The organism is Melioribacter sp. Ez-97 (assembly GCF_051488665.1).
Lineage (GTDB): Bacteria > Bacteroidota > Ignavibacteria > Ignavibacteriales > Melioribacteraceae > Melioribacter.
Window position 1 is genome coordinate 1 of the sequence record NZ_JBPSEG010000001.1, and the last position, 461373, is coordinate 461373.

The 461373-nt window shown below is 41.4% G+C and carries 403 protein-coding genes, 5 tRNA genes, 1 other RNA gene, 3 pseudogenes and 1 CRISPR repeat array; of the genes and pseudogenes, 99 read left to right on the forward strand and 313 right to left on the reverse strand.

The features are described from left to right. Positions 1-89 precede the first annotated feature (89 nt). Positions 90-1439: direct repeats of the CRISPR family, unit length 30 nt; unit sequence ATTTCAATTCTACAATAGTGCGATTAAGAC. Between the two features lie 123 nt (positions 1440-1562). From ACSSWA_RS00005 to ACSSWA_RS00050, 10 genes are all read right to left on the reverse strand, one after another. Then, positions 1563-2126 (reverse strand): 2-oxoacid:acceptor oxidoreductase family protein, encoded by a 564-nt coding sequence (locus tag ACSSWA_RS00005; RefSeq protein WP_437354972.1) that lies wholly within the window; start codon positions 2124-2126, stop codon positions 1563-1565. A gap of 11 nt (positions 2127-2137) precedes the next feature. Further along, positions 2138-2908 (reverse strand): thiamine pyrophosphate-dependent enzyme, encoded by a 771-nt coding sequence (locus ACSSWA_RS00010; protein WP_437354973.1) that lies wholly within the window; start codon positions 2906-2908, stop codon positions 2138-2140. Between the two features lie 38 nt (positions 2909-2946). Next, positions 2947-4020 (reverse strand): 3-methyl-2-oxobutanoate dehydrogenase subunit VorB, encoded by a 1074-nt coding sequence (locus ACSSWA_RS00015; RefSeq protein ID WP_437354553.1) that lies wholly within the window; start codon positions 4018-4020, stop codon positions 2947-2949. Beyond that, entirely contained in the window at positions 4017-4307 is a 291-nt protein-coding gene (locus tag ACSSWA_RS00020) for a 4Fe-4S dicluster domain-containing protein (protein ID WP_437354554.1), read from the reverse strand. The genes ACSSWA_RS00015 and ACSSWA_RS00020 overlap by 4 nt, the downstream gene beginning before the upstream one ends. 279 nt (positions 4308-4586) lie before the next feature. Next, entirely contained in the window at positions 4587-5492 is a 906-nt protein-coding gene (lipA, locus tag ACSSWA_RS00025; protein WP_437354555.1) for a lipoyl synthase, read from the reverse strand. Positions 5493-5511: 19 nt separating this feature from the next. Then, the gene (locus tag ACSSWA_RS00030) at positions 5512-7074 is read right to left on the reverse strand and encodes a 2-oxo acid dehydrogenase subunit E2 (RefSeq protein WP_437354556.1); all 1563 of its coding nucleotides are present in this window, start codon (positions 7072-7074) and stop codon (positions 5512-5514) included. A 12-nt stretch (positions 7075-7086) separates the two neighbouring features. Further along, positions 7087-9165, reverse strand: a complete 2079-nt coding sequence (locus ACSSWA_RS00035) for an alpha-ketoacid dehydrogenase subunit alpha/beta (protein ID WP_437354557.1) — start codon at positions 9163-9165, stop codon at positions 7087-7089. Further along, positions 9152-9877, reverse strand: a complete 726-nt coding sequence (lipB, locus tag ACSSWA_RS00040) for a lipoyl(octanoyl) transferase LipB (RefSeq protein WP_437354558.1) — start codon at positions 9875-9877, stop codon at positions 9152-9154. The genes ACSSWA_RS00035 and lipB overlap by 14 nt, the downstream gene beginning before the upstream one ends. A 113-nt stretch (positions 9878-9990) precedes the next feature. Next, a complete protein-coding gene (locus tag ACSSWA_RS00045) occupies positions 9991-10686 on the reverse strand; it encodes an endonuclease III domain-containing protein (RefSeq protein WP_437354559.1) in 696 nt (231 codons plus the stop codon). A gap of 47 nt (positions 10687-10733) precedes the next feature. Further along, on the reverse strand, positions 10734-12335 hold the full coding sequence (locus ACSSWA_RS00050; protein WP_437354560.1) for a PAS domain-containing sensor histidine kinase: 1602 nt from the start codon (positions 12333-12335) through the stop codon (positions 10734-10736). A gap of 137 nt (positions 12336-12472) precedes the next feature. On the opposite strand from ACSSWA_RS00050, the gene glmM reads away from it, so the two are divergent. Further along, positions 12473-13813: a phosphoglucosamine mutase gene (glmM, locus tag ACSSWA_RS00055; protein WP_437354561.1), complete on the forward strand. Its 1341-nt coding sequence runs from the start codon at positions 12473-12475 to the stop codon at positions 13811-13813. Positions 13814-13850: 37 nt separating this feature from the next. Here the strand turns inward: glmM and ACSSWA_RS00060 are convergent, their stop codons facing one another. Next, entirely contained in the window at positions 13851-15011 is a 1161-nt protein-coding gene (locus ACSSWA_RS00060; protein ID WP_437354562.1) for a DegT/DnrJ/EryC1/StrS family aminotransferase, read from the reverse strand. Positions 15012-15298: 287 nt separating this feature from the next. Between ACSSWA_RS00060 and ACSSWA_RS00065 the strand changes: the two genes are divergently transcribed. Then, complete coding sequence (locus tag ACSSWA_RS00065) at positions 15299-16603, forward strand: MFS transporter (protein ID WP_437354563.1); 1305 nt, start codon at positions 15299-15301, stop codon at positions 16601-16603. Here the strand turns inward: ACSSWA_RS00065 and ACSSWA_RS00070 are convergent, their stop codons facing one another. The 15 genes from ACSSWA_RS00070 to ACSSWA_RS00140 form a co-directional block, all read right to left on the reverse strand. Next, the gene (locus ACSSWA_RS00070; protein WP_437354564.1) at positions 16604-17110 is read right to left on the reverse strand and encodes a methylated-DNA--[protein]-cysteine S-methyltransferase; all 507 of its coding nucleotides are present in this window, start codon (positions 17108-17110) and stop codon (positions 16604-16606) included. It lies immediately after the preceding gene. A gap of 31 nt (positions 17111-17141) precedes the next feature. Beyond that, the gene (locus tag ACSSWA_RS00075; RefSeq protein WP_437354565.1) at positions 17142-20177 is read right to left on the reverse strand and encodes a PAS domain S-box protein; all 3036 of its coding nucleotides are present in this window, start codon (positions 20175-20177) and stop codon (positions 17142-17144) included. 14 nt (positions 20178-20191) lie between these two features. Continuing rightward, the gene (locus ACSSWA_RS00080; protein WP_437354566.1) at positions 20192-21433 is read right to left on the reverse strand and encodes a fibronectin type III domain-containing protein; all 1242 of its coding nucleotides are present in this window, start codon (positions 21431-21433) and stop codon (positions 20192-20194) included. Beyond that, positions 21430-23334 carry a hypothetical protein gene (locus ACSSWA_RS00085; protein ID WP_437354567.1) on the reverse strand — a complete coding sequence of 635 codons (1905 nt, stop codon included), beginning with the start codon at positions 23332-23334 and terminating at the stop codon, positions 21430-21432. Before ACSSWA_RS00085 ends, ACSSWA_RS00080 begins: the two co-directional genes overlap by 4 nt. After that, positions 23325-23756, reverse strand: coding sequence for a hypothetical protein (locus tag ACSSWA_RS00090; RefSeq protein ID WP_437354568.1), 432 nt, complete (start codon positions 23754-23756; stop codon positions 23325-23327). Before ACSSWA_RS00090 ends, ACSSWA_RS00085 begins: the two co-directional genes overlap by 10 nt. Positions 23757-23777: 21 nt before the next feature. After that, a complete protein-coding gene (locus tag ACSSWA_RS00095) occupies positions 23778-25169 on the reverse strand; it encodes a glycosyltransferase (RefSeq protein ID WP_437354569.1) in 1392 nt (463 codons plus the stop codon). Positions 25170-25408: 239 nt separating this feature from the next. Continuing rightward, positions 25409-26581 (reverse strand): hypothetical protein, encoded by a 1173-nt coding sequence (locus tag ACSSWA_RS00100; RefSeq protein WP_437354570.1) that lies wholly within the window; start codon positions 26579-26581, stop codon positions 25409-25411. 78 nt (positions 26582-26659) lie between these two features. Continuing rightward, positions 26660-29818, reverse strand: a complete 3159-nt coding sequence (locus ACSSWA_RS00105) for a tetratricopeptide repeat protein (protein ID WP_437354571.1) — start codon at positions 29816-29818, stop codon at positions 26660-26662. After that, positions 29818-31089: an RAD55 family ATPase gene (locus ACSSWA_RS00110; RefSeq protein ID WP_437354572.1), complete on the reverse strand. Its 1272-nt coding sequence runs from the start codon at positions 31087-31089 to the stop codon at positions 29818-29820. Before ACSSWA_RS00110 ends, ACSSWA_RS00105 begins: the two co-directional genes overlap by 1 nt. Before the next feature lie 141 nt (positions 31090-31230). Beyond that, positions 31231-32880 carry a glycoside hydrolase family 9 protein gene (locus ACSSWA_RS00115; protein WP_437354573.1) on the reverse strand — a complete coding sequence of 550 codons (1650 nt, stop codon included), beginning with the start codon at positions 32878-32880 and terminating at the stop codon, positions 31231-31233. Between the two features lie 53 nt (positions 32881-32933). Continuing rightward, entirely contained in the window at positions 32934-33548 is a 615-nt protein-coding gene (locus ACSSWA_RS00120; protein WP_437354574.1) for a sterol desaturase family protein, read from the reverse strand. A 25-nt stretch (positions 33549-33573) separates the two neighbouring features. Continuing rightward, entirely contained in the window at positions 33574-34644 is a 1071-nt protein-coding gene (locus tag ACSSWA_RS00125) for a dipeptide epimerase (protein WP_437354575.1), read from the reverse strand. A gap of 186 nt (positions 34645-34830) precedes the next feature. Beyond that, positions 34831-38295, reverse strand: a complete 3465-nt coding sequence (locus ACSSWA_RS00130; protein ID WP_437354576.1) for a T9SS type A sorting domain-containing protein — start codon at positions 38293-38295, stop codon at positions 34831-34833. Between the two features lie 227 nt (positions 38296-38522). After that, entirely contained in the window at positions 38523-41384 is a 2862-nt protein-coding gene (locus ACSSWA_RS00135) for a fibronectin type III domain-containing protein (protein ID WP_437354577.1), read from the reverse strand. Between the two features lie 183 nt (positions 41385-41567). Further along, complete coding sequence (locus ACSSWA_RS00140) at positions 41568-42539, reverse strand: NAD(P)-dependent alcohol dehydrogenase (RefSeq protein WP_437354578.1); 972 nt, start codon at positions 42537-42539, stop codon at positions 41568-41570. 134 nt (positions 42540-42673) lie between these two features. Here ACSSWA_RS00140 and ACSSWA_RS00145 point away from each other — a divergent pair, with 134 nt between their 5' ends. Continuing rightward, positions 42674-44044: a sodium-dependent transporter gene (locus ACSSWA_RS00145; protein WP_437354579.1), complete on the forward strand. Its 1371-nt coding sequence runs from the start codon at positions 42674-42676 to the stop codon at positions 44042-44044. A gap of 13 nt (positions 44045-44057) precedes the next feature. Continuing rightward, positions 44058-45671 carry an alanine/glycine:cation symporter family protein gene (locus tag ACSSWA_RS00150; RefSeq protein WP_437354580.1) on the forward strand — a complete coding sequence of 538 codons (1614 nt, stop codon included), beginning with the start codon at positions 44058-44060 and terminating at the stop codon, positions 45669-45671. Between the two features lie 31 nt (positions 45672-45702). Here ACSSWA_RS00150 and ACSSWA_RS00155 read toward each other — a convergent pair whose 3' ends face one another. The 10 genes from ACSSWA_RS00155 to ACSSWA_RS00200 form a co-directional block, all read right to left on the reverse strand. Further along, on the reverse strand, positions 45703-46749 hold the full coding sequence (locus ACSSWA_RS00155; protein ID WP_437354581.1) for a 6-phosphofructokinase: 1047 nt from the start codon (positions 46747-46749) through the stop codon (positions 45703-45705). 21 nt (positions 46750-46770) lie between these two features. Further along, a complete protein-coding gene (locus tag ACSSWA_RS00160; RefSeq protein WP_437354582.1) occupies positions 46771-48945 on the reverse strand; it encodes an ATP-dependent helicase in 2175 nt (724 codons plus the stop codon). Between the two features lie 171 nt (positions 48946-49116). Further along, on the reverse strand, positions 49117-50079 hold the full coding sequence (locus tag ACSSWA_RS00165) for an aminopeptidase (protein WP_437354583.1): 963 nt from the start codon (positions 50077-50079) through the stop codon (positions 49117-49119). Positions 50080-50088: 9 nt separating this feature from the next. After that, positions 50089-50835 carry a hypothetical protein gene (locus ACSSWA_RS00170; RefSeq protein ID WP_437354584.1) on the reverse strand — a complete coding sequence of 249 codons (747 nt, stop codon included), beginning with the start codon at positions 50833-50835 and terminating at the stop codon, positions 50089-50091. 55 nt (positions 50836-50890) lie between these two features. Next, positions 50891-52225 (reverse strand): MFS transporter, encoded by a 1335-nt coding sequence (locus tag ACSSWA_RS00175; protein WP_437354585.1) that lies wholly within the window; start codon positions 52223-52225, stop codon positions 50891-50893. Between the two features lie 78 nt (positions 52226-52303). Further along, positions 52304-53764 (reverse strand): aminoacyl-histidine dipeptidase, encoded by a 1461-nt coding sequence (locus ACSSWA_RS00180; RefSeq protein ID WP_437354586.1) that lies wholly within the window; start codon positions 53762-53764, stop codon positions 52304-52306. Continuing rightward, positions 53761-54135, reverse strand: a complete 375-nt coding sequence (locus ACSSWA_RS00185; RefSeq protein ID WP_437354587.1) for a PqqD family protein — start codon at positions 54133-54135, stop codon at positions 53761-53763. The genes ACSSWA_RS00180 and ACSSWA_RS00185 overlap by 4 nt, the downstream gene beginning before the upstream one ends. A gap of 71 nt (positions 54136-54206) precedes the next feature. After that, positions 54207-56156 (reverse strand): OPT family oligopeptide transporter, encoded by a 1950-nt coding sequence (locus tag ACSSWA_RS00190; protein ID WP_437354588.1) that lies wholly within the window; start codon positions 56154-56156, stop codon positions 54207-54209. Between the two features lie 86 nt (positions 56157-56242). Next, on the reverse strand, positions 56243-57016 hold the full coding sequence (locus ACSSWA_RS00195) for a TIGR02757 family protein (protein ID WP_437354589.1): 774 nt from the start codon (positions 57014-57016) through the stop codon (positions 56243-56245). Between the two features lie 16 nt (positions 57017-57032). Next, positions 57033-57752, reverse strand: a complete 720-nt coding sequence (locus tag ACSSWA_RS00200) for a pyridoxine 5'-phosphate synthase (protein ID WP_437354590.1) — start codon at positions 57750-57752, stop codon at positions 57033-57035. A 144-nt stretch (positions 57753-57896) separates the two neighbouring features. On the opposite strand from ACSSWA_RS00200, the gene ACSSWA_RS00205 reads away from it, so the two are divergent. The 7 genes from ACSSWA_RS00205 to citF all read left to right on the forward strand — a co-directional run bounded on the left by ACSSWA_RS00205 (position 57897) and on the right by citF (position 67765). Then, positions 57897-59075 (forward strand): isocitrate/isopropylmalate dehydrogenase family protein, encoded by a 1179-nt coding sequence (locus ACSSWA_RS00205; RefSeq protein WP_437354591.1) that lies wholly within the window; start codon positions 57897-57899, stop codon positions 59073-59075. Between the two features lie 50 nt (positions 59076-59125). Next, positions 59126-60757 (forward strand): carbon starvation CstA family protein, encoded by a 1632-nt coding sequence (locus ACSSWA_RS00210; protein ID WP_437354592.1) that lies wholly within the window; start codon positions 59126-59128, stop codon positions 60755-60757. A gap of 5 nt (positions 60758-60762) precedes the next feature. Beyond that, positions 60763-61299 carry an HD domain-containing protein gene (locus ACSSWA_RS00215; protein WP_437354593.1) on the forward strand — a complete coding sequence of 179 codons (537 nt, stop codon included), beginning with the start codon at positions 60763-60765 and terminating at the stop codon, positions 61297-61299. Between the two features lie 58 nt (positions 61300-61357). Continuing rightward, on the forward strand, positions 61358-63340 hold the full coding sequence (lysF, locus tag ACSSWA_RS00220; protein WP_437354594.1) for a homoaconitase: 1983 nt from the start codon (positions 61358-61360) through the stop codon (positions 63338-63340). 225 nt (positions 63341-63565) lie between these two features. Beyond that, positions 63566-64999, forward strand: coding sequence for an MmgE/PrpD family protein (locus ACSSWA_RS00225; protein ID WP_437354595.1), 1434 nt, complete (start codon positions 63566-63568; stop codon positions 64997-64999). A 4-nt stretch (positions 65000-65003) separates the two neighbouring features. Beyond that, positions 65004-66203, forward strand: a complete 1200-nt coding sequence (locus tag ACSSWA_RS00230; protein WP_437354596.1) for an aldolase/citrate lyase family protein — start codon at positions 65004-65006, stop codon at positions 66201-66203. A gap of 8 nt (positions 66204-66211) precedes the next feature. Continuing rightward, positions 66212-67765, forward strand: coding sequence for a citrate lyase subunit alpha (citF, locus tag ACSSWA_RS00235; protein ID WP_437354597.1), 1554 nt, complete (start codon positions 66212-66214; stop codon positions 67763-67765). Between the two features lie 2 nt (positions 67766-67767). Here the strand turns inward: citF and ACSSWA_RS00240 are convergent, their stop codons facing one another. The 7 genes from ACSSWA_RS00240 to acs all read right to left on the reverse strand — a co-directional run bounded on the left by ACSSWA_RS00240 (position 67768) and on the right by acs (position 77798). Further along, positions 67768-69228 (reverse strand): two-component regulator propeller domain-containing protein, encoded by a 1461-nt coding sequence (locus tag ACSSWA_RS00240; protein WP_437354598.1) that lies wholly within the window; start codon positions 69226-69228, stop codon positions 67768-67770. Next, positions 69225-70196: a DUF4249 family protein gene (locus ACSSWA_RS00245; protein ID WP_437354599.1), complete on the reverse strand. Its 972-nt coding sequence runs from the start codon at positions 70194-70196 to the stop codon at positions 69225-69227. Before ACSSWA_RS00245 ends, ACSSWA_RS00240 begins: the two co-directional genes overlap by 4 nt. Continuing rightward, positions 70193-72418 carry a TonB-dependent receptor gene (locus ACSSWA_RS00250; protein ID WP_437354600.1) on the reverse strand — a complete coding sequence of 742 codons (2226 nt, stop codon included), beginning with the start codon at positions 72416-72418 and terminating at the stop codon, positions 70193-70195. Before ACSSWA_RS00250 ends, ACSSWA_RS00245 begins: the two co-directional genes overlap by 4 nt. A 183-nt stretch (positions 72419-72601) precedes the next feature. Next, positions 72602-73018, reverse strand: coding sequence for a hypothetical protein (locus ACSSWA_RS00255; protein ID WP_437354601.1), 417 nt, complete (start codon positions 73016-73018; stop codon positions 72602-72604). A 226-nt stretch (positions 73019-73244) separates the two neighbouring features. Beyond that, entirely contained in the window at positions 73245-74654 is a 1410-nt protein-coding gene (locus ACSSWA_RS00260; RefSeq protein WP_437354602.1) for a sigma-54-dependent transcriptional regulator, read from the reverse strand. 10 nt (positions 74655-74664) lie between these two features. Next, positions 74665-75849, reverse strand: coding sequence for a sensor histidine kinase (locus ACSSWA_RS00265; protein ID WP_437354603.1), 1185 nt, complete (start codon positions 75847-75849; stop codon positions 74665-74667). Positions 75850-75917: 68 nt separating this feature from the next. Next, complete coding sequence (acs, locus tag ACSSWA_RS00270; protein WP_437354604.1) at positions 75918-77798, reverse strand: acetate--CoA ligase; 1881 nt, start codon at positions 77796-77798, stop codon at positions 75918-75920. Between the two features lie 82 nt (positions 77799-77880). Between acs and ACSSWA_RS00275 the strand changes: the two genes are divergently transcribed. The 3 genes from ACSSWA_RS00275 (at position 77881) to ACSSWA_RS00285 (ending at position 80809) form a co-directional block, all read left to right on the forward strand. After that, positions 77881-78222 carry a hypothetical protein gene (locus ACSSWA_RS00275; RefSeq protein WP_437354605.1) on the forward strand — a complete coding sequence of 114 codons (342 nt, stop codon included), beginning with the start codon at positions 77881-77883 and terminating at the stop codon, positions 78220-78222. Between the two features lie 52 nt (positions 78223-78274). Then, positions 78275-80524: a TonB-dependent receptor gene (locus tag ACSSWA_RS00280; protein ID WP_437354606.1), complete on the forward strand. Its 2250-nt coding sequence runs from the start codon at positions 78275-78277 to the stop codon at positions 80522-80524. 196 nt (positions 80525-80720) lie between these two features. Further along, positions 80721-80809, forward strand: a tRNA-Ser gene (locus ACSSWA_RS00285). Positions 80810-81172: 363 nt separating this feature from the next. Here ACSSWA_RS00285 and ACSSWA_RS00290 read toward each other — a convergent pair. From ACSSWA_RS00290 to malQ, 9 genes are all read right to left on the reverse strand, one after another. After that, entirely contained in the window at positions 81173-81901 is a 729-nt protein-coding gene (locus ACSSWA_RS00290) for a DUF5131 family protein (RefSeq protein ID WP_437354607.1), read from the reverse strand. A gap of 39 nt (positions 81902-81940) precedes the next feature. Beyond that, positions 81941-82447: a DUF4411 family protein gene (locus ACSSWA_RS00295; protein ID WP_437354608.1), complete on the reverse strand. Its 507-nt coding sequence runs from the start codon at positions 82445-82447 to the stop codon at positions 81941-81943. Next, a complete protein-coding gene (locus tag ACSSWA_RS00300; protein WP_437354609.1) occupies positions 82447-83580 on the reverse strand; it encodes an ImmA/IrrE family metallo-endopeptidase in 1134 nt (377 codons plus the stop codon). The genes ACSSWA_RS00295 and ACSSWA_RS00300 overlap by 1 nt, the downstream gene beginning before the upstream one ends. A 133-nt stretch (positions 83581-83713) precedes the next feature. Further along, a complete protein-coding gene (locus tag ACSSWA_RS00305; protein ID WP_437354610.1) occupies positions 83714-84316 on the reverse strand; it encodes a hypothetical protein in 603 nt (200 codons plus the stop codon). Between the two features lie 112 nt (positions 84317-84428). Continuing rightward, positions 84429-84851, reverse strand: coding sequence for an AAA family ATPase (locus ACSSWA_RS00310; protein ID WP_437354611.1), 423 nt, complete (start codon positions 84849-84851; stop codon positions 84429-84431). Positions 84852-85283: 432 nt separating this feature from the next. Beyond that, entirely contained in the window at positions 85284-87431 is a 2148-nt protein-coding gene (locus ACSSWA_RS00315) for a beta-glucosidase (RefSeq protein ID WP_437354612.1), read from the reverse strand. A gap of 19 nt (positions 87432-87450) precedes the next feature. Next, on the reverse strand, positions 87451-88629 hold the full coding sequence (locus ACSSWA_RS00320) for a thiolase family protein (RefSeq protein WP_437354613.1): 1179 nt from the start codon (positions 88627-88629) through the stop codon (positions 87451-87453). A gap of 21 nt (positions 88630-88650) precedes the next feature. Further along, entirely contained in the window at positions 88651-89310 is a 660-nt protein-coding gene (locus ACSSWA_RS00325) for a M48 family metallopeptidase (RefSeq protein WP_437354614.1), read from the reverse strand. Continuing rightward, positions 89303-90811 carry a 4-alpha-glucanotransferase gene (gene malQ, locus ACSSWA_RS00330; protein ID WP_437354615.1) on the reverse strand — a complete coding sequence of 503 codons (1509 nt, stop codon included), beginning with the start codon at positions 90809-90811 and terminating at the stop codon, positions 89303-89305. Before malQ ends, ACSSWA_RS00325 begins: the two co-directional genes overlap by 8 nt. Before the next feature lie 136 nt (positions 90812-90947). On the opposite strand from malQ, the gene ACSSWA_RS00335 reads away from it, so the two are divergent. From ACSSWA_RS00335 to typA, 4 genes and pseudogenes are all read left to right on the forward strand, one after another. Next, positions 90948-92312 (forward strand): alpha-amylase family glycosyl hydrolase, encoded by a 1365-nt coding sequence (locus tag ACSSWA_RS00335; protein WP_437354616.1) that lies wholly within the window; start codon positions 90948-90950, stop codon positions 92310-92312. 12 nt (positions 92313-92324) lie between these two features. Next, a pseudogene (locus ACSSWA_RS00340) lies at positions 92325-93831 on the forward strand (MFS transporter). A 93-nt stretch (positions 93832-93924) separates the two neighbouring features. Further along, positions 93925-96756, forward strand: coding sequence for a PAS domain S-box protein (locus tag ACSSWA_RS00345; RefSeq protein WP_437354617.1), 2832 nt, complete (start codon positions 93925-93927; stop codon positions 96754-96756). A gap of 91 nt (positions 96757-96847) precedes the next feature. Next, on the forward strand, positions 96848-98656 hold the full coding sequence (typA, locus tag ACSSWA_RS00350) for a translational GTPase TypA (protein WP_437354618.1): 1809 nt from the start codon (positions 96848-96850) through the stop codon (positions 98654-98656). A gap of 48 nt (positions 98657-98704) precedes the next feature. On the opposite strand, the gene ACSSWA_RS00355 is transcribed toward typA, so the two are convergent. The 5 genes from ACSSWA_RS00355 to ACSSWA_RS00375 all read right to left on the reverse strand — a co-directional run bounded on the left by ACSSWA_RS00355 (position 98705) and on the right by ACSSWA_RS00375 (position 103377). Continuing rightward, positions 98705-99700 (reverse strand): Gfo/Idh/MocA family protein, encoded by a 996-nt coding sequence (locus tag ACSSWA_RS00355; RefSeq protein WP_437354619.1) that lies wholly within the window; start codon positions 99698-99700, stop codon positions 98705-98707. A 193-nt stretch (positions 99701-99893) separates the two neighbouring features. Next, complete coding sequence (locus tag ACSSWA_RS00360; RefSeq protein WP_437354620.1) at positions 99894-102002, reverse strand: methyl-accepting chemotaxis protein; 2109 nt, start codon at positions 102000-102002, stop codon at positions 99894-99896. A gap of 15 nt (positions 102003-102017) precedes the next feature. Beyond that, entirely contained in the window at positions 102018-102413 is a 396-nt protein-coding gene (locus tag ACSSWA_RS00365) for an energy transducer TonB (RefSeq protein WP_437354621.1), read from the reverse strand. A gap of 18 nt (positions 102414-102431) precedes the next feature. Next, complete coding sequence (locus tag ACSSWA_RS00370) at positions 102432-102839, reverse strand: bacteriohemerythrin (protein WP_437354622.1); 408 nt, start codon at positions 102837-102839, stop codon at positions 102432-102434. A 58-nt stretch (positions 102840-102897) separates the two neighbouring features. Then, positions 102898-103377: a chemotaxis protein CheW gene (locus ACSSWA_RS00375; RefSeq protein WP_437354623.1), complete on the reverse strand. Its 480-nt coding sequence runs from the start codon at positions 103375-103377 to the stop codon at positions 102898-102900. A gap of 216 nt (positions 103378-103593) precedes the next feature. Here ACSSWA_RS00375 and ACSSWA_RS00380 point away from each other — a divergent pair, with 216 nt between their 5' ends. After that, positions 103594-105945: a PAS domain S-box protein gene (locus ACSSWA_RS00380; protein ID WP_437354624.1), complete on the forward strand. Its 2352-nt coding sequence runs from the start codon at positions 103594-103596 to the stop codon at positions 105943-105945. A gap of 28 nt (positions 105946-105973) precedes the next feature. After that, entirely contained in the window at positions 105974-107887 is a 1914-nt protein-coding gene (locus ACSSWA_RS00385; RefSeq protein ID WP_437354625.1) for a response regulator, read from the forward strand. Positions 107888-107936: 49 nt separating this feature from the next. Here the strand turns inward: ACSSWA_RS00385 and ACSSWA_RS00390 are convergent, their stop codons facing one another. The 75 genes and pseudogenes from ACSSWA_RS00390 to ACSSWA_RS00760 form a co-directional block, all read right to left on the reverse strand. Continuing rightward, a complete protein-coding gene (locus ACSSWA_RS00390; RefSeq protein WP_422880502.1) occupies positions 107937-108197 on the reverse strand; it encodes a hypothetical protein in 261 nt (86 codons plus the stop codon). 4 nt (positions 108198-108201) lie between these two features. Further along, a complete protein-coding gene (locus ACSSWA_RS00395) occupies positions 108202-108537 on the reverse strand; it encodes a hypothetical protein (protein ID WP_437354626.1) in 336 nt (111 codons plus the stop codon). A gap of 8 nt (positions 108538-108545) precedes the next feature. Beyond that, positions 108546-110327 carry a flagellar filament capping protein FliD gene (fliD, locus tag ACSSWA_RS00400; protein WP_437354627.1) on the reverse strand — a complete coding sequence of 594 codons (1782 nt, stop codon included), beginning with the start codon at positions 110325-110327 and terminating at the stop codon, positions 108546-108548. Positions 110328-110329: 2 nt separating this feature from the next. Beyond that, positions 110330-110662: a flagellar protein FliS gene (locus ACSSWA_RS00405; protein ID WP_437354628.1), complete on the reverse strand. Its 333-nt coding sequence runs from the start codon at positions 110660-110662 to the stop codon at positions 110330-110332. A gap of 71 nt (positions 110663-110733) precedes the next feature. After that, a complete protein-coding gene (locus ACSSWA_RS00410) occupies positions 110734-111564 on the reverse strand; it encodes a flagellin (protein ID WP_437354629.1) in 831 nt (276 codons plus the stop codon). A 248-nt stretch (positions 111565-111812) separates the two neighbouring features. Next, positions 111813-113339, reverse strand: coding sequence for a tetratricopeptide repeat-containing glycosyltransferase family 2 protein (locus ACSSWA_RS00415; protein ID WP_437354630.1), 1527 nt, complete (start codon positions 113337-113339; stop codon positions 111813-111815). Between the two features lie 2 nt (positions 113340-113341). Continuing rightward, positions 113342-117466, reverse strand: coding sequence for a glycosyltransferase (locus tag ACSSWA_RS00420; RefSeq protein WP_437354631.1), 4125 nt, complete (start codon positions 117464-117466; stop codon positions 113342-113344). A gap of 12 nt (positions 117467-117478) precedes the next feature. Beyond that, positions 117479-117973: a class I SAM-dependent methyltransferase gene (locus tag ACSSWA_RS00425; protein ID WP_437354632.1), complete on the reverse strand. Its 495-nt coding sequence runs from the start codon at positions 117971-117973 to the stop codon at positions 117479-117481. A gap of 154 nt (positions 117974-118127) precedes the next feature. Further along, the gene (locus ACSSWA_RS00430; protein WP_437354633.1) at positions 118128-119312 is read right to left on the reverse strand and encodes a glycosyltransferase; all 1185 of its coding nucleotides are present in this window, start codon (positions 119310-119312) and stop codon (positions 118128-118130) included. Positions 119313-119455: 143 nt separating this feature from the next. Beyond that, positions 119456-120142 (reverse strand): hypothetical protein, encoded by a 687-nt coding sequence (locus tag ACSSWA_RS00435; protein WP_437354634.1) that lies wholly within the window; start codon positions 120140-120142, stop codon positions 119456-119458. After that, the gene (locus ACSSWA_RS00440) at positions 120139-120582 is read right to left on the reverse strand and encodes a class I SAM-dependent methyltransferase (protein ID WP_437354635.1); all 444 of its coding nucleotides are present in this window, start codon (positions 120580-120582) and stop codon (positions 120139-120141) included. Before ACSSWA_RS00440 ends, ACSSWA_RS00435 begins: the two co-directional genes overlap by 4 nt. Positions 120583-120677: 95 nt before the next feature. Further along, positions 120678-121496, reverse strand: coding sequence for a dTDP-4-dehydrorhamnose reductase family protein (locus tag ACSSWA_RS00445; RefSeq protein WP_437354636.1), 819 nt, complete (start codon positions 121494-121496; stop codon positions 120678-120680). 1 nt (position 121497) lies between these two features. Then, positions 121498-121947 carry a dTDP-4-dehydrorhamnose 3,5-epimerase family protein gene (locus ACSSWA_RS00450; RefSeq protein ID WP_437354637.1) on the reverse strand — a complete coding sequence of 150 codons (450 nt, stop codon included), beginning with the start codon at positions 121945-121947 and terminating at the stop codon, positions 121498-121500. Beyond that, positions 121944-122918, reverse strand: a complete 975-nt coding sequence (locus ACSSWA_RS00455) for an NAD-dependent epimerase/dehydratase family protein (RefSeq protein WP_437354638.1) — start codon at positions 122916-122918, stop codon at positions 121944-121946. The genes ACSSWA_RS00450 and ACSSWA_RS00455 overlap by 4 nt, the downstream gene beginning before the upstream one ends. Continuing rightward, entirely contained in the window at positions 122915-123991 is a 1077-nt protein-coding gene (locus tag ACSSWA_RS00460) for a UDP-N-acetyl glucosamine 2-epimerase (protein ID WP_437354639.1), read from the reverse strand. Before ACSSWA_RS00460 ends, ACSSWA_RS00455 begins: the two co-directional genes overlap by 4 nt. A 124-nt stretch (positions 123992-124115) precedes the next feature. Continuing rightward, positions 124116-125948, reverse strand: coding sequence for a hypothetical protein (locus tag ACSSWA_RS00465; RefSeq protein WP_437354640.1), 1833 nt, complete (start codon positions 125946-125948; stop codon positions 124116-124118). Positions 125949-125950: 2 nt separating this feature from the next. Next, a complete protein-coding gene (locus tag ACSSWA_RS00470) occupies positions 125951-127810 on the reverse strand; it encodes a PAS domain-containing sensor histidine kinase (protein ID WP_437354641.1) in 1860 nt (619 codons plus the stop codon). 3 nt (positions 127811-127813) lie between these two features. After that, positions 127814-128452: a hypothetical protein gene (locus ACSSWA_RS00475; protein WP_437354642.1), complete on the reverse strand. Its 639-nt coding sequence runs from the start codon at positions 128450-128452 to the stop codon at positions 127814-127816. 48 nt (positions 128453-128500) lie between these two features. Then, positions 128501-129154, reverse strand: coding sequence for a response regulator (locus ACSSWA_RS00480; RefSeq protein WP_437354643.1), 654 nt, complete (start codon positions 129152-129154; stop codon positions 128501-128503). Then, positions 129144-129545 (reverse strand): response regulator, encoded by a 402-nt coding sequence (locus tag ACSSWA_RS00485; protein ID WP_437354644.1) that lies wholly within the window; start codon positions 129543-129545, stop codon positions 129144-129146. Before ACSSWA_RS00485 ends, ACSSWA_RS00480 begins: the two co-directional genes overlap by 11 nt. A gap of 7 nt (positions 129546-129552) precedes the next feature. Next, positions 129553-130377, reverse strand: a complete 825-nt coding sequence (locus tag ACSSWA_RS00490; protein WP_437354645.1) for an OmpA family protein — start codon at positions 130375-130377, stop codon at positions 129553-129555. Beyond that, a complete protein-coding gene (gene motA / locus ACSSWA_RS00495) occupies positions 130377-131231 on the reverse strand; it encodes a flagellar motor stator protein MotA (RefSeq protein WP_437354646.1) in 855 nt (284 codons plus the stop codon). Before motA ends, ACSSWA_RS00490 begins: the two co-directional genes overlap by 1 nt. A 9-nt stretch (positions 131232-131240) precedes the next feature. Then, the gene (locus ACSSWA_RS00500; RefSeq protein ID WP_437354647.1) at positions 131241-131960 is read right to left on the reverse strand and encodes a response regulator; all 720 of its coding nucleotides are present in this window, start codon (positions 131958-131960) and stop codon (positions 131241-131243) included. Beyond that, positions 131957-132196 carry a carbon storage regulator CsrA gene (csrA, locus tag ACSSWA_RS00505; protein ID WP_422880523.1) on the reverse strand — a complete coding sequence of 80 codons (240 nt, stop codon included), beginning with the start codon at positions 132194-132196 and terminating at the stop codon, positions 131957-131959. Before csrA ends, ACSSWA_RS00500 begins: the two co-directional genes overlap by 4 nt. 3 nt (positions 132197-132199) lie before the next feature. Then, a complete protein-coding gene (gene fliW, locus ACSSWA_RS00510) occupies positions 132200-132580 on the reverse strand; it encodes a flagellar assembly protein FliW (RefSeq protein WP_437354648.1) in 381 nt (126 codons plus the stop codon). Positions 132581-132586: 6 nt separating this feature from the next. Further along, entirely contained in the window at positions 132587-133273 is a 687-nt protein-coding gene (locus ACSSWA_RS00515; RefSeq protein ID WP_422880615.1) for an OmpA/MotB family protein, read from the reverse strand. Continuing rightward, positions 133252-134028: a motility protein A gene (locus ACSSWA_RS00520; protein ID WP_422880525.1), complete on the reverse strand. Its 777-nt coding sequence runs from the start codon at positions 134026-134028 to the stop codon at positions 133252-133254. Before ACSSWA_RS00520 ends, ACSSWA_RS00515 begins: the two co-directional genes overlap by 22 nt. Continuing rightward, the gene (locus ACSSWA_RS00525) at positions 134028-134903 is read right to left on the reverse strand and encodes a hypothetical protein (RefSeq protein ID WP_437354649.1); all 876 of its coding nucleotides are present in this window, start codon (positions 134901-134903) and stop codon (positions 134028-134030) included. Before ACSSWA_RS00525 ends, ACSSWA_RS00520 begins: the two co-directional genes overlap by 1 nt. Positions 134904-134906: 3 nt before the next feature. Beyond that, the gene (gene flgK, locus ACSSWA_RS00530; protein ID WP_437354650.1) at positions 134907-136298 is read right to left on the reverse strand and encodes a flagellar hook-associated protein FlgK; all 1392 of its coding nucleotides are present in this window, start codon (positions 136296-136298) and stop codon (positions 134907-134909) included. A gap of 2 nt (positions 136299-136300) precedes the next feature. Next, on the reverse strand, positions 136301-136741 hold the full coding sequence (flgN, locus tag ACSSWA_RS00535; protein ID WP_437354651.1) for a flagellar export chaperone FlgN: 441 nt from the start codon (positions 136739-136741) through the stop codon (positions 136301-136303). After that, positions 136738-137586, reverse strand: coding sequence for a transglycosylase SLT domain-containing protein (locus tag ACSSWA_RS00540; RefSeq protein WP_437354652.1), 849 nt, complete (start codon positions 137584-137586; stop codon positions 136738-136740). The genes flgN and ACSSWA_RS00540 overlap by 4 nt, the downstream gene beginning before the upstream one ends. Before the next feature lies 1 nt (position 137587). After that, positions 137588-138676 carry a flagellar basal body P-ring protein FlgI gene (locus ACSSWA_RS00545; RefSeq protein WP_437354653.1) on the reverse strand — a complete coding sequence of 363 codons (1089 nt, stop codon included), beginning with the start codon at positions 138674-138676 and terminating at the stop codon, positions 137588-137590. A 9-nt stretch (positions 138677-138685) separates the two neighbouring features. After that, positions 138686-139255 (reverse strand): flagellar basal body L-ring protein FlgH, encoded by a 570-nt coding sequence (locus ACSSWA_RS00550; RefSeq protein ID WP_437354654.1) that lies wholly within the window; start codon positions 139253-139255, stop codon positions 138686-138688. Position 139256: 1 nt separating this feature from the next. Next, the gene (gene flgA / locus ACSSWA_RS00555) at positions 139257-139904 is read right to left on the reverse strand and encodes a flagellar basal body P-ring formation chaperone FlgA (protein WP_437354655.1); all 648 of its coding nucleotides are present in this window, start codon (positions 139902-139904) and stop codon (positions 139257-139259) included. Continuing rightward, positions 139904-140704: a flagellar basal-body rod protein FlgG gene (gene flgG / locus ACSSWA_RS00560; RefSeq protein WP_437354656.1), complete on the reverse strand. Its 801-nt coding sequence runs from the start codon at positions 140702-140704 to the stop codon at positions 139904-139906. The genes flgA and flgG overlap by 1 nt, the downstream gene beginning before the upstream one ends. A 12-nt stretch (positions 140705-140716) precedes the next feature. Further along, entirely contained in the window at positions 140717-141427 is a 711-nt protein-coding gene (locus ACSSWA_RS00565) for a flagellar hook-basal body protein (RefSeq protein WP_437354657.1), read from the reverse strand. 12 nt (positions 141428-141439) lie between these two features. After that, a complete protein-coding gene (locus tag ACSSWA_RS00570; RefSeq protein ID WP_437354658.1) occupies positions 141440-142027 on the reverse strand; it encodes a hypothetical protein in 588 nt (195 codons plus the stop codon). Next, a complete protein-coding gene (locus ACSSWA_RS00575) occupies positions 142024-143334 on the reverse strand; it encodes a sensor histidine kinase (protein ID WP_437354659.1) in 1311 nt (436 codons plus the stop codon). Before ACSSWA_RS00575 ends, ACSSWA_RS00570 begins: the two co-directional genes overlap by 4 nt. After that, positions 143331-144212, reverse strand: a complete 882-nt coding sequence (locus tag ACSSWA_RS00580) for an HDOD domain-containing protein (protein ID WP_437354660.1) — start codon at positions 144210-144212, stop codon at positions 143331-143333. Before ACSSWA_RS00580 ends, ACSSWA_RS00575 begins: the two co-directional genes overlap by 4 nt. A 5-nt stretch (positions 144213-144217) precedes the next feature. Beyond that, positions 144218-145090, reverse strand: coding sequence for an HDOD domain-containing protein (locus ACSSWA_RS00585; protein ID WP_422880538.1), 873 nt, complete (start codon positions 145088-145090; stop codon positions 144218-144220). Beyond that, entirely contained in the window at positions 145083-145718 is a 636-nt protein-coding gene (locus ACSSWA_RS00590; protein WP_437354661.1) for a sigma-70 family RNA polymerase sigma factor, read from the reverse strand. Before ACSSWA_RS00590 ends, ACSSWA_RS00585 begins: the two co-directional genes overlap by 8 nt. Then, positions 145711-145941: a hypothetical protein gene (locus tag ACSSWA_RS00595; RefSeq protein ID WP_422880540.1), complete on the reverse strand. Its 231-nt coding sequence runs from the start codon at positions 145939-145941 to the stop codon at positions 145711-145713. Before ACSSWA_RS00595 ends, ACSSWA_RS00590 begins: the two co-directional genes overlap by 8 nt. Before the next feature lie 70 nt (positions 145942-146011). After that, positions 146012-146872, reverse strand: coding sequence for an AAA family ATPase (locus ACSSWA_RS00600; protein ID WP_437354662.1), 861 nt, complete (start codon positions 146870-146872; stop codon positions 146012-146014). Beyond that, positions 146872-147969 (reverse strand): flagellar biosynthesis protein FlhF, encoded by a 1098-nt coding sequence (gene flhF / locus ACSSWA_RS00605; protein ID WP_437354663.1) that lies wholly within the window; start codon positions 147967-147969, stop codon positions 146872-146874. Before flhF ends, ACSSWA_RS00600 begins: the two co-directional genes overlap by 1 nt. Beyond that, complete coding sequence (gene flhA / locus ACSSWA_RS00610) at positions 147959-150022, reverse strand: flagellar biosynthesis protein FlhA (RefSeq protein ID WP_437354664.1); 2064 nt, start codon at positions 150020-150022, stop codon at positions 147959-147961. The genes flhF and flhA overlap by 11 nt, the downstream gene beginning before the upstream one ends. Before the next feature lies 1 nt (position 150023). Next, on the reverse strand, positions 150024-151109 hold the full coding sequence (gene flhB, locus ACSSWA_RS00615; RefSeq protein WP_437354665.1) for a flagellar biosynthesis protein FlhB: 1086 nt from the start codon (positions 151107-151109) through the stop codon (positions 150024-150026). Positions 151110-151112: 3 nt separating this feature from the next. Continuing rightward, positions 151113-151910, reverse strand: a complete 798-nt coding sequence (locus tag ACSSWA_RS00620; protein WP_437354666.1) for a flagellar biosynthetic protein FliR — start codon at positions 151908-151910, stop codon at positions 151113-151115. Beyond that, positions 151907-152173 carry a flagellar biosynthesis protein FliQ gene (fliQ, locus tag ACSSWA_RS00625; protein ID WP_437354667.1) on the reverse strand — a complete coding sequence of 89 codons (267 nt, stop codon included), beginning with the start codon at positions 152171-152173 and terminating at the stop codon, positions 151907-151909. The genes ACSSWA_RS00620 and fliQ overlap by 4 nt, the downstream gene beginning before the upstream one ends. Continuing rightward, a complete protein-coding gene (fliP, locus tag ACSSWA_RS00630) occupies positions 152173-152928 on the reverse strand; it encodes a flagellar type III secretion system pore protein FliP (RefSeq protein ID WP_437354668.1) in 756 nt (251 codons plus the stop codon). Before fliP ends, fliQ begins: the two co-directional genes overlap by 1 nt. Then, positions 152925-153272 carry a flagellar biosynthetic protein FliO gene (locus ACSSWA_RS00635; protein ID WP_437354669.1) on the reverse strand — a complete coding sequence of 116 codons (348 nt, stop codon included), beginning with the start codon at positions 153270-153272 and terminating at the stop codon, positions 152925-152927. Before ACSSWA_RS00635 ends, fliP begins: the two co-directional genes overlap by 4 nt. Beyond that, positions 153272-153547 (reverse strand): annotated as a pseudogene (gene fliN / locus ACSSWA_RS00640) (flagellar motor switch protein FliN); the annotation flags it as partial. The pseudogene fliN and the gene ACSSWA_RS00635, both read right to left, overlap by 1 nt. Positions 153548-153665: 118 nt before the next feature. Continuing rightward, positions 153666-154652 (reverse strand): flagellar motor switch protein FliM, encoded by a 987-nt coding sequence (gene fliM / locus ACSSWA_RS00645; RefSeq protein ID WP_437354670.1) that lies wholly within the window; start codon positions 154650-154652, stop codon positions 153666-153668. A gap of 2 nt (positions 154653-154654) precedes the next feature. Next, the gene (locus tag ACSSWA_RS00650; RefSeq protein WP_422880551.1) at positions 154655-155194 is read right to left on the reverse strand and encodes a flagellar basal body-associated FliL family protein; all 540 of its coding nucleotides are present in this window, start codon (positions 155192-155194) and stop codon (positions 154655-154657) included. A gap of 179 nt (positions 155195-155373) precedes the next feature. Further along, on the reverse strand, positions 155374-157386 hold the full coding sequence (locus tag ACSSWA_RS00655; RefSeq protein ID WP_437354671.1) for a flagellar hook protein FlgE: 2013 nt from the start codon (positions 157384-157386) through the stop codon (positions 155374-155376). A 109-nt stretch (positions 157387-157495) separates the two neighbouring features. Beyond that, positions 157496-157888, reverse strand: coding sequence for a TIGR02530 family flagellar biosynthesis protein (locus ACSSWA_RS00660; protein ID WP_422880553.1), 393 nt, complete (start codon positions 157886-157888; stop codon positions 157496-157498). Then, entirely contained in the window at positions 157888-158574 is a 687-nt protein-coding gene (locus tag ACSSWA_RS00665) for a flagellar hook assembly protein FlgD (protein ID WP_437354672.1), read from the reverse strand. The genes ACSSWA_RS00660 and ACSSWA_RS00665 overlap by 1 nt, the downstream gene beginning before the upstream one ends. A 10-nt stretch (positions 158575-158584) precedes the next feature. Continuing rightward, positions 158585-160720 carry a flagellar hook-length control protein FliK gene (locus ACSSWA_RS00670; RefSeq protein WP_437354673.1) on the reverse strand — a complete coding sequence of 712 codons (2136 nt, stop codon included), beginning with the start codon at positions 160718-160720 and terminating at the stop codon, positions 158585-158587. After that, on the reverse strand, positions 160717-161316 hold the full coding sequence (locus ACSSWA_RS00675; protein WP_437354674.1) for a magnesium transporter MgtE N-terminal domain-containing protein: 600 nt from the start codon (positions 161314-161316) through the stop codon (positions 160717-160719). Before ACSSWA_RS00675 ends, ACSSWA_RS00670 begins: the two co-directional genes overlap by 4 nt. Before the next feature lie 2 nt (positions 161317-161318). Then, entirely contained in the window at positions 161319-161750 is a 432-nt protein-coding gene (locus ACSSWA_RS00680) for a flagellar FliJ family protein (RefSeq protein ID WP_437354675.1), read from the reverse strand. 9 nt (positions 161751-161759) lie between these two features. Further along, complete coding sequence (gene fliI / locus ACSSWA_RS00685) at positions 161760-163085, reverse strand: flagellar protein export ATPase FliI (RefSeq protein ID WP_437354676.1); 1326 nt, start codon at positions 163083-163085, stop codon at positions 161760-161762. Further along, positions 163082-163705, reverse strand: a complete 624-nt coding sequence (locus tag ACSSWA_RS00690) for a FliH/SctL family protein (RefSeq protein ID WP_437354677.1) — start codon at positions 163703-163705, stop codon at positions 163082-163084. The genes fliI and ACSSWA_RS00690 overlap by 4 nt, the downstream gene beginning before the upstream one ends. After that, the gene (fliG, locus tag ACSSWA_RS00695; RefSeq protein WP_437354678.1) at positions 163698-164732 is read right to left on the reverse strand and encodes a flagellar motor switch protein FliG; all 1035 of its coding nucleotides are present in this window, start codon (positions 164730-164732) and stop codon (positions 163698-163700) included. Before fliG ends, ACSSWA_RS00690 begins: the two co-directional genes overlap by 8 nt. After that, positions 164722-166347 carry a flagellar basal-body MS-ring/collar protein FliF gene (fliF, locus tag ACSSWA_RS00700; protein WP_437354679.1) on the reverse strand — a complete coding sequence of 542 codons (1626 nt, stop codon included), beginning with the start codon at positions 166345-166347 and terminating at the stop codon, positions 164722-164724. Before fliF ends, fliG begins: the two co-directional genes overlap by 11 nt. 2 nt (positions 166348-166349) lie before the next feature. Beyond that, the gene (fliE, locus tag ACSSWA_RS00705) at positions 166350-166631 is read right to left on the reverse strand and encodes a flagellar hook-basal body complex protein FliE (protein ID WP_437354680.1); all 282 of its coding nucleotides are present in this window, start codon (positions 166629-166631) and stop codon (positions 166350-166352) included. Positions 166632-166633: 2 nt separating this feature from the next. Beyond that, on the reverse strand, positions 166634-166870 hold the full coding sequence (locus ACSSWA_RS00710; RefSeq protein WP_437354681.1) for a hypothetical protein: 237 nt from the start codon (positions 166868-166870) through the stop codon (positions 166634-166636). A 1-nt stretch (position 166871) separates the two neighbouring features. After that, positions 166872-167375: a flagellar basal body rod protein FlgC gene (gene flgC / locus ACSSWA_RS00715; protein WP_437354682.1), complete on the reverse strand. Its 504-nt coding sequence runs from the start codon at positions 167373-167375 to the stop codon at positions 166872-166874. Beyond that, entirely contained in the window at positions 167372-167767 is a 396-nt protein-coding gene (gene flgB, locus ACSSWA_RS00720) for a flagellar basal body rod protein FlgB (RefSeq protein ID WP_437354683.1), read from the reverse strand. Before flgB ends, flgC begins: the two co-directional genes overlap by 4 nt. Positions 167768-167896: 129 nt before the next feature. Next, the gene (locus ACSSWA_RS00725; RefSeq protein WP_437354684.1) at positions 167897-168142 is read right to left on the reverse strand and encodes a hypothetical protein; all 246 of its coding nucleotides are present in this window, start codon (positions 168140-168142) and stop codon (positions 167897-167899) included. After that, a complete protein-coding gene (locus ACSSWA_RS00730; protein WP_437354685.1) occupies positions 168099-169199 on the reverse strand; it encodes a protein-glutamate methylesterase/protein-glutamine glutaminase in 1101 nt (366 codons plus the stop codon). The genes ACSSWA_RS00725 and ACSSWA_RS00730 overlap by 44 nt, the downstream gene beginning before the upstream one ends. Next, on the reverse strand, positions 169192-171018 hold the full coding sequence (locus tag ACSSWA_RS00735) for a chemotaxis protein CheA (RefSeq protein WP_437354686.1): 1827 nt from the start codon (positions 171016-171018) through the stop codon (positions 169192-169194). The genes ACSSWA_RS00730 and ACSSWA_RS00735 overlap by 8 nt, the downstream gene beginning before the upstream one ends. Continuing rightward, positions 171011-171799, reverse strand: coding sequence for a protein phosphatase CheZ (locus tag ACSSWA_RS00740; RefSeq protein WP_437354687.1), 789 nt, complete (start codon positions 171797-171799; stop codon positions 171011-171013). The genes ACSSWA_RS00735 and ACSSWA_RS00740 overlap by 8 nt, the downstream gene beginning before the upstream one ends. A gap of 13 nt (positions 171800-171812) precedes the next feature. Next, the gene (locus ACSSWA_RS00745; protein WP_014856783.1) at positions 171813-172190 is read right to left on the reverse strand and encodes a response regulator; all 378 of its coding nucleotides are present in this window, start codon (positions 172188-172190) and stop codon (positions 171813-171815) included. Positions 172191-172201: 11 nt separating this feature from the next. Then, a complete protein-coding gene (locus ACSSWA_RS00750) occupies positions 172202-172567 on the reverse strand; it encodes a response regulator (RefSeq protein ID WP_014856782.1) in 366 nt (121 codons plus the stop codon). Positions 172568-172575: 8 nt separating this feature from the next. Further along, positions 172576-173493 carry a CheR family methyltransferase gene (locus tag ACSSWA_RS00755; RefSeq protein WP_437354688.1) on the reverse strand — a complete coding sequence of 306 codons (918 nt, stop codon included), beginning with the start codon at positions 173491-173493 and terminating at the stop codon, positions 172576-172578. Between the two features lie 10 nt (positions 173494-173503). Continuing rightward, positions 173504-174883 (reverse strand): hypothetical protein, encoded by a 1380-nt coding sequence (locus tag ACSSWA_RS00760; RefSeq protein ID WP_437354689.1) that lies wholly within the window; start codon positions 174881-174883, stop codon positions 173504-173506. Between the two features lie 365 nt (positions 174884-175248). Between ACSSWA_RS00760 and ACSSWA_RS00765 the strand changes: the two genes are divergently transcribed. After that, positions 175249-176451 carry a sensor histidine kinase gene (locus ACSSWA_RS00765; RefSeq protein ID WP_437354690.1) on the forward strand — a complete coding sequence of 401 codons (1203 nt, stop codon included), beginning with the start codon at positions 175249-175251 and terminating at the stop codon, positions 176449-176451. Between the two features lie 14 nt (positions 176452-176465). Continuing rightward, positions 176466-178424, forward strand: a complete 1959-nt coding sequence (locus tag ACSSWA_RS00770; RefSeq protein WP_437354691.1) for a PAS domain S-box protein — start codon at positions 176466-176468, stop codon at positions 178422-178424. Between the two features lie 97 nt (positions 178425-178521). Here the strand turns inward: ACSSWA_RS00770 and ACSSWA_RS00775 are convergent, their stop codons facing one another. The 9 genes from ACSSWA_RS00775 to ACSSWA_RS00815 form a co-directional block, all read right to left on the reverse strand. After that, complete coding sequence (locus ACSSWA_RS00775) at positions 178522-179508, reverse strand: RluA family pseudouridine synthase (protein WP_437354692.1); 987 nt, start codon at positions 179506-179508, stop codon at positions 178522-178524. After that, the gene (gene lspA / locus ACSSWA_RS00780) at positions 179477-180133 is read right to left on the reverse strand and encodes a signal peptidase II (RefSeq protein WP_437354693.1); all 657 of its coding nucleotides are present in this window, start codon (positions 180131-180133) and stop codon (positions 179477-179479) included. The genes ACSSWA_RS00775 and lspA overlap by 32 nt, the downstream gene beginning before the upstream one ends. Before the next feature lie 15 nt (positions 180134-180148). Continuing rightward, positions 180149-180853 (reverse strand): TraR/DksA family transcriptional regulator, encoded by a 705-nt coding sequence (locus ACSSWA_RS00785; protein WP_437354694.1) that lies wholly within the window; start codon positions 180851-180853, stop codon positions 180149-180151. A gap of 13 nt (positions 180854-180866) precedes the next feature. Continuing rightward, the gene (ileS, locus tag ACSSWA_RS00790) at positions 180867-184058 is read right to left on the reverse strand and encodes an isoleucine--tRNA ligase (RefSeq protein WP_437354695.1); all 3192 of its coding nucleotides are present in this window, start codon (positions 184056-184058) and stop codon (positions 180867-180869) included. A 27-nt stretch (positions 184059-184085) separates the two neighbouring features. Beyond that, on the reverse strand, positions 184086-184700 hold the full coding sequence (locus ACSSWA_RS00795; RefSeq protein WP_437354696.1) for a DivIVA domain-containing protein: 615 nt from the start codon (positions 184698-184700) through the stop codon (positions 184086-184088). Next, the gene (locus tag ACSSWA_RS00800) at positions 184697-185518 is read right to left on the reverse strand and encodes a purine-nucleoside phosphorylase (RefSeq protein ID WP_437354697.1); all 822 of its coding nucleotides are present in this window, start codon (positions 185516-185518) and stop codon (positions 184697-184699) included. The genes ACSSWA_RS00795 and ACSSWA_RS00800 overlap by 4 nt, the downstream gene beginning before the upstream one ends. Beyond that, positions 185515-186069 carry a DivIVA domain-containing protein gene (locus ACSSWA_RS00805; RefSeq protein WP_437354698.1) on the reverse strand — a complete coding sequence of 185 codons (555 nt, stop codon included), beginning with the start codon at positions 186067-186069 and terminating at the stop codon, positions 185515-185517. Before ACSSWA_RS00805 ends, ACSSWA_RS00800 begins: the two co-directional genes overlap by 4 nt. A 1-nt stretch (position 186070) precedes the next feature. Further along, positions 186071-186757, reverse strand: a complete 687-nt coding sequence (locus ACSSWA_RS00810; protein WP_437354699.1) for a YggS family pyridoxal phosphate-dependent enzyme — start codon at positions 186755-186757, stop codon at positions 186071-186073. Between the two features lie 148 nt (positions 186758-186905). Continuing rightward, positions 186906-190481, reverse strand: coding sequence for a vitamin B12-dependent ribonucleotide reductase (locus tag ACSSWA_RS00815; protein WP_437354700.1), 3576 nt, complete (start codon positions 190479-190481; stop codon positions 186906-186908). Positions 190482-190772: 291 nt separating this feature from the next. Between ACSSWA_RS00815 and ACSSWA_RS00820 the strand changes: the two genes are divergently transcribed. Continuing rightward, positions 190773-191207, forward strand: coding sequence for a TerB family tellurite resistance protein (locus tag ACSSWA_RS00820; RefSeq protein WP_437354701.1), 435 nt, complete (start codon positions 190773-190775; stop codon positions 191205-191207). Here the strand turns inward: ACSSWA_RS00820 and ACSSWA_RS00825 are convergent. Beyond that, positions 191200-191742, reverse strand: coding sequence for a glutathione peroxidase (locus tag ACSSWA_RS00825; protein WP_437354702.1), 543 nt, complete (start codon positions 191740-191742; stop codon positions 191200-191202). The genes ACSSWA_RS00820 and ACSSWA_RS00825 overlap by 8 nt on opposite strands. Positions 191743-191866: 124 nt before the next feature. Between ACSSWA_RS00825 and ACSSWA_RS00830 the strand changes: the two genes are divergently transcribed. Further along, positions 191867-195199: a two-component regulator propeller domain-containing protein gene (locus ACSSWA_RS00830; RefSeq protein ID WP_437354703.1), complete on the forward strand. Its 3333-nt coding sequence runs from the start codon at positions 191867-191869 to the stop codon at positions 195197-195199. 3 nt (positions 195200-195202) lie between these two features. Here the strand turns inward: ACSSWA_RS00830 and ACSSWA_RS00835 are convergent, their stop codons facing one another. After that, positions 195203-196501, reverse strand: a complete 1299-nt coding sequence (locus tag ACSSWA_RS00835) for an alpha-L-fucosidase (RefSeq protein WP_437354704.1) — start codon at positions 196499-196501, stop codon at positions 195203-195205. 158 nt (positions 196502-196659) lie between these two features. On the opposite strand from ACSSWA_RS00835, the gene ACSSWA_RS00840 reads away from it, so the two are divergent. From ACSSWA_RS00840 to ACSSWA_RS00850, 3 genes are read left to right on the forward strand one after another with little or no spacing between them, the layout of a single operon-like run. Further along, positions 196660-198075, forward strand: a complete 1416-nt coding sequence (locus ACSSWA_RS00840; protein ID WP_437354705.1) for an MFS transporter — start codon at positions 196660-196662, stop codon at positions 198073-198075. A 21-nt stretch (positions 198076-198096) separates the two neighbouring features. Then, complete coding sequence (locus ACSSWA_RS00845) at positions 198097-200490, forward strand: GH36-type glycosyl hydrolase domain-containing protein (protein ID WP_437354706.1); 2394 nt, start codon at positions 198097-198099, stop codon at positions 200488-200490. 13 nt (positions 200491-200503) lie between these two features. Continuing rightward, positions 200504-201493: a glycoside hydrolase family 130 protein gene (locus tag ACSSWA_RS00850; RefSeq protein WP_437354707.1), complete on the forward strand. Its 990-nt coding sequence runs from the start codon at positions 200504-200506 to the stop codon at positions 201491-201493. A gap of 28 nt (positions 201494-201521) precedes the next feature. Here ACSSWA_RS00850 and ACSSWA_RS00855 read toward each other — a convergent pair whose 3' ends face one another. The 35 genes from ACSSWA_RS00855 to ACSSWA_RS01025 form a co-directional block, all read right to left on the reverse strand. Continuing rightward, positions 201522-202541 (reverse strand): uroporphyrinogen decarboxylase family protein, encoded by a 1020-nt coding sequence (locus tag ACSSWA_RS00855; protein ID WP_437354708.1) that lies wholly within the window; start codon positions 202539-202541, stop codon positions 201522-201524. A 26-nt stretch (positions 202542-202567) separates the two neighbouring features. Then, complete coding sequence (locus ACSSWA_RS00860; RefSeq protein ID WP_437354709.1) at positions 202568-203875, reverse strand: polysaccharide deacetylase family protein; 1308 nt, start codon at positions 203873-203875, stop codon at positions 202568-202570. An 82-nt stretch (positions 203876-203957) separates the two neighbouring features. Then, a complete protein-coding gene (locus ACSSWA_RS00865) occupies positions 203958-204992 on the reverse strand; it encodes a uroporphyrinogen decarboxylase family protein (protein ID WP_437354710.1) in 1035 nt (344 codons plus the stop codon). A gap of 19 nt (positions 204993-205011) precedes the next feature. Further along, positions 205012-205722, reverse strand: coding sequence for a vitamin B12 dependent-methionine synthase activation domain-containing protein (locus ACSSWA_RS00870; protein ID WP_437354711.1), 711 nt, complete (start codon positions 205720-205722; stop codon positions 205012-205014). A gap of 6 nt (positions 205723-205728) precedes the next feature. Continuing rightward, on the reverse strand, positions 205729-206610 hold the full coding sequence (locus ACSSWA_RS00875; protein ID WP_437354712.1) for a homocysteine S-methyltransferase family protein: 882 nt from the start codon (positions 206608-206610) through the stop codon (positions 205729-205731). Between the two features lies 1 nt (position 206611). After that, positions 206612-207280: a cobalamin B12-binding domain-containing protein gene (locus ACSSWA_RS00880; RefSeq protein WP_437354713.1), complete on the reverse strand. Its 669-nt coding sequence runs from the start codon at positions 207278-207280 to the stop codon at positions 206612-206614. A gap of 60 nt (positions 207281-207340) precedes the next feature. Beyond that, on the reverse strand, positions 207341-209017 hold the full coding sequence (locus ACSSWA_RS00885; protein ID WP_437354714.1) for a glycoside hydrolase family 43 protein: 1677 nt from the start codon (positions 209015-209017) through the stop codon (positions 207341-207343). A gap of 93 nt (positions 209018-209110) precedes the next feature. After that, a complete protein-coding gene (locus tag ACSSWA_RS00890) occupies positions 209111-211966 on the reverse strand; it encodes a glycosyl hydrolase 115 family protein (RefSeq protein WP_437354715.1) in 2856 nt (951 codons plus the stop codon). A 69-nt stretch (positions 211967-212035) separates the two neighbouring features. Next, complete coding sequence (locus ACSSWA_RS00895; protein ID WP_437354716.1) at positions 212036-214381, reverse strand: endo-1,4-beta-xylanase; 2346 nt, start codon at positions 214379-214381, stop codon at positions 212036-212038. A gap of 62 nt (positions 214382-214443) precedes the next feature. Further along, positions 214444-216438, reverse strand: coding sequence for a FlgD immunoglobulin-like domain containing protein (locus ACSSWA_RS00900; protein WP_437354717.1), 1995 nt, complete (start codon positions 216436-216438; stop codon positions 214444-214446). Between the two features lie 36 nt (positions 216439-216474). Further along, a complete protein-coding gene (locus ACSSWA_RS00905; protein ID WP_437354718.1) occupies positions 216475-217998 on the reverse strand; it encodes a glucuronyl esterase domain-containing protein in 1524 nt (507 codons plus the stop codon). Positions 217999-218012: 14 nt separating this feature from the next. After that, positions 218013-220283 (reverse strand): family 43 glycosylhydrolase, encoded by a 2271-nt coding sequence (locus tag ACSSWA_RS00910; RefSeq protein WP_437354719.1) that lies wholly within the window; start codon positions 220281-220283, stop codon positions 218013-218015. A gap of 22 nt (positions 220284-220305) precedes the next feature. Next, the gene (locus tag ACSSWA_RS00915) at positions 220306-222426 is read right to left on the reverse strand and encodes a family 43 glycosylhydrolase (protein ID WP_437354720.1); all 2121 of its coding nucleotides are present in this window, start codon (positions 222424-222426) and stop codon (positions 220306-220308) included. Positions 222427-222466: 40 nt separating this feature from the next. Further along, positions 222467-224398 carry a glycoside hydrolase family 127 protein gene (locus tag ACSSWA_RS00920; RefSeq protein ID WP_437354721.1) on the reverse strand — a complete coding sequence of 644 codons (1932 nt, stop codon included), beginning with the start codon at positions 224396-224398 and terminating at the stop codon, positions 222467-222469. Between the two features lie 22 nt (positions 224399-224420). After that, positions 224421-226421, reverse strand: a complete 2001-nt coding sequence (locus ACSSWA_RS00925; RefSeq protein WP_437354722.1) for a GDSL-type esterase/lipase family protein — start codon at positions 226419-226421, stop codon at positions 224421-224423. A 63-nt stretch (positions 226422-226484) separates the two neighbouring features. Continuing rightward, complete coding sequence (locus tag ACSSWA_RS00930) at positions 226485-229271, reverse strand: glycoside hydrolase family 3 C-terminal domain-containing protein (protein ID WP_437354723.1); 2787 nt, start codon at positions 229269-229271, stop codon at positions 226485-226487. Between the two features lie 48 nt (positions 229272-229319). After that, the gene (locus tag ACSSWA_RS00935) at positions 229320-230516 is read right to left on the reverse strand and encodes an SMP-30/gluconolactonase/LRE family protein (RefSeq protein WP_437354724.1); all 1197 of its coding nucleotides are present in this window, start codon (positions 230514-230516) and stop codon (positions 229320-229322) included. A gap of 14 nt (positions 230517-230530) precedes the next feature. Beyond that, the gene (locus ACSSWA_RS00940; protein WP_437354725.1) at positions 230531-231976 is read right to left on the reverse strand and encodes a DUF362 domain-containing protein; all 1446 of its coding nucleotides are present in this window, start codon (positions 231974-231976) and stop codon (positions 230531-230533) included. A 32-nt stretch (positions 231977-232008) separates the two neighbouring features. After that, positions 232009-234747: a beta-galactosidase GalB gene (gene galB, locus ACSSWA_RS00945; RefSeq protein ID WP_437354726.1), complete on the reverse strand. Its 2739-nt coding sequence runs from the start codon at positions 234745-234747 to the stop codon at positions 232009-232011. A gap of 162 nt (positions 234748-234909) precedes the next feature. Then, a complete protein-coding gene (locus ACSSWA_RS00950; protein WP_437354727.1) occupies positions 234910-238719 on the reverse strand; it encodes a T9SS type A sorting domain-containing protein in 3810 nt (1269 codons plus the stop codon). Positions 238720-238826: 107 nt separating this feature from the next. After that, complete coding sequence (locus tag ACSSWA_RS00955) at positions 238827-240632, reverse strand: T9SS type A sorting domain-containing protein (RefSeq protein WP_437354728.1); 1806 nt, start codon at positions 240630-240632, stop codon at positions 238827-238829. A 28-nt stretch (positions 240633-240660) separates the two neighbouring features. Beyond that, positions 240661-243744 (reverse strand): carboxypeptidase-like regulatory domain-containing protein, encoded by a 3084-nt coding sequence (locus tag ACSSWA_RS00960; RefSeq protein WP_437354729.1) that lies wholly within the window; start codon positions 243742-243744, stop codon positions 240661-240663. A gap of 27 nt (positions 243745-243771) precedes the next feature. Next, entirely contained in the window at positions 243772-245178 is a 1407-nt protein-coding gene (locus tag ACSSWA_RS00965; protein WP_437354730.1) for an MFS transporter, read from the reverse strand. Positions 245179-245410: 232 nt separating this feature from the next. Then, entirely contained in the window at positions 245411-247720 is a 2310-nt protein-coding gene (locus ACSSWA_RS00970; protein WP_437354731.1) for a glycoside hydrolase family 3 N-terminal domain-containing protein, read from the reverse strand. Between the two features lie 209 nt (positions 247721-247929). Then, positions 247930-248026: signal recognition particle sRNA small type (gene ffs / locus ACSSWA_RS00975), an RNA gene on the reverse strand. 24 nt (positions 248027-248050) lie between these two features. After that, positions 248051-249061, reverse strand: coding sequence for a glycosyltransferase family 9 protein (locus ACSSWA_RS00980; protein WP_437354732.1), 1011 nt, complete (start codon positions 249059-249061; stop codon positions 248051-248053). After that, positions 249045-250238, reverse strand: a complete 1194-nt coding sequence (locus tag ACSSWA_RS00985) for a glycosyltransferase (RefSeq protein WP_437354733.1) — start codon at positions 250236-250238, stop codon at positions 249045-249047. The genes ACSSWA_RS00980 and ACSSWA_RS00985 overlap by 17 nt, the downstream gene beginning before the upstream one ends. Continuing rightward, complete coding sequence (locus tag ACSSWA_RS00990) at positions 250174-251133, reverse strand: GNAT family N-acetyltransferase (protein WP_437354734.1); 960 nt, start codon at positions 251131-251133, stop codon at positions 250174-250176. Before ACSSWA_RS00990 ends, ACSSWA_RS00985 begins: the two co-directional genes overlap by 65 nt. 15 nt (positions 251134-251148) lie before the next feature. After that, on the reverse strand, positions 251149-252039 hold the full coding sequence (locus tag ACSSWA_RS00995) for a PorV/PorQ family protein (protein WP_437354735.1): 891 nt from the start codon (positions 252037-252039) through the stop codon (positions 251149-251151). 1 nt (position 252040) lies between these two features. Then, on the reverse strand, positions 252041-253039 hold the full coding sequence (locus tag ACSSWA_RS01000; RefSeq protein ID WP_437354736.1) for a hypothetical protein: 999 nt from the start codon (positions 253037-253039) through the stop codon (positions 252041-252043). 18 nt (positions 253040-253057) lie between these two features. Then, entirely contained in the window at positions 253058-254647 is a 1590-nt protein-coding gene (locus tag ACSSWA_RS01005; protein ID WP_437354737.1) for a FlgD immunoglobulin-like domain containing protein, read from the reverse strand. Positions 254648-254660: 13 nt separating this feature from the next. After that, complete coding sequence (locus ACSSWA_RS01010; protein ID WP_437354738.1) at positions 254661-255500, reverse strand: choice-of-anchor X domain-containing protein; 840 nt, start codon at positions 255498-255500, stop codon at positions 254661-254663. Between the two features lie 113 nt (positions 255501-255613). Next, positions 255614-256606: a site-2 protease family protein gene (locus ACSSWA_RS01015; RefSeq protein ID WP_437354739.1), complete on the reverse strand. Its 993-nt coding sequence runs from the start codon at positions 256604-256606 to the stop codon at positions 255614-255616. A gap of 1 nt (position 256607) precedes the next feature. Next, positions 256608-257435 carry a DUF1207 domain-containing protein gene (locus ACSSWA_RS01020; protein ID WP_437354740.1) on the reverse strand — a complete coding sequence of 276 codons (828 nt, stop codon included), beginning with the start codon at positions 257433-257435 and terminating at the stop codon, positions 256608-256610. A 20-nt stretch (positions 257436-257455) separates the two neighbouring features. Continuing rightward, entirely contained in the window at positions 257456-258544 is a 1089-nt protein-coding gene (locus ACSSWA_RS01025) for a glycosyltransferase (protein WP_437354741.1), read from the reverse strand. 74 nt (positions 258545-258618) lie between these two features. On the opposite strand from ACSSWA_RS01025, the gene rsmA reads away from it, so the two are divergent. Next, positions 258619-259413: a 16S rRNA (adenine(1518)-N(6)/adenine(1519)-N(6))-dimethyltransferase RsmA gene (rsmA, locus tag ACSSWA_RS01030; protein ID WP_437354742.1), complete on the forward strand. Its 795-nt coding sequence runs from the start codon at positions 258619-258621 to the stop codon at positions 259411-259413. On the opposite strand, the gene ACSSWA_RS01035 is transcribed toward rsmA, so the two are convergent. Then, complete coding sequence (locus ACSSWA_RS01035; protein ID WP_437354743.1) at positions 259383-259712, reverse strand: hypothetical protein; 330 nt, start codon at positions 259710-259712, stop codon at positions 259383-259385. The two genes, rsmA and ACSSWA_RS01035, sit on opposite strands and share 31 nt — an antisense overlap. Before the next feature lie 47 nt (positions 259713-259759). Here ACSSWA_RS01035 and ubiE point away from each other — a divergent pair, with 47 nt between their 5' ends. Beyond that, positions 259760-260452: a bifunctional demethylmenaquinone methyltransferase/2-methoxy-6-polyprenyl-1,4-benzoquinol methylase UbiE gene (ubiE, locus tag ACSSWA_RS01040; protein WP_437354744.1), complete on the forward strand. Its 693-nt coding sequence runs from the start codon at positions 259760-259762 to the stop codon at positions 260450-260452. Here the strand turns inward: ubiE and rdgB are convergent, their stop codons facing one another. From rdgB to ACSSWA_RS01085, 9 genes are all read right to left on the reverse strand, one after another. Then, on the reverse strand, positions 260453-261040 hold the full coding sequence (gene rdgB / locus ACSSWA_RS01045) for an RdgB/HAM1 family non-canonical purine NTP pyrophosphatase (protein WP_437354745.1): 588 nt from the start codon (positions 261038-261040) through the stop codon (positions 260453-260455). Position 261041: 1 nt separating this feature from the next. Next, entirely contained in the window at positions 261042-261407 is a 366-nt protein-coding gene (locus tag ACSSWA_RS01050) for a carboxymuconolactone decarboxylase family protein (RefSeq protein WP_437354746.1), read from the reverse strand. 68 nt (positions 261408-261475) lie between these two features. Continuing rightward, the gene (locus tag ACSSWA_RS01055; protein WP_437354747.1) at positions 261476-266623 is read right to left on the reverse strand and encodes a C25 family cysteine peptidase; all 5148 of its coding nucleotides are present in this window, start codon (positions 266621-266623) and stop codon (positions 261476-261478) included. Between the two features lie 14 nt (positions 266624-266637). Next, positions 266638-267342 (reverse strand): WecB/TagA/CpsF family glycosyltransferase, encoded by a 705-nt coding sequence (locus ACSSWA_RS01060; RefSeq protein ID WP_437354748.1) that lies wholly within the window; start codon positions 267340-267342, stop codon positions 266638-266640. Between the two features lie 17 nt (positions 267343-267359). Then, entirely contained in the window at positions 267360-268421 is a 1062-nt protein-coding gene (locus ACSSWA_RS01065) for a glycosyltransferase family 4 protein (protein ID WP_437354749.1), read from the reverse strand. After that, positions 268418-269488, reverse strand: coding sequence for a glycosyltransferase family 4 protein (locus tag ACSSWA_RS01070; RefSeq protein ID WP_437354750.1), 1071 nt, complete (start codon positions 269486-269488; stop codon positions 268418-268420). Before ACSSWA_RS01070 ends, ACSSWA_RS01065 begins: the two co-directional genes overlap by 4 nt. 46 nt (positions 269489-269534) lie before the next feature. Continuing rightward, positions 269535-270743, reverse strand: coding sequence for a murein hydrolase activator EnvC family protein (locus tag ACSSWA_RS01075; RefSeq protein WP_437354751.1), 1209 nt, complete (start codon positions 270741-270743; stop codon positions 269535-269537). After that, positions 270740-271519, reverse strand: coding sequence for a DUF4292 domain-containing protein (locus ACSSWA_RS01080; protein ID WP_437354752.1), 780 nt, complete (start codon positions 271517-271519; stop codon positions 270740-270742). Before ACSSWA_RS01080 ends, ACSSWA_RS01075 begins: the two co-directional genes overlap by 4 nt. After that, on the reverse strand, positions 271516-273300 hold the full coding sequence (locus ACSSWA_RS01085; RefSeq protein WP_437354753.1) for a tetratricopeptide repeat protein: 1785 nt from the start codon (positions 273298-273300) through the stop codon (positions 271516-271518). Before ACSSWA_RS01085 ends, ACSSWA_RS01080 begins: the two co-directional genes overlap by 4 nt. Positions 273301-273407: 107 nt before the next feature. On the opposite strand from ACSSWA_RS01085, the gene ACSSWA_RS01090 reads away from it, so the two are divergent. After that, on the forward strand, positions 273408-274313 hold the full coding sequence (locus ACSSWA_RS01090) for an ATP-grasp domain-containing protein (protein ID WP_437354754.1): 906 nt from the start codon (positions 273408-273410) through the stop codon (positions 274311-274313). Here ACSSWA_RS01090 and rsgA read toward each other — a convergent pair. The 5 genes from rsgA to cysS form a co-directional block, all read right to left on the reverse strand. Beyond that, positions 274302-275213, reverse strand: coding sequence for a ribosome small subunit-dependent GTPase A (rsgA, locus tag ACSSWA_RS01095; RefSeq protein ID WP_437354755.1), 912 nt, complete (start codon positions 275211-275213; stop codon positions 274302-274304). The two genes, ACSSWA_RS01090 and rsgA, sit on opposite strands and share 12 nt — an antisense overlap. Positions 275214-275363: 150 nt before the next feature. Beyond that, on the reverse strand, positions 275364-276812 hold the full coding sequence (locus ACSSWA_RS01100) for an OmpP1/FadL family transporter (protein WP_437354756.1): 1449 nt from the start codon (positions 276810-276812) through the stop codon (positions 275364-275366). A gap of 31 nt (positions 276813-276843) precedes the next feature. Continuing rightward, positions 276844-277767 carry a hypothetical protein gene (locus ACSSWA_RS01105; protein WP_437354757.1) on the reverse strand — a complete coding sequence of 308 codons (924 nt, stop codon included), beginning with the start codon at positions 277765-277767 and terminating at the stop codon, positions 276844-276846. A gap of 128 nt (positions 277768-277895) precedes the next feature. Then, a complete protein-coding gene (locus ACSSWA_RS01110) occupies positions 277896-278663 on the reverse strand; it encodes a hypothetical protein (protein ID WP_437354758.1) in 768 nt (255 codons plus the stop codon). A gap of 61 nt (positions 278664-278724) precedes the next feature. Beyond that, positions 278725-280134, reverse strand: coding sequence for a cysteine--tRNA ligase (cysS, locus tag ACSSWA_RS01115; protein WP_437354759.1), 1410 nt, complete (start codon positions 280132-280134; stop codon positions 278725-278727). 232 nt (positions 280135-280366) lie between these two features. On the opposite strand from cysS, the gene ACSSWA_RS01120 reads away from it, so the two are divergent. The 3 genes from ACSSWA_RS01120 to hydF all read left to right on the forward strand — a co-directional run bounded on the left by ACSSWA_RS01120 (position 280367) and on the right by hydF (position 285108). Beyond that, positions 280367-282361, forward strand: coding sequence for a T9SS type A sorting domain-containing protein (locus ACSSWA_RS01120; RefSeq protein ID WP_437354760.1), 1995 nt, complete (start codon positions 280367-280369; stop codon positions 282359-282361). 115 nt (positions 282362-282476) lie between these two features. Next, the gene (locus ACSSWA_RS01125; RefSeq protein ID WP_437354761.1) at positions 282477-283886 is read left to right on the forward strand and encodes an aspartate ammonia-lyase; all 1410 of its coding nucleotides are present in this window, start codon (positions 282477-282479) and stop codon (positions 283884-283886) included. Continuing rightward, positions 283879-285108 (forward strand): [FeFe] hydrogenase H-cluster maturation GTPase HydF, encoded by a 1230-nt coding sequence (gene hydF, locus ACSSWA_RS01130; RefSeq protein WP_437354762.1) that lies wholly within the window; start codon positions 283879-283881, stop codon positions 285106-285108. Before ACSSWA_RS01125 ends, hydF begins: the two co-directional genes overlap by 8 nt. Here the strand turns inward: hydF and ACSSWA_RS01135 are convergent. The 15 genes and pseudogenes from ACSSWA_RS01135 to ACSSWA_RS01205 all read right to left on the reverse strand — a co-directional run bounded on the left by ACSSWA_RS01135 (position 285100) and on the right by ACSSWA_RS01205 (position 302192). Beyond that, positions 285100-285798: a pirin family protein gene (locus ACSSWA_RS01135; protein WP_437354763.1), complete on the reverse strand. Its 699-nt coding sequence runs from the start codon at positions 285796-285798 to the stop codon at positions 285100-285102. The two genes, hydF and ACSSWA_RS01135, sit on opposite strands and share 9 nt — an antisense overlap. A gap of 11 nt (positions 285799-285809) precedes the next feature. After that, entirely contained in the window at positions 285810-286862 is a 1053-nt protein-coding gene (gene msrB, locus ACSSWA_RS01140; RefSeq protein WP_437354764.1) for a peptide-methionine (R)-S-oxide reductase MsrB, read from the reverse strand. A gap of 59 nt (positions 286863-286921) precedes the next feature. After that, the gene (locus tag ACSSWA_RS01145) at positions 286922-288262 is read right to left on the reverse strand and encodes a spondin domain-containing protein (RefSeq protein WP_437354765.1); all 1341 of its coding nucleotides are present in this window, start codon (positions 288260-288262) and stop codon (positions 286922-286924) included. 91 nt (positions 288263-288353) lie between these two features. Then, entirely contained in the window at positions 288354-289829 is a 1476-nt protein-coding gene (locus tag ACSSWA_RS01150) for an ATP-binding protein (RefSeq protein WP_437354766.1), read from the reverse strand. Next, entirely contained in the window at positions 289822-290547 is a 726-nt protein-coding gene (locus tag ACSSWA_RS01155) for a response regulator transcription factor (protein ID WP_437354767.1), read from the reverse strand. Before ACSSWA_RS01155 ends, ACSSWA_RS01150 begins: the two co-directional genes overlap by 8 nt. A gap of 72 nt (positions 290548-290619) precedes the next feature. Further along, a pseudogene (locus ACSSWA_RS01160) lies at positions 290620-291360 on the reverse strand (transporter). A gap of 16 nt (positions 291361-291376) precedes the next feature. Then, a complete protein-coding gene (locus ACSSWA_RS01165; protein WP_437354768.1) occupies positions 291377-292156 on the reverse strand; it encodes an ion transporter in 780 nt (259 codons plus the stop codon). Between the two features lie 42 nt (positions 292157-292198). Then, positions 292199-293095 carry a mechanosensitive ion channel family protein gene (locus tag ACSSWA_RS01170; protein ID WP_437354769.1) on the reverse strand — a complete coding sequence of 299 codons (897 nt, stop codon included), beginning with the start codon at positions 293093-293095 and terminating at the stop codon, positions 292199-292201. Between the two features lie 3 nt (positions 293096-293098). Continuing rightward, positions 293099-295042, reverse strand: a complete 1944-nt coding sequence (locus ACSSWA_RS01175) for a mechanosensitive ion channel family protein (RefSeq protein WP_437354770.1) — start codon at positions 295040-295042, stop codon at positions 293099-293101. A gap of 153 nt (positions 295043-295195) precedes the next feature. Then, positions 295196-296734: a YifB family Mg chelatase-like AAA ATPase gene (locus tag ACSSWA_RS01180; RefSeq protein ID WP_437354771.1), complete on the reverse strand. Its 1539-nt coding sequence runs from the start codon at positions 296732-296734 to the stop codon at positions 295196-295198. Between the two features lie 135 nt (positions 296735-296869). Further along, the gene (gene nuoI, locus ACSSWA_RS01185; protein ID WP_437354772.1) at positions 296870-297364 is read right to left on the reverse strand and encodes an NADH-quinone oxidoreductase subunit NuoI; all 495 of its coding nucleotides are present in this window, start codon (positions 297362-297364) and stop codon (positions 296870-296872) included. A gap of 14 nt (positions 297365-297378) precedes the next feature. After that, positions 297379-298410 carry an NADH-quinone oxidoreductase subunit NuoH gene (nuoH, locus tag ACSSWA_RS01190; RefSeq protein WP_437354773.1) on the reverse strand — a complete coding sequence of 344 codons (1032 nt, stop codon included), beginning with the start codon at positions 298408-298410 and terminating at the stop codon, positions 297379-297381. Positions 298411-298479: 69 nt separating this feature from the next. Further along, entirely contained in the window at positions 298480-300132 is a 1653-nt protein-coding gene (locus tag ACSSWA_RS01195) for a 2Fe-2S iron-sulfur cluster-binding protein (protein ID WP_437354774.1), read from the reverse strand. Positions 300133-300147: 15 nt separating this feature from the next. Continuing rightward, positions 300148-301416: a M16 family metallopeptidase gene (locus ACSSWA_RS01200; RefSeq protein WP_437354775.1), complete on the reverse strand. Its 1269-nt coding sequence runs from the start codon at positions 301414-301416 to the stop codon at positions 300148-300150. Between the two features lie 86 nt (positions 301417-301502). Continuing rightward, positions 301503-302192, reverse strand: coding sequence for an NUDIX hydrolase (locus tag ACSSWA_RS01205; RefSeq protein ID WP_437354776.1), 690 nt, complete (start codon positions 302190-302192; stop codon positions 301503-301505). Between the two features lie 176 nt (positions 302193-302368). Here ACSSWA_RS01205 and ACSSWA_RS01210 point away from each other — a divergent pair, with 176 nt between their 5' ends. Together ACSSWA_RS01210 and xylA are read left to right on the forward strand one after the other, a co-directional pair. Beyond that, positions 302369-303850: a xylulokinase gene (locus ACSSWA_RS01210; protein WP_437354777.1), complete on the forward strand. Its 1482-nt coding sequence runs from the start codon at positions 302369-302371 to the stop codon at positions 303848-303850. 18 nt (positions 303851-303868) lie between these two features. Then, the gene (gene xylA / locus ACSSWA_RS01215) at positions 303869-305197 is read left to right on the forward strand and encodes a xylose isomerase (protein ID WP_437354778.1); all 1329 of its coding nucleotides are present in this window, start codon (positions 303869-303871) and stop codon (positions 305195-305197) included. Positions 305198-305240: 43 nt separating this feature from the next. Here xylA and ACSSWA_RS01220 read toward each other — a convergent pair whose 3' ends face one another. The 6 genes from ACSSWA_RS01220 to ACSSWA_RS01245 all read right to left on the reverse strand — a co-directional run bounded on the left by ACSSWA_RS01220 (position 305241) and on the right by ACSSWA_RS01245 (position 314381). Next, complete coding sequence (locus ACSSWA_RS01220) at positions 305241-306440, reverse strand: aminotransferase class I/II-fold pyridoxal phosphate-dependent enzyme (protein ID WP_437354779.1); 1200 nt, start codon at positions 306438-306440, stop codon at positions 305241-305243. Positions 306441-306497: 57 nt separating this feature from the next. Next, positions 306498-309482, reverse strand: coding sequence for a PEP/pyruvate-binding domain-containing protein (locus ACSSWA_RS01225; RefSeq protein WP_437354780.1), 2985 nt, complete (start codon positions 309480-309482; stop codon positions 306498-306500). A 30-nt stretch (positions 309483-309512) separates the two neighbouring features. After that, complete coding sequence (gene gdhA, locus ACSSWA_RS01230; protein WP_437354781.1) at positions 309513-310874, reverse strand: NADP-specific glutamate dehydrogenase; 1362 nt, start codon at positions 310872-310874, stop codon at positions 309513-309515. Positions 310875-311081: 207 nt separating this feature from the next. Then, on the reverse strand, positions 311082-311849 hold the full coding sequence (locus ACSSWA_RS01235; RefSeq protein ID WP_437354782.1) for an MlaE family ABC transporter permease: 768 nt from the start codon (positions 311847-311849) through the stop codon (positions 311082-311084). Beyond that, the gene (locus ACSSWA_RS01240; protein ID WP_437354783.1) at positions 311846-313537 is read right to left on the reverse strand and encodes a cation:proton antiporter domain-containing protein; all 1692 of its coding nucleotides are present in this window, start codon (positions 313535-313537) and stop codon (positions 311846-311848) included. Before ACSSWA_RS01240 ends, ACSSWA_RS01235 begins: the two co-directional genes overlap by 4 nt. A 13-nt stretch (positions 313538-313550) precedes the next feature. Then, positions 313551-314381 carry a universal stress protein gene (locus ACSSWA_RS01245; RefSeq protein WP_437354784.1) on the reverse strand — a complete coding sequence of 277 codons (831 nt, stop codon included), beginning with the start codon at positions 314379-314381 and terminating at the stop codon, positions 313551-313553. 122 nt (positions 314382-314503) lie between these two features. On the opposite strand from ACSSWA_RS01245, the gene ACSSWA_RS01250 reads away from it, so the two are divergent. Together ACSSWA_RS01250 and ACSSWA_RS01255 are read left to right on the forward strand one after the other, a co-directional pair. Continuing rightward, positions 314504-315574 (forward strand): branched-chain amino acid aminotransferase, encoded by a 1071-nt coding sequence (locus ACSSWA_RS01250; protein WP_437354785.1) that lies wholly within the window; start codon positions 314504-314506, stop codon positions 315572-315574. Between the two features lie 306 nt (positions 315575-315880). Then, a complete protein-coding gene (locus ACSSWA_RS01255; protein ID WP_437354786.1) occupies positions 315881-318136 on the forward strand; it encodes a methyl-accepting chemotaxis protein in 2256 nt (751 codons plus the stop codon). A gap of 117 nt (positions 318137-318253) precedes the next feature. On the opposite strand, the gene ACSSWA_RS01260 is transcribed toward ACSSWA_RS01255, so the two are convergent. The 24 genes from ACSSWA_RS01260 to ACSSWA_RS01375 all read right to left on the reverse strand — a co-directional run bounded on the left by ACSSWA_RS01260 (position 318254) and on the right by ACSSWA_RS01375 (position 338208). After that, entirely contained in the window at positions 318254-318661 is a 408-nt protein-coding gene (locus tag ACSSWA_RS01260) for a hypothetical protein (RefSeq protein ID WP_437354787.1), read from the reverse strand. Continuing rightward, the gene (locus ACSSWA_RS01265) at positions 318648-319673 is read right to left on the reverse strand and encodes a reverse transcriptase domain-containing protein (RefSeq protein WP_437354788.1); all 1026 of its coding nucleotides are present in this window, start codon (positions 319671-319673) and stop codon (positions 318648-318650) included. Before ACSSWA_RS01265 ends, ACSSWA_RS01260 begins: the two co-directional genes overlap by 14 nt. Before the next feature lie 277 nt (positions 319674-319950). Then, entirely contained in the window at positions 319951-320298 is a 348-nt protein-coding gene (gene avd / locus ACSSWA_RS01270; protein WP_437354789.1) for a diversity-generating retroelement protein Avd, read from the reverse strand. Positions 320299-320330: 32 nt separating this feature from the next. Beyond that, a complete protein-coding gene (locus ACSSWA_RS01275; protein ID WP_437354790.1) occupies positions 320331-322022 on the reverse strand; it encodes a hypothetical protein in 1692 nt (563 codons plus the stop codon). A gap of 2 nt (positions 322023-322024) precedes the next feature. Continuing rightward, the gene (locus tag ACSSWA_RS01280) at positions 322025-322600 is read right to left on the reverse strand and encodes a hypothetical protein (RefSeq protein WP_437354791.1); all 576 of its coding nucleotides are present in this window, start codon (positions 322598-322600) and stop codon (positions 322025-322027) included. Beyond that, on the reverse strand, positions 322600-323013 hold the full coding sequence (locus ACSSWA_RS01285; protein WP_437354792.1) for a phage tail fiber protein: 414 nt from the start codon (positions 323011-323013) through the stop codon (positions 322600-322602). Before ACSSWA_RS01285 ends, ACSSWA_RS01280 begins: the two co-directional genes overlap by 1 nt. A 9-nt stretch (positions 323014-323022) precedes the next feature. Further along, positions 323023-323520, reverse strand: a complete 498-nt coding sequence (locus ACSSWA_RS01290) for a hypothetical protein (RefSeq protein ID WP_437354793.1) — start codon at positions 323518-323520, stop codon at positions 323023-323025. Then, entirely contained in the window at positions 323520-323789 is a 270-nt protein-coding gene (locus tag ACSSWA_RS01295) for a hypothetical protein (protein ID WP_437354794.1), read from the reverse strand. The genes ACSSWA_RS01290 and ACSSWA_RS01295 overlap by 1 nt, the downstream gene beginning before the upstream one ends. 23 nt (positions 323790-323812) lie before the next feature. Continuing rightward, a complete protein-coding gene (locus ACSSWA_RS01300; RefSeq protein ID WP_437354795.1) occupies positions 323813-326767 on the reverse strand; it encodes a hypothetical protein in 2955 nt (984 codons plus the stop codon). After that, entirely contained in the window at positions 326767-328785 is a 2019-nt protein-coding gene (locus tag ACSSWA_RS01305; protein WP_437354796.1) for a hypothetical protein, read from the reverse strand. The genes ACSSWA_RS01300 and ACSSWA_RS01305 overlap by 1 nt, the downstream gene beginning before the upstream one ends. Continuing rightward, complete coding sequence (locus tag ACSSWA_RS01310) at positions 328782-330707, reverse strand: hypothetical protein (RefSeq protein ID WP_437354797.1); 1926 nt, start codon at positions 330705-330707, stop codon at positions 328782-328784. The genes ACSSWA_RS01305 and ACSSWA_RS01310 overlap by 4 nt, the downstream gene beginning before the upstream one ends. Before the next feature lie 256 nt (positions 330708-330963). After that, positions 330964-331299, reverse strand: coding sequence for a hypothetical protein (locus tag ACSSWA_RS01315; protein WP_437354798.1), 336 nt, complete (start codon positions 331297-331299; stop codon positions 330964-330966). Then, positions 331289-331621, reverse strand: coding sequence for a hypothetical protein (locus tag ACSSWA_RS01320; protein ID WP_437354799.1), 333 nt, complete (start codon positions 331619-331621; stop codon positions 331289-331291). Before ACSSWA_RS01320 ends, ACSSWA_RS01315 begins: the two co-directional genes overlap by 11 nt. A 14-nt stretch (positions 331622-331635) precedes the next feature. Beyond that, a complete protein-coding gene (locus ACSSWA_RS01325) occupies positions 331636-332595 on the reverse strand; it encodes a hypothetical protein (protein ID WP_437354800.1) in 960 nt (319 codons plus the stop codon). 11 nt (positions 332596-332606) lie between these two features. Further along, on the reverse strand, positions 332607-333092 hold the full coding sequence (locus tag ACSSWA_RS01330; RefSeq protein WP_437347892.1) for a hypothetical protein: 486 nt from the start codon (positions 333090-333092) through the stop codon (positions 332607-332609). Beyond that, the gene (locus ACSSWA_RS01335; RefSeq protein ID WP_437347891.1) at positions 333082-333489 is read right to left on the reverse strand and encodes a hypothetical protein; all 408 of its coding nucleotides are present in this window, start codon (positions 333487-333489) and stop codon (positions 333082-333084) included. Before ACSSWA_RS01335 ends, ACSSWA_RS01330 begins: the two co-directional genes overlap by 11 nt. 2 nt (positions 333490-333491) lie before the next feature. Continuing rightward, positions 333492-334172 carry a hypothetical protein gene (locus ACSSWA_RS01340; RefSeq protein WP_437347890.1) on the reverse strand — a complete coding sequence of 227 codons (681 nt, stop codon included), beginning with the start codon at positions 334170-334172 and terminating at the stop codon, positions 333492-333494. Next, entirely contained in the window at positions 334169-334738 is a 570-nt protein-coding gene (locus tag ACSSWA_RS01345; RefSeq protein WP_437354974.1) for a lysozyme, read from the reverse strand. The genes ACSSWA_RS01340 and ACSSWA_RS01345 overlap by 4 nt, the downstream gene beginning before the upstream one ends. Next, a complete protein-coding gene (locus ACSSWA_RS01350) occupies positions 334738-334920 on the reverse strand; it encodes a hypothetical protein (RefSeq protein WP_437354801.1) in 183 nt (60 codons plus the stop codon). The genes ACSSWA_RS01345 and ACSSWA_RS01350 overlap by 1 nt, the downstream gene beginning before the upstream one ends. Before the next feature lie 7 nt (positions 334921-334927). After that, positions 334928-335398 carry a phage protein Gp36 family protein gene (locus ACSSWA_RS01355; protein WP_437354802.1) on the reverse strand — a complete coding sequence of 157 codons (471 nt, stop codon included), beginning with the start codon at positions 335396-335398 and terminating at the stop codon, positions 334928-334930. Next, complete coding sequence (locus ACSSWA_RS01360; protein ID WP_437354803.1) at positions 335379-335546, reverse strand: hypothetical protein; 168 nt, start codon at positions 335544-335546, stop codon at positions 335379-335381. The genes ACSSWA_RS01355 and ACSSWA_RS01360 overlap by 20 nt, the downstream gene beginning before the upstream one ends. Positions 335547-335592: 46 nt before the next feature. Then, entirely contained in the window at positions 335593-336639 is a 1047-nt protein-coding gene (locus ACSSWA_RS01365; protein ID WP_437354804.1) for a major capsid protein, read from the reverse strand. A gap of 23 nt (positions 336640-336662) precedes the next feature. Beyond that, positions 336663-337013: a head decoration protein gene (locus tag ACSSWA_RS01370; RefSeq protein WP_437354805.1), complete on the reverse strand. Its 351-nt coding sequence runs from the start codon at positions 337011-337013 to the stop codon at positions 336663-336665. A gap of 34 nt (positions 337014-337047) precedes the next feature. Beyond that, positions 337048-338208 carry a hypothetical protein gene (locus ACSSWA_RS01375; protein ID WP_437354806.1) on the reverse strand — a complete coding sequence of 387 codons (1161 nt, stop codon included), beginning with the start codon at positions 338206-338208 and terminating at the stop codon, positions 337048-337050. 368 nt (positions 338209-338576) lie between these two features. Between ACSSWA_RS01375 and ACSSWA_RS01380 the strand changes: the two genes are divergently transcribed. From ACSSWA_RS01380 to ACSSWA_RS01415, 8 genes are all read left to right on the forward strand, one after another. Beyond that, positions 338577-338993: a hypothetical protein gene (locus ACSSWA_RS01380; RefSeq protein ID WP_437347883.1), complete on the forward strand. Its 417-nt coding sequence runs from the start codon at positions 338577-338579 to the stop codon at positions 338991-338993. Next, positions 338990-339244: a hypothetical protein gene (locus ACSSWA_RS01385; RefSeq protein ID WP_437347882.1), complete on the forward strand. Its 255-nt coding sequence runs from the start codon at positions 338990-338992 to the stop codon at positions 339242-339244. Before ACSSWA_RS01380 ends, ACSSWA_RS01385 begins: the two co-directional genes overlap by 4 nt. A gap of 10 nt (positions 339245-339254) precedes the next feature. Continuing rightward, the gene (locus ACSSWA_RS01390; RefSeq protein ID WP_437347881.1) at positions 339255-339653 is read left to right on the forward strand and encodes a phage terminase small subunit-related protein; all 399 of its coding nucleotides are present in this window, start codon (positions 339255-339257) and stop codon (positions 339651-339653) included. 151 nt (positions 339654-339804) lie between these two features. After that, a complete protein-coding gene (locus ACSSWA_RS01395) occupies positions 339805-341166 on the forward strand; it encodes a terminase large subunit domain-containing protein (protein WP_437354807.1) in 1362 nt (453 codons plus the stop codon). Between the two features lie 13 nt (positions 341167-341179). Continuing rightward, positions 341180-342781, forward strand: coding sequence for a phage portal protein family protein (locus ACSSWA_RS01400; protein ID WP_437354808.1), 1602 nt, complete (start codon positions 341180-341182; stop codon positions 342779-342781). 39 nt (positions 342782-342820) lie between these two features. Further along, positions 342821-344062, forward strand: coding sequence for a PBECR2 nuclease fold domain-containing protein (locus tag ACSSWA_RS01405; protein WP_437354809.1), 1242 nt, complete (start codon positions 342821-342823; stop codon positions 344060-344062). Positions 344063-344248: 186 nt separating this feature from the next. Then, on the forward strand, positions 344249-344821 hold the full coding sequence (locus ACSSWA_RS01410) for a phage virion morphogenesis protein (protein WP_437354810.1): 573 nt from the start codon (positions 344249-344251) through the stop codon (positions 344819-344821). After that, entirely contained in the window at positions 344818-345084 is a 267-nt protein-coding gene (locus ACSSWA_RS01415; RefSeq protein WP_437354811.1) for a hypothetical protein, read from the forward strand. Before ACSSWA_RS01410 ends, ACSSWA_RS01415 begins: the two co-directional genes overlap by 4 nt. Positions 345085-345144: 60 nt before the next feature. On the opposite strand, the gene ACSSWA_RS01420 is transcribed toward ACSSWA_RS01415, so the two are convergent. From ACSSWA_RS01420 to ACSSWA_RS01440, 5 genes are all read right to left on the reverse strand, one after another. Continuing rightward, complete coding sequence (locus ACSSWA_RS01420) at positions 345145-345630, reverse strand: hypothetical protein (RefSeq protein WP_437354812.1); 486 nt, start codon at positions 345628-345630, stop codon at positions 345145-345147. Beyond that, positions 345620-346468: a hypothetical protein gene (locus ACSSWA_RS01425; protein ID WP_437354813.1), complete on the reverse strand. Its 849-nt coding sequence runs from the start codon at positions 346466-346468 to the stop codon at positions 345620-345622. Before ACSSWA_RS01425 ends, ACSSWA_RS01420 begins: the two co-directional genes overlap by 11 nt. 118 nt (positions 346469-346586) lie before the next feature. After that, a complete protein-coding gene (locus tag ACSSWA_RS01430; protein ID WP_437354814.1) occupies positions 346587-346994 on the reverse strand; it encodes a hypothetical protein in 408 nt (135 codons plus the stop codon). An 18-nt stretch (positions 346995-347012) separates the two neighbouring features. Beyond that, positions 347013-347297, reverse strand: coding sequence for a hypothetical protein (locus ACSSWA_RS01435; RefSeq protein WP_437354815.1), 285 nt, complete (start codon positions 347295-347297; stop codon positions 347013-347015). A 21-nt stretch (positions 347298-347318) separates the two neighbouring features. Continuing rightward, on the reverse strand, positions 347319-348011 hold the full coding sequence (locus tag ACSSWA_RS01440; protein ID WP_437354816.1) for an XRE family transcriptional regulator: 693 nt from the start codon (positions 348009-348011) through the stop codon (positions 347319-347321). Positions 348012-348095: 84 nt separating this feature from the next. On the opposite strand from ACSSWA_RS01440, the gene ACSSWA_RS01445 reads away from it, so the two are divergent. From ACSSWA_RS01445 to ACSSWA_RS01555, 23 genes are all read left to right on the forward strand, one after another. Then, entirely contained in the window at positions 348096-348272 is a 177-nt protein-coding gene (locus ACSSWA_RS01445; protein ID WP_437354817.1) for a helix-turn-helix domain-containing protein, read from the forward strand. Positions 348273-348356: 84 nt separating this feature from the next. After that, a complete protein-coding gene (locus ACSSWA_RS01450; RefSeq protein WP_437347869.1) occupies positions 348357-348827 on the forward strand; it encodes a phage regulatory CII family protein in 471 nt (156 codons plus the stop codon). 28 nt (positions 348828-348855) lie between these two features. Beyond that, a complete protein-coding gene (locus ACSSWA_RS01455; RefSeq protein WP_437354818.1) occupies positions 348856-349068 on the forward strand; it encodes a hypothetical protein in 213 nt (70 codons plus the stop codon). 127 nt (positions 349069-349195) lie between these two features. Next, a complete protein-coding gene (locus ACSSWA_RS01460) occupies positions 349196-349873 on the forward strand; it encodes a hypothetical protein (protein WP_437354819.1) in 678 nt (225 codons plus the stop codon). Between the two features lie 10 nt (positions 349874-349883). Then, entirely contained in the window at positions 349884-351692 is a 1809-nt protein-coding gene (locus ACSSWA_RS01465; protein ID WP_437354820.1) for a Mu transposase C-terminal domain-containing protein, read from the forward strand. A gap of 2 nt (positions 351693-351694) precedes the next feature. After that, the gene (locus tag ACSSWA_RS01470; RefSeq protein WP_437354821.1) at positions 351695-352129 is read left to right on the forward strand and encodes a hypothetical protein; all 435 of its coding nucleotides are present in this window, start codon (positions 351695-351697) and stop codon (positions 352127-352129) included. A gap of 92 nt (positions 352130-352221) precedes the next feature. Then, a complete protein-coding gene (locus ACSSWA_RS01475; RefSeq protein ID WP_437354822.1) occupies positions 352222-353181 on the forward strand; it encodes an AAA family ATPase in 960 nt (319 codons plus the stop codon). An 11-nt stretch (positions 353182-353192) separates the two neighbouring features. Next, positions 353193-353483 carry a hypothetical protein gene (locus tag ACSSWA_RS01480; protein ID WP_437354823.1) on the forward strand — a complete coding sequence of 97 codons (291 nt, stop codon included), beginning with the start codon at positions 353193-353195 and terminating at the stop codon, positions 353481-353483. Continuing rightward, positions 353456-353677 carry a hypothetical protein gene (locus ACSSWA_RS01485; RefSeq protein WP_437347862.1) on the forward strand — a complete coding sequence of 74 codons (222 nt, stop codon included), beginning with the start codon at positions 353456-353458 and terminating at the stop codon, positions 353675-353677. The genes ACSSWA_RS01480 and ACSSWA_RS01485 overlap by 28 nt, the downstream gene beginning before the upstream one ends. Beyond that, a complete protein-coding gene (locus ACSSWA_RS01490; protein WP_437347861.1) occupies positions 353674-353892 on the forward strand; it encodes a hypothetical protein in 219 nt (72 codons plus the stop codon). The genes ACSSWA_RS01485 and ACSSWA_RS01490 overlap by 4 nt, the downstream gene beginning before the upstream one ends. Further along, positions 353864-354106, forward strand: a complete 243-nt coding sequence (locus ACSSWA_RS01495; protein WP_437354824.1) for a hypothetical protein — start codon at positions 353864-353866, stop codon at positions 354104-354106. The genes ACSSWA_RS01490 and ACSSWA_RS01495 overlap by 29 nt, the downstream gene beginning before the upstream one ends. Position 354107: 1 nt before the next feature. After that, positions 354108-354527 carry a hypothetical protein gene (locus ACSSWA_RS01500; RefSeq protein ID WP_437354825.1) on the forward strand — a complete coding sequence of 140 codons (420 nt, stop codon included), beginning with the start codon at positions 354108-354110 and terminating at the stop codon, positions 354525-354527. Then, positions 354521-354694 carry a hypothetical protein gene (locus ACSSWA_RS01505; RefSeq protein WP_437354826.1) on the forward strand — a complete coding sequence of 58 codons (174 nt, stop codon included), beginning with the start codon at positions 354521-354523 and terminating at the stop codon, positions 354692-354694. The genes ACSSWA_RS01500 and ACSSWA_RS01505 overlap by 7 nt, the downstream gene beginning before the upstream one ends. Continuing rightward, positions 354675-355178 carry a host-nuclease inhibitor Gam family protein gene (locus ACSSWA_RS01510; RefSeq protein ID WP_437354827.1) on the forward strand — a complete coding sequence of 168 codons (504 nt, stop codon included), beginning with the start codon at positions 354675-354677 and terminating at the stop codon, positions 355176-355178. The genes ACSSWA_RS01505 and ACSSWA_RS01510 overlap by 20 nt, the downstream gene beginning before the upstream one ends. Then, positions 355154-355627: a regulatory protein GemA gene (locus ACSSWA_RS01515; RefSeq protein WP_437354828.1), complete on the forward strand. Its 474-nt coding sequence runs from the start codon at positions 355154-355156 to the stop codon at positions 355625-355627. The genes ACSSWA_RS01510 and ACSSWA_RS01515 overlap by 25 nt, the downstream gene beginning before the upstream one ends. After that, complete coding sequence (locus ACSSWA_RS01520) at positions 355624-355800, forward strand: hypothetical protein (protein WP_437354829.1); 177 nt, start codon at positions 355624-355626, stop codon at positions 355798-355800. Before ACSSWA_RS01515 ends, ACSSWA_RS01520 begins: the two co-directional genes overlap by 4 nt. Further along, on the forward strand, positions 355793-356098 hold the full coding sequence (locus tag ACSSWA_RS01525) for a helix-turn-helix domain-containing protein (protein WP_437347854.1): 306 nt from the start codon (positions 355793-355795) through the stop codon (positions 356096-356098). The genes ACSSWA_RS01520 and ACSSWA_RS01525 overlap by 8 nt, the downstream gene beginning before the upstream one ends. An 8-nt stretch (positions 356099-356106) precedes the next feature. Beyond that, a complete protein-coding gene (locus tag ACSSWA_RS01530; protein WP_437347853.1) occupies positions 356107-356460 on the forward strand; it encodes a hypothetical protein in 354 nt (117 codons plus the stop codon). Between the two features lie 186 nt (positions 356461-356646). Continuing rightward, complete coding sequence (locus ACSSWA_RS01535; protein ID WP_437354830.1) at positions 356647-356868, forward strand: hypothetical protein; 222 nt, start codon at positions 356647-356649, stop codon at positions 356866-356868. After that, the gene (locus ACSSWA_RS01540) at positions 356849-357142 is read left to right on the forward strand and encodes a VVA0879 family protein (RefSeq protein ID WP_437354831.1); all 294 of its coding nucleotides are present in this window, start codon (positions 356849-356851) and stop codon (positions 357140-357142) included. Before ACSSWA_RS01535 ends, ACSSWA_RS01540 begins: the two co-directional genes overlap by 20 nt. A gap of 809 nt (positions 357143-357951) precedes the next feature. Next, entirely contained in the window at positions 357952-358581 is a 630-nt protein-coding gene (gene lexA / locus ACSSWA_RS01545; RefSeq protein ID WP_437354832.1) for a transcriptional repressor LexA, read from the forward strand. 17 nt (positions 358582-358598) lie between these two features. Further along, on the forward strand, positions 358599-358847 hold the full coding sequence (locus tag ACSSWA_RS01550) for a hypothetical protein (RefSeq protein WP_437354833.1): 249 nt from the start codon (positions 358599-358601) through the stop codon (positions 358845-358847). Position 358848: 1 nt separating this feature from the next. Continuing rightward, positions 358849-359223: a hypothetical protein gene (locus ACSSWA_RS01555; RefSeq protein WP_437354834.1), complete on the forward strand. Its 375-nt coding sequence runs from the start codon at positions 358849-358851 to the stop codon at positions 359221-359223. A 36-nt stretch (positions 359224-359259) separates the two neighbouring features. Here the strand turns inward: ACSSWA_RS01555 and ACSSWA_RS01560 are convergent. After that, positions 359260-359330, reverse strand: a tRNA-Gln gene (locus tag ACSSWA_RS01560). 54 nt (positions 359331-359384) lie between these two features. Then, a complete protein-coding gene (locus ACSSWA_RS01565) occupies positions 359385-363074 on the reverse strand; it encodes a Ser-Thr-rich GPI-anchored membrane family protein (RefSeq protein WP_437354835.1) in 3690 nt (1229 codons plus the stop codon). Positions 363075-363214: 140 nt separating this feature from the next. Between ACSSWA_RS01565 and ACSSWA_RS01570 the strand changes: the two genes are divergently transcribed. The 4 genes from ACSSWA_RS01570 to ACSSWA_RS01585 are packed head-to-tail and all read left to right on the forward strand — an operon-like array spanning position 363215 to position 365277. Continuing rightward, positions 363215-364030: an NHL repeat-containing protein gene (locus tag ACSSWA_RS01570; RefSeq protein ID WP_437354836.1), complete on the forward strand. Its 816-nt coding sequence runs from the start codon at positions 363215-363217 to the stop codon at positions 364028-364030. A gap of 1 nt (position 364031) precedes the next feature. After that, positions 364032-364478 carry a DUF2085 domain-containing protein gene (locus ACSSWA_RS01575; protein WP_437354837.1) on the forward strand — a complete coding sequence of 149 codons (447 nt, stop codon included), beginning with the start codon at positions 364032-364034 and terminating at the stop codon, positions 364476-364478. Beyond that, positions 364475-364984, forward strand: a complete 510-nt coding sequence (locus ACSSWA_RS01580; protein ID WP_437354838.1) for a DUF4199 family protein — start codon at positions 364475-364477, stop codon at positions 364982-364984. Before ACSSWA_RS01575 ends, ACSSWA_RS01580 begins: the two co-directional genes overlap by 4 nt. Further along, positions 364981-365277 (forward strand): hypothetical protein, encoded by a 297-nt coding sequence (locus ACSSWA_RS01585; protein ID WP_437354839.1) that lies wholly within the window; start codon positions 364981-364983, stop codon positions 365275-365277. Before ACSSWA_RS01580 ends, ACSSWA_RS01585 begins: the two co-directional genes overlap by 4 nt. Here the strand turns inward: ACSSWA_RS01585 and ACSSWA_RS01590 are convergent. The 11 genes from ACSSWA_RS01590 to ACSSWA_RS01640 all read right to left on the reverse strand — a co-directional run bounded on the left by ACSSWA_RS01590 (position 365252) and on the right by ACSSWA_RS01640 (position 376291). Then, complete coding sequence (locus tag ACSSWA_RS01590) at positions 365252-365926, reverse strand: energy transducer TonB (RefSeq protein WP_437354840.1); 675 nt, start codon at positions 365924-365926, stop codon at positions 365252-365254. The two genes, ACSSWA_RS01585 and ACSSWA_RS01590, sit on opposite strands and share 26 nt — an antisense overlap. After that, positions 365919-366326, reverse strand: coding sequence for an ExbD/TolR family protein (locus ACSSWA_RS01595; protein ID WP_437354841.1), 408 nt, complete (start codon positions 366324-366326; stop codon positions 365919-365921). Before ACSSWA_RS01595 ends, ACSSWA_RS01590 begins: the two co-directional genes overlap by 8 nt. A gap of 8 nt (positions 366327-366334) precedes the next feature. After that, positions 366335-366985 (reverse strand): MotA/TolQ/ExbB proton channel family protein, encoded by a 651-nt coding sequence (locus ACSSWA_RS01600; protein ID WP_437354842.1) that lies wholly within the window; start codon positions 366983-366985, stop codon positions 366335-366337. A 20-nt stretch (positions 366986-367005) separates the two neighbouring features. After that, positions 367006-369042, reverse strand: a complete 2037-nt coding sequence (locus ACSSWA_RS01605) for an SPOR domain-containing protein (RefSeq protein WP_437354843.1) — start codon at positions 369040-369042, stop codon at positions 367006-367008. Between the two features lie 13 nt (positions 369043-369055). Then, entirely contained in the window at positions 369056-370636 is a 1581-nt protein-coding gene (locus tag ACSSWA_RS01610) for a hypothetical protein (protein ID WP_437354844.1), read from the reverse strand. Continuing rightward, a complete protein-coding gene (locus ACSSWA_RS01615) occupies positions 370633-373605 on the reverse strand; it encodes a tetratricopeptide repeat protein (protein WP_437354845.1) in 2973 nt (990 codons plus the stop codon). The genes ACSSWA_RS01610 and ACSSWA_RS01615 overlap by 4 nt, the downstream gene beginning before the upstream one ends. A gap of 193 nt (positions 373606-373798) precedes the next feature. Further along, positions 373799-374557, reverse strand: a complete 759-nt coding sequence (locus tag ACSSWA_RS01620) for a tetratricopeptide repeat protein (RefSeq protein ID WP_437354846.1) — start codon at positions 374555-374557, stop codon at positions 373799-373801. 34 nt (positions 374558-374591) lie between these two features. Next, positions 374592-374675, reverse strand: a tRNA-Leu gene (locus tag ACSSWA_RS01625). A 70-nt stretch (positions 374676-374745) separates the two neighbouring features. Next, positions 374746-375201, reverse strand: a complete 456-nt coding sequence (locus ACSSWA_RS01630) for a hypothetical protein (RefSeq protein ID WP_437354847.1) — start codon at positions 375199-375201, stop codon at positions 374746-374748. Positions 375202-375219: 18 nt separating this feature from the next. Beyond that, positions 375220-375750 carry a hypothetical protein gene (locus ACSSWA_RS01635; RefSeq protein WP_437354848.1) on the reverse strand — a complete coding sequence of 177 codons (531 nt, stop codon included), beginning with the start codon at positions 375748-375750 and terminating at the stop codon, positions 375220-375222. Next, positions 375737-376291 carry an RNA polymerase sigma factor gene (locus ACSSWA_RS01640; protein WP_437354849.1) on the reverse strand — a complete coding sequence of 185 codons (555 nt, stop codon included), beginning with the start codon at positions 376289-376291 and terminating at the stop codon, positions 375737-375739. The genes ACSSWA_RS01635 and ACSSWA_RS01640 overlap by 14 nt, the downstream gene beginning before the upstream one ends. A 116-nt stretch (positions 376292-376407) precedes the next feature. Between ACSSWA_RS01640 and ACSSWA_RS01645 the strand changes: the two genes are divergently transcribed. Continuing rightward, the gene (locus ACSSWA_RS01645; protein WP_437354850.1) at positions 376408-376866 is read left to right on the forward strand and encodes a Spy/CpxP family protein refolding chaperone; all 459 of its coding nucleotides are present in this window, start codon (positions 376408-376410) and stop codon (positions 376864-376866) included. A 40-nt stretch (positions 376867-376906) separates the two neighbouring features. Here ACSSWA_RS01645 and ACSSWA_RS01650 read toward each other — a convergent pair whose 3' ends face one another. The 13 genes from ACSSWA_RS01650 to ACSSWA_RS01710 all read right to left on the reverse strand — a co-directional run bounded on the left by ACSSWA_RS01650 (position 376907) and on the right by ACSSWA_RS01710 (position 389484). Then, a complete protein-coding gene (locus ACSSWA_RS01650; RefSeq protein ID WP_437354851.1) occupies positions 376907-377617 on the reverse strand; it encodes an SDR family oxidoreductase in 711 nt (236 codons plus the stop codon). Beyond that, entirely contained in the window at positions 377614-378318 is a 705-nt protein-coding gene (locus ACSSWA_RS01655) for an SDR family oxidoreductase (RefSeq protein ID WP_437354852.1), read from the reverse strand. The genes ACSSWA_RS01650 and ACSSWA_RS01655 overlap by 4 nt, the downstream gene beginning before the upstream one ends. Then, complete coding sequence (gene folE, locus ACSSWA_RS01660) at positions 378318-378884, reverse strand: GTP cyclohydrolase I FolE (protein ID WP_437354853.1); 567 nt, start codon at positions 378882-378884, stop codon at positions 378318-378320. Before folE ends, ACSSWA_RS01655 begins: the two co-directional genes overlap by 1 nt. Positions 378885-378886: 2 nt before the next feature. Beyond that, a complete protein-coding gene (locus ACSSWA_RS01665; protein WP_437354854.1) occupies positions 378887-379294 on the reverse strand; it encodes a 6-carboxytetrahydropterin synthase in 408 nt (135 codons plus the stop codon). Then, entirely contained in the window at positions 379291-379758 is a 468-nt protein-coding gene (gene bcp / locus ACSSWA_RS01670; protein WP_437354855.1) for a thioredoxin-dependent thiol peroxidase, read from the reverse strand. Before bcp ends, ACSSWA_RS01665 begins: the two co-directional genes overlap by 4 nt. 12 nt (positions 379759-379770) lie before the next feature. After that, positions 379771-380253: a redoxin domain-containing protein gene (locus tag ACSSWA_RS01675; RefSeq protein WP_437354856.1), complete on the reverse strand. Its 483-nt coding sequence runs from the start codon at positions 380251-380253 to the stop codon at positions 379771-379773. 18 nt (positions 380254-380271) lie between these two features. Then, entirely contained in the window at positions 380272-380469 is a 198-nt protein-coding gene (locus ACSSWA_RS01680) for a dodecin family protein (RefSeq protein WP_437354857.1), read from the reverse strand. Positions 380470-380510: 41 nt separating this feature from the next. Continuing rightward, positions 380511-382022 carry a leucyl aminopeptidase gene (locus tag ACSSWA_RS01685; RefSeq protein WP_437354858.1) on the reverse strand — a complete coding sequence of 504 codons (1512 nt, stop codon included), beginning with the start codon at positions 382020-382022 and terminating at the stop codon, positions 380511-380513. Further along, on the reverse strand, positions 382023-383009 hold the full coding sequence (locus tag ACSSWA_RS01690) for a DHH family phosphoesterase (RefSeq protein ID WP_437354859.1): 987 nt from the start codon (positions 383007-383009) through the stop codon (positions 382023-382025). Between the two features lie 87 nt (positions 383010-383096). Further along, positions 383097-384125 carry a 2-oxoacid:ferredoxin oxidoreductase subunit beta gene (locus ACSSWA_RS01695; protein ID WP_437354860.1) on the reverse strand — a complete coding sequence of 343 codons (1029 nt, stop codon included), beginning with the start codon at positions 384123-384125 and terminating at the stop codon, positions 383097-383099. Continuing rightward, a complete protein-coding gene (locus ACSSWA_RS01700) occupies positions 384115-385956 on the reverse strand; it encodes a 2-oxoacid:acceptor oxidoreductase subunit alpha (protein ID WP_437354861.1) in 1842 nt (613 codons plus the stop codon). Before ACSSWA_RS01700 ends, ACSSWA_RS01695 begins: the two co-directional genes overlap by 11 nt. 83 nt (positions 385957-386039) lie before the next feature. Continuing rightward, on the reverse strand, positions 386040-387791 hold the full coding sequence (locus ACSSWA_RS01705) for a protein-disulfide reductase DsbD family protein (protein WP_437354862.1): 1752 nt from the start codon (positions 387789-387791) through the stop codon (positions 386040-386042). Between the two features lie 52 nt (positions 387792-387843). Next, the gene (locus ACSSWA_RS01710) at positions 387844-389484 is read right to left on the reverse strand and encodes an NAD+ synthase (protein WP_437354863.1); all 1641 of its coding nucleotides are present in this window, start codon (positions 389482-389484) and stop codon (positions 387844-387846) included. Between the two features lie 107 nt (positions 389485-389591). Between ACSSWA_RS01710 and ACSSWA_RS01715 the strand changes: the two genes are divergently transcribed. Then, the gene (locus tag ACSSWA_RS01715; protein WP_437354864.1) at positions 389592-390005 is read left to right on the forward strand and encodes a PspC domain-containing protein; all 414 of its coding nucleotides are present in this window, start codon (positions 389592-389594) and stop codon (positions 390003-390005) included. Positions 390006-390017: 12 nt separating this feature from the next. Then, on the forward strand, positions 390018-390917 hold the full coding sequence (locus ACSSWA_RS01720; RefSeq protein WP_437354865.1) for a hypothetical protein: 900 nt from the start codon (positions 390018-390020) through the stop codon (positions 390915-390917). Between the two features lie 2 nt (positions 390918-390919). Here ACSSWA_RS01720 and ACSSWA_RS01725 read toward each other — a convergent pair whose 3' ends face one another. The 6 genes from ACSSWA_RS01725 to ACSSWA_RS01750 all read right to left on the reverse strand — a co-directional run bounded on the left by ACSSWA_RS01725 (position 390920) and on the right by ACSSWA_RS01750 (position 394720). After that, on the reverse strand, positions 390920-391246 hold the full coding sequence (locus ACSSWA_RS01725; RefSeq protein ID WP_437354866.1) for an MGMT family protein: 327 nt from the start codon (positions 391244-391246) through the stop codon (positions 390920-390922). An 8-nt stretch (positions 391247-391254) separates the two neighbouring features. Beyond that, the gene (locus ACSSWA_RS01730) at positions 391255-391668 is read right to left on the reverse strand and encodes a secondary thiamine-phosphate synthase enzyme YjbQ (protein WP_437354867.1); all 414 of its coding nucleotides are present in this window, start codon (positions 391666-391668) and stop codon (positions 391255-391257) included. Between the two features lie 20 nt (positions 391669-391688). Then, on the reverse strand, positions 391689-392018 hold the full coding sequence (locus ACSSWA_RS01735) for a Crp/Fnr family transcriptional regulator (RefSeq protein ID WP_437354868.1): 330 nt from the start codon (positions 392016-392018) through the stop codon (positions 391689-391691). Next, positions 392018-393119, reverse strand: a protein-coding gene (gene prfB / locus ACSSWA_RS01740) for a peptide chain release factor 2 (RefSeq protein ID WP_437354869.1) whose coding sequence is annotated in 2 segments (ribosomal slippage) — positions 392018-393061 and positions 393063-393119 — 1101 coding nt in all. Because the reading frame shifts where the segments join, the coding sequence is not laid out codon by codon here. Before prfB ends, ACSSWA_RS01735 begins: the two co-directional genes overlap by 1 nt. 60 nt (positions 393120-393179) lie before the next feature. Beyond that, on the reverse strand, positions 393180-394097 hold the full coding sequence (miaA, locus tag ACSSWA_RS01745; RefSeq protein WP_437354870.1) for a tRNA (adenosine(37)-N6)-dimethylallyltransferase MiaA: 918 nt from the start codon (positions 394095-394097) through the stop codon (positions 393180-393182). Further along, entirely contained in the window at positions 394082-394720 is a 639-nt protein-coding gene (locus tag ACSSWA_RS01750) for a protein-L-isoaspartate(D-aspartate) O-methyltransferase (protein WP_437354871.1), read from the reverse strand. Before ACSSWA_RS01750 ends, miaA begins: the two co-directional genes overlap by 16 nt. 52 nt (positions 394721-394772) lie before the next feature. Here ACSSWA_RS01750 and ACSSWA_RS01755 point away from each other — a divergent pair, with 52 nt between their 5' ends. Beyond that, entirely contained in the window at positions 394773-395306 is a 534-nt protein-coding gene (locus ACSSWA_RS01755; RefSeq protein WP_437354872.1) for a DUF2179 domain-containing protein, read from the forward strand. A 132-nt stretch (positions 395307-395438) separates the two neighbouring features. Then, positions 395439-395511 (forward strand) — tRNA-Gly (locus ACSSWA_RS01760). Between the two features lie 129 nt (positions 395512-395640). Here the strand turns inward: ACSSWA_RS01760 and ACSSWA_RS01765 are convergent. Then, on the reverse strand, positions 395641-396042 hold the full coding sequence (locus tag ACSSWA_RS01765) for a hypothetical protein (protein WP_437354873.1): 402 nt from the start codon (positions 396040-396042) through the stop codon (positions 395641-395643). A gap of 100 nt (positions 396043-396142) precedes the next feature. On the opposite strand from ACSSWA_RS01765, the gene ACSSWA_RS01770 reads away from it, so the two are divergent. The 6 genes from ACSSWA_RS01770 (at position 396143) to ribH (ending at position 399386) form a co-directional block, all read left to right on the forward strand. Further along, positions 396143-396216, forward strand: a tRNA-Cys gene (locus ACSSWA_RS01770). A gap of 20 nt (positions 396217-396236) precedes the next feature. Next, positions 396237-396515, forward strand: a complete 279-nt coding sequence (locus ACSSWA_RS01775) for a GIY-YIG nuclease family protein (RefSeq protein WP_437354874.1) — start codon at positions 396237-396239, stop codon at positions 396513-396515. A 95-nt stretch (positions 396516-396610) separates the two neighbouring features. Next, a complete protein-coding gene (ribD, locus tag ACSSWA_RS01780; RefSeq protein ID WP_437354875.1) occupies positions 396611-397060 on the forward strand; it encodes a bifunctional diaminohydroxyphosphoribosylaminopyrimidine deaminase/5-amino-6-(5-phosphoribosylamino)uracil reductase RibD in 450 nt (149 codons plus the stop codon). Beyond that, positions 397053-397688, forward strand: a complete 636-nt coding sequence (locus tag ACSSWA_RS01785) for a riboflavin synthase (protein ID WP_437354876.1) — start codon at positions 397053-397055, stop codon at positions 397686-397688. The genes ribD and ACSSWA_RS01785 overlap by 8 nt, the downstream gene beginning before the upstream one ends. A gap of 3 nt (positions 397689-397691) precedes the next feature. Further along, on the forward strand, positions 397692-398909 hold the full coding sequence (locus ACSSWA_RS01790; protein WP_437354877.1) for a bifunctional 3,4-dihydroxy-2-butanone-4-phosphate synthase/GTP cyclohydrolase II: 1218 nt from the start codon (positions 397692-397694) through the stop codon (positions 398907-398909). 12 nt (positions 398910-398921) lie between these two features. Beyond that, on the forward strand, positions 398922-399386 hold the full coding sequence (gene ribH, locus ACSSWA_RS01795; RefSeq protein WP_437354878.1) for a 6,7-dimethyl-8-ribityllumazine synthase: 465 nt from the start codon (positions 398922-398924) through the stop codon (positions 399384-399386). Here ribH and uvrA read toward each other — a convergent pair. After that, positions 399383-402214 (reverse strand): excinuclease ABC subunit UvrA, encoded by a 2832-nt coding sequence (gene uvrA, locus ACSSWA_RS01800; protein ID WP_437354975.1) that lies wholly within the window; start codon positions 402212-402214, stop codon positions 399383-399385. The genes ribH and uvrA overlap by 4 nt on opposite strands. A 78-nt stretch (positions 402215-402292) precedes the next feature. Here uvrA and ACSSWA_RS01805 point away from each other — a divergent pair, with 78 nt between their 5' ends. Both ACSSWA_RS01805 and ACSSWA_RS01810 read left to right on the forward strand, forming a co-directional pair. Next, a complete protein-coding gene (locus ACSSWA_RS01805) occupies positions 402293-402925 on the forward strand; it encodes an IMPACT family protein (protein WP_437354879.1) in 633 nt (210 codons plus the stop codon). A gap of 102 nt (positions 402926-403027) precedes the next feature. Next, positions 403028-403468: an RrF2 family transcriptional regulator gene (locus ACSSWA_RS01810; RefSeq protein ID WP_437354880.1), complete on the forward strand. Its 441-nt coding sequence runs from the start codon at positions 403028-403030 to the stop codon at positions 403466-403468. A gap of 38 nt (positions 403469-403506) precedes the next feature. On the opposite strand, the gene ACSSWA_RS01815 is transcribed toward ACSSWA_RS01810, so the two are convergent. The 5 genes from ACSSWA_RS01815 to lepA are packed head-to-tail and all read right to left on the reverse strand — an operon-like array spanning position 403507 to position 409299. Then, positions 403507-403938, reverse strand: coding sequence for a hypothetical protein (locus tag ACSSWA_RS01815; protein ID WP_437354881.1), 432 nt, complete (start codon positions 403936-403938; stop codon positions 403507-403509). Continuing rightward, the gene (locus ACSSWA_RS01820; RefSeq protein ID WP_437354882.1) at positions 403935-404579 is read right to left on the reverse strand and encodes an O-methyltransferase; all 645 of its coding nucleotides are present in this window, start codon (positions 404577-404579) and stop codon (positions 403935-403937) included. Before ACSSWA_RS01820 ends, ACSSWA_RS01815 begins: the two co-directional genes overlap by 4 nt. A gap of 2 nt (positions 404580-404581) precedes the next feature. Further along, positions 404582-406579, reverse strand: coding sequence for a S8 family peptidase (locus ACSSWA_RS01825; RefSeq protein ID WP_437354883.1), 1998 nt, complete (start codon positions 406577-406579; stop codon positions 404582-404584). A 7-nt stretch (positions 406580-406586) separates the two neighbouring features. Continuing rightward, complete coding sequence (lepB, locus tag ACSSWA_RS01830; protein WP_437354884.1) at positions 406587-407489, reverse strand: signal peptidase I; 903 nt, start codon at positions 407487-407489, stop codon at positions 406587-406589. A 16-nt stretch (positions 407490-407505) separates the two neighbouring features. Continuing rightward, positions 407506-409299: a translation elongation factor 4 gene (lepA, locus tag ACSSWA_RS01835; protein WP_437354885.1), complete on the reverse strand. Its 1794-nt coding sequence runs from the start codon at positions 409297-409299 to the stop codon at positions 407506-407508. Positions 409300-409431: 132 nt separating this feature from the next. Between lepA and ACSSWA_RS01840 the strand changes: the two genes are divergently transcribed. After that, complete coding sequence (locus ACSSWA_RS01840; RefSeq protein ID WP_437354886.1) at positions 409432-411240, forward strand: PQQ-binding-like beta-propeller repeat protein; 1809 nt, start codon at positions 409432-409434, stop codon at positions 411238-411240. Then, complete coding sequence (locus ACSSWA_RS01845) at positions 411241-411891, forward strand: HAD family hydrolase (protein ID WP_437354887.1); 651 nt, start codon at positions 411241-411243, stop codon at positions 411889-411891. It abuts the gene before it with no gap. Here the strand turns inward: ACSSWA_RS01845 and ACSSWA_RS01850 are convergent, their stop codons facing one another. From ACSSWA_RS01850 to ACSSWA_RS01890, 9 genes are all read right to left on the reverse strand, one after another. Continuing rightward, on the reverse strand, positions 411892-413226 hold the full coding sequence (locus ACSSWA_RS01850) for a hypothetical protein (RefSeq protein ID WP_437354888.1): 1335 nt from the start codon (positions 413224-413226) through the stop codon (positions 411892-411894). It lies immediately after the preceding gene. Positions 413227-413241: 15 nt separating this feature from the next. Continuing rightward, entirely contained in the window at positions 413242-414633 is a 1392-nt protein-coding gene (locus tag ACSSWA_RS01855; RefSeq protein WP_437354889.1) for a sigma-54-dependent transcriptional regulator, read from the reverse strand. A gap of 11 nt (positions 414634-414644) precedes the next feature. After that, positions 414645-415334 (reverse strand): sensor histidine kinase, encoded by a 690-nt coding sequence (locus tag ACSSWA_RS01860; RefSeq protein WP_437354890.1) that lies wholly within the window; start codon positions 415332-415334, stop codon positions 414645-414647. A 106-nt stretch (positions 415335-415440) separates the two neighbouring features. Next, complete coding sequence (locus ACSSWA_RS01865; protein ID WP_437354891.1) at positions 415441-416385, reverse strand: NAD-dependent epimerase/dehydratase family protein; 945 nt, start codon at positions 416383-416385, stop codon at positions 415441-415443. After that, positions 416378-418297 (reverse strand): molecular chaperone HtpG, encoded by a 1920-nt coding sequence (gene htpG / locus ACSSWA_RS01870; RefSeq protein ID WP_437354892.1) that lies wholly within the window; start codon positions 418295-418297, stop codon positions 416378-416380. Before htpG ends, ACSSWA_RS01865 begins: the two co-directional genes overlap by 8 nt. Before the next feature lie 87 nt (positions 418298-418384). After that, entirely contained in the window at positions 418385-418552 is a 168-nt protein-coding gene (locus tag ACSSWA_RS01875) for a twin-arginine translocase TatA/TatE family subunit (RefSeq protein WP_437354893.1), read from the reverse strand. A gap of 52 nt (positions 418553-418604) precedes the next feature. Further along, the gene (locus ACSSWA_RS01880) at positions 418605-419096 is read right to left on the reverse strand and encodes a hypothetical protein (RefSeq protein WP_437354894.1); all 492 of its coding nucleotides are present in this window, start codon (positions 419094-419096) and stop codon (positions 418605-418607) included. Next, positions 419093-419620 (reverse strand): FMN-binding protein, encoded by a 528-nt coding sequence (locus ACSSWA_RS01885; RefSeq protein WP_437354895.1) that lies wholly within the window; start codon positions 419618-419620, stop codon positions 419093-419095. The genes ACSSWA_RS01880 and ACSSWA_RS01885 overlap by 4 nt, the downstream gene beginning before the upstream one ends. Before the next feature lie 7 nt (positions 419621-419627). After that, positions 419628-420692 (reverse strand): porin, encoded by a 1065-nt coding sequence (locus ACSSWA_RS01890; protein WP_437354896.1) that lies wholly within the window; start codon positions 420690-420692, stop codon positions 419628-419630. A gap of 131 nt (positions 420693-420823) precedes the next feature. Between ACSSWA_RS01890 and ACSSWA_RS01895 the strand changes: the two genes are divergently transcribed. From ACSSWA_RS01895 to ACSSWA_RS01920, 6 genes are read left to right on the forward strand one after another with little or no spacing between them, the layout of a single operon-like run. After that, positions 420824-421411, forward strand: a complete 588-nt coding sequence (locus tag ACSSWA_RS01895; RefSeq protein WP_437354897.1) for a TetR/AcrR family transcriptional regulator — start codon at positions 420824-420826, stop codon at positions 421409-421411. A 47-nt stretch (positions 421412-421458) separates the two neighbouring features. Next, positions 421459-422931 carry a TolC family protein gene (locus tag ACSSWA_RS01900; protein ID WP_437354898.1) on the forward strand — a complete coding sequence of 491 codons (1473 nt, stop codon included), beginning with the start codon at positions 421459-421461 and terminating at the stop codon, positions 422929-422931. Next, the gene (locus tag ACSSWA_RS01905; RefSeq protein ID WP_437354899.1) at positions 422924-423904 is read left to right on the forward strand and encodes an HlyD family secretion protein; all 981 of its coding nucleotides are present in this window, start codon (positions 422924-422926) and stop codon (positions 423902-423904) included. Before ACSSWA_RS01900 ends, ACSSWA_RS01905 begins: the two co-directional genes overlap by 8 nt. A gap of 3 nt (positions 423905-423907) precedes the next feature. Beyond that, on the forward strand, positions 423908-425077 hold the full coding sequence (locus ACSSWA_RS01910) for an ABC transporter permease (RefSeq protein WP_437354900.1): 1170 nt from the start codon (positions 423908-423910) through the stop codon (positions 425075-425077). Then, on the forward strand, positions 425074-426234 hold the full coding sequence (locus tag ACSSWA_RS01915; RefSeq protein ID WP_437354901.1) for an ABC transporter permease: 1161 nt from the start codon (positions 425074-425076) through the stop codon (positions 426232-426234). Before ACSSWA_RS01910 ends, ACSSWA_RS01915 begins: the two co-directional genes overlap by 4 nt. Next, the gene (locus tag ACSSWA_RS01920) at positions 426231-426755 is read left to right on the forward strand and encodes an outer membrane beta-barrel protein (protein ID WP_437354902.1); all 525 of its coding nucleotides are present in this window, start codon (positions 426231-426233) and stop codon (positions 426753-426755) included. The genes ACSSWA_RS01915 and ACSSWA_RS01920 overlap by 4 nt, the downstream gene beginning before the upstream one ends. A gap of 68 nt (positions 426756-426823) precedes the next feature. Here the strand turns inward: ACSSWA_RS01920 and ACSSWA_RS01925 are convergent, their stop codons facing one another. The 12 genes from ACSSWA_RS01925 to ACSSWA_RS01980 all read right to left on the reverse strand — a co-directional run bounded on the left by ACSSWA_RS01925 (position 426824) and on the right by ACSSWA_RS01980 (position 442276). Continuing rightward, positions 426824-430465 carry an alpha-amylase family glycosyl hydrolase gene (locus tag ACSSWA_RS01925; RefSeq protein WP_437354903.1) on the reverse strand — a complete coding sequence of 1214 codons (3642 nt, stop codon included), beginning with the start codon at positions 430463-430465 and terminating at the stop codon, positions 426824-426826. Positions 430466-430557: 92 nt separating this feature from the next. Next, entirely contained in the window at positions 430558-431646 is a 1089-nt protein-coding gene (locus ACSSWA_RS01930) for a prephenate dehydrogenase/arogenate dehydrogenase family protein (RefSeq protein ID WP_437354904.1), read from the reverse strand. Between the two features lies 1 nt (position 431647). Next, positions 431648-432661: a 3-deoxy-7-phosphoheptulonate synthase gene (gene aroF, locus ACSSWA_RS01935; protein WP_437354905.1), complete on the reverse strand. Its 1014-nt coding sequence runs from the start codon at positions 432659-432661 to the stop codon at positions 431648-431650. Positions 432662-432675: 14 nt separating this feature from the next. Further along, entirely contained in the window at positions 432676-433287 is a 612-nt protein-coding gene (locus ACSSWA_RS01940) for a DUF1684 domain-containing protein (RefSeq protein ID WP_437354906.1), read from the reverse strand. After that, a complete protein-coding gene (gene mutS, locus ACSSWA_RS01945; RefSeq protein WP_437354907.1) occupies positions 433284-435902 on the reverse strand; it encodes a DNA mismatch repair protein MutS in 2619 nt (872 codons plus the stop codon). Before mutS ends, ACSSWA_RS01940 begins: the two co-directional genes overlap by 4 nt. 174 nt (positions 435903-436076) lie before the next feature. Then, positions 436077-436610, reverse strand: a complete 534-nt coding sequence (locus tag ACSSWA_RS01950) for an outer membrane beta-barrel protein (RefSeq protein WP_437354908.1) — start codon at positions 436608-436610, stop codon at positions 436077-436079. A gap of 118 nt (positions 436611-436728) precedes the next feature. Beyond that, positions 436729-437073: a nuclear transport factor 2 family protein gene (locus ACSSWA_RS01955; RefSeq protein WP_437354909.1), complete on the reverse strand. Its 345-nt coding sequence runs from the start codon at positions 437071-437073 to the stop codon at positions 436729-436731. Between the two features lie 13 nt (positions 437074-437086). Continuing rightward, positions 437087-437536 carry a hypothetical protein gene (locus ACSSWA_RS01960; protein WP_437354910.1) on the reverse strand — a complete coding sequence of 150 codons (450 nt, stop codon included), beginning with the start codon at positions 437534-437536 and terminating at the stop codon, positions 437087-437089. A gap of 72 nt (positions 437537-437608) precedes the next feature. Continuing rightward, a complete protein-coding gene (locus ACSSWA_RS01965) occupies positions 437609-439162 on the reverse strand; it encodes an NAD(P)/FAD-dependent oxidoreductase (RefSeq protein WP_437354911.1) in 1554 nt (517 codons plus the stop codon). Between the two features lies 1 nt (position 439163). Then, on the reverse strand, positions 439164-439955 hold the full coding sequence (locus tag ACSSWA_RS01970) for an SDR family oxidoreductase (RefSeq protein WP_437354912.1): 792 nt from the start codon (positions 439953-439955) through the stop codon (positions 439164-439166). Positions 439956-440101: 146 nt separating this feature from the next. Then, positions 440102-441319 carry an acetate/propionate family kinase gene (locus ACSSWA_RS01975; protein ID WP_437354913.1) on the reverse strand — a complete coding sequence of 406 codons (1218 nt, stop codon included), beginning with the start codon at positions 441317-441319 and terminating at the stop codon, positions 440102-440104. A 9-nt stretch (positions 441320-441328) separates the two neighbouring features. After that, positions 441329-442276 (reverse strand): 3-hydroxyacyl-CoA dehydrogenase family protein, encoded by a 948-nt coding sequence (locus ACSSWA_RS01980; RefSeq protein WP_437354914.1) that lies wholly within the window; start codon positions 442274-442276, stop codon positions 441329-441331. 145 nt (positions 442277-442421) lie between these two features. On the opposite strand from ACSSWA_RS01980, the gene ACSSWA_RS01985 reads away from it, so the two are divergent. Beyond that, complete coding sequence (locus tag ACSSWA_RS01985) at positions 442422-444965, forward strand: RecQ family ATP-dependent DNA helicase (protein ID WP_437354915.1); 2544 nt, start codon at positions 442422-442424, stop codon at positions 444963-444965. On the opposite strand, the gene ACSSWA_RS01990 is transcribed toward ACSSWA_RS01985, so the two are convergent. The 4 genes from ACSSWA_RS01990 to gap form a co-directional block, all read right to left on the reverse strand. Then, positions 444958-445287, reverse strand: coding sequence for a hypothetical protein (locus tag ACSSWA_RS01990; RefSeq protein ID WP_437354916.1), 330 nt, complete (start codon positions 445285-445287; stop codon positions 444958-444960). The genes ACSSWA_RS01985 and ACSSWA_RS01990 overlap by 8 nt on opposite strands. After that, positions 445265-446185, reverse strand: a complete 921-nt coding sequence (locus ACSSWA_RS01995) for a rhomboid family intramembrane serine protease (protein WP_437354917.1) — start codon at positions 446183-446185, stop codon at positions 445265-445267. The genes ACSSWA_RS01990 and ACSSWA_RS01995 overlap by 23 nt, the downstream gene beginning before the upstream one ends. 112 nt (positions 446186-446297) lie before the next feature. Further along, complete coding sequence (locus tag ACSSWA_RS02000; protein ID WP_437354918.1) at positions 446298-447497, reverse strand: phosphoglycerate kinase; 1200 nt, start codon at positions 447495-447497, stop codon at positions 446298-446300. A 92-nt stretch (positions 447498-447589) separates the two neighbouring features. Next, entirely contained in the window at positions 447590-448648 is a 1059-nt protein-coding gene (gap, locus tag ACSSWA_RS02005) for a type I glyceraldehyde-3-phosphate dehydrogenase (protein ID WP_437354919.1), read from the reverse strand. A gap of 318 nt (positions 448649-448966) precedes the next feature. On the opposite strand from gap, the gene ACSSWA_RS02010 reads away from it, so the two are divergent. The 4 genes from ACSSWA_RS02010 (at position 448967) to ACSSWA_RS02025 (ending at position 454748) form a co-directional block, all read left to right on the forward strand. Further along, entirely contained in the window at positions 448967-449647 is a 681-nt protein-coding gene (locus ACSSWA_RS02010; protein ID WP_437354920.1) for a Crp/Fnr family transcriptional regulator, read from the forward strand. Continuing rightward, positions 449619-450470, forward strand: a complete 852-nt coding sequence (locus ACSSWA_RS02015) for a PHP domain-containing protein (protein WP_437354921.1) — start codon at positions 449619-449621, stop codon at positions 450468-450470. Before ACSSWA_RS02010 ends, ACSSWA_RS02015 begins: the two co-directional genes overlap by 29 nt. A 99-nt stretch (positions 450471-450569) precedes the next feature. Beyond that, positions 450570-452789, forward strand: a complete 2220-nt coding sequence (locus ACSSWA_RS02020) for a two-component regulator propeller domain-containing protein (protein ID WP_437354922.1) — start codon at positions 450570-450572, stop codon at positions 452787-452789. A gap of 6 nt (positions 452790-452795) precedes the next feature. Next, on the forward strand, positions 452796-454748 hold the full coding sequence (locus ACSSWA_RS02025) for an ABC-F family ATP-binding cassette domain-containing protein (RefSeq protein ID WP_437354923.1): 1953 nt from the start codon (positions 452796-452798) through the stop codon (positions 454746-454748). 1 nt (position 454749) lies between these two features. On the opposite strand, the gene ACSSWA_RS02030 is transcribed toward ACSSWA_RS02025, so the two are convergent. Then, positions 454750-455718, reverse strand: coding sequence for an ROK family protein (locus tag ACSSWA_RS02030; RefSeq protein WP_437354924.1), 969 nt, complete (start codon positions 455716-455718; stop codon positions 454750-454752). Positions 455719-455844: 126 nt separating this feature from the next. On the opposite strand from ACSSWA_RS02030, the gene bshC reads away from it, so the two are divergent. Next, positions 455845-457470, forward strand: a complete 1626-nt coding sequence (bshC, locus tag ACSSWA_RS02035; RefSeq protein WP_437354925.1) for a bacillithiol biosynthesis cysteine-adding enzyme BshC — start codon at positions 455845-455847, stop codon at positions 457468-457470. Here the strand turns inward: bshC and aroA are convergent, their stop codons facing one another. From aroA to folD, 5 genes are all read right to left on the reverse strand, one after another. Further along, entirely contained in the window at positions 457471-458751 is a 1281-nt protein-coding gene (gene aroA / locus ACSSWA_RS02040) for a 3-phosphoshikimate 1-carboxyvinyltransferase (protein WP_437354926.1), read from the reverse strand. Continuing rightward, positions 458748-459338, reverse strand: a complete 591-nt coding sequence (locus ACSSWA_RS02045; protein WP_437354927.1) for a TrmH family RNA methyltransferase — start codon at positions 459336-459338, stop codon at positions 458748-458750. Before ACSSWA_RS02045 ends, aroA begins: the two co-directional genes overlap by 4 nt. Continuing rightward, positions 459335-459565: a type II toxin-antitoxin system HicB family antitoxin gene (locus tag ACSSWA_RS02050; RefSeq protein WP_437354928.1), complete on the reverse strand. Its 231-nt coding sequence runs from the start codon at positions 459563-459565 to the stop codon at positions 459335-459337. Before ACSSWA_RS02050 ends, ACSSWA_RS02045 begins: the two co-directional genes overlap by 4 nt. After that, positions 459565-460263 (reverse strand): deoxyribose-phosphate aldolase, encoded by a 699-nt coding sequence (gene deoC / locus ACSSWA_RS02055; protein WP_437354976.1) that lies wholly within the window; start codon positions 460261-460263, stop codon positions 459565-459567. The genes ACSSWA_RS02050 and deoC overlap by 1 nt, the downstream gene beginning before the upstream one ends. Positions 460264-460435: 172 nt before the next feature. After that, positions 460436-461320 (reverse strand): bifunctional methylenetetrahydrofolate dehydrogenase/methenyltetrahydrofolate cyclohydrolase FolD, encoded by an 885-nt coding sequence (gene folD, locus ACSSWA_RS02060; RefSeq protein ID WP_437354929.1) that lies wholly within the window; start codon positions 461318-461320, stop codon positions 460436-460438. Between the last annotated feature and the right edge of the window lie 53 nt (positions 461321-461373).

Below are 461373 nucleotides of genomic sequence, written 5' to 3' on the forward strand. Positions count from 1 at the left end.
ACCCCGCTGCAAGCGGGGCAATTCTACCCGTCGGAGTCGGGTGCGATTAAGACAAGATTACAAAGAAATAAGCAAGCGATTATTTAACTATTTCAATTCTACAATAGTGCGATTAAGACGTCGTAATCTTAACGTTTGCGTCTGCAAGCGTTTGCCATTTCAATTCTACAATAGTGCGATTAAGACTATCTGTCGCATTTGCTTTTGTTATGTCGTAATAATATTTCAATTCTACAATAGTGCGATTAAGACTTTCGCTTTCTTTATTCCCGCTTCGCTTACATAGTTATTTCAATTCTACAATAGTGCGATTAAGACCCCGGAGCGGAGCGTTCTACTTATGCAAAAAAGACATTTCAATTCTACAATAGTGCGATTAAGACCTTTGTGGAAAAGCGATGCTCCTGTACAGCGGTCAGCATTTCAATTCTACAATAGTGCGATTAAGACGAGACTTGACTAATAGAATTAATCAGACAAAAGAAATTTCAATTCTACAATAGTGCGATTAAGACATTGACGGCAAAGAAACCGCTGTCTTTTATCAATTATTTCAATTCTACAATAGTGCGATTAAGACTTTCGATTGTACAAGACATTTAAGTATTTCTGTGAGATTTCAATTCTACAATGGTGCGATTAAGACCGTCTTTGCCTGAGAGGTTGAGGCAACACTATACCTATTTCAATTCTACAATAGTGCGATTAAGACCTAAGACACTCATCCAACTTACCTACTTCATTAGTATTTCAATTCTACAATAGTGCGATTAAGACTTGCACATAGCAAAAGTTTTCGCCGAACTTCTATCTGAATTTCAATTCTACAATAGTGCGATTAAGACTACTTAATTAACTTTTTTAATAATAATTAGTAGTTGATTTCAATTCTACAATAGTGCGATTAAGACTACGACGTGGTAAAAGCTCTGCGCGATTCCGGCGATAATTTCAATTCTACAATAGTGCGATTAAGACTTGAAGCTTTAAGCAAATTTAATAATCTTTATGGATTTCAATTCTACAATAGTGCGATTAAGACACGATGTGCCGAGAAATCAATACGATTATAAGCAAATTTCAATTCTACAATAGTGCGATTAAGACCCCCCGCATTTTCCACCACGAATATGCAAGGCTTGTTATTTCAATTCTACAATAGTGCGATTAAGACTTTACGAGGTTAACAAACTTAAGCTCTCGAAATACGATTTCAATTCTACAATAGTGCGATTAAGACAGAGCTCAATATTCCGCTTGCCGTTGGACTTGCAGTATTTCAATTCTACAATAGTGCGATTAAGACACTTTGCCGCCACAATCCGGGCATTCGCCGTTCATAAATTTCAATTCTACAATAGTGCGATTAAGACAGTAAGAACACCACTCGCCCGTCTTGTCTTTTTCTAATTTCAATTCTACAATAGTGCGATTAAGACCCGCTAAAATATCTACATTTTAGTTCATAAAAGCAACATTTTTTTAAAACAACGTCGTCGACCCCAGATAATGCAAAATCCCCGGGGGATCGACGACTTTTAAGTAGTAATAAGGCAAAACCGCTAACTTTGATAATTTACATTAGCCGTTTTTTCTGCCAGTTCCATACCCTTTTCGATTGCCTGTTTGTTCAGAGGAATCAGATGATGATATCTTTCAGGCAATACTTTTTTAAGCGCTTCCAGAGCCGTATCGAAAGAAATAATCGGCTTTTTCTTCAGATATGCGCCCAGCACTACCATATTCATCACGCGGGTGTTTTTCAGTTTGGCGGCTTCGTTGGCGGCTTCGACCGGCAAGATTTCGATATCGGTTCTTTTGGGAGGATTCAATATCGTGCTTGCTTCGTAAATCAGCAGTCCGCCCGGTTTAACCGAATTTTCGAATTTATCGAGCGACGGTTGGTTGAGAGCTATGAGAGTATCGAATTTCGATATTATCGGGGAACTGATTTTCGAATCGCTTATAATAGTAATACAATTTGCAGTGCCGCCTCTCATTTCCGGTCCGTATGAGGGCATCCAGCTTACTTCTTTGTCTTCAATCACCCCGCCGTAACATAAAATCTGTCCGAGCGACAAAACTCCCTGTCCCCCGAAACCCGCAATAATAATTTCTTCCGTCATCATTTGCCTCCTTAGATTTCTGGTACTTTCAGGTCGCCGAGCGGATAGAAAGGCAGCATGTTTTCTTCGAGCCATTTATTCGCTTCTACGGGCGTCATTTTCCAGTTGGAAGGACAATTCGAAACAATTTCAACAAAGCAGAGACCTTTTTTGTGATCCTGATACTGGAATCCTTTCAGAATTGCCTTTTTGGCTTTTCGTACGTTATTGGGAGTATTTACCGCAACGCGAGTGCAATAATATACTCCCGGCAATTGAGCGACTAACTCGGTAATCTTCAACGGGTTGCCCATCAATTCGGGAATTCTGCCTTCGGGACTCGTAGTCGATTTCATACCGACGAGAGTAGTCGGAGCCATTTGACCGCCGGTCATTCCGTAAATGCCGTTATTGATAAAAATAATCAGAATGTTTTCTCCGCGGTTGCATGTGTGAATCGTTTCACCCGTGCCGATTGCAGCTAAATCGCCGTCGCCCTGATATGAGAAAACGTATTTATCGGGCAGCATCCTTTTAATTCCCGTTGCAACCGCCGAAGCTCTTCCGTGAGCGGCTTCGGTCATGTCGACGTCAAGATAGTTGTATGCGAAAACCGAACATCCGACAGGCGCCACTCCGATTGTTTTATCCTGGATTCCGAGTTCGTCGATTACCTCGGCAATTAAGCGATGCGCAACTCCGTGTCCGCAGCCCGGGCAATAATGCATCGGCGTGTCGATCAAAGTTTCCGGTCTGTCGTAAACCAGATTTTCTTCGACGCAGATGTTTTCCTCGTCAATCATTTCTTCGAAATGTTTTTCTTCCTGTAATTTATTATCCGTCATACCAATTCTCCCGAAAATTTTTCTTCAAGTTGTGCAAGAATTTCTTCCGGCGACGGAACGATTCCGCCCATTCTGCCGTAGAAATAAACGTCGGTCTTGCCGTTGACCGCAAGTTTAACGTCTTCGACCATCTGACCCGCGTTCATTTCGGTAACCAGAATTCCTTTGACATTATCGGCAAGTTGATTCAACTTTTCGTACGGGAAAGGATAGAGAGTAATCGGTCTGAAGACGCCGACTTTCAGTCCTTTTTCGCGGGCTAATTCGGCTGCTTTTGAACTGATTCTTGCGACAAGTCCGAACGCTACGATTATAATATCGGCGTCGTCGCAGTTAATCATTTCATAACGGACTTCGTTTTTTTCGATTTCCTTGTACTTTTTCTGGAGTTTATGATTTATCTCCTCCATCTTATCGGGTTCGATGTGAAGAGAAGTGATAATGTTTCTTTTTCTGTTTTTCGGTTTGCCCACCGTAGCCCATTCTTCAACCTCGGTTTTTCGGGGAATCGGATCAAAGAGTTCCACTTTTTCCATCATTTGTCCCAGAGCGCCGTCGGCAAGAATCATAACGGGATTTTTATATTTAAAAGCGAGGTCGAAACTAAGCGGCACAAAATCGACCATTTCCTGTACGGTCGACGGAGCGAGAACGATCAGTTTATAGTCGCCGTGACCTCCGCCTTTTACTGCCTGGAAATAATCGCCCTGCGAAGGTTGAATTGTGCCGAGACCGGGTCCGCCTCTCATAACGTTTACAATCAGGCATGGCAATTCGGCGCAGGCGATATAAGAAATTCCTTCCTGCATTAAACTGATTCCGGGAGAAGACGAGGAGGTCATAACTTTTTTGCCGGTGCCCGCGGCTCCGTAGACCATATTGATCGATGCCACTTCGCTTTCTGCCTGGAGAACTATCATACCGGTTCTTTTATAAGCTTCTTTGGAAAGATACTCTAATACTTCCGATTGCGGAGTAATAGGATAACCGAAATAACCGTCGCAGCCGGCGCGAATAGCAGCTTCCGCCAGAGCTTCGTTTCCTTTCATTAAACGGAGTTCTTTTTTCATTGCCGCACCGTTACTGTTATATCGTTTTTGACGTTGGTTATGGTTGCAAGGTGTTCTTTTTTCGCTTTATCGGTTTTGCGATAGACTCTGATAATGCCTTCTGGGCAAACCAGAGCGCAGTTAGTACACCCGGTGCAATTATCTTTGATTTTTACGACGTAATGATATCCTTTCGAATTCAGTTTACGAGAAAGCTCGAGCGTCGACTGCGGGCATGCTACCGTGCATATCTCGCACCCTTTGCATTTCTCGATATCAATCAGGATATCGCCTTTTACTTTTGCCATAATTACCTCGGTTTATTTAAAATAAAAAAAGGTTATAGTTTTGCTATAACCTTTCTTCGGTTTAGGGGTTAATCTTAGTAGTATTTCGATTAGAGCCAATTTCATAGTTCCTTCGTATTAATCTATTTAAAGAAACTAACGTGCCAAAGTATCGGGTCAAATTCCGTGTTTTAAAATAATAATTATCGGCAAAAAATAAAGCCTAAAACGGATTGTTCGAAATACTTATAATAGGAGCTTTAGTCCTCTTATCAATCCTAAGAAACCTGTTTCTTGAAGTTAGGACAGTTCGGCGTGTTTGTCCGCATGATAAGAACTGCGCACCAACGGCGAGGATTCGACGGCTTTGAATCCGAGACTCATTCCGAAATCTTTGTATTCCTTGAATTCTTCTAAAGTAACGTAACGGTGCACCGGCAAATGATTTTTTGTGGGCTGCAAATACTGACCGATTGTCATAATATCGCAACCGGCGTTATACAAATCTTTCATCAAATCGAACACTTCTTCTTTAGTTTCGCCTATTCCGACCATAATTCCGCTCTTTGTTCTTAGTCCCCTTTGCTTGAACCATTCAATCAGCTTAAGGCTTCTTTCGTATTTTGCCTGTGGACGCACCGCATGGTAGAGGCGTTTGACTGTTTCCAGATTATGATTCAAAATGTCGGGCGGATTCTGCATTATTATTTCGAAAGCTTCTGAGTCGCCTTTAAAATCGGGAATTAATATTTCAATTGTGGTAGACGGCATTTTGGAACGGATTAATCGAACTGTTTCCGAAAATATCGAAGCGCCTCCGTCTTTCAATTCATCCCTGTTGACCGAAGTAATAACAACATGATTTAATTTCAATTGCTCGACCGATTCCGCCACGCGTCTCGGTTCGTCGAGGTCGAGTTCGGTAGGAAGTCCCAATTTAACGTTACAAAATCCGCAGCTTCTTGTGCATACGTCTCCGAGAATCATAAAAGTAGCCGTGCGCCTGTTCCAGCATTCGGCGATATTCGGACATTTTGCTTCTTCGCAAACGGTATTGAGTTTCGATTTTCTCATCAAACGATGAACGTCTTTATAATTTTCGCCCGAGGGAAGCCGCACTTTCAGCCATTCGGGTCTTTTTCCCAGTTCGGGTCTTTCTTTTTCGAGCGCTTCCTTAAAATTCTTTTGATGTTGATTGATTTTCATTTATTCTCCGGATTTAGAATTAAACAGAACTTGTATCGAAATTTTCCAAAATATTTTTAATCGACATTAGAAATTTACTGCCAATCATGCCGTCAATCAAACGGTGGTCGTGACTCAGCGATAAATACATCATCGGTTTAATAGCGATCGATTCGACGCCTTCGTTTTCTACAACTACAGGCTTCTTTACGACGGCTCCTACTCCAAGAATACCGACTTCGGGTTGATTAATAATCGGCGTGCCGATTAACGTGCCGAAAACTCCGTAGTTCGTAATTGAAAACGTTCCGTTCTGAACGTCTTCGGGAACTAATTTTTTTGTTCGCGTCCGCTCGCTCAAATCGGCAATAGCCTTTGCCAGTCCGATAACGCTTTTTTCTTCAGCGTGTTTAATGTTCGGCACAATCAATCCGTTCGGCTCTACGGCGACGGCAATTCCCAGATTGATAAATTTTTTCGTCACGATATTCGAACCTTCGATTGAAGAATTCATTAAAGGATATTGCTGCAACGCCTTTACCGCCGCAAAAGCTATAAACGGCATGAAAGTAAGTTTAACGTTTTCTTTTGCGAATCTGTTTTTGTTTTCTTTAATGAAATTATAAATAACCGACATATCGACTTCGGCGACTGCGGTAACGTGCACAGAAGTATCCCGGCTTTTGACCATATGCTCCATAATTCGCCGTCTCGTATGATCCATCGGAATAATTTCAACGCCGTCCGAACTTACCCGTTTGTCTTCAGATACAACTGCCGGTTCGGTTTTCTTAACATCCTGACTAATTGTCCCAGATTTCCGGGATTCGATATATCTTTCCAGGTCTTTTTTCGTTAGCCTGCCTTTTAGTCCCGTGCCTTCTAAAGTATCGAGTTCGCTCAAAGGAATTCCTTCGGCTCTGGCACGATTAATAACGGAAGGCGAATAGAATCGATTTGCGTTTCGGCTTGCAGTCTCTTCCCTTCTTAAAGGTTCTTCAGAGGCGGATTTTTCTTTCTCTTCCGCAATTTCAACGGTTTCTGCGGCGGGAGTTACCGGACGCAAGCCCGTAGTGGTTTTAAGCTTTGCTACAGGCTGTCCCGCTTCAACAGTTTGATTTTCGTCGTAAAGAATTTCAGTCAATATTCCTTCTTCGGGCGAAGGCACTTCGGTATTTACTTTATCGGTGCTTATTTCGAAGAGGATTTCGTCTTTAGCAACTTTGTCGCCCGCTTTTTTATGCCATTTTATAATGGTGCCTTCGGTAATCGATTCGCCCATTTTCGGCATAACAATATCGATTATTTCGCCGCCTACTTGAGTTGTAGTGGGCGTGTCCTGAACCTTATCGACATATTCCGAATTATCCGTTTCCAGAACCGCTACAGTTTTACCCACTTCGGCGGTTTCGTTTTCATTTACTAAAATTTCTTTAAGAACTCCGTTTTCGGGACTCGGCACTTCGGTATCTACTTTGTCCGTACTTATTTCAAATAAAATTTCGTCTTTCTTTATTTCCTCGCCAACTTTTTTATGCCATTTGATTACCGTTCCTTCGGTAATACTTTCCCCCATTTGCGGCATAATAATTTCGACTTTCATCAACACCTCGTATTAATATTTCAATAACAGTTTAAGCCGGTCGTAAATTTTATTTCTGTCTGGCAGAACAAATTTTTCGAGATTAGGAGCATACGGAATAGGAGAATCTTTGGCGGCAATTCTTTTTACGGGCGCGTCGAGAAATTCGAAACACTCGTCGGAGATGCGAGCCGCAATTTCGGCTCCGAAACCTGCAGTAAGAGTATCTTCGTGAATGACGGCGACTTTACCTGTTTTTTTAACGCTTTCTGCGACGGCTTCGAAATCGAGCGGCGATATGGTCCGTAAGTCGATAATTTCGACGGAGTATCCTTCTTCTTTCAATTTTTTTGCGGCGAACGCCGATTCATGCACCATTGCTCCGTAAGTAATAACCGATAAATCGGAGCCTTCTGTTACTTTGCGGGCTTTTCCGAACGGCAGTAAATATCCCGCATCCGGTTCGGGAGAAGTGGCGTAACTCTGTCTGTACAGACCTTTGTGTTCCAAGAACAAAACAGGGTCGTTAATTCGAAGCGCGGTTTTCAATAATCCTTTTGCATCAGCGGCATTCGACGGATAAGCAATATAAAGTCCCGGCATATGCGCAAAAAAACCTTCGATATTCTGGCTGTGATACAAACCGCCGTGAATAAATCCGCCTACAGGCACCCGTATTACAACGGGAGTTTCGAAGAGATTATTCGAGCGGTAACGATACATAACAAGCTCGTCGCGAATCTGCATGAATGCCGGCCAGATATAATCGCCGAATTGAATTTCGACGCACGGTTTCAATCCCGCCAGCGACATTCCGATAGCGACTCCGACAATGCTCGCTTCAGCAAGAGGCGAATTGAATACGCGGTCGTTTCCGAATTGCGTCGATAAGCCTTTTGTGGCAGTGAAAACTCCTCCTTTTTTGTCGGCAACGTCTTCGCCGAATACGTAAATCTTATCGTTAAACTCGAGCTCTTCTTTCAACGCATGATTGATAGCGTCGACCATTACAATATTCTTGCCGTAACTTTTCGATTTCCCGTACGTAAGTTTCGATTTTTTTCCCGACTCGTCATAAACAAATTTTATTGCCGAACTTGTTTCCGGTTCCGGTTGTTTCAAAGCCCAGTCAGCCGCGTCGTTGACATGACTTCTCACTTCTTTATAGAGTTCCTCCAGCGCAAGATCGTTAAGAAATCCTTTATCGATCAAATAATTCGAGAATAATTTAATCGGGTCTTTTTGAGCGTCCTGCGCGAGCGATTCAGGAGAACGATATTTTTTCTGGTCGTCCGAAGACGAGTGCGAAAAGAGGCGCACCACATGAGCTTCAACGAGCGCCGGCCCTTCTCCTCTTCGCGCGTATTTGAAAGCCGACTTTGCAATTGCATGCGTTCTGAGAAAGTCTACTCCGTCGACTTCGAATCGCATCAAATTCTCGAAACCTTTCAACAGTTCCGAAACGGACGAATTTCTGCCTGCATTTTGATTTTCGACGGGAACCGAAATCGCCCATTTATTATTTTCGATCAAAAAAACGACGGGCAGTTTTTCGCGGCTCGCCCAGTTGACAGCTTCGAAAAATTCTCCTTCGGAAGTAGCGCCTTCGCCGCTGCTGACATAAACCACGCCTTCCCTGCCTTCTTTTTTCAAAGCCAATGCGGTGCCAACAGCTTGCAGAAATTGCGTTCCGGTAGGACTCGATTGAGTGGGAACGTTTAATTCTTTTGAAGACCAATGACACGGCATTTGTCTGCCGCCGCACATCGGGTCGTTTTTACGGGCGAGAAAATGCAAGAAGACGTCTTCGGGTTTTGTTCCGGCGGCTAACATGAAAGCCAAATCCCGGTAATAAGGATACGCCCAATCGATTCCTTTTTTTAATTGAAGTCCGAATGCCACCTGAGCGGCTTCGTGTCCTGAACCCGGGATATGAAAAAATGTTTTTCCCTGTTTCAATAAAGTCAATTGTTTTTCGTCAATCGTACGGGACATTATCATCAGTCGAAGAACGTTCAATAATTCCTTTTTGGTCATTCCTCCGAATGAATCCTTTTTGCCAGTGGGAGTTAATTCTTCGTTTAGAATTAGCTCGGATTTATCCTTGTTCATGCTCCGCCCTTTCAAATTCTTTTAATGAATTAATGAAGCGACTCCTGTCGATTTCGGTATAAAGCATATAATCGAAAATACGCGCGAATTCCTCGAGCAAATCTCTCTTTATGTCGTTAATATTATGCTTTATGCCCGTTTCTTTTTCGAGCGACGTCACTTCTTTATCTTTTATTCCGCACGGAATAATTCCGCCGAAGAGCGATAAATCGGTATTGATATTGAAAGCAAAACCGTGCATAGTAATCCAGCGGCTTACTTTGATTCCGATAGCGGCAATTTTACGGTCGTCAATCCACACTCCGGTTAAACCTTCTTTTCGACCGGCGTCGAGTCCGTATTTTTTGCAGACGTTTATAATTAATTGCTCCAGATTCCTCAAGTAAGCGTGCGTGTCTTCTTTCCAGTTTTTGAGATCGATTATCGGATAGCCGACAATCTGACCCGGACCGTGATATGTTATATCGCCGCCGCGGTCGATATCGTAAACTTTTATTCCCCGTTCTTTCAACTGTTCATCGGTCAGCAGTAAATTTGATCTATGGGCAACTTTGCCGAGCGTATAAGTATGAGGATGCTCGAGCAGAAAAAAAGTATCTTCGGTTTCCCGGGCAAGACGTTTATTAAATACCTTTTTTTGAAGTTCCCAGGCTGCTTCGTAATCGACAAATCCGAGGTCGCAATATGTTAATTTTCTGATTTCGTTCTCCATTATGAAAGGCAATATAAAAATACGGGGATTAAAAACAAACTTGAACTCTTATTTAGAGCTTAACAAATATAGAAGATTTTATGTTCAAAAGACAAATTATCTTATAAAGTAAGTTAAACGTTGTCGAGCAACAAAAAGTCGTTTTTCTTTCGTTTTGGCGCTTTTCGGTTGTTTTTTTCGGGATAGGCGCACAAATCAGCCACAGGGCATGCGGTGCAATCCGGATTGGTCGGACGGCATACTTCCCTGCCGAGTTTAATCAGATTTGTATGAAGAGAATGGGCGATTCCATCGGGCAAATTTTCATTAATTTTCAGAAAGGTTTTGTCGGGCGATTTTTCTTTGACAATCCCGATACGATTTAAAGTGCGGTGCACGTGAGTGTCGACCGGACAGACATTCCTGTACAATGAAAAAAGAAGAACGCAGCTTGCCGTTTTGACGCCGATTCCTTTGAATGAAGTTAGAAAATCCAGCGCTTCGTCGTTCTCCATTTTCTTGAGAAATTTCAAATCCAGCTTATTTTCTTTCGAAAGATTGACAACGAGATTTTTAATTGCCTTCGCTTTTTGTTTGGTCAATCCCGCTTTTTTGATTGCTTTTTCGATTTCTCTTAAAGGCGCTTTTGCCAGCCTGCTCCAATCCGGATATTTCCGTTTGAGATTTTGATATGCTTCGTACGAATTATTGTCGTTAGTATTTTGGGAAAGGATTGTGGCAATAAGCAAATCGACAGGCGCGGGTTTGCGTTTATTTCTTTCGGGTACGCCGAAATGTTCTATTAATCTGCGGTTTAATATATCCAGCATTTGAATTAATTTTATGAATGACGAAGCGTAAGATAAGAAAAACGGGGTTATTTGTTGATATACTGAAATATCGGAACGGTAAAATAAAAAGAGCTTCCTTTTCCCAATTTGCTTTCGACCCAGATACTTCCGCCCATTTTTTCGCAGAATTCTTTGCAAAGGATTAATCCGAGTCCCGTGCCTTTTTCTTTATGATGACCTATTTCGGCGTTGTTGACGTCGATTCTGAATAGTTTGTTTTTGTCGGCTTCGCTCAGACCGATTCCGGTATCTTCCACCGAGACGACCACAAAGCCGTTTTCGTCGCGCGTGGAGACCTTTACTTTTCCGCCCGAATCGGTAAATTTAATTGCGTTAGTCAACAAATTCCTTATAACCGTTTCGAGCAGGTTATTGTCGGCATAGACCATCAGCGTTGAATTAAGATCGACGACAATTTCGATATTTTTCTTTTCAGCCTGCGTGCTTACTATATCTACCGTTTCTTTTATTACGTTACGTATCGAAAGAGGTTCGAGGTTAATTTCGAGACGACCCGTTTGAGCCCGCGACCAGGTCAATAAATTTTCGAGAAGTCTCTGGATAGAACCCGCCGTCTGATAAATAGTTCTTATATACTCGAGCTTTTTCTCGTCGGACATTTCTTCGTAATCTTCTTCGAGAATCTGAGAAAATCCGAGAATCGTAAAAATCGGATTTTTTAGGTCGTGCCCGATAATAGAAAAAAGTTTGTCCTTGGCGCTGTTCAATTCGATCAGCTTCTTTTCCGATTCGGCAAGCTGAACGTTGAGCTCGACATAACGCGCCGCTTCCTGTTCAATCTGGTCTCTCGAATATGCAATATCCTGCAGCAGTTTTTCACGCTCCAGTTCGGCTTCAATTCTGTCCTGAATGTCGCGAATCATAAAAAGTATCAATACGGGATTTTTGTTTTCATTGAGTATGACGCCGATATTCGATTCGGCATAAACGGGATTGCCGTTTACGTCTTTAAGACGAAACATATACGATTTAATGGACGAACCCGCCGCCGCTACGGTAAGATTTTCTTTGAAAAGCTCCTTATCCTGCTCGAATATAAAATCGATAATATTTTTTGAAAATGTGTCTTCGACTTTTTCGATGCCAAGCAACGATAAAAATTTATTCGAAGCGTACGAGATTGTTCCGTCGAGTTCCGTAGTTACTATTGCGTCGGGCGATGTAGACAATATCGACTGGGCAAATAGCTCGCTCTGAATTACTTTGTCTTCAATATTCTTTTTATCGGTAATGTCACGCCCTCTTAATACAATTCCGTATTTATCATCGTCGAGTTTCAATCGATGAAAATGGAGTTCGAAATATCTGTCTTTCAATTTTTCGGATGTATAAATTTCCGTAAACGATTTTACAGTTAGCGCTTTATTAAGTATTTTTTCCCAGTAAAGCCGGTCGTCAAAAGGAAAGATATCCAGAAAATTGTCGCCTTCTTCGTAATTCGCTCTTCCGTATAATACCAAATACGATTTGAATTTATTGTTGCATTTGAGAATTTTGAAATCTTGATCGAGGAGACAAAATATATCGTCCGTATCAATCAATACGTCGAGCAGTTCATAAGGGTCGATAAGAGCCCGGTGTTCGCTATTTGCTATATGATGATTCATTAATCACGGAATCCCACTCTTCCACTGTTATTATCGAAATTTTTCGTAAATATTTAAATTTATTTTGTTATTTATTCGAATTTATAATTCATTTTAGTTATTATTTTTGTGTACAATTTTCAAAAAACCGAGGAATCATGGACACTTTAATGGTAAGCATTTCGGGCATAAGAGGAATTATCGGGCAAGGACTCTATCCTTCAACAATTGTGGAATACGCATCCGCATATGCCGATTTTTGCGGCAGGGGCAAAATCGTAGTCGGCAGCGACGGGCGAATTTCCGGCAATATGGTTAAAAATTTAGTTATCGGTACGCTTCTTGCAAAAGGAAACGACGTAATCGATCTCGGCATTTGCCCTACTCCGACTGTCCTTTTCAACGTCAAAAATTTGAAAGCGGCAGGCGGCATTCAGATTTCGGCAAGTCACAATCCTAACGAATGGAATGCCTTGAAACTGCTGAACAAAAAAGGCGAATTTATGAGTCCCGAAGAACATAAAAAAATGATATCGCTCAAGAAAGAGACTCATAAACATTACGCCAAATGGAATGGACTGGGTAGCCTGACTAATTACGAAAAAGGACTTTACGACCATATCGATGCCGTACTTTCTATGCCTTACATCGACCTGAAGAAAATACGACGAAGGAAATTCAAAGTGGCTCTCGATTGCGTTAACGGAGCGGGAGCGTATTCGATGCCCTACCTTCTTAAAAAATTCGGCTGCGAAATAATCGAAATCAATTGCGAAAAAAACGGAATATTTCCGCGATTGCCCGAACCAGTACCGGAAAATCTGACTAAAACAATGAAACTCGTAAAAAAATCGAAAGCCGATTTCGGAATCGTTGTCGATCCGGACGTCGACAGGCTTGTTTTGATTACCGAAGACGGCAAACCTTTAGGAGAGGAAAATACTATTACACAGGCGGTTAAATTTATTTTATCAAAAAGAAAAGGCAACGTAGTTGTAAATCTGTCGACTACCCGCGCCGTGGACGACGTAGCCAAAGATTTCAAATCGAAAGTCTACAGGTCGCCCGTCGGAGAGGCAAATGTGGTAAAGAAAATGAAACAGGTTAAAGCGGTTATCGGCGGAGAAGGCAGCGGAGGAGTTATATTGCCAACGGTAAATTTCGGACGCGACGCATTAGTCGGTACGGCGCTTTTGCTTCAGCATCTGACCGAATTCGGCGGAACTCTCGGAGATTTAAAAAACGAACTGCCCCGTTATTTCATCGTAAAACGAAAAATCGAAATCGGCAGAAGAGACCCCGATAAAATTCTGAACAGACTGGCTAAAAAATACTCAAAATACAAACCGAATAACGAAGACGGACTAAGAATCGATTTCGAAGATCATTGGGTGCATTTTAGAAAATCGAATACAGAACCGATAATCAGATGTATTGTGGAAGCCGATTCACAAAAAAAAGCTAACGAGCTGATTGAAAAGTATATGAAGGAATTATAAGGAACCGGAGCAGGCGTTATTGCCCGCTCCCGTTTAATTATTTATAAAACTCGTCGATTTTTTGAACGACGTATTCGATTTGCTCTCCGGTCAATTCAGGATAGATAGGCAGCGCCAGAGAAGTTTCCGCGGCAAGATTAGACACGGGATAGTCGCCGTCGACCGCATTTAAATATGCAAAACATTCCTGACGATGGAACGGAACGGGGTAATAGACTTCGCAGCCGATCTCATTTTTCTTCAGGTGTTCCAGCAAAGCGTCGCGATTGGCAACGCGAATTACAAATTGGTTGTAAATGTGATAATTCCTGAGTCCGTTTATATTTTCATATACCGCATCAGGAAGAATAATTTTGCCGGGCTTTAAATAATTTTTTTTGTCGTCTACAAGACCGGTTTTAGCAAACAATTCGCAATAGAGCCTGGCGTTCGCTCTCCTTTTTTCCGACCATTTGTCGAGATGAGGAAGTTTAACTCTCAAAACTGCAGCCTGAAGAGCGTCGAGCCTGAAATTTCCGCCGATAACTTTATGATAATATTTCGGTTCCATACCGTGTACGCGCATAATCTTGAGGCGGTGATAAATTTCCTCGTCATTTGTAGTAACGATTCCGCCGTCGCCGAAACCTCCCAAATTCTTGCTCGGGAAAAACGAAAAGCATCCCGTATGACCGATAGTACCGACAAAACGACCGTCTTTATACTGCACGCCAATAGCCTGAGCCCCGTCTTCAACAACGAATAGATTATGCTTTCGCGCTATTTCCATTATCCCGTCCATTTCGGCGCTTTGACCGTACAGATGTACGGGAATTATAGCTTTGGTTCGTGGAGTTATCTTTTTTTCGATCTCTTTTACGTCGATATTGAACGTTACGGGGTCGATATCCGTAAATACGGGCGTTGCGTCTAAACGCGCAACTACTCCCGCAGTGGCAAAGAACGAATATGTAGGCAGGATGACTTCGTCCCCGCTTTTAATTCCGAGCGCCATCAAACTGAGCAATAGCGCGTCTGTTCCGGACGAAACTCCGACGGCGAATTTGGCGCCAGTATATTCGCATATCTCTTTTTCAAGCGCTTCTACTTCGGGTCCCAATATAAAATATTGCGACTCCACTACTTTCATTATCGCTCTGTCGATTTCTTCTTTAATCGATTGATATTGCGGTTTTAAATCCAAAAGGGGCACTTTCATAAAAACTCCTAAAAATTATTTGGATAAAATTAAACAAATACGGATTGAATAACTAAATGGAAAATCAGGATTCCGAAATTATTTACGCTTTTCTTTTTTTTGACATACAATAATCTTTAAACCCCATCGTTGCATTTTTCTTCAGTACGGCGCATGTCAACTCTTTTTAATGAAGGTTGGATTTTTTTTGCTATATTAATCGAGTTAATTTAATAAGAATCATCTATTGTAATTTTAATGGGAATCAATTAAAACGCTTTACCATCCATAAATATAACGGTGCGTAAATGAGATTATCCGAAAACATTCAGAGACTGAAAACGAATTTCAAATCTTCATTTTGGGTAGCCAACGGAATGGAATTGTTCGAAAGGCTGGCATATTACGGTCAGGCTACCATATTGAGCATTTTCCTGCGCGATCATTTAAAATTCACGGAAGTAGAAGCAGGACAGCTTTCGTCTATATTCGGCGGTTTAATTTATCTTCTGCCGATTTTTGCAGGGGCAATTGCCGATAAAACCGGATTCAAAAAAGCCTTTTCGTTTGCATTCGGCGTGCTCGCAGTCGGTTATTTTCTAATCGGCGCAACTGGAATGAAAGCTTTTTCCGGAATGATTCCCGAATCGCTTCTCTTTCCGCTACTTACGATAATATTAATTTTTACCGCGCTTGGTGGATCTTTCATCAAGCCGAGCGTTCTGGGCACGGTAGCGCTTTCGACCAACGAAGAGACAAAATCGCTCGGTTATGCAATTTATTACTGGCTCGTAAATATCGGGGCGGCAATCGGTCCCCTTCTGGCATATCTGGTCAGAGATTATTTCGGAATCGAATTCGTCTATCTCGTCTCGGCATTCAGTTGCGCTTTGATGTTTTTAGTAACTCAATTTTTCTATAAGAATCCCGTTCAAAATTCCGGCTCGCAGGACTTAAAGACAGTATTGAACAATCTGATAAAAGTACTCACAAACTTACGCTTCATGTCGTTTCTGCTGATATTCGGACTCTACTGGGTTCTGTTCTGGCAATTTTTTATAATTATTCCGTTTTATATTTCCGACTTTATTTCGCTCGACACTCCGATTGAATTGATTTTATCTACGGGCGCCTGGACAATAATTTTGTTTCAGATACCTGTAAATCGTCTCACAAAAAAAATATCGACTCAAACTGCAATTGTAATCGGTTTTGTGCTGGCAACTGCAGCGTGGTTAATCTGGTTCTTCGCTCTGCCGGTAACAAACGGCGCAACGATTAATCTTTTCGGCAGCGAGGTAGCGGCGAGTATTCCATTAATTGTATTCGGAATATTTCTCTTTTCGATCGGGGAACAGACTCAAGCTCCCAGATTTTATGAATATATTGCCGATCTGGCTCCCAAAGGTCAGGAAGCGCTATTCCAAGGATATGCTTTTCTGCCGATTGCTCTGGCGTGGGGTTTCGGAGGCACGTTCGGCGGATGGATCTATCAGCTTTTTACTAAAGAAAACGAAAATCCTCAGATGATCTTTCTCGTAATGACAGGTATTGGTTTATTGGCAACTGTACTGATGTTGATTTACAACAGATATACAAGATCGAAAAAATAATTAAAAGAATAGATTGAGTTGTTTTTCGTTATTGATTACGGCTGCTTCGTGTTCGAGCAGCCATTTTTTTCTCCAGACTCCGCCGGAATAACCGACAAGACTTTTGTCCGAGCCGATTACTCTATGGCATGGTATTATGATCGGAATTTTGTTGTCGCCGTTAGCTCTTGCAACCGCGCGTATCGATCTCTCGTTTCCCAATTGTCTCGATAATTTCAAGTACGAAATTGTTTTGCCGTAAGGTATTTTCAGAAGCTCGTTCCAAACGCGTTTTTGAAATTCGGTTCCGTCCGGATCGATATTAACGCTGAATTCCTGTAACTCTCCGTTGAAATATTGATTCAGTTCTTCTACGCACTTTTCGAGAATTCCGTTCGGAACTTCCTGTTCGAGTTCCACGCCGTCGATATCGAGTATAAAATGGATCGATTTGATTGCGTTTTCGTTGGCGGTAATTTTCAATTTACCGAGAGGCGAGTCGTAATATGTCAAATATTTACCCGGCATCAAACTCCCGATTTATCGGAGTATAATATAACTAAGAAGCTGAATAAATTCTGGATAAAATTTCGATCACTTTATCCCGGAGCAAAGGTTTGGAAATAAAATCTGTAAAACCTGCGGCGATGAAATTCTCGCGTGCTCCCGGCTGCATATACGCCGTCGAGGCGATTATAGGAATTTCTTTATACCCGGGCATTTTTCTTACTATCCGTAGCACATCGAGTCCGTTATACTCGCCCTGCAGATTTATGTCCACAATCAAGAAATCGAAACGCCTTGTCTTCAAGAGCGGAATCGCCGATTCGAGACTTGGCGCCACTTCGATCGTTTTCAGATCTTTCATTTGACTCTTAAACAAAATCTGCGAGTCCACCTGGTCTTCGAGATAAAGACAGGTCATCGATGCTAAGTCAAGTTTTTTCAATAAATTAGGCGTCTGTCGCTCAACTATATTCGGGGTTGGTTTTTCGACTGTCTTTTCAGGTTTTTCTTCAACAAATTTTGGGGTTTCTTCAATTTCGACTTCTCCGCCTTCGTACGGCGTAAACTTAAACGGCACTATAATGCCAACCTGCTTTTTGTCTTTTCCCTCGAATGTTTTGAAACGAATTCCGAGGATTTCCATCAATTTTTTAGCGAGTTTCATAGAAAATCTGGAAAAGCCGTAATTTCTACGGCTCAGGTTTTCGTCGTCCGTCAGTATTTCGTGCATCCCTTTCAACAGATAGGGGCTTGCTCCCTCTTTTAAGTCGTCAATAAACACAACGAAATTTTCGTCGTCTTCTTTCCTGGCTGAAAGTTTCAATTCTTTTTCTTTTGTAATTGTGACCGCAAAATTTATAAGCATGCCGAGCAGGCTCAAAAACTTTTGTTTGTCGGTTTCGAATTCGATCGACGACGATATTTTGCCTTCCTTTACGGATTTTGCGTGCTGTTTCGCGGTTTTTGAAATTGCATCTTCCAGTTCAGGCAATAAATCTGTTAATTTAACGTTCTCGATTTTGTATTTGATATTCTTCCGAAGGAAGGCTGCGTATTCGACTGCGTTGTCCATTATCTGAAGGAGAGTTCTCTGGTTTTCTTTGATAATTTCTACAGACTCTTTCTGCTCATCGTTCGGATTTTCGATATTTTCCCATAAGTCCTGCGTAAAACCCATTATTACGTTCAAAGGAGTCAACAGCTCGTGAAATAAGTTGGATAGAAAAGCCGCGTCGATATTGGAAGTTTCGCTTGTAACTTCAGTCGATAAATCCCGCCTTTCTTCCGGTTGCAATCGAATCAGAAAGACAACCTGCTCAACTTTTCCCTCGTAATCTTTGACGGTAGCTGCGGCAAGTTCTGCTTTCGCCAAATCGCCTTCGGATTTTTTAACCGAAACAGACAGTTTGACTGTGCTATTCGATTCGGCGTGCAAAACATTTTTATTAACGACCGCTCTGTCGTCGTCCGAAACTATACTTATAATCGGTCTGCCTTCGAGTTCCCTCTGAGAAAAGCCAAGCTGACGTGTAACGGAATCATTGATGGAAATTATAAATCCGTCCTTATCCGTAACAATTACCAGATCGCCTGTATTTTCAAAGACATGTTTATAAAGTTGATTTTCCCTTCTCGTTTTCAGTTCGGAAGAAACTTCCCTCACTAAATTCAGATGAGCTTTTTTACCCTTATACGAAATTTCGATACTTTTGATCGTTACATAAATATCCTTACCGTCGCTTCTTTTATGTTTGAGTGGTTTGCCTCGCAGCGATTTGTCTTCGCTTTGTATCAAAGCCTGAACGTCTTCCGGCGCATATAAATCGGTCAGGTCGAGTTCGAGAAATTTTTCTTTCGAATAGCCGTATAGTTTTAGAGCTTCCTCAGTGACGGCGAGGAATTTCAGATTTTCAAGGTCGTAAACGTAAGCGGCGTCAGGTACGATTTTAAGATATTCTTCGATATCAAGAGCCGCCGGCTCTTTAGTAGCTCTGGGCAGATGATATCCCGCCAATATCAGGTTTCCGCCTTCCTTTGCGGCGGAGAAAGAATAGAGTTTATTATCAGGCGTTTCGATTTCAAAAAGGTTATCCTCCCGCTTCTTACTCTCTTTCAGGAATGATGCAATTTTATTTGCGGCTTCTCTGCCGAAGAGTTCAACCGGATTTGATTTTTTTCCGGATAAACCGAAAGCGCTTTCGAACTTATCGTTGTATTCGGTAAACGCTAGATTCCCGTTTATCACGCAAGCCGGCAGCGGAATATGCGCCGTCAACGAACGGATTGCCTTTTTTTCCGTTTCGACGTACGAAAATCCGATTAACGCAATAACATTATTTTCGAGGTCGCAAACCGGCACGAGATAAATTGAAAAGTCTTTTGAATCGCCCGCCGATTTCAATCCGCTTATGGTAATTATATTCGAAGTGTTTTTAATATAATCGTTAATCCGTGAATAGAGATTAACAAGATACTTGGGAAGGAAATCGCTCTCGCTCTTATTCTCGAGTTTTGACGGCGTAGTTCCGAGCCACGAAGCGTATGCCTCGTTAGCAATTACGATTTTATCGTCCCGGTCTTTAATCCAGAAGAAATTTTTAAGAGCGTTTATTTCTTTTTGGAATTTCACTTTTTCAATAAACGTAAAAGGATACGAATTTTTGACTCTTTCTATTTCCTTCAGAACTTCGTCATCCTCAATTAAATCTTCTATTTGATTCAGGGCTATCCTGATTTTATACGTTTCCGATTCCTCGGTCTTCGATTTTCCGGGTTGTATAAAATCGATGTAAATATAGATATTGTTCTCGCTTCTGAGCGGCGTATAAATTAACGTGTAATTCAGTCGTGCATCGTTTATTGTTAACGGGAGTTCAAACGCAACAGGGACATTATTCCTTCTGCATTCTTCGAATTTCTCGATTATCCTGAATTTACCTTCTTTATCGACCGAACGGACGTCTTTCCAATACTGCAAGAAATTATTCTGCGGAACAAGTTCCGGGAATAATTTTTTAATTTCGTCGCTGACGGCGATAATTTTGCCGTTCCTGTCGACAATAAGACCGTGCTTATTTTCGTGATTCACTTTTAATTCCTTAGTCATGGCACAGTGATAGTGGCAATATTGGAATAATCCGTATAAATTCTGTTACCGAGCTTTTGACGAACGCGGTATTGATAAGTGACGCCCGGGGAAACCGAAGTGTCGAATACAAACGTAGTGTCCGAATCGACAGACATTAATTCTTTGAATTCGCCCGTAGTTCCGATTCTCCTTTCGACAATCAACGAAACCGAGAGTTTCAGTTTATCGTTGTTAAGCCATTCCAGTCGAACTGTATTGGGAGCGTACATCGATGCGTTAAGATTCGAAGGCGCTTCCACGTCCGTGTAATAAGTTGAAATCGTGACTTCGTTTGAATATCCGCTTACCGAAGTGGCTGTAAAATAAGCGACGCGATATTTATACGCTTTGCTTCCTTCCACATTATGGTCTTCGTAGTAAGTTTCATTCGGACCTGTAATATCGATCAATTCCCATACTCCGGAAGAAGAATTATACCGTTCGATCTTAAAACCAAGTTCGTTGACTGCGAAATCGTTCCATTTAAGGATTACCGTATGAGTTCCGATTGCTTCGGCTTGCAGGTTCCACAATCCACCTGGCAGCGAAGACGTGCTGACTTCGTTGCTGAATTCCGAATTGCCCGATTCGTTGAACGCTCTTATTTTATAAAAATAATCGGTAAACGGAGACACGCCGTTATCAATCGTGCTTATTGTATTCGGCGGAAGAGTTAAAATCAGACTGTAAGAACCGGTTCCTTCTTTGCGCCACACTTCAAAACCGTCCTCGTTTGTCGAATTATCCTGCCATAACAGCGTCACCGTATAGTCGCCCGTTCTTTTGATTACCAGATTCGAAGGCGCCTCGGGAACTCTGTCTTTAACGTAAATATTCGTCTGGACTTCGCTTTCTTTGGCTTTCCCGTTTTTATTATAAACTTTTACAAAATAACTTATCCTTTTGCCGAGAAGCGCTTCGCCGATATTCAGATAGAGAACCGGATTTGTGCCGTCGGTATTTTGCTCAAACCGTTCGGTAAAAACATCGTTGACGTAAACTTCGTAGAAAGAGAGCCCTTCTCCGTCCGCGCCGTCGGAAGCTTGATAATTAATCAAATTCTGACCTACCATAACGGAATCGCCGCTTGCTGGCGAAAAAATATCGATTGAAGGCTGCGCCGATGAAGTTTGAGTATTCGTAATCGGTTCTACGCAGCCTGCCAAACCGACTGCGGCAATTATCAACAAATAATTTTTAAGTGTTTTGCGCATCATACGCTGTTTTCGTCTATATTTTCAAAATCGATTAACAACGAACGTGTTTCGTGCGATTTCATCCTGTCAATATAAAAAATTACGGCTTGATTATCCTTTCTGACTTCGTAGCGGGGTATTTTTGTATTCAACATATCCGAACTTATTTTGACGTTTTTGACTTTTTTATTCAGATTAACTTCTACGACCGCATTTTCAATGTCGTATTCGGACGGATTCGTAAGCTCGACAGCCACTCTCCTTTTGCTTCTCGATTCGTATCTTACTTCGAGGCTTTGCTTCTTGCGCCACCAGCTTTTTAATTCGTCCAACGAAGTAATCCAGAAATCTTTTCCTCTGGCATACCTTATTACGTCGTTAATAACCGATACATATTGAGGCTGCAACTGATAATTAGTGTGAACCTTAAATACAAAAAGACCTCCTTCAAAGAGAAGCCGGTCGACGTCTTCTTCGTATGTATATCTTTGAAATTTCGTTTCCGTCAGTCCGTAATTGCGTATAACTTCGTAATCGTCCCTTGCGGTTTTCGTAATAATCATAATTTGTTTGTTGTTCCGGATTTTAATTTCGGGCACCGACCTGTCGGTAAGCGAATCGGTCAGAAGGAAACCGATATCTCTGTTTGAGAGAGCCTGCAGTGTGAAATCGTTATAAAAACCGTATAAAGGCATTACAGCTTTAATCGGTTTGCCGATAATCTTACCGATTGAATCCTGCGCAAACGCTATATTAGACAATTGTGTTTGTTTATCGTAAAGCTTGTTTACCGTGTCTTCAGGAAATTCGAGAAATCCGATGTCGACAATCGCTCCGATATCGCCGTTTTTGGACAACGATCTAACGACCGATTTGTTTTTCAATGCAGTATACGGGTCGATGAAAAAAGTAGGTTTAATGTTATACTTACCCGTTACGGAACTTATTGTTTTTATGTTGCCCAGAGCTTCGTCGACTGTTGGGACTAAGATTAATGCCGCTTTATAATCGCCCGGCCAATCTTTTGTAAACGCCGTCGGATTATAAGTAAGCCAGTTAATTGAATTGTTGAACAGTTTTTCGAAATAGACAAAATCCTTTTGGACTCCAAGAACAGAATTAATTTCGAAACCGAACCAAACGAATCTTCCCCTTCCGTAGGTTCCGAATGCAATACCGGAGCTTTTCTGAATCTCTTCTCTGACCAGCCCGGCTTCTCTTCTGAAATCGTACCAGAAACTGACCTGAGTCGTACGCGGTTCGATTACTTCGGCATAGATGGGTCTGTCCCAAGTGGCAATTTTAAGAGCGTAGCCTGTTGGAATGCCGGCAGTCAAAGGCAGATTGCCGCGGAGCGTATGAATTTTATAAGTCTCTTCGGGTTTTATTTCCTTATTGAATTTAAGTCCGAAAACTTCCGTAAAAAAATCCCATCCCCGCCATTTGCCTTCGTCGGAAAAAGTAGCGGGACCTCCGGTAACGAAAAGGCTGCCGCCGTTTTCGACGTATTTTTTCAGCGCAATAATTTGGCGGTCGCTTAAGGATTTCGATCCGGGCAGAACGATAATTTTATAGCCGTAATGCTCGCCGTTTTCAATAATCCTGTCGTTTATTACGTCGTACTTATAGCCCGTATTCGAAACGAAACGCTCCCATGTATCGATATTGTCTTTGAGCCAGGTGCTTCCGGCGGGCAGCATATTTTCGGTATAACGGGAATAGAGGATGGCAATTTTTCCGGCTTTTTCGTCTTTGATAAGATTTTCTTTTGTGGGGATAATTTCACGTATTTCGTAATCGCCGTAGATGTTTTTAAGAATCAAAAGGAATACAAGAAGAGCCGTAAAAAGCAATACGAGTCCGCTTAAAAATATAATTAAGTAATTAACCCTCAGACCTTTATAATTTTCTTTTACCGCCACCTGAGGTTATCCTCTGTTTTTTTCCGTTGAACTGAGGGCTCTTCGTACCCTTCGGAAGTGTATCGCATAAACTTTTTCCGATTCCGTTCAACAGTAGGAGATCTTTCCTCTCTTGTAAACTCGCCCTGATACGATGCCGGCGCCGGACCGACATAAGTGGGTCTCAGTTCGGGTCTTTCCATTTGTTCTCTTTGCGGTTCGTAACCCGCCTGCTGTTCAAAAGTGCTTCTGTACTGAGGCGTTTCCGCTGCCATTGGTGCGGGCGCCACAAGTTCTGCGGGCACGGCTGCCGGCTGAGCCGCTTTTTCGGAGACGCCTTTTCTTTCTCTAACTTTATAGAGAATATACGCGCCTACAGCCAGAATAAAAGTCGATATCGTTGCGACTAAAACTATCAATGATAAAATCGGTATTAATTCCATTTCCTACCTCGGTTTTACTTATTATCTGGATGCACCCACCCGTTCGAGTTTTCCCCAAGTCATACTGAATCCGATAAATTCTTCGACCGTAGCCATAGCTTTTGTGACGTCGATAAGCAATATAAAAAAGACGCGATAAATAATCGCATACGGCACGAGTCTGAACTCTTCCCTTTCAGCTGCAATACAAAAGACCGCCGACATCAAATCGAGCACGGCAATGCCGACCCACCAGAGAAAGAGCGTAATGTGAATTCCGTAAAAAAGAGCGACAATTATAAAATAAAGATTAACAAAGATATTCATTGCAGGCCAGATAAGCGCTTCGTAGAACATCGACCACATAATAAAACTGTTATTGAAATTCAGAGTGGGATTATAGAGATATTTTTTATGTTTTCTGATTGCCTGCAAAATGCCGCGCGTCCATCTGTAGCGTTGTTTGAGAAGCTGATAGATTGTTACGGGAGCTTCGGTATATGCAATGGCTTTCGGTTCATAAACTATTTTCCAGCCTTTTGCAAGTATTTTAAGGGTAATGTCGGCGTCTTCGGCAAACGTATCGCTCGAATAAAATCCTGCGTCTCTTAAAGTCGACTTTCTGAAGACGCCGATCGGTCCGGGAATAATATTTACCATCTGCATAAATCCCTGGGCGCTTCTGGCAAGGTTCAAACCTTCGAGATATTCGAGAGCCTGCAAGTCCGTCAGCATTTTCTTGCGGTTTTGAACTTTAACGTTGCCGGCTACCGCTCCGACGGCAGGATCTACGAAATGCCGCATCGCCATTTTCAATGTATCGGTAGTCAACTGAGAGTCGCCGTCCATACAAAGCACAAATTGAGCTTCGGAATATTGAATGCCCGCATTCAAAGCTTTCGATTTGCCGCCGTTGGGTTTATTGATAAGCGAAACTTTTATCATCGCTCTTTTGCCTTTGTGATATCCCACCAGGCTTTCGGCAATCTCAGCCGTATCGTCGGTAGAACCGTCATTTACGATTATTATTTCATAATTCGGGTAATCGAGTCCGAGCAGCGATTCGACGGAAGATTTTATAATTTTTCCTTCATTATAAACCGGAACGATAATCGACACGAAAGGATAATAACCCGGTTTTGTTTCAACTGTATATTTGGTTAAATAAAAATACGACATGAAAAGGATGCCGAAATAGCGGATCAAAAGAATAAACAGGAAAATCACCAGAGAGACGATGGACGAATAAACAAACAGACCGCTCCAGGTAAGAACGGTAAATGGCATTGTGTAGATAATCGTCAGAATCAGGAAGAGCGAAATTATTCCCGATATAATCATAGTCCGGATTTTTTCACGCGCCACGTTCCTTTTGGGCGGCTTGATTTCCCGGTTGTCAAGTACTATTTGATATTTTGATTTTTCCTGTTTCATAAAATTTACACTATACTCATATTATATCAGTCAATAACAATGCCACTGATTTTCTTTAATTATGAACAATATTTACACTTTCCTAATCCGGTAACAAATACAATTAGATAAAATGACTCAAAATTAGACATAAAGAATATAGTCTTTTCAATAAATTATTGCAAGCTAATAAGTTACATTATTAAGCTAATTTTTTAGTGTAAAAGAATCAATATAACTTATTATTTTCTTAAAAAATTTTATCTGGAGGAATAAGCTTTCATAATTGCATTAAAGAGTAATTCCGCCACTCTTTTACCGCCGATTTTGGTAAAGTGCGAATAGTCTTTAAGAGCCATCGGCGGATTGGCATTGACCCAATCTTCCATCGAATTTTCGCCTCCCATCGCCTCCCACAGATTCCAGAAAGCAATTTTTCCGTCCTTTACAATTTGTTTCTGCGCATTGAGAAGCAAAGGAACGTCCGGATTAGTAATAAACCGTCCGCCGCGTTTCATTGTTTTATCGCCGACGCCTACCAGTATGAATCCCACATTCGGAAACGCTTTTCTGAAATGCTCGATTACCTTCAGCATTTTATTTTTATACAGTTTATAAATGGCTTTGTTCGGCGAGTTGACGTTGGCGCCGTATGTAAGAATAATCAAACCGTAATTCGTTAGTTTTGCGTAATCCAGCAGAATTTCTTCCGGAATATCAATCAACGAAACGCCGCTGTTGCCGGGCATCGGAAAATTATCGAGATAAATACCGGAACCGCTTTCCAGACTGACGCCGTAAAAATAAGGTCTTGTACCGTCGACAAATTTAATTCTTATCGAATTGGCATCGCCTTTTGCGTCGATAATTAATTCCCGCAGATTGTTTCCTTCTTCAAGATTAACTTTTACCGGCGAAGCGTTATCGATTGTATATTCTATTACGCTGTTGCTTGCCGCGTTACTGTAGAACAAGCGCGCATATTTAAAAGAAGAGGCAGATTTTAATTCCCTGCTTGTTTCGTACTTTACCCAGCTGTTTTTGTTCGGAATGGCTACCGACCCGCTTATGCCGATCGGTAAATTATCCGGATTTCTCGTAATAACCGACACATAGTCCCAGTCGTCCGAATAAGTGTGTCGGGTCGTAGTTCTCATTCTGATGTCATTGGCAATTATTTGCATCATCCCGACTCCCTGTCCGCCGAATCTTGTTTGGAAATATTCTCGCAGGTATTCCGATATAACATCGCCCTGAATTAACGAATCGCCGAAATGCGCTATCCTTAAAATTAATTTTCCGTCTTTGTTTTTCAAACGGTCGAGCTGCTCAAAAAAGTATTTTAATTGCTCCAAATTGCCTGTTAAAGGCTCGTCCTTGCCGAGCGAGAAATAGAGAACGTCGTTTTTCGGACCGATAAACTCTATTTTCACGGGTTCCGATGCAAAGGCGAAATTATATGTAAATAATAATATTAAAAATGTAATACGTAACATGGAATTCCTTTCAAATTAATAAATGTTCCAGAAGAGCGACAAATATGCAGAAAGAGCTTTATAACCGGTATCGTACCGGTAGCTGTTTGCATACGATATTCTGCCGGAGATATAAAAATATTCAAATGGTTTATAAACGGCTTCCGCGTAAAGTTCACTTACGATAAAATCGAGGACGGGAAGATATCCCACTTTACCGCCTGTTTTCAAAGCAAGTTTTTCGCTGTTTTCGAGTATGAAATCCGCCCATAAACTGTGGGATATATAATTTTGCGGCGTAAAATAATAGGGCGAGTTGAAACCGTAATCGGCAAAATAATATTCGTAACCGATCACGCCGCTTCCCTTTTGTTTTTCTTCCTCAATGAGAGAATTGAACGTAAAAAATCTTTTCCCGATTCTGAGTTGAAAATCGTTGCCGATATTTCCGTCGGTAACGCTGAGATAGTTATAAAACAATGACAAATAGAGCGTCTTTTTGTAATTGTACGAAGAATTAAATCGATAAATGTCCGTATTCATACTGTACGGCACAAGAAGCGGCGAAAGCAAAATCAAACGAGCGTCGTTCCTTTCAAACGAAAATGCAGCGGAAAATTTTTCTTCTATAAAATATCTGACCATTGCGTCCCAGACGTTTTTCCTCTGCTCGCCCGAAATGTTAAGTTCGCCCTTGCTTCCCATTAATACCAAATTTTTTAGCGGATAAATACTGGCAATTAATTTCAAACCCGTCAAATGCTTGACGTACGAATTGTTTTTAAACCCTGCCCTCTGCCATTGAGCTCCGAATCCCAGAAATCCGAGAAATCCGCCTTCCACTCTTGCCCCGTAATTGAAATAGTCGAGGTCAAAATTGTCGATGTATTTTGTAGTATAAGGAGTAATGTTAATATTTGTTGGGAAAAGTCTTCTGACGAAATCACGAAACGAAATAAGTCCTTTTTCGAGTCCGTACGGCGGTATCCAGCTTAATCTTTGTTTAACGAGATTGATGTTCAAAGAATCTGAAAATTCTTCTTCCAGTTCCTCGTAAATATCTTCGGCGTCGCCCCATTCCCGGCGAGCCGCATAAGCGTCCCCCAAAAACATTTTTTGATACCTCACCTGCTGCAATAAATCTCTATCTTCAATTTCGTTTTCTAGTTCTTCGATTAAATCTTCGGCTTCTTCGAGCTTGCCCGATTTCGTCATGTAGCTTGCCATCAATACATATTTCTGATCGATTTCTCTTTGCGTCTGCGGGTCGTCGGTTTCCGACCGGACGGTTTTGTAGACGGAATCGGCTTTGCCAAAAAATCCGGCAGCGGCAAAAGCGTCTCCTTTGAGTAAAAGGATCTGCATATCGGGCGCGTCTACATTTGCTAGTTTTTCCATTTCGCTTTTTATTGCCGCTGTGTCTTCCAATTCATGATAAATTTTGATTCTTTCGACGGCAATTCTGAAATCGAATTTGTCGTTCGGATCGTATTTTTCATTGAGCAATCTGTCGTAAATTTCGAGCGCCTTCTCTGCAGCTCCGCCGCCTGCGAGTATGCCGGCATATTCAGCGTATTCCTCGCGTGTCGGCTCCGGTTTCTTTTCGAAATATTCTTCGTATTTGGCGCGAGCTTCTTCGCACTTCCCTTCCGAATAGAGAATTTGCGCTTCGCCTCTGATTTCAAGCGCTTTTAGTTCTTCATAAGCCGACAAATGCAGTTCGTAAGTGCTTTCGACGCTTGCCACCAATTGGGAATTCGGCGCAAGTTGTTTTGCAATATCGAGATATTTCTTCGCCTCGTCGAAATTCTTTTTCCATGAATAAAGAGAAACCAGCGAAAGATACGCCTGCAATTCCCGCGGCTTTTTGTCGATTACTTCCAATAAATATTTTTCAGCCAGATCTAGATCTAAAACAGTCCATACGGCAATTTGCGCCCGCAGCAATTTATAATCCGTATTTTCAGGGTCAAGTTCGATCAATTTATCGAGTTGCGCAATGGCGCGTTCCCATTCATAATTCCAGGCGCAATATCTGGCATAAGCATACCTTACGTCCAAATCGGAATCTTCGGGTTTATCGGCAAGGTATTCCGACAAGACTTCGATTGCATCGTCGTATTCAATAAGATTCGAATAGGCTTCGGCAAGTTTAAGAACCGCATCTTTATCGCCGGGATTGTTTTTAAGAATTTCGGTATAATATGCAATTTTACTGTTGTTTGTACTGTCCCGATAATTCGTCACTAGATTGTAGAGCGCTTGAAATTTTTCGTTGTCGTAATATTTATTCTGAAGCAGAGTCAACTGTTGATATGCTTCTTCATAACGGTTGGCTTTGACAAGGTTTTGAGCCAGAAGGAAACGGATGCTGTCGTTTTCGGGATATCTGTTGACTATCGAATAATAACGGTCGATCGGATAAACCCTTTCGAAAGAACGCGGCTGATTCAAACGGAGATAAGCTTTGTTTTGAGCCAGGTCCAAACCGTCCTGAGCTTCTTTGAAAAAGGGTTTCATTTCCAAAGCCCGTTTGAATGCGTCTTCGGCAATATCATACTTGCCCAGCCACAAAGTAAAATAACCGTATCGGCTCCACAACCGCCAGTCGTCCGGATGACGCTCGACGTACTTCTTCAGAATTTTTTCGCCTTTTCGTATCGAGCCGGTTTTTGCCAGGATTTCAGTATAACGAATAATTTCGTCCGGCGAGGCGTTGTCGTCTCTTTTTAGATACTCGTCGTACCAGTATTCAGCATTTTGCCATTCTTCCAGCCACCTGTACGACTTACCGATTTCAAGGTAATAAAAAGGATAATCGGGATTAACGGCAATGTCCCGTTTATGCCCTTCGATTTTCTGATAAAGCTGCTGATGCCAGTAAGAAATTACGCGGTTCAAGTCTTTGGAGATTACAAGATTCGCAGGGTCGAGACGCAGAGCGCGACGCAAATCGAGAACCGCATACTGAAATTGCGTCATCTGCTCGTAACAAAGACCGCGCAAATGATAACCTTCCGCCAATTGCGGATTTAAAGAGATATATTTATTCAATTGGTCGACGGCTTCGGCGTATCGACCTTCGTTCATCAGGTTCTGCGCCTGCCGCTTGACGGCTTCCGATTGAGCTTGAGAAAATAAATTGGACGTAATAAATAAAATCAGAAGAAGAATTATTTTTATACGGACAATCATCATCCTAAAAATTTATTTAAAGGCTGATACGCATTCGTAGCGGAAGTTTCCGCCGACAATACGTATTCCATTAACGACTCTGCGTTATCAAAACGTTCGTCGATTGCCGTATTAAATATCGATATGTATTCCATTACCGCATTAAGATAAGCGGGGTCTTTACTCGGCAAATTATTTTGAACGGTAGAAATTAAATCGACCACGCCTTTTAAGCTTCCTTTAACCAAAAGCACAATCACTTTGTTTTCGATTACGCAAATCTTGTCTTTCTTGCTTGTAGATATTCTAATTGAATTTTGCAATTGATTGACAGAGAGCAATCCTTTTACCTGAGCCACAGGATCAAGTTTGAAGGATACGATATAAAATATTTGTCCGGTGCTTTTGTAGAGGGCGATCTGATTATTCAGAATTAACAGAAAGTCGTTGTAATTATAGATATTAGAAAAGGCATACGGTTCGGGCGGAATATCGATACGCGTCTGTTTTGTAGGGAATCCCTGAAAATGATTTTCTCTGGTCGGATACGTCGCTTCGTATTCTTCGGTTGCAAATGTTTCTTCGTGAAATTCTGTTGTAATTCCCTTATTCGGACGGATTCTGTATTCGGAAGTAAATTCTCCTTCGGTATGCCCGACATTCGGCGTTATTGTAACCCTGCCTCCCTGGAAACGCGAAGAACGGTCGCTCGGTTTCGACAAACGGATTATACCCGTTACAAACTGCGACAAACCTTCGACTATCGCATGCGCTTTCGGAGTCGCCGGCTCGCTTATTACAAACAAACTTGTAATGTCGCGTTCCTCAATGGTTTCGACTGTATTCAAAAACGTATTTCGCAGGTAATCGAGATTTTTAAAACCGACAAAAGGAGTAAGTTCGTCGAATATAATTCTCGTAGGATTATATTGATTTACGACCGTAATGATGTCCTTAAAATATTCGACCAGATAATCGTCCGGATTATACATGCCGTAAACTTCATTGGGAGGCGCCACGCGTATTACAATTATCAGATTCTGGTTCATATACGATTGAATATCGAAATTGAGCGAGGCTGCCTGAATCATCAAATCTTTAGGACGCATTAACGTAAAATAGAGGCACACTTCGGAAGCTTTGGCGGCTTCGAGCGCAAACTGCAAACCGAGCAGAGTTCTTCCTGATTTCCGCGGTCCAACCAGTAAATAACTTCCGCCTCTGTATACACCGCCCCAATTTTTGTCGATAAACTCGAAACCGGACGGTATCATTCTTACAGGACTGATCATGATAAACTCGTTTTAATATAATAACTAATTAATTTAAGCAATGAACATGCCAAAAAATTTATCTATTTTCCGGCTGTTTTGTCCGTTTTTTAATAATCAGAGAGTTTCATTATTCAAACAACGTCTCAAAATAAGACAGTGTCATCTGCTCAAATTCCCGTATACGAAAATAGCCACGGCATTGGAACTGATTGTCGGTTCGTTCGTAATATAATCTTCTTTTTCGTCCCTGTAATAGATTTCGCTGCTCTGATGTTCTTTTAATTTATCGTAATCATTATACGGTATTTTGAAATCATCCACAATTTTTTTTTCAATAGGACCCGCCGCAAAACCGCCCGGAAGCTTGCCTTTAAAATACGAAATTTGATGATGAAAATTGACTGTAAATTTTGTTCCGAATCCGTATACGAACGATATACCCCACGGATTTTTACCGAGGATAAAATCTTTTTGCGCCGCCATCAAAGTATCGTATTGCCTGTCTCCCGTAAGATCCCGATAAAGAATATCGATTAAAGCGATCCCCATCAAAGTGTGATTTGTGCCCCAGCTTAAAGGGATGCCGAGTTCGAAGAGATTTTTACGGCTGTAATCTCTGAATGATTCGAGACTTGTTTTCAGATAGTCTGAAAAACGGGATTGAAAATGCGCCAGACGATAATGAGCAAGCGCGTTAATATCTCCCCAGCTCCACCAGTAATCGCTGCCGGCAGAATCGGCATACGAAACCGCTTCGTCGAGGTAATTCCTTTTACGCGTCGAGAGATAGAGTTCAGCCGCTGCAAGCGCTATTTTGCCCTTGTAACTTTTATCGATATACATACCGCTGCCCGAACTGTCGACGTCCGGAACCGAATTTTTGAGACTGTAGTATTTAACAGCCGTATTCAAACACGTATCGGCAAAATCGGGATAATTTAATTTGTTTTTCCAGATACGCGAAGCGAGCGCCAATGTTGCCGAATAAATTCCGATTAAATTTTTTCCGATGCCGGCAAAAGCCGGACGGTCGTATGTAAGCGGGTCGTCTTCGGGCATGCGCCAGCCTACAGTGTGATCCCGTAAATCCTGTACCTGAGTTATCAATTTATCGCCGTAGCGGCACCTCAATAACCAGTCCAGTCCGATTTTGGCTTCCTCGAGAATGTCCGCCACGTTATTGTTATTATTGTCGAATCCGAATTTATCCGGAGCGAACTCGTATGCGAACAACAGCAGATAGGTCGAGTAAGCGGTTGTGTTCAAAAACTTTGTATAGTCGCCGGCGTCGTGCCATCCGCCGGTTAAATCTTTTTTAATATTAAGCGTATCATCGCCGTCGTAAATTGCCGTGGCGTCCGCAATGTGACAAACTTCGTGCAGCAGAGGATCCGTGTAACCGCACCGCTGCACTTTGAAAAAGTCGAGCAGCGATTCGGTCAGCTTCTCGTATACTTTATTCCCTATTTCAAAAGTATACGAAGTTTTGTCTCCCGCTCTGACTATGTATTTGCCGTTTTCTTTCAAACCGGAGAAATCGAATTTATAGTTGTAATTATACCTGCCGTGTTTGAACTCCGTTTTATAAAACTTCGGATTATATTTCATCTTACCGTTTTCCAATCCGATGATTTCGAGTTCCAAATTATCCAGCGGAACCGTGGAAAGGATTACGCCCGTTTTAATATCGTCCGGCAAATACCCAACCTGGTTCAATCTTATCACGAAATCGCCGTCCGTATTAACGGCGTTTCCGCAATTGTGAGCGGTAAATAAAAATATCAGCAAAATTGAATAGAGCTTTTTCATTAAAAGAAATTAGTTTTTATTCGTTACAATTTAGCAATAATTAAAATATTTTCTTAACTGTCGATAAAATCGGTTTTGAAAATGACGTCCCACGTTTTCTGGCTTACTCCGAAACCTTTGGTTGCGTCTTTATAGTGATGCCGCATATGGTGTTTTTTGATCATTAGCCAGAATTTGTTTTTTATTCTCAAATGATGAACGGCATAATGAGTCATGTCGTAAATTAAATACCCCGACAGAAAACCCGCAAAAAACGGATTGATTGCCTTATCTCCCAATAAATAGAGATAAATAAAATAAAAAAACAAAGCCAGCGGAACGCTTACGGAAGGCGGCATGACGAGCCGTTTCGAGTCGTTAGGATAGTCGTGATGAACTCCGTGCATAATAAAGTGAAGACGTCTGCCGATTTCGCTTTCGGGTTCGTAATGAAACACGAAACGGTGCAGCGCATATTCGGTAAACGTCCATACTATTAATCCGAGAATAAAATAAAAGCTAATTTGCCAGATGCCGAAAACTCCGCCGGATAAATAAAAGAGATACGCTATTACTGGCAGATATATTATCAATGGCACGCTCCAGTGGACTCTGGAAAGCGACTCCAAAAGATCGTTTCGAAACATTCGAACCGTTTCGTCTTTATTGGAAATATAATTCTTAGGCATTATACCCTCCCCTTTAATAACATTATCAGAACAAATTCTCAACCGGAGAGATTCCCAAACCGGGCAAATTCTTCAATAAAAATTTACCGTTCGAAAACTCGAGCCCAACAAACGGATCGTTGTTAATCAAAAGATTGCCGTCGAGGTCGATATAGTCCGCCAGCGGAGCCAATTGCAGCGCGGCGGAAATGCCGCACGACGTTTCCGTCATGCAGCCGAGCATAATTTTCTTATTCATCGATTTTGCCGATTCGATCAGTTTGAATGTAGAATAAATTCCGCCGCACTTCATGAGTTTAAGATTAAATCCGTCGTAAAACGGGGCAACTTTTTCGACATCCTTCAAACTTTTTACCGATTCGTCGGCAATAATCGGGATTGACGAGCTACCCTTTAATAATTCGACAACTTTATCTTCGCCCGCCGGCGCGGGCTGCTCCACGAGTATCACATTATTTTCTTCTAACCATGCAAGAAATTCCCTAAAGAAATTGATTCCGAGTTTACCGTTTTCCGAAGACTTGTCGTTGATTCCTTCCCATGCTTGATTTAAATCCACATAGAGGGGTTTATCCGTTAATCTTCTTATAATACGGATAATTTCTTTATTATAGTCGTGGTCTTTGCCTAGTTTTATTTTATATACGTCGAAGCCGGCTGCGTCTTTAATTTTGCGCTCGATCATATCGGGAGAATCGAGCCCGATTGTATAAGAAGTGCTTACTCCTCCTTTATAAACGACATTGTAAAAATCTCTTACGGGTTTGTTAAGTTTTTTCCCGAGATAATCGTGCAAAGCAATATCGAGCGACGCCATTGCGGTTCGGTTATCGCCGGCGCTTTCGCTCAATGTATTAAGATATTCTATCAGTTCGTCGAAACCCTGAATTTCGTCTATTTCAATACCGCTCAGAAAATTAATTACGCTTTCCCGGTTTTCTTTCATATACTGAGGCAGACTTGCTTCTCCGTAACCCTTTAAATTATTTTCATCTTCAACTCCAACCAAAACAGCGGGAGTCGTTTTTCTCGAATAGTAAGAAATATTAAATTGATTTTTCAGAGTGAGAGTAAATTTTGCGGCTGTAATTTTCATACCGGAAAAATAGCAGAAACAGAGGTCACTCGAAAGAGCGACCTCCGTTTTTTTGATAATAATTTAATCTATGTCAACCGAAGTAGGTTTGATGGCATGCATAGAGCGCCAATCCGATTGCGGCTAACATGATAATAACAAAGATTGATGCACCTAATTTTCCCATTATTTAAACCCTTCCGGAAATTATTTCATTAAAATCATTTTTTTGACGGCTGTAAATTCTCCCGCATCTATTCTATAGAAATAAACCCCTGCGGCGGCGGATTTTCCGTAATTATCTTTTCCGTTCCAGACTATCGTATGATTGCCCGCTTGGAATTCACGGCTGATAAGAGTTCTTACTTCCTGTCCCAGTATATTGTATATTTTTAATGAAATAAATCTTGATTCCGGCAGCGAAAATTTAATTACCGTTTCGGGATTAAACGGATTCGGATAATTCTGTTCCAAAGCAAAGTCCGAAGGAATTTCGGCGACTTCTTCAACGTCGGTTACATTGTCGCCGACTTTGAAATATCCGGATTCGGAATATTCCGAAACGTCGCCGTTTGACGTTTTGGAGCGTACGCGCCAGTAGTATTCTCCCGGAGCCAACGATTCGACTGCGGCGTGCAATTGTTCAAGATTCTCAAAAGAGCGTATATCGTTGAATTCCGGATTATCCGCCAATTCGACGTCGTATTTCAGAGTCGATTTAGAAGGCGCCGGCACAAACCACGAAAGCATCGGCTGAGCTGTGTTTACAACCACTCCGCCGTTCGGCGAGCCGACCATCGGAACCACAGAACTTGCGCCCGGATCGATTGTGAAGCTGTAAATTGCAGAATAAGGCGTATAATTCGCTCCCGAATAATAACCTCTTACTCTCCAGTAATAAGTTGCGCCCGGAGTCAATCCGGTCAACTGATAAGAATAATTATTCCCTACGGTTCCCGGAGCAATTGTAGTAGGACTGCCGAAATTGCTCTGTTGCGAATATTGAACTTCGAATCCCGTAATTCCGAGATTCGATCCGTTCAAATACCAGTATAAGGTAACATCGTCGTCGTATACAAGGCTGGCGTTATTCGGAGCCGAAGGAACTACTGTAACCGTGCCTCCGCCGACAACGGTAAATGAACCCTGCGAATAATCTGCGTGAGCCGGGGCGTTCGTGCCGTCGTAGAGCGCCACAGCCCAGTAATATGTCGATCCGTACGTTAAATCTGACGTAAATGTGTAAAACAAAGTATTAATATCGTTTATTGTCGCAGTGCCGTCATAAGTGCTTGCCCAGTCTGCCGAAGCGCTGGATTCTTTCCATCGCACTATAAATCCGCTCCAACCCAATGTTGAACCGTCAACGAACCACGATAATGTCGGTCTTGCCGTATAAACGGTTGGGTTGCCTACCGGGTAAGAAGCAACGGCGCTGCTGTTCTGTCCTCCGACAATTTTGAAACTTTCGGCGGAACTCCATGCCGAAGCATTTGCGGGATTGCCGTTTTCATAAGATCTGACTTTCCAGTAATAAGTTGCGCCCGCCGTTAAGTTTGTTACCTGATAATACAAATTACTGATATTCGTATAAGTAGGCGTTCCTGTAAATGTATTTGTTGTGTTAATTTCGATATCGTAACGGAGGTCTGTCGCAAGCCCGGCAACATACCAATAGAGAGTCGGCGACGTTGTGTATACGTCTACGCCTCCAATCGGGTACGAAGGAACGGGTTGATAAGCCGTTACGGTAGCTGCGGCATAAGTCGTAAATTCGGCTATATCGGAATAATTAGTTTGTGTGTTGTACGTAGTCTTAACCTGCCAGTAATAGTGCGTGTTTGCATCCAGATTGGATGTTAAAGTGTAGAATAAATTGGCTCCCGAACTGTATGAAGAATAGACAGTTTCATCATCGAGTTTTGCAGGATCCGCGCCGGTGTTCGTTTTCGAAATAAGCACAGTGTATGTTGCATTCGGTTCGGATTCTGTTGTATACCAATATAATGTCGGTTGCAAAGTGTAAACGGTAGCATTGCTTATAGGCCATGAAGGATAAGCCTTAACCGCTCCGCCTTTTGTAGTAAACGAAAAGACCGATGAATACTTAGCTACTCTGTCGGAAAAGTCGAATTTATTCGCAACGGTTCCGTCGTCGTAATAAGCCACCACTCGCCAGTAATATTTCGAGCTGCCTTGTAAGCCGGCAGCCGATTGATTCAGAGTATTTATATTATCTGCAAAGTATGCAAAGTCTGCAGTTGAAGATGTAGTTACGTAATTATTAACCGCAGCGTACCATTCGCTCTGCGTGGGCGGCGTGGATTTTTCGTAAACCTGCAGTGAAAATTTCATCGAACCTACGGGAATGCCCAGGTACCATGAAAAAAGAAGCGGGTCGTATTGAATAACTTCCATTGCGTCTGAAGGGAAAGATTGAGTAACAGTAAAATCGCTCAATGTAGTAAACGACCAAACGCTCGATACCGCGCCGTTGACGGTCACTCGCCAGTAATAAGTTGTATTGTTGTCCAGCGGCATACCGGCGTCGTTTTCGGTAAAATTATACGAACCGGCTGAAACCGATTTGCTTGCAACAACGTTAGCGAAAAGATTGTCGGTTGCGATTTCAATCAGGTATGTGGACGTTCCGTCGTAATCCCATGAGAATTCCGGTTCAAGCGATACTCCGGTTAATGTATTTGCGGGCGAAATCAAACCCGGAACTACTTTGAACGTTCTCGACGCCGTTGTAACTGCGGTATTGTCTAACGGAGTATTGGAGTCGTCGATTGTAACTTCCCACGTATATGTACCGAAATCGAGATTAGCCGCGAATGTAAACGGACTTGTTTCCGTACTGTTATAACTGTATGCGTTCGGTCCCGTTACGTTAAGATTATACGTTACGTTACTTACGGATGCCGAAGTGCTCCATTGCAAAGTAGGAGTCCTGTCGGATAATTCCGCTCCGTCTGCAGGACTGTCGAGACTGACCGACGGGAAACCCGTTTTAAACTGATTCCCGTTTACAGTAAAATTGTCCGTACCTTCGTCGTCGTTGGTGACAACGATACGAGTATCATAGTTTGTGTTGTAGTCGAGCGGCGTCAGGTTTACAACCTGGTTAATAAGGCTGCTGTTCTGATTGGCAAAAGTAGCCAATGTTGTCCACCCCGAACCGCCGTTAATTTGCACGACTATCGTAACCGTAGAAGCTGTGCCCGAATGCGTATACGTAAAATCAATCGACTGACCGGCGACCGCTAAATTAGCCGCATTCGGCGGTTGACTGTTAATCGTAATAGACGAAGGATCAATTTGTGTTTTAAATGAATACGAATGCCATGCGCCGTCGGTACCTCCTCCATCAGTATCTGTGTCCCTTACTCTCCAATAATATGTGGTATTGTAAGAAAGCGCAGGAAGACTTAAGCTTGTAGCTGCGGTGTTCGTAGCCGATGCGTCGACGCTTCCGAATAGCGGGTCGTCGTCAAATTCAACGTCGTAAGGACCGTTTCCGTTTCCGTCATCAAAATCGGTCCATGAAACCGAACCTAAACTTTGAGAAACCCCGGCTTGTCCGTCAGTTGGCGTGGGCGTTTGCGCGTAATTTATCGAAGAGAACAATAATATTACGCACAATACTAAACTGTATTTCAAATATCTCATTTGCATCCTCTGAGATTGTTAATGTATTTTTATTTACCCGGCTGGTTTTTATGTTATAGATATTACTGGATAAAATATCCTTTTATTTTTAGATAAGCAAGTTAAATAACTTTTAAATATGCACTTCAATTAAAATAAATGTGATGGCATGCATAGAGAGCCAGTCCTACGGCGGCAATTACAGCGCCCATCATAAATTTCGCCAGCAAATTTTTCATTTTTTAATTTTATTTTATTAATAACATTCTTTTTACCGCCTGTTTTGAACCGGCTGTCAATTTATAGAAATAAACGCCGCTGGCAACTTTATTGCCGAAGTTATCGTCTCCACGCCAAATCAGGTTGTAATTGCCCGGTTGCAGTTCTTTTGAAATTAACGTTTTAATTTCTTTACCCAGGACATCATAAATAGTAAGCGTCACAAAATCGTTCCTGTCGATTTCAAAACGGATTGAAGTTTCCGGATTAAATGGATTGGGATAATTCTGATATAATTGGAAATCGTATTTCAATTCTTCGCTTTCTTCGACCGCCGTAATATTGTCGACAGTTTTAAATACGCCCACGGAAGAATAATCGGAAACCATTCCCTCTTTTGTCCTGGATACTACTCGCCAGTAATATGTATTGCCGGGGTACAAACCGTTAATCTCAACGAACGGTTTTTCGAGTCCGCCCACTATATTCCTATTTTCGAATTCATCGTCTACGGAGTACTCAACGTCGTAAGTCAGCTCCGATTCGCTTTCGGTGGGAATGACCCAGGATAAAACGGCAGACGAAGAAGATACAGGCTGAGCGTGATTCGGAGAGCCGATTAAAGGCACAACGGCAAAGGCTCCCGCGTCGGTTGTAAATGCAGCGATGGAAGACCAGGCTGACTCGGAGCCAGGCGAACCCGCAACTTTTGCTCTTACCTGCCAGTAATATGTCGTTCCCGCGGATAATCCCGACAGCGCAAAAAAATTATTATTCAAATCCGAAACAGTCGTCGGATTAAATAATTGTCCGCCGCCGTCCAGAGTTGTCGAATACCGTAAATCGTAATTTAGCGTATAAGCCGACGAAGCATACCAGTATAATGTAGGCGACAAAGTGTAAACAATGGCGCCTCCTACGGGATAAGTTTGCGTAGGCACCGGAGCGCCTGTGGATGCATAAGACGGTATATTAAATGATTCTACGGACGACCACGAAGACGGAGTTCCCGCGTCCCCTATTTTCGAACGGACTCGCCAATAATAAGTTCCTCCGCTCAATCCCGACGGCAGCACGTAATAAAGATTATCAATCCAACCGGAATTGCCCAACGGCGCGTCGTTTAAATCTGAATCGTCATCCCACTCAACGTAATATTTCAATCCGTCGACATAAGAAGTTATATACCAGTAAAGAGTAGGAGGATTGATGTAAGAATCGCTTCCGCTTACAGGCCAGGAAGGAACAGGTACCGGAGCCGACGCCGGAGTAGAGCTGTAGATTTCAAAGCTTTCTTCGCCGCTTGTAACTACATTAGAAGCAAATGAATTCGATGTTGAAGCGTCCACAACATAGTAATAAGTATTGCCCGGAGTTAAATTCGTAAGCGTCAAATATAAATTACTCGTAACGCTGCTCGTGCCCGTATAACTGCCCGACGACGTACCGTAACGGACACGGTAATATAAACCGGGATAATATGAATTTACGTACCAATAAATTGTAGGGCTTTGAGTATATACCATAACCCCGTCAGCGGGATAAGTCGCTACGGGAGTTGGGACTGATTGAGTCGTAAATTCCCAAACGTCCGAATAACTTATTACGATACCCGTATTTGTCTTGCCCGTAATTCTCCATTTATATAATTGTCCAGGCGTCAGAGATGAAGCGTCGTACGAATAAAAAGTCCCCGTTAAATCCGACGCCACGCTCATAGGCGAAGAAAAATCCGTATCGTCGTCAATTTCCAGATCGAATTTCATACCATACTTTGTTGAGTACCAGCTGAAGTATATTGTTTGCAAATTGAGAGTTGAAGAATTGGCTGGAAGTGTCGGAACCGGAATATACGGCGCGGCTTTAATTATATCTCTGCCGTTCGTGGTTCTGCCCGCATTCGAAGTCATTATAATTTCGCCGTTCGGACCCTGAAAATGCGAACCGACAAAATTCCATTGCCCGCTGCCACCGTTATAGAGCGAACCTGTCAAGTCCATTAAAAAATTGCCTGCTTTATCATAAATATGAACGTCTTTCGTAGACATCACTGTTACCGCTATATACTCATTGTCTCTGCCTGTCCAGTATCCCCAGTAACTGTCGGCAATCGGCGTAAAATCCTGGTCTTTAACCCAAGCGGTGCCGTTATAAGTTAAAGTATGCGTAGTATTAACAGGCTCGGCTGCGGTTTCTCCGGACCAATAAAGTATAACCGTGCCGTCCTCGTTTGAAATCGGTTCGTATTCCTTGTAGTCTGCCGTATTAGTAATATTGGTTCTTGCAGCGCCGTCCCATATGAAAAGGTCGGCTCCGCCTCCGGCGCCGTAATCCCAAAAAATAATCGATGTTGTACTGGAGCCGAGGAAATCCGGATTAGTCACATCGTCGCTTCCGGAAGGTTCATAAACGGCTGTCGTCAAACCGGAAGAGAGCTCGTATTTTAGAACGCGATTGTTAGTGGTTGCGTTTCTTTCCACATAACCTACAAAAGAACCGTCGTCGCTCCAGAACGGATTGCCGTATGTGGGTCCGTTAGTATTATCCGAATTGCCGGCAGATATAACGGTTTCCCCGCTGCCGTCCGTATTCATAAGCACTATTTCAACTCGTCTTATAGGACCTTCGTAATAATACTTTTGCGCTGCAATTTTCGAACCGTCCGGACTCAACCCTGCTTGTGTGTAATAAACATTCTCAGGCGCGGTAACAATTGTATCGAATGTGTAGTATTGATTGCTGAATTGAGGCGAGCCGTAACTGTTGACCGAACGCAAAGATTTTTTTATCGAACTGTTTGATTCAATCGGCTGGTTATGCGTATTTACCTTATTATTCTGCGCCGCTAATAGAACAGACAGAATAAAAAAGAGGACAATGCTCTTTTTCATTTGCACCCTCTGTCTCTTTATTTATTAAATTATTTTTATTACCCTTTCGTCAATAACCCGGAACCATATGAGTAAAGGTAATATTTCTTCGGCTGGTGTAACAAACGTAAAACTAATTATACATAATGTCAAGAAAATATTTTAAATATTACATAGCAATTAAACTATTTAGATATATTCCAATTAGATTAGTTTTATAACAACGTTACCTCGCTTGTGACCTTTGTCCACATAGTCGTGTGCGGCTCTGATTTGTTGGATATCGTATTCCTTGTCGATTAACGGTTTAAGTTTGCCGGTCGTCATCAATTTATTAACGAAATCCATATCGCGCAGCTTCTCCTTTGCCGATCTTAAACCCGTAAAAGCAATTATAGCTTTTTTGCCGCCGATAAAACGCGTGTACAATTTTTGCCAAAGAATTGCGGGAGTTACAACCGTAGTAAGATACCTGCCGTTTTTCTTCAAATACATTTTAGTTTTTCCGAATGACGTTTTCCCTACCGCGTCGAAAATTATATCGTATTTTTTCAGCTGCCCGGAGATTTCCGGCGAAGTATAATCGAACGCATAATCGGCTCCGAGAGATTTTACGAGTTCGAAGTTCCGGGGACTGCATAGCGCGGTCACTTCGCAATCATAAAACTTAGCAAGTTGAACAGCAAAAGAACCGATACTCCCCGAAGCGCCGTTTATTAACACTTGCATTCCTTTTTCAATTTTGCCTTCGTCCCTTAAAAACGGAAGAGCGGTAAGAGCGCCGTATGAAGCAGCAGCCAGGTCAAATGAGACGCCCCCGGGAATTAACGAAACGGCATCGTTCCGGTTGACTTTTATATACTCCGCGTATGCGCCGAATCCGTCCGGCGCGCCTCCCCATACTTTGTCCCCTTTGTTAAAACTTGTTACCGATTTTCCGGTTTCTTCCACAACGCCCGAGAACTCGCCGCCCAAAACATTTTTTTTCGGTTTGAATGCTCCGGTAAAAAGTCTCGCAAAAAACGAGTCGCCCTTTCTAAATGTCGAATCGACTGTTGTTGCCGTTGTGTAATGAATCTTTATCAATAATTCATCTTCGTTAACTACTGGCTTTTCGATTTCCGCAATATGCAGCACATCCGGATCGCCGTACTCATTGTTAATAACAGCTTTCATTTTTCCTCGCTTTATTTTAAAGAACATACTTGCGTCTGTAATAATTCACTGTACACAAATATTTATTTTTATTGATATTTTTGAATGATTATCCAATATTTGCAGAAATTTAAAATTACAACTGAGGACGATAAATGATTCCTAACAATTCCGGAAGAGAACAATGGGGCAGCCGTGCGGGCTTTATATTGGCTGCGGCGGGCTCGGCTGTCGGTTTGGGCAATATTTGGCGATTTCCTTACCTTGCCGGCGAAAACGGCGGCGCCGCTTTTATATTTGTCTATATTTTATGCGTCTTGCTTATCGGCATACCGGTTTTAATAGCCGAAGTGCTTATCGGCAGAAGCGCTCATAAAAATCCCGTAGGGTCATTTAAGTCCTTACACCCTTCTCCGTTCTGGCATTCCGTAGGAGGAATCGGCGTGATAGCTGGCTTTGTTATTCTTTCGTTCTATACTGTTGTAGCCGGATGGACGCTCGGTTACATTTACGAAGCGATTAACGGCAACTTACTCCAATACAGCTTGCCCGATATAGCTCAATCTCATTTTTCAGACCTGCTGGCTGACGCTTATTGGAATGTGGGATTGCTTACGGCTTTTATGCTTCTGACAATGGGAATTGTTTATTTCGGAGTTCAGAAAGGAATCGAACGCGGCAGCAAAATCATGATGCCGATGCTCTTTATTTTACTTCTGGTATTAATGATAAGAGGACTAACTTTGGACGGCGCTTCGAAAGGATTGGAGTATCTTTTCAATCCCGACTGGTCTAAAATCACTACCGGGGTTGTATTGGCTGCAATGGGACAGGCGTTCTTTTCGATGAGTTTGGGAATGGGAGCCATGCTTACGTACGGAAGCTATATGTCTATGAAGGATAATCTTCCCGCCGCTTCAATTTGGATTGCGACATTAGATGCATTAATTGCAATCATAGCGGGTATCAGCATTTTTACTGTTGTATTTGCAACGGGTCAAAATCCAGATGTAGGACCGAGTCTCATATTCAGAACACTCCCCGTTGTTTTTACAAAAATACCAGGAGGATTCTATTTTTCAATTCTGTTTTTTATAGCTCTCACATTGGCGGCTCTTACTTCCACGGTTTCATTGCTCGAAGTGGTTACAGCCTATTTTGTAGACGAAAAAGGCTGGAGCCGTAGAAAAGCTGTCGTGGTATTCGGGTTTGCCGCTTTGCTGCTCGGCGTGCCAAGCGCACTGTCTTTTAATATACTTGCAGACTTTAAATTCGGAGAATTCACTTTCTTCGATTTGTCGGAATTTTTATCGTCGAATTTGCTTCTGCCTCTCGGAGGATTTTTCATTTCAATTTTCGTCGGCTGGGTATGGGGCTTCGATAAGGTAAAAAATGAAATCAGACAGGGAGCCGAATCACTCTTCGATAAATATCCGTGGATGCTGAATTACTGGAAATTCATTCTTCGATTTGTCGCTCCGGTATTGATTATCGTAATTTTACTCAGTTCCATTGGAATCATCTAAAAAAGGGGTTAAAATGAAAAAATCGACCGCCGGATTAATCGGCATTGCTATAATATTTACCGTTTTAATAATAGGAGGCGTCCCCTTCTTCAACAGCGTATGGACTTTTCCCGGCAATTTCGAAAGCATAAAAAATTTCCCTTCGCCCGACGTACCTCTCGGTTCAATTCCTTTTATGTTGATTGCGCTGCTGGGCACGGGAATTTTTATAACAATAAAACTGAAATTTCCTCAAATCCGTTATTTCTGGCACGGAATAAAAGTTACCGCCGGAATATACGACGATCCGAAAGACAGCGGGGATTTGAATCACTTCAGAGCTCTTTCTACTGCAATCTCTGCAACTGTCGGTATAGGAAATATTGCCGGAGTGGCAACGGCAATTTATTACGGCGGTCCCGGCGCGCTTTTCTGGATGTGGGTGACGGGCATATTCGGAACCGCATTGAAATTTTCTGAAGTTTCTCTAGCTCATAAATATCGCGAAATTTTGCCCGACGGCTCGATTGCGGGCGGTCCGATGTATACAATCGAAAAAGGACTCGGACCGAAATGGAAATGGCTGGCAATTATGTTTGCATGTTTTGCGGTAATCTGTTCGTTTGCAACAGGCAACGCAATCCAGGCGTTTACGCTTTCAGACCAGATCTATTCTGAAGTAACTCAAGTTGTCGGCACGAACAATTTCTGGACAATCAAACATCAGATTTTCACGGGCTTTGCAGTTTCTTGGCAGCAGGTTATAAACGGACTGGTTCTTTCCTCAATTGTAGCATTGGTAATTATCGGCGGCATTAAAAGAATCGGAAGGGTTACAAGCATTCTCTCGCCTTTCATGGCTGTGTTTTATATAATTGCAACGCTGGCAATAATCATTGCAAATATCGGCTCGTTAATTCCGAGTTTTGAATTAATAATAGAAATGGCGTTCAATCCGCCGGCAAAAATAGCGGGAGCCGCCGGCGGCACATTTCTAGTAATGCTGAACACCGTACTGTGGGGAATCAAGAGAGGCTTATATTCGAACGAGTCCGGTCAGGGAAGCGCTCCGATTGCGCATTCTGCCGCAAAAACCAAATACGGAGTACGCGAAGGCACGGTTGCGCTGCTTGAACCTTACATCGATACTCTTACAATTTGCACGTTGACCGGCTTGGTTATTATTATTACGGGAGCCTGGTATCATACCGAATTTTACAAACTCCGCATCGATCCGAATTATACTGACCAAATTTACAACGCAAGCATTTTGACTTCATACGCATTTAAAATCGGATTAAGCTGGCTGTTCGATTACGGAGATAAAATCGTAACGCTTGCGGTTCTGCTCTTTGCTACTTCGACTATAATAAGCTGGTCTTATTACGGAGACAGAGCCACATATTATTTGTTTGGAGATAAAGCGATATTACCATACAAGTGGGTTTTTGTACTTTTTGTTTTTATCGGCTCGATTGCCGAACTCGAAGCGGTTTGGGCCTTCGGAGACGCTGCGCTCGGATTTATGACAGCGCCGAATCTTTTATCGATAATTTTACTTTCGGGCGTTCTTAAAAACGACGTGCGGGAGTACTTTTCAATGAATCACATACCGTATAAAAAATTGAAGAAAGACGGGAAAGATTAAAGAAAAAAGGCTGCCTTTGGGCAGCCTTTTTTTAACCGAAGAAAGTTTCGGCAACTTTATATAATTCGAGGTCGACTGTTTTGAGTTCGCCTACGGCTTCTTCCAGTTTAACGGCAACTATATCTTTTCCTTTCAAAGCCGCCATATAACCGAATTCGCCTTTGTGCACCAGATCTGCTGCAAATACGCCGAGACGCGTTCCGAGTACGCGATCGAAAGCAGTCGGGCTTCCGCCTCTCTGGATATATCCCAATACCGTTGCTCTTGTTTCGAATCCTGTTCTCTTTTCGATTTCTTCTGCAATAACGTTTCCGATACCGCCGAGTTTTACGTGCCCGAATGCATCGACTTCCATACTGCTGAGAACGAACGAACCGTCTTTATCGACATTATTTTCGGTTTTCAATTTGGCGCCTTCGGATACAACGACTATACTGAAATTCTTTCCTCTGGCGTGTCTTTTCGTAATTACGTCGCATACTTCGTCGAGATCAAACGGTTTTTCGGGAATCAGGATAACGTCGGCTCCGCCAGCGATACCGGCGTGAACCGCAATCCATCCCGCATGGCGTCCCATTACTTCGACTACCATTACTCTGTTATGAGCTTCGGCAGTGGTATGAAGTCTGTCGATAGCTTCCGTTGCAATATTTACTGCGGTATCGAAACCGAAAGTATAATCGGTTGCGTTCAAATCGTTGTCGATGGTTTTGGGAACACCGACAACTTTAACTCCGCCTTTGTAAAGTTTCGACGCGACGCCTAAAGTATCTTCGCCTCCGATTGCAACGAGGCAATCGATTCCGGCGTCTTTCATATTTTGCTTAACTTTTTCTTCGCCGTTTTCAACTTTATAAACGTTTGTGCGGGAAGTGCCTAAAATCGTACCGCCGCGAGGAAGAATACCTGAAATGGCGTCGAGATCGAGCGTCATAAAATTATTTTCGAGTATGCCGCGCCATCCTTCGCGGATACCGATTACTTCGTGACCATTTTGCAGAGATTTTCTTACTACCGCTCTGATTACGGCATTGAGACCGGGGCAGTCGCCGCCCCCTGTTAAAATACCTATCTTCATTTACTTCTCCGTTTATTTTTTTTAGATGAGCTTCAAATTCGCAAATTTAGTCAACAGATTTTTCGTGCCGTGATTTTCAAATGCAATAGTCACCTTTTGAGTGTCTCCAGAGCCGGTAATGGTAAGTATTTTGCCGACGCCGAAGATGGCGTGCGAAACTTTACTGCCGACTCTCAGCGAACGACGTTCCTGGTCGAAATCGTCGTAGCTTTCCTGATAATATTCATCAATATTTTCTTTTTTCTTTCTGCCGGCTCTTCTGCTGCCGGGACCGTTAACTTCGACATAGGTAGCTTCGTCGAGTTCTTCGATAAAACGCGATCGGCTCTGATATGCCACCTCGCCGAAACGGTATCTCGATCTGGCATACGTAAGAAAGACTTTCTGTTGCGCCCTTGTGAGGGCAACGTAAAAGAGTCTTCTTTCTTCTTCGATTTTCGAATCCGAATCGAAACGGGGACTCAGCGGGAAAATATCCTCTTCAAGTCCCGTAATAAATACCACAGGAAATTCCAATCCTTTTGCCGAATGGACTGTCATAAGAGTAACGGCATTGGCTTTTTCGTCGTACTGGTCGATACCGGCAACCAGCGAAACCTCAGCCAGAAATTCGTCCAACGTGCCTTTCGGATTTTCCTGATTGTATTCCTGAATGGCTCTCAGCAGTTCCTGAATGTTGTCGTATCTTGCCATCGATTCGGGTGTGTTTTCTTCTTTGTACATTTTCAGGATGCCGAGCTCGTCCACGAGAGCTGAAGTCAATTCGCTTATCGAAAGCTTATCTTTTAATTCGATATACTTATCGAGCATCAGCTTGAATTGCTTGACGTTCTTCTGAATTCTCTCCTTAACTTCAATAACTTCGAAAACTCGCGCCATTGTCGTAAAGAGAGAAATATTCAGACGCCGCGCGAATGCTATCATTTTAGATATCGAAGTATTTCCTATTCCCCTCTGCGGGAAATTCATTATGCGAAGCAGGCTTTCTTCGTCGTCCTGATTCGAAAGAACTCTCAGATAAGCAAGTACGTCTTTGACTTCCTTACGCCTGTAAAATTCCACGCCGCCGATTATCTTATACGGAATTTTCTCGCGGCGGAGCGCGTCTTCCAGCGCTCTCGACTGAGAATTCAAGCGATATAGAATCGCAATGTCGTTTAGCGAAAGCTTACGATTCGTAACTTCCTTTTTTATGCGTTTGGCAATCTGAAGGGCTTCGTCTTTTTCGTCCGAAGCGCGAATGATTGTCAATTGCTCGCCGTTGTTATTTTCAGTCCATAAAGTTTTGGCAATCTGCTCCGTGTTATTTTTTATCACAGAATCTGCAGCAGCAAGAATCATCTTCGTCGATCTGTAATTTTGCTCCAGACGGAATATTTGTGCGTTTTTGAAATCCTTTTTGAAATTGAGCATATTTTTAATTTCCGCTCCGCGCCAGCTGTAAATGCTCTGAGCGTCGTCGCCTACAACGCAAATTTTGTTCCGGGCAGGACTCAAAATTTTGATCAGTTCGTACTGAGCTTTGTTCGTATCCTGATATTCATCCACAAGAATATACTTGAACATTTTTTTGTACTTGCTCAACACCTTGGGATTATTTGTAAAGAGTTCAATCGGTTTCAAAAGGAGGTCGTCAAAATCCATCGCATTATTCAGGAATAAACGGTTTTGATATTCTTTATAGACTTCGAGGAATTTCCTGTCGGCTGTAGAAGACGACATCTCTTTTTCGTAATCTTCCGGCAGAATCATCTGATTTTTCAGATAACTGATTTTGTGCTGAACGCCGTTTGGGGTAAGATTTTCGAGATTGATATTGAGGTCCTGCATTACGTTGGAAACCAGAGATACGGAATCCTCGCGGTCGTAAATCGAAAAGTTGGGACGGTAGTTGATATGTTTCGATTCCGCTCTCAAAATACGCGCAAAAATAGAGTGAAACGTGCCCATCCAGAGCTTTTCGGCTTTTTTGCCGATCATTGCTTTAATGCGCTCTTTCATTTCTCTGGCGGCTTTATTTGTAAAAGTAAGCGCCAGAATCGATTCGGGGTCCATCCCTTTTTCGATTAAATAGGCAATTTTATAGGTCAAAACCCGGGTTTTGCCCGAGCCTGCGCCCGCCACAACCATGTGCGGACCCGAATTGTACTCGACAGTTTTACGCTGTTCTTCATTTAAATCATTTAGAAATTTCATAGGAATTGTGTGTTTTTTAAGTTGCAAATTTACGAAATTAGGAGCGGTTAATCAATTTTCGGAGGGCTTTATAAAGTAAAAATTTAAAAAAGCATTGCGCTACATTTTGCCGACAAATTAGGCTGACGCCGTAACTGCTTTTAATATATTAAGTTATATTGAGGTTTCTTCTTAAATAATTAATTTGCCGTCCTTCATAATAATCTTATCGTCGAGCCATACGGTCGGCTTCTTTATCAATCCGTCGAGGTGAATCGGAACGTTTACATTGCCGCCCATTGTTTTATTGTCGCCCAGCGCAATATGAACCGTGCCTTTAACTTTTTCGTCTTCGAGCAAATTTCCGCTCAATTTCACTTTATCGTTGGTTCCTATTCCGAATTCGGCAATGTTTCTGGCTAATTTTCCGTATTTATTGAGTATTTTTTCGAGCTTTTTAGCCTGCGAACCGCCGCTTATTTTTGTTGCAAAGCCGTCTTTTACTTCGATTTTAATCGGTTTATTTTTAACGACGCCAATTCCCGACATAGAACCGTCAACCACAAATACTCCGTTGGACGTACCTTCCAGAGGCGCTATAAAAGCTTCGCCTGTTGGCAGATTGCCGCCCTCGCCTTTTTTATGAAACAAACCTTTACTGGCGATTGCTTTCCGTCCTTTGATTTCGAAAGAAATGTCGGTGCCGTTTGGAGCAGTAACCCGAACTTTCTTGGCTTTGTCGAGCTTTTTGGCAAGTTTAATGGTAAGTTCTGCAATTTTTTTGTAGTCGGCGTTCAAACCTCGTATCATTACGTCTTCGGTAATGCCGGGGAAAGTCGCAATTCGGACACCTTTTGCGGATGCGGCTCTTCTGGCGTTTGTATGAGTCAATGATTTGTCCGTCGGGCATAGTACTACGTCGAACATTTTCATCAATTCCGCGACTTGATCGGGTGGTTCCTCTCCGTGCATTTCGCCCGATTTCATTTCCAGATAAATCGAGCTGTGCCCCAATCTCAAAGCATTTTGATAAAGAGCATATCCGATTTTTTTCTTCTTTTCATCGGTTATAATCAAAACCGATTCTTTCGGTTTGGCGCCCATGCAATCGCGGACGGCTATAACTGCGGCTTTGTCGAGTTTTGTCATTTTCATAATGTTTCCTTAAAGCGGGAATCCTACATTGATTTGAAGAGTTGCGGAAAATGTTTTTTTATTAATTATTTCATTAGTCGAGTTTGTTACGGGAATCGATAATTTATTGTCCCCGTCGTATAATTGTTCCAATTCCAAAAAATTGTAACCGGCTGTGGCTTCGAGACTTATATAATCGGGAATAAGGTGGATTATCAATCCCGAGCCTAGGAAGTAACCGATTTTGGTTTCGTCCGAAGTAAATTTATAGAGGTCAACGGTTGCGCTGTTTTGTTCAATGAGGTTAATCTTAAACTCGGGGGAATAAAAATTTAAATGCCCTTCAACCAATTTCAAGTCGAGGAATGAAAAAACCGGAATTCCGATGTCCATTCCGACTCCCCAATTATTCATCGACAATTCGTAACGCTCGGAATTCAAAACGCTAATTTTGTATTCGTGCGTTTCTTTAAGAAATTGATAATATCCTTTGGCGCTGATAAAAATGCTGGAAAATTTTGCTCTGAAAATGTTAGCGCCGATTCTGTATCCCGTCGATCTCTTAAAATCGATATTCGGAACAAGCCCTTCGGCGGGATCGGCTGTTATTTTGTATGTGTTCACAAATTCGTTTATAGCCGGAGCTTCGTAATAATGGTGCGTAAAACCGGCGTAGAAACCGCTCAAACCAAGGCAGCCGAACCCGAATGTTTGAGCATTAACTCCGTTTACGGAAAAAGCTAGTAAAACGATTGCGATTAATGACTTTATTTTCATATATCCGAAAACTTTTTCAAATACAATTTACTAAAAAAGAATACAAATAAAACATTTATTCGGGCTTGGCGTCGAGCTGCCGCTGACTTTTTTTCAGCATGTAAGCAAACACGAGTCCGAAAAATCCGAGCGTCGAGAAAATCCACATTCCGGTATTATAGCCCGCGGGATTAGAAGCGCTCGCACCCGAAATGTCGTTTGCGTAACCGATAATAATATTAAAAGCGAACAAACCGATATTCTGAATCATGGTCATTAAGCCGTATGCAGTACCGAGTTTAGAGTTATCGACAATCAAAGCAACCGACGGCCACATTACAGCCGGCACAAGCGAAAATGCAATTCCCATCATCGACATCGGAAGTATCAGATAGATCGGAATCGCAGCGTCAATATCGAAGAATGAAATCGTCAAACGAATAAAATCGCCGTCAGTCATTACGTCGGGCTTGCCCGCTTTATAAGCCATCATTAAATAAACCGGAATAATAAGCAGAGAGCCGAACATCATCAGCCAAGAGCGTTTCCCGATTTTATCGGCAAGCAATCCGAAGAGAGGGGTAAAAATCATTGCCGCAAGAGTCAATATACTCGAAAGGTTGCCGCCCACTTCCCTCGTTGTGCCGTGCGCATCCTGGAAAAATTTGATTGCAAAAGTCTGAAACGGAAACATTGCCGAATAAAACGTCACGCAAAGCGCGGTAATATACCAGAAGGCTTTCGGAAACGTGAAAACTTCTTTCAATACGACTTTTTCCTGTTGTCCTTCGGCGGGAAGGTCGAATTTCCTCGAACCGATTACGTCGAGAAGATAGTAAAGCCCTATAGTAACAACCGCAAAGACTCCCGCAGCGACAGTAATCAGCAGCGGCGACTGCCAATACTCGTAAAAACTTTTTCCCCAGGTGGGCGAATTAAGAGCAAGAAAAGAGCCGAGCCGCGCAACAGTCAGATTCAATCCGAAAGCCAGCGACAATTCCTTGCCTTTAAACCAACGTGCAATTATTGTAGTTATGGCGACAATCATCGATTCGGCTCCGAGTCCGAATATTAACCTGCCGAGCGCCATAATATAGAGATTGCCGGTCAAAGCAGTTACTATCGAACCGATCATAACAAGCGACGTAAAAATAAGCACCGATATTCTCGTGCCGATTTTATCTATAATAATTCCGCCGATGAGCACCATTATAATGTTGGGAAAACTATAGATCCCTTGCAGAAGTCCGATATCGGAGTCGGTAAACTTTAGCTGCTTTACCAGTAAATCAGCCAGAGGACTTATGCTGTCGTAGATATAGTAATTGCCGAACATCGCCAGACTGATTAAAAGCAAGATAGTCCATCTGAACAGAAACGTCGGTTGAGGCTTTTTAATCGTATTGTTCATATACAAAAACCCGATTATTCGAAAATATAACGCATGGGAAGCCCGGTGAATATCAGGCTTCCCATACGAGTAAAACAATTATTTTGAAGGTATGGCTTTAAGAGTATTAACCAGAATATCCCAGAACTTTTGCACCGTACTGATTTGGACTTTTTCGTCGGGCGAGTGAGCTCCCTGTATTGTGGGTCCCAACGATATCATGTCGATATGCGGAAATTTTTCTTTGATAATGCCGCATTCCAGTCCCGCGTGAATAGCTTTAATTTCCGGCTCGGCTCCATACATATGTTTGTATACGCCTTTCATAATTTTCAAAATCGGAGAATTGATATCGGGTTTCCATCCGGGATAACCTTCGCCGAAATTAACTTTTGCTTTTGCCAATTTGAATACGGCGGCAATTGCGTCCGAAATTTCGTACTTTTCGGATTCCACAGAGCTTCTTTGACTTGTGATTACTTCGACGCTGTTTTGTTTTGTTACAACAACTGCAAGGTTGGAAGAGGTTTCGACCAATCCTTCGATGTCTGCGCTCATTTTAATTACGCCGTTTTGAATTCCAAAGAGAGACGCTATAATTTTATCGGACGCGGCTTTGTCGATTACTTTTGCGCGCGACTGCACTTTTTTGGCAATCACCTGCAAAGAAGGTTCTACCGTTGCCAGTTCCGCCTGAACCGCGGATTCGAATTTCGAAACAGTATCGAGAACATCGAGATAATTTTTCTTTGGAATTCTTATCAGCGCGAAAGCTTCTCTTGGAATTGCATTGTGTTTGCTTCCGCCGTTGATCTTCGACAATGTAATGCCGAATTTTTCATTCAGATTATAGAGCAAACGGGCCATCAATTTAATTGCATTTCCCCTGCCGCTTGCAATATCGAGTCCCGAATGTCCGCCTTTTAATCCTGTAATCGAAACTTCGAGCGGTACTGTATTTTCTTTATACGGGGTTGTTTTCGTTTTGAATTCTGCAAATGTATTTTGTCCGCCCGCGCAGCCGATATAAAAAGCGCCGTCTTCTTCCGAATCGAGATTAATCATAATATCGGCTTTCAAAAATCCGGATTCAAGAGCCTGAGCGCCGTTTAATCCGGTTTCCTCGTCGAGTGTAAAAAGAGCTTCGATCGGACCGTGTTCCAGGTCTTTCGATTCAAGAATAGCCAGAGCCGCAGCTACGCCGATGCCGTTATCGGAACCAAGAGTAGTGCCTTTGGCTTTTACCCAGTCGCCGTCTACGTATGCCTGAATAGGGTCTTTGTCGAAGTTGTGTTTAACGTCGTTGTTTTTTTCCGGCACCATATCGAGGTGTCCCTGAAATGCGACCGTCATTAAATTTTCTTTGCCGGGAGTGGCGGGTTTCCTAACTACAATATTTCCGAATTTGTCGACGCTGTAGTCGAGCGAATTTTTCCTGGCAAAATCTATTATATATTCGGCAACAAGCTTTTCGTTTCTCGACGGATGCGGTCTCTTGCAAATTTCTTCGAAATGTTTCCATAACAATTCGGGTTTAAGATTACCGAGTGTGTTGCTCATAATTTTTCTCCTTCTATTTCCTTAAAAGAAATAATTTTTTCCATATACAACCGCGTCAGAAACCGGGTCAAACGTTCTTCAACGGGCTCGATTTTTTCGCCGAATTTATTTCTGAGTCGATTGCACAATTCGCCTACGCTGGTATTGCCGTCAATTTCGAGCCACGAAGCCGAACCGAGTTCGTCGAGCTTCAGTTTTATATATTTTGATTTCATTCTCGGCGCTATAAATTTAACGGCAAACGCGCTTGTAAATTTGGGAATCAGTAAAGTAACCAGATTACCCTCCTGTTCGTGTTCGACTTTTCTGACCGGCGTCAGATCGAGATAATTTTTGTCTTTTAATATTTTTCTTCTTCTGAAAAAATCCATAACATTCCGCAGAATATAAAAGAAAGCTGCCCCTTTCGGAAAGGAGCAGCTCTTATTGTTTTATAATATCATTAAACCGGAACCGAAGGAGACGCCGGATCTTCCGGCTTACCTGCATTTTTAATCGGAATTCTTACGAGCAGATACGCGATAAACAACAGTACCGCCAAACTGATAATGAACGTAGGTTCTTTGAAGATTTCGAGGAGCGGCACTTCCCAGAATGCGAAGCCCGCAAAGAGCAGTCCGATTAGCGCTTCGCCCGCAATTAAACCGGCGGCAAGCAGAATTCCGACATTTTCGACTCTCGATTTCTGAGCGTCGTTGAAATTATGCTTGGCGGAAATTCTTTCGACGATTCCTTTTATAAGACCGCCCACAAAAATTGCGAATGTGGTTCCCAACGGAAGGTACATACCGACGCTGACAAGCATGGGACTTTTAACGTTCATCATAATAAAACCGACGCCCATGAGCATTCCGGTAAAAATCAAAATCCATTCCATTTGACCGGCAACGATACCTTTCGACAGAATAGCCATCAAACTTGCCTGCGGTGCCGGGAGCGCGTCGCCGCCGAATCCCATTCCGCCCGATTTGATATCGCCTTCATGCAGAATGAAAAGAGGGATAAACATAACAGCCGAAGCAATTACAACACCGATAATGTCGCCGAGCTGCATTTTCCAGGGAGTACCTCCGAGTATATGACCGGCTTTAAGGTCTTGAAGCATTTCCCCAGCCACTGCTGCCGATACGCATACTACCGCTGCGACTCCAAGTACTGCAGCGACGCCCTGAGTTCCTTTCATTCCCAATGCAACCATTAATACAGCCGCTACTACCAGAGTCGATAATGTCAATCCGCTGATCGGATTGTTGCTCGATCCGATTATTCCGACAAGATAACCCGATACGGCTGCAAAAAAGAATCCTGCAATTATCATTACTACGGTAGCCACAAATGCGGCGAAAATATCCTGTGCAAAGAAGTTATAGATAAAGAAAGTAGCGACTGCGGTTAAGCCGATACCGCCGAGTATAGTAGTAAAGCTAAGGTCTTTTTCGGTACGGATTTCAGTCACTTCACCGGTAGCCGCTTTTTTAACGTCGCTAACCGACCTGCCGATACCGGTAATAAGACTGTTTCTCATTTTCCATAATGTATATGCTGCGCCCACGAGCATACCTCCAATTGCGATTGGACGCACGTAATCTTTCCAAACCTGCACGAGCATATCAGTCGTATCCATCGAAGTATCGCCTGCGGCAGTATACTTGAAATATGCAATAATCGGGGCGAGCAATCCCCATGCGATTACTCCGCCGCTGAAGTTCAATGCGGCAAGACGGGGACCGATAATATATCCGACGCCCATATAAGCTGGGCTGACTTCGGGCGAACGGAACAGAATGCTTCCTTTGCCGAAGTGTAAAACTTTGTCGTACGAAAAAGCGAACAATTTAAATTTTCCGAGCATCTGAATAACAGCTCCTATGCCCATAGCGCTGAATAAATATTTCGAGCCTGCGGTGCCGTTACGACCGGCTTTATGAATTTCCGCAGCTGCGACCGATTCGGGGAAAGGAAGTTCAACATCTTCCACCATAACCCGTCGCAAAAGAGCTACAAACATTATACCGAGTATACCGCCGGCAACCATTATTGCCGTTGAAATCGCATAATGACCCGGAGTAAAAAAAGGATCCCAAATTCCGGCAATAAAAAACGCCGGTAAAGTGAATATTGCGCCTGCCGCTATCGATTCTCCGATTGAACCGACAGTACGGGCAAAATTCTCTTCGAGTATGGTGCCTTTCATTAATTTCAATAACGCCATTCCTATTACCGCCGCCGGATAGGTGGCAGCAATTGTCATACCGGCTTTAAGACCCAAATACGCATTGGCGGCTCCGAGCACAACTGCCATTAGCAATCCGATAATCAGAGCACGCGCGGTAAATTCCGCCATATTTGTTTCCGGCGAGACGAATGGGACAAATCGTTTTTGTTCCGACATGCCGTTCTCCTGTTTATGGTATTAATAATTTGATAATCGTTCGACTAATATAACATTGATATGATAGACGAGCAAACATTTTATACTCATATCTTCTTCTTATTCATTCCTATATGACAAATTGCAAAGTCGTATTTTACGGGATCGTACGGATTGAATTTTTTCAGATTCCCGGTTATTTCTTCCGCCATTTTCCAATTGATTATCTTCCTGCGAGTAAGTCCGAGACTTTTGCTTATTCTTGCCACGTGAGTATCGACGGGAATTACGAGTTTATCCGTCCCGATCTCATGCCACAGCCCGAAATCGATATTGTCTTTTCTGACCATCCATCTTAAAAACAAATTCATTCTCTTGCATGCGCTGCTTTTCATCGGGTCGGGCAACATGAATTTAATCCCCGCAGTTACTTCCCCTTTTTTGCTCATTATATCGATAATATTATTTACAAAAAAAGAAATGGACGATTTCAAATTCTCTTCTTTTTCGAAGTGATAAAGCAAAAACAAATATTTCAAAGAGTCGTATTGTACGTAAATCCTGTTGAGCGCGTAAAAAAGAAGTTTAATATCGTGCGGAGTGTAAAAACGATATTTCAATTTATCGAATACTTTTGAGTTCAACGAAAAATCAAGCGTAAACTCATACGGTCTGTTTTGCATAATAGAATGGATTTCGTCGAGCGTTTTAAGTATTTGCGAAATATTTCCGTAAGCAAACAAAGACGAAACGAAAGCGGATATTTCGATGTCGCGGTAATCGGCGTACCTGTGAGGAAACAGAACCGGATCGGGAACAATTGTCTTGCCGTTGAATTGTCTGTAATGGTAGTCTAATTTTTTCTTGAGATTATCAGTCAATATTTTTCCGGTCGATTTATTGAGCGTTTCGGATTATGTCGATCATTTCTTTGACGGCTTTTTCAACGCCGACAAATACCGAGCGCGCTATTACTGCATGTCCTATGCTCACTTCGTCGATATCTTTGATTGCGACAAATTCTTTCATATTGACGTAATTCAGACCGTGCCCGGCATTAACGCCCAATCCCAATTTCTTAGCGTGTTTTGCCGCAAGTCGAATCTTATCGAGTTCGTCGAATCTTTCCTCTTCAGTGGGAGAATTGGCGTATTTGCCGGTATGAATTTCGATATAATCCGCATTTATTTCCGCAGCTGCGTTAATCTGGTCGACGTCGGGTTCAACAAAAAGCGAAACGTCGATGCCCGATTCATGCAGCCGTTTTATAGCGTCGCTCAACAGTCCGATATTGTCGATAACGTTAATTCCGCCTTCGGTCGTAAGTTCCTGTCTTTTTTCCGGAACGATAGTGGCAAGTTCCGGTTTAACGTCGCAGGCAATCTCTATTATTTCGTCTACAGCCGCCATTTCGAGGTCGAGTTTTGTCGTAATTAGTTCTCTCAACAGTCTTACGTCGCGCTCGTTTATGTGACGCCTGTCTTCCCTCAAATGGACTACGATACCGTCGACTCCGTAAAGTTCAGCCATAAGCGCAAAAGCCACCGGGTCTGGTTGAAATTCCGCTCTTGCATTTCGGAGCGTTGCAATATGATCTATATTAACGCTAAACTTCATATCATGTCCCTTTTTTTGTCTTGTCAAAATTAAAAAAAACTATTTAAAGATAAAGCGGAATCATCTTAAATAGACATAAGAGTTGCCTCTAAATGTTATGTTGTCTATGTTGAAATATAAAATTTCATTATACTGGGAGAAATCATGAGAACAATCGTAGCTCTGCCGGGGGACGGTATTGGAAAAGTAGTTTTGCCCGAAGCAATAAGATTGTTAAATGCGGCGGGATTTGCAGCCGAATATGTTTGGGGAGACATCGGATGGGAATTCTGGCGTAACGAAGGAAATCCTTTGCCACAAAGGACAATCGAGTTGATCGAAAAACACAAGATTGCACTGTTCGGAGCCATTACGAGCAAACCGAAAGATAAAGCGGCGGAAGAACTGAAACCCGAATTGCGCGACAAAGGTTTTGTTTACTTTTCCCCTATCGTAGCTCTCCGACAACATTTCAATCTCGACATTTGCATTCGTCCTTGTATCTCTTTCAAAGGCAATCCTCTGAACTTTATCCGGAAAAAAACAGACGGTTCGTACGAAGAGCCTTACGTGAATGCCGTAATATTCAGACAGAACACCGAAGGTCTTTATGCGGGAGTAGAATGGACAAATCCGCCCGAAGTAGTAAGGAAAGCATTGGAGACGCACCCGAAGATGAAAGCTTTTGCGAACGTTCCTAGCGAAGAGATGGCAATTTCCACAAGAATTGTAACCAAAAAAGCGAGCGAAAGAATTATAAGAGCCGCTTTCGAATATGCCCGTAAATATAATTACAAGAGCGTTACTTTATGCGAAAAGCCGAACGTGCTTCGCGAAACTTCCGGCATGATGCTTAAAATCGCTCGCGAAATTTCGAAAGAATATCCGGATATTCAATTATGGGATACGAATATCGACGCTCAAATGATGTGGCTTACAAAAAATCCGGAAGATTACGGAGTGATTGTGGCTGAAAATATGTTCGGAGACATTATAAGCGACGGTTTTGCCGGACTTATCGGCGGACTCGGTTTTGCCTGCAGCGCCAATATAGGCGAAAAAGTTGCCGTCTTCGAACCGACTCACGGCTCGGCTCCCAAATACGAAAAGCTGAAGCCTTCGATCGTAAATCCGATTGCAATGTTTATGAGCGCCGTAATGATGCTCGAACACATCGGCGAAAACGAGATTGCCGGCAGAATTAAAAACGCAATTGCAAAAGTAATCGAAGAAGGCAAAGTGAGAACTTACGATATGCTCAAGCTCAAAGGCGGTCCCGACGTAATCAAACAAGGAGCCGCAACCACGCAACAAATGACAGACGCGGTAATTTCGAAACTATAATAATTTTTGTAAATTAGGACATCAACTGCCATTTAAATTTCAGGTGCGTTATGAGCGGCGTCATTTTAATAGTTTTTGCAATAATCATGTTCGTTTCGGCATACCGTATCTACGGGAATTTTATTTCAAATAAATTTTCAATTGACGGGAAGCATACCACTCCTTCGCATGAAATGTACGACGGAGTCGACTATGTTCCGGCAAAACCGCCTGTTCTATTGGGACACCATTTTGCTTCGATTGCAGGAGCCGGTCCGATTGTAGGTCCTATAATCGCCGCAAGCTTCGGTTGGGCGCCCGTTTATGCGTGGATTCTGATAGGCTCTACTTTCATCGGCGGCGTCCACGATTACACGGCTTTGATCGCTTCGATACGCCACAAAGGAAAAACAATCGGACAGGTAATTGAAAATTATATCGGTCTGAGCGGCAAGAAGCTGTTTCTTATTTTTACATGGGCTACGCTTATTCTTGTAATAGCCGTCTTTACAATCATCGTATCGAATACATTTAACAGCATTCCTTCCGCCGGTACCGCGTCTATTTTATTTATCGTAATTGCAATTGCTTTCGGACTAACGTCGTACCGTAAAAAAATGCCGCTTCTTTTATCGTCTGTTGCAGGGATTGTTTTACTGGCTCTGGCGATTTATACCGGCAATCAGTTCCCGCTGCTATTGAGCAAACAAACCTGGATAATAATTTTACTTGTTTACATCTTTTTCGCGTCGGTAACTCCGGTCTGGATTTTACTGCAGCCGCGCGATTATTTGAATTCGTTTTTGCTTTATGCCTTGATGCTCGGAGGAATTGTTGGTTTGTTTTTTACAATGCCCGAAGTTCATCTTGAGCCGGTTACTAATTTCAAAATAGATAAAATCGGATATCTTTTCCCCGCTCTCTTCGTAACGGTAGCTTGCGGCGCAATAAGCGGCTTTCATTCGATTGTAAGCAGCGGCACGACGGCAAAACAACTCGACAAAGAGACCGACGCAAAACTTATCGGTTACGGCGGTATGCTCATCGAAGGCGTTCTGGCAGTGCTTGCATTATTATCCGTCGCTTCGTTGGATCAAGCCCGCTTTATACAGTTATTGAACGAGAAAGGCGCGGTTACGGCTTTTTCGACAGGCATTGCCAATTTCATCAACAACATACCTCTGCTCGGTATCGACAAAGCGCACGCATCGAGCTTTGCAGCGCTTGCCGTAGCAGCTTTTGCTCTTACTTCCCTCGACACGGCGACAAGATTAGCTCGTTATACGTTCCAGGAATTTTTTGAAACCCGCCGGCAGACAGAGAAGAACGGAATTACGTCGAACAGATACTTTGCTACTTTCGTTACCGTAATTGCAGGCGGTCTTCTTACGATGAGCGGTCAGAGTATGACTATCTGGCCCGTATTCGGCAGCGCAAATCAACTGCTTGCAGCAATCGCGCTTCTGGCTATAACCGTCTGGGTAATTAATCTCAAAATAAATTATTATTTCACTCTCATCCCGATGTTATTCATGTTTTCTGTAACGTTATCTGCCCTTGCCATGCTCTTTTACAATAACCTGCTTGTTAACAATTATTTGCTTTCAATCGTGTCGATATTTCTATTTGCTCTCGCAGTAATGCTTGCATGGCAGGCGTTTACCGTACTCAGGACCAATACCGAACCTTCAACATCAAAATAAACGATATGAAAAAAGACGAAATAATTCTTTTGTGGCCGGAAGTAAACTTAATTAAAGACCTTTCGCTCAAAGAGAAAGTGATCGAATGCTGGAAATATGCGTTGGAAAATTCCGAATTAACCGCGCAGGATTTACACGAAATTCCGTTTTCGCTTTTGATTAAGGACTGCAATATTTCATTCATCAATCACAAAAGAACGTGCGTGCAGCTTGCCGTCGATATTGCCGGGAGGATGAAAGAAAATTTCGGCGACGCGATTAATATCGACATGGACATTTTGATAGCCGGAGCAATTTTAATCGACGTCGGGAAATTATTCGAATACACCAAAAAGGACGGAAAACTCGGAACGAGCAAAGCCGGCAGTCTTTTGAGGCATCCTTTCAGCGGCGTTGCGATTGCCGACAGATTCGGGCTGCCTCCGGAAGTCCTGCACATTATAGCTTATCATTCCAAAGAAGGCGACCTGGGAAAAAGATCCGTCGAAGCGATAATTGTGCATCATGCCGACTTCGTATCTTTCGAGCCTTTTAAGAATTGAAGAATCATTAATTGCCAAGAATAGATATATTTGTAAAACAAAATTTTCCGGAGCAAGAATGCCCCAGACATTGGTCGAAAAAATCGCGCAGAAACATGCGGTAGGATTGAAACCGAATCAGAAAATTCACGCCGGCGACTACATTACAATTCGTCCCGCATACGTAATGACTCACGATAATACCGGGGCGGTTATTCCGAAATTCAAATCCATCGGAGCCGCCAAATTAGCCGATCCCCGCCAGGTTGTAATAACGCTCGACCACGATATTCAAAACAAAGACGAAAAGAATCTCAATAAATACAAGCGCATTGAAGAATTCGCAAGGGAAATGGGAGCGGATTTCTATCCCGCAGGCAGAGGCATCGGACACCAGATAATGGTCGAAGAAGGATACGCATTCCCCGGCTCTATGGTTGTGGCATCCGACAGCCATTCTAACATGTACGGCGGTATAGGATGCCTCGGAACGCCGATAGTAAGAACCGACGCCGCATCCATTTGGGCAACCGGAAAGACATGGTGGCAGGTTCCTCCAACCGTCAAAGTTGTTCTGAACGGAAAATTATCCGACGGCGTTACCGGCAAAGACGTTATTATCGCTCTGTGCGGTTATTTTAACAACGACGAAGTTTTGAATTGCGCCGTTGAATTTTCGGGCGACGGAATTAGTTGCTTGTCGGTCGACCAGAGACTTTCGATCGCTAATATGACGACCGAATGGGGAGCCGTTGCGGGAATCTTCCCTGTCGACAATATTACTTTAGAATGGCTCGAAAAAAGAATCGATTACATCGAAAAGAGAGGTCCCGAAGGCGTGCCTTCCGACGCCGACGGTAACGGTAAAAATCCGAGATTGAACAGAGAAAGACTTAACGAGCTCAAAAAAAATGCGGACAATCTAAAACCGGATGACGGCGCATTTTACGCCAAAGAACTTACAATAGATTTATCGACAATCGAACCGGTTGTCGCCGGACCGAACAGCGTAAAGAAATTCTCGCCCGTTTCCGAACTGATAAAAAACAAAGTGAAAATCGATAAAGCATATCTCGTTTCTTGCGTCAATTCGAGACTTGAAGATATTGAACAGGCGGCAAAAATTGTAAAAGGAAAAAAGATAGCTCCGCATGTCAAATTTTATATTGCAGCGGCTTCCAGCGAAGTTCAAAAAGAGAGCGAGGCCCGGGGCTACTGGCAGGATTTAATAAACGCCGGCGCCGTTGCGCTTCCTCCGGGATGCGGTCCCTGTATCGGTCTGGGCGCGGGATTGTTAGAAGACGGAGAAGTAGGAATATCGGCGACAAACAGAAATTTCAAAGGCAGAATGGGTTCGCCGAAAGCTTTTGCGTATCTGGCATCGCCCGCAGTTGTAGCCCATTCCGCCGTCGCAGGTTATATAAATTACGATGTCGCTCAATCCGAAAATTCGATTGCCGGCTCCATAAAAATTAATTCAAAGCCCGAATCGCAAACACAACAAGTCGATATTATTGAAGGCTTTCCCACAGAAATAAAAGGCGAAATTATCTTCTGCCCTCAGGATAACTTAAACACGGACGGCATTTATCCCGGCAAATACACTTATAACGACGATATGACTCCCGGCGATCAGGCAAATGTAGTTATGGAAAATTACGACCCGGAATTCAGAAAAATTGCGCAGGAAGGAGACCTTCTAGTCGGCGGTTTCAATTTCGGGACGGGCAGCTCGCGAGAACAGGCAGCCACAGCCCTCAAATACAAAGGCATACAACTCGTAATTGCGGGCTCTTTCAGCGAAACGTATAAACGCAACGCCATTAACAACGGCTTCCTGGCAATCGAATGCCCCAAGCTTGTTATTGACCTGAAAAAAATGTTTGAGGACAATAACAAAAACACAATCAAAACCGGAATTGCAGCGACGGTGGATTTTGTAAATTCCAAATTAATTGCGGACGATAAAATCTATAATATTTCTCCTGTCGGCGTTCCAGCTCAGGAATTGATTGTATCGGGAGGACTCGAAAACTGGATAAAAAAAAATCTGGAAAATTAATTTTACCGAATTGTCATTTAACGCTTTTCTTTTAGGAAGAAAAGTGATAATTTTATGGCAACTAAAGGCATAAGTAATTGTGCGCAAAGTGAATAAAATAACTTCCAAAAATTATTATCCTTATCTCAACTTCCCGAAATTATACGAAACCAACTGGCAGAATAAATAGACCTTCTTCGCCTTTAACCACTCTCTCATTAAAAAAAACAGTATAAGGAATTCGTCATGGAAAAATCCGTTTCACGAATTATTTCCGAATTCGCCGTAAATTTAAAATACGAAGAAATACCGGGGGAAGTTATTCACGAAGCCAAACGTTTTTTGTACGATTCGATCGGATGCGCATACGGAGCTTACGAAACCAAAGACGTAAATATCATCAGAAATTATTTCCGGAATATAGGCGGAAGGCAGGAATCGACAGTTTTAGCGTTCGGGGACAAATTCCCTTCCGCCCATGCGGCATTTGTAAATTCTCAGATGATACGTTCTCTCGATTTTAACGACATCTACTGGAAACAGGATCCGTCGCATCCCTCGGATTTAATTCCCGCCGCTTTAGCGATAGGCGAGTATTCCAATGCAAGCATGAAAGACGTTTTGACCGCAATTGTATTGGGCTACGAATTCGAGCAACGCTTATGCGAAATTGCCGTACCGGGCATACGCGAGCGTAAATGGCATCATGCATCCATAACGCAATTTGTAGCGCCGGTAGTAGCGGGCAAACTGCTCAATCTAAACGCAGAGCAAATGGTAAACGCCGTAGGTATTAACGGCTCTCATAATTTTACTTCCGGAGCTCCCGCCTCCGGTCAACTTTCGATGATGAAAAACACGGTCGATCCGATGGCTGTCTACAACGGCGTAATTTCGTCCTTCCTGGCAAAAGAAGGCTTTACGGGTCCCGAATTTATTTTTGAAGGCAAAGAAGGTTTCTTCGATTGTTTATGGGGATGGGATTATAAAACGAAACAAAACAAACCGGTCAAAGCGCCGGGTATGGATATCTACGGCGAGTGGGGGTGGGATCTCTATAAACTATTCGACGGTCTCGGCAATAAATATAAAATTCTCGAATGCAGTATGAAAGCTTTTCCTACCGAAGCGCTAACTCACACTCACATTTCCGCCGTTCTTTCTCTCGTAAATAAGAACGACATCAAACCGGAGCAAATAGATAAAATCATAATAACAACGATAGCAAGAGTATGCGACATCCTGTTCGATCCGCAAAAGTATAAGCCAAAATCGAGAGAAACGGCAGACCATTCACTGCCCTATTGCATTGCCGCGGCTGTAGTCGACAGGAAGATTACAACCGATTCATTCTCGGAAGAAAAACTCAAAGACCCGCGTATCTGGTCGGTCATCGATAAGATTGAAGGCGTAGCCTCTTATGATTTCGAAAAATTGTTTCCCGAAAAACAACCGTCGAAAGTCGAAATTATTACAACCGACGGAAAAGAATATTCGGAATATCTCGAGTATCCGAAAGGTCATCCAAACAACCCGATGACCGACGAGGAATTGGAATCAAAATTCAACAGTCTTTCTTCGAAACTTTTGGACTCACGTAAACAAAAAGAAATTAAAGAACTCGTTAATAACTGTGAAAATATGAAAGCAGGCGAATTCATGAATAAATTAATTGTGTAATAATATGAAAACGGAAATTCTTAACGATACGGGGTCGGCAGGCGTTAAATCCGATAATACGCGTTCGGACTGCCGCGTTACAATAAAAAAATTAAAACGCTCTAAAAGCCTGACAATTAAACTGAAGAGCAAAGTCGACAAATTGTACGGCGGCGAAATAGAACGCCTGATACGCAGGATATCGTCGTTCTACGAACTGACAGGAGCCGAAATTGAAATCGAAGACTACGGAGCTCTGCCTTATACGATTGCGGCGCGGTTCGAAACGGCATATAAAAGAATTTTCAGGAATGAAACAAAAGAATTTCTCCCGCCGATAAAGAAAGAATTAATAACGCCGACATCAAAAGACAGAATAAGAAGAAGCCGGCTTTATTTGCCCGGAAACGAACCGAAGTTTCATATAAACGCGGGGCTTCATAAACCAGACGGAGTTATACTCGATCTTGAAGACAGCGTTCACCCTTCCGAAAAAGACTCGGCGCGTATTTTGGTCCGGAATGCGTTACGAGCCGTCAATTTTTACGGCGCCGAAAAAATGGTTCGAATTAATCAACTTCCTCTCGGGCTTGAGGATTTGAGAGCAATCGTTCCTCATTACGTTCATGTAATTCTTATTCCAAAATGCGAGTCAAAAGAAACAGTCATTAAAGTCGAAGAAGAAATTAACGCCGTCAAAAAAGAAAAAAATATTCGTTATAAAATTTATTTAATGCCGATTATCGAAAGCGCATTGGGAGTTGTGAATGCATTCGAAATTGCATCGGCTTCGGAAAATATTTGCGCGCTGACAATCGGACTTGAAGATTATACGGCGGATATCGGCGTTCAAAGAACCGAAGCGGGTCTCGAAAGTTTTTACGCCCGCTCGGTCGTCGTCAATGCCGCAAAAGCCGCCGGAGTCCAAGCCATCGATTCGGTTTATTCGGACGTCGGGAATACGGAAGGACTCTATAAAAGCTGTCTCGAATCGAAAGCTCTCGGTTTTGAAGGGAAAGGATGCATACATCCCAGACAAATAAAAATAGTACATACAGCTTTTGCGCCTTCTCCTTCGGAAATCGAAAAAGCAAGAGTGATTGTGGAAGCTTTCAACGAAACCCGCAGAAAAAATCTGGGCGTTATATCGATCGGGAGCAAAATGATCGATCCACCGGTTGTTAAACGCGCATTGAAAATTCTTGAATCGGTAAAACAAAAATGACGAGCAACATGAAAATGATAAAAAACAAAGCCGGCAGATTAGTTCCGTTATACGTAAACGGAATCAAACAAACTCCTTTCAAAGGAGTCGACAAATACAAACCGAAAAGCAAAAAAGCCGCTCCCCGGATATCTACTTGCGTTGATTTTCCTAAAGACGGAAATAAAGTCGTAAAAAACTTGAAAAAAGCTCTCGAGCTTTCGGGCATAAAAGACGGTATGACAATTTCGACGCACCATCACCTTCGCAACGGAGATTTGGTAACCAACTATTTATTCGACGTAATCCATTCGATGGGAATTAAAAATATAAGGTGGTTTCCGAGCGCGTCATTCCCCTGTCACGAACATTTAATCAAATATCTCGAAGACGGCACGATTCATCATATAGAAGGCTCGTTGAACGGACCGTTGGGCAAATACGCAAGTACGGGAAAGATGAAAGGAACGGGAGTATTGCGTTCGCACGGCGGCAGATATCAGGCGATACAGGACGGCGAAGTTCATATCGACATTGCGGTTATTGCGGCTCCCGCATCGGATATGTTCGGAAACGCCAACGGTCTTTACGGAAAATCGGCATGCGGTGGATTGGGTTTTGCTCTTGCAGATTCCATTTATGCCGACAAGGTTATTATCGTCACCGATAATTTAGTCGACTTCCCGTGCGTTCCAGGGCAGATTTCCGGCAACAATGTCGATTACGTGGTAGTCGTCGATTCGATCGGCGACCCTGCAAAAATTGTAAGCGGAACTACCGAGATAACAAAGAGTCCGGACAGACTTTTAATTGCCGAATACGTAGCGGAGTTTATGGACGCAGCAGGAATTTTAAAAGACGGGTTTTCGTTCCAGGCAGGAGCCGGCGGCACGAGTCTGGCATTCATCCCTTTTATTAAAGAAAAAATGAAACAAAAAAATATAAAAGCCCGTTTTGTAAGAGGAGGCTCCACAAAATATCTGGTCGAAATGCTCGAAGAAGGTTTAACCGATTATATCCTCGACGGACAAACGTTCGATCTTGAAGGCGTCAGGTCAATGAGAGAAAATCCGAAGCACATAATGACTTCCCCTTTTACAAGTTATAATTTTCACGGCAAGGGAAATTTTGCTTCGATGGTAGACGCGGTTGTATTGGGAGCCACGGAAGTTGACCTGAATTTTAACGCCAACGTTGTGACGCACTCGGACGGGATGTTATTGCACGGAATCGGCGGATGGCAAAATTGTCTTTATGCGGGCTGCACTATTTTAGCCATACCCTCATTCAGGGACAGAATCCCAGTGATTGTGGACGAGGTAACTACGCTCTGCGGACCCGGTGAATTAATTGACGCAGTGATTACGGAACGCGGCATTGCAGTCAATCCGGCAAGAAAAGATTTGATTAAAAAAGTAAAGAAAAGCTCTCTTCCGCTGCGGTCGATTGCCGATATTCAAAAAGAGGTTTATGAAATATGCGGCAGACCGGCAAAACCGAAAATCGACAGAAGAAAAGTAGTCTCGGTAGTCAAATGGGTCGACGGAACTTTACTCGATTCGGTTTATAAGGTAAGCGAATAATATTAATAGTTTCCCTTTTTAACTTTTGCCGCGCCGCCTCCGAATGTGGCTATCCACAAGTTTCCGTCCGGCGCAATTTTTATGTCGACTACCTGGCTTGCCAGCAATTTGGAATTTGACGTGTTAAAGAAGAATCCGTCCGAAGGGTCGTATCTGAATTTAGTCAATCCGCCTTTTGTGCCGATCCATTTGTTTCCTTCTTCGTCAACATAAATCGATTCGACAAAATTAGACGGCACGCCGACGAGTTCCAACTGTTCCCATACGCCGTCTTTGAATCTAGTAAATCCGCCCAACTCGCCTTTTTCGCTGTTATAAATATGAGCCGCATAAACATAGCCTTCTTTGTCGCAGGCAATGTCTTTGATTGAATTTCCGAGATTAGCGCCCAGATTCATATTCGACATATCATAAATTTCCCATTGATTTCCGTCGTACATATTAATTCCTGCGCTGTTAGTCGCAACCCACACATTATTAAAATTGTCGATTGCAATTCCCGTTACAAAATCGCTCGACATTCCGGAAGTCCTGTCGAAAACTTTCCAACTTTTTCCGTCGTATCTGACCAATCCTTTTTGAGTGCCGATCCACATTACGTCTTCTTTATCGAAAACAACGCTTGTAACGTACGGGTCGGGCAGATTCGGAGTAAAATCTGTCCAAGCCGCGCCGTCGTATTTTTGAAGACTTCCGCTCGTGGCAACGTACAATTCATTGTTGTGAATATAAAGGGAATTAATGAAGTTATATTTGAGCTGCGAATTTGTCGATTGAATTATATCAAATTTATTTCCGCGGATTCTTACAATACCGCGGTCTCTTGTTCCAATCCAAACGCTGGCGCCGTCGACTGCAAGAGCCGAAAGATGATTGCTGCTCAATTGCGAATTATTAATATTATAATTGACCCATTTGCTTGTATCGTCCAGAATAAAATTCAAGTATTTTATTTTACTGTAAGTTACCTGAACAATTGCGCTGTCGGAGCGGTGAAGCGGCAATTCGCACTTTACTTTATATTCGCCCACCAATAAATTTGTAAGATATTTCGGAGTAACGTAGCCCGTATTTTCGTCATTCAGGTAAACGGACGCTCCTACCGGTTTACTGTTTACATAAATAATACCGAAGTTTGCCGGATTTTTATAAAAGTCCACAAAGAGGGATTTATATTCGGCGCCGCTAATTTCTTCGGTTATGGTAGTGTCTTTGAACAAATTCTTTTTCAATGTAACGTAGTGGACGCCTTCGGATAATCCTTTGATAGTATCCGGAGTAACGAATCCGGAATTTTTACCGTCTATATAAATAAGCGCGGAATCCGGGTTGCTGTCGACGAAGATTTTACCGTTATATAAAATTTCCGGCTCCGCCGAACCAGTATAAACTTCCCTGTCGCACGAATTAAAAATGTAAAGCGCCAGTATTCCGACCGATAATATTTTCAGAAAACTTTTCATTCTTTCAATCCCGGTATGTAACCAAACGACCTGATGTAATCGTGAGTAAACCGCAGCACATAATAATTCCGATTGTAAGCCCCGAAAACTCCGAATCCACCTTTTATATTCGAATAATCCATTTCGTCGAGTTTAACCGAAAATCTGTTGTTCGCATTCGCCGTCGTATTGTAATAGACGCTTAAATTTTCGTCGAGTGAAATTACTTCGAGAATGCAGCTCAGAATTTCAAATTTGCTTTTGTCCGGTTCGCCTTCGGAAATTAGTTCCATTGCTTTATCGATTACAGACATATCATAACTGTAGCGGCTTTGCGTTATCGGTTTGGGATAGTTCGGCACGTGCTTGCCTTCGTATTCCACATAATTTTGCGGCACTTCATAAATATATCTTTTTCTCGATCCGCCTTCGTGTTTAAAATAATAGATTCCCATTCTTAATACGAAGACCGGTCTTGTTTGAGCGCTGTTCCAGACAACCTGAATATAATCTCCTTTTTGAGGCGGTATGAGAGTGTCCGACAAAGCTTCGCTGAATTTAATCGGTTGAGGAACCGTCGTGGTTGAAGACAATACCTTTCCGTTCGGTAAGACGGCTTCGATTTCGAGAGGAAGCCCCGGTTCCGGTCTGAAATCTTTTGCATAATAAATTCTGTACGGGGATTTATATTTGTCGTCGGGCGAACGTTCGACTGTTGTATCTTTTAGTATGACGACGTTGTCGTTACCGCTCCATAATCTGACCAATGCATTTTGAACGGATTTATCGTCGGTATTGCCGTACGGATCGAAATTCCCGGACAGATAACTCTTCGACAACAAAGCCGTCTGATAATTCGTATCGGCTCTCACAATACAATTAAGGACATATTTTTCTTCGAATTCCCCGTAAGGATCGAACGACTCGTCGCATGAAATAATCGTCAGCGCCAATAAAATAAAAGCAGAATAAAATAATTTCTTTTTCATAATTCCACCTTAACCGAGAATGTGGGGAGGAACGGCAGCATATTGACTCTTTCGCCCGTGTCTTTTTTGAAATAAAAGATATTGGCTCTGTCGTAGAGATTAACGATATTAAAATCGAGATATACATTCATAAACGGGAAAACGAATTTCTTCGAAATATTCAGGTCGAGCCGATGATAGTCGGGCAATCTGCCGAGGTTCTGAATGCCGACGAGCGTATAAGGTCTGCGCGGATCCCGGAAATTCCACGAATCGAAGAAATTGTCGAGATACAGTTTATCGTAATAACCCAGGATTTCCGTAAAAGGCAGTCCCGACGAATAGACCCAGATAATACTCGAATGCCAATTCCCGCCTAAATTAAAATCCAGCATAAGATTAAAATTGTGCCGGGTATCGTAACGCGGATAGTATCTCTTTCCGTCGATAACTTTGTACGCGTACGCATGCGTGTATGACGTTTTAATGTCGACAAAAGACGCGCTGATCGAAGCGTTGACTTCCAGACCGTAGGATTCGCCCTCGCCGGCTTTTAAATCGCGGTCGGTAGCGTAAATTTTGTCTTTATTCAAAACCGGCAGATTATCGACCGTTTTATAGTACGATTCGACCCCGAACTTCCAAAAATTTCCCGTTCCGATTTCGACTCCGAAAATTGCATGCATTGCTTTCGCGGGCGGAAGATATTCGGGAGTAATAATCCACGGTTCGAATATGTTGATAATTTCGTCTTCGTCCGAAACCGTTGTCAAAGATTGTTGATAGAGTCCCCATGCTCCTTTGAAAGTCAAAAAATTCCAGAATGTATAGGATGCGTTTAATCTCGGTTCAATGAACATTTTCTCTTTATTTTGCGAGACCGAAGCGAGATTAAAACGAAGTCCGGCGTCCACGGCAAAGTTGTCGAATCTCAAAAGTTTATATTTTGTGTAAAGCGAAATGTCGGCGCCGTCCGCCCTGATATCGGTATCCTCGTCAACGATATTTTCGATAAATAATTCCGTATTAATCTGATTGATATGAAAACCGACGCCCAGTTCGTCTTTCGAATTGAATATGTAAGTCAAATCCATCTTCATCGATATATCGTTTATCTCATTGCTCGATTTTGCAAGCGAGCTTAATTGAGGCAGCACTTCGCCTTTGAAATTGCTGATCGACAAACCGAGTTCGAGAAAGAGCGGGCTGTCGCCCACGAAGAACCATCTGAACCCGAACAAATTGTTTTTCCAGCCGAAATCTTCAATCGTCGGGTCGGGATTATCGATTTTGTCGTTGCTGAAAAATCCGTTCACGATAAATTTGCTCCCCGGTATGAAATCCTGATTGGAATAATTCATTTTGAAAGAGAGGTCGTAGAAATCAGCCGGAATATTTTGATTGTCGAGGAATTTTTTAAGGATTTCAGTCGAATAACTTTTTCTGCCGCTCAGATAAAAAGAGCCGTGAGGCAAAGGACCTTCGAGCAATAATTTAGCCGACAAGTAGCTCGCGCTGGCTTTAGCTCCGAATCTGTTTTTATTACCGTCGTTTGTTTTTATATCGATAACCGAAGAGAGACGTCCGCCGTAGTTTGCCGCGAATCCGCCTTTATAAAATTCGATGTTATTTATTACGTCGGGGTCAATCACGCTGAAAAGACCGAGCGCATGGAAAGGGTTATATAACGTAACTCCGTCGAGCAGTATAAGATTCTGATTGCTTGCCCCGCCCCTGACGTAAAATCTTGCCGATACGTCGCCGGTCGACTGAACGCCGGAAAGATATTTAAGCGATCTGAATAAATCGGATTCCACGCCTTTCGGAAGATATTCCAGTTCCCTGCTCAAAATCCTGCGGATGCTTATATCCGTTCTGCTTTCCTCGACTAACTTTTCAACTTTCTCGATTGTTTGGAGTTCGATGTCGGAAGGGACGAGCCGAATATCATAATGCGTTATTTTATTCGGAAAAACTTTTATTTTAATTTCCTTCGTATTATAGCCGATATAAGAAATAATCAAAGTAAAATTCCGATTGGCGGGTATGGAAGGAATAAGGAAATATCCTCTCGAATCCGTGGCGGTTCCGACTCCCAATTCTTTCACGTATACGTTGCAATAAGCCAACGCTTCCGAACTTGTTGAATCTACAATCAGCCCTCTCAAAGTACCGGAATTTTGGGCTTCGAGATTAAAATTAAAAAATACTAACAGGATAAAAAGATAAATTATATTTTTCATTAAAATCATTTAAATAAATCATATGCAATATATAATTTTTATATATCAATAATACATTGCACCCAATTTAAAAATAAAAAAGGCTGTTCCAAACAATTCCGGGTAATGTATCTAGGAGGCTATGAAGTTCGTGTCAAAACTTCCCCGGTCCGTTCGGAACAGCCCTAATAAGGCGGGGGTGTGTTAATTATTAACTGCTATAGGCGCTTTCATCAATTTATTTGATATCTCCTGGAAGAAGATATCCGGATTTTCTTTTTCTGCTTCGGTAATCTTTATATCCGCAAACATATCATAGAAATTGAAATAGAGGCTTGCAAGCTGAGCTTTGTATCTGATAGCGGGAGTATTGCCTTCCACTGCAAGCTCGTATAATCTTCTTACCAATTTCCGATAGTCCTCGTTGGGGAATTTATTTTTTACTTCCATTATGTTGAAAATGGAAGATTCGACAATTCCAGTATGCTCCACATTGAGATTGTAGAGAAAACGCTCGTTTGCTTTTTCAACCAGCTTTTTGTATTCGGGCTCCTGAGCAAAAATGTTTGCCGCAAAGAAAGTTATCAAAATTGCGATCGTAAGTTTATTAACAGATTTCATTTTATCCTCCTTGTCTAAAAGTTCGCTTATATTTCCTCAAAGCCCGTGCCAAACTTCATTACTTATTAATTTAACCCAAACGCAAACATTTACTTATTTAGGCGTTGCCACATTTTTTCCTTATTTATACAGGTTTATTTATAATTTATTGAAATAAAATAACTTAGAGAGAATGCAGATGCGTGGCGTCTGCAGTTTTGTGGCACCCCTTTGGAGAAATTTACGGTTATTTCTTTCTGTTGAGCCGGTTGTTCAGGGCTCTTCTGCTAAGACCAAGCAGCCTTGCCGCAATCGTCTGATTGTTATCGGCTCTTTTAAGCGCTTCCTTGATCAACGCTTCTTCTACTTCTTTAAGCGTAGGAAGGTTTTCCGGAAAGATAATTTTATCGGCGTGTTCTTCGGTATGTTCCAAAGCAACGTCCTTTTTCATATCCGCAAATATTTTATTTCGAATCGAATCGAGAGACAAAACGCCGAACCTGTGTATACTGACTGCATCGTATATCAACCCTTCGAGCTCTCTTATGTTTCCGGGAAAATGATAATTCGCAAGGAGAGTATAAAGTTCCTTCGGCGGAGTCGGTTTTTTCTTGTTCAGTTTTTCTGCGGCTTTTTCAAGAAAATAGTCGATCAACAATGGAATATCTTCTTTCCGTTCTCTCAACGGAGGGATATGAATATGATGAGTTTGCAATCTGTAGTAAAGGTCTTTTCTGAATTTGGGACTCTCCTTCATATCTTCAATTTTCAGATTCGTAGCGCATATAATCCTTACGTCGGCTTGTTTCGGAATATCGGAACCGAGCGGATAATACCTGCCGTCCTGAATGAGACGCAACAATTTAACCTGGGATTCGATGCTCAAATCGCCGATTTCGTCGAGAAACAGAGTTCCTTTTTCGGCTTGTTCAATCAAACCTTTTCTGTCCTGCTCTGCGCCCGTAAAAGCCCCCTTTTTATGTCCGAACAGAGTGTCGGAAAACAAAGTGTCGTCCAATCCCGCCACATTGACGGCTACCAACTCTCCGTTTCTGGAACTGACTTTATGAATTGCTCCGGCAATCAATTCTTTTCCGACGCCTGTTTCGCCCGTAATAAGCACGGGCAAAGGAGAATTTGCAATCGCTTCGATATATTTGAAGATCGATCGCATCGATTTGTTTTTTGTGATAATTTCTTCGAAAGCTTCGGGATTTTCGATTTTATCCTTCAGCAAATAATCTTTCAGACGACGGTTTTCGGAAAGCACTTCCCGGAACTCGAGAGCGCCTTTTATTGTGGTAACCAGCCGCGTGGTGTCGACCGGTTTAACAATATAATTATAAGCGCCCGACTTAATGCTTTCGACGGCGCTTTCCACATCGTTCAGCGCGGTTAATATTATTACCGGTATTTCAGGAAACCTGTCTTTAATCTGCGGCAAAAGCTCCAGTCCCGTAATCCCAGGCATATTTATATCGAGCACGATTAAAGAGTATTCATCCTTTTCGAGCATTTCAAGAACTTTTGTACTGTCGGATTGCAGTACGATATTATTTATGCCGCTCGTGTTCAAAGACGTTTCGACGCTGAAGAGAAATTGCTCTTCGTCGTCAACAAGCAATATCGGCAATTCCGGATAATCCGCTATTCCCATTTTCCCTCTTTTAATTTATCGGCAGAAGAATAATGAATTTTGTTCCTTTCCCGTCGCTTTCAACAATAATGTCGCCGCCGTGATTTTTGATAATATTATAAGAAACATATAGACCGAGCCCGGTTCCGCCCGAATTTCTTTTTGTAGTGAAAAACGGGTCGAAAATAAATTTTATGTTTTCTTCGTCAATGCCCGTTCCTTCGTCTTTCACTTCAACGGCTGCGTAGTTGTCTTTTCGGTAAAGAAATATTTCAATGCCGCGGTTTTTATCGGGCAGAGCCTGACAGGCATTGGCAATAAGATTAATCATCACCTGCTCGATCTGTTGAGAGTTGCCTTTTATATTCGGCATGTCGGCATTGTAATTCACTTTAAAATTGCCGGTCGATTTTTTTATCAGGTTGGACGTAATCATAACGGCTTTTTCGACCGCTTTATTCAAATCGACTGTTTGGTCGAGACGTCCCGAATCTTTTTTTGCAAATTCTTTAAGGCTGTTCGTAATTTTTTCGATTCTCGTGGAACCCTCGATGATACCATCGAGAGCGTTTACGATTTTTTTAAATGCTTTATCCGAAGGTATTCCCGCCACATAATAATCGTCATGCTCGGTTGTATATTCTTTCAGAACGGGCAAAATATCATCGAAAGCTTTTTTAAGGAACTGAGCGTTGAGAAGAATAAAATTATTCGGGTTATTGATTTCGTGAGCTATTCCGCTTACCATAGTGCCGAGCGCGACCATTTTATCCGCTTGAATCAGCTGTTTTTGTTTGGATTCGGCAAGCCCCTGCGCTTTTTTCAATTCCGTAATATCGTTGATAAGTCCGTCGTAATAAATAACATTGCCGTTTTCGTCTTTCGATAAAACAATGCTGTTTTTAACCCACCTGATTGAGCCGTCGCGGTGAATAATACGATGCTCCAGCGGTTCAACATCCTTGCCCGCCAGTGCGTCTTCGGCTTGTTTCAAAACCGCCGGACGGTCGTCCGGATGAACCATCCGATACCAGAGTTCGGGATCTTTCTGATAATCTTCGGAAGTATACCCGGTTACAGCCGCGCAACCGGGTCCGTGATATGTTTTAACCGCTTTTCCGTCTTCGACTTTTACAGAATAAATATAATCGGTAAGATATCTGATTAGTCTGTAATATCGTATTTCAACCGGGTCTAATTTAAGTTCTTCTTCCATTGCGCTTTAAAATTAACAGCGCAAATTTAAACAATCCCGTGATAATTTGTGTACGATATTACACTAATTTAATCTTCCATAGTCGAAATATTTCCGGGGTCTTCTCCCAGAGCCCGCGCTTTGAGAACTCTGCGCATAATTTTACCGCTCCTCGTTTTGGGCAGCGAATCTACAAATTCAATGCTTTCGGGTTTGGCAATAGGTCCGACTTCATGAGCGACGTGTTTTCTTAACTCTTCGATTAAAGCCGTCGATTTTTCGTAGCCGTTCTTAAGAATAACGTAAGTATAAATTGCGTTTCCTTTAACTTCGTGCGGAAGCCCGATTGCAGCGGCTTCGGCGACCGCGGGGTGACTGACAAGCGCGCTTTCGATTTCTGCCGTGCCTAAACGGTAACCGGATACTTTTATAACGTCGTCTACCCTTCCGATAATCCAGTAATATCCGTCTTCGTCCCGCCGCGCGCTGTCGCCTGTCATATAACAGCCGGGATATTTGCTCCAGTACTGTTTTACATATCTGTCGGGGTCTTTATAAACCGTGCGCAGCATTGCAGGCCAGGGTGTTTTAATAACCAGATATCCTTCTTCGTTCGGTTTAACAGGATTGCCGTCTTCGTCGAGGATGTCCATTTGGATTCCCGGAAAAGGTCTTGAACCGGAGCCCGGTTTAAGAGGCACGCACGGCATCGGCGTTATCATAAACATACCTGTTTCCGTCTGCCACCACGTATCCATAATCGGGCATTTTTCATTTCCGACGACTTTATAATACCATTTCCAGGCTTCGGGATTAATCGGTTCGCCGACCGAGCCCAATAAACGGAGCGACGACAAATCGTGTCTTTTAACCCAAGATTCTCCGAATCTCATTAAGCCTCTGATGGCGGTCGGAGCCGTATAGAGAATATTAATGCCGTATTTTTCGATCATCTGCCACCATCTGTTCGGATAAGGAAAATTCGGAGCGCCTTCGTACATAAACGAAGTGGTTCCGTTTAATAGCGGTCCGTAGACGATATAACTGTGTCCGGTAATCCAGCCCGGATCGGCGGCGCACCAATACCGGTCTTCTTCCTTAATGTCGAACACAAATTTAAGCGTAGTATAGACGCCGACCATATAACCGCCGTGCGTGTGGAGAATGGCTTTGGGTTTGCCGGTTGTGCCCGAAGTATAGAGTATAAACAAAGGGTCTTCGGCGTCCATAATTTCGAGCGCGCAGTTCTGTGTGGCAATCGGAAGATTCATCAATTCGTGATACCACATATCCCTGCCCGATTCCATATTAATTTCCTGCCCGGTTCTTTTTACGACAAGCACATGCTCCACCGTACCGCAGCGTTGAAGAGCCTCGTCGGCAATTTGTTTCAAAGGGACAATTTTTCCTCTTTGAAACGCTCCGTCTGCGGTAATCAACACTTTTGAATTACTGTCTTCGATTCTCTCCGCCAAAGCCTCGACTGAAAACCCGCCGTATACAACAGAATGAATGGCTCCTATTCGAGTAGTCGCCAACATGGCAATTACTATTTCGGGAATTCGTCCCATATAGATAGTTACTCTGTCCCCTTTTTCAACGCCCATGCTTTTCAATACATTTGCGAACTTGCAGACTTCGCGATGAAGAGCGAAATACGACATGGTTCGCAGCTGTCCGTCTTCGCCTTCCCAAATAAGCGCAAGTTTGTTTCGCCTGTATGTTTTTACGTGCCGGTCGAGACAATTGTAAACAATATTCGTCTTTGCGCCCGTAAACCATTTATAGAAAGGTTTGTCCGAATCATCCAGAACCTTTTTCCATTTTTCAAACCAATGAAGTTCGTTTGCCATTTCTTCCCAGAAGCCTTCGTAATCTTTTACGGCTCTTTCGTTCAATTCGTCCCAGTCTTTTACGTTTGCGTTTTTGATTACTTCTTCGGACGGATAATAGACTTCGCCGGACAGCATAAACCCTCCTTGTTATTTTTTTGACGTTGTCGTATCTTTGCATCAGAAAATAAGATATAACATCTGCAAAATCAACATCTTTATGCCGGATAGAAGAATAATAAAAATAACGTCCCTCCTCAGCCTGGCGATTTATATATCGTTATTGGGCACGCTCTTTTTCCACTGGCACTTCAAGGACATCCGGACCAAAGAATCGGTAATCCGGCATTACGACAACTTTGAAGATCCGTATGCCGACGTAAACGGGAATTGTTCGGTTGAAGTTTTTCTTTCTTATAATTTCAACTCGGAATCGATCGAGTCGTTCGGTTTACCCGGCAGCGAAATTCTTTTAGAGACCGATTTATCTAAAGTATTTGAATCTCCCCTTGTTTTATCAATTACGACCTCAGAATCGAGAGCTCCTCCTTTTAAAGCCTGAATTCCGGCGCAATTAATAATTATTATTCATTAATTAAAAAAGGAGCTCTGAAATGAAAGGGTTATTCATTTCTATTGCGTTATTATTAAATTTTGTTTTGCATGCACAATCGAATTCGATAGAGGGATTTGTATACGACAAAAATAACGGCGAGCCGCTTGTAGGCGTTAATATTTTTTTACAGGAATTAAAATCCGGAACCACTACGGACGAAAGCGGGTATTTCGTATTCGATAATGTCCGGGAAGGAAATTACACATTACGGTTCAGTTACATCGGGCATAAATCACTGACGGAAAAAGTTAGGGTTCCGTCCGAAACATTAAAGATTTATCTCGAAGACGGCGCAATAGGCCTCAACGAAGTAGTAGTTACCGGAAATCCGTTCAACGCGGATCCGAAGGAACTTTTGCAAAGTTCTTTAAGCGTTGCAAATCTCGATCTGCAAATCAAAAGGAGTTCCGGCATTGGCGAAACGTTGAATTTTCTGCCGGGAATATCGATGCGCTCCAACGGCAAAGCGACCGCGCGTCCCGTTATCAGAGGTTTCAGCAACAACAGAATATTGATTCTCGAAAACGGATTGAGAATGGGCGATTTATCGAATACGTCGAGCGACCACGCTGTTTCGAGCGACGGCGCAATTCCCGAAAGGATAGAAATCATCCGCGGTCCGTCGAGTCTTATGTACGGCAGCAACGCTCTCGGAGGCGTAATCAATATCATTACCGAAGAAATTCCGGACTATATTCCCGACGGATTCGAAGGGAATATATTTGCAGGCAATTCTTTCAATAACAACGAGTTCAATACAAGCGTCGACCTGCACTTCGGAACGAATTCATTTGCCACTCACGGCAATATGACAAAAAGAAACGCCGGCGACTATACAGACGGAGCGGGCGAAAAAGTCAACAACACTTATATCGATTTTGCCGGCTACCAAATCGGATTTGCTTTTATTCCCGATTTCGGTCAGACCGGTCTCAGCTATAAAAATTACGATTTCAATTACGGCATACCGTTACACGAACATCATCACGAAGAAGAAGAAACTGAGAACGTTGAAGAAGAAGAACACGAAAGCATTGGTATTAAAATGCGCAAAGAGGAATTAAAAATAAATTTAATTGGCGACCTTAAAGGCATATTCGAAAACATCTCCTTCAAAGGAGGATATCAGAATTACAATCACAAGGAAATAAACAGAATCACAAACGAGGTCGGCACAGCTTTCGGATTAAAGTCATATGTAATGGATGTTTCCGCCAGGCACGCGCCTCTTTTAAAAAATTCAGACGGCGTTTTAGGATTTTGGTATCAAAACCAAAAATATACGGTTGAAGGCGAGGAAGCGTTCACGCCTAACGCCGATTATAACTCGATGGCGTTTTTCGTAATAGAGCAGTTTAGAATCAGCAATACTCTTCTTCAAACTGGTCTGCGTTACGAATACAATTCAATTGCAATACCGGAAAGCGAATTATCAGGAAGATTGATCTCCCCTACGGAAAGAACCTTCAATACGCTCAGCGGCTCTGCAGGAATAGTTCTTAATATAACAACCGATTTGTCGTTCTACTCCAATTTTGCTACGGCATTCCGCGCGCCGACCATTGAAGAATTAGCCTCCTATGCGATACACGAAGCAACGGGCACGTTCGATATAGGCAATCTTGACCTGAGCGCCGAAAAGAATATCGGACTCGATTTAGGTTTAAGATTCCATTCCCAGCAAATCAATTCGGAACTGAATGTTTATTATAACATAATTGACGATTATATTTTCAAAAAGCCGACGGGAGAATTTTATAATCCTGCGGAAATGACATTTGTCAACACTCCGGGAATTCCGGTTTATGAATACACTCAAGCAAAGGCTATTATTTACGGTTACGAATTCAAAACGCAGTTCGAATTCTCCGGTCATTTTTCCCTGACTCTGATGAGCGATTATACCGTAGGAAAAAATTCCGATACAAACGAAAATCTGCCCTTGATGCCGCCACTGCGGTTCGCTCTCGAGCCGAGATATTCGACCGACGATTTCTGGATCGGAAGCCAATTTCGTCTGGCTGCCGACCAGAAGAGAGTAAGTCCTTTCGAGACAACCACGCCGGGATACGGTTTAATTAATATATATGCAGGCGCCAAATTGATAACCGGAAGGTACATTCATATTCTTTCATTTAATATCGATAATCTGTTCGACAGGGCTTACAGGGAACATTTATCCGCCGTCAAAGATTATATACTTATGCCCGGCAGAGAAATAAAATTGAATTACAGATTTTTATTTTAACAATACGATTATTATATTGGCAGCGTTAAAAATGAGCAGATTTGTTCTTTAAAGAATGGCATAGAATTTAACTCTAAACCGGAAGCTTTCAAGCGGGAAATGCAGATAAAAAGTTACAAAAGCGGCGAAGCTTTCCGCAGATTGATTGAGAAATAATTTTTTGAGTTAAATTCAGCATTGAAAAATTTTCAGCTTCGGAGAGGTGGGTGAGTGGCTGAAACCAACGGTTTGCTAAACCGTCGTACTCTGAATGGGGTACCGCGGGTTCGAATCCCGCCCTCTCCGCAAAGTTGACTCTCAACTTTTTAACGCCCTCACTGATTCTAAGAACTTTTTTTAATTATTTTTTTTCTCTTAATGTGTACCGCGGGTTCTGCATAGCATCCTACGGAGAATCCCGCCCTCTCCGCAAAGTTGACTCTCTACTTTTTAACGCTTTCACTAATTCTAAGAACGTTTTCTATTATTTTTTTTATTTCTCTTAATGTATACCGCGGGTTCTGCGTAGCATCCTGCCATTTGGGCATTATTTTATCAAATATTTCTATCGAATTCTTAGCTATTTTCCAAGATAACAATGTAGGCTCTCCAAAGGAGGCTACGAGAAGAGGTCTTTTGTCCATTAAGGATGACAGTCTTACTTTTTGTTTATATTACTGGGTATTCGTTCCAAACTTTACCCTTAAATTTTCTTCCATTCATTTTTTTATTTCTCTTTATCTCGTCTGCGCCCCAAGCGCCCCATTGTTTAAAGAAAGATGCAACCCCCTGCCCTTTACATTTAGCAAAAATTCCTTCAATCCATTCAGCTTTTATAGGCCTTGCACTTTTCCCCGATTCACCTCCAACTATTGCCCAATGAATTCCTGTTAAATCTAAATCGCCTACATAACCAATCAGCGGTTCAAATGAAATGAATCTTACTTTAGCATTTATTTTTCTGAGTGTATCTATTCTATTTTTGAATGCTGCACTTTCAACACTAACGCCAAGCCAAACATTTGAAGGTACATTTTTATTGGAAAAATATTTAATCATAATTTTATCGCGCTTGGTAAGTATCTGATAAATATGCCGTGGAGTTTTTCTTATTACATCAAAAATCATATCGAGATATTCAAACGGCATCTCTTCATGGAATAAATCACTCATTGAATTAACAAAAAACTTTGTCGGCTTTTTAATTTTTAAGGGTTCTTCAAGTCGGTGAGGTAATATTTTAAAAGAGAATCCGTCTTTATAATCTTCAATTCCCATAGCGTTCAATCGTTTGGCAAAAACTTCTGCATAGTAAAATTTACAGCCGGCTGAAACTTTATCGCATCCGATTGATGGATTCCATACTTTTTCTGTCCATTCGATTTTAGTTGTTTTCATTTTTAAGAGGGGATAAAAACTTATAAATTATCATTGTAATTAAAAAGTTTCACCTAATTCTCTGAACATTTCAATGATGTTCTTGTATTGAATATTAAATGCATGGCAGACTTCCGGGATTTTAATCTTATTTTTTCTGTTAGGTTCGCTTTTTTCTTGCGTGACTATCTGACAATTTTCATCAATAGAAATTGCATAAGCAACTATCCAGCTATCAGCATTTTCATATCTTAAAAAATCATTGATTGCATTTTGAACATAATGATTTGATTTTGAATTCGCCCATTGAACAACTCTTTGATATTCAGAAATTACTTGCGGTGTTTCAGTTGCCTTGAAAAATTCATCTGGTATATTTTGTTCAATCCAGTTTTTCAGTTCATCATCATACTTAAAAATTTCGTTTTTTACTTTATCTATACTTATTAACTTTTGCTCCAGACATAATTTTTTAACTTTCTGCCAGAAAGTTACAGCTACATCTAATGGATATGTTACTCGGTGGGATTGAATAAAGAAATTTGTGTCTAATATAAAGACAAACATCAGTAAAGATGCTCCTTCACAAATTTATTGTAGGTATCACCTTTCAAACCTGTTAACTGATATGCTTCCCGCAGTAATAATTTATTTGTTGTTACGGCTTGATTTACATAACTCAAAAACCGAGTACTTAGTCGTTTACGTTGTGTTTTATAGAAATCGCCACCGCCTTCTTTTTCTTCGCTTCTATCAAAATCTCGCTTTATGTATTCATTATAAAATTCCAGAAAACTATTTCTATCAATTTCCTCAAGATCAAGTAATCTTCTTGCGACAACAATCCGGCTTACTTTAAAAACCTTGGCAATCTTTTCAATGCTTTTCTCACTTGTTAAAACAGTTTTAAGCTCTTTTTCGGGCACTAAAAATTCAGCTGCTATTTTATCACATAAAATTTCCGTAGGATTATCAGCTGGCAGCAAATTTCTAAAATCAAATCCCGCACTTTCTCCGAGCCAGATGTGTGCTAATTCATGCGCAAGAGTAAATATTTGTGCGGATTTACTATCCGCAGAATTGACAAATAAAAATGGCGCATACTCATCAATTAAAACAAAACCACGACAATCCTCTACTTTTATTTTTCTTCGTGTGTTATTACCAACTATACTACTAAAATTTATTATTATCCCAGATTCTTCAATTTTATCAGCCAAATACTTTTTTGCATCTTCCCAGGTAGATAATTCTCTTGCCCAGCTTTCTTTAAGATTTAGTATATTTCTTATATCAGCAACAACTTCTTCAATATGAAATCTTTTATTCCTGAATTTCCCGACAAAGTTTAGTCTGTCATAATCATTTTCTTTTAGATAATTAGATAACCATGCTTGCCTTTGCTGTACAATTAATATTGCATCAAAAATATTGATAGGGATTTTTTCTTTATTAGCTATATTTGTTCTAAAAAACGGAATGGGTAGTTTTTCTTCCGGTGGTTTCTCTAAAAACAAATATCCGAATGGCAAATACACTTTTCGCGCAAAGGTTTTTAGCTGCTTAATTGTAGGACTTTTTTTACCTTCAAGCCAGGATAAAAAAGAAGGAATTTTTTGACTAATCTCATCTACACTTAAACCGGATCTTTCAATAGCCCACAAAAGTATGTCGTTATTTATTTTTATCTCTTGTTTCATATTTCAAATATATTGGTTTTTCTAATCGAATTCATTATATAATTATTTTATGTATTTCTATTTCACTGACCTAATGAACTATACTAATGCCACAACTAAAAAGGTGTCCGTGTGGATTTGCTCGTCATACTACCTAGTTAATTTTACGTTCATGCAATTCCAGTTTTTCTGCATCCATCCACTTTATGGTTATTTTTCCTTCTTCAGATATTAGAATTTCTATAAGTTGCAATGGAGGATGATCACCATTCGCTTCCTTTATTATGGCATTATATATGCTTTCAAGTTTATCAACATAATGTGACAAATAAAAAGCTATAGATTCTTTGTCAAAAGACTTTAATGAAAAATTTGCCTCGATATATTTTTCAGGTATTTCCAATGATAAAATAAAATTCAAATTACTCCCAGCATCTCTTATTGAATTAGCAATTAACTCAGAAACTCTATCTATTTTTTTACTATTTTTTGTTGAAAGACATTTTAAAATGTTTGATTTATTTTTCCACAGATCCTTTGCTGCTTCTTTAGAAAGTTGTACAAGAAATGCTGTTGCAGCAGCTTTAAGAGGCAATGTCCAATCAATTAGTTGCCCAATAATTTGAAGAAATGAAGGAGCATCGGACGATCGCATCCCTACAAATACTTTCTCGGATTTAATTACAATTTCACTCCAATTTTCAACAAATTCATCCACAATTTTAGCTGCATCATAACCATATAGTAGAACTTTCATTTTATTTATAATATTAGTTTATAGTTCCTTCATGGGATTCCTTAGGTAAAATACTATCGCACATCTTTAACCGATCCAATATTATTACTTAAAGTATTGATTGAATTATCATTTAGTAATTCAATGAAACAGCCTGATCATTATCTATAAATCTCTTAATTCTTAATTTTTCATGGCGCGCACCTATACGTGTAAAATTAGAGATATTGAAATCTGGGTCATTCCTATAAGCAGTTCTAAAGTACATTGAGTTTTTTGGTAACTGTTGATCGTCAGGATAATCATGAAACTTAACAACTACAGCTTTTTGCCAATCAAATTGTTCTGAAGATAATTTTCTGAAGTATTTTTCATCAGTATCTATAATAAATCCAGAACGATTCCGATAATAATGGTTGAATGCATCAAATAAAGACGACTTTCCACTTCCGTTTGGACCAACAACTATTACCAATTTGGTTGACCTAGGTATGCCCTTAATACTCAAATTAGAGAAGCGTTTGAAGTTACGAAGATGTATAGATGATACTTTCATTTTCCTTCTGCGCCTAACTATTTATTTTACCACTCATATTTATTAACTAAACAATTATGCCCCGCCTGTGCCTAGCGTATAGTTCTTCAGCATTTCGGTCATTTTGTTTTCATTTGCACTGCAAGCCCTCATCGTTTTTAATCTTAAACTGAAAATAAATGAATGCAAATTTATTTTCAATAAAAATTTCTACTGATGTATATTTATTACATTCCCCGCGTCATCCGGCTTCACGGGCAACCGTCAGGCGCAATGTTCCAAAAGCTTACGGACTTTATAAATCATAACGCCTTCCGGCGGATGAAGAAACGTTTTTCCGCACCGCCCTCTCAATGGGACACTGCGGATTCTGCGCGGCTTTACGCAAAAAAAAATGCTCCCTGTTCGGGAGCATTTTTTATCTGTTAATTTGAGATTATTTCCGCTCAATTATTAAAGCGCCAGTTTACCTCTCAATAATATATCCCTCGATGAAGTCCCGATCAATATTTCAAATTCGCCCGGCTCCGTTTTCCAGTCATGCGTTTTTACATCCCAGTAAGCAAAGTCTTTTTTGGTCAATTCGATTTCGATTCTTTTGGTTTCACCTTTTTTAAGAAATACTTTGTGAAAGCCTTTCAATTCTTTTTCGGGACGCAATACGCTCGCTTCTATATCTTTAATATATAACTGAGCGACTTCGGCGCCGTCGCGGCTGCCCGTATTTGTAATTTCAAAAGAGACTTTAATTTTTCCGTTTTCATCTAACTTATCCGGCTCAATTTTCAGATTATCGTATTTGAAACTGGTATACGATAATCCGAAGCCGAAGGGGAAAAGCGGTTCAATGTTTTTCGTGTCGTACCATCTGTAACCGACAAGGACCCCTTCTTTATATTCGATATTGTTAATCGGGAAATCCATATTCAAGTCGTCGTCCCAGTTAGTGTTTAAATCGGCGTCTTCGGGCACGTATCCGTAACCGGGCGAATCCTTGAATTCTTTTTCAATAGTCATGGGCAATTTGCCCGAAGGATTAATGTCGCCCGCTAACGCTTCCGCCAATGCGATATTTCCGTTTTGTCCCGGATACCATGCGTATAAAATTGCGCCTGCTTTATCGTACCAGCCGGTCATTCTGATTCCGCCGCCCGAATTTACAATCACGACGGTATTCGGATTTAAAGACACGATTCTCAAAATATTTTCTTCTGTTTTCCGGGGAAGCGAAAACGGTCTGTCCCATCCTTCGCTGTCAAGCGTTCCAACACTGAGAAAGACGATATCAGCATTTTTAATTTCATCATCCGAAGGCTCTTTGACATAATTAATCATATCGCCGAAACGATTTTTCAAAGCCTCGTACATTGTAATTATATCATACCCCTCAACGTCCGCCGAGCCGCCTCCTTTGGGCAATGTTTCAACAAAATCGCCTGTCAATAATATTTTTTTGTTCGGCGAAACCGGCAATAAATTATTCCGGTTTTTAAGGAGCGTTATTGACTCGCGCGCCGTTTGAAGAGCGATTTCTTCATGATATTTGAAATTATTGAGATATTGCAAATCTTTTACAGGTCTGTCGTAAAGTCCCATGGCGATGAAAGTCTTCATAATATTTTTCGCCATACGGTCGATATCCGATTCGCTTACTTTGCCTTCTTCAATTAATCTCATTGCGTTCTTTTTGACCGTTATATCCCCTCTCTTTTGAAAAGCGGGTTTATCCATCAAAGGATCGCCGGGCATTTCGAGATCGAGTCCGGATTTAATCGTCTTTTCCGGATCCCAGGTTGACCACCAGTCCGACATCACCAGCCATTTGAAACCGAGCGAATTGCGCAATAGATTTTCAATTACAAATTTGCTTTGTCCCGCCCATTCGCCGTTGACCTGATTGTATGCCGTCATTACCGCCAGCGCTCCGGCGTCTATGCCGGCTTTGAACGCAGGCGTATAAATTTCGTGAATCGTTCTTTCGTCCACTATTGCGTTTGTGGTTCTGCGGTGATATTCATTATTGTTACAGAGAAAATGTTTTAAAGTGGCTATCGTGCCCGTGCTTTGAACGCCTGCGACATAATTTTCTATCATTCTTGCAGCCAGGAAAGGATCTTCGCCAAAATATTCGAAGTTTCTTCCGTTTTGAGAAATTCTGTAGATATTCATTCCGGGTCCGAGCAATACGGCAATATCACCCGCCCGGCATTCCTCGCCGATACATTTTGCGTATTCATAAGCAAGTTGAGTGTTCCAGGTTGCGGTTAACGCCAGGGGACACGGGAAAGCCACCGATTTATTGAGCGACGAACTGAGTTCTTTTCTTATATGCACTCCCTGCGTGGCGTCCGAAAGATAAAATTGAGGTATTCCGTATTTTTCATATCCTTTTACATAAAAGAAATTATGTCCGCCCACAAGTTGAATTTTTTCTTCAAGAGACATTTCTGATAATATTTTTTCCGCTCTATCTTCGGCTTTATTTATATCGACGGGAGGTTTGAATGGTTTGAACTTATAATCCGGATTGTAATAAATTTGAGAAAAAGAATTTGCAGTCATAATAAATACCGTTAATATTGTTAATAAATACTTTTTCATAAACACCCCTCGTTTAAATTCAGTTGCAATTTTTTACAATCAAAGCCGAAGCTTCGCCGCCTCCTATACACAAAGAAGCCAGTCCGTGATTTGAATTTCTCTTTTTCATTTCGTGCAAAAGCGTCGTCAATATTCTTGCGCCGCTGGCTCCTATCGGATGACCCAATGCGACCGCGCCTCCGTTTACGTTTACATTTTCTCCTGTCAATCCGAGCAATTTATTTACTGCAAGAGACACAACGGCGAATGCTTCGTTAATTTCGAACAGGTCAATGTCTTCAATTTTCATATCGGCTTTTTTCAACGCTTTCCGGACAGCGTCAGCCGGAGCGGTGGTAAAATGAACCGGATCTTTGGCGGCTGAACTTTGCGCAATAATTTCAGCCATCGGTTTAAGACCGAGTTCATCGGCTTTCTCTTGGCTCATAATCAGCAAAGCGGCTGCTCCGTCGTTGATTTTAGAGGCATTCGCGGCGGTTACTACGCCTTGAGGATCAAAAGCGGGCTTCAGCTTCGGTATTTTTTCAAAATTGACCCGCTCGGGTTCTTCGTCTTTGGTTACTACAGTTTCTCCCTTGCGCGATTCGATTTTCACTTCAATAACTTCGTCGTTAAAACGCCCTTCGTTCCATGCCCGTTGCGCACGATTGTACGATTCGATTGCAAAAGCGTCCAGCTCTTCGCGCGTAAAATTAAATTCCCTTGCGCAAATCTCGGCGCAATTTCCCATATGAATATTTTCATAAACATCCACCAATCCGTCCAATAAAATCGAGTCGTAGAGAGTCGAGTTGCCCAATCGGAATCCCGAGCGGGCGTCTTTCAAAAGGTAAGGCGCGTTCGACATACTTTCCTGTCCGCCGGCAATAATAATATCGGCGTCTCCGCATTGAATTGCCTGAGCGGCAAGCATAACAGCTTTGAGACCGCTGCCGCACATTTTGTTAATCGTCAGGCATTCGGTCTTTTCCGGCAGACCGGCATACAAAGCAGCTTGACGCGCCGGCGCCTGTCCTATTCCGGCAGTCAAAACGTTTCCCATTATTACTTCGTCAATAAGCGAAGGCTCGATTTCAGATTTTTCCAAAATTGCTTTGATTACTCTGCTTCCTAATTGCGGCGCGCTTAATTGACTCAATCCCCCGTTAAAACTCCCTATCGGAGTTCTTAAAGCGTGTGTTATAACTACTTTTTTCATCGGGCTCCTTTTTATTTTAATTTACAAATCGAGCAAATAACCGTTCTTCTTCAACCAATTTCTTCTGGAATAGTAGTCAGGCATCAATTCACCTACTTTATCCCAGAAAACTTTCGAATGATTTTTTATTTTCAGATGTACGAGTTCATGAACTACCACATAATCAATTATATCTTCGGGCGCCATAATCAATCTCCAGGAAAAATTCAGATTGCCTCTGTAGCTGCACGAGCCCCATCTTTTTTTTGCACTTGTAATTCTAATCGAATTAAAATTATAACCGAACTTCACCGCAAAATGATATACCCTTTCCCTGATTACTTCTTTAGCTTTTTTGCGGTAAAATTCCACAATTACCTTTTCCGCAATATGTTTCTTTTTCGGATTAATATAAAGATTATCACCGAGGATTATGCTGCCGGCAACGGGACTGAATTTCAGAGTATAATTTTTACCGAGGAAGAGAAACTGTTCGCCTTCGGAATAATTTTTCTTTGGGACGAAAACATTTTTGAGAGTTTCCTTCTTCTTCAAAATCCACTTGCTGTGCAGGGCAATAATTTTATCGAGTTCATATTGAGTAATATTTTCAGGAGCTCTTACAACAAGTTTTCCGCCGGGAATCACCTGCAGCGAGACCGTTTTACGATTACTCTTAAGCAGTTTATCTATTTTAATCATGATTTTCTTTATTCGGATTTCTTTCGTAAAGCTCTATTAAATACCTGTAATGCTTAATCAGTCCGTCCCTGACCTGTCCCCAGTCGAATCGCCATGTCCAGTTACCGTCGGGCTTACTCGGGAAATTCATTCTTGCCGCACTGTCGAGATTGAGAATATCCTGCATCGGAATTATAACGATATTGCCGACGGACGAATAAGCAAGTTTTATCAGAGCGTGGCACATATCGTCGCCGTAATAATTCATGTAATCCCGCGCATGATAAAAGACGTCGGAATTTTTTTCCTTCTCTTTTTCGAAAAAGCCGCGTGTAGTATCGTTATCGTGCGAACCTGTATAAACCACGCAGTTGTTGATAAAATTGTGCGGCAGAAATCTCTTTTCGCCGTCTTTACCGAAGGCGAACTGGAGAATTTTCATTCCGGGAAATTCGAATTTATCCCTGAGTTCTTCAACTTCCGGGGTTATAATACCGAGGTCTTCAGCAAGTACCGGCAAATCACCGAATTCATTTTTCAAAGTATTAAACAATTTTTCTCCGGGCGCTTTAACCCACTCGCCCGTTTCGGCGGTAGGCGCGTCCCCGGGAATTTTATAATACGCTTCGAATCCTCTGAAGTGGTCTATGCGCACTATGTCCACCAGATTGAGAATTGATTTAAAACGGTCAATCCACCACTTGAAATTATCTTTTTCCATTACGTTCCATTTGTACAAAGGATTGCCCCATAACTGTCCGGTAGCGCTGAAATAATCCGGCGGCACTCCCGCAACAAATTCAAGTTTGCCTTTCCCGTCAACGGTAAAATATTTTTTATTTGCCCATAAATCCGCGCTGTCGTATGCAATATAGATCGGCACGTCGCCGATAATTTTTATTCCTTTTGAATTGGCGTATTCTCTTAAATTTTTCCACTGGCTGAAAAACTTAAATTGAACGAATTTCTGGAATCTTATTTCGTCGCTCAATTTATCCGTCCATTTTTCTACTGCGTTTTTCTTTCTGAAGGCAATATCTTCCTCCCATTTGCTCCAGACAATTCCGCCGTGATAATTTTTGCAAGCCATAAAAAGCGCGAAATCATCGAGCCAATCGCTGTTCGATTCGCAAAATTCTTCGAAGCCGTCCTTGCCCGCCGAAGTATAATTTGCGTATGCCCGTCTAAGTAAATCAAATTTCAAACCGATTATTTTCCCAAAATCGACGTGAAACTTTTCGTGTGCGATTAAATTTTTCAGATCATCGTCATTCAGTAAGCCTTCGTCTTTCAGAATGTCGGGACTTATAAGCAAAGGATTTCCGGCAAAAGCCGAAAAGCATTGATAAGGCGAATTGCCGAATCCGGTAGGACCCAGCGGAAGCACCTGCCAGAGCGTATTGCCGGTTTCCGCAAGAAAGTCAATAAATTTGTAGGCTTCTTTGCCGAGATCTCCTATGCCGTAATTTCCCGGCAACGATGTCGGGTGAAGCAGTATACCCGCGGAACGCGTAAATGTCATATAATTTTCCTCTCAGTTTTTTTGTCAATAAAACTACGCAATTTTATAATCACTCGAAAATTTCTCTCGGCAATTCTCTATTTTGAACTCAATCAAAATTACCTTACATTTTCGGGAAAAAAAAAGGAAGATTGATATGAAGTGCTTCAACGGCAGGAAAATTCTGATTCTCAAGCTGCTCTTATTGTCATTCATAATAATCAATGCGCAAGAGAAAAAGCCGGTCGTACCGCAATTTAAGCCGCCCGAATGGACAAAAAACGTAGTTATGTACGAAGTGAATGTAAGACAATACACTCCCGAAGGAACTTTCAAAGCGTTCGAAGAACATTTACCGAGACTGAATAAAATGGGCGTCGATATTTTGTGGTTCATGCCGATCCACCCGATCGGAGAGAAGAATAGAAAAGGCAGCCTCGGCAGTTATTATTCAATCAAAGATTACAAAGCGATTAATCCCGAATACGGAACCGAAGAAGATTTCAAACATCTCGTAAACAAAGCTCACGAAATGGGATTTTACGTAATGCTCGACTGGGTGGCAAATCATACATCCTGGGACAATGTTTGGACTGAATCGCATCCTGAATTTTTCAGCAAGAATGAAAAAGGAGAGTTCTATCCCCCCGTTCCGGATTGGCACGATGTAATCGACCTCGATTTTTCAAACAAAGAATTATGGAACTACATGATTGACGCTATGAAATATTGGGTATCCGAATTCGACGTTGACGGCTTCAGATGCGACTACGCAAACGGCGTTCCTATCGAATTCTGGACTGCGGCAAGAAAAGAACTCGAAAAAGTAAAACCTCTCTTTATGCTGGCTGAAGCAGCCGAGCCCGAAATGCATATAGCTTTTGATATGACTTACAACTGGCAGCTTAAAGACATAATGAATAAAATAGCCGCGGGCGAATTGAACGCCGCCGCTTTGACAAACCACATTTTGACAGAGAAGAAAGAATATCCGAAAGAAGGTTACAGACTAAATTTCACGACAAATCACGACGAAAATTCATGGAGCGGAACAGTATTCGAACGACTCGGCGAAAGCGCCGAAATGTTCTCGGTATTAACGACAACAATTCATGGAATGCCCCTTTTTTACAGCGGTCAGGAGGCGGGACTCAACAAAAGACTCCGCTTTTTCGAAAAAGACACTATCGATTGGTCGAATCCCGTATTTGAGGATCTCTTTACAAAATTGTGCGAGCTCAAAGAAAAGAACAAAGCTGTTTGGAGCGGATTATACGGCGGAGAAGTTATTCTTATAGAAAACAGCAATCCCGAAAATATTTTTTCATTTTACCGCGAAAAAGACGGTTACCGTTTAATAGCATTTTTCAACGCTTCGCCGAAGGAGCAAAAATTTTCGTTTAAATCCGGAAGCCTCGCAGGAGCATACAAAAATTATTTTACTTCGGAAGAATTTACACTCAAAACCGACAACACATTAACGCTCAAACCGTGGGAATACATTATTCTTGTTAATAAATAGAACAGGTTACATATGGAAAAACCCCGTTTAAGTTTCTGGCAAATATGGAACATGAGTTTTGGATTTTTCGGAATCCAATTCGGTTTTGCTCTGCAAAACGCAAACGTAAGCAGGATATTCGAAACATTAGGAGCAAGCATAGACGACATTCCTATACTCTGGATTGCGGCTCCGGTTACAGGTTTGATTGTCCAGCCGATTATAGGGCATATGAGCGACAGGACATGGAATAAGCTCGGCAGAAGGAAGCCGTATTTTCTGACAGGAGCGATATTAGCCTCACTTGCGCTAATCGTAATGCCAAACTCGCCGGCTCTCTGGGTTGCGGCAGGTATGCTGTGGATAATGGACGCTTCAATCAATATTTCGATGGAACCCTTCAGAGCATTTGTGGGCGATATGCTCCCCTCGTCTCAACGCACGTTGGGTTTTTCGATGCAAAGTTTTTTCATCGGCTCCGGCGCCGTAATAGCGTCGGCGCTGCCTTATTTAATGACAAATTGGTTCGGCATTAGCAATGTGGCTCCGGAAGGTAAAATACCCGACAGCGTCAAGTTCGCTTTTTACATTGGCGCCGCCGTTTTTTTTCTTTCCGTTCTCTGGACGGTTCTCACATCGAAAGAATATTCGCCCGAAGAACTGGAAAAATACGCCGTCCATTCCGAGTCCGAAGAAAACGGAAATTACGAAGAGCGGTTTGTAGAAAGCAAAAAGTTGATGCGCAACGGCATTATATGGTTCCTTTCGGGTTTGATTCTGTACCTAGTTTTTTATTTTAAGATTTATATCGATTACGGAGTGGCACTCTTTTTACTCGGAGCCGCCGCATTCGGCGTACTTCAAATACTTGCAGGATTGTTGATTAAGAGCGACAAAAAAAAAGAACGGATTCGTCGTTATTATAAACGACCTGTATAATATGCCGAAAACGATGGTTCAGCTGGCGTACGTTCAATTCTTTTCCTGGTTTGCGCTCTTTTCGATGTGGATCTATACTACTCCGGCGGTCACGCATCACATTTACGGCGCAACCGATACATCTTCGGCATTATATAACGAAGGCGCAAATTGGGTCGGCGTTTTGATGTCGGTTTATAACGGATTTGCTGCTCTAATGGCATTTGTTTTAATTATTATGGCTCGGAAGACCAGCCGAAAAACCGTTCATGCAATCAGTCTTATTTTCGGAGGAATCGGTTTGATCTCCTTCTATTTTATCAAAGACCCCGAGTTGTTACTCGTTTCGGAACTGGGAATCGGACTTGCCTGGGCTTCGATACTTGCCATGCCGTATGCAATATTGACCGGCTCGCTCCCGCAAAAGAAAATGGGAGTTTACATGGGAATATTCAATTTTTTCATAGTAATTCCTCAAATAACCGCCGCTGCAATATTAGGATTTTTCGTCCGCACGATCTTTGCGGGCGAAGCTATCTACGCGCTCGTACTAGGCGGTGTATCGATGTTTTTGGCGGCTATATTGGTTAACTTCGTCAACGATAAAGACAATACAAAATAGACGGTCAACTTATCATGAATTTTATCGATAATAATATATCGGATAAAAAGCGCATGTCGTTACGCGCTCCTACAGACCGGCAATGAGTTATATTTGATAATAACAGACTTAATATATAATCTGGCATTACTAATTTCGGTAAGCGTTTTATCGGGCTATGCAGAGCCGTATTTCCCGCGCAATACTCTCACGGGCAAAATTATTCAAGGATTTGTTTTCGGAATCGCCGCCGTCACAGGAATTATCTTTTCCTATAATTTAAGCGACGGAATCTTTATCGACGGCGCTTCGATTATACCGGGCGTCGCGGCTTTATTCTTCGGTTATATATCCGGATTAATCGCCGCTCTTGCTGCAATTATTTACAGAACGTCGTTGGGAGGTATCGGAGTTTATACGTCCGCATTGATAATTCTCACTTCCTTAGCCATCGGATTGATCTTCAGAAGATACGCAAGAGCGCGCGCCAAGGACCTGAACGCTCTGCATTTCTATATCATGGGATTAATAATTCACTTTGCTATGTTATCGTACCTGCTTTTATTGCCGGATATTGTTACGGAAACTTACGAAAGCGCGGCGATTACAATTATAACTCTTTTCCCGGCAGCGACCGTTCTCATTTGTACAATACTGTCCGATCAATTGAATCGTTACAAATCCGCAGATAAATTAAAAGCGCGCGAAGAACTATTCCGGACAGCTCTTTATAGCATCGGAGAAGCCGTAATTACAACGGATGCGAAAGGATTAATAAAAAGCATGAACAGCGTTGCCGAAAATTTAACGGGTTGGAACGAAAAAGATTCTTTGGGCTTACCGGTTGATAAAGTCTTTAATATTGTAAATGAATTTACGGGTAAAAAGTCAAGAAATCCCGTTGAATTGGCGCTTGAAGAAAATAAAACCGTGGCTTTTGCCAATCACACTCTTTTAATCAATAGAAACGGGGATAAGATTCCGATAGCCGACAGCGGAGCTCCTATTAAAAACGACTCCGGCGAAATTACCGGCGTCGTTCTCGTTTTCAGAGACCAAACTCAAGAAAGAGAAACTGAAAATAGAATTAATGAGACCAACCACATTCTCCAAAACATTCTCGATACTGCGCCGGTGAGCATTTTCTGGAAAAATACCGATTCTGTTTACATCGGATGCAACAAAGCTTTTGCGCTTCAAGCGGGATTCGATTATCCATCCGAAATTTACGGCAAAAACGACCATGATCTGAAATGGCATAAAGAAGCCAATAAAATAATCGGCGACGACAAAGAAGTAATAATGAACGACATTAACAATATTGGAAAAATTGAGAAATTCTCATTGCAAGACGGTACGGTCAAATGGCATAGGATTAACAGAGTTCCGTTAAAAAACTCACTTGGAGAAATAACAGGTATACTCGGCGTTATGGAAGATATTACCGATCAAAAACTTCTCGAAGAAAAGCTTGCAATTGACGAAGACCGGTTGCGTATGTTGGTGGAAGGAACGCCGGACTTCTTTTTCTACACTCAGGATGCTGAAGGAAATTTAACTTATGTTTCCCCTTCCGTCGAAAGGATTACCGGATATAATTTTGAAGAATGGTTTGCCAAGCGCGATTGGTTTACTACCGATAATCCGATTAATAAATTGGCAAAAGAAATTACCGTTATGCATCTCAAAGGTTTGCAAACCGAGGAACCGATTTATATCGAGATCAAGAATAAGAGCGGCGAGCTCATATTCCTCGAAATATACGAGCATCCTATAATTCGAAACGGGAAAGTTGCGGGTTTACAGGGCGTGGCTCATAATATTACGAAAGAACGAGAATTCCATGAAAAGTTAAAGACGTCGGAAGCGGAACTTCAGGCAATTTTCGACGCTCTGCCGGACGTTGTTTTCACTATCAACAACGAAGGCAGATATTTGAAAATTTCTTCTTCGAATCAGGAACTGTTATATAAACCGGCTGACAATCTGTTAAACAGAACGCTGCACGAAGTTCTCCCCGTGCAAACAGCCGATTATTTTCTTCAGATAATTCATAATGTTTTGGAGGATAAAAAAGGCGGTCAAATCGAATACGAACTCGAAATCAATAACGAATTAAAAAATTTCCTCGCGACTATCGAGCCTTTGACTTCCGATACAGTGCTCTGGGTAGCGCGTGATATTACGTTAATTAAAAACTACCATAAAGAATTGATCGAAGCGAAAGAATCGGCGGAGAAAGCCGATAAACTCAAAAGCGAATTCCTTGCTCAAATGTCGCACGAAATCCGAAGCCCGATTAATAATATCCTCGGTCATATTTCCCTGGTGAAAATGTTCATCGAAGAGAATTCATATATGGACGAAGATTTGAATTTCAGTTTCGATGCAATCGATAATTCAAGCAGGCGGATCGTGCGCACTATCGACTCCATTCTCAACATGTCGGAATTGTCGCTTGGCACATACAAACCGAACAAGAAAAAAATTGATATCCTTGCAATAGTAGAAAATCTTTACAACGAATATAAATCGGCGGCTGCAAGAAAAAATTTACAATTTAACGTTAATAACAACGCCGACTTTTCTCTTATCTACTCGGACGATTATTCGGTTTACCAGATAATAGCGAATTTAATCGACAATGCAATCAAGTACACAAAAGAAGGCGGCATAGCAATTACTTTGAACAATCTGGATGACGTTCTCGAAGTGAAAATTTCGGATACGGGCATTGGCATTTCCGAAGAATACCAAAAAAGTTTGTTTACGGCATTTTCCCAGGAAGAACACGGATACACCCGTAAATTCGAAGGAACCGGGCTTGGTATGTCGCTCGTTAAACGATATTGCGATTTAATCGGCGCAGGCATCGAAGTTGAAAGCAAGAAAAAAGTAGGCACGACATTTACGCTTACATTCCCGCAAAATATAAATCTCAATTAATCCTTCCGCAGAACTATCTTCCCGGCTAATATGTTATAACAAGAAAATTCCTTAAATTTGTTGTTTATTTTTTTGCACTTTGGAGAATTGAATGAAAAAGATACGTAACATTGCCATAATAGCGCATGTTGACCACGGTAAAACTACATTGGTAGATCAAATACTAAAACAATGTAATATATTCAGACAAAATCAGGTCGTCAGAGAAAGGTTCCTCGATTCGAACGACCTGGAACGGGAAAGAGGAATTACAATCTTAGCAAAACATATAAGCATCCCGTATAAAGACTATAAAATAAACATTATCGATACGCCGGGGCATGCGGATTTCGGCGGCGAAGTCGAACGTGTATTGAAAATGGCGGACGGCGTGCTGCTGCTCGTAGATTCGTTTGAAGGACCTATGCCTCAGACCCGTTTTGTGCTCGAAAAAGCGTTGAGTTTGAATCTGGCTCCGATTGTAGTCATCAATAAAATAGACCGCCCTGATAACAGACCCGGGGAAGTTTTAAATGAAGTCTACGATTTATTTATCGATCTGGGCGCCGACGAAACACAACTTGAATTCCCCGTCTTTTATGCCAGCGGGCGCGAAGGCTGGGCGGTATCCGATCTGTCGCATAAAAAGAAGGACATTACCCCCCTTCTCGAATCGATAATTAAAGATATTCCTCCTCCGCCGATGAATGCCGGATCTACGCAAATACAAATTACCACTCTCGATTATAACGATTATATCGGAAGAATCGGAATCGGAAGAGTTTTCAGAGGCTCGCTCGAAAAATCACAAGATCTCTCGATTATCAAACGCGACGGTAAAGTTCATCCGGTTTCGATTAAACAGATTTTTGTATTTGACGGGCTCAACAGACTGGAAGTCGACTCTGTCGATTGCGGCGATATCTGCGCAATTGTAGGCGTAGAGGATATCGACATCGGCGACACAATAGCCGATTCCAACGAGCCGGAACCGCTCCCTTTGATTACAATCGACGAACCGACAATAAGCATGACATTTACGGTCAACAATTCGCCCTTTTACGGCAAGGAAGGAAAATTTGTCACGTCGCGTCAACTCAGAGACCGCCTCTACAAGGAACTCGAACATAACGTAGCTCTTAAAGTGGAGGAGACCGCTTCTCCCGATTCATTCAAGGTTTCGGGAAGAGGCATTTTGCATTTATCGATATTGGTTGAAAACATGAGGCGCGAAGGCTTTGAACTCCAAATTAGAGAGCCGAAAGTAATCTACAAGGAAATAAACGGCAAAAAAGCCGAGCCGATCGAAATTCTGGTTGTCGACGTTCCTGCGGAATATTCGGGCAAAGTAATCGAGCTCGTAGGGCAGCGCCGTGGCGAACTGGTAAAAATGGAAAACAAAGGCTCGGTTCAGAATCTGATATTTCACATTCCTTCCAGAGGATTAATGGGCTTGAGAACCAAACTGCTTACCGTAACTTCCGGCGAAGGGATAATGCACCACCGTTTTTATCAATACGAATATTTCAAAGGCTCGATAGCAAGAAACAGAAACGGCGCGATTATATCGATGGAAGACGGACCGGTTACGGCTTACGCTCTCGATTCGTTGAAAGACAGGGGCAGATTTTTTGTCGAGCCCGGCGAAGTCGTTTATCGCGGGCAGGTAATCGGCGAACACAATAAAGAGAACGATATCGAAGTCAACATCCAGCGAGGTAAAAAATTAACGAATATGCGCGCTTCCGGATCCGACAAAGCAATCAAAATTCCTCCTCCGGTTAAGTTTACTCTCGAAGAAGCGCTCGAATATATTAACGAAGACGAGATGGTAGAAGTGACGCCTAAGTCGATACGTCTGCGTAAACTCTATCTGGACCCGCACGAACGCAAACGCTACAACTTGAACAAAGCTGTTTAATATGTAACGAGTCCGGTTTTCCGTTTCATTCGCTCGTTATTTCAGCTATTAAAATAACTTTATCAGTTTGTTCTTTTTAGCGGATTCAAATGCTTTCTGAAGCGTCATCATATCCTTAAAGCCTTCTTCAAAGGGACTCAGGTTTTTTACCTTTCTCGTTACGATTTTATAAAAATGCAGGAATTCGTTCTCGTAGCCTCCGTCGGTTTTTACTTTTATTTTTTGATCTTTTCTACCGTCTCTTTTAATGATAATCCTGCCGTTGTTTTGCAGTATTAAAGAGCCTTTATTTCCAAAGATTATCATTTCGTTACTGTGGAAACCGCGTACGGAAAAGAATATATTGAGAATTCCGTGCATCGATTTATCGAAGTTGAACAGGAACGAAAACGTATCTTCAGTTCCAATTGCCGGATTAACGGATTTCATCGAGGCGTAACCCGATTTTATATCGCCGAACAACATTCGCAAAGCAGCCGCGTTATGAACGCCACCGTCGTAGACAAATCCGCCCGGATATTTATTTTTTTGACGCCATTTCGTTTGTGCGTATTTGTCTTTTAATGTCAGATTATTGAATACGTTCCATACAACCGAATAAACGTCTCCGATAATTTTCTTGTTCAACAATTTTTTAGTTTCCAGATAGAGAGGGTCGAATCGGAAATTTTCCGCGAGGAAACAGACAGCCTTTGTCCGTTTTTGCATTGCAATCAGTTTGCCGGCTTCGCCGGGTTTTGCAGCCAGCGGCTTTTCGAGGAATACGTGTTTCCCCGACTTAATTGCTTCCGCGGCAAATTTATAGTTCAGTTCGATCGGCACGGCTATTACAACCGCGTCCACATCAGGATTCTTCATTATCTCTTTGCAATCGGTTGTGTACGGAATGCCGCCCGTAAGACGCGAATATTCTTTTGCCTTCTTCTCGGTTCTGTTGCACGCCGCCACAATTTCAAATTTATCTTTATGTTTTTTAATAGCGGGCAGGTGCAATTCCTTAGCCGCAATTCCGCATCCTATTATTCCCAGTCGTATTTTCTTCATATCGATTTTCCTTTATTATTATTAAAATGAATTGCCGCCGTTATAAAAATAAAATTATTCCAAAAATGCAATCTTTCCGCAACAGACTTTGAATTTGCCGTTACAGCAGGAAAGGAAATATGGGAATGAATCAATCGAAATAAAAAAGGCTGCCCTTTTGAGGCAGCCTCTTATTTACTTATGTAAAGATAAGTCAGTTTGTAAGGAGCTTATCTTCTTTACGAGATATCTGTTTTGATTTACCGTTGCCGTTTCCGTGCGGTTTAAATTCGCCGTTTGCGGCAAATTTGAATTTTGCTATTAATTCGCGCAGATTATTTGTCATTCTGTTGAGTTCGTCGGCAGCGCCGGCAATCTGTTGAATTCCGGCTGCGCTTTCGTTTGTAACCTTGCTGATAGTCTCAACGTTATGATTTATTTGTTCGCTCGTAGCGCTTTGTTCTTCGCTTGCGGCGGCTACCTGATTAACCACGTCGAGCGCTGCGTCCGAAGCCTGAATAATTTCTTCGAGCGATTTGCCTGCTTTTTGAGCCAGTTCCTTGCCGGTTTCGACTTCGCCTTTTCCTTTGCTCATCGAAACAACCACATTTTCCGTTACGTCCTGAATCCGCTTGATCATATCGGAAATTTCTTTTGTAGCTTTTGTGGTTCTTTCAGCGAGTTTTCTCACTTCGTCTGCTACTACAGCAAAGCCTCTTCCCTGCTCGCCGGCTCTGGCGGCTTCTATTGCAGCGTTCAATGCAAGCAGGTTGGTTTGGTTTGCGATGTCGTCGATTACCTGCACAATCTCGCCGATTTGCTCGCTGTTCTTGCCGAGATTTTGAATTTTACCGGCGGCATTAACAACGAAGTCGGCTATTTTATTCATGCCTTCTACAGTCTTACTAACAACCTCGCCGCCTTCGCGCGCTACCTGACCGGCTTTTCTGGAAGCTTCGGAAGCCAGAGTAGCGTTTTTCGAAGTGCTCATAATCGTCTTTGTCATTTCCTCGACCTGCAAAACAACTTCGTTAGCCTGGGCGGTTTGTTCCTGCGCGCCTGCAGCCATTTGTTCGGTCGACGATGAAATTTGTTCGCTTATAGAGGCTGTCAGATTTACCATCTCGGCTATGTTGCTCAATATATCGGTCAACGATTCGCCGAGAGAATTGATGCTGTTGACAATCAGTTTATGATCGCCTTTGAAATCTCCTTTGACGCGAGCGTCGAAATTGCCTTTAGCCATTTCTGCAAGCACGTCCACGCTGACCTTAATCGGAGTAAAGAGGGCGTCGAGCGTAGCGTTTACGCCGGCGACAATTTCTTTATACGCGCCGTCGAATTTCTCCGGATTGCCCCGTTTGGTTACTTTTCCTTCTATAATTTCGTCGGTAATCGATTTCAGCTCGTCTATCAAATTCCTCAAATTGCCGATCATCTTAAGCATACTGTCGGAGAGTTCGTCGTCTTCGGAAAGCGTCTTAATTTCTACGTTCAAATTGCCTCTGGAAATTTCCGTTGCGGCTTTGATTTTTTCGTGCTGAGAATGTCTCAATTGTTCCAGCATATCGGCAAGCTCGCCGAATTCGTCTTTTGTCGCCACGGCGACTTTATCTTTGAAGTTTCCTACGGAAAATTTGCCTACCACGTCTTTCATATATTGAACGGGCTTCATCAAAGATTTCACCATGTAGAAGAATACGAAGAAGAAGAAAAGGATTCCGAATGCAATTCCGAAGAAGATAACCAAACGGGAAGACGAAACGGCGTCCGACAGATTGGAATTCAAAACCTCGCCCTTTTGAGTAAGGTTATCTTTGAGGTTTTTGAAATTGCCTAGTATTTGTTCGCCGATTTCTTCGCCGGACGTAGTGGCGACTACGGCTGCGAGTTCATAGTCTTTAATTGCCGCCGCGCTGATTGTGCCGTCGATAACCAGGCTTTTATAGTCGCCCCAGCTTTTATTAATGTTCGCCAGGTCTTCTTCGATGCTCGTACCGGCGTATTTATCGGTAAGATTAGCCAGCGCGGAATCGATTACTTCTTTCGATTTCGAAAGCTTGGTAAGATTACTGTTTAATTCGGGTTCGAAACTCGGAATCGAAAATTTTAGGAGCGTGTTCTTCAGCCCTTCAAATTCCCGGTATATTTTGTCGACTTCGTTTGAAGGCGCAATATAATCGGCATAGATCTGATCTTTGTAGTCGTTTATTTTAAACATTTGATAAAGATCGTTGCCGATTACAGCCGTACAAATAGCTCCCAGTATTATATACGAGACCCGGAGTTTGGTTTTGAACTTCAAATTTTTGATTGAAATCATGGCTCTTTCTCAATTTTAATTTAATTTAAATACAAACGACATAGTAAGTTTAACTTTCACCGGCTGACCGCCTTTCATTCCCGGTTTGAACTTACTCGATTTCAGTACGCGTTCCACTTCTTCGCTGCATCCTCCGCCGACTCCTTTGATTATTTTTACGTCGTCGACGTCTCCGTTTTCATTTATATACGCCATCGCAATAACCCTGCCTTCCTGTCCGGTTTTTTTGGCAAATTCAGGGTATTGAATTTTTTTCATCAGGTTTGCAAGACCATCGGCGGGCTCGGGCATAACTTCCGCTATCGGGAGATAATCCTCGTCGCCCGGCATCAATAAATTAGACGCAGCCGGGATATCGACTTTCATTAAAAGAAGAATCGCAAGAAACAAATACAGGTTTCTAAATTTCATTTCATTACTCCGTTATTATTAATAAATGCCTTGTTCGTTTATGAATTTTGAATACGCTTTATCCGAGCCTTTGATATGTTTGGTTAACCAATTTGTCAGAAAATTCATTATTTCCAGAGACAATCCGGCTCGATTGTTTTGAAAATCCTCGTAAAACTTACCAACCGAATTAACAAAGTCGTCGTGTTCTTTTTTATGCGACAATTTGTTGGGGTAGTTGTATTTTTCAAATAAGTCTTCTTCGGACTTAAAATGAGTTTTTGTATAGCCGATTAAATCATAAATAATTTTAGCCAGTACTTCGTTCGATTTGCCCTGTTTCATAGCGTCGTAGAGCAAATTAATAGTATCGACTAATTTTTTGTGCTGGCTGTCGAGCACTTTGACCCGGACGCTGTATGTGTCGTTCCAATTAATTAAGGACATCCGTTTCCTCTTTTATATTATTATCGTATGAAAAACAGATTTATTAAGCTCTCACAAATCAGTTATTCATTTTGTTGAGCTCGATTTTTTCCTGAGTCGAAAGAATTTTTTCAAGGTCAATCAGAATCAATAATCTGTCGTCGAGCTTTCCAACCGCTTTAATAAATTCGGCGTTAACGCCGGCGACAATCTCCGGCGGCGGCTCGGTTATGCTTGCAGGAATTCTGAGCACTTCCGTAACCGCATCGACAATGAATCCGACGGTTTTTCCCGCTACTTCGACGACTATAATGCGTGTATTTTTGTCGTGTTCTTTCCTTGGCATTCCGAGTTTTGTTCTGAGATCAATTACGGGAATTATTCTCCCTCTCAGATTCACAACGCCGTCCACGAAATCGGGCGCATTCGGCACTTTCGTAATTTCCATCATACGGATAATTTCCTGAACAAGGAGAATATCCACACCGTACTCCTCTTCGCCAATCAAAAAACTCACAAGTTGAAGTATTTCGGCGTTTTCCACTTTTTGCGCGGTCATTTTTTCCCCATTTTTAATCCACCTACATCCTATTATCGAAATTGCAGCCAAATAGTTGAGCTTATCGAAATAATTTTATTATTTAATTTTACATCATTCTTTTTTTGTGGATTTTTTAAGAAAAAAATTGAATATTGTTTCGGAGTTCTTCAACTGGAAATAAATGAGACGTCAATTAATTAATATAGGGCTTTTGAATTTCCTTTGGCGATACCGATGAAAAGTAAGAAATCTATAAATAGCGACCCAATGCGCAAAGAATACGAAGCTTTAAAACGAAAATTCAATCGCTTAAATAGAGAGTATGAAAAACTTAAAACGGAAAAAGATAATTACCGATTATTGATAGAGAATCAAACCGACCTGGTCGTTAAAGTAGATACCGAAGGCAGATTTCTGTTCGTAAGCCCATCTTATTGCGAACTCTTCGGCAAAAAGGAAGAAGAATTAATCGGGCATAAATTCATACCGCTGGTTCACAAAGACGACCGCAAATCGACCAAGGACGCCATGCAGGCTTTATATAAACCGCCTTATTCGTGTTATCTGGAACAGAGAGCCAAAACAAAACGCGGATGGAGATGGCTCGCCTGGTCGGACAAAGCCATTCTCGACGACGATAACCGGGTCGTTGCAATTGTCGGAGTCGGCAGGGATATTACCGAGAAAAAAGAGCTCGAAGAAAAAATAAAAGAGGACGAACGCCAACTGCGGCTTTTTTACGACAACATGTTCATCGGCGTTTACAGAACTACCCCGGACGGCAAAATATTATTCGTAAATCCAGCCTTGTTAAAGATGTTGAAATACGACTCCTTCGAGGAACTCGCCAATCGGAATCTTGAAGCCGAAGGCTTTGAACCGGGTTACGAAAGAACCGAGTTTAAGTCGATTATGGAAAAAGAAGGACAAATAATCGGATACGTCTCTAAATGGAAATGTAAAGACAATACATACATCTGGGTGCGGGAAAGCGCAAAAGCAATCTGCGATTCGAAAGGTAACATCATTTATTACGACGGAACCGTGGAAAATATTACAAGCTGGAAAGAAGCCGAAGAAGAACTCGAAAAAGAACGCAATCTTTTGAGAACATTAATCGATTCGATTCCCGACCAGATTTTCGTTAAGGACAAAGAAGGCAGATTTCTGCTCAACAACAAATCCCACCTGAAGTCGCTCAATTTGAAAATCCAGGAACAGGCGCTCGGCAAAAGAGAAGAAGAATTATCCGCCTCGTACGACCCGTCTTCCGATAATATAAACGAAATAATTTCTACCGGCGAGCCGTCTCTCAATAAAGAAGAATTTTATATTACTTCGGAAAATAAGCCGGGGCGGGCGCTGACTTCAAAAGTCCCTTTGAAAAGCAGAAACGGAAAAATTACGGGCGTAATCGGCGTCAGACGCGATATAACCAGACTGAAAGAATTCGAACAGGAATTGCAGGAAAACGAAGAAAAATTCAGAACCGTTATCGAACAACTCTACGACGGCATTATTCTGGTCGACGAGAACGGCGAAATAATCGAATGGAATAATGCTATGACAAATATCACCGGACTGAAAAAGGAGGAAGTTTTAAATAAAAATTACAAGGAAATAACAGCCGTTTTATTGCCCGATCCCGAAGAACGACCGCCGTTTCTTAACATAACTGACATTCCCCTGCCCGACATAATTAAGAGCTACGGACAACTCTATTTCCATAAACCGTTTGAATTCACTTTTCGTCAGCCGAACGGCAGCGAACTTATTATGCAAATTGTTTTATCTCCCGTAAAGACAAAATACGGCAAACGAGTGTGCGCTATTGTAAGGGACATCACTCAAACAAAGAAGTACAGCAAGACTCTTGAAATTTATCTCGAGGAACTCGAAAAGAAAAACGACGAGCAGGAAAAATTCACTTATACAGTATCTCACGACCTGCGAAGTCCGGTAATTACAATCAAAAGCTTTGTCGGTTTGATGCTCGACGATATAAAATCAGGAAAAACGGATAAAATATTACCGGACCTTCAAAAAATTTCAAACGCCGTCGATACGATGTCAGAAATGCTCGAGGGTCTTCTGAGACTGTCGCGATTAAACCGCAACGGAAATACCATATCGCAAATATCTATGTATGAAGTTATACGCGAAATGCTGTCGGCACTTCAGGGCATGATGCCGCCCGATGCGGAAATCAATATAAATCCCTCCCTGCCTTCGATTGAAGGCGACCGCATGAAAATTAAAGAAGTCTGGCAAAATTTAATAGAGAACGCAATAAAACATTCGCAAAAAGATCAAAAACTGATAATCAATATCGATTACAAGAAAGACGATAAATACATTACTTACATTATCAAGGACAACGGAGCCGGAATACCGGAAGATAAGCTAAATACAATCTTCAATATCTTCGAAAAAGGGAATCCAAAAAGCGGGGGAACCGGTTTGGGCTTATCGATCGTTAAAAAAATTGTTGAATCGCATAAAGGTTCCGTTTGGGCAGAATCCGGAGGAACCGGGAAAGGGGCAGCTTTCTTTATAAAATTACCCTACAGTCGTAACCCTAACTAATTAAGGAGCAATTTATTCAGAGGGAATTATGGCTATTAAAATATTAATTGTAGAAGACGACGATAATCACTATGAATTACTGGAAAGAGGATTCGATAAAAAGCCGGGCGAATATATATTAAAAAGATGCGAAACTATTGCGGATGCAATGAAGGCTATCGAAGAATTTTCTCCGATGCTGATTCTTTCCGACTGGAAGCTGCCCGACGGCAACGGAACGTTTCTGTTACAAAAAGACGACGACGGCAATATTTTAATTCCTCTGATTTTAATGACAAGCTACGGCAACGAAACGATAGCCGTTGAGTCGATTAAACTTGGAGTGATGGATTATATCGTCAAATCGCCCGATACGTTTCTCGATATAACTCATATCGTCGAGAGAACACTCAGAGAATGGAATCACCTTCTGGAAAAAAGAAAAATAGCTCTTCGATTGAATCTCCTGTCGCACGCCGTTGAACAGAGTAAAGTTATAGTTTTGATTACCGACCAGGAAGGATATATTCAGTACGTAAATCCAAAATTCGAGAATGTAACCGGATACAAACTTGACGAAGCAATCGGCAAAAAACCTTCGATACTGAAATCCGGAAAAATCAATCCGGCTATTTACAAAAATTTGTGGGATACAATACTTTCAGGCAAATCGTGGCACGGCGAGTTTCTTAACAGATCGAAATTCGGTGAATATTATTGGGAATCCGCAACTATCTCCCCTATTAAAAACATTCGCGGTAAAATTACTCATTTTATTAAAATCTCCGAAGACATAACTGAAAAAAAGAATATGGAATTAACATTAAAAGCCGCTCTGGAGAAAGCCGAAGAGTCGAACATTCTCAAGACTTCAATATTGAGCAACATGAATCACGAAATACGTACTCCGTTAATGGGAATCCTCGGCATGACAGAACTAATGATGGAAGAAACCGCCGACGAAAATCTAAAAGAAATGCTGCTCCGGATTCGGAGTTCCGGCAAGAGATTAATGAAAACGTTAAACTCGATACTCGATCTGTCGGAACTCGAAAGCAGTCAAATAAAAGTAAAACGCGAGGATTATAATCTTACTCAAAATATCGAATTCATTATCGAGCCGTTTAAGGAAATTATGCTCCAAAGAAAACTCGATTTTAAACTCGTAACGCCGAATGAGGACCTGGTAGTTTCGGGATACAAAGATTTTATTGAACAGTCGCTCTCCAATATTCTCGACAACGCGATTAAATATACGCCCAAAGGCTCTATAACCGTTTACATTGACAAAGAATTGAGCGGAAAAAAACAGTTCGCTAAGATATCAATATCAGATACGGGAATAGGGATCGCAAAAAACCAAATCGGATTAATATTTCAGGAATTCCGTCAGGTAAGCGAAGGCACAAGCCGCTCGTACGAAGGAGCCGGATTGGGACTTACCACGGCAAAGAAAATGATCGAATTAATGGACGGCACAATTTCGGTCGAAAGCAAAGAAGGCGAAGGTTCTACGTTTACTGTTCTGTTGCAGCTAGCTCAGCCAAAAGAAATTAAGAAAGATACCCCAAAAGAAAAGATAGCCGAGAGCGGTAATAATTTTTCAATTCTTTATGTGGAAGACAATATAATAAATCAGGAAGTGATTAAATCCTTTTTGAGCGAGAAAGCCGAAGTTGACAGCGCGCTGAATGCAAAAGAAGCTTTGAAAATGATTGGTCAGAAAAAATATTCGATGATATTGATGGACATTCACCTCGGTATGGGAATGGACGGAATAAAGCTGACAAAAGAATTGCGCAAAACCGAAGACTACAGAAACACTCCTATTATAGCCGTAACCGGATATGCGAGTAATCTCGACAAGGACAGGTTTCATACGTGCGGATTCAATCAAATTCTCGTTAAGCCGTTTACAAAGGAAGAGTTGCTGGATGCAATAGCGAATCTTTTGAAAAAATAAAAAAGGCGGACAAAAGCCCGCCTCGAAGGAGTATGTATGAAATGATAAACTAACTTTCTTTTAATTCTTTTAAGATTGCCTCGGCTACTTTATTAATCACTTCGTCCGAATCGTAAAATTTCGAACTGATTTTCTGCTTAATTTCCTCCAATCTCTTTGAAGCGGCTTCGTTTTTTGCGAGTTCTCTCGCAGTCGAAGAGATCTCGATTTTGTCGGTCTCTTTTGCTTCCGGTTGTTTAACCGAAGCCTTCTTCAACTGATTTGGGTCGTGTGTAAACGTCGAATTGTTAGATATTCCTTTTATGTCCACTTTTTCACCTGATATAATTGACTATTTTTCTCTGGCTGTTCAAGGCAGAAATTTCCTTTTCAACTTTTTTCAACTCATTCTTGAACCGCTCTACTATATTATCGTATTTTTCTTCGATAAGTTTAGCCTTTAAGAGGATCTCCGGTTCGTTTTTTTCGAAATATTCCTTTCCCCATTTGGCGCAGACGTCTTTTTTCAGTTTCTGGATGACCATCATGCTTTCCAGTGCCTCCTGAAATTTATCGTCGAAATTATCGAAATTTATAGAATCTAACTGCTGCGTGAGTAAATCCATCAACTGATTCATAGCGGTTAGTTTATTTTTAAGATCCGTATCCATATTCTCTCCTAGTATCCGGTGGTCGACGAGCTAAACAACGAGAAATAATTTTGAGCCGACATAATCGAAGCAAGTTGAACCTGCAATTTTTGATAACGAAGTCTTAGCGCCGAAGCGTTTTTGTCTATCCTTGTCTGCGCCGCTTCGATGCTGTCGTTTAACGATGAGATTGTGGAATCGTATGTCGACTTCGTCTTGGCAATATATCCGTCCGCTCCCAGGTACGGACTAATACTGTCGTATAATTTAGTTGCAATGCCGTTCGTCGAAGTAAAAAGATCGACAACTTCGCCGAGGTTATTTTTTATGGCGTCTTCCAGTTGATCGGAATCCGATAAAGACAGTCCGCCGTCAATATTAAATGTAATTCCGATTTTAGAAAGACTATTAATTTTATTGGAGGCAATTCCGTCTACCGTTGAATACGCTATTGTATTTAATAAACTGATAAGCGCCGAGGCGGTGGAATCTCCTCGAAGAGTTCCCTTCGAAGTGTCGGTAGTTTTCGTCTGATCGCGCAGATAACTGTACAGGTCGTTAAATTTTGTAATAAACTCGTTTACTTTATCTTTAATTTTGGTTACGTCTTTAGAAACGTTAATATTAACGTCGGCATCCGCCGGTTGCATAACAGATTTCAAATTAATCGTTGTGCCCGAAATCAAATCGGTAATTACATTAGAATTTCTTTCTACGTTAACGCCGTTAAAGTCGATTTTGGCGTTGAGCAAATCCGTAGTATAGATATAACCGGGAGTGTCGTCTCCTATCGAACCGTTCTGAACGAACGATTGGCGCGCTGCTCCGAGATTCAATCCCACGGCAGCCAAAGCCGTTCCGCCGCCGGTGTCGGACAGATCGGTAATTCTATAATCATAGCCCGATTCAATTGCCGTAATTCTCAACTGTGAACTCCCGCTCAGCGGGGTAAATACCGAAGCGTTAACCAATCCCGAAGCGCCTTTTTCTTTCGTTACGTTTACTCCCAGCTCTGTTAACAATGTCCCCGTATCGTTTTTAATCGTTATATATTCGGAAGAATCGTTGACGGTAATTTTAAGCTGATAATCCGAACCGTTTACAACTTTTTCAGCCGTAATACCGTCGATATCGTTAAGCTGAGTAACAATACTGTCCAATACATCGCTGTAGGTTCCGGCAGAATAATTAATGGTAGTTTCCGTACCGTTCAGATCGACTACGAACGAACCGCTGGAAGCCGTGCTGCCTGTTACCGCAGTAGAGAGCACAACGGCTTTATCGGTATTAATAGCGTTCTGTATTTTCGTCATTAATGTTTCGTTTGTTATATAGCCGGAAGTGAAATCGGCGGCGTCGAAGGTGACCGAAACTTTGCTAATAAATTCTCCCCCTTCTCCGTCGCCTGTTTTTATAGTAAACTCGTGCGTTCCAGGAGCCGTAATAACCGCCGATGCGGCAGTCGAATTCATGTCAATCGACAATACGGCGTCGTTCTTAGCCAGCTGGTTAATTCGTATTGTATTATTCCCTTCGGTGGCTCCCGTACTCGAAACCGCCGTTGCAAAGTCCGTATTAGACGAAGTAGCGGCTTTCGAATAAAAGATCGAATCTGTTGCCGCGCTTTTTAAATCGCTAAGTAAAGTTTTAAATGTATCAAGTTTACCGCTAATTGTAGAATATGCGGAAATTATATTTTCATAATATGATTTTCGATTGGTAAGAGGCGTAACTCTCTTTTGAGTTTCGTTAGAGATGTAAGAATTGACCAGATTATTTATACCTGACGTTGTCAGAATGTCGTAGGCCATTTTCAACCCATATTTTTAATAGCGTCCAACCATGTCTGCTTTAATTCGGTCAATATTTTCAGGACAATTTCGTTATTTTTTTTGCGCATTTGGTCCTGGCAGAATATATACAAGCGGAGTAATCCTGTGGATATTTCTTTTGCCGCAGGGTCGTCAAAATTCAGCGAATTAATTAATACCTGAATGGCTTCATTGGTCCTGAGCATGTCGTTTTTTTGACATTGCTGGATGGCGAAGTCGTAAACTTTCAGAGTCAGTTCCTGAGGAGTGGAATTTTTAATCTGATTAACGAGATACGGATTAGTTTTTTTAGTAGCGAAATTTGCTGTATACATGGCTCTCAGTAATTTAGTTAAAAAATTCCCTCTCCCCGTAGGGAGAGGGATTAATCAGGATAAATTCCCAATTAACGGAAGAGGCTCAATATCTGTTGAGGAGCGGTGTTCATTTGAGCCACCATTGCAGTTGCCACCTGAGCTCCGATTTGACCCTTGGTAGCGTTCAACTGTTCCATTGCGACATCGGCGTCGAAGATGTTACTGATAGTAGCCGTGTTGTTGGCAATTGCAGCCGTGAGATATTCTTCTCGAGAGTCGAGAGTCTGGCTCAAGTTACCGAGACGCAACAGCGCATTACGAACATTATCGGCTACAGTGGTAGTATCATAGCTCAATACGGTACTATCCGTGGCGTTTTGGAGATTTGTAGCTCCGATAGCTGTTGCAAGGTCGCCGACTTTCAAGTATGTATCGCTTGCAAAGTCGACCGAGAACGAGGAACCGCCGACGTCGAACGAAGCGCTTGTTAAAGCGGTGGAGCCGTCGGTGCTGGCGAGCAACTGTGTGCCGTTAATGTTGGTGTTCTTAAGTATGGAATCAATTTCTTTAGCGAGAGTTCTGATGTCATCGGCAATTGCGCTAGAGTCTTTCAAAGGATCGCTTGCGTCGGTTTGTTTTGCTTTTATCTGGTTTAATTTGTCTGCAATCTGCTGTAATGCGGATTCGGCGGTAGCCAGATAGTTTTTAGCCGAAGCGATGTTGTTGAGCTGAGCTTTCTGTGTAAGAGTTTGAGCTTCGAGCTGTTTACCGACGTTGTAGCCGGACGTGTCGTCTGCAACGCTGTTGATCTTTTTCATTGTTGCAAGACGAAGTTGTGCCTTTTCTGTCTGCGCATTGATTCTTGCCAATGCATTGTAAGCGTTAAGAGCGCCAACGTTTGTGTTAATTGAGAATCCCATAATTTACCTCCTTGTATGTTTGTTAAATCCGCTCAAGCTTCCCTGCTTGAGCTTGTTGATTAATGAGATTTATTTCTCACTAATATTATCGCACGTCGTTTATAAAAGTTTAGCGATTCCCTTATATAAATTTTAATTCAATGTCAAGATTTTATACAATGATATCAATGCTTTCCTGAAACGGGAGTTGATACGTTGGGAATGCGGTTTTCCAAAACGGAGCGGAAGGAACGTTTGACAAAATCGGATTAGTTAACTACGGATAATCCTTTCAATTTTTCTTTTACCAACTTCACTTTCTGAATTATTTCTACCATCCGGGCGAATGTTTTTTCCATGTAATCGAATATCTCTATTGCCTCGCCGAACTTTCCTGCTTTAATATAAAACGATGCCAAATAAAAAAGCGCCGCCGGATCGTTGGAAAGTATCTCTTTGTTGTTTTCCATTAATTGGATGGCTTCGGCAGTCGCGCCTCTCTGATCGTACAGCTGCGCTATATTTTTTATTGCGTCGGCATTCTTCGGATAGAGCGAATGAAAGTAATTAAAAAGCCTAAGTTTAATGTCCTGATTTTTTTGACCTTCGAGCACAGTAATCAATAAATCGAGATTATATTTGTTAATATGCTTTTCGACTACTTCGGCCATTTCTTCATTTATTTCCCTTCCGTTTAATACGCATTCCATCAATTTAATCAGCTGAAGTTTATGATTGGCTTCTTCGTCTTTAATTATTCTGTACAATTCCTTAATAAAATACTCCGTATAATCGGAATCCTGAGTTCTGAACGAAAGGAACAAGCCGAAATAAATAATTTCCCTGTTGTCGACATAAATAGTTTGTTTGTTCAGCAATTCGTTATTGTTAATACTTTTATTTGCCTCCATCGCTTTTTTAGCATAAATCTTTGCCTTGTACAGATTTTGCTGACGCAAATAGACTTTCGACATAAAAAGATAATAATATGTTTGTCTCGGATTTAGTTCGATCGCTTTGTCAATCAGTTTTTCGGCTCCGGTCGAATTAAATTTCGAATGTTCAATTTGCGCCAGATACGCGTACGCCTCGGCTTTCAACGTATTGTCCAGCTCGTTATTATCTATTAATTCCGAGAATATTTCTTCAGCTTTTTCAAAATTTCCCAGGATATAATACGTTTGCCCAAGCTGGAACAAGCTGTAAGAAGACTTGTTTTGGTTATAATCTTCCAGCAGCAGTTCAAGATTTCTTTTTGCCTTCTTTTCCTTTTCCTCTTTCGAAACGTCGTAACCGATATGGTTAATTACTATTTTCGAATGCTGAATTTGATAACCGTTTTCTAAGAGCGAATCGGTTATCTGTTCGTGCACCTTACCGCTAAACTTTATATCCGGCGAGTTCTTAAAAAGTCTTACGTAACGAATGGAATGGTCTCTTTCGTTTTCGCTGTCGATACTCTTTACAGTGCAAAAGTAGCCTGCTTTCGTAACCGTATTAAGAATCTTTTTCAATTCATGGATTGAATTGGCGTCCAGCCGTTCGTCCGCGTCGAGATACAATATCCAGTCGCCCGTCGATTTTGAAAGCGCATAATTTCGCGCAGCCGAGAAGTCGTCGCGCCATTCAAAGTTATAGACTTTGGCATTGTATTCCTTAGCAATAGAAACGGTATTATCGGTAGAACCGGTATCGACAATGACAATTTCACCGGCAATATTTTTTACGGATTCGAGACAATCTTTCAGATATTTTTCTTCGTTTTTGACGATCATTGAAAGTGTTAAAACGCCCATAGCTAACTCGCTTCTAATGATGAATGATTCAGCTCGTAACCGAGCAATTTATTTACATCCGCCAAAGCGTCGGCGGCGGCGCCGTTATTCGGGTCGTTTTTAACCGCCCATTCGAGCATTACTTTTGCCGCTTCCGGATTATCCTGCGCTAAGAATACCTGCCCCAGTCCAAAACAAGCCGAAGAAGATTGGGGATTCAAATTGAGTTCTTTTTCGAAGTACTGCTGTGCTTCAAGTGTATTACCGGCAATTAAGGATATATTTCCTGCAAGATCATAAACATCTTCTATACCGCTCGATTTCGAATCACTTGACACAGTTTTTAAGTATTCTTCTGTATATCTTATGGCTTCATCATACTTTTTCTCGTTTAATAATGACGCAACATATTCAGAATTGAAAACATTCTTTTCATCATCGCTGTATTCATTCAGTAATTCCGGATGGTTATCCAGATAGAACTTATAAAGAATATTTTCAAGATTTTTAAACTCTCTATCCTTAGAATTAATAAGAGCGGTCAAGTATCCATTTTCTGCTATTTTATTTCTTAATTTAACGTCATCTAACAATTCTTTAGTGGCTCTATAAATTTCATCAGCAGATCCCGGATTTATCAACAAACAGTTTTTCTTGTCTTCGCAATATTCGCTAATCCCGATTGTTTTCGTACATATTACTGCCGTCTTAGAAGCCATGGCTTCCAATGGCGGCAATCCCCAAGATTCGTAATATGACGGATAGATAAGAATATCTGCCGTAGCGTATAGAAAAGACTTCACTTCTGGAGCAGGATTATAATAGAACTCGCAATCGTAGTCCTTAAATATATCCGGTTGGGTATTAGAAATGCGCACAAGCGTTATCTTATAATTTTCTTTTTTAATTCTATCAATTGCTTCTTTTACTTCAGTTATACCTTTGAATCTTAAAGGCTCGAGATCAGTACCCATACTATCAGGGCCGACAACCAGCACACGTGCCGTAAATCCTTCCAATTGCTTTGGACGCGGACAAAAGAGATCCATGTCAACGCCAACGTTAATTATTGCATCCGGTATTCTACCCGTTCTTTTTTGAATTATTCGGGCAAAGTATTCCGAATTAGCTATAAGCTTAACTCCGTTAAGTTTATAAGAGTTGTCAGACATTAACTTATAAGTCTTAAGAGCTCTGTTATTTTTAAGATTCTTCTTTATATCTACGTCGTCAAAAATAAACTGATCACCCTGAGCAAAGTATATTTTAATATCCGATTTTATCTTCAATAATTCATGTGCATTTAGATAAAACGTAGCGATCACTATATCGCTTTTATTGACATATTTTGACATGCTCTCAGTATCTGGGATTTTAATTACTTCCGCATTTAAGTATATACCGCGGGGTTTATCCGTAAAACTTATTATTTTTACTTCGTGCCCTTGTGCAGCCAGCATGTTTGCCTGACTAATAATCGTGAGATTCCCTCCCGAAATTGAAGAAAGATTATTCACCAAATAAGTAATAGTAAATTTTTTACGTTTTTTAATAATCTCAAACTTGTCGTCGACCGTATTTCCCTTTACAACGTTTATTTCAGTTTTATCAGCCGAGTATTTAAATTTCTCTAGTATCCCATATTTATTTGCAAATTCAATAAAACTTTTTTTCGAATTAGCTTCCGAATATTTTGCCGCCGTGTTCAGACCGTTATAGATAATATTCTTATTGATTTGTTTTCCAATTAATGCCTTGATTAATATATTTATTAATGCTTGCACATCATCATAATCAACCAAATATCCGTTGTAATTATCTTCCAAAAAACTTTCTGCGCCCATATTCTTTGTAGCGACAACCAGCGTACCGCTTGCCATTGATTCGAGAACCGACAATGAAAATCCTTCGTACCAAGATGCGCATATATATAAGTCACAGTAATTGTATAAATCTGCCATTTGTTTTGAATCAAGTTCAGAAAACACATTTACTTGGAATTCAAAACTATTCTTAATATTATCCAACATTTTTTTCATCTCGTCAGTAAGAATGCCCGCGGCAATATTAAGTGTCAGATTATGTAATCGATACTGTGTTTTTTGGAATACTTGCAATGCCGTAAGGACATATCTAAGTCCTTTCAAGGGCTGTAAAGGATTGCCTACAAACAATATGTTTTTTCCGGTTTTTATAATATCATTGTTGGGGGAAAATATTTTATGGTCTACAAAATTATTAATTAAGTAGGAATCCTTATTGAATTTATCTTTAATTAATTTTTTCAAATGCTCTGAAACAACTATCGTATAAAAAGGAATTTTGTGCAATGAGGAAAATAGCGCTTTATCGGTTCTAGTGGTAGTAAAATTATCGCCGTATAAATACCCCTCGTATGCCTGGCAAACATAAATTATTTTTTCAGGAGGTATTTTGTTTAGAATTTTTCCAATATCCAAAATTGTATATAAAAACACATACTTAAAAGAAGTCAAATCAATTTCATCATAATTTTCAACCTGTACGTATTTGCCAGGGATATCCGTCCAATTGCCTTTCGGAGTATCGCAAAATACAGTAATTTTACATCCCGCTTCTGCAAGCCATTGCATGTATTTTGTGTAAATTATTGTACCCCCGCTTTTCCCCTTCAAGCCTCTGGCAATAAATGCAATTTCGTGCCCTTCCGTCTCATCTATATCGGGACGGGGCATATTAATAAGATATTCATGTATTTCATCATCCCGGAAATAATAGCCTTTTTTACAAGTATCACAAACTATTGTAATTTTTTGAGATTCTTCTTTGACAGTAATATAATCTTTTTGGAGAATTCGTTTATTGCAAGCCGGGCATTTAATTCCAAGAGTATATTGAAATTTACCTTCATATGTTATCGGTTCGAGTTCCCACTTATAGAAGGATACCTTCGGGAGTTTTGAAAAGTTATTCTCATTTTCTTCAAGGTAGAGTTTCGGATTATAAGTTTTATATTTTTCTACGAAGGGCAATGACTTTGTTTCTCGTTTATTAAATAATATATATAAATACCTGTCTAATATTTCCGCTTTTTTTCTCTCTCCTATTGATATCAACTCGTTTATATATTGTATTGTTTCGTTATAATAATCATACGGTTTGTATTTGAAAGTATCCCTGGTATAAATATTTTCCAATGCGTTTAATATTCTCGAAGGAATTTTGTCTTTATCAAGTTCCGAAACGTATTTTTCTATACTCTTTTTAATTTCTTTCCTGTACGAAATTGGCGAACGATTATTAATCCATTCATTCATCCTGTCTATAAATGCCGGGATATAGCCGCTTCTGTACATAAACGCATTTGTATTTATTGCAATATTCAAACTGTCTCGAAGCGCTTTTTTAATATCTTCAGGATTAGTCAAATTCAGTAACGGATAAAATTCTTCATATGTATATGAATTAATAAAATTCAGACACGAGCGAGCTGAATCGAGGTACATGCCGTCAGGGAAGGCGTTTGTGTCCTGTCCCGGATGAAACCGTGTAACACAAGTTCGTTCGTTAATATATTTTGATACGAATTTGGCAGTAATTCGCAGCCACATATCAAAATCCTGCGCCTGACGCAAAGTTTCGTCAAACATTCCGACTTTTTCAAAAACTGACGAGTGAGCTGCAAAAGAATTGCCATGAATATAATTACCTGCAAAAAATTTTGTAACTTGAAATTCATCAGGTGGAATTGACTGCCACAGGTCTGGCAACGTTTTTTCTTTTGTTTGATCATTGAGATAGTAAAAATGCGTATAAAAGAATTTTATATTTGGAAATGATTTTATGTCATTATACATAATTTCGAATTTATCTGGCTCGTATAGATCGTCAGAGGAAAGCCAACAAATCCATTGACCGTTCGCTCTTTCAATACCATAATTAAGCGCTGATGAAGTGCCGCCATTAACTTTATGATAACACTTAATTCTAGAATCCTTCTTCTCATATTTACTCATTACATCTGCGGTATTATCCGTACTACCATCGTTAACTATTACAGCTTCCCAATTAAAGTAAGTTTGACTAAGCAGACTATCTATTGCTTCACTTAGTAGGTGAGCCTGATTGTAAGCGGGTATAATTACCGAAAATTTAATATTACTCTTCATTATCGAATCCGATTATTTATTTTTCTCGAATAAGACCCAATGCCATGATGCCTTATCCAACGGCCAATATTTATCTTCTGTTTTTAGAATTTTCAAATCAAGCTCTTTTGCAAGCGCCTGTATATCCTCTTTAGTCCAATTAACACATGGTTCGTATTTTTTTAATTCTGCATCTCTTGTTCCGAATTCAGGTTCCATAAACTGCAGAAGCATTTTGCCTCTATTTGACAACTTCTCTGCCATGCCTGATATATAGTCTTTGGTCATATCTCGAGTCAAATGCTGAAAAACCGTAATTTCATACACAAAATCGAGCTCTACATTTATATCATACCTCCAGGAATCTGCTAATACCGGAGTAAAATTATCGAATCCCTTATTCTTTAAAAAATTAACGGCTTTATTTAATATTTTCCTGCTCACGTCAATGCCATATATATGTTTAACATATGGCGCCATTAGAGCGGACTCTCTTCCGTATCCGCATCCTATGACAGCCACATTCATATATTTATTAATTCTACAAAACTATTGATAAGCTCCAGATCATCTTCATAATAAAGTAAGTTATCCGAACTGTTTTAGGGTTTTCAAAATAATTATCGTTTTGCAATTGTCTCTAATTTTATAGATTACTAGATGAACTCATCCCTTTTGCGGTTCATTCTTTTTGTGTTAATAAAAAATATTCAGCTTTCAATTCCGAGTCATCAGGATGGGATTCCAAATAACGGTCAATAATATTTACAGCTAATTCTATATTATTCTCTGCTTTTAGTATTTCTAAATAATTTAGAACATAAACGCGATTATGTCTATCCAATTCATACGACTTTTGAAGAAATTCACGAGCATTTTTTCTGTTCCCCCTGTTCCATTCTATAACGCCCAGATTGTTAAGAGCTTCTGTATTATTAGCATTAATTTCCAGTACTCTTTTAAAATATCTTTCAGCTTCTTCAACATTATCTTCATATGACATTACCATCTCACCTAATTTCACCAATGATTCTTCCAGTTCCCTTGTAGAGATAATACTATCTCCCTTTATCCCTGAAATATTCTCAGAAATATTTTTCATAGCATAAGATGTAGACGCTTCATCCATTTCTCCTTCTTTCATGTGATAGACAATCGAGTCAAAAGATGTAATATGCTTTACGCCAAGTTTAGCTAATTTATCGAAGAAATATTCATCTCCATAAAAAGCAACATCATCAAAACTTTTTCCAGCAATGTTACCCTCCGGATATAAACCTGCTTTCATTGCAACATCTTTAAAAAGCATACAGGGCATATAAGCCCCACCTTCCTTAATTCCAGTACTTCTAACTTTATTAGCGTAAGAAAGGAATTCATCTTTTTTAAAGTTGGTTGGATGGTCACCAAATTCACCATGATATGCTCCGGGGAAAATTCCATGTTTAGGATGCTTTCTTTCCACTAGTTGAGAGCATACTACTGAATTTGGAGAACTATATTTTATAAGATTTTCTAACCAATCCGGAGAAAAATAATTATCACTATTTACTAATACTACTAAATCTCCTTGCGCTTTTCTTATAGCTTCGTTCCAACCACGATAAACCCTATGAATATACTCTGGTTTTGCATATCCCATCTTAAACAATTCTTCTTCTGTTCTCCTGGGGTTAATATTAATATAGAATTTATATCCTTTAGCTGTTAAATAATCAACAAGATCTCCCTCAGGATCATTTGCTATAAAAAAGAATTCTGCTTCACCTCTCTTAATCATCGGAGTAAATTCATTGACAGATTCATAAACCCAATCAGCAAATTTCTTTGATTTATATATTAAAGAAGCAATTGATATTTTTACCATTGAATACCCCTCTCATTAAAATATTTTTGCCATGTTATTTTTACAGTTTTTCTATCCCATCCCAACCTAAAAATATCTTCTCTTGTATTTTGAGATGGAACAAAATCTTTCTCCATATTATCCAAAATAACTATCGGAAGATTTCATGCCATTGCTTCCCATTCTATCATATAAAAAGGTTGAAGCATACCGCAACTTAAATAAAAATCTGCTGCATTCATCAGCTCTGCTAATTGTTGTTGAGAAACTTTCACAAAATTACTTGCCCCATTTAAGAAAGATGCTTCAGAATCTTGTTTCCATACAATTATCCAATAAATATCACTATTTTCTTGAGCATATTTCTTTAGTCTTTCAAATCCTTTCATTGGATGCGTAGTTCCTCCCCAAATACCGATTTTTTTATCGAGTGGAAGATTGTATTTATTACGTAATGATTTTTTTTCTCCTGACGGGCTAAATAAGTCAGTATCAACTCCGATTGGTATTACATCAACAGAACCAAATTGTTCATAGTACTTTTTAGCAAGCGGTGTAGCGACTACTCTATAAGTAGAATATTTTGCCGTACTATTAATTTTTTTAATCTTTTCATCCCATTCATTAGAACTGAATACCACTTTCATTTCAGGAATTAGTTCCCATAGTAAAGCTATACTTTTAGATGGGAAAACATTTAATGGGCCTAAAGTTGAATATCTTAGTACAACATCGTTTGGATACATTACTTGAGGAATTGCGAATGCACTATTTGGAAATTCTCTCTTGAACCATGTCCAAAAGGTATCTTCTCCCAAACCACTTATAACTTCTGCATTTAAGAATATCATTTTAGTATCTCATCTTTTTGCAAGATAATATGCAACGAAGGATATTTTTGTGGTACTACTTCTTTTTTAATTAGATTCCAAAAACTTCCACGCCTATAGTAATATTGAGAATCCCTATCGAGAAATACATTAAAACTATTATCATTAAAAAATATCCTATGAGTTGGATCATCTGTAATACCCATAGGTACAATTATATCAAAAATCCCCTTAGGCTTTAAAACTCTCCATACCTCTTCTATTATGAATAAAAAATCATAGGGATCTAAATGCTCTAAAAAATGATAAGCTCTTACTTCCTCGACAATATTAGAAGAATATGGTAGTCCTCTTGTAACATCTCTTACAATATCGGGTTTTACGGATACATCTTTATCAATATTTATATAACCTTTTTCAGGATATATACCGCAACCAAGATTTAATTTAACTATCTCCATTTTCTTATCCCATGAAAAATTTGCAATCTATTAGCTTTATTTATTTGCGTTAATTGTAATAATCACCCATTTTTTAAGTTTATTATAATATTTTATTACACCTCAATACCCTGAAAAAACTCTTTCATTTCTTCAATTTGCCGCCGTAACGGCTTGACGGCAACAATACCGGATAAACCGTATACCGAGTCCAAGCTTCTGTCGACGGCGCTTTCCGCATTAACGGGATTTATCTTCAGATTCAGATTATAGACTTCGTTAAATATTTTAAGCAGTTCGTATTTATTTACCGTATCCGGAGAAAAGATGTGATAAATGCCTTTTTTGTAGTGCCCGTCGATAAGAATTTTTTCAATAACCTCGGCTAAGTAGAGAGTAGTGACGCCGTTCCATCGATGATTTGTAAAACCGTTTACTTCTTTGCCCGCCTGGCTTTTTGCCCACTCGAGCAGCGAACGACTGTTGTCTTTTTCTTCTCCTATGATTGATGTTCTCAATACCATGCAATCATTTGTTTCTCCCGCGTTTTTACTTAAACCGTACAAATCATCCGCGTCGAAATAATCCGTTTCCGTATATTTCCCTTTTTTTCCGGTGTAAACGCAATCCGTTGTAATATGAATGCATTTTATATTTTTCTTATTGCAAAGTTTTGCAAGATTACGAGGGAACATGGAATTGATTCTCAAAACCGACTCAACGCTGTTTTTGGCTATTGTGGGTTTTATCACTCCCGCACAATTAATTACTGCTTCCGAATTCTCGATTAAACTTTCGAGTTTATCGATCGAATCGTTGGCTATATCGAATTCCCTTCTGGTAATTTCCGTAACATCGTATCCTTTTTTCAGAAAATACGAACTTACTGCATAGCCCAGCATACCGTTTGCGCCTATAACGGATATTTTTTTCATTTTATCTCTCCTCTATTTCCCATGGATTCCAATAACGAGCTTCGTAACGATAGTCGTCATTGATACTTTCTTTTAATTCCGACGTCGAATAAAAAATCAGTTTGGCGTCTTCGGTTAACGTCATAAAACCGTTTGCATAGCCGGACGGAATATATAGCACCGCCGGCGTTTTTTCGGAAAGTACAAATCTATGGACTTCCAAATCCTTAGAAGGTTTATCCCAGTTATCGATTTTGACCGCTCCGATTATCGCAGCGCCTTTAACCGCCGTAACATATTTAGCTTCTTTTTTGTGAGCATGCCATGCGCGTACAAAACCCCTGCGATGATTATCCACAATATAGAATCTTTTGACATCCTTAAAATTAAAGTCGTTAACAAAGCTCACAGAGCCCCTGTCATCGACAGCTATGCCTCCTTTAATCAACACCGGTTTTAATTCTTCAGTCATGCCGCTTCTACCTCTTTGAATTTTTCGGACATCAATTCGTTGTAATGTTCTTTCAAGTAAGCCTGATTAGAATATCGCGGGCTCTTCAAATCTTTGATCCTTTTGGTTTCCACAAGATATTTAAGCTCTTCTATCCCTTCGTCGATAGAATGAACGGATTTAAATCCGAAAGTATCTTTGGCTTTTTGCGCTGAGACTCTGTAATTACGGGTATCCTGGAAAGGCATGTCCGTATGTTCAATAATCAAGTCGGGGAAATGCATTCTTACCTGATATGCCAGGTCCATAATTCTTACATTCTGTCTTGCCAGATTAAATATTCCTTTGTGTTCCGTTTCAATATTTTGGACTACAGCCCTGGCTACGTCTTTCACGTGCAGAAGAGGTCTGAACTGGTCGCCTCCGAATACGTTAATCTGTCCTTCCACATATGCCCTTACAGTTAATATATTTACCACCAAATCGAGCCTTATTCTAGAATATAAATCGCCGACGCCGAAAAGAGTGCCAAGTCTGAATATCATTGCATTTTTATGTTTCAAAAATTTTTCGGCATTCAGCTTTGTTTCGGCATAGAGCGACAGAGGATTAGTAGGCGAGTTTTCATCCAGTTCTTTATCCTGAGCGCCGTAGACCGAACAAGTCGACATAAAAATTATTCTGCCGTCGTAATTATCGGCAAGCCAGGAAACAGAATCCTGATTAATTGATTTGGTCAACTGAGGATTCAGCTGACACGCGCCGTCGCCAACGATAGCCGCAAGCCAGACTACAGCGTCTGCCCAATCCAGTTGAGGTTTAAGTTTATCGGCGTCCCTTACGTCTCCGTAGACAAAATCGACCGGTTTCCTGAATGAATCTTCATAAAGCAGAGCGTCATAAACGCGAACATTATAATTGGAATCGAGGAGCAAATCGGTTATAGCGCCGCCCACATATCCTGCTCCGCCCACTACCAATACGTTTTTCATTTTGTATTCCTCTTTATTATTCTTATAATTTTATCGGATGTTTTGCCGTTTCCCAGCCATTTGATATTATCTTTTGAGACGGAATAGCTGTCAAAAAACTTTACGGTCTCCTTTACCATCCTGCCGACAGGTCTTGTTTCTCCGATCAAAATACTGTTTCCGTTTTCAAGAGATTCAGGACGCTCAGTAAAATTTCTTGGGACTGCAACCGGCACCCCGAGTAACGGGCACTCTTCCTGGCTGGTTCCGGAATCTGAAACAACTCCGTAAGCATTGTATTGAAGTCTCAAATAATCGAGAAAACCGTAAGGTCCGGAGAGTTTGATATATTTTTTATCGTTCAGCAATTTATATTTTCTGATTAATTTCAGAGCCCTGTTAAATTTTACCAGCCTTACTTCCATCCCCAATTTTTTCCCCAATGCATCGAGGTATTCGAGGATATGATTATATTGCGAAGGGCTGCTTAAATTTTCATTTCTGTGAATATCCGCTACAATAAAATTACGTTCTCTCGGTCCTGTCGGAAGGTATTCTTTAACTACTTCAACAATAGTATTGCCTACAACATGAATTTGCGAAGGATTTTTATTTTCTTTAATCAATCTCTCCTTATATAAAGGGGTATAGACGAATACCAGATCGGATACATAATCGCAAATTACCCTGTTGACTTCTTCAGGCATTCTCCTGTCGTACGAGCGCATTCCCCCTTCGATGTGGGCGATTTTATAACCTTCCTTGAACAACGGAGCGCTAACGAGCGCCGAATTCGAATCGCCCAAAAAAATAACCCAATCGGGATCGATTTTTTTCCTTTTTAGCAAATAGATTACTTCTTTTGATAAATAGGATAATTGTTCGTAATGATTTCTGCTGTTTTTACCGGTTTGGAGAGTAAAATCGGGTTTTCTAATTTTAAGTTCCTGGAAAAAAATCCGGCTCAATTCATCGTCGTAATGCTGTCCGGTATGAATCATTATATGGTCAAAATTTTCATCAAGTTTTTCGAAAACTTTGCTCATTCTGATAAAATCGGGACGAATCCCTGTAATGGTTACAATTTTCGCCATAAATCCTTCAGTTTCTTACATGAAAAGCAAATACTGTACCAGATAAAAAAGCGGCTTTTTGTAAAATTTGATAAGTTTTTATGATTAATAATAGAGATGTGGCTAATATTAGCCAGACTGGTTATTAACGGACGGTGTCGAGTGTTTCTGTGAATTGTTTTACTTTTTCTTCAACTTGTTCTGTAATGCGTTTGCGATGCTTCTCTCTTTCCTCCTGCAATTCATCAATCTGCCTTTTGTGGTGGTCGATGCTGGCAGTTATGCTGTTTCTCATTACTGTCTCTTTGTCCTTTGAGTATTCCTCGGCTTCTTTTATTAGCCGGTCCTTTTGAAATTTTAGACTATTCAGTTTTTTAACCAGTTTTTGTTTTTCGTCAACTCTGTCGATTAATACAAAGCCTGCTATGACACCCGAAATAAGAACTCCGATCAGAAAACTGACGATTCCCCATCTTAAACCGGAAAAAATAATCATCATTATTGTCGAATTATAACCGGAAGTATATGCTAACGATTCGTTCGAATAACCGGCTAATCCGCCGATTAAAAAGACTATTAGCGCAATAATTGTATTATTGACCATATTTGCCGAAAATGATTTTGCGGGGTTGTACCTCTCAAGATGAGGCAGCTGTAAAATTTTATCTTCTATAATTTGCTTTTCATATTCGTAATTCGAATTAATAGTCTTGATTACGTCATCCAGATTACTCTTAACTTTTTCATGGAAAGTTTCGAGTTCTTTCTTCAATCGTTTTATAGTTTCCGAATAGTCGTTAATTGCTTCGTCGTATTTAACAAGACTCTGCTCGATTTCCTGATATTCACGTTTTTTCTTTTCTTCAACTATCAAATCAAGCGTTTCCTGGTATTTGCGTTCGAACTCCGGATACATACCGATAACAAGCGTATTCGCAGATTCGGCGTAAGCTTTAATTACTTTGTCCAATAAGACAAAGTGTTTATTTATGTCTTCCGTAATGTATTCGTCGACTTTTAACTCCTTTAAGAGAATTATTTTATCGGCTATTTTCTTTAATGTATTTTCTTCAGTCAGTCTGTAGGGGCTTAAAGTATCCGCAATCAATTGTTGAGCCGGAGCAAAATCTTTTTCGTAAAACACATTGTAGATTAACGCATTGATAAGGAAGTAGTTAAACATACCGAAATTATTCACGTCTATTGCCGCAATCATTCTGTGGAAGTCGTACGTTATTACTTCCCGAATGTAGTATTCAACAATTTCTCTGTTGTTTAATTTAAGCTCGCACAATGCGCTGTAAATCTTGGCCGTAATCCCGTTTTGCTTAGTTTCGACAGCCTCTTTGAAAAGATTATTTGCTTCGTCGTATCTTTTTTCCTTGAGATACAGGAAGCCGTGAAAGAGATTTACAATGTAAAGCAATTCATGCAAGACCGGTTCCTGCAATTTCAGCGCAACTACCATCTGTTTGACTTCATTGAAAAGTCCGTCGGCTTTTGAGAAGTTATAGATTGAATTATGATATGTGTGAAGTATAGCCTGAATAACGAATTTAAAGAAATTGTGTTTATAAATATCGCGTTCAATAAAACTCATCGTAAGATTGGCGTAATATTCTTTTTCGCCTCTTATCTGCGCCGTAGCCCACTTTGCATAATTTTCTTTGATCGATTTATGAAGATCGAAATATTTGGCCCGATTGAAATTCGCTTTCATATATTCTTCTATCTGAGCCAACAGCCAGGAATCGTAGACCCAGTAAATGGGGGCGTTGTTAAAAGGTATGAATATTTCTTTAAGTTCTTCTGGTATGTCGAAAGAAAGGATTTTAATATTGTCCTTTAAATGCTTGATATAATCGAATTCTCCTTTAAAAGAGAGTTCGAACAATTCCCTGCCGAGCTTAAAAAATTCCGATACGCTCGCGCCTTTGTTGCCCGTTGTTACAATATGTTTTTCGACGGCTTCGGACACTTTTACTCCATACCGTAATCTTTATAATTAAATGTCAAAATAATTTTTGTGCCTTTACTTTTCTCACTATTAATTTCGAAATTTCCGTTCATAAGTTTAGTCAATTTGTGAGCAATTGTTAGTCCCAAACCCAAACCTTCGTAAGGACGCGTATATCCTTCGACTTCCTGACTGAAAGGCGACAATAACCGCTCAATATCGTCCGGATTCATACCGATACCGGTGTCTTCAATAATAATTTTAATTTTATCCGCTTCAATCAGGCTGCCCAGATAAACATATCCTTTGTGCGTATATTTAATTGCATTGTCTACGAGCAGTTCAATTATCTTTTCGAGTTTTACCCAGTCGACTTCAATCATTGCTTCGTTATCGCTCAATCCCAGCCGGAATTCGAGCCCTTTCTTTTCGGCTTCTTTATATTTTTTGTCGTAGACATGCTTAATAATCTGATTGCAATTTAAGATTACATACTCGATTTCGACTTCGCCCGCTTCGATTTGGGATAAATCGACTATATTCGTAAAGAGTTCCAGCACTCGTCCGAGTACGTCTTTCATCTGTTCGGTAATTTCTTTTACCGCCACGTAATCTTTAGCTTCGAGGCAGTCGTTCAAAATTTCCGAATACCCGAGTATTCCGTTAAAAGGCGTCCGGATTTCGTGGGATATATTCGCCAAAAAACTCGACTTCATCTTATTTAGCTGAACCTCTTTCAAGTAACTGATTTCGAGCTGTTCCCTGTATCTCTTCTCCTCGGTAACGTCTTTAAGCGTAACTATGAAAATTTTATTTTTGCCGTCGCCGAGATCGGTGTAAGTTACTTTGCAATTGTAGTGTCTCTCCTTTTTGCATTTATAGCCGAATTCATAAATTTCAAGCGGTCCGTTTTCTATTGCGGAAATCGACTGTTTTATTTTATCGTACAAATCTTTCGGAATTATATCGCTAAGTTTTTGATTCAGAATTTCGGGTTTGTTGAGTTCGAACAACTTGCAAAAATTATCGTTAGCGTTGTCCAGGATGAATTTTCCGTTTTCTTTACGAGTAATTAAAAGTAAATCAGAAATGTTTTCGATAATAAGTTTTTGTTTTCTCTCGGATTGTTCTATAATCTGTTTCTGATAAACAATTTCAGTCAAATCGTGCGCGCTTATAATAAAGCCGCTGTATCTGTTGTCCGTGGCTGTAAACGGGTGAAGATGAATATCCCAATATTCTTCCTTGCCGCCTCGATTCATGCATATGATTTTTTTCCATCCCGTTCTCGTATCGACCGCGCGTACGAACGACTCGTAATCATCGCTTATAAATTCTTTGAACAGCTCTTTTACATTCAGATAAAATAATTCTTCGATGCTTTTGTCTAAAATGTCCTCCACCGAATGAGTTGCAAATACGATGCTTCCTTTGTCGCCCGCGATGATTATGGGAACGTTACCCAGATCGAGAGCCGAATGGAGAGAATCGATTTTCCATTCGATTTCCTTTCGATTTTTTTGCGTGTCGATATTTATCAGAAAAAACTGCTCGCCTTTTAAGAATATTCTTTCGATATCCACCTTATACGGATTGGAGCCGTTGTCGTAGTCCGTATTAATTGTGATGTCGAACGTCAGATTTCTGAAATTTTTGCCGAGGAATCCTTTAACAAGAAACAGAAATTCCGAAGTGGGATTCAAACGGTGAAGGCTGTCGTTTACGTTCAGATGAAAAATATCGCTAAAGAGCGAATTGCAATACAATATATTCAAAGCGGAGTCAACAATAACTATTGCTCTGCTACCCGGCAATTCCTTGTAAGTTTTCCAATCTTCAGCCGGGCTAAAATTTTTATCTTCCGCGACGTATTTATTCTGCATAAATTATTTTATCTGTATGCTTTTTATTTTAAAATCATGCTCGACACCTTCAATGTTTGTTATATCTATCTTTTTAGATAAATATGTTTCCAGGAATTTCATAAGGCAATGGTTTAAAAAATAAAATTCTTCTTTCAGTTCGTTTTTATAATCCGCGTAAAGAGTATCGAGCGTAAGAGCGTCCGTTATCAAATTCGGTTTTGAAAGGGTAACTTCCCTGATATGTTCGAAAAAGGCTTTCAATTTTTCCATCTTACGCGAAGAATCGTTAATCCGGACGTCTTCTGCGACGGGGGCGGAAACGCCAATTGTAATTGTAACTTCGGCAGAATAATTGTTAACCGTTTTGCTTACCCGATAATTGATGTGTTGATATTTTGATAATTCGATTAATTCGAGCGATGCGACAAATAAAAAATCCTCGTATTCGAATGAAATTTCTATTTTTTCGTCGGAGCTGTTGAAACTGTTCAATTTCCATCCGTAGCTGGACAACAGAGCCGTCGCAGGAGAAATCGATACCGAATCGTTATTTGCAGCGGAAGAAAAGGCATAAGGATTGTTCTTACGGTTAAATTTATGGTGACCGTTGGATTTTTTATAATCGGTATTTGGACTGATATTGACTATTCTTTCGAGCATACCTTTTCCTCCGATATTATTATCGAAGGAAAAGGCAAATTCTTTAGATTAGTCGGTCTTAATCATTCGGTTTTCGTCGATATAGTCGATTACCTGGGGATTTTTGAGGTAAATCAATTGCTGAACGAACTTGTTGATCCTTTCGACGGATTCTTTCATTACTTTTAAGTCGTCCGCCAATTTCGATTTGCTCTCATCATTAAGTTCGTTTTCGATCGATTTCAAAGAAAGCATTAAACTGCTGAGCGGATTATTTATTTTGTGCCCGATTGTGCATGCCAGGTCGACCACCGCTTTGCTGTGTTCGGCGTTCTTTAATTCGTTTTGCAGGTTATAAATGCGGATTCCCGAACGGATTCGCGCAAGCAATTCCTGATTTTCAACCGGTTTAACAAGGAAATCATCCGCTCCGATATCGAGACCCATAATCCGGTCTTTCAATGACGAACGTGCGGTGAGTATAATAAAGTAGATCGATTTGAATTTTTCGTCGGCTTTCAAAATATTACATAAAGAAAGTCCGTCGAGCACGGGCATTGTCCAATCGGCAAGTATTACCTTCGGGCTGAAATTTTTCAAAATTTCGAGAGCGTCTTCGCCGTTTATTGCAGTAGCCACTTCGTAATTGTTGCGCGTAAGTAACTTTTCCAGTATAAATCTGGTGTCTTTTTCGTCTTCTACTACAAGGATTTTATCTTTCATAAATCAACCTGTTAACTTTTTGTAAAAAAAGATCTATACTTACAATCGGTTTCAAAACGTAATCGTCGGCTTTGCTTTCAATTAACAAACTGCTGCCTTCTTTGCTTTTGGAGTATGCAGTAACCAAGAGTATCGGTACGTTTAAATTAACAAAATTTTCTTTAATATACCGCGAAAGTTTGGCTCCGTCGATTTTTTCGGTTTCCAGATACGTATTTCTCAAACTTACGTCCATGATAATCAAAGCTACATTGTTACCGTTGAGATGCGAAAAAAGTTCCTCGGTATCTTCCGTGATTACGGTTTCGAATCCGATTTTATTGAATAAGACTCTGTAAAAATCCTGCAGGAGCTGGTCGTCTTCGACTATCAATATTTTCTTCTTTTCCAAACTCAAATTAATTTGTCGAATATTTCAAAGTAATGCTGATTCTTCTGTTGATAGAGCTGTAAGGATTTTCGGGGTCGCGGAGACGTGTGTCGGCATAGCCGCTTATTTCGTCGATCTGCTTTTCTGAAACGCCGGCTGCCACCAGCGCGCGTTTAGCCGAATTGGCTCTGTCGGTGCTCAGCTCGAAATTCGTATATCCCGTTCCGTCGTTTTTATACTGGCGCGCGTCCGTATGACCTTCGATAATAATTTTGTTGTTCATTTTAGCGATTTCCGCTCCAATTTTACTCAGAATTCGTTTTGCTTCCGGTTTTAACTCGGCTGTACCGACTTCAAAGAAGATGTCGTTTGCAGAATCAATCAATTCAATTCTCAAGCCTTCCTTAACAACTTCGATCTTTACCTGGTCCGTTAAGCTTTCCAGGTCAGTTTCTTTTGTCAGTTCCTCTTTTAATTTTTCGCCCATTTTTTCGAGTTCCTGCCTTTCGGATTCTTTTTTCTGAATTTCGGCTTGAATTTTTGCATCGATCAGAGAACTCGAGCTGCCGTCGAGAATGCCTTTACCTTTTGTCGAAAATCCTATCGGGTCATTGAAATAGCCAGCTACGGCTTCTTTAACTTCCTCGCTTTGACCCAGCACCCATAGCACAATAAAGAGAGCCATCATTGCGGTAACGAAGTCGGCGTAAGCCACTTTCCAGGCGCCGCCGTGATGTCCTCCGTCGACCTTTTTTATCTTTTTAATTATCGGAGGCTGTTCGTCGTACGATACCTCCTGAGCCGGCTCGTCCTGTTTTTTAAGAGTTGGTCTTTTATTCGATGCTTCCGCCATTATTTCTTACCTCTCAAAGCGTTTTCAAGCTCGCTGAATGTCGGTCTGTGATCCGAAAAAATTGTACGTCTTGCCATTTCGGCGGCTACAAACGGCGGATTGCCTTTTGCATAAGCGAGAATAAATGTCTTAATAATTTTCAGTTCCTGGGCTTTGTCCGACACTATGTGGTGCAGGTTTGCCGACATTGGATTTACAAAGCCGTATGACAGCAAAACTCCCAGGAACGTTCCAACGAGCGCAGCCGCTACGTGGTGCCCGACGGCTTCGGGTCCTTCGTTAATCGATCCCATTGTTATAATAACGCCCAGAACTGCAGCCACAATGCCCAAACCCGGCAATGAATCGCCCACGCGACCAATCGTTTCGGAAACGGGTTTGTTTTCGAGTTCGAATGTTTCGATTTCGGCGTCCATTAAATTCTCAAGTTCGTGAGGCGGCACCGAACCCGCAAGCATTACTTTCATCGTGTCGCAAAAGAAATCTTTTTTAACCGGGTCTTCTATTAAAAGTTTGCTTTTCGAAAGAATATCGCTTTTGTCAGGCTGTTCAATATGCTTTTCGATTGCCAGCAGTCCTTCCCTCTGCGCCGTAAGAAAAAGCATACTGAAAGCTTTCAGCATTTCGATATAATCTTCTTTCGACGCCGAGTGTCCTTTGAATAACGTAGGTAATTGAGCCATAATTTTTTTCAGTAAGGCGGGAGGCGACGCAATCAGAATACTGCCGATTGCGGCGCCGCCGATCGTAATAAATTCGGATATCTGAATCAACAAAACGAGATTGCCGCCGGCAATTGTAAAACCCGCAACTACCGATATAAATACAACAGCAATACCTACAATAACGAACATATTAACACCTTATTTAGAGTTTAGAATTTCGAGCACTTCGATTTCGTTAAACAAGTTTTCAATTGAATTTTCGATCGTACGCCAATCGTTATTATTATCGGAAATTTTTTCTTCTATTTCAGCGCAAATACGAGAAAGATTTCTAAAACCGACCGTCCCGCTGCTCCCTTTCAGTTCATGGATAATCGTTCTCAAAAGTTCGCGTTTTTCTGCAATTAGAGCTTCTTTAATGGCGTCGATTTTTAACGGCAAGTTCGAAATAAAAAGTTTTTTTATTGTTTCCTTTATTTCTTTTTTTTCTTCGTTGCTCAAGAGCTTCTGATTCCTCAAATTGGCAAAAAAGTCGTTGCCGAGCGCTTCTTTTATCGATTTAATCAAAATCGTTTTCGATAATGGTTTCGAAATTACATTCACCGCTCCCGATTTTACTGCTTCAATTACATTCTTCTTGTCCGTATGACCGCTTATTACAACCACTGGAATGTCCTTCAGATCGTCGAGCACTTTAATTACCTTCAGCATTCTGAGTCCGTCGAGGTTGGGCATCATTAAATCCAGAAAAATAAGTTTCGGCTTAAACTCGATGGCTTTTTGAATTCCTTCGAGACCGTCGCTCGACATTACTACTTCTATATTATATTCGGAAAGAAAATTTTTGATAACATTACGAATAATATCCGAATCATCAATCACCAGAATTCGCACCTTATTGTCGAAAAATGTGGTCATTTGTTAACCTTTTTAATTTTATATTTCGACAAGTCGACATTATCGGCGCCCTTCTGTTGAGAGGCTTCGCGCGAAATCTCGATTACCTTTTCGTAAATTTCCCCGCGGTAAATTTCGACAGAATCGGGCGCGGTTATTCCGATTTTAACGTGATTCTCCGAAATCGAAAGAATCTTAATCGTTATGTCGGGCCCGATTTTAATTTCTTCGTTTACTTTTCTTGATAAAATTAACATGGCTTACTCTGTAAATAAATTGTAATAGAGTGAATACTTTTCATCGTCGAGAATCTTCTGATATCCCGTTTTGTCGTCCTGATTAACGTATACGGGAGCTTTCATATTAACCGTAATTTTCAACGGGTCAGGATTCAGAATAACGATGCCAAAAGCTTCATGATTCTCAACCTGCGGATATTCTTCGTCGATTAATCTCAAACCGAAAAGCGGGAAAGCGATATCCGGATTTTCGACCGAGTTTAACCAATAAAAAAGAGTATCCTCCGGTTTAATCAGGATAAATTTACGAAGAGTTTCGAATCCGACCAAACCTTCTTTAAAATTAAGAATCAGGTCGTCGGAGAATTCGATTTCGCCGAATTGTTTAGTTTTAAGCTTCATAACCTCTCACTTTAATATTACTATGTCTACTCTTCTGTTTAACGCCCTTGTTTCGGGCAAATCATTCGAGGCTATCGGTTTATATTCCGAATAGCCTACGATTGAAACTTTATCGGGCTTTATGCCTTCTTCTTTTATCAAATAATACGCGGTGCTTAACGCCCTGTCGACCGACAGGTGCCAGTTTGAAGGATAACGAACGGTATTAATCGGGACGTTATCGGTGTGGCCTTCGATTCTGATATCGTTGGGCAAAGCTCTTATAACGCGAGCCAATCTCTGCAAAACGAGCTTTGAACTCTCGTTCAATGTAGCCTGTCCGGACGGGAACAATATATCGTCCAAAATGTGGATTGTAATTCCGCGTTCATTTTCTTCGAGTCTTATCGAGGAGCCGTAATTGTAAGTTTCGATCAATCTCGATAACTGATCGGCTAACTTTTCTTTCGGGCTTGGAATAACTTTGCCTTCCTGCAGCAAAGACAAATTGGCGGAACTGCCGAAAATGCTCCCCATTGCCGCGGCGACATTTTTATATTTAGCCGTATCGATATTCGACATTGCATATAAAATTATAAACAGTCCCAATAATAGAGTAATAAGGTCCGCATAAGTAATCAAATACCGATCCTTATCGTTGTCTTCTCTGAAGAGGGTTTCTTCTTCGTTATCTAAGCGCTTATTTTCTCGTATTGCTCGGAGGTCGGAAGCATTCCAACCAGACGCGCTTTCATTATCGAAGGAATCTCTCCACTTAGGAGTGTGATTACTCCCTCCAGAGTTACTTCCATCATATTTTTTTCTTCCAAATGGCATTTTTTAAGTCTGTCTCCGATTGGCAACCAAATTATATTGGCGCTGAAAACGCCCCATAAAGTAGCAATAAACGCGGTTGCAATGTTCTTTATCAATGAATTCGGGTCGGCGCCTGCGTTTGCCAGAGTCATAATCAGACCCATCACGGTACCGATAATTCCCATAGTGGGAGCATAGCCCCCCATTTTCGTAAACAAAAAGATATTCGAATAATGACGTTCCTGCATCGCCTTTATTTCCATTTGAGCCAGAGAGTAAATCGACTCGGGGTCGATTCCGTCGATGGCATATTTAGTCATTTTCCGCGGAAAGTTGTAAGGAAATTTGGCAATGTCTTTTTCGATTGCCAGCAGTCCTTCCTTCCTTGCTTTAACCGACAATTCAATAAAAATATCGACAATTTTTTTTATGTCGTACTTCGGCGGGAAATAAGCAAGCCGGATAAGTTGAAATATCTTACTGAAATTATCGAGTCCGAATCCGATAATAACCGCGGCAAACGTTCCGCCGAAAACAATAACAAGAGACGATACAATAAAAAGCGCTTTTATCGATCCCCCTTCGATTATAAATGCGCCGAATATCGAAAAAACTCCCAACGTTAAACCGATAAATGCTCCCGATTTTCGCATTACATATAATCCAGAATTGATTTTGGTAATATGGATGAAGCCAATTTATAAGACAATTGCAATAAATAATCCTGGTACTGAAGGTCAATCGACAGTTCCGCAGGATCTATTTCCTTTCTTTTTGCAAGCATTTCCTGAGCGTCAGTCAACTGATTATCCAATATTGTATTGATATCTTCCAGCCTGTTGTATTTCTCTCCGGTCAATGACTGAATAGAGAGAATTTCATTATAAGCGGCATTCAATCTGTCCTTAAGAGCCTGATTAGGCACTACGCCTGCGTCGAGCGAATCGATAATATCGTTTATCGTAGCGAGTAAATCGCTGGATTCAATTTTACTGCCCGGCACATTGACGCTGTCTTTTATGCCGCTTGAAATTTGCACTTTGACCTCGCCGCTCAGGTCGGCGGAATTAGTTACCACTTTACCGTTTGCGTCGATCGACCACGGTTCCGTCGTATAATTTGTGCCGCCGAACAAATACATGCCGTTATATTTAGAATTTAAGTTCTGCACTATCGATTCGAGCGACGCTCGTACGGATTGCGCAACCGTACTGAAATTCGCGTTTACCGCATTATCGATATTTACCACCTGAGTGATGATCTTCTGAGTTTCGCCGACTATATTATCCAGAGAGTTGATCGTGAATTTTACGAATTCTTTCGAGTAATCGATATTCTTTTGATACGTCTCTATTTTCTTAATTTGAGAATCGATATTGATTATCTCCAGAGAACCGAACAAATCGTCGCTCAATTTTTCGATACGGCTGTTCGTAATAAGCTGGTTCTGAATCTTTACTTTTTCGTTGTTAATTTTATCCTGATTATAGAGATATTTATTCGACAATATGTTTTCTGTAATTCTCATCTTTTATACCATTTGAATGATAGTTTCCAACATTTCGTCAGCAGCGCGAATCAACCGAGCCGCCGCTTCGTATGAACGCTGGTATTTTATTACGTTGGTCATCTCCTCGTCAATTGACACTCCCGAGTAGGATGATTTTTGAAGATTCAACTGTTGCAGCACCATTTCGCTCGTTTGGATGCGATTGTCGCTTTGAACTTTTTCCAGTCCGAAGTTATTCAAAATAGTTGAGTAAGCTTCCAGAATCGTCTGATCGCCGAGTTCGCTGAATTTTGTATCGGCAAGAGCTGCGATGTTCACGGCATAATCGGAATTGCCGTCGTTGTCGGCTACGCCGGAAGCGGCAATATTCTTGGGATTATTAAGTATTGCGGGATTAATATTTATTTTCCCGTCTACAAAAGCGTCCACCACCGAGCCGCCGCTGAGCGTTCCGAAGAACGGTATGTCTGTCGACGAAGATCCGCTTTGTACAAGCGTATAACCCTGTCTGTGTAATTCATTTACTTTATCAATGAAAACATTGGCAAGATTTTCCAGATCGCTCTTGTATTTTGGTATTTGTTTTGAATACAGTTCCGTCAGAGCGAACAATTCTCCGTTATTCAGGACAACGGCGCTGTTTTCGTCGGCTTTCGGAACGACCTTTAACTTACCTCCGTCAAGTTTTACAGTAAATTCCGTATAAACATTCCTGTCTGCGGCAAGCACGCCGCCAACGCTCACGGTTACTGTTCCGTATTCATTGTTGCTTATCGTTATGTTAGCAAGTTTGCTCAATTCGTTCAACAGCAAATCTCTTCTGTCCATCAGTTCGCTGGCTTTAATGCCCACGGCTTCGTTGTCGTAAATTTTTCTGTTCAAATCGTAGATTTCTTTTAAGTAAGAGTTCATCTGATCCACTTTCGAAACGGTCTCGTTTTTCAATAGATGCTGTAGCGAGCTTATGCTGTCGTACACATCCTTAAACCGTTCGCTCAATCTTTGCGCGTTCTGGATAATTTGAGTACGATATTGTATGGAAGTCGGATTTGTAGCCAGTTGACTCCAGGAATTAAAGAATTGATTGAAATAGCTCGACAGACCGTAATCGCCCGGTTCGGCTAAAATAGTCTCCACCTGCTGTAGCAGTTCGGAACGTTTATTGGCGTCCGAATAAGTCGACTGGTATTGGTAAATCTGTTTATCGATCAAGTCGTTTTTAACGCGAACAACATCCTGAATTTTAACGCCCATTCCGATTCCGGCTTGAGTTTCTTCCGTGCCGAAAATAACTTTCTGACGCGTATATTCGTCGTTCCCCGCGTTCGATACGTTCTGGGACGTTACGTCGAGGGCGCGCTGGTACGTAGCCATTGTACGCACCGATATGTCGAATATTTTACCGATACCCATTACTATACTCTCTTGTTAACAATCGATTTTTTCCCTTTACCCAACAAAGTCGTTACAGTATCCCGAATAAGATTACGCGATACGCCTACCAAAACCGTCAACTGGGAATTAATTTTTATAATTTCAGCGGCTTTAGATTTAATCGAATCCCTGACGCTTTTTAATTTACCGCTTGCCTGCGGCATCTTGTTCAACAATTCTTCAATCGATGCGTTTTTTAATTCAATCGAATTCTCGGTTGCAAAAACATAAGTTAATCGTTTCCTTTCCTTCTCTTCCTTTTGAATCAAATGGAGAAGTTTTTGTTCGCTGTCGACGGCTTTATCGAGTTTTGCAACGTCGTTTTCTAGCAACGCTTCCTTTTTTGTTTTAATCGTTTCAAGGAGGTCGCTGAAATTTTTTTCCTGCCTTTTTAGAGATTCAATTAAATTTTCCAGGTTCATGATTCATTCTCATTAAAATGATTTAAATAAGAGATTACTTTTTCCACATATTTTCGCGTCTCCTCGAAAGGAGGTATGCCGTTATATTTTTCCACGTTAGCCGGTCCGGCATTATACGCAGCCAGAGCAAGCTCCAAATTCCCATTATATTGTCGAAGCATTTTAGCCAGATATTTAGCGCCGCCGAATATATTCTCCTTAGGGTCAAAACTGTTTCTAACTCCCATTTCCGCTGCAGTCGAGTCGATCAATTGCATCAAACCCTTTGCGTTTGCCGGCGAAACGGCGTTTTGTTTAGCCGCCGACTCCGCCAATATTACCGACCGTATAACATTCTTATCGACGCCGAATTCGGTCGAAGCTTGGTCGATTATCTCTTCGTATTTACTAAGACGGTTTAACGAATCGGCTGCGGGTTTTAAACTTCTGAATTCGGTATTGTATTTTTTAGTATCGATTTTAACAGTACGATTGAAAGAATTAGCGCGAACAGTTTTGGGCATCTCTTCGCCCGTAACCTTTTTATAGACTGCTTCCGCTATGCCGATGCTTTTCCCTTTGGTCATAAAGTCGGCAAATTGCTGTTCAAATATTGCGTCGAAGCCGTCGGGCAATCCGAACAAATTGGAATTGTTTTTAACTCCGAATTCATTTTCCCCGTTATCAAACAATTCGCCGGTAGCGCTGTTCATCGAGCGAAGGAGCATCGAAGTAAAAAGGGCTTCGAATTTCAACGCCGCTTCGGCAATTTTCGACTTTTGCTTGTTGTCGAAGCGTTCATTGACATTTTGCATCCGGTTGAGATGCTTGCCCGGTTCGCTTATTTTAATAGTAAGATTATCCATATTACATAATCACCAATTCTGCAATTAATGCGCCGGCTTCTTTAAGAGCCTGGAAAATTGCAATTATATCTCGCGGCGACACTTTGAGCGAGTTCAATGCAGCCGCTACTTCCTGAACGTTCGTTGCTCCCTGGATTGCAATTGTTTTACTCGAATCCTGCGAAACATAAGGCACAAGATTATTAAACACCGTAGTTTCGCCTCTCGAAAACGCATTCGGTTGAGAAATTATCGGATAAGAGCGTATCTGGATATTCAAGCCGCCATGCGTAATGGAAACCGGTTGAATCTTTACGTTGCTGCCAGCAACAACGGTTCCTGTTCTTTCGTTTAATACGACGCGGGCAACTTCATCTACTTCCACATTAATATTTTCGAGCTCGGCAAGAAATCCGATTAAATTATCCTGGCGCTCCTGCGGAACAGAAACTCGTACCTCAGCAGCGTCGAGCGCTTTGGCAATATTGCCGCCGAATGTTGTATTTATTGCATTGCTGATATTGTTTGCCGTTGTAATATCCGGTTCTTTGAGATAGACCGACACTTCCGATTCGTAAAATTCGGGGAAAGAGACGGCTTCTTTCAATCTTCCTCCGCGAGGCACTCTGCCTGCGAGTGAATGATTTTTGGAAATCCTGTTGCCGGAAAAAGTGTTAATATCGTAACCGCCCACGGAGATCGGTCCCTGAGCAAACCCATAGACCCGTCCGCTCATCCCGGATAATGGAGTCATCAGTAAAGTGCCGCCCTGAAGACTCGTAGCGTCGCCGATTGACGACACAGTTACGTCGAATTCAGCTCCGGGTTTTAAATTTGCATTCAACGTTGCAGTAACCATAACGGCAGCTACGTTCTTTGTTCTGATATCTTGCTGCGGGACCGTAATTCCAAACCTCTTAAGCATACTGGTCACCGATTGAATGGTAAAAGACGACCTATAACTGTCGCCCGTTCCCGCCAAACCGACAACCAATCCGTATCCGATAATTTGTTCCGCATCGTTTCCGTTTAAATACGCGATATCCTTGATGCGCTGCGCATTCAAGGTAGTCATTAAAATCAGAAAAAATATTATAGCCTTAATTTTCATTGAAACACCTTAAAATAACCAATGGAATAACTTGGTTAACCAGCCCGGACTTTGCGACCGGTCGATCATACCGCTGCCTTCGAAAGTAATTTCGGCTTCCGATATATTGTACGAATAGACAGAATTGTCTGGCAGTATGTCGCTCGGTCTTACAATCCCTTTAATTTTAATTACCTGCTCTTCGCCGTTTATAACAATTTTTCTGCTGCCCGTAATAAGCATATTGCCGTTTGCATATACGGTATCGACGAGAGCGCTTATTTTTGTTCTTACCAGTCCGGTAGTTTTGGTCGAGCCTGAGCCTTCGAAGGAATTATTCGTACCAAGACTTCCGTCTGCCTTCGGCAGAGGAGTGCTGTCCATATTGCCGGAGAAACTGCCGCCGATGCTGCTTGTTCTGCCGGTTGTAGTTTCGGCGTTGTTTGACGCCTGGGACGATTCCATTACAATAATCGTAATAGCGTCGCCGATTGCAACCGCTTTATTGTCAGCAAAAAGAGAATAGAGCGAATTCTGCCTCATATTCTGTCCGAACAGGCTGGCGGTCGTAATTATTAAAAAAATCGTTAATTTTTTCATTTTAGTCTTCCAGTAAAACGTTTTGTTTGTCGATTATTCTTGCTCTGAATATTTTGTTATCCGTAGTAATTACGCGTATAATTTCGCCGATTCGTCCTTCCTGCCGCGCGGTAGCGTCGACAGAAATGTCCACGCTCCCTTTTATTACATGCAGAACAACTTTAGCGTCCCGGTAAACGTCGGGCACAGGCTCCATCAATTCTTCCGTCAAAACCGTGCCTTCGTTAATAACGGTTCGGCTCCGCTTGCCTGCAATTTCTTCCTTTTCGAAAACGGGAGTCCCTTTAATTGAAGTAATTTCGGCTTCTACGGCTTCGAACATGTCGCCGCTCAACGTTTCTCCTCTTTCAATTTTCCTGTTTGCTTTAAACACAGTTTTAAAAAGCTCAATCTCTATGGTTATAAACGAATTATTTACATTGCTGTATGCATCGTAAACCTGAACGGGCAAAAATGCATATCTGTTGCTTATCCTCAATTGCCGGGTATCGTCGATTTCGATACGGCTGTAGTTGAGGGGCATACTGTTTACTTTGAAAGTAAAACCGGAATAGTCCGACAATTTTTCGGATAAATATTTTTGCAATTTTGATTCGAATGAATCTCCCGGAAATAATTGAAGCAATATTAAAACGAATATTGCCAACATTATCCCCTCTTAAGATTATTTGCCATTGTCATCATGTCTTCAACCGTTTTAACGGTTTTGGAATTGATTTCGTAAGCTCTTTGAGCTGCAATCATAGCAATCATTTCTTCGACGATATCGACATTTGAAGTTTCGAGATATCCCTGATGAATTTCACCGAAACCGTCTTCGCCCGGCGTTCCGAGTATCGGTTGACCGGAGGCAGGGGTTTCTCCGTATAAATTATCTCCCAGAGCGACCAAACCGCCGTTATTCATAAAACGGGCAATTTCGATACTGCCGAGAGTAACGCGCGAACCGTCGACCAATTCGGCTTCGACCGTTCCGTCTTTGGCAATCATAAGATTTACAACGTCGTTGTTGATCGTAAAACCCGGGTCGAGTTCGTAACCGCTCGAAGTTACAATTCTGCCGTCGGCGTTCAGCTTAAACGAACCGTCGCGCGTATATGCAAATGTGCCGTCGCTTTTGCGCACCTGGAAAAATCCGTCGCCGTAGATTGCAAGGTCCATCTGATTATTCGTTGCAACCAGGTCGCCCTGTTTGAAAATTTTCTGAGTGGACGCAGGCTTAACTCCGTTTCCAACCTGAACTTTATTATTTGTCGTTTCGTAAATGCCCGGCGTTGAACTTGTCAAAGGATTAATGTTGACTTCCTGATACATCAAATCCTGGAAGTCGGCTCGGTTTTTCTTAAAACCGGTAGTATTGATATTCGCTATATTGTTCGATATAACTTCGATATTAATCTGTTGAGCGTACATTCCTGATGCCGCAGTTCTCAAAGCTCTTGTCGGCATAATTTACCTCGTTTATATTTTGCCAATTTGATTCGCGTGATCAAGCGATTGATCAAGCGCATTAATTATTTTTTGCGAAGTTTCGTACGATTTATTCAAAGCAATCATCGCTTCCATTTCCAGAATCGGATTTGTATTCGATTCTTCCAGATATCCCTGAGCAAGTTTGAAATCGTCTTCACTCAATTCCTTAAACGGCTGATTCCCCAGCAAAAAATTCGAGGCGCCGATACGATTCAAACTCTCTGGAAATTCTACGTCAACTACGAGTATGGTGTCAATGAATTGATTTCCGACTCTGATTTCGCCGTTGTTGGAAATTTTAATTTCCGAGTCTTTATTTCTGATCAATTCGCCCATATAAATTTCGCCGCTTTTACCCTGAACCTTATTCCCCTGTCCGTCCACGAGATAGCCGTCGTCCGAAAGGCGGAATCTTCCGTCGCGGGTCAATTCGTACTGACCGTCGCTGTTTTTAATCATGAAAAATCCTCTGCCGGAAATTGCCACGTCGAGAGGATTGGATGTAAGCACGGTCTCGCCCTGCTGCATGCTCGTTAATTTTTTGAACTGCGCTTCTCCAGCCTCGTTAATGTATTCGGAAAAAGGTATTTCTCTTTTATATGCGGTGGTGTTTATATTGGCAATATTATTGGCTATAATGTCGATATTCTGCGACCTCTGAACCATTCCTCTTGCCACCGAATAGATGCCTTTAATCATTTCAACTACTCCTTAATTATGGAACTCGTAATATTTGAGCCGTGCGGCGAGCATCAATTCGCCCTGCGCCACTTTAAGTTCCTTTGCTTTCTTATTGATATTTTTGTCGTTCAACTTATTGATTACGGGATTGCTCAATAATTCTTTCCTGAATTTACTTCTTCTTATATCGGTTACAGGCTGTAATTTTTCTTCGCGCATCATGCCGATGTTAATTTTCAGCTTTTTCCTCGATTTTTGCTGCGCTTTAATGACGGCTCTGCGAATAAAGATCAGAACGAATAAAAACGCAGAGAAGGAAATCAACAGTTTTACGTTGAAAGGCAACTCTACAAACAATTGATAAACCGACTTTTTCTTTTTTATCACAACGGGCGTCTCGCTTTCATATTCGGGCGCGGTTTGTATAATTTCGGGTTCCTTTACTTCCTTCTTTTCGTTTTTAATTTTAGCCATAAGAATTTGCTGCGCTACGAGTTCTCTGACATCTACGGAATCTTCGACCGGAATTTCAAATTCCGACCGCACCGACAAGCTGTCGCTCTGCGAAAAAGCCGGCATTCCGTATAAAAGAATCAGTATAGCCAAAAGCGTTCTCATTTCGTTAACTTCCTCTTTAATGGGAACAACAAATGAATTGACGTGCCTTTAAGAGGCATTGAATCGTATTCGACTTTGCCGTCGCATTTTTTCATTAATTCGCCGACAATTTTTATAGTCAGGTTAGATATATAATCGTTCGATTCTCCGAAATCTTCCCAGTAATCCGTAACAAAGACGGAGAGAACTATAACTTCGTTTATATACTTTGTCTGGATAACAATGCCGCTGCCTCGATTCGATTTCTTCTTAATCATCGAAAAGATATTAGTAAGGATTTGTTTAATCTCCTTCGAATTTCCGAGCACCGGCGGAATATTGTCTTCCAGATCGAGCTCGCATTCGAGTTCCAGACTCTTGAGAGTCGCCGTTACAACGCCGTAAAATTCTTTGACAAGGTTATTAAGATCGCACGGCAGATTCTGCTTTCCGCCGTTTTGATTTACTTCGTTGAACTTGAAGAGCTTTTGCGACAGACCGCTCAGCCTGTCGACTCGTTCCCTTATTTTTTCGAATATTTCGGTATCCACGCCTGTATTGAGACTTTCGATATAATCGACATTGCTGAGAATAACCTGCAGCGAATTGAGCATATCGTGTATTATGCCTTCGGCAAATTCTCCAACAGCATAAAGTTTGAAATCGTTATTCAGTTTCGATTCGTAAGTTTGTAAATCGTCGTACAGTTTGTTTATTTTATTTTTCTGTTGTATCGATATTATTTGAGGTATTACCGCGCTCAAAAGAATATAAATCGCCTGATTTTCGAGCGAATCCTCGGAAATCTTATAGGCAGGACCCAAAAGCGATACCACGCCTATCGGATTTTTCTGATAATAAACGGGAAAAATCGTTTGATATAATTTCGAACCTTCGCCGGTAATCGAACTCAGATCGGGAATGAGCGTCGGCTTCTGCGTCTCGAAAATCCAGTCCAGTATGCCGTTTTTGAATGCCTTGTTCACCAGATTATTCTGGAGCGCGGAAGATTTCGAACTGACCGATTTCAAGACCGTTCGCGAGTCGTCGAACATGAACAAATCGACTTCTTTTGAAGAAATTATCATTTTGACGTGATGGCTGAACAGAAAGTGGATATCGTCGATATTTTTAAGACCCGCAAATTTTTTCTGAAAAGTATATAACGACTGGACGATGTAATTATACTTTTCGAACAGATTATTTCTCGAACGATGAGTTTCGATATTAATCAGTTGAAAATCCCCGGAGGAATTTCCTTTCGTATAGTACTGAAGCGATTTCGAAAACGATTCGAACCGCGCGGTATTGTCTTTAATTACTCTCAAAGCAGGTTCCTCAGTGAATCTATTTGTGATGAAATTGGTTCTCTGTAGCTTTCGATAAATTCTTCAATTTCATTTATATCCTTGAATTGCAGAATTGTAGCCGCTTCGGGACTGAGTTCAAGGTCGTTATCCCAATCGAATTTGCCGATATCGAGCTTTTGAGTCATGTAATCGCTCAGATGAATTATCGACGACAGAATTTTCGTATTCGTCGATTGATTAGGATTGTGATGGTATCTTACCATATCGCAGATATGCTCGGGAATATTCCAATTGCGCAGAAGGCTGTAACCGACCATTTGATGGTCCATACCGAGCTGCTGGTTTTCGGCTTCGGAGTATTTAGAACCTTTTTCCACGCTTTCTTTAATTTTAACGAAATCCGAATGCATATAGCGATGGATTACCGAAATGCCCAGATCGTGAAGAAGAGCGCCGATAAAGACGTCGTTGCTTTCACGAATGTTCATATCGTCGGCAATCTTTTTTGCGGTAGTGGCAGTTATATACGAATGGAGCCAGAAATCTTTCTGGTTCATGTATTCATCGCTTTTGTTTTTCATCGTTTCCATCAGCGAAAGCGCCATCACTATGTTTCTGATTTCGTTGAAACCCAGAATCATGATAGCATACTCGATGGACGAAACCCTTTTGGCAAGTCCGTAAAACGGCGAGTTGGCTATCGTTAAAATTTTGACCACTATACTCTGGTCTTTTGCAATAGCTTTAGCCAGTTTTTGGGGACTTGTATTCAGGTCTTTTAATAATTCAAGAACTTCAGAAAGAATTTTAGGCACCGGCGAGAGCGTAGTAACTCTTTTCAGTACCAGTTGTGTACGTTCCCTCTTTTGCGCCTGATCGAATACTATTGTGTTCATTGCTCTTATCTGTTTAGTGATTCAAAATGTTGATTAAATAAAGGTTGATAGCTTTCCATAAATTGTTCCAGATATTCCATATTTCCGAATTGAAGAATTTCGAGAATATTTTCGTCCAGGGGCATATTGTCGTCGCACATAAAAGCCCCGATTTCGAATTTCTGCGTCATATAGTCGGTCAAATGGACCAACGAAGTAAGAACAGGATTGTACTCAGACTCCGAGGGCGTATGATGATTTACAACCGCGTCGATTATATTCCTCGGGAAGTTCCATTTTTCCAGCAGGAATTCCGCTATATGACTATGCGTATATCCGAGCACTTTATTTTCCGCTTCCAGGAAACTTAAGCCCTGGTTTTCTACCAATTCCATTATCTGTTTGTAATCGTAATTCATATATTTATAAAGAATAACGAGCCCGAGATCGTGCAACAATCCGACGGTAAAAACTTCGCCCGATTTCGGATATCGTAAATCGTCGGCAATTCTTTTGGCGCCAGTAGCGGTCAGTATTGAATGACGCCAGTAGTCCTGGTGATTCCAATCCTTGGCGTTTCTTACTTTGAACGTATCGAGAAGCGAGAGAGCCAGAAGAATGTTTTTGATGTGATCGAAACCGATAATCACTACCGCAAATTCTATAGTGGATACTCTGCGGGGCAATCCGTAGAGAGGCGAATTTGCAACCGCCAAAATTTTCGCGGCAAGCGCCTGATCCCTCGATATAACCCTGCAAAGATCCGACGCGCTTGTCATTTCATTATCGAGCATATTGGAAACTTCTGCAATAACCTGCGGAACAGCCGGTATGTTGCCTATTCCCGAAAGCTGCTTCCGTATCTTTTCCTTGATTTCGGATGTTCCCTGTTCAACCATTTTTTTCAGTAAGTTTTTGTTTAAGTATTTTCATTATTTTGGAATGCAATTGAGATACGCGCGATACCGTAATATTGAGTACCTTTGCAATCTCCTGGTAATTGAGTTCTTCGTAATAATAGAGAGTAATAATCATCCGATCGCGGTCGCTCAATTGTTTTATCATTTCGACCAGTCTTTCTTTCATCTCGTTTTTTTCAAGAATCTGAAGAGGTTCGTCGCCGTCGTCAGCCATCATTTCATAGACCTGCATACCCTCTTCTTCGATATAATTGCTGTTGAGCGAAACCGTTCCGCTGCTTATCGTGGTAACCGGCTCGGGCTCGCCTATCATTTCATATTTATGGCTGTATTTACGTATTTCATCGTAAATTTTGCCGCGTATTCTTTGAATTGCGTATGTTTCGAACTTTGTCCCGTAATCCGGGTCAAAACGGTCGATGGCTTCGCTCAAGCCTTCGATTCCGAATTGGAAAAAATCTCTTCTGTCGAATAATTCGCTTTGATTAAGATTTGTCTTGTGGATTACATAATGGACAAGATTAATGTAATTGAGAATAATCTTCTTTTTTAATTCAGGCGAAGGATGCGCCTTAAAGGTTTCCCATAATTGTTCGTTTTTATTCATTACTGTCTTTTCCCGATGGTTCTTCTTTTATTTTTTCCAACGAATTACGATTGATGGCTTTTATTAAACTGATGGTGACGAAGCTTAACATTATCGTCAAAAGGAGAAATATCGAAAGGGAATTCAGTATTACCCGGGTGACGTCGAGTCCTTTTTGAACAAAATAAATTACGGAAAAGAAGAAAACGAGTAATCCGAATTGCATTATTATTTTGTTCATCATCTCTCCTATTCTTTTGAATAGAGAGATGCAAAGACTATACCATAAGAAAAACTTGATTTTTAGACTAAAATCAGGATTTTTGGTTAAATAGCTGGCTACTATTAGCCATCTGCGCAATATTCAGGAAGCGTCTAGCGAGGTCGTCTATCTGGAGGGCTGCCATCGAATTCGGATAGTGTTCAACCAGCAATTCCTGGTTGATTATAGATTTATATGCCGTTCTGTCGTGTCCGATTACGCCGAGCAGAACGATTTCTTTATCGAGAAAATGACGAACAGCCGTGCTCAAATTCTGGAACGCCAGTTCGCCTTCTTCTTTATCGTCCGCTTTATTGATAATTATAATGTTTTCGGGCATGTTCATGTAACGTTTATCGACGCTTTGCTCGGTAATCAGTTTTATCAGCACGTATGCGTCCATAATTGCCGTCGGTTCGGGCGAAGCCACGATTAAATTCAAATCCGACCGGCTGATTTGATACATCGTATTCGAGTCGGCTCCCGCTGCCGAGTCGATAAATACAAAGTCGTAATTTCGCGATGCTTTTTCGAGATGGATAAAGAAATATTCGATCAGATCGTTTGTAATTTTCGGAAAATTATTGCTGCCGGAATCCCCGAAAATCAAATGCAGATTATCGTTATATCTGCAAATCAGTTCGTCGAAAGTTGTTTTTTGATTGAAAAAATCGGACAGCGGTTCTCTTACGGTTTCATTTAAAAGCAAATGCAGGTTCGATAAATTAAAATCGAAATCGATTACAAGAACTTTTTTATTGAGCCGGGCAAGCTTATATGCCAAATTCAGGGAAACAAACGATTTGCCGGTTCCTCCTTTGCCGGAACATACCGAAACGATCAATGCCGTCTTCCCTTCCCTGTTGTTTTGCAGACGGCGTAATTCCAGAAGACGTTTTACTTGCTCGTTCATCAGTAGAGTTTCCCTTTGTAGATTACGTTTGCAAGATATTCCGGATTGACCGATAAAATATCGTCCGGTATAACCTGACCGTTTGTAAGGAACATAACGGGCAGGTTAAATTTATTCGTCAAATTGAATATATTGCCGTATGTTACAGCCTCGTCGGCTTTTGAAAAAATCACCGAATCGTAGTCGAGAACTTTGAATCTCTCCGCCACGTCGGACAATGTGCGCATGGAACTGGTGGCGCTAACTACCAATATTGTTTCGTCCACTTCAGCCGCGTCGAGATATTCTTTAATCTTATTCAAATTCTCCCTGTTCTTCTGACTTCTGCCTACAGTGTCGATGAAAATCAGGTCTTTATCTTTGAATTTTTTTATCAGTTTGGGCATATCTGACGGTTCGTACGCAACGCTCATTTCGATATCGCTTATTTCGGAGAATATTCGCAATTGATCTATCGCTCCCAATCGGTACGTATCTATCGAAATCAGTCCGACTTTGAGTTTATGAATAATCTTAGATATGACAGCCAGCTTGGCAATACAGGTGGTTTTACCGACGCCAGTCGGTCCTACCAGAGCCACTTTCGTATTGCGGTTCTTTTTTACTTTGAATTCTTTAGTGGGAATCATGGAAGCCATTCCCGCAATCAGGTAATTTTCCAGATTCGCTTCGCCGAGGAGACCGTCGTAATTTTTCAACTGGTCAATCAATTCTTTAGCCAGCTGACGATTAATTTCGAGATCGAGCAATTTTTCCAGATATTCGTCGAGTTGTGTTTTTGTGAGTTTACTTGTTTCGGCAACTGCATCTTCAACCGCAACTTTTTTATTTTCTTTGGCTTCGAATATTTTCTGAGTAAGCTTTGATAATTCAATGTCGATATCCGCTTTTTCATTTTCCTTCTCGTAGTCGAACGACTGGGTTTTCTTAACATCTTCGTCGACTCCCGCCGTAATTTCGAACATTTTCCTGAAGTTAAACCTTCTGTCGTTTTCAATTACCCTTGTACCAAGAATAATGGCATCGCCGCCGAGTTCGTTTTTCATTTGTTCTTTGGCTTCGCGTAATGTAGGCGCGACGAATTTTTTAATTTGCATTACCCACCTCTACTTTTCCGATAAATTCGATTTCCACGTTTGACGGCAATTCGCTGTATGAGAGCAATACAAGGTCCGGAAAACTTGAATTGACCAGACGGTAGAAATAAGGTCTGATTGCCGCCGAAGTTATAATGATTGGAGGATATCCCATATTGTTGAATTTTTCAACTTCCTGTTGAATTCTTATATTAAGCTCGCGCAATACTTCGGTTGAAAGACCGAGAGTTATCATACTGTCCTTTTGCGCCTGGAGCGATTTAGTAATCATCGTTTCCAGATTCTCTCCCAGAGCTGCAGCGTGTATTATTCCGTTCGAATCTTTATACAAATTGGCAATTGTATCTCCGATTGTGTGTCGCACATATTCCGTCAAAACGTCGATATTCTTGGTTGTTTTCGAATAATCGATCAAAGCTTCGAGAATCCTCACAAAATCCTTAATGGGAATTCCTTCCTTCAAAAGATTTTGCAGCACTTTTTGAATCATACCGAGATTAAGTATGTCCGGATTGATATCTTCCACTACAGCAGGATATTCTTTTTTCAGATTTTCTAGCAGTTGTTTTACTTCCTGACGGGAGAGAATTTTGTCGAAATTCCGTTTGAGCGATTCCTGCAAATGAGTTGCAAGCACGGAAATTGCATCTACGACTGTATAACCGAGCATTTCCGCTTTTTCCTTTTCTTCGTGCGTTATCCAGTAACTCGGCAGACCGAATGCCGGGTCGTTTGTTGGAATCCCCGATAATTCTTCTTCCGTAACTCCGGGATTCATTGCCAGATATCTGTCGGGATAGAGTTCAAAACTTGCGACTACGTTTCCTTTTATTTTTATTACATATTCATTCGGCGAAAGCTGCAGATTGTCTCTGACGCGAACCGGAGGAATCAAAACGCCGTATTCCAGGGCAATTACTTTCCTTGTTGAAGATATCTTCTGGAATAAATTTCCGCCCTGTTTTTCGTCGACCAAACTAATAAGTCCGTAGCCGATTTCAACTTCGATCGGGTCAACCTGAAGATATTGCTCGACCTTTTCTTCAGCGGGTTTGGTTTCTTCTTCATTCGGTTGCTCGCCTTCGGCTTCTTCAATTACGGCATCCGATGCGCTCCCTTTTCTGTTCATATAAGACGAAGTGCCAAGCACGCCGCTCAGAATCAAAAAAGGTATAGTGGGCATACCCGGAATAAAAGCAAATAAGAACACAGCTCCCGAGACCGTAGCGAGGACTCTCGGATTCGAGAATAACTGCGTTTTCATCTGGAAATCGAGCGCGGTGCCCGATGCGCTTCTGGTTACGACCAAACCTGCGGCGGTTGAAATCAACAGCGCGGGAATCTGGGAAACGAGACCGTCGCCGATTGTTAAAATCGTATAAGTTTGGACGGCGTCCTGAAACGACATTCCTTTTTGAGCTACTCCGATAATAAAACCGCCGACGATATTGATTGCGTTGATAATAAGTCCCGCAATAGCGTCGCCTTTTACGAATTTGCTTGCGCCGTCCATCGCGCCGTAAAATTCGGCTTCTCTTTCAATCTGAGCTCTTCTTTTTCTCGCTTCGGCTTCTGTTATCAAGCCCGTATTCAAATCCGCGTCGATAGCCATTTGCTTACCCGGCATGGCGTCCAACGTAAAACGCGCAGCGACTTCCGAAATTCTGCCGGAGCCTTTTACGATTACTATAAATTGGATGACGACAAGAATAATAAACACAATAAAACCGACTACATAATTCCCGCCTACCACAAACGATCCGAACGATTCTATCACCTGTCCTGCAAAACCGTCAATCAGTATCAAACGCGTAGACGAAATATTTAGAGCGAGACGATAGAGAGTAAGCACGAGCAAGAGACCCGGGAAGACCGATATGTCGAGCGGCGACTGAATATATAATGAAACAATCAAAACGAGAACTGCAAGCGTAATATTCATAGAGAGCAAAAAGTCGAGAAACGGCGCCGGTAATGGAATCAACATTAATCCGAGCATCAGTATCAAACCGAATGCAAGAACGATATCGCTATTTCTGCCAAACAGTTTCATATCAGATTATGCTCTTTTGTTTTTTGAGTTTTTTCATCTGATAAATATAAGCCAGAATTTGCGCTACGGCTTTGAACAGATTAGCCGGAATCTCATCTCCTATTTCGCACGTTTTATACAAAGCCCGGGCAAGTTCAACATCTTCGTACATCGGCACGTTATTTTCGGCTGCAATTTTTTTGATTTGCTGCGCTACAAGGTCCAATCCTTTAGCAACGACTTTGGGAGCGCTGTCCTTGCCCATTTCGTATTTGAGCGCTACGGCAACGTGAGTCGGGTTTGTAATAACCACATCGGCTTTGGGAACTTCGTGCATCATTCTTCGTCGAGCCGCCGATAACATTTCCTTCTTGATCCTGCCTTTGACTATCGGGTCGCCTTCCGTCTGCTTTAATTCCTCTTTAACTTCTTCCTTGGTCATCATCATGTCTTTTCTGAATTTATAGCGCTGAAATATATAATCGACGGCGGCAATCACAACGAAAAAGAGGACTATTTTCCAGATTAACGAGAACGAAGAATCGAGTATGAATTCAACCGTATCTTCGATGCTCAGGTCTATTAATTGTATGCTCTTTCTGATAAGCTCGGAAATTATGAAATAGGTAAAAATGCTGATTATAACAAGTTTCAGGAGCGATTTACCCAATTCGACAAATGAACGCGTCGAAAACAATATTCTTTTTATACCTTTAAAAGGATTGAATTTGTCGAGCGAAAACGAAATTGCTTCGGGCGTTATTCTGAATCCCACCTGCGATACATTACTGACTATCGAAGCTATGAATACGGCAATCAAAATCGGCATCATCAGCATCAGATAAAAAACTCCCCACCTTAATGCGTATGTCTGCAGCACAGTGTGGCTCATTTCTACCTGATTGAGTTTAGAAAAGATGTCCGTTGAAAATTCATAAAACTGTCCGCCGATGTAACTCTTAAATAAGAATACAATAATCAAACCGCTGCCGAAAATAGCGAGCGAATTAATTTCGCTGCTTTTGGCGACCTGTCCTTTCTGACGCGCGTCTTCGAGCTTCTTCCCGGTCGGTTGTTCAGTCTTTTCCTGTCCTTCGAAATTCGGCATTTTTTATTGTCCCATTGCTCTTATTAAATCGAGTAGTCTGTACTCGTAACCTTCAAGTAAATTTTTTAATACGTAAACGTAAAAAGGAATTAGCGATAATATCATGAATATGCCCAATAATGTTTTGAGCGGCTGAGTAATGTATATAATTTGCATGTTCGGAATTACCCGCGCTATTATGCTTTCCGCAAGATGCACAAGGAAAAACGATACGATAATGGGCGACGCTATTTTAATTGCAATTGTGAATACAAGAAACGAATATTTAATCAGTAAAGTATAAACCGGTTCGTTTATTACATATTTGCCCAGCGGCGCAACGCTAAACGAAGCTGCCAATCCGCTGATTAAATAATGATGCCCGTTAATTAAGATGAAAATCATTACCGCCGCATAGTATAAAAACTGACCGACGATATTCGTTTGAATTTCCTGAACGGGATTGAGCGCTTCTGCAAGCATGAGTCCCATATCGAATCCGATGTAGTGACCGGCATAAGATACAGCCCAGAAAATGAAATTCATTGCGAAACCAAGTATCATACCCGTTAACAATTCCCTCACCGAATATAAAGCCAATGTTATCAGTCCCGACTGATTTGTTAAATCGAGATTGATATTGACGTTTGATTTGTTAACTGTAAAGAAGACCATATATGCAATAACGATTGCCAGGAATATTCTGGCCAATACAGGAAACCCCTTGAATGAAAGAACCGGAGCGGTAAATATTAATCCGCCGATTCTCATAAACACTAAAATGAATAATATAAAATCCGTTATCAGAATATTCGTCGTCATATCACATTGAGAAACATTGTAAACATTTTATTTGTAAGCGAAATCATCTTATCGGCAATCCACGGCAGCAAAAAAATTATCACAAGCACCGTAACGATTAACTTTGGCACAAAAGTAAGAGTCATTTCCTGCAAAGACGTTGCAGCCTGGAATATCGAAATTAAAATACCGACTACTAACGACGCTCCCAGAACGGGCAGCAAAATAATAAAAGCCGTATAAAAAGCTTCTTTCAATACTTCTATAATCAATTCTTCCGACATTAATGAAAACTCCTAACAAGTGAACCGATAATCAAATTCCATCCGTCGACGAGTATGAAGAGCAATATCTTAAACGGCAGAGAAATCATCATCGGCGGCATCATCATCATACCCATCGACATTAAGATACTCGATATAATCATATCGACCATCAGGAAAGGAATGAAGAGGAAAAAGCCGATTATAAAACCGATTCTAAGTTCGCTCAGCACGAATGCCGGAATCAACACATAAGTAGGCACGTCGTTTCTGGTTTCGGGTCGGGGCAAATTGGAAAGTCCTACAAACAATTCCAGGTCTTCTTCCCTTGTATTTTTAAACATAAATTCTCTGATAGGTTCTATGCCTTTGTCGTAAGCTTCTTCAACCGTTATTTTGTTGTCCATCAGGGGCGACAGGGCTTCTTCGTTAACCCGGTTCCATGTTGGCGCCATAATAAAAAAGGTTATAAAAAGCGCAATTCCTGCCAGAAGTTGAGACGGAGGCATTTGCTGTGTGCCAAGCGCGCTTTTAAGAAAATGAAATACGATTATAATGCGCAAATACGCCGTTGTCATAATGACGATGGAAGGAGCAAGCGCCAGTATCGTCATCAACAATAAAATTTGCAGGGTTACGGAAACGTCTTCTCCGGAAGTTGCGGTTCCGATTCCGAGGTCAATTTTGGGAATCGGAATTGAAGGCGACTGAGATTGCGCATAAAGAGAGGTAAAACCGCTTAACAATATAATCCCGATTACAATCCACTTTTTCATCGCATTCCTAAATTCTGCTTCAGCAATTCATAAAAAGACTTTTTCTGATTAACGCCGTCTTGCGTTTCGTTATTGTCCGGCATGTCGATACTGTCGAATTCTTTTATTAAAGTAATGCCTGTTTCGCTTATTCCGAGCAGCATAATTTTATCTTCAACGCGCACAACGGAAAGATATTTTTTGGGCATAATAAGCTGGTTGCTCAGGACCTCTATTTTCAAAGGCATGCGTTTGCCGCCTTTCATCGAAAACGTATAACGTTTTACGAAATAGAGAGTTATGCCCAGAATTATTATTACAAGAATAAGCGGCAAAAAAGCCTGTGTAATATCGAAGGCTGACATTAATAGATATCCTTTATTCTTTGAGCCGGGTCGACCAACGATGTTATTCTTATGCCGAAATGTTTATCGATTACGACTACTTCGCCTTCGGCAATTTTTTTATTGTTAACGAAAACGTCCACCGGTTCGCTGGCTAATTTTTCCAGTTCGATTACGTAGCCTCTTTCGAGTTCGAGAATGTCTTTAATCTGCATTTGGGTTCTTCCCAATTCGATATAGACGTTCATCTGGAGGTCTTTCAAAAGATTCAGTTTTTCGTCGGCTCCTCCTAAAGTGCGGGTTGAGTCGTCGAATTCGTCGAACTGAGCCAGAGAAGCGGTAAAGTTATCTTCCGGGTTTTCCATGTTTTCCATTGCGTCGGGATTGTTGATATTTTCACTCATAGTTCCCTCTTTAGAGTTTTTTTTCGAATACTTTTTCAGTTATTTTTATTGCTTTGTGATTGTTCAGAACGCCGGCTCTGCCAAGGAACAACAACCGGTTGCCGGTTCTGATTTTGTGTTCTTCGTGAACTTTATTTTTCAGTTTGATAATGTCCCCCACTTCGAGCTCCATAATTTCTTTTACCGTCAGTTTGGTCGTGCCGAATTCGACGGTAATCGGAACCGCAGTTTGCGCCAGATGTTTCGATAGAACTTCTCTTGACGTTACGCCGAAATATTTAGTCGACCTGATAGACGACAGTTTTTGCGTCGTCATTTTAGCCAGAATTGCGTCGAACGCAAATGTGGCAAAACAGACGTTCATCATGTACGACTGGTCGCCCATTATTAATTCGAACGAAATAAGGAGCACGGATTCGCTTTGCGAGGTAATTTGAGCAAAATCGATATCCGGTTCGAATTTCTCGATTTCAAATTCGAGGTCGTCTATAATTTGCCACGACTTTTTAAGGTCGTACATTATACGATCTACTATAACCTGCAGCACTTTTTGTTCAATCGGAGTAATTACTTTTACCTGTTTTGTCGTTAATCCGTTGCCTCCCAACAGTTTATCCACAAACAGGAACGCCAGATCATTATTAAGTTCAAGTATGCCTTTAATGTCGGTATTCTTTATATTAAAAGTATAGAGGCAGGCCGGATTTGAAACCGAAAGTACGTATTCCGAATAATAGATTTGGTCGATTGAAGCGACGTTAATGTTAACGGCAGTTTGGAGTTTGGTAACAAGAAACGATGTAAAACTTTCGCCGAAGTTATCGCAGATACTTCGAATAATGCGGAGTTGATGCTTGGAGATGCGATTCGGAAGACGGAAGTCAAAAAGCACCGCCTCCTTTTCTTTATCGCTCTGCTCTTCGTTTTTTTGCTCCTGCCCGCTTTTTATATTATCGAGCAGTTGATCGATTTCTTGTTGTGAGAGTATCTCTGCCATAATTATTGTAAAATATATTTACTGAAATAAATGTTATTGATTTTAATATCGGGCATCAATTGCTTGATCTGGTCGGATATTTGGATTTTTAATGAATCCCGGTAAAGAGCGTTGCTCAATTGAGTCATATCCTTGCTGCCCATAACCGAAATAATCGCGTCTTTTACCAATACTTCCTTTTCTTCGAGTTCCTTTTTATTTTGTTCGGTTGCGATATCGAACCCGATCGAAGCAAGCAAAAGGCGTTTGCCGTCCGTGCCGGCGGGGTTGATTATGAGGTCGTCTACAACATAAATGAATTTTCCGAATTCCACGCCTTCGCTTTCGGAGGCTGAAGAATCGCCCGATTGAGCGTGTTCTTCGGTTGGGAGTGCATAGTGGGATTGGATTTTGGGCAGCAAAATATTAGCGGTTATAAAATAAACCGCTACAAGTTGAACAATGAAAAGCGGCAATCCTATAACAAGGATTTTTGAACTGGAACCTTTTTGGGTTCCGGAAGTTTCAGACTGTTCTAAGATATTTTCGTTTTCCTGTGCCATAGTGACTAATAGTTTTCAATTAATATGCCACTCGTTAAAGCCTTAAAATTCATTACTAATCAAAAATTAAGAACAACGAAGTGGCTAATATTAGTCACCTGCACATTCTGCTACATCACGGAAATTTTTTAACGAAAAAAGACGGGATTGCCGTATTTAACGGCAATCCCTGAGACCTATTATCTGATAAGATTCGTGATTTCCTGGAGAAGATTATCGGCAGTGGTAATAACACGGGCATTTGCCTGGAAGCCGCGCTGCGAGATTATCATTTTTGTAAATTCTTCCGACAGATCGACGTTAGATTGTTCGAGAGCGCCGGACTGAATTGTAGTAACGGAATTTTCTCCGGGAGTGTCAATACGCGGGTCGCCGCTGTTAGCAGCCACATTGTACATATTATCTCCAACGCTCACAAGTGCGTTTAGATTCTTGAACGTAGCCACCATTATCTGAGCTAATGTTCTCGAATTTCCGTTGGAGAAAATACCGATAATATTTCCGTACTGGTCGATGTTGAGATTCGATAATGCAGCCGAAGCGGATCCGTTTTGCGAAAGAGCTGCAATTTGCGATGTAAGGTTAGTTTGAGTAACGCCTGCGGTGCCGCTTCCGAAGTCAATGTCGATAATCTGAGCTTCAGCGCCGCTTGCCGGCGTAAACGTTACTTTTGGAATCGGAGGAGACGACGTAACCTGGCTGCCGGCTTGCCAAACGCTCTGAATCTGCCCGTTCGGATCGAAATAAATTTCTCCGTAGGCATTAGGACTCAAAGAACCGCTGGTCGAGGGAAGAGAAACGCTCCAGCTCCAACGGTTATTATCAACGTGCTCGAATTTAACCGACAATGTATGCGGATTACCCAAAGAATCGAAAATTGTAACTGCGCCGAGAACGGGTTCGGGTACTTCCGCTTTGTCTATCCTGGTTACTACATTGCTGTCGGCTATTAAATTGCTTAAAGAAGAAAAGTTCAGTTTATAATCAATTTTTTCAGTTGCATCCTGGATAATTATTTGGTCGTTAGTACACACTCCTGTTAATGCATCGAAGGTAAGCGACTGATTGCCTGTAATCGGGGTTCCGAGAGGATTTCCCGCATCATCTCTTATTTCATAGTAATATGTCCAGTTGCCGCTTGTATCTTGTTCATACCGGTTCCATAACTGGTATTCTTTTCCGTCTTTATTATATATTTTGTTGATGTTAAACGATGAGGAAGATAAAGATATTTCATCGATGATAGTAGGACTGGCGCCCAAAGTTAACTCTGACATGTCTATGATAAAATTAAGGTCGGCGCCGTCAGTAATACTAACCACATCTGCGCCATCAAAATTCACTTGCGTCGGACCCTGTTCTGAGCCTCCATCAATTTTATAATACAATTGCCCATTTGAATCGTCATATTCAAATCGATAATCAAAGGTATATGAATTATTCTGGTTGTCATAAACTGTTTTTTGTTGAAAATCCGTGTTATCAGGCCCGGGATAGAGAGTAGAACTGCTATCAATATTCCCTTTTAATTTTAGTGTAGTTGTAGGTGTCGTTGTTGCTGGAACTGGGAAATATTGCGTGCCAGAAGGGGTTTCTTTTTTAAGGTTGCCTACTAATTCTACAATGTCTGTCCTTATGGTAGTAGAACTGCTTTGCAAGTTACCGCCCCAAGAAACTTCAGTTGTTTTTACAGCGGGAAGTCGCAGATTTTTGTCAATCACTATATCCTGCAATGTTGTGCCGGCGGGTATTTCTCCCAAGCCGTTGGCAATCTTGCCCTGAACTACGGCTCCGTTTTGAGGATTGACCAGTTTACCGTCGGCGTCGAAAATAAACGCTCCGGCTCTGGAATAAAATTGCTGCCCATTGCTTTTCAGGATAAATAGCCCTTGTCCCTGGAGAGCAAGGTCGGTCGTAATTCCCGTTCTTTCGAATGTGCCTTGATTCCAATTACGGTCGATCGAATTGATTTTCATGCCGAGACCGATCTGGAACGAATTCGTGCCGCCTGAAGTGCTGGTTGGATTAGTACCTGATTTAACAAATTGATTGAAAGTATCGCTGAATGTAACGCGCGAGCCTTTAAAGCCGATTGTGTTAACATTCGAGATATTATTACCGATTACATCCATCATCGATTGGTGATTGCGCAGACCGGAAACGCCTGCAAAGAGAGAATTAAGAAGTGCCATTTTAACCTCCTTGGACTTTTATAATTAATTATTTTTCAGTTGACCCGGCTTCAGTCAGTCCGCCGGATCCGGAGCGTCCTCGGAAGGTCCCGCTCCGAAATATTATTTTTTAAGCAAAAACTACGCTGTCGATATTCGTAAATACATTTTCTTCAGCGTTTTCGACCTCGATTGCCGTAACAACAGTACGGTTCGGAATATTTACAATAAAAGCCGCTTTGCGCTCGTTTGACGATAAGTCCATCAAAATTAACGAATCGCGGGCGCCTTTCGACTCTGCTTTTTCAACCGCATTCTGAATTTTTGTTAAATCTTCCTCGCCCAACTGTATATTCCTCGATTCGAGGCGCTTCAGGGCGTGATTGGAAAATTTAACCTTTTCGAGTTCCTGCTGAAAAATCGAATCGAACGAGGCTTTAACAGGATCACGGCTGTTCCTGACCGCAGTGTTGTTCCCGACTATCGGAACAAAAGGAACAGAAACACCGTTAATTTCTGCCATTAACTATCACCTCCTTTTTTGTTTATTATTTCGAGAATATCTCCTGCCGAATATTCCACTCCGTTAATTATTAATAATGTGCCTGATTCAGTATATTTTACTCCGTCTATCGGACCGGATTTATACTGGGTTACTTCTACTTCTTCGTTATTGTAATTGTATGCGTTCACTTCAAAAGTATAATCTCCGTCAGTTACCCGGTTGCCGTTGCCGTCTATAAAATCCCAGTCGACATAATTACTGCCTTTTTTATTCGGAGCTTCAATTGTTTTAACGAGCGTACCGTATTGGTTATAAATATTAATTTTTACCGATTTTACCCCGTCCGGAATATCGTATCCTAATGTGACCGAATCCTGACCTGCGACTTTAATCGAATCCCCTCCTATTTTTACTTCCTTCCCGATTAAATTTGCCAGCATTGTATTGTTTATCGACTGAGTCAACAAATAATTTGCGTCTACGCTCTGTTTCAGGTAATCGTTAAGATTTGTAATTTGCTCTAGCGAGCTGAACTGCGCCAATTGCGATGCATATTCGGTGCCGTCCATGGGATTAAGCGGGTCCTGATTTTTTAATTGAGCAATCATAAGTTTTAAAAAATCGTCCTTGCCCAGTGCGCTTTTATTTGCCGATACATTGGCGTTTGTATTAACGCTTCCGCTTGAATTCACATCTGTTACCATTTTCTTTCTCCTATACTAAAAAATCGTATGTGTTGTAACCCATCATCTTCTTTACTTCGGGAACGTCTTCGGTTTTAACGTCTGCAATCTTCCCATGGAATTTTCTTTTTGGATTAACGTATTTTGTATTTTTTTGCTCGTTATTATTCAATCCGACATTAATGCTGTTTACCTGTACGCCGTTATTCTGCAGATTGTTTTTCAACTGATCGAGATTCGACTGCACAAATTGCTTAATCTGTTCGTTTTCGACTTCGATATGAGCGTGTAATTTATTATTTACGTAGTCGATTGATACGGTTAATTTCCCGAGCGATTCGGGTTCGAGTTTGAAACTCAGATGCTGTTTTGTGCCGTCGACGCTTTTTACTATTTCCGAAATAACTTCCGCGGCTTTAACGGTTTTGAAAGCTTCTTTCAAATTTTCGTTTTTGACGCTGCCGTTTTCAATCTTCGGTTGATTGTCGCCTGCGTTAACTCTTTCGACCTGGTTATCGGCTTTATGAATCAAATTGTCGTGCTGCTTATTCAATTCTTTAGCGAATTGATCGTTCAGCGGTTGCTTTCTGTCGGTTTCTTTTTGTTCTTTTACCGCGGTTTCTTTTGTTTCGACATTTTGTTCTTTTTGTCGATCGAATTCTTTTTCGTCCTTGCTTAAATTAGTCTCCTTTTTCACTGCATTCGCTTCGTCTGCGTTAATGTTTGAAGAAGAATTCGATACCGTCTTCGTTTCTATTTTGTTTTCATGTCCGATTTTTACTTGAGGCGACGCCTCCGGCTTATCGATTTGAATTTTTTGTTCAACAGGCTTATCAGGGTTTTCAGAGTTAATCCAGGACTCCGTTTTATTCGATTCGACTTTTATTTCCGGAATATTTTTCTTAACCCCGTCGTTATCAGTCAAGATTTCTTTTACATTTTCGGATAATTTTATTTTTGCGGTCGATTCTTTTTTGACGACAGGCGGATTAAATTCGGCAATTGTTCTGTTTTCTTCCGAAGTTATGATTTTTGAATAGACTTTGCCGGTCGAATCGATTTTCCTTTCTTTCGAATTGAGAACTTCCTGGATTTTATGAAATTCTTCTTTTGTCAATTCCGTATCGAGGTCTTTCAGATTCAGTTTTGAAAGGTCAATTCCCCGGATTTCATTTTTTTGCGTTGCCGGCTGGCTGTCGTTTTTTACTACCGGTTTAATTTCACCGGCTATTTTATCAGAGTTTTTATCAGTATGAGGAGTTTGATCAATAATATCCGGACTCTCATTTAAGGATGCATTTTTATTCGCTAATAATTCGGGATTATCAATTTGCGGCTGTCTTATTTGTCCTGTTTTAATGTCGAATATTTTTTGATCGCCTTTATGAATGTGTACGATTTCAATTTTATAAAATTCCGTGTCGGCTTTTTCAAGTTCGCTGAAGCCCGGAATATTCAGCAACAGATTCTGAGACAGCGCCGGCTTCTCATCATCTTTTTCCCTATTGTCGGTTCCGCTAATCTTGTTTTCTTCATTCCCGGCTTTATTATCTTTTTCGTTTAATTGACTTATGGCAACAGTCAATTTTTCTCCGTTTGTCGTAAAATTGAATTTAATCGCCTCTTTATTCGACATAACGGAGAACAACTTTTTGATGTCGAGCAGCTGCCTGTCCGGATCGTCGCTTGCCTGAAGCGTATTCTTGAAATCATTCAGATAGAACAGAGAGCTTCCCGAGGCGGTGTTCGGTTGAGCGGATTCCGATTCGGAAATAATATTATTTATGCTTCCCAAAAAGGCGAGAAGATTATCCGGAGTAAGTACAAAAACTTTGGAAGATATCTTTGCGTCTTCAATGTTGACCGTGTTTGAGTTTGAAACGACGGATAATTCTTCGAGATTATTAAGACTGTTCTGGAAGCCGTCGATAACTTTGGTGTCGGTTTTTGTAACAATAAAATCTTTCAATCCTTCCAGGTTCACGAGCAGATCGTCGCCCAATTTGGAATTTGCTACGTTTAGTTCTTCTTCATAAACTTTTATGATATCCGCAAACAGATAATTTTTGGTTCCCTGACCTTCGGCAGCTTTGCCGTTTTGCCGGAGAGCTCCGAGTCCGAGACCGCTTAAATTATTATCTATAAATAACGGATTGAAGTTCATCATTGTAAACTTATTATTCTGTTTGCGATTTCAGGTTTTAATTCTGCTATTATTTCTGCTGCTTTTTTCTTTTTCATAGAAAATATTATGTCTCTCGCTATATTATCGGAATAATTCTGAATTATTTTAGCGGCTTTTTTTGTATCCATCGCTTCGTATAGTTTTACCGTATTTTTAATCCACTCGCGATACTTTTGTTCTTCTTCCGGAGGGGTTGTATTTTCCTGATTATCCGCTTCTTTTTGACTTTCTAAAAGTTTTTCCTTTTCGTTTTGCAATCTGCGTATTTCCGCCAGCAGCGTGTTAATGCTGTCAATCAACGAAGAAGAATCTTTAAGACTGACGGTCATCGTATCGTACGCGCCGTTATCGGAGAAATCATAAGGCTTTTTTACTTCCTTTTTATCACTCTGTCTGTTAAATTTTTCTTTATTCTTTGCCCCGGCATTTTGAGCCATTTTTGCCTTTTGAGCCTCGATTTCCGATACCGGAGTAAAGTCGAAATCGAATATATTTCTGTATGCGGTAGCGCCGTATATCATTACTACGGTAACCACAATAAACGCCAGTATAAATGATATTATTACTTTTCCGTTCACTTTTATTTCCTGTTAAAATTATTTATCGCAATTTCGTCCAGATATTTCAGTTCTTTTCTGTTTGATTCGATTATAAATTCCTCGTACTTCTTTTCTTTCAATTTTTCGAGTATTCTTCTTTCCTTCGTTCTTTCTTTTAATTCTTCTTGTTTCATTTTTTTCTTATTAATTAAATCGACAATTTTACGTTCGGCTTCTTCGATTTGTTTTTCAATCAGATTGCAATGAGCTTTAACGCTTTTATATTCGAGAGCCTTTATTTTACCTTTCGAAGCCGCGTCGTTCAAATCTTTTAATCTTTTCATCAAACTTTTTTTCAATTCTTCGGCTTTATTAATTTCAAAATCAATTTCTGCTATTTCTTTTAAAACTTTTTTTTCAAGAATATTTTTAATTCGTAAAATCGACTCGAATTTGTATTTGAAATCAGACATTCAGCTTTCCTAATTATAATCGATCAATTGGCGTAATTTTTCAATAGTATCCGGATAATTTGCTTTTTCGAAAATTCCTTGTTTCAGGAAGCCGTTTAGCGCATCTATTTTGCTAATTGCAAGGTCAATTTTAGGATTGCTTCCTTTTGCGTAAGCCCCGATATTAATCAGGTCTTCCGCTTCTCGATAAGTTGCAAGAAGTTCGTTAAAAGACATAACTTTTTTATAATGCTCCGAATCGATAATATCCGGCATAACCCTGCTAACGCTCTGGAGAGTATCGATTGCAGGATAATGTCCTTTGTTTGCTAGTTTTCTGGATAATACGATATGTCCGTCGAGTATCGACCGGACGGCGTCGGCAATCGGTTCGACCATATCGTCGCCGTCTACCAGCACGGTATAAATTCCCGTAATCGACCCTTTTTCCGAATTGCCCGCTCTTTCGAGCAGTTTAGGCAATAATGCAAATACGGACGGAGTATATCCTTTTGTTGTCGGAGGTTCGCCGATTGTCAGTCCTACTTCCCTTTGAGCCATAGCAAAACGAGTTACGGAATCCATCATCAGCATTACGTTGAGTCCCTGGTCTCTGAAATACTCTGCGATAGTAGTTCCAACGTAAGCGCCTTTCATCCTGATCAAAGGCGATTTATCGCTTGTTGCCACAACTACAACTGAGCGTTTCAATCCTTCTTCGCCCAGGTCTCTTTCGATAAACTCTCTTACTTCCCTGCCCCGTTCGCCGATTAATGTAATTACGTTAATATCCGCGCTCGTATTCCTGGCGATCATACCGAGAGTAACGCTTTTGCCTACGCCGCTGCCGGCAAAAATTCCCATTCTTTGTCCTTTGCCGATTGTCAACAAACCGTCGATAGCCCGTATTCCGGTTTGTAAAGGAGTGGTAATTCTTTTACGCGCAAGGGGATTAGGAGCTTCCCTGTGAGCTTCGCGAAAGGCGGCGTAGTTTATTTCGCCTTTGCCGTCGATCGGATTTCCCAGTCCGTCTATTACCCTGCCAAGCAGTTCCGGACCGACTCCCACATAAAAACCTCTGCCTGTAGCTTTTATTTCGCAGGCGGGCGAAATTGCATGAACTTCGCCCAATGCTATCGACAATACTTTTCCTTCCTTGAATCCGACTACTTCCGATTTGCATATTTCATTGCCGTCTTTATCGACTATGCTGCATACTTCTCCCATGACGGCATTAGGACCGACGGAAACGATAATTAAACCGACCACATCCACAACCCTTCCGTTGACCTTCAGCGGGTCGGTTTTCTCAATTACGCGACGGTAATCTTCAACTATGTGTTCCAGTTCGATCATTGATTTTTCTTATTAATCGATTCTTCCAGTTTCAATCTGATTTCCTCGAGCTGACTCGAAATTCGCGCGTCCACATTTCCTATTTCAGTTTCCACCAGGCAGCCGCCTTTTTCGATTCTGTCGTCCGCTTCGAATTTTATTTTATTAAACGAGCTGTTGTTCAGCAAATTTTTACTGAACTCATTGAGTTCATCCATATCCGAAGGATTAAGTTTAATAATGACTTCGTTGGCGCCGATAATTTTGGAGATAGCTTCTTTGAGATTTTCATTTATCAACGATTCGGCTTCAACTTCGCGTCGAACTATCTTTCGCGCAATTTCGACCGCAGTATTTACCACCAGCAATTCGAATGCGGTTTCATATTCTTCCATTTTTTGTTCGTATGCCGTAAGCACATGGTAAATTTCTTCGTACTTTTGAAAAAGTTTTTCTGAATAATCTTTTTCTATTTCCATGCGAGCTTTTTTACGTCCTTCTTCAAAGCCTTTGTTATAAGCTTCTTCGATCTTTTGCTGCCCCGTTTCGAATGTATTTACTTCTTCTACAACGTGAGTTTTTGAAGAAACTTTAACTGTCGGTTTGGCTTTGCCCGCATTAATTTTAAGGACGTTAGACATAAACTTCCTCCGGACCGCCTCTCATATTCAAGGATATTTCACCGGCTTCTTCGAGATTCTTTATGATATCGATAATTCTGCCCTGGGCGGTTTCGACTTCTTTCAGTTTAACTTTGCCCATATATTGGAGTTCTTCTCTCAGCAGGTCTGCAGCGCGTTCGGACATGTTTCTGAATATTTTTTCTTTCAGCCGTTCGTCGGCAATTTTAAGCGACAGAGCCAGGTCTTTACGATCGACCTCGCGCAATATCTTCTGCAGGTCTTTATCCGATATATTGATTATTTCGTCGAAGATGAACATCAGTCTTTTTACTTCATAAGCGGTTTCCGGGTCGATTTCCTCCATTTTATTGAGTATATCCTTGGTAAGAGTGACGTTCAATCTGTTTAAAATGCCCGCCAAACATTTGGCGCCGCCAAGTTTTCCGACCGACTGACTCATCGATAGTCCCGCAATTTCATCTACTACGTGTTCTATCTGTTTGAGCGTTTGCGGAGCAATTTTACCAAGCGTGGCTATTCGATGTGCTACGTCGATTCTCAGATCTTCGGGCAATTCTTTCAAAGCTGCGGCAGTTTGATCGGGGCTTAACTGCGAAAGGATAAGAGCCATAGTCTGAGGATGTTCTTTGCTCAGGAAGTTGATAAGTTGCGTAGGCTCTGCTTTTTTGAGTACGTCGAACCCTTTTAATGTTGTAAGCCTTTTGACTTTTTCGATAATTTCAACCGCTTTAGGGGCGCCGAAAGTTTTTTCGAGCACTGCCTGGGCATAGTCCAATCCGCCTTCGAGAACATATTCTCGAGCGGTAACCATGCCGTAGAATTCTTCTATAACTTTATCCGCCACCTTCGACGGTATGTTTTTAACTCTCGTAATTTCGGCGGATATTACTTCTATATCGTTCGGATCGAGATGTTTCAAGACCGCCGACGCGGCTTCCACGTTCAACGCCACCATCAGCATGGCGGCTTTTTGAACGCCGCTTACGTCTTCAAGCAATACTTCCTGTTGTTTCTCAGATTTCATCTTCGTGCATCCACGCGTTTATTAATTTTGCCGCTTCACTCGGATTTTTGGTTACGTAATTAATGATTTTTTCCTGCTGCGTTTTTTTGGCTACGGCTTCGTCCGATATTTCGTCTTCGATATCGTTTATCTGCAGCATTGGTCTTTTGCGCGGTTGAGCTAATTGATTCATCATGCCCGACGCCGCGCTCGATTGAGACAACGCCCCGGCGCTTCCTCCGCTGAGCGCAAGCGAATCTGCAGCCGCGGCGGTATTTACCGTGCCGATTATAATTTTTTCGTTTTTCAGTTTCTTCATTAAGCTCTTCAATACAAAGATAGCTGAGATGATGGCAAAGAGCATTATCAATACGTTCATCCATTCGTCGGCATTCGGTATTCCGCCAAGAGCTCCTTTTTCTTCCGGAACTTCTTCAATTTGTTTTACTTCGAAAGGAATGCTTACGAGCGAAAATTGGTCGTTGCGCTGCGGATCGATTCCCACTGCGTTCCTTACAAGTTCTTCCAGCTTCTTCAACTGTTCCTGGGACCGGGGCTCGTAAACAATCTCTTTCTTGCCTTCGTTTTCAATTTCTTTCGGAATGTCGTTGACTACGGCTGCGACGCTCAGGCGTATTATATTGCCGCTACCTTCGACTACTTTTTGAATTGTTTTACTTATTTCATAGTTAGTAAGCGAGTTCTCGCTCGATTGAACCGTCGTGTCTTTCAACGAGCTTCCGGCGTTATTCGATTTGATTGTTTGTTCGCTTATGGCAACTTGTGATTCCGGGTCGTACTGCTCCATTGTTTTTTCAACCTGGTCAAAGTTAAGGTCGGCGTTAACTTTGACAACCGAGTTTCCGTATCCCAAAATATTGTCGAGCAGCGACTGGGCTTTTTTGGCAAGATAATTTTCTACGGACTGCTTAACTTCATATTGTTTAGTTGAAGCAAATGCAAGAGGACCTTCTTCCGAGTCGTTCGAAAGGATTCTTCCTTTTGTATCGATTATCGACACTCTGCTCGGCGGCATTCCCTCAACGCTGCTCGATACCAGATTAACAATCGAAGCGATATTTTCTTTGCCGATAAAGTTGCTGTTGCGCAGCTTTAGCACTACGGAAGCAGAGGGCAGTTTTTCCTCTTCTTTGAAAATTGTTTTTTGAGGAATTACAATGTGAACCCTCGCTCCTTCGACTCCGTCAATTTGAGTGATTGTTCTTGCCAGCTCCCCTTCCAGGGCTCTCTTGTAATTTAATTTCTGCATAAATTCCGACATGCCCATTGTCGACTTATCGAAGATCTCATAGCCGATAACGCCGGAACTCGGAATGCCTCTTCCCGCAAGCGCCAGACGCGTCTCATATACTTTTTCCCTGGCAATTTTAATCGTTTGCCCGTTGTCGTCGATTTTATATTGAATCTTCTGGCTGTTTAAGTATTCTACTACCTTTGAGGCGTCTTCGGCAGATAATCCCGTATAAAGAGTCGTATAGTTCGGCTCGTTCAGGAAAAATAGCATGACGACAAGAAGCACAACCGTGGAAAGGACTCCGCCGGCAAGCATGAACTTCTGCTTCGGATTCAGCTTATTAATTATGCCAAATAAAGCTTGTAACGGACTTGAATTCATAATTATATCGGTATTTTAGTTAGTTCTTTGTACATGTCGATAGTTTTGTTTCTGATTTCCATCAACAAATCGAGACTCGTTTTAGCTTTTTCGCCGGCGATCATAACTTCGTGAAGTTCAACCCCGTTGCCGGCTACGAAATCTTCAATTGCTTTAGCCGACTCGTTCTGCGCCTGGTTTACGCTTTTGAGAAGCTCGGCAAAAACATTGCCAGTCTCGACCTGCTTTTTTTGTTCCTGATTGATGGCGTTGGCAATAAAGCCGCTTAAACCGTCAATTTTCATGATCAACCTCTCTTATCAAATAATGACCCGACAGTAACTCCGCTAACTTTACCTTTGGCATTGTAGAATTCGTATTTGAGAATTTCATCGGTTTTTTCGGGATAAAGATTAGCGAAGAATTTCTTTTCAGCATTTGTAATTTCAGGCTTTTTATCCGCCTGCGCCGCTTTTTGTATTTGTTGATTCTGATTAATGCGATTGAGAGAATAATTACCGAATGAATTTGTGGTAATCTTCATATTATATCTCCAGTGAATCTTTTATCATTTGTTTTGACGAATTTAAAGCCGTGAGATTGGCTTCGTAAGCTCTTGTTGCCGCAATCATATCTACCATTTCGTTGATGATATTTACATTCGACATTTGTACGTATCCGTTTTCGTCTGCATCCGGATTATCGGGCATATAAACCAGGTCTCCGGGCTTTGGGTCTTCAGCCACATTAATTTCAATATCGTCCTTTACGGGCGGTAATCCGACTCTGTTTACGTCGTTTTTAACAAAATGATTCGGATTGGTGGCATTCAGCCTTATCAATTCGCCTTCTTCCAATTTCAATCTGGAGGCAAAACTGTTTTGTTCCTGGCGCACCTGCAAATATTGGCGTTGATACGGTTGACCGTCCACGCTTCGCACCGTATCGGCATTTGCAATGTTCTGCGAAATGAGCTCCATTTTCTTACGCTGGATACTCATGCCGCGAGCGCTAATACCAAGACCGAACATACTGCCGGATAATTTCAAAATCTTCCTCCTCCGTTTATTACTTTTTGAATCATTTTGTAGTATTCGCCCACTTTTTTAGAAGCGAATTTGAACCTGAGTGTATTTTCAGCCAATTCAGCCATTTCCTGTTCTATATTGACATTATTTATGCCCGAAAGACTTTCCGAAGAATCGTCGATTACTACTCTGAATCGATTTTGCCTTTCCAGCGGATCGTTTATCATTCGTAAATGTTTGGATTCGGTTGTTCTTAAGAGGGAATTGGAATTTTCTTCCAGGAGGTTTTTAAATTCAACGTCTTCCCGTTTGTAATTTTCGGTATGAATGTTAGCTATATTATTAGCTATTACCTTATTCTTTACAACGCAGTAGTCTAAAAGATTTTCGAGAAGTTTTATTGAATTTCCCATTTCCTCTTATCTTGGATATTTTTAAATAAAACTATCCAAAACAAGTGCCATACTAAAAAGGCTCAAAAACGGGTGTTTTAAGTGATATGAAATAACAAAGGATGGCTAAAATTAGACAGTTGACAATTATTATTCATTATAATCGAGTATAACTGTTTTGGTTTGACCGCAGGAACAAACGAATTTGATTTCTTTGACAACGTCGTTAATATCCTTTTTCAAATAAATTTTTACGTCTTCGTTCTCGTCGTCTTCGACGGTAATCTTGGAATAGCCGTTTAATTTTACGTCTTTGGCTTTAATTAAATTACCCGATTTGGAGGATGTCATATTAAAGTCTTTCATTACTATATCTTCGAATTGATTCTTTTCCATTTACTAAAGCTCCGTTTATTATTTCTGGTATTTTTTCGAGCGGCAAAATTAAATCCGCCAGCCCCGAATCTACAATAGCTTTCGGCATTCCGTAGACTACGCAGGTCTCTTCGTCCTGCGCAATTGCAACGCCGCCTTTGGATTTCAGCAACCTGACGGCTTCGAGTCCGTCTTTGCCCATTCCGGTCATAATCACTCCGAGAGTGTTTTTGCCATAATGTTCGATTACGGAGGTCATTGTAACGTCGACCGAAGGGCGATGAAGTGTGCTAGCCGGTTCCGCTGTAATTTCTATTGCATAATTAAAGTTGCTTACTTTTTTCAATTTCATATGTTGACCGCCCGGAGCAATATAAACGACTCCGCCTCTGACCAATTCGCCGTTTTCGGCTTCTTTGACTTCGAGCGGCGAAAGTGAATTGAGACGGTCTGCCAGCGACTTTGTAAATTTAGGCGGCATATGCTGCACTATGAAAACCGGGACGCTTATATCGCCTGAAAATCTGGGTATGATTTTTTGGAGCGAAAGCGGACCTCCCGTCGAAATGCCGATCGATACGGCATGGTAATGTAACTTCGGCAGTTCTTTTTTCGTAGTATCAACCGGTTTTCTCTTTTCCAGATTGCGGATACGGTCCAACCGGGATGTAATAAGTTTATGTCTCGTTATCTCTTTGACTTTGGAAATCAGGTCTTCTTTTATTTTGCCGATATTGACGTTGACATACGAGAGTTCTTTCGGTATGAAGTCGACGGCTCCCAATTCCATCGCTTTGATTGTGGCTTCGGCTCCTTCTGTTGTCAAAGAACTTATCATTATAACAGAAGTCGGGGCGGTATCCATAATTTTTTTAAGAGCCGTTAAACCGTCCATAACCGGCATTTCAATATCCATCGTAACCAAGTCGGGTCGTAACTTTTGAGCCAATTCAACGCCTTCCTCGCCGTTACGCGCCGTTGCGACAACTTTAATAGAAGGATCGCTTTCAAGCATCAGGGAAATCGATTTTCTCATGAAAGCCGAATCGTCAACCACAAGAACCGAAATGTTATGCATCTAACCGTTTTTCCATTTTGTTGAATAATTCGTTAATGTCGAGGATAATCACAACAGTTCCGTCGCCCATAATCGTCGAACCTGCAATGCCGTCGATTTTACCGAGATAATTACCGAGCGATTTGATTACCACTTCCTGCTGACCGACAAGGTTATCCACTTTAATGCCGAACCTCTTTTCGGCAATACCGACTTCCACTATATACTGCCATTGTTTTTCCTTGCCGTTACCGTTGCCAGAGTGATTGATTAATTCGTCGAGTCCGACTATCGGAAGGACGGTATCTCTAAGATTTATTACCTCTTTGCCCCTGACTGTTTCTATTTGTTCTTTATTTACTCTGATTACTTCGATAACGGAATGAAGCGGGATTACCAATTTTTGACCGCATGCCTCTACAATCATACCGGATATGATTGCAAGCGTAAGGGGAAGTCGCAGAATAATCTTGGTACCCTTTCCCACCTCAGATTCAACCGCAATCGTACCTCTTAGTTTAGTAACGTTGGTCTTAACAACGTCCATTCCGACTCCGCGACCGGAAACATTGCTTACCTGTTCGGCGGTCGAAAAACCCGGGTGGAAAATCAAGTTATACGCTTCCTGTTTCGAAAGTTCTTTTGCCCTTTCCGGCGACAGGAATCCTTTTTTAATTGCCCTGTCTTTTATTACTTCGGGATCGATTCCTTTACCGTCGTCTTCGATTGTAATTACTATATTATTGCCTTCGTGTTCAGCCGATAGAATAACCGTTCCTTTGCGCGGTTTGCCCGCCGCTTCGCGCACTTCCGGTTTTTCGACTCCGTGATCTACCGAGTTACGAATCAAATGCACGAGAGGATCGTTAATTTCCTCAATCAGATTCTTATCGACTTCCGTATCCTCGCCGAAGATTTTCAGTTCGACTTCTTTATTCAACTCTTTACACAAATCCCTGACCAATCGCGGGAATCTGTTGAACACTTTGCCGATTTTGATCATTCTCAGTTTCATTACCACAAGCTGCAGCTCGGTGGTCATCAGATCGATTTGCTTGGTCGCGTCGGCGAGGTCTTTAGCATACCCGGTGCCTTCGTATTCGAGAGCAAACTGATTATTAACCTGAGTGAGCCTGTTGCGGCCCAGAACCAGTTCCGAAGCAATATTCAAAAGTGCGTCGAGGCGTTCAACTTCAACTCGAATAGTGTTGTCCGCTTTTTTAGTTTCCGTCTTGGGAGCCGATCTGGGCATTGCTACTTTTTTGGCTTGAACCGTCTCAGCCGGAGTCTCTTCTTTTGAAACGTTCTCCTCTGCGGCTTTATTATCTTTTACGGCTTGTTCAGCCGGTTGTTCCGCCGGCTCGCCCGATTCCTCTTTCTCCTTTTCGGAAGTTTTTGGCGCTTCTTGCGGGGAATCCGAACTTAATCCCGCCAGCAGATTTTGTAAAACATTAATAACATTTTCGACTTCTACGTCTTCGTTTTTATCGTTTTCGATTTTATCGAGCAATTCTTTGATAGTGTCGAAACCGAGGAGAATGCCGTCCATCAATTCGGTCGTAAGTTTGGCTTCTCCTTTTCTTAATTTATTCAGAATGTCTTCGCATTTATGAGTGACTTCCGGTAATTTTTCAAGACCTAAAAAGCCGGAGGTTCCTTTGACGGTATGAAAAGACCTGAAAATCTTGTTCAAGAGGTCAAGATCTTCGGGCGACTTTTCGAGTTCCATCAAGTCGACGTCGAGATTTTCAAGAATTTCTTTTGTCTCCAGCAAAAAGCTGTCGACAATTTCTTTCATCTCCGGGTCTACGAGCATTGGGTTTTGTGTTGTATCAGCCATTGTTCCGAAAAAGTTTGTCTATTTCTTCCTGTGAAGCTTTGCTGCCATTGTCGTTGTTTTGTTTTTTCGTTTGTTCTATAAGTTGATCTGCTACGGACTGATGACTCTGACTTCTGTCGTATTTGGCGTCCGGATTGAATGCTTTCGGATCAACTTTCGGAGCTTCGGTTTCGGGCAGAACAATTCCATCCTGCTTATTAAAATCGATTAGAAGCGAGGACAATTTCTCCTGAACGGAATGGATCAGATGATTAACCGAAGCGAGTTGCTGCGCGGTAATATCCTGAACCTGCAAAGATATTGTAATATTTGTGGCGTCCAATTCAATTTTATTTATCACTTCCTCGAGGGAAATAACTTTCTTCTCTAGTTCGTCGATGCTCAAATTTGATTTCAATTCGTCAAACTCGCCGTTTAATGCGGCAGCCTTTTGCGCAAAAGCGTCGAGCGCCACTCGTTGATTGAGAAAACCGTTTTTCAAATCGCTCAATTCGTTTTTTATCTTTATCATATCATTCGACATCGAATCGACAATGTCGAGAATTTCGCTTGTGGCAATTTCCGTTGCGCTCGTTACGCTGTTTATTTGATGAGCCGCTTTCGGAATTTTACTGGTTGTATCCTGAATCGAATTGTTTACATTTTCGAGAAGCGGGACAATATCGGTCATAAAATCGATTATCTTTTTGAATAGAGGGACAATTTTCTGACCGAAGATGAAGAATTGCTTCAGGTCCCCCAGTTTCTCGAATACCTGTTCCATACTGAGTTTGTTTTCCATTATATACCTCTGATTAAGCGCTGGCTAAAATTTGTTCTATTTTTTCGCGAAGTATTTGAGGAGTAAAAGGTTTGACAATATAATTGTTCACCTTAGCCTGCAATGCTTCGAGAATATCTTCTTTCAATCCCCTTGTAGTGACCATTAGAATCGGGATCGATTGTTTCTTTTCGTCGGAACGGATAGCTTTGACGAGTTCCAATCCCGAAACCTCGGGCATGTTCCAGTCGGTAATTACGAAATTGATTGTATCGTCGGAATTCAATTTCGTCAGAGCCTCTTTGCCGTCGCTGGCTTCGACGAAATTTTCGTACCCGATTGATTTGAGGGAATTTGCCACAATTCTCCTCATAGTTACTGAGTCGTCTACAACTAAGAATTTTAGTGCCATTTTTATTACTCCTAATTCAGATATTTTGAAACTTCGTATAAAACTCTTTTGGGGTCGAACGGTTTAATTAAATACGAATTTGCTCCGTATTCCAGACCGCGATGTATGTCTTCGCTGCTTCCCAAAGAAGACAGTACAATTATCGGAAGTTCTTTATACTCCTCGTTTTCCCGAATCGATTTAATTAACTGGAAACCGTCGATATTCGGCATATTAAGGTCTGTTATGAGCAGATCGATTTTATTGCCGGGCAATTTTTCCAGAGCCTCCATACCGTCGGCGCAGGCAATAATTTCGTAGCCTTTCGTGCTTAACGCCACGCTGACAAACTTTCTGATAGTAGGTGAATCGTCCGCTACCAATATTACTCGTTTCATTTATTTAACTACTCCTTTTTATATCCTACGGTTTTAGGGAAACTGACCAGCTTAAATGCTTTTGAAATTCCCTGTAACGTTTCGGAATATCCGATAAAAAGATATCCTCCGCGATTCAATGAATTATATAAATGAGAAACCACTTTTATTTTCGAAGCCGTATCGAAATAAATTAAGACGTTGGCGCAAAAAATCACATCAAATCCCGTCATCGTACGCATCATTATGTCGTCATAAAGATTCATTACTTTGAAAGAAACAAACTTTTTAATTTCGGGCGTTACCTCGTAAGAGTTGCCGTTGATCTTGAAATACTTTTTAAGATAATACGGCGGTATGTTCCGTATCGAATATTCTTTGTAAACTCCTTCTTTGGCAGTTTCCACAACGCTTGTGTTTATGTCGGTGCCGATAATTTCCAGAGTTACGTCGGGATATTTCGGTTGAATCAGATCGTGAAACACCATAGCGACCGAATAGGCTTCTTCGCCGGAAGAGCTCGCCGCGCTCCAGATTCTAATTTTATTTCTTTGATGCGGCAATAAACCGGGTTGAAACTTTTTATTGTTAATAATTTCCTGGAATATTTTCGACGCCATAGCGTCGAGCTGAGGCTGATTTCTGAAAAAGAAAGTTTCGTTGATTGTAATCGCTTCGTAGAAATATCTTTTTTCTTCGGGATTGGAATTCCGTTTAAGAAGCGAAAAATATTCTTCGAAACTGTTGAGCCCCAGATAATTTATGCGTCGTTGGAGTCTGCTTTCGAGAAGATATTTTTTGTTGTCCTGGAAATAGATTCCCGTACTTTCATATATATATTTCCGTATTTCCTGAAATAACGGAAGGGACATTGTCATTTGCTTAGGAAGCACGCTACCCAGGCTTTTTCTGAACTCCGATAATTTCAAATCCGATGACTGGTTCATAATTCTTTTTTCAATTAATAGTGGATTTTCTGTAATTAACAATTTCAGCGGCGCGCTCGCGCACCATTTCATCCTCGTCGTTCAACATTCTTGTAAGAGTTTCGGTCGAAGCGTCCACTTCGAGCAATTCGAGTATTTCTATCAGTCTCAATTTATTCCAGATATTTTCGTCCGCCACCATTGCGTCGATAAAAAGGAAAGCCGTTTCTACGTCGAGATAGAAAAGGATTTCCATGCTTGTGCGCCTGACCTCTTCGTCGGGATGATTCAGATAATTGCTTACCGCATGAAGTATGTTGCGTATCAACAACAAGGGGATCTTTTCTTTTTGCTCTTCGCTTATAGAAGATACGATCCCCATCAAAAGATTCATTATATGTTTTATGTTTTCGGGTTTCGAGTCGAGCAGATGCGGAATTTCCTCGAGAAAATATTCAATATTATTATATAATTTCTCGCGCACCATATCGTCGAGCTCGTAATCGTCGCCCAGGAATTTCAGACTTGCCAGCAGTATATCTTTATCGTTGAAAATCTTAATTAATGTGAGAGCTATCTTTTTGTGCTCGGAGCTGCCTTCGTTTAAAGTATACAAAAGAAGGCTCTTCATCTTGTCGTCGTACGGAATGTCGAGATTGAATTTTTCTTTAAGCTGATAAATGGAAGTAATTAAAGGCCAGACGAGCGGTCCGTGAATATTGGGAATTTGCTCCAATAAAAAGAAATAAGTATTGATATCTCCAATTGCGCCTAAACTTTCGAGTATCGAATATTTTGTAAGATCGTCTTCCATGTTGAATTTGGCAAGAAGAAAATCGAGGGCTTTTTGAGAGCCGATTTTACCGAGCGCTTCTACAATCGTCGGTTTATACAGTTCATTCCTTTCATAGAACAAAAGTAATATGTCGATCGATTCTTCGAACCGGACGTTTCCAAGCGCTTCGATACATGCAAGAATTACATTGTCGTTATCCGTTGCGCTGAGAACTTCCATTATATGATTGCCTGCAGAAGTATCTCCGATCAAACCGAGCAGGTCGATAATAAATTTCTGATCGTCGTCGTTTTTATCTTTATTGTATTCGATAAGAGGCTGTACCGACAAGCCGCCCAATTTTACCAATATTTCGCCGGCGAGATTCCGCACCGCTATATCTTCGGACGATATAAAAGGCGCAATATATTTCGGCGCTTTTTCGGGTCTTTTATTCAAAAGGAGCATTGTAGCCGCATTACGAACTCCTTTATCCTCATGCGCAATTAATCCGCAGATAAATTCCAGGTCGTCGTCCAGATTTTCTTTATCTACAAAGGAATAGAGTTCCTGAATGATATCGTCGGCGGATCTATTTTCGGGATTAACGGTTTGATTTTGAGTATCTTTTTCCATAGTTCTCTTATATTTTTTCTTCGGTTTATTTACACAAGAAATATGCCTGTTTTATAACCGTCTATTTTAACTCTTTTTAACCGATTTTATTTTCTGCAATGTCGAATATTAGCCAGCTGCTAAAAATTCTTCATTCTATTATCGAACTATTCGGCGAAAGTTTTAGCAAAAAAATGAATATATTTTGTCCGTTATTATTCATTTTCTTTTTCAAATAAAATTAAATAATTAAATATTTTTTTCGATAATAATATTGTGCATTAAATTCGGTTTGTGTTTACGGTACGGAATTGCCGAGCGTAAGTGAAAAATCCGGATTAATTGGCGGAAAAATCAGATAACTTTTTTATATTAGAATCACACTAATGGCGATTAATTCAAAAAATATCGATAACAGCCATCTTGAAACTTTATTTACTTTGCTTAACAGTTTCGACGTGGGATATTTTGTATCGGACAAAAGCGGCAATATAATCCACACAAACAGCTCTCTGTATAATCTGCTGAATATCGGATTCGATTCCGATGTTACTTCTCAAACGGACAAATTATTCGAGCACTTAAAAGAAAACTTCCTCAGCGGTTTAGTCAATATAGAACCCGTCGAAAAACTTAAATCGGAATTCACCCGTAATTTCAGCACGGTGTTGCCTGTAAAAGGGAGCGGTTTTATCAAAGTGGTTACTTATCCCCTTTCGGGATTGTCTCAGGAACTTAGACTCTGGGCATTTTTCGACATATCCGAAAAAGTCAGAGGCGGTTTATCTCTGCCGGGAAATTTACCCGCTATCAAAATTGAACAAAAAGAAGTTCAAAAAGATACGGCGGAAGAAGAGAACGTCGAAAAATTAATTGAAGAAAACAAAGAATTAAAAGAAGAATTAAATGCAAAAGATAAATTTATATCCGTTATTGCACACGATTTAAAAAGCCCGTTTCAGGGTTTGCTAGGGATATTCGATATTATTTCCGAAACCTTCGACGAATTGAATCCAGAAGAGCTGAGACGTTACCTCGGCTATGCGAAATCATCGGTTAAAAATCTCTATAACCTGGTCGACGAACTGCTCAATTGGTCGAGACTCTTACTCGGACAGGTCAAGGTCAATCCAGCCAAAATTAATGTGGCGGAAGTTTTTAACAATATAATCGAGCTAAACAAGCATGCGCTCAACAATAAGAACCTGACCGTTATAAATTATTTGTCCGACAATCTGATAGCGTACGCGGATGAAAATATGGCGCATACGGTCTTCAGGAATTTACTATCGAACGCCATTAAATTTTCCAGACGAGGCGGCGCAATTATTATCAACGGCAAAAGAACAAACGGCAGTATAGAAATTTCCGTAAGCGACCAGGGCATCGGAATGGATAAAGAAACTCAAGAGAAACTCTTCAAATTGGGCGAACAGGTAAATATGCTCGGCACCGAAAACGAACCCGGCTCGGGATTGGGTTTACTGTTATGTAAAGAGATGGTGGAACTTAACAACGGCAAAATCTGGTTTGAAAGCGAAGTCGATAAAGGAACCACATTCTATGTATCACTTCCCAAGGCGGAATAAACGGGACTTAATAGATGAATAATAATCTGTCAAAAATATTGGAATTATTCAGCAGTATGAAATCGACCGGAAATCTCGATTCCCTTTTACTCAATGCATTCGAAAATTCATTCGACGCAATCGTAATCTTAAAAGACAACACGATTGTTTATCACAATAGAATTTTTGCGCATACATTCGGCTACGCCGATAAAGACCGGCTTACCAACAAACCTTTTTCCGAATTTCTTCAGGATAAATGCGTCGACCGTTTCAAAGAAAAAATCGACGAATGCCGCAATTCTTCCAGCGAATTAAAAAACTATCACGTTAGAGGCGTTAAAAAAGATTTTACCGAATTCGACATAGAAATAAATTACAAAGCCATTCCTTTTGAAGAGCAAGTTTTCGATTTAATATTCATTAGAGATATAACCGAAAAGAAAAAAATTTCAGAACAAATTAATAAGCTTACGCGTATTGTAGACCAGAGTTCTTCGATAATAATCATAACCGACCTCGAAGGGAGAATAGAATATACAAATCCAAAATTTACCGAGATAACGGGTTACTTTTTCGAAGAAGTCTACGGCAAAAAAACGAGTTTGCTAAAATCGGGCTATACCGCCGATCACGTCTACAAAGACCTGTGGGAAAATATTTTGGCGGGAAGAGAATGGCGCGGCGAATTCAAAAACAAAAAGAAAAACGGCGAGTTCTATTGGGAATCAGTTACAATCTCCCCCATCCGTAACGAAGACGGCGAAATAACTAATTTCCTCGCTATCAAAGAAGACATAACAGAAAAGAAAGAGATGGAATTCGAACTCAAGAGAGCGCTCGACAGTTCCGAAGAAGCCAATCGCCTCAAATCCACTCTTCTTTCGAATATGAGTCACGAATTAAGAACTCCGCTGACCGGAATCATCGGATTTGCCAGTCTGCTTAGAGACGACCTTAATAATATCGACCAGGTTGAAATGGTCGATAAGATTTTGAAATCGGGCAAGCGGTTGTTAATAACGCTGAATTCGATTCTCAATTTATCGGAAATCGAATCCGGAACTATACCGATTAACATAACGGAATTCAATCTTGGCTCGTACACAAAATATTTCCTTACCAACTACAATAAAACCGCCGCGGAGAAATCGCTTTCGTTCGACATAAAAGTAATTAACCATAATATTAATGCCGTTGCCGACGAAAATTTATTCAAGCAAATTTTAATGCATATAGTCGACAATGCGCTCAAATTCACTCAAAAAGGCGGAGTAACGGTAGAAGTCGACGCCAGAAACGACTTTAATAATCAAACGCTGGCTGTCATCCGGGTAATCGATACCGGTATTGGAATTGCAAAAAACGACCAGGAAAAAATCTTCAGGGAGTTCCGCCAGATTAGCGAAGGCATACGAAGGAATTTCGAAGGGAGCGGACTCGGACTCGCTGTTGCAAAAAAGATGGCAAATTTGATGAACGGCGATATCAGCGTCGAAAGCGAACTCGGTAAAGGCTCGACTTTTACAATCACCCTGCCCGGATCATTCAACGGAATTGAAGACAAACCGACCGAGAAAGATAAGCGTATCCCGAATAAAGAAGAAATAATTCATTCCGGCGAAAACAAACCCAGAATTCTCAGTATCGAAGACAATATACTCAATGCGGAACTTGTCACTCTCTACCTTAAAGATATTTGCGAAGTCGATACAGCGTTCGATTATTACGAAGCGGTTGAGAAATTAAAACACGGCGCTTATACTGCAGTGCTTGTCGATATCAACCTCGGCAGCGGTCCTTCGGGGATCGATTTCGCTCGGGAAGTTAGAAAAAATCCCGATTATAACGATCTGCCTTTAATTGCAATTACCGGTTATGCCCTCCTGCGCGACGAGAAAAAACTTCTGAAAGAAGGTTTTGATTACTACATAGCAAAACCGTACGAGCAAGAAGACCTCCTTGAAATTATCTATACGGTGATTAAAAAGTAGATTTAAAAAGGAGGGGACCACAAAAATGTGGTCCTTAAAAAGATTGGTTTGTATGGTTCCTTAGGGCAATTTATTATCGTAAAATTTAATAAAAAGTTTAGCGCTGTGTTTTAAGTTTTTCTACAAGCCGTCGAAAATCTTCCGGAGGCTCCGAGTCAAAAAACACTTTCTCTTTAGTATGTGGATGAATAAATCCGAGCGTCTTAGCGTGCAGAGCCTGGCGTTCCATAATTTTCAATAAATTTTCGACTCTGCTTTTCATTTTCGGAAGCTCCGCACCGTAAACAATTTTCCTGCCGCCGTACGTAGGATCGCCGAAAACCGGGTGATGAATGTGAGACATATGGACTCTAATCTGATGTGTCCTACCCGTTTTCAATCTCAATTTGACCAGCGAAGCGAATTCGTATTCTTCAATTACTTCATAAAACGTATGAGCGTGCTTTCCATGGTTTTCGCTTACGGCAAATATTTTTCTATCCTTTGTAGAGCGGGCAATGTTTCCGACAACTTCGCCTTTTTTTTCTTTAAATATTCCCCAGCAAACAGCCCAGTATTCCCTTTCGATTGTATGAGCGGAAAATTGTTTTGCCAGCTGCGCGTGAGTCCATTCGTCTTTGGCAATTAAAAGCAGTCCGCTTGTGTTCTTATCCAGCCTGTGAACGATTCCCGGTCTTACGTTGTCGTTGAGTTGACTTAATTTATTGGTATAGCCCAAAAGAGCGTTTACAAGAGTTCCGCTGTAATTACCGAACGCCGGATGCGTAACCATCCCCGGCGGCTTATTAACGATTAATAAATACTCGTCTTCATAGACAATGTCGAGCGGAATTTCTTCGGGTATTGTTTCTTCCGGACGAGGAGGGATCGGAATCGTAACGTCGATTATATCTCCGGGATTTACCAGATAGTTCGATTTTACGCCCGCGCCGTTTACGAGCACAAGACCGGCTTTGATTAACTTCTGGACTTTTGATCGTGTGGAATGCTCGATTGAATTCGAAAGGAAAACGTCGATTCTTTCCTTTTTTTTGCCCGGAGGTATTTCAATTCTAATTTTCTTTTCCGTTACTATCCTGGACATCAGCCACAGAGACTTTTATTGTCGATAATTCATCAACTACCTTAGCGTTTTCATCCGGAACAGCGGTCTCGTTTTCGGGAGCGTCTTCCTTTACATTGCTGTGAAAGACAACCAACAAAATTACTCCGACGGTAACCGAGGCGTCGGCAATATTAAAAATCGGCCAGCGGTCGTACGTTCTTCCCAGGATTGTGAAATCAAAAAAATCGACGTTAAAAAAGTCGACAACTCTGCCGTAAAAAATCGGCGCATATCCGTAAATAACGCCGTAGAAAGTGCGGTCAATTAAATTTCCGATTGCCCCGCCGAGTATCAAGGCAAGCGCAACCCTTACGACAAGTTTTTGATGTTTCGATTTATACAAGTAATAAAAAATACCGATACTGGCAATTAACGAAAAAATTGAGAGCGCCAATTTTGCGCTGTCGTTGACGTCGATGCCGAACGCCAAACCGGGATTTTCAACAAATGTAATCTTAAAAAAGTCGCCTATTACGTTAATGCTTTCGCCGTACGACATACCTTCAAGATGAATATTCAAAAAAGGTATCGATATTCCCTTAACGATCAACTTTGTTATCTGGTCGACTATTATTACCGATAGTGTTACATAAAGCGCTTTCACTTAACATCCCGTCGATTATTTGGACTGCATTTTTTGTTTTACCTGCAAACAATGCTGCGTATGCGGAACGGCTTTAAGTCTTTCTTTCGGAATCAACGGACACGTAGGACAGAGATTTTGCGGCTCGTCGATGCACTCGATGCAGATCCCGTAAGTTCCGTTTTCGATTCTTTGCAAAGCTTCGTCGAGGTATCCCAAGAATTTATTTTCACGCTGCGCCCACAGGTAGAGCTTCTCTCTCTCCATGGCGTCGGTTCCCTGTTCAGCCATATGGAGAGAATAGGGCGAATTTTCGTTAACATACTGTCCCGTCGTAGGGTCCATCATTTGCTCTTTGAGCGCCTGAAGCTGCTCGATGATTTCATTTCTTTTTTCTATTATAATTTGTTTGAATTCTTCGAGTTCCGCTTTGGAATATCCCTGAATTTTCTTCATTTTTTTGGTTGGTGACATAACTTCTACTTTATTTTCAGACGCCACTTTTTTCTTCTCCGTTTTTTTCGGGGCTTTTTTCGATTTTGTTTCGGCAACTTTGGAAGACGCTTTCTTAGAAACGGTTGTTTTTTTGACTGTAGTTTTTTTAGCGGTTTTCGTTACAGCCTTTTTGCCGGCAGTTTTCTTTTTAGATGCAGCCGAAGCAGATTTTTTCGATTTAGCGCTCTTTGCAGTAGATTTTTTTGAAGCAGCAGCGCTCTTCTTTTGTGTCTGTTTCTTTGCCATGTTTCCTCCGTTACTAGGTTAATGCTTTTTCAATACCGATCTTGCACTTATAATCCCCCAGTTCCCATTCCTGGATATTACCGCCTTCGGAATTAAACATTATCGTATTTGCAAGAACTTCATTTGATATATAATCGCTGAAATCGCTCAAATATTTAATTAATTTACCGTCGCCGTCTACATGGAGATTAATTCTGTCGGTTACTTCGAAATCGAGGTCTTTCCTCATATTCTGAACTCTGTTGACGAATTCTCTTACATATCCTTCGGCAATAAGTTCCTCTGTCAGTTCTGTGTCGATTGCAACCGTTACTCCTTCTTCCGCTTCAACGAGCCAGCCTTCAATTTCGCTGCTGACAATTTCCACGTCTTCTCTGCCAACCGAAACTGTTTCGCCATCGACTTCAATCTCAACCGGCTCTCCTTTCTCAATACGCGCAATCTCTTCTTTATTAAGCTCTTTTATCTTTTCAGCCAGTTTCTTTACGAGTTTTCCGAATTTAGGACCGATAGCCTTGAAATTCGGTTTGGCGCTTTTGTTTACGATACCGGCGTCGTCTTCCAGGATTACCATTTCTTTAATATTAACTTCTTCCAAAACAACATCTTTCATTTTTGCGAGCGCTTCGCGTAAATCCTTATCCACATAGACCATCATCTTTTGCAACGGCTGACGCACTTTCAGATTATTTTTGGCTCTTATCGAACGCGCCAGATAAACCACTCTTTGAGCCACGTCCATTTTTGTTTCCAGTTCTTTATCCCTGTAGTCGGGTTTCGGATAGTATGCCAGGTGCACCGACTCGTAATCTTCTTTCTTGGTAACCGAATTCAAATTAAGATAAATTTCTTCTGCAATGAACGGAGCGAAAGGAGCGGTTAGTTTCGAAATTGTAAGCAGACATTCGTAAAGAGTTTGATATGCGGATAATTTATTCTTATTGATTTCCGATTTCCAGAACCGGCGCCTGTTTCTGCGCACGTACCAATTGGACAATTGATCGATAGTAAAATTAGATACCGCCCGCGCTGCTTTAGTGACGTCGTAGTCTTCCATATATCTTTCGTATTCTTCCACGAGCGCGTTCAATTTGGAAATAATCCATCTGTCGATTTCCGGTCTTTCTGCGTACGGTATCGTATCTTCTTTATACGTAAAATTATCGATGTTTGCATAAAGCGCAAAGAACGAATAGGTATTAACCAGAGTTCCGAAGAATTTCCTTTGCACTTCAACGATTCCGTCTTCGTCGAACAATGTCGGTTTCCACGGCGGACTTGTGGTAACCAAATACCAGCGGGTCGAATCAGCTCCGTATTTTTCGAATAATGCGAACGGATCGACTGTGTTTCCTCTCGACTTCGACATTTTAAGTCCGTTTTTGTCGAGCACCAGTTCGTTTACTATAACATTCTTAAAAGTAATGCTGTCAAAAAGCATAGTGCCGATTGCATGCAAAGTATAGAACCAGCCGCGCGTCTGATCGATCCCTTCGCAGATAAAATCCGCCGGGTAATTCTTTTCGAACAATTCTTTATTTTCAAACGGATAATGGAATTGCGCAAACGGCATGGCGCCGCTGTCGAACCAGACGTCGATCAGTTCCGGCGTTCTGGTATAAATTTTACCGTCTTTTTCGAATTTAATTTCGTCCACAAACGGTTTGTGCAAATCGATTTCATCTTCGGGTAAATCTTTTACGGCAATCCTCTTTCCGTCCCTTAGAACAAAGCCTTCTTTCAATTCCGCGATCGATCCGACGGCAAACATATCCCCGTCTTCGTTTACCCATATGGGAAGCGGAGTTCCCCAATATCTGTCTCTCGAGAGCGACCAATCCTTGTTTTCTTCGAGCCAGTTTCCGAATCTGCCGGCTCCGACTTCCGGCGGATGCCAATTGATGGTTTTATTGAGTTCGATCATTCTTTGAGCCACTTGTGTGGTCCTGATATACCAGCTGTCCCGCGCATAATAGATTAAAGGATTGTCGCATCGCCAGCAATGCGGGTAGGAGTGAAGATAATCGGTAGTCGCTCTGTAAATCAATCCCCTTTCCTTGAGGTTTCTTATGATATCGGGATCGACTCCTTTTTCTTCGTGAGTTTCGAATTTGATTGACTTGATTAATCTGCCCGCAAAATCCGTAACCTCATCGGTAAAGCGTCCGTTTTTTGTTACCGGTTGAATGAAAGGCAGATCGTATTTCATAGAAACTTCGTAGTCGTCTGCGCCGAATGCCGGGGCAATGTGCACTACTCCGGAACCGTCTTCGGTGCTTACAAAATCGCCGGATACGATATACCATGCCCGTTTATTAACTTTTATGTAATCGAATAACGGCACATATTCCCTGCCGAGCAGGTCTTTCCCTTTCAGTTCTTCCAGTATTTCGTAATCTTCAGTAATAACGGACAGACGGGCTTTTGCCAGATAGAGCGTCCCGTGATTTTCGGTTTTAATCTTCACATAATCGATATCCTCTCCGACTGCGAGAGCCACGTTAGAAATTAACGTCCACGGCGTTGTCGTCCATACCAGAACCGATGCGTCCTCGTCTTTCAATTTAAATTTGACATAAACGTTCGGGTCGCGAACTTCTTTGTATCCCAAAGCAAGCTCGTGCGAAGACAATGGGGTCTCGCAGTGAGGGCATTGCGGAACTATCTTAAAACCTTTATAAATCAATCCCTTTTTGAAATATTCGGATAACGCCCACCAAACCGATTCGATATATTCGTTCGTGCATGTAATGTACGGATCGTCGAGATTTATCCAGTAGCCCATTCTTTCGGTTAATGTGCGCCACCCTTCTTTCATTTCGATGTGATGGTAAACGAGCTCTTTAGCTTTTTTATTGAATTTACCTACGCCGTATTTTTCGATATCCGATTTTTGAGTAAACCCGAGGTCTTTTTCGAGAGCAATTTCGATAGGAAGTCCGTGAGTATCCCATCCGGCTTTACGCTGAATGCGAAAACCTTTCATCGTTTTATAACGACACACGAGGTCTTTCAGAGTTCGAGCCATTACGTGATGTATGCCGGGTTTCCCGTTTACCGTAGGAGGTCCTTCGTAAAACGTAAAATGAGAATTTGCGTCTCTTGTTTCGATACTCTTTTCGAATATTTTGTTCTTCTGCCAGAACTTCAGAATTTCTTCTTCGATTTTTGGGTAACTTATTTTTTCGTCAAATTGTTTGAACATCTCAATATCTCTATAATTTATGAGTAACTATTCTTCCGATTCGTATTTTTTTATTAATTCTTTTTCTGCGGCAATTAATTCTTTCAGCTGCATTTCGAGCTGACTTTTCCGGTTTATTATTTCGTCGGCTGTTTTTTGCGCTTCGTAAATTATTTTATCGGCGCCGATTTTAGCTTCGTCAATAATAATGTTCGCTTCCCTTTTAGCCGACTCAAGCAGATTTTTAATTTCGTCGCGGCTTTTCGGGGCGTTTACTTTGTCGCGCTGCAATATTAAAAGTTCGCACGTTACCATTCCGAACAACGCCATCGAACCCAGCATTACGTTTCTCAATAAATAGAGGATCATATTCTCAACGAGCAGATCGTTCAATCCGAAATATTCCCTGAACATAGTTATCATTACAACGCTTACAAACGAAACGGAAATTATCACCGCAAAAATTACTTTGCCTCCGTGATTATAACCGAGCGTTTTATTAATAAGCCATCCGCAAACAAATGCAAAAAGCGAGAGAAGGAACCAGACGGAAAAATCCTGATAACCCGATTTGAATATCTCGGTGCTTAAAAAATCGGACGCAAAAATAATCACAGCCAGCAAGCCCGGCGTGGCGTAATAGATATTTTTCCTCTCGGTCATAAAGCCTGAATCACTTCTTTCATTATCAATGTCATTTTCGGTTCCGCTTCGTTTGCGGCTTCGAGTATTTCGTTTAAGGATACCGGTTTAAGCGCGTCGGGAAAACACTCGTCGGTAATTATACTGATGCCGAGAACTTTCATCCCCATATGATTAGCCACAATATTTTCCGGAACGGTCGACATGCCGACTACATCGGCGCCGATAGTTCTCAAAAATCTGTATTCGGCTCTGGTTTCCAGATTCGGTCCCGGCACCGCCACATAAACGCCTTTTTGAATGCGTATTTTATTTCTTAAAGCCGCTTCTTCTGCCAATGTTATCAATTCCCGGCTGTAAGGCTCGCTCATGTCGGGGAATCTCGGTCCCAGGTCGTCCTCATTTGGACCGATCAAAGGATTGTCGCCAAGCAAATTGATATGGTCGACAATCAGCATTATATCCCCTCTTCTGTAGAGCGGATTCATGCCTCCGCAGGCGTTGGATACCATCAAATATTTAACGCCGAGAAATTTCATTACACGGACGGGATAAGTGATTTGCTTCATGGAATATCCCTCGTAATAATGAAATCTTCCCTGCATTGCAACAACGTTTTTATCGCCGATCTTACCAAATATTAATTTACCCTGGTGCGACTCGACAGTCGAAAGCGGGAAGTGCGGAAGTTCGCCGTAGTCAATCGTGTGTTCCACCTCGATCTCTTTAACCAAACCGCCCAGTCCCGTTCCCAAAATAATTCCGATTTCATAATTTTTGTCGGTGTACTTTCTGATGACGCTCAAAGTTTCGTTAATGTTTTCGATCAGTTTGCTCATAACAATTTCTCCAAAATATCGTCCACATTAATATCCGATTGTTCTTCTTTGGATGATTCGGCGATTGCCGTTTTTTTAACTTTAACGTCCGGCATTGTTTTATTTTTATCGGTAATTATTTCTATCAGATTGGACTGCGTATCCACCATAGCTTTTAATTTTGCAATCAATAATTTCTTTTCCTCTCTCAGTTTAATGACGGCTTCTCGTAAAGCATCGGCGCTTTCTTTGGCTTTTTCGACAATTTGAGCCGCCTTAATTTCGGCTTCTTTTATCATCAAAGCGGTTTGCTTCTTGGTAGAATCGACGGCTTTCGAAGTTGTTTCCGTAGCGCTAAGGAGAGCCGATTGCAAATTCTTCTCGATCTTTTTGTACTCTGCCAATTGTTCTTCTTTCGACTCAATTTCTTTAAGCAATCTTTCGTTTTCATTCGATATTCTCTCGAATTCGTCAGCCAGCCGTTCCAAGAACGCCTTGACTTCGTCCCGGTCGTATCCTCTTACGGATTTATTGAATTCCTGGTTCTTTATGCCGTACGGAGTAAACTTCATTTCAGTTACCCCTTTCTCCGAAAATTGCCGTTCCGATACGTATCATCGTAGCGCCTTCTTCGATTGCTATCTCAAAATCACCCGTCATACCCATCGATAATTCAGTCATTTCAAATCCGTCTTGCTTCAATTTATCTTTTAAATTTCTCAAATTTATAAACGCATTTCTGACAATATTTTCGTCGTCCACAAAAGGAGCGATAGTCATCAATCCCATAAGTTTTAAGTTTGCGGAGTTTTTGCAAAATTCCGCCACTCTATAAATTTCTTCGATATCGGTCAATCCGAATTTCGAAACTTCCTCGGAAGTTTTGATTTCCAGCAGAACTTTCTGGATTTTCGATATTTTCTCAGCTCTTTTTTCGATTTCTTCAGCAAGTTTCAAAGAATCGACCGAGTGTATATATTCGGCTTTGTCGATAACATACTTAACTTTATTTGTCTGAAGATGACCGATAAAATGCCATTCGATATCCTGATAGTCCGAAAGCGTTTCCGCTTTTTGTTTCAATTCCTGGGCTTTATTTTCGCCGAATACTTTAAGTCCGGCTCTGTAAGCCTCAAGTATCCTTTCGGTCGAAACTGTTTTCGATACGCCGATTAATTTAATTTCCGTTGAACTTCGTCCGCAACGACTGCACGCCTTATCGATTTTATCGAGTATATTTTTAATATTATCGGCTATCATAATTCCAAATCAAGATTGAAAAACTATCCCTTTTAGGATAAAAAGTCAATTAAAATGGACAGAATTAAAAAGAACAGAGCAAATATAAAAAAACCCGGCGATTCCGTAATAAAATAAAAAAAGGGGGCTGCGCCCCCTCTACTTAAAATCAACTGCAGCCGGTGGTAGCGCCGCATGTGGTGCATTTCAAGCATGTGCCGTTACGAACCATTGTCATGCTCTGGCACTCCGGACAGATATCCCCCGTGTATCCCTGTTCTCTCGCTTTGGCAACGGGGTCGTTGCGGGAAATCATTTTAATTTTGGATTCGTTCGAAGACGACGTCCACTTTCCGTTGTCTTTATCGGAATCTTTGTCGAGTTCCACCATTCTCTCGCTTACGACCTCTTCGTCTACAAAATCGGTTTCAACTACAGTACGGCACGATGCTGCCGATTGTTTCCGTTTACCCGAAACTTCTTCCTCGTCAACGTGAGCCAGGTCGTTTCTGCCGAGATAAGTTACCGCAAGCTCTCTGAAGATATAGTCGATAACGGAAGTAGCCATTTTAATTCTTCGATGACCGGTAACAATGCCGCTCGGTTCGAAACGAGTGAATACAAACGCGTCAACGAATTCTTCGAGGGGCACGCCGTGCTGCAGTCCGAGCGAAATCGAAATGGCGAAACAATTCAAAAGGCTCCTGAAAGCGGCTCCCTCTTTGTGCATATCGATAAAGATTTCGCCTAATTGTCCGTTTTCGTATTCTCCGGTGCGGAGATAAACCGATTGACCGTTAATTTTCACTTTCTGAGTATAACCGGTTCTTCTGTCGGGGAGTCTCCTTCTTTTGGCAATGTATCTGTGAATGATTTTTTCCGCAATCTTAACAATATCGTTTTCCTCTTTCTTTTCGAGGATTTCCTCGATTTCTTCTTCTGTCATTGTATTGAGAGGCTGAGAAAGTTTGGAGCCGTCCCGGTAGAGAGCGTTTGCTTTGCAACCGAGCTTCCACGACATCATGTAAGCGTTTTTGATGTCTTCAATTTCAGCCGAATTCGGCAGATTAATCGTTTTGGAAATTGCGCCTGAAATGAAGGGCTGAGCCGCAGCCATCATTCTTATATGAGCTTCAGGCTTGATAAACCGCGTTCCCCTTTTGCCGCATTTATTTGCGCAGTCGAAAACAGGATAGTGCTCGTATTTCAGGAACGGGGCGCCTTCGATTGTCATCGTACCGCAAACGTAATCGTTGGCTGCCGAAATTTCTTCCCGCGTAAATCCGAGTTCAGTCAATAAATCGAATTCGATGTCGTTAATTTGTTCCTCTGTAAAACCGAGTTGTTCTTTTAAGAACTTTTCACCGAGTGTATATTTATTGAATGCGAAACTAAGTTCAAAGACCGTCGGAAGAATATTTTCGATTTTATTCAGTATTTCGTCGGTAAAGCCTTTGGCTTTCAAGGATTCATGATTGATATAAGGACAACCTTCAAGAGTGCCCGACCCTTTGGCATATTTTACAATTTCTTTTATCTGGTCTTCGTTATACCCGAGTTTTCTGAGAGCCGGGGGAATCGATTGATTTATAATTTTGAAATAACCGCCGCCGGCGAGTTTTTTGAATTTAACCAGGGCAAAATCGGGCTCGATACCGGTAGTATCGCAATCCATTACCAGACCGATTGTGCCGGTGGGAGCAATAACCGTAACCTGAGCGTTTCTGAAGCCGTATTTTTCTCCCAAATTCAAAGCCATATCAGCATCCTGGCGGGCTGCTTTCAGTAAATCGGAAGGACAATATTCAGGGTCGATTCCCATCGGAATAATCGAAAGTCCTTCGTATTCTTTTGCCGGAACGTTATAAGCTGCGCGATGATGATTTCTAATTACTCTCAGCATATGTTCTTTGTTTTCGGAATAACGCGGGAAAGTTCCCAGTTCTTTCGCCATTTCCGCCGACGTTGCATATGCGTGCATATGCATGATGGCGGTCAGCGCGCCTGTAATAGCCGTAGCTTCTTTGCTGTCGTACGGAATTCCCTGCCGCATCAATAAAGAACCGAGATTAGCGTATCCGAGTCCGAGCGTTCTGAATTCATAGCTGTTCTGAGCTACTTCTTTGCTCGGATATTGAGCCATTAACACGCTTATTTCAAGAACAATTGTCCATAGCCTTACCGCATGCCGATAAGCTTCTATATTAAATTTGTGTTCTTTTTCGTTGTAGAAACGGACAAGATTCAAAGAAGCCAGATTACAAGCCGTATCGTCAAGGAACATATATTCGCTGCACGGATTGGAAGCTCTAATCCTTCCGCTTTGAGGACACGTATGCCATTCGTTAATAGTAGTGTCGAATTGCAAACCGGGATCGGCGCACGACCATGCGGCATATGCAATCTGATCCCACAGGTCTCTTGCCTTCAAAGTTTTGCAGGCAACGGGTTTTCTGCCTTCTTTGGCGGCGTTCTTTTTTTCCGTACGCCAATAAAGATTCCAATCGTCGTCGTTCAAAACCGCCTTCATAAATTCGTTCGAAACGCGGACTGAATTATTCGAATTTTGTCCGGAAACGGTAGCGTACGCTTCCGAATTCCAGTCGGTGTCGTAAACGGGAAATTCGATGGAACGGAAGCCCATTTTAGCCAGTTTGATAACGCGGTCGATGTAATTTTCGGGAACTTTTGCCCTTCGCGCTTCGATGACAGCTTTTCTTAATTTTTGATTCGTTCTCTTATTGAAACGGTCGTTTTCGGGATGTTCCTCGTAGCAGGCTTTCATTATATTATTCAAATGGAAATTGCATAACTTCGAACCTGAGACCAAAGCGGCTACTTTTTGTTCTTCTACGACTTTCCAGTTAATATATTCTTCAATGTCGGGATGGTCGATATCGAGAGTTACCATCTTGGCAGCTCGGCGCGTAGTTCCGCCGGATTTAATGGCTCCCGCCGAGCGGTCGCCAATTTTAAGGAAAGACATCAAACCCGACGACTTGCCGCCTCCGCTCAAAGGCTCGTTTGCACCTCTGATATCGGAAAAATTTGTGCCGGTGCCCGAGCCGTATTTGAAGAGGCGGGCTTCGCGCACCCATAAATCCATTATTCCGCCTTCGTTGACGAGATCGTCTTTAATCGACTGAATAAAGCATGCGTGCGGCTGTGGATGCGTATATGCGTCTTCGGATTGTTTTAACTCGCCCGTCTGAAAATCGAGATAATAATGTCCTTGAGCGGGTCCGTTGATGCCGTAAGCCCAGTTCAATCCCGTATTAAACCATTGAGGCGAATTCGGGGCGGCATATTGTTTTGCCAGCATAAAAGCGAGTTCGTCGTAAAATGCTTTAGCATCCTGCTCGGTATCGAAATATTTGGCTTTCCAGCCCCAGTATGTCCAGGTTCCGGCAAGACGATGAAATACCTGGCGAGCGTCGGTTTCAGACGTATATCTGTCTTTTTCGGGCAACTCGCTCAATTTCGGATCGGGAGCCGACGGCTGAAGCCATTTGGGAACTCCTTCTTCCTTAACTTTTTTGAGTAATTTGGGAATTCCCGCTTTTCTGAAATATTTTTGGGCTATTATATCGGTAGCTACCTGCGACCATTCTTTGGGCACGGTCACTTCTTCCATACGGAAGACAATGGAACCGTCCGGATTTTTAATTTCGGAGGTTCTCTTAACAAATTCTATCGATTCAAAAGGGTCCTTGCCCTCGACTGTAAATATACGATTAACCTTCATTTAGTTCTCCAATCAATTGGTGAACGAAACTTGTTTATTAAATCTTTAAGAACTTTTCGTCTCTCACGTGGGAATGGCAACTTAACTAAAAAAATTTTTTTTAGCAATTGCCTGAATCAAAAAAATAAAAATTACTCAATTGATTTATATTCCCCCTTTGTTTTTCGGCTGTTTTCTAAACTAAGTCAAAAAAATTTTTTCTTGAGACAAACGATAATCAAAATTCTATCGATTATCTTTTTTATATTGCCAGCCAATATTTTTATATCTAATGAATACCGGAGTAACAAAATGTCTAAGCTGGATGTTATTTTAAATAATCAAAAGTTCAATAAAAAATTACAATTGGCTACAGCCTCTCTTTTTTTGGAAATCGCCAAATCGGATAATGAATTTACTAACGAGGAAAGACAAACACTAATTAATTCGATAAAAAGTTTATTCGATTTAAATGACGAAGAAACTCACGAGCTTCTCGATATTGCCGAAGACGCTATTCTACACAGCGTGAGCATATACGAATTCACGGAGATAATAAACAAATATTTCGACAACGAAGAAAAATACGAGCTCGTAAAACAAATTTGGCATTTGATTTTTGCAGACAAAGTGCTGAACCGTTACGAAGACCACCTCGTAAGACTAGTAACCAACAATCTGAAGCTAAGCCACAGGGACATGATAGCCGCCAAAATGGAGGTCAAAGAAGCTTTGGGACTTAATTAGCTCCGCCGAGTAATTTTTCTATCAAACCGGTTATCTCCTTGCTGTCCGGTTTTACCGGGCTTCGGTATCTGGCTGCTACTTTCCCGTTCTTATCGACTATAAATTTTTCGAAGTTCCATTTCACGTCGCCCTTTTCAATACCTTCGCTGTTAATCAGATAATCGTAAAGCGGCGCTTTATTTTCTCCAAGCACATGAATTTTATCGAACAAGCCGAATGTAACGTGGTAATTTGCAGAGCAAAATTCTTTTATTTCCTCGTTGGTACCGGGTTCCTGTCCATTGAAATCGTTGCACGGGAATGCCAGTATCTCAAAACCTCTTTCTTTATATTTTTCATAAATTTTTTGAAGGGATTCGTATTGGGGCGTAAATCCGCATTTGCTTGCAACGTTTACAATCATCAGAACCTTCCCTTCGTAATCCTTCAGAGATACTTCTTTACCGTCGATATCTTTTACTTTAAAATCATAAATATTACCCTGTGCAAAAGCCAGAGTAAACGTAAAGAACAGAATAACCGCTTTACCGAACATAAATCCTCCTTTTTGGTTATGAACATTTTCCGCAATAATTCAGTTCATTTAAAAAAAGCTCTATTCCCTCGATAATAAAGGGGTATATAGTTATTTTTGAAGATACAAATAAAAAAAATAATGTATGTATAAACGGCTGCCTGCAAACAAAAATCTTTTTTTAGCGTTCTTGTTATCAATATTGTTCGTATCAACAGTAATAGCGCAGGACTACCGTTTCGAACATATCACTTCCGAAGAGGGACTTTCGCAGAATACCGTACTTTGTATTTTCCAGGATTCGCAGGGATTTTTATGGTTCGGAACATTCGACGGACTCAACAGATACGACGGTTTCGGCTTTAAGGTTTATAAGACAGACCAGAACGATTCGACAAGCATCGCGGGACAGGGCTTTTATGCAATTGTTGAGGATAAGAACAAAGACCTCTGGATTGCATCGCTGGGAGAAGGGCTAAACAGATACCATCGTTCTCTTGATAAATTTACACGATACCGCAAAGAAGACAGAAACAGCAATTCGTTGATTTCAAATCGCGTACGGGCTTTGTTATACGACTCCAAAGAGAGACTGTGGATCGGAACTGAAGAGGGATTGTGCAGATACGATTTCGGAACCGACCGATTTATCGACTATACGGAAATCATTCCGTTTCACAAATACGAACGCTCGGAGTATATTACCTCAATGGCGGAAGACAGCTCCGGATTTATTTGGCTGGGCACATGGAACGGACTGATAAAATTTAATCCCCAAAACAACAGCTCGGAATTTTATTTTAACATTCAGAACGACGGAAAGAGTCTCGAAGGTAATTTTGTCAATGCGCTCTTCGTAGATAAAGCGGGTCGGGTCTGGATAGGAACCAGCGAAGGTTTAAATCAGTACTCCCCTGCCGGGAATAATTTTGTCCGTCATTTTAATCCGTTTACAGCGCAAAGCCCGGATAAAACAATCAGGTCGATAACGGAAGATAACGACAATAATTTATGGATTGCCACTAACATTAACGGATTATATAAATTCGACAAAACTTCGAAAAAATTTACTCATTATAAATATCAGCCCAATAATCCGTACGGTCTGAACAGCAACAATATATATTCTCTCTGTAAGGATAACGAAGGAATAATCTGGGTCGGGACAAACGGCGGAGGCGTCAATAAACTCGACTTCAAAAAATCCCGGTTCAGTTTCTTAACCGTGCCTGAAAATGAACTATCAGGCGACAATCCAGTAATGGTTTATTCAGTGCTCGAAGACAACAAAGGGTATTTATGGATAGGCACATACGGCAATGGAGTTTACCGGTTAAATCCTTCGCGCAAGAACTATGTTAAATTTGCACATAACACTGACGACGCCAATTCTTTGATGGATAACAGAGTTCGAACAATTTATCAGGATCGGGAAGGCGACATCTGGATTTCGACCGATCTGGGAGTATCGAGATATAATCCGCCGGGAAACAATTTTATCAATTACACAACGCCGCAACTAAGCAGCTATCTTGTCTTTTCAATTACACAAATTAATACAGGCGAACTTCTTTTTGCCACATATAGCGGCGGTTTGAACATTTACGACAAACGTAAAAACAGGTTTACACACTTCAGACATAATCCGAAAGATACAAACAGTATTGCAAGCGATAATTTATGGACGGCTTTTCAGGACAGCCGCGGAAGAATCTGGATCGGAACGGACGAAAGCGGGCTTGACTTGTTCGACTATAAAAATAAAACTTTCAGACATTTTAAACATAATCCCGATGATTCAAACAGCATCAGCGATAATAAAGTCCTGAGTTTATATGAAGACAGCAGGGGCAGACTTTGGGCGGCAACTGTGCAGGGAATTAACAGAATCATTACCGACGAAAACGGCAATATTTCATTCGAAAGTTTTACTAAAAACGACGGATTGCCCGATAATAATATTCAAGCCGTTCTGGAGGACAAAGAAGGTAATTTATGGATCAGCACAAACAAAGGCATATCAAAATTTAATCCTTCCAAAAAATCATTCATCAATTTCGACAAGAGCAACGGGCTGCCCAGTAATGAACATTATGTTCGATCCGCCGAAGTACTTAAAGAGACAGGCGAATTTGTTTTTGGCGGAAACAGAGGAATGGTTCTATTTAAACCCGACGAAATAATAATCGATACGATTCCCCCTAAAATCGTACTGACGGATTTCGAGCTGTTCAACTCGCCCGTAAAGATTGGCGACGAAATCGACGGCGACATAATTTTACCGAAACATATTTCATTTTTGAAAGAGATACACCTTTCATACAGGCAAAACGTCTTTACAATTGAATTTGCCGCAATGAAATTTTCAGCTCCCGATAAAAATTTATACGCCTATAAAATGGAAGGTCTGGATAAAGACTGGAATTATATCGGGAACAGAAACTACGCGGTCTTTTCGAGAATTCCCGCGGGCGAATATACTTTCCATGTAAAAGCGGCAAATTCGTTCGGGTATTGGAATGAAGAGGGCGTTAGTCTTAAAATTATCGTCCACCCTCCTTTTTACCAGACTTGGTGGTTCAGACTGGCGGCGGCGCTGATACTACTTATCGCTATCGTTGCAAGTTACAAAGTCAAAATAAATTCCGTGCGGAAAAGACAAAACGAACTTGAATCCCTGATAAGAGAAAAAACCCTGTTGAATGAAAAGTTGGTTCAGGAAATTAACGAGCGAAAAGAAATCGAAAAAGAACTACTCGTAGCAAAAGAAAAAGCCGAAAGCTCCGAAAAACTCAAAAGCGAATTTCTGGCTCAAATGTCGCACGAAATCCGCTCGCCAATAAATACGATCCTTAATTTCGTAGAACTAATCAGGGAATCGATCGACGCTGACAATAACGAAATGCTTAAGGAAAGTTTCGATTCGATCGATAAAGCCGGCGACAGAATCGTAAGGACAATCGACCTGATACTCAACATGTCCGAACTCCAAACGGGAAGTTACGAAATCAAATACAAGAATATTAATCTCTCTAATCTATTGGAAGATCTCTCTCTTGAATTTGAACACAAAGCCCGGAAGAAAAATCTCGATTTTATATTGAACATTAAAGACGCCGATCTGGTAGTTTATGCAGATGAATATTCGATAACGCAAATAATTGTAAACCTTACCGACAATGCGATTAAATATACTTTCCGGGGCAAAATAGAAATAACCGCATACCGCAATGACGACACTAAAGACGTAGTATTAAAAATTTCCGATACGGGCATCGGTATATCAAAAGAATACTTGCCGCATCTCTTCTCGGCTTTTTCTCAGGAACAGCGCGGATATACCAGACAGTTCGAAGGCAACGGACTGGGACTCGCCTTAGTCAAAAGATATTGCGAAATAAACAACGCCGATATTTCAGTCGAAAGCGAGAAAGGCGTCGGCACAACTTTCACAGTTATCTTCAGAAACAAAAATTGAGCTCTATTCTTTCGTCTCAATTACAACGATCGTATCCAAAAGGTTGTAATCATCTTTATCTATTTTTATTAATAAACCCAAATCATTACGGATGTAATCTAGCGGGCGGTACGACTCGAATAATTTTATATTCCTGACATCTCCGGTATAAGGCACGTAGAGAACATCATCTTCCGGAGCGAGAATATGGAGATAAATCTTGTTACCTTTTTGCGTGCTTACGCCCCAGGAATGAGGTTCAACAGGACCTTTTCTAGTGCCGTATATTGTTTCTCCGTATTTTCGGAGCCATTTTCCAACGCTTCGCAATGTGTCTGCAAATTCATTTTGTATTTTGCCGTTCGGCATGGGACCCACATTTAAAAGAAAATTAGCGTCGTTGCCCGCGGCTTTCACTAAATAATCAATAATTGTCTTAACAGATTTATAATTTTTGTCGCGTAGATTGAATCCCCAGGAGTTGTTAATCGTCTCGCATGTTTCAAGCGGAAGCTTGCTTACCTCGACGTCTTTACTGAACCCGGATTTATTTTGTCCGGGCAAATCTTTTTCGAACATTTGAAAATCTTCGCCTTCTATCGGAGCATGATGATGATTATTGCCTATCAGGCACTGCGGTTGAAGCTTGTGAATCAATTCATAGATTTCGTTGATTTTCCAGTCGGCGTCTTTTTTATCCCACAGCCCGTCGAACCAGATGCCTGCAATTTCGCCGTAATTGGTTAATAATTCCGTCAGCTGCGCTTTCATAAATTCGATATATTTATTCCAGTCGCCGTTATTGCTTCTGCCGCTGTAATGTCCGGTTGCTCCTCTCGGATAATAATCTTCATGATACCAATCGACAAGCGAATAATAGAAGAATATTTTTATTCCTTCTTTATGGCATTCATCTGCAATCATTTTAATAATATCTTTTTTGTAAGGAGTTTTATCTACTATATTCCAATCGCTCTGATTAGTATGGAACATCGAGAATCCGTCGTGATGACGCGTTGTAATTGTAATATATTTCATGCCGGCGTCTTTAATCAGCTTTACCCATTCTTTCGGATCGAACTCAATAGGATTAAAAAACGACGCTACTTTTTCGTAAGTCCGCTTATCGATTCTTTGTTGTTCCATAACCCATTCGCCGTCCCCGAGCGCGCTGTAAATTCCCCAATGCACAAACAATCCGTACTTAGCGTTTCTGAACCACTCGCGGTTTTCTAGATTTTCCTTCGATGGTTTGTAATCGCTCTGTCCTTTTACGTTAATCGAAACCAGAATCAACAAAACAACTATTATACCCTTTTTCATTTTTCCCTCCGTGAACTTGCCGGGTTTTATTAATATGATAAAACAATAAAATTCATATACAATATTAAAACTTCTTTATAAAAAAATCTTTTTTTATCTTGCCAATCAATTCGGGCGCGTATTTCAAATAATCAAACAGACTAATAAAAGGTAAAGCCATGGGCAAAGTTGTGCAAAGACTCACCTTCTGGGAAAAAGCCGGATACGGATTCGGCGACCTTGCTTCCGTCTTATTCTGGCAAACAATAACAGCATACCTTCTCTATTTCTACACAGATGTATTCGGTATAACCGCAGCGGCTGCCGGAACAATGATACTCGTCTCGAGAATTTGGGACGGCATTAACGATCCTCTAATGGGAATTATTGCCGACAGAACAAATACCAGATGGGGAAAATTTAGACCGTATTTGTTGTGGTGTTCCGTACCGCTGGCAATCATGGGCGTTTTAACCTTTACAACGCCGGATCTTAGTTATTCGGGTAAAATAATTTACGCATACGTTACCTTTATTCTTTTTATGATGCTTTACACTGCGATTAACATCCCTTATTCCTCGTTGCTTGGAGTTATTACTCCCGACACAATAGAAAGAACCAGCGTTTCGTCATACAAATATGTATTCGCATATCTGAGCGGAACGATTGTTTCAATAACGGCTTTGCCTTTGACTCAATATTTGGGCGGAGGCAACGAAGCCGCCGGATGGCAAAAAACAATGATGGTTTACGGAGCCGCCGCGGTAATCTTTTTCTTCATTGCATTCGTATCCACAAAAGAAAGAGTGGCGCCGCCTCCCAGACAAAAGTCATCGGTTAAAGACGACTTGAAAGATTTGATAAACAACAAACCGTGGCTGATTTTATTGGCTGCTACTATCTTTATGGTTCTCTTCGTAGCCACCCGTATAAGCGTCATTCCACACTATTTCAAATACTACGTTGAAGAACAACAAATGAATTTATTCGGGACGGTTTATAACCTGGGCTTTGTAGAATTAACTTCGGCGTTCAACGGTATCGGTCAGATTTCGGCAATTGTCGGCGTGCTTTGCACTAAATGGTTTGCAAGTTTATTCGGAAAGAAAAAAGCTTTTATCGTTCTGTTCATTATATCTATAATTTCGAATGCCGCGTTTTATGTTCTGCAACCGACCGACGTTTATTGGATATTTATTTTGCAAATAATTTATTCGCTCACAAGCGGTCCCCTTACTCCTCTGATTTGGGCAATGTACGCTGACTCCGCGGATTATTCGGAATGGAAGAATAAAAGAAGAGCCACGGGCTTGGTCTTTTCAGCCTCGACTATGTCGCAAAAATTCGGCTGGGCTTTCGGAACGGCTTTTGCCGGATGGCTCTTGACTTTAGTAGGCTACAAGGCAAATATCGCTCAGTCCGACGCCGTGAAAGAAGGACTAAGACTGCTGGTAAGTTTAATCCCTGCGTTTATCGGCATACTTTCATTGATCGTAATGTTGTTCTATAAACTCAACGAAGATACGATGAGTAATATTGCCTCCGAACTCGAAGAAAGGAGAAAGAACAGAAACGATGACCTTGCCGTCACTTAATTGAATCAACGGGACATAAAAATGAAATACGGATATTTCGACGACCGGAAAAAGGAATATGTAATTACACGACCCGATACGCCGAAATCATGGAGCAATTATTTGGGTTCTACTGAATACGGAGCGATAATTACAAACAACGCCGGCGGATACAGCTTTTATAAATCCGCAGCTCAGGGCAGATTTACCCGCCTGCGCTTCAACTCTGTTCCAATGGATCAACCCGGCAGATACTTTTACATCTACGATATCGACAAAAAAGATTACTGGTCGGCCTCGTGGCAACCCGTTGGCAAACCTCTCGAGGAATTCAAATCAGAATGCAGACACGGCACAGGATATACTATTATCAATTCGGAATACGACGATATTTCTTCCGAGACGCTCTATTTCGTCCCGTTGAATAAAAATTATGAATACTGGCGGCTTAAACTTACAAACAAAGACGCAATAAAAAGAAACTTACGAATATTTACATATGTGGAATATGCCAACAACTGGAACATTCGGCAGGATATGAACAATCTTCAGTATTCTCAATTTATTGTTAAAATGGACGTGGTTGATAATATAATAGATCACGGAACAAATGTTTTCATGCCTCCGAGACCGGATGATTTTCAATACAGCGATCAGGCTCGTCATACTTTCCTTGCTTTGAGCGGTTCGGAAATTTCCGGATACGATACCGACCGCGAAGCTTTTCTCGGCGCGTACGGAAATTATTCCAAACCGCAAGCTCTGGAAAAAGGCTCCTGCTCGAATTCGATTGCCGTCGGGGATAACGCTTGCGGCGTATTGCAAACGGACATAGAACTTAATCCCGGAGAAACAAAAGAAATAACCGTTGTCATGGGGATTGGCAAAGCCGATGATGAAGGCAGAAAAGCTTTACGGGAATTATCTCGTCCCGATAAAGTAAATACCGAATTCAAAAAATTAATTAATTACTGGCATTCCGGAATAAGCGGGTATACGGCTTTAACGCCCGATGAACTTTTCAACAGCATGTTCAATACCTGGAATCCGTATAATTGCATGATTACATATTCCTGGTCCCGAGCCGCAAGTTTGGTCTACAGCGGAGAACGAGACGGACTCGGATACCGGGATACCGTTCAGGATATGCTTGGAGTTTTGCATTTGATACCCGGCGAAGCCCGCGAACGACTCGAATTGATGATCACCGGGCAGGCGTCGACGGGCGGCGCTATGCCCGTTGTAAAGCCGTTTGCGCATAAACCCGGCAGCGAATCTCCTCCCGAAGAAAGAGAATACCGCTCCGACGATTGTTTGTGGCTTTTTAATACTGTTCCCGCTTACGTTAAAGAAACCGGCGATATAGATTTTTATAATAAAATTCTCCCCTACTCCGATAAAGGCGAGGATACGGTTTTTATGCATCTCAAACGGGCAATCGAATTTAATCTGAAGCGGAGCGGAAAACACGGCTTGCCGTGCGGACTGGCAGCCGACTGGAATGATTGTCTTCAGCTTGGTCACGACGGAGAATCCGTATTCGTAGCTTTTCAACTTCGATACGCACTTCATACTTTTACTGAGATATCCGGACTGTTGGGCAAAGAAAAAGATAAACAATGGGCGCAATCACATCTGAAGAATCTGGATGAAAACCTGAAGAACTTCGGTTGGGACGGTCAATGGTTCATACTAGCTTACCGAGCCGACGGACTAAAATTCGGCTCGAAAGAAAATGACGAAGCTTCGATTTTCCTGAATCCTCAATCCTGGTCGATTATAAGCCGTCACGTAAGTAAAGAAGAAGGATTACGAATAATGGATACGGTAAAGAATCGTCTTTTAACAGACTACGGATTGTTAATTTGCGACCCTCCCGTCGAGAAGACAGATCCGGAGGTCAATAAGTCGAGAGTTTTTAATAAAGGTATGAAAGAAAATGCCTCCATTTTCAATCATACACAGGGATGGGCGGTAATTGCGGAAGTAATCTTGGGCAGAGGGAATACTGCTTACGATTATTATAAAAGATTTATGCCCGCGCGTTATAACGATATGGCGGAAATACGAGAGATTGAGCCGTATGTCTATTCCCAGTTTACGCACAGCAAGTACAGTCCGCATTACGGAGCTTCCAGACTGCCGTGGTTAACTGGAACAGCCTCGTGGGCATATTTTGCGGCTTCGCAATATATCCTCGGTTTACAGCCGGATTATCACGGCATTAAGATTTCGCCCTGCATTCCGTCGTATTGGAATAAGATTACCATAAAACGAATCTTCAGAAAAAAATTACTCGACATTACAATTCATAACGATAACAAAAAGGAATGCGGAGTAAAGAAGATAATTTTGAACGGCGAAAAGATAGAATCGGATTTCATACCGATTACCAAACTTAAAGAAACGAATCAAATTACAGTTTATATAGAATAAAATGAGGTGACATATGAGCGACACAATTATAGGAGGAGCGCTGCCTGCTATTCCTTGGGAAGAAAAGAAAAACAAAGACGACATTATCTGGAGATTCAGCGGCAATCCGATACTCGGATGGAATCCGATACCCAAAGCCGCGCGGATATTTAACAGCGCAGTCGTTCCGTTTGAGGACGGTTTTGCGGGCGTTTTCAGAGCGGACCAAAAAAACGGCAGAGCGACCCTTTTCGCCGGATTAAGTAAAGACGCTATCCATTGGGATATTTTCCCGGATCCGATCGATTGGGTTGATATAAACGGAAATCCCAATCCAACAAGTTACGCTTACGACCCGCGCGTTGTAAAAATCGAAGACACCTATTACATTGTATGGTGCGACGACATGCGCGGCGCGTCTATCGGTTTGGGCAGAACAAAAGATTTCAAAACATTTATCAGAATGCCGAATCCGTTTATGCCGTACAATCGAAACGGGGTTCTCTTTCCCCGCAAGATAAACGGGAAATATATGATACTGAGCCGTCCAAGCGACAGCGGTCATACCCCGTTCGGAAATATTTATCTGAGCGAAAGTCCGGATTTAATCCACTGGGGCAATCACCGGTTTGTAATGGGAAGCGGAGGAAACGGATGGTGGCAAAGCACTAAAATCGGAGCCGGTCCCGTTCCGATCGAAACAAAAGAAGGCTGGCTTTTATTCTATCATGGAGTGACTACAACCTGCAACGGTTTTGTATACAGTTTTGGCGCCGCTTTATTGGACCTCGACGACCCCGCAAAAGTTCTTTATCGCACAAGGGATTATTTATTGACGCCCGAAAAAGACTACGAAACCGTGGGTTTTGTACCCAACGTTGTTTTCCCATGCGCCGCTCTTTTCGACGCTCCCACCGGAAGGATTGCAATTTACTACGGAGCCGCAGATACATATACGGCTGTCGCTTTTACGCAGGTTGACGAGTTAATCGATTACATAAAAAACAATTCGGAAGTATTTTAATAGCGGAGCTTATAGCTCCGCTATTTTTTCAAGGCAATTTATATTTCCTGCCCGCATCCATAAAAGCCCTGATATTTTCGGGCGGAACAGCCTGCGGTAAATCGCAGCCAGTGCTCAGTATGAAGTTCGGAAATTCCTCCGTTTCTTTTAAAAGAGCTTCCGTTTCATTAAGCACTTCGTCATAGGTTCCATGCAATATTTTCCCTGCCGGATTTATGTTTCCGATAATTATTATATTATCTCCCGCCATTTTACATGCTTTTTTGATGTCCATACCCGTTTCGGGAGAATCGAGGCTCAATGCGTTAACGCCCGCATTGCACATTGCTTCGATAAGATGCATCGAATTTCCGCAAATATGATATATAATTGCAATGTCCGTTTCTTCATAAATCCCGGTTAATTTTCTTACATATTCGGCGGAAAATTTAATAAACTGTTCAGGACCCAGCATAACTGCGCTTGGCTCCAGGATACATACGGCTTTTGCCCCGGATGCGGTTAACATTCCAGCATAAACTTTAATTTTTTCGAAAGCCATTTTGCAGACATCTTCCAGAAGCGCCGGATTGGTCAATGTCATTTCTGCCGCTCTGTTAGCTCCCAATATCAAACCTGCAAGAGTATAAGGACCGGTCACATAAGCGCATGTCATTGAATCCTTAAAAGTTTCCGACATTTTTTTTACCGTATTACAGTAACTCAGCGCTCTCGAATCCCCTTCTATCTCTATTTTGCTCATAAAGTCCAACACGTTTTCGTCGAACTCCGATTGCAAGACAGTTGCGGATTCTTCTTGAGGGAAAAGCGTATAGCAGCCCAAAGCATTTGCTTCGACCGACAAGTCCATCAATGGAAACATTGCGTCGGGATGAAATTCGTTATATAAAGCATTCAATACTTTAAAGTGCTCAATATAATTTTGCTGAGCTACTTTTACATTAGACTTTGTCAAATTAATACCGGGAAATCCGAGCAAAGGAACAACGAGGCGTCTGTGTTCCGAATACGCCAGCTCGACGGCTTTCAACAATAACTTCCGGGACATTTCATCTCCGAATTTATTGTCAGGATTTATTTTAACAACGACATCTTGTTTACTCCGATTCTGCCTCTGCTTGTATCTAATGCGTAAAAGTAAACGCCGCCGCTTAATTTATCCGCTGAGTAAATCATTAAATGTTCCCCGGCGGCAGAATAGACTTTCGAAACAGTATCTACCTTTCTGCCAAGGACATCGTAAATCGTGAGTTTAACAATACCGGGCTCGTCCAATGAAAATGTAATGTTGGTAGAAAGATTGAACGGATTAGGATAATTATTCAATCTGCCGGATTTTAATTTGCCGCTTTGAAATTCGTCTTTAATTTCCGTGGTTTTATTTTTAATGAAAAAGATCTCAGCGCTGTCAGGAACTACATTAAAGACAATATAATCGTGTTCGTTATCATGAATTAAATCAAATGCAATTTCATTATTTTTTTGTATCAGAACAAATGACTGCCACCCGGCTGGAATTTTACTGCGAATAGTTACGGGAAAATCGTAAACATCGTCATCCAGTGTGTCGTTGACGGTAAAGATTATTGTGTCGCTGCTCCGATAAGTTTCATTTATCGTAAGACTGTTTCGTTCTTCGATGTATTTAACCACGTTAATAAAATTATCGACCCAGAATCTGTCCTCATTCTCTTTCAGATAGTCGAGGCTTTTACGTAAAGTATCCGACGGCAAAGGAGAATATCCGCCGTCGTCGTCGATGCCGTGTAAAAGATAAACGCACCAACCGCCGCTTCTTGCGGCTTCTTCCGCTCTGGCATTAAAATCTTTTACGGTTTTAACGGGACCCTCCGAGCCGCAAATTATAGAACTAATATTAAATAAATCCGACGGCGTCTTTTTTTCGATATAACCCTGGCAGCCTCTTGCCGCTATATAATATTTTTTTACAAAAGATAATTTTCCCGGACGGCAATAAGGATATGCAATGGTTAACGGCGTTCCCGTTTTGATATTTGCATATATCGACTCAGCCGAATTCTTCAGTTCGTTTTCAAGTTCGTTTTCCGCTAACTGATCGAGGTAAGGGTGGCTTACAGTATGGCTGGCAATTTCGTGTCCGTTTTCCGCGGCTTCGCTGAGCCCCCTCCAATCGGGTCCCCAATTGGTTACCGTAAACAGAGTTAACATGTAATTGTAATCGTCAAATATCGGAATAACTTTTTTCAGCTGATTGGCGCAATTGTCGTCGAAAGTATATGTAATTGCGGCTTTCTTAAATCCGAACCAGTCGGCAACTTGATAATTGTCCGTTCCCGATTGAGGAACAATCTCGCTTAGCGAGATAAAAAAACAAATGAATAAAAGCGCTTTATTGGTCATAGCTGTAATTCCGAAATAATAAATAACAGAAAATTAATTAGTTATTTCCCGCGTAAACTCGCTTAACGGAAGTTTATTTTTTCTATATTTTATAGCTTTTCACGGTTTCGATAAACGCTACGATATTCTCTGTTTTTACGCCGGGCGGCATACCGCCGCCGCAAGAGACAATCAATCTGGTTTTATCATTCAGATCGTCGAGCATTTTTTTCGTTGCCGCGGCAACTTCGCCGGGAGAAGCGGCTGCAAGTACGTCTCGGGGCGGCAAATTGCCGACGAGCGTAATTTTATTATCAGTCAATTCCTTAAGTTCTGTTATAGATACATCGATTCCCATATTAAACATATTAACGCCCATTTCATTCAGAAAAGGAGCCGAGACTTTACAAGGCGCGTCGTTATGCAAAAATTTTACCGACACGTCTGTATCGAACAATTCTTTGAAATAAGGAAGTCCGAATTCTTTAAATTCAGGCTCGCCCATAAAACCGATTATATCGTCGAGTAAAAATATTCCGTCGATTGATGGAAAAGTTTTTCTCTGTAGATCGAGCCAGTCTTTAAGAAAGTCGGTAATCTTCCTTATAAGAACGTGCGCTTTGCCCGGCATCATCATCATTGTAGTAAGAAATTCGGTAGTTCCCATTAAATAGCTCGCTATATTCAATGGACCGCGCGCTACGGCAAATCTAATTTTATGACCGTTTTCTTCGATCCTGTTTTGCATCAATTTGAGCCGGTTTAACATCAAAGGCAGCAGTCCGTCAGTTTCCGGATTCGGTTGATGCAAAGATTCGATTTCGTCCGACGAGTTGATAAGTTTATGCGCGTGCGGAAATTCATTTGGAGGAAACGAGGAACGCGCGCCGAAGGCAGAAGGCTCCGTACACATTCCGTATTCCGACCAGAACCCGGGCAAAAACATAACGTCGGGAAATTGATTGATAGCTTTCAAATTCGCCGCGAACCAGAGCTCTTCGCTTGCAAAATATTCGACTATTTTAATGCCGTACCAATTCGGAAGCCACGGACTGTCAATAATAAATCCCACCGGCAGCGGCTCTGCTTTTTCGCCGTTTATCACTTTTTTCAAGAGTTCCCATTGATTGTCTGTCATAATTTCCTCTGCTGTTCTTTTATCGTTTATTTTTAATTCTGTATGTACAGTCTCTCGCTTTACACGTATCGCATAAATAGTCGTTCCATTTAACTTTTTTGCCTGCCGCAATTATTCCGCTTATCGATTTAACGGGCGTCATCAAAGCGGATTCTTTGAGAGTTACGCCGCAAAAGTTTTTCGGGAAAAAAGAAAAAATTTTATGCTGCTCGCTTACCTGCCAATCGCAATATCCCGGGCTGTATCTGTTTGAAACTCCCATATTATACTTTTTCATTTCCTCGGCAATATAATCATGGATAAAATCGGCGGTTTTTTCGGCGGCGGCGGAGGCAATTATATCGGCTATATAACTATAAGCCAGCTCGCCCTCTTTGCGTAATTCGTCAATCCACTTTTCCATTTTACCGCCGATTGTGGCAATAAAAATGAACATCGCTTCGGCATTCTTCAATTGACTTGTAACAATTGGTCCGGCATTTAACACAACATCCTGCAGCCGTATGCTTTTCTTATCGGGGTAATTAATTTTATCGATAAACACATAACCTGCGCGCGGTTCTATTTTCTCGGGAAATTCATTAAGTATTTCATTTATGATTTCGGAGAAATGGTGCCCCGGATTTTTATAACCGATAACGGATTCCACTTCTTCTTTCTTGATTGTAATTTGCTCAGGCGCAAGATTAAGTTCCAGGCTATTGGCAGTATCGTTTTTAATCGTAAACATCCGGGATTATTTTTTAATTTTGTTAACAAAAGCTTCAATGTGACGAGGGGTTGTGCCGCAGCAGCCGCCGATAATATTTGCGCCGCTTTCGATAAGCAGATTCAGTTTTTGAGCCATCGAGTCGGGCGTTTCCAGATAGACAGTTTTACCGTCCCTGAAAACGGGTTTACCCGCGTTAGCATGAACGAGCACGGGTAATTCTTTTTCGACAGACCTTATTTCCTTTACGATATCAATCATCTGATCGAAACCGTTTCCGCAATTGCTTCCGATTACCGATGCGCCCGCATCTTTCAATTCCACCGCCATTTGAGCGGGAGATACGCCCATCATGGTTCTGTAGTCGTTGTTGACTGTTTTTTCAAAAGTGAAAGTACAAACGACCGGCAAATCGCAAACCGATCTGGCGGCTTTAACTGCAATTACGGCTTCATTAATCTCCGACATAGTTTCTACGCAAATGGCATCGGCTCCTCCGTCCGCCAAAGCTTTAGCCTGGAGCGCAAATCCATTGAATAATTCTTCTTCAGAAATATCGCCCATCATTAAAATTGCGCCCGTAGGACAGACAGATCCGAGCACAAAATGCTCTTCGCCCGCCGCTTCCCTTGAGATTTCCGCGGCTGCTTTATTGATTTCGTATGCCCTGTCGTCCAAACCGTATCTTTTTAATTTGTAAGGACTGCCGCCGAAGCTGTTTGTAAGAATCATATCCGATCCGGCGTCGATATAGCTTTTTGCAATTTCCAATACTTTATCGCGGTGAGTTAAATTCCACAATTCGGGACATTCGTCCGAAGCGAGTCCTTTTTCATAAAGAAAAGTGCCCCACGCCCCGTCTGATATAAGAACTTTGCCGCTTTTTGCCGCTTCGATAAAATTTCGCATCTTAAACCGCCAAAAATTGTTCGAGTATTTCAACGGCTTGCTGAGGATTGTCGCCGTATGCGTCGGCTCCCATTTTCGCTGCAGCTTCCCGAGTAACGGGAGCTCCGCCTACAATTACTTTTATATCCGGAAAATTATTTTTGATTTCAGCTACGGTGTTTGACATATTTGCCATAGTCGTAGTAAGCAACGCGCTAAGACCCACAGTGCAATCTCTGTTGTTGTTTATTGCTTCCAAAAATTTGTTGGTTTTTACGTCGACGCCTAAGTCGATTACTTCCCAACCGTTACCTTCCACAACCATACTTACCAGATTTTTTCCGATATCGTGCAGATCGCCGGCAACAGTACCGATTACAAATTTGCCCTTCTTTTTTACTTCGCCTGTCTGGAAATACGGTTTGAGATGATTCATAACCGCCTGCATTGCTTTTGCCGCCATAAGAAGTTCCGGTACAAACACTTCGTTTCTGCTGAATTTTTCGCCGATATTTTTCATACCGGCATTGCATGCGTCCAGAATTTCGAATGGTTTAATGCCTGCGTCAAGGGCTCTCAAAGTTAATTCGTCGGCTCCTTCCAGGTCTTTCAAATCGGGCGGATAAGGAGCGGCTTTATTGACTTTGCCTCTTTCAATGCAATAACTGATTTTTTTGATTAATTCATCCATACTGCTACCGTACTTATTTTATTAATTATATGTTAAGTCAAAATAAGGAAAAACGTTTAATTATTCACTCGATTTATATACGTCGTCGTTTCCTTTGTAGATGAAATAATCATAGAAGGCTTTATTATTCGATTCATTCCCGGACGAAGTTGCATAAAGTCCGAATACAGCGCCTACGAATCCTCCGGCTGTTTTTGTGCTCAAAAAAGAGGCGTCCAATTTTTTCCCGAGCGATTTCCATTCCTCTTTATTCCACGAATAATGGAAAGAATAGCGTGAGCCTTCGGATACAATCTTTAAGCGGATATCCTCGCTCTGTAATTCGGCAGGTATAATCGCTTCTTCGATCAGCTCCGTTTCGTTTCCGTCGGTCGATTTAAATAATTGAACAACGTTATTAAGTTTATTTTTCGATTTGCACAAATAGTAAAAATGTTTTTCGTTCTGAAAAATTATCAATCCGGCTTTTTCAAATTCTGATAAAGGTTTAAAACTTAATTTTGTTTCCGCCGAGCATTTAATATGCTGCTGCCTGAAGCCTGCAAAAGACGGATTGCCGTAACCTGCGCAAGTTTCAGGTCTTAGTTTTATACTCAGAAATCCATTTCTTTCTTTCAGGTCGAACCATTTTTCTTCCGGGGTTCTCAGGAAAATCCAGTCGCCGGATAATTCATCAACGCTAAAATCGTCAACTATGGAAAAATTGCCGCTGTATTTTCGCACTGCAAAATCTTTAGCCGGTTTAACGGGATACGGATAATAATATTGAACTTCTTCATAATCGGGATTAATAACGGGCCATCCGTCAATCCATTTAACGGGAGCAAGAAAAGTTTCTCTGCCGGTATTGTAATAACCGTTGTCGTAAGGCCGGCAACCGAGAAAGACAGCCCACAAGTCGCCTTCGTCCGTTACTACAAAATCCGCATGCCCGGTAGAAGTAACGGGATTTTTGCGGTTAGGGTCGAGGTGCCTTTGGGTAAGTATCGGATTTTTTTTGTAAGACTCGTACGGTCCGAATAAGCTTTTACTTCTGAAGACAACCTCCGAATGATTTTCGCCCGTTCCGCCTTCGGCGGCAATCAAAAAATAATAACCGTCTTTTTTGAAAATGTGAGGTCCTTCAATCCAGACCGGTTTTTTGGATAAATCCGTTCCGCCGTTTATAAGGATTCGTTCATCCCCTATCACTTTGAGACTATCGAGGTCAAGCTCGTAGATTCTGATTGTTCTGTGACCGTCGTACAAAGGCTTGTTGTCCGGGGCTACGCTGTTATAAACGATGTAAGCCTTGCCGTCGTCGTCAAAAAAAGGAGACGGGTCAATACCGTTAATTTCGGGAATCCAAACCGGATTCGACCATGGACCGGCAGGATCTTTTGCCGTCACTATAAAATTTCCTCCCGCATCTACGAGAGTGCAAGTTATATAGAAAAGTCCTTTGTGATATCTGATTGAAGGCGCAAATACGCCCCGGGATACGCCGAGCCCGTTTGTATTCATTTGCTCTTTCCTGTCGAGCGCGTGCCCGATCAATTTCCAGTTCACCAAATCTTTACTCTGAAAAACAGGTATACCAGGGAAATAAGCAAATGAAGAATTTACCATGTAATAATTGTCGCCGACTTTGCATATGCTCGGGTCGGGATAAAAGCCCATCAAAATCGGATTAGAATATTTTTCCTGCGCGTTATACACGCATACCATTAAAAATAGCAATAAGAAAACTTTTTTCATTTTCACACTATTCTATTTTAGTTATTCAATAATCAAAATTACACGGCAATTAATACCACACAGCCCTAATCCCTAGCACCTAATCCCTAACACCTAATCACTGCATTCACTTTCCGGAGGGCCCAAATAAGAATAACCGACCTTCCCTGTTTCTATAACGATTTTTTGAATTACCACTCCGGAATCAATAGCCCATATTTTCAATACATGCTTACCGGGATGTTCAACAATATGCGCGGTTTGTTGTATGTTAATATTATCAGCCACCCATTTCTCCCACAATTTAAGATTGACGCCTTTATGCATATTGACAATTACCGGTTTTTCGTCGTCCAGAGAGACGGCAAATCGAAGCCCGATACTGTCTTCTGCATGATGGTCGTTGAAATCGAGCGTTGGCGATAAGTAAACATTAACGTTAATTTTCCCTTTTTTGAACAGATAGATATCATATTCCAGGCGCGGACTTTCATTCGAAAGTTCTACTTCAGCCGTTACGGGAAAGAACGTGACCGCGGACGACGTTCGTCCAAGATTCGGAATTGTAACCCATTTAATATTTCCGGATTCTATTTTGCGCGAGTAATCCCGCGCTTCGATGGAGACGTAATTGTTGGTTTCAACAAAATAATTATTGCAATCAATTTTTCCGGGATTTTTAATAACCGCGTTTATTGCGCAAACATCGTCATCAGGTCCGGATATTTTAATAACGTAATTGTTATTTCCTTCTTTTGCCTTTTGCCAATCAACCGAAACGAATATTCTCTCTTCCGTATCAACCGTTCCGGTATTATTTTCAATAATAAAAATATCGTCGGCAACTATTTTATAATCGAACGGCTTTTGTCCCCTGTTAAAAATTTCGATGTAATATTTCTGTTTACAAAACGATTCGAAGGCAGGAAGCGAAAGCTCTTTAGAGTCAGGGTAAAAATCCTGGGAGCCTTCAACGGCAACGCCCATTTCAGATATATTAGAATTTTCGATTACTTCATATTTAGGGATGTAATTTTTATCCGGCTGCTGCCAGTAAGTATATCCGATGTGAGTCTGCGACATCATATGATTCCATTTTCCGCCGGCAACTTTGGTATGATAATATTCGGTTATTAGCGAATCCCTTTCGAACAATTCAATAACTTTTTGAGCCGTCTGGTTTGTCAACACCCTCTTCTGCTTTGTATAGAGACGATTTTTCGCCGTTGCGTAGTAGAGTTCATAAAGATTCGAAGAAGCTTCTACAGGATGAAGAACGAGTTGATAGTAAGCGTCGCGATATTCGGCGGGCAGTTTCCGATCGATCATTTTAGCTTTTTCATAAAGTTTTTTATACTCTTCAGTAACTCTTTCAAATTCGCGGAAATTAACCAGGCTGTAAGTTTCCGGCGAAAGCAATTCCGGTTTTCTGCGCGAATTATATTTAGTGTACTTATCAAGAATGTCTGCAATATCCCGGGCATATTTTTCGCCGAATTGCTCTTTAGCCCATTCGTAAGAATAATCGTGAAGTTTTTCCAGAGGAATAAATTCCGGATTCCAGGCATAGTCGAGGAAAAAGTCGATCGGGAATTCCATCGGTTTGATATCGCCGACATTTACAATCCAGATTTTCCTGGCTCCGTATTCGTAAGCAAGATGCATTTGTTCCCAAACGCGTTCAATTTGATTTGTATTAATCCATTTATAATTTCTCGGACCCCCGACATAATCGTAATGGTAATAGATTCCGTATCCCCCTTTACGCGGTTTTTCATTCAAGTCCGGCAACTTTCTGATATTTCCCCAGTTATCGTCGCATAACAGCAATGTAACGTCGTCCGGCACGCGCATACCTTTATCGTAATATTCCTGAACTTCTTTATAGAGCGCCCAAACTTGAGGAGTTTTTTCGGCTTTTTTACCGGTTACCTCTTCGATAATTTTTCTTTGATCTTCTACAATTCGTTCCAACAAAGCAATATTAGCATCCCGGCTCATCGGTTCGTCGCCGTCGCCGCGCATTCCGATCGTAACGATGCTTTCGTATCCGTTCATTCTTTTAATGCCTTCACGCCAGAATTCTCTCAATACGCTGTCGTTTTTTGTATAGTTCCACGGTCCTTTTCCGTACCTTGCCCATTCAACGTGAGCTCTCATCATCGGCTCGTGGTGCGATGTGCTGATTACGATGCCGTATTCGTCCGCAAGTTTATGATTTAAAGAGTCGTCGTCGAAAAAGGATTTGCCCCACATTGCAGGCCATAGAAAGTTTCCTTTCAGACGGAGAATCAGTTCAAAAACATGCTGATAAAACTGATGATTGAAACCGCCGAATTTTTCATAAGCCCAGCCTGTCAACGCAGGGGCTTCGTCGTTAATGAAAATGCCGCGGTATTGAACCGCCGGCTCTCCCATAGTAAAATTAACGGGCTCGACGTAAACGGCTTTCTTTTTCTTAACCGGCACGTCAGCCCACCAATACCAGGGTGAAACTCCCATTTTTTCCGATAAATCGTACATTCCGAAAATCGTTCCGCGCTTGTCGCTGCCCACAATCAACAACGCTTTTTTTACTCCCGGTAAAACATCCTCCGCGGTAACAATAACAAATTGTTCCCATTTGCCGTCAAGTTTTTTCAAATCGATTTTATTTTGATCGATCAATTTTTTGATCAAACCGCTCTTGTTGTACGTTCCGACGATGATGGCAAAATCGGTTGCCGGATAGCCGGAGGCATAAACTTCCGGTTTAATATCAGTAACTGCTTCGATATCCCGGCTCAGTTGTCGAATTACTCTTATAACGCCGGAGTAGTCGTCTTTGCTGTAAAAAATCGGAGCGGCTTTGCCGTTTTCCGCAATTGTAAAAGCGGCTTTTTCTTTTTGCGTTGTAATATAATTTCCGGCATTTAAAATACCGTTGTTAAAAGCAAGCAGACTTATAATCAAAACGATTAATTTCTTCATAATAATTCCGGTGTAATAAATTTTTAATATAAGAAGAAGTCAGGCTCGCAACAGCGGCGAGCCCGCCTCTTATTTCATTAGCAACATTTGTTTTGTTTCGGAATAATTGCCTGCTTCCAGACGGTAGAAGTAGACGCCGCTTGAAAGATCCGAGGCGTCGAATGTAACCGTGTAAGAACCGGGATTTTGCACGCCCTGTACCAAAGTTCTCACTTCGCGTCCCAGCACATCGTAAACTTTAAGCGAAACATTGACGGACTTCGAAAGCGAATAATTAATCCTCGTTGTCGGGTTAAACGGATTGGGATAGTTATTCGACAAATAGAAATCTTTAGGCAGATCGTCGATTTTTTCCACCGATACAACTACCGAATCGAGGTAATTTCGAAGCCATGTCAATGCGGGTCTTTCCGTACCGTTAGCGTCAACCAGGTAGGCTCTCTGCTCGTTTCTCCAGAGACCGGGTCTCCATCCCCAGAGAGTAATGCCTTCTACCGCGGGGTGCTCCCACAATACCGGGAAAATTCTTTGATAGTCCTGAAGTTGTCTTTCGTCAGTCATTCCGTCAATGTCGAGTTCCGTTACCTGAATCTTCAAACCGGTCGACGCCAGCGAGTCGAGATTCTTTTTTATAACTGAAACCGCGGTATTCAACGAGAATGCGTGCCCCTGAACGCCGATTACGTCGATTAAATTTTCAGCCTGCAATAATCTTATCAATTTGAGATATGCGCTTGTATTGGCAGAGCTGTTAATAATATTATAATCGTTAATCATCAATTTTGTTTTGGAAGGGAAAATTTCCCGGGCCATTTTAAATGCGTTAATTACCCAGTCCCATCCGGTTGAGCCTTCGCCTCCCAGCGCGCCTCTGTACTGAGCCGGCGCATGGCTCGGCAGCGGCTCGTTAACAACCTGCAAATAATCGATGTCGGGATATCTGTCGGCTACTGCCTGGAACCATTCGCGAATTTCTTCGAGTTGTTCTTCTGGTTGAAGATTGTTGATCCATCCGGGTTGTTGCTGACCCCAGACAAGAACGTGAAAGACAAATTTGAATCCGTTATCTTTAGCCAGATTATAAGCGGCATCGAGTCCGCCCCAGTTCATCTGGTCGCGAGCCGACTCTACGCTTCCCCATTTGCCTGCATTTTCCGGAGTTACGGCATTCCAGTAAGCCGCAAAATTCGGAGCCTGCGCAGTGCTGTAAGCCGAGCCTAAAAATTTCGGTTGTTTCGAAGCAATCGGTGGACCCGCCCAAACTTCGCCTGGCAGTTTGTCGCTGCCGGCGGTTTTATTTTCAAGGTTATCGACTGTGAAATAAAGATTCGATTTCCCGAATGCAATTTTATCAATATCGAGACCGTCTTCACGGGCTGCAATCTGGAATATTTTCGTCAAAGTATCCCCTTCAACTCTGAAGACAACCGGGTCTTCGCCGAAATTATTATTCGACAGATTTACCCATTTCCATACTCCTTCGCCCAGACCTCCGGGATCTTTTACAATATTATCGGGTTCGTTGAATCCTGCTACCTGAAGTTGATTGCCGAGCACCCAGTCGTCGTCGTTAAGAGTATCTTTTATACCGAAACCGTTTCCGTAGAAAAAGCTGTCGTCGTCGTATTGATTGGGACCTACTCTAACTTTGGCAAATAAATCGTAGTTTCCCGTGTCGGTAAATGTAACTTCGAAAGTAATTACTTTCGAAGCGCTGCCAGGATTTGTACTGTTGATAAAATTGGTTTTGGGAGTTACGTATGTAATATCGCCGTCCTGCAGAACATCCAAATCGCTTCCCAGCTGTCCGTCTTCTGCTTCCAGCACTATCGGTTTTAACGGAGAAGGCAAATCGTTTTTATTGATTATAGTAAGATTATCTACATAAATTGTATTGCCGGTGTTTCCGTCTTTGTTAAAATGAATCGGAGCTCTTATTACCTGCTGGTTATCGGTAATAGTAAACTCCATTGTGAACTCCTGCCATTCAGTAGTTAAATTTGCGGGACGAATAGCGCCGTATTCGTTATACGAGTAATTGCCGACGGTAAAATTAGCTTGAGCTCCGGCTTTTTCCGCCTTAGCCCAGACCGAATAAACGTAAGTGTCGCCCGGCTTTACGGGAATGCTGTCCGCTACCAATTGAATATCCCAGTCGTTAGCGCCCAGTCCATTTATAACGACTTTAAAGGCGTGATTTCCATGCTGCACCGGATTATCGACGATTTCGAAATCCGGCGGCGCAGTAACGGAAGAACCGACTTCGATGACCCAACCTTCGATATTTTCCGTTACTGGTCCCAAAGGCGTGTTCTCGAAACTGCCGTTAGTTACGAGCTGCGCATTTGCAATCGACGGAATGATTAAAAACAAAATTATCAATCCGTTCAAAACCGCAATAAATTTCCCTCTCATAGTAGCCTCCTGTTTGTATATAAATTAATATTTATTTCAATATATCTTCAAGCGTACTCAAATTAATTTGAAATAAATGTCGTAATGCTTTTTGGTTCCATCGAAATGAATAATTTACCGTCCGATACGCTCGCATCGCTTCCCATTTCGCAATTTTTGTTTGCCGATGTAGTATAAGTTTTAAATGACGATAAATTTTCGTTAATTCGAATTACATATTCCTTCTGAGTATCCGACGAATTAACGGCGACGATTACGAGTTTTTTTGTTTGCGGGTCTTGATAAGCCGTAACGTCAAAGCCGCTTAAAAATGGAGCCGTTTCGCTTTCAACTCTGTAGAAACCCGGACGAATAAATCTTGAGAACTGCGACATTACATAGCCTTTTTTGGTTACCTCTCCTTTTTTGCCGCTGTTAAACTCGCCGTCGCTTATAGGACCGTAGAAACGAACAATATACCACCAGATATAAGCGCTCATACCGCTTTTCATAACGTCGTTAATTTCTTCAGCCACCGGGAATGCTTCTGTCCAGCTATTGGGCGAAACCTGATTATCGCTGCCGGTTAAATGTTCGGTCATCCAGATTTCCTTGCCTTTTTCTTCGGCAAGAGGATAAGGCGAAAGTCCGCCGCCGTAAATATGTCCCGCAAGTATATCCAGATTGGCGCATGCAAGCGAGTCATTTAAGATAGGGTCTGAAAGCTCACGTCTGAATTGGAATGATTCCGGAGCCATTACTTTCGTTCCGACGGCAGGCGCGTTTTCTCTCAAAAATTTAATCATCTGGTCGGCATTCCAATCGCACGATTCATAGCTAACCGTGAAATCCGGCTCGTTCTGGACGGAGACGGCATAAACAGGAACGCCCTGCGACGCCATGTATTCAACAAACGAGTTCAAGTGCGCTGCATAATCGTCGTAAGCGTCTTCTCTTAATTCGCCTCCCACAAGATTATTATTAGTCTTCATAGAAGCAGGCGGGCTCCAAGGCGAAGCTACTATAGTAACGCCCATATCATGGGCTTTCTTTGCAGTGGGAACATTTGTACTCCACAAATTACTTTGAGGTTGTATACGAATTCTAAGTATCGTAAAACCAAGCTGACCGTCGTCTGTGCCGAATGCGGTCTCGATTTCCGAGTCGGTCATATCCCCCCGCCATTGAACAATATTGGCGGCTCCGAATCCTCTTATTATTTGACGTTTATTCTCCGTATTGACCGATGCCGTAGGCAGATACGAAACGGCAATATTAATCGTCGTATCGTTCTTCAGATTTACCGTTCCGTATTCTTTTTCGATAACATACGGCATTGTATTGTAATCGTTGCTTATACGAACCGAGAATTCGTCGCTTTCTAATGCCGAGGAGTTTTTATTGAGCTTTTCAAACGAAAAACTGTTCGGCAAAGGCACAAGACCGTTTCCGTTTTGATTAAAAATCATCTTTTTAACCTGCGATTCACCGCCGGCTTCCAATTTATAGAAATATATGCCGGTTGCTACTTTTTGACCGAAACCGTTTTTGCCGTCCCACAGGATACTATGCGCTCCCGCAGATTGACGTCCTACGTTGAACTTGCGAACTACTCTGCCCAATACGTCGTAAATAGTCACTTTAACGTCGGTTTCCTTATGCAATCCGTAAGGGATTGCGGCGCTGGAGGAAAAAGGATTAGGATAACTTTGACCCAAACTAAAGCTCGAAGGAATTGTAAAATCGCCTTCAACAGACGTAACGATATCAATTCTGTAATTGCCGTTATCGTCAGTAAGAGTCGAAAACCGAACGGTAGTATCGGAGTTATTTACAAAAGTAATTTTAGCTTGTTTTACGGGAAAACGGGAAGCGGTTATTTTGCCGCTAACAGAAATTGTCTGCGCAAATGAATCGGAGAAGAATAATGCGATAAAAAAGAAGAGCGGAAACAACTTGTACAAAGAGTAGCGATTGCGAATCATGTAATAACCTTTTAATTGATTGAGAAAGTAATTTTTCCTTGAATGTTTTAATCTGTATTGAATCGTTTCAATACTCAAAAGTAAGTTACGCATTTTAGATAAAACTTTAAAACAAAATCATACTATTTTTTATTTGAGAAGTAAAAGTTTGGTTGTTTTTTCAAAATTCATACTCGATAATCTGCACAAATAAAGACCCGTAGTTAAATCGGCGGCGTCGAAAAGAATTTCATATTTACCTTTTTGTCTGTATCCTTCGAACAAGGTTTTTACTTCCTGCCCTAGAGAATTATAAACTTTCAAACTAACAAACCCGTTCTCGGGAATTTTGTAAACAATTTTTGTAACCGGATTAAACGGATTCGGAAAATTCCGTATAAGTTCAAATTCATTTTCGATAATATCATTTTTGCCTACGGAAGTAAGCGTATCGGAAAGTTCGGGAGTCGTCCATGTAATCCAGCTCGATAAATCCGAGTCATAAGGGCTTATTTCGATATTCGTATTAACGGTATCGATATCGAGCAAGAATTTTTCGATGAAAGCAGTAACTTCTGGACGTTGAATATCGGGCAGCTGGCAGTGTTGATGACCGGCTACTTTGGAAAATCCGAAACGGTCGGGAACGCCGAGAGCTTTCCAAACTTCATGAGCCGCTTTGCATGCAACGTGTCCGGATTCTTCGGCAAGCCACTCGTAATCCGGATTGCCGAGTACCAACAGCGCGCGCGGAGCAATCATAGCCATCAATTCGTGATGGTCGTACGGTAATTTAGTAACGGCTGAATTAAATCGTCCCAGATCCTGATGATACCATGCATAACCTTGCGCGTTTCGCAGCCGTTCTCTGCTGCCGGGCAATTTTTCTGTTACGCGCCATGCAGCGTCGCCACCGCCGCCCGGCTCCTGCGCTATAGTCAATGCAATCCGTTCATCGAGCGCCCCGGAAAACAAAGCTATTTTACCCGCATAAGAACAGCCGGTTACAGCTAAATGTTTTAAATCGATTTTAGATTCGGGCGACATTTCAAGCGCGTCGATAATTCTGCTAACGCCCCACGCCCAGGCAATAAATTTACCCCGCTTTTTATCCGGATAAAGCTTATAAAACTGTCCGTCTCCGCGGCTTCCCGACCAACCGTTCGTAAGCTGCCATTCCATAAAATGAATTGTGGCAATTCCTCTGCTTGTAAAAAGATCCGGCGGCAAACTGCCCGTAGGAGTGAATCCCACTCCGATAACGGCGGGAAACGGTCCTTCTCCTTCCGGCAAGCTAATTGGCGCGTTTATAACCAGCGTATCGTTGTTCTCAACAATAACTATCGTCATAAGAGTATCCGTATATGTAACTTTCATATTCTCCGGTTTGGGCGGTTTAGCGCCAAGTTCGTAATGTTGAATTTCTTCGCCAATTTCAGCGCGGCGGCATCTCCATTCGAGTTTACTCGTAATCCTGCATCTGCCGTCAGACCATTCGAAAGGATCCGGCAGTTCATTAATTACAGGCAATTGACTGAAATCCGGCAGCGGCGGTTTAGCGCAATCCGCTCCCGTATTCTCAACGTCGTAAACGCGGGGCATTTCCTGTGAATAAGCGTTTATAAATAAAAAGAAGAAAGCCATTAAAAAAATTACCGAGCTATTTGTTTTCATTATATTCCCCCTGTTTATTTTAACAAAAGTAATTTAATCGATTTGCCGCTTCGTCCGTCTGCTATCTTGCAGAAATAAATTCCCGAAGAGAGTTCGGCGCCGTAATTGCTTTTACCGTTCCATCTGACCGTATGCGTTCCCGCTGTTTGATATCCCTCAAATAAATTGACTACTTCCCTGCCGAGCTGGTCGTAAATTTTCAACGATATCTTTCCGTCGGACGGAAGTGTATATTTTATTACCGTTGACGAATTAAACGGATTGGGATAATTTTGATACAATTCAAAATTCCCGGGTAAAATATTTTCCTTTGTTTCTTCAATATTTGTCGGATTTTCTCGAGGAATAAAACGCAATGTTTGTATTCTGAACAATTCTTCCGACGAGTCGCCTTTAAATAAAAGATATACGTCGTGCATACCATCTGCGGCGCCAGAAACAGGCGCTTTGAATTCCTTGAAGTCGGTCCAGCTTCCCGTATTCTCAATTTCGACCTCGGAAATTATTTCGCCGGAAAGCGAGTCGATTCTGACTTCGATTTTACCTCCGGAAGAGTTGCAGGATGCCACAACCGCAATTGAATCGGCAAAAACCGGATAATCTTCCGCTCCCAATTCCACCCCTGCATACATTGCCCAATCGTCATTATCTATTTGACTCAACAGATTCGGCGGATACCTGTTTATCATAGTTTTTGTGCCCGACTGATTTGCAGGCGAAGCGGCGTTAATATTTGTATATCCGTCGCGGTAAATGTAGAGATCGAAGTAAGCGGGTTTTCCGATTGTGTAAAGTCCCTGATAATTTCCCGTAAAGTTATTAAACTGGGTTTGTTCTTTGTCGATATCGGCGGCGTCAATTTCGTTGCCTGCCTGGAACCACCTGATTCCGTCCGCGCTGTAATATCCGTACATCTTATGCTCGTCGCGTACGAGTTTTAACCATAATACCGCTCCGATATTATTTTCAACCTCGTATTTAATATTCTCAAAACCGAACGAAATAATTTTATTTCCTTCCGTATCTGCAGTAGAGCAAAGTTTTACCTGATGAGTTTGAGGACCGTTAATAATCCATAATCCCGCTTCATGCAAGTTCGATTCGGGTTCGAAATCAATACGCGTAATTAATGAATAGTTATGCTCGCCGTCGTTTTTAATTACTGTATTTCTTCCTCCTCTTCCGATATTCGAAAGTTTTAACCATCCCGGACGTTCTGCAAGTGAATAGGAAGATGAAGGAGTATATCCCAGAAACGACCACTCGGGATGCAGTTTTTCGGAATCGAAATAATCCGAATGCGGGACTGCCCAGGGAATGCCGCTGCTGGGAAGGTCGGGCGCTAAAGCCGCATCCGGCGAAGGTCTCAAAATTTTCGGAAATCCGTCGTCGTCATAAATTACCTGACACAATAAACCCTGCCGTCCCTGAGCATACCAACTGCCGCTATGGTAACTGTGCGCAATAACCCAGCTTGTTCCGTCGTCCAATTCAACAGCCGGCGAAATATGATTCGGAGCGCTAAAATTCGATATGCTTCCAGTAAAAATATTTGTTCCGATTATTGTCCATTTTGATTTATCGTCTGTTAGAGTGTCGCTCCTCATTACATATTGACTTCCTGCCAGATGCTGTGCAAAACTGTAATAATATCGCCCGTTATGCTTCCACATTACCGGACCTTCCGCCCATCCGTAAGGATTTCCTTCCGAATCGGGATTAAGCCAGGTCATATCGAGTACATTACCGTTAGGTTGACCGTCTTCTCCAAGTTCGACTATATGATTATTCTGTCGACCGTGTTTGGTTAACAAATACCATTTGCCGGTACTATCGTCAATAAAAATCGAATTGTCGACGCCCAATCCGCTCATACCTGCAGGAACATTCATTCTTGTCGGCATACTCCACGGTCCTTCCGGCTTATCCGCTTTGACAAAATACATACTGCCGCCTCCCCTTCCGAAAAAGTGCCAATATTTATTATTGTAAAAGACCATGTGTCCGCCCCAGATTCCTCCGCCGGGACTATTGCCGTATTCCGACCATGAAGCCGAAACCGGTTGAGCTATCACTTCCCAGTGTACAAGGTCGGTGGAATGATATATTTTGGGTGTCGGATTAAAAGACGAACCGGAAGTATAAAAATGATTCCCGATTTTAGTCAAAGTCGGGTCGGGATGATCTCCCGGAATTACCGGGTTCATATAGGTTTTCGGCGTCTGGGCTGTTAACGATAAATTAATTAAGAATAAGCACAGAAGATTGAAAATAACTTTGTTCATACTCCCCCCCAAAAAAATTTCATTAATCGGCAAATACCCAAATGAAACATGAGCCGCCTTTACGGTCGGGACGCGCTCCTTCCGAATCTGCGGAGCATAAACTTCCCGCATACGGATCTGCAAACAAATATTTGTGCGTTTTCAAAGACATCAACATTATTTCTCCTCTCAACATATCAATCCATTGAAACGTCGAAGCGGAACCGTTTTCTTCCTTATCAATTCTGACCTCAGCCATTCCTCCCAAATTCTTTACTGTTACATAACCGCCCGTGGCAACAGATTGCAAAGCAATGCGCCCATCGCCTTTGTCGATCACGCGGAACAATCCATTCTCTCCTTCTGCAAATTTACTGTCGATTGGAACCGGTCTTAAAAAGTTTTTCCAATTAACAAGAATTGTACTGTCAGCGAGACTAATCAATTTTATTGTTTTGTTATAAGGAATCGGCTTAGTTAAACCTTTGCATCTTGGTTCTATTATTTCGAAGTAGTCGAAATCCGCAAAGCCGCCTTCGTTACCTCCCTTATTAAAATTGAAAAGCGCATAACGGACGCCCTGGAAAGTTTTAAGCTGATACGGCAATATTATTTTGTCGTCAATGGTAATATAATTTTCTCCGTCCGTACTGTAACTCAAATAAGCAAAATCTTCGTCGAAGTTACAATATGCCCGCAGCCATATTTTATTCGTCACAGGGATTAAATTAATTTTTTTCTGTTTTTGTTGATTATAATACTGAAGACGGTTATCGCCATCTTTGTTTTTAGTTATTCCTATCCATGCATAAGGCAGATTCAAAAGAGCCAAACCGGCTATATCGCCCCGTTTCAGATTCGATATATCGACAAGCGTAACAGCGTACGATTCGGGACCTACGGCTCTCTGAGTAAGAGTATTTCTGGCATACCAGAACGATTCGGCGGGCATCGAATGAAGCCGTAAAAATCCTTTGCGTTCATTCAACGACCATTTTTCGTCAACTGGGGCATGATTCCACTGCCATGCGTTTTTTAATTCCGGCCCGTCGAAATTATCGTCTTTTTCAAATGGCGCGGAAATTCCGGATTTAACCGATGTAAGCGGTTTACGCCAGCTTTTGGGCGAACGTTTAAGATTTCCCGGCAATCCCATATAAGGCCAGCCGCCTTTCCATGTTACGGGACTCAATACGGTAACCCTGCCAATCGAATTATAATCCATCATAGAAAAACCCCACCACTCGCCTTTATCTGTTTCTACAATGCCTCCCTGATGCATCGGAATACATCCGACATGATTTGCAGGCGCTTTTGTTAAATTAAAAGGCGGTCCGTTTTTAGTGTCCCACAAACGCCATGTTGTTCCCATACCCATATTTTCTTCTGCGCTCATAACATTTATTTCATAGGAACCGTATGGATTGTCCGCCCTGGCGCATACCTGATAACAAACCGGGTCCCAGTTCGTGATTGTTATGTAATATTTACCGTCGATTTTATAGAAATGGCATCCTTCGCCGGCTCCGCTGCCTGCCGGTATGATAATTTTTTCGGTGCCAGGAATAATATCCGTTAAATCTGCATTTAACTCGGCAATCCGTATTTCGTCATAACCCCACACGACGTATATTTTACCGTCGTCGTCAAATAAAACGGATAGATCGTGTAAGGAAACATTCATTTGATAATGCTCCCACGGACCAGCCGGGTCCGTACTTTTGAAGACCTGAGTCTTATGCCTGTTAACGTTGCTGAAGATATAAAACATCCCATTATTATATCTTATGCAGGGCGCCCAAAAACCTTGTCCGTAAATCTCTTTGCCTTCTTCAAGTCGGAATTCCGGTCCCAGATCCAATCTCCCGCACGCATATCCCAATAACTTCCAATTTACCAGGTCTTTCGAATGAAGAACCGGTAAGCCGGGCATTGTATGCATTGTCGTGCCGGTCATATAATAATCGCTGCCAACTCGAATCAAATCCGGATCGGAAAATTCTTCATAAAAAATAGGATTAGTAAAAGTCCCGTTACCGTTGTCAGCATGCCACGTGGAATTTGTCGAGTCGCTCTGCCTCGGGATAAATGTCTGTCCCGGTAAGTTTATATTGGATATACAGAAGACAGTCAAAGCAAAGAGAGTAATTTTATAGAGTCTCATACAAGATAGTTCCCGCGATATATTGATTCGACAAATTAAATTATTTTAACGGCAACCAGACTTTCATTTTCCCGACGCCTCTGTTCGACCAGAGATAGTAAGGTATCATCTTAATTTTATTGCCGTCGTTTTCGATAATTACTGCCTTAGTTTTTTCCGACAATATTTTCTCTTCTTTAACGGAGATTTTTGAATTCCGTGTAATGAATACATTTGAAAAGTTTTGGTTATCCGCTTCTTCCGCACAGTAAACGAACGGTCCCAATTCAATTGCTGCCTTATTTCTGTCATCTTTTACTTTTTCGTTTGCAGTTACTTTTTTGACTTCGCCGGGAAGCAACAATTCAACTTTGTCGCCTTTCTCCCAGAGTTTGGTAATAACCGCGTAACCCGACGAGATATTCAGACTTTGCTCTTCGCCGTTGACAAGCAATTTAATTTTTCCGTTTTGTTTGTTCGCGTAACGGTAGAGATCGCCGGGCAGCGGAATATTTCTCGACCATCCGGGTATTCTTATTTTTAATGTAAATTGCGCTGTAATCTGAGGTTCTATATTTAATGTAACTTTGTAATCCAAAGGATAAGAAGTTTTTTGAATAATCCGGACGTTTTTGTTTCCTAATTCGATATCGGCTTTACTGCCTACAAACAGATTTACAAACAGAGTATCGTCGTCAACCGAATAGATCAGACCCGGGAGCGACGGGATAAACCGTATGAGATTTGTAGGACAGCAAGAACAATCGAACCAGGATTGTCGCGTACATGCTCCTCTATTAAATTTATATACACCGTCGGATTCCAGGGGATTGGGATAAAAGAAATTTTTTCCGTCGAGCGATATGCCGGAGAGCAAACCGTTGTAGAGGGTGCGTTCGAGCACATCCATAAATTTTGAATCGCCGGTCATTCTGAATAAACGGTAATTCCAGTAAACGCTGCCGATAGCGGCGCATGTTTCGCCGTAGGCAGTCAGATTAGGCAATTCGTAATCGTCGCCGAAGGCTTCTCCTTCGTGACGCGCTCCCAAGCCGCCGGTAATGTACGTCTTTTTATTTACTACGTTATCCCACAATGTAAAAACAGCTTTTCTGTAATCCTCGTCATCGTGCAGAGCGGCAATATCTGTCATTGCGGCGTACATGTAAAGAGCGCGTACGGCGTGACCTACAGCTTCTTTCTGCTCCAATAACGGTATGTGATCCTGAGCGTATTCTCCGTATAATTTATGAGTTGTAGAATCGCCTCTGATATCGAGGAAAAACTTTGCCAGTTCCATATATTCTTTTTTGCCGGTAATCTGGTAAAGTTTAATCAGACCGGTTTCCACAATTTGATGACCCGGCGGTTTTCTGAGTTTATCCGGTCCGAAAGTTTGAACCAACAGGTCTGCGTTTTTAATTGCAATATCGAGAAAATTTCTTTTACCGGTAGCGTAATAATGAGCGGCTGCGGCTTCGAAAAGATGACCGCTGTTATAAAGCTCGTGACTGCTTTCGAGACTTTCCCACCTTTTAGAAGGCGGTTTTACCCACCATGCAGGCGGCTTTTGAGGATTTATAGTAAACCAGGTTGTCAAATAACCGTCTTCTTCCTGTCCAGTTTTTATAATCGCAATAACCGAGTCTATATAATCTTCAAGTTCTTTATTTGGACTGCTTACCAACGAATACGAAGCCCCTTCGATAATTTTATAAAGGTCGGTATCGTCAAAAGGCATTTCCCCTCTGTATTCTCCTTTCTTCTTGCCGCCCGCAACAAGAAAGTTGTCCATTCTGCCTTCTTCTTCGCACTTTTCGAAGGCATATTTGATGGTGGTTTCCTGAATTGTTTTGATTTTTGGCAGCCAGAAATCGTCGTTGACAGTCACGTTCCTTATATCGACCGGAGATATACGGTATCCGCTCCGCTTAATTTTGTCTTGCGGGAATATTAAAGAAGAAAGGAGCAGTATGAAAGCGATGATTTTCATTTGTATTTCCTATGTTTTGAATCTATTTCATAAGAATAATTTTTTTGGAATCGGCATTATCGCCTACCGCAAGTTTACAAATATAAATACCGCTGGATAACTTTTTTGCGTCGAAATTATATGAATAGACTCCCGCCGTCTTAAAGCCTTCAAACAGAGTAATAATTTCCTTTCCAAGCAAATCGTAAATTTTCAACGATACTTTGTTGGCTTTGTTAATTGTAAATGATATTCTGGTTGTCGGATTGAAAGGATTCGGGTAGTTTTGTTCGAGTATGAATCCCACTTTTTTTTCGTAATTATTTTGTTCTTGAATATCCGTAGCGTCGCATAAATTGATTGCCGTGTCGCCTTCGCCAAGCGGATAAAACTGTATACCGGAAACAGCCAATTTATCCAATGCCGCTCCGTCTTCTCTATACGATACCTTAATAATATGTTCGCCGCTTTCCAATTCAAAACTATCCAATAGTTTCCATTCCCAACCGTTTGAAGCCAAACCGTTGTACATTCGGTAATCTTGGTTGTCTACGCTAATCCAGAATGAATCGTCGTTATAAGTGGGACAATTAACTCGGGCTAACAAATAATAAACTCCCGACGTATCAATTGAAAACGGTACCGTAATAATATTTTCATCTCCTGTCGGGGCTTGATTTAAACTTTCAAGTCCGTCACGGATTGTTACATATTTGCCGTTGGAGGCATTGTCGTCTTCAATAATTTGCCAATTACCTCCCACAGTGCCGCACTCGGATTCGAGAAATAGAGATTGAGATTGGTCTTCGACAATCAGAGAATCGGTTTTGGTAAACAAACTCAGATCGACAGCTTCAGCCATCATTCTGTGTCCCGTTTCGTTAGGATGAAGACGGTCGCCCGTGTCGGCTTCGGGTAAAAGACTCAATGTATCTTCAGGATTTCTTAAAGCTCTGTCCATGTCGATAACCGCGTCGAAATACCCGCTCGTTCTTATCCATTCGTTCACTTTTTGTCTTGCGGCTTCGTGCGTTTCCGAGTAATAAAACGAGCCTTTCATTGGCAGGAGAGTCGCCCCGTAAACATAAATGCCTTTTGAATGCGCATGATAAATCATCTGTTTATATGCTTCGATTAAATCGTCGGCAACGTCAATACTGTTCGAACCGCCGATATCGTTAATCCCTTCCAGTATAATTAACCATCTAACGCCGTTCTGATTAAGAACGTCTCTTTCGAATCTGCTTAGGGCTGACGGTCCGAGACATTGTCTTAATACGCAATTTCCTCCTATGCCCGCATTCAGCACAGCAACTTGTTTTGTTTCCGGATTGGCTTGTAATCTTTTTGCAAGTTCGTCAGGCCAGCGGTTCTGTTTGTTCGTTCCCGATCCTCTGCCGTCTGTTATCGAATTGCCGAGCGTTACGACTGCGAAGGCTGAATCCGGAGCCAATACATCAATTGTATTGATTACGTACCAATGATCAGTTGTTACCGCGCCCGCAAAATCTTCTTTATCAACGTTATTTCCGGTAAGAATATACGATGTTGTTCTCGAACCCGGATGCCCTGTTACGTCGCTGGAAGTATTGCCAAAATAGATTGTAATTGCAATGTCGGTCAAAGGAGTTAAGTCGAATTCAAGCGGGTCCGAAATGACGGCAGAACCCGCCGCCATTGTTACGTTCGGCTTGCCGTTAAACGTAAGAGCTTTATCCGTCGATTTATCGATTACTCCGCTTCCTTTCGATACGGCAATATGAACTGCATTCATCGTAACAGGCGAACTGCTGAATTCATTGGAAAAGCGGACTCTCAACACATCGCCTCCTAACGAAACCCGCACGATTTGACGAATAGTATTATTTGTCAATCCCGGAGGGTCCGGCGGATTATTCTGAGGTTCCACCAACTGCGGCGAAGTTGTCCACGTACCGACCCATTTCTTATTATCCGTTTGTCCGTATACCGTTATACATGTTATAAGCATCAGTATCAGGAAATATTTTTCTACGACGACTGAAATTTTCAAAATATTATTCATCCGTAATTCCCTTATGAATTTTTTGTTATAATTATTTAGTAAAATATTTTTTACGCCTGCTTTTTATTTAATAATAATTTTATCGCTCAACCGGATATCTTCCGAAGAACTGCCGACCAAAATTTCCCATGCGCCTTTTTCGACTACAAAATCATTCTCGTTTGTACTGTAGAATGCAAACTCATTTACAGGGATTTTAAATTCCAATATCTTGCTTTCTCCCGTTTGCAGAGTTAACCTTCGGAATCTTTTTAATTGTTTACGGGAAACCTTAAATTTAGCGTCCTTACAGCTTGTATAGATCTGGACAACCTCGTCGCCAGTACGATTGCCAACGTTAGTAAGCCTGAACTGTAATGAAAGCGTGTCCGTTTCATTCAGGATATTGTTTTCAATTTTCAGACTGTCATATTTAAAGGTTGTATACGATAAGCCGTGACCGAACGGGAACAGCGCCGGTTTATTTAAATACATGTAGGTTCTGGGATTATTAATTAGGTCGTAATCCGACATGGGCGGTAATTGATCCGTGGAAGCGTAAAAAGTTTGAGGTAATTTACCGCTGGGATTATAATCTCCGAAAAGGACATCGGCTAGCGCTCGTCCTCCGAATTCGCCGTTGTACCAGTTTTCCACTATAGCCCTGGCATATTTTTCCGTTCCTGCCATTGCAATCGGTCCTCCGTTAATCAGAACAACAATTATATTGGGATTAACCTCCGCTACAAGTTCAATCAGTTCCCTTTGAACCGGGGGCAGTTCGATTTCTTCTCTGTCGAGTTCCTCCTGGGACAAGCCGGGCGAGATGCCCAGCGTTAAAATAACAAGGTCATTTTCAGCCGCTAACTTTTTCGCGTTATCAAAATCTTTTTGTCCCAAATCCCATGTTAATCTTGCAGTAGCTCCCAAAGAATTATCAAAATATTCGAACACGAAATTGTACTTTTTACCCGGCAGTAATTTAACTTTGGCGGCGATTGGCTTTTCTCCGTGTTCTTTCCAATCGTCAATAATCAATTCATTATCGATATAAAGCCGGGCGCCGTCGTCGCAGCTTGTGCCGATATAGTTAATGGTATCGGGAGGAATGATAGTCCCTTTCCATCTCACTGAAAATTTATCGGACGGCACTCCATCGGCGGGAGAGTTCATACCGAAGACAAAATTAATTTGCGAGTCTATTCTGGTTTTAACGGGCTTCCCTTCCAAATTCATATTATCAAAGTATTCTCCGATTATTCCTTTTGTTCCTTTCCCATCAACGACGTCAAAGTATTTCGTTTCGATAGGAATCAGCAGCCTGCTGCCGATGCCGCATCCTTTTGTATGCTCGACTTTAATATTCAAAGAATCGGCTTTGCTTTTTATTCCTTCGAGAGGACTTATCAGAACATTCGGGTAACCGCTGTAAATCCCCAGCTGCGCTTCTTTTGCATTCGGGCCAATTACCGCAATAGATTTTACTTTGTTTTTATCTATCGGTAAAATTCCATCGTTTTTCAAAAGAGTAACAGCTTTTCGCGCGGCTTCCAGAGCCAGTTCTCTGTTTTCTTTGCTGTCTAATTTATCTTGACCTATTGAAGAATACGGTACAATTTCAGGAGGGTCGAACTCGCCCAATCTGAAGCGCGCCGACAACGTTCTGAACAGCGCCCTGTCGATATCTTTTATGCTAAGTAGTCCTTCTTCGAGAGCGTCTTTTATATATAGTCGATACGCTTGACCGCAATTTAAATCACACCCGGCAAGTATACTGCGCGCTACGGCTTCAGCTCCAGATTCAAAAAATTTATGTCCGTAAATCATATCGTGAATCGCCCCGCAGTCCGACACTACATAGCCTTCAAATCCCCATTGACGTCTTAACAAATCGGTCATCAAAAATAAATTCGCATTACTCGGCACATGATTCAGTTCATTGTAAGCTCCCATTATTGAGTATGCTTTTCCCTCGATTATGGCGCTCTTAAATGCGGGCAAATAATATTCATAAAGGCTTCTCATGTCGACGTCAGACGAGCCGGTATGTCTTCTTTCCTCTTCGTTATTTGCAATAAAATGTTTAGGGGTGGCGACGGTTTTTAAATAATAAGGATGGTCGCCCTGCATTCCTTTAATAAATTCAACTCCCATTCTGGATAAAAGATAAGGGTCTTCGCCGTACGATTCTTCGTTTCTGCCCCAACGCGGGTCTCTGGCTATATTAATTGTAGGACTCCAGTATGTCAGTCCTTTCCCTTTTAACTTATTAAAGGCTCTGGCTTCGTCCGAAATAGCCGTTGCAATTCGATAAACCAAATCCGGTTCCCATGTAGCTCCCAATGCGATTGCCTGAGGAAACGAAGTGGCGCCTTCTTCCAACACACCGTGCAAAGCTTCGCTCCAATAATTATACGCTTTCAAACCGAGTCGTGGAATTGCATCGGTTTGATTCGTCAATTGCGAAATCTTTTCGTCCCTTGTCATCAGAGCTATCATGTCGTTTAATCGATCTTTATAGGATCCGGGCTTATATACATTTACAATCACATTGTTAGAGTCAATAACTTTATCGTTCTTTCTTAACGTATACTTAAAAAGATAATAACCCGGACGCGGAAATTTTACTTCTGTCTTGAATGCGGAAGGTTCCTCAATAAAAACTTTTGAATTGTTTATACATACCCAATTGAAATCGCAGCCGCCGTCCGATATTTCATACGATAAAGAATCGACGATTAAAGTCGCTGTTTTCTTTTCTTCCCAGTTAACGAAATAATAGCCGCCGGATTTTATATTCTGAGCGCATACATGAGTTTGAAGAGAAAAATAATAAAGAGTTAAAAAGAAGGTTAAGAAAAATTTATTCATATATAATCCTTCCTTTAATGATTCCGATAATCATTAACAACCAATTTATTACTTCAGAAAAAGTAATTTTGTAGAAGCCGTATAATTTCCGGCAGTCAACTTGCAGTAATATATACCGCTCGACAGCGAGCGCGCATTGAAGAATAAAGTATGAATGCCGGCGGGCTTTATTGAATCCTCCAAAGTAGTAACTTCGCGTCCCGTTTCGTCGTACAATTTAACCGAAACACGGGCTCCGACTGGAATTGAATAAGTAATTCTTGTCGAAGGGTTAAAAGGATTCGGATAATTCTGATATAATTTAAATTCCCGCGGAATTAACTGCCCATTGTTTTTGCTCGACGTAATCATCGGTCGTACTTTGAATACAGAATGTCCCGCTGTTATAAATAAAGTTTTGTAATCGTCTTCTCCCCATGCGCAATTTGAGGCCGAAACGTTGGAAGGCAAATTAATCTTTCCCAGCAATTCGGCTTCCGGGGATATTATCCAGACGGCGGAAGCGCAAGTAACGTAGAGATTTCCTTCCGGGTCCGTCTTCATACCGTCGGCGTATCCGTTTACGGGAATAGTATAAAAAAGCTTTTTGTTCGCAATTACCGAATCGTCTACAACATCCCATACGTAAATTTTGTGCGCTCTGGAATCATTGACATATACTTTCGATTCGTCGGGCGAAAAACAAATTCCGTTTGGGAGCTCAAGTTTGTCGAGCAGTTGAATATTTCCCGTAGGACTTATTCTGTAAATGCCGTTAAACGTAAGTTCTTTATTTTTATATCCGCCCGGTATGTTAAAGTCAGGGTCGGTAAAGAAAATCGAGCCGTCGGATTTAACAACGAGGTCGTTCGGACTGTTAAAGCGTTTGCCTTCGTATCTTTCTGCCAATGGCGTCTGCGATCCGTCTTTTTCGAAACGCACAACCCGCCTCAATCCCATCTGTCCGGCTATCAATCTGCCATCTAAATCATAAGTCAATCCGTTTGTACTGTCCGACGGATCAAGATAAATTTCTTTGCCGCTCTCAGGCGTCCATCTGTAAATTTTATTTCCTTTAATATCGGAAAAAAGCAAGCCTATCTCTTTGTTCCAGACAGGTCCTTCGGGTTGTTCGATATCGGTTGCAATTTCTTCCAATTCTGCATTTGTATCGATAACAATTTGTGCTTTGACATTGCGTGTCATAGTTACGAAGAACAACAAGCACAGTATATAACTTACGAAGATCAAAATTTTTTTGTTCATATTGAATAACTTACTTATTTCTGGTAAATCATTTTTATAGACTGATTGAAGCTGTCGGATTCAAGGCTGCAGATATAAACTCCGCTAGCCAAGCCTGTAGCGTTCCATTGCAAACGGTGTTCGCCTGCAGGTGCCTCGCCTTCCATAATTGTTTCAACTTCTCTGCCTGTTATGTCGTACACTTTTAATCTTATATGTTGATTTGCAGGCAGGTAAAACACAATCATCGTGGAAGGATTAAACGGATTGGGATAATTTGCGCATAATTTAAAATCGGAAGGTCTTTCCGGATTTTTATTTTTATCTACGCTTGTAATTAAATCTTTTCCGTCGCCGACAATATTAATTTCGCTCAATCTGTTTGTTCCTGCCCCTTTTTTATAAAGGAGGTCGAGATAATTATCGCATTCTCTGTCGCCGTAGCTGTTTTTTGCTGGCAATTTTAATTTTTCCGCTTCGGGATCGAGTCCCATCAAATGAGCGGCAATCGTATCGGCAGCCACGGGGTCTTTACCGGCAAACAATACATGACTTGCTGACGGAGCAAAACTCGGATTCCATACGCCTTCTCCTCCAACTGCATTTTTTATTCCGTCTCCGATAGAAAGATCAACCGGGCGAGCCGCGAATAAATCGCAAACAGAACGGGGTAAAAATTTTGCCGACGAACCGTTGGTAGGGCTGTGGATTGCCTGTCGCCTGTATTGAATTTGCTGCGTCGTATAGTTTACTTGAGGAACCGAACCAACCTGATTTTTAATGGCGCATGTAATGCCGGCTTCCGCGTGTTGTTTTAATTTTCCGATTGAAACATAAACGTCGTTATTAATCAGAATTTCGTTCATTCTGAAGCTCGGGAAATTAAAATAATCGTCGCCGGTCGGAACGTCAACTAAATTCCCTTTACTGATATCCGTCAATTGACATCCCAAATCTTTTGCAATAGATGCATATCCTTCATAAACCGGATTGTCAAAAGAATCGTAGCTGCCCAGACTCTCAACAATTATTATATTATGAGGAGATACTCCCGAATCTATAATCAGTTCGGCGGCGGCTCTGACGACCGTTGAATGGCTCCACATAGCTTCTTCGATTGTTGTGCCTTTCAATTTATCGTTGGAAGCGCTCCCGGATCCGCCTGTGAGATTAATTTTTATTACAACTTTCTTGTCCGTTCCGAATAAATCCGAAATACCTCCAATCTGGTCAAACAAATATTCCATCTTCTGTTTGACTCCTCCGTTGACATCGTCGTAAATATAATTATCGGCGGGCGCATTTAATGTATTTGTAATGGCAACCGTAGAGAAATTCGATTTTTTGTTTAAGTCGTAGGCAAAAATACCGGACGGTTTTAAATACGGAACAGTTAATAAGCCGGCAAAAGCAATACTGCTTTTTTTTATAAATTCCCGGCGCGTTGAATTGACGCCCTCGTTATTCCCGGACTTTTTCATTCCCCCTCCTTTTTGTTTATTAATATAACATTTTAGTCCGCATTTATCACAATGCTTGCATCTTTCAAGCCTTCCGAATAAGCCTTTAATATAATATTGCCTTTTTCTCCTTCAAGCGAACGGACTACAACCAGCGCAAGACCGTTAAAAGCGTTGCGACTTTTCGACGTGAAAGGAATCATACAAGTCGGGTCGCCGTTATCGGTTGCAACTATTTCACCCGGTCCCTCAATTTCAAATTTAATCATATTGGATGCGTTCGGTACGAGCAAACCGTTTTCATCTTTAATTCTAACCGTAACAAAAGAGAGATCTGACCCGTCCGATTTGATTACGTTTCTATCGGGAATTAACTCGATCCGAGCCGGGTCAAGTGTGGTTTTCACACTGTCGCGAGCCCAGATTTTGCCGTTCTTATAAGCGATAACTTTTAATTCGCCAGGTTCATAAATAACGTCGTCCCAGCGCAAACGGTATTCGTAATCTCCCTTTTTCTTTCTGCCCAATGACTTTCCGTTTAGAAATAACTCGGCTTCGTCGCCGGATGTAAAAACATGGACAGGCGTAATTTTGCCCGCTTGCTCAGGCCAGTTCCAGTGAGGCAAAATATGAGCCATCGGAAAATCGGGACGCCAGTATGATTGATATAAATAGAACCTGTCTTTTTTGAAGCCGGCAAGATCTATAACTCCAAAGTATGAACTGCGCGCTTCGTAATAAGGCGTCGGTTCGCCGAGATAATCCCATCCGCTCCAGACGAATCCGCCCGCAACGTACGGATGCCTGTCGAGGGATCTAAAAACTTTATCGGCCGACGAGCCGAAATCAGCCGTATATAATTCATATGCGCTTACGTATTTTTTTACCGGGTCGCCTCCCAACGTATCTCTGATAGGCGAGCTTATTCCCTCGTAAACGGGGAACAGATACGTGCCTCTGCTGCTCAACGCCGCGGCGTTTTCGCTGCTTAAGATTACTTTATCGGGAAATTTTTTATGGAATTCGTCGTACAACGGTTCTGTTTTAATTCCTTTTAAGTGGGCATACGCAGGCGCATTTCTGATTCCTTCGCCCTGATAATTCAGACTTATTAGCTCCATTACTTGAGGAAACGGCATATGAGGTTTGGCATAATTCATTGCCGCGGTCGCCGGTCTCGTAGAATCTTCGTCCTTTACAATATCGTAAAGACGTTTTGCCAATCCGGCGCCTTCTTTATCGGTATATTGCTCTCCTACTTCATTGCCAAAGCTCCAGATAATAACAGACGGATGATTTCTGTCCCGCCGAATAAAAGCTCTTAAATCCTGCTCGTGCCATTCGGGGAAAATAAGATGAAAGTCGAGAGGAGTTTTCTTTCGTTCCCAAACGTCGAATATCTCATCCACAACCAGAAAGCCCATTCTGTCGGTTAATTCGAGAAATTCAGGCGCGGGCGGATTGTGCGCAAATCGGATTGCATTGCAGCCCATTTCTTTTAAGAGTTCAAGTTGACGTTCGGCAGCTCTAAGATTAAATGCAGCGCCTAAAGCGCCGAGATCGTGATGGAGATTTACGCCCTTAATTTTTATCAGCTCGCCATTGAGAAATATTCCATTATCGGGGTCAAATTTTAATTCCCGTATTCCAAATTTCGTAGAATAATAATCGGTTAACTTTCCATCCACAAATATTTTCGTTTCGGCAATATAAAGATTCGGTTCCTGAACAGGCGGTATTCCCCAAAACTTCGGGTTAGTTATTTTAATTTTCTGATTAACGCTTTGGCTGCTTTCGGCTTCTATTTCGACGTTCGATAAATAGTCTTTTGCAATAAGAGTGTCGATTTTTTGTCCCGACTTATCGAGTGGATAAATTTCATGAACAATATCAATAAAAACCTCTTTATTAGATTTATTGTCAACTTTCGTTTTGATATTTACATCGGCGGAAGATTTACTCACGTTATCGGTTTTAATAAACGTACCCCATTGCGCTACATGAACTTTATTAGTTTTAACAAGCCACACATTCCGGTAAATACCTCCTCCCGGATACCAGCGAGAGGATTTTGGAGGATTATCCAGACGTATTGCCAAGATATTTTCTTTACCGAAATTTATATACGGCGTCAGATCGATTCTAAAAGAATTGTAACCATAAGGCCAGCCGCCTGCAAGATAGCCGTTAATCCAAACCATAGCATAAGACATGGCTCCGTCGATATCGAGGTAAATTTGTTTTGTAGAATCATGAAGTGGAATAAAAACTTTTTTTCTGTACCAGGCTACGCCATGACTCGGCAATCGTCCCATACCGCCGCCTACTTCGGCATTTTCTCCCTCGTAAAACGGTCCTTTAATCGCCCAATCGTGAGGCAAGTTTATTGTTTCCCATCTGCTGTCGTCGTAATTCAATTGAACAAACGGAAAATCCTTCCCGGGATTGCCCTCCGGTCTTTTATAATGTCGTGATTTATCTTTAATGAATTCATTTCCCGTTGGTAATATCCAGCGCTTCAAAACTTTTTTAGTCGATTCAATTTTTACGGCTTCGGTCGGCATCGCATCCGCAGGTTTGTCATCTTTATATTCTTTAATTTCGGGCCGGACATCATAAATCAAACTATCTGCATCTGCCATATCCTTATATTTAAAAAACTTCCATCCTTTGTTCAGTAATACTTTTTCTCTTACGTTTTTATTGATTCCCGTTGCTTCCGAAAAAACAATATCATTAACTGACAGCGATATGAATAAAATTAAAGCAACAAATAATCTGTTTATTCTCATTATAAACGTTATCCCGTTGATTCTTAAATATTATTAAAAGCCCCTGAATAAGTGTTTGTACATTAAAAACAGTAAAATCAATATATAGATATAGATGTAAAAGAAATAAATAATAAACAGCCCGCGCGAGGCGGGCTGTCTGAACCCCAAGTCAAGGAGTAATTATTTTATCAGCATCAATTTCTTGACGCTATAAAATTCGCCGGCTTTAATGGTATAGAAGTAGACGCCGGATGCAAGGTTAGAAGCATTGAAAGTAACTCTGTGATAACCGGCGCTCATTTGACCGTTTACTAATTGAGCTACTTCTTTGCCCAATGCGTCATAAACAACCAATTTAACGTCGCTGGCCTTTGGCAATGCGAATTCAATGTTGGTTGTCGGGTTGAACGGATTCGGGTAATTTTGACCGAGCGAGAAATCCGTAGGTATTGTAGAAGAGAATGTTTCTACGGAAACAACCGAATCCGGAATTTCAATCGGAGCTCCCAGATCAACCAATACATCGATGAGATTTAATTGAGTAGCAGTTGCCAGGTTGTTAAGCGCAATATTAAAGCTGTTGAATTTAGTAACCGGATTCTTATCGTCGACAACAATGCCGCCGAAATTATATGTTCCGTCTTCTTTGTAGACAAAATAACGGAATTCAACGTCGCCGTTTTCTAGCGGAGCAACTGAGAATGCAAAGTTGTACATGCCTTCCGTAGCAACAGCGCCGGCAGGTTTCTGACGTGTTTCAGCCAGAACATAATTTTCCGGTTCGTTAGTGTTGAGCCATGTGCCGTTGACAATAGCGCCAACAGTACCCATCTGGTCAGTTCCTTCGCCCCATGCGGTTAAGTCGTTGCCGCCGCTGTGAGGAATAACAAGGTAACCTGATGCGCCCGATTCGGAACCGTTCCAAGCCATACCGTTTTCTGTTTCAACTAATCTTCCGGCCTCTTGATAGAATAGCCCCATTCTGAGAGAAGACCATCCTTCGAAACCTCCGCCAATCAATTCCATTTTACCGGTAACAATCATGGCTCTGTCGACTTTGGGAGTAACATCAATCGGGAATTCGCCTCTTAATGCAGCCCAACCGAACGGTTTTTTAGCGCCGGAAATTGTAGCATTGCCAATCAATTCAACGGGTTCAAGCGTCCAGCCGCCGGTTCTGTCGCCAATGAATCCCCAATCTCCCACATAAAACTCCTGCCATGGAGCTTCGGGCACTGTAATCGGATCGCCTTTATCTACTTTAACTGCAATTAATCTGAACTCTCTCATTTCAGTTTCTATACCGTCACCTATACCAAAGCAGATACCGTTGAATTTGGTGGTAACTTGGGCAGTGTCAATTACAGTGCCGCCGAACCAGTATTTTTTATCTTTATGGTACATATACCAGCGAATTTCATTTGTACCGTCGGGCAAAGGTTGAACGGAGATAGCAAAATCATAAACACCACCTTCGATAACTGCTCGAGCCGGAGCCTGTTCGATAGCGGCAATAGGCCCGCCATTGTTACTCCAGGTGCTGTTCCAGCCAGTGCCGCCGTTTATCGTCCAGATAGTACCGGCTCCGCCGGCTCCGTTTGCCATATCGGTGGTTCCGGAACGCGGCGTAAATTCATAACCGTAATGGACTCCTGATCCTGTCCACTCTGCCGTAGGTGTAAAACGATTTATTAATTCACCTTCGTCTTCCCAATAAGTTAAAGCGTAACGTAAACCTACATAACTTTCGCCTGGTCCATCGCCTACGTATTCAAATTGACCGGATACAATGACAGCCTTATTAGTTGAAGCTTCGACAGTAGTTCCAAAACCGCCTCTGATAGTAGCCCAGCTTGGCGGCGGACCGTCTGCGCCCATAGCCGCATCGCCTACTATTGTGTTGGAATCCACGAGTATAGGCCAGCCTTTACCGCGATTTGTGGCGCCCCAAAGTTCAACATAGAATGGTTCCCACGGAGCTTCGGGAACTACAATCGGATCTCCGTAATCAACTTTAGCTGCAATTACTTTGAACTCTGTCCAATCGCCGGTATTAATACCGAAACAAATACTATTGAATTTGTCTGTTGTAGCGGTATCTACAATGCTGCCGCCGAACCAGTATTTATTATTCTTTTCAATAAGATACCATTTAATTTCGGTTTGAGTATCGTCTACTTTTCTTAGAGAGAATGCGAATTCATATGTGCCCGGAATAATTTCTGCATTTCGTGGAGCCTGTTCAATTGCAGCGATCGGTTTACCGTTATTGCTCCAGGTGCTGTTCCAGTTGCCGTTATTAATAGTCCAGACTGTACCGCTGCCGCCGTTTCCGTTCGACATCGTTCCTGCCCCGGTACGCGGATGGAATCCGTATCCCCAATATTTTCCGCCTACCCATGCAGCCGAATCGGTCAGCGGATTTTCAAGTTGACCATTTTCCATATATGTTATAGCGTAACGAATAGGAGTATAACTGCTTCCTGCGCCTTCAGTACCTACGAATTCAAGTTCGCCGGTAACAATTAATGCTTTGTCGGTTTTCAATTCGAGGTCCTGACCGAAACCGCCTTGCACGGTTGCCCAGCCTGCGCCATTCAACGGAGTTCCATCGCCGGCAATTATTGCATCTCCTACAAGAGTTGTTGAATCATTTAATATCGGCCAATAATTGCCCTGCGCCGTTACTCCCCAATCTTGCAAATAATATGCTTGCCATGGAGCTTCCGGAACGGTAATCGGTTCGCCGAGTTCGGCTTTAACGCCCATAAGTTTAAATGCTGTCATATTTGTTTCGATGCCGTCGCCGACTCCGAAGCAAATACCGTTGAACTTAGTACTTACCTGAGCGCTGTCAATTACAGTGCCGCCGAACCAATATTTTTTATCGACATGATACATATACCAGCGGATTTCGTTTGTGCCGTCGGCTAAAGGTCGAACCGAGATGGCAAAATCGTATACGCCGCCTTCAATAACAGCACGAAGCGGTTTCTGTTCGACAGCTGCAATGGGACCTCCATTGTTGCTCCAGGTGCTATTCCAACCGCCGCCGCCGTTAATAGTCCAAACAGTTCCAGCGCCGCCTGCGCCGTTAGCCATGTCAGTAGTTCCGGAGCGGGGTGTAAATTCATAACCATAATGAACTCCGCTGCCCGTCCACATTGCCGAATCGGTATAACGGTTTGCCAATTCGCCTTCGTCATCCCAATAGGTTAATGCATAGCGCAAGCCTACATAGCTTTCGCCCGGTCCATCGCCGACATATTCAAATTGACCTTTAACAACTACAGCCTGGTCCTCGGTTGCCTGTAATATTTGTCCGAATCCGCCTCTGATAGTAGCCCAGCTCGGCGGCGGACCGTCGGCGCCCATGCCTCCGTCGCCAGGAGGAGTATCTTCTCTGTTAAGAATAGGCCAACCGGTGCCTCGGCTTGTAGCTCCCCACATGGTAACAAATGCGGGGTCTACCGTTCGGGTTACAACTATATTGTCGATCCAGATTGTGGCGTTATTGTTATAAGCGCTTCCAAACATAAATTTGAGCTGATTATTGGGAACGCTTATATCTGCCGTCATTTCGAACGTGAACGTTTGAGGAGTAGTAGTCACATAAGCGGTATCATCCAGATATTTGGTATAAGGATCTCCGTTGATCTCAAAGAGAGCATTGATTGCGGCATCTTTACTGGCAACAGCCATAAAAGACAAAGTATACTTGTAACCTGCAACCAACGGCAAGTCGGCTACGCGTTGAATACGCCACATTTCAACGCCGCCGTTAACTATTTCAGCCTTATATGAATTTGCGCCGGATAGTTTTCCGGTATTGTCAATCGAAAATGTGACGGTGGTGGACGCTTCGTCGATCCAGCCACTCCACATACCGTCGCCATTATCGAATTCGTCGGAGAGGACAACTTCCTGAGCCATCAGCCCGGAGGTCATCCATACGACTAACAATAAAATAAGTTTTAGATATTTTGACACGATTCTACCTCCCTATTTTGTGTAGAAATTTATTTGTTAACAATTAACAATCACCCCTTAGTTAAATACATACCCGCCGAAAAAATCCGGCGGGCGCATAATTACTGTTATTTCATCAACATTAATTTTTTTGTTAAGGTAACATTATCTGTTTCCAGGCGATAAACATAAACGCCGCTAGGCAAATTCGAAGCGTCAAAAGTTACTACATAATTACCTGCATTTTGACTGCCTTCGAACAAAGTTGCCACCTGCTGACCGAGCATGTTAAATACTTTAATAGAAACATATCCGTCTTTCGGAACAGAATATTCGATATTCGTGGTCGGGTTAAACGGATTAGGATAGTTTTGTTTAAGCGAATATTCCGTCGGAATTTTCCCTGCAATTTCGCGTACACTGACAGGATTGGGAGTACCGTAGTTTAACCAGTTATTGATAATTTCCCACTCCTGGTCGCGCTGAGCTTCCCAGGCAGGTTTAACTTCCGGGAACCAATTCAAATCGCCCAGGGGGAATCCGCCCATTGCAGCTGTTTTATATTTTTCATTAGTATAAGCGAGATTTTCAGGCAGCGGCCATTCCTGATTAAAACCGGCATCGGGTCTGTACGACCAATCGAGATCGGCATTGTTGCTCCACTTATAATCCATAAATGTAAGTAATGCCTCCTGATTTGTAGCGGGCTCTATGAATTGTGGGTCTTCGCTATAAATAGTTTCCCAATCGACATTCATAGTTTTAAACACTTTATTGCCTTCCGCGTCCGTAGAATCGATGAAATCAATTTCATCCTGACCTAGCATGGGAGATGGATTATAGATTAAATCCGACTCTCTGTTTCGTATTCTCTCTTTTGCCGAAGGAGCTTCGGTAAACCAGTTGAGGTAAAAGTCCTGATACAGATAAGCAATATGTCCGATGTATAATTTCCTGTCGAAGTCAGTAAAATCAACTGCAAAACCGAACGAATCAACGGGCGTCAAACCGTTGATTAAACCTCCTCCGGGAGAATTACACAATCCGTTTTTAAAATCGTCGTAAGTCATTCCTTCCGGACAAACGTCGACTGCCCTGTATCCGATCATCATGGGATTTACAAACAAAGAGTTTGTAATGGCGGCATTCCTGAGCCATCCTGCGGATTGGAATACCCATTCAACGGAATTAAGAAGCGTACAGTGGTTAATATAAACATTGTCGCTGTATTCGTTTCCTTCCTGCATTATAATACGGCTAAGATTAGTAAAAGAACAATTTTCGAACATCAGCGTATCATAATGCCAACCGGAACTCTGATATGGAAACGATATTGCGCGGCCGTAATATCTGAAGTGATTATCGGAATTATTTCTCCAGTACGAGTTATAGAATTTACCAACGAAGTGGTCTGCTTTAACGGTAATAGCTCCGCCGGCTTCTGCGCCTATACCGGCATAATCAAAAATACATCCGTCAAATACTCCGATTTCCGGATCGTTGGCTGCGTCTTGATTTTCGAATACAATCGAACCGCTGACTTTATTACCCAAAAAGTCGGCGTATCTGACCCAGATATTCTTCATCACGATATCGCCGTAGCTTTGAATAATGTAAGCCCTGTCAATTCCTTCCTCTGTCCAAACAATCTGAGGTGGAGCGGATTCCTGTGTATCTCCGGGTTTTGGAGCTACTAACTCGAGGTTTTGTCCGTGATCCAGATAAATGCTGCGGCTAAGGACATAAACCTCGTACGGGTTTAATTTAAAAACCGTATTGTTGATTGTACCGTCGTTGATGGCTTTCTCTATAGCGTCGTTCAAAGTGCCGTACTGACCCGTTTCATAAAACCCCGGGACAACAACGGTATCTTTTTGCGCGTATAGAGTAGTTCCAAACACCAACAAAAGTGAAAGTAATATTAATTTCTTCATAGCTACTCCTTTTTTATGAATTAGTTGGTTAATATCTTAATCTTATACCGACGTTTGCGGTCAAACCGTAGTTCTGAATGTTTCTGAAGCCGCCGGTCGATTTATGCAAAGACTGTGTATTGGCATTGTTCAGGTTGCTGAAATCGAGGAACAATTCCGAATTCAGGAACGGAAGCTTTTGTCTTGCAGACAAATCGACTCTGAAATAGTCGTCCGAGTAAGAATCGTTTTCCGGGTACCTGCCTCCGTTTCCGGTTGCAATTTGATCCTGGTAAACAAATGAAAGCCTGATCGAGAAGTCTTTGTAGTCATATCCAACATAAGCGTTCAACACATGATTGGGCTGATCCAATAATCTTCCAGCAGAAGAACTGTCAACAAGCACAGGTATTCTTTGTCTTCCTTCTACTTTTACTTTTACATCGTAAAACGGATATCTGGTTTCGGAAGAAATACGCGCATAGTTAATTCCGAATACAATGTTGTTAAAGGGCGACGGCAAATACCAGAAATTATGCTGGAAATCAAATTCGAGACCTTTGACCGTCGCGTCGTACGGATTATTCAGAGGTCTGTAGACCATGGCATTGGATTTTCCCGTAGTGGGATTAACAACAGGCGTTACAACGAGTGCGCCGTCCCGTACGATTTGATAACGCGGCAAAGAGTCGATGCCAGCGCCTTCGGCTGCGTCCAGCTGGTAACTTGCATTGTAAACAAAGTTTTCGATCGTTTTATAAAAAGCTCCGATAGAAAGCAAACCGATTTCATTTGTATGGAATGTGAAACTTAAGTCGTGATTAAAAGCTTGAGCAGGCTTTAATTCGGGATTTCCGGTATAGATGGAATTATTCTGAGTAATTGTAAACTTGGGACTTATCAAATGATAATCCGGTCTCGATAAAGTTTGAGTATAAGCATAACGGATATCGAGCCATTTTGTAGGCGAAAATTTCACCTGTCCCATTGGGAGCACGAATTCATTAGACTTGTAATCTGTAGTATCATACATTATCTGAGCCTGAGCATTGCGCATATCCCTTGCATTATAAGCAAAGTATTTGGTTTTAACTTTTTCGTAACGCGCGCCGGCAATGACCATAAACTTCCAGAAATTAACTTTGAACATACCGTAGGAAGCATAATAATCTTCGTTGTATCTGTAGTCGTTTGTTAGCTGCTGGAAAGGACCGTCGTACCAACCGCCTTGAGCGCCTGTGCTGTATTGTTTATTGGAAGCGTCGAACTGAGGATTGCCTATAATATAATTCAATATATCGGTTAATACGCCAGGATTAGCCACATAGTAAATCGACCCGTATTTATTGTCGAGGAATGGATCGTAAAGTTTGCTGTCGTTATTAATAAACGACGTACCGACCAATTCTCCTCTGTCATTGGTAGAGATGCCGAACTGCTCTCTGATAGTTCTCATTAAATTGGATTGAATATCATTATCCGTAGAATTTGCATTACCGTTAAATCCGAGGTAAGGAGCTTCCTGGTCGGTTCTGTTATACTGATTGTAAATCTGTCCGCCGAATTTGAAAAAGCCGCTCAAAGAATTCCCCACGCTGAAAGGTATTTCAAAATCTGCTTTATACGAGAATTTTTCTTCCAGATAATTATTGCTGAATAAATTGGCGCTCCTTAAAATAACTTCGTCGGACCCTTTGAATTTGGTTAACAAATAGGTGAGGTCTTCGGGTTTAACGTTATCTCTTTGAACGCCGCTCTGCAAAGCGTCTGTCTGATTAAAATTGATAACGGGGGATTTATCGAGTACGTTGTTTGCGGATGTATAGCTTGCAGATAAATCGGCGGTCATAAATCCTAAATCGTAATCGAGTTTGATTGAATGCAGACGCTGGTCTACGGTATTATCGCCCAATCTCAATTGCCATTCCATTCGACCGTTGTCGTAATTGATTGTCTGTCTGTTATCTGTGTAGTCGGAATTCAAACGCGCTATCATATTTACAAATTTTATCGAACCACCGGGAAGGTTATAATCCATTATCAAATTAGCGCCGAAACGTTTTCTCGTTTCGATATGGCGATTGAAAGTAACCGAAGTAACTTTAACCGGACGATATCCTGTCGTGGGATCAATTTGCACTTCTTCTGCGGCAAGAGCATAGCCAGCATCCATATTATCGGCATTTCTGTCGTACGATTCTGCATTTACCAAAGCATAAACGCCGAGTTTATCGTTAAAGAAGCGATTGCTTGCCGAAGCAACAGCTCTGAAATTACCGATTGTATTGCTTTTTGCCGTATAGCCTTGTTGATAGAGCAGATTCCAGTGCAAACCGGCAGGAGCTTCTCTCAATTCCATATTGACCGTACCGCCGATAGAATTTGCGTTCATATCCGGCGTAAGCGATTTATAAACCGCAATCATTCTGATCATGTAAGGAGATATCATCGTCAGGTCGACGCTTCGGTCGTTATTCAAACCGCCTGTCGCAACGTACGGGTCGGATGTAATACCGATCGAAGAACTACCTGTTGCGGACAATTTAACGCCTTCAACTTCAATTGAATTGTATTTAGGCGAAAGACCGCGGATTACCACTTTGCTGTCTTCACCAGAACTTTTTTGAGTTGAAATGCCAGGCAGACGGCTCAAAGCCGCTGCGGCGTTGAAGTCCGGCAATTCCTGAATTCTTGCTTCGGAAACGATATTGGCAATTTTATCCGAAGTTAACTGCTGGTTAATAGCTTCGAGCTGACCTTGCGCTTGAGCGGTAATAATGATATCCTGCCCTTCGATAGCGGTAATTTCCAGATAGAAATCCTGAGCAAGCGTTTTGCCCACCGGAATGTCCACTACCGCGCTGTCGGGTTCGTATCCGATGTAAGAGACAATGATAGTATGCCGTCCTGCGGGAATATTACGAATAATATACTCGCCGTCGAGATTACAGGCGGCGCCTAATGTAGTTCCTTTAACGAGCACATTTGCGCCCGGCAGGGTCTCTTTTGTTTCTTTGTCGTATACCGTTCCTCTCAAACTTCCTTTTCCCTGAGCGTTGAGAGTAAGACTGATTGTAAACATCAAAAGGACCAGAGTCATAAAAATTCTTTTTATTGGTACATCGAGGGTCATACCCGCCTCCTGTTTATTTTTATTATTTCAATTAGTAGCCAATTCATTGGAACGCCTGAGCTGCAATTCTTCTTCTATTTTAGCCATCATATTATTATTCAAAGGATATTTTATCATAAGAAGCGCTCCTATAACGCCTGCAATTGCAGGATAAATTGTCATCAATAATTTGATGCCGGTAATTGTCTCGGGGCTTTGCACTTGATTTGCCACAAAGCCGTAGTAAGCCAACAACCAACCGACAATAGCCCCGCCCAAAGTCAAACCAAGTTTAAGCGAGAAAAGCGACGCAGCCATTATCAAACCGGTGGCTCTTCTTTTATTTACCCATTCAGAGTAATCAGCCGTATCCGTATAAAGAGCCCATTGGAGCACAGATACCGGACCGAAGAAAAATGAAGCAAAGAGATTCAAAACAAATAACGGTATTATTGCATTCGGGGGAAGAAAAAAGATAGCGGCGCTAAAGACCGCGCTGCACAATAGGAACAGCATATAAGTATTTTTCTTGTCGAATCGTTTGGCAAACCATTTGGTTAATATTGCGCCGATAATAGTTACAGTCGTACCCGAAAGCATAAATGTAGAAGATAATACCTCATACGATAGATCATAAGTTGCTCCGAAGAGATTCAATTTTTGATCGAGAATATAATACTTGAAGTAGTAGATAATTGTAGAATTTCTGACTACAATAAAGATTAATTGGAAAACCGTAGCGCCGGCAATCAACACCCAGGGCTTGTTCGATATAAGGTCTTTCAAATCCTGTTTGAAATCGCTCTTTTGTTCTTTGGGAGGATAGACGCGCTCTTTTGTAGTAATGAATGTGGTAAAGAATAAAAGAATTGCCAGGATCGAAAGGACGCCCATAGTCCATTGCCAACCCAATGCTTCGTTGTCGCCGCCGAAATATTTAACCAGCGCCAAAACAGAACCTTGAACAATAAGACCGCCTACAAAAGCAGCCACAAACCGGAATGACGAAAGTTCGGTTCTTTCCATTGAGTTTGGCGTAATCACAGCCATCAGCGCCGAATAAGGAACGTTAACGGCGGTATAAGCCATCATCAACAAATTGTAGGTAACAAAGGCGTAAATAAGTTTTCCTGTCGGATCGAAATCTGGAGTCGTAAACGTTAGAACGCCCAAAATTCCAAACGGAATCGCCGCCCAAATAAGATACGGTCTGAATTTCCCCCACTTAGTATTCGTACGATCCGCAATTGTACCCATTACCGGGTCGTTGACCGTATCCCATATACGAGTAATCAAAAACATCGTGCCCACAGTAGCAGCAGGCAATCCGAAAACATCCGTATAGAAGTACATCAAAAAGAGCATGAAAGTCTGGAAATAAAGGTTCGAAGCAGTATCTCCGAGACTATAACCTATTTTCTCTTTTAAAGACAAATATTTCTTATTATTCTCCACAAGCTACCTCTTTGAGTGATTTTATAACGGAAAGATTATTAATTCGGACCGGGTTCGGAATAAAAGCAGACATATTTATAAAATCGGGAGACATTCGACAAGTTTCCTCCCCGTTGTATGTCCCCCCACAACAGTTATATAATACGATTCGACTTTTCATAATCGAGGTCCTTTCGCTCTCCGATTCGCTACGGAAAAAGCAAAGGAAAAACTCTATTTTATTTTTGCAATTTCATTTGACCGTTAAAATTGTTTTTATTAAATCTTCGTCGCGCGAAGAATTGCCCGCCATGATTTCGAATTCGCCCGGCTCTACAACAAATTTCATATCTACATTTGTGAATGCGAGATGCTCGGGCAAAAGATCAAATGTAACGGTTTTGCTTTCGCCGGGCGCCAGTTTGATCTTTTTGAAACCTTTTAATTCTTTAACCGGTCTGGTCACCGAACTAACTTTATCTCTTATATATAGTTGAACGACTTCCTCGCCGTCCAAATTGCCTTCGTTTTTCACGTCAACCGACACTACAACCTTTTCGTTCGCGGATATTACGTCTTTGCTCAATTTTAGATTATCGAAGCTAAATTTCGTGTAACTCAAGCCGTAACCGAATGCGAACAATGGGGAAACGTCGTCGAACAGATAACCTCTTCTTGCCGAGGGTTTATGGCTGTAGTGAGAAGGAATGTGCCCTGCAGACCTTGGAATTGAAACGGGTAATTTTCCGCTGGGATTATAATCGCCGAACAGGACATCGGCAACCGCTCTGCCTGTTTCCTGTCCTAAATACCAGCATTCCAGAATAGCGGGGACATTATCTTTAATAAAACCGATTGAATTCGGTCTGCCGTTAAAGAGCAGAACAACAACAGGTTTGCCGGTTTTCAAAATTTCTTCGACCAATTTATTTTGTCTGCCGACAAATTCAAGAGAGGGGCGGTCGCCAAGATGATTTTTATTCCATGCTTCGCGTGATGTCTGTTCGTTTCCCCCCAGAACCAGCACAGCGACATCGGATTTTTGAGCAACGGCAACCGCCTCTTTAATTAATTTTTCGTCTTCAGCCGGATCGGGCAGAACAACTTCGTCCTCGTTCCATGAGCCGCCGACGGTTATTTTACAACCTTCGCTGTAGAATACCTCGCCGTTACCGCCGACTTTATCCTTGATACCCTGATAAACCGAAGTATAATATTTCGGCGTTCCATGGTATCCCCCCAGAAGCATTCTGTCGGCATTGGGACCGATTACGGCTATTTTTTTGAACTCTTTTAACGGCAGTAAATTACCCTCATTTTTCAAAAGAGTGATAGTTTCTCTTGCCGCTTGAAGAGCCAATTCTCTGTCCCGTTCCAATTTCTTTTCAAACTGGCCGGGCTCAGCTTCGACATAAGGATTATCAAACAGACCGAGCTCGAATTTATATTTGAGCATCGGTAAAACCAGCTCGTCGATATCGGATTCATCCACCAAACCTTCTTTAACCATTTCAGTTAAATTTGGATAGCAATCGGGATTCGGGAATTCGATATTAACGCCGGCTTCAAGAGCTAATTTGGCGGCTTCCACTTTGTTTGCAGCTACGCCGTGACTAACTGTTTCTTCTTTGTGGAACAGCTCGGTAATCGCATAATAATCCGATACAACAAATCCTTTGAAATTCCATTCGTCGCGCAGCACTTTTCTTAACAACCATTTATTTGCATGCGACGGGATACCGTCAATTTCATTGTATGAAGCCATAACGCTGATTACGCCGGCTTTATCGATCGCTTCTTTGAAAGGCATAAGGAAGGTATCTCTGAGAAAACGTTCCGAAAAATTTGCCGGCGCGCAGTTAGTGCCGGATTCGGGTTGGCCGTGAGCGGCAAAATGTTTCAAAGTAGCAATAACTTTATTATTGTCTTTTAACGAACTGTCGCCCTGCAAACCTTTTACGGATGCAATTCCCATTTGAGAAACCAGATAAGTATCTTCTCCGAAAGTTTCTTCAACCCTTCCCCAGCGAGGGTCTCTTACAACGTCGACAACGGGAGTCAAAGCCTGATGAGCGCCTCTTGCGCGCGCGTCTTCAGCGATTGCAGAAAATATTTTTTCAATAAGTTCCGTATTAAATGTCGCAGCCAATCCAATCGGCACAGGATAGCTTGTAGCGTCTTTAGCCGCAAGACCGTGCAAACATTCTTCATGAAAGATTACGGGAATTCCTAATCTTGTTTCCTCAACGAAAAACTTCTGTAATTTATTCGCAAATTCGATCATCTGATAAGGGTCCAAGCCGCCATCAGTATCGCTCAACCGAGCGATCTGACCTAAACCGTTTTTAAGATGCTCTCTAATTTTATCAATACTGAAATTTCCCTCGTCGTCGAAAAAAATTGTCTTTTTATCTTCCCATATGCACAACATTTGCGCAACTTTTTCTTCGAGAGTCATTCTCTTTAATAAATCTTCGGCTCTTTCCTCGGGAGATAACTCAGGGTTTTTGTAATCGTATAAAACTTCCGTTTCAGGTTTAGCGTTGCGAACTGATTTTTCCATTTCTTACTTCCTGTATTAGTAAAAAAGTAAAGTACTACCCGCCGTGCAAAATGAAAATAATACTAAACAAAAATAGTTCAACAATAATCATCCCTATATGAAGGTACTCTTATCATTTCAAACATAATTAAACCGTTTCAATATTACGAAGATTTATTTTAATTAGCAACAAAAAGAAAACGAAAAAGTTCAAAAAATTTTAAAAATAAAAAAGCCAAGCCGCTGACCACCCAGGTTAGATACTTACCGTTGCTTCCTTCCGGACCTGGCGGGATTGGGTATTAACCTGCCAATCAGGGCTTGGCTAAAATGGATTACAAATATATAAAATTATTCTTTATTAAGCATTCCCGTTATTTCTTCAAATATTTTCCCGGGAGTAACCAAATAAGAATCTTTATAGCCGCATTTTTTCGGGTCGCCCGGACATTGATTCTCGCAGTAATTTTTTTCGGGTATAATTATTTTATTAATATTTCCCAAAGGTCCCCAGAGTTCCGGAGAACATGCGGTCATCGGACAAAACAGAGATAGCGTTTTAACTTTTAATGCGGCGCAAAGATGCATAGGGCCCGTGCTCGCCGATACAAGCAAATCGAGCGCGCTGAAGTTGATTATCGAATTGCGTAAGTCGCTTTTTATATTCGGATAAACCGCTTCATCAATTCCGCAAATCGTTTCCGGCGGCGCCAAATCGGTTACGACGACTCTAATATTTTTGTCTCTCTTCAACAATTCAATCAATTTACGATATTGTTCGGGATTCCAATTAGGAGCGGAGCCGCCGCTCGTTGCGTTGACGCCGACCAGATATTTTTTTTGATTCAATAATTCTTTTCGCCTCAGCGCGGATATTTTTTTTTCTTCTTCGCTCAAATAAATTTCCGGAGTATAATTATTGCTGTTTACTCCGATTCTGCGGGCTAAATCGAGTGAATAATCCGCTTCATGACGCAGAGGATTATACTTTTTCCTGTCGACGTAACGCGTAAATGTGAGGAACTGATACAATTTATGCCCCACTCCGACTCTAAACCGAATACCGGCAAGAAAAAGCATATAATTGATGCGTTCGTCAGGCAAAAGCATTAAAGCGTGCGTAAATCCGTATCTTCTTAAGGCTTTTACAGTTTCCCAGAATGAATTGGTCGCGTCGTAAGTTATTATTTCATCCGTAAAAGGATTGTTCAAATAAACGTCTTTTGCGTAATCCCTTACCATTACCGCAACGTAGCTGTCCGGAAAACATTTTTTAATTTCGCGCGGGAGCGGAGTGGATAATACGACATCGCCGATTCTGTCGGGACGAACTATAAGTATTCTTTTATTTTTCTTTTTCATCGCCGAAAAGTATTCCGCGAACTCTTTCGTATTCTTTTTGCCAATTTAATTCTTCGGCAGCCTTCAGGCAATTTTCTCTGTACTTAAGGAGCGGCGTCGGATCGGCTAACCAATCGTTAATTATTTTTGCCGCCGATTCTCCTTTTTCGATATCGATTACTTCACCGACTTTAAATTGATTAACGATCTTTCGCATCTGGGGTAAATTGCTCGAAATAACGGGCAATCCCGCCATTATATATTCGAACAACTTATTGGGTAAAGCGTGGTAATAACTTACGCTAATGTTTTCTATTAAACAAAGACCGGCGTCGGCTGCGGACGTATAATTAATCAAGTCCGACTGTTCAATAAAACCGCCCCAGACAATTTTATGAGCCGCCGAATATTCCTCGGCGAGTTTCTTAAAATATTCTTTTTTTTCGCCTTCGCCCAGAATCAATAATGTGACTCTTTCCAAGCTTGCCAGTTCTTTAATAAAATAACTTAATCCTCTGCCGTTCAATAACATTCCCTGATACAAAACAATCATGTTTTCTTGCGGTATGTTATACATTTGTCTGATGTCAACTTTTCTTTCCGGTTTTCTGTAGAGAGGAATGTTTCTAATTACGATCGTATTGGAAATTCCGTAATAATTATGAAGGAATTCGGAATCGAGTTCGCCTGTAGTCAATACGAGGTCTACTCGTTTGATAAAGAATTTTTCGATCAACCTTATAGCTTGTTGCAGCGCGGGGCGACCGATCAATCCTCCTACGAACGGATAGAGCTCCCTGCTGTTATAATAAATTTTTGATTTTCTAATCCGCGCCGCCCAATAGACAAAAGGCAAAGTATAAATGTCTTCTGCAAAATAGATATCCGCTTTTACGGAAAAAAGCCGGCTCAATAATTTTATTGCAAAATCGAGATAAAACAACAGACGGTTTTCGCCCCTGTGCAATTTATATACGACTGCGTTTTCTTCTATTATATCATTTTCAATTCCGAACCAGTCGAAAGAAATGATTTCGACATTATGCCCTTCGTCTTTAAGGGAATTGGAAAGGTTGGTTATTCTCGAATCGTGTTTATAATTCCCCAGAAATGCAATGCATATTTTCATGTCGTTAAAGCTTGATGTAGAGAGTGTTTCGCATAATTGCTTTTGCGTCGAATTTTTCTTTGAATTCAATCAAACTCATGCTCGGGGTCATAGGGTTGTCCGCTTTTGTATCCTGAGAAACGCCTATATCCACATACTTATAACCTCTTTCGGTGGCGTCTTTCACAACTTCGTACATAACTCTTTGAATCGGTTTCAGATGCGCAAATTCATACTTGAGCATATTGTAAAAACAAAGAGCCACGTTTTTGTTGGGATAAAACATCAAAGAACCGCCTATCGGATTGTCGCCGTCGTAAACCATAAACAATTTCAAATAATCGGGCAGTAATTCTTTCAGACGGTACAAATCTCTGAGCGAATGCGTCGGCTTAACTCCGTGCCGGGCTTTGTTCTCGAGCAGTATGGGATAAAATTCTTCGTAATTGTCGTTAACTTCCACGCGAAGTTTGAAGTCGCGGAATGTTTTTCTGATATTCCTTCGAATCGTCGGCGAAAATCTTTCGATTATATCGCGTTGAGGATCGAGCTTGATTGCGCTCGAAATGTAGTGAAGTTTGTACGAAAAGCCCTGCCACAGCATAGCATAGTCGAGACTTTGATTCGGATATTCTTCGTATATCATCGGCGCGGCGGTTAACATGAACTCTTTGATACCGTTATTTTTTCCGTAGTCTATCAAAGTTTCGACTATTTCCATAGCCTTTGAGAAGGTAATCTCTTTCGTAACAATCGAACCGTAGCTGGCTCCGATCGGCGATTCGAACATACCGTCGATAATCGACCCCGGAAGAAGAGCTGTTATATTTCCCTTTTCGAGAAAAATCAAATGATCAAATCTGAATTTTCCCGGTTCATGATAGTCGAGAAATTTTTGCATGTGGAACATTGTACCGTTATTCGACTCCAGTACGAAATTGTCCCATTCTTCTTTCCATTCTTCGGTATAGCGGATAATTTCCATATGCAACCGTATTTTTTATCTGAATGAATATGATATACTAAAGGTGTGCGAATCGCCCAGGCTGTAGTCGTACGGCTGATAAGCATAATCGAGACCGATATTGTTCCATTTGACTCCAAAGCCTGCGGTAATTTTCTTCGAATAATATCCCGACATATAACCCGCTCTCAGAAAGAGCGCGCCCGAGTAATTGATTTCAAAGCCGCCGTGCAGGTGTAAATTATCTCCGCTAAAATATTTCTGGACTCCCGCGGTCATAAGCAAACAAACTTTGTCAAAAATAAATTTATACGAAGCGCCCGTCCGTATCTCCGAAGGCAGTTCCGACGCTTCGTACCTTAGATTATTCATCTTGCCCAGATTTCTTATCGAAAGTCCTATCAATAAATTTTCCGCAAATCCGTCGTATGATAGTCCGAAATCGTAAGCGACTCCGGAAGCGTCGTCGGTGTAAAGACTTTCATAAATAAATTTAACTGTAGTTCCGGCATAGAACGAGTCGTACAATTTAGCAGAGAATGAAATGCCGCCGTAAAAGTAATTGGCGTTGAATGTGGCTTCCGGCTCGCCCGGCTTGGTTCTAATTTCAATATTGTCAATAGTAGTCGAGGCAAAATTAAGTCCCAGAGGAATACCCCATAATTCCAATCTTGCTAAAAAGTTTCGAGTTCCGATATCGTTAAATCTAGTGTTGTGAGCAAACGAAAAAGAAGTGGAATTATCGAGACTTAGCAATGACGGATTATAAACAAAATCGTAAATATCGGTTTGAGCTACGCCAAGTTCTCCCATGCCGATGATTCTCGATCCGGAGCCGTTTTTAAGTATCGACAGCCCTGTCGATTGGGAAGATTGTCCTTCTATAATTCCCCACGCGACGAATAAAATCAAAATTATTTTTTTCATATCAGAAAAGTAGATTAATTCCTATTATATGTTGATCCGAAGTCGAGTACGGCTCGACGACAAAAGCATAGTTGATACCCAAATTCAAATTTTTCATACCGTAAAGATAAGAAAAACCTAACGAAGGACGCACGGGAATGTCGTCTTCGGAAAGTTCGAATCTGTCGAGTCCTCCTCTCAAATATAAATTTTCGACGGGTTGATATTCTAAGCCGCCTCTCAGAATATTCGAATTTGCATTGCTGCCCTGCCATTCGACCGAAAGGAGAAGATCTGGATCGTCAAATTTGTAAGAAAGTCCTACCTTTTTAATCAATGGAAATTTATCCGTGGTATTTCTTCCGTTCTGTCCGTAAATATTCGACGAATCCCATTTGTATGAAGAATTCAAGTCCGAAATAACAAACGACATGTTAATTGCTTTGGTTACCGAATAGACGGCTCCGATATCAATACCAACCGAAGTAGCGCTCATGTTCTCATATAAGCTGTAGTAGTAAAACTTGAATGAAACGCCAACCGCCAGTTTTTCCGAAAATCGATTGGCGACGGCTACGAAGAATTGATTTTCAGACGTCGATACGCTCTTGATTTTTTCGCCGGCGTCGTCCCTAACATCAATACCAGAGACTCCGGCATTTATCAATCCGACGCTCAGCCCCGCGTACGATCTGAATTTTTCCCGTCCGTCTGAAGAAACCGTTTTACCCAAACCGAATTTTTTTGTAAAGCCGATAAAATTTAACGAACGGCCGAGCGAAAGAACAGAATAAGAAGCCTGGAACAGACTGTTTTCCTGATAAACCGATACGGCGGGATTGTAATATGCGCTTAAATTTCCCTCAGTTACGGAAGACATCGCGTTACCCATACCCATTCCTCTTGCGCCGAAGCCGAGCCGGCTGAAACTTCCCGCCGTACTGTTAATGCGCGAAAACTGACCGTAAACGCCGGCGGTTATAAAAAACATTATTATTAGAATTAAGTTTATTCTCTTCATTTTTCTCTCTAAAATTTTTTATCTGAGCACCATTATTTTTCCGAAGAGAGGCTCGCTGCCGCCTCCTTTGTCAATTCTGTAAAAGTAGACTCCGTTCGGCACAAAATTACCCGCTTCATCCCTGCCGTTCCAAACTTCGAACTGGTCGCCCTGAAAATTTCTGGGAGCGTTTTGAATTATGGTTTTTACCAGATTCATTCCGAAGTCGAAAATGCGAATCGTTACATCCGCCGGTTCGGTTAAACTGTATTTTATTCTGACAATTTCGTTATCCGGCGAGAAAGGATTAGGGAAAGCGTACGAGGAATTATCCGATTCTAACTTTTCCGAGGCGATGAAAACCTTCCAATTGCCGCCCCAATTATTGTCCGTGTCATTGTACTTTATTAATCCGTCCAAAGAACCGATCCATACGTCCGTATTGTTATTTTTCTGATAAACATTTACGCACCGGAAACGTCGGGTAATATAATTTGTTCCGACTCCCGTATTGCTGTCGTAAATTCTCGGCGCCGCAATCCAGTTATTGAGCCGGTCGTCCGATCTGAACAATCCGTCTTCTGTTGCTGCGAAAACATCGTAAGAGCCGTCGCTATTGTATTTAAAATCGATACCCAGTACTTTCTGGTCAACAAGATAAGTTTCCCAATTTTTTTCTCCGTCGAAGGAAACGCTCAGACCATAGTATTCGCTGCTTCCTTCAGCTCGCCAGGTCGCAGCCCAAACAGAATTGTCGGCTTTATTGTGCGCCAGTTCCAGAATAAAATCTCCGCTGATGGGATTGCTTTGATTAGTATGATTAAATTTTGTCCAGCTTACGCCGCCGTCAGCGCTTTTATTTATACCGCCGGCAGTTCCCACATAGAGAGTCGAATCGTCCAAGGCAAGCAAAGAAAACACACGGTGATTTAAGTACGACTCGCTGCCAAATTTACCGGCTACCGGTTGGAGCGAGAAATTGAGCTGGTCGGAGGGTTTAATCGAATCGAGATAATCCGGAGGGAGCACAACGCGAGTCCATGTTTTTCCCATATTCTCGGATTTGCGCAGCCCGCCTGCAAAGCATGCAATCCAGATAACATCCCCCGTAAAAGCAATATCGTATACAAAATTATTGTGACCGACAGTTACGGGCAAAGCTCTCAAGGTATTAATTCCGTAGGTTACAGATGAATCGCCGGGATCGTCCACCGGTTGTTCTATTTTTACCCAAGTTTTTCCGCCGTCCTTAGAATAACGGAGTCCCGTACCGAAGGGAACCGACGAGCCGGCGGCGTCTTCCAAATGCCAGGTAGCCGCCCAAATTGTTCCGTTATGATATCCAATTGCAGATATTCCTTCTTCGCCGAAAGATTCGTGACGGTAGTAATTAATCCAGGTTTGTCCGTAATCTTCCGATTTACTCAGTCCTTTTGAAGTTGCAAGCCAGATTGTATCGTTAACAATTAATATTTTTTCTACTTCATTACTTCCCTGGGCTTGCGACACGCCATTCTCAAGTTTATAAGTATACGAAAATTGCTGCGCAGATGTTAATCCCTGCAGGGTCAGCAAAAACAATATCAGAATTCCTACGGTGAAATTGTTTGCTCCTCGTTTAATAAACATTTTACTTCCTATTTTAGTTAAGAGTGAAATCGAATTCTACAGGATTGCTTACGGCTCCCGACCTGTCGCGGGCGCTGAATACAAATCGCCATTTTCCGGAGGGTTGCCCTTCCGGGAAAGTAAGAAAGACCGTATAAATGCCGTCGTCGGCTGTTGTGTCGCCGTTTATGCCGCTGTTGCCGTCGTCGAACATCGGGAACTTAGTAACGCCTTGACTGTTTTTCACCTGCGTTCCGTCGGGTCGATACAATTCATAATAAACTTCGGTAATGTCGCTTAATCCGTTGGGGTCGGAGACTCTTACGGATAAAGTAATACGTTGATTTACATTACCCGATGACGGAGCCGTGATTTCTATAATTTCGGGAGGATAGTTTTCGCTTTCGTTGGTATAATCAAGATAGTGCGAAAAAACCTTTCGAGTTTCCGAAGAGGGATCATTTTTTTCGAGGACAAAACCTTCGATCACATATTTATCCGACGGGAATTGTTTGCTCATCGGCAATAAAGCCGAATAGATTCCGTCGCCAGCGATGTTGTCGCCTGAATTAGATAAATCGCCGTCGTCTTTTAACGGCAATTGATCAATGAATGTTTCGGAACCGTCTGCTAATCTGAGCCTGAGCCAAAACTCCAGGACATTTTTAGAATCGTTGATTTCCACCCGGAACAGGTATAACGAATCGGATTGCGAGTAGGAAAACCGTTCGGACGCTATAATCTTTTTAACAACAACGTTATCACTCGGCGAATCGATTACACCGGTAGGTAATTCGTCTTTACAAGCGGCAATTAATGCAAGCAAGAAAATTACAAAGAGATGTCGTTTAAAACGAAAGAAAGAAAAGATCATAGAAATTACCTCTTAAGTATCTGTTCGCAAAATTTAGAGTAACAGTTTTTCTATAACCTTTTCTCTCTTTTTGTGGCAATTATATCGTATTGTTAATTAAAAGTCAAGTACGTTTAAAAACTTATAATAAAAGGAGTAGGAGAAAATGACAATATGAAAATTAAAATCGCGATATAGCCGAGCGTCATTCTGCCTTTACCGAGTTTAGTAAAATAAGGAACGGGCGGATGTTTAACTTTTATTATAAAATAAAGTATCATCGCCCAGAAGAGCCAACCCGACCACCCGATATTCAAATTAAGCGCAAGCGCCGAATCGACTACTCCAAGAACTCCGAATATAACCAACAGCGACATCGAAATACTAGCAACCGCTTCGTGAATTTTAGAACCGAACATCGAATAAATTATATGCCCGCCGTCGAGCTGTCCTACGGGAATCAGATTCATTGCCGTTACAAACAATCCGAACCATCCGACGCACAAATAAGGATAATGGTAAATTTCGCTCATGGGCGGTATAAAGTCCCCCGGTTTTGTAAAGAGCGTTTGAAGCAATTCGAATAACAGAGTAGAACCGAACTTCAGATTTACCGCGCCTTTACCGTACTCGGGCGAAAAATAATCCGGGTGTATCGATAGAATATATTCAACGGGGGGCAAATGAGTATATCCGTAAATTAAAACAATCAGGCAAGCTACAAAACCCGCCAGCGGTCCCGCCACTCCGATATCGAACATCGACTTATTATCGGGAATCGGCGACTTTGTTTTGATTACGGCTCCCATTGTTCCGAAATTGAAAAATCCGGGTATCGGAGGGAACGGAATAAAATAAGGCAACGTAGCCTTTACTCTGTGATAAACAGACGCAAAATAATGACCGAACTCATGCGACGCCAAAATGAAAAGTATGGATACGGCATACGGCAAACCTTTCCATATCTCCGTCATCTCGTAAGGTCCCATCGAACCGGTCGTCCATTCCATTCCGGCTATAAGCGTGGTAATAAATGTGATCGCAAACAATCCGATATGCAGCAGATAATTATTTTTTTCTTTTTTGGTATAGCTCGGTTCGTAAACGTCGTAAATTTCGTCTTCCATTTTATAAATCCAGGTTAAATCCTATTGAAAAATAATTTTCTTTTGTATCAAAGTACTCTCCGTGAAAGTTATTTCCCGAGAAATAATTAAAATACAAACTTATGCCCCTGCCGCCGCTTTTTCCGAATTTCAATCCCGCCATTATATTGTGCGTTGCCGAATATTTGCCGATATGCTGCAGCTTAAAGTCATAAGCTAAGAACGGGTATAAATTCGTCTTAAAAAAGCCGTCGTAAAAATAATCGAATCCGAATTGATAAATGTCTTTTCCGATATATTCGGGGTCGACATGAAAAAGATAAGTGAATCCGGCGTATACCCTCAATGATTCAATTTGATAGAACGGAATTAATTCGACAAATTCCCTGCTATATACACGGGGTTTTTTGCCGTCGCGCCAATCATTTGTTTCCCAATCGTAATGACCGTCGACAAAGTGCGCGCTGATGTGACTTAGACGAAAACGGATTCCGTAGCTGTCGAATCCTTGACGAACTTTCCATGAAGCGTTTAAACCGAAAAGATAATCGACGGCGTCGACCGGGAAATGAAAATCGGATTCGCTTCTTAAAAGCGTATAGGTAAACAAATCGGCGCCTACGGAGAAGTATTCGCTGCCGCCTCCCCATCTTATGATGTCTACAGAGTTTCCGATATCGAGACGCAACTCATTATTCGACGTATGAAAAAGGAATCCGAGTTTCGGCTCCAGAATGTTAGCGGTAAAAGGCTGAACGCTAAGTTCGGAAGGAAACAACTGAAAACCGCCCTGCGCTTTCGACGATACATTAATTAATACAAATAAAATGACTGGAATAAATTTCTTCATAATTTTATCCGGATTTATTTTCAATATGTTCTGCCTTTCCATTTAATTCTTCTGTTTGGCAATACAATAAAAGGAAGCAACACAACGTAAACAGTAAGATAGATTTCAAACGCCAGGAAGTGTATAATTTTCAGTTTCAGATTCAGCCTTTTGTATACAGGGTAAATAAAAAAGTAGTCGGATAACAGTTTAAAGATTATCATATACAATACATTAGCCGAGAAGAAAAAAGGCGAAATTAAAATCGAAGCGTGGGTCAAATATCCCCATACAAAAACAAGGTAGCCGATTAGATCGCTTTCCATTCCACCTACTCCCCACCTTTTTTTTTGCCAGTAAATCGACTTCCAATCGGGCAAAGGATTAGACACAACCACAGCTCCCGGATCGAGCGGATATTTAATTTTGTATTTCTTCAGGCTGTCAATTTCACGCAATAAATTGAAATCTTCCGTAATAGAGAAAGGAATACCTTCGTAACCGCCGACGTCGAGATATGCCTGTTTACGATACGACATATTGTTGCCTATGCAGCTCAAAGGCTTGCCGAGATTTTGCGCGCCCGCAGCCATTGTAAGAAGATACACAAAATCGATCGCCTGCATTCCCTGAAAAACCGTTTTATCCGTCTGAGTCGTAATTCCGCCTACAAATCCGGTGTCTTTGTCATAATACCCGACGATAGTTTCCGCCCATGTAGGCGATACTCTGCAGTCGGCGTCCGTCGTAAGGATAATTTCCCCTTTTGCAATTTTAACGCCGTTAGCCAAAGCGTTCGTTTTACCTTTTAGGTGTCCAATCTGTTCCTCCGGAACTATTGACCTGAATTTATTTTTGCCTTTTATAAATTTTTCGATAAGATTTCCCGTACTGTCCGTCGAGTGATCGTTAACGATTATAATTTCAATTTTATCTTCGGGGTAGATTAAATTGTCGAGCGCTTCCAGACACGGAAGAATATTCTCTTCTTCGTTTCTCGCCGCTACAATTACCGATATTGCAGGCAGCTCGCCGTTATTTTTACGATATGCCTTACGCGCTCCGATTGTAAAGATTACCAATTCGGCAAAATAGAACGACAGCGATATTAGGAATATTATTTCGAACATATTTTGTTAAATTTTGATATCAAATATAATCCGAATATTTATCTATTGAAAATTTTACGGAACAGGCAGCGATTATGGAAGAAAACCCCCGTCCTTTAAAGAGGTTCGGACAGAATTACTTGAAGGACAAAAATATCATTGAGAAAATAATCGACGAATTCGACGTCAGGGAAGGCGAAAAGATTCTAGAAATCGGACCAGGCAGAGGAGCGTTAACAGAAATACTCTACAAAAAGACAGACGACCTGACTATTGTGGAAATCGACAAACGAGTAATCGAGGCGTTGAAAGAAAGATTTCCAAAAGCCAGAATTATAAATCGGGATTTTTTGAAATTAACATTGAACGAATTAAGCGAGCCGAACAATAAACTGAGAATAATCGGGAATATCCCGTATAATATCACATCGCCGATTCTATTTAAATTAATAGAAGAAAGAGAATCCGTATCAGACGCGCTGCTGATGGTTCAATACGAAGTAGCCAAACGAATTGTTTCTTCCCCCGGCACAAAAGACTACGGAATACTCAGCGTAATCATGAATTTTTTTTCGGATGTTAAATTATGCTTCAAGATATCACCGAATGTATTCTATCCCAAACCGAAAGTTCACTCCGCAATAATAAAAATAAAATTCAATAAAGAAATAGCGGAAGATTTTGACGACAGATTGTTTATAGACATAGTTAAAGCCGCATTCGGGAAAAGGAGAAAAACGCTGAAGAATTCTCTCGCAGGAAGCGCGTTTAACGTAGAATCAGGGACGCCCGGCGATCTGCTTTCCAAAAGAGCCGAGGAGTTGTCGGTTGAAGATTTTTTAAGACTCTATAATTTTTTTCAAAACGCCAAACCGGCATCCACCCGCTGAATGGTATCTACTATTAAACTAAAATATCTGTCCAACGAACAATTCGAATCTTTTCTTAAATAACAGTTTCCGCTTACCATTCCGGCTTTACATTCAGCGCACACTTTCTCTTTTAATTCTAAGTAGAGCAAATCCATATTTTCTTTGTTAGCCGATACGTGAACGACGCTAATAATTCTGGGTAAAAATATTTCGACGGCGCATTTTTCGTTTTCCGTCAAAATACAAAGCCCGTCTTCGTCCGAATCCGCGCAGATTGCACAGACTCGCTTCTTAATTGCGTCTATATATTTATCCATATTTTATTCCTATTTTTGTAAGTCAATTTAACGAGTACCGGAGATAAATGAAAGTCGATATCAAAAAGAAGGAAAGAGTAAAAAGAATATTCGATACTATTTCGCCCAAGTATGATTTCCTGAATCACTTTTTGAGCGCCGGCACGGATTACTATTGGCGAAGAAAAGCTATAGAACTAAGTTCGTTTAACAGCGAGAGTATACTGCTGGATATGGCGTGCGGCACAGGCGATTTTGCAATAACCGCGCGTAAAAAAGGAGTGAAAACTATATTCGGCGGCGACTTATCCCTTAATATGCTCTCTCACTTTAAAGACAAATCTGAATGGATTAACGGTCGTCTTGTGCAATGCACGGCGGAAGAGCTTCCGTTCAAAGACAATACTTTTACAAATATAACGGTCGCTTTCGGCGTAAGAAATTTTTACGACATACAAAAAGGCTTCGACTCATTCAGAAGAGTATTAAAAGAAGGCGGGAAAGTAACAATACTCGAATTCAGATTGCCGGCAAACAAGTTTATTCGCGCAATTTATCTGTTCTACTTTAACAAAATTCTGCCGGCGCTGGGCAGAATAATTTCCCGCGACCCGGAAGCTTATCGTTATCTTCCCGAATCGGTGGGCGAATTCGACCGAAGAATAGATCTCGTAAAACTATTAAAGAATTCGGGATTTAAGAACGTAGAAAAATATTCGCTCACGATGGGGCTTGTTCAAGTAGTAATAGCCCGGAAATAATCACCCCTTCAGCTTAAGTATTTTCTCTTTCAGTTCCTTAAACGCCATAGAGCGATGACTTATTTTATTTTTTTCCTCGAGTTCGAGTTCGGCTAATGTTTTATCGTACCCTTCCGGGATAAAGATGGGGTCGTATCCGAATCCGTGTTCTCCCGCAGGAGTTTTAGTAATTACTCCTTTCAAATATCCAACGGCTTCCAGCAAATTATCGCCGTCATAAAAGACTGCGTGGCAAACAAACCGGGCGTTATGCGGTTCGGGTTTGTCTTCCAATTCTTTTAAAACTTTTTTATTGTTATCGTCAAACGTACAATTTTCGCCGGCATACCTGGCGGAAAAAACTCCGGGGCGTCCGTCGAGCTGCTCTATTTCAAGCCCCGAATCATCGGCAATAACCGGAACTTTATAGACGTCATATATTGTCTTAGCTTTAAGAAAAGCGTTTTCTTTGAATGTATTACCCGTCTCTTCAATTTCGATATTATTTCCCAAATCATACAACGAATAGACCTCAAGCGAATTGCCATTTAAAATATTTTTCACTTCCTTATTTTTTCCCTGATTCTGGGTAGCGAAGATAATTTTCATATTATTTTGTTTCTCCTTTTTTGTTTGCCGCAAAAATTTCATCCATTTTTTCGACCGCAAAACGTAGATGCGGAATAACGATTGAACCTCCGACAATCAAGGCGATATTGAATGTTTCGTATAACTCCTGTTCCGTGGCTCCTTCTTCAATCGCTCTGTCGATATGGTAAAGAATGCAGTCGTTGCATCTCAGCGCCATCGACGCTACCAGTCCCATTAGTTCTTTAGTTTTTGCGTCGAGCGCTCCTTTGTAATATGCCTTGTTGTCGAGCGCAAAAAATTTATTGAAATCTCTGAAGCCCGAGTTTAGTATTCTCTCGTTCATTTTGCTTCGATATTCCTTAAAATCCTTGATGGAAGAACTCATAGTGTCTCCGTTTTTTGTTGCAAAGATAATAATAATTGGATTTATCGGAGAATGCTTTAGACGTTATTTTATCTTAATATAGCAAGTTTGTTTATTGCAGAAATTCTTTTATCGCCATAATACAGAACCGCATGATAGAGATAAACGCCGTTTGCAGGGAAATTGCCGTCCTCGTCGCGCCCGTCCCAATAGATTCTGTTCAGATCATATTTCAACGAATTTCCTTTCACGACTATTTCCTTTATCAATCTCCCCGCTACCGTGTATATTTTGATTTTTAATTCGTCAGGAACCTGCGTCAAACGGAAAGTAAAATAGGTCTCGCTTTCAAACGGATTCGGATAATTATATACATCCAATAAGCGTGGCTTATCGTCCGTCCTGAAGCGCAATGATTTTATCAGTTTTGTTGAATCGCTATAAAAATTATACGCTAAAACTTCGAGAAGATAATCCCCCGCCGACAGATTGGGATTGTAATAAACAATAATTTTAGGATTATTATCGCTGAATATATATTGAATATTATCATTTGAATAATTGACCGGCTTTCCGTTTAAAAGTATTTTCATGTAAGAAGTATCGTTAAGTTTTCTGAATGAATAATCATAAAGCTCAATTTCTATTTGCGGCGTTTGGGATATATATTCACCGTCGTAAATTTCACGTCCGTCAATTCGAACAGCTATTTCCTGTCCGGCATCCATTTGCCGCACGTAAAATTTCCCAGTTGTACTATTATTGTCTTCGTAAATTTCTTTAATTGTGTTTCCAGGGTCTATAAGGATCTCATATTCTGTTTCACCGTTATAACTTTCGGTTGTTATCGATTGCGTAAAAGTCTTGCTTTCGCCGGATTTAATTGTGTCAACCGAAATTAACAATTTTTCTTTCTTATCGATCAGGACTTCGATGTCGAAATCAACCGCCGATTCCTCTCCTGCATTTACTAAATCGAAACTAAGCAAAGCGTTTTCTCCCGCATAAAACGTGTCTTTATTTGTGGAAACTGACTCGTACCGGATGATTAATTCAGGAGGTAATGTTACATCCGCCGCAATATATTTTAAGAACTCCTTTTGTACTCCTTTATTCTGACTGCTTATAAAGAAAAAAACACTTTTGTATTTCTTATTATTTAGAATGCCGTCGTATACAACGGCAGTATCCACAATTAGAGTGTCGAATGAATTATCTTCCATTTTACAGAGAGCGAGCGCTTCTGCGTCAACTTCTGAATCAAGATATATTTTATGAATCTGCGAAAAATTTACTATTCCCGGCGTAGTTAAGTATCCTGACGGATATGATACTTTTTTGTGTAAAACTATCGACGCTAAACCGTTATAACGTCTTTGATACTCTTCAAGGATTTGGTTGCCGCCCTTTTGACCCAGCAGACACCAGGAGTCACGATAACCGACGCTGTCGATCAGTTTGCTTCCCAGTTTTTTAATTGCTTCGCGCACCGGATTGCCGCCTTTATAACCGATTACCGATTGATAGCCGTCGTCGCAAACAGCCATGGCTACATAATATTCAGAGCTCAATGTATCGATGAATTTTATTAATTCTTCCGCCGAATTTGACGAAGGATAGAGAAAATATTTTGTTGCAACTACGTTCAAATCGGCGGTATCTAAGAGAGCGGCGACAATCCCCCAGAAATATGTCGTCGGGAAATATTCGACATTGTCAATTTGCAAAGAGGCGACGCTGCCCGCTGTCTGACCCGCAGAGACCAACTTTAGAGTTTTTTCTTTATCTAAAAACGACCAGGCTTTAGATGCGCTATCATAAGTCAACCCGTGAAATTTGGTCTCGGTTAAATCGAGCGGCTCTGCAAATATCCAATCATATCCGTAAGGAGCAAACGAATAAGTTTCAGACCAAAGAGTGTCGCTATAATTTTTGAAGCGGAGCCATATTCGATTGTTCATATGTTTATCAGACAGTATGAGTTTAGTAAATGTATTGCCGAAAGGTATTATTAATTTTTCGGCATTCGAGAAATTTCGATTATCCGCCAATTCAATTTCCAGCTTGCCGCTCTCGACAAAAGGAGGATTCAAAAACACCAAAGTATCTCTAAAGCCGGAATACAATTGACTTCCCGTCAACAAACGTACGTCCGACGGGCGCACATAAAATTCCGTCTGCCCCGAATTATTCGAATCGTCATATTCATCAATTTCATTATTATAATCCAGAATGCATTTCAAAAAATGTTTCCCCGGACGATTTTTGACATTCAGATCAAAACGCAAGGAATTTCTGAATTTATAATTGGCGCATCTGATAATTATTGTATCCGTAGATCCGCTCCAGCTATGCTCGATCTTAACATAATAAGAATCCTCCGCGCTTTTTCCGTAATTGTAATATTTAAGATTAACGCCTATGCTTTTTTGATTGTCTTTAATTATTTCACTCGAAATCGAAAAAGATTCCGTCCCCATTACAAGGTCGGGTTTTTCAGGCAATCTGATTTTTATAATCGGGTCGCCGAATAAATGACTGCAGTAGCAAAACACTTTCACAACGTCATTCAATCCGCTGTATTCAATTAATTTTTTCTTGGCGTCGATAAATATTTTACCGACGGGCGAAATCGTGTCGCTGAGAAAAAAATTATAAAAAAGCGGCGGGAAATTGAGAGAAGTCGACAGATATCCCCAGCTCGAATTTGCGAGATACGCAATCGCCTGTCCGTTTTCATTATTATTAGTAAATTCCTCTGCAAACGATACGATATCGGGTTCGGCAAATTTTCCCGTAGAGCAACCGAAATCGGTAATCAGAGGATTGCGATCCTCGTAATTATTCATCAGGTCGTTTACGCTTAAGATTCCGTTATCCCAGGTCTGAACTCCGCTGTGACCGATGTAAGAGATTATTACGGCGCCTTCCTTAATGGCTTTTTCGACAGTGTCGGACGGCATATTACTAAAATTCGAGGCGGGATTTAATGTTTTATAAAAATGGACTCCCCTCCCTTCAAACGGTGGCGCGCCCGTAAAAGTATGAAAAATTTTATCGTTTACATCTCTTAACATTTCCAGCTGTTCGGGTTTCGAAGGATCGCCGCCGCTGAAGAACATAAAACTCTTGTTCCAATCGTCATAAGGCTTTGCCAGGTACCGACGATGTTTTTCAAGATAAAAACGCACCTGCTCGTTATTAACAGCGGGAATCCTGCCCACAGCCATTTGCGGAATCGGAATGGAATCGTTCCAGATAACAAACCAGTTATCGCTTACCGGGTAACCGTATGACGGGACAATATTTTGTCTTCTAACAGGCGGGAGAGGTTTGAATTTATTTTTATAGTCGTAGTTAGCGTCGCCAATTAACAATAAATATTCGGGCGGATCGTTTATTTGATTGTAATAAATCTCTTGCAAAAATTCTTTTATTGCTTCGGGGAAAGGATAACCGAAAGAATAGAGGTCGTAAATTTCTTCAATCAAAATTACTTTTACTTTTAAATCATATTTGTCTTTCAGAAATTCGCCGTACTCTTGCACAGATTCAGTTAAATCTTCCCGGGTAATAATTATATAGTCCGCCGGCGATTCTTCCGGTAAATTTCCGAATTTTCTTTCTCCGCAAAAAATCGGTTTTTCAATTTCCCGCTGATTCGCAATAAAATAAGCATCCCCGTTTGCGACAGTATCAAGAAAATAATTAATTCCTCCTCGATCTTTTATTATATTCATTTTAGAATATACCGGGTGAATTTTGTAGGCAATAAAATTTTCAGAGTCGGATTCGGGATAGAACATAATGGCATTTACGCGCCTGTCGATTTCAGCATCCGCTATTATTTTTTTTGTTCCATTAATATGATTTCGCGAATAATATTCAACGTCAACCCAGTCAATCAGTGATTGATTGAACGAAGCCCGGGTCGGCAAAGAATAAAGAGAAAGTATATTTCCGGAGCTTTTAACATTATCAAAATCCGCACTTAAATTTACGGTTTGTCTGAAATCAAAAGTTGCGGTATCGCCATATTCCAGATCATTGAGAGAGAAGCAAATTCGATGCGCATCGTCGTTCACATCCGCGGAATTACTTATCAGACGAGCCTCCGCTTTAATTCCTCTTTCGGGAATTAAATCGTTCAAATCCAGATTCAAACTGAATTTACCGTTGCCTCCGATCGCTCTCCACGTCCATACTTTATGCTCCTGCCAGAACGGCAACTGCGTTCGGGGTTCCGCAGCGTCGTAATACCAGAGAATATTGTCTTCTTCATAATGTTTTTTTGTCAATGAATAATCGATCGTATCGACATTTCCTTTTGACTCTATGCTCACGGTATTAACTCTCAGAACATCCTCCGAATTTAAAGATAGCCAGACAATCGTAGTATCGGTATACCTGTTCATATAATCGATATAATCTTCTCCTTTGCGCACGACCTTTTTATAATCTTGATGGTTTTTATTTACGTCAGAATAAAATTCGATATAATCTCCTTCGTCAAAGACGCCGTCGTTTTTATCGTCAACATAAACCGGAACGGGCACGCCGTAATTATAAATCTGAATTTTATCCGACATTATCATAGTTTCTTTCACGCCGATATCAAGCAAGTCTTCGTAATATATTCTGTATATTCCTTCCCGGGCTATCTTAAATTTCAGGTAATCGCCGACTCTCCGGCGCCAATTATTTTCTTTGAATGATGCCGCTCTCTCAACTGTCGCCCGCTTATTCGTTCTTATTATAAGTTTGACTTTATTAAATTTTTTAACGGAGTTTTTCTTCCATTCGTACTGTTGCATACATACCTGAACGGCGGCATAATAATTCCCGGACAAATAAACAGTGCCCAGATATTTAGTTAATGATACGGGATAAACGTCCGAGTCCGTAATATATGAGTCATAGACTTGCTCCGTTCTGCGGTACGAAATCACGCTGTCGTTTTCTTGAGATATTAACGGATTAATAATTATGCGGTTTTCTTTACTGAAATCTAATATCTGAATATTGATGTCCGATAAAGATTCTTCCGGACTTCTTAACGGCATAAATACGGTTACGTATTTCAAGGAAGGAGCTCCGGGCTTCGACTCGTCAATGAAAGTCGATAATTCGTTATCCGGGAAAGAAATTGTAGTGTCGTAATAATTATAATTTCTTTGTGGAAAAATATCGCCTACATACATTACGAATAACAAGAGAGCTATGATACAACTTTTCATATTACCCCGTCTGTTTACTTTTCGTAACTTAAGTTTTTCATTCTAAAGAGGAATTTCGGGATGCCGACTAGATATCGCTTTCCGTACTTTCCGGGATTTTCATAAATTCTGTAGAACCATTCCAGCCCGTACTTTTGCATAATTAACGGAGCCCTTCGCGCCGTACCCGTGTAATAGTCCATAAACGCGCCGCAACAAACAATAATTTTATTTTTAATAAACTTTTTCAATTCAAGCGCCGTATATTCCTGGCGAGGCTGTCCCATACCGATCATAACCACATCTGCCCGGTTTAATTCTTCTAATTTTGACGACCAGTCGTATTTGCTGCAATAGCCGCTTGTATAACCCGTTAGTTTTATCGGAGAAATCTTTTTTCGCAACGATTCGACATTGTAGTTCCCTCCGACAAAGTACATTTTCATTTTCATTTCGTTAAGAATTCCGAGGAATTTTATGAGTGCGTTTGTGAATAAAATTCTCTCGCAGCGTATATTTTTGAATAATGCGGACAACCACAACCCCGTGCCGTCCCATACACAAAGGAACTCCCTCGAGATACTTTTAAGATATTCATTATCATTATGCAGAAGGTTCACCGTATTTTGATTTATATATGTAATAAGTTTTTCAGTAGAGTTACCGTAAGTTATTGTTCTCAGAAAGAGTTCTTCTTGAGTTATCAGATTAATCGATTCTTTCCGTATAATTAATTTCATTTTTTCCTCTGAAGAATTTACCCGGATTCATAAATTTCCAACAAACATTTTACGTATTCGTCTGAGGATGTAATTTTCTTAATATCTTTTTGAAGAGAAATACCTGCGCTCCGGCAACTTTCCAGGTTATCTGCGACATAACGGAATAAATTCAGCAGCTCCGTTTTATTGCCGGCTTTGAACAAAAATCCGTTTTCATTGTCGTTAATAATTTCCGGAATCCCGCCGACGTCCGCAGCAATGACAATTTTACCCCAATATCCCGCTTCGAGCAGCGCATAAGGCAGCGCTTCGTTATAGGAAGGATGTACGAGCACATCCGCCAGTCTATAATATTCTTCCGGATATTCCGTATATCCGACGAAAATCAGCTTGTCGGAGCCATAATACGCCAGGTGTTTATCAATAATATTGCCCGCTAAAATTAGTTTCACATTTTCGTTTACGCCGCTAAACTCCCGGAATACTTCGCAGAGATAATCAATCCCTTTTTCCCCGCCGATTATTCCCATATAGAGAAATACTATTTCGCCCGGTTTAATATTCAATGACATTCTGTTCACATGATGTACCGGATAATATTTTTTGTACAACTCCGGATCAATGCAATTATACAGCACATGAATTTTGCAGGACGGCACATCAAAATTTTTCATGAGATAATCAGCCAGATATTTACACGGCACGATTATCCTGTCCGATTTGAACGAAATATTCCTGAATCCGAATACTTTACTGTGTACCGTAGCGACGGTTTTCTTAAATCGCTTTCTCAATATGTTTGAAATAAGTTCCGGGTATCTGTGATGACTATGCACAATGTCGATATCGTTATTAACGATTTTACGGCGGAGACTTTTCAAATTACCGGTTACATTAAAAATATTCTTTATGCCGCTTTCGAATCCGATAATATCGACGTCGATATTTTGCAGAGCAACGTCGTTCATTGCCATACGGTTATTTGTCAATAAAGATATTTCGATTCCATGCTTATTCAACGCAAAAAGCAAATGCCTCAAATGGGTATTCGTTCCGCTGGCATAAGCAAAGTACGGGGCAAAATGCATTACTTTCATCTGATTATCTCTTCATAAAATTCTTTTGTATTACGCGCCGCTTTTTCCCAGGTAAACTGAATAGCCGTTTCCCTTGCGTTTGCCGATAACAGTTTCAGATTATAATTACCGCAGACAATCTTTTGAATTAATTCGCGCAGCTCCGGCGGACTCTTCGAATGATATTTCAATCCGTTTTTTCCGTTAGTTATAAATCTCGATACGCCGATAAAATCGGGGACGACAGGCACTACGCCGTACGACATCGCTTCGAGCGTAAAAGTTGAAAAAGTTTCGAAGAATGGCATTTTAATTACGATGTGCGCTTCCTTAAATAAATCATTCATTTCTTTGCCTTGAATAAAACCCTCATACACAATTATCAGATTTTCCGTTTTTTGTACAGTTTTTCTTTCGGAGCCGCTTAACACTGTCAGAAGCAATTGAGGTCCTCTTATGTCCGCAAGAATCTCCGTCAGTTGTTTTAATCCTCTGTCATTATTTCCGAAGCCTTTATAGAATAATATTCTGAACGCGCTTGCGAAATTTTGTTTCTCATCTTTACTTGAAACAGATTCTACTCCGTTATGAATAAATCTTATTTTGGCGCGCCTGATATTATATTTGCTTGTTAGTTTTTCCGCCTGATATTGAGAATAGATTAATAATAAATCGGAAAATTTTATAGCAATACGTTCCAGCAATAAATCTTTTAATCTGCCGTACGGTTTATCGTTTTTCGATTCTTCAAAGAATAAACCGTGTAATGTCGAAACTATCTTAATGTTCTTCAGTTTAGCAAAAATAAAAAGGGGGATTTCAAACCTTTCGAGGGTTGTAAAGTGAATCAGGTCGGTTTTGTATTCAAATAACTTTAATGCAATACGTAAAGTTCCGCATTTAATAACTCCGGACTCTAACTTTTCGTATCCCGTGAGTTTTTTTAATATGCTTCTGCAATCGAAAAAATACGTAATAAAAATATGTTCGACCCCTTCCGCAAATATATAATAGCGTAGGGCTCTCGAATATTTAACGGGAGCCGTTACATATTCGTGATAATATCTGCCAATAAAGCATACCCTCATCTTACCGATGCTTTAGTGAATGGATAATTATTCGGACAGGATTTGATTATTTTTTAGAGAGCCAGATTTCCGGATTTTGATAATTGCGCGAGTTCCATATTTCGAAATGAAGAATATTTCCTTCCAGACTTTCGTTTACTTTTCCTATCGCGCTCCCTCCGCTTATTAGCTGCCCCTCTTCGACGTAAATTTCTTTTATATGACCGTATACCGTTCTGAATTCGTCGCGGTGCGTAACAATAACAACGCTGCCGTAGCCCGGAATCCATTCGATAGCGGAAACTACTCCTTCGGCTACCGCGTAAATATCTGCGTCTTCCGAAGTCAATATATCCACGCCGTAATTAAGCGTAACAGTATTTAATTTTCTGTTACGGTTTTCGCCGAACTTTCTGACTATTTTGCCCTTCCTAACCGGCCAAGCAAGGCTTCCTTTGAGGAGCGAGAAATTTTCCATTTTATTATAATCATAATTTTTGCTTAAGTCCAGCATTTTTTCGTTTTCCTTAAGCATCAATTCTCTTCTCTGCCGTTCCTCTTCAATCAACCGTGCAATTATATTTTTAATTACAATTTCAGCTTTCTGCTTCGATTCAATTTCCTCGGACAGATGTTTTTTATCTTTTTTCAAAGCGGCTATCAATTTTTTCCTTTCGGTTTCCTTACGCGCAAGATTTTCCTGTTCCGCTTTTTTTTCGGCTTTCAATAAAGTCAACGTTCTTTTTTCTTCTGCAACTTTGTTTTTTAATTTAACCAGATAGTTCTTGCTGTCCCTCAGCGATTTGAGGTCTTTCTTGTTTTGTTCTGTTATGCTTTTGAAATAACGGTAACGCTTAAGTATTTTCGACGGGGACGACGTATTGAGCAAATATTTAAGATAAGACTTGCCTCTGTATTTATAAATCCAGACAATGTATTTAGAATACTTTTCCTGCAATAATTTGATTTTATTTTCAGTGTAAGCGATTTCATTTTCGAGTTCGGCGATTTGCCTTTCTTTATTTTTTTCTTCTTTGACTATATTGTTAATAATTTTTTGGAGCAGCGTATTTTGACGCGTCAGATTTTCTAAGGCTTGGAGCGATTCTTTTTCTTTTTGCGTTTTTTGGTTTAATTCCCATTCCAGTTTCGCAATTTCGCTTTTGAGATTTTCCAATTGCTCGTTGCGAAATTTAATGCTGTCCGACGCCTGAGCGTAAACCGAACTATAAAAAAAAGCTGGTATCAACAAAAATATTTTCAGACAAGTCTTCACAACTCTTCATATTTTGTGTCGGGAGGCAATTCAAACAAAATATTCGACGAGCTGTCGTTAATCGACACTTTTTTATAATTGATCTGTAACGACTGATTATTTTCGGGAAACTTCATCGATACTGTCAAGGGTACGGAAATATTTTCAAATTCTTTATAATTATCATACGTTGCTTCGACGATGCTGCGTTTATCCGATTTCCCTATTTTAATTTTATTCACAGTAAAATTTTTTGTATTAATTTCATATTCATTAATCGTTCCCGAAGTCGAGTCGATATATTTTACGTACGAGTAATTTTCGTTAAAGACGTAGTCATCCGGTTCGGTTCTTAATTTGTCGGATAAATCGACTCCGCCTGTAAATGCGTCGATCAACATATCGAACGGCAGGTCAATTTTGAGAGCTTTTTGAATTGCCGCCTCGTCGGTCTTCCCTTTATAAGCCTTTTTATTAATAGCGTCGTAAAATAAAAAATTATCGCGCGTAATTAATATTTGCGCCAGTTCGATGCCGAACGGTCCGTAAACATCGACTCTCACGGAATCCGGCTTTTTTATATTTACCTCGATGCTGCTTTCTATTGTTGAATTTCCGTTTTTAATATTGATCGTGCCGGCTGCGGAAAAAGTTCTAACTTTACGTCGATTTGCTTCGAGTTTGGTTATCAATCTTTCCGGCGAAAGTATTCTTTCGTTTGAAATTTCTTTCGATGCGCCGCAGCCCGCCAGTAGGGCAGCCAGCGTTAAAGCCGTTAGAAATTTAATAGCTTTCAAATCTCACCTTTTTCGATTTTTTCTTTAATCTTTTTGTTATTACTGTTAATATCGTAAGCCTTATTCCAATATTCCATGGCTTTGGTTTTATTTCCCATCATAAAATAAACGTCGCCGAGATGGTCAAGAACAGTGTCGTTGTCCGGTTCGACGCTCAATGATTTTTCAATATATTCTTTTGCTTTACGATAATCCCCCAAACGGAAATAGATCCATCCAATCGTATCGAGGAATGATGAATTTTCCGGTTCGCTTTCGACTGCTTTCGAAGCCATTTTCAACGCTTCGTCCAAACGGATATTTCTTTCGGCGAGCGAATAGGCATAATTGTTCAGCACAATTGCGTTCGAAGAATCCAGTTCGAGTGCGTGCTGATAGAGCGAATCGGACATTTTATAATTTCCTTCCGACTCATAAATCATCGCCACCGTGCCAATCAAATCGACATTGTCCGGTTGAAGAAGCAGGGCTTTATTCAAATAAACGAGAGCTTCGTTATTTTCTTTAAGTTGATTCAACGTATAACCGTAAGCTGATAAAGCCGTTATATCGTCAGGGTTCAAATTGACGGCTCTTTTTAAATAAATCTTCGCTTCGGCGTGTTTATTGGTTTGAGACAAAGCGAGTCCGTAAATTAAATTAATCACGAAATCATTCGGGAACTTATCGGCGGCTTCGGACATAAACTCAACAGTCTCGTCATATTTGCGCGAATCAAACAGCAGTCCGCCGGCGCGAATCCAGACCTGTGCATTCCACTCGGCAAGCTTTGCCGCTTTACGAAAATATTCGATTGCTACAGAATCGTTGCCTAGCTTCAATTCGATTTCTCCAAGGTATGCGTTTACCTGCCAATCGGACGTATCGCGGTCTATCTTTTGAAGAAATTTACGGGCTATATAAATATTATTCGAGTCTTTTTCCGCCGCGGCATAAAACAATGTGGCGAGCTGCAGTTTATCAGTCAATCGCAGATTATTTCGTTCGAATATTTCTTCATAAACGCGCGCAGCTTCTTTCCAATTGTTTTGCTTAATATAGATATTCCCTTTTTGCTGAAGCAGCCCGAAATCATACGGATAACTTAAAAGCAACTCGTCGCACAATTTAAATGCCTTTTCGTACTGCTCCGTTTTCGTATATGCGTCGATCAACAATTTCTGCAAATCGAGATTCGAGGGATTCAGACGAGACAATTCTTCGAGAGTCTCAACCGTTTCTTTTTGGTTGCCGATTCTTTCGTTTAATTCCGTCAATCTCACCAGGATATGCCATTCGGGCCCGATCGAGGAGATGAGTTTTTTATAAATCTTTATAGCTTCCAGCGGTTTGTTTTTTTCATAGAGCTGTGCCAGGTTGTAATATGCGTTGATATTGTTCGGTTCGATTTCAATAATTTTTTTGTATACCGCAGCCGAGGAATCGTCCATGTGCGAAACGTCATAAATCGTCGCCAGAAGGAAAAGGTATTCGGGATTATCGGGGTCGAGCTCAACAGCCTGTTTGGCGTTTGTTAGCGCAGGAGCAAGACGGTTTATTCTGTATGAATTTTTTGCAATTGCATAATAAATGCCAGCCGACTTTTCATATTCAAGCGCCTCTTTATATTTACTGATTGCGTCCCCGTAATTCCCTTTCATTTCGTAAATATTGCCTTCAATAAATTTGCTCAACGCAACCGAAGAACTATCGAACTGAATCCCGCCGTTCCAATCCTTTACTACTTTTGTAGTACAGGAAACCGACAGAAGAAGCATTAAGAGTATGACTATTTTTTTCATTCTTCCAATTTAATTAAGTAGAGAAATAACCGTGAAAATTATTTTTTTGACAAAGATTGTTGATTGTATTGTCAAATTTCTTTTCATATTTTAGCGTCAAAAACGCTATGACAAAATACGACTTAGCAATTTCATATGTATGGGAATACGATACCGAATTTGTTCAATTGATCGAAAAAATATTTCAGGAAGATAAATTAACAACATTTCTGATATCATACCATAACGTCGAAGAAGTTATTGAAAAACTAAAAAACAAAGAACTCCATTTCAATGCATATTTAGACCGCGCATCGGACGTCGATTCCGACTACGAGCCGATAACGCAAATCCTCAAAAAACGTCGCGCCTATTTAATAAATCCGCACAAGCGCGTACACAAATTTACAAATAAATCATATATGCATCGTTTGCTGAGCAAGAAAAATCTAAGCATCCCGAAATCGTATATTCTGCCGGCGTATTATTTCGACCACTCGCTGAAGATAACCGAAGACGACCTGGAGAAGATAGGAAAACCTTTTGTAATAAAACCCGCGCTTGAAACCGGCGGCGGAGAAGGCGTTATAATCGACGCCTATACATTAAAAGAAATTCAAAAAGTCCGGGAAGAAAATCCGAAAGAAGAATATATAGTCCAGGAAAAAATAACGCCCGTCGCTTTCGGCGCTCGCAGAGCGTGGTTTCGTGTGTATTGGGCTTTCGACAGGGTAATTCCTGCATGGTGGAACGATCAGACTCATATTTACGATATTGTTACTAAAGAACAAATAGAAAAATACAAACTGGAACGGCTCTTTAAGATAACGCGAAAACTTGCCAAGTATACGCGTATCGATTATTTCTCGACGGAAATTGCCGTATCGAAAAATCATAAATTCTATATAATCGATTATATAAACGATCAGTGCGACTTCAGATTGAAATCGAACCACGCCGACGGCGTTCCGGACGAGATAGTCATTAAATTCATAAATGAAATGAAGAAAAAAATAAAGTCCCTAAAAAAATAGATCTTCTTCGATCGTTTCGAGTAAAGCGAGATAACTCTCGTATCTTTCTCTCGATATTTTACCGTTCCGGTAAGCTTCTATTACGCCGCAGCCGGGTTCGTGATAATGAGTGCATGTATTGAAACGGCAATTTTGAATGAACTCTCCGAATTCAATAAAGAAATGCCCCAGATCTTCTTTTTTGATGCCGTAAGGGTCTATCTCACGAATGCCCGGAGTGTCAATTACAAAGGTATTCTCCTCTACTTTTTTCATTACAGCCGTAACTGTCGTATGTCTTCCGCGTCGATTATAATCGCTCACCTTGCCGACTTTGAAATTCAAACCGGGATAGAGTTTGTTCAGAATACTCGATTTGCCCACGCCCGAATGCCCCCAGAAAACGCTGACCGAATTCCTGATAAATTCTTTAAGTCCGCTTATGCCTTCATTGTTTACGGCGCTTGTTTCAAAAACTTTGTATCCGATTGATTGATAGAGATCGACAAATTTTTTACGCTCGTTCGATTTGTCCAGATCGATTTTATTTATAACAATCGAAGGTTCAACGCCTGAACTTTCAGCCACCACGAGCATCCGGTCGACAAGACGATTATTGAATTTAGGCAAATCCCAACTGTTGACGATAATCATTTTGTCCACATTGGCGGCAATAACCTGTTCGAGTCTTTCGCCGCGGTAGGACGCGCCTTTCATCCTCGGAGCTTTTCTCGATATATGATTTTTCCGTTCGAGAATATCTTCAATAACGCCTGTGCCGTCTTCGTTCAAGTTAAATTCTACAACGTCTCCTACGGCTGCAATATCAAGAGTAATCAATTTGTCTTTCTTTAATTTATATTCATTTAAAATTTTTCCCCTCAGAAAGCAGCGAATTTCGCCGCCGTTATCGTCGAGCACATAATAATCTTTGCTCTCGATTCTGCAGATTATTCCTTTAATAAAGCCTCCGTGAATTAATTAAACTGTTTTACAAACTTACAAAAATTACCGTTTTAAAATAAAAAACGCCCGATCAAACGGGCGTCTCTACAAAACGTAAGCGTAATTTCAGAAATTATATTTTAATCCCAGGACAAAATTATTCCGTGAAATATCCTGATATATTCTGGAAACATTCGATCCGTAATTATCGCCTATATCTTTCCACCATCCCATGGCATAAGCCAGGTCGATCGATATATTTCTCGAAACGTAGCCGAGTCCGAGAGTAACATATTTTTTGTCGTAATCCGACGGGTCGTCCTTGTAGGGCGAAGGCATTAAAATAAATCCTCCGCGTAAAGCTACGTTAGTAGCGGGCACTATGTATTCAAATCCGAAATTAAGATTAAAAACCGTTCCCAAAAATTCCCGGATATCTCTGTTATTGTTCTCGATGTCGATACGATTCAGACCTGACTCGAATTCAATCTGCGAATAATCGATTAATTTTACGTCGGCAGACAGCGTTAAACCGTGATTGTTATAAGCGGCTCCGGCGGAAAATTCATACGGAGTTGTAATTTCGTATTCAAGCCTGTTTTCGATTGGCGGGTCGAGATAAAAACTTGTGCCGCTGCCAAAATCGCTGTAAGCGTCGACAAAATACGATTCCTTGATAGTATATTTTCTCGGCGTTTTAATTACAAATCCCATCGTAAGATTTTGATTGACTTTGCTGAGCAATCCGAGATTCAAGTTCCAGGCGGAAATGTCCCATTTGATAATGTCATTCAGATAAAAAGTTTGAAAATCGCTGGTTGCCGGTTCGGCGGGATCGAGCAAAAATCCTGCCGGGTAATTGTCTTGCAAATCCTCTTCCCAGTATTGTCTGTCTCTCCGGAAATCGCCGCCGACTATGTTGAGCGTAATTCCGAGGAACAAATCTTTTTGAATTTCGAGAGCGGCGGAGAGCGACCAATTATGCAGTTTGCCTTCCTGTAAAATCTTGCCGCTTTGATTCAATCCGCCGTTGACGCGCGTTTCATCGTAGAGATAATTATCGCCGCTGTCAAAAACCGGATAGCTGAGTCCCAGCAGATATGCAATATCGTCATTGTAATTTGTCAGATCCTGTATCATGGAATTATTGCCGGAATTATAACCGTCGAACCGGACTGTATAATTATAATCCTTAAACTGATTATACCCGAGAGCCAGCACAAAACTGCCGCGATAAGTTGGGAAAGGGAAAACGACTCCAAACTGATTCAATCTCGTTGAGCCGTTTGAATACGAATCGCTATTATTGAAGAAATCGGATTTATTGTCGAACAGGTTATAATTCAACGAACCGTTAAATTGGCTTTTCTTCACCAGCGCAAATCCCGCAGGATTAAATAATGCAGCCGAGAAATCATTGCTCAAAGCAGTATAAGCGTTGCCCATCGAAAGGGCTCGAGCACCGCTGATTATATCGGCTTCCGATAATCTGAGAGCGTCGTTATAGTTCTGCGCCACGCTTATTCCGCATGTAAATAAGATTACGACAACCGCCTTGAAAAATTTTTTAGACATATTTCCTCCGAATTGAGAACTATATTAAAGATTATCTTCCTCTTCTGCTGCTGCCGCCGCTCGACCTCGAAGAAGAGCCGCTGCTTCCGGAACCCGTGCCTCTTGAGCTGCCGCCTGAATTAGAAGGGGGACTGTACGAACGCGACGATCCGCCCGTGCTTGCCGGAGGTGAATATGAGGGCGGAGGCGAATAACTCGAACTGCTTCCCTTTTTTGAACTGCTCGAACTTCCGCTCCTTCTGGAAGGAGTACGACTCCGTTTTGCGTCGCCGCTTTTATTTGAAGGTCTTCTATATGTTTCGTTGCGGGTTTTCCTATCGCGGTTCGAATCAACGCTTCTGTTGCCGTCTTTATTTAATGAGGAATTTGCGCCGCTTCTTGTAACTTTCGAACGGCTCAAATCAACATCCCTGGGACTGTTATTCCCGTTATTAGTAATTACTTTGGTTCTGTCTCTCAAATAATCCCGCGTTCGCGTTCTGGTAATCGGATTACGCTCGCCGGTATTGTCCCTCAAATGCGTATAAGTATTTCTGTGTTTGTAATAACTTCCTCCTCCGTGCCAGTAATCGTAGTAATTCCAGTAATACGGATAATTCCAGTAACCTCCGTATGCCCAGTAATTATGAGGATACGGGTAGTACCACCACGGATATGACGAATAGTAGTACCAGTCCCACCACGGATCATAATAAAAACCTAAAGTAACGCTCCAGCCTGGATAATAGCCCCAGAAATATCTTCTGTAATTCGGGTACCATCCGCCGTCTATATAATAATTATTGACTATGGCAGGTTCTTCGTCATAAGCATAATCGTCATAAAGAGTATCTTCCCGCTCGTAAACATAATCTTCTTCGTTATCGTATTCCCGGTAAGTTTCACGAAGAGCCAATTGTGTGTAGCAACCGGTGAAACTGACTGCCAGTATCAGTATCATTAAATATCGTTTCATAACCTCACCTCTTTTTCTATTGATTTGACAAAATTTATGCCTCAAAAAGTTTAAAATAAACGGAATAATTAATGACAGGCTGGAATGTCTGTTTATTTAAATAGACTGGTCGTACTAAAAAAAATACACTAAAAGAGCGACTTAATAAATTCTACGTAGATTCCCCTGTCGGCTTTACTGCTTGTAAATTTTTTGTTATCGAGCAAATCTCTCAAATTTACGCCTATCGTCAGCCCGCCGTCAACAGACCAGCGTACTCCCATATTCAGATATCCGGTTCCGTCGCCCAATGAATTGCCGGTGTTGTCGTTAATAGCAAAATCGTATTCTCCTATCAACGAGAAATTGGCGCCCAATGTTTTTTCGATTCCGAAGCCCAGATTCAGGTCTTTATCGTCATCTTCCCTTTCCAAAGAATAGTTGACAATACCGTGAACGCTAAGATATCCCATGAACTGATAGTTTTTCGATACGGCGGCAAAGAATCCGGGGGATTTGATCTGATATCGTTCCAATGATTTATTGTATAAACCTTTTCCCTGCGAATCGAAACCTATTGTAATAGCGGGCATATTCTCGGTTTCGTCGACCAGCCGGAGCCGAACGTTTACTGCGGGAAGCGAATACCAGTCGACTTTTCCGGCTCCGATAATATTCGAACCCCCGTAAGAAATTCCGAAACTGAAATTATCGAAGACTCCGACTTCAAGTTTGGAAATAACTACGCCGTAAGGCATGATATCGAACGAAATTCCCGCGAAACCTTTTTCGAGGATTCCCGCGCTCGGCAGATCAATTAAATTTCTGTATTCGTGCTTGGCTGCCGTGCCCGAAGTTCCTTGTGAAAAAAGCGCGCCGCTGAATAAAAACGTAAAAAGGACGATAAATTTTTTCATTTTTTTCCCGCAGGTTAATTGACAATCTAAAATTAGAAAATATTTAATTAAATAAGAACATCTATTTTCTTATATAACTCGTTCCTTCCTTTTTATCCTGCAGAACAATTCCAAGCTCGTTTAGTCTGTCTCTTATCAAGTCGGCTAGCTTATAATTTTTTTCTTTCTTGAGCGTCTGCCTTATTTCGATCAAAAGTTCAATCAATTTATCGTCGAGAGCTTCTTTTTTATTGCCTGCGAGTTTCTCAAAATTAATTATTCCCAAAACGTTTTGCGCCGTATCCGTCATGAATTTCTTGACATCCTCTAGAAATTTTGAATTCACTTTCGCTCCGCCGTCCAGAACTTTATTTACTTCGCGTATGAAATTAAAAATTACGGCGACCGCCTGAGGCGTATTAAGATCGTCGTCCATTACATTCGTAAACTCGTCATAAAAAGATTTTATACTGAAATCAGGATATTCCCCTTTTTGCAAATCCTTTGATAATTCTTCGTTAATTCTAAGAGCGAAATTTCTGATTTTCTCGGCTCCTTTTTCGGCTGACGATAACAGGTCTTCGCTGAAATTGAGAGGTCCTCTGTAATGAGTCTGCGAAAAGAAAAGCCGAATAGCTTCTGTAGTATAATTTGCCAGAATTTCGCGCGTAGTAAAAAAATTTCCGAGCGACTTCGACATTTTTTCATTTTGAAAATTAAGGAATCCGAAATGCATCCAGTATCTGACAAACTTTTTGCCGTTAGCCGCTTCGCTTTGAGCTATTTCGTTTTCATGATGCGGAAAGATCAGGTCGTTGCCTCCTGCGTGGATGTCGATAGTCTCGCCAAGATGTTTGCAACTCATAGCCGAACATTCGATATGCCATCCCGGTCTGCCTTTGCCCCAGGGGCTGTCCCACGCCGGCTCGCCTTCTTTGGCTTTTTTCCAGAGCACAAAATCGAGCGGATTCCGTTTATTTTCGTTGACTTCAATTCTGGCTCCGGCTTCGAGTTCTTCCAAATTTTTCCCGCTCAGTTTACCGTAATCTTTGAATTTCGAGATATCGTAAAAAACGGTTCCGTCAACTTCGTACGCATATCCTTTTTCGACCAACTGGCTGATCATACGCACAATATCGTCGATATGTTCCGTCGCCCTCGGATGAAGCGTCGCCGGTTTTACGTAAAGCCGTTCCAAATCTTCTTTGAAAGCCGCGGCAAAGAAATCGGCGATTTCACGCGTCGATTTTTTTTCTTCGAACGATTTTTTGATGATTTTATCGTCAATATCTGTTATATTCATAATGAATTTTACTACAAAGCCTTTGAATTCGAGATATTTTCGGGCAATATCAGCCATTACGAAAGAACGGGCGTTGCCGATATGAAAATAATCGTAAACTGTAGGTCCGCATACGTAGAAGGTAACATTAGGGGGATTAAGGGGGAGGAAATCTTCTTTAGTTTTAGAAAAAGTATTATAAATTTTCATTAGTATTCCAAATTTTAGGAAAAAATATACTAATTGTATTCTCTTTTTTCCAATTTTGAAGGTGGAACGGTTATTGATTAAGAAAAAGATAATAAGATAAAAATACACATAATATTTTTTTGGACTTTGACATCTTGATTTTTCTTTATATTTTCCGATTATAAAAAACGGAAAAGAAAGTTTTTTTATCCGATTATCTAAATTAACTACTTTCTAACCATAGGAGGAACATATGCAAAAAAAAGTTACCGTATTATTTCTGCTCCTATTTGTCGTTACGGGATTAGTATCTGCGCAAACCATGCAGATCACTACCTATGGAGTATCGCCCCGCGAGGCCGGATTGAGCGAGAATGACATATTCACTTCCGCTTATAACGGCTTGACAAACGTAGGCGTTGGTACAAAAATGTACCTTAAAGCTACGCTCGCAGGCGGTCGTCTTAACGACCCGCAATGGAGTACAACAGAACGCGCTCCGGGTTCAAACCCTGAATTCGGCGGAGTTCTCGACGTAGACACTTCTTCGCAAATTATTGTATTTACTCCCGACAAACCAGGTAAATATGTAGTACAGGTTTCCGATGGTCCTTATACGGCGTCAATCGTAATTAACGCCGCAAAATACATCGGCGTTTATAACGAAGTTGAAAATGTAACCTGCCAGACATGCCACCCGTCGGTAGTCGAAAAATGGGAAGGCACCGGACACGCTTCGATGCTCTTCCGCGGCGTCGAAGGCACTCTCAGCGACCATTACAACGCAAATTGTATTTCGTGTCATACGACAGGTTACGACGTTAACGCCGAGAACGACGGTTTTGACGATTTCGAATTCGTATTTCCCGAGACATTGACGGAAGGCACATATCAGACGCTGGTAGACCAATATCCCGACGCAATGAAAAGAGCAAATATTCAATGCGAAAGCTGCCACGGTCCGGCAAGCGGGCACTTCGGCTCGACAAAAGATTCGCGCATTGTTGTTAGTTACTCGACCGACAATTGCGCACTGTGCCATGACGACGGACATTATCACGTATATCCCGAACAATGGGACGTCTCGAGACACGCAGAAGCTACAAGCTATCCTACCGGTCCAGGACGCGAAAGCTGCGTACGCTGCCATACGGCAAAAGGTTTCGCTCAGTTTGTTAAAGGCATTGCAACTAATGATCCTTACTTCGATCCATCTTACCAACCGATTACATGCGCAGGCTGCCACGATCCTCACGATGCAACCAATATGCATCAGGTTAGAACCGTTAACGCTTCTCTTGCAGACGGCACCGTCATTGAACAAGGCGGACTCGGCAAACTTTGTATGAATTGTCATCAAAGCCGCAGAGTTGCAAACAGCAGCTACACGGAAACACCAGGCAGACATTACGGACCTCACTATTCAACTGCCGCAGATGTTCTTAATGCCGCCAACGTTGTAACTTTTGGAGATACTCTCTTTACGCTTGCAAGCACAAATCACCTCGGTGTTACAGAAAACGGATGCGTCGACTGCCACATGGCTGAAGGCGAAACCGACGCAAGCGGTCACGCTCAATTGGTCGGTAAACATACGTTCTCGATGAGTACTCCGACCGGAGTTGACAACATGAAAGCCTGCGCTAAGTGCCACGGATATTCGTTGGGCGCCAGCTTTGAAGACGTTCGCTTCTTCCTGAACGGCAGCGGCGACCATGACGGCGACGGAGTCGTCGAAGGATTGCAGGACGAAGTTCACGGATTGCTCGACTATTTGGGCTCCCTTTTACCGAATCCCGATCCTCATGCAGACCCCGATACTACGTGGACAAAAGCACAGATCCAGGCTGCATACAATATGAGAGTGATTTATTACGACGGTAGCTACGGCATTCACAATCCGAAATTTACCGTTACGCTCCTGAAAGGCACAATCAAAGCTCTCGGCGGCGTTGTCAGCGTTGAAGAATCGAAAGAAGTTCCGACAAATTACGCACTCTATCAGAACTATCCGAATCCGTTCAACCCGACAACTAACATTAAATTCTCTCTGCCGAAAGCGTCGCACGTTAAACTTACTGTTTACGATGTATTGGGCAAAGAAGTTCAAACACTCGTTAACAACCAACTTTCAGCCGGAACGCACATTATTGCGTTTAACGGCTCCAACCTGGCTTCGGGCATCTATCTCTACAGAATCGAAGCAGGCGACTTTGTTCAGGTTAACAAGATGTTACTCGTAAAATAAAATTCCACGAAACGGCGGTTTGAAATATAACCGCCGTTTTTTTTATAACCCGTCTGTTCCTATGTTATCTCCCCCTTCTTTACTATTTTTGTGAGAAATAATTTTACGATTTATTATGAGAATAGAAAAAGATTCTTTGGGACAGATGGAAGTCCCGTCCGATGCGCTTTACGGCATCCATACATTGAGAAGTTTTAATAATTTTCCAAAGAGCGGCGAGAAAGTTAATCTTCATTTAATAAAAGCCTTCTTTCAGGTTAAACTGGCGGCTGCCGAAACCAATTATAAATGCGGGCTTCTTCTTAAGGAAAAATACGACCCGATTTCCGAAGCAATCGAGGAACTGATACACGAAACCGATTCTTGCATCAAAGGCGACATGTCGAGCATTTACGAAAAAATTATAGTCGATCCTTATCAGGGGGGAGCGGGCACTTCGTTAAATATGAACGTTAACGAAGTGATTGCGAATACGGCGCTCGAAATTGCAGGCAGAGATTACGGCGACTACGATTATATTCATCCGATAGACGACGTGAATATGAGCCAATCCACTAACGATACATTCCCGACGGCGCTTAAAATTGCATCGATTACGCTCTTGAGGGAATTGCAGGAATCGTTCGCGCTTCTGCAAAACAGTCTGCAAAAAAAAGAAGAAGAATTCAAAAACATACTTAAACTCGGACGCACTCAATTTCAGGATGCGGTGCCCATTACATTGGGACAGGAGTTCGGCGCATACGCTCAGGCAATTGCAAGAGACCGTTGGCGGCTTTACAACGCCGAAGAACGGCTTCGCTCTGTGAACCTTGGAGGAACCGCCGTAGGCAATTCAGTATCCACAACGCGAGAATACGTTCTTAATGTTAATTCAATACTCAAAAAAATCACCAAACTCCCCGTGGCAAAAAGCGAGGATTTAATAGACGCCACGCAAAATATGGATGTGTTCGTGGAAGTGCACGGCATTGTAAAAGCCGGCGCAGTAAGCATAATAAAAATATGCAACGATCTTAGATTCATGTCGAGCGGTCCGAACGGAGGTATCGGGGAAATCAATTTGCCGCCTAAACAAGCCGGGTCGAGCATTATGCCGGGCAAAGTAAATCCGGTTATTCTCGAAAGCGCCATTCAAATTTGCGAACTTGTAAAAGGACACGATGTTGTTATCTCTAATATTGCAGGCGGAGGCAATCTGGAATTGAATCCCTTTGGTCCCCTTCTCGCTCATCTTTTTCTGAAATCTCTCGAATTGTTGAGAGAATCGAACCGGAATCTCGTAAAAAATTGTATCGATGGAATCACCGCTAACGAAGAAAGATGCAAACTGAATTTAATCAACAGCTCGGCAGTTGCCGCTTCGCTTATTTCCACTTTTGGATACGATACTATTCAGGAACTGGTTAAATACGCTTACAACAACAATATTCCTTTTGTAAAAGCATTGATGAAAAGCAAGCTGCTGAGCGAAGATCAAATTTATGAAATTATATCGAAAGACCTGGGGCTGAACATTGAGTAAAACGCCGTACTCGGAGAGGATTCATATAGCCTTCGTAGGCAGACGCAACGCAGGCAAGTCTTCATTGATGAACAGATTCGTAGGACAGGATCTCGTTATAGTAAGCGAAATTCCCGGCACAACCACAGATCCGGTGCGAAAAGCCATGGAATTGCTGCCGTTCGGTCCCGTGGTATTAATCGACACGGCTGGTATCGACGACATCGGCGAGCTGGGAGAAAAAAGGATTTCCAAAACAATTAAAATTATTTCCGAGGCTGATTATGCCGTACTTGTCCTCGACTCGCAGAAAAAGCTTTCCGAATACGAAAGAAATTTAATTGAGCGCTTTGATAAATTCGAAATTCCATACGCCGTAGTAATCAACAAATCCGACCTCGGCGTAAATTACGAGTTAATTGAAGAACTCAACAACTTAAAGATAAAATTCCATACCGTCTCGTGTCTGAAAGACGAAGGCATTTATGAGCTGAAAGAAAAACTTGCGAGGGAGATACCGGGGAAAGATGAAATACCGCTCGTAGGCGATTTAATAAAACAACACGATATTATTGTTCTTGTAGTCCCTATTGATCTGGGAGCGCCGAAAGGAAGATTGATAATGCCGCAGGTGCAGACAATAAGGGAATCGCTCGACGAGGACGCGATTGTTGTAGTCGCCAAAGACAAGGAATTACGCGCCGCTCTTGCCGGTTTGAACAGACATCCGAAGCTGGTTGTAACCGACAGCCAGGCAATTATGCGCGTTGTAGCCGACGTGCCCGACGAAATTCCATTGACTACTTTTTCGATTCTGATGGCAAGATACAAAGGCGACCTGACCGAATACGTAAAAGGTCTTCGAAGAATCGAAGAACTTAAAAACGGCGACAAAATATTAATCGCCGAAGCCTGTACGCACCATGCGCAGGAAGACGATATCGGCAGGGTAAAAATTCCGAGGTGGCTTAGACTTCATACGAAAAAAAACCTCGAAATAGATATCGTCAGCGGACACGATTTCCCGGATAATCTGGGAGATTATAAACTGATAATCCATTGCGGAGGATGCACTCTTACAAGGAAGATGATGCAAACCCGTATAAAGCAAGCAAAATATACGGGCGTGCCGATTGTAAATTACGGAGTTGCAATTTCGTATATGCACGGAGCCGTACCGCGGGCGCTTGAGCCATTCCCGGAAGCTATAGCCGAGTGGGAAAAAATCTCGCGTTTATCGTAGATCGAAAAGTATAAAATCCGAATCGGCCAGCGAACTAATTTTTAATAAGCTTTCGTTTTCAACTGCCAGCCCGTCGCCGTCGCTAATTAAAGATTCATTTATTTTCAAACTGCCCGAAATCAATTGCAGCCAGACTTTCCTTCCGGGCGCTATGTTAAAATCTATATTATTGTTTTCTTTTAAGTACGAACGGTACAGTTTAACATCCTGGTTAATAAAAAGAGCGCCGTCGTCTTCCGAAGGAGAAACCAGAAGTTGTAACCGGTTGATTCTGTCTTCTTCAGGGAAATTCCTTTCGTCATAACGCGGAGTTATCCCCTTTTGCTTCGGGAAGATCCATATTTGCAGCAACCTTACGGGCTTTTCTTTTGAATGATTGAATTCGCTGTGCATAACTCCGCTCCCAGCGCTCATTATCTGAACGTCATTAGCACTAATGACTGAGCCGTTGCCCATACTGTCGCGATGCTCCAGCGCCCCTTCATAAACAATCGTAATTATTTCCATATCATTGTGAGGGTGCGTCGGAAATCCGGCTGAAGGCATTACGAGGTCTTCATTAATTACGCGCAAGTCGCCGAAATTCGTATTGTCCGGGTCAAAGTAACCGCCGAATGAAAACGTATGATAACTGACGAGCCAATCAAGCCTTGTTACTCCCCTTTCATGGGACTTTCTTATTTTTAGCATAACTTTCCTTATTATTTAAAATACTCGATATAGTTTTCGTATCCTTCTTCTTTCAATTTTTCTAATGGTATGAATCTCAGAGACGCTGAATTTATGCAGTACCTCAAACCGGTCGGTTTTGGTCCGTCGGGAAACACATGACCGAGATGACTCTTTGCAATACGGCTCTTGAGTTCGATTCTTGTCATTCCGAAAGAATCATCAACAAATTCCAGAATGTTTTGCGGCTCTAAAGGTTTTGTAAAGCTGGGCCATCCGGTTCCCGAATCATACTTATCCGCAGAAATAAAAAGAGGTTCGCCGCTTACCACGTCGACATAAATTCCTTTTTCTTTATTGTTCCAATATTCATTTTGGAACGGTGGTTCGGTACTGCATTGCTGCGTTACTTTATACTGCATGGGCGACAGATCGGATTTATTCATCCTTTCGATATATTTTTGGTCGTTGTTCATACGCGTAGCCCAGATACGCTCGAGAAATTCATTTCTGCCGGAGTGATTTTTGTATCTTTTATAATTCATGGAACTCTTAATAAAGTAATCCTGATGATAATCTTCAGCAGGATAAAATTTCTTAGCGGGCAAAATTTTGGTTACAATCGGAGCGTCGAAAATTCCGGAAGCTTCGAATTTTTCTTTTGAAAAATGAGCTATATATTTTTGGTCTGTGTTTGTATAAAAAATTGCCGATCTGTATTGCGAACCTTTGTCCACAAAAGCGCCGTAATCATCCGTCGGATCAATTTGAAGCCAGAAATGATTGAGAAGCTCGCTGTACGATACTTTTTCGGGATCAAAGACTATTTTCACTGCTTCGTAATGCCCGGTGCGTCCGGTTGAAACTTCTTCGTATGTAGGGTTATCAACGCTTCCGCCGGTATAGCCGGAAACCGCTTCGATTACGCCTTCATAATTTTCGAAAGCCGCTTCGATACACCAGAAGCAACCTCCGGCAAAAATAGCCGTTTCCGTATTATCATTCATTTTAGTTTCTTCGCTGTTTGTTGCCATTAAAGTCAATAACAACGATACCAGTCCGAAAATTCCAAACAATTTCAACATAATTTACCTCTTTTATATCAGCGCCCCGGACAAAAGCCGGAGCGCTTGTTTCCAATTATTTAATTACTTTCTATTGTAACGCGCACAATATCCGAAAGGTTCGGATAAACGTATCCGTCATTGACTATTCTTACTGCGCCGTTTTCAGCCGCGCCCATGTTGGCGGCGGATTGGCGCGGCGCCTGATTGATTCCGAAACCGGGCTCTTCGTTTACTTCCGTTCCGGCATCCCAGAGCATAATTAAATCCGTTATATCTCCGCTTAACGGATCGGAACTTTCGAACAATTTAATCCCCGCGTCCGAAGGAGCGATAAAAAGGTCGTTCGTTTGGACGAGCATACTTGCAAACGTAAGATAATCTTTTTCGTTGGCGTCAAATTCAAACTCGTAAACTTCGCCGGGCGCAAGAGGAGCGGGAGCTGAGCTTCCTGCAGGCATATTAAACACACCCACTAACGATATTCCATCTTTACCGTTCAAATTACCCGCCAGAAGCGAGGGGTCGCCGTCTTCGGCAAGCGCTTCCAATCCTTCGCCCCTGTCAGGCTGTCCGGCTCTAAATACAGGCGACGAGATTGTATGTAAAACAAAAACTCCGGGAGCGAACAAATGCGTAATGCCTGTTTCATCTTTGAGATTTTCATATAGCACGGAGGGATTCCCGTCTTCAGCCAGCGCTTCCAATCCTTCTCCGAAATCGGGCATATTTTCTTCGAACAACGGATTATTGCCGGAATGGACTACCCAGACACCCGGCGCAATCAATGCCGCCAATGCATTTCCGTCCGAGGTATGAATTGCATGCTCCGAAGAAACATTCTCTATTTTTACCTTAAAACTGTTTGCGGAAGTCGGTTCGATTGTAACTTTCAGTACTTCATTTACTGAAGGTAAATTTGAAAATTCGTCTTCCGCCAATCGCACATTTGCATTAGGGTCGGCAGCACCGGTATTAGCTCCCGATTGATGAGGCGCCTGATCGGCTCCGAGTCCCGGCTCCTGATTAATCTCAGTCCCGGCGTCCCATAATTTAATCTGGCTTGTAATATCGCCCGAAACAGGCATGCCGTTATTATCATACAAACTTATGCCGTTTCCGTCCGGCGCATAGAACAAATCATTCGAATGCACAAACATCGTTGCAAACGACAATTTGGCTCCCGGAAAAGCTTTTATCGAGAATTCATATGTGCCGCCCGGAGCCAAAGGCGCAGGCGAAGATGAATTTACCGGCGTATTAAAAACTCCGCTGTCGACGAATTTATACTCTTTAGCGATATTTTCGATTCTCACTTTAAACATTTTTCTTTCCAATGTTTCAGTGGAATTGCTGTCGCAAGCCGCGGCAAGCAAAGCTGTCAATGCGATTAATATTAATAATGATAGTTTCTTGGTCATTTTTATTACTCCTTTTTATTAATGATGTCGGGAGTAAAATTACAGTATGAAGTTCACGAAACTATCACGAAAGAATAAAGAATGATTAATATCAGTTATTCGCTAGAGGCAGGTCAAAATAAAAAGTAGAGCCGCGATTCAATTTGCTTTTCACTTTCAACGTCGATTTGTGGAGATTAATAATCTGGAAAGCGATAGCAAGCCCCAGACCGGCGCCTACTTTTCCTTTTCGATTGTTATGATTTTTGTAAAAACGGTCGAATATAAAAGGCAGTTCTTCTTCCGGAATACCGCTTCCCGTATCGCATACTTCAATTCTGAGCATGTCGTTTTCATTAAATAAATTAATCGTAACGCTTCCGTTAGTTTGGGTATGTTCCAGAGCATTTTCGACCAGATTGGAAATAGCCCGTTCCATTAACGCTATATCCGCGTGAACAATTGTTTTATCGGCATTAATATCAAACTTAAGTTCAATGCCTTTTTTAACGGCTCTGTCCTTAAATTTGAGAGTTATATCGTTAATCAATTCCGCCATCGAAAATCGTTCGGGTTTCTGTTCCACTTGCCGGGCTTCGAGCTTCGAAAGCTCAAATAAATCGTATACCATTTTATTAAGCAATTCAGCATTTTTGTTTATTATCTGCAAAAATTTGTTTCTTTCATTATCAGAGAGAGAGCCTTTGCTTTCCTTTATAAAAATAGTTTCCAGGTAACCTTGAATTGAAGCCAGCGGCGTTCTTAAATCGTGCGATATATTTGCGATTAATTCCCTGCGTAACGAATCCTTCTTTTTCAACTCTTCGGTGTATTCAACAATCGTATCAGCCAGATTATTGAACGAAGCGGCAAGTTCGCCGATTTCGTCGTTATGCTTTTCGTTGATTCTGGTTTTGAAATTTCCGTTCGTAAATTGTTTAACCGTATCGGCAATGCCGTGTATTCTCTTTGTCATAAAAAAGAAAAGGATTAAACCTGCGATGCCGGTTCCTGCCAGCGAAAACAAAAGCGCTTGCACGATTGTACTCAACAGATAATCATCCTTTAACATTTCTTCCGCCGAGTCGTATTCTTCGCCTCCGAGAATAATGTAAAGATAACCTTTCTTTTCTTTACCCAAGCGGATAGAAGCGGCGGAAAAGGGTTTATTTACTTCGGGATTACGCGGATCGAATCCCAGAAGAGGCAGGTTAAATTCCCCTTTTATAAAATCTTTTACGGGCTCTACGTCAATATAATCGGAAACTATTTTTTTCCCGGGTTCGGCAAAAAAAGCCAGAATTTTGCCTTGCTCGTCGGCGATATAAATTTCGATTTTAGGATTGATAACCATCATATAATGAATGCGATGCCCTATTTCATTAAAATCGGGTTCGTCTTCAAGTAAAGGTTTTAACTCGTTGGCAAAATCCCGCGCGAGGTTCAAATTTAGCTTTTGATCGATTTCGTAGCGCAGGTCGGTTGCGGATTTTAATATAAGATATATTTGCGTTATTCCCAGCGCAAGCAGTAATATTAAAAATACCGCCGATAACTTAACATAAAAAGATCTTAGCAGTTTAATCATTTTCGAGTTCCTCAGGCTCGGCAAACCGATAACCTATTCCCCATACAGTTTTTATGTATTGAGGATTTGCCGGGTCTTTTTCAATTTTATTCCTCAAACGATTAATATGGGAATTAACCGTGTGCTCGTACCCCGAGAATTGATAGCCCCAAATTAAGTTTAGCAATTCCATTCTGCTGAAGCTTCTGCCCGGTTTGCCTGCAAACAAAACGAGCAGTTCGTATTCTTTGACTGTAAGGTCAACTTTGGCGCCGTCGATAGTTACTCTCCGGTTTTCAAGGTCGATTAATAATTTTCCGTATTGTAATATTTTCTTTTCTTGAACATCCTTTCCGCTATGCTTATCGATTTCAATTCTACGAAAGAGCGCTTTAATTCTGGCGATTAATTCGGCAATGCTGAACGGCTTGGTCAGATAGTCGTCCGCGCCGGTATTGAAACCGATCACTTTGTCGATCTCTTCGGATTTTGCGGTCAGCATCAGCACCGGCACTTCTTTATTATATTTTCTCAATTCTTTACAAATTTCAATACCGTCCTTACCCGGAAGCATTAAATCAAGGATTATTAAAGAGTAGAGCCCATTCAACGCTTTCTTTAATCCGCTATTTCCGTTTGTTTCATGCTCAAGTTCATAACCGAGGTCTTTCAGATGGATATCGATCAATTCCGCAATGTTGGGGTCGTCTTCAATGAGCAATACTTTTAGATTTTCCATTTGGAATTTGTTTTTAAATGCAATTTAGTTTGCCCGATAAATAAATTCATCACAAAAGTATTACATTTTTCGTTAGTATTTGAGATTGTAGGAGAGCCCGAGCCCGCCGAATAAATCGGACGCATACTTATTAAGCCCGAATCCCGCATACAGATCGAACTGAAAATTATCTCCTATCAAGTATGTAAATCCCGTGTCGATTGAAGGCTGCCATTGGCGATTTTCCGGCATCAGCGTAAAAAATTCCAGGAACCAACCCGTTCTTTCCGCAACGGCAAATCCCATGCTTAAAGAAAACAGATAGAGGATTTACCTTTTTGAATCCGATTCGAATGAAATAGCGCCGGCATTCGAACCGACTGAGAAATAGTCGGTAACCGGATGAGACGCGGCGAGTTTTAATCCGTATTCGGGATTTTGGACAGAGATTTCTTCACTCCCGGTAGGCAGCTTGCTTACCAGTAAAATCGCCAGAGGGAATTCCGGATTTATTGATAACTGATATTTGGCTTCGAGAATCAAATCGTTCAGATATGTTTTCGAATCTTTTTCCGAGTATGTCCACCCGTTAAAACCCAGTCTTACCTCAAAAGATTTATGCAAAGCAAGTCTGGTTAAAACGGAAGGGAAGATAAAATTATTGACGTCGTTATTATTGTCGAATGAAACCCCTCCTTCGAATTGAACGGTACCTGCCGGCACAGTGAATGCGCTTTCGGTAAAATCCGGTCGGTCAGTGATAATTGTTTGAGCTTTTTTGTTCGAATTTATCAAAAACAACATTGCCGCAACCATTAATAAATATTTATGCATATAATTTCTCCCTTATTTAAATTTTATTGCCGCATTTAAAACAGTAGAGCGCTTCGTTAGGATTGGTATTTCCGCAATTGTTGCATTTTTTCCCGGTTGAACCCGCGCGTGATATTTCAACCGTAATTATTCCTGTAGGCACTGCGATTATAGCGTATCCGATAATCATAGAAAGAGAAGCAATCAATTTACCGGCAAACGTCTTAGGCACAATATCGCCATAACCTACGGTAGTTACTGTTACGACAGCCCAATAAATGCTTTGGGGAATGCTTTCGAATCCGTTCTCTCCTCCTTCCGCCACATACATAATTGTTCCCATTGTAATTACAATCGTAATAACTGCGATAAAGAAAACGCTTATTTTATGGAAGCTTGATTTCAAAGCGGCATATAATATTTCCGATTCTTTAATGTAACGCGCCAGCTTCAAAACCCTGAATACTCTCAAAAGTCTGAATATTCTTACGACTAGTAAATAGTGGTAACCGGGCACCAGCAAATCAATATAAGTGGGAGCAATCGAAAGGAAGTCGATAAGTCCCCCAAAACTCATTATATATTTCCACGGCTTTGGGGCAACGTAAATTCTCAACAGATATTCTATAGTAAATAAGACAGTTACCGACCATTCGGCATAGTAAAAGAGCTTTTTGTGGTAAAGGCTAAGTTCGGGAATGCTTTCTAAAAAGACGAGGAAAACGCTGGTAATAATTATCCAGAGAAGGAATATATCGAATATTTTTCCCGCTCTGGTATTCGATTCGAAAATAACTTCGTATAATTTCTTTCTCATTCCGATATCGGTTTATTTACAATATACGAAATAAATCGTTTATTATGATTTATTTAAACTGATATTGAAAGGAGGTACGGCGGTTAATTCGAAAGTAGCCGAAGCCAGTTGAACTTTATTATCCGTTTTTAATATTTCGCTGTAAATTTTTGTAAACAGCTTGTCTTTTGTAGTTCTCCTTGCCTGATAATCGACAACGTACCGTAGCGAGAATTCGAGCCAGTTATCGTTGGCAACCATAAAAATCATCGGATGGACGTTTGCGTTTTCAATTCTGTATTTGTCGAGCATACGATCCCAGTGCTGTTGAGCCTGCGGCACGTAAGGACCGATGATTTCATTAGCCGCCTGATTGATAATATTCCGCGTAAGTTCCACGTCGCTGCCGTATCTGACAGGCAGTTTTATTTCGTCCCATAAAAATGGGAAATCTGCCGAATAATTAATCACCGAATCTTTGAATACAAAACTGTTTGCGACTCTTACAATTCTGCCTGTATATTGGTCGCCGTCTACCCATTGACGGCATTCCATCAAAGTCGTTCTTAAAATTCCGATATCGATTACATCGCCGACATTGCCGCCGAGCTGGACTCTGTCGCCTACTCTGTAAAAATTGGACAATGAAACGGCTAACCATCCAGCTATGCTTGCTATAACTTCCTGAAGAGCAAATGCAATACCTGCGCCTGCGACTCCAAGCGCGACCGTAAGCCCGCCGAGTTTATCGCTGAATACAATCGAAAGAACGAATATAACTATCAAATAGCTTGCTACGGTTACTATTTTCCGTAATCTGTAACGCAGATCGATATCTTTTGTTACTCTGGTAATGCGCGAACGGATAAACCTCGATATCGAAATAATAATAAGAGTAAGAACAAATGCGGTTACAAACTTTCCGATAACCGGGTCGTATAGGATTTTTTCGAATTCCATAAATTACTCCTTGTTGTCCTTGGTGCCCCATAAATTTACTCCGAAGATTTTAAAGGGAGGAGCCTGGTAGGATTTGGGCAAGTAATCCTGTGGGATTGTGACTTGATTACCATCCCTTATAGCGCTGTAATGAGGCGACAATATTTCGACTCCCGCTTCATTGAATTTATCTTGAATTTTAGAATGAAGCTCGGAATAAATTTTTTGCATCATTTGAGGTTTATCTGTGTAGGCATTTAACTCATACGAAACGTAAAAATCGTCCAGACTTGTCTGCAATACAAACGGACGCGGTTCTTTTTTGATATGCTCAGTTTCGGCGGCTGCGGAAATCAACAATTCGTGCACTTGCTTCCACGGAACATCATAACCGATAGTCACAGTCGTATGGAGTATAAGACCTTTATCTTCGGAAGACGAACTAAAATTAATAATATGACTGCCGAGCACCATCGAATTCGGAATTGTAATATCAACGTTTTTTGTAGTTCTGATTCTTGTTACCAAAAGAGTCTTTTCCACCACATCGCCCATCGTATCTGCAATTTTCACTCTGTCTCCAAGTTTAAAAGGACGCATGTATGTAAGCACTACGCCGGCTACCATATTCGAAATTGCGGAAGACGATCCTAATGAAAATAAAATACCGAGGAAAACCGAAATTCCCTGGAAGAACGGCGAATCCGACCCAGGCAAATACGGAAAGATGATTATTACCGCCAAAACCAAAATCAAAAAGCGAACTATTTTATATGTAGGTATAGCCCAATCTTTATGAAAACCGGGAATCTCGAGCGTGCCTTTGTCGATTTCATTAAATATAAACTTGACCGCTTTTATCAAATAATTGAATACAAAAACAAGCACTATAATAAAGAAGAGATTCGGCAGGAAATTTATAAAAGACGTCCATACGGTTTTAAGCGGATTCAGTATGTATCCCAAGAGCGTGTCAGCCCAGTGACTGCTAAAAGTAAACAAACTGAAAATTATAGTTAAAAAAGTATAGAAAGAGAACAGAAGCAGGGCAAATTTAAAAATCTTGTTGACGAGCAATAATATTTCTATTATACGGTCTTCATTCAGCACTTCGATGTTCTTGATTTTAAGCGACTTGATTTTTGTGCCTTTCCATTCGCCGATTTTCGCCGAAGCAATTTTGTAGAGCGAATTGATTCCTCTCAAAATAGCATAAAAGAGAACCGAATAAAAAATCAGCAAAGCTACGCTTTTGATAATAGGCTGCAAGTCCCAGCTTCTCGTTAAAGGCCATAACTGAAGCGTATAAATGATAAACAGGTAGATAACAAATAGCGATAATACAAAACGAATACCTTTCGCGGTAAAATCAAGCGCTTTTACCAGACTTTCTTTCTTAACGATATCCCGTTCTTTAAATCTTATCGTAGGCAAAATCTTCGGACCAATAATTCCGATAAATTTATATATTCTCGGAAATATTTTATTCGCTCCCCAGAAGAAGAGCGCCAGGAGAATCAAATAAACGAGATTATAAATGATATTATAGATTAATAATTTGGTTTTATTTACCGACTTAATCTTGTTAATTGCGTTAATAATTAAGGAATGATACTCCGAAGCAAGAAGAGAGTCCGACACGCCGGCTAAATCCGCGTCTTCAGCCGTTACGGACATAATCACGTTTTCCCCGGCAATTATATTCCAATATGCCTTCCCTTTTCTCAACTTAAGCGAGTCGGGCGAAAAGGATTCGTCCCGCAAAAGATTATTCAACTCCGCTGAAATTTCACCGGCTCGTTTTTCGGCATTAAAAGCGCCTATTCCTTTGCCAATGTAGAACAGAGTATCCGAATCCAGAATCACCGGATATTTTTTTATATTGACGGAATCCGTTACCGCATAATTATTGCAGTAAACAGAAAAAACTAAGACCGCTGCCCAAAAAACTATATGTCTCGATTTCATATTATTACCGTTTTTTAATTAGTTCGCGGTTGATATATCTTAAAAAATAATTTTACAGTCAATAAAAAAATTATTTAAGATTGCAGGCTAACAGCTTACCGGAATGATTTTAATTATTAGATTATTTAAAGTAGCGTTCCAAACCGCTGGTAATCAATGTCCCCATAACTCTCTGTCGAGAGCCCTGTATTGGATTGCTTCGCTGATATGCTGAGGCAAAATATTTTCCGAAGATTCGATATCGGCAATTGTGCGGCTTACTTTGATAATTCTGTCGTACGCCCTCGCCGAGAATCCAAGCCGGGTCATTGCCATTTTGAGCAAATCATTGCATTGACTGTCGAGTCGGCAAAACTTTCTGAGTTCTCGGCTTCCCATATCCGCATTGCAATAGACATTTCTAAGACCTTCGAATCTTTTCAGTTGTATTAAACGAGCCGCAACGACTCGCTTTCTTATTTCTTCCGATTTTTCTCCCTGAATTTCCGACGATAATTCTTTGTATTTTACCGCAGGCACTTCGATATGAATATCGATCCTGTCGAGCAGCGGACCGGAAATGCGGGCCATATACTTTTGAATTTGCGCCGGACTGCAAGTGCATTCTTTTGAAGGATCGGTATAATATCCGCACGGGCAGGGATTCATTGCAGCGGCAAGCATGAAGTTAGCAGGAAATTCAACCGACATTTTGGAACGACTTATTGTTACTTTTGCATCTTCCAGCGGCTGGCGCATTACTTCGAGAACGTTCTTCTTAAATTCCGGCAGTTCATCCAGAAACAATACTCCGTGATGCGCGTAAGAAACCTCGCCCGGACGCGGAATGCTGCCGCCGCCGATCAAAGCCGCATCCGAAACCGTATGATGGGGACTGCGAAATGGTCTTTCGGTTATCAGCGCTTTTTCTTTCGGCAGAATTCCTGCCACGGAATGTATTTTCGTAGTTTCCAAAGCTTCTTCGAAAGTAAGAGGCGGAAGTATGGTTGGCAGTCTTTTGGCAAGCATTGTTTTACCAGAACCGGGCGGTCCGATCATAATTATATTATGACCGCCGGCGGCTGCAATTTCGAGCGCCCTTTTTGCATTCTCCTGTCCCTTTACGTCGGAAAAATCGAGATGATATTTATTTATTTGTGAAAACACCTCGTCTTTATCTGTGTACGTCGGTTCGAATCCGTCGCCGCCATTTAAAAAATCGATTACTTCTTTCAGGTTTTTCAAACCGTAAACTTTAATGCCGTCGACAATCGATGCCTCTTTAACGGAATCTTCAGGCAGAATCAGATTTCTAAGTTTCAAACGACGCGCTTCGACAGCTACCGGCAGACCGCCCTTTATTTTACGTAAAGAACCGTCGAGCGACAGTTCTCCCAGTATCATTGTTTCATCCAATTGATTCGTATCAACCAGTTCGTTGGCGGCGAGTATTCCTACAGCAATCGGCAGGTCGAAAGCGCTTCCTTCCTTTTTAATATCGGCGGGGGCAAGATTGACCGTGATTTTTTTGAACGAGTAATCGATGCCGGTATTTTTCAGAGCAGCGCTGACGCGCTCCCTGCTTTCTTTAACTGCGTTGTCGGGCAGCCCTACAATTGTAATCGACGGAAGCTGTCTCTCGCTGTGAGTTTCCACTTCCACTTTATAAGCGTCGATACCGAACGTAGAAGCGGAGATTACCCTCGAAAACATGTAATCCCCCGCTTTTGGATTTTTATAAACTTATAAAAATTTATCTGTAATTCAAAATCGTTAAGTCGTTATTTAAAATAAAAAAGCGCATCCCGAAAATTGAATGCGCTTTCAACTGTACGATAATTTTGAGGTTTATTTGAATTTTCTTAAGAATTCTATTCGATCTCTGAGCTGGTCGACGGGAATCAATAATTTATCTTTTCCGAAGATAGCGTCGTCGCGGTTAGTAAAGACGAGTTCATATTCCTTACTCATTACGATTGCTTCTTCGGGACAAACTTCTTCGCAAAAGCCGCAGAAGATGCAACGGAGCATATTAATTTCGAACTTTTCGGGATATCTTTCTTTTTCCAGCTCGGTTTCCGAAGCCTGCACTTCGATTGCCAGAGCGGGACAAACTCTCGAACAGAGCCCGCAAGCCACGCATCTTTCGACGCCGTTATCTTCGAGTACGAGCACAGGTCTGCCTCTGTATGAAGCGGGCGGTTCGAATTTAACCTCCGGATACTCCATTGTAAATTTTGGACGGAGCATATTTTTTAAGGTGAGAATCATCCCTTTGATAATTTCGACGATATAGATTCTCTCCCAAAAATTCAGGTCTTTTTTTCTTTTCTTCTGTGCCATTGCTTACCTTAAAACTATAATTTGAAAATCATTATTAACAGAGCAACCCAAACTATATTGAGCAACGCCAGCGGAAACATCACTTTCCATCCGAGATTCATCAACTGATCGTAACGGAATCGGGGGATACTCCATCTTACCCATATAAACACAAAGAGCATAAATGCCGTTTTCAATAAAAACGCAGCAATCTGAAGAACAGTTGTCAAGCCTTCGCTTAGTCCTAATTTGTCGATGTAAGGAATTTGCCATCCGCCCAGATAAAGAGTTACAATCAGCAGACTTGCGATTATCATATTGGCATATTCGGCCAGGAAGAAACCGGCAAACTTGAACGAACTGTATTCCGTATGATATCCTCCGACCAATTCGGGTTCAGCTTCCGGCAAATCGAAAGGAAGCCTGTTGGTTTCAGCGAACGCGGATACTACGAAAGTAATAAATCCGATCGGCTGTACAATTGCATTCCACATCCATCCGTATTGGGCATTTACTATGTCTATCGGTCTCAGCGAACCCGCCATCAATAAAACTCCGCCAATCGAAAATCCCATCGAAACTTCGTACGAAATCATCTGAGCCGAAGAACGAATGCCGCCCAGCAACGAATACTTGCTGCCGGAAGACCAGCCTGCAAGAGTGATTCCGTAAACGCCGAGCGATGTAAGAGCAAGCACATACAGAATTCCGATATTTACGTCGGCTACGACCAATTTAATCTGATAACCGAATAAATTCACTTCCGGTCCGATCGGCACAACGGCATATGTGGCAAATGCGACAAACAACGAGATAAACGGCGCCATTGTATGCAGGGTTTTATCCGCTGCGTTCGGCACTATATCTTCTTTGAAAAGCAGTTTAAAAACATCCGCAAACGGCTGAAGCAGTCCTTTGTAGCCGACGCGGTTTGGTCCGAGACGATTCTGAGCCCATGCGCTAATCTTTCTTTCGAAATAGACCATATACGCGACCGACAATAACAACGCCGTTAGCGCAATTGCAATCTTAATTACAGAAGCTATTATTATTTCCCAAATTGTCATTACTAAAAGCTCCGATTGTTTTCTTTTTATGTCGACTTATAATTTATCAGTACGACCCAAGTATCTGTATTATGCAAGTTCGTATTTAATTTGCGTTCCCATCTCGCCGATGCTGTCGTAATCGATTCCCTTAAACGCTTCCACGGTATTCGAAATTTCGTTAAAGACTTCTTCCGCCATGCTATATTTCGCTTTCTCGTTAACGGCATAAGTTAAACGGGATAATATTTTCCACGATGGAAGGGCGTCGTATTTATGTCCTTGTTTCCACCTGTCGAATTTGGTTCCGAATTTATCCCACCTGCTCATGTTCATGCCGTCGAGAGCTCTGTCGAGTTCGACTGTTTCGACTGCGGGTTTAATTCTTTGCACTCTGCCTTGAAAGTTTACAAAAGCGCCGTGTTTTTCGGCATAAGTGGCGGCAGCGAATAAATAATGCGCCAATTCGGAAGTTTCGTTTTTGTTTGTAGCGTGAACAATCAACAATTTCAATTTTGCCAGAGCGTTTTTCAGAGCGTCGTTCATTCCCGCCGGATCGTCCTCGACTATATAAGCGGCTTTTACTTTCCCGTTTGTAAGCAACGCAAGCAGTTCTTCCGGACTGTTCAATTTTTTCAGTCCGAGCAATTCGGCGCCCGTTGAATTAGGCGTTTTATCTTCGCGTATTAAAATATCGTCCTGATCGCCCGGTTTGATATGAGCCAGATAATACGGAGCGGAATTAAAATGCGATGCCAGCTTTTTCAAAACAAAATTATCTTCGACGGTCGCAAAAGGCGAACCCAAGAATAAAATTTCATCCGGTTTATATTTTTTCAATTCCGCCGCAACCCGGTTATAAACCGTATCCCAATCGGATTTTGTCAGCTCGCCGTTTTCCCGCACATAAACTCCGTCGATTCGCGTATCCGAGTTTACATGTTTGAAAGTATTAAGTCGGCCGTTATCGCACATCCAGTAATTGTTTACTTCCGGATTGTAACGCGGCGTAAGTCTGAGTATTTGATTGTTCCTTACCCAGATATCGATATTGCATCCGCGCGAGCATCCGATACAAACCGAATCGGTATGGGACATTTCCCAGACGCGCGATTTGAATCTGAAGTCCTGATTTGTCAATGCTCCGACAGGGCATATATCCACCACGTTCAACGAATACGGATTGTCGAACGACTCGCCCGGGAAAGTTGTAATTGTAACGCTGTCGCCTCTTTTGACAAAAGTAAGCTGATTTGCTTTGGCTATTTCATCGGAAAAACGGATACAGCGCGAGCACGATATACAACGTTCTCCGTCGAACTTTACATAAGGACCTAATTGGACGCGTTTTTCTTTTCTGTTTTTGATTTCTTCGAAACGGCTTTCACCTTTGCCGTGAGCGTAAGCATATTCCTGAAGTTTACATTCGCCGGCTTCGTCGCAAATCGGACAATCGAGCGGGTGATTGATCAAAATAAATTCCATCACCGCGTTTCTGGCTTCGAGCGCTTTGTCCGACTTCGTATGAACCACCATTCCTTCAGATGCAATCGTTGCACAGGCGATTACGAGCTTCGGCATTTTTTCCACTTCTACCAAACAAACGCGGCAATTGCCCGATACCGATAATTCCGGATGCCAGCAAAAATGCGGTATTTCGATACCGGCGTCGCGAGCCGCCTGAATGATTGTTTGTCCCGGTTTGAATTCTATCTGCTTTCCGTCGATAGTAATTTGTGGCATAATCTTTCCTTTATTTTATGCTACACGCTGCATTAATAAATTCTTTGAACTCAATAGTACGCGAATTAATTTATTGTTTCCGAATATTTCGTTGGCAATTTCTTTTATGTCGTCTTCATCGACTTTATTAATTTCTTTCACAGTTTCTGCAGGGGATTTTATATCTCCGAAGTAAATTACCGACTGTCCCATTCTTGTCATTCTGTTCGTTGTGTTTTCAAGGCTCATCATCATATTGCCGATCATATACTTTTTAGCTCTCTCCAATTCTTTTGCGCTTATTTTTCTGTTCCGGATTTTATTGATTTCCTCAAAAATCAATTTTTGGGCTTTATGTATCGATTTTTCGTTCGTCGACAGATAGACGCCAAACGTGGAGACATCATAAAAAGAATTCAAGAAAGTATTAATTTGATAAGCGATGCCGTTTTCTTCCCTTAATCGCTGAAAAAGCCGGGAGCTGCTTCCTTCGCCCAGCACATACGACAAGAGCCTGGCTGCGTATCTCTTTTTGCTATTAAATCCGTAGGTGGTAGTTCCTGCAATATAGTGAACTTGCTGTGAATCTTTTTCTATAAACAGGTCGCCGGCAGGATTAAGCTCCAAATTTCTTTCGGAAGCGCTGTACTTTTCAAATGAATCATCAATATATTTTTCCGCAAGTTTTATCAACCGGTTATGGCTCAGGTTGCCCGAAGCGACGATATACATTCTGTTGAATGTATAATTTTTTCGGACGTACTCCCTAATGTCTTTTCTCGTAAAATTCCTAATGTTTTTTTCGGTTCCTATTATCGGAAGTCCGAGCGAAGATCCGTTAAAAACCGCGCTTTCGAAGCGGTCGAATATCAATTCCTCGGGCGAATCCTCGATATCATAAAGTTCATCGATAACCACTTGCGCTTCTTTACGGATTTCTTTTGTGGAAAAAACAGAATTTAGAAGCATATCGGAGAGGACTTCGAAAGTCTGTTCCAGATTGCCTTTCAATCCCCTGCCGTAGTAACAAGTATGTTCTTTGGACGTAAAGGCGTTCAGATATCCGCCGAGCGATTCGATATCCTCGGCAATTTTCCTGGCGTTTCTTTTTCGAGTGCCTTTGAAGAACATATGCTCGATGAAATGGCTGATTCCGTTATTCGTTTCGTTCTCGTCGCGCGAGCCGACATTAAACCAGAATCCGAGCGAAAACGAGTCGACATGGTCTATTTTTTCGGAGACCACGGTAATGCCGTTGTCGAGTCGCGATATCTTTATATTTTTCAAATAATTATGAGTTGCCAAAGAAGATTTAACCGCAATTTATCCTAAAAATAATAAACAAATATAGACAAAGCCCCGCTTGTTTTCAAAACAGAAATGAAATTTATCTACAGCTCGAAATTAAATCCGTTCTTCTTCAGTTTTTCGTAAGTACGCTTGTCGAAGCGATAGAGATAAGCCGGTCGTCTGGTGCTGTTTTTGTCTTTTTCTTTCAATTTTTTGACCAGATTCATTTTCATTAATTTTTTGCGGAAATTCCGTTTGTCGAGTTTTTTGCCGAGTATCACTTCGTAGAGGGTTTGAAGTTGAGGCAGAGTAAATTTTTCGGGCAGCAATTCGAAACCAATCGGGCGGTAACGAATCCGGGCTCTCAATTTTTCCATCGCTTCCCGAATTATTTCGAGGTGGTCGAACGGCAATTCAGGCAATTCGTCCAGCTTAAACCATTTGGCTTCCGAAGTATCCGCCCCGGTCGACAGCACGTACTGTTCCGGTTTAACCAGCGCATAATGTCCCAGCGTGAAAACTCTTCTCAGGGGATATCTGTCGACTTTGTCGAAAATCTTGAATTCTTCCAGATAGATATTGTCGAGTCCCGTAGTCTCTTTTAAGATTCTTTGCGCCGCTGTTTCAATCAATTCGTCTTTTTTAATAAATCCGCCCGGCAGAGCCCACCTTTCCTTTGCGGGCTTGATTGCGCGCTTTACGAGCAATACCTCAAGCTCCGAATTTTCGAATCCGAATATCACACAATCGATTGAAATGTTTTTAATTACGTCTTTTAAGATATGCGACATTATTTTTCTCCAAAATGCTCAAGCAAGTATTTAAATCTAAAGAAAAGTTGAGAGATTAAAAACGGGAATCCGATGAAAATTTCAAAGTAACCGTTTAACAAAATTCTGGTGATTTTTTAAAAATAAAAGTGTATTTTTTACACATAACTTTAAAATTATCTTCGGGGAGTAATAACATGGTTTCAATCGGATTCGATATCGGCAGCTCTTCCATTAAATGCTCGCTTTTCGACGTTGAAACAGGCAGAACAATCGACAGCGATTTTCATCCCAAAGAAGAGATGAAAATTTCTTCGCCAAAACCCGGATGGGCGGAACAATCACCGGAAACCTGGTGGGAATACGCAAAACTTTTGACCAAAAAATTAATTGCAAAAAACGGCATTAAACCGGAAGCGGTCAAATCGATCGGTATTTCGTATCAGATGCACGGTTTGGTTCTGGTCGACGAAAACAGAAATGTATTGCGGCCCTCGATTATCTGGTGCGACAGCCGCGCGGTCGAAATCGGCAATAAAGCATTCAAGGAAATAGGCGAAGAATATTGTCTGAATAACTTATTAAACTCGCCCGGAAATTTTACCGCATCTAAATTAAAATGGGTAAAAGACAACGAGCCGGAGATTTATGGAAAGATTTTCAAAGCGATGCTGCCCGGCGATTTTATTGCCATGAAATTAACGGGAGAAATAAACACTACCGTATCGGGACTTTCCGAAGGCATATTCTGGGATTTCAAAGAAAACCAAATTTCGGAAAAGATATTTGAGTATTACGGAATCGACAAGAATTTATTGCCCGACATTGTTCCGACATTTTCAGTTCAGGGCAAAATTCTTCCGGAAGTTGCCGATGAGCTCGGACTGAACAAAGAGACAGTAGTTTCTTACCGCGCAGGCGACCAGCCTAACAACGCTTTCTCGCTCAATGTTCTTAATCCGGGAGAAATTGCAGCTACCGCAGGCACGTCGGGCGTGGTCTACGCGGTTATCGACAGGCTCAATTACGATAAATTATCGCGGGTCAATCAATTTGCCCACGTCAATCACTCGCCCGAAAATCCCCGCATCGGAGTTTTGCTTTGCATTAACGGAACCGGAATTATGAATTCTTATCTGCGAAAAAATATGGGCGAAGGTCTTTCATATGATACCATGAATCAAATGAGTTCGGAAATCGGGATCGGGAGCGAAGGTCTAGTTATACTGCCCTTTGGAAACGGAGCCGAAAGAGTATTCGAGAATAAAAATATCGGAGCGCAATTTCTCAATGTCGATTTAAATCGTCACGGCAAAGCGCACTTTTTCCGCGCTGCGCAGGAAGGGATTGCATTCACTTTCAAATACGGAATCGATATAATTCGCAGGATGGGACTCGACATAAACGTTATCCGCGCCGGTAAGGCAAATATGTTCCTCAGTCCTATTTTCAAATCCACATTTACAAATATTATCGACGCTTCGGTAGAATTATACGATACCGACGGCTCGGCGGGAGCAGCGCGCGGAGCCGCATTAGGCGCCGGGCTTTTCAAATCGCCTGAAGAAGCGTTTCGTAATCTTACCAAACTAGAAGTAATCGAACCGGACGCATCCCAAAAAGAAATTACAAACGAAGCGTATAATAACTGGCTGACAAACCTGAAAAAATTTATTTAACATAAACAGGAGGAATAAATGGATTATTTGACAGGCAACAAAGAATATTTTACCGGAATCGGAAAGATTAAATACGAAGGACCCGATTCCAAAAATCCGCTTGCGTTCAAATGGTACGACGAAAACAAAGTCGTCTTCGGAAAAACGATGAAAGAATATTTTCGTTTTTCTGCGGCTTACTGGCATACTTTCTGTTCGGAACTGTCCGATCCTTTCGGAAGAGGCACTCGTAATCTTCCGTGGAACGAGGCATCAGACCCGATTGAAAGAGCCAAAGGCAAAATGGACGCGGCATTCGAATTCACGACCAAATTGGGTCTCCCTTTCTATTGTTTTCACGATTTCGACGTAGTTGAAGAAGGCGATTCCATTGCCGAATCCGACAAGCGTTTACAAACATTGGTCGAATACGCAAAGGAAAAGCAAAAAGCTTCGAACGTTAAACTGCTCTGGGGCACTGCAAATTTGTTTTCGCATCCTCGTTATATGAACGGAGCCGCAACGAATCCGGACTTCAACGTAGTAGCTTATGCAGCCACGCAGGTCAAACGCGCGCTCGACGCAACAATTGAACTCGGCGGCGAAAATTATGTTTTCTGGGGCGGTCGGGAAGGATATCTTACGCTGCTGAACACAAATATGAAACGGGAAAAAGAACATATGGCTAAATTTCTCGAGCTCGCCAGAGATTACGCCCGCAAACAAGGATTCAAAGGCACATTCCTGATTGAACCGAAACCGATGGAACCCTCGAAACACCAGTACGATTACGACGTGGAAACAGTTATCGGTTTTCTTAGACACTACGGACTCGACAAAGATTTCAAATTGAATATTGAAGTTAACCACGCCACGCTTGCCGGTCACACATTCCAGCACGAAATTCAATGCGCCGTCGACGCGGGATTGTTCGGCAGTATCGATGCAAACCGCGGCGATTATCAAAACGGCTGGGATACCGATCAATTCCCGATTAACATTTACGAACTGGTCGAAGCGATGCTTGTAATTGCAGAAGCGGGCGGATTCGGAACCGGAGGCGTTAATTTCGACGCCAAAGTAAGAAGAAATTCGACCGACATCGAAGATTTGTTCATTGCCCATATTGCCGGCATGGACGCTTTTGCCCGCGCTTTACTGGTCGCGGAAAAAATTCTTAACGAATCGGATTATAAGAAAATAAGACAGGAACGTTACGCTTCGTTCGATTCGGGCGACGGAGCGCGTTTTGAAAAAGGCGAACTTACTCTCGAAGATTTAAGAGAGATTGCAATTAAAAACGGCGAACCGAAATTGATCAGCGGGAAACAGGAATACCTCGAACAGTTGATCAACATGTATATTTAAGCGCAGCCAATAAAAAAGCTGCCTCTTTCGAGGCAGCTTTTTTTTATTCCTCGTATGTTTGCATAAAACGCCGGATTGCATTGTAAGCTTTATCGAGCAGATTTTCCTGCGGCAGGAATACAATCCTGAAATGACTAGTTCCTTCAACCTGTCCGAAACCGCTGCCTGGCACAGTAACCACGCCTTCCGCTTTAATCAATTCTTTAGCCCATTTGTAGTCGTCTTTAATTGACTCGAGCTTCGGGAAAGCATAAAAGGCGCCTTCGGGGTTAACGCAGCTTATACCGTCAATCGCATTGAGCATTTCCACGGTTAAGTCTCTTCTTTTTTTCAATTTTTCTTTTGCCTCTTTCAGGTGCGATTGATCGCCCAGCAAAGCCGGCGCAATTCCGTATTGTTCCGGGTGATTTGCGGAAAGCCTTGCCCTTAGCAGTTTATTTATAGCTTCGATATAATCATTCAATACAGTACGATTGCCGCTTACAATTCCCCATCCGATGCGGAAACCGGGCGCCATATAGTTTTTCGACAATCCGCCGAAAGTTATTACGGGCGCTTCCGAATTCAAAGAGGCAATCGAAATATGCTCTTTATCGTCGATTATTAATTTGTCGTAAATTTCGTCGGAAAAGATGACAAGATTATGTTTTATTGCAAGTTCGATCAATTCTTCCAGAATTTCTTTGCTGTAAAGAGCTCCGGTTGGATTGTTCGGATTTATAATGATGATTGCCCGCGTTTTATCGTTTATTTTTCTTTTAATATCCTCAATGTCCGGCTGCCAGTTATTTTCTTCATTCAGGTAATACGGGTTCTCGTACATTTTCAATTTGCTTTGAATAGCCGTATAAAGCGGGTAGCCCGGAGTGGGAGTAAGGATATTTTCGCCTTCGTTAACGAGCGCGGTAAGACAAATATCGATAGCCTCGCTTGCTCCGGTCGTAATAAAAATATCCTGAATGTTTTTAATGCCTTTTCTTTCGGCTTCCTTCTCAATCGCTGCCACTGCCGGTTTAATTCCGGAAGACGGCGCATAGCCGTTATAATTATTCAGCATGGCTTTATAAGTTTCTTCGATTAATATGCGGGGAGTCTGCCAATCGAATAAATTCGGATCGCCAATGTTAAGATAGAGCATTTCTTTTCCCGATTTGGCGACTTCGTTTGCAATAACAACAATATCTCGCACTGCGTATTTAATGTCGTTGGTTCGTTCCGCGGGTTTGATTATTATTTGAGACATAAATCACCGTTATTTTTCTGAAAAATAAAGATAATTTTTTTTGTCGGCATCTCCAATTCACTCGGGTTTTAGAATAATGCCGAAGTTTTTTTGACCGTTAATTTTAATAATCAGAGGTTTTTCCATACGTATGTGTTTCGTATAAATTTTTTCTTCTTCGGCATCCAGATTATCGAGCCAGTCCCAATCGATATAATTATCTTCGTCGATTTGATTGACCGAGAAGTAGCCGACTTTAAATGATGTCAGGTTTTGAAAGAAGTGAGAGCCCTGCGAAGGGACTATATTGGTATTGCCGTAATTAGATTCGATAATGGCGGCGGCGCCGTTTATTTGCTCCCACTTAACAGGAATGCCAAGCCATGGGTCGAGACTTCCCCATCTGCCGATGCCAATCAATAGGTAAGGAGCTCGCATACCTATCAGTTTATTGTTGAAATATTCGACTTCCTCAGCCATAATGCCCGTATATTTTGTTTCGAATTTTGCCCTGCTTACGTAAACAATATCTCTGATATCGTTCTTTATTCCGTTGCCCAGCGCCCTGTTCGATTTGCAAAGGAGCGATCCTTCCGAATAATCGGAGGCGTCCAATTCTTCCAATTCGCTATCGATAACCATCGGGCGCATTTGAAGCAGCGCGAATTCAGCCGGTTTGCCCTGCGGTACGCTCAAATTAACAGCAAACTCAATTTCTACTGGAGAAGCCGTACCCCAATTGCTCATCTCCAGCAGAAGATTCAAAATGTCCGTCAACGGGAACAAATTGTATTTTAGAATCGGAGCAAGCGTAAAAATCTTCGGTCCCGTACGTTCCGCTCCGTCATAAATTCGATTATTGTCGTTTGAATATGTCGAACACGTAAATTTAAGAGCGCCGTCTTCCAGAGCCGACTGAAGCGAGTATTTTTTAATCATTCTCTCTTCGTCGAGGGTTTCCACTTTAAACTCTGAATTCAGGTCTAAAGCGTAAAAATGATTGGGCGTGAAATTCAACATATCGTCTATTGTCGAAAACTGTATTAACCGGCTCGGATGCTTTGGGGAAAACCGCAGCGGCATTTCTCCGTCGACAATGTATTTGCCCAGCCCCGGCGCAACAGCCGCAATACCGTCCGAGCTTTTTAAAGGCGATATCGGATAATAATTATACGACTTTGCAACGCCTGAAAATTCGGGATAAAATTTGCCGTTATGATCCGCGCCCACTAACATTTGGATTATCACAGCCATCTTTTCTTCTTCGAGACGGTATGAAGTCATTCTGATATAATCCTTCGACTTTTTCAAGTAGATGGACGCGTAAATTCTTTTGATTGTTTTAAGAAGTTTTTCGAGACGCAATTCGAGCGATTTCTCGTTATTAGGCAGCATGAAAGTATCGTAAACTCCCGCGAACGGTTGATCCTGCGAATCTTCCAGAAGGCTGGAAGACCTGACTGCAATCGGCGTTTTTACTATTGTCAGAAAATCCTTCAGCGCTTCCTTAACTTCTTTCGGTAATTTCCTTGCATTCAGAAACTTCTTTTTGATATCGGCGTCGTTGTTCGAACGGAGCGCAAAGTCGAGAAGATTGTTGTTGTTCATAAAATAATCGAAAATTTCCGTTCCGATAACTACGGCGGAAGGCACAAAAATTTTAACTCCTTTGAAATGGTAACGCACGTCGAAATCGCTGAGCAGTCTGTTTACGAATCCCAGCCCTCTCGCCTTGCCTCCCATCGACCCGCCTCCTATTCGCGCAAAAGTAATCGTCGGATCGAACGACTCTTTATTGAAATCCGAAATGATCCCTACCTGTCTCGATTTCCTAAATTCTCTCAAAGAGTCAATCAAACTTTGGCGGAGTTCTTCAGGAGTTGCAAAGTCGGTAACTTTCTGCGGTCTCAATCTGTGAGCCAGCCAGAATTCAGTTCTGGCTTTAAGCCAATTCGAAAAATGATTACGCGAAGCGTGGTACAAAAGGCTCTCGTCCGGGATATTCTTCAACTGGTGTTCGAGTTCCAGTAAATTTTTTGCGCGGCCTACTTCCTTGCCGTCGGGAGTTTTGAAAACAAAATCGCCGAACCCGAAATTGTTCAGCATGAATTTTTTCAGGTCTTCAAGTAAAGTAGGAGAATTTTTAATCAAAAAATCCGCGCCGATTTCCCCGGCTTTAATTTCGTTTTCTCCGATAGTAGACTGGAGAAGAATCGGAATATCCGAATGGCGTTCTTTAACTTTTCTGGCAAATTCAATTCCCGCATTCGGATCGTGCCTGCCTTCTTTTTTGAAATCTACATCCGATATGACTCCGAGCACGTATTCTTCGTACTTTTCAAAATAGTTCCAGCCTTCCTCAAAAGTATCGCAGAGCAAAATTTTAGGGCGCGCTCTCATCCTCAGATATTTATGCGAAAGATTGAGTCCCTCTGCCATCAGATTTTGGGACTGTTTTAATATTTCCGTATAGATTATTGGAAGATATGAAGAATAAAACCGAACATTGTCTTCAATTAAAATAATCGATTGGACGCCGACTTTTTTTGTGTCGTTTTCGACGTTGTTTCTGTCTTCGAGAAATTTAATAATAGCCAGCACAATTCTGTAGTCGCCCTGCCATATAAACACTTTATCGAAGATGGAGAAATCTTTTGTGGCCAGAAGTTCGCTCATTTCACGGTTGTCGTACCCGAGGAGGACGACCGGTATGTCCAAACCGGCTTCTTTAACGCGTCTGGCGAATGCGATCGGCGACATGTCTTCGATATGAAGCGTTGTAATAATCAAATCGAATTTTCTTTCGTCGAGAGCGGTTCTTATTGCCTCGGCGCCGCTCGATATATGAACCAGTTCCGGAGCGTGACTGAGACTTAAGCCTTCGTATTCGTGGCGGATATATTCATAGAGCCGGTTGTCCTCCTCGAGTATATAAAGATCGTAAAGACTCGATACAAGCAGAATGTCTCGAATCCTGTAGCGCATCAGGCTGTGAAAATCCTGTATTTTCGAGAAACTGCTTTTTTCTATTAAATCTTTATTGAATTTAATCACATCGCTCATAAATAAAAGTCATTTAAAGAAAAAATGGGTTTATACTATTCCCTGATCGATCATGGCGTCTGCCACTTTGATAAACCCGCCTATGTTGGCGCCGTTAACGTAATTTCCTGGAGTGCCGTACTTTTCAGCCACATCCACGCAGGTTTTATGAATGTTCTTCATGATTAATCGTAATCGATTGTCGACTTCTTCGCGCGTCCACGAATATCTCATACTGTTTTGAGCCATTTCGAGACCCGAAGTTGCAACGCCGCCGGCGTTAGCTGCTTTGCCTGGACCGTAAAGAATTTTAGCGTCGAGAAACAAGTCGATGGCTTCGGGCGTGCACGGCATATTTGCGCCTTCGCTAATCAGATAAACCCCGTTATTCAGTAAATTCCGGGCGTCTTTGCCGTTAATTTCATTCTGAGTCGCCGAAGGAAAAGCGCAGTCGGCTTTATGATTCCATAAAGGATTATGGTCCAGATTCGGATCTGCGGGGGTATAAACCGCATTTTTAAACTTTTCAGCGTATTCCTTTATTCTTCCTCTTCTATTATTTTTCAGGTCCATAACGAAGTTAAGTTTTTCCCGGTCAATCCCTTCTTCATCATAGATATAACCGTTAGAATCCGAAAGCGTTAATACTTTACCGCCGAGTTCCAATATTTTTTCAACCGTATACTGCGCGACGTTGCCGCTGCCGGATACAAGGCATTTTTTGCCTTCGAGCGTTTCGCCGCGCGTAGCGAGCATTTCGGAAGCAAAATAGACCGATCCGTATCCAGTAGCTTCAGGTCTTATAAGCGAACCGCCCCAGTTCAAACCTTTGCCCGTCAATACTCCTGTAAATTCGTTTTTGAGTCGTTTATATTGACCGAAGAGATAACCGATTTCCCTTCCGCCGACGCCGATATCGCCTGCAGGCACGTCCGTGTTCGGGCCTATATGCCTGTAAAGCTCGTTCATAAAGCTCTGGCAAAATCTCATTACCTCGGCGTCGCTCTTCCCTTTCGGGTCGAAATCCGAGCCGCCTTTTCCGCCGCCCATCGGCAGCGAAGTCAGACTGTTCTTGAAAACCTGTTCGAATGCCAGAAATTTTAGAATTCCCAGATTGACCGAAGGATGGAAACGCAGACCGCCTTTATAAGGACCGATTGCGCTGTTCATTTCGATTCTGAAACCGCGATTGATTTGAACTTCGCCCTGGTCGTCTACCCACGGCACGCGGAACATAATAACCCGTTCGGGTTCGACCATTCTTTCGAGTATTTTTTCTTTTCTGTATTCGGGATGCCTTTCCATTACAAGAGATAGTGAGATTGCTACTTCGTAAACGGCTTGATGAAATTCCGGTTCGTTCGGATTTTTGGTTTTAACCAGATTCATTAGATAATTGACAAATTCTGACATGGCTACCTCTCCATTGTTTTAGATTGGTTGAATGAAAAAAATTTTGTTTTTTTCGGTTGATACAAGGGGTAAGTCTTTGTACCGGTTGGATAAAAATGGTATTTGATATTAAGGGGTTTTGCCCCTCTTTTTGCGTCATCTATCTTTTTTATTCAGATAACCTTTACTAAAATTAAGTTTAGCTCGACAATTATGCAAGGAGTATTTTCAGAATACCAGGGTCCATAAGAAGTAGTCGAGAATAAGAATCATCGCCGCGCTTAATACAAACGAACGGATTGTTGCTTTCCCGACGCCTTCCGCTCCGCCTTCAGTACTGAAACCGATATGACAGCCGAGCAGAGAAGTAACTCCGCCGAAGATCATGCCTTTGAACAATCCGAACGCAAAGTCGCCGAAGAGAAAATATCTTCTTACAGATTCGAAAAAAACGGAAAAAGAAACCCCGAGGAAAAAGTTGGATATAAAATAAGCCCCGAAAATTGCAATTATATTCGCAAAAATTACGAGCACAGGCATCATCAAAACCGCGGCAAAGAAACGCGGAGCGGCAAGGAAGCGCACCGGACTTATTCCCATAGTCTCGAGCGCGTCAATCTGTTCTGTAACCTTCATAGAACCGAGTTCGGCTGCAATCGAAGCTCCGATTCTGCCCGCAATAACAATAGCGGTCAAAACCGGTCCCAGCTCGGTGATGATTGCGCGGCTGGTCGTCGCTCCCAGAAAAGAGAGAGGAGCGATTCCTTTCAATTGATACGCAGCCTGCCAGGCGGCTACCGCTCCGGTAAAAACCGCAATAATAAAAACAAGCGGAATCGAATTCACCCCTATATGTTCCATTTGATACAAGAAATTCTTTCTGCCCTTAATAAGCGAAGGAGCGTAACGGAAAATTTCGCCGGTCAACTTAAAAACATGTCCGCTTTCCTGAAAAAAATTTAAAGTCGCTCTTCCGATGTTTTGAAAAATTTTCATGATGCGAATAACCGGTTAATTGTTTTTATTATTTCTTCTTTTGAATTAAGACCGGCAATATAATCGATAATATCGCTTTTGCCTAATTTCCGCGCAATTGCCGACAGGAGTTCCAACTGGAGTTCCGGTTTGTCTTTCGGAGTAATCAATAAAATAATCAGGCGCGAGGGCTTTCCGTCAATAGAGTCAAAATCGATGCCTTTCTTATGCACAGCCAGAGCCGCAACGGGATTTTTCACGTCGCATCGCGCGTGAGGCAAAGCCAGATGATTTTCCAATCCTGTCGATAACGACTCTTCCCTCTTCCATACTTCATTAAATATTTCATCTTTGTTAAGACCGTGAATTTCCGCCGCAACGCTTGTAAGTTTTTCGATTAAATCTTTTTTACCGGCTACGGAGTCATCCGAAATAAAAACCGCATCTTTCCGGAGGATTCCGGGCAATGTAAATCTGAATTTGCTCTTTTTAATAAAGTAACTCATTAAAGGAGCGCTGGTAAGCGTGGTCGTAAGCGCCATTATAATCAACGCCACAAAAACCTTTTCGTTAATCAAGCCCGCTTCGTAAGCGACAGTACCGAGGACGAGTTCGATAGTGCCGTGAGTGTTCAAACCGAACCCAATAGTCCACGAGTCGTATTTATCGAATCCTCCGAGTTTGGCTCCCAACGTTGAACCGAATACTTTACCGGCGACCGACAGAACCAGAAGAATAATGACGAGCGCCGGGTCGAAATTCTGTATGAAGTTAATACGCAGCCCGATCGAAACAAAAAAGAGAGGCGCAAAAATATTTGTAACAAACTGATTAATAATTTCCCGAACGTCTTCCGTAAGATGAACCGAGTCGCCGATTGCTATGCCGATTATGAACGCACCGAAGATTGCGTGTATTCCGATATATTCCGTAAATGCCGCTGCGCTGAATCCGATTATGAATATAATGTTAAGAATGCCCCCGGGATTCGACAAGTATTTTTTGGCAAAGCCGAGAATGTAATCGAAAATTTTTCGAAGAAACACCAGAGATACAATTATAAACGCGAATAAAAGAACTACAAGATTTCCCACGCTCATTCCGTGCCCGATATTTGTGCCCAGCATACCGAGTATAATCGAGAAAATAATCCATCCGACCAGGTCGTTAAACATTGCCGAAGTGATTATCGAAAAACCGATTTCCGATTTGAATATATTCAAGTCCATTAAAGTTCTTGCCACGACCGGCAACGCGGTAATCGAAAGCGCGGTTCCGATAAACAGAGCATAGATTAATCTGTCCTCGTAATTGAGAATATCGAATTTATGCGGGAACAAATAAGCGAATGTAAAACCGAGAATGAACGGAAAAGCCACTCCAAGAACACTTATTAAAAGAGCTTTTTTGCTCTGCCTGATTAACAGGGATAAATCGATTTCGATTCCGGATACAAGCAGCAGCATTACGATTCCCAAAAGCGTTATGGCATGAAGCGCTATCGAAATCGATTCGGATTCTACGAACAACTTATTAAACGCACCGGGGAAAATATATCCGAAGATTGTCGGACCCAGCGCAATTCCGGCTATAATCTCTCCGATTACAATCGGCTGCTTTATTAATCGGAGCAATTCGCCGAATCCCCTCGCAAATAGCAGGATTATACTCAATCCGACCAGAAATAACGTTATTTCAGAAGCGCTCATCGACATAGATTTTTTAACGAATTATCAGCAACGAACAAGGTAATTGACTGAAGATGAATTCAAGGTCGTGCTTGAAAATGCGATCGAAAAATTTCAGTTTATTTGGCGGCAAAGCAACCACCAACAAGTCGCTGCCTGATTGCCGCGCGTATTGTTTTAATTCCCACCCTTCCTTGCCGTATCGGCAAACCAGTTTCGGCTTTATCCCGGTCAGGTTCAATTCTTCGGCAAATAATTTCAATTTCATTTCTTCTTCTTTTTGCCATATTAATCTTTTCGATTCAGTTTCTTCGGAGTCGCCCCCGTCGGACACCGTTATAGCCAGTCCCGGCACCTGAAATTCCCTGACCAGTATAAATTCTTCTGCGTTTTCAAGAAGCGCAAGATTATACGCTTTTTTTACGGCAATTTCATTTAGCGGAGTATAGTCGACATCGACGCAAATCTTATTGAATTTTAAAATTTTGTTTTCGGGATTGACCAGCACAAGAACCGAACAGGGAGCTTCCCTCATTAGAGTTCGCGCAACGGAACCGGTATAATATTTCAGCAGCGGCTCTTTTTCGAGCGCGCCGGCAACCAACAAATCGATCTTTTCTTCGATACAGATATCGATAATTGCAGCGGCGGGTTCTCCCTGCCGCCAGACCAAAGAATAACCGCCTTCTTCGAGTCCGGCTTCAAGAATCAATTCATCCATTTTTTTTTCTTTTTCGGAATTTTTTTCGCCCACGTGAATAATTACAAGATTGAGATTTAACAATTCCGCTAATTTATGAGCGTTCTTCAAAAGCGAAAGCCCGTTGGGCGAAAATGTAACCGCCAGCCCGATTTTATTAAACATTGCGCCCCTGCTTTTTATTTTAAATGCAAGTTAATTAAATCCCTTTATATTGCCAATTAGTATTTATTTCGATTATTTTGTAACATAAATAACAAAAAATTAAATATAAAGCGGTAAGAGCCATGAAAGAAATTAAAATAATCGACAGCGAAAAGAAAAAAGAAGTTAAATTGCCTGAGAATCTGGTATTCGGGAAAACTTTTACCGAGCATATTTTCGAGATGGATTTCGACAGGAACAAAGGCGGATGGCAGACTCCCACAATTAAAAGATACGAAAATCTCAACATCGATCCTGCGGCAATGGTATTCCACTACGGGCAGGCAATTTTCGAAGGAATGAAAGCTTACAAACAGGTCGACGGAAAAACAGCTCTTTTCAGACCCGAAAAAAATATCGAGAGACTTAACCGTTCTGCAAGACGTCTATGCATTCCCGAAGTGGAGCCGGAACTGGCATTGAACGCAATCAAAGAACTTGTTAAAATCGACGCCGATTGGATACCGCAAAAGCCGGGGCATTCTCTTTACATTCGTCCGTTTATATTTGCAACAGAGCCGTGTTTCGGCGTCAGAGCGGCAGACACTTATAAGTTTATAATTATTTTGAGTCCGGTCGGGCCTTATTATCCGCAGGGTTTCAAACCGGTGCCGATTATGGCGACGGATAAATATGTGCGGGCAGTACGCAAAGGAACCGGAGAGGCAAAAGCTGCCGGAAATTACGCCGCGGGTTTAATTGCCCAGGAAGAAGCGAAAAAAGAAGGGTACTCTCAAATTTTATGGCTCGACGCAATCGAACAAAAATATATCGAAGAAGTCGGGGCAATGAATATCTTCATCCGTATCAAAGACGAGGTAGCCACACCGGCGCTTTCCGGTTCGATACTCCCCGGCATTACGAGAATGTCGGTTATCGAACTATTAAAAGACTGGGATTATAACATTAACGAACGTCTGATTGCAATCGATGAATTATTTAACGCCGCCGACAAAGGCGAACTTCTTGAAATTTTCGGCAGCGGCACCGCGGCTGTGATTTCGTCGGTAAGCAAGTTGAAATATCACGATAGAGAAATTAAATTCAGCGATACGGAACCCGGCGAATTGGCATTGAAATTATACGACGAGCTTACCGGAATTCAGTACGGTAAGATTGAAGACCGTTTCGGTTGGATTACAATTGTAGAATAAAATTAAAGGAGCGGGATTTCAACCGTAAAAGTAGTTCCCGCTCCAATAATTATTTATAAAATTTTCTTAAGTAATAATACCCTTTATTATGAATTAATTATTTACGCCTCTATAAAAAATTCCTCTACTTGAAGATAGTACTGACCCCGAAAAGTGAAAAATTTATTAGCCCTATGGAACTCACCTAAGTTACACAGTTCTATAAAGTTTATTATTGTTCTATCTGAGCTTAATTACCTTGATTAATATCCGATAATAAATATGGGATTAATTTGTATTTACATTTACAAAATGTAAGGGGGAGCCATGCTCAAAAAATTTTATGACCTGAAAATACTCACGAAAATCGTCATCCTTTTTACTGCGATCGTTATAATGACCGGAGTCAACGCATACCTTGCATATCAAAATCTTAACGAAGAAGAAGCGGTAGTAAATCATCTGGGCAAAAATATCCTTCCTTCGATTCAGTCGCTCATTACGTTATATCAAGCCGAGACTTCAGTACTGAGCGCCGAACGCGGAGTATTGAACAGGGATTTGAAAGACCCCGTTGTGCGTGAATCAATCTATAATTCAATCAATGCCGCATTCGAAAGAGCGGATAACGCCTGGAATATTTATGACGCTGTTCCCAAATCGGAAGAAGATGCAAAAATCTGGAATCAGTTTAAAGAAGATTGGCAAAAATGGAAATCGACTCATCGGCAGGTAATCGAGAACCAGAAGAAAATCGACCGGCTGGAATCCGAGAATAACGAAGATAACGAGGCTTTAATCGAAGAACTGGTTGTACGGAATAATTTGCTTTCGGCAGAAGCGCTAAAAAAATTCGACACGGCTAAAATGCATCTGAAAAAACTCGTCGAACTTTACGACAAGGAAGCGGAAAATTTCAACAACACTACTTTGGCTCAAATAGAAGAGGCAAAATCGTTAACGATTTTAATAATTATTATTACAGTCATTGTAATGTTCTCTTTTATTCCCGTCATCACGAAATTAATAGTCAAACCGATTAATAAACTGGCAAACAAAGCTTCCGAAATTCTGAAAGGGAATTTTAACGTCGAATTCGAAAATACCGACAGAAAAGACGAAGTAGGCAATCTGAGCCGTTCTTTCGAAGAAATGATCAGAAAAATTAAAGACGAAATAGCGCACTCCAGAAGTTTCCAGAACGGAGTCGCCAGCGCATTTTTTACGATCAATACGGATATGACCATTACATATATAAATCAAGCCGCTCTCGATATAATCGGTTCTACAAAAAAACCCGAGGAAATTGTAAACAAGATGAAAGTAAAAGAGGTATTCGGAGCCGATTCGATCAGCCGCCGCGCGCTCGAAGGAATCTTTCTCAAAGGAGATAAAGCCGCTATTAAAAACAATAAAGGCGAAGACATTCCGATACTTGCTCAATCCGGACCGATAAAAAACTCAAAGGGCGAGACGGACGGAGCGTTTGTATTCTTTACCGACATGCGGGAAATCGAAGAGAAAAACGAAGCATACTTAAAAGAACAAATTGCCCCGATAGCCGAAGTAATACGCGAAATTGCCGACGGCAAACTCACACGCAAACTCGATATCGATCGAAACAGCGTGCTCTACGACCTCGGACGCGATATCAACCGAATGATAGACGAATTAAAAGAAATATTAATTAAGGTTCGGGAAGTGGTTAACGCCACCGCCAGCGCCGCAGTTCAAATTTCTTCGTCCACCGAAGAGATGGCCGCAGGCGCGCAGGAGCAAAATCAACAGGTCAGTGAAATTACATATTCGATTGAAAAAATGACCAGGTCGATTATCGATATGTCGAAAGATATTTCAAATGTAGCTCAGATGTCCCGGCAATCGAGCTCCGCCGCAGAACTTGGCGCAAACAAAACCGCGGACACCAAAAAAGGAATGGACAAAATTGTAGAATCCTCCGAAAGCGCTGCCCAAATAATAGCCTCGCTTGCGAACAAAACCGACCAGATAGGCGAGATTACCAGCGTTATTGATGAAATTGCAGATCAAACCAATCTGCTTGCTCTCAATGCCGCAATCGAAGCAGCGCGCGCCGGCGAACAGGGACGCGGCTTTGCTGTCGTTGCCGACGAGGTTCGTAAACTTGCCGAACGGACAACCAAAGCCACAAAAGAAATCGCCGATACGATTAAGTCGATTCAAGCTGAAGTGCGGGAAGCCGATAAATCGATGGCAAATGCAAAACTTTCTGTCGAAGACGGCATGAAACTAACCGAAGAAATCGACAATGTATTGAAAGAAATCTATAAATCGGCAAAGAATGTTTCGGAAGTTATTAACAGTATAGTGAGCGCCAGCCAGGAACAATCGATTTCCGCGGAAGAAATCAGCAAAAGCATCGAAAATATAACCACGGTTACACAGCAATCTGCAACGAGCACATCCCAGATTGCACATTCGACAAATAACCTTGCACAGTTAACCGAAAGCCTGCAGGATTTAATCGAGAGATTCCAACTCGATACAAACAACGGGAAAAAAGAACTGGCGAAGGAACAAATGGCTCTGGCAGAAATGAACTGATTCATACATCCCCCCTTGAGCCCGGTTTAATTATAACTTTACACGAAAAATGGGAATTTTTTACAGTTAACGTGAGAAAATAAGATGCTCTGTCTGTTATTCCCGTATGCCATATTGTCAGCCTTGCTTTAATCCTGCCTCTATCTTTAGGAGTCTAACCTTTTCTTTTATAGATTCTTTATACGCCTCATACTGGAGGCGTTCTGGATCATCCGGAGGTAAATCTCTCATCTTTAGTTCCCGGCCGATAGAATATTTTTTTGCAATTTCGTCCTCTATGATATTATCAAACTCCCTCATTAGTCTGCTATTATCTAGGATTTCTTTTATTTCGTCAAAAGTTAATTCAATCATTTCTAATTCAGATGGCTGACTGTTAATGAAATTATTAACGTCATCGGTTTCTACCCCTATATATGCGTAATCATTATCCTGATGGTAGTATATTATTCTCTTGGCATACAATTCAACAGGTGTAATAACGGTGTAGGCAGCGCTTTTATTTTTTTTCTTAAAATATTTCATAATATACCTCTACTCTATTTTTAAATATTATTTGTTTAATAAAGTCCTCTGAATCAGGTACTCTATCAAGGATCAGTTTAATTACCCGTTTGAGTGAGTTAGTACGAAGAGAATGTGACAAGTATGAAGCTATTCTGTTCTTGTCAGGATGTTTTTTCAGTATTCTCTTTATTTTATGTAAGGAACGCTTCCTTATTAGTCTTCTATTATACCAGGTACGATAACCGACAAAATCAATACCGTGAGCTATTTTACCAATATGAGTTTTATTATTAATTTCCAATTTAAGTCTATTTAATTGCATCTTAATTTCAATTAAAGCATGATTCAAATCTTCTTTATTGTCAGATAATATTATGAGATCATCCATGTAGCGTACATAGTGTTTATATTTTAATTTTCGCTTTATAAAATGGTCAACCGGGAATAATGCTATATTTGCAAGTATTTGAGAAGTTACACTGCCGAGAGGCAATCCTTTACCTTCAGAATTATCATAGAATTTCTTTAATAATGACAAAGTGTCCTTACACTTTATTATTCTATTGAGCTGCCTGTTTAATATTTCATGGTCTATCGAATAAAAAAAGTTTTTGACGTCTACTTTAAGGTAATAGCCTTTATTTTTATAAAGGACTAGATATTGTTTTAATTTATTGCTTGCTGCGTGCGTCCCCCTTCCCCGGATACATGCATAAGTTTGATTAATTAACCGCCTTACAAGAATATCTCTAATAGCATTCATGAGCGCATGTTGTACAATCCTATCTTCCAAATGAGGCGCTTGTATCAGACGCTTTTTAGGATCATGCACATAGAAGTCTCTCGTGGGTCTTACTTTATAAGTTCCTTCCTCTAATGATCTCAATAATCTATCAAGATTACACGCAAGATTATTCTCATATTCCAATAGAGAATAATTATAGCTCTTATTTCGCTTCACTTCCTTAAAGGCAGTAATTAACGCTTCGTAATTACACCATATTTGTTTTAGATTACCATGTCTTTTCATTAATGTCTCCTGAATAATCAGAATTTCGTAATTACTACTTTAATTATTATTCAGTTATATTTTAGCCAACAAGGGCAAGGATAACACTCCCTTTGATTATCTTACATCTATTATGCCGTAACATAATAGTTCTCAAGTATATCAGAGTCACGAGCGGGCGCCCACATTCCGATTGCTATTTGTACTATTATTATTCAGATTGAGGCACCACACACCGGCGGAACTAGTGCTATACCAATAACCGCCGGAAAGCGCACACATAATCAGTGTTACCCTGCTATTCATCGTCTGTCATCGCCCTTTTGATCCATGCACCTATCATTCTTCCCACTTCATCTATATGCAATTGGGATACTCTATGTTTCTGTGAATCAATATATTTAAGTTCATACGCAAGATTAATTAATTGTCTCAATAACTCATGTTTTATATTAAGATTTGTGAAAGTAGTTTTCTTATGAAATTTTTTATTAATTGTTATGGCGAATTCATATATCTCATATCCTATCTCCCGTATTTTATTCGCCAATAAATATTTTTCGTGTTTTGGGAACTGTTTTAACATGATGTTATTATATACTATCATGTCTTTTATTTTCTTTACAATAAGAAGATATTCGCTCATAATCGCTCCGCTCACTATCGCTCGCTACGCATTTACACATAAAGGCACGAGCGGGCGCCCACAGTCCGACTGCTAGTTGTACTAGTATTATGCAGATGGAGGCACCACACACCGGCGGAACTAGCGCTAACCCAATCACCGCCGGAAAGCGCACACATGTTATTACGAATAAATTTATAAAATCTATCTTTCCCGAACATATTGGTACCCTGACTGCTTAGTGAATACATATTTAATGGTAATTTTAAATCGGTCAATAATCCACTTGTATCTAAGACAGGGTTTGTATTATTCCCAAAAGCATCAGACACATAATGATTCACTAATATATCAGATATGTCAATTGCATCGAAGAAACTTGCGTTAAACCAATGTTCTTTTGATGTGACGTTGGCTATATTAACAGATTCTGTCAAAACATAAAAAGTACCTTTAACAGCAGACAACCCACTAACGTAATCTGCCGTTAAGGCAGTTGCATCTACATATAAGCCATTATTTGAATCAGTTGTCCTATATTTTAACTTATATGTGTCCGCGTCAATCACTTCAACATCAAAGAACCTATATTGTAAAATACTATTCCATTCAGTAGTCGCAGAACCGTCAATCATCACAATATCGCCCGTTATGAATCCATGTCCTGTGCTCGTGATCACGGCAGGATTTGCTCTCGTTATTGCCGTTATTGTCTTGCTAACAGCTTGACAAGTTATGCCTATACAAATTTCCCACAGGTTTCCATTAAGGTCTGCAACGCCACAGAGTTGACCGTTGTGCGTTGTCTTTGGGAAATTTGATGCGCTTCCTGTTTTCCGCGCTTCGTTTCTTGAAAACCAATATCCGTCATCGCAGGCTTGGTATGTTACACTCGGGTCATCGTAGTCCACGCCATAATTATTATTGCCCTTCGGGTAATTCTTAATTCCCGCCGGGTCATACCACGCACAAGCAGAAGTTGACGCAGCTGCCTGCGCATGTGCTTGTGATAATAATGCTAAATCTGCATCAATGAATATAGTCTTTGGAAAATAATCATTTCCTCTGCTTTTAGCCGCGGCAATTGCACCTGCATAATTATTCGAGGGGCTCTGCCCGTTACTGATACAGTTTGAGAAAGAACCAGTATAATTATTCACTGCATCGCGTAAACTTTCAACTGAGGATGTGATAGGATTGCCGTATTTAACTGACGATGCAATGCCGGATACCCCCGCTTGAAAGTTAGTAAGACTCCATATATATTTGTCGCAGAAGTAACCCTTTTTAATCTGCCCACCATTTTTGCATGAGCGAGGGACCCAATAGCCTGCCTGATTTGCCGCTTCTTCACTGTAACCGTAATTTTTAAGCGATTCACAATCTACTTTATTTCCAAAGTAAGGCGGCGCAGGATCATGCGTAACTTTGAATGCGTGAGCGGGGATATATACTGCCACGCTGCCGTCTATAACATTAACATAATTACCGTAATTTTCGCTCATCTTATCATAAGTTCCCGTCATAGGTATTAAATAAGCCGGCAATAATTCTTCCGGGCAAATACCTACGCCAAAACCGATTTCTCCGGGCTTCCCGATGTCATTTACTTCGATAGTTAGTAATTGATTCTTTAAATCCGCCGCTTCAATTCTAAATGTTTCATCCGGTTCGTTTCGGTCAAGAATGAAACTGTCGTCCGGTTTTATTGACGTCGTTTTTGTTTGTTCTTTGATTCTTGCCATAGTTAATTCTCCTTAAATTTTGCGATTATGCAATCAAACCATGCTATTGCTCTGAATATTGCCGATATATCTTCAATACCCGATTTGCTCATTGACTCCAACAATCTATCACGAGTAATCTCCGTATTGTCGGACATTGCTATATCAGATACTGCTTCGAGCAGCTTGTATCTAATATCTTCTGCTACGTCTTCAATATGAGCAGACGATAAAGCGCCGAGTATTTTATCGCGCGTTATTTCAATTGACGAGAAATTATTCAAATAAGATTCCCATATTGACGCAGTAATCGACTCTCCTAAATGATTAGTTATTATATCGTCTGCTTCATTCATTATTGAATTATCTACTTCCATGTTAAGCAGTCTGTCGCGTGTAATTCCAATTGCGCTTAATGTTTGTTCAATCGAATCTCCTTCAAGATAGAGATGATTAACAGCCACTCCTAAGCTATCTATCGCCGCTATTGATAATCCTTCGAGCGCAATATCATTAGCTCCGCTGTATTCTGCTGCTATGACTTCGCTCAGATGATTTACAATAGCTTCGTCAAGATGATTTGTAATTGATACCAACATTATGATATAGACACTATCTTATGAGTAAGTTTGTTGACCTCGAATACAGGGCGGTCGCCTTGCACATAATTTTTCTGAGTCGAAATCGGGAATACCACCCACGCGGTACCGCCTGAGCTTGCATCCATCAGCACTAACGCCGTTGGCGTACACGTTCCGCCTTCGAGAGCAGGGAATCGTATTTCAACTGCATTATTAACCGTAGCGTCGCCATCGTCCGCAGCGTTCGAGAAATTTGTCTTATTATTAGCTAAGCTTACTCTGCCGTACCCGGTATAATTCGCTTCCGTGAATGTGCCGTCTTCGCCTACGGTAGAAGTCGCCAAAGCGGCATAATAGACGCCCGGAGGCGTAAAGGATACTCCGCCCAATAACATATCGTTAATTTTTTTTTCGAGCTGGTCAGTGAACATAATTACCTCCTATATACTGTTTAATTGATTCTTTAATTCGGACAACGTAATGAACACGAGTTTCTTTTCTCCGTCGATTACCCTCACCTGAACTAAGTCGTAATCCGCTCCGCTCGACGCGTCGAGTTGCAAGAATCTTACCGCGTCCTCGGGCAGAGCAAAGCCGTCATAGGGAGTAATAACGTCGCCTTCCAGGTATAATTTACCTCTTGCTACTGTTCGATTATCAGTAATATTAATCAGGTCGTATTCAAGATAATTGTATGTCAAATCCTGTGTGTCTTCTTCCGCAAACAATATATTAATTGTGCTTTTGTTTTGCGACGCATTATACGTTACGGATATATCGACGCCTAATTTTTCAATTAACCTTTGCGACGTTGTATTTTTATCCTTCTTTGCCCCGAAAAGAAATTCCTTGCCGGAGTAATCTCCGTCAAGCGTAATTGTAAGCTGCGCCGGGTCGCCGCGATAGATTATAATATTTTGTTCTTTAGGCAGAGCCATTATTTTTTTAACTCCCTGTACAATTTTAATTTTTCCTCGTATAATTGTATTGCTATATTTAATTGCGACAGCTTATTGTAAGCTTCTTTAAGCTGCTTTTCGGCTTCGTATATTTCGCTCTGTTTTTGCACGATAAACTCAACCACTTGTTTTTTTTGCTGCATTAAATTTGCGAGTTTTGTCGAATCTGCCGCCGCCGTACTGTCCGTTTGAGCAGCTATTAATGACGCGTTAAACATTATTATAATTGCCGTTATTAATTTTTTCATATTGTCTCCTATTGTTAATTATATTAAAAGTTCTGGTACCGTCGCCAGGTAGAACCACCAACATAAATATATAGTATACCACTTGAAGAGATATAATAGTCACCAACACCTAAACCTGTGCCACTAGGCTGTGTATCCGTAACGCCATGGAACTTAGAAAGACTTTTTCCACCTATCGAGATAGAGCCACTTGACGCATTGATTAATATGCTTCTATTTGCATCGGAAGAATTAGTTAAAGTAATTTTATAACCTTGTATAATATTATTGAAATTTACTGCTCCATAAGTTTCTACTAAATCTATTTCTCCGTTTGCAACGATAACATTTTTTGTCCCTACCAAATCGCCCCAGTTAAATGATGTTGAGGTCGAAAACTTAGACGATTTAATTTCTCCCTTTACTGTCAACGTATTCGACGTCGTATAATTCCAATCCATCGAACTCGTAGAATTTCCTATAAACATCTTAGGCGAGCTCGGATTCCATACTGCGAATCCCGTAGTAATTGTTTTACTCGTTCCTGTGCTTAATTCAATGCCCGTCGAACCGGATATATTATAAAGTTTCTGATAATCTATATTCCATCCTGCTATTTTCGTTTCGTAATCGTCGAGGCGGAATATAAATCTGTTTAATCCGTCAACCGCGCTTATTCCGTAATATCCCGTCCAGTTTGCTCCGTCATGCGTCTGTCCGAGCATAACATATTTTGTTTTTGTGCCTGTGCCTAGAGGACGCGCATATATCGATTTATCAGTCGCATTGATAACAACGCTTGTATTATCATCGGTTAACCAATCCTTCGTTATATTCCAGTTACTTATCTTAGCCGTTAAGTTTGCCGCTCCGGGAGAATACCCGATATTCATTAAGAATGCATTTGCCGTATTATCCCATATCGAAAATCCATACCGCGCATATCCCGCGTCGTTGTATGCGCCTGCCTGCACCAATATTTTTTGCGTTCCGCCGGTAGTTTTACCAATAATATTCAGTCCGATCGGATAATCCTGAGTAGCGCCGTAGAGCGTTACGCTGCCATACTCGCCATAGAAGGTTAAATTTCCGTTCGTAAGATTAAAGTCCGTTCCGGCATAACCGGCGACATAGTTATTGCTGCGTATGTTGCCCGTTCTTATTTTGTCCCCGGAAATTGACGTTGTCCCGGAATTGATTGCTCCCGCGAGCGTCTGCCCGTTGTAGAATGTTGTCGTACCGGTTATATCAAGTCTGCTCCCCGCAATCCCTATTCCTTCTGTGCTAATGTTAATCTGATTAATAACGTCGTTCTTGCTTACTTTAAGATTGATGTTGTTTGCGTTCTGAGTTATTTGTGATTGCAGAGTTGCGTCTGCGTTCGTTCTGTTAGTCACTTCGCTTGTAATTGCATCTGCGTTTACAGTGATGCTCGCTTCTGCAGTTGTTAATCTGTCGTTCAAGCTGTCCGCGTACGTCTTGTTTGCTTTAAGAGTAATTGCATTTGCGTTCTGAGTTATTTGAGTTGTATGTGTAGCTACCGTGCTGCTAAGATTGTTAAAGTCCGTCTGACTTACTTTAGTATTTAACGCATCTTCAACCGTCTGCGAAAGCGTCGTTAAATAAAATTTACCTTTCAGATAAACATTCTGAGCGTAGAGACCATAACCCGATAAAGCTCCAAAATTCGCGTCTGTTATCCCCGCAAGGTTTCCATAACGTGCCTTAGTTTTTGACGACGAGCCCCATGCCGACCAGCTGTTAACGCCGTTGATAATATCAATATAAGGAGCGTATGCGTCAGACGTCACGGTATATACTAACCCCTGCCTGGATGCGTCCGAGGTATTGCCGATTCGAACGAACACGTCGCCCTTTTGAGCGCTTCCGGTATTGTAAGATACCGTTACTGTCCTTCCGCTTACGCTTGTTACCGTCGCTTTCACTTGCCTTACAGTTGTTCCTGCCGCGTCCCAGGATTGAGCTATTATTAAATCGTTAACCGCAAACGGGCATACGTTATGATTGCTCGGGTCTTCGAATGTAATTTGATTTCCGCTCGCACTTTCCACTTTTGCCGCGTCGCTCGTTATTACGTTTCCGTTCGTAGCGCGTATCTGGTTAAGCAGCAATTCGTATACGGACATAGTGCCGCGAACTGTAAGGTTATCGACTTCTAAATAGCTCTTACCTGCCTGCGAAACTCCATAATCTAATCTCCATCCGCTGCCCGCCCAGCCGCTTACAAAATTATTGTAGATTGACCTGCTGCCATATTGCTGAATGTCGCCGTAGAAATAATTAGTGCCCGCGCCTTGCTGGTTTATAATCCCAGTAAGATTTATATTATTAAATTGCGGAGATGCAGATGTTCTTAGATCTTGCGGCACTGTAATTGAGAATGTTCCGCCAAGATTTACCGCTCCTATTTGGAAACCATAATTATTGACGGATGCATTTATTTGGTTAGCGGTAAGTTGATTTGACGTAACGGTAAAATGAGTGGTATTGTAAAGTAATGATAATGTTCTGTTCGCGCTAAGGTCAGCCTGCGACAATCCGTCAATTTGCAGAGGAGCTGTAGTGTAGATTGTTCTGTTCGTTCTTACAACAGTTGTAGTATCTGGGCTCCACGCCCACTTCCATTGCCAGCCGTTATTATAGTAAAGATACTTATTATTAACTGCCGCCGGTACAAATCCGGTGCTGTCCGCCGAGACCTGATATAATAATTGATTAGCAGCCCCGCCGAGGATGTTCCACGCATGACGGACGCTGTCCGGCTTTTGGAGGCTCAAATAATTCGACGTAAGCACAGTAGCGGTAACGCCGTTAATATCTATTTTAACAAGATTGCTATCGTCGTCGGACCACAGCTCGATATATCTGTCGTTGCCGATGCGGAATTTCGGCGCGGATGTTCCGTCGATGTAATAGTAATTTTGAGCGTTCAGCAGCGTTGTAAATATAATTGCCAGCAGTAATATTTTCCGTTTCATTATGCCGCCTCGTATTTAAATTTTTCAATTAATATCATGCCTTCGCCCTGCGTCGCCTGAGCGCCGCCGGCAAGCATTTCGAGATATATCGTATCGTTCGCCGTATATATTTTTTTCAATGTTAATTCCTGCCCGGGCTCCAATACTGTCTTTAGCTTTCCCATTATTTTGTCGATCGTGAAAAGAGTGCCGGACGAATCGTAAAGCCTGAACTGCGAAATAGTATCGTTCAAAAAAGGAGTTGTTAATTTTATTGTAATTACGTTTACAATTTCGTTTTCGCTTATGTCGATTACCTTTATTGCGCTTTGCCCGAGCATCGTATAATTGAAAGATTTAACGCGCAACGGCAGAATGTTCTGATTGATTATTACATTGTTTGCGCTCGTCGACGACGATACGCCGGTTGAAGACGAATTATATTTCTCTTTGCTCATCACCGCTCGCGCCTGTTCAAAGTCGTAATCGTAGCCTGTAACGCTCACGAGTTCAAATGTTGCCTGAGTTCTCACTTCGTCAATTTCCGCGCTCTGGATGAAATATCTTTCCCCGTCGATGTCTATCTGATCGAGCAGTTCCCAGTCGTACATATCGTCCGTAAGTCTCGCGGAAAGATTATAATAATAATGCCGTTTGCCGTAAAAGTTCATAACGTCGCTCGCGGCGTTTGCAGCGTAAAGATCGAGCGCCTGCTGAGTCATTTCGACCGTGTTGGGAGCTACTATTTCGAGCTTGAGTTCGTTGCGCGGCTCTATGCCGGCGTATTTTTTTACCGTAGCCGTGCCGGCAAGCGGCTGTCCGTCTATCAGTTTTCCGCTGTTGACCGTTACAGTTACGGCGTCGACCAGCTTGTCCCAAAAGAGTTTTTTATTCCCGTTTTTTTTATTCATATTTACAATAGTTCGTATAGGATTATTTGTAATATTGCTCTTTTTATGAAGCACTAAGTCCCCTGTTTTATTCACATATATATAACATTGTATTGATGCTGCCAACATTTTCAGTGCGTCGAGCGGATGATGTCCAAACGGGTTTTCATCTATTGTTTTTTCGTAATAATCCAATGCTATTGGGTATCCGCTTGGATCAACTTTGTTTATTACGGTAGAATTTCCCCATATAAGTTCATATATAGCTTCAATTATCTTTATGCCGTTAAAACCGGTTACAACAGTCCTGCCATAGCCATCAATTCCATAATAGCATATATCATCCATGTCGTAGTATTTTTTAGCATAAAATTTTATTTGTGGTATGAAATCTTCCCAGTCTGGAGGGTCATATTCAAAGTTAGAAGGTGGATTATAAACTTTTATCCAGGTTGTTTGCACTCCATTGAAATTTGTAAAGCCGCTGTCTGTAACAATAAACTTTCCCAATCCTTCGTGAAATATACCGTAATTGTCATAATAACCGATATTGGGATGTTGAAATATATCTCCTTTCTCTAATATCAAATTATTATGTGCTATAGGCGTTCCTTTACTAGCTGTATAATTTATATATACAACTGTCCATGTGGGCAACGCATAACATTCTCCAACTCCGCTTAAATTTACTTTACTGATACCAATACCATATTGCCCTGCATAGCCTGATCTGAGATTAACGGCATCTTGTATTTCTTCCCTTTGTTTCCTTACATTCGCTATAATTGACAGTGCGCTTATTTTATCAATGACATTAAAACGTATTTTTTTTTCATTATCCGCCCATTCAATCGTCGAAAAATCGCACAGCCCTTCGAACAGCTTTGACGCGCTTTTATCCGTTTTAACTCCGTAAAATTCGAAAATATAGCGTTGGGCTGCGCTCAGATCGCCGCTAAATGCCGCATAGACCGGGCTGCCGTTTTCGTATTCGAGCGTAAGATTAAGTTTATCGTACACTATAACGCCCGCTTCTCCCGGGTTCCGGCTTTCAATTCTGCGTTTAACGCTGCCGAGATTATATATCTTAGCCGGCGGGCTCCAGGTTTCAAGAGTTCCGTTTATGCCGTTTTTGAATTTCAATATCATCTGCTCGTCCTCTGTTCGTAGTCGTAATATCTGCCTACTTTAAGCGCCTCTTCGTTGTCGAAGTAAGCTATTGCCGGTCTGGAGGCGAGTTCTTCTATTCTTCGCGTTAACGTATCTATTTTCATCAGCATCCCTGCGTTATCCGCTCCTCCGTTTGTTATATACATATAATTTCTTACCTCTCGCACAGTTCTATCTACCAGTTCTGCCATACCTGTTGCATAATCTTCCGCCGGCGCTATAATTTCAACTCCGTTTTCCCCGACAATTGCGCCGCCGCGCGCGTAACCTTTCATTGTTGTATCTTGTTTCATAATATTAGCAGCTTGTAAAGCTCCCATACCAATTACTGCAGCGGTCATGAATGGCGCAATTGCAGGTCCAACACCAGTAGGAGGAGGAGCATATAACGCAGCCACTGCCTTATATGTTTCTATCCATACCTGGGCTACGGCAAGTAACTTATACGCAGCTGTATGTTTTGAGAATAAACCGGCTAATTGTCCGAGGATTTGAGAGGTTATTTGTAATGTGTTCATTACTGCTTGCTGATCCAATGCTCTTTTACGCCGCGCATATTCTTCGTCCAGCGCTATTTTAAGTTCGTTATAATTTTCGTATGCTTTTATCTTTTCGTCCTCGGCGGCGTACCAGGAGTCCAGCTGGCTTTGCAAAAATTCTTTTTCATAGTCTTCTTTGTTCTTATAATCCTGCAACAATATGTCTTCCGGTTCGCCTACGTCGGTTTTTATATCAGGGGCTTTAAGCGCTTTCTGCAGTTCGGCTTCGGTTTCGTACAACTCGTACATCAGCGCGGTAAAATCCTTGCCGTATTTTTCGTATAAATTAATCCTTTCTACAAGGTGCTGTTTTTTCATTTCGAGTATAATAGCGTCGTTATTGCCCTCAATCTGAGCCATCTTGATTGCGTGTTCCTGCGCCAGCACAAGTTCTTCTTCAGCTTTTTTGAATACATCTTTATTCGTTCTATCTGCATTATTGCGTATGTAATCTATTCTTTCATTAATTGATTCTAATTCGGCTTTGTATTGATCTAAAAGTTCCAGATTGTGAGGAGAAATTGGACCTTCCGTAACGTGCTGCAAATTTTTTATTTTTTCATTTAATTCTAAGCGTCTGTTTTCTAGCGCCGTAAGGTCGCCCATATTGTTTTTAATTTCGTACAATAAATCAAGCTGGGCTTTTAATTGCTTCCCTTCTTCGCTTGTGAATATTTGTTCCGGCTCTATTCCTAGTTGAGGTATTCCAGCGGTAATTATGAATGGTTCGTTTGATAATTTTATTTTTATTTTTTGTATTTCATTATCGATTTGCTGTATACTTAATTTTTGATATGAATCTCGTAGTTTGTCGATTTCTTCTTTTTGTTTTTTCACCTCCTCTGTGCTATCTTCAAAAATTGAAGGCAAAAGCTGCATAACGAACATAAGCGCATTGATGCCCAGCAGCAGACCGCCGCCGCCCGTGATTGCAGCTGTCAATTGCTGCATTACGGTAGCTTGCCCCTGCGCCGCCTGTCGCGCTTGAGTAAATGCCTGCACTACCATCGGTATATTGTTTGCAATCGACATCATACCCATTCGGGCGTTAACCAGAAACATGTTCGCATCGCCCAATATCCATCCGAATTGACTTACAGCCATGGTCATATTATTAACGCCCGGCACCGTGGAACCCGCCGCGGCGTTTAATCCTTTAACCTGCGTGTTCGTGTTCTGCAGTTGTTTATTAGCGCCGGAGGCGACATCCGCAACTTTTTTAAGAGCAGTTTGAAGCGCCCCGCTTGCTTTCTGCGCTTCGTCGTTCATTTCGACAAATTCGCCCTTTGTCAAATCGAGAACTGCTATCGCTTCCCTGCCGTCAATTGTAAGTCTGAGTTCCAGTGTATCCGCCGTTGCCATTATTTATCCTTTATATGTTTCAAATAAGCAAGAGTATCAAGAAGTTCGTTAAGTTTATTTAACCTTATCTGATAGAAATAATCGAGTATAATTTTTCTTTTTGTTTTCAAGATAGCTTCGCGCTTGGAAGCGTCGCCGCCTGTAATTACGAATAATATTGTTTCCGTTTCGCTCGCGTTCAGTCTGCCTTTGTAATATTTAGAATCATATCCGCGTAAATCTTCAAGTTCGTCCGCGGCTTGTTTTTCCCACGCCGCTAATTCTTCAAAGATTCGTTTATAATAGCGCCTAATACTGATTTCGTTAAAAAAAAATCCGCGAGTATCTTCACTTGCTGCGACTCGCGTATTTTTATTATTAACGATCTGTCAACGTCCGTTCCGTCTTCGTTCTTAAGAATTATAGAAAGCGTTTTGATCATTTCCTCGTTAGTAAAGCCGCCTTCAACTTTATTTTGATTGCCGCTTAGTTTATCCAACACTTTATCAATCCATTCTTTTTCTTCTAAGTTGAAGTCGTCCCAGAGATAGACTTTCTTCCCGTTGATTACGTAGAGCTTCCGTTCCGCTTTTTGTCCGATTTCATTCTTCATCTTTTTTAACCGCCTTCGTTTGATTTTGTTTTTTAACAATCATTCCGTTCATTATTATTTTTTTCGAAACCGTGTCGGTTAAATCGTAACGTTTGCCTTCCGGTTCTATTTCGCGCAGTTCCGCTTCGCATCCGTCTTTTGTCCTGACTATAGTACCGAGTCGCGTCGACGCGTAGAATATTCTCTCTTTTCCGTCGTAGATGCGCAGAGTGACGCCGGAGTTCTGCGTATAAGGTATTTTCAATACCTTTTTAATGACCGTTTTTTTGTAGTTCAATTCTTCGTATTCGAGGTCTTTGTTAATAATTTTTTCCTCTGCCATTTTAATTTCTCCCGTTAGTAACCTATTTTAAGAGTTCCGCCTTCAAGCCCGTTATCGTCTACGGTGCCTCCGTATGTAGCGCCGAACAGGAATTCGTGTTCGTAAGGTCTTACCTTGCCTTCGAACGTAATTTTCGATAGACGCTTGTCTTCGTAATCGTCCTCGGTGTAGTTGTTCACCGCGCCCTGGGCAAAGTCGAAAGCGTCGAAGTAGCTGCCGTTGTTGCCCAGTTTAATCAGTACGGGAGCGTCAATATTTTTGTTAAGAAGCTCTACGATTTTCGCAATCGACGCGTTGCGCATTGTTATTTCGATTTTGTGAGTAATCCAGTCGACGAGCAATTGTCCGGTTGCGTTTTCTGATGTTTCCGCTTTCATTGAGTATTTAAAATCTTCCAGCTCGCCGCTTTCGAAAAGCGCGGTTGACTGAGGAGCTTCGACCGCGAGGAAGTTAATTCTTCTTCTTTGTGTTTCGTCCTCGCCGGCTGTGTTTGAAAGTCCGAAATCGACAGGGGTTTCAGTATCTCCGGAATCGCGCAGAGCTTTAACCGTATCGTAATCCGCCGCGCCACGCAGCTGCTCTTTTACAGATCGCCTTTCCATCGAAATCATATATTCGAAGCCAAGCCCGAGCAGAAATGTACTCGACGTAAATTTGAACACGTCTTCGCTTCCTGCTGTGAACGATTGTTTTTCCGTCATTATCTGCACGTCGCATTGTAGATTAATATGATCGAAAAGCGACTTGAGATATTTCATCGTAGGTTGAAGCGATTCGTATTCGACTTGCGCCTGCACCATATTCCTGCCCTGGCGTCCTTTAACGTCCTTGCTGGTTTTGTACGCCGCAAAGCGCATCGTTGCTTTGTCGCGTATTCCGACTGCGGCGACTCCCTCCGGAGTAGCCGCAAGCGTTCCGATATTGCATTTAACTATTTGTTTAATGCCCGGTATCGATATTATTGGATTTGCCATTTTATTGTTCCTCAATTAATTTTTTCTATTAAATCGACAGGCACGGCGAACGTTACGAGATATTTCCATACGTAGTCTTGCTCGTCAATTAATTCATCTCTTATCGGATAAACTTTCCGTTCATATCCCGGTAGATGATTGAAAACCTCGATGCCCGTAATTTTATCTATAACAAAATCGACATATTCTGCGGGCATCATGCTTGTAAATTTTTCGCTCGGTTGAATTGAATTGTCTACGAATCTTATGATCGGAGCTACGTTAATAAGCATCAATCGTTTCATTAGTAACGTTCTGCCGCGGCTCGTGTTTTCATACGTTGAGCCGCCGTATAGTATGCCCAATATTCCGCGAGGATGCGCAAGCTTGTATTGATCGAGCGTGCGCAGTCTTTCAACGCTCACTCTGTCCTGCCTAGGCAGTTCCAGCGCGGCTTCGCCAAGCGCATCCTCGAAGATTTTAATCGCTTCCCGTATGTTTTCTATTTTAACTTCCATTTTCTTTTGGCGTTTTTAATTTCAGCATTTTCAACAACTGTTCAATAAAACTCCATGTGCTCAATCCGTTAGCGATCAGGCTTGCAGCCAATCCGTAGATGAATATATAATACCATTCGATAGCGGCAAATATGCCTACATGAAATAGATAGCCTGCGCAGCTTAGAATGAAGCTTATCAAAACGCTCACGGCAATAGTCAGATTGCCGGTTGTATTCAATATCTTCTTTGCGTAAGAAGTGAAGAACAGAACTCCTGCCGAGAGTCCGGAAATCGACGTGAACAGCGTCTCGAAATCTAGTGCCGGTTCGCCGCCGGGATCGGTTTGCGCCGCAAATATCAGCAGCGGCGTTAACAGTAAGATTACTATTGCTATTAATGTTGTTGCGCTTTTCATTATCATTCTCCTTTTAGTGTTTTAATTAATCCCTGTATGTCGATCGAAGCGCCGGCGCCTATGAAAAAATCCCACGTTTTGTTCTTAATTCCGTATCCGTATGCCGCCAGTACGCCGGGGCTCACGTTGCTCCACAAGTTTTTCTTTGTTATTGTTCTGGTAGTATTGACCGTCTTACTTATTGTCCTGTCGTAGTCATATGAATAATGTTGTAACGAAATTAAATGTTGACTCGCCAATGCGAGAGGTATTGGCGATCGGAATTCGGATACTATGTGTATACTGTCGCGTGTTCTTCCGGAAGAATCTTTCGCTACGTAATTCGTATCTACCGTTGACGTGAATATCCTCGGTCCGTTTTCGCTTAATTCTTTCTCATACTGCTTTTTTGCCTCTGCATATATCGAATCTATATTGATTTTATTTTGCTTATAAATAACTTTCAATTCCGGTTTAATTAAGCCTTTAAGACTGTCCAAAAGCTGCGCTTTAATCTTTGCTTTTGCTTCGGCGGTAAATTCATTCGTGGTTACCGTACGCACTTCTTTTACTATAATGGTAGAGTCTGTTTTTACGCCTTCTTCAACCAGCGGATATATCTGGTTGCCGCCGAAATAACCGGCGAACGCCGCGCTTATGGCTATTATTATCAGCTTGAGTATGTTTTTCGTTCTGTCGCTCATTTTATTCCCCGCAATATTTCAAAACCTTTCGGTTCCGGTATATGTTCTTCCGCTATCCATACGTCGTGAACGGGAGTTTCGAACAACGCTTTTTCAGCCATTCGTCTTCTTGTCAAACCGGGCAGAACTTTGCCGCCGCTTTTATTCCATTTAAGGAATTCTTCAGCCGCGCCTTTGAAATCGCCCATGTTTATTTTTTTTAATAATGTACTATCTCGCAACGCTCCTAAGCCAATGTTAAAAGCAATATCCACAAGTGCATCGAATTGATTTTGATTTACATTTACTTTTAGCAAATTGTTAACGCCTTTTTCGAATACTTCCACATCTTTCTTAAGTAGTTCTTCCGCTTCGGCTTCGGTTTTAACCGTCGATAATTTATAAGCAAGTTCTTTATTCTCTTCGCCTTTCAGCGGTTTGCCGTTGTATAGGATTGCGTGTCCGTAGCCTTCGGTCCAAATTCCTGCCGGGCACATTTTGGGCTGTAAACCGATAAGCGTAAGGTCGCCGTCGTGCAGCGTTTCGAAACCTTTAATCAACTTGTAGCAATTTTCCGATGCCCGCATCATTTTTCTTCTTCCTTTTTGTCGAGTCCTTTAAGCAGCTCGATTCTCAAATCTATTTGCGTTTTCAAGTCGTTCAGTTTTTCGATCGATTCTTCTATAGTCAATTGATTCGATTCGTATATTTTATCTACTGCAACCAGAGCGTCGTTATAAAGCTTTTCCTTAATGCTCGCCTTTGCCATTTTCCGCTCAATATTTTTTCCACATATCGCTGTTGAATATTTTGTCGCTTGCGGTTTTATTAACCCGTATTTCGCCTGCGAGACCTACCGTATCCGCCGAAACCGGATCGGCGTCCAGTACGATGTCGCCGCGCTGTATCATAATTAATTGTTTCGTTGTTTCATCGTAAATATTTTGCTCGCTCGCCGGAATGTCGTCCCGCATTCTGCGCTTCTTAATATTGTAGATAACTCTGTCGTCGCTTATCGATTGTATTATTGAAGAACTTTTGCTCAACGGCAGTTTGTAACGCCCGCGTAAGTATGTGTCTATTTCTTCTGCAACTTCTTCGGCTATCTGGTTGAAGCGTACGACTACTTCGTCGTCGCTGTCCGTCAGGTCGATTTCGGCTTCGTTTCTGCCTTCGTCGTTAAGAAGCTGTATAAGTATTTGTTTATCTATCTTCTTTGTTATGTTGTCAATTGTTGAATATGCCATTTTTGTATCTCTTGAATATTACTTTGAATGCAAATTCGATCCTGCGCCTGAGCGGCTCTTCGCATACTATTTTAAGCGCTTCGCCGAGAGTCAGTTTGTAGTTCCGCGCGACGTATTTCCGCATTTTTTTTACGAGCTTTTGTCTCATCGTTCAGTCTTAATTATGCGCGGGAGGCTGAACCTCCCGCTAATTATTAAACAACAGTTGCATAAATATTTGCGGCTGGTTCCTGAAATGCTGGAAGAGGATTTGACTGTACTAACAGCCACAAACCGCTCGGATCTTTCTCAATCCAATCTTTACTAAAGTACTTAGCTACAACCGTGCCCGCTTCGAGATCGTCAATTCCGCCGAACAGCAGACGATTGTCTGCGCTGGGCGATACCAATGCAACTTTGCCGTCTGGAATTAGCTGTTGCTGCGTTCCGGATTCGTCCGTATAGACCCCGCCATATACATAGATGTCAATGTTTTCTATCGTTGCTTTTTTCTCGGCTCCCGCGCTTATTACGTTCGGATCGCTCTGCACCTGTCCGATGTTGATTTTCAATTTGTCCATATATTTGACTACTTCGTCAGCGGCAATGAAAAGTTCCCATGTTGCCGGCGACATAATTGCAACCGTTGGTATTTTGCCCGACGCTTTCTGAGCAATTAATTTCCACTGTCTTAGATTCTTAATTGGTGTGCACGAAGTCGGAGCGTCCCATTTTGCCGAGCTTAAAGTCGGTTTGTTTGCAGCCGGCATACCGAAGTCGATGCTCCAAGTTCCTTCGTCCTGCGCAACAGAATAAGAGCCTTGCAAACCCTGACAGCAGAGGTATTCGATTGTTCTGTTAATAGCGTCGAACATATCTTTCTGCTCGGCAGCGTAGCGCTGCTTACGTGCGTTTTGTATCGGGTCTTCGCCGGGATTTCCGCCCGGGACAAATACCGGAGCGCCCGCGCCGCGTGTGTAGAAAAGATCGTCCGCGCTTAAGAATTTTTTGGGTTTAAGCTGAGGCGGTTCGATTATGCTCGACTTTTGGGTTGTGTTCGACATTACCTTTCCCGGGTTGCCGCGTTTGACCAACGGCAGAATTTTCTGTCCGCCTACTACAACGTCGACCATCACGGTTTTGGTTGCGAATGTCTCCTCGCGTTTGAAGAGCAGATCGCGAACAAACGAAGGAGCGGGAATCATCTGATTTACGGCTTCGGTCAAAGCCGCAAATCCGAACGGGTTAATTTGAATAGCCATTTTTATTCTCCGTTAAATTGTTATTAACTTATTTTACCGATAAATATCGGAGTGCCTTCGAAATCCGCTTTAGCGGCGGCGTCCAGTCCGGTAAGAGCGTCTTCGTTGAAATGACCTGCCGCGTAAGCCATTGCGTTTACGTCCGAGCTCGTAGCGTCGACGTCTTCCGCGAGTATAAGTTTAGCTACTTCGCTGCCGTCGGATTCGGCGTCGTCGTATGCTTTGTATTTTCCGGAAGCGGTTATTTTACCGAGAACGGTTCCGGCTGTAAGAACGCCCGCTCCCGACGCTATTGTTACAGGCATCAATACGCGCGGAAAATCGCCCGCGAACAATTGCGCTTTGCTGTTCTCCTGAGTGTTTACCAAGTCCATTGTTATTCTCCTTTAATTGTATTTTAACTGACGTTTAATTTTTCTTAGGATTAACGAACGATGCAATCTCTTTTCCGAGTATTTGATAATCCGCAAGTTTGTTATCTCCCGCGTTTTGTTTTGTAGCTACCTCGCTCATTTCGATTTTATCCGGGAGCCGCTTAAGCAAATCTTTAAGGTAATCGTAAGCGCTGAACTGAACTTTCGTTTGAGCCGCTCCGTCGGAAGACGAAAATTCGAGGTTGCCTTTTTCCTTAACGGCAAGCAGAAGGCTTACAACTTTTTCTTTTTCTGCCGGCAGTATTTTAAGTTTCATCTCCGGCGATTCGCAAAAGGCGAGAACTTCGTTTCTGTTTTTTTCGAGCTGCGCGGCGGATATGGTTTGAGTAGCCTGTTGCAGCTGTACTTCGAGTTCTTTGTTTTCTTTTTGCAGCGATTCCAGCGCGGCTTTAAGTTCAGGATCGACTTTGCTGAAATCGTATTTGCTTAAATCGACTTTCATGTCGTCTCCTTTGTTGTTGGATGATAATTTTGTTTCGTCGAAATCTTTATTCTCTATAATTACAGGAGGATCGCCTATAACTTCGAGATCGTATTCGGGCAGTATTTGATCCGCTTCTTCCCTGCCGAATTTTTCGATAAACGCATTCTTAATGTTCCGGAAAAGATTTTTTATCTGGCTGAACGGCCAGCGCGATATTTCCATTGAGAACTCATGTTTCCCTCCGCCTGCAAACTCGTATTTATGTTCGTCTATTTCTGCAAAGTGGGATTCCACGCCCGGCAAAGCGAACGAAAGATTTGATTCGCCTGAAGAAAAAGAATATGTCCCTAGTCCGTCGACCGCCGGCGCAACTTCCGGAGGCAGAAACCCGATGTGGCTTAGCGACAAAGTTTTTTCATCGAGCGATACGCTGCGTCCCGGCAGCTCGCCGCGGTTAACGGCTTCTTTAAATTTTTCATTGACTGTCTTAGGAAGCGCAAATAAATATTTGCCTACGCGTTTAAGCGCGGCGATAGTGCCGAAGCCAAGCTTATCGTAACTTGGATGTTCCACTACGAACTGAGGCTCTTTGCCCAGGTCGGTATTTTCGATAATTTTATCCAGGTCTTTTTCTTCGAAGGTAACCTTCTTGCCGTTCTTTGCAACGAACGTCCCTGTTTTCAGTATCGGCATCCAATTGTAATTTTTCATTTCATTCGCTCCAACAAATTGACAAGATTAACTATTTGGCTATAATACCACCCTTTCCCGGATTTAATATTTTTATATGCACATGTTGTACCGCATCCAACGATGCGCGCTACTTCTTTAGGCGTAACTCCAAGCATATCTAATCTATCTTTTAATGAAAGATTTTGATATGGAATTGAGCATACTGTTTTTACAATTCCTGTTCTCAATAGCATTACGCTCACCCAGGTAAGCATGTAGACCTCGTAATTTTCTTTAACGTAAACTAAGAAATAAGCTCCGAGTAACTTTTTGAAATTTTCAAAAAATAATTCGCCCTCTGTTTTTTATGTTAGTTCAAAGATTATTCAAATAATTTCGAGGTCGCGATGTTTATCTCGCTTATGATGAACCAGGCGAACATTCTTAATACAATTGTTTTTATAATGTATATCGCCTTGCAGACATTGACGCAAAGTCTCAACCAGCCTCCGGCAAGCGGTTCGTATCTGCTCGAAACCGCTATCGCAAACGGATCAATCGGCGCCATATTATTTATAATATGGCGTATAACTTTTAAATCCACTCAAACGCAATTCGAATTCGCGTTGAAGCAAAATCAGGAACAGTTCGATAAGGCGCTTACTAAAGTTGAAGAACAGCACAAAGAAAGTCTCGAACAGAATCAGAAAACGATCGACAGGATATTCGAAATATTGAAGAAGGACGCGGACAATAAAGAAGTGCTTATCGGCATACTCACCAAGATGGAATCCGCAATCACAAATATCGAGGGTAAAAAATGAATTCGTTGAAAGAACAGGCAATCGGGCGTTATCAAATTTTAAAAAAACAGATCTACGACCTGAGCGTAAAAGCGCAGTCGATGGTTAAGGAAATCCAGGACGAGACGGAATCTTTCCTTTCGGACAAAGATTTTACGACTATGGATTTTAAGAAAGTCGAAACTCTTGCGCGGGAACTGCAAGCGCTGCAGGAAGAGTACGCCGAAAAAGCCGGGAAGATGGAACAGATTAAATCAACCTACAACCTGTAAGGAGAAGACGATGGGCGACCCGGCAGTAAGAGAGAAGGCTAAGCAGCTCTTCGTAGAAAACGGTTTGAGCATGGATACGATAGTTAAACTGCTCGACGGAGAGGTTAGCAGGAAAACTTTATACAACTGGCGTAAGCAGGACGGCTGGGACGATCTGCGGAAAGCTAAAGTGGAACGAACCGCAAAACTGCGCGAGCGGCTCGAACGGCTTCTCGAAGCAGCAATCACGGACGCCGAAACAAATCTTAATCCGAGGTCGATATTTGCGGTCGGGAAGCTGGTCGCGGCTTTGAGAGCGAGCGAATATGTAAACTTCTCCGATGAAAAGCTAGAAAAAGAGCGGAATGTAAAACAAGGGCTGTCCCCGGAAAATCTGGAAAAACTCGAAAAAGAATTGGGAGTGCTGTAAAATGAAAAACGCTCATAAATCGTTTTTAAGGGGCGCTTCTCCCTTCAGGCGACCCAAACCACTCCCAAAAATTATTAAACGAAATTAAACGCATTTACGGAAGAATTAAACGCATGTCCGTATCAGGACTGCGGGCGTTTTCGGAGCTGCGATGAGTAAAATAACGTTTTTGCAGTATCAAAAAGGCTGGATAACCAATCCAAACCGGTTCGCAATATGCGAAAAAAGCCGCCGCATTGGTATAACTTATGCGGAAGCTTATCGCGTTACAAGAGACCTTTCCACCAAGAACGTAAAGAACAACAAAGTCTGGTTCTCATCGGCTGATTTGTCAGCCGCCGAAGAGTTCATCGATTACGTCGGATTCTTTGCAAAGTATCTGAACGTAGCGGCAAAGTATGTAGGCGAAGTCGTAATCAGCAAAGAAGACGACATTACAGCTCACCGCGTGCGCTTTGCCAACGGCTGCGAATGCAACGCTATCAGTTCGAACCCTACAAGGTTTCGATCGAAGGGCGGCGACGTTATACTGGATGAATTCGCGCATCACCGCGAACAGGAAAAGATGTTTACCGCCGCAAAGCCTTCGGCAATGTGGGGCAACCGCGTCAGAATTATCAGCACTCATAACGGAGACGATTCGTATTTCAACCAGTTGATTAAGGAAGTGCAGAAAGGCAAGAACGGCACAATGAAGAACTGGAGCCATTTTAAGATTACTATTGAAGACGCTATTAAGCAGGGTTTGGTTGATAAAGTGCTGGGACGCAAAGCGACAAAGAAGGACATTAAAGAGTTTCTCGAAAGTTCATTTGCGGGTCTTACTCAAGAAGCAATCGAAGAAGAATTCTATTGCATTCCGCGTTCGAGTTCCAACTCGCATTTGCTGAGCTATGAGATTATTAACGCGATAGAACGCGATAATATATTGGACGAAACTCTCTCGGAAATTTCAGGCGACTTATATGTAGGCATGGATGTCGGTCGCAAGAATAATCCTTCTGTTATTTGGATACTCGAAAAATTAGGCGAGTTGTTATATACACGAAAAGTTATTGCATTAAAAAATATGCCTTACAGCGAACAAAGAGAAATTTTATACGGCGTTCTGTCTCATAGCAATTTCAGACGCGCTTGCATTGACGCGACCGGAATCGGAAATCAATTGTCCGAAGAGGCTCAAGATGCTTTTGGCAAGCTTCGCGTAGAACAGGTTACCTTTACTCCAAAAGTAAAAGAAGAACTCGCATCCAACGCTTATATAATGGCCGAGGGCAGAAAAGTTTTAATACCGCGCGATAAAATTATTCGCGAAGATTTATATTCGGTACGAGCCGTCACAACTTCCGCGGGTAATGTCCGTTACGAAGCGGAACAATCCAAAGACGGCGGACATGCAGATTATTTCTTTGCGCTTGCTCTCGCATTGATGGCGGCTAAATCATATTCCGGGCCGCTTATCGTCACCTCCGGAGCGCGCAGACAAATGAGCAGAATTTTGAATAATTATTAAGTTTGAGGTTAACATGGCTAAAGGACTCTATATAAATCCTACAACGTTCGTTCCGCTGAGCGAAATCAGCAGGAATTTAACGAGCGAAGTCGCGACGCGACAGTTTGCGCTCGGCGGTTTCCCCGGATTCTTCGGATACCTGCCCGATCCCGACCCGATACTGCGTAAACTCAACATGGATCAGACCGTCTACAAAGATTTACGCAGCGACGAGCAGGTAGGCGCATTGATGGCAAGAAGAAAGAATCTTACAAAAAGTCTCGACTGGCGCATAGAACAGGGCGACGCTACGGACAAAGAGCTTGAACTATGCGAACGGGCTCTAACGCTTCTTGCGGACAATAAGAACAAAATAAAGGATATAATTTCGCAAAGTCTTAATCCGATTTTTTTCGGTTACTCGGTATTCGAAATAACCTGGGCGCAGATAGACGGCGCATTGCTGCCAGTTAAAGTTCAGGAAAAACCGCGCGAATGGTTTACCTTCGACGACAGGAATAATTTGCTATTCAGGACAAATCTGGATTATTACGGAATTCCAATTGTGGGAGACAATATCGATCCGAAATACGCTTATAAATTTATTCTGCTTCAGAACGATCCGGAATATGATAATCCCTACGGCGACAAAGCATTGTCGCGCTGCTTTTGGCCCGTAACTTTTAAACGCGGAGGGATGCGTTTCTTTTCGCTCTTCGTAGAGAAATACGGAATGCCTTTTATCTTCGGCAAGCTGCCCCGCGGAGCCAAGCCGGAAGATCATTACGATTTGATGACAAAGCTTTCGAACATGGTTCAGGACGCGGTTGCAACCGGACCTGACGACAGTTCGATTCAAATAATCGAGCCGCATTCGGCAAGCGCGGACCTGCACGAAAAATATCTCCAGCGGTGCGACAACGCAATCGCAAAAGCAATACTAACGAACGCGCTTTCGGTCGAACGCCAGGGCGTCGGATCGTACGCGTCGACCGAAACCGGAGCCGATACTATCGAATCGAACCTTAGCGAAGAAGACCGCGACTTTCCGACCGAGCTGTTCAATCAATTATTCAAATGGATTGTTGACATCAATATCGGCAGCGGACTCTATCCGGAGTTCAAACCGTTCGAGCTGGAAGACATTAATAAAGACAAGTCCGAACGCGACAAGAACCTGAAGGAGATCGGTTTGAAGTTCACTAAGAAATATTTTGTGAATAACTACAATCTTGAAGAAGATGATTTCGAGCTTGCGCCGGTCGCTGAGCCTGTCGAAGCGCCGGCGGATATTACTCTGCCGCTTCCCGGAGCGCCGGAACCAGCGAACTTGAGCAAACCTTCGCCGCTGAAAAAATTTTGGAATTGGCTTACTAATAAAAAGATAGAATTTGCAGAACAATCCGGCGGCATCTTCGGGGATAAAGTTTCCGGCGCTCTGCCGGATAAATTGCTTCAGTTCCAGATTGAAAATACACTTAAACCAGTCATCGAACTTGCCAATAAATCGAACAGTCGCGACGAATTCATTGCCGGGCTTTATGCTCTCTTCCCGGATATGAAAACCGACGAGATTGAAAATCTTGCAACTAAGATTTTATTCATTGCAGATATTGAAGGAAGGATTAATGTTTAATATCATACCCGCATAAGCGGGAATCTATAAAAAATAATTATGACAACAGAACAACTAAAATATTTACTCACACTCCCACCGCAACAAATTGTCGAGTGGTATAAAAGCAAAGGATATAAATTTAGCTGGAACTGGCAGGACGTTTGGCAGGAACAGCACGCCCGCGCTTTTACGGTTGCAAAGGCGATGAAGCTCGACATCCTGCAGACAATTAAAGACGAAGTCGATAAAATTTTTTCTGAAGGAATTACTTACGAGCAGTTTAAGAAAGATTTGGAGCCGATGCTAAAACGCCTGGGCTGGTGGGGACGCGTTAAAGCAAGCGACGTTCCGGGCTACGATCCCAAAAGCGGAATCGACCCGGATAAAATTGTGGAACTCGGTTCGCCGCGCAGGCTTAGAACAATCTATCAAACCAACGCAAATGTTGCATACTCCGCCGGGCGTTACAAGATGATGATTGAAAACGCAGAGCAGCGCCCTTACTGGCAATACAAACAAATCGACCGCAAAACAAAAAGGAAATCCCATTCGTATTACGCCGACAAGGTATTCCGATACGACGACCCGATATGGAATACAATCTATCCGCCTTCGGATTGGAATTGCGGATGTTACGTTGTACCGCTTACCGCCGCCGAAGTGGAAGCCCGCGGATTGGAAATTTCAAACGGTTCGGATTTCCAAATTAAAAATATACCGCCGGAGTGGCAGTATAATCCGGGCAAGGCTTATCCTGCATGGGACACAAAACCCGAACTATATGCAATTTTAAAAGGTCAAAAAACTTTTGCCGACTTTGGGCGGCTGCCGGCAAGACAAATTAAAGACAGGCAAACGGCGCCGGATAAATTTCCCGCTCTCGATGCTGTAGGGATGCAACAGATGATAAATTTAATTAAGCAAGAATTCGAGCTTAAGTTCCGCGACTGGAATCTGATTGACACATACGACAACGACAAAGCATTGATTACGCTCGATCGCATGACGCATCTGCTCGAAAAAGCTGACGGACGCGAACGATATATTCCATACATAAAAGCAACTCTGCAAAATCCATATGAAATTTATTTAACCGAATATGTTGATAGGAATGATGACGCGAATAAAACATTGCGCAAAACTTATATCGGCTTGTTTAACGACGACGAAACGAAGGAAGATATATTCGTCGTATTGAACATGATGGGCGATAGTACCGTTTTCTGGAATGCGTTTCAACGGAGAGCTCCGCAGATAGATAAACTGAGAGTGGGCGAGCTGTTATATGGCAGGTTGTGATTAGCTTTCATATTTTTTCTTTGACATATTAAAATCAAGTATATGGCAGATAAAAAACATTGCGTAGCCCTTTTGCAAGTCCCGCGCCTTGGGCTACACCGCTTACGGTTAACGCCGCGGGGCGTGGCTTGAACGCCGCCGTAAGGTCGGTAAACAAAATTATAATTAATAAAAAATAAAATCAACATGGCAGATAACCTCGAACAAATAAATGCCTTAATCGACAGTATCAAAGAACGATTCCTTCCGAACCGCAAATTGATGACTGCAATTGCAGAAGAAATGTATGCCTCTGTTATAAATGAGTTTCGTACTCAAGGCGCCGGCAGCGGCGGCTGGAAAGCTCTGCGTCCCGCTACATTGAAACAAAAGAAGAGGAAAGGATTTGCCGACGCTGTTTTACAGGCGCGCGGAAATTTAATCAGGTCGATACAATCTTCCGCTACGGAATATACCGCGGTTGTTTCAACCAATATGCGCTACGCTGCAATACATCATTTCGGCGGCGTAATATCGATGGCTGCAAGAACCCGCACTTTGTTCCACCGCACGGACAGAAAAGGAAATCTGATGAGACAGCAGAGCAATAAGAACCTGCTCGTATTTGCAAAGAAGAGCCACAAACAGAAAGCGGCATATACATACGGACAGCGCGCTTACACTGTTAACATTCCTGCGCGTCCGTTCATGATTTTAACCGAGCCTTATAAAAACAATATTATCAACATAATAAAGAGGCATATAAACGGCGTTAAATGAGGATTAAACTGAATCATATATACCGCTGCAAGCGATGCGGCGCGCGATACGTGATACTGCGCGGACGCGGCTTTAGAAGTTATTTGCCCGTGGAGCTGAAAGACGGGTCGGAAATTTACGACAATCGATTCGACAGATATAAACACACGAGTCATTTAATAAATTGTCCGGGTCTCCAGGCGCAGTGGGAAGAAGTTAAATCGATGATATACGCTCAAGAGAAGGAAGAAGAAAAAAGATTGGCTAAAGAATCCTTAAGATAGCTTGGATTACCATTATGTAAAAGGATTGCCTATATTTGATTGACAGATATTTATTGAAAGCTATCCGCCTTTCTTTTTAATTTTTAAGAACTTTGTTCTGTACTGCGCGTATTTTATGGCGTCGTATGTTGAATTCAAAGTGGCGAATAATCCGTATGAGAACAGCAGCGTGAACAACACAATAAATATTTTGCATTGGTCTTTATCCCCAAGGCTTATCATGTACGAAGTTGACGCCGATAATATAATTGAATAAATCAAAGCGACGAACAGAATCATCAATGAAAATTTGAAGGTTCCTATAATTGCGGTATAATCCCCTTCTTCATCAAGGAACCGGACGAAGTCGTCATCCGACGCGGATATTATTATTGCCATGGCGGCAAAGAATACAGAAAATACGATTGACAATACCGATATGCCTATATCATATAATTTAACGGCAAACTCGTTGGATATAGTCGAAGGGATAAGAGCAAATAATAATACCGACAGAGCTAAGGCGACAATTAAATCCCATGAAAATATTATATTTTTAATCTTCATGTTTAAACCTGCCGAATATTTCCTTTATTTTTGCCATCAATATCTCGAGCGCTTCAGCCGGCTTAAGATTGTCTCCCGGCGCTTTTGCCGTTACAGGATTGTCGCCTGTCTTGACGGTTTTTTTCTCTCCGTCCATTTCTCCTGTAACGGCAGCCTGGCCGTAACCGTCGTCCGCCATTGATATTTTACTGTTTATTTCCTCATCATCAGTTATGTTTAAGTTCCCATCTTCTTGCGCTTCGTAATATTCTTTATATTTTGACGCTCCTAATTTTTTAAGTCTATCGTCTGTTCTTTTCCATATATCGCGGTTATTGGGATTCGATGGATGAAGATATATTTGCAGCTTTAGTACCTTTTTGAATTTTTTAATCGCTTCGAATATTTTTTCTTCTTCATCTATCGATTGTATTTCGGCGCTGACGAACATACCTTCCAACGAATGTTCAAAAAGCTTACAAAAATTTTTCCTAAATGTTTCTTTAGATATTATTACACCGACCGGATGATAAGTTATTAGCCCCGAGTTGATATGAAGAAAAAATCTGGATTTAGCAAGAACGTAATTATTTATTTGTTGTTCTTCTAAATTGTGAGTTTCCGGGTTGGCAACCTCTTCATTGTAATTTGGACTGTATTTTACCAAATAGCCGTGTATGAATGAACCATGTTCGCTGTCGATCTCCTCTATATCGAAAAAGCCCCAGTTAGTATCTTTATGTTTCCAGATAATATTAGACTTAAGCGCTTTTAGTAAGAATTCTCTTTTATTTTCATAATGGGCTATAAGGTTTAATCTTCCAAAATAATATGTTATATCTCTTATATTCGGAGGCATTGCCAAACCATAGAAGCTTTAATAATTTTGAAATAATATTCTCATACCCGGTGAGTTCATTGCGCCGCATTTTTATATGCGTTAATATACCGCTTATTCCCATTCCCGTCAACAGAAGTCAATCTTTTAACGCTCTGCCCGTTTGTTTGTACAAGCTTATATTCTGCTCTATCACGCGCGCTATGCCAAGGCATATCAGCAATACTATTACGCTCGTTATTACGGACGCAACGCCCATCGAGAATAGCGCCGGGTTCAATATCCGTTCGAAACGTTCGCCGTTGTAGACCCATTCGAACGCTCTGCCTATTAGAACGAATCCGCCAATGAAACTGAGCGCAAAATAGATCCATCCCATCGCTTTAAGCCAGATTGCAATCTCCGAGGAAAAAATTCTTTTTGCCGCCGTTATTTCCCGCCTTTCAGCCGCTCTTGCGCCTTCTAGGCTTTCGCCGCATTTTGCGCAGTCTTCCGCTTCCGCAGCATTTGCAGTTCTGCACACCGGGCATATTATTTTGTCGGCCATGTCTGCCTCGTTATTAATTTAAATATATTTTACTGCCGTTCCGTATACATTATAATTCCAACCTGCTCCCATCATACCTGAAGAGACAATACAATCGATTTTTAACCCATATATTGCATCTGCGCCTAGCTCTTTCCCTTTTTTAGCAATAATTTTAACTAATTCTTGGACGAGGTCATCGTAAGATATTTTACCATATTTTTCCTTCGTAAACATTGTTGCGTGATAATATGATACGATACCAATTGATTCGCAATTTCTAGTAGGCGACGTCGTAAATATCGGTATTTCATACGCGTTCATTTTACCCTCCATATCATTTTGTTAAACATCCTTAATAATCTTTACTACTTTTTTCATGAATTTTATTTGCTTTCTATATATAATATCCGGAGCATACTTTTGATTATCCGAATAGACAATTATAAAATCCTCATGATGTTTTATTCGCCTTATAATATGAGAGCCGTTTATATTTACAATAACGGCAATATTGCCGTCTTTAATATTTTTTAGCATGTCAACTATAATAAAATCGCCCTTCATTATAGTCGGCGCCATCGAATCGTCTTCCGCCGTAAGCGCGGCGCATTTATCGTGGTTGTAAGGCAGCGATATAAAATCTGCGTTGGCATAAGTTTCCGGTTTATCAAGTTCTTCCATTTTTTCGGGCAGTTCCGTAACGATCGGAAAAATGTTTTTCTTCTGCTTTTTCATATATCGATATACGTCTTCCCTTACCCGGCTTTCGAGCGACTGCTTAAGCCCGTATTGGAAGACCGTATTAAAAGCTTCCTTCGGCTCGTTAATCTCCTGCCCAGTTATCAACCAGCCTAAATCCACGTCTCCTATCTCTGCTATTTTTTTCAGAGTCTCTATGTCGGGTTCTCGGTCATCTGTCTCATATAAACTAATAGCTGAGGCTGTTGAGAGCCCTATTGATAAGGCAAACTCTGTCTGGTTTAATCCGAGTTTTTTTCTTATTGAATATATTCTTTTCCCTAAAGAATTTTTCATATTGTTATTATTTTTACTTGACAATATTTTTGCATTATGTTAACTTTGCATGTGACACTAATTTTACTAAAGGATAATAATAAAATGAAACATAATTTCCACCCGGACTTCAACAAAAGACTCGTTAACAAATCCGAAATAGCCCGGCTCCTGGGAATAAGCCGTCCTTACGTTTCGATGCTGATGAGCGGAGCCAGGAAGAACCCGGAGATGCTCGAACGCATTAAATCTATTATCAAACAACAGTTAAAAAAAGTTTAACGCTGTGCAAATATACTTTTATAAATATGCCATAGCCATTAAAATTTTAACCGGGCACATAAAAATTTGACGAGGGAAATTATAATGTCAATCCCAAGGTCGTTAAAAGAAGCGCTTTACAACACAATCCACCGCAACAAAAAATCCATTAATGAAATTGCAGAAGAATGCAGCTGCAGCGCGTCGGTTCTGTATCGCTATTGCGCAGACGAGGATACGACCAGCTACGCCGACTTTCCGCTGCGCCGGCTCATTCCGCTGCTCAACGCCACAAACGACGATTCCATACTCGATTACCTCGAAGCCCGCCGCGGAAGAATTGCTTTCAGGATACCGAAAGTGGCGATAAAAAAAATGGACGAAGGCGTTATTGTGGAAGAATACCAGAAAGCCACGATCGAAGCCGTTGCGGCATTGAGAAAGTTTTTGTCCGAACCAAATAAAAAAAATTTCGACATTGTCGAAGACGCATTGATTAACTGTATGAAGTCAACTGCGTCCTGCAAAAAGTATTGCGACAAAAAAATGAGCGGTCAGCTCGAAATGAATCTATAAGTTAAAATTAAAACAGGAGAAAGAAGCCATGTTAAAAACAAAATTATATGATACTTTAACCGATCAGGATTTAATGACTCGTATAAAACAATACAAAGCTGATGCTGAAGCCATTACAAAAGAAATGGGGACTTTGCTTTCGATTATCAGTAGGGATTTGAAAGATCTAGGGATCAATATATCAATATTGAATGACTTGGTGTCCGAAAAAGAAAAACGCAATAATAAGAAGATTAATTAATAAATCAGAGGATTTTGCAAAATTAATGATGGTAATAAGATTACAATAAAAGTTAAATAAAATAGTAGTAAAATCTTCATTATTATTAAGTCTTTATGCAATTATAGAAGGAGATAAATAAGAGGAGATGGAGACAAATAATATTGTATATATAGGAAAAGAATATAATAGAGCAGATATTGCACATAAGTACGATGAACTCCGAAGACTGTCAAAAATAGTGAATTGCTATACTTACTGGCAAATTTATAGACATCATTTATTTATAGAATTGGGTTATAATAATATTTATGACTATGCTAGACAGAAGGATAATTATTCTAAAGGTTATGTAAACAAATTGATTAAAATTGGTAATTGTTTTTTTACATATATTGAAGAAAATACAGATAGGCTCACGCGTGAGCAAGAATTAAATTTAAATGATATTACAAATTGGCTCACTATGAGCTACCTTTCGTCAATACCTATTCGTAATTTATATCCTTTAACACGTCTTCCTGAAAAACAAAGAGAGCGTTTAGTAAAAGAAGGAATAGTTATTATCCGGGGTAAAGTAAGAACTATCAACGAATTAAAAAAATTAACTGACAAAGAGATTTCTTTATTAATGAGAAAAAAGCCATTGATAAAAATAAAAAATGACGAACTAACTCCGGAGATAGCGCATGATAAAGTAGCAACGCATATTAATGCTATTTCAGAAATAGCAAAGAGATGCACTTTTCTTGATAAGACAGACGCCGTACACATTAATAATTGTTTCGATTCTCTAATTAATGTTTTCAAGAGACATATTAATTAGGAGGGGGCTCTTGAAGCAGATTAATTATTTAGACCCAAAATCATTATCTCCTAAGAGATATAAAGAGAATAATGTTACAAACCCTGTGAATAGGGAAATCATTCATAGACACAAAGAATCTCACTCTCTTACAGACGAAGAAGAACTACAATGCAACGCGTATGTGGGAGTAATTAAATTGTATCTTGAATACCTAAATAAAAACGGCAAAGGCAAGGAATCGAGGGAAAAGTTTGTTAATATCTACAACGGCGGGGCGTATCCGGAACTGATGAAATACACCGGAGCAATAGGCAGCTGGAAAACCATCGAACGCTGGAAGGTTGATTATAAACGCTCCGGAAACGACATGCGCATATTCATGAGAAGCAAACGCAAACGAGGGATGCAGGTTACTCCGGAACAATCGGCAATCCTTATCAAGTACGTCCTGAACCCAAACAAACCTGCGATTTCCGAAGCTATACGAATGGCAATAGAAGAATTCAAAGCAAAAGATATTACTCCTATTCTGAGCTCCCAGACGTACAGGAGATATTTGGACAAATGGAAAGTTGAACATTACGCCGACTGGGTATTCTACCGCGAAGGCGAACAGGCTCTTGACGACAAAGTTTTGCCCTACCTGGAACGCGATTACGACAGGATAGAAGTCGGCGATATTATAGTAGCCGACGGTCATAAGCTGAATTTTGAGATTATAAATCCCTACACCGGCAAGCCCAAACGCATGATGCTTATACTCTACTTCGACATGAAAAGCTCGATGCCCCTCGGCTGGGAAATAGACCCTAGCGAAAACACTCAGGCAATCAAATCCGCTCTGCGACGTTCGATTATACGGCTGGGCAAATATCCCAAAGTTGTTTATATGGACAACGGTCGGGCTTTCAATGCGGATTATTTTACAAAACCGGTCGAAATGCTGAACATTGTAAGCACATTCGAACGTCTCGGTATAAAAACAATTACCGCGATTCCGTACCACGGGCAATCGAAAACAATCGAGAGATTTTTCCGTACGTTCGGGGAACTGGAACGCCTGGCGCCGACATACGTAGGAGCGTCGATAAGCTCTCAGCCGCCGAGGATGCACCGCGGCGAAAAACTGCACGTTAAGCTATACGAAAAATTAATGAGCGGCACGACCATCGACATCTTTGCGGCGCATAAAGCGATAGCGTGGTGGTTCGATCAATACGCCCACAGAGTTCAACAGAACGGACATCTTAAAGGATTGACGCCGGCGGAAGTGTTCGAAGCGGGCAAAGGACCCGGTGTGGACAAAGAAGAACTCGACTTTTTGATGATGAAAACCAGAATAACAACCGTATACCGGAACGGCATAAGGATGTTCAACGGTCACTACTGGAACGAAGCTTTATTCGGCAAAAAATGGGACGAAGTGCTCGTGCGCTATGACATTCAGAACACCGATTCGATTTACGTTTACGATAAAAACGATAATTTTATATGCAAAGCCGAACGAGTCGAAAAGGTTCATCCGGCGGCGGTAATACTCGGCGACGAAGAAGACGTACGTCGGTTCCGCGAACGAATTGAAATGAAAGCGCGGATGAAAAAACCGATTGTATCGGACGCTCGCGAATTTCTGAAACAAGAGGTTTACCCGGCGGTTAAAGAACAATTCGAAACGAACGTGCTTCAGATTGAAGCCGGCTCGGAACGGCAAAGCGCCGCGGATAACAAACCCGCAAAAACAAAAAAGAAAAAAAGAGATTTGATCGACAGCTGGTCGCTTCCGGAAGACGCAAAGATTAAAAACATAGATTTAATACCTAAAGCAGCGGAGGGCTGAGGATGAAGAAAAAATCCGGAATGGAAAAGTTTTTGGCGCGCGTTAAAAAACAAAAAGCGCTCGGCATCATCTACAACATTCCGAACGTGGACGCGGCGTTGCTGGTTAACCGTCTGCTCGACGAAAAGAAACACATTGTAATCAACGCCCGCGACGCTTACACGTCTGCAATGCTCAAATACCGTCTCGGTTCCAAACTTAAAGTGAAAGGGCTTTCGTTCAACATGCTGCCTGAACTCCTTCAGGGGAAAATTATTACGGTCAACAACGCGGATATGATTAAAGAAAGCTATGCGCGCGTGTTCGACGACTTCCGCCGCTACGGCGTTCCTCTTCTTCTTCTTATGCACTCGGATTCGGCAATGAAAGATTTGCGCAAATGGCCGTCTTATACGCGCGTGATGACCATAGAAGCGGACTTCAAACTGCTGAATTGAAGTTTTTTAATTAAGCCCGCGGCTGCTGAGCCGCCAAGCATAGCCAGCCGCGGGGATTAACCTCACTTCAAAGAGAAGGAGGACTTTAAAATATGTCAAATCTCTCAAACGAGCAAATCCGGGCAATCATCGACCGTCTGATTGAATTCCAGAAGAACAATCCCGCTTCAATCTCGTCGGACCGCGCAGTCGGAAACAACACCGGTTACAGCGCGACAACTATTAATCAATTCAAAAACGGGAAATATCCAGCAAGCGGATCGCTCAGCGAAATTGCGCTGAAAGTTGCAAATTATCTCGATAACGTTTCTGCGTCGCAGCAGGATTACCTCAATCGCGGCACGTTAAAATTTGCAATGACAACAGCAGCTTCGCACATTTTCAAAGCCGCTCATTATGCATTAACCCAAGGAACTATTTCCGTAATAACCGGCGTTCCTGGATGCGGCAAAACTCACGCAGTCAAGGAATTCAAACGCCGCAACCCGACATCGGTTCTTATCGAAGTTACGCCGTTGGTAACAAGACGCAGTTTAATCGAAGACATCTGCAACGAAATCCGTATTCCCGTTTTCAATTACAAAGGGGACAGACCGGTTCCTGTTTCTTCGAACGAACTTTTCCGCTCGATAGTAAACGTGCTGGGCGGCACGAAACGTCTTCTTATAATTGACGAAGGCGAAAACCTTACGGTTCAATGCCTTGAAGTAATACGCCGCATTCAGGATTTTACAGAAATCGGTATGCTGCTTTCCGGAACCGGCAGGCTGCTCGACCGTCTGCGCGGAACGCGCAAGGAATTGCAGCAGCTCTTCAGCCGTGTCGGTTATCAGAAAGAAATAAGAACTCTTGAACTCGACGACGTGCGCGCAATACTCGATGTTAATTATCCCGAAGCAAAAAATTTCGCCGCCACTTTCCTGTCGCTCTCTAAACACAACGGACGCTATTTACAGCATCTCATATCTCTCGTTAAAAGAACGGTTCACGAAACCGGCGAACCTTTGAGCGACGATCTTATAGACAGCGCGGCAAGTTCGTTATTAACATAAGCGAGAATAAAATGAACATTGAATTCACAGAGCACAGCTGCCAGAGATTTTGCGAAAGGATCAACCCGAATCTGTTAAGTATAACGGATTATAATCAGCGATTAAGAGCGGCTAAACGCTCTCTTAAAACAATATTGAAAACGGCATATTATATAAGCGACAACGATCGCGGAGTTCTTTTGCGCAGCAATCTTTTCGGGTGTGACATTATTATTAAACATAAAAAACTTATTACCGTCTACGCTACGAACAAAAACGGAAAAAGGAGAAAAAAATGTCAGAATTATATGCGGCAGCGTTAAAGCGGCTGCACAATGACATAGAAGAACTACTTTCGCAGCTGAAAAAAGTGAAGAACGATAATTACATGCAGTTATACAAAAGCTTGCAGCTGCAGAGACTAACCGAAGCCGAATACGATCTTATCCGCTGCTCGATAAAGATAAAAGACCTTATAGACCTTGAAGAAAACGAACTGAACGGTGATGCATTATGATGCGCGTCAGCCCGGAAACAATAGAACGCGATTTGAAAGAGCTGCAGGAAGCTCACGGCAGCGATTTTATAAGGACCCTTTGCGCCGCGGTCATATACGAATATTGCTGGTGGAACTGGCGGCAGATGAAAGACGGCATTACTAACGATCCGGATTTCATTGAATTAATTAATAAGAGGAACGGTCATGAAAAAGAACAATCAATTGAAAGTTGAAATAAACGTTTCGGAAATTCTCGATGCGGTCTCGCCGGTCGATCTGATAGACAGACTTGCTCAGGAGCTATATAAAAAAATATATGACGACACGTGCGAGAGCGAACGCAAGGAAATAATAGCCGCATACTGCACGCTCAAAAAGCTGCACATCAAGCTGCTCGAAGGCTGCGTATATAACGACAGACGTATGAGAACAATATCGGTGAATTGATATGTCTTTTAAGCAAAACATGCGAAAGCTGGAACGCATACAAAGATTCGGCGTAACCGTCGATCTTCCTCTTTTCAATCAGAAGGACGTTCCGGAAAAGAAGAAGCTGCCGGCATGGATATGGGACGGCAAGGAAATAAGCCGCCGCGCTTACGACGCGTTCAAAACGCAGTTTGCTCAAAAAGAAATAGAATACCTCCGCGCCGTGCTGGAACTGGGAGGCGAAGCGACGGATAACGAAATTGTAGACCTTCTCGGCTGGCCGCCGGGATACGTTAGCGCCAGACGAAACGCTCTTAAAGAGCTCGGCATTATAGTTTCATACGGCAAAACAAAACTTGGTCCCAGCGGCGTGCGGAACACTGTCTGGTCGATTAACTTTCAAAAACTTTATCTGATAATAGAGGAGGCGGAATGTTAATAGCGGCAGCTTTTGCGTTGGGAACTCTATTCGGTCTGATAATCGGCGGAATGCTCGCATCCGGGAAAGCCGAAGACCTGGTCAGAGAAAATTATATGCTTAAAAGGGAAATAGAAGAATTACATCATAAAAACAAAGAGGAATGCGATGCAACTGAGAAACTTTGACGACGTAAACAACGCTCTGCGAGAAATAGCCGAGTGCGATTCGTTCATTGCCGACCGCGAAATTAAGATGAACGAAAAAATTAACGAGCTGAAAAGCGCATACGAAGAAGAAACCTCCGAAGCGCGCTCCCGTAAACTTGCGCTCGAAAAAGAACTCGAAAAATTCTGCATCAAAAACAAAAACGAGTTCGGAAGCGCGCGAACCAAGAATCTCCTCTTCGGTAAAATATTCTTCCGCACCACGCCGCCTAAAGTGAGTTTGCTTAACCGCAAATACACTGTAGCAACGGCTGTAGAGCTCGCTTCGAAACTCTTTAAGAACAAATACGTGCGAATTAAGAAAGAGCTCGACAAAGACGCAATACTGGCTTCGTATGCCGCTAAGGAAATCGACGACGAACGACTCGCTGCCATAGGTTTGAAGATAGACCAGCAGGAAAAATTCGGGTACGAAATTAATTGGGAAAATCTGAAAGAGTCATGACGGCGGCAGGCAGAAATATCGAACCGGTTACCAGGACGCAAATAATCAAAATTCATGTTGCGGCAAAACAGTTGAATCTTTCGCGTCAGCAGTACGAAGACATTCTTTCCGGCTTCATCAAGCCGGACGGCTCGCCCTGCGCGAGCTCGAAAGATTTGGACCGGGATCAGGCGGAATATCTTCTAAGGATATTCCGCAAACTCGGGTTCAAGGAAACGAAACGCGGCAGAGTTCTTAAATACGAAGAATATTCGCGACGCGACTATCGCTTTGCCGAGCCGCGCCAGATGCGGCTTATAGACGCGCTCTGGCATACGTCGCCGAAGGTGCGTAACAAAACCGACGCCGCGCTGAATCACTTTATTAAACGGATAGCCGGAGTGGATCATATCGGTTTTCTGCTTAAGAAAGACGTTCAAAAAGTAATTAAAGCCATACGGGAACTATGACAAGAACAATATTAATATCAATCGTATTATCGATATTATATATGATAATAACGCTTGCGGTAATGCTGGTTATGTTGATGTTTGCGAATGCGCTTAAGACAATAATCTCGAAACTGTACGAATCGATATGCAATGAGATATATAGATTCATAAGCGGAGCCGGCGATGAATAAATACGACTGGATCAAAGAAATCGAAAATTACAAAGACTACTTTACTCCCGATCAGCGCGATCTGATTGATCTGATCGGATTCGATAACTACATGAAAATCCATGAGCATTTTGAAAAGACTAGCATACACATATCTTCCGCGCCGATAATGATGTTGAAAAAAATCTATGCGCAAAAAAAACATTCCATCCCGTATAATATAATTGCTCGAATTCTCGGCGTATCCGAAAAAACCATCTACAACTGGCGCGAAGAAAAAAATTACGACAATTACGATCTGTTCGAAGACAAAGAATAGGAGCCGCGATGCTGTATCTTTTTTGGAAAACATTATGGAATTTATTCGCCAAAGACAAATTTATCGTAAACAAAGGCGGATTGACAATATATCTGTCGTCCAATCTGCCTTTCGGCGCACAGGGAGTTTTTACAGGGTTGAAGGGCGCTTTCGTAAAATTTGTATTCTACAAAAACACAAACATAATAGCCTCGGAATATACCGAGCGCGTAATTAAGCATGAATATACTCATTATCTTCAGCGCAAGCGGCTGGGCTTTGTCGGTTTCTGGGCTACGATTATCTGGGCATACATTTGTTTTTGGAAAACTCACGACGAAAAACCGCTGGAGCGCGAAGCCGAAGAAAACGAATTTAAATAGAGCCGCTAAGATGAGATTTGACAAATACGACATACAGTTAATAATAGCCTTATTCTTCTACGTTTTATATTGTTTCCTTCTGTTCATAGGGATATTATAAAGTTAACCGCGAGGGGCAAAGCGGTCCGCCTTAGCCGCAATGGGACATCCGCCGTCCCCGCCCCTCAATTAAATAAAGGAGTTATTATGAATGATATAAAAGGCATACATGAGAAAGACGAAAAGCGATTAAATAAACTGCATAAGATAGATAATTACGAGGGGCTCTTGAATTTTATAATCGAGTATGTGTTTGAAAATCAAATTCACTTGAACGAATATGACGAAGTTACTATCCATTTCTATAAAGAGATAATAAATCAATATTATAGAATCAAGGAGAGTATCAATGAAACAGATGAAAATTAAAGAATATATCGATTTACTGCGCGCGAGGCACGGCGAAAAAATAGAAAATTGGAAAGTAATATGTCCAATATGCAAATGCGAGCAAACAGTTCAGGATTTTCTCGACGCCGGCATAGATATGAAAGACGTATTCAATTACTTCGGTTATAGCTGCATCGGCAGATTCAGCGAAGCGAAAGGATGCGACTTTTCTCTCGGAGGATTATTCCCAATTCACAATGTCGAAATCATCGACGACTCCGGAAACGCGCATCCCAGATTTGATATAGCATAATAAGGAGAAATATGAATATTAAGAATTATATAAAAATAAGGAAATGACCAGGGATCGGATATGTAAGGAATTCAGCATCCCGAATAATTATCTGTTCTGGCTGCTATATAATAATAACATACCTATCTGGGATCGTAAACGAGCAAGGAAAAGAACCCAGAGGGAGAATAATTCCGATAAATATTTCTCCTGGGAACAGATTAATGATAACATAATGAGCCGTTATAACTCTGATTAAAAGCCTTTCCTAAACGTCTTCCTCCATTAATAAACTGCCATATTGACATAATCATACCGCTAATAATAGTAAATAATTACAAATTACTACTGGATATGAAGATTTTCATAACTTATTATAATTTAATTAATTGCACAGAGACAATAAAAAAATCTATTTCCAGCTATTTGATTAGCAGAGAAACAATGATTAAACAGCCCTATAAATGCCTTTGCACCCTTTCAGAGAGCCTATTAAACGCGATTATAAGCCATTAAACGCTATTTTTAATTAGTTTTTATAAGCCGTTTAATAGCTGATCATTTCTCAATTTATATGCAAATAAAGCCTTTTTTATAGTAAAAAATGTAATTTTTCTCATTTTGCTATTTTTAACATCTATTTCTGTATCTTGTTTAATTATATGCACTTACATTCAATAATTTTTCCATTTTTATTTCTCATTTTACACTAAATTTTATATTAATGCAAAGGACTGCATTTGCCGGGCTTTTTTTATTTAAAAAATAATTTTCCTCTTGACACCTGCACATCCGTTCACTATATTAGAGGTGTACAAACGAGCACTACTATGAAAAAAGAAAATATAACAAACCGTCAAAAAGAAATTCTCGATTTCATACAGGATTATGTCGATTTTAACGGATATCCTCCCACATACAGGGAGATCGGCAAGCATTTCAATATTGCCAGCACATTCGGGGTCAAACGGCATATCGACGCATTAATTAAAAAAGGTTATCTGAGCAACGAAAGCGGCGCCAGTCGAACGCTTTCTCTTATAGTAGGCAGCGGGCGTGAAAAATCAAATTCCATTATCGATATCCCGATTGTCGGACGTGTGGCAGCAGGCGCTCCGATTCTTGCCGAGGAAAATATCGAGGGCAATTTGTCCCTGGACAAGAATCTGGTAGGCAACCGGACGGAATGTTTCGGGCTGAAAGTAAGAGGCGACAGTATGATTAATGCCGGAATTCTGGAAGGCGATCTGGTTATAATCCAGCCGCAAAGGGAAGCTCAAAACGGCGATATTATTGTCGCCTTGCTGCACGACGAAGCAACGATGAAACGTTTCCACGTCGAGAACAATAAAATCTACCTGATACCTGAAAACGACAATTACGAGCCGATCGTTGTCGATAACCCGGAAGAATTTACAATAATCGGAAAGGTAGTTGGCGTATTCCGCAGCTACCATTAAAAAAGAGGAGATTAAAGATGAAAACCTTATTGTTTTCCACCGCAATTTATAACAGAAACAGAATTTCTTTTCTCTACGGGCTTACTCCCTTTACAATCGAGCCGTATTATATTACACGGAACCGTCGCGGTAAAAAAGTGCTCTACGGAAGAATCAACGGCGCTAATGAAATTAGAAGTTTTGAATACGAAAAGATTTCCAACATAAAAATCCTGGGGATGCAAAAATTTTCGCCGGTAATTCCGATACTCCCTCTTTGCAACTAAAATGAAAAAGAGAAATCTGCATAGGGATCGGGTTGAATTTCTTATCGATCAGATAAGAAACAGCGGCTATATGATGATAAGCCGTAAATACGGCAAGTACCTGCCTCCGCCCTCGCCCATCGACAATCTCGAAGTAGACGCTGTCGCCCGCTTTAAGAAGAGAATTGCAATCGGAATCACATTGAACGAAGAAGAACTCGACCGAGCGACGCTCGAATCAAAAATTTCAACTCTTTTTAGAGGGAGAAGATCGAACTCTCGGATAACGCTTTTTATCGGAGTCCCGAAAGTACATCTCTACAAAGCGAAAATTGCAATATCGCATCTGCCCGAGGAACTTAGGAAAAGAATCAGAGTCGTTCCGTTATCTGATTAATTACTCTTCCGGGAATAAACTTTTGGTAAGATTTTGCTGCCCCGCAAGGATTCGAACCTTGAATTCTTGATCCAGAGTCAAGCGTGTTCCCATTACACCACGGGGCAAAATTATTATGTACAAAGAAAATAATTATTTCATATACAATGCAAGCAGTTTGTTTATTCTCCCGATATAATATTAAGATTAACCGGCGCATCGTTTATATCCCACACTTTCGTATCCTCTGAATCAACAACCTTAATTCTTACTTGTGTCGACGGTAAAGCTTCCTGTACTGGCCCGAAAATAAAATCCCATCCATATGCTCCCGTAGACGGATAGTTTGTTACAAGAGTCTTCCACGTTCCTTCTGCCCCATTTTGTAAACTGTAATAGATATTTACATTACCCGATATTGCATACGAAGACCATGTTATTAACATAGGCCAATGTTCTGAGGGTTTGGGATCTTGTTGTTCATCTTCAGTAAGATAGTAATACTGTCCACCGTTAGGTAATATTAAGCGTATTTTTTTGCTAGCGTGTATCGAGAAATAACCGTCGGTAACGTCGCTTGCCGTAATGCCCGGATCTGCAGACGATATCCTGATTTTGCAGTTATCCGAACTGTCGGGTCGAGGCGAATCGAGCCTGCCGGGCGCCCAGATAAAGCTGCCGTCGTTTTCTGTGCTTTCCGCTCCAGGTACAGTATGCCACGTACCGCCGCCGTTCGTAGACCATTCGATTTTAACTTTATTAATATTATTTGCGTTCCATTTTATTTCGTACGGATGATAATTCTGATAATCTGTAGTGCTTACGTTATATTTGCTCGTAAGCCACTGCTCCCCGCCGTTTGGCGTGAGGATTTTAATAGTCGGCGGTTCTTTTACTTTGAAAACGCCGTCGCTGTAATCGAGGGGCGATCTGTCGGCAGCGTCGCTTATTCTTATGACATAATTATCGGATACAATTGAAAAGCTCGCTTCATAAGAACGGATTCCGCCTCCTTCGTCAGCGCCCGAAACGCTGTCAACCAGTACTTTCCAATCAAGTTCGCTGGTTGTATTATACGGGTTAAATTCAATCCGGACGTATTCTATTCCCTGCGATCTCCACTGTATCTTAAATTTCTGACCAGACAATATTTCTACTCCTGAAGTCGGATAAATCACCTCAATACTCTGACTCGGTTGAATGGAAAAAGTACTGTTGCTTTCGTCAACCGGCGTTCCGTCCTGACTGTCTTTAATTCTGACTTTGCACTGAGTAGAATTTACGTTAGGCACCGGATTCCACTCGTATGAACCCGAACTCGGATAATTAGAGACAATCGGCGTCCATGTTAGTCCGTTATTAATTGTATATTCAATATCCACATTAGTAACCGCTTTGGAATCCCACTGGATATTTTGTGATGTGCCCGACTGCCATTTTTCTCCGCCGTTGGGCGATATTACTCTCATTGTTTGTGTAATTTGATTCGATATCTGGAAATTATTGTCGGAAACGTCGAAGGGCACTCCGTCGGTAGCGTCGCTAATTTTTATCCTGCACTGTAACGAATTTGTATTCGGGACATTACTCCATACGTATGTACCGATACTTTCGACGGAATTAACAATTGTTACCCAGTCAGCGCCTCCGTTTATAGTATATTCGATTTTAACATATCTAACATTTTCAGAAGCCCATCTAATTTCTACCGGAGTTCCGTAGAAAAGACTTTCTCCTCCGTTCGGTTCGAGCACCTGAATATACGGTTCTGGCTCAATATTAAAGAAAGCGTCGCTTTCGTCGCTCGGAACGCCGTCGTCGGCGTCGCTTATGCGAATTTTGCAATTTGTCGATGTAGTATTCGGTATTTTACTCCAGTTATAAAACCCTGTACTCGGAGTGCTTTCAACGATTGTATTCCAGCTAATTCCGTTATTAAATGTATACTCGATTTTTACGTTTTCAATACCAGCGGCATTCCATTTAATATTGTAACTGCCTCCGGCAGTCAACGATTCGCCGCCGTTGGGGCTTGTAACCTGAATTAATTGATTTCCTTTATTAGTAATCGAGAATACATCGTCCGAAACATCCGAAGGAATTCCGTCGTCAGCGTCGCTTATCCGGATTTTACATAACAGCGAATTTACATCCGGGATATTTTTCCATGCAAAGAATCCCGTACTGGGAGCGCTTTCGACTATCGTTTTCCAGGAAGCTCCATTATTAATCGAATATTCAATTTTTACGTTCTCGATATTTGTCGATTTCCACAATATATTGTCGCTTGCCCCTGCGTACCACTGTTCTCCGCCGTTGGGCGTTAATACCGTAACGCTCGGTTCGGACAGGACTATAAATGTGCCGTCGCTTTCATCTATCGGAGAGCCGTTATCATAGTCGAATATTCTGATTTTATATTGACTCGAAGGCACTGTAAAACTGGCGGGATATCTTCCGTTCGAAGGAGTTTTTTCGACCAGTTGCTCCCAGGTAATTCCGTTGTTGGAGCTAAACATAATTGTCACGTTTTCAACTCCGATTGAGTTCCAGCGTATCGTATCGAGCACGCCGGCAGTCCACGTTTCGCCTCCGTTCGGATAAACTACTTCTATTTTGGGTTTGGGCACAATCCTAAAGACCTTATTGCTCTGGTCGACCGGAACCCCGTCTTCGGCATCTCTAATTCTGATAAGGCATTGTGTAGAAAGTTTATCAGGAACGTTCCATTCGTAGGCGCCCGAATTGGGTACGTTTTCGGCAATTACATCCCAGGTAAGTCCGTTATTAGCCGAGAATTCGAGACTTACATTTTTAATTCCAACCGACGACCATGTAATATTCTGAGCCGTTCCCGCCTGCCAGCTTTCTCCTCCGTTGGGACTTGTAATTTCGATTGCCTGACTTACCTGATTGGTAATTTGGAAGGTGCTGTCCGAAACGTCCCACGGCTCGCCGTCGAGAGCGTCGTAGATTCTTATCTTACACAGTTTCGAATTTAGGTCGGGTATATTTTTCCATTCGTAAAAGCCCGTGCTCGGTATAGAATCCTCGATTGTAATCCACTCGTATCCGTTATTAATCGTATAAGCAATCTTAACGTTTTTAATGTTTTCCGAGAGCCATTCGATTTTTTGAGTAGAACCGGCAAGCCAAATTTCGCCTCCATTGGGTTCGAGCACTTTAATTTGAGGCTCGGGCAAAATAGAAAATACATTGTCGCTTTCGACGTAAGGACTTCCGTCTTCCGCGTCTTTAATACGAATTCTCGCCAGCGTAGAAGGCGTATTCGGCACGGGTTCCCAGTAATATATACCCGTGTTTTTTCTGTCGGTGGCAATGTAATTCCAATGATTTCCGTTATCTGTTGTATATTCGATAATTACCGAATCAATGCCTGTGCTGTACCATTTAATTTCCTTCGACGTACCCGCTTCCCATTCTTCGCCGCCGACCGGGCTAATAATTTTAAGACTTTCGTTACTGCTTCTGATAATGCTGAAAGTAGTATCGCTTTCGTCGAATGCGGTTTCTTCTGTATTGGTAATGCGAACTTTGCATTGGTTTGATATCTGGCTTGGGACGGGGAACCAGACGTACACGCCGGTATTCTGGACGCTGTCGGCAATCAAAGTCCATTTGCCGCCGTTATCTATCGAATAGGAAAGATTAATAAGGGAAGATGTTGAGCCGCTCCATTTGATTTCATACGACGTGCCTTCAACAATAACTTCGCCTCCGTTTGGGGCAGTTATTTTCAAACTTTCCGTAACGCTGCCGCCTCCGGGACCCGTAATATCGGATTCTTCTTTTAATTTACATGAGGAAAACACCAATAAAATTACAAATAATATAAAAAATGATTTTTGCATTTTTTCCCCGGTAAGATAAATTATTATTACTGGTTTAATTTACTAAATTCAGTTATTTTTATTAAATAAAAACTCACATAATCCGTGCCTATTAAAAAATGTTAATTTCAGGCTTAAAATATGGTTTTATACTTTTTTACATGTCATTTTTACTTTTCAATTTTACCTCAATAAAAGCGCAAAATCCGGTTTTCGACCATACAATAGGAAATTTTTCGTCGGCGCAGGCATTTTCAATTGATCCTGCAGGAACGATCTATGTAGCCGATATTTCGACAAATGAACTCCTCAAAATCGATTCCGCCGGCGCAATAATAAAAGTAATCGGAGGCTACGGCTGGGACAATTACACGTTCGATTTCCCGGCTGACGTATTTTCAACTCTTTTGAATGTTTATGTCGCCGATAAATACAACGACAGGATTCAAATTTTCGACAAGGATCTCAATTATATTACAACGCTGTCGACTTATTCGTCGGAGCCGTTCAGGCATCCGGTCTCAGTAAGCGTATCCGACCAGGGCGACATATTTTTAATCGATTCGGACAACAGCCGAGTCCTTAAATTTACTTCCGACGGTCAATTCCTTCTGGAAATAGGCGGAATGCTCGCCGGAGATTTTACGCTCGAAAATCCGAAAGCTTTTTCGATTATCGGCAATAAAATTTTCGTTCTCGATTCACACGACCTGTTTATATTCGATCTTTGGGGAAATAACATAGCGAAAAAAAGCTTCGAATTCGAACCCGTAAATATCAATTCTACATCGACCGGATTAACAATTAATACATCAAAGAACGTCTTTTATGCGTACAACAACAGGGACTTGCTGAATTTACCCTTAATTAATTTCTCGCCGGAACTGGAAGAACCGATTACCGACTCGATATTGTTCAACCGAAAGCTATACGTTCTTACATCAAAAACGATTTACGTCTACAACATACGCAAATAGCGTGAAATTTGTCTACCGAATTATATTATTCCTTAGCCTATCATTCTGGTTTCTTCTAATATTATCGGAATTTTGGATTTATAATTTACCCGATTATTTGTATTTACTGCCGTTTATAAAAAAAGCATTTTCCGTTGTATGCCATCAGAATCCGGAAAGAAGCATATTTATCGACGGGCATTCTCTGCTTGTATGCTCGCGGTGCGCCGGCATTTATGCGGGAGCTTTACTCTCCGCATTAGCGGCAATTTTTTATGGTAAAATTTTCCTTAAATCGAATATGCCGCTCTATTTATTGTCGATCCCGCTTGCAATCGACTGGCTTCTGGTAATTCTCGGCGTAAAAGAATATTCCAAGATTACGGCGGCTTTTACGGGTTTCCTTTTCGGTTCGATAATATTTTTATATTTTTACAGCTCGTTAAACAATAAAAACAGAAACAGATGAAAAAGCATTTACCTGCGCTAGTAAGCGGATTCGGAGCCGGAGTTCTATCGATAGTACCGCTTGCGAAAGGATTGACATGTTGCATCATAGTTCCGGTTGCCGCTTACATTGCGCTTATACTCGACAGAAAATCGACGCGTGATTCCGGTCGGATACCGGCTTCGAGAGGATTTACAATCGGTGTAATGACGGGAGTATTTGCAGCTCTCTTCGGTTCGCTTTTCGACATTATAATTACATTCATTACCCACAGCAACGACATCGTAGATTCCTTTCCGGAATTTCAGAAAATGATAAACGACTTTCCCGTAAGCGAAGCCGTTCGGGAAGAGATTATTCGTATGTTTCAAAACCTGCGCAGCGATATAGTCACAACAGGATTCTCATTTCTTTATACTTTTTCGGTGTTAATAAATAATTTCGTGGTGAATACATTATTCGGAGCCGTCGGAGGACTTGCCGGCGCTCAAATAATCAATAACAGAGTCGGGGACAGCGAAGAATGACTGCAGCATTATTAATGGCTCTCCATTTAATTTTTATCGCCTACATTTTTGTACTTAAATATCAGGAAGAATCGCTCGCTACGGCTTTCCTGAACGGGGCGTTGATAATCATATTATTTACAGTCGGCTGGTCGATCTCGAGCAGCATCGTAAAAATATTCTTCGACTCCGAAGGTATAAGTCTGGAATTGAACGCCGACACGATTTCATTAATTTTATTAAGTATCGCAGAGTTCTTTTTTTACCGGTTTTACTACGGTCAAAAGACTACTGAAGCCGGTACGGAAATGTAATTATTGCCGTCTGTTCGGTTTGTTTTGCATTTGGCGGGAGAGGCTCGAATCGCCACTGGCGGAGAGAATTTATAGCCGCCATTTCGAGTTTAGCGTCCGCTTTAATAAGAGGAATAATTTTCCCTACTGTGCCGTCAGGCAGAATTGTAAATTTCAATTTGACGTCGATTTCTTTTGAAACTCCTTCGGGATATTCGGGCAGGATGTAGCTGTAAATTTTTCTTATACCTTTACCTCCGAAGTCGAGTTCAAACCCGAAACCGCCTAAGCCCTCGCCCGTTGCTTCGGTGCCGCTCAATTTATTTTCTTCAATACCGTCCCGATTGTTTTCTATTTCCTTCTTCGTTTCTTCTTTTTTCTTTTCCGTTCTTTTTACAATATTGTCCGTATCCTCGGAACGAGCTTTGGGAAGCTCAACCTTCTTTTCTTCTTTTTTTGTTTCGACCTTCTGTTTTTTGGGTTCTTCTTTGACTTCGTTTTTAGTGACAGGACCCCGGCTGCCTGCAAAAGTTCCCGTACCGAATCCGACGGTAACGTAATCTTCCTCTTCCAAATTTACAGGCAAGTGAATAAAAGCAAAGAGAGCGATAATAACGAGATGTATCAAAAAGGAAGCTAAATAAGAGTTTTTCCTTATCTTGTCATTCATACTCTGCTTTCTCTGTCTCGATTGTAAATTTATCGATGCCCACGCCTTTAGCCGCGTCGATTATTTTAATTATAAGATCGATATTGACGGACTTATCCGCTCTTATAATGAGATTACTTTCGTTAGTCTGTCTTTTCAGCATATCGAGACGTCCTGCAATTCTTTCTATTGATATTTCTTCGTTCCCGAGAAAAATCTGATTTCCTTCCGTAATCGTAACGATTAATTTTGCAGGGGCGACCTGTTCGTTATTTTTTGCCGAAGGTAATTTGATCTTCACTCCGGTTTGAATAACGAACTGAGAAGTAAGCAGAAAAAATATCAGCAAAAGCATTACTATATCCGTAAGCGAAGAATATGCAAAAATACTTAGCGGTTTATTATTGGTTTCAAATTTCATAGTCAACCTCAGATGTTAATTTCCTCGTCGTCTTCAATAGTCCCTTTACCCGAATCCTCGAGAATATCGATGACGTCTGTCGTTACCAGTTCGATATCCATAACCAGTTTGCTTATTGCGCTTACAAAATAATTGTAAAACGCCAGGGCGGGAATGCCCACAATCAATCCGAATGCGGTAGTTATTAAAGCTTCCCAGATGCCTCCCGCAAGGTCTGCCGGATTTGCCGAGCCCTGCAATTCCTGGATTTTCATGAAAGCTGTAATCATACCGGTAACAGTACCCAGGAATCCAAGGAGAGGCGCTATTCCCGATATCGACGCCAAAATTGGCAGACCTTTTTCAAGTTTTGCGATTTCCTGTCTGCCTGCGCTTTCGATTGCCTCTACAACGCGTTGATGCCCGTGTCGGTATTTTTTCAATCCTTTTTTAACTATGTTCGAAACCGGAGTTCTATCTGCAATGCAAATGGCAATAGCGCCGTCGATATCCTTCTTTTTCAACATCGTCCTTATTCTTACCAAAAAAGCCGGCACGTTTACTTTGGCTTTTTTAAGTACAATAAATTTTTCGATAATAATTGCAACAGCAATTAACGAGCAAGCCAGAATTAAATACATAATCCAGCCGCCTTTTAGAAAAATTGAGAGTAGATCCATAATTGCCTTCCGTTAGATTATTAAAAATTTTGTTCGTAAAATTTACGCGCTTCCGATTCGCTATTAAATGGGCCTACGCGCACTCTGAACCATATCCCTCCCTTTTCGGGAATATTGACTTTCATTATATACGCTTTATGCCCTTTCCTTTTCCAATTGCTCACTTCGTTTATAGCTTTTGCCTCGTTTCTCCAGGACGACGTCTGTACGTAATACCTTGAACCGTCTGTAAAAATAGTTTTATATACGTGTATGTCGTTAGCCGGGTTTATATACAAACCGGCATTGTCGACGGATTGTCGAGGCGCCGGGGCAGCCTGTATATTCGTTTTATCTTCGAGTTTGGCAACTCTTGGAAAATCATCTTCGATAACCGGCGGAATGTTTTCATTAATACTTTCGTTTTGATCCTGGCTCAGCGAAGCTATTTCATTATTACCTTGTTCTTGTACGGCGGCGGCATTCTGCCGCTCGGCAATCTCGGGTTCTGACTTATTGCCGCCGTTGAAAAACAAGTAGATTACGCCTGCAAACATTATCGCAACGAATAAGCCGATAATTACGTATTTGAGGTATCCCGTCTTTTCTTCTTCGTATTCTTGCTCGTCTTCATATTTATTTTGCTGAGCGGATGTTACAGGGCGTCTTTCTTCTTTTTGTTCAACGAATTCATATTTTGTTGAGATTCTTTCTTCTTTCAACTCCTCTTTGATTGTTGTTTCCAGTTTTTCAAACAGATTTTCGGATACTCGCCGCGGAGATTTCAGGATATCTTCTTCTTCATGCACATCTTCTATTTCCTCCTCGAATTCCGAATCGTCGTAATTTTCAAGTTCTTCTTTTAATTCATCGCCCCAATTCCATTCGGTATTTCCCTCTATTTTTTTTCCGAGTCCCAAAAATTCGTCTTCCTCTTCATCTTCAATATCCGCGTCTACCGGCTCGTCTGTATCTTCAACGTCAATTCGTTCTTCAACGTACTCCTGATCTTTTTTGCGGTGTTTCCCAAGTTCGATTTCGATTTCCTTAGTTTCATCTACCTCTTTTTTATCATCAGGCTCATATTCCGATTCAGAGATCGATGTTTCCTCTTCCTCCTGCATTTCATCAGTTATTTCTTCCTCAAGAATTTCTTCCTCCGCATTTTCCTCCTGAGCCTGTTCTTCCGGTACTCCATCAACGGATTCGTCCGGGATTACATCTCCGTCAACTTTATCCGCCGCCTCTTCATGCGCTTCTTCCTCTTTTTCGATTTCTTTTACTTCTTCGCGCTCTGAGATATCATCATTATCAACATTTTCATTAGCCGAATCCGATTCCAGGTTTTCGAGCAAATATTCCAGTCCGAAGTCTTCTTCTTTATCCTGGTTGTTTTCTGTCGGTAGAGTCGTTTCAGCATCCTCGAATGACTCGTAGTCCTCCAGCAATTGACTGGGAGTCAAATCGTCTTCTTCTGTCTTTTCGTCATTCTTATCCCGGTCGTCGATAATGTTATTTATTATATCTTCGGAAACCCTGTCTTCGTCGAAATGAAGATCGGCAGTGAGTTCCGACAATTCCGTTTTGATATCCTGCTTTGTCCCGGATTTTTCGCTTTTATAATACTCATCCCAGATATTTGCATCCGGTATACGTTCCGATTCGGAGAGGAGATCGTTCGTGCGTTCTTCAATTAATTTTTTGAATACGACATAAGAAGCTTCCGCATCCTGTTCGGCTTCTTCGCCGATCGGAATAATCGGTTTGCCGACGCCGATACTGAACGTCTCGGTGTCTTCAGAGGGCTCTTCGTAAAAATGTACCGGCATATCGATCGAGATGAAAGTAACTTTGTCGGATAAACTTTCTCTCAACGGAGAGAAAAGAATTTCATCCGATTTATTTTCCTCATTATTTTTTTTCAGTTGGAAAAATCCCACTCCGGGAACTTTGATAGTTAATCCGGGCGCAAGCTGATCGGCAAGTTTCTTTACAAAAATCCCGAATGCCAATTCTGCCTCGCTCGAGGAAACCCCCAGCGAGCCGGATACCTTCTTTTTCAATTCGTCAATATTCATAATAAATCCTTTTTTACCATCTGTAGGTTGCACCCCCTATCAAATCAAACGGCTTTTCCCGATAATCCGGATATACAAAATTACTTTTATTCAGGATGTTTTGAAAATCCGTCCAGAGGAATAAATTATCGAACATTTTATATTCTATCTTAAAGGACAAATTATGGTAGTCCGGAAGAACATTTGTATTGGACAAATCCGTATAAGCTCCCTTCATGAAAATATACGACAACACAATATTGAAATTATTTGCAATTTCTTTCATGTATGTTGCGTTGAATCGTATTTCGGGTTGAAACGGTATTATCATACCGGCAGAGTTTTTAATTTTATAATAACCGGCGCTGACATTGAGATAACCCGGAATTTTAGATTTCAATATTAACTCAACACCGCCGGAATATGCATTAACATCGTTTTCAGTAATGAGGTTGTAAAAGCCCGTTTGCTCATTGTCGAGAAAATAGCAGTAATTATCGGACGCCTTATATTCTGTCCATACGCCTGCCGTAAGAATATCAGTAATTCCGTAATTGATTCCCGCTTTTAAAGCCGATTTATTCTTAAGAAATATGTTGTCTATGAAATTATTTTTCAAATACGGATTTTGTTTGTAAAGGGAATAAAGGTCGACAAATTCTACTTGAGGTTTATACTCGGCGTACGCCGAGAGACCTTCGTCGATTTTGTAATTAAGCGCCACAAACGGAGACAAGAATGAATTATCGTCGTCGGAGCTGTATGTAATTCCCCCCGTAACAATCAGGTCTGACAAAGAATATAATTTAATAAAACCGGTAAATGAGTAAAAATTTTCGCGGAAATTGATGTTTGCATGGTCGGTCATCTGCCTTTTTATAATGGCGCTGCCGCCCAATGAAAAGAGGGAAAAGTTAACCGACAGTTCGGCGTTTCCGGAAAACATTTTTTCATTAAGGTTGTAATTGTTATGCCTGAATTGCCTTCCGTTAAAATCGAAATCGAAATTCAAATTGCGTATGAATTTATTTTTTACTCTAAGATTAAAATTCATCAAATCATTATTGCTCAGAGAGTCCGGCGTTTTTGCGCCGAAATATTTATAAGAAAATTGTTCGTATAAACCGCCGACTCTGACGGAAGTGCCGGGCAGGAAATCGGAATTCGGACTTACAAAGAAATCGTTTTTCAAAGAAATACCCGAAGTATTGTAATATGCATAATCCGTATACTCCTTGATATTTTTACCCCATACGTCGAGTCCGAATAAATAATTATCGAACGGAGCGGATAAATTTAGCTCGCCGACAGGATAGGTATACAATCCCAAGCCAACATTCAGTCTTCCGATATAATATTCGTCGCTGCTGATTTTCGGTATTTTCTTTACGGGAACGGATTCAATGAGAAGAGGCATTAATTCAGGCGAATAATTCGGTAAAAGAAAATCTTTGGAAATAATCGGAATCAACTCGGGCTTGGCTTTTTCGGCTTTCGGTATCTGTATCGATTGACTGCCGGTAATAACAAAATCGGGCAATTCGATACTCTTTTGCTCTTCCTGAGCCATCAATGACGCAGAAAAGATAAGTAATAAAAAGATAATTCGTTTCATAGTAGTTTTAATTTTTTATTTGCTTCGTCCGCATATTCGCCGGAGTTATGTCTTCTTAAAACCGCTCTGTACATTTCCCTGGCTAATTTTTTGTCGTTCAATTCGAGATAGCAGTCGCCCAGACGAAGAAGAGATTTCGTAAACCATTCGTCATACGCCGCAAAGACCGATCTTACCCGCACAAACGCCGTAATTGCGTCATTCCACTGTTGCTGCTGCATGTAGGATAAGCCCAGATAGTATTGAGCTTCTGCGCCTATATCGTCCAGTCGTTTTTCTGCAACTTCTCTCAATAGCGGTATGGCGGATTCGTATCTTTTTTGATTCAGTTCCAGTTTCGCCGTTTCGACTTTGGCTTTATCGGCAAACAGAGTTCCGTCATAGTAGTTAATTACTCTTTCGAAAGTTTGGTACGCTTTTTCCAGATTGCCGCTCTTAACTTCTATTAACGCGCGCGCAAAGAGCAATTCCGGCATTCTTTTCGATTCGCCCGTTTTGCCGATTACTTTGTTGAGCGTTTCTGCAGCCGAGTCAAATTGTTTTTGTTTCGAATAAAGATTGGACAATTCAAGGGCGGCAGAAACAGATATATCCGACGTCAGCGATAAATTCAAAACCTGGTTAAAAGCCGCAATCGCTAAAGTATCGTTATTTATATTAACGGCGCTTTTGCCCAGCCAGTAATACGCGTTTTTTAAAAGAGCGCTCGTCTGATACTTATTTATAAAATCGTAGTAAGCGTTTATGGCTTTATCGTATTCGCCTACGCTGTAAAAAATATCTCCCTTTTTAAGGTAAAATTGGTCGCTGTATTTTTGATTCGGATAGCGCTTTATAAAATCATCTATGATTTTAACCGCTTTGTCTGTTTCGTCTTTTGCAATGTAAGCGTATTGTATTCCGTTGACGGCGTCGATAATGTACGAAGTATTCGGATACTCGTTAAGAACTTTTTCGTAATAAACCAAAGCCGAATCGTACTGCCCCATGTTGTAGTAAGAATCCCCGATTGAATAATAAGCAATCGGAATCAGCGCGGAATTCGGATATTTTCTGATAAGCCGCAAATAATTATCGACAGCCCAGTCGTACTGGTTTTGCTGGAAATAAATCCACCCGATAACATATTGAGCGTCGTCAGTATAATTAGAATAAGGAAACAACTTCTGCAAATTTGAAAATTCGATTACCGCCTGTGCAGTTTTACCGGCTTTATAGAGAGACTGGCAATACTGATAATAATTTTGCGCGCTGCTTATTGCGTTTTCTTTCTTAAATAAATCTTCGTATATCTCGCTGGCTTTTTCAAAATTCTTCATTCCGAAATAGCTGTCGGCAAGGCGCAATTTAACTTCTTTGCTTATTTTCTCGTTGCCGTATTTTTTCAGATAATCGTTAAAATAATAGACGGAATTCGGAAAATCCTTTTTGTTGAAATAAGCGTAGGCTTTTCCTAAAATTACTTGTTTGTTCAACAATAGATCCTCGCCGGAGGCAAGGTTATAATGCTTAATGGCATTATCGTATTCGCCCGAATAAAGATACGATTCGGCTATGTAAAAATTCACCTTTTCTTTTTCGAAATCTCTGAATTTATTATACAGAAACGTGAGATCGCTTAGCGCGTCGCGGTACCTGTTCAGATAAAACTCCGTTATTCCTTTCCCCAATTTTGCGCGTTTGTACGGCTCGTTATAACTATTATTAACGCTCAGAGCTTCGTTGAAATAATTCCTTGCTTCACCGTATTTTTTTTCTTTCAATTTAAGTTCTCCGAGCAGAGTAAGAGCCCGGCTTTTGGTTTCGATATCGTTCGAAGACGCCGCATTTTTCAATATCGACTCGGCGTCTTTTTGAGTGGCGGATTCGAATAATAATGCGCCTTTACTCAAATTTACTTTTGACGCCAGCGGGTGATTAGGATAATTTTCGATGAATTCCCTGTAAAGGCTGTCGGCTTCTTCCCTGTGGTTCAAATATCTTTTTGATTCGGCGCTCCAGAATAACGCATAGACGGAGATTGTATCGTTGCTTGTTCTATTTAAATTGCTGAAAATTTCATAGGCTCTTTGATAGTCTTTGTTTTGAAATTTTATCCATCCGAGGTTGTAAATAATTTTTCGGCGCGTATCCTCCGATATATCGTATGCGGTCAAGTCCGACATTATTTTTTCGGCTTTATCATACTCGCCCAATCTCATAAAAGCGTTGGACAGATAATAATCTTTTTCTATTCTCGATTTCTCGTTCAGCTTATCGAGTACAGGATTGCTCAGTTCGAGCGTAGTTGTAGTGTAATCGCCTATCTTAAAATAGCAGATTCCAATACGCATCTGCGCCAGCGGCGCCAGACCGCTATCTCCGTAATACGATAAAAGTTCGTCGTAATTTGAAATGGCTTCCCGGTAATCTCTCAATTTTTCATAGACGGTTCCCAAAGAATAGATAGCGTCAATGAGATACCTGTTTGTAGTTGCGTTCGATATGCTCAAGTTGAAGTATTCTTCGGCTTCGTAGTATTTATTTTCCGCAGCATACGATTCGGCAAGCCAGTAATACGCGGTTCCTTTATGACTGCTTTCAGGATATTTTTCGACAAAATAGAAGAGCCTCTCCCTGCACTTACGATAAGCTCCGGCTTTATAATAAATTTCTCCGAGTCGCAAGAGCGAGAGTTCTTGATAATTTGAAAAGGGATAATCGGAAATCAGAGTTTCGAACTGAGTCGCAGCCGCCGAATAATCCGAAGTCTGGATTAAACTTTCACCGGAGTAATACAAAGCTGCCGCTTTCATTCCGTCGGCTGCATCTTCGGAGTTAATAACCATTGAGTAGTATCGATAAGAGTCGGTAAAATTTTTTTGATTGTACAGCTCTGTAGCTTTATCAAAAATTTCATTTAGCGACTGCGCCCTTATTGTGGGCAGGCAGGAAATTAATAAAGAAAATAAAATTATTTTACGCTTCATTTAACCCGAATTTTTTATAAGAACTTTTTTAAATGCCTCGAAAAAACAAACTATAACTTCTATTCAAAAAATAATAATAATTTGCTTATAATGATAATTCAGCCGGTTATACAAGCGCACAACTGCAACGTTCCGTGTTTAAATAAAAAAAAAGCCGGCTCGTTGAGCCGACTTTTCAGAACTTTTATCTTAATTACCTCATATACTTCAATTCATATTCGGCAAGTTTTTTATATTGCGGATCCTTTTTAGCCAGTTCGAAATATTCTTTGGCTTTTTCAGTATCCTGTTTTTGTTTCAAAGCGAGTCCTTTGTAATAATAAGCCGCTCCTTTAAGTTTCGAATTCATCGAAATTACTTTGTCGGCTGCCTTAATAGCTTCGTCGTAGTTTCCGTTTTCGTAATACGTATTTGCCAATAAAACGTATGCTGCGTCGAATTCATTGTATTTAATTGCTTCCTGGAGTTGTTCAATAGCTTTCTGATAGTTGCCGTCTTTTTTTGATTCTTCGGCAAGCTTAACATAAGCGCGGGCGATATTTTCATTAGCCTGATCTTTAAGGGATTTTTTAGTAGTCAGTTCCGCGAATTTTTTGAAAGCATCAACGGCTTCCTGATATTTCCCTTCCAGAAAATATGTGCCGCCTAAACCGTTATAACCGAGGCTGAATTTAGGGTTGTTTTCGACGGAATTTCTGAAAGCTTCCTCGGCTTCCGTCAATTTATTTTGTTTTTTATAAGCGACTCCTAATTGGTAAAAGATTCTGTAGTCTTTAGAAGATTGAAGAGCTTCCTGGTATTTTTTTATAGCATTTTCATAATTGCCGGCTTTTAGAAATTTATTTCCTTCATTATAGGCTTTAGCAGCATCAACGGGCATCTCCTGAGCATAGAGCGAAAAAGCAACGAATACAAATGCCAGCGATAAAACAAAAGAGCGGAATTTTTTCATGATATCATCCTCATCTTATTATAAAAAGAACTTGTGCGGAAGGCGGGACTCGAACCCGCACGCCCTAACGGGCACTACCCCCTCAAAGTAGCGTGTATACCAATTTCACCACTTCCGCATAATGACGGCTCAAAAAATAAATTCATATTAGCAAAAATGCAACACTATTTTTCAGGAATCGGGAATTTTTATCGATCCCGCTTCATAAGTTTCCGAGCCATATCGCGCCTGAACGTATATTCAAAAACAATTAATTTGGCAATTTCGTTCGTTTCGAGAATCTCCTCCAGGCTGCGATAAAATTTCCGTTTTTCTTCGCCGATTTTCATGTCGATTGAGTTAATTTCCGAAATTGCCTTTTTGTAGTAATTATTGTCCGGATTTTTCTTCTCTAGATTTTCTTCCAATTCGCGCACCAACTCTTTTCTTTTTTCCAGCAATTTCCTTACTTCGTTTCGATATTCATTTCTTTTGGCGAAAAACCGGACAGCCTCTTCCTCGTTCAGGTCGAGAATTTCGATAATTTTGGCTTTTTCGAGCTGTTCGAATTTTTTGTACTCTTCCCACCCTTTTCGCTGCTGTCTCTCCGGCTGCGCATATATCACAATGCTCGAGAGTATTATTAGTATAAATATTTTCTTCATAATGCCACCTGTGTTTTTTCATTTTTCATTAAACAGTAAATCCGTATCGATATAAAGTTCCGTAAGCAGATTATCGTCGGTTAAAAGATAATCAACCAGTTCCTGGTCTTCAATACTTTCGGGTTGAATATCGATCGTATAATCCTCTTCCGAATAGCCTGACGCCAGGTAATCCGCGACTATGTTTTTGATGACTTCTTCCTGCTCTAAAACATAATCGGTACTCGAATTTACCGGCGTATTGACAAATGAGAATATCAAAAGCAACGCCGCTGCCAACGAAATGGAAAGAGCGTAAGCAATTTTTCCGAATACCACTTTCCCCCTTTGCCTGTCGATTTTTTCTCTAACCCTGGGAAGAAGGTTTGCAAAATAACTTTCGTCGGCATCCGCTGCTGAATATTCCTTCAATCGATTGATTATCTCCCCGGTTTTATCGAATTCTTCTTTCATGCGGGGCGAAACCGATAATTTTTCCTCGAACGATTTCTTTTCTTCGTCGGTCAGCAAACCTGAGTAGTATTTTAATATTTCTTCATTCGGTTTCATTATTCATCCACTCCGTTATTTTTTTTATTGCGTGAAAATATGTCGCCTTGAGTCCGCCGACGCTTTTACCCGTAATCCGGGATATTTCATCGTAAGAAAGTTCGTCGAAATTACGCATAATAAAAACCTGTTTTTGTTTCGGCGGCAGTTTGTCGAGCATTTTTTCGAGCTTTTCTAATTTTTGTCTGTTATCCATATCTCTAACAATATCGCTCTCCGCTTTCAAATCGAAATCCTTATCATCGTCGTCAATCGAAAAAAATCTCTTTAAATTTTTTCTCTTCAAAAGATTAAGGCTTCTCGTCGTTACAATCCTGTAAATCCACGTAAAGAGCGACGATTGGAAATTGAAAGTATGCAACTTTTCATAAATCACGATCAAAACCTGTTGAGTAACTTCATCGGCGTCAAGATGATTCCCCAGCATTTGTCTTGCGTGCCAGTAAATCCGTTTCTGGTATTTTCTGACAATTTCGTTAAAAGCAGTTTCATCGCCTGCCTTGAATCTATTTACCAGTTCGAAATCGTTGTCTTTATTCATAGCGTTTGTATTGACTACTTAATAGACATCTCGGCAGCCTGTAAGGTTTAATTAAACCCGTCGATAAATGCGGCTGTCCAATGGTCGAATTCAAAATTAATTAAGGAGAAATCAAAATGAAAAAATTAATTTCACTCGCGCTCGTACTAATGCTCGCAGTTCCGGCTCTAACATGGTCTCAGCCATTTGACGGAAAAGGTCGCATGCTTCTTTGCGATAAATTGAATTTATCCGAAGAACAGCAAAATCGTATCGACGATTTAAGATACGAATTAAAAGAAAAACTAATCGACCTGAAAGCAGAACTTCAAAAGAACCGTCTTGAAATGAGAAAATTGAAATCCCAGAGCAAGATCGACGAAGAACAATATATGCAGCTTGTAGAAAAATGCAATAATATACGTTCAACAATAAGAACCGAAACTGCGAAACACTGGCTTGCCGTTTATAATCTTCTCGACGACAATCAGAAAGAATTATGGGCAAAATACAGAAACGAAAATTTCGGTTTCGGCAAAAGATTTAACAATAATTGCTGCGACGGTCAACCCCGCTTTAAAAGATGGCGGAGATAATCGATAGCCTCCGAGGCGTCCTTGAAAAAGGGCGCCTTTTTTATTTCGGATTTGTAGGACGAATTTCTATTTCGCTAACGAGGGCATTCTGGGGCAGATTGATAATTACCGCCACCGTTTCAGCTACGTCTTCTGGTTTTAAAACTTTAGAAATTTCTTTAGGCGCCACGGGCGTGTCGATTATCATATCCGTTTGAACAGAGCCGGGACATACAGCCGCTACTCGAATATTATGTTCCCGCAATTCGAGCATTAAGGACTTTGTAAAGCCCATCAACGCATGTTTTGTTGCGGCGTAGGTGGTTCCGTAGACAAAAGGATTTTTGCCTGCCAACGAAGAGATATTGATTATTGTTCCGCTCTTATTCTGAACCATATACGGAACAACGGCTTTTGTAAAATTAAAAACAGCGTACATATTTACATTCATCTGAGCCATAAATTCTTCGATGGTAACGTCGACGAATTTCTTAAATATTGCCACGCCCGCATTGTTGATTAAATGGTCGACTCTTCCGAATTTATTCAAAACGTCTTTGACGGTGTCGTCAATAAAATTTTTATTCGAAACGTCGCCCGCATAAACTGACGGCTTCCCTCCTTTTTCGGTCACAAAATTTGCAGTTTCGTCGAGTTTGCTTTTGTCCCTTCCGATTAATATCAGATTCCCGCCGTATTCAGCCAGTCTGACAGCTATCGCTCTTCCTATTCCGCGGGAAGCGCCCGTTATTATCGTCACTTTATCTTTCATTCAAGATCGCCTTCTTTTGGTCTTAATACTATTTCTTCGGTAACAATGTTGCTTTTAATTATAGCGAGGTCGTAAACAAGACTCGCAATTTCTTTTGGAGGCATCATTCTGTGTGAATACTTTTCGAGTATTGCACTGTCCCATATCGGCGTTTTCGTAGCTCCCGGGATTACATTAATAATCCGTATGTTGTATTTTCTTACTTCTTCGCGCAAAACATTAAGGTACGCATACAATCCGGTCTTCGAGGCCGAATATGCGCTGCTGTTTTTGAAAATCTTTTTTGTTACGACAGAAAGAATATTGATAATCGTTCCTTCTTTTCTTTCAATCATGTCGGGCAGTACCGATTTAATCGTGTAAATAGAGCCGAGCAGATTTACTTCTATTATTTTTTTTATAGTTTCGATCGAGTCGTTTTCGGCTTTTTCAAACGACGTAAGACCGGCGTTGTTTATCAATACGTTAAATTTATATTTGGAGGAAAACTCTTTATAGAATTTGTCCACTTCGGCAAAGTCGGATACGTCCAATTTAGAAGGCTTTATAAGAGAATTTTCTTTTTCAAGAGCTTCAAGCAGGTTGAGTCTTCTGGCAGTGGCAACAACAGTATGATTTTTATTGGCAAATTCGAGCGCCAATTCTTTTCCAATGCCGGAACTTGCTCCTGTAATCCAGACGGCTTCTTTTAGTTCTTTCATTATATCCTCTTTTGAGCGATCAGATTAAGAAATTCGGATCGGGTGCGCGTGTCTTCGGAAAATACGCCGTGCATGGCGCTTGTGGTTGTTATTGAATTTTGTTTTTCAACTCCGCGCATCATCATGCACATATGGTAAGCTTCGATTACAACCGCCACGCCCGCGGGACTAAGATATTCTTCGATAGTATCCGCAATCTGCTGAGTCATTCTTTCCTGCACCTGAAGCCTTCTGGCATAGGCGTCAACAATTCTCGGCAGCTTGCTTAGTCCTACAATTTTGCCGTTCGGTATGTATGCGATGTGAACTTTACCGTAAAACGGGAGCATATGATGCTCGCACATGCTGTAAAAATCGATGTCTTTCACTATCACCATTTCGTCGTATTTTTCTTCGAAAATGGCTCCGTTTAAGATGTCTTCGATTTTTTTATTATAGCCCTGAGTAAGAAACTCATACGCTTTGGCTACGCGATGAGGCGTGCGTTTAAGTCCTTCGCGCGAAGGGTCTTCGCCTATTTCGTTAAGTATCGTAAGTACCGCATTTTCAACTGCTTTTCTATCCAACTCTATTCTCCTCTGTATTCAATGTAGTTATTTTCCGTTTCGTAAAGCTTAATCGAGTAGAGTTTACCGTTGGGAATTTTATCGGCCAGCTGATTCCAGATTCCGAGCGCTATATTTTCGGATGTAGGAATTTTATCCTTCAAAAAATCGACGTCCAGATTAAGATTTTTGTGGTCGAGTTTATCGATTACATTTTCACGAATAATCGATTTCAATTTCTTCAGATCTATCAGATACCCGGTTTCCGGATTGACTTCGCCTGCGATTGTAACTTCGAGAGTATAATTGTGCCCGTGCCCGTTCGGGTTGCTGCATTTTCCGTAAAGGCTGAAATTTTCTTCGTCGCTCAACTGCGGATTATAAATTCGATGGGAAGCCGAAAAGACTTCCCTTCTTGTAATGTATATCATTTTCCGGATTCTTGAATTGCTTTGAGTACTTCTTCAGAATGCCCTTTTACTTTTACTTTAGGGAATATTTTGAGAATTTTCCCGTTTTCGTCGATTATTACGGTTGTTCTCTCGACTCCCATATATTTCCTGCCGTACATCGATTTTTCTTTCCAGACACCGTACTTTTCCAGGACTTCCTTTTTTTCGTCGCTTAAAAGCGTAAACGGGAGTTCGTATTTATCCGCAAATTTCCTGTGAGATTCCACGGAGTCGGGACTGATACCGATAATAACGGCGTTTACTTTTTTGAAGTTGGGAAACGTATCCCTGAAATCGCAAGCTTCTTTAGTACAGCCGCTTGTATTGTCTTTCGGATAAAAGTAAAGGACTACTTTTTTTCCTTTGAAATCTTTCAAAGACACCTTATTGCCGTTCTGATCGGGCAATGTAAAAGCCGGAGCTTTTTTACCTTCTTCTAACATAACAGCGACCCTTTACGAAAGTTTATTCAATGCTTCTTTAATTGCGTTATAATCAGGCTCGTCGCCTGCATTTTCGAGCACTTCAGCGTACTGAACTACGCCATTCTTATCGATTACAAAGGCAGCTCTTTTCGAGACGCCTTTCAGGTCGAATTTGCCCGGCAACCACACGTCATAATACGCGTCGTAGAGTTGCGATACTTCTTTGTTGAAATCGCTGAGAAGCGGGAAATTGAACTGATGTTTGTCAGCCCAAAGTTTTTGAGCAAAGGGACCGTCCACGCTTATTGCGAAGACCTGTGCGTCGAGACTTTCGTAATCTTTCATACTGTCGCGCGTTGAACAGAGTTCTTTTTCGCAGACGGATGTTCCGACTGCCGGGAAAAAGAGAAGAACTACGTTTTTCTTTTCTTGATAATCAGACAATTTGTATGTAGTGCCGTCTGCATTTTTCAATGCAAAATCGGGCGCTTTGTCTCCAATTTTCAATGCCATTTTTTTATTCCTTTCTTTTTATAGTTTACGACCTATTTTAATTTTGACCTGAAATTCCACGCTGCCGTCGGAAGTCAATCTTCCGCGTTGTTCGACGACTTCGAACCATGCAACGGGTTTTTCTTCGTTAGCTTCTTTAAGAACGCTTTTGATAGCGTCGGAAATGCTTTCGGTAGAAATTCCGACTCTTTCTATAACTTCGAATGATTTACTCATATAAACTCCCTCTCTTTATTTTAAGTTCAATTTTAAAAAAATTATTTGCCGTTATTAATTGTATATAATAAATAATCAATTATCAACCTCACGCCGAAACCGGTATTATATTTTTCGGTATACGAGCGCGATTTATGTTTAAGCGCCGGACCCGCAATATCGATATGAGCCCACGGTATTTCGGGGTCAACAAAGTATTGCAAAAATTTGCCGGCTGTAATTGCTCCTCCCCAGCGGGGGCCCAGATTTGCAACGTCCGCAATATCGCTTTCGATCATTTTTTCGTAATCTTCCCAGAACGGCAATTGCCAGAGTCTTTCGTAAGCGCTTTTCGAGGCCTGGAGGAGTCCTTTCGCCAGCTCGTCGTTTTCAGTAAATAATCCGGCGGCAATTTCTCCCAAGGCCACAACGCAGGCGCCTGTCAAAGTTGCAAAGTCAATAATCTGATGCGGCTTTTGTTTGGATGCATAATGGAGCGCGTCGGCAAGTATGATTCTGCCTTCGGCGTCCGTGTCTTTAACTTCGATAGTTTTGCCCGAAGCGGAAATAATTACGTCGCCCGGTTTATATGATTTTCCGCCGATCATATTTTCCACGGCAGGCACAACCCCGATTAACTCTACGGGCAATTTTAATAACGCAGCAGCTTTTATTGCGCCGATAACAGCCGCTCCTCCAGCCATGTCGGCTTTCATTTCGAGCATAACGGAAGTCGGTTTTATCGACAAGCCTCCCGAATCGTATGTAACTCCTTTGCCGACAAGAGCAATTTTTTTCTTAACGGTTTTTGACGGTTTATAACGGATAATAATCATGCAAGGGGGATTGTCGCTCGCTCCTCCGACTGCCAGGATTGCATTCATCTTTCTTTTTTCTAATTCTTTCTTATTCCATATTGTTACTTTTACTCCCGGCAAAGCGAGTTCTCTTTTCGTACGAGACGCTAATTCCATCGGAGTTAATTTGATGGCAGGTTCATTAGCCAAATCACGCGCAAGATAAACCGCGTTCATTATATTATTTGTATCCGTAACAACGCGTTTAAGCAGCGATTGATCGGAATAGTGAAGATTAACTTCGAACGGTTTAGCTTTTTTAGCCGTTGATTTATAGTTGTCGAAAGAATAATTGCCCAGCTGCAAGCCTTCGACGATTGAACGGAGAAATTCTTTTTCGCCGACAAAATATTTTTCGAAATCTTTGAAGGGCGGGACAACCACTGTCATTGAATCCGCCGGCTCATTTTTCAATTTAGTCATTAATCCCGCAAGATAATCGCGGAAATAATCCGAATTAAATTTTTTGTCGATTTTTATCTTTTTAAGAATTACCGCGGCGGGTTCTCCGTCTGTCGAATGAAAAGTAATTTCGTTTTCTTCTTTGTCAAGAAATTTACTCTTATAAAGAGGATGAATATCCAAATTCAAAAGCTCAAGAAAACTATTTAGTTGCTTCTCAATTTTGGGCGTATCGACAAAGAATTTCAGAAGAAGAGCGTTTTTGCCGAATTTTATTTCATCGTTTTTTGCGTTGATTTTTAGTCTGAATAACATTTAATCTCCTATATATTTTTGCGCTTGCCGGATAACGTTGTAAACTAATGTATCGATGTCCTTATCGTAAAGCCTGGCGCCGGATGCGTTAATATGTCCTCCTCCGCCGAATTCAGCCGCCAATTTATTTACTTTGATATTTCCTTTCGATCGGAAACTAATTTTTATACCGTCTTCCAATTCAAGGAACAACAATCCTACTACTACATTTTTAACCGCCATGCAATGCGTAACGAACCCGTCGACGTCGCTCTCCTTGGCGCCATATTGACGAAGGTCAGCCTGCGTGATAACCATGTAAGCAAGTCTGCCGTTCAAAGCAGTATTAATGCCGCTTATCGCTTTCCCGAGCAATCTCAAATTGTTAAGATCGGTCTGATTGTAAATTTTATCGTAAACGTCGGTCGGATTGACCCCCTTTTCAAGAAGTTCTCCGGCGATTGCATGAATCTTCGGCGAAGTCCTTTCGTAACGGAACGATCCGGTGTCGGTCATAATAGCGCTGTACAGCTGGAGAGCAATCTGGTAGTCGATTTCCGTAATATTAGTCGATTTTATAAAATCGTACAAAATTTCTCCTGTAGCTGCCGCATCGGTTTCTACCAGCATCAAATCGAAGCAATTTTCCGGTTCCTGATGATGATCAATGCATATCTTTTTGGCTCCCGATTTTCGCAATATATTTTCCATGCTTTTGGTTCTGCCGATACCGTTCAAGTCGAGGAACAAAATTACTTCTGAATTCATTATGTAGTCGTCATGTTTACCGGGCTCATATAATTCCACATAATCGTTTTGATCAAGAAATTTCAGATTGTCGGGCGTCGGGCTGTGGTTAATAATTTTTACTTTTTTATTCATTCTTTCCAGAAGCAGAAAGCACGCAATCTCCGAACAAATCGCATCCGCATCGGGATTGACGTGCGAAGTAATAGTAAAAGATTCGTGAGAATCCAGAATATTTTTCAGTTCGGTATAATAATTCATAGCAGATTTTCTTTTAAGAATTAAAAATATTGAAATGGCGGGAAATAAAAAAAGGGCTGCATAGTACGCAGCCCTGCGGATTATTAATTACTCAACATCCCATGTATTTACGCTAAACATAAGTTTGTTGTAATCGCCCGCTCCCTTTTTGGATTTAACGTATTCGACCTGTTTCCAATATTCTTCGTCATAAGAAGGTTTTTCTATTTGTCTGAAAATACCAACGGGCGTAGGCATATCATCCATGTCAATAAATCTGGCCAAAATAAATCCTCGCGTTGGATCGGTGTCGAATTCATCGTGAACCCAGCAATCATCTATAGAATGCTTGCCGTCATTCAAGTCGATAATTACAGGCTTTAATCCGTCCAGCTTAATCCCTTTGTCTTTATTCTTGCCAAAGACAAGGGGCTGGCCGTGTTCCAGATAAATTACATAATCTTCCTTTGAAGTTTTATCTGTCAGAGGAGCGTAGGCTCCGTCGTTAAATATTGGACAATTCTGATATACTTCAATAAATGCGAGACCTTTATGAGCCGCCGCTCTTTTCAACATTTCCTGCATATGCTTTGGTTCTCTGTCGATGGTTCTGGCAATGAACGACGCGCCTGCAGCATCGGCAAGTTTGATGGCATTAAACGGAAAATCTACAGTTCCGTATGGCGAAGATTTGGTAATCTTGCCTTTTTCGGAGGTTGGAGAATATTGTCCTTTTGTCAATCCGTAGATTTTATTATTGAACAGAACAATTTTAATATCCATGTTTTTTCTGCATGCGTGAATAAAGTGATTGCCGCCTATGCTCAAAGAATCGCCGTCGCCAGTGGCAACCCATACCTGTAATTTCGGATTAGCCAGTTTAACTCCCGTTGCAATAGCTGCGGCTCTCCCATGGATACCATGGAAGCCGTAGGTATTCATATAATAAGGGAATCTGCTCGAGCAGCCGATACCCGAGACCCAAACGATATTCTCTTTTAGTTCGCCGAAATCGGGCGAGGTTCTTTGCACCTGAGCTAGAATCGAATAATCGCCGCATCCCGGACACCATTTAACGTCAACGTCGGATGAAAAATCTTTCGCAGTATATTTAGTCTCCAAATTCTTAGTTTCCATTAGTACCTCCGAGTACTTCGTAAATTTTATTTTCAATTTCGGCTACTTTGAAAGGACGCCCTTTAACCTTGTTCAATTGGATAACGTCTTTCAAGAATCTTCCTTTTATAAGCAATGCCAGCTGACCAGTGTTGAGTTCAGGAATTAGAACCTTTTCGTATTTATCGAGCACGTCTTTTATATTACGCGGGAAAGGATTGAGATATGTCAAATGAGCATGAGCCACTTTGTATCCTTGTTTACGGGTGTTACGTATAGCTTCCTTAATAGCTCCGTACGTGCTTCCCCAGCTGAGTATCAATAAATCGTCAGTGTCATTGCCGTCTACTTTGAGTTCCGGAATATCATTGGCAATATTGTCGATTTTTTGTTTTCTAATTTTTACCATCTCTTCGTGATTATCAGGGTCGTAACTAATCGATCCGTAGATATTTTGTTTTTCCAGACCGCCGATGCGATGCTCCAATCCCGGCGTGCCGGGTATTGCCCAGGGCCGGCTTAATTTTTCGTCTCTCAAATAAGGATAAAAACCTTCCGGGTCGGTACGGAATTTCACATTGATCTCCGGTAGTTCTTCAAATTTAGGAATTCTGAGCGGCTCGGAGCCCATTGCAAGATATCCGTCGGTTAAGAGCACAACGGGGGTCATATATTTGGTAGCTATCCTCGAGGCTTCGATTGCCGCATAGAAACAATCTGCAGGGCTTTTTGCGGCAATTATAGCAAGCGGAGCTTCGCCGTGTCTGCCGAAAAACGCTTGCAATAGATCCGCCTGCTCCGTTTTAGTGGGCAAGCCTGTACTCGGACCGCCTCGTTGGACGTCGACGACAACAAGCGGTAATTCTGTTATAACCGCCAGACCCAACGCTTCGCTTTTCAACGAGAAACCGGGACCTGAAGTTGTGGTTATTGCTAAGGCTCCGGCAAACGACGCGCCGATGGCAGAACTGATACCTGCTATTTCGTCCTCAGCCTGAAACGTTACGACATCAAAATCTTTATATTTACTCAGTTCATGCAATATTTCGGAAGCGGGAGTTATCGGGTACGAACCCAGGAATAATTTCAAACCGCTTTTCAAAGAAGCCGTTACAAAACCGAGCGCCGTTGCTTCATTACCTGAAATATTACGATACTTTCCTTTGGGCAGTTCAGCCGCTTTAACTTCGAATCTCGTTGTAAATATTTCTGTTGTCTCGCCAAAATTATACCCTGCCATCAAAGCTTTTTTGTTGGCTTCCATTATTTCGGGCTTATTCTTGAACTTCGTCTCGAGCCATTTGAGTGTAACGTCGATAGGTCTGTTGTACATCCAATACATCAACCCGAGGGCGAAGAAATTTTTGCACTTTTCTTTATCCTTGACGGACAGCTCCATATCTTTCAGCGTTTCCATCGTCATCTGCGTAAGCGGGATCGGGATCACATTGTAGTTACTGAGCGAACCGTCTTCTAACGGATTGGAATTATACTTTGCAAGACGTAAGTTCTTGTCGTCGAAAGAATCCGTATTGACAATAATAGTGCCGCCGGGTTTCAGATCGGGGAGATTAACTTTGAGTGCAGCCGGATTCATTGCCACAAGAACATCTGGCGAGTCGCCCGGAGTTTGAATATCGCTGCTGCTGAAATGGAGTTGAAATCCGCTCACACCGGATAAAGAACCTGCAGGGGCGCGGATTTCTGCAGGGAAGTCGGGCAGCGTGCTTAAATCGTTACCTACAATTGCGGTAGTTTCCGTGAATTGTGTTCCGGTTAACTGCATACCGTCGCCGGAGTCGCCGGCAAATCGAACTGTTACATCTTCAACTATTTTACTTGCTTTTGCCATTTGTTTTTCTCTTAAATAAGTTAATTTGTCTTATTGTCGTTTATTAAAATATGAAAACTATTTTCAAAATTAAATGCCGAAATTCACTCTACGGCATTAATTATTTCAAAAAATTCTTCCGGTTGAACAAAACCTGTCAATCTCTTTACTTCCCTGCCGCTTGAGTCGATTATCAAAACCGTAGGCATACCGACAATATTAAATTTATTCCTAAGTTTTTCGGTCTCTTCCGAAATGGTTTGCGTCATATCTACTTTGAACAATTTGAATTCTTTCATCTTCTCGGCAACTTTGGCATCGGCAAATGTTATTGCCTCGAGTTCTTTACAGGGGATGCACCAGTCTGCATAAAAATCGATTATCATCTTTTCGCCGTTGTCGAGAGAAGCCTGATATTTTTCTTCGGAGAATTTTTCCCACGGCAATTCCGGTTTGTCGGCAGGCAGCAATGAATAGACTGATAAAGCCAGCACGACAATCGAAAAGATAGTTTTGAAAATTCTAAAGCCTTTAATGTTGTTCGCCGTTTTGTCGAATACCAATAAAATTAATGCAGCAACAATACCGAAAACCGGGAGGAAGTACAAATTGATTTCTTTTGGAAACAATGGAGCTACAAAATAGACGGCCATGCCAAGCAGTAAAAATCCGAAAACATGTTTAACACCTTCCATCCAGTCTCCCGCGCGCGGTAAACTTTTTATTTTGCCGGAAAAGAGAGCCAGGAAAAGATACGGCAATCCGAGCCCCAGAGCCATAACAAAAAAGAGCCAGAAACCGTAGACAGGATCGCCTTTAGCCGCGACGTAAGTAACCAATCCCAGCACAAAAGGCCCGATACACGGAGCCGCTACAATACCCATAGTTAAGCCCATAAAAAACGCTCCGAAATATCCCGACTTGGCTCCGCCCGCTTTCATGACCCATGAGTCGGGCAATTTAAATTCATAAACGCCGAACTGACTCAACGACAAGATTACAAACAAGAGCGCTATAACAATAATCACAATTGTATTTTGTAAAAGACTACCGAAGACCGCTCCGCTGAGCGCGGTTACCACGCCTATAACAGAATAAGTCAGCGCCATACCAAGCACGTAAAGAGAACCCAATAAGAAAAGTCTTCCCGTTCTGCCTTCGCTCTGTCCGCCGAAATAGCCGACGGTGATCGGTATCAATGGATAAACGCACGGCGTAAGGTTAAGAGCCAGTCCTCCCAGGAAGACAAACAAAAGGCTAAGCAGCAATCCGCTCGATTCCAATGTAGAAGCTATAGTATTGTCATTATTTTCTTCAATACTCGTCTTTCCGAAATCGATGTTTTTGAATATTTCCGAATTCAATTCGGCAGCCGGAGCATTTTCTTTTACAACTTTTACAAGCAAAGTATCGGTAAGGCTTGAGGGCGGAAGACAACTTTGATTATTGCAAGCCTGGTATGTAATTTTAATTGGAATTCTGTAGTCGCCTTCTTCAAGAGCGGCGTCAATTCTGAGAAGAGCGCCGATATAAATTGTTCCGTCGAACACCGATACCGGTTTATCGGAAAATTCGAATTTCAATTCCTTTGCTTCCGGATAAACAATTTTTGCAAACTGAAATCTCGGGTCTTCGCTTAAAATTCGTGTTGGTATGAGAAAATCTTCATTCGGGTTATTGGAGTTAATATGCCATTCTTCTGAAATATTCAGTTTAACGGCAAATTTATAATTGGAATTCGGACTGGCGACATCCTGCCCTTCGACCAGTTCCATCTTCAAAATATTTTTTTGCAAACCGAACTGTGCGAAAACAAAGAAAGGAATAAACAGAAGTGTAAACAATTTGAATTTCATAGAGATACCATTTTTATTTTAAACGACATGACATATTTAATTAGTTCATAAATTATTTTCTCCACCCCTGAACTATAGGATAACGTCTTCCGTATCCGAAAGCTTTTGTAGATATCCTTAAAACGGGAGGAGCTTGTTTGCGTTTAAATTCATTCAAGTCGACCATTCTCAATACTTTATAGACCGTATCGTAATCGTTAATTTCTTCGTTGATTTCATTAATTTCTTTTTGCTCTTCAAGATACAATTGCAATATTCGGTCAAGAATTTCATAAGGAGGCAAAGTATCCTGGTCTTTTTGATCGGGTCTTAGTTCGGCTGAAGGGGCTTTTGTAATAATTTCTTCGGGAATAATTTCCCCGTTTCTGTTAATATATTTTGCAAGTTTATACACCTGAGTTTTATAAACGTCTCCTATCACTTCGAGAGCTCCGCACATATCGCCGTAAAGAGTTGAATATCCCACAGCCAATTCGGATTTGTTTCCCGTAGTGCATAGCAGATATCCGAATTTATTTGCGACCGCCATTAAATAGACGCCTCTGATTCTCGCCTGTATATTTTCCTCCGTAACGTCGCGAGGTTTTCCTTTAAACACAACATCGAGCATTTCCAGAATTTTATCGTACACAGGCTGAATCGAAATTATATTGTGTGAGATGCCCAAATTTTCGATTAGTTTCAAAGAATCGTCAATACTTCCGCGACTCGAATATTGCGACGGCATAAGCACAACGTGAACATTTTCTTTTCCGAAAGCCTGAACGGCAATAAACGTTACCATTGCCGAGTCGATTCCTCCGCTTAATCCGACCAGCGCTTTACGAAAACCGGTTTTTCTTCCGTAGTCTCGCAATCCCATAACAAGGGCATCGAGCGCTTCTTTTTCAAATGAAGATTCAATATTGACAACCTCTTCGTAATTTGCCGATGTGTCGTAAATAAAATAATCTTCTTCATAAGCTTTTCCCATCATGCATAATCGACCTTTATCGTCGAAACACATGCTTGCCCCGTCGAAAATCAAGTCGGTCTGAGCCCCTACGCAACATACATAAACCAATGGAATTCTGTCGTTCTTAGTCAGCAGGTTTAACATATCGTATCTTTGTTTTCTTTTACCGTAAGAATACGGACTTGCGGAGATATTAATAAGCAGACTCGCTCCCAAATCGACCTGTCGCTGAACCGGATCGATTTCGTACCTTCTTTTTTTCCAATAGTCGGCGTCGTTCCAGATATCCTCGCATACCGAAATGCCGAGTATCTCTCCTTTGAAATGATGCACCTGAATTTTTTTTGCAGGTTCAAAATACCTTACTTCGTCGAAGACGTCGTAATTGGGAATTAACGATTTACTCTGGACGAACTGAATTTTACCGTCGTAACAAAGCAATGCGGAATTATAAACTCCCGTGCCCACAACTTCCTGATAATCTTCCGTTATAGAGCCGAAAATCAATCCTGCATCTTCTGTTTTATCTGCTATATCATTAGCGCATTGCGATACGGCTTTTCGAAATTCTTCTTTTTCGACAAGGTCGAGCGGCGGATAGCCGGGAAGAAACAGCTCGGGGAAAATTACAAGGTCGGCGCCGTCTTCTTTTGCTTTTTTATACCCTCTGATTATTTTTTCTTTATTGCCCTCTAAATCTCCTATAATCGGATTAGCCTGAAAAACAGCAATTTTCATAATGTCATCTTTTTTGTTGTACTAAAATTAGTAACTCTCGGATATAATTCAAACTTTTGTTGAATTCGATCGTCTTAATAATCGAAATTAGCCAAAAGGAGGTTGTCATGCGGAAACAATTATATCGCTCCAGAAAACATCGCATCTTCGGAGGAGTAGCCGGAGGTTTGGCTGAATATTTCGACCTCGACCCCGTTTTGATGCGAGTAATTTTCGTTATCGTCGCGCTGATTAGCGGACTAGGTTTTCTTCTTTATATAATACTCTGGATTGTAATACCGGAAGAGCCTTTCGAAATGGCATACAACATAAACGAAGACGACATAGGAGCAGAATTTAATCAGGAAATCTATCCTCAAACTTCCGGCAAAGGGAGAACCATTCTGGGAATAATTCTGATTGCCGTCGGTGTTTTGCTCCTTGCGGAACAGTATATTGCAGCTTTCGATTTTGAAGATTTACTTCCGATATCGCTCGTAATAATCGGAATATTTTTAATTTGGAATTCCACGCGTAAATAGACGAGGTGAATTATGAAAAGCGGACAATTATTTTGGGGTTTCTTTTTCCTTACAATCGGCGCTCTGATTTTTGCGTACAAATACGATTGGATCCACTCCAGCTATGATTTTATCTGGAATATCTGGCCTTTAATTTTCGTCTTCTGGGGAGGGCTAATAATTTTCAGGGATACTTTCATTCGCCATGTCATTAATCTTCTGTTCGGTATTTTTATGGCTCTGCTCATATTCGGATTTGTTATGAATATTTTCAACGGTTGCGAGACTTATTCTCATGATATTAATGATTATACCGAATACATGCATGACGAACTGCCCTCGGTTAATTACGCCAAACTGAATTTCAAATCCGGCGCGGGCTATTTTGAAATTGATAATTTTACCGATAGATTTTATGAAACAGAAGCCCAAGGCGAATTTGCAGACTATATCATTGATTCTTATACGGATGACTCAACGGCTTATCTCGATGTCGAACTTGCCGGGGATCATGATATAGAACTTGACGGGGGCAAGTTGAAAAACACTCTCAAGCTTCATCTAAACGATAAGCCTGTGTGGGACTTCGACATGAATTTCGGAGCTGCGAAAGCGCGATTTGATCTAAAGAATTTCAAGATCCGCAATCTAAGCATAAAAACGGGAGCCTCCGACGTTATAGTAAAACTGGGAGATAAATACGATTCAACTTTGATGGACGTTGAAATGGGCGCGGCAAAACTTACTATTTATGTGCCCGAAAATGTTGCCTGCAGCATGAAAAGCGATTTATTTCTCGTCGCTCGTGATCTGGAAGGGCTTGAAAAAGTAAAACCGGGATACTATAAATCTCCCGATTATGACACTGCCGACAAAAAAATCGACATTTTCATTAAAGGAGGAATTTCTTCAATTAACCTTATAAGATATTGAGCTTATAAATTATCTTTCGGATGCCAAAAATATTTTGACATAATTACACAATTGTCATCGTCGAATTCTACGCCTTCGGATCGGAGTAAATTCTCCATCAGATCAGGGTCGCCGAAATGGATTTTACCAGTCAGAGCTCCGAATCTGTTGACAACTCTGTGGCAAGGCAGCGACGAATCTTTTGCGCTGTTCAAAGCCCATCCCACCGTCCTTGCCGACGATTTTATTCCGCATGTTTCCGCGATCGCTCCGTAGGTAGTTACCTTGCCTTTCGGAATTTTAGCTACTATACTGTAAACCTTATCGAAAAAATCTTTACGCTTTTTCACATGAATTATTATTCGCCGATAATTTTTATTATGACTCTTTTACGCCTTTGCCCGTCGAATTCCGCATAGTAGACCTGCTGCCAGGGTCCGAAGTCGAGTCGTCCTTCGGTAACCGGAATAATAACTTCATGATGAATAATCAAACTTTTCAAATGAGCGTCGCCGTTATCTTCGCCTGTGCGATGATGCCTGTAATCGGGATTATACGGAGCCAGTTTTTCGAGCCATTCGTCTATATCCTGAATCAAACCGCTTTCGGCGTCGTTGACATAAACGCCTGCCGTAATATGCATCGCCGATACAAGCGCCATCCCTTCTTTGATGCCGCTTTTGGCAAGCGCTTTTTCTACTTCGGGAGTAATGTTGATATATTCTCTGCGTTTGGCGGTATTGAACCAGAGATATTCAGTGTAGCTTTTCATTTTTTATTCCCGCTTTATTACTATAAATTTTCAGTCGACTTTGCCAGTCGTTCCGCAAGACTGACTAATATTTTTTTTGCAATATCGGGATAAAGTTTAATAATATCGTCTATTTGCCCCTCAACGGATAATAGTTTTGAATCCTCCAGCGCGACTATCGAAGCCGTGCGTTCTTTCTTGAGTATCAGACTCATCTCTCCGACTATGGCGCCTTCTTTATCGAATTCGGCTACTTTTTTGCCTCCCTTGAATATTCCTATTTTACCGTCAACAAGAATAAAAAGTCCTCTTGCTTTTTCGCCCTCGGCAGCAATCGTTTCGCCTTTCAAATATTTTTTTAATTTCGACATTAATTCTGCGAAAACATTAATAAATATTGTTTAATAAATTCATTAATCTCTCCGTCCATTACAGCTTGAGTATCCGAAGTTTCGTAGCCTGTCCGGTGGTCTTTGACCAGATTGTACGGATGAAAAACATAAGAGCGGATTTGACTTCCCCATTCGATTTTCATTTTATTCTTTTCAATCTCGTTCATTTCCGCCTGCTGTTTTTCTAGTTCCAATTGATACAGCTTGGACTTCAACAATTTCATAGCATTGGTTTTATTCTGCAGCTGCGACCTTTCGGACTGGCATGCCGCGACTACTCCTGTGGGAATGTGTGTAATTCTTACGGCTGTTTCAACTTTATTTACATTTTGTCCGCCTTTGCCGCCCGACCGGTACGTATCTATACGCAAATCGGCTGGATTAATTTCAATATCGATCGAATCGTCGACTTCGGGAATAACAAATACAGATGCAAAAGAAGTATGCCTTCTCTTATTTGCATCGAAAGGAGAAATTCTTACAAGCCGGTGGACGCCGGTTTCCGCTTTAAGATATCCGTAGGCGTAAGGTCCTTCCACTTCGATTGTAACGCTTTTAATACCTGCTCCGTCGCCTTCGAGATAATCTATAATCGACATTTTATATCCGTTTTGTTCTCCCCATCTCATATACATACGCATTAACATTTCAGCCCAATCCTGAGCTTCGGTACCGCCCGCTCCGGAATGAATTGTAAGAATACAGTTTTTGTCGTCGTCTTTTCCGCTCAGCATACTCTTCAGTTCAAGCTCGCCGTATAGTTTTTCTGCCTCTGCAAGTTCTTTATCAATTTCGGATATAAAGGAGTCGTCTTCTTCGGCTATTACCAATTCTATAAATTCTTCAATATGGTCGATCTTTTCTTTCAATTCATTCCACATATCGACCCAGTTTTGTAAGGATTTACTTTTCTGTAATAAGGATTGCGCTTTTTTCTGATCGTTCCAGAAATCCTGGGCTTCGCTCAGTTTCCGGATTTCATCTATTTCTTTTTCTTTCTCTTCTAATTTAAAGATACCCCCTTAGATTTTCTGTCTTTTCTTTCAAATCCCTGATTTGTCGCAGTTGTTCGTCAACCATTATTTCTCCCTATATTTATTCGCAAATTTAATCAACTTAAATTACAGAATGAAATTCACATTAAATTTTTGATAAGATATAATTTATGTAGCCGTTAATGTCTTCGTTTTTTTCTACTTTCAGCCACTCAATTCTTTCGTCTTTTCTAAACCAGGTCATTTGTCTTTTGGCGTACCGTCTTGTATTTCTTTTTATAAGATCGATTGCTTCTTCGAGCTTTAACTTACCTTTCAGGTAATTAATTATTTCTTTATAGCCGACGGTATTTAATGAATTAAGTTCTTCGTTGTATCCCATACTCAGTATATTTTCTACTTCGTTTATCAGACCCAGCTCCATCATGACGTCCACACGTTTTTCAATATTTTCATATAATGCTTTTCGATCCCATAACAATCCGAATTGGAGGAAATCGAAATCGATTTTTCTTACATATTCTTTTTGGAGTTCGACGATCGATTTTCCCGTCAAATGATAAACTTCCAAAGCTCTCATGACTCTTTTCCAATTCTGAGGCAGCATGGCGCGCGCGCTCAAAGGGTCAATCTTTTCGAGCATTTCGTATAGATACTCATTGCCGAAGTTTTCTTTCATCTCCTTTAGATAAGCTCTGTACTCTTCATCCGTATCGGCAGTATCAAAAATGCCGTCGACTATTGCCTTTATGTATAATCCGGACCCGCCTGCGACAATCGGCGTTTTACTTTCGCGAATCAAATTCGAAATTATTTGCAGACTTTCCTTTTCGTATCTGCTTACATTGTAATCGCTGTCGGGTTCAAGATAATCGATAAAATGATGTTTAATAGACTTTAATTCTTCTTCAGAAGGTTTGGCGGTGCCTATATTGAGATATTTGTATATTTGTCTGCTGTCGGCTGAAATTATTTCCGTATTCAGAACTTCCGCTAATTTCAAACTTAATTTGGTTTTACCGGAGCAAGTCGGTCCGACAATTAAAATTACTTTTCCCGCCATCCCTCTTTACCAATTAAAGGCACAAAAGCAAAATAGGGAATTTCCTGAATTTCGAATTTGTCTTCCGAGATCTTGTTGAGAACTTTAAGAACCTGAGAGGTTCTGTCGCCAACGGGTATTACCAGTTTCCCGCCCACTTTTAATTGCTTCTTAAGATTTGATGGAACCGACGGGCTGCCTGCAGTTACGATTATACGGTCATAAGGCGAATACTCTTCCCAGCCGAGAGTGCCGTCGCTGCAGCGCGCAGCAATTTTAAGATTCAATTCGTCAAAAATTTTCAGAGCTCTGTTATAAAGATTGTGATTTCTCTCAATTGTAAAGACTCGAGCTCCTAAATAATTTAATATTGCAGCCTGATAACCGGAACCCGTTCCGATCTCAAGAATTTTCTGACCTGGTTGAACATCGAGAGTTTGAGTCATAATGGCAACAGTGTAAGGTTGAGATATTGTTTGACCGTAACCGATCGGCAGAGCCACATCATTATAAGCATGGGGCGCTACTATTTCCGGCACAAACCGGTGTCTTTCGACATTCAAGATTGCCTCGAGTACTTTTTCGTCTTTAATTCCTTTTTTCTTTAAATTTTCTACTAATTCTTTTCTCTCTTCTTCGTACATTACCGTAAATAATTTTTTTGGACTACAAAAATAAGATAAAAAATAGATACATATGGAATTCTTTATCTCGTGGGAAATTATTTTCGGCGCTCTAATCATAATGCTGATGCGCATTTGCGATGTCACTTTAGGCACTTTAAGAACAATGCTTGTCGTTCAGGCAAAAAAATATCATGCCGCTGTTACAGGCTTTTTCGAAGTATTGATCTGGATTTTTGCAATGAGATATATCGTAGCTCATATGGACAATACAGTAAACTTAATCGGGTACGCAGCCGGTTTTGCCCTCGGCAACATTATGGGCGTCACACTTGAAGAAAAAATTGCCGTAGGATACGTTCAGATTAATATCATTTCTCTGCATTATACGGATAAGATTGCCGATGCGTTAAGGAAAGCCAAATTCGGAGTTACTATTTTACCGGCGGAAGGTAGTTCCGGAGGCGTATCGATATTAATTGCAATAATAAAAAGAAAGCACTTAAAACAGGTCATGAAAATAGTCGAGTCGGTCGACCATCACGCTTTCATTACAATACAACACTCTCGCCCTTTCAGGGGATATATGCATGGTCCCAGAGTTTAAAAAACTATTGCGTGATATTAAATAGAGTATTATATTTAGGCACTAAATTTTAATGGACTTGTTCTTTATACATTGAGAAAAGCAAAAACAAGAGTTCCGGACAAAAAATTGCACTCTTATATTTTAAATTATGCGGGAATAGCTCAGTTGGTAGAGCGCAACCTTGCCAAGGTTGATGTCGCGGGTTCGAGTCCCGTTTCCCGCTCAAGCGAATCCCGATTCCATCGGGATTTCTTTTTTCTACGGAACTTATTAACATGACGGTCTAAAGAGAGGAATTTTAGTTATTCCTTAAACACATTTGACCGCTGAAAAATAGTTCTTCAAATATTTTTTAACTGGCGGTGTAGCCAAGTGGTCTAAGGCGAAGGTCTGCAACCCGCCTTAGGCGGGCGAATCCGACCGATTTACAAATGTTCTTAAAAAAGTTTTTTTCATTGGCGGCGTAGCCAAGTGGTCTAAGGCGAAGGTCTGCAACCCGCCTTAGGCGGGCGAATCCGACCGATTTACAAATGTTCTTAAAAAAATTTTTTTCATTGGCGGCGTAGCCAAGTGGTCTAAGGCGAAGGTCTGCAACCCGCCTTAGGCGGGCGAATCCGACCGATTTACAATTGTTCTTAAAAAAATTTTTTTCATTGGCGGCGTAGCCAAGTGGTCTAAGGCGAAGGTCTGCAACCCGCCTTAGGCGGGCGAATCCGACCGATTTACAATTGTTCTTAAAAAAGTTTTTTTTCATTGGCGGCGTAGCCAAGTGGTCTAAGGCGAAGGTCTGCAACCCGCCTTAGGCGGGCGAATCCGACCGATTTACAATTGTTCTTAAAAAAGTTTTTTTTATTGGCGGCGTAGCCAAGTGGTCTAAGGCGAAGGTCTGCAAAACCTTTATTCGTCGGTTCGAATCCGACCGCCGCCTCTGCATTTTTTTGTTTTACTATGTTTTACGTCTATGTATTAAGAAGTCTGAAAGACAACAAAAGATACATTGGGCTTACTGCAAATATTACACGCCGTTTCAGAGAACACCAAGAGGGATTAGTCAAGTCAACACGCAACCGTAGACCCTTCGAATTAATTTACTTTGAATCCTTCGAAAATAAATCCGATGCCTTAAAAAGAGAGAAATTCTTCAAAACAGGTAAAGGTAGAGAATTTCTGAATTCACTTTCACAATCAGTAAAAATTATTCTTAAATACCTTTGTTTTTTATTCTGAAGCATAATTACCCGCATTCAAATAAATAGTAGAGCTGTTAATTTTTTTACTCCTGAAATAAAGTTATTTTTGTATTACAAGATTTTTTAGATTTTATGAATACCGATAAAGATAAAGAGTATATTTTAAGATGCTTTGAATTAGCGCGCAAAGGACTGGGCAAAGTCGAGCCCAATCCAATGGTTGGCTGCGTAATTGTTAAAGGGGATAAGATTTTATCCGAAGGTTATCACGAATATTTTGGCGGAGCGCATGCGGAAGCCAATGCTATTAATAATGCCGGAGAAACTCTTGAAGGTTCCACTCTCTATTGCAATCTCGAACCGTGCTGTCATACAAATAAAAAGACTCCGCCCTGCGTGCCATTAATAATAAATAACAAAATAAAAAAAGTTGTAATATCGTCTGTAGATCCCAATCCTCAAGTATACGGCAAAGGTATCGAACAACTGCGTGAAGCCGGTATTGAAGTAATAGTTGGAATTCTGGATGATGAATCCAAAAAACTGAATAAAAATTATTTTGAAAGTTTTAATAATGTTTAGCGGAATAGTAGAAGAAATAGGAAAAATCGAGAGAGCCGACAGAATCGAAAACGGAATTCAGTTCTCAATCAGCGGTGAAAAAATATTCGAGGATTTAAAATTGGGAGATTCCGTGGCTGTAGACGGAGTATGCCTAACTGTTACATCTTTCAACAATAATATATTCAAAGTAGACGCTGTAGGAGAAACTTTGCTAAAAACGACTCTCCATAATTATAACGTTGGCGATTTTGTAAATTTAGAGCGTGCAATAAAATATAACGAAAGAATCGGCGGACATTTAGTACAGGGGCATGTTAACAGTACTGGTAAAATTAAAGGTATAATTCCCAAAGGAGAAAATTATTTACTGGAAATTTCGTATCCTTCTCAGTTGAAAAAATATTTTATCGAGGAAGGTTCTATAGCAGTTAACGGCGTAAGTTTAACAATCGCCAGATTATACGACGGATATCTTGTTATTTCGGTTATACCTTATACATGGGAACATACAACGCTGAAATATAAAAAGGCTGGCGATATGGTTAATATCGAAGTTGACTTAATTGCCAAGTATGTGGAAAAATTACTTAATTCAAAAGAAGAGTCAAATCTTTCAACGGATAAATTAAAAAAGATGGGTTATTAAAAGATGTCCAAAGAAAATAAGTTCAGTACAATCGAGTATGCGATCGAGAAATTCAAAAAAGGCGAGATGGTAATAGTAGTTGACGATGCTGATCGCGAAAACGAAGGCGATATTATTATGGCTGCCGAATTTGCGACGCCCGAAGCCGTTAATTTCATCACCCGCGAGGCTAGGGGAATTTTATGCGTTGCTGTAACTCCCGAAAGAGCCGATCAGCTTGGGCTCGACTTAATGGTAAAATACAATACCTCCCCGCATCAAACTCCCTTTACAATATCCATCGATTATCGATACGGTACGACAACAGGTACGTCAGCTTTCGACCGAGCGAAAACAATTAAAGCAATTGCAGATAAAAATGCAGGGGCAGACGATTTCGTGCGCCCGGGTCATGTATTCCCTCTGGTAGCTAAGCCGGGAGGCGTTTTAAAAAGAGCCGGACATACCGAAGCAGCCGTCGACCTTGCCAATCTCGCAGGGCTTTTCCCTGCGGGTGTTTTGTGCGAAATTCTTGACAGCGACGGCACAATGTGCCGGGGCGAAAGATTAACCGAATTTGCTCAGATGCATAACCTGCCCGTAATTTCAATAGCGGATCTAATTGAATACCGCAGGAAACGAGAAAAGTTAATCAAAAAAATTGTGACTGTTGATTTACCGTCTAAACACGGCAATTTCAAGCTTCATTTATACGAAAGCACAATCGAACCGCACGAAAATGCGCTTGCTCTGGTTAAAGGAGATATCTCTGACGGCAATCCCGTTTTAGTTAGAGTTCATTCCGAATGCCTGACAGGCGACGTATTCGGTTCTTTAAGATGCGACTGCGGCGATCAACTTGCTACAGCTCTCGATATGATAGAAAAAGAAGGTCGAGGCGTTTTGCTGTACATGAAGCAAGAAGGCAGAGGAATCGGATTGGTCAACAAGTTGTTGGCTTATTCGCTTCAGGAAAAAGGAAAAGATACGGTAGAAGCAAACGAGGAACTCGGATTCAAAGCAGACCTCAGGGACTATGGAATGGGAGCTCAAATTTTAAAAGACCTCGGAATTACAAAAATCAGATTACTCACTAATAATCCGAAAAAAATTATCGGACTAAAAGGTTACGACCTCGAAATAGTAGAACGTGTGCCTATTGAAATACCCGCAAATGAAGTAAATAAAAAGTACCTTAAAACTAAAGCGGAAAAATTGGGTCATATAATAAAAAATTTATAATCAGGAGGAAGCATGGTTAAAACTACCGAAGGATTGCTAAATGCGGAAGGCAAGAAATTTGCGATTGTCGTTTCTCGCTTTAACGAACTGGTATCTAAACAATTATTAAACGGCGCTCTCGATTGTCTGATCCGTCATAAAGCCGATGAATCGAACATACAAGTATACTGGGTGCCGGGCTCATTCGAAATACCCTTAACCGCTCAGAAATTGGCTCAATCAAAAAAATATGACGCTGTAATTTGCCTTGGCGCGGTTATCAGAGGAGGAACTCCTCACTTCGAATATGTAGCATCCGAAGTTTCAAAAGGGATCGCCAATGTTTCTTTAAACAGCGGACTGCCCGTAATATTCGGTATTATTACGGCTGATTCGATGGAACAAGCCCTCGAAAGAGCAGGCGTTAAAGCGGGCAATAAAGGATGGGACGCTGCGTTGTCTGCAATTGAAATGGCAGACCTGTTTGGAAAAATTTAATTTATTCCTAATTCTTCTTTAAGAAATTTTCCCGTTATGCTCTCTTCAACATTTGCAATTTCTTCCGGCGTTCCGGCGGCAATGATATTTCCGCCGGCTTCTCCCCCGCCGGGACCCAAATCGATTATATAATCCGCAACTTTAATGACATCCAGATTGTGTTCTATTACAATTACCGTATTGCCCTTTTCGACAAGTTGATTTAATACGTTTAATAGTATTCTAACGTCTTCAAAATGGAGACCGGTAGTCGGTTCGTCAAGAACGTAAACCGTTTTGCCGGTTGCAACTTTGCTCAATTCCGTAGCTAATTTTACGCGCTGCGCTTCGCCGCCGGACAAAGTAGTAGCCTGCTGCCCCAAACGAATATATCCCAGTCCTACGTCGTAAAGAGCTTTAATTTTTCTGTGAAGCACGTGCAGGTCTTCGAAAAAGTGAAGGGCTTCTTCGACCGTCATATCCAGCACATCCGATATCGATTTTGTTTTGTAAAGGATTTCAAGCGTTTCCCTGTTATATCTTCTTCCGTTACAGGCTTCGCAAATTACGTATACATCGGGCAAAAAGTTCATCTCGATTTTTTTAACGCCGTCGCCGCCGCATTCTTCGCACCTGCCGCCTTTTACATTGAAGCTGAAACGACCGGCTTTATAACCGCGCACCTTAGATTCGGGCAGCTGGGCGAATAAATCCCTGATATGAGTAAATATTCCGGTATATGTAGCCGGATTAGATCGCGGCGTTCTGCCGATCGGAGCTTGGTCAATTTCGATAATCTTATCTATATGCTCTAACCCTTTAATTTCCTTATAGGGCAAAGGCGCTACTTTCGAGTCGTATATATACTTATAGAGAACACGAACCAGTGTTTCGTTAATTAACGTCGATTTGCCCGAACCGCTTACACCTGTTATCAAAGTTAATGTGCCGAGAGGTATTTTAAGATTGACATTTTTTAAATTATTTCCCGACGCTCCTAATAATTCCAAAAATTTACCGTTCCCTTTTCTTCTCTTTTCAGGCGTTTCAATTTTTTTCTTATTTTTAATATAATCGAGCGTGATTGAATTAAATCCGTTATCTCTTTGAATCAATTCCTTCGTTTTCCCCAGAACGCAAACTTTACCGCCGTATTCTCCCGCTTTTGGGCCTAAGTCGACAATGAAATCGGAATTTTCGATGGTTTGTTTGTCATGTTCTACAACTATTACAGTATTTCCCAGATCGCGCAGATTTTTTAAGGATTCAATAAGTTTTACGTTATCCGACTGGTGCAATCCGATACTCGGCTCGTCGAGCACGTAAAGGACGCCGGAGAGTTGTGAACCGATTTGTGTGGCAAGTCGTATTCTTTGCGATTCGCCTCCCGAAAGAGTTCTGGCGGAACGTCCGAGAGTTAAATAACTCAAGCCCACATTCAACAAAAATTGCAATCGCGATTTAATTTCTCTTAGAATCTGCTTTGCGATTATTTCTTCTCTTTCGGATAGTTTCAAGTTATTGAAGAATTCGAGAGCTTTGTCGATTGAAAGATTAGTAACTTCCGCTATATTCAAATTTCCTACCTTAACCGACAAAGCTTCTTTCTTAAGTCTTCCTCCGTTGCATGCAGAACAAGCAAGGGTGCTCATATAAGCTTCAGCCCACTGACGAATTTTATTCGACGAAGTGTTTTCGTAATAATGTTTTATATAATTTATCACTCCGCCGAATTTATGCATATAAGTTACTTCTTTGTCTCCGGCGTAAGTATAAGTAAACGGAATTTTTTCTTTAGTTCCGTTTAATAATACATCAAGTTGTGTTTTATTCAAGTCCTTCAGCGGAGTATCGAAGTCGAATCCGTATTGTTTTGCCACGCTTTCGAGCTGTTTAAAAAACCAGATTGATCTCGGCTTTCCCAACGGCGCTATTCCCTCCTGGTTGATGGTTTTATTCCAATCGGGAATTATCAGATTAATGTCGAGTTCTTTTTTCTCGCCCAGGCCGTCGCATTCGGGGCAGGAGCCGTAAGGCGAATTAAAAGAAAATGAATTCGGCGCAAGTTCTTGAAATCCGATTCCGCAGTGAGCGCAGGCAAAATCCCTGCTGTACCAATGATCGTTTTCCCCGTCGTTAATAATTACGCTTCCGTTGCCGTAATTTAATGCTACTTCGATCGATTGACGAATCCGGTATTTGGAGGACTGGTTTACTTTCAGCCGATCGATAACTATCTCGATATCGTGGGTTTTGTATCTGTCCACTTTGAAATTATCGATTAATTCGCGCACAGTTCCGTCAACGCGAACCCTTAAAAAGCCGTCTCTGAGAATTTCATTAAACAATTCTCTGTAATGTCCTTTCCTGCCGTGAACAACCGGAGCCAAAATTTGAATTTTCTTTTCGTCGAATTCAGTCAGTATTATGTCAATAATTTGATCGGACGATTGTTTTTCGACCGGTCTGCCGCAATTATAACAATATACTTTTCCGACTCTTGCATAGAGCAACCTGAGATAATCGTAAATCTCAGTAATTGTGCCTACAGTCGAACGGGGATTGCTCGCAGTTGTCTTCTGTTCAATCGATATCGAAGGGCTTAATCCTTCTATCAAGTCAACGTCGGGCTTTTCCAGCAGAGTTAAAAATTGACGCGCGTAGGTCGATAACGATTCGATATATCGCCGTTGACCTTCGGCGTAAATTGTGTCGAATGCAAGCGTGGACTTACCCGACCCCGACAAACCGGTAATTACAGTAAGAGTGTCGCGCGGAATTTCCAGGTCGATATTTTTCAGATTATGCTCCCGCGCTCCTTTTATGATAATTTTATTATGTTCTTCCATTTCAATAAATTTGTTCAAGTTCAATCTCTTATTTTATATAATAAACTGACTAAAATCAATTTATTTTTCCGGTAGCCCATGACTACTATAAAAACATTGCTCAAAGAGTGTCAATATAAATTCCGTGAAAAAGGTTCCCTCTTTATAAGTCAGGGTTTCCCCGTTTCTACAGTAGAATCGGCGGAAGAAATATTGGAGCAAGTCAGAAAAAAATATTTTGACGCTACTCACAATTGTTATGCTTTTAAAACTGCCGACGGAAATTTCAGGTATTCGGACGACGGGGAGCCCAACGGCACTGCCGGAATCAGAATATTCAATGCGATTAATCACTTTGATTTGACGAATTTAATCGTCGTTGTAACCCGGTATTTCGGCGGAGTAAAATTGGGAGTAGGACCGCTTGGGAAGGCATATTATCACGCCTCCTTCGAACTGCTCAAAAACGCCGGTATTAAAGAGTTGACTCTTTATTATCGTACTTCCTTAAAATACGATTATAAGCATTCCAGTTCTGTTCACCATTTCTTATCTAAATACGAGGCGCATATTGAAGACAATTTGTTCACTTCAGAACCAGAAATCGTGTTTGCAGTACCCGCCGCAAATTACGAGCTGCTGAAAACCGACCTCGAGACCCATTTCCCTCCTCAAAGCAACGGAAAACGACCGTTGGAATTGTCCGAAAAAACCGAAAAAATTTTCAAATAAATTTTATATATCATGTCCGAAAATATTGACAAATACAGACTAAATAACTAATTTTAATTAAGATATTAATCTCTTTTTAATAATCTTAGAGAGGACTTCAGTATGATCTACACGAAAACAGGAGAATATGCAATAAGAGCAATCTTATTTTTAGCGCGCCAGCCCAAAGACAGACTTGTAATGTCGTCAGAGATTGCAAAAAGCGAAGATATTCCATCTCATTATCTTGCAAAAATACTCCAGCGAATGGCTAAATACGGATATGTCGACTCGTATAAAGGAAGAGGCGGCGGTTTTAGAATTACCGAACTGGCAAAGAAAAGTTCAATTCTTGAAATCGTGGAAAGAGTAGAAGGACCCGTCATCAATTTAAAATGCGTTACCGGTCTGAAAGAATGTTCCGAAGAAAATCCGTGTCCGCTGCACGACGAATGGGAAGAATTGAGAAACAGAATTTATAATTTGATATCGAGCAAGTCGGTTCAGGAAGTAGCCGAAAAATATGCCGAGACCCTCAGCAAAAGCAGCAATAACCAACAATAATTTGGATGGAAGGGTTGTAATTAATCTTCAACCCTTCTTCACTTACCGTATTTCATATCGTTAAAATAAAGTTTCAGGAAACTCAAATCCTCGCAGAGAAATTTAAGATTATTCATCGATTCATGAGTAAGTTGTAAGTATTTTTCTTCGAAAATAGTTCGTAAAAAATCGGTAGCCTCCGACAGTATATTAGTCAGTAATTCCCTGATTTTTATTACCGTATCCAGGTACTCTTTCTCGATTGTCCGTAAATAATCGTTTTCAAGACGTTCGTCTTTTTTTTGGATTATATTAATGATTCCCTTTGAAAATTTGGCATGAAACGATAGTTCTTCGAGCTGTTCCATTTTCCCTGATTGAATTGACAATTCAGTCAGTCTGTAGATATCTTCTTTAAAATGAAGCTTGCCTTTTGACAAATCTTCCACATAATTGCAAATTTTTTCGGCTTCCAACTTAGGGTCTCTCATTTTATTTTAACTCCCAGCCCAATTCCGTCTCCCACCGGTAAAATCGTGGCATTTAACGCAGGATGCTCCAGAAAAAGTCGATTGAATTCCCTGATTATTCGCGTAGACTTTTTATAAGACGACGGAACCCTTGTGGCTGCGGTATACCCGTGCCATAACAAATTGTCGATAAATATAATACCGCCTTTTTTAAGGAGCATTAACGAATAGTAAAAAAGTTTTTCGTAGTCTTCTTTGTCAGCGTCGAGAAAGATTAAATTATATTTTTTTTGTAATGACGGCATTACGGACAATGCGTCGCCTTCTATGATTTGTATTTTATCCGACAAACCCGACCGTTCGATAAATTCTGCTGCAAGAGCAATATTGTCTTTACTCTTTTCAATTGTCTCGATAATCCCTTTTTTTCTGATTACCTTTGCCATCCGTATGGTTGAATAACCGATAGCCATACCGATTTCGAGCGTTCTCTTCGGGCGTGAAATTAAAATTAATTGTTCCAACAATTCAGCAGCTTTCCAGTCGAGTATCGGAATTTTGTTTTTAACGGCAAACTCTTCCATTTCAGCTATAAGAGGGTCGTCAACTCTACGTAAAGTTTTAAGATAGTCCGTCTGTATCTTATTTATTATATCCGGCATAATTACCTCATCAAAACAATTTTAATGACTTTTTGTTTACCGTTTACCTGAAGTCTGCAGAAATATAATCCGCTCGCTGCATTCAGGTTATTGTTACTTATTCCGTTCCATTTGAATTTATGCCATCCTTCATAAAGTTCGCCGCTATAGAGAGTAAAAATTCTTTGCCCCAATAAATTGTAAATGGACAAATCAATATTTGCGGCTTCCGTTAGGGCGAATTCAATATTCGTTTCAGCGTTAAAAGGATTGGGATAATTCTGAAGCAACGTGAATTCATCCGGCAGCGTTCTTTCTTCAAAGCTCAGATTATAACCCACGTTCAACTTACCGTATTGAATTTTATAATAAGCTGACGAAGGAACGCGTATTTGTTGTCCGTTTGCTTCATATGTATAATAAAACGAGAGAACTTCTCCGTCGGATAAAAACGGTAACTGAAACTGATAAACATTCTTTTCGTTTTTGGTTAATTTATAAACGGAAAAATTCATATTGTCAGTAGAATAATGTATTTCGGGATTTGAAATCTCATAATCGAGCGTATCGAAAAAAGTTTTATTGAGGATATATGAATTGCTTATACGGTTAAGGTTAGGGAAATTTACGGCTCTCAAAGCGGAAATTAATCCCCACCCTCTTTCGTTATTAGGAGAAGAGGCATTATCGCCCGATTCGAGCATAATGTGCCGAATTTGAGCGTTAGTCAGATGCGGATAGAATGATTTCAGCAAAGCCGCTATTCCCGCCGTAATCGGCGCAGAAAAAGATGTGCCGTTACCGGTAAAATAGCCGCTCGAGGTTGCATAGCTCACGCCTGAGCCCATCGCAACAAGTTCGGGTTTAATACGCCCGTCGGCAGTAGGGCCTCTGCTGCTGAATCCCGCCACTCTGTTACTGTCGTCGACCGCTCCTACGGCTATAACATTAAAAGCGTCCGCCGGGCTTACGATTTTTCCGTATAAATTATCTCCGAATTCGGCTCCCCAGCTTGTAGCTCCTTCATTGCCCGCGGAAGTGAAAGTAGCCACTCCGAATTCAAAAGCTTTATTTAAGGCGCGGGCTACTATTGTTGTTTCGCCGTTCATATCTTCAAAAAGATAGGAAGATTCCGGTTTGTCGAAAATATTGTATCCGAGAGAACTGCTAATAATAAACGCTCCGTTTGCTTCGAGCCATTCTACTCCGGCTGCGTAATTGTCTTCTTCCAGATGAGTTTCAGACGGAACATACTCGGTTTTTGCCAATAAATAAGAAGCTTCGTATGCCGGACCGATTTGATTGCCCGGGTCGTAACCCGCTATTATTGACAATACCGCCGTGCCGTGTCTGTCCTGATTCGAGGCGTCTCCTTTGGACGGCTCGTTTTCGGTTATATTGTCGTTCTGTATAAAATCCCTCTCTGCAAGCACATCCACGTATTTCAGTGAGGGATTGTCCTTGTAACGAAAACCCGTGTCCAGCAATCCGACGACGACGCCTTTTCCGGTTATACCCAGATCGTGCAGGTATGGTATGTGAGAAAGCAGGTTTTGCTTCAAAGAGTAACCGTAATCTTCATTGAACTGCGATTTGGCGATTGCTTTGCCGCTCAATTGTTTGTCCTGAACGGGATAACTGAACTTATACGATTTAACTTTTCGTATCGAGTCGACAAAATCCAAAGCTTTTATCTCCTCGAGCATACCCTCGTTCATATAACAAGAGACTGCATTAAACCATTTCAGTTGATGAACGATTTTAACGCCCATGCTCTCGAGCTTATTCACATAACTGGAATCCGGGGGTAAGTCTTCGTAACGCAGAAAATCATTCTCGCCGAAAATTCTTTTTCGCCTTTCGATTGTTTGAGAGCTCAACAAAGAGCTAATTTCTTCCCTGCTAATTTTATTGAGAGCGGCTCTGTTTCCTTTATCTTTGAAAAAAACAAAATATTTCGACTGGGCTGTTAAACCGGCGTTTAGTAAGAGTAATATTAAAGATATAAGAATTAATCTCATTTATACATCAGTGGACTAATTTTGCAATCCTGTTAACGCGCACGGAACCCAGTAATTTAAAGAAATCGGTAAAAGGTATTGATGGATCCCACGACCAATAAATCATAAACGCCTCGCCGATAACTTTATCCCGCGGTACAAATCCCCAAAATCGGCTGTCGGCGCTGTCGTCGCGGTTGTCTCCGAGCATAAAATAATAATCTTTTTTAATTGTGTATTCGGAAGTTTCTTTCCCGTCGATAAAAATCTTATCGCCTTCCACCGTAACGACTCTTCTGCCGAATTCCCTGTCGATTATTGTGCGCCATTGTTCAATATTCTCAACAGATAATTTAATCACGTCGCCTTTCTTGGGCACTACAACGGGTCCGTAATTGTCTTCATTGAAATTAGCTCCTTTGGGGAAAATTCTAGGATTGGCGACTCCTTTCGGCGTTACATAAGGATTTATGTATTGAATGTGAGGAGGTATCCAGGCTTCTTCTCCGTTAATGAATACGACTTTATCTATTATCTCAATTGTGTCGCCCGGAAGACCTATGCATCTTTTCACGTAATTGCTTATTACTGCAGGACGTAATTCGTCTCTGTCGCCGGGATATTCGAATACGACTATATCATACCTTTCGGGTTCCGAAAGAGCCGGTAATTGAAAATACGGCAATGTGATATTCGTAAGCGGAATTGTCCGCGGAGAAGTAGCTCCGTATATAAATTTATTTACAAACAAGAAATCGCCGATGAGAATGGTCTTTTCCATAGAGCCTGTCGGGACTCTCGATGTTTCGATAAAAAATGTTTTGATTAAAAGAGCGGCAATTGCGGCATATAATAAATTCTTGAACTGATCGTAAATTTTTTGAAATGTAGTTTTGACCGGTATGTCGGATTTTTTGTTTTTCTTTTCCATATTGTTCCATTTAGTATTAGTCTTCTATCTGCAATACAGCCAGAAATGCTTCCTGCGGAATTTCCACATTCCCGACCTGTTTCATTCTTTTTTTACCTTCTTTTTGTTTCTCGAGCAATTTTCTCTTTCGTGTAATATCTCCTCCGTAGCACTTAGCCAATACATTTTTTCTGAGGGCTTTAATATTTGTTCTCGAAATAACCTTGTTGCCTATAGCAGCCTGAACGGCAATTTCGAACATGTGACGGGGAATCAATTCTTTCAGTTTCGAACAGACTTTTTGTCCCCACGTGTAAGCTTTCTTTTCGTGCACAATAACCGAAAGAGCGTCCACTTTTTCTCCGTTTAAGAGAATGTCGAGTTTGACCAAGTCGGATTCTCTGTAACCGATAAATTCATAGTCGAACGAAGCATATCCACGCGAAATCGATTTTAATTTATCATAAAAGTCAAAAATAATTTCCGACAGGGGAAATTCGAACGCCATATCCGCCCTTGTCGGGTCAATATAAGTAGTGTTTATATATACACCTCTTTTTTCAATTGCAAGCTGCATTAAGTTCCCGATATATTCGCTTGGAGTGACAATTTGCGCTTTAACAAACGGCTCTTCGACTCGCTCGATTTCGCCCTGAGGAGGCATATCCGCAGGATTGTCTACAATAATCTTTTCTCCGTTTTTCTTGAAAACCCAGTATTCGACGTTGGGCAAAGTAGTAACTATCGACTGTCCGAATTCTCTTTCGAGTCTTTCCTGAACAATTTCCATGTGAAGCATACCGAGGAAACCGCAACGGAAACCGAAACCGAGCGCGGCTGAAGTTTCGGGCGTAAAGGTTAACGAAGAATCGTTCAGTTTATATTTTTCGAGCGCGTCTCTCAAATCCTCGTAATCGTCTGAATTAGTCGGATAAAGACCGCTGTAGACCATCGGTTTAATTTCTTTGTAGCCGGGCAGCGGCTTTTCAGCTCCATTGCGTACATGGGTAACCGTATCGCCTACTTTTGTATCCTGCAGTTCTTTAACATTTGCAATTAAATAACCCACATTCCCGGCTTCCAATTTCCCGGTTCTTATACGGCTTAACCGGAGAATTCCGATTTCCTCTGCAAGATATTTTTTTCCGCTTGCAAAAAACCTTATTTCGTCTTTTTCGTTTATAACCCCGTTTACAACTCTAATATATGCGATCGCTCCTCGGTAAGAATCGAAAATCGAGTCAAAAATAAGAGCTTGCAACGGAGCGTCCGGATCGCCCTGAGGAGCTGGGATTCTTGCAACAATCGCTTCGAGTATTTCTTTAATACCCACACGCGTCTTTGCGCTGGCTAATATAATCTCGTCTTCTTTGCAGCCGATTAAATCGATAATCTGCTTTTTAACCTGGTCGACCATTGCGCTGGGCAAATCGATCTTATTGATTACCGGAATTATTTCCAAACCGGCGTCAATTGCCATATATAAATTAGAAATAGTTTGAGCTTCGACGCCCTGCGCAGCGTCAACAACCAAAACGGCTCCTTCGCAAGCAGCCAGCGAACGGGATACTTCGTAAGAAAAATCGACGTGTCCCGGCGTATCAATCAAATTTAGAATATAATTATTGCCGTCGCCGGCTTTATAGTTCATTTGAATGGCGTGGGATTTAATTGTAATTCCCCTTTCACGCTCCAGATCGAGACTGTCGAGCAACTGTTCTTTTGCTTCCCTTTCCGAAATTGTATGCGTGTATTCGAGCAATCCGTCGGCTATCGTCGATTTGCCGTGGTCTATGTGAGCGATAATACAGAAATTACGTATGTTTTTCATGCCTAAATTATTATAATTCGGTGCTAAATATATGAATAAGCGGCTCTATTTACAATTTGCGCGCTCATTCGGCACATCATTACCAATTAATTTTTTTATTAAATTTGTGCATGTACAATAAGGACTTCTTAAATGAAACGATTATTTCTGCTCCTGTTTCTTTTTTCAGCATACTCTCTCTTTGCTCAAAGCTTTAACGTTGCGGTTATTTCATCTCCCGATCTTTCAAATTACACGGAATCCGAACTCGATTCCTTAGCGGCTTACATAAACTATAATAGCAGCGCCGACATAATCATTTTACTAGGAGATTTAAACGGTAAAGATCAGCCGGTAAATAAAATACAAACGTTTATAAATAAAATTAATAAAGAAACGCTTATCCTGCCTTCAGCCAATAATCTTGAGAAGTTAAACGCCCTACTTGAGATGCCCGAAATATTCAACGACAGATTCGATATGAAAGCAGGCAATTTGTTCCTGTTGGGCGTTTCTCCAATAATACCTTTCAAAAACTATCGACATTTTTCGGGAGAAATTTTTAACTGGTTAAATGAAACAATCGATACGATTTCATTATCGGACGAAATTTATCTTTTTCTGCCCGAACCGGTTAACAACACGGCTGACAATTGGAAGGAGTTCATGAAGTTAGTCGCTTCGAAAAATCTGAAACTTATCGTATGCGGGAACTCCTCCGTGACAGAGTTAACTAATTTATACGGCTATCCTGCGCTCTATCTTGAAAAATTCAGACCGGATAAATCAAATAAATGGGAAGCTGCCCAAATCCGGATAACAACCGATTCGATAATAATTCGTTCGGGTAAGTTGTTAGAAGTTATTGACAAAACAATCGAAGTAACAAAAGAAAAAATCGGTATCGACACAATTTCTTTGCCGGATTCTGCTATTGTATTCAAGTCGCAATTGGAGAACGATTTATACAGTCGTCCGGCTTTTTTCAACAAGAAAATTTTTACTGCCGACGCCGCAGGCATTCTGACCTGCAGGGACACTACCGGCGATATTTTATGGGATTACGACTTAAACGGAGATGTTTACGGATCGATTGCCATAGCCGACCGTACTATAAACGCGGTTACTTATCAAGGCGATCTGCAATCGATCAGTATGACGGGCGAACAGATTCAGTCGATTGGATTCAACGAATATATTACAACTTCCCTCCTGCCGATTGATTACTCGGGCGATAAAGAATTAATGATTCCCAAAGTTACCGGTTCCAGGAAAGCTCTGGTCTTCGGCACGAACGAAGGCAAGGTCTATTGTTACGATCTCGAAACTTTACAGGAATATTGGGTTAACGACATATCGAAAGACGCGGTCAACGACAATCTAATCATACACGACAACAAAATTTTCTACACATCAGACGACGGATTTTTATACTGCATCGACGCGCGCACAGGAATCTTTATATGGCGCTGGAAATACCGGAAAGAAGACAATCTCTCCAATTCTGATTTAATTATTTCTTCAAATTCAATATTCGCGGTTTCTAACGACGGACGGCTTTTCTGCGTCGACTATCTGCTCGGCAAATTGAACTGGTACAGAGACAGGTACAATTTAAGAAAAGAAATAAGCCTGAGCAGCGACGGCAAATACATCTTTTCGTTTGACAAGGAAAATTTATTCGCTTTTGCAGTCAACAACGGAAATACAATTAAAGAAATCAAACTCAAACAAAACGTCCGCTACAACGCTTTCCCTCCCTACTCTATCGATGACAACAGTTATATCATGGCTGTCGACGGAGTTGTATACCTGTGGGACGGCTATAAAAAAATAGAACGGCTTTTTTCATTGGGGAACTCGCCTTTACTCAGCGTTTCCCGACTAAACGGATCCAATTTATTGATTGCAACTGTCGACGGCGCAATATATAATCTGAACTTTAAAAAACTGGTAAAATGAATGAAAAATTTCGACGGAATCATCTTCGACATCGACGGCACACTCGCCGACACTCATGAGCTTATATTCGATACATTCAATCATGTAATCGGAAAATATCTGAACAAAAGAATGAGCAACGACGAAATAGTCGCCCTTTTCGGTCCCACAGAAGACGTTATTCTCAAGGAATATATGGCGGAAAGATACGGCGAAGCAAGAAAAGACTACTACGATTATTATCGGAAAAACCATAAAGAAAAAGCGCCCGCATATCCAGGCATCGAAGATATATTAGTTTTCTTGAAGAACCGTTCGATACCGATAGGTATTTTTACGGGCAAAGGAAGAGAATCTTCCGAAATCACATTAAAAGAACTCGGCTTGATCGACTACTTCGATCTGATTATTACGGGCGACGATGTTGAAAAACATAAACCCGATCCCGAAGGGATACGGCTTTTCATCTCCAAATTCGGACTTAAAGGCGAAAGAGTTTTGATGGTAGGCGACGTTGCAAACGACGTTAAAGCAGCGCATGATGCAGGAGTAAAATGCGCTCTTGTTTTGTGGGATAGATTTTCGAGAGAGAAGTTCTCCGAAGTCGAAGCCGACTTCAAATTCTACAGCGTGGACGAATTTAAAAAATTCGTTTATGACAATTTCGAATAATCAGTTTCCGTTCCCGATAGGGTAAATAAAAGAGATTCTCGGCTCGATGCGTCTTTGTGGTTTGTAGCCTTCGATTTCGTTCAAATTATTCCTCACGGGTTCGAATGTCCAGCTGTAAAAAACGGAAACCAAAAAATATCTTTGGAATTTATAACCCGCTTCTGCAAATGCAAACGAACGATCGTCTGTGCCGAAAAGATCCGAAAATTTATCTATTCCTGCCTTGTCGTAACCCGCACGGAAGAGATAAGGAAAATTTTCCGAATTGAAAACCGCCTGCAGATGCAAAATTCCGTCGTTCATTCCGTCGGTTTTACTGAAGCTGCCTGAAATTTTTAGAATGCCGAGCCAGTCGCCGGCTAATTCGCCGAAATAACCGTTTCCAGCCTTTGCCAGATTTAATGCGTTTAACTTGCTCGCAAAAGTCTTTTTGCCGGCGTTTAAAGCGAACCTTTCAATTTCGTAAAGAGCATTAAAGTACGACGGCAGATATCTGCTGCCGTTGAATCTTCTTTCGATTCTTGCATAAAGTTTTAATAAAGAGCAACCTTTAAATCCGAATAGAGCGCCGATAGAAGCGCCCCCTCCGAAGTTGATAATCTTTGCATAATCAATGTAAAAATCGAGATCCGCTACTTCGGTTCTCAAAACCGGAAGCCCGAAATCAAATCCTACAACTGCAGGATTGCTCTCTTTGTGTGTCGGAATAAACAACGAATCGACAAATATTCCCGACGTAATGCCGGCATTTTCATCCGTATCCGTTACCAGAGTGGCGCCGACTTCAATGGAACCGACAATCGGAATTTCCGACAATGAAGTAAATTTCAACGGTCTGATATAAATACGCCCGCCAATCAAACCGCTGCCGCCGAAATTTCCGTATACCGATTCGAAACCGTATTCGTTAAAATCAGCGTCGAAAGCCAGACCCGTTTTACGCGAATCCAAAGAGGGACTGTTATTATAAAGATAGAGTATGCTGCCGTGTCCTAATGTGGCATAATCGAGAGCGCCGAGCCGAATATATAGCGGGTCGCGTTTTTGACCGTACCTGACATATCGGATAATACTCAGATAATCCGAAAATTCGTTGAAATTTTCCGAACGGATTTTGCCGTCTGCCGTAAAATCGATTCTCAAGTCGAGCCCGATTCCTACTTTCGAAATCGTAAATTCCGGGAACATTCGGAAAGAATAATGCGGAGCGCCGTTAATCCAGTTGATACCGAATCCGCCGCCCATGTAGGAATCAGAATTGTAAGGATTTAAGTATTGTCCGTAATTCGGATTTGCGGCAAAAATAAAAGAGATTAAAAAGAATAAAAACCTCATAACAAGGAGAGCGCTTTAGTTTATTTGTTTGGTAACTTCAATTCCGAGTTGTTCCATTCGGTAACGGAGTTTGGACCTCGAGAGTCCGAGAATTTTTGCAGCCTGCACCTGATTGCCGTTAGTTATCAACAGCGTTTTCTGTATCAATGTCTTAACAACTTCGTCCATCGTAATGCCTTTGGAGGGTATTTTGAGTACGAATGAATCGGTATCGTTTTCCGCTTCCGCTTTCTTCTCAATGAGAAATGCAAAATGATGAACTCGCAGCATATCTTCTTCGCAGAGGAGTACGACCCGCTCCATGACGTTTCTAAGCTCGCGGATATTTCCTTTCCATCTGTAAGACTTTAACAAATCGATAGCGGCGGGGTCTATACCGTTAATAGATTTATTGAATTTATTATTAAATTCCTGCAGAAATGAATATGCTATAAACGGAATGTCTTCCTGCCTTTCTCTCAAAGGCGGAATATCGATTTTAACAACGTTTAGACGGTAAAACAGGTCTTCGCGGAAATTCCCTTTTTTAACTTCTTCTTCCAGGTTCCGGTTCGTTGCGGCAAGTACCCGTACGTTTACGCTTATTTCTTTTTCGCCGCCGAGCCGATAAAATTTTCTTTCTTGCAAAACGCGCAAAAGTTTAACCTGCATTTCGAGGCTCAGTTCGCCGATTTCATCCAGAAGGAGCGTTCCGTTGTTGGCAAGTTCGAATTTACCCATTTTGGTTTTCTGAGAGGCTCCCGTAAAAGCGCCTTTTTCGTGTCCGAACAATTCGCTTTCAGCCAATTCCCTCGGTATCGAACCGCAATTGATAGTAATAAACGGAGCGGACGCTCTCGGACTGTTTTGATGAATAAATCGCGCAAAAACCTCTTTTCCCGTGCCGCTTTCTCCTTCGAGTAAAATCGTAGTATCGCTGCTCGACGCCAGTTTTTCCACCGAATCGAGTAGTCGTTGAATTTTGGGACTTCGTCCGAAAAATTCTTTTGTCAATTTATCGGTTTCGAGAATCGTATGGAGTCTGTCGATCTCGCTTCTCAGTTTAATATTTTCGAGAGCCTTATCGAGCACAATATTGAGCTGCTCCAGGTCGATCGGCTTTAGAAGGAAATCGAATGCGCCGAGCTTTATCGAAGTGACTGCCATTTTAATATCGGCATACCCTGTAATCATTATGACGGGCAATGCAGGATAGTCTTTTTTAATCAGCTTAAGAATGTCGATGCCGTTATGCGTAGTCAAATAAATATCGAGAAGAATCAGGTCGGGTTGAAAATTTTTTACAATATCCGCCCACTGGCCTGCGTCGTTACACACATCCACAACGTATCCCTGCTTGACCAGCACCTTTTTGAGCGACATTGAAACCAGGTCGTCGTCGTCGATAATTAGAATTTTCGGTTCCATAATTACCCGGGTTAAAAAACAAATGTAATGAAAAACTTTGAACCTTTTCCGTATTCGGATTCAAAACCGAGCTGCCCGCCCATCTCTTCGAGCAGTCGTTTACATACAGTCAGTCCCACTCCGCTTCCTTTAACTTTGCTTGTATAGAATCCGGACAATATTTTTTCTTTGTCTTCGTCTTTAATGCCGCACCCGAAATCTTCGACTTCCCATACGATTTTTTTGTTTTCCGGAGTTTCGCTGTAGAACGTCCTAACATAGATATCGCTCTTATCTTTCGAAGCTTCAATACTGTTGTTAATCAGATTGAGCATCACCTGCAGCAATTTATTCTCGTTGATATTTATTTCGGGTATGTCCGGGTCGAATTCTTTAATAATATTGATGTTCCTTTTGGAAGCCGTAAAAGAAATAATATCGATGGCTCTTTCGGCGATCGTATTAATAGAAACGCTTTTCTGGCGGTCTCCCGATTTCCGGGTGAAATCGAGTACGTCGCTGATAATAAAATTAATCCGTTCGAATGCTTCTAACGAAGAGGCGACCGATTCTCTCAGTTCGGAAGAAAGCTCTTTTTCGAACATATTGAGATAGTCGAGATTCAATTTAATGACAGTAAGAGGGTTGCGTATTTCGTGCAACAAACCTGCCGTTAACTTTCCTAATAAAGTCAGTTTATTATTCTGGATATAATCTTCCAAAACCCTATATTACCCTTTTATTGGAACCACCTGTACTAATATATAATCCAATCACTTGCAGCAAAGTTACAAAAAGATTTTTTTATTAAAAAATGTCAGACCCGAATTATTCATTAGTTCCGTTTGATTTATAAGAACGGATAGTTTCTTCCAGCGCGGTCTTAAGATTTATTCCGGGAGCAAAACCGAGTTCGGATATCGTTTCAGAAATCGAAGCGGCGCTGTGTTTAATGTCGCCGGGACGTTCCTCCAGATACACAATCTTCGAATCGCTGCCGGTAATGTCGATAATCATCCGCGCAAGGTCGTTTATAGTAATACTGTCGCCCGTAGCCACGTTATAAGTTCCCTGTGCGATTTGCGATTCCGCTGCCAAGATATTCGCTTTTACGACGTCTTTGACATAAATAAAATCGCGCGTTTGATTGCCGTCGCCGAATATGGTTATATCTTCGCCTTTTAGAGCTTTCGTAATGAAAATCGGCACAGCCGCTGCATATTGACTTGCGGGATTTTGCCTTGCCCCGAATACATTGAAATACCGCAGCGCTATTCCGTTGACTCCGAATTGTTCATGATACATTTTAAGATAAAATTCTCCGTCGAGCTTTGTAATGCCGTATGTCGATTTTGGAAATACGGGCGAATGAATCGACTTCGGGAGTTCCGGATTGTCGCCGTATACCGCTGCGGAACTGCTGAATATTACTTTCTTGATTTTATTTACTTTCGCGGCTTCGAGTATATTTATCAGTCCGCCCACATTAATATCGATACATTCTTCGGGATTTTCGATCGATTCTGGCACAGATATAACCGCCGCAAGATGATGCAGATAATCGGCGTCTTTTGTTGCTTCGAACACCAATTCTTTGTCTGTTATGCTGCCATTATGAAAAACAATCCCGTCGAGTTTTTCGATATTGGAAAGGGAGCCGGTTCTGAGATTGTCTATGACATGAACTTCGGCGTCTCTTTCGAGCCAGGCTTCGGCAATATGGCTGCCTATAAAACCGGCTCCTCCTGTAATAACTATCTTCTTCTTATTCATTATTTCCTTTTGTCGAGTAATCGATGTACCAGGAACTCGATTCTTCCAGATATTTGTTCGCCAGCGACGTAAAATAATGGGGATCGGTCAATTCTCCGTCGTTGAGCAGCGAAATATAATAAAGCTGTTCGGTAACTTCCCGGATTACTTTGTCGTTGGAATCTTTCTTAAAGACTTCCAGCAAATTTCTGATTAATTTATTGTTGGGATTTATTTCCAGACGTTTCTTGCTCGGTTGCATTTCCTTATTCGTCATTCTCAGAATTTTTTCCATCGTTGAAGTCAATCCGTCGTTTGTCGATACAAGGCACGCCGGACTTTCCACGAGCCTTTGAGATTCAACCACGTCTTCAACTTTATCTCCAAGTATTTTTTTCATTTTAGCAAGCAGACTGCTGAAATGTTTTTTATCGTCTTTGCTCAACTCTTCTTTCTTCTCTTCGGATTGTTTCTCATCGTTTTTAATATTCTCCAGCGCTTTTGCGTCTGCGTTTTCGATCGACTTAAGAAGAAAATCCTTGTACTTGCCGATTGAATTTACTACCAGTTCATCGACGGGTTCGTAAAGGCAAAGGACTTCGATTCCTTTATTTTTAAAGATTTCGATGTGCGGATTACTCAAAATGGCTTCGCAGTTAGGCCCGCTTGCATAATAAATTTCTTTTTGATTTTCTTTCATTCTGCCGACATAATCTTCGAGGGAAATCACTTCATCGGCGTCTTTGCATAAAGAAGAATTGAAGCGGAGCAGTTCGATATATTTTTCCCTGTTGCCGAAATCGACATAGCCGAGCTTGAATATTTTCCCGTGTTCCTTCCAGAAATTTTCATATCCTTCTTTGTCGTTTTTGGCTTTCTCCGCAAGATACGAAAGCACGGTTGAAGTAACGCTCGACGCTATCTTATTAAATATTACATTTTCCTGGAGGGTTTCTCTGGATATATTGAGAGGCAGGTCTTCCGAATCGACAACGCCTTTAACAAAACCGAGATATTCCGGCAGAAGGTCTTTATTCTTATGCTGAATGAGAACTTTTCTTACGTAGAGATCCAATCCGTAATTGTCCCTGTCGAGCCAGAAAAATTCGTCGCTCTTCTTCGGGATAAACAGCAGAGCGTTAAATTGAATCGGAGCGTCGATAGTTTTATGAATAATATCCGCAGGCGGCTCGGCGTCGTGCGTGAGAAATTTATAGAATTCTTCGTACTGCTCTTTGGTAATAGCGCTCTTGGGTTCTTTCCAGATTGCGGAAACCGTATTTATTTTATCGTTTTCAACGTAAATAGGGAATGAAATGAAGTTAGAATGTTTTTTAATAATCGATTCCAGGCGCCACTTTTCGAGGAATTCTTCGGCATCATCTTTTAAAAATACTTTGATGGAAGTGCCTCTGGGCAATTCTTTTTCCAGCGCCGTCACTTCATATTGTCCCAAACCGTCGGAGCGCCATTCAACGGGCTGGTCTTCTTTCCGGTATGAACGCGAAGTAACAATAACTTCCTTTGCCACCATAAAAACGGAGTAAAATCCGATTCCGAAACGTCCGATAATATTAGTGGCGTCTTTCGAATCGGCAACCATCTTTAGAAATTCTTCCGTTCCTGACTTGGCAATCGTGCCGAGATTCTTGGTGATTTCATCGTAATTCATGCCGATTCCGGTGTCGGAAACCGTAATCGATTTATCGTCTTTATTTATCGTAATTCTGATTTCGAGAGGCAATTCCGGATTTATTATTTCCGAGCCCCTGGTGGTTTCGAAGCGCAGTTTATCGAGCGCATCGGAGGCATTCGATATTAATTCCCTCAGAAATATTTCCCTGCTTGTGTATAAAGAGTGGACCAAAATGTCGAGCAGTTTTTTAACTTCGGCTTTGAATTTGTACTTTTTAGCGGTATGCACTTCTCCCATATCTCCTCCCCGTATTATGAAAAACCATACAAAATGCTACCGCAAAAATAAGGATGATTCGGCTCAGCTTCAATTCGAAGCGTGCATTTAAGATTTGTCGTTTTCGGAATTGTTGTCGTCTTCGTTGATGGCTTTCTTAAAAGATTTTACTCCCTGTCCCAATCCCCTCATCAGTTCCGGTATTTTCTTGCCTCCGAACAATAAAACAAGCACCAAAACTATCAGGATAATTTCCGTTGCGCCTAAATTTCCCATCTTTCACCTCTTTTTTACGGACAAAAGATAATAAAAAAAATTCATTCCTTCATTATTTTTTTATAAAGCAAATTTCAAAAAAAGAGACCGCAACCATAACGTAAAACGACGCAAACATTAATAGAGACGAAATAAAAGTAAGATAAACAAAAGAAGGACTGTAGAATCTGATCAACCAAATCGATCCGAAGGATATCAGAAGAGAGATTAGAGGCTCCGTCATTAGCAGAACTTTCCATTTGCCGTCGATAAGCGAATTAAAATAAAAGATAAGTCCCACTGTAAAAAACACAAACGAAAGCCCGAGTATATGATTGTGAGTAGTTATTATGAGCTCGGATATCGGTTTAGGATATGCTTCCTGAATGTCAAATTCGTCGTCCGATTGAGAACCGGCAAACCTTTCAACCACGCCTTCGGTCGACATATGAGTTGTGTGCCTTACAAACAATACGCCGATACTGACCCCGGCAGTAAGCGCAATCAAATACGCGGCAAGAAAAAGTTTAAGAGTTTTATCCAGTTTTTTCAGTTTGAGATTCATAAATCGGATTTGATAATACTTATTAACTCGGTTAATTTGGCTATACCTCTGGTAACAGACCCGGCGGAAATTGTAGCGCCGCTGATTGAATTAATATCTTTGCCAAGCTCGAAAGACGACGAAGCGTCTTTTCCGAAAAATTGCTCCAGCCAGCTTTTTTCCTTTACCGCGCCGCCGTATGATTCTCTGTATTTTATGATTTCCGCATTTATTACTTTTGCATGTGAATCGAAAATTACGAGGAAAGTAATCGGAAGCGATTTGCCGTAGACATTGTCCATTACCGCAACGGCATGCAAAGCGTCTCCCCGATAGATTTTCCACATGTACAAATTATCCCGGAAAAATTTCTGCCGGTATTTATTCTCCAGACTTGTTTTAATTTCGTTCGGGATATCGAATTTAATCATTTCCACTTTAAAGCCGGAGCCGAAAAAACTTTTGACAGTCCTTTCGGCTTCTTCTTTAATACCGGCGTTAACAGCGCTGAACAACAATAAATATATAATAAAGAATCTAGTCATAAATTTTTCAGAACATATAACCGACGCCTAAGTTGAAGAGAGTGGTCTCTTGCGAACCGAGTTCTTTGGTGCGCATTCCATAGTCTGCCTTAAAAACTACTTTGTCTAACGGTTTTACCGAGCAGCCGACCATCCAGTAAGTATAGTGATTAGCCTTTTCTGAATCGCCGCCGGCGACAGTTGACGCCGCGGTGTTATAATCGGAATACCTGACAAAAGGAATTACTTTCGTTTTCCAATTCAACAGACCCGAAATATCGTAACCCAAGTCGACATAAAATCCGTTGGATTTTTTCAAATTATATTTTTCATAGTCTATATTGCCGTATTCAAAAACAAGGTAAAGATTATTCATCTGGTACGCAGCATGAACTTCATAAATCGAAACGGCGTTTTGCGACGTGTCGCCCGTAGCGTTGTTGTAAGTGTAAGAGCCGCCGACTCTCAAGCCGTTGAATCCGAGATAATCGACCCGCAGATTATATAACAACTCTTCGGCGTCGGCTTTATATCCTTTAACTCTTCCGCTTCGGATTGCATTCGATTCGCTGAACTTATCGCTGTTGAGCCCTTCCATGATGGTCAGTTTATAGTCAAACGACTTATAATTTCCGAAGAAAGCAATTCCATTGCCAAACCACGTTGTGGGAATTATTTTATTATGATATTCCGGGCGTTCAACCCCGAAGAATAACGGAGGTTCGTGATATTCGTTAATCAACCCAACCGAAGGCAAAATTACGCCCGCCTGAAATCCGAACCAATCGGCATGACGATATTCTACATATGCCTGCTCGAGCTCAAGTTCTCCCTGACCGCCTTGCACAAAATTATGCTCCAGCTCTACTTCCGACTTGAAAGACCATTTTTCATTGAAATTATAGCTGAGAAAAGTTACGAACCGATGAAAATCCAGAGTCTTTGAAGCCTTTGAATTTTCGGCTTTCGAGTAATTGTAATGGAGTTCTCCGTATCCGCCAATTGTAGCTTTGGATTCAAAAAACTCGTCGGTTTGAGCAACAGCAGTTAAACCGAAAGCAAAAAACAACAGTAATGAAAAGTAGAAACGCATAAAGAGTACCTCCGCATAAATTGATTTTTATTTAGACCATATATAAATTATAAAAAATAATTCTCCAAATTTCTCTTGACAATAATTTTATCATCGTGTATTTTTGAATTATGATTCATTAATAATTTGAAATGAGAGTAAAAGAAGGAAATAAAGAACGAGACATTCTCGAAGCAGCGGTTGACATCTTCGCCAGGCACGGATTTCATAAGGCGAAGATTTCGCAGATAGCCGAACAAGCCGGCGTTGCCACCGGAAGCGTGTATCTGTATTATAAGAATAAAGACGACATTTTAATAAAGATCTACAATTCTCTCTGGGAGAAACTTTATAACGAATTGTTAGCAATAACGGCAAACGAAGCCCTCTCCCCCATCGAAAAAATCGACGCTATGATTGACTTGATTTTCGATATGTTTACGGAAAATCCTTCCGTCGCCATTGTATTTGTAAACGAACAGGAAAATATGAACCGCATCTCTGGTGACAAATATTCGCTTTACTACGAAAAATTCCTGGACGAAGGCGAAAAAGTAATTAAAGAAGGAATAAGATCGGGATTGTTCAATAAAAACATAGATTTGAAAATATTCCGTCATTTTATCTTCGGCTCAATACGAAATCTGCTCCATCAGTGGGCTTTAACGCCGGATAAATTACCATTAAACAAAATAAGGCAAAATTTCAAATTTTTGATTAAGCACGGAATTATGAAGTAATTTTTTTTATTTATTATTGAATACTGATTCATTTTTCGGAATAAATTATGCGACCGGTAAAAATAATTACAGCTTTTCTGTTAATAGCAAACTTAGCGACTGCGCAGTCGCTCGAACTGTCGCTGAAGGAGTCGATCAGGACTGCAATTGCTAACAGCTTTACGATTAAAAAGTACGAATCCCGCCTGAAAACTAAAGAGGCGGAGAATAAAAAATCGTGGGGCAATTTTCTTCCCTCCGTTTCTCTGGAAGCGTCCTACACTCATTTGAACGATGATCTCGATATCGACCTCAATCCGATCAAAGATGCAATTGTAAGTCTGGAAGCGTCCTCGCAAACGGAGATTAAAAATATATACAACATATTAAACGGTCTACCTTCCATGAGCGACGCGCAAAAATCAGCCGCCCGGAATCAAATTGCAGCAGGCTTAAATACCCTGCTGCCTCCCTTCAGTATGACGTTTAAGAAACAGGATTTTAAAACGGCTACATTAGCCGGTTATCAGCCGATTTTTTTGGGCGGCAAACTTTTGGCTGCAAAAAATTATGCCTCGAGCGAATTAAAAGCAGCCGAATACGAGCTTCTCTCCGCAAAGAACCAATTAAGTTATAAAGTCGCCGACGCATACATGCAGGTTATTCTTCTTCAAAGCATCGTCAAAACGAGACAATCGGTTCTTGACGGCATACGCAAGCACAAAGAAGACGCCCGGAAATTGTACAAAGAGGGGATTATCGCTTATAATAATTATTTGAGAGCGGAAGTAGCCTTAGCCGAAGCTGAGACGAATTTACTGAACGACCGGAATAATCTCGAACTTGCGCTCGTAAATTTCAAACAGCTCTTGAATATTCCTCAGACTACTGAGATAAAATTCACCGACAGCCTCATTTACAACGAAACAGAAGTCCAGATAAACGAACTTGAATCCGAAGCGCAAAGCAGACAGCCTTTATTAAATATTATCAGAGAGAAAAAAATTGCCGCCAGGCAGAGTTATAATCTTGCCCGTTCCGAATTTTTACCGAAGCTGATAGCTTTCGGCAAGTATGAGATGTATCCCGAGTATTTATCATCTCTCGAACCGAGGTGGGCTGTAGGCCTTCAACTGAATATCAATTTATTCAACGGTTTCAAAAATTATCTCGATTTACAAAAAGCGAGCTATCTGGAATCCGAAGTAGAACAGACAATGAACGAGTCCGTTCAGCTGATTAATTTGTGGATTACAAAATCATACACCGAAGCTAATAACGCTTCCGAAAGATTTAAGAAGCTTGAAGCCGACATTAAGTTAGCCCGGGAAAATTTGCGGCAAAACGAAAAGAGATTTTTAAACGGAATGGGAACTTCGCTGGAAGTAGTGGATGCGCGGTTGTCGCTCGAGAAAGCCGAACTCGAGAGAACAGCCGCTTTATACAATTATTATAAATCGTTAGCCGAGCTTTATTATGCCGCGGGCGATTTCGAAAAATTTTTTGACGTTTGGAAGAATCAGGAGTTTTCACATGAATAAGAAAATCATAATTCCATCTATAGCAATCGTACTGCTCGTCGCAGTATTCTTTATTGCTTTTTCCGGAGCCTTCTCCGGCGGCGAAACGATAATTACCGGTTTGGTCGAATCTCGCCAGGTAGACGTATCCTCAAAAATTCCCGGCAGACTGAAGAAAATATACGTCCGGGAAGGCGACAAAGTAAGCGCGGGCGATACGCTAGCAATTATTGAGAGCAAGGAACTCGTAGCCAAACTGAATCAGGCGAAGGGAGCGTTAGAAGCTGCCAAAGCAAAGTACAAGATGGCTCTCAACGGAGCGCGCAACGAAGAAAAAGAAGCCGCCCTGAATTTATATCTCCAGGCAAAATCACAGTTCGAATACGTTTCAAAAACCTATAATCGATTTAAGGAACTCTACAAGGAAAATGTTATTTCGCTCCAGGAATTCGACGAAATCGAATTTAAATACAACGCAGCAAAAGCTCAGATGGAAGCCGCAAAAGCCAAATACGATATGGCGCTAAAAGGCGCCCGCGACGAAGAAATTGAAGCGGCGCGCGGTCTTGTTGATCAGGCGGAGAACGCTTACAAAGAAGTTCAGTCTTATTATGACGAACTGACAATAAAAGCTCCTGTTCCTGGCGAAGTGACCGACATCTACGCCGATATAGGGGAACTGATTAACACCGGCTATCCGGTTTTTTCTATTCTCCCAGAAAACGACAGATATGTTACACTTCACGTTAGAGAAGACGAAATGCATAACTTCTCCAAAGGGAAAATTTTCAAAGCAAACGTACAGGCTCTCGGCGACAAAGATATTTCCATGAAGGTAAATTACATTTCTCCATTAGGCGATTTTGCCGATTGGAAACCGACAAACCGGAAAGGAGAATTCGATCTAAAAACCTTTGAAATCCGTCTCGTCCCGATTAAAGAAAATAATAGTCTCCGTCCGGGTATGACTGCCCGTATAAAATTAGAGCGATAGAAAATGGATTTGAAAACAATATATCGTATAGCCGAGAGAGAGATTAGGGGCGTGAACAGAGTCGCCATATTTATTGCAATTGCCCTGCCCTTAATTCTTATATTGATATTTAATTCGATATATGAAAAGGAAATATTACGCGAGTTGCCCGTGGCGGTTTACGACTGCGACAGAAGCGAGCTTTCGCGTAAATTAATACGTCTTATTGACGCTTCCCCTTCCATGGAAGTAATCGATTCATACGGTTCGCTCGATATGATTGAACGAGGATTCAAAGACGGCAAAACCGAAGCCGTAATTTATATACCAACGGACTTTGAACGCTCGATTAAGCGGGGCAAGCAATCAAGGGTTATTGTATACAAAAACAGCTCCAATATTATAACGGGCAATCTTATCTTAAAAGACGCCACTACAATCGTAAAGACGTTTTCAGCCGGCGTGTTGCTGAATAAATTCGAAAAGAGCTCTATGAACGAAACGATTGCCTATCCGCTGGTTATTCCGGTCAAAATAGAAACCAGTTCGCTCTATAATTCTAACTACAGTTATCTGAGTTACTTGCCGCCCGGATTGATAGCTTTTACGCTTCAGATTGCAATTATGCTTTCTACATCTTTGATTATTAATTCCGAATATAGCGGAGGAACGTTTGAAGATTTGCTTTCGATATCGCACAGGGATACAAATTTAATATTTGCAGGAAAGTTTCTACCTTACTTTACGCTTTATTTTTTCATGTCGCTGATAATTCTTTTTGTAATTTTTCCGCTTTATAATATAGCTGTGAACGGTTCGTATATTTTACTATTGGTATTATTGATTATTTTCATCGCCGTCAATGTCAATACCGGGCTATTGATATCTTCATTGTTTAACGACCAACTTTTTGCAACCGAGCTGACAATATTCATTAACACTCCTGCTTTTATACTCAGCGGTTATACTTTCCCGGTTTGGGCGATGCCCTCGTTTCACAAGGCGCTGGCTTATTCAATGCCGTTCACATATTTCCTCGAAGCTTTTATAAAAATCATTCGCGCTGACGCGAACATATTTGAAATATCGTCCGAGCTTGCGGCGCTTGTTTTTTTTGCAATCGTCGCGTTTGCAGCGGCATATATCGCGTTGAATTACAGAATTAAGAAAATTATGAGCAGCGAATTCAAATGAAAGTTAAGGATATAATAAGAAACATAAAAAGCATCCTGGCATACGAGTCGCGCGCCATAAAAAGGGACGTTAATCTACTTGCAATACTCGTTTTAGCGCCGTTGTTTTATTCTTTCTTCTATAGTTCAGTATATGTCAATAAAGTTGAACGGGATGTTCCGGTGGCTGTGGTAGATTTCGACAGAACGCCTTCCTCGAGAGAATTGATTCGTTTATTCGACGCACACTCCAATATAAGCGTCAAATCCGAAATCGGTTTTCCGGACGAAAAATTGATACGCGACGGTTCCGTTCAGGGAATTATTGTAATTCCGGAATATTACGAACAAAAATTAAAAAAGCGCGAAAAGAACTCGATAAAAGTATATCTAAACACGTCGCGTTTTTTGATTTCGAACGACCTAAATAAAGGTATAAACGAGACCGTAGCTTATGTTAATGACGAAATTAAGGTTTCCTTATTCAGATCAAAAGGCTTAACGCCGCAACAGGCAAAGATATTGTCCGAGCCGGTACAACTCGAAATCCGCAATTTGTTTAATCCGTTGGACAGTTACGGCTACTACCTAATACCCGCCGTTCTCATTCTTATCTTGCACCAGACGTTATTAATGGGCATTTCCGAGAGAGTAGCTCAAAGCAGAGAAACGGCTGAAATTAGAAAGCTGGGAGAAAATTACGGTATTATTCAAACGCTTACTGCGGAAGGCATTTACTATACTCTTTTTTATTCCGTATACTTATTATTTTTTACTATTCTCATCTTCCCGCTATTCGGAATTAATTTCAAAGGGAATTATATCGTTCTTACCTTAACAGGATTTCTGTTTCTGGGCAGCGTAGTATACTTCGGAATTTTTATTTCTTCATTCTTCAAGAAAAAATTGCACGCGCTTCAAATAATGGCGCTCACATCGTATCCCATATTTCTCTTTTCGGGATACAGCTGGAAGTTAGAAGCAATGCCTCTTACAATTAAGCTATTGAGTTATTCGGTTCCATTTACTCCTTACATCAATCTTTTTACGAGGTTATCTCAAGCCGGCGCGGGAATTTCCAATCTCCTGCCCGAGATATTGCATCTTAGTGCGCTCCTTTTGTTCTATTTCGCGCTTTCCTTAATCAGAATTCATAAACTAAACAGAGGTATAAAATGAAACGGTTATTAACGTTATTAATTCTGTTAACATTGCCGTTCGCGGCATATTCACAAAGCAGAATTTCTGCCGGAATTATTTTCAGTCATTTCAACAATATCGGCGATAAAGGGATTACGGATATTAAATCTCCCGTAGGTTACGGTTTGTTAGCCGGATACGACATCACCGAGGAATTTGCAGTCGCTTTTACCGGAGAATATTTGAAAGGCGATATGAAAGAATTGAACGGTAAAGAAACCGATTACAGAGCGGGATTAACCGCAGTAGTTAAGCCTTTCAATACTGAGCTGATTTTCCCCTATCTATCTGCCGGATTCGTTACCGCATATAAAAAATACGAATACGGTAATCTCCCTTCGAGCGATAAATTCAAATTGTACGCGCGTTACGGCGCGGGAGTCGATTATAAACTGCTCGATAATCTATCGATTAATTTCGACCTCGGCGTTTATTTCAACGGAATGGAATTTTCCGGATGGACAAACAGTCTTGGTTTGAGAATAGCTCCCAATCTGTAAGTTCAGCTCTTTGAGCTGCGCTTCACACAACCCCTGTAACGGCGGAGTCTTTACGGCTCTGCCGTTTTTTATTTTCTCAAAAAATCTTTGAATATATCGAGACGGTAGCCCGATTCTTCGGAAAGTTTTTTTATCACCGTATATTTCTTAAATGCGTTTTTAATAATTATTATTATTTCATTTCCGGAAGCGGTTTCGGTCTCTTCGTTGTCGCCGCCTGTGAGCGAATATATAATTATCTTTTCGATTACCGAAAGCGTAAACAGCCAATCCAGAAATTCCTCGAAATTTTCCTTGCTGAAATAAACTACTCCTTCATATTCGTTAACGCCGATATATGTTCTAACCGATTCGTCGTCCAGCAAGTTGAGTATACAGTTGAACTGGTATTTCCTGTTTTCGGTTTTATCGTTATCGCCGCTATCGCAAAACATTTCGATTGCGCCGTTATTGATGTCCTGCAAGATTTTAAGCAACAATAATTCCCGCAGCAATTCGAATTCGCCCTTTCCGATTCTCTTGAGTATTTTTCTAATCGGCGAATCGAGCAATATTTTACTGATATAATTTTTCTTGTTAATATCGCCGTCGTCTTCGAAGAGCGACGACAAATTCGATACTACAAGCCATATCAGATAAAGGATTGTATCGTCTTTGTAGTTTCGGTATTCGTTAGTAATTACCGCTTTATGGAGCTCTTTATTCGGAATGTTTTCATCGACGATAAAATGTTTCTGCAATGTATCGTTCAGCGTTCTCAACGCATCAATTTCAAGCTCGAAATTTTTCCATATCAATTGATTATCCGATTCAAGTTCAAACTGCGCGCAAACTGTATCGATTAACTTATTGAATTTCCGCTTTAAGATAGATTCGCCGCCGTTTATCTCTTCCGAACCGTGAATGTAAATATCATAAAATTCTTCTATCGCATCGTCTTCGAAAATATCGAGGAATGCAGAGTGTATCGGTTCAAGCTGCATCTCTATCATAGCCCGCGAAATACTCGGGACTCCTTTACCCTGTAACTTCCGTTCAAGTTTTTCCCAATCGCCGAATTCATCGTAGATTTCTCTGAAATCCAGAAAGACAGCAGACTGGAAACCATTCAGCTGGATGTAGAAGCCGTCGATCGAAAGGTCGTATCCGGATTTGAGATATTCGAGATTTGTTACGTGCTCTCTAAAAACGTAATAGTAATTTTTAGATGATTTTATGTCGAGCGCGTCCGTGAGAGTTTTAACGTGCAGTTCTTTCTTGCCTCCGCGCTGCAGCAATTTAGGCGCAGACCTGAATATTTTGCCGGATGTGGATTCATATTTATTATTATAGAAGACCAGAGTCTTTTCGCCGTTTTCCCTGTTAGTAAAAGCAATCACGTTTTCGTTGACGTGACCGTAGTCGTCAATAAAATCATAGAGCCAGAAGTTTTCGACATTGCTGAACAAATATCTTTTTCGGAGGAGAGGGAAAATTTCTCTTTCGTGCCGGTCGATCAGCCATTGATTCGGCGATTCGTGATAGTATGCCCTTTGATATTCCATTCCGTATTTTTCCGTAAGTCCTTCGATTTGTCCGTGTGCAAACATCGGCAAACCGGGCAAAGTAGACATCAAAATGCAAACGCCGAAATATTTATCGTCCGAACCGAATTGTTTTATTGCCGTTTCCTCGTCCGGATTGCTCATAAAATTAACATACCGTTTGAGTATTTCAGGCTCGAATTCGAGCGTGTTAGTAATCAAATCCCTGAATTTGTCGTTTTCTTCTTTCATCAGCATATGCATAAAAGCCGAATTATATACGCGATGCATGCCGAGAGTTCTTACAAAATATCCTTCCATCAACCAGAAAGCTTCCGCAAGGAGCAGAGTGTCCGGCATTGCCCGATTAATTCTGTCGACAACTTCCCGCCAGAATTCCTTTGGAAATAGTTTGTCGAATTCTTCTTTAGTCATCGAAAAATCCGATCTGGAAGGAATGTCGCCGCCCTTACCCGGCTCCGGATACCAGAGTCTCGAAAAGTGTCTTTTTGTTAAAGTCATAGCCGCATCGAACCGGATAATAGAGAATTTACGTGCTACTTCGAAAATTTTCTGAATCACAGCTTCGCGAACTTCCTCTTTGATCATATCCAATTGCGCGGTATCGTTCCACGGCATATTCGTTCCGTCGTTTCCGTGGTAGATATAACGCCTCTCGCCGGTTTGATTATTTATCCACTCGAATACTACCGCCGCATCCGAGCGGTCCCAATAACCGTCTTCAATACGAATTTGGACTGCGGGGTCGTCCGAAAGATCAGGTCCCGTAAAGCTGTAAGACGGAAACGGAGGATAAGAAGTTTGTATGAAATATTCCGGATGTTCTACTATCCAGCGCGAATAAATGCCGGTATGGTTAGGCACCATATCGCTGGCAAGACGGATGCCGAAATGTCTGGCTCTTCGATTCAGGTTTTGGTAAGCTTCCTCTCCGCCAAGGTCTCCGGCAATAATATAATCGTAGAGGGAATATGCCGATCCGATAGCGTCAATATTTCCCATCAAGTGTTTAATCTTTTTCGACGCGCTGCTTCTTTCCCAAATACCGATCAACCATAGCGCGTTAAATCCCCAACGCTTTAATGTTTCGAGTTCTTCGTCCGGTATTTGATCGAGTCTTTTTATGGGTCTCTGATATTTCTTGCTCAATTGATCGAGCCATACATAAGTATTTTTCGCAATCAAAACCACTTTGGGCATCCAGTCGGTATCGGCGGTAAAATTTTCCGGCTCTTCATAATCTTTTTGCGCTTCGAGGGCATACTGATAACCTGATTTACCGAGACGAAGAATATCGGCATTGTCCGGAACGCCGAAGAAATTCGGAGCTACTGCAGGGGCTCCGCCGGGACCTCCGCCCTGAATATATTCCTCTTTAATAAAATCCTTTCCGCGTAATAATTTTTTCAGAAAATCTTCGTTTAATAAAACGCCCCACTTTTCCATAATAAAATCGAGCTGCTTCTCAATATCTTCCGGACTATTCAGAAAAGGCGATTTGAAAAAAGTAAAAATATCCTGGTTTTCCAAGCCGAAGCGTTTTTCTTCTTTGAAAAATCGTTCGAGCAAATCGATGCTTTTGCCGTAAAGGTCTTTGTTTTTGAAATAATTGTCGTCAAATAATTCTCTGATTTTTTTATTCGCGGGATTTTGATTTGCAAAATGAAGAAGTATCAACTCTTCCAGGGCAATGTCGTTATTTTTTTTGCCTGCGGTCATCGAATTGAGATAGTCGTAAATCCCGATACGTCCTCTGAATACATCCGTAGGAGGAAATAATTCCACGAATTCAAACAATAATTTTCGATACTGATTTTCACTCAGATGATTCGTAATAAAACCGGCGGCTCGTTCGAATACTCCGGGATTAACATTCTCTTCATAAATTCTAAAAAGGTAATGATAAATTTCGTCGATTAAAGCGGCGGCGTTGACTTTGCCCGCCTGGACGTAATCCGACGGATTTCTCTTAGAGTTGATTTTATGAACCAGCTTGCGTACGGCATGAAAGTCCGCAAAAATCAAATTGCCTTCAATCGAAAAGAATTCGTCTTCTATATCGTATTTTTTCCTTATATCCGCTGCAACATGAAATTCATATTTGGGATACGAATTTTTTTTCAGATTAAACGGAAACAGAGACGAAGCGACTTTAGTTTTTGCCATCTTGCTTAATTCATCTGGTTTATTATGTGCAATATAATCAAATATAACCATTTAAGGTAAGGATAAATTGCGGCTGGTATTTTGTCAAATAATCAAATGCGCGTCGTAAATCCGAGGCTCTCGATAATAGTTTTTGCTTTGTCCGCGTCCTGCTGGGTTTCGAAAGAAATTCTGAAAGTGCCGCCGGACCCCAGTCTTATTTTCAAAAGTTCAAGATCCTTTATATTAATTCCCGCTTTATAGAGAGCGGATGTTATTTTTGCAAGCACTCCCGGCTGATCTTTGACAAACACGAAAATGTCGAAGAGCGGATTGATAAAGCCTTTCGTATTCTTCGGAATTTCGTCTCTTTTTTTGCGAGCGCTTTCAAATTTTTCCGCCAGTAGTTTGTAATTGCCTTTTTCAATTGCTCGTTTCAATTCCGTAAGGTCGTAGGAAAAATTATCTATTGCCTGTAAAATATTTTTTTGATTGTATCTGATTATCGGTTCCCAGAGATTGAAATCGCTGGCGGCAATGCGCGTCATATCTCTGAAACCTCCTGCCGCGAAATCGAAGAAATTAATATCGCTGTCTTTAATAACTGCGGAATTAATCAGCGACACGGAAAGCAATTGAGGCAGATGACTGACTGCAGCAACAATTATATCGTGAACTTTGGGATTTAAAAACGTAATATGCGCGCCTGTCGAATGTATCAGGTCTGTAAATTCCTTCAACGTCGGAAAGTTTTTTGACGAGTCGCTTAAAATATAAACACTGTTTTCAAATAAGGTAGAATCGGAATGCTCGTAACCGTTTTTTTCTTTTCCCGCCATAGGATGACCGCCGATATAAAACCCGCTGCAATTGCCGCCGCATTCGTTCCATATTTGATGGAATATTTCTTTGACGCTGCAAACGTCAGAAATTACCTGCCCGGTATTCAGTTTCGGAATTAAATTCTTAAAAGTTTCTATCGATTTGTCGACGGGAAAACAAAGGAAAATCAAGTCGTCGTCCAACGCCTCATCGATTGCGTCGAGTCCGCGGTCTATTACTTTTTCGTTGAGCGCTTTTTCCAGTACTTCCCGGCGGTCGTATGCCGAAATTACCAAACCGGGATTTGCCGATTTAATGGCTTTGGCTAACGAACCGCCGATTAATCCCAAACCGAGAAAAGCTATTTTGTTAAAGCGCAATTTATAATGACCTGTTAATTACCTTTGCAATTGAGTCGAGCTCTTTCATCAGATTTAAAAAAGTATCGGGCAATAAAGCTTGAGGACCGTCGGAAAGAGCTTTTTCGGGGTCGTCGTGAATTTCGATCATTAATCCGTCGGCTCCTGCCGCGACTGCGGCTCTTGCCATAGGCGGCACCTGGTCGCGCAATCCGGTCGCGTGCGAAGGATCTGCAATTACTGGTAAATGGCTCTTCTTATGGACAATCGGAATAGCCGAAAGATCGAATGTGTTTCGCGTATAAGTTTCGAATGTTCTTATTCCTCTTTCGCAGAGCATTACATCCGGATTGCCGCCGCTTAAAATATATTCGGCAGACATCAGCCATTCTTCGATAGTAGCGGCAATACCGCGTTTTAACATAACCGGTTTTTTCACGTTGCCCAGTTCCTTCAGCAACGGAAAGTTTTGCATATTGCGCGCTCCGACCTGAAAAATGTCGGTGTAAGGTTCGATCAGCTCGATATGACTAATCTGCATTACTTCGGTAATGACAAGCAGGTTATATTTGTCGGCGGCTGCGCGCATCATTTTCAAACCTTCCACTCCCAATCCTTGAAACGAATAAGGCGAAGTTCTCGGTTTGAACGCGCCTCCCCTTAAAATTCTTGCGCCGGATTTGGCTACCGTTTCGGCAAGTCTGAAAATCTGCTCTTCGCTTTCTACAGAGCATGGACCAGCCATCATTGCAATTTTATCGCCGCCAATTTCAACGTCCTTAATTTTTATTACAGTGTTTTCTTCTTTAAAACTCCGGCTGGCGAGCTTATACGGCGTTGTAACCCTGTAAACGTCTTCCACTCCCTCGAGTATGCTGATATTTCGTATGTCGAAATTAGGTTGAACGCCGATTGCGCCTATAATAGTTTTTTCGGCTCCTTCCGAAAGATGAACTTTAAAGCCGTAATTTTCGAGATGATTTATTACGTTTTGTACCTGTTCTTTTGTAGCGTGTTTTTCGAGTATAACAACCACTTTAAATTACCTCCTTAATTATGAAATTTTTTTTCGCCCGCCTTTATTTCCAACGGAATATAATCTTCCTTTGAAGGTATTGCACAGGAATAATTCGGATTGTAAGCGCAATACGGATTATAAGCAAGATTAAAATCGACTGTGTAAATATAATTCGGATCGTCCTGTTTTTCAAAATCGAGATACCTGCCCACTCCATAGGATTCTTTGTTTGTAGTTTTATCCGTAAACCAGATGGAATAATATTTTGTCCCGTCCTTTCCCGTCGATTCGTATACATTTACCTTAAATTCTTCTCCGTCGTAACGAAATTTCACATAACCGAATTTAACCGTTTCCCTCGGCTCGCCTTTAGTGCCGTATATTATCACAGTGTCTTTTTCCGGGTATTCGTACAATTTACTTGTGAAAACGAAATCGGGCTTTACATCGAAATAATTCAGTTCGTGAAATTCCACTTTATTTTTGAAATTAAACGGCGACCTGGGGTCCGACTTCATAAACTCGTTAACTTGCGCGCGGTGTTCTTCGATTCTTTTTATATAAGCCTCTTCTTCGGGCGACAATTTATCCGAGCATGAGAAAAGTAAAACAGACAAAAACATTACGTATAAAATTTGTTTCATGTTTTTTTCTCTTCTTTTATTTTTTTCTTTAATTCGTTCAATTTATTGAGCGCCTCAATCGGCGTAATTGAATCGATCGGCAAATCCTCAATTTCTTTCCGCAATTCTTCGTCTTTCATTTCGAAGAGATTAATTTGCATCTCGTCGATTTTTCTCATGCGGGAAATTTTTTCTTTCTTAATTTCATAAGGAGTAAGTTCTTTGCTCTCGAGATTAATCAAAATTTCTTTTGCCCGGTTTGTAACATAAACCGGCAATCCAGCCATCTGCGCCACCTGAATTCCGTAACTGTGGTCTGCGCTGCCGGGTTTTACTTTATGCAGGAAGATAACTTTATCGCCGTATTCTCTTACATCGACTTTATAATTTTTAATTCTGGGAAAAATCTCCGCCATTTCGTTCAACTCGTGATAGTGAGTTGCAAAAAGAGTTTTGGCTGCAATTTCAGGATTTTCGTGCAAATATTCCGTAATTGCCCAGGCAATCGAAATACCGTCGAATGTGCTTGTGCCTCTTCCTATTTCATCGAGCAGAATGAGACTTTTACTTGTAGCGTTGTTCAAAATATTTGCCGCTTCCTGCATTTCAACCAGGAAAGTGCTTTCGCCGGTTGTAATGTTATCGCTGGCTCCGACGCGCGTAAATATTCTGTCGACTATGCCTATTCGCGCTTCTTTAGCCGGCACGTAAGAACCGATTTGCGCCATTAATACAATCAAACCAATCTGCCTCAAATAAACGGACTTACCCGCCATATTCGGACCGGTAAGAATTATTATCTGGTCTTCCGAAGAAGACAAATGACAACTATTTGGAGTAAATTTTTCGCCGGGAGGTAAAATTTGCTCGACTACCGGATGCCTTCCGTCAACTATGTCGATAACATCCGACTCGTCGACCGTGGGTTTTACGTAATTGTATTGCTCGGCGCACTCGGCAAACGAGAGAAAACAATCGAGCATGGCAATCAAACGGGCATTCGTCTGTACCGGCTCGGTAGCCGCTGCAATCTGGTACCTGATTTGCTCGAATAACTCGAACTCGAGCCTGGAAATATTATCCTGCGCGTTAAGAATTTTTTCTTCGTATTCTTTTAACTCAGGAGTAATATAACGCTCGCTGTTAACCAGAGTTTGTTTCCTGATGTAGTGAGAGGGCACTTTATCTTTATTTGCGTGACTTACTTCGATATAATAACCGAAGACCTTGTTGTAACTGACTTTCAAAGAAGAAATACCCGTCTTTTGTCTTTCTTCCTTTTGCAGATTGGAAATCCATTCTTTTGCGTTGAATGCCAGATTGCGCAATTCGTCAAGCTCCGGATTATATCCCGGTTTAATTACGCCGCCGTCGTTAATAGAAGCAGGCGGTTCTTCATTGATAGCGTTTTCAATTTTGGAAACCAATTCTTCGAGAGGATTCAATTTGTCGTTGATTTGTCTCAGAGTTTCAGCCTTCGATTGATCGAGCAGTTGTTTTATCAATGGGATTTTTTTGAGAGAATTTTTCAGATTGATTACTTCCCTCGGATTGATTCTGCCCGTGCATGCTCTGGCAATTAATCTTTCGATGTCGCCGATTTCGCTTAACTCTTCGCGTAAGTTTTTTCTGAGAATTTTATTCGCGAATAATTCTTCAACGCATTCCTGCCTTTTGAGTATCGGTTCGAGTTTTTTTAACGGAGTTGTAATCCACCGTTTAAGAAGACGTCCGCCCATCGAAGTGGAAGTTTTATCGAGAATCGATATGAGCGACCCTTCTCTTTCTCCGCTTTGAATTGTAAATAAAATTTCGAGGTTTCTTTTTGTGGAATAATCGAGCGCCATATACTCGGTCGGATTATACACCGAGATACGGTTTATATGCGGAAGGTTGGCTTTTTGAGTTTCGCGCAAGTAGTTAAGTGCCGCTCCCGCCGCCGAGACGGCAAGATTCATATTTTCGATTCCAAAACCTTTCAAGGTTTTGACCTCGAAATGATTCAGTATCAAATCCTGACAATAGTCGAAGTCGAAAATCCAGTCGTCAATTTTGGTAATTCTTGCGTCGCCGGCATATCTTACGATTAACGGCTCGAGTAAATTCTTCAGTTTTTTGGGTATTAAAATTTCGGCGGGATTTATAAGCCCGAGCTGCTCGGGCAATAATTTTTTGTCTGTTTCATAAGTTTGAAATTCGCCTGTCGAAATGTCGCAAAATGCGAGTCCGAATCTATCATCGTCGCCGTATATCGAAAGCAGGTAATTATTTTTTTTATGGTCGAGCAATTTATCGGAGAAAGCCACACCGGGCGTAACCACTTCTATTACTTCCCGTTTAACAATTCCTTTGGCGAGTTTAGGGTCTTCCACCTGTTCGCACACCGCCACCCTGTAGCCGGCGCGCACAAGTTTGGGAAGATACGAATCGATAGCGTGATGCGGAAACCCGGCAAGCGGTACGTCTTCTGCCGCTCCGTTGGCTCGTTTGGTTAATGTAATGCCCAAAACTTTCGAAGCTATTTTTGCGTCTTCCTCAAACGTCTCGTAAAAATCCCCCATCCTGAAAAGCAGGATCGTATCGGGATATTCCTTCTTTATCCTCGTATACTGAGCCATTAACGGGGTAACACTCATACCGGTAAATCTCGATTTTTTGGGATAAAAATATACTATAATGAATGACGAATAACAATTTGGGTTTGATTCAAGGAAGGTTGTAACAAATTAAATTTCGTAAATTTTCTTTTCTTTTAGGATATTAAAAGGCTGCCCGTAACAGAGAGCAGCCTGCCGGTATTCGCTTACTCGTCAATGAATAAAGAAATTCACTCCGATGCCGATATTAATTGCTTTGGTTACATCGTCTTCCGGATAATAATCCGAATCGCCTATTTCAGCTCTGCTGTAATTAATTGCGGCTTCGATTGCAAAGTAATTTGTAATAAAATAATCTACTCCGCCGGAAAATTTAATTTCTGTGTATTTCGAGGTAGAACCGTTTTTCATTTCCATATAAGTCAAGCCCGCGCCGAGAAAGGGTTTTAATTTCTTATCCGGATTAAAATAATAACGAACAGCCGGACCAAATCCGTAGTAATTGTACGAACTGTTTTCATATCCGTAATGAATGAAAGTCAATGAAACAGCCGTATACAAATTATCCACGAAGAAATATCCGATTTGCGGCTCGAAACGAAAATAATTGACCGTTCTGCCGTCGTTAGTTACGCTTTCATACGAAACGGAACCGTTTAGCGTGTATGTGCCTTGTCCGACCGGAGATTGCGCCTTAAGGTTTCCGAATACCAGAAGCAATAAAAGAAAGAATGCCGTCGTTTTCATGTGTCCCTCTTTGTTTGTTGATATATATGACTAGAAGAATTAGAATATATAATAATCGAGTATGGTTCCCAATTATGCCCTTCGCCCTCGTTAAAAATATATGCCCGCGATAATTAATTTATTTATTGTGTATTTTCATAAAACTCAACTTATCCCAATACCCTCTTTGAAGTTTTATTTTGCCGTTCTCTATATAAAAAAATCCGCATCCTCTCAACCCTAACGGATCGCGCCATTCGAGCGCAGCCCAATTTCCGTCTTGGAGCAGATTCTCCACAATACAGACCATCTCGGCTTCGGCAAATTCTTTCTTAAACATATCTCTGATTGCGCTTTTGCCTTCGACGGGTTCATTTGGAATTTGGTAATTAACTGCGTCTTCGCTGTAGAGTTCGGACAATCCGTCCGCATCGGCTTTATTGAAAAGCTTCACCCATTCTTTAACGACTTCACCCGCTTCCATGCGTCTCACTTTTTTATAATCCCGTTTTTATATTAGCTAATATACTCAGAAATACAACCAATAAAAAAGTAACCGCCGATAATATCAGCCATCTCATACCGGCATACGATGCCACTCCGATCATTCCGCCAAGCGCGGCATAAAATAACGCGACATAAGGTATCGCTATGATTTTATTTTTCCTGAAATCGATCTTCAACGAATAATCGAGTAAAAATTCGAGAATTATAAACAGACACAGCAATATCAACTGAAGGTAATAGATAAACGGTCTATTAAATACATGAGCTTTTATAAGAAGGAATAATGCGGGGAAAAATGAGAACAGGAACAGGACCCCGAGTAAATATTCCGTTTGCGGGCGTTTGTATAATCTCGCTATAAACAAAGCCGCCAGAATAATATTGTTCCAGACCGCAAGTAGCGCCCCTGTCAGATTATATGGATATTCATCAAGCGACATCTAATTTTATTATTAGATAGAATTTGCCTCGCTTCAAAATAAATAAAATCGAACTCTGTTCAAAAAGAATTTTCAGATAAGATAGCCGGCAATTGCATCGGCTATTTTTTCGCCGTCGATTGCTGCCGAAACAATACCGCCCGCATATCCGGCTCCTTCTCCCGCAGGATACAAACCCTCGATTTGTAAATGGCGCAACGTTGTTTTGTCTCTCGGAATCCGGAGCGGCGAACTGGTTCTCGTTTCGGCTGCTAAAATTTGAGCTTCGGCGGAAATAAAGCCCGGCATCTTTTTATTAAAAATAAGGAGCGCCTCGCGTAAACTTTTTTTTATTCGTTCGGGAAATATTTCGTTCAAGTCGTATGAAACGGCGCCGGGTATATAAGACGTCGGCGGCAGGGAATCCGAGACTCTTCCTTTCAAAAAATCGACCACTCTTTGAGCTGGCGCTTTTTGAGTTTTACCGCCGGCTTCGAACGCGGCAATTTCAATCGATTTCTGGAATTCCAATCCTGCAAATACTCCGGCGTTTTTATACTCTTCCCAATCGCTTTCATCCACCGATACAACGAGTCCGGAATTAGCAAACGGCGAATCGCGCCTCGATAAACTCATACCGTTGAGCACCAGTTCGCCCGGCGCTGTGGATGCCGGTACTATTATGCCTCCCGGACACATACAGAATGAATAAACTCCTTTGTCATCAACCTGACAGGCAAGGCTGTAACTCGCCGCGGGTAAATTGGGATGTCGTTTTTTTGCGTGATATTGTATGCTGTCGATTAAATTTTGCGGGTGTTCGATTCTTACTCCCAGCGCAAACGGTTTGGCTTCAATCAGTATTCCTTTTTTGTCAAGCAAGTAATAGATGTCTCTTGCTGAATGACCCACGGACAGTATTACAGCGTCGGCTATAAATTCTTTTTCGTCGTTAACTATTACTCCCCGGATACGGGATTGTTCAACAATCAAATCTGTTACTCGCGAATTGAAATGAATTTCGCCTCCGTGATTCAGAATCGTTTCCCGAATGTTCGAAACTACTTTCGGCAATACATTGGAGCCAATGTGAGGATGCGAATCAATCAGAATTTCGGATTGCGCGCCGTGATACACAAGAAGATTCAGAATCCTTTTAACGTCGCCTCTTTTAGTCGATCTCGTATATAATTTACCGTCGCTGTAGGTTCCCGCTCCTCCTTCGCCGAAGCAATAATTTGAATCGGGATTAACAATGCCGAACTGTTGAATGGTTCTTAAATCTCTCCTTCTGCTCCGAACGTCCTTTCCCCTTTCCAGTATAATCGGTTTAATGCCGAGCTCGAGAAATCGCAATGCCGCAAACATGCCCGCAGGCCCGAAACCGACAATAATTACTCGTTTTCCATTTTCAACATTTTTAAAATCGAAACCGAAGGTTTCTTCGGCGGGTTTTTCGTTTATATATACAACCGCTTGTATTCTATAAACGGGATTTTTTCTGCGCGCGTCGATAGAACGTTTTAATATCGAAACATGAGTAATCTCATTAATATCTTTCCGGATCTCTTTTGCCGCAGCTCTTCGAATAAATTCATAATTAAAAATGTTTTCCGGCTGTATGATTAATTCGAGTTCTTTTTTCATATTAGTACGTCGACTTAATTACGCCGCCGTCGACGGCGATAGTTGAACCCGTAATATACCCCGCCTGCTCGGAAGCAAGATAGACAATCAAAGAAGCGACTTCGTCCGGACGACCGAGGCGTTTCATAGGTACGTCATTAGCCATCGATGATAAAATTTCTTCGTGAGACACTCCGCTTTCTTTGGCTCTCACAACGGCTAACTCATAGAGTCTGGAAGTTAATGTGTAGCCGGGCGCCACGTTATTGACCGTAATATTAAATTTTCCCACCTGATTGCTCAAGGTTTTTGCGAATGCAGTTACCGCGCTTCTGAATGAATTCGACAACACCAGGTTATCAACCGGTTGTTTGACAGAGAGGGAGGTTATATTAATGATTCTGCCCCAATTTTTTGCTTTCATACCGGGAAGCACAAGCCGTGTAAATCTAACGGCGCTCATCAACACCTGTTGAAAAGCTTCCTCCCAATTTCTGTCGTCGATATTTTCAAAAAAGCCCGGCGTCGGTCCGCCGCAATTGTTTACAAGAATATCGATGTCGCCCAGCTCGTCTTTAACTTTTTTGACGGTCGTATCTATGTCCTCGCTTTTATTGATATCGCATACAACCCACATCGGCTCCACGTTAAAAATATTCCGGATTTCTGACACTGTTTTTAACAAATTATCTTTATTGCGGGAACAGATAGCTACTTTACAGCCCTCTTTAATAAACAACTCTGCCGTCGCCCTTCCTATTCCCATACTGGCGGCAGTAACCAGAACGGTTTTACCTTTCAGAAACAGTTCCACTTATCACCTCGCGGATAATTTTTTAATTATTAATGCGAAGATAATATTTGCGGTTATTATAAAAAAATAGCAGGCTCAAACGAGCCTGCATCTAACAAATTAAGGAGGCTATGCTATGAAGAATTCCTCGTATTGAGGAAACCGTTTTAAGAGGGGAGGTTATTTAACTGATCTCTTACAATTTTTTCCGTGTCGAGCGCAATAACCAATTCTTCATTTGTGGGTATACGCAATACTTTTACTTTTGAATCCTCGGAGGAGATAACAGCTTCGCCTTGAGGATTTTTATTTAAGTTTTCGTCGAGTTTGATTCCAAGGAATTCCATGTCGGCGCAGACGTCTTTTCTAACCATATCGGAATTTTCACCGATGCCTCCGGTAAACACTACGGCATCCAGTCCGCCCATAGCAGCCGCATAAGCGCCGATATACTTTTTGATTCTGTACGTAAATACATCGAAAGCGTTTTTGGCTTTTTTATTGCCTTCGAGCACTGCATTTTCAATTTCTCTCATATCGCTGCTTTCGCCGCTAAGACCGATCAATCCGCTGTGTTTGTTTAATAATGTATTTGCTTCGGAAATTGACAGACCTTCTTTACCCATAATATAAAGAATCACAGACGGGTCCATATCTCCGCTTCTTGTGCCCATTAAAAGACCCTCGAGCGGGGTGAAACCCATAGTAGTATCGACCGATTTACCGCAATCGACCGCCGCCATCGAACATCCGTTGCCCAAATGCGCTGTAATTATTTTCAGTTTTTCGATCGGACGATTCAATAAAGCAGCCGCTCTTTCGGAAACATAACGATGCGAAGTTCCGTGAAATCCGTACCGTCTGATTTTATACTTTCTGTACAATTCATAAGGAATGCCGTACAAAAATGCTTTCGGAGGCATTTGAACGTGGAATGCCGTATCGAAAACCGCCACTTGAGGCACATTAGGAAGCTGTTCTTTTGTGGCATTAATTCCTTTTATATTCGGCGGATTGTGGAGCGGCGCAAGTTCAATATTTTCTTTAATAGCGTTCATCACCTGATCGGTAATAAGAACGGAGCCGGAAAAAGTTTCGCCGCCGTGAACAACTCTGTGACCCACCGCGTCAATTTCTTTTTTATCTTTTATTACTCCGTGATTAGGACTGAGCAGAACAGCGATTACATATTCAATGGCTATCGAATGATCCAGAATTTCGCCTACTATTCTGATTTTCTCTTTACCGTGGGGGGTATGCGTCAAAACTGCGCTTGACATTCCGATTCGTTCCACCATTCCTTTTGCAAGCGCAATCTTCTGTTCGGTGTCGAAGAATTGATATTTAATCGAAGAACTTCCGCTGTTTAATACCAGAACTTTCATTTCAAACCTCTATTGCATCGTTGATGTAATTATTTTGCCGTCGGCGTCGTATTTAAAGAAACCTTCGCCTGTTTTCTTGCCGAGTTTTCTTTCCCGTACGAGTTTTCTCAAAATCGGGCACGGTCTGTAACGCGGCTCGCCCAGGCTGTGCCATAAAGTTTCCATCCATGCAAGAACTTCGTCGAGTCCCATTGTATCTGCCATTTCGAGAGGACCCATCTTAAAATTGTATCCCAATTTCATAGCGGTGTCGATATCATGCGCCGAAGCGATTCCTTCAAGAAGAATATACATTGCTTCGTTCAGTAACGGAACGATAGCGCGCGTTGTAACAAAACCGGGATACTCGTAAACCTGAACCGGAGTTTTGCCGATGCGAGCGGCGAATTTTTTAATAATTTCGACCGTCCTGTCGGAGGTTTCGAGTGCGCGAACCAATTCGACCAACGGAACTTTCGGTACGGGATTCAGAAAGTGCATTCCGATAATTTTATCGGGCCGTTTTGTCACTTCGGCAATTTTGGTCAAACTGAGCGTTGAAGTATTCGATATGAAAATAGTATCGGGTTTCGCAATTTCGTCGAGTTCTTTGAAAATCTTTTTTTTCAGTTCGTAATTTTCGTCGACAGCTTCAATTACCAGATCGCATTCGGGAATTTCAGAGCGGTCGGTAGTCCATTTAATTCTGCTGAGAATCGATTTCATTTCGCTCTGCGTCATAGCCCATCTTGCAATTTCCCTTTCCATCGAGGCTTTCAGACTTTCCTGCGATCTCTTGCAACGCTCTTCGTCTTTTTCAATAATAACGACGTCGATGCCGGCAACCGAAATAGTTTGCGCTATTCCCTGCCCCATCAAACCGCCGCCGATAATAGCGACATACTCGATTTTGTCTTTATCTCCGTTGGCTGATTTTTCGCCCAGGAGGTCTTCCAGACGTAATTTTTCTTCGGACATTTCTAACCTTAATTTTTTCTGCGAATTATAACAAAATCCGTACCAACAATTTAATAAGAAATAAGATAAATTTGTTATCTTATCAGTAAACTTTTTATTAAATCTAAAAAAAGCGATTCAAATGTGAGAAACTGCGCCGATTTATATGAACCCTGAAAAGATACTTAATGAATTTTTCGGTTACGAAAAATTTCGGCCGGGTCAAAAAGAAATAATCGACTCGATACTCGAAGGCAGGAACACGCTGGCAATAATGCCGACCGGCGGGGGCAAATCGATTTGTTATCAAATTCCCGCCCTCGTTTCCGATTCTATCTCGATCGTAATATCTCCGCTTATTTCATTGATGAAAGACCAGGTCGATTCGATAAACAACAAAGAGGAAGTAGCCGCTTATATCAACAGCTCTTTAGAGCCGAAAGAAATTTTTTCGATCTATCGTAAAATAGAATCGGGGAAAATAAAGCTGCTCTATGTGGCGCCGGAAAAACTCGACAATAAAGAATTCACGGAAAAAATCAGAAGCTTAAAACCCGCCTTTCTTTTCGTCGACGAAGCTCATTGCATTAGCGAATGGGGACATAATTTCAGACCGAGCTACAGAAAAATAAAAGATTTCGGCGAATACGCCGGTATTACGAAAATATCCGCATTTACCGCTACAGCCACGGAGGATGTGCGCGAAGATATCGTAATGCAATTGGGAATGAAAAATCCGCGCGTTTTTGTATACGGTTTCGAAAGAAGCAATCTGCGTCTCCATGTAATACGAACCATAAGAAAAAAAGAAACGCTTCTGAAGATACTCAACGAAAATGAAAAGCCGTCTATAGTTTACACCGCCACGCGCCGATACGCCGAGGAACTTGCTAAATTTCTTACCGACAACGGCATTTCGTCTTCTTACTATCACGCCGGCTTAACCGCCGACTTGAGGAGAATTATTCAGGACGATTTTATCGAAGGCAGAACAAATACAATAATCGCGACAAATGCTTTCGGTATGGGAATTGACAAAAGCGATATAAGAACAATCGTGCATTACAATATTCCCGGCAATCTTGAAAATTATTACCAGGAAATCGGAAGAGCCGGAAGAGACGGCAAGCCTTCAAATATTTTTTTACTATACGACGAACAAGATATCAATATTCAGGAGTATTTCATCAATAACTCCTTCCCCAACCGCACTCAGGTCGAGTTGATTTATAATTCGATTTGCGACCACCACAAAATAGCTTTGAACGCATTTCCCGACAAACCTGTGCGGCTTGATCCGGATCTCTTATCGTACCTTGAAAAGCAAAAAATAAATAAGGCTCTTCTGGAATCTTCCCTGAAAATTTTAGAAAAGTCGGGTTATATAAAACCGGAACGAAACTATTCGAGCAAATATTATGCGGTATTCCCTCACACGTATGAAAAAATCGACAGCTTCGCAAAAAAACTAGAAGACAACGAGCTTAAAGATCTGTTGTATCTGCTGGCAAAACTATATAAGGAAAAAATTTTTGTTCGTAAAACCGAGATTAACATAAAAAAATTGTCCGAAATATTAGGAGCGACCGAAAAAGAGATTTCCGGGAATCTCGAGCTTTTGGATCGAAGCGGCATAATTAATTTTACAAAGCCGGCGCCTCATACAGAAATTAAATTTATTAAAGAAAGGCTGCGAAACGATCTGCTAAAATTCGACTTTTCGGATAACGAACGGCTGATAAAACACCATAAAGCAAAATTGCGGCGTATGATAGACTATGCTCATACACATGACTGCAGGATGAAATTCATACTCGATTACTTCGGCGAGAGACACGATAATTACAAATGCGGCAATTGCGACAACTGCGCAAACGTGAAAATTACGCTATCCGACAACGATTATATTAAAGGGCATATTCTCAGCGCTTTGAGGGAATGCAATAAACCTTTGAATACGCAAAGGCTAATAAAAATCTTAACAGGAACGGATCCTGACTACGGAAATTACGCTTCTTATGCGGCTTGCACTCATTTTACAGCATGGGAAATCGAGGACTCGCTTGCCGATTTGCAAAACGAAAATAAAATCGAACTCAAAAACGGATTTGTAAAATTAAAAGTCGACAACAAGAAAGACGATTTCAACGATTACGAATCGCGACTGATTCTGTTGAATAAATTGAAAGAAATAAGAAAAGAAGCCTCTGTAAAATTCAATCAGCCCGCATATATGATTTGTCCCGACAACATTTTGACTGAGATATCCCGTCGCAAGCCGGCGTCTTATTCCGAATTGATGTCGATACGCGGATTCACAAAATATATGTACAACAAATTGGGCGAAGAGATTCTTTCGGTTATTAAAACAGCAGAAGAAGAGAGCTCTTTGGATAAAAAACTTTCCGAAAAAAATATTCCTCAGAATTTCAAAAAAATTTATGAGCTCGTTCAAAAAAGATATTCGTTAAAGGATATGTCGTCGATAACCGGACTGCCGGAATCCGTAATCTCAATTCAGCTCGAAACATTAATCGGCATTCTGCCGGATTTGGAAACGGACTATCTGTTCGATAAAGGCGAGCTCCGGAAAATCAATGAAAAAATCGACGAGGGAATTCGCGATTTAAAAAATCTTTATAAGATTTTTGAAGGGAAAATCAGCTATTCCAAATTACGAATAGCTCTCGCAAAAAAAGGATTCAGTTGATATTGTCTTCGGCTTTCAAACGATTGAGATATTCTTCCGATAAATCAAAAAACCGTTCCCATTTTTCTTTATCTTCTTTCAAGCTGTTCAGATAGTCATCAAACTGTTTTTCATCGATATCGTATTTTTTGAACAGTTCTTTTTTATAAGCTTTTGAAGAATCGGATTCGGCGCCGTACTTTTCGTTAATTATCAAAACGCTAACATATACCTCGGCGGCTTTCCGGTCATCCAGTCGGATTTTTTGTTCGCAGCCGTAAAATAATGCGGGCAGTAAAACGAGCGCCAACAGAATAATTTTATTTTCTTTTACTGGCTTCAAAAAGAATTCTCTTTTCACGTTCAGTCAGATTCTGGTAACCGCTTTGACTTATTTTGTCGAGGATTCTGTCGATTTCTTCCTGAGTAATTTCCTCTTCTTCGGAATTGAGTTCGTAGAATTCGGCTTCTTCGATTTCCGTTCCTCTGAATTTACGCGGCTTTCTGAATTTAGCGGAGCCGCCGAAATTTTTACTCCGTTTAAATAAATTGAACAAATTATCGAATCTGAAATGATAGTTGCGGTCGAGCATAATGAAAAGGAAGCCAGTAACGGCGCCGCCGATGTGAGCCAGGTGAGCTACGATTGTAGGTTCGTTTACGGAAACGAATTCAAACAAGACAAGAATTGCGATCAAATACTTTGCTTTAATCGGAATAAGGAAATAGAACAATATATACCTGTCGGGGAAAAACATTGCAAATGCAATCATAATTCCGAATACGGCGCCCGAAGCGCCGATTGTAGGAGCAGAAACCGAACCGAGCAGAGGCGATAAAAATATCTGGAAGAGTCCGGCGCCAATTCCGCACGCCAGATAAAATATCAAGAACTTTCTCGGACCCATTATATTCGCAATTTCCATTCCGAACATCCAGAGCATAAACATATTAAACAGTATATGGGTAAAACTGCCGTGCATAAACTGATAAGTTATAAATTGCCATATCTGGAAATTATACGGTTCCCCGAGCTGGTCGAAACCCCATATCGGATTGAGCGCAAAATATCTGTTAAGAAAATACCATCCGGGAATACCTCCGAACGTAAAATTCTCGAATATCAGCTGTATTAAAAAAACAACTACGTTAATAATCAGTAAATTTTTAATTACCTTCGGGAAAAAGGAAAAACCCCCGAAACCCGACGGACGATAATAATCTCTTGAATCAAGTCCCATTTAATAATCGCTCTTTTTTATATACGAAAATATATTTTTTTTACCAGAAATGCCCTACATTGAGGAAATTAAATAAGGCTGACCCGCGGAGAGTCAGCCCTTGAGTGAGAAATCAATTGTCGTCGTTCAGAGCGGCAACGCCCGGAAGAACTTTACCTTCTAAGAATTCGAGCGAGGCGCCGCCTCCTGTCGAAACGTGAGAGACTTTATCTTCGAGATTGGCTTTTTTAATTGCCGCTGCGGAGTCGCCTCCGCCGATTATCGTTTTGGCTCCTTTTGCTGTTGCTTCGGCAAGCGCTTCGGCAATTGCAAATGTTCCTTTGGCAAAGTTATCGAATTCAAAAACTCCGAGCGGACCGTTCCAAATTATTGTCTTGCTTTCGAGAATTACCTGTCTGAACGCTTCGATGGTTTTCGGGCCGATATCGAGTCCCATTTTGTCGGCTGGGATTTTATCCGAGTCGACTACTTCGGCGGGAGCGTCGTTATTGAATTCCGGCGCGACTACGTTATCCTTCGGCAGCAATACGTTCTTGCCCGACGTTTTGAATTTTTCGAGCATCTCTTTGGCAAGTTCAATCTTTTCTTCTTCCAACAGCGACTTGCCTATTTCGTAACCCATGGCTTTATAAAACGTATAAGCCATTCCTCCGCCGATCAAAAGATTGTCTACTTTCGGCAGAAGATTTTCGATGACGTCGATCTTACCGGAAATTTTCGAGCCGCCAAGAATTGCGGTAAACGGACGCTCGGGATTTGCTATTGCGCCTCCGAGATAGTCCAATTCTTTTTGCATCAGATAACCTGCGGCGCATATGTCGATATATTTCGTAACGCCTTCGGTGGAAGCATGAGCGCGGTGAGCGCTTCCGAATGCGTCGTTAATATAAACGTCTCCCAGGCTTGCCAATTGTTTCGCAAATTCGGGGTCGTTCTTTTCTTCTTCAGCGTGGAAACGCAAATTTTCCAGCAACAGCGCTTCGCCTTCCTGCAAAGAATCCGCCATTGCTTTGACTTCGTCTCCAATGCAATCCGGAGCAAATTTAACTTCCTTGCCGAGCAGTTCGCTCAATCTTACCGCAACCGGTTTCAAAGAGTATTTCGGATTCGGATTACCTTTAGGTCTGCCGAGGTGGCTCATTAAAATTGCTTTTCCGCCGTCGGAAATTATTTTTTTAATTGTCGGCAGTGCGGCTCTAATTCTCAGGTCGTCTGTAATATTCATATTTTCATCGTAGGGCACGTTGAAATCCACTCGAACCAGAACTCTTTTTCCCTTAAGGTCTACTTTGTCGATGCTTAATTTTTTCATTTTATCCTCCAATCGATTTACTTTAGTCGATATAAAAAAGACGCAGCGCGGTATTTGTCCGTCGACTGCGTCTTACCATAAATTTAGTCGAATTATTTAATCATTTTAAGGAGTAAATCGACAACTCTGCAGGAATATCCCCATTCGTTATCGTACCAGGAAACAATTTTGAAGAATCTCTTTTCTCCCGGCAAGTTGTTTTTAAGAGTAGCCAGCGAATCGTAAATAGAAGAACGTTCGTCGTGAATAAAATCGGTCGAAACTACTTCTTCGTCGCAGTAACCGAGAATACCTTTGAGGTAAGTTTCGGAAGCTTTTTTCATCAGCTGGTCAATTTCCTCGATCGAAGTATCTTTTTCGGAACGGAATGTAAGGTCTACAACCGAAACGTCCGCAGTAGGAACACGGAACGACATGCCGGTCAATTTACCCTTGGTCGAAGGCAATACCTGTCCGACCGCTTTTGCTGCTCCGGTTGACGAAGGGATGATATTGATAGCTGCGGCTCTTCCGCCTCTCCAGTCTTTCTTCGAAGGACCGTCGACCGTTTTTTGAGTCGCTGTGTATGAGTGAATTGTTGTCATCAATCCGGTTTCAATGCCGATTCCTTCTTTCATCAATACATGAACGATAGGCGCAAGACAGTTGGTCGTGCAGGAAGCGTTCGATACAATAACGTCTTTTTCGGGATCGTACGAATCGTCGTTAACGCCCATAACGATTGTTTTGACGTCGCCTTTTCCCGGAGCCGTGATCAAAACTTTTTTAGCGCCGGCGTCGATATGACCTTTGGCTTTGTCCGAACTTGTAAACAGACCCGTCGATTCGATTACGACGTCTACTCCCAGATCTTTCCAGGGTAATTGAGAGGGCTCTTTCTGAGCCATGATGCATTTGATTTTATGTCCGTTTACTACAAGCACGTCGTCTGCTTCAAGCGACGGATCGCTCTTTTCGCTGCCGAGCGTTCCTTTGAATTTTCCGTGAACGGAATCATATTTTAACTGGTAAGCAAAATATTTTGCGTCCGTGCTGATATCTACAACTGCTACTACGTCTACCTCTTTTCCGAGGTATCCTTTTTCAGCTAGTACGTTGAGTACTAATCTGCCGATTCTTCCGAATCCGTTAATACCTACTTTTACTGCCATAATTTATCCTCCAATTACGAATTTGTGTATAAATTCGGACACAAATATAGATAATTATCTCCCCTTTTTCAATTTAAGGGCATCAAGATTCTGTAATTTTTTAACAGTATTTTTGGATTAACCGTTTTAGTTAAACCAATGCGGATATTAATTCTTATTAATTTAGGGAATAACTGATTTTTCATTAAATTAAAGCAAAAGATATTTAATCCGCTTATGCTATTTTACTTAATTTTACATCCAAGGAAATTACTTGTCAAATGATTTATAAAAAGTTATTTTTATGGAATCATTCTCAAATTAACTTCAGGAAGGGCTATGGAAGCGGGGAGTTTCCTAAAGTACGTACCGATTTTTTCGAATTTGCCTGAGGATACTCTCAAAAGTATTGAAAACTCGGGCGCTCGTAAGATATACTCCAAGAACGAAGTAATCTTAAAAGAAGACGAATCCGGCACCGCCCTGTTCATTATTCTGAGTGGGAAAGTCAAAGTTTCGCGCACAAGCGAGGACGGTAAAGAAGTAATCCTCTCGATACTTTCCGAGAATGATTTTTTCGGCGAGATGGCTATTCTCGACGGACAAACCAGGTCGGCGACAGTTACAGCAATCGAAGATTCGGAAATTTTTATTATTCAAAGAAACGATTTTATCGAACTGCTCAAAGAGCATCACGATGTGGCTCTGGCTCTTCTTGAAGAACTTACGCGTCGACTTCGTTCAGCCGACGTTAAAATAAAAGCCCTTTCGCTCAAGGACGCCGAAGGCAAAGTGGCTACCGTTTTGCTTGAGTTGGCAGAAAGTATCGGCAAAATAAAACAAGGCAAAGTAGAACTCGAAAAATTGCCGGTACAACAGGATATTGCAAATATGGCGGGAACTTCGAGAGAAACCATATCGAGGACGCTCCACTCTTTTGCAAAAAAAGGATTGATTGAGATTGACGGTCCAAATATAAGAATCGTAGATTATGAAAAATTTAAGGAACTGTACGGATAATATGATTGACATGCACATACATACTACTTATTCCGACGGAGCCTATTCGCCCGTTGAAATTGTTCAAATGGCTTACGATAAAGGCTTGCGCACTATCAGCATTACCGATCACGACACAATCGACGGACTGGAAGAAGCTATCCAATGCGGAAAAGATCTGGGCGTCGAAGTGATTCCCGGATTAGAAATCAGCACAGACATCGACAATGTGGAAGTTCATCTGCTGGCTTACTTCATCGACTATAAAAACGAAGAGTTAAAAAAATATCTAACGTTTTTCAAAGAAGAACGTTATCACCGGGCAAAAAGGATCGTCGCCAAACTGAGAAATCTCGGTATGAATATAACAATCGACGACGTTATCGACCGGGCTAAAAATTCCGCCATCGGCAGACCACATATCGCATATACGTTAGTCGACCTCGGAATTATCGACAATTACTTCGCAGCTTTCGAAAAGTATATCGGCGACAAAGGACCTGCTTACGAAAGGAAGATTCATTTCTCACCGCAAAGCGCTTTGAAACTGATTGAAGACGCCGGCGGACTTTCATTTATAGCTCATCCTGGTTTTATCAAAGAATCAATACTCGTTAATATAATCGAAGCTGGTCTCGACGGCATTGAAGTAATCCATCCGAGCCACAACGAAAATCAAATCGGTTTTTATAAAGGAATTGTAAATCAATATTGTCTTCTGGAAAGCGGGGGATCGGATTTCCACGGAGGCAAAAAAAACGACGAAGACAATTTGGGTAAATTCAATTTAGCTCCGAATCATCTGGACGCCATGAGAAAAATGCTTCACAGGAATACCGCCTGACATTTGATGCTTTTTTCATTCCGCAGTCTCTTCATTAAATGCAATTATGTGGTTTAAATATTATCTTTTATAATCAATTATAATAACTTGCGGTGAAAAATGTATAGATTAACCAAAAGCCTAGTAATATTAGCGTTTGTTTGTGTGAATTTGAACGCCCAGAATATTTTGAACTGGGAAGTCTACGCAAATATGGATAACGTAGTTGATCTAATATCTTCCGACAAAGGAATATGGGTCGCCACAACCGGCGGAGCTTATCTATACAATCCGGGCGATTCCTCGTTTGTTATTGTAAACAAAGCCGATAATATAAACAGCCAGAACTTCACTTCGATTTTTGTCGATTCCGACAAAAATATTTGGTTCGGAACCGAAGAGGGTTTTGTTATTTTTTATGATTCGGAAAGCGGAGCCGCTAAAAACATTCTCGATATCTACAAATCCGATAAATCTCTAAAAAGGGTAAATAATCTCTACGCAAAAGGCGACACAATTTTTGCAGCCACTTCTTTCGGCGTTGTGCTGATAAATAAAAACAATTACTCTCTTTATGACACTTTTACAAAATTCGGAAATTTTTCCACAGAAATTAACGTTAATGCCGTAATCAAAAACGACAGAATTTTCACGGCGACTTCTTCCGGAATTGCAGTACAAAAACCGGGCGCAATAAATCTTGTCGCGCCCGAATCATGGGATAATTTTACGTCTCCGTCTTCGGGTTCCTTCGGAACCATACATAATTTCGGTATCTACAACGACAAAGTAATTGCAGCCACCGATAACGGCATATACCAATTCAATGCATCGTGGGATAATTTAACTTTGCAAACCGTTCCCGTTGTAGACGTTTACGTGGACGGCAGCAGGATTTACGCAGCCGCAAAAAATTCGATTTACATCTACGACGGTTCCGCAGAATCTTTGATATACAGCAATAATTCTTACGAGTTTACATCCGTTACGGTTTATAACGGGAAAATTTATATAGGCACAAAGACGGGAGTAATCGAACTTAATAACGGAATCGAAAAAATTATTAAGCCGGATAATCCGGCGAGCAATGCGTTTTTGAATATGGACGTCGATATTAACGGCAACTTGTGGATAGCCACCGGAAAGGACGGACAGGGTATCGGCGCTATGGTATTCGACGGCAATCATTGGGACGTAGTGAATTATCAGAAGTTTCCGGCGCTTCAAACAAACGACGTTTTCAGCGTACGCGCTTCCAGAACTTCGAACGCTGTCTACCTGGGCACATGGGGAAGAGGTCTTGCCGTTTATAAGGATGGCTCGCTCACGGAATACAACAGCTCCAACAGTCCGCTGGCGGGAATTCCGAACGATCCGAATTTTGTTGTAATCACAGACATGGAAGAAGATTCCAAAGGCAACGTTTGGGCCACAAATCTTCAGAACACTTTACTGCAGCAGCTTTACGTTCTGACAACCGACGGCAATTGGTACGGCTACTCGTTCACCAAACCGCTTCTCTCCTCGAACGATCTGGCATACGAGCTCGAAATAGACCAGTTCGATACCAAATGGTTCAGATTGTTCTCGGGAAGAATCGGTCTCTATTATTATAACGAAAACGGAACCTTCTCAAATACAAACGACGACAGACAGGGTTATATAAGTCAATTAAACGGACTCCTTACAAACACAATCACCGCGCTCAAAGTCGATAACAGAGGACAATTGTGGGTGGGTACAAGTCTCGGAATGAACATCATACCGGATCCTTCCAATCCTTCGGTTTTAAATATTTCCATCCCTTCGTTGAGGGGACTTTCGGTAACTTCGATAGCCGTCGACGCCGTGGATCAAAAATGGGTCGGAACAAATAAAGGATTATTGCAGCTATCCTCGGACGGTTTCGAAGTGATAAATCATTTTACTTCTCTCAACAGTCCCCTGCCCGACGATATGATTCGCTCGGTTACAATCGATAAAAAGAGAGGAATTGTCTATGCGGGCACCGATTACGGTCTTGTAAAAATCGAGACCACTTTTTTACAACCCGCGGAATCTTTCGGCGAGCTTTTCGTTTATCCTTCGCCTTTCGTCATTAACAATTCCGGCGACAATACGCTTACTATTGACGGATTAATCGACGATTCCTACGTAAAAATAATCGACATAAACAATAAATTGATAAGGGATTTCAAAGCTCCCGGCGGGAGAATTGCTTACTGGGACGGCAGGGACAACGACGGCAATTACGTCGCTTCCGGCGTCTATATTATCGTTGCGTACGACAGAGAAGCCAATAATGTGGCGGTATCCAAAGTAGCAGTTATTCGGAAATAAAACTTTATGATCGACATAATAAATTTATCCGTTCAATTTACCGGCGAAAACTTATTCGAAGAAGTTAATCTAAAAATCAATCGAAACGATAAAATTGCCCTTGTCGGCTCCAACGGCAAAGGCAAGTCCACTCTGTTGAAAATAATATGCGGACTCGAATTGCCGGAAACCGGTAAAGTACTTATCCAAAAAGGGACAAGAATCGGTTACCTGCCTCAGGATTTAATAAGCTTCAAGGAAAGATCGCTGCTCGATGAAGTTAAATCCTCGATGCCCGACATTAAACAACTTGAAGAAAAAGAAGCGTCGATTATTTCTCAACTGGAAACGAACGGAATATCAGAAGAAGAAAAAAAGGAGCTGGTCGAGGAACTCGGAGAAATTCATCACCGTAAGGAGCAGTACGATTATTATTCGCTTGAAGCAAGAGCCGAAAAAGTACTTACGGGTTTGGGTTTCAAAAATACCGACTTCAATCGCAGAACAGAAGAGTTTTCGGGCGGTTGGCAAATGCGGATTCAATTGGCTAAAATTTTATTGGGAGAAAACGATTTAATACTTCTCGACGAGCCGACAAACCACCTCGACATCGACACTTTAATGTGGCTTGAGAGTTTTCTGAAAAATTACCGCGGCGCTTTAATAATTGTTTCGCACGACAGGCATTTTATTAATAACGTTACGAATAAAACTCTCGAAATATTCAACCGGAAAATTAATTTTTTCCCCGGCACGTACGATCAATATCTAAACTTCCGCAAAGAAAGAGAGATACAATTAAAAGAAGCTGAAAAAAATCTGGAAAAGAAGATAAAGGAGACAGAGCGCTTTATCGAAAGATTCAGGTATAAAGCCACAAAAGCGCGCCAGGTGCAAAGCCGTATAAAACAATTGGAAAAACTCGAAAGAATCGAGATTGAAGACGACGAAAAACAAATTAATTTCCGTATTCCAGAAGTGGGTCAGAGCGGCGCTATACCGGTAGAATTAAAAAAGATTTCAAAATCGTACGGAAACATAAGCGTACTGGAAAATATTGACGTAAAGATAGAGCGCGGCGAAAAAATTGCCATCGTCGGTCCAAACGGCGCCGGCAAAACTACGTTGGCAAAAGTAATTGCCAAAAGAATCGACCCCTCTTCCGGCGAAGTAATTTACGGACATAACACTATAGTCTCTTACTACGAGCAGGAAGTTACCGAATCCTTAAACGGAGAAGACGACTTGATCGATTCACTTCAGGCGGTAAACGACGAGTTGACTCCGGGTCAATTGAGATCGCTGCTCGGGTCGTTCCTTTTTACGGGCGATTCCATTTTCAAAAAAGTAAAAGTTCTTTCCGGCGGCGAAAAAAGCCGGCTCTCTTTAGCCCGTCTTCTTCTTACAAAAAGCAATGTTATAATACTCGACGAACCGACCAACCATCTCGATTATTCATCCAAAGAAATTTTGCAAAACGCCCTTGTAAACTTCAATGGCACTTTGATAATCGTATCCCACGATATCGATTTCCTGAAACCGATAGTAACCAAAGTTTATGAATTAAGAGACAAATCCCTCCGTGTTCATTACGGCGGCATCGATTATTATTTATCCAGGAAAGAAGAAGAAAAAACTATCGAGGAATCCGTCAGCCGGAATCAATCCAACAAATCGCTTAGGAAAGAAAATAAAAGAAAAGAAGCCGAGTTGCGCCAGCAAAAATACAAAGAAACAAAAGACTTAAGGGAACGACTAAACTATTGCGAAGAAAAAATAAACGAACTGGAACTGCATAAAATTGAGCTGGAAAGAGAACTCACAAACCCCCGAATATATAACAATCCTGAATTGTTAAAAGAAAAAAACATAGCCTACAACAATATTAAAAAAGAGCTCGAATTGATTTTTGAAGAATGGACGGAATTATCAACTCAGCTTGAATCGATCGAAGAGAAATACAAAGAGCAACTCGGTTAAATTAGTTATTCAGGAATTCTTCAGTCAGAGCAATCCCGCCGTAAATCGCGGCGTCGTCTCCCAGTTTAGTGGCTTTTATTTCGACAACCTTGCCGGGCGCAGGCAATACGCTGTTGTAAAACGAAGCTTTGATAATAGGAAGCATAAAGTCCTCCATCGCTTCAACTACGCCGCCGCCCAAAACAATTGTATCGAAATTAAGTAGAGTCGTAAGACTTCCGAGCACAGTGCCAGTTACCGCCGCCGCCCTGGATAAAACCTTCACCGTCAATTTATCCTGTTTTTTCAAGGCATCGAGCAAAACTTTGCTCTTTAATTTTTTCCCTGCCTCAACATGCTTCTTAAGTATCGAGTCCTTCCCTTTCCGGATTTCTTTAATAATTGTTTCTTCGATGGCGGTTCTGCTGGCAGTCTTTTCAAATGTTCTTCTTTTCGGTTTGGTTGCGAGAGCGCCTTTTTTATCCACGAGCATATGACCAATTTCCCCGGCGTAAAAGCTTGAACCACGATAGATTTTACCGTCGAAGAATAGAGCGCCTCCTATTCCCGTTCCGATAAACACAACCAGCATATTTTTCACGTTATCGCCGAATTCGAATTTCTTTATTCCTAATCCCGCAAGGTTAACGTCGTTTTCTATTAATACGGGAAGAGAAATTTTTGAAGAGAGTGCTTCTTTAATATTAAAATCATTTATTCCAAGATTCGGAGCCGTATCGATAATTCCCGTAAAGGGATTAACCGTTCCGGGAACGCCCATCGCAACGGCTTTGATATTTTTTTCAGTCAGGTTATTTTCCCGGATAATCGTCGTTACCGATTCGGAGATAGAATCGACCAAACCTCCGGCTCCTTTTTTCAAAGAAGTGGGAATTTTTATACGCGATACAATATTATTCTTTTTATCGACCAGAGCGGTCAATATTTTCGTGCCTCCGAGGTCTACTGATATAATAAATTCCCGCGACATGAAGTTCCCCCTGTTCAAATTATCGATTTTAGTCTATTGTATTTTTTATTATTTTGAAATCGTAAAATCTTCATATTATTACTTCGACAAATATAAAAATATTTTTCATTAAGTCTGAGGTCTATAATGTACATAAATTATTCGGACATACCCGGACATCCGAATTTATTTCTCGATTATCTTTATGAATTCGAAAACGTAGAAAAGTTTTACGGCAAAAATTTCCGCGACGAACATGAATATAACAAGCTCTTCGATTCACTCGAGTCGTACGATCGCCCTCACAGAGAAAAAGTAACTGCAATAATCAAAGAGCAGTACAGAAATATCCGGGCTTCGAAACTAACGCTTTCCAATATTGAAGAGCTGAATTCTAAAAATACGATAGCGGTTGTAACCGGACAGCAATTGGGCATTTTCGGCGGTCCGCTTTATACGTTCTATAAAACAATGACAGCAGTTAAATTGGCGGCATACTTAAATGATAAATATGATAATTTTCATTTCGTTCCCGTCTTCTGGCTGGAAGGCGACGACCACGACTTCGACGAAGTGAGGAAAATTAATATTCTGGACAGAGATAACTCGCTCAAGACCCTCTCGTACGAGGACGGGCTTGACGATTCAGTAAACCGGGGCAGCGTCGGAAATATTAAATTCAACGACAATCTCAGAAATTTACTGGAAGAGTTATCCTCTTCGCTCCGCGACTCGGAATTTAAAATGACCCTGATGGATTTGCTAAAATCGTTTTATCAGCCCGAGGTTACTTTCCTCGAAAGTTTCAGGAATTTGATGATACGCCTCTTCGACGAATACGGACTGGTGGTATTAAATCCTTCGGATCCCGAAATAAAAAAAATATTAGCGCCGGTATTTAAAAAAGAATTAAGCGATTATAAGGAACATACGGTTTCATTGGTTGAGCGCAGCGCAGAACTGGAAGAGATATACCATGCCCAGGTAAAAGTTAAACCCGTAAATCTTTTTTACATCGATGAGAACGAAAGGCTTTCGATCGAGCCGCTCGACGAAGGATTCCGTTTAAAAGGCAGAAGAAAAAAATTTTCTTACGACGATATGATCGCTCAACTGGAATTTGCTCCTGAGCGATTCAGCCCGAATGTGTTATTGAGACCGATATGCCAGGATTACCTTTTGCCGACTGGTTTCTATGTAGCGGGACCGGCTGAAATAAGTTATTTTGCGCAGCTGACGCCGTTATACAATTATTTCGAAATTAATTCGCCTTATATCTATCCTAGAGCTTCCGCGACTATTCTTGAAAATAACGTCCAATCTCTGCTGGATAAATATCAGTTGAAAATCGAAGAAGTCTTCAGTCCGAAGGAAGATTTGATTGAAAAGATAATTGCCCGAAACAGCGGCAACAATATCGACGCCGTCTTTGAAGAAGCTCAGGGAAAAATCAATGTCATTCTCGATGAACTTGGCAAAAGCCTCATCGTAATTGATAAAAACATGCTTGACCTGACCGAAAAGACCGGGACTCGTATCAACGAAAATTTGAAGTACTTGAAAAACAAAGCCGCGGACGCCGAAAGAAGGAAACACGAGGTGACAATAAGACAGATCAATAAAATGCAAAACGTTCTATATCCGAATGAAAATCTCCAGGAGCGGGAACTGAATTTTACTTATTTTGCAAATAAATACGGACTCGATATACTCAAGTGGATTTTCAACGAATTGTCAATTAACAAATTCGAGCATCAGATACTCGAATTGTAGTTATCCGGCAATCTCATTAAGTTGTTTCAGGAAATCGGGATTTGAAACTGCGACCGACTCGAATTCGTTTACGCTTCCGCCCTGTTCGAGGACCATCGACATAACGGCAAACGCCATAGCTATACGGTGATCCCCGTAGCTTTCAAAAACGACATGGTTATTCTTAATGCTCCCGCTTACTTCAAAACCGTCTTCGAATTCTTCCACATCCAGTCCGAGTTTTTTAAAATTATTGCAAAGCGCGGCTATCCGGTCGGATTCCTTGTATCGTAATTCTTTTGCATGGTTTATTCTGAAATTCCCTTCGGCAAAAATTCCCGCTACGGACAATATCGGGATTTCGTCAATGATGTTGGGAATTATTTCATGCGAGATTTCCGTATTTACGAGGTCGCTCGAAAAAATACGTACGTCCCCGGTTTTTTCGCCGTTTTCGGTCGATTCGTTTTCAATCAAAATATTTGCGCCCATCATTTTTAAAACGGCAAGAATTCCCGTACGCGTTTCGTTTAACGAAACGTTTTTTATAACCAGTTCCGAATCGGGAATAAGAAGAGTAAGCGCTATGAAGAAAGCCGCTGTGGATATATCGGACGGAACGGTCATTTCGAACGGACGGGGATAATTCTTTGCGGAAGCATAAATCTTTTTTCCATTTTCAACCAACCCGGTTTCCAGTCCCAGCATTATTTCGGTATGATTGCGGGTTTGAACAGGCTCGTAAATAACCGTGGTATCTTCCAAGTGCAATGCCGCAAGAATGACGGCGCTTTTAACTTGAGCGCTCGGAACTTTCAATTCATACTCGATAGCATGAAGATTGTCAGAAGGATAAATTGTAATCGGGAGAGTTCCCGTTCCGGAGGCTTCGATTACCGCTCCCATTTTGCTCAGGGGTTCTATAATTCTTTTCATCGGCCGTCTGGAAAGCGAGTCGTCTCCGGTTATTACCGTCTTAAAATCTTGAGCTGCTAAAATACCTGTAATTAACCGCGCCGTAGTGCCGGAATTGCCTGCATACAATTCCGAGGCAGGTTCTTTGAAATTTTTGCGTCCCGCTCCGTTGACGATTAATAATTCGCCTTTTTTCTCAAAGGATACGCCTAATTTCTTAAAACATTCGATTGTAGAATTTACGTCCGCCGAGTTAGAGCAGTTTTTGATCAGCGATTTACCTTCAGCCATCGAGGCAAACATTACCGCTCTGTGAGAAATCGACTTATCGCCAGGCAAACGGAGTTCGCCTTTAATTTTATTTACTTTTTCAAATTTCTGAATCATTTCTCGCACCAATCGTCGATAAGTTTATTAATTTCTTCTTCGGTAAGCTCGCTCCTGTCGTACATTCCTTTTACTTTTCTTTGTCTTTGAGCTTCGTAGAGAGTTACCGCAGCGGCTACCGAGACATTCAAACTTTGTATCATGCCGCGCATCGGAATGTAAAAAAGTCCGTCGGCTAATTCTTTCATTTCCCCGGAAATTCCTCTGTGCTCGTTTCCGAAAACCAGAGCTATTTTACCCGTTAAATCGAGGTCATATAAATTCTTTGCGCTTTTATCGAGATAGCTTGCATAAACTTTGAAGCCTTCTTTATGGAGCGAGTCGATTCCTTCTTTGATGTCATTGAATTTTTCGGTTTCTATCCACTTGTTGGCGGAAGCCGAGGTAACCTTGCTAATTTTAGGGAATTCTTCCACAGTATAAATCAAAGAGACTTTAGGAACTCCTACGGCGTCACAAGTCCTGAAAATAGCGCTGACGTTATGCGGGTCGTGTACGTTTTCGATTACCACTCTAAGCGAAAACTGACGACTTCTGATCGTATCGGAAATTTTTTTTATTCTGCTTTCGGTGCGAAATTTTCTCATAAATTTTTGTTGAATATTACCTTATAAACAATTTGATTGCCTTCCTTCCTGGCTCTGTCAATTTTGAATTTAAAATCGGGATTTACATGCAGATAAAACCTTAAGAGTTCCAAAGTTTTTTCAATAGCTTCTTCTTCGGTATGAGCCCAGCTTTCGCACCCTTTCATAGAAGGAATTTCGGCAGAGTAGCCGTCGTCCGTATTCAAAACAATCATATCGAGAACCATTAATAGCCGCCGCCCGCATTTGATTCGCCTTTTACGATTTTCACGCTTGCGCTTGCGCCGATTCTGTCGGCTCCGCTTTTAATCATCAACATGGCGTCCTCGGCTGTTCTGATTCCGCCGGAAGCTTTAACTCCCACGGACGATCCAACCACATATTTCATCAAAGCGACATCGCCCGCGGTTGCGCCGCCCTTACTGAAGCCGGTTGAAGTTTTTACAAAATCGGCTTTGGCTTCTTTGCTTATAACGCAAGCTTTAACTTTTTCCTCGTCGGTAAGGAGCGCGGTTTCGATTATAACCTTGCATACGGCGTTGTACTTTTTTGCCGCCAACACAACTTGATTAATGTCGTTGAAGACATAGTCATAATTACCCTGTTTAAGCATGCCTATATTGATAACCATGTCGATTTCCTGTGCGCCGTTTTTCAATGCCTGTTCGGCTTCGAATCTTTTTACTTCCGTAGTCGTGGCTCCGAGAGGGAATCCGATAACCGTGCAAACTTTAACGTCCGAATCCTGCAGCAACTCGCGGCATAAAGAGACATAACACGGATTGACGCATACCGATGCGAAATGATATGTCCGGGCTTCTTTGCATAATTTTTTAATGTCGTCAGGAGTGGCTTCCGGTTTTAAAAGCGTGTGATCGATCATCCGCGCTATCGACTTATCCGGGATTTCGTCTCCGACGCCCATACCTGCGGCAATACGGTCGGCTCCGTTGTCGATAATATTTTTAACTGCCATCGGCTGATCGACTACATTGCGCTCCCAGCCGTCGCACGTGCCGCCTTTGCAGTAAAATTCCTGCAACGATTTTTCAACGAGCACCTGAGAAATTATTTTATCAAGAAGATTCGATTCCATATTAATTACCCATAATCTTTTGGTATGCTTCGAAAGTATTGCGCAAAAGCATTGCGCGCGTCATCAATCCTACTCCACCCGGCACGGGCGTAATATACGAGGCTTTTTCAAAAACTTCTTCATAATCCACATCTCCGACGAGCCTGTATCCCGACTTTGCGGTTTTATCCTCAATTCTGTTAATGCCGACATCGATTACAACCGCTCCTTCCTTAATCATATCCGCTTTAATAAATTTTGGTCTGCCAATTGCCGCAATAAGAATGTCCGCGTCTTTAGTAAAACGCGACAAATCTTTGGCGGCAGAATGACATACGGTAACAATTGAATTAGCGCCTTCTTTTTTCTGCAGCATCATGTTTGCCACCGGTTTGCCTACTATATTGCTTCTTCCGACAACGACAACATGTTTGCCGCGCGTTTCGATGTCATATCTTTTAAGAATTTCAACAATGCCGTAAGGAGTGCACGGATAGAAAGTATCTTTCCCGATAACGAGATTTCCAACGTTCCGAGGATGAAATCCGTCGACGTCTTTTGAAGGAATAATTGTTTCAATTACACGATTTTCGTCTATATGCCGCGGCAAAGGGAGCTGGACAAGAATTCCGTGATATTCCGGATCGTCATTGTATTTTCGTATTAAATCAAGCAATTCATCTTCAGTCGTATTTTCAGGCAATGCTTCGACTTTAGATTTAATGCCGATCTCTTCGCAATCTTTACTCTTCGAAGAAACATAAACTTTTGAAGCCGGATTATCGCCTACCAAAATAGCCACCAGACCGGGAGCGGGTTTCCCTTCGGATTTCAATTTTTGAATGCTTTCTTTGAGTTCGGTTTTAATATCCGATGCAATTTTTTTACCGTCTAAAATAACAGCCATTTAGTAACGCTCAATTTATTTAAAATCCCACTCGAAAATTATTCATTTCATTT

What these genes read in the sequence shown, in the direction of transcription:
- ACSSWA_RS00005 (WP_437354972.1), bottom strand. Translation starts at nt 2,126, where the DNA reads ATGACGGAAGAAATTATTATTGCGGGTTTCGGGGGACAGGGAGTTTTG.
- ACSSWA_RS00010 (WP_437354973.1), bottom strand. Translation starts at nt 2,908, where the DNA reads ATGATTGACGAGGAAAACATCTGCGTCGAAGAAAATCTGGTTTACGAC.
- ACSSWA_RS00015 (WP_437354553.1), bottom strand. Translation starts at nt 4,020, where the DNA reads ATGAAAAAAGAACTCCGTTTAATGAAAGGAAACGAAGCTCTGGCGGAA.
- ACSSWA_RS00020 (WP_437354554.1), bottom strand. Translation starts at nt 4,307, where the DNA reads ATGGCAAAAGTAAAAGGCGATATCCTGATTGATATCGAGAAATGCAAA.
- lipA (WP_437354555.1), bottom strand. Translation starts at nt 5,492, where the DNA reads ATGAAAATCAATCAACATCAAAAGAATTTTAAGGAAGCGCTCGAAAAA.
- ACSSWA_RS00030 (WP_437354556.1), bottom strand. Translation starts at nt 7,074, where the DNA reads ATGAAAGTCGAAATTATTATGCCGCAAATGGGGGAAAGTATTACCGAA.
- ACSSWA_RS00035 (WP_437354557.1), bottom strand. Translation starts at nt 9,165, where the DNA reads ATGAACAAGGATAAATCCGAGCTAATTCTAAACGAAGAATTAACTCCC.
- lipB (WP_437354558.1), bottom strand. Translation starts at nt 9,877, where the DNA reads ATGGAGAACGAAATCAGAAAATTAACATATTGCGACCTCGGATTTGTC.
- ACSSWA_RS00045 (WP_437354559.1), bottom strand. Translation starts at nt 10,686, where the DNA reads ATGCTGGATATATTAAACCGCAGATTAATAGAACATTTCGGCGTACCC.
- ACSSWA_RS00050 (WP_437354560.1), bottom strand. Translation starts at nt 12,335, where the DNA reads ATGAATCATCATATAGCAAATAGCGAACACCGGGCTCTTATCGACCCT.
- glmM (WP_437354561.1), top strand. Translation starts at nt 12,473, where the DNA reads ATGGACACTTTAATGGTAAGCATTTCGGGCATAAGAGGAATTATCGGG.
- ACSSWA_RS00060 (WP_437354562.1), bottom strand. Translation starts at nt 15,011, where the DNA reads ATGAAAGTGCCCCTTTTGGATTTAAAACCGCAATATCAATCGATTAAA.
- ACSSWA_RS00065 (WP_437354563.1), top strand. Translation starts at nt 15,299, where the DNA reads ATGAGATTATCCGAAAACATTCAGAGACTGAAAACGAATTTCAAATCT.
- ACSSWA_RS00070 (WP_437354564.1), bottom strand. Translation starts at nt 17,110, where the DNA reads ATGCCGGGTAAATATTTGACATATTACGACTCGCCTCTCGGTAAATTG.
- ACSSWA_RS00080 (WP_437354566.1), bottom strand. Translation starts at nt 21,433, where the DNA reads ATGATGCGCAAAACACTTAAAAATTATTTGTTGATAATTGCCGCAGTC.
- ACSSWA_RS00090 (WP_437354568.1), bottom strand. Translation starts at nt 23,756, where the DNA reads ATGGAATTAATACCGATTTTATCATTGATAGTTTTAGTCGCAACGATA.
- ACSSWA_RS00095 (WP_437354569.1), bottom strand. Translation starts at nt 25,169, where the DNA reads ATGAAACAGGAAAAATCAAAATATCAAATAGTACTTGACAACCGGGAA.
- ACSSWA_RS00105 (WP_437354571.1), bottom strand. Translation starts at nt 29,818, where the DNA reads ATGATTGTCCGTATAAAAATAATTCTTCTTCTGATTTTATTTATTACG.
- ACSSWA_RS00110 (WP_437354572.1), bottom strand. Translation starts at nt 31,089, where the DNA reads ATGATCAGTCCTGTAAGAATGATACCGTCCGGTTTCGAGTTTATCGAC.
- ACSSWA_RS00115 (WP_437354573.1), bottom strand. Translation starts at nt 32,880, where the DNA reads ATGAAAAAGCTCTATTCAATTTTGCTGATATTTTTATTTACCGCTCAC.
- ACSSWA_RS00120 (WP_437354574.1), bottom strand. Translation starts at nt 33,548, where the DNA reads ATGCCTAAGAATTATATTTCCAATAAAGACGAAACGGTTCGAATGTTT.
- ACSSWA_RS00125 (WP_437354575.1), bottom strand. Translation starts at nt 34,644, where the DNA reads ATGAAAATTACAGCCGCAAAATTTACTCTCACTCTGAAAAATCAATTT.
- ACSSWA_RS00130 (WP_437354576.1), bottom strand. Translation starts at nt 38,295, where the DNA reads ATGAGATATTTGAAATACAGTTTAGTATTGTGCGTAATATTATTGTTC.
- ACSSWA_RS00135 (WP_437354577.1), bottom strand. Translation starts at nt 41,384, where the DNA reads ATGAAAAAGAGCATTGTCCTCTTTTTTATTCTGTCTGTTCTATTAGCG.
- ACSSWA_RS00140 (WP_437354578.1), bottom strand. Translation starts at nt 42,539, where the DNA reads ATGAAAGCTGTTATTAACAATGAGTACGGCGATCCGGATGTGCTGCAT.
- ACSSWA_RS00145 (WP_437354579.1), top strand. Translation starts at nt 42,674, where the DNA reads ATGATTCCTAACAATTCCGGAAGAGAACAATGGGGCAGCCGTGCGGGC.
- ACSSWA_RS00150 (WP_437354580.1), top strand. Translation starts at nt 44,058, where the DNA reads ATGAAAAAATCGACCGCCGGATTAATCGGCATTGCTATAATATTTACC.
- ACSSWA_RS00155 (WP_437354581.1), bottom strand. Translation starts at nt 46,749, where the DNA reads ATGAAGATAGGTATTTTAACAGGGGGCGGCGACTGCCCCGGTCTCAAT.
- ACSSWA_RS00160 (WP_437354582.1), bottom strand. Translation starts at nt 48,945, where the DNA reads ATGAAATTTCTAAATGATTTAAATGAAGAACAGCGTAAAACTGTCGAG.
- ACSSWA_RS00165 (WP_437354583.1), bottom strand. Translation starts at nt 50,079, where the DNA reads ATGAAAATGACAAAACTCGACAAAGCCGCAGTTATAGCCGTCCGCGAT.
- ACSSWA_RS00170 (WP_437354584.1), bottom strand. Translation starts at nt 50,835, where the DNA reads ATGAAAATAAAGTCATTAATCGCAATCGTTTTACTAGCTTTTTCCGTA.
- ACSSWA_RS00175 (WP_437354585.1), bottom strand. Translation starts at nt 52,225, where the DNA reads ATGAACAATACGATTAAAAAGCCTCAACCGACGTTTCTGTTCAGATGG.
- ACSSWA_RS00180 (WP_437354586.1), bottom strand. Translation starts at nt 53,764, where the DNA reads ATGAGCAACACACTCGGTAATCTTAAACCCGAATTGTTATGGAAACAT.
- ACSSWA_RS00185 (WP_437354587.1), bottom strand. Translation starts at nt 54,135, where the DNA reads ATGGATTTTTTCAGAAGAAGAAAAATATTAAAAGACAAAAATTATCTC.
- ACSSWA_RS00190 (WP_437354588.1), bottom strand. Translation starts at nt 56,156, where the DNA reads ATGTCGGAACAAAAACGATTTGTCCCATTCGTCTCGCCGGAAACAAAT.
- ACSSWA_RS00200 (WP_437354590.1), bottom strand. Translation starts at nt 57,752, where the DNA reads ATGAAGTTTAGCGTTAATATAGATCATATTGCAACGCTCCGAAATGCA.
- ACSSWA_RS00205 (WP_437354591.1), top strand. Translation starts at nt 57,897, where the DNA reads ATGAGAACAATCGTAGCTCTGCCGGGGGACGGTATTGGAAAAGTAGTT.
- ACSSWA_RS00210 (WP_437354592.1), top strand. Translation starts at nt 59,126, where the DNA reads ATGAGCGGCGTCATTTTAATAGTTTTTGCAATAATCATGTTCGTTTCG.
- ACSSWA_RS00215 (WP_437354593.1), top strand. Translation starts at nt 60,763, where the DNA reads ATGAAAAAAGACGAAATAATTCTTTTGTGGCCGGAAGTAAACTTAATT.
- lysF (WP_437354594.1), top strand. Translation starts at nt 61,358, where the DNA reads ATGCCCCAGACATTGGTCGAAAAAATCGCGCAGAAACATGCGGTAGGA.
- ACSSWA_RS00225 (WP_437354595.1), top strand. Translation starts at nt 63,566, where the DNA reads ATGGAAAAATCCGTTTCACGAATTATTTCCGAATTCGCCGTAAATTTA.
- ACSSWA_RS00230 (WP_437354596.1), top strand. Translation starts at nt 65,004, where the DNA reads ATGAAAACGGAAATTCTTAACGATACGGGGTCGGCAGGCGTTAAATCC.
- citF (WP_437354597.1), top strand. Translation starts at nt 66,212, where the DNA reads ATGAAAATGATAAAAAACAAAGCCGGCAGATTAGTTCCGTTATACGTA.
- ACSSWA_RS00240 (WP_437354598.1), bottom strand. Translation starts at nt 69,228, where the DNA reads ATGAAAAGTTTTCTGAAAATATTATCGGTCGGAATACTGGCGCTTTAC.
- ACSSWA_RS00245 (WP_437354599.1), bottom strand. Translation starts at nt 70,196, where the DNA reads ATGAAAAAGAAATTATTTTATTCTGCTTTTATTTTATTGGCGCTGACG.
- ACSSWA_RS00250 (WP_437354600.1), bottom strand. Translation starts at nt 72,418, where the DNA reads ATGAAAAATATAATTTATCTTTTTATCCTGTTAGTATTTTTTAATTTT.
- ACSSWA_RS00255 (WP_437354601.1), bottom strand. Translation starts at nt 73,018, where the DNA reads ATGAAATCTGTTAATAAACTTACGATCGCAATTTTGATAACTTTCTTT.
- ACSSWA_RS00260 (WP_437354602.1), bottom strand. Translation starts at nt 74,654, where the DNA reads ATGGGAATAGCGGATTATCCGGAATTGCCGATATTGCTTGTTGACGAC.
- ACSSWA_RS00265 (WP_437354603.1), bottom strand. Translation starts at nt 75,849, where the DNA reads ATGGAAGAAGAACTTAAATTAGACCCGGTTGAAATACGATATTACAGA.
- acs (WP_437354604.1), bottom strand. Translation starts at nt 77,798, where the DNA reads ATGCTGTCCGGCGAAGTCTATTATCCGTCCGAAGAAGTAATCAAAAAC.
- ACSSWA_RS00275 (WP_437354605.1), top strand. Translation starts at nt 77,881, where the DNA reads ATGCCGGATAGAAGAATAATAAAAATAACGTCCCTCCTCAGCCTGGCG.
- ACSSWA_RS00280 (WP_437354606.1), top strand. Translation starts at nt 78,275, where the DNA reads ATGAAAGGGTTATTCATTTCTATTGCGTTATTATTAAATTTTGTTTTG.
- ACSSWA_RS00290 (WP_437354607.1), bottom strand. Translation starts at nt 81,901, where the DNA reads ATGAAAACAACTAAAATCGAATGGACAGAAAAAGTATGGAATCCATCA.
- ACSSWA_RS00295 (WP_437354608.1), bottom strand. Translation starts at nt 82,447, where the DNA reads ATGTTTGTCTTTATATTAGACACAAATTTCTTTATTCAATCCCACCGA.
- ACSSWA_RS00300 (WP_437354609.1), bottom strand. Translation starts at nt 83,580, where the DNA reads ATGAAACAAGAGATAAAAATAAATAACGACATACTTTTGTGGGCTATT.
- ACSSWA_RS00305 (WP_437354610.1), bottom strand. Translation starts at nt 84,316, where the DNA reads ATGAAAGTTCTACTATATGGTTATGATGCAGCTAAAATTGTGGATGAA.
- ACSSWA_RS00310 (WP_437354611.1), bottom strand. Translation starts at nt 84,851, where the DNA reads ATGAAAGTATCATCTATACATCTTCGTAACTTCAAACGCTTCTCTAAT.
- ACSSWA_RS00315 (WP_437354612.1), bottom strand. Translation starts at nt 87,431, where the DNA reads ATGAAAAAGTATTTATTAACAATATTAACGGTATTTATTATGACTGCA.
- ACSSWA_RS00320 (WP_437354613.1), bottom strand. Translation starts at nt 88,629, where the DNA reads ATGAAAAAAGTAGTTATAACACACGCTTTAAGAACTCCGATAGGGAGT.
- ACSSWA_RS00325 (WP_437354614.1), bottom strand. Translation starts at nt 89,310, where the DNA reads ATGATTAAAATAGATAAACTGCTTAAGAGTAATCGTAAAACGGTCTCG.
- malQ (WP_437354615.1), bottom strand. Translation starts at nt 90,811, where the DNA reads ATGACATTTACGCGTTCCGCGGGTATACTGCTTCACCCGACATCGTTG.
- ACSSWA_RS00335 (WP_437354616.1), top strand. Translation starts at nt 90,948, where the DNA reads ATGAAGTGCTTCAACGGCAGGAAAATTCTGATTCTCAAGCTGCTCTTA.
- typA (WP_437354618.1), top strand. Translation starts at nt 96,848, where the DNA reads ATGAAAAAGATACGTAACATTGCCATAATAGCGCATGTTGACCACGGT.
- ACSSWA_RS00355 (WP_437354619.1), bottom strand. Translation starts at nt 99,700, where the DNA reads ATGAAGAAAATACGACTGGGAATAATAGGATGCGGAATTGCGGCTAAG.
- ACSSWA_RS00360 (WP_437354620.1), bottom strand. Translation starts at nt 102,002, where the DNA reads ATGATTTCAATCAAAAATTTGAAGTTCAAAACCAAACTCCGGGTCTCG.
- ACSSWA_RS00365 (WP_437354621.1), bottom strand. Translation starts at nt 102,413, where the DNA reads ATGAAATTTAGAAACCTGTATTTGTTTCTTGCGATTCTTCTTTTAATG.
- ACSSWA_RS00370 (WP_437354622.1), bottom strand. Translation starts at nt 102,839, where the DNA reads ATGTCCTTAATTAATTGGAACGACACATACAGCGTCCGGGTCAAAGTG.
- ACSSWA_RS00375 (WP_437354623.1), bottom strand. Translation starts at nt 103,377, where the DNA reads ATGACCGCGCAAAAAGTGGAAAACGCCGAAATACTTCAACTTGTGAGT.
- ACSSWA_RS00380 (WP_437354624.1), top strand. Translation starts at nt 103,594, where the DNA reads ATGAAAAGTAAGAAATCTATAAATAGCGACCCAATGCGCAAAGAATAC.
- ACSSWA_RS00385 (WP_437354625.1), top strand. Translation starts at nt 105,974, where the DNA reads ATGGCTATTAAAATATTAATTGTAGAAGACGACGATAATCACTATGAA.
- ACSSWA_RS00395 (WP_437354626.1), bottom strand. Translation starts at nt 108,537, where the DNA reads ATGGATACGGATCTTAAAAATAAACTAACCGCTATGAATCAGTTGATG.
- fliD (WP_437354627.1), bottom strand. Translation starts at nt 110,327, where the DNA reads ATGGCCTACGACATTCTGACAACGTCAGGTATAAATAATCTGGTCAAT.
- ACSSWA_RS00405 (WP_437354628.1), bottom strand. Translation starts at nt 110,662, where the DNA reads ATGTATACAGCAAATTTCGCTACTAAAAAAACTAATCCGTATCTCGTT.
- ACSSWA_RS00410 (WP_437354629.1), bottom strand. Translation starts at nt 111,564, where the DNA reads ATGGGATTCTCAATTAACACAAACGTTGGCGCTCTTAACGCTTACAAT.
- ACSSWA_RS00415 (WP_437354630.1), bottom strand. Translation starts at nt 113,339, where the DNA reads ATGGGCGTTTTAACACTTTCAATGATCGTCAAAAACGAAGAAAAATAT.
- ACSSWA_RS00420 (WP_437354631.1), bottom strand. Translation starts at nt 117,466, where the DNA reads ATGAAGAGTAATATTAAATTTTCGGTAATTATACCCGCTTACAATCAG.
- ACSSWA_RS00425 (WP_437354632.1), bottom strand. Translation starts at nt 117,973, where the DNA reads ATGAATGTGGCTGTCATAGGATGCGGATACGGAAGAGAGTCCGCTCTA.
- ACSSWA_RS00430 (WP_437354633.1), bottom strand. Translation starts at nt 119,312, where the DNA reads ATGGTAAAAATATCAATTGCTTCTTTAATATATAAATCAAAGAAATTT.
- ACSSWA_RS00435 (WP_437354634.1), bottom strand. Translation starts at nt 120,142, where the DNA reads ATGATATTCTTAAATGCAGAAGTTATAAGTGGTTTGGGAGAAGATACC.
- ACSSWA_RS00440 (WP_437354635.1), bottom strand. Translation starts at nt 120,582, where the DNA reads ATGGAGATAGTTAAATTAAATCTTGGTTGCGGTATATATCCTGAAAAA.
- ACSSWA_RS00445 (WP_437354636.1), bottom strand. Translation starts at nt 121,496, where the DNA reads ATGAAAAAAATATCCGTTATAGGCGCAAACGGTATGCTGGGCTATGCA.
- ACSSWA_RS00450 (WP_437354637.1), bottom strand. Translation starts at nt 121,947, where the DNA reads ATGACTGAAGAATTAAAACCGGTGTTGATTAAAGGAGGCATAGCTGTC.
- ACSSWA_RS00455 (WP_437354638.1), bottom strand. Translation starts at nt 122,918, where the DNA reads ATGAAAAACGTATTGGTAGTGGGCGGAGCAGGATATGTGGGCGGCGCT.
- ACSSWA_RS00460 (WP_437354639.1), bottom strand. Translation starts at nt 123,991, where the DNA reads ATGGCGAAAATTGTAACCATTACAGGGATTCGTCCCGATTTTATCAGA.
- ACSSWA_RS00470 (WP_437354641.1), bottom strand. Translation starts at nt 127,810, where the DNA reads ATGCAGAATAAATACGTCGCGGAAGATAAAAATTTTAGCCCGGCTGAA.
- ACSSWA_RS00475 (WP_437354642.1), bottom strand. Translation starts at nt 128,452, where the DNA reads ATGCTCGAAAGAATAGTCAATATCAGTCCAAATACCGATTATAAAAAA.
- ACSSWA_RS00480 (WP_437354643.1), bottom strand. Translation starts at nt 129,154, where the DNA reads ATGAAAGATAAAATCCTTGTAGTAGAAGACGAAAAAGACACCAGATTT.
- ACSSWA_RS00490 (WP_437354645.1), bottom strand. Translation starts at nt 130,377, where the DNA reads ATGGCGGAAGCATCGAATAAAAGACCAACTCTTAAAAAACAGGACGAG.
- motA (WP_437354646.1), bottom strand. Translation starts at nt 131,231, where the DNA reads ATGTTCGTTATTGTAGGTATTGCTGTTGTATTTATATCGGTAGTTGCG.
- ACSSWA_RS00500 (WP_437354647.1), bottom strand. Translation starts at nt 131,960, where the DNA reads ATGACCACATTTTTCGACAATAAGGTGCGAATTCTGGTGATTGATGAT.
- csrA (WP_422880523.1), bottom strand. Translation starts at nt 132,196, where the DNA reads ATGTTAATTTTATCAAGAAAAGTAAACGAAGAAATTAAAATCGGGCCC.
- fliW (WP_437354648.1), bottom strand. Translation starts at nt 132,580, where the DNA reads ATGAAGCTTAAAACTAAACAATTCGGCGAAATCGAATTCTCCGACGAC.
- ACSSWA_RS00520 (WP_422880525.1), bottom strand. Translation starts at nt 134,028, where the DNA reads ATGCGAAAATCGGGAGCATTTATCGGTTTAACGTTGGGAGTTTTTTCG.
- ACSSWA_RS00525 (WP_437354649.1), bottom strand. Translation starts at nt 134,903, where the DNA reads ATGAGAATTACAGAAAACATATTGTCGAATAAATATCTCTATAATCAG.
- flgK (WP_437354650.1), bottom strand. Translation starts at nt 136,298, where the DNA reads ATGGGTATCGGTAAAATATTCGACATATCGGTGCGTACAATGGCTACG.
- flgN (WP_437354651.1), bottom strand. Translation starts at nt 136,741, where the DNA reads ATGAACCTGGAAAATTTAATTGAATCTCTAAAAAGGCAGGAAAAAAAT.
- ACSSWA_RS00540 (WP_437354652.1), bottom strand. Translation starts at nt 137,586, where the DNA reads ATGGATAATCTTACTATTAAAATAAGCGAACCGGGCAAGCATCTCAAC.
- ACSSWA_RS00545 (WP_437354653.1), bottom strand. Translation starts at nt 138,676, where the DNA reads ATGAAAATTAAGGCTATAATATTTTTTCTGATTTTAATGACTACCTTG.
- ACSSWA_RS00550 (WP_437354654.1), bottom strand. Translation starts at nt 139,255, where the DNA reads ATGAAAAAATTAACGATTTTTTTAATAATTACGACCGCCAGCCTGTTC.
- flgA (WP_437354655.1), bottom strand. Translation starts at nt 139,904, where the DNA reads ATGTTGGCAATATTCGTTTTAATATTGCTTCAATTATTTCCGGGAGAT.
- flgG (WP_437354656.1), bottom strand. Translation starts at nt 140,704, where the DNA reads ATGCCGACAAGAGCTTTGAGAACTGCGGCATCAGGAATGTACGCTCAA.
- ACSSWA_RS00565 (WP_437354657.1), bottom strand. Translation starts at nt 141,427, where the DNA reads ATGATTAAAGGCATCTATTCGGTGGCAAGAGGAATGGTTCAGAGGTCG.
- ACSSWA_RS00570 (WP_437354658.1), bottom strand. Translation starts at nt 142,027, where the DNA reads ATGAGAACGCTTTTGGCTATACTGATTCTTTTATACGGAATGCCGGCT.
- ACSSWA_RS00580 (WP_437354660.1), bottom strand. Translation starts at nt 144,212, where the DNA reads ATGAACACAATAGTATTCGATCAGGCGCAAAAGAGGGAACGTACACAA.
- ACSSWA_RS00585 (WP_422880538.1), bottom strand. Translation starts at nt 145,090, where the DNA reads ATGGTTGAACAGGGAACATCCGAAATCAAGGAAAAGATACGGAAGCAG.
- ACSSWA_RS00590 (WP_437354661.1), bottom strand. Translation starts at nt 145,718, where the DNA reads ATGAATAAAAACGAACAATTATGGGAAACCTTTAAGGCGCATCCTTCG.
- ACSSWA_RS00595 (WP_422880540.1), bottom strand. Translation starts at nt 145,941, where the DNA reads ATGATGAACAAAATAATAATGCAATTCGGATTACTCGTTTTCTTCTTT.
- ACSSWA_RS00600 (WP_437354662.1), bottom strand. Translation starts at nt 146,872, where the DNA reads ATGAACGAGCAAGTAAAACGTCTTCTGGAATTACGCCGTCTGCAAAAC.
- flhF (WP_437354663.1), bottom strand. Translation starts at nt 147,969, where the DNA reads ATGCAAATTAAAAAATTCGTCGCGCCTACATTACGCGAAGCCAAAGAA.
- flhA (WP_437354664.1), bottom strand. Translation starts at nt 150,022, where the DNA reads ATGAAACTGTTTGGCAGAAATAGCGATATCGTTCTTGCATTCGGTTTG.
- flhB (WP_437354665.1), bottom strand. Translation starts at nt 151,109, where the DNA reads ATGCCGAATTTCGAAGGACAGGAAAAGACTGAACAACCGACCGGGAAG.
- ACSSWA_RS00620 (WP_437354666.1), bottom strand. Translation starts at nt 151,910, where the DNA reads ATGACGACGAATATTCTGATAACGGATTTTATATTATTCATTTTAGTG.
- fliQ (WP_437354667.1), bottom strand. Translation starts at nt 152,173, where the DNA reads ATGTCGGAAGAATTGATTATAGAAGTATTGAAAGAAGCTTTTTATACG.
- fliP (WP_437354668.1), bottom strand. Translation starts at nt 152,928, where the DNA reads ATGAAAAAGTGGATTGTAATCGGGATTATATTGTTAAGCGGTTTTACC.
- ACSSWA_RS00635 (WP_437354669.1), bottom strand. Translation starts at nt 153,272, where the DNA reads ATGTCAGCCTTCGATATTACACAGGCTTTTTTGCCGCTTATTCTTGTA.
- fliM (WP_437354670.1), bottom strand. Translation starts at nt 154,652, where the DNA reads ATGGCAGAGATACTCTCACAACAAGAAATCGATCAACTGCTCGATAAT.
- ACSSWA_RS00650 (WP_422880551.1), bottom strand. Translation starts at nt 155,194, where the DNA reads ATGGCACAGGAAAACGAAAATATCTTAGAACAGTCTGAAACTTCCGGA.
- ACSSWA_RS00655 (WP_437354671.1), bottom strand. Translation starts at nt 157,386, where the DNA reads ATGGCACTTCTTAATTCTCTCTTTGCAGGCGTTTCCGGTCTGCGCAAT.
- ACSSWA_RS00660 (WP_422880553.1), bottom strand. Translation starts at nt 157,888, where the DNA reads ATGGCAGAAATTAACGGTGTTTCTGTTCCTTTTGTTCCGATAGTCGGG.
- ACSSWA_RS00665 (WP_437354672.1), bottom strand. Translation starts at nt 158,574, where the DNA reads ATGGTAACAGATGTGAATTCAAGCGGAAGCGTTAATACAAACGCCAAT.
- ACSSWA_RS00670 (WP_437354673.1), bottom strand. Translation starts at nt 160,720, where the DNA reads ATGATGAACTTCAATCCGTTATTTATAGATAATAATTTAAGCGGTCTC.
- ACSSWA_RS00680 (WP_437354675.1), bottom strand. Translation starts at nt 161,750, where the DNA reads ATGTCTGATTTCAAATACAAATTCGAGTCGATTTTACGAATTAAAAAT.
- fliI (WP_437354676.1), bottom strand. Translation starts at nt 163,085, where the DNA reads ATGATCGAACTGGAACACATAGTTGAAGATTACCGTCGCGTAATTGAG.
- ACSSWA_RS00690 (WP_437354677.1), bottom strand. Translation starts at nt 163,705, where the DNA reads ATGTCTAACGTCCTTAAAATTAATGCGGGCAAAGCCAAACCGACAGTT.
- fliG (WP_437354678.1), bottom strand. Translation starts at nt 164,732, where the DNA reads ATGAAATCTGAGAAACAACAGGAAGTATTGCTTGAAGACGTAAGCGGC.
- fliF (WP_437354679.1), bottom strand. Translation starts at nt 166,347, where the DNA reads ATGAATTCAAGTCCGTTACAAGCTTTATTTGGCATAATTAATAAGCTG.
- fliE (WP_437354680.1), bottom strand. Translation starts at nt 166,631, where the DNA reads ATGAAAATTGACGGTTTAAGCGGCTTTATTGCCAACGCCATCAATCAG.
- ACSSWA_RS00710 (WP_437354681.1), bottom strand. Translation starts at nt 166,870, where the DNA reads ATGAAGATTACCACAAATTCATTCGGTAATTATTCTCTCAATCGCATT.
- flgB (WP_437354683.1), bottom strand. Translation starts at nt 167,767, where the DNA reads ATGGGAAATTCAATAAAACTTCTCGAAAATCTTTTAGACTACTGCGTT.
- ACSSWA_RS00725 (WP_437354684.1), bottom strand. Translation starts at nt 168,142, where the DNA reads ATGGAAAAGAATCAATTCGAAGATATAGTAATGAAAGACTTTAATATG.
- ACSSWA_RS00730 (WP_437354685.1), bottom strand. Translation starts at nt 169,199, where the DNA reads ATGCATAACATTTCGGTTCTTGTGGTTGACGATTCGGCTTTCATGAGA.
- ACSSWA_RS00735 (WP_437354686.1), bottom strand. Translation starts at nt 171,018, where the DNA reads ATGGCTGATACAACACAAAACCCAATGCTCGTAGACCCGGAGATGAAA.
- ACSSWA_RS00740 (WP_437354687.1), bottom strand. Translation starts at nt 171,799, where the DNA reads ATGGAAAACAAACTCAGTATGGAACAGGTATTCGAGAAACTGGGGGAC.
- ACSSWA_RS00745 (WP_014856783.1), bottom strand. Translation starts at nt 172,190, where the DNA reads ATGGCACTAAAATTCTTAGTTGTAGACGACTCAGTAACTATGAGGAGA.
- ACSSWA_RS00750 (WP_014856782.1), bottom strand. Translation starts at nt 172,567, where the DNA reads ATGAAACGAGTAATATTGGTAGCGGACGATTCACCTACTATCAGAAAG.
- ACSSWA_RS00755 (WP_437354688.1), bottom strand. Translation starts at nt 173,493, where the DNA reads ATGAACCAGTCATCGGATTTGAAATTATCGGAGTTCAGAAAAAGCCTG.
- ACSSWA_RS00760 (WP_437354689.1), bottom strand. Translation starts at nt 174,883, where the DNA reads ATGGAAAAAGATACTCAAAATCAAACCGTTAATCCCGAAAATAGATCC.
- ACSSWA_RS00765 (WP_437354690.1), top strand. Translation starts at nt 175,249, where the DNA reads ATGGCGATTAATTCAAAAAATATCGATAACAGCCATCTTGAAACTTTA.
- ACSSWA_RS00770 (WP_437354691.1), top strand. Translation starts at nt 176,466, where the DNA reads ATGAATAATAATCTGTCAAAAATATTGGAATTATTCAGCAGTATGAAA.
- ACSSWA_RS00775 (WP_437354692.1), bottom strand. Translation starts at nt 179,508, where the DNA reads ATGTCCAGGATAGTAACGGAAAAGAAAATTAGAATTGAAATACCTCCG.
- ACSSWA_RS00785 (WP_437354694.1), bottom strand. Translation starts at nt 180,853, where the DNA reads ATGGCAAAGAAACAGACACAAAAGAAGAGCGCTGCTGCTTCAAAAAAA.
- ileS (WP_437354695.1), bottom strand. Translation starts at nt 184,058, where the DNA reads ATGTTCAAACAATTTGACGAAAAAATAAGTTACCCAAAAATCGAAGAA.
- ACSSWA_RS00795 (WP_437354696.1), bottom strand. Translation starts at nt 184,700, where the DNA reads ATGACCGAGAGGAAAAATATCTATTACGCCACGCCGGGCTTGCTGGCT.
- ACSSWA_RS00800 (WP_437354697.1), bottom strand. Translation starts at nt 185,518, where the DNA reads ATGAGCAAACTGATCGAAAACATTAACGAAACTTTGAGCGTCATCAGA.
- ACSSWA_RS00805 (WP_437354698.1), bottom strand. Translation starts at nt 186,069, where the DNA reads ATGAAGTTTACTCCGTACGGCATAAAGAACCAGGAATTCAATAAATCC.
- ACSSWA_RS00810 (WP_437354699.1), bottom strand. Translation starts at nt 186,757, where the DNA reads ATGATAGCCGATAATATTAAAAATATACTCGATAAAATCGATAAGGCG.
- ACSSWA_RS00815 (WP_437354700.1), bottom strand. Translation starts at nt 190,481, where the DNA reads ATGAAGGTTAATCGTATATTTACAGTCGAGGGCAAGGACCCTTTTGAA.
- ACSSWA_RS00820 (WP_437354701.1), top strand. Translation starts at nt 190,773, where the DNA reads ATGTCTAAGCTGGATGTTATTTTAAATAATCAAAAGTTCAATAAAAAA.
- ACSSWA_RS00825 (WP_437354702.1), bottom strand. Translation starts at nt 191,742, where the DNA reads ATGTTCGGTAAAGCGGTTATTCTGTTCTTTACGTTTACTCTGGCTTTT.
- ACSSWA_RS00830 (WP_437354703.1), top strand. Translation starts at nt 191,867, where the DNA reads ATGTATAAACGGCTGCCTGCAAACAAAAATCTTTTTTTAGCGTTCTTG.
- ACSSWA_RS00835 (WP_437354704.1), bottom strand. Translation starts at nt 196,501, where the DNA reads ATGAAAAAGGGTATAATAGTTGTTTTGTTGATTCTGGTTTCGATTAAC.
- ACSSWA_RS00840 (WP_437354705.1), top strand. Translation starts at nt 196,660, where the DNA reads ATGGGCAAAGTTGTGCAAAGACTCACCTTCTGGGAAAAAGCCGGATAC.
- ACSSWA_RS00845 (WP_437354706.1), top strand. Translation starts at nt 198,097, where the DNA reads ATGAAATACGGATATTTCGACGACCGGAAAAAGGAATATGTAATTACA.
- ACSSWA_RS00850 (WP_437354707.1), top strand. Translation starts at nt 200,504, where the DNA reads ATGAGCGACACAATTATAGGAGGAGCGCTGCCTGCTATTCCTTGGGAA.
- ACSSWA_RS00855 (WP_437354708.1), bottom strand. Translation starts at nt 202,541, where the DNA reads ATGTCCCGGAAGTTATTGTTGAAAGCCGTCGAGCTGGCGTATTCGGAA.
- ACSSWA_RS00860 (WP_437354709.1), bottom strand. Translation starts at nt 203,875, where the DNA reads ATGACCAATAAAGCGCTTTTATTCATTTGTTTTTTTATCTCGCTAAGC.
- ACSSWA_RS00865 (WP_437354710.1), bottom strand. Translation starts at nt 204,992, where the DNA reads ATGACAGACAATCAATGGGAACTCTTGAAAAAAGTGATAAACGGCGAA.
- ACSSWA_RS00870 (WP_437354711.1), bottom strand. Translation starts at nt 205,722, where the DNA reads ATGTTTACGATTAAAAACGATACTGCCAATAGCCTGGAACTTAATCTT.
- ACSSWA_RS00875 (WP_437354712.1), bottom strand. Translation starts at nt 206,610, where the DNA reads ATGCGAAATTTTATCGAAGCGGCAAAAAGCGGCAAAGTTCTTATATCA.
- ACSSWA_RS00880 (WP_437354713.1), bottom strand. Translation starts at nt 207,280, where the DNA reads ATGGATGAATTAATCAAAAAAATCAGTTATTGCATTGAAAGAGGCAAA.
- ACSSWA_RS00885 (WP_437354714.1), bottom strand. Translation starts at nt 209,017, where the DNA reads ATGAAAAAAGTTTTCTTATTGCTATTTTTAATGGTATGCGTGTATAAC.
- ACSSWA_RS00890 (WP_437354715.1), bottom strand. Translation starts at nt 211,966, where the DNA reads ATGAAGAAATTAATCGTTTTGATTATAAGTCTGCTTGCTTTTAACAAC.
- ACSSWA_RS00895 (WP_437354716.1), bottom strand. Translation starts at nt 214,381, where the DNA reads ATGAGAGGGAAATTTATTGCGGTTTTGAACGGATTGATAATTTTGTTT.
- ACSSWA_RS00900 (WP_437354717.1), bottom strand. Translation starts at nt 216,438, where the DNA reads ATGCGTAACTTACTTTTGAGTATTGAAACGATTCAATACAGATTAAAA.
- ACSSWA_RS00905 (WP_437354718.1), bottom strand. Translation starts at nt 217,998, where the DNA reads ATGAAAACAAATAGCTCGGTAATTTTTTTAATGGCTTTCTTCTTTTTA.
- ACSSWA_RS00910 (WP_437354719.1), bottom strand. Translation starts at nt 220,283, where the DNA reads ATGAACAAAGTTATTTTCAATCTTCTGTGCTTATTCTTAATTAATTTA.
- ACSSWA_RS00915 (WP_437354720.1), bottom strand. Translation starts at nt 222,426, where the DNA reads ATGAGACTCTATAAAATTACTCTCTTTGCTTTGACTGTCTTCTGTATA.
- ACSSWA_RS00920 (WP_437354721.1), bottom strand. Translation starts at nt 224,398, where the DNA reads ATGAAAATCATCGCTTTCATACTGCTCCTTTCTTCTTTAATATTCCCG.
- ACSSWA_RS00925 (WP_437354722.1), bottom strand. Translation starts at nt 226,421, where the DNA reads ATGAATAATATTTTGAAAATTTCAGTCGTCGTAGAAAAATATTTCCTG.
- ACSSWA_RS00930 (WP_437354723.1), bottom strand. Translation starts at nt 229,271, where the DNA reads ATGAATAAATTTTTCTTAACCTTCTTTTTAACTCTTTATTATTTTTCT.
- ACSSWA_RS00935 (WP_437354724.1), bottom strand. Translation starts at nt 230,516, where the DNA reads ATGAACAAAAAAATTTTGATCTTCGTAAGTTATATACTGTGCTTGTTG.
- ACSSWA_RS00940 (WP_437354725.1), bottom strand. Translation starts at nt 231,976, where the DNA reads ATGAAAAAGTCCGGGAATAACGAGGGCGTCAATTCAACGCGCCGGGAA.
- galB (WP_437354726.1), bottom strand. Translation starts at nt 234,747, where the DNA reads ATGAGAATAAACAGATTATTTGTTGCTTTAATTTTATTCATATCGCTG.
- ACSSWA_RS00955 (WP_437354728.1), bottom strand. Translation starts at nt 240,632, where the DNA reads ATGAAGAAATTAATATTACTTTCACTTTTGTTGGTGTTTGGAACTACT.
- ACSSWA_RS00960 (WP_437354729.1), bottom strand. Translation starts at nt 243,744, where the DNA reads ATGACCCTCGATGTACCAATAAAAAGAATTTTTATGACTCTGGTCCTT.
- ACSSWA_RS00970 (WP_437354731.1), bottom strand. Translation starts at nt 247,720, where the DNA reads ATGGAAAAATCAGTTCGCAACGCTAAACCTGAAACGGAAGTTTTATAC.
- ACSSWA_RS00980 (WP_437354732.1), bottom strand. Translation starts at nt 249,061, where the DNA reads ATGAAAAAGAAAAATAAAAGAATACTTATAGTTCGTCCCGACAGAATC.
- ACSSWA_RS00990 (WP_437354734.1), bottom strand. Translation starts at nt 251,133, where the DNA reads ATGGAAATTATCCGCTATACCGAAGAATGGAAAGAAGAATGGGACAAT.
- ACSSWA_RS00995 (WP_437354735.1), bottom strand. Translation starts at nt 252,039, where the DNA reads ATGAAAAAAATAATTTTGATTTTATTCGTCGCGTGGGGAATTATAGAA.
- ACSSWA_RS01000 (WP_437354736.1), bottom strand. Translation starts at nt 253,039, where the DNA reads ATGAAGAGAATAAACTTAATTCTAATAATAATGTTTTTTATAACCGCC.
- ACSSWA_RS01005 (WP_437354737.1), bottom strand. Translation starts at nt 254,647, where the DNA reads ATGTTTATTAAACGAGGAGCAAACAATTTCACCGTAGGAATTCTGATA.
- ACSSWA_RS01010 (WP_437354738.1), bottom strand. Translation starts at nt 255,500, where the DNA reads ATGATCTTTTCTTTCTTTCGTTTTAAACGACATCTCTTTGTAATTTTC.
- ACSSWA_RS01015 (WP_437354739.1), bottom strand. Translation starts at nt 256,606, where the DNA reads ATGGAAGACGAAATTTACGACGTTTACGAACCGAGCTATACCAAAAAA.
- ACSSWA_RS01020 (WP_437354740.1), bottom strand. Translation starts at nt 257,435, where the DNA reads ATGAAGAAATTTATTCCAGTCATTTTATTTGTATTAATTAATGTATCG.
- ACSSWA_RS01025 (WP_437354741.1), bottom strand. Translation starts at nt 258,544, where the DNA reads ATGTTCGAAATAATATTCCTAATATCGCTGTCGTTCTATTTTGCCGAA.
- rsmA (WP_437354742.1), top strand. Translation starts at nt 258,619, where the DNA reads ATGGAAGAAAACCCCCGTCCTTTAAAGAGGTTCGGACAGAATTACTTG.
- ACSSWA_RS01035 (WP_437354743.1), bottom strand. Translation starts at nt 259,712, where the DNA reads ATGGATAAATATATAGACGCAATTAAGAAGCGAGTCTGTGCAATCTGC.
- ubiE (WP_437354744.1), top strand. Translation starts at nt 259,760, where the DNA reads ATGAAAGTCGATATCAAAAAGAAGGAAAGAGTAAAAAGAATATTCGAT.
- rdgB (WP_437354745.1), bottom strand. Translation starts at nt 261,040, where the DNA reads ATGAAAATTATCTTCGCTACCCAGAATCAGGGAAAAAATAAGGAAGTG.
- ACSSWA_RS01050 (WP_437354746.1), bottom strand. Translation starts at nt 261,407, where the DNA reads ATGAGTTCTTCCATCAAGGATTTTAAGGAATATCGAAGCAAAATGAAC.
- ACSSWA_RS01055 (WP_437354747.1), bottom strand. Translation starts at nt 266,623, where the DNA reads ATGAAAAGTTGTATCATAGCTCTCTTGTTATTCGTAATGTATGTAGGC.
- ACSSWA_RS01060 (WP_437354748.1), bottom strand. Translation starts at nt 267,342, where the DNA reads ATGAAATTAATTATACGGAAAGAATCGATTAATCTGATAACTCAAGAA.
- ACSSWA_RS01065 (WP_437354749.1), bottom strand. Translation starts at nt 268,421, where the DNA reads ATGAAAGTAATGCATTTTGCCCCGTACTTTGCTTATGCCAGCGGAACG.
- ACSSWA_RS01070 (WP_437354750.1), bottom strand. Translation starts at nt 269,488, where the DNA reads ATGAGGGTATGCTTTATTGGCAGATATTATCACGAATATGTAACGGCT.
- ACSSWA_RS01085 (WP_437354753.1), bottom strand. Translation starts at nt 273,300, where the DNA reads ATGAAAAAAATAGTCATACTCTTAATGCTTCTTCTGTCGGTTTCCTGT.
- ACSSWA_RS01090 (WP_437354754.1), top strand. Translation starts at nt 273,408, where the DNA reads ATGACAAAATACGACTTAGCAATTTCATATGTATGGGAATACGATACC.
- ACSSWA_RS01100 (WP_437354756.1), bottom strand. Translation starts at nt 276,812, where the DNA reads ATGTCTAAAAAATTTTTCAAGGCGGTTGTCGTAATCTTATTTACATGC.
- ACSSWA_RS01105 (WP_437354757.1), bottom strand. Translation starts at nt 277,767, where the DNA reads ATGAAACGATATTTAATGATACTGATACTGGCAGTCAGTTTCACCGGT.
- ACSSWA_RS01110 (WP_437354758.1), bottom strand. Translation starts at nt 278,663, where the DNA reads ATGAAAAAATTTATCGTCCTTTTTACGTTTTTATTCAGCGGCGCGCTT.
- cysS (WP_437354759.1), bottom strand. Translation starts at nt 280,134, where the DNA reads ATGAAAATTTATAATACTTTTTCTAAAACTAAAGAAGATTTCCTCCCC.
- ACSSWA_RS01120 (WP_437354760.1), top strand. Translation starts at nt 280,367, where the DNA reads ATGCAAAAAAAAGTTACCGTATTATTTCTGCTCCTATTTGTCGTTACG.
- ACSSWA_RS01125 (WP_437354761.1), top strand. Translation starts at nt 282,477, where the DNA reads ATGAGAATAGAAAAAGATTCTTTGGGACAGATGGAAGTCCCGTCCGAT.
- ACSSWA_RS01135 (WP_437354763.1), bottom strand. Translation starts at nt 285,798, where the DNA reads ATGCTAAAAATAAGAAAGTCCCATGAAAGGGGAGTAACAAGGCTTGAT.
- msrB (WP_437354764.1), bottom strand. Translation starts at nt 286,862, where the DNA reads ATGTTGAAATTGTTTGGAATTTTCGGACTGGTATCGTTGTTATTGACT.
- ACSSWA_RS01145 (WP_437354765.1), bottom strand. Translation starts at nt 288,262, where the DNA reads ATGACCAAGAAACTATCATTATTAATATTAATCGCATTGACAGCTTTG.
- ACSSWA_RS01150 (WP_437354766.1), bottom strand. Translation starts at nt 289,829, where the DNA reads ATGATTAAACTGCTAAGATCTTTTTATGTTAAGTTATCGGCGGTATTT.
- ACSSWA_RS01155 (WP_437354767.1), bottom strand. Translation starts at nt 290,547, where the DNA reads ATGGAAAATCTAAAAGTATTGCTCATTGAAGACGACCCCAACATTGCG.
- ACSSWA_RS01165 (WP_437354768.1), bottom strand. Translation starts at nt 292,156, where the DNA reads ATGAGAAAGAAATTATACGAAGTTATTTTCGAATCGAATACCAGAGCG.
- ACSSWA_RS01170 (WP_437354769.1), bottom strand. Translation starts at nt 293,095, where the DNA reads ATGGAATTCGAAAAAATCCTATACGACCCGGTTATCGGAAAGTTTGTA.
- ACSSWA_RS01175 (WP_437354770.1), bottom strand. Translation starts at nt 295,042, where the DNA reads ATGAAATCGAGACATATAGTTTTTTGGGCAGCGGTCTTAGTTTTTTCT.
- ACSSWA_RS01180 (WP_437354771.1), bottom strand. Translation starts at nt 296,734, where the DNA reads ATGTTTTCGAGGGTAATCTCCGCTTCTACGTTCGGTATCGACGCTTAT.
- nuoI (WP_437354772.1), bottom strand. Translation starts at nt 297,364, where the DNA reads ATGGCACAGAAGAAAAGAAAAAAAGACCTGAATTTTTGGGAGAGAATC.
- nuoH (WP_437354773.1), bottom strand. Translation starts at nt 298,410, where the DNA reads ATGACAATTTGGGAAATAATAATAGCTTCTGTAATTAAGATTGCAATT.
- ACSSWA_RS01195 (WP_437354774.1), bottom strand. Translation starts at nt 300,132, where the DNA reads ATGCCACAAATTACTATCGACGGAAAGCAGATAGAATTCAAACCGGGA.
- ACSSWA_RS01205 (WP_437354776.1), bottom strand. Translation starts at nt 302,192, where the DNA reads ATGTCGCATATCTTAAAAGACGTAATTAAAAACATTTCAATCGATTGT.
- ACSSWA_RS01210 (WP_437354777.1), top strand. Translation starts at nt 302,369, where the DNA reads ATGGTTTCAATCGGATTCGATATCGGCAGCTCTTCCATTAAATGCTCG.
- xylA (WP_437354778.1), top strand. Translation starts at nt 303,869, where the DNA reads ATGGATTATTTGACAGGCAACAAAGAATATTTTACCGGAATCGGAAAG.
- ACSSWA_RS01220 (WP_437354779.1), bottom strand. Translation starts at nt 306,440, where the DNA reads ATGTCTCAAATAATAATCAAACCCGCGGAACGAACCAACGACATTAAA.
- ACSSWA_RS01225 (WP_437354780.1), bottom strand. Translation starts at nt 309,482, where the DNA reads ATGAGCGATGTGATTAAATTCAATAAAGATTTAATAGAAAAAAGCAGT.
- gdhA (WP_437354781.1), bottom strand. Translation starts at nt 310,874, where the DNA reads ATGTCAGAATTTGTCAATTATCTAATGAATCTGGTTAAAACCAAAAAT.
- ACSSWA_RS01235 (WP_437354782.1), bottom strand. Translation starts at nt 311,849, where the DNA reads ATGAAAATTTTTCAAAACATCGGAAGAGCGACTTTAAATTTTTTTCAG.
- ACSSWA_RS01240 (WP_437354783.1), bottom strand. Translation starts at nt 313,537, where the DNA reads ATGAGCGCTTCTGAAATAACGTTATTTCTGGTCGGATTGAGTATAATC.
- ACSSWA_RS01245 (WP_437354784.1), bottom strand. Translation starts at nt 314,381, where the DNA reads ATGTTTAATAAAATCGGGCTGGCGGTTACATTTTCGCCCAACGGGCTT.
- ACSSWA_RS01250 (WP_437354785.1), top strand. Translation starts at nt 314,504, where the DNA reads ATGAAAGAAATTAAAATAATCGACAGCGAAAAGAAAAAAGAAGTTAAA.
- ACSSWA_RS01255 (WP_437354786.1), top strand. Translation starts at nt 315,881, where the DNA reads ATGCTCAAAAAATTTTATGACCTGAAAATACTCACGAAAATCGTCATC.
- ACSSWA_RS01260 (WP_437354787.1), bottom strand. Translation starts at nt 318,661, where the DNA reads ATGAAATATTTTAAGAAAAAAAATAAAAGCGCTGCCTACACCGTTATT.
- ACSSWA_RS01265 (WP_437354788.1), bottom strand. Translation starts at nt 319,673, where the DNA reads ATGAAAAGACATGGTAATCTAAAACAAATATGGTGTAATTACGAAGCG.
- avd (WP_437354789.1), bottom strand. Translation starts at nt 320,298, where the DNA reads ATGAGCGAATATCTTCTTATTGTAAAGAAAATAAAAGACATGATAGTA.
- ACSSWA_RS01275 (WP_437354790.1), bottom strand. Translation starts at nt 322,022, where the DNA reads ATGGCAAGAATCAAAGAACAAACAAAAACGACGTCAATAAAACCGGAC.
- ACSSWA_RS01280 (WP_437354791.1), bottom strand. Translation starts at nt 322,600, where the DNA reads ATGTTGGTATCAATTACAAATCATCTTGACGAAGCTATTGTAAATCAT.
- ACSSWA_RS01285 (WP_437354792.1), bottom strand. Translation starts at nt 323,013, where the DNA reads ATGTTCACTGACCAGCTCGAAAAAAAAATTAACGATATGTTATTGGGC.
- ACSSWA_RS01290 (WP_437354793.1), bottom strand. Translation starts at nt 323,520, where the DNA reads ATGGCTCTGCCTAAAGAACAAAATATTATAATCTATCGCGGCGACCCG.
- ACSSWA_RS01295 (WP_437354794.1), bottom strand. Translation starts at nt 323,789, where the DNA reads ATGAAAAAATTAATAACGGCAATTATAATAATGTTTAACGCGTCATTA.
- ACSSWA_RS01300 (WP_437354795.1), bottom strand. Translation starts at nt 326,767, where the DNA reads ATGAAACGGAAAATATTACTGCTGGCAATTATATTTACAACGCTGCTG.
- ACSSWA_RS01305 (WP_437354796.1), bottom strand. Translation starts at nt 328,785, where the DNA reads ATGATATTGAAATTCAAAAACGGCATAAACGGAACTCTTGAAACCTGG.
- ACSSWA_RS01310 (WP_437354797.1), bottom strand. Translation starts at nt 330,707, where the DNA reads ATGGCAACGGCGGATACACTGGAACTCAGACTTACAATTGACGGCAGG.
- ACSSWA_RS01315 (WP_437354798.1), bottom strand. Translation starts at nt 331,299, where the DNA reads ATGAAGAATGAAATCGGACAAAAAGCGGAACGGAAGCTCTACGTAATC.
- ACSSWA_RS01320 (WP_437354799.1), bottom strand. Translation starts at nt 331,621, where the DNA reads ATGGCAGAGGAAAAAATTATTAACAAAGACCTCGAATACGAAGAATTG.
- ACSSWA_RS01325 (WP_437354800.1), bottom strand. Translation starts at nt 332,595, where the DNA reads ATGGCAAATCCAATAATATCGATACCGGGCATTAAACAAATAGTTAAA.
- ACSSWA_RS01330 (WP_437347892.1), bottom strand. Translation starts at nt 333,092, where the DNA reads ATGGAAGTTAAAATAGAAAACATACGGGAAGCGATTAAAATCTTCGAG.
- ACSSWA_RS01335 (WP_437347891.1), bottom strand. Translation starts at nt 333,489, where the DNA reads ATGAAAAGCGCAACAACATTAATAGCAATAGTAATCTTACTGTTAACG.
- ACSSWA_RS01340 (WP_437347890.1), bottom strand. Translation starts at nt 334,172, where the DNA reads ATGAGCGACAGAACGAAAAACATACTCAAGCTGATAATAATAGCCATA.
- ACSSWA_RS01345 (WP_437354974.1), bottom strand. Translation starts at nt 334,738, where the DNA reads ATGCGGGCATCGGAAAATTGCTACAAGTTGATTAAAGGTTTCGAAACG.
- ACSSWA_RS01350 (WP_437354801.1), bottom strand. Translation starts at nt 334,920, where the DNA reads ATGGCAAAGGCGAGCATTAAGGAAAAGCTTTATAACGACGCTCTGGTT.
- ACSSWA_RS01355 (WP_437354802.1), bottom strand. Translation starts at nt 335,398, where the DNA reads ATGGCATATTCAACAATTGACAACATAACAAAGAAGATAGATAAACAA.
- ACSSWA_RS01360 (WP_437354803.1), bottom strand. Translation starts at nt 335,546, where the DNA reads ATGAGACAAAAGCTCGTAAAAAAAATGCGGAAATACGTCGCGCGGAAC.
- ACSSWA_RS01365 (WP_437354804.1), bottom strand. Translation starts at nt 336,639, where the DNA reads ATGGCTATTCAAATTAACCCGTTCGGATTTGCGGCTTTGACCGAAGCC.
- ACSSWA_RS01370 (WP_437354805.1), bottom strand. Translation starts at nt 337,013, where the DNA reads ATGGACTTGGTAAACACTCAGGAGAACAGCAAAGCGCAATTGTTCGCG.
- ACSSWA_RS01375 (WP_437354806.1), bottom strand. Translation starts at nt 338,208, where the DNA reads ATGAAAAATTACAATTGGATGCCGATACTGAAAACAGGGACGTTCGTT.
- ACSSWA_RS01380 (WP_437347883.1), top strand. Translation starts at nt 338,577, where the DNA reads ATGTTTATCTCGCTTATGATGAACCAGGCGAACATTCTTAATACAATT.
- ACSSWA_RS01385 (WP_437347882.1), top strand. Translation starts at nt 338,990, where the DNA reads ATGAATTCGTTGAAAGAACAGGCAATCGGGCGTTATCAAATTTTAAAA.
- ACSSWA_RS01390 (WP_437347881.1), top strand. Translation starts at nt 339,255, where the DNA reads ATGGGCGACCCGGCAGTAAGAGAGAAGGCTAAGCAGCTCTTCGTAGAA.
- ACSSWA_RS01395 (WP_437354807.1), top strand. Translation starts at nt 339,805, where the DNA reads ATGAGTAAAATAACGTTTTTGCAGTATCAAAAAGGCTGGATAACCAAT.
- ACSSWA_RS01400 (WP_437354808.1), top strand. Translation starts at nt 341,180, where the DNA reads ATGGCTAAAGGACTCTATATAAATCCTACAACGTTCGTTCCGCTGAGC.
- ACSSWA_RS01405 (WP_437354809.1), top strand. Translation starts at nt 342,821, where the DNA reads ATGACAACAGAACAACTAAAATATTTACTCACACTCCCACCGCAACAA.
- ACSSWA_RS01410 (WP_437354810.1), top strand. Translation starts at nt 344,249, where the DNA reads ATGGCAGATAACCTCGAACAAATAAATGCCTTAATCGACAGTATCAAA.
- ACSSWA_RS01415 (WP_437354811.1), top strand. Translation starts at nt 344,818, where the DNA reads ATGAGGATTAAACTGAATCATATATACCGCTGCAAGCGATGCGGCGCG.
- ACSSWA_RS01420 (WP_437354812.1), bottom strand. Translation starts at nt 345,630, where the DNA reads ATGAAGATTAAAAATATAATATTTTCATGGGATTTAATTGTCGCCTTA.
- ACSSWA_RS01425 (WP_437354813.1), bottom strand. Translation starts at nt 346,468, where the DNA reads ATGCCTCCGAATATAAGAGATATAACATATTATTTTGGAAGATTAAAC.
- ACSSWA_RS01430 (WP_437354814.1), bottom strand. Translation starts at nt 346,994, where the DNA reads ATGGCCGACAAAATAATATGCCCGGTGTGCAGAACTGCAAATGCTGCG.
- ACSSWA_RS01435 (WP_437354815.1), bottom strand. Translation starts at nt 347,297, where the DNA reads ATGAACGCGTATGAAATACCGATATTTACGACGTCGCCTACTAGAAAT.
- ACSSWA_RS01440 (WP_437354816.1), bottom strand. Translation starts at nt 348,011, where the DNA reads ATGAAAAATTCTTTAGGGAAAAGAATATATTCAATAAGAAAAAAACTC.
- ACSSWA_RS01445 (WP_437354817.1), top strand. Translation starts at nt 348,096, where the DNA reads ATGAAACATAATTTCCACCCGGACTTCAACAAAAGACTCGTTAACAAA.
- ACSSWA_RS01450 (WP_437347869.1), top strand. Translation starts at nt 348,357, where the DNA reads ATGTCAATCCCAAGGTCGTTAAAAGAAGCGCTTTACAACACAATCCAC.
- ACSSWA_RS01455 (WP_437354818.1), top strand. Translation starts at nt 348,856, where the DNA reads ATGTTAAAAACAAAATTATATGATACTTTAACCGATCAGGATTTAATG.
- ACSSWA_RS01460 (WP_437354819.1), top strand. Translation starts at nt 349,196, where the DNA reads ATGGAGACAAATAATATTGTATATATAGGAAAAGAATATAATAGAGCA.
- ACSSWA_RS01470 (WP_437354821.1), top strand. Translation starts at nt 351,695, where the DNA reads ATGAAGAAAAAATCCGGAATGGAAAAGTTTTTGGCGCGCGTTAAAAAA.
- ACSSWA_RS01475 (WP_437354822.1), top strand. Translation starts at nt 352,222, where the DNA reads ATGTCAAATCTCTCAAACGAGCAAATCCGGGCAATCATCGACCGTCTG.
- ACSSWA_RS01480 (WP_437354823.1), top strand. Translation starts at nt 353,193, where the DNA reads ATGAACATTGAATTCACAGAGCACAGCTGCCAGAGATTTTGCGAAAGG.
- ACSSWA_RS01485 (WP_437347862.1), top strand. Translation starts at nt 353,456, where the DNA reads ATGTCAGAATTATATGCGGCAGCGTTAAAGCGGCTGCACAATGACATA.
- ACSSWA_RS01490 (WP_437347861.1), top strand. Translation starts at nt 353,674, where the DNA reads ATGATGCGCGTCAGCCCGGAAACAATAGAACGCGATTTGAAAGAGCTG.
- ACSSWA_RS01495 (WP_437354824.1), top strand. Translation starts at nt 353,864, where the DNA reads ATGAAAAAGAACAATCAATTGAAAGTTGAAATAAACGTTTCGGAAATT.
- ACSSWA_RS01500 (WP_437354825.1), top strand. Translation starts at nt 354,108, where the DNA reads ATGTCTTTTAAGCAAAACATGCGAAAGCTGGAACGCATACAAAGATTC.
- ACSSWA_RS01505 (WP_437354826.1), top strand. Translation starts at nt 354,521, where the DNA reads ATGTTAATAGCGGCAGCTTTTGCGTTGGGAACTCTATTCGGTCTGATA.
- ACSSWA_RS01510 (WP_437354827.1), top strand. Translation starts at nt 354,675, where the DNA reads ATGCAACTGAGAAACTTTGACGACGTAAACAACGCTCTGCGAGAAATA.
- ACSSWA_RS01520 (WP_437354829.1), top strand. Translation starts at nt 355,624, where the DNA reads ATGACAAGAACAATATTAATATCAATCGTATTATCGATATTATATATG.
- ACSSWA_RS01525 (WP_437347854.1), top strand. Translation starts at nt 355,793, where the DNA reads ATGAATAAATACGACTGGATCAAAGAAATCGAAAATTACAAAGACTAC.
- ACSSWA_RS01530 (WP_437347853.1), top strand. Translation starts at nt 356,107, where the DNA reads ATGCTGTATCTTTTTTGGAAAACATTATGGAATTTATTCGCCAAAGAC.
- ACSSWA_RS01535 (WP_437354830.1), top strand. Translation starts at nt 356,647, where the DNA reads ATGAATGATATAAAAGGCATACATGAGAAAGACGAAAAGCGATTAAAT.
- ACSSWA_RS01540 (WP_437354831.1), top strand. Translation starts at nt 356,849, where the DNA reads ATGAAACAGATGAAAATTAAAGAATATATCGATTTACTGCGCGCGAGG.
- lexA (WP_437354832.1), top strand. Translation starts at nt 357,952, where the DNA reads ATGAAAAAAGAAAATATAACAAACCGTCAAAAAGAAATTCTCGATTTC.
- ACSSWA_RS01550 (WP_437354833.1), top strand. Translation starts at nt 358,599, where the DNA reads ATGAAAACCTTATTGTTTTCCACCGCAATTTATAACAGAAACAGAATT.
- ACSSWA_RS01555 (WP_437354834.1), top strand. Translation starts at nt 358,849, where the DNA reads ATGAAAAAGAGAAATCTGCATAGGGATCGGGTTGAATTTCTTATCGAT.
- ACSSWA_RS01565 (WP_437354835.1), bottom strand. Translation starts at nt 363,074, where the DNA reads ATGCAAAAATCATTTTTTATATTATTTGTAATTTTATTGGTGTTTTCC.
- ACSSWA_RS01570 (WP_437354836.1), top strand. Translation starts at nt 363,215, where the DNA reads ATGTCATTTTTACTTTTCAATTTTACCTCAATAAAAGCGCAAAATCCG.
- ACSSWA_RS01580 (WP_437354838.1), top strand. Translation starts at nt 364,475, where the DNA reads ATGAAAAAGCATTTACCTGCGCTAGTAAGCGGATTCGGAGCCGGAGTT.
- ACSSWA_RS01585 (WP_437354839.1), top strand. Translation starts at nt 364,981, where the DNA reads ATGACTGCAGCATTATTAATGGCTCTCCATTTAATTTTTATCGCCTAC.
- ACSSWA_RS01590 (WP_437354840.1), bottom strand. Translation starts at nt 365,926, where the DNA reads ATGAATGACAAGATAAGGAAAAACTCTTATTTAGCTTCCTTTTTGATA.
- ACSSWA_RS01595 (WP_437354841.1), bottom strand. Translation starts at nt 366,326, where the DNA reads ATGAAATTTGAAACCAATAATAAACCGCTAAGTATTTTTGCATATTCT.
- ACSSWA_RS01600 (WP_437354842.1), bottom strand. Translation starts at nt 366,985, where the DNA reads ATGGATCTACTCTCAATTTTTCTAAAAGGCGGCTGGATTATGTATTTA.
- ACSSWA_RS01605 (WP_437354843.1), bottom strand. Translation starts at nt 369,042, where the DNA reads ATGAATATTGACGAATTGAAAAAGAAGGTATCCGGCTCGCTGGGGGTT.
- ACSSWA_RS01610 (WP_437354844.1), bottom strand. Translation starts at nt 370,636, where the DNA reads ATGAAACGAATTATCTTTTTATTACTTATCTTTTCTGCGTCATTGATG.
- ACSSWA_RS01615 (WP_437354845.1), bottom strand. Translation starts at nt 373,605, where the DNA reads ATGAAGCGTAAAATAATTTTATTTTCTTTATTAATTTCCTGCCTGCCC.
- ACSSWA_RS01620 (WP_437354846.1), bottom strand. Translation starts at nt 374,557, where the DNA reads ATGAAAAAATTCCGCTCTTTTGTTTTATCGCTGGCATTTGTATTCGTT.
- ACSSWA_RS01630 (WP_437354847.1), bottom strand. Translation starts at nt 375,201, where the DNA reads ATGAAGAAAATATTTATACTAATAATACTCTCGAGCATTGTGATATAT.
- ACSSWA_RS01635 (WP_437354848.1), bottom strand. Translation starts at nt 375,750, where the DNA reads ATGAAACCGAATGAAGAAATATTAAAATACTACTCAGGTTTGCTGACC.
- ACSSWA_RS01640 (WP_437354849.1), bottom strand. Translation starts at nt 376,291, where the DNA reads ATGAATAAAGACAACGATTTCGAACTGGTAAATAGATTCAAGGCAGGC.
- ACSSWA_RS01645 (WP_437354850.1), top strand. Translation starts at nt 376,408, where the DNA reads ATGAAAAAATTAATTTCACTCGCGCTCGTACTAATGCTCGCAGTTCCG.
- ACSSWA_RS01650 (WP_437354851.1), bottom strand. Translation starts at nt 377,617, where the DNA reads ATGAAAGATAAAGTGACGATAATAACGGGCGCTTCCCGCGGAATAGGA.
- ACSSWA_RS01655 (WP_437354852.1), bottom strand. Translation starts at nt 378,318, where the DNA reads ATGAAAGAACTAAAAGAAGCCGTCTGGATTACAGGAGCAAGTTCCGGC.
- ACSSWA_RS01665 (WP_437354854.1), bottom strand. Translation starts at nt 379,294, where the DNA reads ATGATATACATTACAAGAAGGGAAGTCTTTTCGGCTTCCCATCGAATT.
- bcp (WP_437354855.1), bottom strand. Translation starts at nt 379,758, where the DNA reads ATGTTAGAAGAAGGTAAAAAAGCTCCGGCTTTTACATTGCCCGATCAG.
- ACSSWA_RS01675 (WP_437354856.1), bottom strand. Translation starts at nt 380,253, where the DNA reads ATGGCATTGAAAATTGGAGACAAAGCGCCCGATTTTGCATTGAAAAAT.
- ACSSWA_RS01680 (WP_437354857.1), bottom strand. Translation starts at nt 380,469, where the DNA reads ATGAGTAAATCATTCGAAGTTATAGAAAGAGTCGGAATTTCTACCGAA.
- ACSSWA_RS01685 (WP_437354858.1), bottom strand. Translation starts at nt 382,022, where the DNA reads ATGTTATTCAGACTAAAAATCAACGCAAAAAACGATGAAATAAAATTC.
- ACSSWA_RS01690 (WP_437354859.1), bottom strand. Translation starts at nt 383,009, where the DNA reads ATGAATTATTATACCGAACTGAAAAATATTCTGGATTCTCACGAATCT.
- ACSSWA_RS01695 (WP_437354860.1), bottom strand. Translation starts at nt 384,125, where the DNA reads ATGGAAACTAAGAATTTGGAGACTAAATATACTGCGAAAGATTTTTCA.
- ACSSWA_RS01700 (WP_437354861.1), bottom strand. Translation starts at nt 385,956, where the DNA reads ATGGCAAAAGCAAGTAAAATAGTTGAAGATGTAACAGTTCGATTTGCC.
- ACSSWA_RS01705 (WP_437354862.1), bottom strand. Translation starts at nt 387,791, where the DNA reads ATGAAATTCAAATTGTTTACACTTCTGTTTATTCCTTTCTTTGTTTTC.
- ACSSWA_RS01710 (WP_437354863.1), bottom strand. Translation starts at nt 389,484, where the DNA reads ATGAAAATTGCTGTTTTTCAGGCTAATCCGATTATAGGAGATTTAGAG.
- ACSSWA_RS01715 (WP_437354864.1), top strand. Translation starts at nt 389,592, where the DNA reads ATGCGGAAACAATTATATCGCTCCAGAAAACATCGCATCTTCGGAGGA.
- ACSSWA_RS01720 (WP_437354865.1), top strand. Translation starts at nt 390,018, where the DNA reads ATGAAAAGCGGACAATTATTTTGGGGTTTCTTTTTCCTTACAATCGGC.
- ACSSWA_RS01730 (WP_437354867.1), bottom strand. Translation starts at nt 391,668, where the DNA reads ATGAAAAGCTACACTGAATATCTCTGGTTCAATACCGCCAAACGCAGA.
- ACSSWA_RS01735 (WP_437354868.1), bottom strand. Translation starts at nt 392,018, where the DNA reads ATGTCGAAATTAAAAAAATATTTGAAAGGCGAAACGATTGCTGCCGAG.
- miaA (WP_437354870.1), bottom strand. Translation starts at nt 394,097, where the DNA reads ATGGCGGGAAAAGTAATTTTAATTGTCGGACCGACTTGCTCCGGTAAA.
- ACSSWA_RS01750 (WP_437354871.1), bottom strand. Translation starts at nt 394,720, where the DNA reads ATGTACGAAGAAGAGAGAAAAGAATTAGTAGAAAATTTAAAGAAAAAA.
- ACSSWA_RS01755 (WP_437354872.1), top strand. Translation starts at nt 394,773, where the DNA reads ATGGAATTCTTTATCTCGTGGGAAATTATTTTCGGCGCTCTAATCATA.
- ACSSWA_RS01765 (WP_437354873.1), bottom strand. Translation starts at nt 396,042, where the DNA reads ATGAAAAAAAACTTTTTTAAGAACAATTGTAAATCGGTCGGATTCGCC.
- ACSSWA_RS01775 (WP_437354874.1), top strand. Translation starts at nt 396,237, where the DNA reads ATGTTTTACGTCTATGTATTAAGAAGTCTGAAAGACAACAAAAGATAC.
- ribD (WP_437354875.1), top strand. Translation starts at nt 396,611, where the DNA reads ATGAATACCGATAAAGATAAAGAGTATATTTTAAGATGCTTTGAATTA.
- ACSSWA_RS01785 (WP_437354876.1), top strand. Translation starts at nt 397,053, where the DNA reads ATGTTTAGCGGAATAGTAGAAGAAATAGGAAAAATCGAGAGAGCCGAC.
- ACSSWA_RS01790 (WP_437354877.1), top strand. Translation starts at nt 397,692, where the DNA reads ATGTCCAAAGAAAATAAGTTCAGTACAATCGAGTATGCGATCGAGAAA.
- ribH (WP_437354878.1), top strand. Translation starts at nt 398,922, where the DNA reads ATGGTTAAAACTACCGAAGGATTGCTAAATGCGGAAGGCAAGAAATTT.
- uvrA (WP_437354975.1), bottom strand. Translation starts at nt 402,214, where the DNA reads ATGGAAGAACATAATAAAATTATCATAAAAGGAGCGCGGGAGCATAAT.
- ACSSWA_RS01805 (WP_437354879.1), top strand. Translation starts at nt 402,293, where the DNA reads ATGACTACTATAAAAACATTGCTCAAAGAGTGTCAATATAAATTCCGT.
- ACSSWA_RS01810 (WP_437354880.1), top strand. Translation starts at nt 403,028, where the DNA reads ATGATCTACACGAAAACAGGAGAATATGCAATAAGAGCAATCTTATTT.
- ACSSWA_RS01815 (WP_437354881.1), bottom strand. Translation starts at nt 403,938, where the DNA reads ATGAGAGACCCTAAGTTGGAAGCCGAAAAAATTTGCAATTATGTGGAA.
- ACSSWA_RS01820 (WP_437354882.1), bottom strand. Translation starts at nt 404,579, where the DNA reads ATGCCGGATATAATAAATAAGATACAGACGGACTATCTTAAAACTTTA.
- ACSSWA_RS01825 (WP_437354883.1), bottom strand. Translation starts at nt 406,579, where the DNA reads ATGAGATTAATTCTTATATCTTTAATATTACTCTTACTAAACGCCGGT.
- lepB (WP_437354884.1), bottom strand. Translation starts at nt 407,489, where the DNA reads ATGGAAAAGAAAAACAAAAAATCCGACATACCGGTCAAAACTACATTT.
- lepA (WP_437354885.1), bottom strand. Translation starts at nt 409,299, where the DNA reads ATGAAAAACATACGTAATTTCTGTATTATCGCTCACATAGACCACGGC.
- ACSSWA_RS01840 (WP_437354886.1), top strand. Translation starts at nt 409,432, where the DNA reads ATGAAACGATTATTTCTGCTCCTGTTTCTTTTTTCAGCATACTCTCTC.
- ACSSWA_RS01845 (WP_437354887.1), top strand. Translation starts at nt 411,241, where the DNA reads ATGAAAAATTTCGACGGAATCATCTTCGACATCGACGGCACACTCGCC.
- ACSSWA_RS01850 (WP_437354888.1), bottom strand. Translation starts at nt 413,226, where the DNA reads ATGAGGTTTTTATTCTTTTTAATCTCTTTTATTTTTGCCGCAAATCCG.
- ACSSWA_RS01855 (WP_437354889.1), bottom strand. Translation starts at nt 414,633, where the DNA reads ATGGAACCGAAAATTCTAATTATCGACGACGACGACCTGGTTTCAATG.
- ACSSWA_RS01865 (WP_437354891.1), bottom strand. Translation starts at nt 416,385, where the DNA reads ATGAATAAGAAGAAGATAGTTATTACAGGAGGAGCCGGTTTTATAGGC.
- htpG (WP_437354892.1), bottom strand. Translation starts at nt 418,297, where the DNA reads ATGGGAGAAGTGCATACCGCTAAAAAGTACAAATTCAAAGCCGAAGTT.
- ACSSWA_RS01875 (WP_437354893.1), bottom strand. Translation starts at nt 418,552, where the DNA reads ATGGGAAATTTAGGCGCAACGGAAATTATCCTGATAGTTTTGGTGCTT.
- ACSSWA_RS01880 (WP_437354894.1), bottom strand. Translation starts at nt 419,096, where the DNA reads ATGAATCTCAAACTGAAAAAACTGGATAAAACTCTTAAACTTTTTCTT.
- ACSSWA_RS01885 (WP_437354895.1), bottom strand. Translation starts at nt 419,620, where the DNA reads ATGACTAGATTCTTTATTATATATTTATTGTTGTTCAGCGCTGTTAAC.
- ACSSWA_RS01890 (WP_437354896.1), bottom strand. Translation starts at nt 420,692, where the DNA reads ATGCGTTTCTACTTTTCATTACTGTTGTTTTTTGCTTTCGGTTTAACT.
- ACSSWA_RS01895 (WP_437354897.1), top strand. Translation starts at nt 420,824, where the DNA reads ATGAGAGTAAAAGAAGGAAATAAAGAACGAGACATTCTCGAAGCAGCG.
- ACSSWA_RS01900 (WP_437354898.1), top strand. Translation starts at nt 421,459, where the DNA reads ATGCGACCGGTAAAAATAATTACAGCTTTTCTGTTAATAGCAAACTTA.
- ACSSWA_RS01905 (WP_437354899.1), top strand. Translation starts at nt 422,924, where the DNA reads ATGAATAAGAAAATCATAATTCCATCTATAGCAATCGTACTGCTCGTC.
- ACSSWA_RS01910 (WP_437354900.1), top strand. Translation starts at nt 423,908, where the DNA reads ATGGATTTGAAAACAATATATCGTATAGCCGAGAGAGAGATTAGGGGC.
- ACSSWA_RS01915 (WP_437354901.1), top strand. Translation starts at nt 425,074, where the DNA reads ATGAAAGTTAAGGATATAATAAGAAACATAAAAAGCATCCTGGCATAC.
- ACSSWA_RS01920 (WP_437354902.1), top strand. Translation starts at nt 426,231, where the DNA reads ATGAAACGGTTATTAACGTTATTAATTCTGTTAACATTGCCGTTCGCG.
- ACSSWA_RS01925 (WP_437354903.1), bottom strand. Translation starts at nt 430,465, where the DNA reads ATGGCAAAAACTAAAGTCGCTTCGTCTCTGTTTCCGTTTAATCTGAAA.
- ACSSWA_RS01940 (WP_437354906.1), bottom strand. Translation starts at nt 433,287, where the DNA reads ATGAAACAAATTTTATACGTAATGTTTTTGTCTGTTTTACTTTTCTCA.
- mutS (WP_437354907.1), bottom strand. Translation starts at nt 435,902, where the DNA reads ATGAGTGTTACCCCGTTAATGGCTCAGTATACGAGGATAAAGAAGGAA.
- ACSSWA_RS01950 (WP_437354908.1), bottom strand. Translation starts at nt 436,610, where the DNA reads ATGAAAACGACGGCATTCTTTCTTTTATTGCTTCTGGTATTCGGAAAC.
- ACSSWA_RS01955 (WP_437354909.1), bottom strand. Translation starts at nt 437,073, where the DNA reads ATGGAAGCGGGTGAAGTCGTTAAAGAATGGGTGAAGCTTTTCAATAAA.
- ACSSWA_RS01960 (WP_437354910.1), bottom strand. Translation starts at nt 437,536, where the DNA reads ATGTCGCTTGATGAATATCCATATAATCTGACAGGGGCGCTACTTGCG.
- ACSSWA_RS01965 (WP_437354911.1), bottom strand. Translation starts at nt 439,162, where the DNA reads ATGAAAAAAGAACTCGAATTAATCATACAGCCGGAAAACATTTTTAAT.
- ACSSWA_RS01975 (WP_437354913.1), bottom strand. Translation starts at nt 441,319, where the DNA reads ATGAAAGTTCTGGTATTAAACAGCGGAAGTTCTTCGATTAAATATCAA.
- ACSSWA_RS01980 (WP_437354914.1), bottom strand. Translation starts at nt 442,276, where the DNA reads ATGTCCGAAGAAAAATTACGTCTGGAAGACCTCCTGGGCGAAAAATCA.
- ACSSWA_RS01985 (WP_437354915.1), top strand. Translation starts at nt 442,422, where the DNA reads ATGAACCCTGAAAAGATACTTAATGAATTTTTCGGTTACGAAAAATTT.
- ACSSWA_RS01995 (WP_437354917.1), bottom strand. Translation starts at nt 446,185, where the DNA reads ATGGGACTTGATTCAAGAGATTATTATCGTCCGTCGGGTTTCGGGGGT.
- ACSSWA_RS02000 (WP_437354918.1), bottom strand. Translation starts at nt 447,497, where the DNA reads ATGAAAAAATTAAGCATCGACAAAGTAGACCTTAAGGGAAAAAGAGTT.
- gap (WP_437354919.1), bottom strand. Translation starts at nt 448,648, where the DNA reads ATGGCAGTAAAAGTAGGTATTAACGGATTCGGAAGAATCGGCAGATTA.
- ACSSWA_RS02010 (WP_437354920.1), top strand. Translation starts at nt 448,967, where the DNA reads ATGGAAGCGGGGAGTTTCCTAAAGTACGTACCGATTTTTTCGAATTTG.
- ACSSWA_RS02015 (WP_437354921.1), top strand. Translation starts at nt 449,619, where the DNA reads ATGAAAAATTTAAGGAACTGTACGGATAATATGATTGACATGCACATA.
- ACSSWA_RS02020 (WP_437354922.1), top strand. Translation starts at nt 450,570, where the DNA reads ATGTATAGATTAACCAAAAGCCTAGTAATATTAGCGTTTGTTTGTGTG.
- ACSSWA_RS02025 (WP_437354923.1), top strand. Translation starts at nt 452,796, where the DNA reads ATGATCGACATAATAAATTTATCCGTTCAATTTACCGGCGAAAACTTA.
- ACSSWA_RS02030 (WP_437354924.1), bottom strand. Translation starts at nt 455,718, where the DNA reads ATGTCGCGGGAATTTATTATATCAGTAGACCTCGGAGGCACGAAAATA.
- bshC (WP_437354925.1), top strand. Translation starts at nt 455,845, where the DNA reads ATGTACATAAATTATTCGGACATACCCGGACATCCGAATTTATTTCTC.
- aroA (WP_437354926.1), bottom strand. Translation starts at nt 458,751, where the DNA reads ATGATTCAGAAATTTGAAAAAGTAAATAAAATTAAAGGCGAACTCCGT.
- ACSSWA_RS02045 (WP_437354927.1), bottom strand. Translation starts at nt 459,338, where the DNA reads ATGAGAAAATTTCGCACCGAAAGCAGAATAAAAAAAATTTCCGATACG.
- ACSSWA_RS02050 (WP_437354928.1), bottom strand. Translation starts at nt 459,565, where the DNA reads ATGGTTCTCGATATGATTGTTTTGAATACGGACGACGGCTACTCTGCC.
- deoC (WP_437354976.1), bottom strand. Translation starts at nt 460,263, where the DNA reads ATGGGCGTCGGAGACGAAATCCCGGATAAGTCGATAGCGCGGATGATC.
- folD (WP_437354929.1), bottom strand. Translation starts at nt 461,320, where the DNA reads ATGGCTGTTATTTTAGACGGTAAAAAAATTGCATCGGATATTAAAACC.